Here is a 447,999-nt window from a genome sequence, read left to right as displayed (position 1 = left end):
CACCTCGCGCTCCCGCCTCCTCGCACGGAAAGAGCGCGCCATGTTCAAGCGACGACGTTTCAAGCAGCAGCTGACCCTTCAGGACCGGCTGTCCGCATGGGTGAAGCAGATCCGCGAGCAAGCGTCCAAGCTTCCTCCCGGGCCGGAGCGGGACGCGCTGCTCAAGAAGGCCCGCCAAGCCGACGTTGCCAATCATCTGAGCGATTGGGTCAAATCGCCGGGGCTTCAGCCGCCGAAATAGCCGGGCCTCCGCCGGGTTCCGCAAAGCGAATATGATCGGCATCAACGACGCGCGGCCGGCGCGCCGTCATGTTTCCGTAATCCTGCGGCACCGAACCTTTTCGCGGTCTCCGGTTTTCTGTGGGGATGGGACCGCAACTTTTGGGGACCTCAGCTCATGACGGACAACGACACGCACCACGACACGATCAGGCGAAAGCCGCTGCTGGAGGCGGCGCACGAGGAGATGGTGAAGTTCGAGCGCAAGGAAAACGAGTTCCGCAAGAAGGACCGCGAAGAGCGCGCCGCCGAGCTCCATCTGCCGCTGAACGAGATCAAGGTCCACTAGGCAGCGCCAGGACCGGCTTCCGGAGCGGGTCGAGGTCCGCCCCGCGACGGGGCGCCAGCCGGCGGTTTGGACGGAATCCCCGACCCCGGCAGCGCCAGTCGGCTGCCGCAACCGCGGGCCTCCAAGGTATCTAAATACTACCCGTAACCCATTGGCCGAGCGAGGAAATTGCCCGGCACCCTACTGTGCATGGGGTTGTTTTCCCGCTTTTGAAAGGCGGCAGCGCCGGCGCCCATCGATGCGAGCGCCCGGCACGCCGATCCCCGTCTACAGCAGCGCCAGAAGAATCAGGCCTATCACCAGCACCACGAAGCCAGCCGCCGTCGCGGCGGCAAATGACCGCTCTACGTTATCCATGATGCCACCCCGTTGTCGGCGCGCCACGTTTCCCCCATGGCTGCGCCGAACGGATGAAAATCTTGCCGACGGGTGTGTCCGCAGTGGTGCGGACGGATGTCGAAATTGGGACCGGTACGGGGCCAGTCTGCGGCCTTTCGATCACGCTCCTGCCGGTCGTTCGCCTGTCAGGCTGCCGTAAGCTCAGCCGGCTAGGGTCATTCGGCTATGGTGTTGCAGCCCAGCACCCAGCCTCCAACAACTCTCAGCCCCGCTTGGCTCTCCCCAGGCGGGGCCTTTTCATGCCTGCCGGCCGGCGCTGGGTTCCCGCTCCTCCCGGGTCAGGCGCAGCGCGAAGGCGCGGATCGCGGGCGCCGCCAATAGCACGACCGGCAGCATCGCGGCCCATGCGATCAGCCAGGACACCATCCAGTGCCGAACGAAGAGCACCGGGCTGCCTGCCGGAAAGCTCGCGATTCCCGCCGCGATCAGCGAGGTCAGCCCGGACTGGATGATGCCGAAGACGAAGTGAGAGTAGCGGCGGGGAATGCCGAGCATGAGGGGCCCATGGTTGCTTGCCCGCGATCAGGCAAGCAAGGCACATGCCGTCAAGCTGAAGCAGATCCGGCGCCCGGGTCGGAACCACGCTGTGGGCCCGCCGAGCCCAGGAACTTTGTTCATGGTCGGAGAACCACGGAGATCGAGCGCCGTTCGCGTGCGGCCGGCGACAGATTTTCCTTGCCTGCGGAATATTGCGACGACCAACATGTTTGCAGGCATGAAGGTGAATCGTGGGAGGTGACCATGAATCACAGGGGCGTCGAGTTCACCATCGCCAAGACGGCGATTCCCGGAATCTGGCAATGGAAGTTCCGCATCGGCGACCAGATCAAGACCGGCAAGACCGAGACCAGGATCGACCTGCTGGCGATCCGGCGCGTGCAGCTGCGCATCGACCGGGAGCTGAAGGCGATCGGGCGAAAGACGGCCTGAACCGTTCGCCCTCATGCGCCATAGAGCGCATCAGTCCGCGCTGGGCAGCCGCCGCATCGTGAACTCGATCTCGCCGCCCGGCAATTCGCGCCAGGTCTCGACCTCGCTCATATAGCCGGCCTTGGGATAGCGGGCGAAGAAGGCCTGCGCCCTCTCCCGCGCCGCCGCGCGCGGCAGCGTAAAAGTCTCGCGCAGATAGCCATCGCCGCGCGCGGTCGGCCCCGGCTTGCCGGCCATCTTGCGCCGGCGCGCCATCCGCTCGGCGAGATCCCGCGGACGATCGGCCATGTCCTGCCTTCCTCAACGCACTACGCTACGGACAATGTAGGGCGCGGGCCGGATCAAGAGGAGTCCCGTCGGAAAGACTTCGTGCCTCCCCGGAACGGGGTCAGTTGGCGGCCGTACCGCTCTTGGACTTCTTCGGCGCACTGGTTGCGGCTGACGCCTTCGGGGCCGCCGGCTGCTTCGGCGGATCGGCGCGCATGCCGCCCCAGGGATCGCTGGACGCCTTGGAATCCGGAATCTTCTTCAGCGTTTCCTTGTAGGCCCTGTCACGCTCGGCCTCGGCGGCCTTCTCCTCCGGGGACTTGCTGGGGAGATCCTGCATCAAATTGACATTGGGCATTTGCGCGTAGGCAGGTCCCGCCAGCACGGCCAGTACCGCGGCCAAACGGAAAAGCTTCATCATTCACTCCTTAGATCTTCCATGAGGCGCGGATCGCCCCGCGCCGTGTCATCCTTGTCAGCCCGGTCACGACCCGGAGGGCCGCTAGAGCCGATCCGATCTGCATGATTTCGGCGCATGCAGCCAGTCGTCCCAGATCGGACCGCATTTGGTGCACCCGCCCAGCCCAAGACCGAGCACGGCCATGCAAAAGACGAGGACACAGCGACGCAACATCATCCAACCCTACCCAAGCGAGGCATCATATCGGGCCAAGTCAGGCATTTTCAAGCCGAGGCGGCCGGCGCGAGACCGAGTGACTTTGCCTCGCCGATGCGCGCACAATGCGACGAAACATCCAGTAACACAGGAGCGCGCGACAGCAATGCAAACGCAGCCAGAAGCGGAGTTCTGCCTCGACGACGCCAGACGCATCCTCGGCGAGGTCTTTGCGCCCTGGGTCCAGGATCTCAACCTCGCGGTCGAGCGCCTCGAGCATGCGCCGCCCGCGGACGTTGCGGACTGGCAGCCCGGCGCGCTGCTGCGCATGCCGTTTTCGGAGCGGCTGTGCCGGAACGGCGGCGTGGTCTGCGGCCAGGCTCTGATGGCGCTCGCCGATACCGCGATGGTGATCGCGATCCTCGCGGCCAATCGCGGCTACCGTTCCATGACAACGGTCGACCAGACCACGCATTTCATGCGCGCAATCTCCGCGTCCGACGTGCTGGCGGACGCGCGCGTGGTGCGGCTCGGGCGCACCATGAGCTTTGGCCGCGTCACGCTGCTCTCGGCCGCCGACGGCAAGCCGGCCGCGATGGTGTCGAGCGCGTTCGCGATGCTGCGGGGGTGAACGCGTCCTGAAACAAGAGAGCCGCGCGGAGCGCAAAGCTCGACGCGGCTCTCGATGCAATCGTGTCGGGACAGGAAGCGCGTTCGCGCTCGCGTCGGCGACGTCACTTCCCGAGAATCTCGTCGGCGGCGGTGACGACGCTGACGGTCGGATTCTTTCCGCAATAGGCGCCGAACTTCTTGGCGTTCGCGATGAAGACGTCGGTATCGATGATCGCGTTGTCTTCGTCGCCCTTGTACCAGCCGTCCATCCAGGTCAGCACGACCGCGATGTTGTCCTCGCCGCTCTCCAGGAACTGCTTGCAGGACATGGTCGAGAGGTCCCACTTGGCGGCGTGAGCGGGCATCGCGGCCAGCGAGAGCGCTGCGGCGAAAAGAAGCGAAAGCGAAGTCTTCATCAATATCTCCATCGGCGCGTCACGCCATAAAGGAAAGGCTCTTGGGTAGGCTCTTTGGGCAGGTTCGTTGGAGCGGCTCGCCGCTCCAACGTCGTAAACAAAGTCTGAAACGCCGCGCAAGTAGCGCCAGTATTGAGTTTAGTTCAACGTAATTTCTATGCACTACTTCATAATCCTCGGCAGGACTGACGCGGATGATTGAGAAGCGCACATCGCAACGTCATCGTGTTTTCAAGGGCGGAAAGATCACCTTTGAAAACAGCGGCATTGCTTGCACGGTGCGAAACATGTCGGCGGGCGGCGCGGCGATCGACCTCGACACTCCCGTCATGTTGCCGCAATCGGTCACGCTCTCGATCGCGTGCGACCATTTCGTAAAGCATTGTCGCACAGTTTGGCGCAGCGACAAGCGCGTCGGCCTCGCTTTCGTGCAATAGCAGGCGCGATGTGAACGAACGTTCGCATCACATGCACAACACGATCATGATTGCTTCGATACGACGGCGGCACCAACGCGGTTCGCAATCACGCGCGTGACGACCGCGAGCGCGATCGATGATGACCCCGCAACAAATCGTCCACCGGGACGATCGGTCGTGCGCGACACGAGCGACGGCGCTTCTCCGAAACCGAAATACAGGTCCGCGCCATCCACCTCACGTCATTTCGGCTTCTTGGCAGGTTCACCCGGACGGGCGCCGCCCCAGGGGTCGTACTTCTCCTTGGGTTCGGGAATTCGCTCGAGCGCGGCCTTGTAGGCCTTCTCGTCGACCTTGGGACCGTTGTCGATCGGCTTGGCGCCGTCATTGGGCTGGCGCCGGCCCTGCGCCTGCACTGATGCGACCGTCAGTGCCAGCACGGCGGCCGCGATGACCAAAATCCTCATTGCAGCAATCCCCCTCGCGTGGGGTACAAACTAGCCCGCAATCGCGGAATAGCAATGTTGCGGGTTCCAAGACTTCAGCAAAACTTGATCGACCGGGACTTCGTCGGATCGCGTTCGTGCCTATCTGTTGGCCCGCAGGGGACCTCCACGGATGTTGCGGATCATTGCTCATGCGGCGCTGCTCATCGGCGCGCTGGCGCTCGGTGCCTGCGGCTTTGCAGACAGCCGCGCTCCGGTGCCGGAGTTCATGCGCATGAAGGAGGCCGAGCAGCCGCCGCCGGAAGCGCCCCCCGACGTCAAGCGCGTGGTGCGCGAGCAGATCGACGTCGTCTTTCTCGCAACATCCTATCCGCGCGAGGTGCACGTCGCCCCGCCCCATCGTGAGGTGCGAGGACCGGGCTGGACCGCGTGCGTCCGCGCGCAGCTCACCTCGGCGACCGGCACGTCGCTCGGCGCCCGGACCTACATCGTGACGATCAACGGCGGCAAGGTCGTGGACCGCCGGCGCGCGGACGCCGACGACATCTGCGGGACGGAGACTTACGAGCCGATCTAGGAACCCGCCTTGACGACAAGGTTCCGGGAAAAACCAGTACCGCGACCGGGAACGATCACCGCCTCCCCTTCTTGTTACCGCCGAGGGCAGTTTCGAGGAGGACATGATGAGGACGTTGACTATTGCGCTGTTGGCTGGCGTGGGTGCTTTGGCCGCCGCCTCGGGGGCGAAGGCTTCCGATATCTATACGAGCAGCGAGTACACCAATCCGGATCTCGTGCAGCAGGTGCGACTTGTCTGCGACGAGGATGGCCGCTGCTATCGCACACGCGGCGGTTCGCGCGTGATCGTGCGCGATTCCTACAACTACATGCCGCGCGAGCGCTACTACGAGCGCCGGACCTATCATCGCGATTGGGATGACGGCCCGCGCGCCGGCGTCGGCATTCGCGCGCCCGGCGTCAGCGTCGGCGTCGGTGTCGACGACCGCTGGTGATCGATGAAGGCTTGATGGTTGGGACCGGACGAGACTATTCGCCCGGTCCCGTTCGTGCGACCGAACCAACCGCCGATGTCGGGCTGCTGGAACCGCCGAGCTTGATGTGTGCCTCTGGGGTCCATGACGGCTCTCTGGCGTGACTTCAGGTTTCGAGCGGATCGGCCGGTGTGACGAGGCGCGTCAATGACGGCAGATGAGCGATGAAGCGGGCGAGCACCATGCCGGCGCACATCGCCACGACGAAGATGACGGCAGAGAGCGAGCCAAATCCGAGCGCGGTCAGCGCCGGCCCCGGACAGAAGCCCACCAGCCCCCAGCCGACGCCGAAGATCGCAGGACCTGCAACGATCCTGGGATCGATGTCGAGCCGCGTCGGCAGATAGAATCGGTCGGCGAAGAGCGGACGCGCGAGCTTCAGGACGCGGTTGAATCCGACGAAGGTCACCGCCACCGCGCCCGCCATGACGAATGCGAGGCTCGCATCCCATGTCCCTGCCGGAATGCCGCCGATGTCCAGGAAGTTCAGCACCTTTGCGGGGTTCGACATCCCGGAGACGATGAGGCCGATGCCGAAGATCAACCCGATCGCGAATTGAACGAGGATTGCCATGGCGATCAGCTCCAGTGCCGCATCACGAAGACGGTGGCCATTCCGGCGGCCATGAAGGTCATTGTCGCGACCAGCGAGCGCACCGACAGCCGCGACAGGCCACAAACGCCGTGGCCGGAGGTGCAGCCACTGCCCCACACCGAACCGAACCCCGTGAGCAATCCGCCGACGATCAGGAGAGCCGGTCCCGCCGCGATCGTCTGCTCCGGCAGACCTCCCGTGACGAGCAGCACCAGCACGGGCGCGGCGGCGAGACCGGCCACGAAGGCGAGGCGCCCGGCGAATTCGCTATCCTCATAGGGCGGAAACAGCCGCGCCGCGATGCCGCTGACGCCGGCGATCCGGCCCGTTGCCCACATCAGCAGAACGGCCGCGAGGCCAATCATCGCACCGCCAACAAGGGACGCGATCGGCGTAAATGATGTCGAGACCATGAGCCTCTCCCGAACGAGGTAGTTTCGCAGGCAAGCGCGAGACCGGAAGTCCGCGCAGTGCTGGAGATTCTGTACCGCCTCTTCTGCGCCGGCAAGTCGGACTCTCGCCTTCGCAAGACGGCGGGAGTGCCGGGAGACTGGTCACGATTCCTCAGGCAAGTCACATGCGACCGCCCTGAAACTTCGGGATCACCCCCGGCCGGATGCTGAATGGAATGTTAACACTACCGCTCGAATTGCAGCGGCGTCCCAACGGTATTTTCCAATCTTTGCGCTAAGCAATGCCCGGTAGCACGGGCTCAGCTCGCGCGAACGGGGACGACGGGACGTGGTCGACATCGCGCATCAGGCGGCGATCAATCCGGCATCGGCAAGGGATGTCGCGATGGCGCGCGCGCCTGTCCCGATTGCCGCCGTCGACACCGGCCAATGGCGCGCGCTGGCGCAGCGGGCGATCGAGCCGAACGGATATTATCTGCCCGCCTGGGAGCTGGCCGTCAGTGCAACGGCGCGCGGTCGCACGGATGCCTCGGCTCTGGCCGCACACGACTCTTCGGCGCGGCTGATCGGCCTGATGCCGGTGATCTCGCTCTGGCGCGCCTGGAAGATTCCCCTGCCCGCCCTGGTGAGCGCGCATCCCTATGGCACGCTGTGCAGCCCGCTGCTCGACCGTGACGCTCCGCTCGAGGCCGCCGCGCGTCTGCTGCAGCAGGCACGCGAGGCCGGCGCGCATGCGCTCGTGCTGACCGACGTCGCCCTCGACGGCGCGGCCATGGCATCGGTCAAGCAGGTGCTTGAGCGCGACGGCCTGAAGCCGAGAATCCTCAGCTCCTACATCCGCGCCAGCCTCGATGCGACGCAGGATGGGGACATGCTGTTGCGCGACGCGCTCGGCGCCAAGAAGCTCAAGGAGCTGCGGCGACAGCGCCACCGTCTCGAGGAGCACGGCCCTGTCGTGTTCAAGATTGCGCGCAGCTCCGACGAGATCGGACCTGCGCTCGAAAGCTTCCTGCAGCTCGAAGCCAGCGGCTGGAAGGGCAAGCGCGGCACCGCGCTGGTTCAGCACGCGGGCGACGCAACCTTCATCCGCCGCGCCGTGCCGGCGCTGGCAGAGGCTGCACAGTGCGAGATCGTCACGCTTCGCGCCGGCGCGACCCCGATTGCCGCCGGCATCGTGCTGCGCCACCAGGATCGCGCCTTCTTCTTCAAGCTCGGCATCGACGAGCGCTTTGCAAGATATTCGCCCGGCGTGCAGCTGACGCTGGACCTCACCCGCCATCTCTGCGCCGATCCCGCCATCGCCAGCGCGGATTCGACGGCAAATGCCGATCATCCCATGATCAACCCGATCTGGCGCGGACGCCTTGCAATTGGGGACGTGCTGATCCCGCTGCGGCGGCACGACCCGGTCGTGACGCTGGTTCATGGAGCGCTCGCGACGCACAAGATCGCCTACGCGGCGGCCCGATACGCGGCTCATTTGATCAGGAAGTGAGGCTATAGATCGTCGTCCGATAGCTCAGCCATCTTGACGAGATGACGCAGGACCCCGTCTTTAGGGGCTTATTGCCATGGATCGGAACGGAGAGCCGGACGATGCTGCCCGGCTTGCCGTAGATGTGATGACTGCCGCTGACGCGAAGTAAACTCCAGCCGTGTCGTCCGACGATACGCGCGAACTCCCGACCAGAGACGGATTTCACGTCGTCAGTTCCAAAATCCGTTCGATGCCACCCGGCTCCGGCGGCGCTACTTCGACCGACAGACATCCTTCAATCGCGTCGCGAATATTTGCCATGAGCTCATCCATGGTATCGCCTTCCGTGGCACAACCAGGGATGGCCGGGACTTCGGCCCAGAAGCCCCCCTCTTCCGCCTCGTGTATGACAATCTTAATCTTCATATTGTCCTCGCGCCCCGAACAATTGCCCAAGCTGACGACAGATTCAACTTTCTCAGCCTACTCCGCCGCCTGCGCGTTGATCTCCGCCGAGACCTGGCGAATGGCGCGGGCGAGCAGGTTCGGATCCTGCGCGCCGGAGACGGCGTACTTCTGTGCAAAGACATAGGTCGGCACGCCGGAGATGCCCTTGTCGGCGGCTTCCTGAGCATCTGCCGAGACGCGCGCGACATCCTCGTCGGTGGCGAGGCGCTTGCGAACGTCGTCGGCATCGAGGCCGATATCGGCAGCCGCCTGCACCAGCACGTTCACATCGGTGAGATCGCCGCCGTCGCGGAAGTACAGCTCCATCAGGCGCTGCTTCATCTCGGGCGCCTTGCCGATCGCTTCCGCCCAGAGGATGAGGCGATGGCAGTCGGTCGTGTTGGGCTGGCGCGCCACCAGCTCCGGCTTGTAGACGAGCCCCTCCTCGCTCGCGGCCGCGACGACGCGCCCCGCAATGCCCTTATAGGCTTCGACCGAGCCGAACTTCTGGGTGAGATAGGCCTCGCGGCTGATGCCCTCGCGCGGCACCCAGGGATTGAGGAAGAAGGGGCGGAAATTGAGCTTGACCGGAACGTCGGGCACGAGCGCCAGCGCGCTCTCGATGCGGTGCTTGCCGATATAGCACCAGGGGCAGACCACGTCGGAGACGACGTCGATCTGGAGCGGTTTCAGCGTGCTCATGTCAGGCGCCTCCTTCGGGCACTTCGAGGGTCCGCCCGAACATAAGCCGAACCGGGGGCGGTGCAAGGCACCCGTCCTGCATGGCTCACGACTTCACCTCTGCGGTTATTGTGGCACGTTGCCCCCGCCCCGATAGTTGCGGCCACGATCAAGCCCAAGGGGAGACCGCGATGACCGCCATTTTCAAGCCGGAAGGCGATTTGTTCCGGCCCACCGAGCATGCCGGCGGCCCGTGGTCGCCGGACATGCTGCAGGGAAGCGCCACCACCGCGCTGATGACCCGCGAGGTCGAGCGCCTCGCTGCCAAATCCGGCTTTGCGGTGCGGCGCCTGACCTTCGATCTGTGGCGGCCGGCGGGCCTGCGCCTGTTCAGGGCGGTCAGCGAGCTGCTGCGCGACGGTCGCAAGGCCAAGACCCTGCAGGTGCGGCTGATGGACGGCGACACCGAGATCGGCCGCTGCACGGCGCTGCTGACGGCGCCGAGCGGCGAGTCGCCCATCGACCCCTTCGCGAGGCCCGTGGCCGTCGACAAGGGGCCCGAGGCCGGCACCCTGCCGCCCGCCTTCGCGCAGAAATGGAGTCGCTATTTCCAGAACGTGTCGGTGCGCCTGATCGAGGGCGCCCTGGAGAAGCCGGGCCCGGCCGCGGCCTGGATGCGGCTCGACGCGCCGCTGGTCGAGGGCGAACCGAACACGCCGCTGCTCCAGGCGGTGCAGGCCGCGGACTTCTCCAGCGGCGTCGCCCAGATCGTCGACATGCGCCAATGGACCTTCATCAACCCGGAGATCAGCCTCTATTTCTTCCGTCCGCCCGAGGGCGAATGGATCCTGATCCGTGCCGCCACGCGCGTCGGCGCCAATGGCGCCGGCCTCACCACGGCGACACTGAGTGATCGCAACGGTCCGTTTGCGGAAGTAATGCAAGCCATGAGCTTCGAACGGCGCGAGGCGCAGGCTCAGGCGTCCTGAGCTGCAAGCGCAACCAAGGCGGCTTCGGACGCGGCATCGACAGGCATGAACATTTCGACGCGAAGCTCCTGCAGCGTCACGTCCTGCGGGGTGCCGAGCGTCAGCACCGCACCGATCAGACCAATGCCGACATCGCCCTTGCGCAGGCGCACCTCGCAGAGCGGCCCCGGCACGGAATTGTCCTCGGTCGGCGCAGGAAGCTGCGGCAGCCGCATCAATTCGCGCCAGGTCGATTGCAAGGCCTCGTCAAGCGGCGCGGCCATTGCTTCATGCCGCGCCCGCGCCAGCAGCGCAGCCGCAACAATCGACCAGTTCTCGACGAACGGCTTGAGCTCGTCGGGCGCGAGGAACATGCGCATGTGATTGAGCGGCCGCTGCATGCGCTCAGGGCCAAGCAGCATGCTCATCAGGCGCGAGGCGGCGCGATTGGCCTGCATCACGTTCCAGCGCCGGTCGGTGACGATCGCCGGGAACGGCTCGTGACGGCTGAGCAGAAGATCGATGGCACGCCGCGCCTCGGCAAGCTCCGGCGCCGACAGATCGCGCTCGCCATATTGCCGTGCGAAGCCGCCGGCCTCGAGCAGCGCATTGCGGTCGCGCAACGACAGATCGAGCGCGGACGCGAGCTGCAGCAGGATGTCCCGGCTTGCTGCCGCTCTCCCGGTCTCGACATAGCTCAGATGCTTGACGGAGATGCCGGCCTCGAACGCGAGCTCCGCCTGGCTCAAGGCGCGGCGCGTGCGCCAGCCGCGCAGGAGATCACCGACGGGATTGGCCGGCCGCAATCGCCGGAACGCGCGTGTGTCCATTCGGCGATTATGCGAGCGGTGCTCGGTCCTGTAAACGGCGTCACTGCAGGCCGGCCGCCATCTGCTTCAACCGCTCGGCGGTGCGCTCGTCCGCCGGAAAGAACGTCTCCAGCGCCAGCTCCGAGAGGGTGATGTCGACGGGCGTGCCGAACACCATGGTCGTGGAGAAGAAGCTGAGGATCTCTCCGCCATGCCGCAGCTTGAACGGGATCGCGACATTGTCGCTCGACAGCGGGGCCGAACGCGCCGGAAGCGGATAGCTCTTCAGATCATTGTAGAGCTTGATCAGCTCCGGATCGGCTGTCGCCTCGCACTGCCGGTGCAGCCGTTCCAGAAGATGCCCGCACCATTCGGCGAGATTGACCGTGCGCGGTGCCAGCGCCTCGGGATGGAAGGCCAGCCGCAGCACGTTGACGGGCTGGCCGAGCAGATGCTGCGGGACGCCATCGAGCAGCGGTGCCACCATCCGATTGGCGGAGACCAGGTTCCAGTGTCGATCCACCGCGAGCGCCGGATTGGGCTCATGCGCTTTCAAGACGAGGTCGATCGCCTGACGGGCTGATCTCAAGGCGGGATCCTCCAGCGGGCGCTGCGGAAAGGCCGGCGCGAAACCGGCCGCGACCAGCAGCACGTTGCGTTCGCGCAAGGGCACGTCGAGACGTTCGGCCAGCCGGAGCACCATGTCGCGCGAGGGCGCGGCACGGCCGGTCTCGACGAAGCTCAGATGCCGCGCCGAGATCTCCGCTTCGCCGGCGAGATCGAGCTGGCTCATGCGGCGGCGCTGCCGCCATTCGCGCAAATGGTCGCCGATATGGACCGGCTGGCTGCGTTCGGTGCGTGCGGTGGATGCATGTGCGTTCATGACCAAAAACCTAGCATGCGGATTTCGGTGCTTCCATTACCAGCGAGGTAATCGAATTGCGGTGCGGGCGCGCGCATCTTGGGTCGCAACAGGAGATGACCATGATCGCGCTGCTGCTCTACCGGACCATCGCAGACCACGTCCTGCCCTGGGCCATGGCCTTCGCAACCCGGATGCTGGCGCGCAGCCTCAACATGCCGGAGCCCCTGGTGCATTCGACCGGCGACTACGTCGTGGCGCAGGTCATCGCCTTCGAGCACGGCGTCGGCAGGAGCCTCTGCCCGTTCCGTCTCGCCCGTCTGCTCCGCGCCTGGTGGCGCGGTCGGCATTGAGTTCCACCCAGCCCAACCAAGGAGACCTGAGATGATCGATGCATCCACCTTCCTGCGCCGCGCCCTCTTCGCCGACGCCATCTTCAGCGGCATCGCCGCGCTCGGCTTCACCTTCGGCGCGAGCGCGTTCGCAGCGCTGTTCAACCTGCCCGAAGCGCTGCTGCGCGAGACCGGCCTGTTCCTGATCGCCTACACTGCCCTGGTCGGCTGGCTCGCCTCGCGAGCGACGCTGGCAAAGCCGCTGGTCCTGCTGGTCGTGATCGGCAATGCGGTCTGGACCGTCGGCAGCATCGCGCTGCTGCTCTCGGGCGCGGTATCGCCGAACCTCGCCGGCGTGCTCATGGTCGTCGCGCAAGCCATCGCCACCGGCGTGTTCGCCGAGCTGCAATATGTGGGATTGAAGAAAAGCGGGCACGCCGTCGCGGCGTGATCGCTTCGTGCCAGCTCCGCGGCGCAGACCGGGGAACGCGAAGGCTTCGTCATATCGGATCGTACCCGGATGCAAGCATGACCTCGCGTTCTCGCGGCGGATTTCGCCCGAGCTTTGCTTCGTTGCTTGCGCCCTTCGATTGCCGGAGGGCGCAGGGAAGGCCGGGCGCCGGCGGCACCCGAGTCCGTGTACAAGGAAATGCACACGGGGTGGACTACAGGTGTTGCCGGTCGCCCGGCCTTCCCTGCGCGGATGGTTTTAACGGTGTCCTTCGTGCTCTCCTCGGGGAGCGTTGCACTATTGCCCCCGTCGCCTCGCGGCTTCTCTGATGCGCGCACCCGGTCGGGCCCCGCATCACCGCAAGCCTTGACGCACAGACCCCGGGCGTCGGGACCACACGACTTCTCCGTCCGCGGACGATTTGGCCTCAGCGCCCGGGGCTTAGTGTGCGCACCCCAGACCATCGACAAAACCGCTGTGACCGCGCCGTGTCGTATGCGCATCGCCTGAGACTCACGGTTGCCCGCCCTGTCCTCAAGCAAACCGCGCCGGCGCTACCGCGTCCACCGCACCCCGGCCCGCATCTCGTGACGATCGCGAAGCGCCCCTCTGGCAGGGCCGGGATGGGCGCTGTATGCCATAAATCCGAAATTCGGAAAAGTGATATATTTCTGCGCGATGGGATTGACTGGATTTGGGTGTTTTGCCCGACGCCTCGCCGGTAGGCAGCGAGTACGGCGAGCGGCGCGGAAATGCGATGGGTTTCGCAAGGGCTCGACCCAACTTGCGGGGCCTGAGGCGCTCGCGCAGCGAGCCTCGAAGGATGAACGATCCCGATGCAAGCGGGCCGTCGCCCTTCGAGGGCCGCCGAAGAGGCGGCCGCCTCAGAGGGGACGGTCAGCATCTAAACGCGCTGTATCAACAGCGTCATTGCGAGCGCAGCGAAGCAATCCAGAGTCTTTCCGCGGTGGGTTTCTGGATTGCTTCGCTGCGCTCGCAATGACGGAGCGCGCGAGGCTACGCCTTCGCGCGGCCGACCTTGCCGGCAAAGTGCTTGCCGTTCAGCTTCTTCTTTTTGACGGACGCGGTTTTGGCGCCCGTCTTCTGCGCCTTGCGCTCGGCCCGCGCCTTCACCTTGGCGGCTTCCGCCCGCGCCTCGGCGCGCAGCTTCTTGCGCTTCTTCTCGCAGGAATCGCATTTGCAGCCGATCGGCTTCAGATAGGCTTTGAAATAGTCGGTGCCGTAATCGTAATTGATCTCGTCGCCCGGCTCGATGTTCCTGATGGCGCGAATGAAGACCTTGCGCTCGCGCGGCCGGACGTCCGATTCCGCATTGGGGCGGCAGGAATGGTTGATGTAGCGCGCGAGGTTCTTGCGCACCGATCCGTCGATGGTCCAGCGGCCGTTGAGCTCGAACAGATATTTGTTCTCGATCTCGTCCTGCTCGGGAATCCGCGAGTCCAGGATCGGTCCGAAATAGCGGATGATCCGGCTACCCTTCTTGATCGGCTTGGTGGCGAAGAGGCCGAGCCCGGTCTTGGAGCGGCCGACGCGATAAGGTTTGTTCGAGGTGGCTGGCATGATCTGGAGAATGAGAACGCGAACGAGGCCGCACGGCTTGAGGCGAAGCAGTTCTTCTAGAACGATTCCGCGCTGCTGTCAGGTCTGTCGCGTCCCTGTTTGAACCTTGCCCACAATCAAGACGTCTGATGGTACGGAGTTCCCACTGCATCGAAGCCGCATATGAACCGCCTTACCAGCATCCGCTTGGCCGTCCTGATGACCTGCATCGGCCTGAACAGCGCTGACGCCCAATCCCTGGGCAGCAGCTACACCTCGACAGCAGCAAAAGATTGCCGACAGGTTGGCAAGCCCAGCGCGCTCGACGGCAGCAGCACGCGGGTTTGTCCCGGCAAGGACGGCCTGATCGTGCTGATCGCCGAGGACGATCTTCGCGAGATCGTCTCGGTCGGGCGCAACCGCAAGGCAGCAGCTGAGGAACCGGCGGCAAAAGTCTGGTTCGCGCCGTTCAATTCGTCGGAGACCACCATCGAATGGCGCGCGGCCGGCGCAAAGCCGTTTGCGATCATCCAGCGCTGGCATATCGCCGACAATTCCGATCCCGACAAGCAGGGGCGGCCGAACACCAAGGCCATGCTGGTGGTGACCCGGCTGCCGCCGGGCCCGGCCTGCCACGTCGCCTATGTCGATGCGATCGCCAACCCGAACGCCAACGAGCTCGCGCGCAAGGCCGCCGACGATCTCGCCCGCGGCTTCGCTTGCGGCAAGGACGAGGTGAAGATCATCGGCACGCCCGGCCGCGCCGTCGAGCTCGCGACCAGGCGCTAGAGCGCCAAACAAGCCGCTACACGGGAAATTTCGTGGTGATGGGCGCGGTCAGCATCGCCTCGAACAGGCGTTCGGCCGTCGTCCCCTCGGGCAGCCGCTCGAGGATGTCCTTCAGCCGCCCGTCCAGCAGCAGCGTGGTGAAGCCATGCACCATCGACCAGGCCCGCGCGATGGCGGCGGCCTGGTTCAAGGTCAGCGCATCGCCGCTGATCTGCTCCTGCCGCATCGCGCCGATGGCATTGGCGAGCCCGGCGAAGGAGGCTTCGGCCGCCTCGTGCAGCGAGGGCCTGGAATAATCCAGCCGCTCGGTGCGGAACATGATGCCGTACATGCCGGGATGGGCCTGCGCATAGGCGACATAGGCCTTCGGCCGCGCCAGCGCGCGCTCAAGCGGCGTGGTGGCGGCATCGCAGGACGACGCCATCGCCGCGTTGAACTGGCGGAAGCCGACGGCCGCGAGCTCGCTGAGGAGGCCCGTCAAGTCGCCGAAATGATGGGTGGGTGCGGCATGCGAGACACCGGCCTCGCGGGCCACCGCGCGCAAGGTCAGGCCGGCAAGCCCGTCGCGCTCCAGCACCCGTTCGGCCGCTTGCAGCAGCGCTTCGCGGAGCGCGCCGTGATGGTACGGCGTCTCGGTCTTCGCGCTGCGCGCCCGGCGCGAGGTGCGCGATGCCGCGGTCGATGTCGTTTTTCTCGGGGCACGCGGGCTTCGCGCCGCTTCGCCCTTGGTGTCGGTCTTGGCCATTTGCAAGCTATATGACGCAATATTGACAGTGTAAAGATTTCACTTGACGAAAGCTGCAATCGGGCCTATTCGATCTTTACGATGTAAAGATAGGGGATTCGCCGTGCAGCACGACGCCATGGCCGAGCGCCGCAACAATCTCGCGCCGATTCCGTTCGAGGCCGACGCGCCCTTCCTGAAGATCATCGGCGAATTGCCGCGCGAGCTGAACGGCACGCTCTACCGCAACGGCCCCAATCCGCAGTTCGATTCGCCCGGCGCGCACTGGTTCGTCGGCGACGGCATGCTGCACGCCTTTCATCTCGAGAACGGCCGCGCCAGCTACCGCAACCGCTGGGTCCGCACGCCGAAATGGCTGGCCGAGCACGACGCCGGCCGCGCGCTGTTCGGCGGCTTCGGCCGCAAGCTTCCGGATGCGCCGGCGAACCTGACCGACGGCGGCGTCGCCAACACCAACATCATCTTCCATGCCGGCAAGCTGCTGGCGCTGGAAGAAGCGCATCTGCCGACGGAGATCGAGCCGGGCACCCTGGCGACGCGCGGCTATCACAATTACCAGGGCCGCGTCGCCGGCAGCTTCACCGCGCATCCCAAGATCGATCCGGTCACCGGCGAATTGGTGTTCTTCGGCTACAATACCGCGGGGCCGCTGACGCCTGCCCTCTCCTACGGATCGATCGACGCAACAGGCAAGGCGACGCGCTTCGAGCGGTTCGAGGCGCCCTATGCCAGCATGGTGCACGACTTCATCGTCACCGCGAACCATGTGCTGTTTCCGATCCTGCCGATCACTGGCAGCATGGAGCGCGCGATGAGCGGAAAGCCGCCCTATGCCTGGGAGCCGGACAAAGGCGCCTATGTCGGGGTGATGAAGCGCAGCGGCACCGCCAAGGACATCGTCTGGTTTCGCGCGGAGGCCTGCTACGTCTTCCATGTCATGAATGCGTGGGAGGACGGCGAACGCATCGTTGCGGACGTCATGCAGTTCGAGGAGGCGCCGCTGTTTCCGCATCCGGACGGCCGTCCCACCGATCCCGAGAAATCGCGCGCCCGCCATTGCCGCTGGACCTTCGATCTCGCAGGCAATACCGACCGCTTCCAGCAGACCTATTTGGACGATCTCACCGGCGAATTCCCGCGCATCGACGACCGCCGCGCCGGGCTGAAGAGCCGTCACGGCTGGTACGCCTGCGCCAATCCGAAACTGCCGATGTTCGGCGCGCTCTCAGGCATCGTCCATGTCGATGGCAATGGCAGGCGGCTCGGCCAATACCTGCTGCCGGCCGGCGACACCATCTCCGAGCCGGTGTTCGTCGAACGGTCGACGGTTGCGACCGAGGGCGACGGCTGGCTGCTCGCGGTAGTCTGGCGCGCACGGGAGAACCGCAGCGATCTCGCCGTGTTCAATGCCACCGATATCGAGGCCGGCCCCGCGGCCTTGGTCCAGCTCGGCCATCGCGTGCCAGATGGCTTCCACGGCAATTGGGTCGGCGCGGCGTAGCTCTCGTCATTCCGAGGCGCGCCACTTGGCGCGAAGCCGGGACGACGAAGATGGAGTTTTGCATGTACATGCCCTCGATCACCGCATGCTCGCTTGTCATCCTCGCCGGCGCTGCGCTCGCGTTCCAGTTGATCCGGCTGCGGCGAAGCCGCCACACCGTCTTCAACGGCGGCATCCTGCTGTGCCTCGGTCTGCTGATCGCCGCCGCACTGCCGCTCGTGCCCTGGACCGAATTGGCCGAGGAGGCATTGGACCAAGCCGTTGCTGCCCTTCACGCTTTGGAGGTCGCTTACGTCATTTTGACACTGTAAAGATTTCGCTTGACCCGGCATCGCCGGGGCATTATTGATCTTTACATCGTCAAGATAGACCCACCGAGGCGGCCCATGGCGATTTTCCTGATCCTCGCACCCTACGGCGCCTTCGCCGTCCTGATGCTGGTGACGTCGGCAATGCTCAGCGTGTTTGCGGCGTCGGCGATCTGCCTCGCCACCATCGCGATCGATGTCGCGCGCGGCCGCTCGGTGAAGATCCTGGCCGCGGGCTCGGCGCTCATATTCGCCGCGATCGGCCTTTACCTCGCGCTGATCGACCCCGCGCTCGGCACGCTCGGCGTCAAGCTGTCGGTCGATGTCGGAATCTTCGTCATCGCGCTGGGCTCGATGCTGCTGCGCCATCCCTTCACGCTGCAATATGCGCTTGAAGCGGTGCCGGCCGAGACCGCGGCGATGCCCGGCTTCCTCCGCGCCAATTACATCATCACCGGCGCCTGGACCGCGGCCGCGCTGTTGATGGCGGCGGCCAATCTCGTGCTGCTCTACGTCCCCGGCCTGCCGCTCTGGTCGAGCCTTGCGGTGGCCTTTGCCGCCCGCAACAGTGCGATCTACTTCACAAAGTGGTATCCCGAGTATCGCCAGATCAAGTACGGTACGCCCGCCCGCGCCCTCCCCGACGCCCGTTGAACAGGATCGACGATGAAGGACGTATTCGCCCGCCTCGCCTCCGACTTCCTCTCCGCCATCATCTTCCTGGCCGTCTACCTCATCACCGACAACGTGATCCTGGCGACGTCGGTGGCGATCGCCGCTGCAATCGCGCAGGTGATCTACGCCCGCCTCAAGGGGCAGGCGCTCAACTACATGACCTATGCGAGCCTCGCGCTCGTCGTCGTGCTGGGCGCGATCACGCTTCTAACCCACGATCCGCGCTTCATGCTGGCCAAACCCTCGATCGCGCATTTCGCGATCGGCCTCATCATGCTCAAGCGCGGCTGGATGCTGCGCTACATGCCGCCGATCGTCACCGAGACCGTTCCGGAATATGTGACGGCTGCGGGCTATGCCTGGGCGGCGCTGATGTTCGTGATCGGCGCCGGGATGATCGTGGTCGCCTCCACCGGCGATCTGAAGCTTTGGGCGTTCTACATCACGGTGGTCGCCGGCGGCGCCAAGATCCTGGCCTTCGCCGTGCAGTATGTGGTGCTGCGGCTCATCGTCACCAGCCGCCGGCGCGCCGCCGCCCGGGCCTGATTGCCATATTGCAGGGTTAGTCAGGACCTGCGAGTTGCGCTATAGGCTCAGCTCGGGACGGCCGCGGATCGTCGCGGACCGCCGAGATTTGTTCGGGAGACGGGAATGGCCGTAGACGGCAACTGGAATCTGACCATGACGACGCCGATGGGCGAGCGGCAGGCGACGCTGAGCCTGAAGGCTGCGGGCGACACGCTCACGGGCACGCAGGGCGCGGAAGGCAATACCACCGAGATCTTCGACGGCACCGTCTCCGGCGACAACGTCTCCTGGAAGGTCTCGATCGACAAGCCGATGCCGCTCACGCTCGAATTCACCGGCACGGTCTCCGGCGACAGCATCAGCGGCGAGATGGGCATCGGCCCGATGGGCAGCTTCCCCTTCACGGGCGCGCGGGCGTAACGCAAGCTGCGCCGATGCGTATGCTTCGTCTCATCGCGGCGACAATCCTGTGTGTCGCGACACAGGCAGCGCGCGCGAATGACAGCGAACCTGCGTGGCGCGCAAGCGCGCTCGCTTTGGTGCCGGCAGGCTATGTTGCCGGCACCGCTTATCGAACCGAAGGCTCGACCGGGTATCTCGCGCTCTACCCCGCGACATCGAACGATCCGAAGACACCGGCAAGCGCCTTTGCGGCGCGCCAGGCTCTGGTCGTCACGCTGACGGCGGATGCGACGCGGGCAATTTCAGCCGAGCTGAGGCCGCGCACCGAGCCGGATTCTGATAACGACGACACCGATTTCGCCAGGCTGCACGCCGAGCTGGCCGCCAAGCGCGCGACGCTCCCTGCTGGCACCGAGCCCTGCGATCTCGGCGCCTGGTCCATCGACAAGGACCCGAACGGCCTCAACGTGCGCGCTGAACCTTCAGCGAAAGCGCGCGTGCTCGGCACGCTACCGCCCCCCTACCGGTTGAAGTTAGGCGGCGCCGAGAACACGCCCGAGGGCGGCTGGCTCACCGAATTCCGCATCATCGGCTTCAGGGACGGCTGGTTCCTGATCGAAGGCGCGAGGCCGCCCGGCAAGGATTACGAGGACGAGAAGCGATATCCGCGCAGCGCGCCGAAGCCCTATGCCGGCCGCGGCTGGGTCGCCTCGAACAAGGTCGGCGCAGCCTATGCCAATGGCGCCACGCGCGTGGGCGGGCTGTTTCAGGCGCCCTTCATCGATGCCAAATGGATGCCGGCCCAGCGCGAGCTCGGCGGTGCGCTCGACACCGACGGCGGCCCGAAGCGCATTTTTGCCTGCAGCGGCTACTGGGGTCTGGTCTCGAGCCACGACGGCGTCCGCGGCTGGTGGCGCGCGCTGTGCTCGAACCAGGTCACCAATTGCAGTTAGCTATCTGATCCCCCTCGCCACGCAAGCGGCGGGGCAATCGCAGATACTTCCTGGCTACGGCTGAGCAAGCGCCTCGTCCTTCGAGACGACCGCTTCGCGGTCTCCTCAGGATGAGGCTGAGCTACGTCGGTGTCCCCAGAAACCGCAGCCGCGTGCTCTGCCTCATCCTGAGGGCCCGCCAACGGCGGGCGTCTCGAAGGATGCGCCGCGGGGAAGCTGGTTCAAGGGCGATCGCCCCGCCGCAAGCGGGGCGAGGTGAAGAGCTAGCCCAGATTCAACTCCTTGAAGAAGTCGTTGCCCTTGTCGTCGATGATGATGAACGCCGGGAAGTCGACGACCTCGATGCGCCAGATCGCTTCCATGCCGAGCTCGGGATATTCGAGCACCTCGACCTTCTTGATGCAGTGCTCGGCGAGGTTCGCCGCGGCGCCGCCGATCGAGCCGAGATAGAAGCCGCCGTATTTCTTGCAGGCCTCGCGCACCGCCGGCGCGCGGTTGCCCTTGGCGACCATCACCATCGAGCCGCCGGCGGCCTGGAACTGGTCGACGAAGGAATCCATGCGGCCCGCGGTGGTCGGACCGAACGCGCCGGAGGCGTAGCCCTCGGGCGTCTTGGCGGGACCGGCGTAGTAGACCGGATGGTTCTTGAAGTAGTCCGGCAGCGGCTCGCCCTTCTCCAGCCGCTCGCGCAGCTTGGCATGCGCGCTGTCGCGCGCGACGATCATGGTGCCGGTCATCGAGACCCGCGTCTTGATCGGATATTTCGAGAACGTCGCCAGGATGTCCTTCATCGGCTGATTGAGGTCGATCTTGACGACCTCGCCGCCGAGCGCCTCTTCGACCTGCGGCAAATATTGCGCCGGGTTGTGCTCGAGCTCCTCGAGATAGATGCCGTCCCTGGTGATCTTGCCGAGCACCTGGCGGTCGGCCGAGCAGGACACGCCAAGCCCGATCGGGAGCGAAGCGCCGTGACGCGGCATGCGGATCACGCGCACGTCGTGGCAGAAATACTTGCCGCCGAACTGCGCACCGACGCCGAGCGACTGCGTCATCTTGTGAATTTCCTTCTCCATCTCGACGTCGCGGAAGGCGTTGCCGTCAGGCGAGCCGTGCGTCGGCAATGCATCGAGATAGCGCGCCGAGGCAAGCTTCACCGTCTTCATGCACAGCTCGGCCGAGGTGCCGCCGATCACGATCGCGAGGTGATAGGGTGGGCACGCCGCGGTGCCGAGCGTGAGGATCTTCTCCTTCAGGAACGCGAGCAGCCGGTCCTTGGTCAGCACCGAGGGCGTGGCCTGGAACAGAAAGCTCTTGTTGGCGGAGCCGCCGCCCTTCGCCATGAACATGAACTTGTAGGCGTCGTCACCCTCGGCGTAGATCTCGCACTGCGCCGGCATGTTGTTGGCGGTGTTCTTCTCCTCGTACATCGAGAGCGGCGCGACCTGCGAGTAGCGCAGATTGCGGCGCAGATACGCATCGCGCGCGCCTTCGGACAGCGCCGCCTCGTCGTCGCCGTCGGTGATGACGTTGCAGCCCTTCTTGCCCATGATGATCGCGGTGCCGGTGTCCTGGCACATCGGCAGCACGCCGCCGGCCGCGATATTGGCGTTCTTCAAGAAGTCCAGCGCGACGAACTTGTCGTTCGGGCTGGCCTCACCGTCTTCCAGGATCGCGCGGAGCTGCTTCAGATGGCCGGGGCGCAGATAATGGTTGATGTCGCCAAAGGCCGCCTCCGACAGCGCCCGCAGCGCCTCGCGCGACACCACCAGCATGTCCTTGCCGAGCACCTTCTCGACCCTGACGCCCTCGGACGAAATCTTCTTGTAGGGCGTCTCGTCCTTGCCCAGCGGGAACAGCGGGGTGTGCTTGTAGGGCGGAACGGGCTTGGACTGGTCGGGGAAAGCGGTGGGAGCGTTCATAGGGCAAATCTCGGGGTTTTGGGGGCCCTGGCGGGCCTCTCAGCATAGAAGCGTTCTAAGCGCATTTTAGCCAGAAAAGAAAGGGAGCGGTGCGCATGGGAGGGGCAGATCCGGCACGGGAAGGCATTGGCGCAGCTCGTGGAAATGCCTCTGCCCACCCTTGCGATTCGCGTCGGCCGACGCTTGAATGCGCGCCCTAAGGGGCTTTTTATCATGACATTGAAACTGAACGTCCGCGGCGCGATCCTGGTCGCCGCCGCCATCACCGGCCTTGTGGCTCTCACCTCGCCCGCCCGCGCCGATCGCTGCGACGACAGCGCCAAGGAGCTGGCGAACCAGGTCGACCGTCTCAAGGTGAATTTCCGCGCCGCCAACGTCGTGTATCTCACGCACCCCGCGGCCAAGGAGCTGTCGGTCGGCTGCCGCGGCGACAAATATTCGATCGAGCTCTATGCCAAGGGTGATCGCAATCCGAAGCCGGAGTTCTATGCGCTGGTCGGATCGATGGCGGCGATCGTCTTCACCGTGACCAAGGACGACACCACGACGGGCGCGACGCGCTGCCTGAAGCGGATGGGCCTGCTCCGCGGCGACAAGGTCAGCATGCGCTACCGCCGGCTCAACATGGAATGCGCCCGCACCAAGACGGAAGCGTCCATCGCGATCACCCGCGGCAAGGACGAATAGGGGGCGAGCGCCTTCCGTTTCGCTGTCTCATCCGCGCGGTGCAAACCGAGACTACGAGGCCTTCCCCGTCATTGCGAGGAGCCCTTGCGACGAAGCAATCCAGATTGTCTCCGCGGAGAGATTTCTGGATTGCTTCTGCGCTCGCAATGACGAAGTACGTGGTGAGCTGCGTCGCGCCACGCATACGCGGCCTTCCCCCGCACCAATTCCCTCGCATTTTAACGATTGGCTTGAAGGAAATTTCGCTCCTCCCAGGGCAGGCTCGCTTGTTTCCATGTGTGAGGATTTGCGGATGAAGGTTTCCACCGTTGCGCCCCCGCCGATCGCGATCGTGGTTCCGAACTACGACACGACCAAGCCGCAGGACGATCAGACCAAGGTCAAGGACGAGGACCCGACCTTCAAGCCGCAGCCGCCGGCGCCGCTGCCGCCGGGTCAGGGCACGCGGATCGACCAGCTCGCCTGATCGCTTGCCAAAGCGGAAAGCGCCCGATCCGGTCGATCGGGGTTTTGGCGTGTCCGGCCGCATCTTTGCCGGATAGCCGGACCAGAATCGTGCGCCATTCACCCGGGACCTGCGCATGATCGCACGGCTGCTGTTGCAGAACACAGTCTTTGTCGTCGGCATGGGTGCGCTGCTGTTCGCGTGCGCCGGGACGCTGCATTGGCCATCGGCCTGGGCCTTCCTCGCCATCTCCGCCCTGCTCGGCCCGCTCTGCGGCTGGTGGCTCTACCGGATGGATCCGGCGCTGCTCGCGGAACGTCTGCGGCCGGTCCTGCAAAAGGATCAGCCCGCCGCCGACAAGATGTTCATGGTCCTCTTCATCGTCGCCATACTGGCCTGGCTTGCCGTGATGGGGCTCGACCGCCGCGTTCGATCCTCCGACATGCCGACCGTGTTGCAGGTGCTCGGCCTCGGGCTGTTCCTCGTTTCGACACTGTTCACCATGTGGGTCTTCCGCGAGAACTCGTTCGCCGCGCCCGTGGTGAAGCTGCAAGCCGAGCGCGCGCAGCACGTGATCTCGACCGGTCCCTACGCCTATGTCCGCCATCCCATGTATAGCGGCATGGTCCTGTTCTTCACCGGCGTGCCGTTGCTGCTCGGGTCGTGGTGGGGACTTGCGATGATGCCGCTGTTCATCGCCCTGTTCGCGGTCCGCATCCCGATCGAGGAGCGCACGCTGCGCGAGGGCCTGCCGGGCTATACCGACTACGCGGCGCGGGTGCGCTATCGCCTCATCCCGGGCGTCTGGTGAACGCGCCTCACGTCCTGCACGAAATCGGCTATCGATCCAGCTCGCGATAGCGGCGGAAGATGCCCTGCTCGTTGAAGGGAATGCGGCGCTCGCTTGCGAGATAGGCCTTGATATTGGGCCGCGCGGCGATGCGGTCGTGCAGGCCGATGAGGCCCGGAACATCGGCTTCGAACGCCTTCATGCGTTTGGGGAAGGCATAACGCAGTCCCTCGACGATCTGGAACAGCGAGAGGTCGACATAGGTCGGGCGGCGACCGGCGACGTAAGCGCCGCCGTTTGCGGCGAGAAGCTGCTCGAAATAGCCGAGATATTTCGGCACCCGCTCGTCCCAGAACTCGGCCGTGCGCTTCTTCGCCGGCGCCTTCTGGTCCTCATAATAGAGCGAGGGCCCGAGCGGATGATGGGTGTCGTGGATCTCGACGACCAAGTCCGTGATCGTGAGCTGAAGCTGGTGCACCCAGAGCCGGCCGGCTTCCGTCTTCGGCGCAAGCCCATGGCGGGTACCGAGATAGAGCAGGATGTTGGCGGTCTGGCCGATGACGAGCTTGCCCGCTTTCAGGAACGGCGGTGCAAAGGGCGGCATGCCCTTCTCTGCGTCCATCATCTTCATCATCGCAGCCGTCCCGCGCGGACCGCGCGCAACGTCGACGTAAGCGGCGCCCGCCTCCTCCAGCGCCAGCCGCACATATTCGCCGCGGCCCTGGATCTCGGGCCAGTAGTAAAGCTCGTATGTCATGGGAGAGGTCCGTGAGCATGGAGGCGATCGGACCAATGTAGCATGCGGCTCAGGGTTCCGTCAGGTTGGACGGAACGGCCGCGCCACATACGCCGTCATTGCGAGCGTAGCGAAGCAATCCAGAAATGCCTCTGCGGAGAGAGTCTGGATTGCTTCGTCGCAAGGGCTCCTCGCAATGACAGGTGGAAAGAGCTTCGCGCCTAAAACTCAATTCGCCGCGAAGCAGTACAGCAGCCCGTCGCCGCCGGTGCTCTTCAGGTCGGCCTGCGAGCAGCCGCCGTCGGGACCGCGCGAGGGGTGAGAGCTGTTCCACGACTTCGAGGGCTCGTCGTCGCGCAGGCCCCGGCGATCGAAATGACCGACCATCGCGGCGCCTTGCGTGCTCGACGTCCAGTTCTTGCAGGTGCGATCGTCCGGCCCGGCAAACGCGGTGCCGTCCGGTTGCGATCCCGTGAGGATGTCGTGCCGGTTCGGCTGGTCGCCGGAACCATTGATAACCTCCCCCTTCTCGCTGAGCGCGGTCTGCTTGGTGAGATTGTTGGTCGCGCCGTGCAACTCGGCGACGTCCTTGGCGATCACCGTGCCTTTGGCGTTCTGCCACGGTCCCTTGCCGATGCGATCCTTGGCGTTGATGGCCGGCTTGCCGTCGGCGGCCTGCGCCGAGAGATAAGCGCGCCAGGTCTTGGTGCCGGCGCCAGCGGTCTGGGCGAGCTTCTGGCATTGCGCATCGGCTCCATCGAGACCGCCGAGATCGGCGCCCTTGCCGGGCCCGTTGGAGGTCACGAAGAAGGTCATGTCGGCCGACTGCGCCTGCGCCGAGGGCGCCGCCAGGAAAGCCATGGCGAGCGCGAGGCCCGAAATCGTCACGGTTCTCTCGATGCGGATCATGTTGTCCTCCCGTTGTGCTTATCGTTCACCGCCTCATGTCAACCCGGCACGCAGCCGCTTATTCCGATACGGCGAGGCGAGACGCCCAAAGAAAAAGGGCGCCGTGCGGAAGCACGACGCCCTGGTTTGTCATGTTGCGAGCGATCAGTTGGTCTGCTGGATCGCCGACAATTCCCAGCCGGTGCCCGGCCGGCGGGCGAAGGTCCAGATCTCGGTCGCCTCGCCCGGCTGCTCGCCGCCGGCGACGATTGCGCCGGTGTTGCGATCCACCGTCTTGTCGGTGAGCGCGAAGCGCAGCGCCACCGTGGCGTAGTCGGTCTCGCCTTCGCGCCAGGCTTCCGCGAGGTCGCCCTGCAACAGCTTCACGTTCGTGACCTTGTTGATCACGTTGCGGGTGCGGTTCTGGGCAAGGTCCTGCTCGAAGTAGGAGACCATTTCCGGCGTTGCGAGGGTGTGCAGCTTGGCCACGTCCTCGTTCGACCAGGCGGCCTGGACCTCGCCGAGCAGCCGCTCGAACGCCTCGTAGTCATCCGGCTTGATCTCGAGCGGCGCATTGTTGGCGCCGAAGCCGAAGCCGCCGAGGCCGCCGCCAAGACCACCACCAAGGCCGCTGCGATAGTTCGTCTGCGGTCCGGGACCTGCGCCGGAATCAGCATTGGCGTAAGCCGCCCGCGGGGCGTGACGGCGCTGCCACCAGGACATTGCCAGCCGCACCACGAGGACCACCAGCGCGATCTGGATGATCAGGCCGAGGATCGAGGACAGCCCGCCGAGGCCGCCGAACAGGCCGCCACCGAACAGCATGCCGAGCAGGCCGGCGCCGAGGAAGCCGGCCGCGAGGCCGCCCATGAAGCCGCCGGCGCGGCCGAACAGGCCGCCGCGCGCGGGCGCGGAAGCAGCCGAGTTCATGCCCGCACCCGGCTGGGTGTAGGTCCGGTTGAACTGCGAGGTGGAGCCCGGCGCGGTCGTGGTCGACGGCGGAGCCGAATAGGTGCGCGAGCCGCGCGAACCCGACGACATGCCGCCGCCGACGCGCGCGTCGGCGGACGAGATCGCCAGCGCGGTCGGCAGCGCAAGCGCCAGCACGACGGCGATCGTCTTGAAGAGAGTGCGGGATCGTTGCGAGAAAGTCATGTGCGTTTCCCAAATCCCCGGCATGGGGACGTGCCCCTAAGATGGTCAGACTTCCCGAAAAGTGAAGCCGGTTTCGGAACCCATGGCTGCGGCCCTCAGTCGCGGGGATGTGGCAAAAGCCCATATTTGGCGGGGGTTTGGCCGAGGTACGCGGGGAACCGCGGTCGCCAGTTACCGGTGGGCTTGGGGCCGGGATTTCAGCTTTTTCCCGCGTCCGTTGCGAAGCGCAACTCTTCCACCGTCATGCGACGAAGCAATCTAGGATGGTTCCACGCACGCAGTCTGGATTGCTTCGCTTCGCTCGCAATGACGGAGAATGCGGGAACGGCGCCGCTCGCCCCTCACCCCTGCTTCGTCATCGTCTCCTTCACCGCCGCCACCAGCTGGCTGAGCGTGAAGGGTTTCGGCAGGAAGTCGAACTGCTGCCCTTCAGGCAGGCTCTTCTCGAAGGCATCCTCGGCATAGCCGGAGACGAAGATGAACTTGATGTCGGGATTCTTCTCGCGCATGGCCTTGAGCAGCGTCGGGCCGTCCATCTCCGGCATGACGACGTCGGAGACGACGAGATCGATCGCGCCGCTCTGCTCGTCCAGCACCTCCATGGCCTCGACGCCGTTCTCGGCCTCGACCACGGTGTAGCCGCGTGAGCGCAGGCCGCGGGCATTGAGCGCGCGCAGGCCCTCCTCGTCCTCGACCAGCAGGATGGTGCCCTGGCCGGTGAGATCGGTGCGCGGCTTCGCCTCTGCCGCCGCGGCGGGCGCGGGTTCCTTGGCGGCGCCGCCCGTCGCGCTGGCCGCAGCTGGCTGCTCGACCTGCACCTCGGCCTCGGCGTGGTGGCGCGGCAGGAAGATGTGGAACGAGGTGCCCTGCCCCGGCTCGGAATCGACGTAGATGAAGCCGCCGGTCTGCTTGACGATGCCGTAGACGGTGGAGAGCCCGAGGCCGGTGCCCTTGCCGACCTCTTTCGTCGAGAAGAACGGCTCAAAAATCTTGTCGCGGATGTCGGCGGGGATGCCGGTGCCGGTGTCGGCGACCTCGATCCGAACATAATCCGCAGCGGGCATGCCCTTGTAGGCGAGCTTGCCCGCGTCCTCGGTGGTGACGTTGGCGGTGCGGATGATCAGCTTGCCGCCGTCGGGCATGGCGTCGCGCGCGTTCACCGCGAGATTGACGATCACCTGCTCGAACTGGGAGACGTCGACCTTCACCGGCCAGAGGTCGCGCCCGTGGACGAGGTCGAGCTTGACCTTCTCGCCGATCAGCCGCCGCAGCAGCATGGTGAGATCGCTCAAAGCGTCGCCGAGATCGAGCACCTGCGGCCGCAGCGTCTGCCGCCGCGAGAACGCCAGCAGCTGCCGCACCAGGGTGGCGGCGCGCGTTGCGTTCTGCTTGATCTGCATGATGTCCTGGAACGACGGGTCGGTCGGCTTGTGCGCGTTCAGCAGGAAGTCGTTCGCCATCATGATGGCGGACAGCACGTTGTTGAAGTCGTGGGCGATGCCGCCGGCGAGCTGGCCCACCGTCTCCATCTTCTGCGACTGGTTGATCTGGTTCTCAGCGCGCGCCGCTCGGTGGTCTCGAGCATGTGCACGATGGCGGCTTCCGCCTCGGTTTCGGCCGAATCGACCGGCGTCACGAAGAATTGGCCCCAGCGTTCCTTGGTTCCCTCCAGCGCCACCTCGACCGGCGCGATGTCGGCCTTGCCTTCGGCGGCCTGGTTGATGGCCGCGATCAGGAGGTGCCGGTCGCGCGAATTGACCGCGCGGAAGATCGACTTGGAGGAGGTGTCCAGCCCGAGCGCCTGACTAAGCTTGGCGTAGCGGGCATTGGCACGCACCACATTGCCGGCGCGGTCGACGGTCGCGATCGCCATCGGCGTGTGGTCGAAGAAGCGCATGAAGCGCACTTCGGCGGCACGGTCGGGGTCGCTGCGCTCGTCGCGGGCGCGGCTGATCACGAGCGTGCGCGAGGGCCCCGGCGCGCCGTCGGCGCCGAAGGCGAGCTTGTGATAGAGCCGCACCGGCATGGTCTTGCCGGTGCGCATGCGCAGGTCGATGTCGAAGACCTCGGTCTTCACCTCGCCCGGCACCGCCACGATCGAGGTCAAGAGCGAAGCGCCGTCGCCGGAGACGATGTCGGTGAGCTTCAGGCCGCCCGAGCCGATCTCGGCGAGGTCGTAGTCGAGCCAGTTCGCCAGCGTCGCGTTGACATAGGCGAGTTCGCCGGCCGGATTGACCGAGAAGAAGCCGCACGGCGCGTGATCGAGATATTCGATCGCGTGCTGGAGCTCCTGGAACACGTCCTCCTGGCGCTCGCGGTCGCGCGTGATGTCGGCGATCGACCACACCGCGTATTTCGCCTCGCGCTTGCCGGTGCCGAGCGGGCGCACCCGCATGCGCAGCCAGCGGCCCTGGCTGCCGTCATGGCCGGAGATGCGCACCTCTTCCTGCTGCCGCTTGCCCTCGCGGGCGGCCTTGAGCAGCCGGAACACGGCTTCCGAGACGTCGGGGTTGCCGATGAAGACGCGCTCGACGGGACGGACGTCCTGCGGCCCGCTGGCGCCGGTCAGCGTCAGATAGGCGGCATTGGAGTAGACCACGTGTCCGCGCGCGTCGGTGACCGCAAGGCCGTCGAAGGCGTGATCGGAGATGCGGCCGATGATGGGATCGTCGAGACTGCGGTCGGCAAAGCGGATGATGCCGGCGGCGAAGGCGAACAGGTTGAACAGGCCGACCATCGCCAGCACGGCGAGGATGCCGAGGATGTAGGGCTGCGCCTGCGCGCGCCCGAGCGTCATCAGCCCGACGGCCACGGCGACGAGGCCGGCGGCCACCAGCAGCACCAGCGCAATGCTGCCCGAGCGCGGCGACGGCTCGTGCGCCGCAACGGGCTCGCGTGTGAGGTCGTGGTCGGTCTCGGCGGTCATCTCAAGCTGGCGCGGCCTGTCGGCAGAGAATCAACGCGCCACGGGGCGCATGGGGTCCTCCCTGCCTGAATCGGACCCTGAGGTGCAAGGGCAGCAGCGGCGAAAGGTACGCTGATTCCCAGATTACGGCCATTTCCGGTACTTTTCGGGCATCTTACCCCCGTCCGGCGCCAAATCCCCGCTTCAGGCGCATGACGTAGCCGATGACCTCGGCGACGGCGTGATAGTGCTCGGTCGGGATTTCCTGGTCGATGTCGACGGTGGCGTAGAGCGCGCGGGCCAGCGGCACGTTCTCCACGATCGGGATGTCGTGCTCGCGGGCGATCTCCCGGATCTTGAAGGCGAGGTTGTCGACGCCCTTGGCGACGCAGATCGGCGCGGTCATGCCGCGCTCGTAGGACAGCGCCACCGAATAGTGGGTCGGGTTGGTGATGATCACGGAGGCCTTGGGAACCGCCGCCATCATGCGCTTCTTGGCACGCTGCTGCCGCAGCTGCCTGATTTTGCCCTTGATGTGCGGGTCGCCTTCGGACTGCTTGAACTCTTCCTTGATCTCCTGGAGCGACATCTTCTGCCGCTGGAACCAGCTGCGGTACTGGAAGAAGTAGTCGGCGATGGCGACGATCGCGAGTGCGGCGACCACCGCGCCGAGCAGATGGATCGTCATGCTGGTGCTGGCGCCGAGCATGGCGGCCGGATCGAGCCTGACCATCGCCTCCATGCGATGCCGCTCCGGCCACAGGATCATGGTCATGACCACGCCAAGCACCACCAGCTTGCCGATGCCTTTGAGAAAATTGGCCGCCGCCTGCTTGCCGAAGATGCGCTTGAAGCCTGCCCCGGGCGAGATCTTGCTGAACTTGGGTGTCAGGGATTCGGTCGACCACACCAGGCGGTGCTGCAGCATGTTGCCGGCAATCGCGGCCAGCATCAGCATCAAGAGGGGCACACCGATCGCTGCAAGCACGGCGAATTCGATCTGCTGCATCAGCGCGAGCAGAGCCTTGCCGTCGGTCTTGATCATCCAGGAATTGGCGAGCAGGTTACGCATCGGCGTCAGCAGCCCGCCGCCGACCGAGCCCGAGAAGGTCGAGACCACGAGCGTGCCGCCCGCCATCATGAACCAGGTGTTGATCTCCTGGCTCTTGGCGACGTCGCCGCGTTGAAGCGCATCGTCGAGGCGCTTTTGCGTCGGGTCTTCTGTTTGACTTTCGGGATCGTTGTCTTCGGCCATCGATCGATCCCCGTCACTTCAGCGGCATCATCTGGTGCATGACACCGATGAAGTAGTCGAGATAGGTGCCCATCATCGCGGTGAGCACCACGGCGAGCACCAGGAAGCCCGCGAAGATCGACAGCGGAACGCCGACGAAATAGACCTGCATCTGCGGCATCAGCCGCGCCAGGATGCCCAGCCCGATGTTGAAGACGAGGCCGAACACCAGGAACGGCCCGGAGAGCTGCAAGCCGAGGCGGAAGGCGGCGGCGAAGGCGCGCGTTGCGAGCGAGGCAATGTCGCCGCTCGACACGGTCTCGCCCGGCGAGAAGATCGTGTAGCTGTCGTTCAGCGCCGCGATCACCAGATGGTGGCTGTCGGTGGCGAACAGCAGCGTCACGCCCAGCATGGTCAGGAAGTTGCCGACCAGCACGCCCTGCTGTCCCTGCGTCGGATCGACCGAGGTGACGAAGCCGAGCCCCATCTGCTGCGCGATCACGGATCCCGCGACCTGGAGCGCCGACAGCGTCACGCGCGCGGTCGCGCCCAAGACGATGCCGATCGCGATCTCATGCAGCATCAAGACCAGCAGCGGCGCCAGCGAGCCCATGTCGACCTGGTAGGCATTGCGATGCAGCGGCAGGATGATCAGCGTGAGCAGCAGCGCGATCGACAGCTTGATCCGTGTCGGAATGTTGGTCTCGCCGAGCCCCGGCAGCAGCATCACCATCGCGCCGACCCGGGCGAAGGCGAGCATGAAGGAAGCGGCGAGCGCCGGCAGCAGCGAGACGTCGATGCGCATAGTTCACGCATTGTGCCTCAGCCGCCGATGATTCGCGACGAGATCCGCAGCATGTGGGCGTGGAGCGAGTCGGCCATGAACGGCAGCGCCAACAGCATCGTAGCGAAGATGGCCAGGATCTTCGGCACGTAGATCAGCGTCTGCTCCTGGATCTGCGTCAGGGCCTGGAACAGCGACACGATGACGCCGACCACGAGGCCGACCACCATCAGCGGCGACGACACGATCACGATGGTCCAGATCGCATCACGCGCGACGTCGAGGGTCTCGGGTCCGGTCATTTCAAACTTTCCTTGTTCATTTCCACCTTCCCACCGCTGCTCCGAGCGATGCGAAGACCCCTCCCCCGTCATTGCGAGCGAAGCGAAGCAATCCAGGCTGCCGCCGCGGAGAGATTCTGGATTGCTTCGCTGCGCTCGCAATGACGATTGGGACGAGCGCCAGCGCAAAAATCAGATCGGCATCTTCATGATGTCTTCATACGCCGCGATGACGCGGTCGCGGACCGAGACCAGCGTGGACACCGCGACGTCGGTGTCGGCGACCGCCGTGACCACGTCCATCACGTTGGCCTTGCCGGCGGCCATTGCCACCGTCTGCGCGTCGGACTTGCGGCCGGATTCCATGACGCTGCCGACGGCGTCCTTCAGCAGCGCGGCGAAGGATTGCCCGTTCGGTTCGCTGCCCTTGCCGGCGCCGCTGTTCTCCAGCACGCGGGCGAGATTGGCGTAGGCGTTGGCGGCGATTGTCGGTGATGCCATGGCTCAAATGTCCTGTTCAGCTCTTGAGGATGTCGAGCGTGCGCTGGATCATCCGGCGCGTCGCACTGATGATGTTGAGATTGGCCTCGTAGGACCGCTGCGCGTCGCGCATGTCGGTCATCTCGACCACCGAGTTCACGTTGGGATATTTGACGTTGCCGCTCGCATCCGCAGCCGGATTGTTCGGCTCGTATCTGACGCGGAAGGCGGACTGGTCGGGCTTGATTCTGCCGAGGGTGACGACCTGCGCGTCGAGCGTGCGGTCGAGCGCGGAGGAGAAGGTCGGCACCTTGCGCCGGTAGGGATCGCCGCCGGCGGTCTGCGCCGTCGAATCCGCATTCGCGATGTTCTCCGAGATCACCCGCATGCGCCCGGCCTGCGCGCGCAGGCCCGAGGTCGCGATCGCCATGGAGCGGGCGAAGTCGCTGCTGTCATTTGCCATGATCCGCCTCCTTTAGGCCTAACCCTTGCCGATCGCGGTCTTGAGCAGGCGCAGGCTCTTCGAATAGAGCGAGGTCGCCGCGGCGTAATCCATCTGGTTGCTGGCGGCTTTCATCATCTCCTCCTCCAGATTGACGGCATTGCCGGCAGGGCGGGTCTCGAAACCGGCATTCTTGTTCTGGTCGAAGGCGGAAGGCGCCCCCGACGGCGTCATGTGCGAGGCGCTGGTCCGGGTCATGGCCAAAGGGCCCATGGACCCCGTGACGGCGCCGGTCTTGTCGAGCTTCGGCTCGACCAGGTCGCGCGGCCGGAATTTCGGCGTGTCGGAATTGGAGACGTTCTCGGACAGAACGCGCTGGCGCTCCTGGTGCCACTGCATCTTGGTGCGAAGCGCCGACAGCACCGGAAGGTCGTTGATGGACATCGTCGCGGCTCCCTCCGCCCCGGACGGACCCCAGGGACCGCCGCTAGGCAGAATTTGCCGCCTGTATGGTTAACAGCTGGTTAAGGACCGCTCGCAAAGCATGTCTCCCAGCCGAAGCTGATTCTCGCGCCGGCGCGATTCGCCCCCGCGAAAAGTGGCATTAACCCAACCGTTTGGCGGCGCGTGCACAGGGCAAGAAGTCGTTTTGGATCGGGCGATTCATGGGTTATTAAGAGTTGGGGACGGCAAAACTTGCCGTGGAACGTTAAGAAATCGCAGTTTTGGGGCATCGTCCGCCGGTGGTCGGCTCAACTGACCATGGGCACGAGAAAAGCGCCATTTGTCGGGGACAAGTATGCAAGGCAGCCCTATCACCTTCATCGTCGCGTTCATCGTCGTGCTGGCGTTGATCGGCGTCGCTGCGTGGCTGGTTCGCCGATTCGCCGGTAGCCGCATCGGCGCCAACACCCAGCGCGGCCGGATGCCCCGCCTCGCCGTGATCGACGCCGCCGCGGTCGACGGCCGGCGCCGGCTGGTGCTGGTCCGGCGCGACAATGTCGAGCATCTGCTGATGATCGGCGGCCCGACCGACATCGTCGTCGAGCCCAACATCGTTCGCGCCGCGCCCAGCCGCGACCAGATCCCGCAACGGCCGAATGCCGCCGAACCGCCGCGCCTTGCGCCGATGCCCGATGCCGGCGGCTGGGCCGATGACGCGCCGCGGCCCGAGCTGCTCGATCATCCCGAGCCGCCAATGCCCGAGCCGCCGCCGCGGCCCGCGCGCCCCTCCTTCGCCGACGAAGTGCGCCGGCCTGCGCCTGCCCTGGCCGAACGCCGCAGCGAGCCGGCCCTGGGCGGCTTTCCGCCGGAGCCGGTCGCGCCACGTCCCGAGCGCGAACCGCGGCCCGAGCCGCTGCCGCCGCGCATTGCCCGCGGCGAGCCGCCGCTGATGCCGCGTCCGCCGCGCGGCAGTGAGCCGATGAAGATGCCGCCGGTGCGGGCCGAGCGCGCCGCCGCACCACCGCCTCCTCCGCCCGTGCCGCAGGCTCCGCCCGTTCCGCCGCCGGCGCCTGCTGCCGCGCCCTCGAGCGCCGAGCAGAATCTCGCCGAAATGGCGCAGCGCCTGGAGGCTGCCCTGCGCCGCCCGGCCGGCGAAACGGTCGCGCCCCCGGTTGCGCCCGAGCCGCCGCCCGCTCCGGCGCGCGCCGCTCGCAGCGAGCCGCCGGCGCCGCCCGCCCCGCCGGCGAAGCCGGCCGCGGAAAAGACCAGCTTTGAAAATCTCGAAGACGAGATGGCCTCCCTGCTCGGCCGTCCGAAGCCGTCTTCGTGAGGTTGCCGGCCCTCCCGCGTAGAGTTCTTTTCCTTTCTGTCCTGGTCGGTGCGGCTTCGCTCGCGAGCCTCGCGCATGCCCAGGACATCAGCATCAATCTCGGCGGCGGCGCGGGCGGCGGCGGCGTCACCGAGCGCGCGATCCAGCTGATCGCGCTGCTCACGGTGCTCTCGATCGCGCCGTCGATCCTGATCATGATGACGTCGTTCACGCGCATCGTGGTGGTGCTGTCGCTGCTGCGCACCGCGATGGGCACCGCGACTGCCCCGCCGAACTCGGTGATCATCGCGCTCGCGATGTTCCTCACCTTCTTCGTGATGGGACCTGTCCTGCAGAAATCCTATGACGAGGGCATCCGCCCGCTCGTCGCCAACCAGATCGGCGTCGAGGATGCGCTTCAGCGCGCCTCCGTGCCCCTCCGCGGCTTCATGCAGAAGAACGTGCGCGAGAAGGACCTGAAACTGTTCCTGGATCTCTCCGGCGAGGCGCCGCCCGCCACGCCGGACGATCTCGCACTGCGCATTCTCGTCCCCGCCTTCATGATCTCCGAGCTGAAGCGCGCCTTCGAGATCGGCTTCCTGTTGTTCCTGCCCTTCCTGATCATCGACCTCGTCGTCGCCTCGGTGCTGATGTCGATGGGCATGATGATGCTGCCGCCGGCGACGATCTCGCTGCCGTTCAAGCTGATCTTCTTCGTGCTGGTCGACGGCTGGTCGCTGGTGGCGGGGAGCTTGGTGCAGAGTTACGGGGGGTGAGGCGGCCTTCGGGCGATGCCTGCATCCCCTCCGCCCTCAGCGATCGCCTCCGCTCCCTCCCCGTCATTGCGAGGAGCCCTTGCGACGAAGCAATCCAGACTGCCTCAGCGGAACGACTCTGGATTGCTTCGCTACGCTCGCAATGACGAGATCGTGGAACCGTCGCGGGCCGCGCCTCGGGCGGTAGCGAGCTCTACCGCGTCATCTTGATCTGCCGGACAACCGGGATCGTAGGCAGCGAGCCGGTGTGGTCGCTCGTGTCCTTGGCCTGCGGAGCGCCGGGTGCGCGCGCCGTGGCGTCGGGGAAGCGCTGCTTCATCTCGCGCAGGAAACCGTCGAGCGTGTCGACGCTGGCGGCGAGCTTGGCGATCTCGGCGAATTCGGCGCTGGAGGCTGCGGCCGGCTTGCTCGCAATGTCGAAGGCGAGACGGTCGGCGCTCTCGCTCATCAGCGGGGCGTATTTCTCGCGGAAGCGCGACAGGCCGATCGAGTCGTCGGCGAGTGCATAGCCGACGGCGGCGCGGATGATGTCGCTCTTCTCGACCGCATTGAGCGGCTTGAAGTCGCGGAAGCGGTCACCGTAATAGAGCTCGATCTGCTCGGCGGACTCGCGCCAGCGCCGCGCCGCCCAGAAGATGTCGGAGCGCAGGCGGAGCACCTCCCGCCCGGCGACGTTGGAGACGATGTCGAGCGCGAGATCGTGACGGCCGACGTCGCTCTGCGCGCGCGCTTCCAGCAGCAGGCGCTGCTGCCGGAGCTCGCCGGAGAGATCGCTGATGCGGCTCGCGCGCAGCGCGGTGATCGCCATGTCGGGCTTGCGGTTGGCGAGATAGATCATGGCAAGGCGCGCGGCGACCTGGGCGCGCGCGGCGCCTTCGAGGCGATGATCGACCTGGTATTGCAGGAGCTCGGCGGCCTGGTCGAGCAGATCGATCGCGGCGAGACGGTCGGCGAGCCGGCGGATCAGCTCGTCGCCGCGGCGGCCGATCGGCGTCAGCTCGCGGAATTCGTAGAACATCCCGAGCGCCTCGACCGGCGGCAGCTCGTCGCCCTTCGGCCCGAGGAAGATCTGCGTGAACAGCTCGGAGGCAAGATCCTGCGCCTGACGCGAGGCTTCCGCGTTCGGCTGGAGCCTGGTCGCGGTGCGCGCGGCGGTGAGCGCATCGCGGTAGCGTCCGTTCTCGGCATAGAGGCGCGACAGCATCTGCAGCGTCTTGACCTCGATCGCGTCGCCGCGCCAGGTCATCGACAGCGTCTCGAGCTCGCGCAGCGCCTCTTCCTTGCCGATCTCGTCGCGCTTCTGGCGCAGCGCGACCTCGAGCTGCTTGGCCTCGGCCGCAGCCGGACGGTCGTTCGAGGCGACCGCGAACTTGTAGTCGTCGAGCGCATCCTTGTCGTGGCCGAGCGCCTCGGCGAGCCGGCCGCGCAGCACGGCGAAGCCCGGCGCGGCCTCGGGCGGGACACCGACCACCTCGAGCTCGCTGCGGCGCTTGGAGGCGCCGGCATAGTCCTTCACCTCGAGGGATGCGCGCATCGCGTCCATCGTCACGATGCGCTGGATGTCGAGCGGCAGCGAGGCGATGGCGAATTCGACGTTCTTGAACTTCTCGCGCGCATCGGCCCATTTGCCCTGGCGCGCATAGGCGAGCGCCTTCCAGAGCTGGGAATCGTGGCTGTTGCCGATCGCAGGATTGGCGAGATCCTTAAGGCCCTGCGCGGTCCGGCCGATCAGGATGCTGGCGATCGCATGCATGATCAGCGCACCGCTCTCCTCCTTGTTGAGGGGATCGCTCAGCATCACGTCGGTCACGGCCTTGGCCTCGTGATACATGGCGCGCGACATGTAGAATTGCGCAAGATCGAGCCGCGGCAGCGAACGCAGCGCCGGCTCGACCGCCGAGATCGCCGTCATCAGCTCGCTCTGGCGCGTCATGAAGTTTTCCGACTGACCCTTGCGCCAGCCTTCGGGACTGAAGATCGGGCGCACCGCGGTCGGCGCCCGCTCGGCCGAGATGTCGACCGGCGACAGCGTCAAGCCACCCTTCTTGCCGAGTATCACCTTGTCGGTGCCGACCTCGACGCCGATCTCGTCGGAGTTCGGCCGGATCGCGATGCCGTGCGCGGATTCCAGCAGCGAGAGATCGACGAGGTCCTGCCGCTTGATGAAGCCGCGCACCGGCCGCTGCCCGGTGACGACATAGAGCGTGTCGCCGGCGTCGGGATCGGTGAGCTTGTGCAGCTGGCCCGGATTGGCGAAGGGGATCGCAATGTTGGCCAGCGCGGGATCGGTGATGTTGCGCGACATCATCAGCGGCAGCGGCGTCGCCTGGATCTTGTCGGCGAGCGTCAACATCCAGTTGGTCTCCTTGCCGACCTCCTCACTCGTCAGCGAATAGACCAGCGGGCGGGTGAGACGGATGCGGACCGCCTGCCCCTTGTCGAGCGGGATGCGGCCGACCTCGCCGATCATCGCGCCGCCCTTGCTGCGGATCGCCTCGACATCGACGGGCTTCGGCGTATCGAACACCAGCCACACGGTGTCGCCGCGGCGGAACGCTGCCGCCGGCGTTGCGACCTGAAGCGGGAACGTCACGCGCAGGCCGTCGCTGTCGCGGCGTGCATCGACGCCGGCAATCGTTGGCGCGACCGGCGCCGGCGCGGCCTTGGCGACATCCGTGCCGGCATCCTTGGCGGCATCCTTGGCCGGTTCCTTCGCGATCTCCTTGGGCGCTTCGACAGGCGCAGCCGCCGGCGCTGGCGGAGCCGGCTTCGCAGCCTCCTTGGGCCCCTCGGGAGCCTGCGCCGCCTCGGCCGCGGGAGGGGCTGCCGGTTTCGGCGCATCGGCGGGCGGCAGCGCGGCGGGCGCTTCCACCTTCGCCTCGGGCTTGATGTCGATCTTGGCCTCGCGCGCGATCGTCTCGGAGGTCGGCGGCGCGATCTCTCGGTGGGCGTCCTTTTTCTCGGCGGCGGGCTTTTCCGGCGCGGGCGCAGGGCTAGCTGCCGGCCCGTGACCGGCCGGCTTCATCTGCGCGATCGTCGCCTCGGGCGTCGCAGCCGACTTGCTCTTGTCGGGCTGGAAGGAGACGTCGACGACATAGTTCTTCTCGTCGCGGAACGAATGCACGTCGGAATCGCCGATCAGCGCGATCTCGACATTGGTCTGGTCGATATCGGACTTCTGCTTGATCGAGGCGACGTTCGGCGGCGCGGCGACCACCGCGTCCGCCAGGTCGAAATTGAGATTGGCGTTGAAGACCAGCGTCAGCTTCTGCTCGTTGAGCACGGAGGAGACGCCGACCCCGTCGGGCATCTCGAACACGAAGCGCACGAAGGTCGGCTGCATCGAGGCACGGACGCGGATCTGCGGACGCTTCTTGGCCTCCGCAGCGGCGCGCTGGGCGCGCAGCGCACGCTCGGCCGCGCGTGCCCGCTCCGCGAGCTCCTTGACCACGTCCATAGGCAGGCTCGGCGGCGGCCCCTTCCAGCCCTCGGGCAGCAGGTCGACGAAGGTGCGCTCGCCGGCGTTCATGGTGTTGACGGTGACGCGCCGCGCCAGCGACAGGCGAATGGCGCCGCCGTCGGGATCGCGGCGGGCGGAGTTGACGTAATCGGGCGCGCCTTCCGGTACGCGGTCGACGGGAACATCGACGGGCCGGTCGAAGCGGATGATGAGGATGGAGCCTGCGGTCGTCACCTCGGAGGGAACGTCCTCGCCGAGCTTGATGACGAGACGGGCAAAGCCGCCACCGGCTGAAAACGTCGCCTCGCCCCTGATCGGATCGGCGGCCCGGACCGGCGCACCGATGCCAATCAGGAAACAGGCCGCCAGCAAAGACGCCCCGCCGACATGGCGCGACAAGCCTCGCGCCAAAGCGCGGGCTCGCGACACAAATCCAGCGGCAGCCTTTCGCGCCATTGGCGGTATTTCTTCCGGTTCGGCGGTCATGCCGGCATGGCGCCGGCGGTGCCGTCGACTGTAGGTCTCGCCAATTAAGGACTTGTTAATGCTATCTCTTGGTTTGCGCTGGGAACAGCACGCCGTGCCGGGTCGAGCGGGGCCCGATCCGCCAGTTGAATTTGAGACGCAGGCGGTTAAGCAGTTGTTAACGGCTGCACGACGGTGCCGTCGCGGCTGGTCAGTCCCTCGACGGCACCCCATAGCGGACAAAGTCTTCGGCGATTCCAGCGTCGATTCTCCTGGCCGCCGAGATATCGCTGTTGCCGCCATCGGTGTCGCCGAGCTTGAATCTGGCTACCCCGCGACCGTACAGCGCGCTCGCCAGCTTGGGCGCGTATCGCAGCGCCGAATTGTAATCGTCGACAGCCGCGGAGAGTTGTCCCATCTTCAGATTTATCAGGGCTCGCGAATCGTATGTCGCGGCGTTGCCCGCTCCCGATCGAAGCACCATCTCGCAATCCTCCATCGCAGCCTGCAGGGCGCCGAGGACGGCTCGGGCCCAACAGCGTCCGCTCCACGCCGCCTCCAGCTTCGGGTCAAGGCGAATTGCTTCGTCATAGTCCTGCGCCGCACGGTCGTACGCATTCCTCTTCAAGTACGTTGCCGCACGGTTGGCAAAAGCAGTGGCATAGTCGGGGTTGAGCTTCAGCGCCTCCTGAAAAGCGCCAAGAGCGAGGTCGTGCGAGCCCGTCCTCAGATAGGCCACGCCGAGGTTGTTGAAGGCTTTCGCATAATTGGGGTTGAGCCGGGTCGCTTCAAGGAAATCCTTGATCGCGCCGCCGTAGTCGGCTTTGGCGCTACGGGCATTGCCCCTGTTGTTGTGGGCGACGGCGAAGCCGTTTGCGCTCCCCTCGCCCGCATCGATAAACGCCGTGCAGGCATCGATCCGAGCTTCGGGCGAGAGGCGATCCGACCCGTTACACAGTTCGATGTTCTTGAGTGAGCTGCCCTTCTTCGGCGTCTGCGCCAAGCCCGACGAACCGGCCAGTCCAACGACGAGAATGAGCATCACTGCCCTGATGGCGCTGGGTCGTGCGGTCATTTTCACACCAGGCGTCAAATCCCCAGGCGAACGAAGCACTCATCTTGTCTCTCTGCCGAGCCGACTCTGGCCGGCATCAGGGCGGCTTCGGCCAAGCAACGTCTCAGCACCCCCGACAGATATTGAGCCTGCGATTGGCGCTTCGATCGGGCTCCGGCGCCGCGCCTGCGGGCGGCTTCTTCAGGCGCTTGCTTTTGCCCTCTTCGATCAGCGTCGAAAATTTGGCTGACCCGTCCTCCGAAAGCTCGATGTGCGGCGTCGTACCTCGGATTCCCAACGTGGCAACGGGCGTATCGACCTTCATGTCGCCGGTCTTCGCAACATTGCCCGCAACGAAAGTGAACGTTCCCTTGGCGAGACTGAACAGGGCCGCATTGGACCTGCCGGCCGGCTCATACACATACTGATCCAGCACAATACGGGCGTTGCTCGATAGATTGAACGAGCTGCCGTCGCTGAAGTTTATTCCGACTCGGCTGTCGGCCCCGGTCAGCACCACGTCACCGAGATAGACGAGATCACCCGTCTTGGCGCGACCGGGCTCACCTGAGACATTCGCCTGAACGATCACTGCGCCCGCGTGTACGATCGTGACAGTGCCTGTGGCCGCCACCACCTTGCCAATCGGTTTGGACGACGAACTGGCGACGGCGGGCCCGGCGGGATCGATTTGTGCTCGAGCCGCACTCGGCAAGAGATTTAACAGCGCCAAGACCAGGCCCGCCGCCATAGCAGTTATTTTAAGTCTACACATGATCCCCCCTTTCTCGAGAGATCCTGTCGCTGTCGGCGGCTCATTTTCGAACCGCGAAGCGCAATCACAACGAACATAATTCTTGTTTAATTTGGTTAACCGGCCTACTTTATCGCCGCGCTAGGAAAATGCCACAAATTAAATACGTCTCGTTTGTCAATTTAATCACTTTGGCGGGAGGGGTGCGCGAATGGCGGTACGCGTCACCGTCGCCGCGCAATGCATCTCTCGATAGCAGACTTGATGATTTCGGCGGGCAAGCCTTCGGCTGCCAGCGCCCAGGATATTTGTCCCTTGGCGAGGGCCGCCCCAAAAAGACCGTGGCAGCACGCCGAGCCTGAATCGATCACCCAGGCGAGGTCGAGCCATGTCAGCATCCGACATCCAGGTTGGTACCGGGCCTGCAATGGCCTTGCCCGTCCAAATCATCGGCCATATTCAGACAGTGATCGGTTGCGGTACGCTCACGCGAGCCAGTGGCATCACCACGCAGGCCGTAGCTGGCGCGCCTGTCTACCGGACTGACGTGATCGAGACCGATGCCGACGGACAGATCACAGTTCGCTTCATCGACGGTACTTCCTTCAATATCTCCCGCGGCACTCGCGTCTCGCTGAGCGAATTCGTGTTCGAAGGCGAGCTACCTGCAGCCCTGTTCGACGAGACCCGAGGGAGCTTCACTTCCGCACCAGGCCGGGTGGCAGAGACCCGGCCTCTCCAGCTGAACACGTCGGTTGCAGGCATTCGCGCCCGAGGGCACGCGGGCGGCTCGGGAATGCTGACGCTTGCAGCATTGACTTTCTCGCTCGGACGAAATGCCGAAGCCGCTGACCCGGACGTCACGCTCCTGGACGAGGACTCCATCACTTACAAGGACCTTGCGCATGGCGCATTCGAGCTCGTGACCAAGGAGCCGATCCCACGGCGTATCATCGTCGAAGATCCGGGCGAGACGATCATACTCAAGAAGGTGGGCTCCAGCATCAGTGTCAATCAGGTCACGAACACGTCCGCTCGCATGGACGAATTGCACGCCGCGCAACAGGACGTGCTCGCCAATCTCGGAGGACAGGGGCCGCATGGCTCAAGCACGCCTCCCTTCGTCAAATCCCAGTCACTGCAGCCGATCAATTTCATTCAGCCGGATGCGCCTGCGCTGCAGCTTACGCCGAGTACGCTGCCGTTCATCACCCTGGCGCCTCTTGAACCTGTACCACCGAGTCTCAGCACCGGGGCTGGGCCAATTGAGCTCGACACGGTGGTCTTCGATACTTTCGCTGCGACGACAGGAACCTTCAGTGCCAACAGCGGCACCGGCGGCGGCCAGCTGAGCTTTGGCGTCGTCGGGGCGATTTCCACCAATACGGTCCTCGGCGGAGTGACATACGATTTGTCGAAGGCGAGCCCCTATGGGGTGCTCTACGTCAACAGCACGAGCGGCGCCTACAGGTTCGAGCCTGACGATGCCGCAATCAACGCGCTGAAGGCGCCCACGACAGACGACTTCGTTATCACCGCCTCCAACGGAGTTACCTCTATCAGCCAGACCTTCACCATCGCCATCAACGGTGTCAACGACGCCGCAATCATCTCCGGCACCACGACAGGGTCTACGATCGAGGCTGGCGGCATCGCCAACGGAACGCCTGGCATGCCGGTTGCGACCGGCACCCTCACGGACACGGACGTCGACGATCCGCCCAATACCTTCACCGCAGTGAGCTCCCCAAAAGCGAGCGCCGGTGGCTACGGCACCTTCACCATGACGGCCTCCGGCGTGTGGACCTACACCTTGGACGACGCCACCCCGGCTGTGCAGAGGCTCAATGCCGGCGAAACGCTAACCGACAGCTTCACGGTGACCACGATCGGAGGCACCCCTCAGGTGGTGACGATCACCATCCACGGAGCCAATGATGCAGCGGTCATCTCCGGCGACACGACCGGCGCCGTCATCGAGGCTGGCGGCATCGCCAATGCGAATCCCGGTACGCCTGCCGCAACCGGCACGCTCATCGACACCGACGTCGACACGACCGCAAATGCATTCACGGCAGTCGGCTCGCCAACCGCGAGCGCGGCCGGCTACGGCACGTTCACCATCACGGCAGCGGGCGTCTGGACCTACACGCTCGACAACGCCAACAGCGCGGTGCAGGCGCTCAATGCCGGTGAGACACTGACCGACAGCTTTACGGTGACCACTCTGGACGGAACCGCCCAAGTGGTGACGATTGCCATCCACGGCAGCAACGATGCTGCCGTGATTTCCGGCACAGCCGCCGGATCGGTGACCGAGGCCGGAGGCGTTGCCAACTCCACACCCGGCGCGCCGAGCGCAACGGGCACGCTCGTGGCCGCCGATGTCGACAATGCGTCCAATACCTTCACGGCAGTGAGCTCGCCCAAGGCGAGCACGGGCGGTTATGGTGCCTATACGATCACCGCGGCCGGCGCGTGGACCTACACACTCGACAATGCGAGCGGCGCGGTGCAGGCGCTCAATGTCGGCGATACACTCACCGACAGTTTCACCGTCACCAGCCTCGACGGCACGCCGCAGACGGTGACGATCACCATTTTCGGCAGCAACGACGCAGCCCTGATTTCCGGCACCACGACCGGCTCGGTGACCGAGGCAGGAACCTTCGCGCCCGGCGCACCCATTGCGACCGGCACGCTGACCGATACAGACGTCGACAACGCGCCGAATACGTTCACCGCAGTCTCTTCGCCGACCGCGAGCGACGACGGATACGGCACCTTCACGATGACCGCAGCCGGCGTGTGGACTTACTCGCTCGACAACAACAACGGCGTGGTTCAGGCTCTCGATGTCGGCGACACCTTGACCGACACATTCACGGTCACTGCGATCGACGGTACGACGCAGACGGTGACCGTCGCCATTCATGGCGCCAGCGATGCGGACCCCAACGATTTCGACAACCTGGCCACCGGCTCCATCGTGATAAGCGATCCCCCGAACGTGTTCGGAACGCCGGGGAGCGAAACCATTGCCGGCGGCGGCAGCACAGGTCAGGTCATCTATGCGGGGGCCGGCAGCGATACCGTCAACGGGACCGGCAAAGCTGACGTTCTCTACAGCGGCTCCGGCAATGACACGATCAAGGGCAATGACGGCGATGACTTTATCTACGGCGGCTCGGGAAACGACACGATCAACGGCAACAACGGCGCCGATACCATAACCGGCGGATTTGGTGCGGACCAACTCACCGGCAGCAATGGGAACGACCGTTTCGCATATTTGTTCGTCGCCGATTCCAACACCCGTCAGTTCGACACCATCACCGACTTCGCGTCGGGATCGGACAAGATCGACCTGACCGCCTTTGGCGCGCTTGGGTTTGCCATCCTGGCGTTGAGCTCGACCAGCACGGCGGTGCCCGCACGTACGATCGCCTGGATCTATGACAGCGCGGCGAATGAAACCATCGTGTACGTCAATCCAACGGACCAGACCCTGCACATCGGCGATTCCAGTCTGCTCGAAATCCATTTGCAGGGGATTGCAACCGTCGACGCCTCGGACTTCATCCTGGCGCCGGGGGCCGCACCCGTGATCGCGGCGGCCAGCGAGCTCTCCGACCTCACCGCACCCCTGCAGGGTGATGCGGCGGCGGTCATGACGACCACTGCCGAGATCTCGTCCGATTCCGGAAGCGGCGACGCCACGCTTCTCGCAGACGGGAGCCCGGCAATCCAGTCAAGCGAGCCGACCTACAGCCTGGATTCAACTTCGGACCAGATCGGAGGAACTGACTATTCCAGCATCTCCAGTTCGGATCCGATGCAAACGGCCGCGACTGAAACGTCCCCCATTGATGCGGTAGCTCCTTCCGCCAGCGGACCGTCTACGACGTTGCAGTCCGTCGCCGCACCGACGGAAGCCAGCTTCGTCTTCCACTTCACGGGCTTCGACACAGCCTCGGCGGCTGGCAAGAATGGCGCGATTGGGGGTGGCCAGATGGCTGACATTGCCATCGACGCGCTGAACTTTGGTCATCTTGCCGCCGAACAGCACGCCGGCCGCGGGCTTGCGCTCGGGAGCGATGCTGGACATCACGGCGTCTCTCCCCCGGGAAGCGCCGAGCAGGCAGCTCATGCCCACGGTCGTAGCAGCAATGAAACTGCAGACATGGCGCTCAACCCAGGCCTTTCGAAGTCATCGACCGGAGGCAACGGCCACCCGCCTGCAAGCGAGACGCAGCAGCTCGGCGACTCATTCCATTTCAAGGATAACGGTTCGCAGGGCTCACAGCACAGCGTGGTGCCGGATCATCTCATAGACCTTGCCGGTCATCACGACCAGGCCGGAGGAGGCCCCGGGTCCGAACTGGCGTTCACGCCTGAACTATCTCCACCCGATGTTGATCCTCCTCATGGGCCAGTTGCAGCTCACGGCCACGGCTTGCACGATCTGATCGTGTGACGCCGCCGGGCCAATGGCGTCTTCAGTGCTGGTTCCCGGCGCCATCGGGCGCCGAGGCGCTCTCTTCGCCGAGAGAAGATTCATCGTCGCTGCCGTCCTCGCCATCGGGCGGCGCCGCATGCTGATGGCTCAGTGCGGATGTCCATGCGGATGTCATCGCCGCTGTGAGCAGGCGGTTGACGGCCTCGATGACGCGCTCTGCTGCGGACGAGTAGTTCATCGCCTCCTCCTGCGCTGCCGACTGCGAATGGCCGAAGCGTAGGACGGCGCCTTGAGCGCCACTGTACGCCACTTCACACCTGCGCGCGTCAACTCATCGCAGTCCCAGAGGATGCCGCCTGCTCCGGCTGCATCCGGCACGGGATTCTGATTTCCACCTTGTCGAGTTGCCGAGCGTGCGCACTCACAACCTTCGGCTCGTTGCGGTTGGCGCGCGACTCTGAATCAGATGTGACTCTCGGCGATGCAAATCGCATTGGTTAGCTCTGGGGGTAATCAATGAGCGGAGAAGCCGGTTGCATTGTGTGTAGCAGGGCAAGAGCGGTCGTCGCGATCGTCCCGATCGCCAGAGGATATGCCCTGAAGACATATGAGTGCGCCTGTTGCCACAGCACCCTGCAGCTCGTGACCCGCGTCTCGAAGGGGGCGCTGATCAAGCAGCAGGTCAATATCCTCGCTCGGGTGGAGCAGCAGTTGCGCCCGCCTGCTCGCAGGGTGCAACAGGCCTTCGCGAATTAAGCGCGCGAGGCGTCTCGCTGGGCTCCAGTCGAACGACCGCGCGACAACGCGCGAATCGAAAGCGCGCTTCGCCTCGAGCCCTCAGTTCGGCTTTTGCGTCGGCTTGCCGTCGATCTTGGGCAATTCGCCCGCCGAGGCGGACTGGTCGCCGCCGCCATTGGCGCGGCGGGCCATCTCGACGGTCAGGCGCTCGGCGGCCTCGGACGACATCAGCCCCAGGATGTCCGACATCTTGCGCGGCGCGATGGCCGAGGCGATCTCGATCAGCACGCCCATTTCGAGCCGGTCGAACACCCGCGCGGCATCCTTCGGCTTCATGCCCTCATACATGGTCACGAGGCCCTTCATGCGCTGGGCTTCGGCGGCCTTCTGCTCGGCCTGCGTCGCGGAGATGCGGGTTTCCACCGCCTTCATCTCCTCGACCTTGCCCTCGATGCGCTTCTCGGCCGACTTGAGCAGGCTTTCGCGGATATCGATCTCGCGCTGGCGAGCCTCGATCTCCTGCCGCCGCGCCTGCAACCGTTCCAGGATCGCGCGCTCGGAGGCCGAGACCTGCGGCTGGCCCTCCTCCACCTTGACCACGGTGCCCTCGGGCTTGGTCTCGGGCGCGGCGGGCTTCGGCGCCTCCTTCGGCGCGCCATGGGTCGAGCCGGTGATGATTTCCGGCTCCTCGCGGCCGGGGAAATTCAGGTTCTCCTGCGCCCAGGATTTCTTGGTCTGGTTCGGCTTGTAGTCGAAGACATAGCCGCCGTTGATCGCGAGGCCCACCACCTTCAGCGTGGCGAGGCCTGCGACGGCGACGAGGACGACCGGAATGACGCGGATGTTACGAAAGGACTTCATACCCAGGCTTCATGCGGCAAGGCCGTTGGATCGTCGGCGCTCGGAGAAGGCTTCGGCGGCGGCCGCCACCGCCTTCGCGGTCGACGGCTTTGCCGCGGGCGCGGCGACCGTCTCCGGATTGGTGACGGGACGCGCCGCGATCGCGATCTTGGACAGGCGCCGCACCACGTTGTCGGCCTCGCCGAGCTGCTTGTAGAGCTGGTCCGACATCTGCGTCGCGGCGGCGAGCTGGCTGCCGAGGTTCTCGTTGACGTCGCGCACGGCGAGCTTCAGCCCGCCGATCGCGCGCTCGGCGATCTCGGTCGCGGTGATCAGCTCGCCGATGACGGCCTTCAGCGAATGCTCGTCCGCCTTCAGCCGCGTCAGGCGCTTGTTGAGCATGACGCAGTAGACGATCGTCAGCATCAGCAGGATAGCCACCAGCGTCTCGATCGCCATTCCCAGGGAGTGGTTCATGGGGCCTCCATCATCTTGTTCTGCTCGTCAACCTTCTCGAACATCGCAAGTGTCGTACTTGGCTTGCGCAAGGGTTTCGTCACACGGATCGCGACACGGTCACCGACCCGGCCCATCCGCCCCTCGGTCAGCGTGACGTCGCCGCAGCGCACGGTGACGTTGGCGTCGGCGCGCATGTCCAGCGGCAGCGTGTCGCCGACCTTGAGCCGCATGAGCTGCTTGAGCGGAATGTCGGCCTCGTAGAGCACGGCGTCGACCGCGATCTCGGCCTGCACGATCTCGGTGGCGAAATGGCCCTCCCAGACCGGGTCGCGGCCGAACTTTTCGCCCATAAACATCTGGAGCAGGACGCCCCGGATCGGCTCGATGGTCGCGTAGGGCAGCAGCAGCTCGACGTTGCCGCCGCGGTCTTCCATGTCGATGCGCAGGCGCACCAGGATCGCGGCGTTGGCGGGACGGCTGATCGCGGCGAAACGCGGATTGGTCTCGAGCCGGTCGATCGTGAAGGTCACCGGCGACAGCGGCCGGAACGCCTGCTCGGCGTCGGCCAGCACCACCTCGACCAGCCGCTTGACCAGCTCGGTCTCGATCGTGGTGTAGGGCCGGCCCTCGATGCGCAGCTGGCTGGTGCCGCGTCGGCCACCGAGCAGCACGTCGATCATCGAATAGATCAGGTTGGAATCGACCGTCGCCATGCCGAAGTTCTCCCACTCCTCGGCCTTGAACACGGTGAGGACGGCGGGCAGCGGGATCGAGTTCATGTAGTCGCCGAAGCGCACCGAAGTGATGCGGTCGAGCGAGACTTCGACGTTGTCGGAGGTGAAATTGCGCAAGGACGTCGTCATCAACCGCACCAGGCGGTCGAAGACGATTTCGAGCATCGGCAGGCGCTCGTAGGAGACCATCGCCGAATCGATGATCGCGCGAATGCCGGAATGGTCGTCGAGCGTGACGTCGCCGACGGTGAAGCCGAGGAGATTGTCGATCTCCTCCTGCGACAGCACACGCTCGCCGGAATTCTTGCCGCTGCCGAGATCGCGGCTGCCGTCCTCGACCATGGCCGCCCATTGCAGGGCCATGGTCTCGGACAATTCGTTCTCTGCGGCAGCCTTTGCCGCCTCGGCGGGATCCTCGCTATCGAGCGAGGCCTCCCACTGGGCGGCAATTGCATCCTGGTCGACTTGGTCGTTGCCCGCCATGATCCCTAGTCCGTCATGCTCACTGGACCACGACTTCCTTGAACAGCACGGCGCTGACCTGGACCGGGGCGACCGCCGCGTTGACGCGCTTGGTCAGCTCCTCCTTGAGGCGGAAGATGCCGGCCGAGCCGTTGAGGTCGGACGGGCGCAGCTCGCGCACATAGGTCTGGAAGATGTCGGTGACACGCGGCATCGTCGGCTTGATCGCCTCGATCTGCTTCTCTTCCTTCAGCTCCAGCACGATCTTCAGCCGCAGATATTGCACGCGCTCGCCCGGCGCACCGGCAAGGTTGACCATCATGTCGGGGACGTCGACGAAGGCCGGCGGCTTCGGCGGCGGTGCGGCCTCGGCATGATGCTCGTCGCCGCCATGACGGAAGAAGAAGAACCAGGTCGCGGCGCCGCCGCCGAGGACGGCGAGCGCGCCGACGACCATGATGATGAGCTTGAGCTTGTTCTTCGGCGGGGCGGCTTCCGCGCCATCAGCGGCTGCGCCGCCTTCGTCATTCTCTGCCATGGTCGCCGCGCCCGTTCATCTCTCAAAGGGGTCGAAAGAGCGAAGCCTCCTGGCAGACAATGACGCGATACGAATGCCCCAGCGCAATGCGCTCCTCTGATGCGCAAACGCTACGGTAATAATGGTTAACGGAATCTTTCGATTGGGCCTTTGCTAGGAAAAATCTGCCGGGCAAACATGGCTAACAGAACCTTTCTGCCGCCCGTTCGCGCCCCTCAAAAATCTGCAAGATATTGAGAAAACTCATCTTTTTTGGTTGGCACGGCTTTCGCTGAGGAAGGGCCGAGACCACACGGTTTGGGAGAACCGACGGTCTCGGTCACGGGGTCCGCCAAGGCGCTTGGGAGAGCGAAATGGCAGATCCGCTCAGGGGAGATTTCCGATGCAGAACGCGCTTCTGATCGGCTTGTCACGGCAGATGACGTTGGAGCGGCAGATGGATGTCATCGCCAACAACGTCGCCAATGCCAACACCAACGGCTTCAAGGCCGACCATTCGCTGTTCGAGGAGTATCTGAACTCGAACGCGCGTGAAGACAATTTCATCGGTCGCGACCGCCGGGTCTCCTATGTCCAGGACCGCGGCACCTTCCGCGACATCGGCCAGGGGCCGATGGAGGCCACCAACAATCCGCTCGACATCGCGATCAACGGCGGCGCCTATTTCGCGGTGCAGGCCAATGGCGGCGAGCTCTATACCCGCGACGGCAAGTTCTCGCTCAACAGCACCGGCCAGCTCGTCACCGCCGACGGCAATCTCGTGCTCGGCAATGCCGGCCCGATCACCTTCCAGCCGACCGACCACGACATCAACGTCGCGCCCGACGGCACCGTCACGGTGCTCGAGGGTACGGCCAAGACCGACTCGATCCGCGGCAAGATCCGCATGGTGTCGTTCGACGATCCGGCCAGGCTGACCAAGCTCGGCGCCAATCTCTATGCCGCCGGCTCGGCAAACCAGCAGGCCGACGCCAAGTCCACACTGCAGCAGGGTTACATCGAGAAGTCGAACGTGAACGCGGTCGGCGAGATGACCCGCATGGTCGAGGTGATGCGCAGCTACACCGCGATCGCCAACCTGCTGCAGCAGCAGAGCGACCTCCACAAATCGGCGATCGACAAGCTCGCCGACGTTCCGGCCTGATTGAAGGAGAACTGAGATGCAGGCGCTTCACACCGCAGCGACCGGAATGGCGGCACAGGAACTCAACGTTCAGGTGATCTCCAACAACATCGCCAACCTCCGCACCACCGGCTTCAAGAAGCAGACGGCGGCATTCCAGGACCTGATCTACGAGCACGTCCGCCGCGTCGGCGCCCAATCGTCGGACCAAGGCACCATCCTGCCGGTCGGCGTCGACATCGGCGGCGGCGTCAAGACCGTCGGCACCCCGCGCAGCATGACGCAGGGCACGCTGTCGCAGACCGGCAACGACCTCGATCTCGCCGTCTCGGGCGAGGGCTTCTTCAAGATCCTGATGCCCGACGGCACCTTCCAGTACACCCGCGACGGCACCTTCCAGATGGACAATCAGGGCCGCGTCGTCACCGCGCAGGGCAACCCGGTGCAGCCCACCATCACCATCCCGAACAATGCCTCGGGCATCAGCGTGAGCGAGCAGGGCCAGGTCTCGGTGACGCTGCCGGGCTCATCGACCTCCTCGATCGTCGGCCAGATCGGCATCACCCGCTTCATCAACAAGGCGGGCCTGCAGCCGGTCGGCAACAACCAATTCACCGAGACGCCCTCGTCCGGCGCGCCGCAGGACGGCACCGCGAACTCCGAGGGCTACGGCAAGATCACGCAAGGCAGCCTCGAGCAGGCCAATGTCGACGTCGTCTCGGAGATGAGCGACCTGATTGCCGCGCAGCGCGCTTACGAGATGAACGCCAAGGTGATCAGCGCCGCCGACCAGATGATGCAATCGACGACGGCGCTGTTCCGCTGAGGTGATGACGATGATCCGCGCCACCCTCGCCACAATCTCGACCCTTCTCGCGCTGGCCTTGCCGGCAGCGGCCGCCGACGATTTCATCGCCGCGCCGACGCTGCGCGCAAGCGTCACGGTGACCTCGGACGTGGTGCGGGTCGGCGATCTCATCGACAACGCCGGATCCGCCGCGCTGATCCCGGTCTACCGCTCGCCCGATCTCGGCACCACCGGCACGCTGACGGTCGGCCAGGTGCTGTCGGTGTTGCGGGCCAAGCAGGTGATCGGCGTCATGACCGGCGACATCAAGGAGGTGCAGGTCACCCGCCTCGCCCGCACCCTCGCGAGCAAGGATATCGAAAACGCGGTCGCCGCGGCGCTCGAGCGCCGCTTCGGCCTCGGAGACGCCGCCAACCTCACCATCACGTTCGACCGCAGCGTCGCCGAGATGCGGCTGGACGCCTCCAACAGCGGCGCGCTGCAGCCGGTCGCAACCCGTTATGATGCCCGCAGCGGCCGTTTCGACATCGCCTTCGAGATCGCCAACGACGGCAATGCCGCGCCGACCAAGCTGCGCTTCGCCGGTACCGCGATCGAGACGGTGGAGGTGGCCGTGCTGACCCGCGACATCGACCGCGCCGAGCTCCTGAAATCCTCCGACCTGTCGTTGGAGCGCCGGCCGAAGGCCGAGGTCGCCGGCGAGCCCGCCTCGCGCGACCGCAGCATCGGCATGCAGCTGCGCCGAGGAATGCGCGCGGGTACGCCGATCCGCGCCGCCGACCTCGTCAGACCCGACTTCGTGGTGCGCGATCAGGCCGTCACCATCATCTACCAGGTGCCCGGCCTCTATCTCACCACGCGCGGCAAGGCGATCGAGAGCGGCGCCGAGGGCGACACCGTCAGCGTGCTCAATCTGCAGTCCAAGCGCACGCTGACCGGCGTAGTCACCGGCCGCGGCCAGGTGACCGTCCAGGGCGCCAGCCAGTCGGCGCCGATGGCGCCGGCGGTCGAGCAGACCTCGTCGGTCAAGCGTGACGCCGTGCCGGCGGCCGCGGCCCTGGCGCAGAGCCTGATCCAGACGCCCACGGCCGAGATCGCCCAAGCCCAGATTCCGCAAGTTCGCCTCTCGCAGGCTCCAGCCAAGTCAGAGTAGATTCATGTCCACGTTCAGTTCGGCCTCCCGCCTTCGTCGCATCGCGATCTCCGCCCTGCTGCTGGCGACTTGCGCATTGGCGAGCGGCTGCTCCTCGATCGACCGCCTGTCGCAGATCGGCGAGCAGCCGAAGCTGTCGGCCATCGACAATCCGACCACGCAGCCCGGCTACAAGCCGGTGCAGATGCCGATGCCAAAGCCCGAGGTGGCCTCCTACAATCCGAACTCGCTGTGGCGCAACGGCAGCCGCGCCTTCTTCAAGGACCAGCGCGCCCGCCAGGTCGGCGATCTCCTGACCGTGACCGTGAACATCACCGACAAGGCCAACATCGAGAACGACACCTCGCGCAGCCGCACCAACAAGGAAGATTCGGGAATCACCAACTTCATTGGCGCCCAGACGATCACCCAGGCCAACAAGATCCTACCGGGCCGGGTCCTGACCGCGGACTCGACCTCGTCGAGCGAGGGCAAGGGCAGCGTCGACCGCAAGGAAGCCCTGCAGACCAACGTCGCCGCCGTGGTGACCCAGGTGCTGCCGAACGGCAACCTGGTCGTCGAAGGCAAGCAGGAGATCCGCGTCAACTTCGAGATTCGCGAGCTGATCGTCGCCGGCATCGTCCGCCCCGAGGACATCCAGAGCGACAACACCATCGACTCCACCAAGATCGCCCAGGCCCGCATCGCCTATGGCGGCCGCGGCCAGATCACCGACGTGCAGCAGCCGCGCTACGGCCAGCAGGTCATGGACGTGCTGCTGCCCTTCTAAGCCTCTTCAAGAGCTCCCACATCGTGCTCGCGAAACCTAGGCGCGAACGACGATGTACAACGCGGCCTCCGGTAGCTCCCCTGCCGGAGGCCGCATGTATTTCTGCCAAAGACAGACAGCATCGCCGCCCTACACACAGCTATTGCGAGTGTCTCTTCCTGGAAGCCAAAAAGGTCAACATGCACTCGTATTATCACCAGAATTTCCAGAACGGCCGCCGGGCCGAAGCGGTCGCGGCGAGCACCGTATAGGTTTCCTCGGTCTCCCATACGTAGTTTTGATCGTATCGGAAGCCGGTGATGTGCTCGGTGAGCTTCACCGGAATGTCGAAAAAATCCTGGTCCAAGGCGCTCAATTCTTCCTGGTCGCGACGCAGCTTGTCGAAGAGCGGCGGCAGATCCCCGCTGGATTTGAGGTTAGTGGTGTCGACGTCGCCGCTGTGCTGAAGCGACCAGCATTGTCGTCCATCACGCCAGACCTGCGCGTGCGAGAACATCACGTGTTCTTCGACGGAGAGGACGACGATCTCCGCGCTCGCGGATAGCTTCACCAGAATGGCCGGTGAAAACCGCCGTTCGTCGCAGGTGTTCGACCAGATCAGAGCATATCCAGAGGGTAGCGTCGCAGTTACAAAAGCCCCACGCTCAACCAAAGGGGTCGAGCGGCGCTCTTCCGTGGTTGCAAGCTCGACAGAGTCGAGGACTTCGGCGATCTCCCGTCCCCGAACGAAGAGCAGGCAGATTGATACGCCCATGCGTATGCTCCTCTCGGTGGAACATCCACTCTCTGTCTGTCCCGAAGCCCGCAACGACGAATTGGTGATCCGGCCCCCTCACGTAAACTCCGCCTCCACGACGCCGAGCCCGTCCAGCTCCATGCGCACCTTGTCGCCGGCCTTCAGCCACAGCGTCTTCACCAGACTGCCGGTGAGCACGAGCTGCGCCGCGTGCAGCCCCTTGCCCTCGGCGGCGAGATGGTTGGCGAGCCAGGCCAGCGCGTTGTGGGGATGGCCGAGCACGTCGGCGCCGGTGCCGTGGCTGACCTCCTCGCCGTTGACGATGGCGCGGCCTTTGACCGCCTTCAGGTCCGGCACCGACGAGCGCGGGACCGAGGGACCCAGCACGCAGCCGGCGGCGAAGAAATCGTCGGCGATCAGGGTCGGCGCGCCCATCGTCTCCCATTTCACGTAGCGGTCGTCGACGATCTCGATCGCGGGATGGTAGGACTCGACCGCCTCGCCGACCCATTCGGCCGTGAACGGCGCTTCGCCGGCGGCAAGGTCCCGCTTCAGCCGCACCGCGATCTCGCATTCGACGCCGACGCGGACATAATTCGAGGCGGCGAGCTTGGCGCCGCTGTCATGGACCCCCTTCTGGAACACGCCGCCGCCGCAAGGGTGCGGGATGCCGATATAGTCCTGCATCACCTGGCTGGTGCAGCCGATCTTGTAACCGACGAGCGGGCCGACATGCGGCAGCAGCAGATCGTGCAGGGTGCGCTGGACCTGATAGCCCTCGGCTTCATCCGCAGGGGGACGCTCCAGCGCCGCGAGTGGGGCATGGTTGCGGCGCGCCAGCGCGATCGCCTTTGCGGCTTCGAGAGTCTTGTTCATCGGCGCCGCCTCCCACGCTACGCAGTCCAAGGCGGCACTTCAGCATCCCAGCTCCGGCCTGACAAGCGCAGGTGGCGTCCCTCAGCTCTTGACGAGCCGAGCCGGATCAGGCTCTCGGCGGTCGCAAGGATCGCCTCCTCGTTGGAGCGCGCCTGCCAGCCGAGCAGCGACCGGGCCTTGGCGCTGGTGGAATGCCTGACCTTGCCGAGCATCGGCACCACCGCACGCAGCAGCGGAATCCGGCTCGCGGCCAGCCGCACCAGCCAGTCCGGAGCCTGGAGCCGCGGAACCCGGCGCGCCCGCGGCCCGAGTTCCCGGCGGAGCACGCGGGCGATGTCGAGGATCGACATCGTCTCGCCGGAGACCGCGATGAAGCGCTCGCCTTTCGCCTCCGGCGCGGTCATCGCCCGCAGGTGCAGCTCGGCGACGTCGCGGACGTCGACCACGCCGAAATAGACGCGCGGCACGGCCGGCATGGCACCGTCGAGCAGCGACCTGACGATCTCGATCGAGCCGGAAAAGTCCGGCCCCAGCACGGGCCCGAAAATGCCGGCGGGGTTGATCACCGACAGTTCCAGCCCATCGCCCTCGCGCGCGACGAAATCCCAGGCCGCTCGCTCGGCCAGCGTCTTGGACTTGACGTAGGGTTGGCCGTCGACACCGGCGAGATTGGTCCATTCGGTCTCGTCGAACGGCTTGTCACGCGGCGGATGGCCGTAGCCGATCGCGCCCAGCGACGAGGTGATGACGACCCTCCTGACGCCGGCTGCGCGCGCGGCCCGGAGCACCCGGAGCGTTCCGTCGCGGGCCGGAATGATCATCTCGTTCTCGTCGGTTGGCACGGTGGTCGACAGCGGGGACGCCACGTGGAGAACGTAATCGCAACCCGCGACCGCCGCCTGCCAACCGTCGTCCCGGATCAGGTCGGCGTTGAAGAAGGCCACGCTCTCGGGCGCTGCTGCCCCGCCCTCGCGCAGCATGGCGAGCACATCGGCCTGACGCTCCGCCCGGCGCACGGTCGTCCGCACGGCGTGGCCGGCGGCCAGAAGTTGCAGGACGACATGGATACCGACGAAGCCCGACCCGCCGGTGACCAGAACAGTGCTCATGACCAGCTTCCCCTCGTTGCACGGACCGGCAAATTGGTTCGGTGGCCCCTGCACAGGCACGCATCTGGTCACTATGGCCTGGCGGACAAGTAGAGTGGAAGTCGAGACCGGTATGGAAAACCTGACCAGCGTTTGCGACGGCGACTCCACGGAGCTGCGCGAGCTCGAGCGGGACGGCCTCGTGTCGCGCACTGCTTTCGCGGAGAAGCCGATGAGGGTCGAGTACGAGCTGACCGATGCGGCCTACGGCCTGTTGCCGGCGTTTAAGGAAATATTGAGCTGGTCCAGGCTTTATGGGGATACACGTCTTGAGACGTCGCAGCAGGCCTGATTGCAGCGATGCTTGATGCAGCTGGATCAGCGTCTCAACTTCAGAGTCGATCTCGTTGATGCGACTCGCAAAACCTCCCGCACCTGAAGTGAAGGCTGTTTCTCATCCGAACTCACGTGAGCTCGGAGCAATCCAGTCTAGCCCGTTGATCGCGATTCACTTTTCGCGATCGCACCGTGGCCATGGTCGGCGCGACGGCAAGCCGCGGGCAATATGCCGAGCACGGCGCGAAACGGCGCCTTGCGTCCAAAAACAAAGAGCCGCATCTCTGCGGCTCGGACCTTTATTCGTCGCGATAAACCTTCTCGCGTTTCTCGTGGCGCTCCTGCGCTTCCACCGAGAGCGTCGCGATTGGCCGGGCCTCGAGCCGCTTCAACGAGATCGGCTCGCCGGTTTCCTCGCAATAGCCGTAGGTGTTGTCCTCGATACGCTGGAGCGCGGCGTCGATCTTGGCGATCAATTTGCGCTGGCGGTCGCGGGCGCGGAGTTCGATGGCACGGTCGGTTTCGGACGAGGCCCGATCGGCGAGATCGGGGTGGTTGACGTTCTCCTCCTGCAGGGCTTGCAGGGTGAGCTTGGACTCTTTGAGGATCTCATCCTTCCAGGCGAGGAGCTTCACACGGAAGTACTCCTTCTGCCGGTCGTTCATGAAAGGCTCTTTGTCGGTCGGTCGGTAGTTTTTCAACTTTTCCAAGGGAGGCCTATCTTCTTAAGTAACGACTCGTGGACGGACCGAGGTCCGTTGAGCCGGGCCTTATATAGTGGCCTCCCGTGACAGACAATATTTCCCTCACCGCCCGGTCCTCGCCCCCAAGCCCTTGCACAGGAAGGTTTATCCCTGAGGGCTCGGAGGCTGACGGCGGGCCTTAATAGCCGACCGTGAAGCGCTGCTTCAGGTGGGCTGGCCGTTCGATCTCGTCGGCAAGCGCAATGGCGTAGTCGGCAAAGGTGATCCAGCTCTTGCCGTTCGCATCTGCGAGAAGCTGATCGGTCCCGAGCCGGAACTTGCCGGTGCGTTCCCCCTCCACGAACAGCGCCGAGGGCGAGATGAAGGTCCAGTTCAGGTCCTTTTCCTGCCGCAGCAGGTCGAGGAAGGCCGATCCTGCCTCCGCTTCAGCCTTGTATTGGGCTGGAAAATTGGGAGTCGTGACCAGCTTCACGCCCGGGGCAACCTCGAGGCTGCCGGCGCCGCCCACCACGAGGTAACGCCCGACCTGGGAGTCCTTCGCCGCACCGATCAGCTTGAGCGGATCACTGGCCAGAAAGTGCACGGAACTCACGGCGACGTCGTGACCGGCCCACAGCTTGGCAAGGCCCGCCTGGTCGAGCACATCCCCCTTGGTCGGCGTGACGTTCGGCAGGGCTGCGATCTTCTCGGGGTTCCGGGCGATGGCCGTGATGGCGTGGCCGCGGCGGGACAGTTCCTTGGTGATCTCCGAACCCGCCCGGCCCGAGGCGCCAGCGACTGCGATTTTCATGGAAGGCTCCTTTGCTTCTGTGGTAACTAACGGAGACTAGATATCGCCAAGAATGCTGGTGTTAAGAGAGCACTTTGTGCTTACCTGATTACGCTGAGGTAACTGATCGCATACAACCGACATGCGGACCCCAAGCAACGGTATGGATCTCCGAGGACCGACGATGAAACCCGACGTCTACGCAGCGAACTGCCCCACCCGCCAGATCCTCGATCGCGTCGGCGACAAATGGGCGGTGCTGATCCTCTTGCTCCTGCGCGAGGAGCCGATGCGTTTCAATCAGTTGCGCCGCACGATTGAAGGCATCTCGCAGAAGATGCTGAGCCAGGTTCTCAAGTCGCTCGAACGCGACGGCCTGATCAGGCGCCGTGCCATAGCGACCGTGCCGGTGACGGTGGAATATTCGATCACCCAGCTCGGCCTGACGCTGGCGGCGGCGGTGGATCCCTTACGCGATTGGGCCGAGCAGAATCTGAAAGACGTGCTCGCCGCCCAGCGCCGCTACGATGCGCAGTTGAAGGAAGAGGCGGCGTAGGCGCAGATGCGAGATCCTTGCTCGCCAACCCAACTTGGGTGTCATGCCCCGCGAAGGCGGGGCATCCAGTACGCCGCGGCCTATCGGTTCAATGACAACTTTCTCTGGAATACTGGGTCGCCCGGCCAAGCCGGCCGACGACACCCTGCGCGACTACCCCTGCCCGGCCTTCGCCAGCTCGACCTCGACGCGCAGCTCGATCTCGGAGAGCACTGCATCAAGACCGGCATCACCCGAGGACGATTTCAGGTTCGCCGCGGCATCGCGCAGCCGCATCACGGTCGAGGCGTCGAGATTGCCCGACAGTAGCCCCATCTTGAGATCGTCGAGCACGTCGAGCGCAGTCCTGCCGCGGGCGACCGAGCGTTTGCGACGCTCGACCGGATCCTCTTCGACACCCTGCAACGCCAGCAGCGCATCGATGTTGGCGGCGGCCTTCGGTGCGGCAGCGTTCCGCGTCTCCTGCGCCGATGAGGTGTCGGGCAGCACGAAGGTGCCGGAGCCCGTCCGCTTGGCCTGGCTGGCCGGCGCTCCAAGCGTGGTGCCGTTCGGTCCGTAGATGCGCATCGGAAAGAATCCGGGTGATCGATGCCTCACCTTCGCTGTCTTATGGTTAACGGTGCGTAAACGGCCCGGCAAAATCTGCCGGCAGGCGGCAGTTTCGCTCCTCAGGGCGAACGAGTGCTGACACCGGTCGAAACAGATTTATTCAACCTATTCAGCCACCTACCCTCGCTATCAGGCGTTGGCACAGCGCTCGCAAGGAAAGCGCCGGACCAGCTCGTCATGGGAGTGTCGTGCAAGTCCTTTCCGATTTGAGGGGCCTTTTTTGAGGGGGCCTTGGGGAGCAGAGATGCCAGGCGTTCGTTGGGTGAGGATTGTTGGGTTGGCCTGCGCCGCGCTGTCGGCGCTGGCGCTGTCGGTCACCTCGGCGGCGGCGACCTCGCGCATCAAGGACCTCGCCAATATCGAGGGCGTGCGGCAGAACCAGCTCATCGGCTACGGCCTCGTCGTCGGCCTCAACGGCACCGGCGACACGCTCAACAACATCCCCTTCACCAAGCAGTCGCTGCAGGCGATGCTGGAGCGCATGGGCGTCAACATCCGCGGCGCCACCATCCGCACCGGCAACGTCGCCGCCGTGATGGTCACGGGCAACCTGCCGGCCTTCGCCACCCAGGGCACGCGCATGGACGTCACCGTCTCCGCGCTCGGCGATGCCAAGAATCTGCAGGGCGGCACCCTGCTGGTCACTCCCCTGCTCGGCGCCGACGGCAATGTCTATGCGGTGGCCCAGGGCTCGCTCGCGATCTCCGGCTTCCAGGCCGAGGGCGAGGCCGCCAAGATCGTGCGCGGCGTGCCGACCGTGGGACGCATCGCCAACGGCGCCATCATCGAGCGCGAGATCGAGTTCGCACTCAACCGGTTGCCGAACGTCCGCCTGGCGTTGCGCAACCCCGACTTCACCACCGCCAAGCGCATCGCGGCCGCAATCAACGACTATCTGGGCGTCAAGACCGCCGAGCCGATCGATCCTTCGACGGTGCAGCTGTCGATTCCGCCCGAGTTCAAGGGCAACGTCGTCGCCTTCCTCACCGAGATCGAGCAGCTCCAGGTCGACCCCGATCTCGCCGCCAAGATCGTCATCGACGAACGCAGCGGCATCATCGTGATGGGCCGCGACGTCCGCGTCGCCACCGTCGCGGTGGCGCAAGGCAACCTCACGGTCACGATCTCCGAGAGCCCGCAGGTGAGCCAGCCCAATCCGCTGTCGCGCGGCCGCACCGTGGTCGCGCCGCGCAGCAGTGTCACCGTCACCGAGGACGGCAAGAAGCTGGCGCTCGTCAAGGACGGCGTCTCGCTCCAGCAGCTCGTCGACGGCCTCAACGGCCTCGGCATCGGCCCCCGCGACATGATCAGCATCCTCCAGGCGATCAAGGCCGCGGGCGCCATCGAAGCCGATATCGAGGTGATGTGATGCAGACCAGCGCGATCAACACCCCTCGCCTCGCCACCAATTCGGCCTTCTCGGTCGAGAGCCGCAACGGCCGGCCGGACTTCGAGCTCGCCGCTGCACTCCAAAAGGTCTCGCCGCAGCAGCAGGCCAAGGCTCAGAAGACCGCCACCGACTTCGAGGCGATGTTCCTCAACAGCATGTTCGCGCAGATGACCTCGGGCCTGAAGGGCGAAGGTCCGTTCGGCGACACGCCCGGCACCGGCGTGTGGCGCTCGATGCTGACCGAGCAATATTCCAAGAACTTCGCCAAGGCCGGCGGCGTCGGCGTCGCCAGCGACGTCTACCGTACCCTCATCCTGCAGCAGGCGAAAACGATCCGGACGGCATAAGGTCAAACGAGATGAACCACTTCAACGCCTCACGTCAGCCGATGCAGACCCAGCGTCCGAACAGCGCCCCCGTTAGCGGCGAGGCGCGCAAGCTCGCCGAAGAGCTGATGGATGCGATGAGCGCCCTGCTCGCGCTGATCGAGCGCGAGACCGAGCTCGTCCGCGCCGGCAAGGTCCGCGAGGCGATGTCGTTCGAAGGCAAGAAGCAGGAGCTGTCGCGCAACTACGTCGCTGCCGTCAGCCAGTTGAAGGCCAACCAGCCGCAACTCGCGAAGTCCGCGCCGGAGCTGCTCTCGACGCTGCATCGCCACCACGATGCGTTCCGCGCGATGCTCCAGGTCAATCTCACCGTGCTCGCCACCGCGCACGCGGTGTCCGAGAGCGTCGTGCGCGGCGTCAACGCCGAGATCCAGAAGCGCAACGTGCCGAACACCTATACGGCCGCGGGGCGCCGCGCAGCGCCGGGTCCGCGCCATATCACCCCGCTGGCGGTCAGCCGCTCGCTCTGAGCGGGCAGGAGAACAGCCGACAATTTTAAGAAAAACCGCGCGGCCACGGCGTCGCGCGGTTAGGCACGTTTCCTTACCGGGTCTTCAGTCCTGGTGTTCCATGCTTGCGCGATTAGAGGGGTTGGGATTTGACTCACGTAAGGCAACCAGGAGGCTGCCATGAGTACAGATTTCAGCATCAGGCCGGTGGGGATCCCGGCCCCCATTCAGATCGTGACGACGTCCAACGCGGCGGCGAACGAGGCCGTGCAAACCGATCTTCCGGTGAGCCAGACGGTCGCCGCAGCCGATACCGGCGCGCCGGTGCGCAATGATGTGCCGAACCACGAGAACATCTCGCGCCAGGTCGTGTTCGACCAGGCGGCCGCGTCCTTCGTCTTTCAGGTCGTCAATGACAGGACCGACACGGTGGTGAACCAGTTCCCGGACGAGGCGATGCTGCGCCGGCGTGCCTATTTCCATGCACTGGACATGAAGTCCGAGCCCTCGCGTCCGCTCAGCACCGACGTCAGCGCCTGACGATCACGAGATCGATGCCGTAGTTTCTGCTCTGCGTCTGGCCGTCGCCGGTCAGCGCGGAGTTCGCATGCCGAGGCAAGACCACCAGCCGCGATTAGATCCTGCCGACATTGAGAGTTTTCGCCGATGTGCTCGTGATGGCGACCATCACGAATCCGGTCACGGCCGTCCGGACAGGCCTGCCGCGATATTGCGGTTGATCTCGATCAGCGGACGGAAGTGATCGAACTGCGGGCTCATCTGCAGCGCGGCGGTCTGGCTCAGCACGAACACGCTGATGTTGGCGATCTTCTGCCGGACGTCGATCGGCTGCGGATTGCTGTCACGCATCGCCTCGCTCAGGAAGATGGTCCAGAGCTTGCGGTTGAACATCAGGGCCTGCATGGTCTGCTCGCTGAGCGGATCGGCGTTGTTCACCGCGTCCTGGAGCTTGTTGGCGGCCTTGAGCAGAGTCTGCGCCTCGATGTCGCGAGGAGATGCGGTGGTGGTTGCAACACGCGCATAAGCCGAGGCAGCGGAATTCGACATCAATCACACCCTGGAGGTTACCTAGCGCGTTGTACGCGCTTAAGGATTTCTTTCCCAACCCTAGGCAGCACCGCTTAAGATTTGCTTACGTACCGTGCTTGGAAGCACTCCGCAGAATTACGGGGCGCGGAGTCCTTCGTCAGCGCGACGCTAGATGCACGCATGCACGATGTAAACTTGCTCGTCGTGACGCGCGTCGATCTCAGCTAATCTTGTCTTAGCGATCTCCCTCAAAAGAGCGGCGGAGCGTCAGCCCCGCCGCGAAATCTCCAATAGCGAAGTTGCGCTGCGGATTAGCGGAGCAGCTGCAGCACGCTCTGTTGCGACTGGTTGGCCAGCGACAGTGCGGACACCGCGATCGACTGGCGGGTCGACAGCGCCTGGCTGTTGGCCGCTTCCTCGTTGGTGTCGGCGAGCGTCAGGTTGGACGAGCCGGTCTGCAGCACGTTGATCAGGTTCTTGGAGAAGTCCTGACGCACCTGCACGATCGACAGGTTCGAACCGAGCGAGGAGCCTTCGGAGCGCAGCGTGCTCGAGGCGGCGTTCAGGCTCGCCAGCACCCTGTTGGTGGCGCCGTTGTCGATGAAGTCGACGCCGTTGACGAGGTTGCTGAGGCCGAGGCCGGCCGCGTTGAACACCACGCCGTTGATGCTGAGCGTCGAGCTGCCGGTCTCGTTGAAGACCAGCTTCAGCGTGTCGCCGTTGAGCAGGTTGACGCCGTTGAAGGAGGAGTCCTGCGAGGTCGTGTCGATCTGCGCCAGGATGTTGTTGAACTGGTTGACCAGGTTCGAGCGCGCGGTCTGCGCGACGGGATCCTGAACCGGCGGCTGCGCCGTGGTGAAGGCGAGGACGCCGGTGATGGTGCCGCCGACCGTGCCGCCGGCAGTGGTCGAACCCAGCGTCGAGGAGGCGTATTCGTTGACGGTGGTGACCGTCAGTACGCCGTTGGCGTCGATCGTCGCGGTCAGGTGGTTGGCCTGAAGCTGCGCGTTGAGCTGGTCGAGCGTCTTGACGGTGCCGTTGGTGCCATCGCCGAAGGTGACGTTGACGGGTGTGCCGCCGTTGAAGGAGGTGAAGGTCAGCGTCTTGCCGCTGATGCCGCCGACGCCCGAGGTGCGCGCCGCGGTGAAGGCGGTCGCCGTGCCGGTGTTGCCGCTGAGGCCGAACGCGCTGAGCGCGTTGCCGGTGCCGGTGATCGAGAGGTCGGCGTTGACGCCGGTCGAGAGCGACAGCTGGCCGCTGGAGTTCACCGACGACGGGATCTGGCCCGACGTGGTCGTGATGGTCGCCGACCCGTTGAAGATGCTGGCGGTCTTGACGCCGGTGGCGAGGTCGATCGAGTTGAGCAGGTCGGTCAGCGTCGCACTCTGGAGATAGACGGTCGAATTGCCGTTGCCGTCGGTGACGACGTTGCCGCTGACGCCAAAGCCGTTGGCGACGCTCGCCGCCGATTGCGGGGTCTGCGCATTCTTGAAGGTGATGGTGTGGCCGTCGATGTTCAGCGTCGAGCCGTCCTGAACGAGAGTGCCGAGCGAGCCGGCGGTGGTCGACCGGTTCGCAGTCACGGTCGCATTGCCTGCGCCGGTCGCCGCCGTCAGACCGAGCTTATTGAGGAAGTCAGCCTTGCCCGTCAGGCTCAGATCGGCGCCGGTCGAGCTCTTCAGCGTGATCTGGCCGCCGCCCGAGATCGAGGATGCCACCTGGAGTGTGCCGACGGGACCGGCCGCGCCGCTGACGGCGATGGTCGCCGCGCTCGCGCTGATAGTTGCAGTCTTGACGCCGCTGGCGAGGTCGATCGCGGTGAGGACGTCGTTGATGGTCGCACCGGGCGCAGTCGGCGTTCCCTCGTAGACGATCGAATTGCCGTTGCCGTCGGTGGCGATGTGGCCGCTGGCGTCGAGACCCCAGCCGGTCGGCTGCGAGCTTGGCGCGACGCCGGTGCGGAAGGTGATGGTCTTGCCGTTCACCGTGATGGTGTCGCCATCGGCGGGCGGCGTGCTGAAGGTGGTCGATGCCGTGGTGCCGAGCAACGTCGCGGTGCCGGACAGCGCGGTGGTGCCGTCGGCGGCGAGCGCGGCCGTGCCGGTAAAGGTGCCGGCCGTCGAGCCCAGCGAGGCACCGAGTGCGGCGGTTCCCGTAACCGGGGTCACGCCGCCGGCCGCGCCGGTATAGAGCACGTTGCTCTTGGCGGTCGCGCTCGCATAGGAGGTCGTGCCGCGCAGGTCGGCGGGCGTCGCGCCGGGAATCGTGGTGGAGACGTTCGACTTGGTGGAATAGCCGACCGTGGTCTGCAGCGCCTGGTTGGCGATCGATTTGGCGCTGTCGATCAGCTTCTGCAGCGAGGTGATGCCGGTGTTGGCCGCCTGCAGCACCTGGACACCGTTGTTGATGCCGTCGAGCAGGTTGCTGATGTCACTCGCCCGGTTGTCCAGCCCCTGCGCCGTGAAGAAGTTGGTGGGATTGTCGAGCGCCGTGTTGACCTTCTTGCCGGTCGACAGCCGCTCCTGCGTCGTGGCCAGCAAGTCGGCCGTCGACTGCAGCGACAACAGGTTCTGGCGAACGGACGCCGAGAGAACGATGTTGGACATTGGCGAGTCTTCCTCTTGAACCGGATACGAATCGGCCGCGCGGACTGGAAAGCGGGCCTTTTGTCCAGTTTTAGGAGGTGTCCTTTAAAGTATGGTTAACGCCGGTTTAAGGGATAGGGTTAATGGCGAATGAACGCCCCTGCCCGCCCCGGACGCAAAAAAGAGCGGCGGGGCAAGAAGCCCCGCCGCCCGATTTTATTCAGTTATTTCAGTTGCTTGTTAGCGGAGCAGCTGGAGCACGCTCTGCTGCGACGTGTTGGCCAGCGACAGCGCGGAGACCGCGATCGACTGCCGGGTCGACAGCGCCTGGCTGTTGGCCGCCTCGACGTTGGTGTCGGCCAGGGTCAGGTTGGACGAACCGGTCTGCAGCACGTTGATCAGGTTCTTGTTGAAGTCCTGCCGGATCTGCACCACCGAGAGGTTCGAGCCGAGGCTCGAGGCCTGCGAGCGCAGCGTGCTCGAGGCGGCGTTCAGGTTGGTCAGCACCCGATTTGCTGCGGCGTTGTCGATGAAGTCGACGCCGACCGTCAGCGAGGCGAGGCCGAGACCCTTGGAGTTGTAGGTCACGCCCGTGATGTTCAGGCTCGACTTGGCGGTCTCGTCGAACACCAGCTTGAGCTGATCGCCGTTGAGCAGGTTGACGCCGTTGAACGAGGAGTCCTGTGCGGTGGTATCGATCTGGTTGAGGATGTTGTTGAACTGAGACACCAGATTGGCACGCGCCGTCTGGGCAACGCCATCCTGGACGGGGGTGGAAGCCGTCGAGAAGGTCAAGGCCGAGGTGAGCGTGCCGCCGATCGCACCGCCGGCCGCCGTCGAGCCCAGCGTCGAGGACGCATAGTCGTTGGATGCCGTGATGGTCAGCAGGCCGTTGGCGTCGATCGTTGCCGACAGGTTGTTGGCCTGCAGCTTGGTGTTGAGCTGATCGAGCGTCTTGACCGTGCCGTTGGTGCCGTCGCCGAAGGTGACGTTGACCGCCGTGCCGCCGTTGAAGGAGGTGAAGGTCAAGGTCTTGCCGGCGATGCCGCCGATGCCGGAGGTGCGCGCCGCCGTGAAGGCGGTGGCGCTGCCAGTGTTGCCGGCGAGACCGAACACGTTCAACGCGTTGCCGGTGCCGGTGATCGAGAGGTCGGCGTTGATGCCGGTCGAGATCTTGAGCTGGCCGGACGTGTTGATCGTCGAGTTCGACTGGCCGGTGGCGGTCGCGAGCGTCGCGGTGCCGTTGGCATTGACCGTCGCGGTCTGCACGCCGGTGGCGAGGTCAATCGCCTTCAAGACGTCATTGACCGTGCCGCCCTGCAGATAGACCGTCGAGTTGCCGTTGCCGTCGGTGAGGACGTTGCCGCTGGCACCATAACCGGTCGGAACGCTCGGAGCACCGGTCGAGCCCGGGATCGGCGCGTTCTTGAAGGAGATGACGTGGCCGTTGACGTTCAGCGTCGAGCCGTCGGCGATCGTCGCACCGAGCGAGGTTGAGCTCGTGGTCCGGTTGACGCTCACGGTGGCGTTGCCGCCGCCCACCGAGGTGGTCAGGCCGAGCGCCTTGAGCAGGTCGGCCCTGCCGGTGACGTTCAGATCCGCACCCGTCGAGCTCTTCAGCGTGACGGCGCCCGCACCAACGCTCGAAGCGGTCTGGTTGACGCTGGTCGCGATCGTCGCCGCACCGGAGCTGATGGACACCGTCTTGACGCCGCTGGCGAGATCGACCGCGGTCAAGAGATCGCTGACGGTCGCAGCCGGCGTGCCGGCGGTGCCGAGATAGACCGTGGTGTTGCCGTTGCCGTCGGTGACGAGGTTGCCGCTGACGCCCGAGCCGGCCGCAACCGCACTCGATGCCGGAGCAGCGCCGCTGCGGAAGGTGATGGTCTTGCCGTTGACGGTCAGCGTGTCGCCGTCGGCGGGCTGGGCGTTGCTGGCGAGGCCCGTTGCAGTCGTGCCGTTGGTGGCGATCAGGGTGATGGCGCCGGTCAAGGCCGTGGTGCCGTCGCCGGCCGTTCCCGCCGTACCCGTGAACGAGCCGATGGTAGCGCCGAGCGTCGTGGTCCCGTTCGCCGCGGTGGTGCCGCCGGCGGTGCCGTTGTAGAGCACGTTGCTGCTCGCCGTCGCGCTGGCGAAGCTCGTCGTGCCGCGCAGGTCGGCCGCCGTCGCACCGGCGATGGTGGTGGAGACGTTCGACTTGGTGGAGTAGCCGACGGTGGTCTGCAGCGCCTGGTTCGCGATCGATTTCGCGGAGTCGATCAGCTTCTGCAGCGAGGTCAGGCCGGTGTTGGCAGCCTGCAGCACCTGCACGCCGTTGGCGATGCTGTCGAGCAGGTTGTTGATGTCGCTGGCGCGGTTGTCGAGCGACTGGGCGGTGAAGAAGTTGGTGGGATTGTCCAGGGCCGAGTTGACGCTCTTGCCGGTCGACAGACGGTTCTGTGTAGTGGCGAGAAGATCGGCGGTGGACTGGAGAGAGAGCAGGTTCTGGCGAACCGACGCAGAGAGAACAATACCGGACATGACTCTTACCCTTCTGGCTTACGCGTCTTCGTTCGATCGCTTCCGGATCGAGTGACGGGGCCAGCGTGCCGTGACATGGCTAACAAAGGGTGAAATGCATGAAGCCCGCATAAGCGCCGGTTCACCATAAGCGAGTCGAACGTGCGGGCACGGCTCGCAATCCATCTGAAATCATTGGCAATTCCTGACGCTTACGCTCCATTAACCATAACCGCTGGTTACTTTTTCGAGAGGCGCCTGCCCTCTCGAAGTCTCCGAGCAGTGACCAAAAAGAAAGCGGCGGGGCCGAAGCCCCGCCGCCGGATCTTGCTTGCGATGTCGCCCGCGCGTTAGCGGAGCAGCTGGAGCACGCTCTGCTGCGACTGGTTGGCCAGCGACAGCGCGGAGACCGCGATGGACTGGCGGGTCGACAGCGCCTGGCTGTTGGCCGCCTCGACGTTGGTGTCGGCCAGGGTCAGGTTGGACGAGCCGGTCTGCAGCACGTTGATCAGGTTCTTGTTGAAGTCCTGACGAACCTGCACGATCGTCAGGTTTGAACCCAGAGCCGAAGCTTCCGAACGCAGCGTGCTCGACGCGGAGTTCAGGTTGGTCAGCACCTTGTTGGTGGCAGCGTTGTCGATGAAGTCGACACCGCTGGTCAGCGCGGCGAGGCCAAGACCCTTGGAGTTGTAGGTCACGCCCGTGATGCTCAGGCTCGACTTTGCAGTCTCGTCGAACACCAGCTTGAGCTGGTCGCCATTGAGGAGGTTGACACCGTTGAACGAGGAGTCCTGAGCAGTCGAGTCAATCTGCTGGAGGATGTTGTTGTACTGATTGACCAGGTTCGCACGCGCCGTCTGGGCAACCGTATCCTGGACGGGGGTGGAGGCCGTCGAGAAGGTCAGAGCCGTCGTCAGCGTGCCGCCGATCGCACCACCTGCGGCGCTCGAACCGATGGTCGAGGACGCGTAGTCGTTGGTGGTCGAGACCGTCAGCAGGCCGTTGGCGTCGATCGTTGCCGTCAGGTTGTTAGCCTGCAGCTTGGTGTTGAGCTGATCGAGCGTCTTGACGGTGCCGTTGGTGCCGTCGCCGAAGGTGACGTTGACCGCCGTGCCGCCGTTGAAGGAGGTGAAGGTCAAGGTCTTGCCGGCGATGCCGCCGATGCCGGAGGTGCGCGCCGCCGTGAAGGCGGTCGCCGTGCCGGTGTTGCCGGCGAGGCCGAGCGCGTTCAGGGCGTTGCCGGTGCCGGTGATCGACAGGTCGGCATTGATGCCGGTCGAGATCTTGAGCAGGCCGGAGGCGTTGACCGACGAGTTGGTCTGGCCGGAGGCGGTCGCGAGCGTCGCGGTGCCGTTGGCATTGACCGTCGCGGTCTGCACGCCGGTGGCGAGGTCGATCGCCTTCAGCACGTCGTTGAGCGTGCCGCCCTGCAGATAGACCGTCGAGTTGCCGTTGCCGTCGGTGAGGACGTTACCGCTGGCACCATAACCGGTCGGAACGCTCGGAGCACCGGTCGAGCCCGGGATCGGCGCGTTCTTGAAGGAGATGACGTGGCCGTTGACGTTCAGCGTCGAGCCGTCGGTGATCGTCGCACCCAGCGAGGCTGAGCTCGTGGTCCGGTTGACGCTCACGGTGGCGTTGCCGCCGCCCACCGAGGTGGTCAGGCCGAGCGCCTTGAGCAGGTCGGCCTTGCCGGTGACGCTCAGGTCCGCACCCGTCGAGCTCTTCAGCGTGACGGCGCCCGCACCAACGCTCGAAGCGGTCTGGTTGACGCTGGTCGCGATCGTCGCAGCACCCGAGCTGATGGATACCGTCTTGACGCCGCTGGCGAGATCGACCGCGGTCAAGAGATCGCTCACGGTCGCAGCCGGGGTGCCGGCGGTGCCGAGATAGACCGTGGTGTTGCCATTGCCGTCGGTGACGAGATTGCCGCTGACGCCCGAGCCGGTCGGAACGGCGGTCGAGGCCGGAGCAGAACCGCTGCGGAAGGTGATGGTCTTGCCGTTGACGGTCAGCGTGTCGCCGTCGGCGGGCTGGGCGTTGCTGGCGAGGCCCGTTGCAGTCGTGCCGTTGGTGGCGATCAGGGTGATGGCGCCGGTCAGCGCCGTGGTGCCATCGCCGGCCGTTCCCGCCGTACCCGTGAACGAGCCGATGGTAGCGCCGAGCGTCGTGGTGCCGGTCGCCGCGGTGGTGCCGCCGGCCGCGCCGCTATACACGACGTTGCTGCTCGCCGTGGCGCTCGCATAGGACGTCGTGCCACGCAGGTCGGCCGCCGTCGCACCGGAGATGGTGGTGGAGACGTTCGACTTGGTGGAATAACCCACCGTGGTCTGCAGCGCCTGGTTCGCGATCGACTTCGCGGAGTCGATCAGCTTCTGCAGCGAGGTGATGCCGGTGTTGGCAGCCTGCAGCACCTGCACGCCGTTGGCGATGCCGTCGAGCAGGTTGTTGATGTCGCTGGCGCGGTTGTCGAGCGACTGCGCGGTGAAGAAGTTGGTGGGATTGTCCAGAGCCGAGTTGACGCTCTTGCCGGTCGACAGACGACTTTGGGTGGTGGCGAGAAGATCAGCGGTGGACTGGAGGGAGAGCAGGTTCTGACGAACCGATGCGGAGAGAACAATACCGGACATTGAGTGTTACCCTTCTGGTACGCAACGCAACAAACTTCGATTAGGATTAATCGATGCTCGGGACGGTGGACGTTGTGGGCTAACAAAGCATGAAGCGTGTCGCTGCAGTCCTCGTCCGGATTCACCATAAGAGCGATGCAGCCAGATCGGCTCGGCCCCTATCATCATGATCGGATGATGTTTTTCATGCACCGGTGAAGCGTTTGCTACTTGTCAACCATAACTGAGAGTGAGCGATTGACTGCATCGAATGCACCCTTTCGACCCCGCCGGGCAGCACTTTAGATGCCGGCGCAAAAAGAAAGCGGCGGGGCTCGAAGCCCCGCCGCCGGATCTTGCTTGCGATGTCGTCCGCTTTGTTAGCGGAGCAGCTGCAGCACGCTCTGCTGCGACTGGTTGGCCAGCGACAGCGCGGAGACGGCGATGGACTGGCGGGTCGACAGCGCCTGGCTGTTGGCCGCTTCGGTGTTGGTGTCGGCCAGCGTCAGGTTGGACGAGCCGGTCTGCAGCACGTTGATCAGGCTCTTGTTGAAGTCCTGACGGACCTGCACCACCGAGAGGTTCGAGCCGAGGCTCGAGGCTTCCGAGCGCAGCGTGCTCGACGCGGCGTTCAGGTTGGTCAGCACCTTGTTGGTGGCAGCGTTGTCGATAAAGTCGACACCGCTGGTCAGCGCGGCGAGGCCAAGACCCTTGGAGTTGTAGGTCACGCCGGTGATGCTGAGGTTCGACTTGCCGGTCTCGTCGAACACCAGCTTGAGCTGGTCGCCGTTCAACAGGTTGACGCCGTTGAACGAGGAGTCCTGCGCGGTCGTGTCGATCTGGTTCAGGATGTTGTTGTACTGATTGACCAGGTTCGCACGCGCCGTCTGGGCAACCGTATCCTGGACGGGGGTGGAAGCCGTCGAGAACGTGAGCGACGAGGTCAGCGTGCCGCCGATCGCACCACCTGCGGCGCTCGAACCGATGGTCGAGGACGCGTAGTCGTTGGTGGTCGAGATCGTCAGCAGGCCGTTGGCGTCGATTGTCGCCGTCAGGTTGTTGGCCTGCAGCTTGGTGTTGAGCTGATCGAGCGTCTTGACGGTGCCGTTGGTGCCGTCGCCGAAGGTGACGTTGACCGCCGTGCCGCCGTTGAAGGAGGAGAAGGTCAAGGTCTTGCCGCTGATGCCGCCGATGCCGGAGGTGCGCGCCGCCGTGAAGGCGGTCGCCGTGCCGGTGTTGCCGGCGAGGCCGAGCGCGTTCAGCGCGTTGCCGGTGCCGGTGATCGACAGGTCGGCATTGACGCCGGTCGAGATCTTGAGCAGGCCGGAGGCGTTGATCGACGAGTTGGTCTGGCCGGAGGCGGTCGCGAGCGTCGCGGTGCCGTTGGCATTGACCGTCGCGGTCTGCACGCCAGTAGCGAGGTCGATCGCCTTCAGCACGTCGTTGATCGTGCCGCCCTGCAGATAGACCGTCGAGTTGCCGTTGCCGTCGGTGAGGACGTTACCGCTGGCACCATAACCGGTCGGAACGCTCGGAGCACCGGTCGAGCCCGGGATCGGCGCGTTCTTGAAGGAGATGACGTGGCCGTTGACGTTCAGCGTCGAGCCGTCGGTGATCGTCGCACCGAGCGAGGTTGAGCTCGTGGTCCGGTTGACGCTCACGGTGGCGTTGCCGCCGCCCACCGAGGTGGTCAGGCCGAGCGCCTTGAGCAGGTCGGCCTTGCCGGTGACGCTCAGGTCCGCACCCGTCGAGCTCTTCAGCGTGACGGCGCCCGCACCAACGCTCGAAGCGGTCTGGTTGACGCTGGTCGCGATCGTCGCAGCACCCGAGCTGATGGACACCGTCTTGACGCCGCTGGCCAGATCGACCGCGGTCAAGAGATCGCTCACGGTCGCAGCCGGGGTGCCGGCGGTGCCGAGATAGACCGTGGTGTTGCCATTGCCGTCGGTGACGAGATTGCCGCTGACGCCCGAGCCGGTCGGAACGGCGGTCGAGGCCGGAGCAGAACCGCTGCGGAAGGTGATGGTCTTGCCGTTGACGGTCAGCGTGTCGCCGTCGGCGGGCTGGGCGTTGCTGGCGAGGCCCGTTGCAGTCGTGCCGTTGGTGGCGATCAGGGTGATGGCGCCGGTCAAGGCCGTGGTGCCGTCGCCGGCCGTTCCCGCCGTACCCGTGAACGAGCCGATGGTAGCGCCGAGCGTCGTGGTGCCGGTCGCCGCGGTGGTGCCGCCGGCCGCGCCGCTATACACGACGTTGCTGCTCGCCGTGGCGCTCGCATAGGAGGTCGTGCCGCGCAGGTCGGCCGCCGTCGCACCGGAGATGGTGGCGGACACGTTGGACTTTGTGGAATAGCCGACGGTGGTCTGCAGCGCCTGGTTGGCGATCGACTTCGCGCTGTCGATCAGCTTCTGCAGCGAGGTGATGCCGGTGTTGGCAGCCTGCAGCACCTGCACGCCGTTGGCGATGCCGTCGAGCAGGTTGTTGATGTCGCTGGCGCGGTTGTCGAGCGACTGGGCGGTGAAGAAGTTGGTGGGATTGTCCAGGGCCGAGTTGACGCTCTTGCCGGTCGACAGACGGTTCTGCGTGGTGGCGAGGAGGTCAGCGGTGGACTGGAGGGAGAGCAGGTTCTGACGAACCGATGCGGAGAGGACGATACCGGACATGACTCTGTTACCTTTCTGGTAAACGACGCTACTGTTACACGTCTGCTTGGATCGCGATGGACCCAGCGACGGCGGACCGTGCCGCCGAGACCTCTAACGAAACATGAAATGAAACTCGCGCTTTTGCCCGGTCACGCGTGATTCGGTCCCGGAAGCGGTGCGCATGGCGGCAACCCCGCACCAATCCCGCTATTGAAAGCATTCAGCTTTTTGGCGGGAATAGCTCGAATTTACAGCTCGTTAACTAGTTGCGAGCGAGAATCACGACCTGACAGGCCGCAACGAACGCTCGGTTACGAAAGCGTTGATGGAGAACAGGAATGGCCCTCAAGGTCGAGCTCAAACCGCACGAACGCATCATCGTCGGCAATTCCGTGATCACCAACACGGACCAGCGGGCCCGCCTGCTGATCGATGGCGAGAACGTGCCGATCCTGCGCGAACGCGACATCCTCACGCCGGAGACCGCCGACACGCCCGCCAAGCTCGTCTATCTGGCGGTCCAGCTCATGTACATCTCCCCGGATCCGCAGACCCAGCACGGCACCTATTTCAACCTGGTGCGGGACATCGTCACGGCGGTGCCGAGCTCCTGGCCGATCATCGAAGGCATCAACAACAACATCCTGAACGGCGACCTTTACCGGGCGCTGAAGGAAGCCCGCAAGCTGATCGCCTATGAGGAGAAGCTGCGCAACCAGTTCGAGGCCACGCATCCCAAGGCGGCAGCGGACAAGGACGACGTCAGCACCGCCGCCGCCTGATACGGGCGTTCGCGCCAACGACAACGGCCCCGGATCGCCTCCGGGGCCGTTGTCGTTTTCAGGCGTTCGTCAAGCTATTGCGCTGCGAGCGGCGGCGCATCGACCTCGATCACTCCGCCGCTCCGCTGTCCACCGAACTGCAGCACGGCCGCAACCAGCGCATCGATGTCCGCCTCCTCGGTGCGGTGATTGACGATCGCCGCGCGGATCGCGAGCTTTCCGTCCAGCGTCGTGCTCGATGGCGCGGCGATGCCGGACTCCTGGATGTCGGCAACAATCTCGCGATTGACAGCATCGCCGCTGCGATAGCGGAAGCAGACGATGTTGAGATTGACCCGCGCCAGCAATTCCAGCCGCGGTTCGGCCAGCACACGCGTCTCCAGATACTTTGCGAGCGCACAGCTCCGCGCCACCGCCGCACCCAGCCGGTCGGTGCCGAACGTCTTCAGCGTGAACCACGTCTTCAACGCCCGGAAGCCGCGCGACAGATCGGGACCGAGATCGCAGGGCCAGACCGCGCCCGCCGCAAGCCCCCTCGCCTCGCGGCTCAGATAGGCAGCCGGCTGCGCAAAGGCCTGCCGATGCTGTTCGCCGTCGCGCACCAGCAGGAAGCCTGCGTCGTACGGCACCTGCCCCCATTTGTGGAAGTCGAGTGCGATGGAATCCGCAAGCTCGATGCCGCCGAGCAGCGGCGCAAGCTCCGGCGCCAGGATCGCGAGCGCACCGAAAGCGCCGTCGACGTGAAACCAGATTCCTTCCTCTCGGCACAGCTCCGCGATCGCCCTGAGATCGTCGATCGCACCGATATCGACCGTGCCGGCGGATGCGGCCACCAGGAACGGCTTGAAGCCGACCTCGCGATCGACGGCGATCTGTGCGCGCAATGCCGCAACGTCGATGCGATGATCGGCATCGACGGCGATCTTGCGCAGTGCATCCGTGCCGAGCCCGGCGATGTCCGTCGCCCTCGCTATGCAGCCATGCGCTGCCTGCGACGTATAGGCCGTGAGCAGCGCACCGTCATTGCCGATGCCGTGCTGCCGCGCCAGCGTGCCGAGCGCGGTGGTGCGCGCCACCAGCACGGCCATCAGATTGGCCATCGACGTGCCCGTGACGAAGATGCCGCTCGCGCTCTCGGGAAAGAGGAACAGGCAACGCATCCACTCCACGATCTGGCGCTCGACCTCGATCGGCATGTGGTCGCGTCCGCCGAGATTGGCATTGAGGCCGGCGGCGAGCATCTCCGCGAGCATGCCGACCGCGGTACCGCCGCCATGCACCCAGCCCATGAAGCCGGGATGGACGTTGCCGGTCGCATAGGGCGCGACATGCTCGGAGAATTCGCGATAGACCTCGGCAAGATCGCTCGCCTCGCGCGGCACGTCCGCTCTGAATGCCGCGCGGACGTCATCGGGAATCGGCCGCCAGACGGGGCGCGCACGAACGTTGGCGATGCCGTCGATCGTCTCGTCCAGCATGCGGTGGGCCAGCGTGCGAAACTCGCTCCAGTCCTGCGGATCGAGCGAGGTATTCGCGACGGAGCCTTGCGCGTTGCGGATGATCTCGTTCATGCTGCGCTCTCCGTGCCAGCCTTCGCATGCCGCGACAGCATCGCCGCGAACGCGGCAAAGATCTTGCGCATCTGCGGCGGCTTGTAGGGAAACACGACCGGCGAATCCATGTTGTGCACGACGGCGGTGTTGTCGGCCTCGAACACCAAGAGCTCGCCGTTCGCGTTCTCGGCGCAATCGACGATGAAATAATCGAGGCCGACGCGCCGGCTCATCTCCTCGAGCGCGTTGCTGTGGCGCGCGCCGAAGGCATGGTCGAAGTCGCGCATGAAGACGGCTTCCTCGGCCCGCTTTTCTTCGCTGAAGGCCATGTAGGCGTTGAGATACCAGATGTCCCAACGATCGGCGATCGCCATGTGGCAGGCGTAGGGCTTGCCGTCGACCATGGCGAGGCGATATTTGCGGTAGAGCCCGTCGGGGCTCACATAATCGACGAAGCGTGCGACGAAGAAATCCTGCTCCTTCCGTTCGGCGAGATAGGCCACGAGCGCCGCCGCATCGTCGAGCTTCGCGAGCCCGACGCCGGCATGCGAGCCGCGCGGCCGCGCGATCATCGGAAAGTGCAACTCGCCTGCGATGTCGGCGCATGCGATCCGCCCCTGCGCAAGGTCCGACAATTGCGTCCGCGTTGCGTGAATCGTCGCGGGAATGTCGAGGCCGGGCACGTCCGTCAGCAGCCGATAAAGCTTGTCGCGATCGAGATTGCCGATGCGATCGGGGCGATTGAGCAGCGGCCGCGGCCAGTGCGGTGCGGCCCCTTCGATCAGCGCGAGCGCCTCGCGGCATTCCTCGGAATCGGACGCGACCACGATGGCCGCGTCGTGCTCCGGCAAGGTCTCGGGCAAACCGACGCCCTTGATCACATAGAGAGTCAACAGCTCGATGTCGGAGCCTTCGAGCAGGAAATCGATCGGCGTGTTGCCGCCCATGTCGATATCGGCCGCAAGCGCGAGCAGGCGCAGGCCCGGCTTCGCGGCGGCGCTAGGCGTTCGGAACAATTGATGGAAGGCCAGCACCTCGGACTGGATCGCAAGCCCGCGATCCTTGTCGCCCAGGAGCTGGGTGATCAACGACAGGTCCAGTCCCTCGCCCGCCAGCGCAGTCCCTGCTGCGATGCGCGCGACGAGCTGGTCGCGCAACGGATGCAGATCGACGCCTTCGAAGGCCCGGCGCGTCAGTTGCGCAAAGCCGATGCGGTCGGCATAGTTCGCCGCGGTCAGGCCGATCGGCGCTGAAACCGGATGCTGCATCTCACACCTCGAACGCGGACTTTACCGGCACGGAAGCGGCTGCGCCACCGGCGAGCAGCAGCTCGATCTTCACCAGGACGTGGGCGATCTGGTCGAGGAGGTGCTGCACGTTGCGTTGCGTCTCCGCCCTGTCCGGCGACCAGGCCTCGATCACGAGCCGCGCGCCGACGCAGAGGCGCAGCACCGCCTGCGGCGTCTCGTCCTGCCGCTCCAGTCGCACCGGCTGGCCGATCAGGCAGCGCTGTGCGGCGACCTGACGGTCCTCCGCGCTGCCGCTGATCTCTGCGCTGACGTCACGCGCCAGCGCGCGGTGAACGCCCGTGGTCTCGGCAATAGAAACCGGCTTGCCGTCGCGCAGCAGCGTGAACGGAAAGATGGTGGGTTGCACGAATTCCTCATCGTCGATGCCGGCCACGTCGGTCGCGGCTGGAACAGAGCGCAACGACGGCGACAATGCGATCATGCTGTCGATGCCGGCAGCGAGCTCGGCGAGCATCCCGGCGCGGAAAGCGCCGGGCACAGCGTAGTAGCTGCCGATCTCGGCCAGCGCCGCCTCCCAGCGCAGCCATTGACCGAAATTCGGGCGGCGCTCGAAGCGCGAACGCAGCGCCATCCAGGCCATCGGCCAATCGCAGCGGCCAGCGTAATCGAAGATTCCAGGCGCGATCCCCTCGATGCGGTCGAGCGACCGCGACAGGCCCTTCGGCACCAGCAACGCACCGCTGAAGGCAGGTCCGCCGAAGAATTTGGAGCCGGTGATCAGCACCATATAGCCGCGGTCGAGATAAGAGCGCAGCCGCCGGCGGCCGAGCCTGGCCTGGCAGGCGTCGACGACGATCTGGACCTTGCGCGGCCAGCGCCGCGCGATCTCGTCGAGGCAGGCCGCGCTCGGTGCACGCCATCCGAGCTTCGAGGAATCCATGATCTGGAGCAGCACGGGCGCGCCTTGCGCGATGGTGGCCTCGACCGCATGCAGCACCGCCTCATCGGCGTCCGTGCGCATCGCGATCCCGGCCCCCGGCGCGCGCAACGGCAGCGAGATGCTGGCGCCGGCCAGCCCCGCCACCGCGGCGTCCTTGCGAACCGCAAAGCCGCTCGCCGTCAGGCCGCTGAAATGATGTCCACGCGCGGTATGGGTCGTGCCGCTCCCGGTCTGGTCGGCGCCGACCACGATCGTCACCGGCCGCGCGCCGAGCATGGTGCGCGCCAGGAACAGGGCGTGAAGCTGGGAGTCCGTGCCGGACGGCGAGAACACCACATCGACGCGCGGCGAGAGCTGGAGATGGCCGCGCAGCTCGTCGCGCAGGTCCTCGCAGCGTGCATCGAAAGCGACCTCGACCTCGTCGAACAGGCACTTGTGCATCAGCTCCTCGCGCGCCAGCGCGGCGCGGTCATAGGCCGCCTGCGAGATCGTCGAGGCAGTCGAGGAGGCGAAATTCCAGACCTCCGGCTCCGGTGAAGCCGCGCAGCCATAGGCGTTGGCTCGATCGCTGGGATCGAGCGCCAGGCGCGGATCTCCGCCGGACACGAGCAGCGTGTCGAGGGGCGTGAAGAGATCGCGCAGGCGATAGCGCGAACCGCCAGCGGCGGCGCGTTGCATCTCCGACCGAGCGGATGCGCCGCCGCTCATCCCGAAGGGCTCACGCCGCGGCATCGGCCGCCGCCGCAGGCGCGGCTGTGAATTGCGAGGCGATGTCGCCGTGGAACACCGACGGCCCGACGTGGTCGAGCGGGCTCTGAATGTCGGCCCAGATCTCGCCGCCGATGTCGGTCCAGCGCTTGCAGAAGGCGAAGTCCTCGGACAGATACGTGCCGGTCGCCGGATCGATCATGCATTCGAACAGCGCGAACCGGTTCTGGCTCGCCGCCAGCGCATCATGCGAATGCTCTCGGAAGAACCGAAGGTTCGCGTAGTCCGGGTGGCGGCACATCGCTTCCAGGACATGACGCCGGATCATCAGGAAGCCGGTGCCGGCATAGCGCACGCGGGTGAATCCGTTGACCACCACGATGCGGTCGGGGTCCTCGATCTCGAGCACGTAGTCGAGCGAGGCCGCCGGCACGTCGGCCCGACCCGACTGGATCGCACGCGCGGCCTTGTCCCAGTTGACCCGCTTGATCGGATAGCAGCCGGCGACGACATCCGCGCCGCATTCGATCAGCCGGAACACCTGCTCCGGCTTGAAGCCGATATCGGCATCGATGAACAGGAAATGCGTCGCCTTGGGATCATCCAGGAACATCGCGACCAGGTTGGCCCGCGCCCGCGTGATCAGCGCGTCGCCGTCGCGCAGGAGAACCTTGAGCTCGAGATTGGACATGCCGTGCACGGCCCGCTGCAAAGCGAAGATCGAGCTCGCATAGATGCTCGATACCTGCCCGCCGAAGCAAGGCGTCGCGACCACCAGCTGCATCTTGTCCGACATCGACCGCTCAGCCCCCGCTGCAATCCTCACCAAGAGGTAAACAGGCCTGGTTAACGGCGTGTTAACGCCTCCTTACAGGAACTTGACGAGCGAGAGCTGCGCCAGGTTCGAGGTCACCTGGTAGGACGCCTGCAGGGCGTTCTGCAGCGCCAGGATCTCGCTCGCGACCTGGTCGGGGGAAGCCGATTCCGCCTGGTCGATGATGGTCTGGAGCTGCGCCTTGGCCTGGGTCTGGCGCGTGCTCGCGTCCTTCATCGTGTTCTGGGCCATCGCGATGTCGGTCTGGATGTCCTCGATGCGCTGCTGTCCGGGCTGCTGGGTCAGCGCCTGGGTCACCCGCAGACTCAGCGCCGAGACCTGCCCGCCCGAATATTGTCCCGTCGGCGAGGTCGAGAAGGTGCCGAACACCGCGATTGCCTGCAATTGGCGGCGGATCGCATCCTCATTCGCCTGGGCGCCATATTGCACCGTCACGGCATCGTCGACCCGCGCCATCGCGGTCGAGCGCGGCGAGCCGGGCCCGTCATTGCCCAAATACCATTTCACCGTATTGGCCGAGCCGTTCACCAGCGTGGTCGCCGAGCTCGCCGGCGAGGAGCCGACACGCAGCGGCGGCTGCGTGGCGGTCACCGGCGTCGCGGCGAACCCGAGCGCGCTCAGCGCGCCGGTGTTCGACGTCGTGATGTTGAGGCTCGCCGCATCGTCGGTATTGATCGTGATCGAGCCGCCGTGGACCGTCGAGGGCTTTGATGTTCCGGTGACCGCGTCGATCTTGGTCAGCAGGGCCTGGATGCTGTCGGTGACGTTGAGCTGGTTGCCGGTCGCGCCCGAGGCCACGAAGGTCAGCGTGGTGCCGTTGACGGTGATGGTATCGCCCGCGACGAAGCCCGGCGAAATCGAGTCCGAGGGGCTCGCGCCCGATAACGCCGTCGCGCCGGTGACCGGGGCCGCCGGCGCCGCCTGGTTGTTGACGGGGGTCCCGATCGCAGAGCTCGCAGTGTTGAAGAAGTTGTCGCCCGCGACGACCGCCGATGCCGCCACCAGCGAAGTGTTGGCGAGTTTCTGAATCGCGGTGTTCAGCGCCGTGTTGAGGTTCGCGGCGGTGTTGTTCGGGTTGACGGGCGTGCTCGCATCGATCGCGAAGCTGCCGAGCGGCGTCGGCGTCGCCGAGGACGCCGTCAGGTCGATCTGCTCGGTCGTGCCGTCCGGCAGGGTGAACTGAATGCTGAGCTTGTCGCCGTTGTTCGGATTGACGCCATTGAGATCGACCGAGAACGACACCGGCGAGCCGCTCGGGCCGGTGACGGTCGCGCCAGTCAGCGTCGAGGACACCGCCTTGATCTTGAGGCCGAACGGCGATCCGGCGACGTCTTCCGACACCTGCACCGAGCTTGCCGTCGGCTGCGTCTGCACCAGGCGGCCCATGCCGCTGGCCCCTAAGTCCGCGGCCTGGCGCTCGGCCATGACGGTCTTGAAGCCGGCCTGTGTCGTGGTGCCGTTGATGATGTCGCCGGCATTGGCCACCGACTGGGTGTTGACGGCTGTTCCGGAGAACAGATAGCGGTTGCCGGTCTGCGTGTTGAGGACGCCGACCATCGAGCCGAACTGGGCCGCCGCGGTGTTCTGCGCAATCGTCTGGCCGTTGACGTTGAGATCCTGCGCGGTGTTGGCCGAACCCGTCTGCACCGTGCTGCGGATCTTGGTCAGCGATTGCAGCGCGGTGTTGGCGAGGTTGATGCTGACGTTGACGTTGGTGATCGTGTCGGTATAGGCGGCGATGTTGGAGAGCTGCGCGCGTCCCGCGATGGCAAAGCCCTCGTTGGTGCCCATGCCGGAATAGTTCTGCGACAGCTTGCCGGTCGAAAGCTGCGTCGACAAATCGGTGAGCTGCTGATTGATGTTGCGGATCTGCGCGCCGAGAACCGACGAGGAGTAGTTGATGCTGCTGATCGACATGTTTCAGAGCCCTGTTACTGCTTACAATTGAGCCTGGATCAACGTGTTCATCATGCTCTGCACCACCGACATGACGTGGGCGTTGGCGGCGTAGGCGTTCTGCAGCTGGATCAGGTTCGACATCTCCGCGTCCAGATTGACCTTGGAGGTCGAGTCGAACTTGGCCTGAAGCGTCGAGACCACCACGCTCTGGCCCTGCTGGAGCTGGGTCGCCTGGGTCGCGGCGTTGGCCTGCACGCTTAGGAACTGCTGGAGGAAGTTCGAGACGCTGCCGGTGAAGGGCTGGGTCGCCGAGCCGAGGCCGCTCTGCGGCGAATAGGAGAACACCGTACTGGTGAGCTGCGAATAGAGATAGTCCGAACGCGTGGTGTCGCCCGCGGGCGTCACCGGCGAGGTGTTGTAGACCGACATCCTGGTCGGGTCGGCGACCAGCTGCGTGTTGACGGCGATGCGGCCGGCAAGGCCGGTCATCTGCGAGCCCGATGCCGTGATCGCGCCGGTGTAGAGCGCCTGCCCGCCGTCGGTGAACAGCGGCAGCTGCGGATTGCCCGAGGTCAGCGACGAGATCGTCTTGGTGGTCGAGGCCGAGTTGACCTTGGCAAGGCCGGTGTTGTCGTCGGTCACCCGCAACGTCGTCGCGGTCGCCGGTGACGGGGCTGCGGAGAACGACAGATGCGTGCCTGACAGCGCAGTGTTCAGCGCGGACGCGATCGCATTCATGCCGCCGGCGAAGTTGACGCCGATCCGCATCGGGTTGGCGTTCGTCGCGTTCTGGAGCGGCAGCGCCGCCGGGTCGGTCACGTTGACCAGCGTGATCTGGCGCTGCGTGTTGGTGGCCGTGTCGGTGTAGGTGATGTTGACGGTGTTGCCCGGCAGCGCGCCGGCAAGCTCCAGGTCGAAACCGGCCGGCGGGCCGGAGACGGTGCTGCCGGCCGTGGTCTTGTCGGACAATGCGCTCGCCATCGTGGCGGCGAGCTGGTCGATCTGGTTCTGCGCCTGCACCAGCGTCTCGTCGCGCAGCTTCAGATCGGCCGCAATCTGCCCCGACGAAACCACGTTGTTGGCGACAACGTCCACTTGCGAGCCGTTCGGCAGCTTGATGTTGAGCGCGCCGACGCCGGACTTGGTGGGGTCGATGTTGTAGAGCGAGGTCGCCGACAGCGCGCCGGCCGAGGCAAAGGAGAACTCCGAGGCGAGCCCCGCGCCGACCAGCTGAATGCCGGTCGTGGTATAGATGTTGGTCTGGTTCGAGCCGTCGGTGGTGACGCGGACGTCGACATATTTCGACAGCGTGTTGATGGCCTGGTCACGCTGGTCCATCAGCGTGGCGGCCGAGGGATCATTGGGCGACAGGCCCTGGAGCTTGGTGTTGATGTCGGCGATCTGCTGCATCGCCGCGTTGGCGGCCCGTGCCGAGTTGCCGAGGTCCTGCTCGACGTTGGAGCGCAGCGACTGGATGCCCTTGGTGGTGACGTTGAGCTGCGTCGCAAGCGCCTGCGCCGCACCGAGCGCGACGGTTTGCGCCGACGACGCCCCCGAGCTGGTCGACAGCGCCTGCAGCGCCGTGGTGAATTTGTTCAGCGCGGCTTCGAGCGTGCCGCTGTTGCCGGGCGTGCCATAGACATTCTGAAGCTGCTTCAGGATGTTGGCCATCTGGTCGGCGTAACCGCTGCCGCCGGTCTCGGTGCGCAGCTGGTTCAGCACATAGGCGTCGAGCTCGCGGCTGACGCCGGTCGTCATCGCCGTCGAGCCGAAATCGCCGGTGGTGACCTCGATCTGGTTCGGCGTCTGGACGACGTAACCCGGCGTCTGCGCATTGGCGACGTTCGAGGAGACGATCGAGAGCGCGGCCTGGTTGGCGCGCAGACCGCTCATCGCACTGGCGAGGGCTGAACTCAAACCCATATCACTGGCCCGCCTTTGGTTACGTCACGCGCCGATCAGCGCAACACGTTGAGGAGATCCTGCACCATCGAATTCGCGGTCGTGATCACCTTGGTGTTGGCCGAATAGGCCTGCTGGGTCACGATCAGCTTGGTGAATTCGTCGGCGATGTCGGTGTTGGAGCCCTCCAGCGACGAGCCGCTGATGGTGCCCGAGGCGCCGTCGATGGCGTCTCCCGACTGTTCGGTCGCGGCATAAGCGCCGCCGTCCATCGCCTTGAGGTAGTTGGTGCCGTTGAAATGCGACAGCTGCACCTGGGCGAGGTTGAGGTTCTGGCCGTTGGAGAAGGTCCCGACCACGACGCCATTGTTGTTGACGGCGACCGAGCGCAGCTGACCGGCGGAATAGCCGTTCTGGGTGATGGTGTTGATGGTCACCGCGCCGCTGGTGCTGGCATATTGCGTCAGCCCGCCCGAGGAGATGTTGAAGGCGACCGAGCCGAGCGACTGGCCGCTGACCGTGACGTTGTTGATCGTAATGCCCGAGCCGCTCGGCGAGGTCAGCGAGCCGTCGGCGGCGAAGGTGAAGGTCTGGCCGGTGTTGACCCAGCCGACCGTGGTGCCGGTGGCGTTCGGGTCGGTCTGGTAGAACAGGTTCCAGCTATCCGAATGGCCCGCGCCCAGCGAGGCACTGTCGGTCTTGGCCCAGCGCAATTGCAGGTTCACCGGCGTGCCGGCGGCGTTGTAGGCCGTCACGGCGCCGCCGCTGATCGATTCCTTGGTGAAGGTGCCGATGTCGTTACCGATCACGCCGCCGGTGCCGGCGGTGCCGCCACCGTCGCGGTTCTTGGTGATGGTCGAGGTGAAGCCGAGCGCGGAGAAGGCAGCACTGTTGGAGCTGGACACCGAAAGGTTGGAGACGGTGCCGGTGTTCAGCGTGATCACGCCGCCGCTGCTGACCGACGACCCCGAAGCGCCGGAGAGCGCGTCGATCTTGCCGAGCAAGGTCGTGACGTTGTCGGTGGTGAGTATCTGAGTGGCGCTGGGCACCGTCGGCGGCGATACGAAGGTCAGTGTCTGGCCATTGACGGTGATGGTGTCGCCGGCGGAGAAGCCGGATGTGAGCACCTGGGCGCCGCCGGCCGTCGCGCTGCCGCTCAGCACCGTCGCACCTGAGATCGCCGGCGAGGACAGCACGTTGCCGCCACGCGTCACGCTGCTGATGCCGAGCGCGGTGGCGGCCGTGCCGCTGCCGACTGCGACGTCGGTGCCGGTGCCGGTCGCGATCTGGATGTTGCCGCTGGCATTGAGCGAGGCGGTGACGCCGGCGCCGCCGGCGGTCTGGATCGCGTTCAGGATGTCCGCCACCGTGGCCGTCGTGCCCGCGCCGAGACCGATCGTGGTGTTGTTGCCGACCGTCGAGACGGTCGTGCCGCCGTTGAAGGTGACGGTGTTGCCATTGACGGTCAGCACCTGCCCGCTCAGCGCGGTGAGGATGCTGGAAGCAAGATGGGTGCCGACCGTGTTGTCGAGCGAGGTGGTGGTGGAAGCCACGGCGGACGAATTGTTCTGGAGCGCCACCGTGCCCGTTGCCGTCGTCGACGTGTAGGCCGAGCGGATGTTGCCGGTTGCAGCCGCGCCTGACACCGTTGCGTTGGTATAGGGCGCCGGCGGCGTGCCGACCGGCAGCGGGTTGGCTGCGAAATCGGACGGGTTCAAGCCACCGGCCGCCAGCAGCGTGCCGGTCGCGGCGGTGGTTTTCGCCACCGTGTTCGGCTGGGTCGGCAGGTTGGCCGCGTACTGGATCGAGGTGGTCGCCTGCGCCGGAATGAAGTTGTTCTGGAATTGCAGGACGTTCGCCACGCTGCCGGTCGGGTTGCCGGTCTTCGGGTCGACCGTGACGCCCATCAGGTAATAGCCGGCGCCGTTGACCAGGTTGCCATTGGCATTGAGCTGGAAGTCGCCACGCCGCGTGTAGTAGGTGACGCCGGTGAAGACAGGCACATTGTCGACCACGCCGCTCGCCTTCTGGATCGAGAAGAAGCCGTCGCCGGTGATCGCCATGTTGGTGGCGACGCTGGAGGACGAGATCGTGCCCTGCGTGGTGATGGTGGCCTTGGCGTTGGCCGTCACGCCGCCTGCGACCTGCTTGCTTGGGACCGAGGAGTCCGGAATGAGGTCGACGAAGCTGGTGCCGATGCCCTTGTAACCGGTGGTGGATGAGTTCGCGATGTTGCCGGAAATGTTCTGCAGCGCGAAGGACTGCGCCTGCAGGCCACCCACCGAGGTGTTCATTGCATCGAAGATACCCATAACTTTGTCTCCAAATCCGATCTCGGCGGCCGGTCGACCATGGCCGCAATCGGAAAGAGACGTCGCAAGGCCTATGCCAATGCTGGTATCTTCAGGAAATCAATGACTTAATGAAAAGGCCCCGGCCCGATGACCGGGGCACATTTGCCGGGACCGGCAACAATTGCCGGGACTCCCTTACGTCGCCGACGCCGCGGCCGGGTGGAAGACCAGCCCGAAACCATCGATGCAATAGCGCAATCCGGTCGGCTTCGGGCCGTCGTCGAAGACATGGCCGAGATGGCCGCCGCAGCGCCGGCAATGCACCTCGGTACGGACCATGCCGTAGGTACGGTCCTCGGTCTTGCCGACATTGCCCTCGATCGGCGCATAGAAGCTCGGCCAGCCCGTGCCGCTCTCGAACTTGGTCTCGGACGCAAACAGCGGCAGGTCGCAGCCGGCGCAGGCGAAGATGCCCTTGCGGTGCTCCTTCAAGAGCGGGCTGGAGCCGGGCCGCTCGGTGCCGTGGTTGCGCAGGATCTCATATTGCTGCGGCGTGAGCTGGGCCCGCCATTCGGCCTCCGTCTTCGTGATCTCGAACTTTTGCGCGGCCTTCTCGCCGGCCTCGGCAGGTGTTCCTCTCAGCCAGCGGAAGGCCGTAAGGCCGAACAGGCCGGCGACAGTCGTGAGCAGGATGCGGCGGTCAAGCATGTCATTCTCCGTGCGCGGGAAGTCCACGCCCTGAGATACGGGCTTCTGAGGCCGACGTTACACGTTGGGGCGGAATTTCGCTCAACTTATTGCGAGACGCGGTCGTCCTGCACGACCGGTTCCGCGGCCCCGACCGCAGCTTTCGGCGATGGCGCCGGCCGCGGCCGCACGCCGGGCGGCGCACGGCGCGGGCCGGTGCCGGCCGCGCGGTTGGCTTCGGCGAGGCGGGCCTCGCGTTCCCTGTCCTTGACCCTGGCGCGCTCGCGATAGCGGGCGAGCGCACCTGCGGCGGCGGAGCTCGCCCTGCCCCAGATCCCGACCAGCTGGCCCGCGACGCGCCCCGTGGCACCGCCCGCCCAGACCAGCTCGAACGGCGAGAACAACTTCCAGCGCTCATCGCCCCACAAGATGCTCCGCGCGATCATCTGTCCGGCCATGGCCGAGGTGTTCATCCCCTGGCGGCCGAACCCGCTCGCCACCCACAGGCCTTTACGCAGCTGGCCGATCTGCGGCATGCCGTGCACGGTCTGGCCGGTGGCGCCGCCGAACATGTCGGTGATCTCGACATTGCCGAGCTCGGGAAAGATCGTCCGGATCCGCCGCCTGACGGCGCCGGCGAAGCGCTGCGGACGCGCGGCCCAGGTGGTCTCCGGGCTCTCCCACATCAGCCGGTCGCCGTCGACGATCCGGAAATGGTCGACACCGTCGGAATCCATCACCGATCCCTTGAAGGCGATGATCTCGTGCAGGCGCTCGCCGAGCGGCGCGGTGATGCCGGCATAGCGCCAGACCGGCAGCAGCGTCTCCGACAGGCGCTTCAACGGCGCGCCGAGATGAATGTTGCCTGCGAGCACGATGTGGCTCGCGCGCAGCCGTGCCGACGGCGTGACGATGCGCTTGCGGATGCCGGAATGATCGATGCTGACGACCGGCGTGTCCTCGAAGATGCGGGCGCCTGCCCGCCGCGCCATCGCCGCAAGGCCGTGCACATATTTCCGGCCGTCGACCTGGAACGCTTTCGGATAATACACGCCGTGGAAGTAACGGTCGGTCTTGAGCGCACCGCGCACGCGATCGACCTGCCAGCCCTCGACCTCGGTGTCGAAATCCTCGTTCAGCATCTGCAACCGGCTGATCAGCCGGTCGCCGGCATCGACGTTGGAGACCTCCAGCACGCCGTCGCTGACGCCGATCCCCGGCATGTTCTCTTCGCTGGCGTTGGCCCGGACGAACTCGGCGCCCTGCTTCGACAGCGTCCACAATTCGCGGGCGTCCTCGAAGCCGATGCGCTCGATCAGGTCCGCGAGCGGCAGCGCAAAGCCCGGCATCACGGTGCCGAGCTGGTTGCCGGAGGCATTCCAGCCGACATGCCGGCCCTCGAGCACCGCGACGCTGGCCCCGAGCCGGGCCGCTTCCAGCGCGATGGAAAGCCCGGCAAGCCCCGCCCCGATCACACAAATGTCGGCATCGAGATCGAACGACAGCCGCACGCGGTCGCGAAAGCCGGCTTCTTCCTGGGACACGCTTGTGAAAGTCTCGCTCATAGCGTTTCTTAGAGCATGATCCGGAAAAGTGTGCAGCGGTTTTCCGGTAAGATCATGCTCAAAATAACAACCTGAAGCGCGGTGATGATTCGTTCTAATCTCAGCGCGCTTCATACCAACCGGGCGCCTGTCACCTTGTCCTCAACCGGCGCCTGTAGATTATCCTGGACGTGGAACGATTCGAGAATGCCATGCGCCGTTTGATGCTGCTGCGTCACGCCAAGACCGAGACGGACGCACCGAGCGGCCGTGACCAGGACCGCCGGCTCGACGACCGCGGCCACAAGGATGCCGCGCAGATGGGCGACTGGATCGCCGCCCATCCGCCCTTCCCTGATACTGTATTGGTGTCCCATGCCGTGCGGGCCCGGCAGACCTGGGACATCGCCTGGGAGGCAATGAAGGACCGCGTCCGGGCGCCGCAGGTCGAGGTCCTGCCGGAACTCTACGGCGCCGATCCCGCGCAGATCCTGGAAACGATTCGCACGGCAACCGCCCCGGCCGATTCGATGCGGTTGCTGCTGATCGGCCACAATCCCGGCATGCACGAGGTCGCCCTGATGCTGATCGGCGGCGGTGATCCTGATGGCGCCAAGGCACTCGGCCACAACCTGCCCACGGCGGGGCTTGCGATCTTCGACTTTGACGTCAAGGATTGGGATGACGTGGCCTACCGCCGCGGCAAGCTGGTGCTGTTCGTCAGCCCCAAGCTGCTTCGATCGGGCTAGAGACGCGCGGGCGCCGTCTCGACCGGTTGATCCAGCCTGGTTCACAGGGAGGCGCAGATGTTCAAGTCCATCCTCGTGCCCATCGACCTCGCCGACACCGATCTCGCCAAGCCGGCGATCGCGACCGCGGCGACGTTGTCGCAGACCTGGAGCGGCACCGTGCGCCTGCTCAACGTGCTGCCGATGACGCCGGTGATGCTGGCCGAATACGTTCCGGCCGATTTCGACGAGCAGCAGCGCCAGACCTCGGAGGAGGCCCTCGCCATCGTCGCCCGCGAATCCGGCATCGAGCCTTCCCGCATTTCCAGCGTGGTGCGCCAGGGCGGCATCTATCACGAGATCCTGGAGGAAGCCGTGCACATGAAGGCCGATTTGATCGTGATGACCTCGCACCGGCCGGCGATGCGCACCTATTTCCTCGGCTCCAACGCCGGACATGTGGTGCGTTATGCCAAGTGCTCGGTACTGGTGGTGAGGCACTGAGGGGCAGCACACTCCGTCATTGCGAGCGCAGCGAAGCAATCCAGACTGCCTCTGCGGAAAGATTCTGGATTGCTTCGCTGCGCTCGCGATGACGCCGTTGGGGCAGCTGTGTACGAAGGCACCGCTCTCGTGCCCCGGACGCAGCGCAGCGTCTCCCTGGCGATGCGAAGCATCGTCCGGTGCGACGATGCGCTGCAGAGCCGGGGCCCATGCATCAGCGAGTGCGGTCGCTCGGTCCCGGCTCTGCGCAGCAGCGTTTCACGCTGCAGCGCGTCCGGGACACGCGAGGAACGCGCAGTCGAAGGAGATCACAGATACCGCGACAGCTCGGCCTTGAACTGCCCGTACACGGCATCCTCGATTTGGCTGCGCGTGATGCCGATGTCGCGCAGGGCGCGGTCGTCGAGCTCGTTCAGCGTCTTGACGGCGGAGCGGCGCTCGAGGCGGTCGAACAGCGCGGTGACGCGCAGGGCGAGGGCACTGAAAAATCCGCTGGATGAGGTTGGGCGTAAAGTCCGCCCGGCAGTTTGCGAGATCGTGGTCATTCTTCTTCTCCGGCCTTTCGTCCCGCGCGGCGAAGCAGGTGCCGTTGGCGCGGGCGCTTGTGGCGCCTGCACCTCATTTGCCGTCGGATTGCTCTCGCTCCCCTCGGCTCAATCGCGGAACTTGATGGAACTTAAATGCTCCAGTACACTCCTCGGAGCAAGCAAAACATTGCTCTCGGTGCAATATGTCCAAGTTCGAGTACGTGAAGCTCGCCGATGCCATTGCGGCCGATATCACTAACGGCACGTTAAGGCCCGGCGACCGGCTGCCGCCGCAGCGCAATTTTGCCTATGACCGCGGCATCGCGGTCTCGACCGCGAGCCGCGTTTATACGGAATTGCTCCGCCGCGGCCTCGTGGTCGGCGAGGTCGGGCGCGGCACGTTCATCTCCGGCGACGTCAGGCGTGAAGTCGAGACCATGAGCGAGCCGGCCGACGCGCGCATCAATCTCGAGGTCAATTATCCGCTGTTGCCGCAGCAATGGGCCATGATCGCCAAGAGCCTCGCCGGGCTCGAGCGCATCGATGCGCTGGAATCCGCGCTGCGGGTTTCGACCAGCACCGGCACCAAGAGCGCGCGCATGGCTGCTGCCGCCTATCTCGCGCGCAAGGATTTTGCGCCCCAGCCCGAGCAGATCTTCTTCACCGCCAACGGCAAGCAATCGCTCGCGGCCGCGCTTGCCGCGCTCGTGCCCACTGGCGGCCGCTGCGGCGTCGAGGCGCTGACCTATCCCTACGTCAAGAGCATCGCCGCGCGGCTCGGGGTGACGCTGGTCCCGATCCCCATGGACGAATTCGGCGCGCGGCCGGACGCCATCCAGAAGGCCCATCGCGAGGCGCATTTGTCGGCGCTGTATCTGCAGCCCATCATTCAGAATCCGCTCGGCGTCACCATGAATGCGACGCGGCGCGCCGACATCATGCGCATCGCCGAGAAGCTCGATCTCACCATCATCGAGGACATCGTCTACGGCTTCCTCGCCGACGACACGCCGCTGGCGGCGCTCGGCCCCGACCGCTGCATCGTGCTCGACAGCCTGTCCAAGAAGGTCGCGCCGGGGCTCGCGCTCGGCATCCTCGTCGCACCGCCACATCTGCGCGAGAGTGTGATGAGCGCGGTGCGCACCGGCGGCTGGATCGCCTCCGGCCATGCGCTCGCGGCCGGGCAGCGGCTGATGGCCGACGGCACCGTCGCCGAGCTGACCCGGCTGAAGCGCATCGATGCCGCGCGCCGCCAGCAGACCGCCGCAAGGCTGCTCTCCGGCTACCAGCTCGCCGCCGATCCGCGCTCCTATCATCTCTGGCTGACGCTGCCGCCGCACTGGCGCTCGCAGACATTCGTCGCCGCAGCAGCAAGGCGCGGCATCGCGCTGACGCCGTCCTCGACCTTCGCGATCGCACACGGTCATGCGCCGAATGCGGTGCGGCTCGCGCTGGCCCCGCCCTCGCCCGAGCAGCTCGATTCCGGCCTGCGCACCATCGTCTCGCTGCTCGGCACCAAGGAGGATGATTTCGATTCGACGGAGTAAAGCTCAGATCTGCGGCCAGTCCGCGATGAAGCCCCTCGCCTTGTAAGGTTCGATCTTGTCCCATTCGTGCAGCATGCGGCGGCGAAATTCGACGTCGGTATGCCAGAGTGCACGCGGTGTCGCGAAACTATCGACGGTGAGCAGCATCTTCTCGACCGCCGGCCAATGTCGATGCAGCGTCATCGGATAACGCCGCGCGGTCCAGGTGTTGCCGAGGCAGATCACACTGCGGATGTTCTGCAGTCCGATTGCCGCATCGATGATCGGAAGCGAGAAGATGACGTTCTCGCCCGTGTTCATCGCGCGATCCTCCTCCAGGATAACGTCCGCCGGAATGCCCGCCGCAACCATTGCGGCCTTGATGATGCTGCACTCCGATTGCTCCGAGCCAAGCGTCACCCCGCCGCTGACAATCGACCAGCGGAACAGGCCCTCGCGCCACAGCCTTGCGGCGGTGTCGACACGCAAGCCAACGTCCTCGCGGGTACCGAACACGAACAGCAGGTCGGCTGGCCGAAGCGGCGTGTCGATCAGATGCGTGCGGTTGATTCTGGCGATCTCGTCTGCCGTCGGCAGACGGGTACTGCGGTCCATGACTGACATGTCCACAAGATGCGACGCTCGCGGCGGCACGCGAAGTCACGTTTGATTGCGACCGATTGCACCTAAGGCAGCAGCGCCCTCGGCACGCGATCGAAGCTGTAGCTGTGCGGCCGGTTGCGCCGCACGAAGCCGCCGACCTGCCAGGCGAACAGCGCGGCGAAGCCGAGGATGAACAGCACGCCGGCGAATTCGCCGATCAGAAGCGCGCGGATCAGGAGTCCCGCCATCGCCACAGCGAGCACGGCCAGGAACGCGAGCACGGCCGCATAGGTCTTGCGGCCGAGCCCCGCGGTCAATTCGGCGCGGCTGCCCGCCTTCGCCATCCGCGCATGCAGCTCGATCAGGAAATCACGAAAGCCGTTGTCCTGCGGCGCCATCAGCGCCGCGGTCTGCCAGCTCGTCGACAGGATCGCGACGCGGCCGCCACCAGCGCGGCTGATATCGGCGCGGAAGCGATGCTGCTGCATCGACACCGGGCGGAACGACAGCCGGATCGCCGAGATCTCGTCATAGCGCCACAGGCCGGAGCGGCCGGCGATGTGCCAGGACAGCCCCTGCTCGGTCAGCTCGAAGCGATGCGCCGAGCCGATCAGCGAGGCCTTGTAGGCGTAGCTCGTGGCCGAACCAGCTTCAGCTCCGGGCATGTCGATCAATGATCCCATCGGCGATCGGCTTGCGCGATCGCCCCCCGCCATCCTACAAGCGAGGCATGGCTGAGACGACCTTTTTTCCGCGCCGCCTGATTCTCGGCGCCGCAATGATCTCCGGTGTGTTGCTCGCGCTCGCGGTGCACATGCTGGGCGCGCGCTACGGTCTCGACCTCGGCGGCCTCTGGCGCTCCGATACGCACGAGTTCATTCCGGCGGGCGCGGCGATCGCCTGGTGGCTGATCGCCACCGTCGGCTTCTCCGGCGGCTACTTCACCGCGAGCCTGATGCAGAGCGCCGTCTCCGGACAGATCCCGCAGCGGATGCGGCAATTCCTGATCGCGGTCGGCGTGCTCCTGCTTGCGGGAGCGGGTCAGGCGGCGTCGGCGCCGAGTCCGATCCCGACCGTCTCGGGCGTGCTCGCCGGGCTTGCCGCCCTGTGTCTCGGCGCCGTGATGGCGTTCTGCGGCGCGCACTTCGCGCTGCGCCGAAGCTGACCTCTCAAGCCGAGGCGCGCAGCCGCGGCCGTTCCAGCATGATCGCGACATCCGAGGCAGGCCGCGGCTTGCTGAACAGATAACCTTGCGCCTGGGTGCAGCCCTCGCGCCGGAGCAGCTCGAGCTGCGCGTCGTTCTCGACGCCCTCCGCCGTGGTGACGATACCGAGGCTGCGGCCGAGGCCGGTCACGGCGCGAATGATCGCCATGGAATCCTCGCGCGTCGCCAGCTCCGACACGAAGGAACGGTCGATCTTGATCTTGTCGAACGGGAAGCTGCGCAGATAGCTCAGCGACGAATAGCCGGTGCCGAAATCGTCCAGCGAGATCCGCACGCCCATGGCGCGCAGCTCGTGCAGCGTGGTCAGCGTCGCTTCGCTGTTCTGGAGCAGAACGGATTCGGTGATCTCGAGCTCGAGGCGGCGCGCACCGAGTCCCGATACGGCCAACGCCTCGGTCACCGCTGCGATCAGGTTCGGGCTCCTGAACTGCACCGGCGACAGATTGACGGCGACGTCGACATCGTCGGGCCAGGTGACCGCATCGGCGCAGGCGGAGCGCAGCACGAATTCGCCGAGCTGAACGATGAGCCCGGTCTCCTCGGCGAGCGGGATGAAGCTGATGGGCGCGATCAGCCCGCGCTGCGGATGGTTCCAGCGCAGCAGCGCCTCGAAGGCGACGACGCGGCCGCTGGCGACCTCACGGATCGGCTGATAATAGACCTGAAACTCGTCGCGTTGCAGCGCCGCGCGCAGATCCATTTCCAGAAGACGCCGCGCCTGCGCACGCGCATCCATGCCGGTCTCGAAGAAGCGATAGGTGCCGCGGCCATCCGCCTTGGCGCGATAGAGTGCAAGGTCCGCGTTCTTCAACAGTTCGTCCGGATTGCTGCCGTCCTGCGGCGACAGCGAGATGCCGATCGAGACGCCGATCACGATCTGATGGTCGTCGATCTGGTAAGGCGCCGAGATCACCTCGACGAGACGTCCGGCAAGCGATCGCGCGGCGATCTCCTCGGAGCGTCCGATCTGGACCACCGCGAACTCGTCGCCGCCGAGCCTCGCCACGGTGTCCTGTTCGCCGACGGTGGACTTGAGCCTGCGGCCGACCTCCTTGAGCAGCGCATCGCCGATGGGATGGCCGAGCGAGTCGTTGATGTCCTTGAAGTGATCGAGATCGAGACAAAGCACCGCGAGCTGGTCGCCCGACTTGGTCTGACGCAGTCCCTGCTCGAGCTGTTCGTGGAACAGCACCCGGTTCGGCAGGCTGGTCAGCGCGTCATGGCGCGCCATGTGCGAGATCTTGGCCTGTGCCTCCAGCCATTCGGTGATGTCCTCGAAGGTCGCGACCCAGCCGCCGCCCTGCATCGGCTGGTTGACGACCCGGATGGAGCGGCCGAACCGGTTGACGACGTCGGTCGTGGTGCGGCCCTCGCGCGCGTCGGCGACGAGGCGGGCGAAGAATTCATCGGCGTCGCCCTGCCACTGGCCTTTGGCCTGCTCTTCCCTGAGCACCTCGACCAGCAAGCGGCCGGTCAGCGGCACGTCGGTACGACGGAGCATCGCGGCATAGCGCTCGTTGAACAGGATGATCTTGCCGTCGGCGTCGAACATGCACAGCCCCTGCGACATGTTCTCCAGCGCGCTGTCCAGCACGATCTGCTGACGGCCCAGTTCGCCCTTGGCGCGGCGGTCGAGCAGCGCGGCCACGAGCGCTATCGCGATGATCGCGACGGCGGCGCTGGCAGTGAGGAACGACAGCGAGGCCGGCGGGATCGAGAGCCCGCTGATTGCGAGCGTCGGGTCCGGCGTCAGCAGCACCGCGCCCATCGCGGTGAAATGATGGGCGACGATCGCGAGCGTCAACAGAGCAGTCGCGCTCAACGCATGCCGAATGTCGTCACCTCGCGCAGCCACGAACAGCGCCAGCGCTGCGAAGACGACGCCGAACAGCACCGAGGCGGCAACCGTGCTCCCGATCCAATCCACCCGTGCCGGCATCTCCAGCGCAGCCATGCCGGTGTAATGCATCGCCGCGACACCCAGGCCGACAATGGCGCCGCCGACGACGATCCACACCTGGCGCGAGGACCCCACCGCGATGCTCAGGCCCACGAAGGTCAGGGAGATCGCAAACATCAGCGAGAGAATTGTCACCGGGATGTTGTAGGCGCCGGCGCTCCCCGGGCCGTAGGCGAGCATCGCGATGAAATGCGTCGCCCAGATGCCGCATCCGCTGACGGCCGCATCCAGGGCGATCCAGGCCAGACGCCCGGCTCCGTGCGTCGCGCGTGCGCGCTGAAACAGGCTGATCGCCGCGGCGCTGGCGAGCAGGCACACTGCGCCCCCAAGGGCGACCAGTCGCCAGTCATGTTCGTCGGTGAGACAGTAGAGAACTTGATACATTGCCAGCCCCTATCGACCCGCACTTGAGCCGACAGTGGTGGACGATCGGTAACCGGCTACAAACCTGCTCCGGAAGTGGTGAATGGAAGATGAGCGAGTTCGGTCACATTGTTGATCCTCGCGACGGCGCACCGAAGCAGCACCACGGCAGCGGGAGGCGAGCAGGCAAAAGCGCCGCGCGGAATATCGCGCGGCGCTCGTGGTTACCTCTTCTCAGCTCGCCGCGCGCAGATTCACCTTGCTCTCGGCGAGGGTCGTCAGCTTCTTGTCGGTCGCCTTCTCCTCCTCGAGCGTCTTGGCGAGCACCGTCGCACAATCATTGCGGCCGAGCTGCTTGGCCCAGGCGATCAGGCTGCCGTAGCGGACGATCTCGTAATGCTCTGCGGCCTGCGCCGCATTGATCAAGGCCGCGTCCAGCACCGCCTTGTCAGCGACTTCGCCGGCGGTCTCGTCGGCTTCCTCGATGATGCCGTCGATGGCCGGGCAGTCGACCGCCTTCACCGCGACGCCGTGCATCTTGAAGACCTCCTCGAGCCGAGCAACGTGCTGCTTGGTTTCCTCGAGGTGCGTCAAAAAGCCCTGTTTCAGCTGCGGATCAGTGGCCTTGCTCGCCATCTTCGGCAGCGCCTTGGTGAGCTGCTGCTCGGCGTAATAGATGTCCTGGAGCTGATGCACGAACAGGTCGTTCATGGTCTTGATGTCTTTTGTGAACAGTCCCATCGTTCCGATCCTCTCGGGTCTTGGGAACACGGCGGCGCCGGCTTTGCACGAAAAGCCGCATATTCCGCCATGTTCGATTGCTGATGGAGCCTAACGACCACGCGGCATCGACGTTCCAAAAAGGCCGATACCGCTTGCGCTGGAACAATGCGGACCGCGCCAGGATTTGACACCGTGTCGGCACAGTGAAGGCGCGAATGGAGCCGGTTTTCACGACTCATATGCTTAACGCGCCGCCGATATGAACTGCGTATGACAAAGTTGCCGGCCGAACGCAGAACCTATTGTTGTCAAGGGCTGCACAAGCCGCTGATTTTGCCTTAAATGAGCTGGATCATGCCTCGCGATCGATGCCTGCCTTTGGCCGTGATCGCACCCGACCGGCCAATGCCTGGCCCGGTCGCTCTTGCCCCCCGCCGGGAGGATGAATGCACGGACTGCTGCCCGCGCTGAAACGCGGCTTCAAGAGATGGATCGGCTGGCGACGGCTCGGAGTTGCCGCGAGCATCTTCATCATCGCCTTCGCGATCACCACGCTGGTGCGGACCCTAAAGGGCATCGATACCGGGGTCATCCTGACCGCGTTGACCGAGATTCCCCGCGGCAATATCGGCCTGGCGGCGATCTGCGTCTTCTTCGCGTTCTGTACGCTGACCTTCTACGATTTTTTTGCACTGCGAACGATCGGCAAGAAGCACGTGCCCTATCGCATCGCAGCGCTCTCCAGCTTCACGTCCTATTCGATCGGCCACAACATCGGAGCCACGGTCTTCACCGGCGGCGCGATCCGTTTCCGGATCTATTCGGACTATGGGCTGAACGCGATCGACGTCGCGAAGATCTGCTTCCTGTCGGGCCTGACCTTCTGGCTCGGTAACATCTTCGTGCTTTCGATCGGCATGGCCGTCCATCCGGATGCGGCCTCCTCGATGGATCAGCTGCCCTCGTCGCTCAACCGGTTGATCGCCCTCGGCGGACTCGCATCGATCGGGGCTTATCTCGTCTGGCTCTGCATGGGCGAGAAGCGCCGCGAGCTCGGCCAGAAGGGCTGGAAGGTGGTGCTTCCCTCGGCGCCGCTGACCTTGGTGCAGATCCTGATCGGCGTCGTCGATCTCGGCTTCTGCGCCACGGCGATGTACCTCTTGATGCCCTCCAACCCGCCAATCGACTTCATGTCGCTCGCGGTCGTGTTCATCCTGGCGACCCTGATCGGCTTTGCCAGCCACGCCCCCGGCTCGATCGGCGTATTCGATGCGGCCATGCTGGTGGCGCTGCCCCAGTTCGGCCGCGAGGAGCTTCTGGCGACGCTGCTGGTGTTCCGCATTCTCTATTTCGTGATCCCGTTCGGCCTCGCCATCTCCATCATGGGCACGCGCGAGCTCTGGATGAATGTGGTCGCGCCGTGGCAGGAGCGGCGGCGGCTGGCGGAAGCCTGCGCGCAGGCCAACCTGCCCAAGGAGGTGACGCCGATGGAGCGCGAACGCCTGCTGCGGCAGGCCAGCAAGCGCTGAGCCGCCAAGAGCCGTCAAGCGCCCCCCCGGAAATCATCGGGCAAAGGTTGCAGGCCGGGGCGCAATCCTCTCTTATTTCCGCCTCAACTTTGCCGTTGAAGACGCGGGCCATGATCTCAGTATTCCTTCGTACCCTCTCCGCAGGTACCGTGCTGCTTGCCGGCATGCTGTCAGTCCTGCCCGAGCGCGCCGCCGCGCAGGACGGCAGCCTGCAAATCAGCTGGGAGGTGCGTAACCGCTTCCGCCTGTTCCGCGAGGAGCGCGACTTCCTGCTTCATGTCGAGAACGCGCGTAACCGCAGCATTCTGGCCGCCGAGCAGTCCCTGGAGCTCCAGAGCGAGGGGCGCGGCTGGGCCCGCAACATGGTCAACAGGCTCTGCATCGACCTGCAGGGCCGGGTCAATCAGCCCTGCACCCGCGACAACGTCAAAGAGAACTACATCACGCCGATCGACCATCCGGTCACGGTGCGCCTGACCGGCGCGGTGCCGGTCGGCGCCACCTGCGCCTGGTCGTTCGATGACGGCGACGGCCCGCAGGCCTCGACCTTCGACTGCGCCGAGCCGGTCAATTTGCGCGTCCGCTACGGCAAGCAGACGGTTGCGACCGTCGATGTCTCCGCCGGCTCCGATCCGACCCAGCGGGTCCAGACCGAGATCCAGGTGCGCGACATCTTCATCGCAGGTCTAGGCGACAGCATCGCCTCCGGCGAAGGCAATCCGGACCGGCCGCTGGCGCTGTCGGACGAAGGCTTTTGCTTCCGCTCCTATCTCGGCACCGCGGGTGCGCAGTACTATCGTCCGAGCCGCCACGGCTTCAAGGGCGGCCGCGCCTGCGAGGCGCCCGATACGCTCGCCAATTGGCAACGCTACAGCGCGCTCTGGTTCAATGCGCCCTGCCATCGCTCGCTCTACAGCTACCAGGCCCGCACCGCGCTGGCGCTCGCGGTGCGCTACACCCACATCGCCGTGACCTTCCTGCCGCTCGCCTGCACCGGCGCCAGCATCGGCGACGGGCTGCTCGGCTCCCAGCGCGCCCGCGAATGCCCGCCCGGCAAGACCGGCGTCTGCAACACCAGCGTGAACGCGCAAGTCGCCGAGCTGCGGGAAGCCGTCACCGCGGCGAAGAAGCGCCAGCCCGAGCGCACGCTCGACCTCGTGCTGCTCTCGGTCGGCGCCAACGACGTCTATTTCTCCGGTCTCGTCGCCGACGTCATCGTCGACACCGCGACCGAGCGCGCGCTGTTCCGCCGCTCCGGCGTGATGGCGAGCGTCGACGATTCCCGCGATGCGCTCCAGCGCGAGCTGCCGCAGAATTTCGTCAAGCTGCGCGAGGCGCTGAAGCCGCTGGTCGGCGGCGACCTCTCGCACGTGGTCTATGTCTCCTACGCCAATCCTGCGCTCGCCGAGGGCGGCGCGCCCTGCCGCGGCGGCCGAGCCGGCTTCGACATCCACCCGTCCTTCAACACCGATCCGCAGCGCCTCGCCCGCGTCTCCGCCTTCGTCGACACCGAATTCCTGCCGCAGCTGAAAGGGCTCGCCACCTGCACCCGCGGTGCGCTGTGCCGCGATCCCGAAGCCGACCGCATGACCTTCGTCGACGCGCACCAGGCCGCATTCGCCGAGCACGGCTTCTGCGCCCGTTCCACCAACGATCCCGAATTCGACCGCAGCTGCTTTGCCGAGAACGGCCAGAGCTTCAATCCCGATATCGTCAGCGCGGCGAGCCAGCCGATGCTGTGCGGCCGCGGCGCCTCGGAGTACCGCGCCTACCTGCCCCGCGCGCGCTGGGTCCGCGACGCCAACGACAGCTATTTCGCCGCGATGACCTATCCGCAGGGCCTGCCGGCGGCGAGCCAGCCGACCGACATCCACGACGCGACCTGGGGCGTGCTCTCCGCCGTCTACGGCGGAGCGGTGCATCCGAGCGCCGAGGGTCACGCCGCGATGGCCGATGCGGCGCTGCCGGCGGCGAGCGCCGCGCTCGGGCTCGATGCGGTGCCGCCGAACGTGACGCGCGGACTATTGCCGCAGCTGCTGCCGAGCGCGCAGCAGTAGCGCGCCCAAGCGCCGCAGCTGCCGCTTCACCCGTCATTGCGAGCGCAGCGAAGCAATCCAGAGTCGCTCCGCGGAAGGACTCTGGATTGCTTCGTCGCAAGGGCTCCTCGCAATGACGAGCCCGTGACGCGCATTCTCGCCGCCTCACGGTCGTTCCCCTCACCTGCCGTTCCATCAATCCAAAAACGGCATCGATCGATGCCGCCTTGAACTTGGACACTTCGCCGCGCGCGCCTCTAGGACTCGTGTCGGGGAAAACGGGCCGAGACTTAAGGGAAGCGCGTGATGAGCGCAGTGGTGTCCCGCAGCGGACGTGAGGCGTCTCGCATCAGGCTGTTCCTCCTGAGGGCTCCCATGGGAGCTTGACCAGGCAACTCAACGGCGGCCCACAAAGCCGCCGTCTTTGTTTTGGGGGTGATCGATGCTAGAAGTGCCGGGGAAACGCCTTATCCATCTAAGGCATGTATCGATGTTCGACCTCAACCAGCTCCGCTGTTTCGTCACGGTGGCGGAGGAATTGCATTTCGGCCGCGCCGCCGCACGGCTGAACATGACCCAGCCGCCGCTGTCCCGGCAGATCCAGGTGCTCGAGCACATCATCGATGCGCCGCTCTTGGAGCGCACCAGCCGTTCGGTGCGCCTGACGCCCGCGGGGCGTAGCTTCCTGCCGGAGGCGCGGCGCATCCTCAAGCTTGCCGAGAGCGCCTCGCAGGTCGCCCGTCGTATCGCGCTCGGCAAGACCGGCTCGCTCAAGATCGGCTTCACCGCGGCCGCGGCCTATGGCTTCCTGCCCGAGCTCGTCGCCGCCTGCCGCGCCAAGCTGCCCGAGGTGGACTTCTCGCTAAAGGAGATGGTGTCGGGCGACCAGTTCGAGGCGCTGACCTCGGGCCAGATCGACGCCGGCCTGCTGCGGCCGCCGATCGCGCGGCCCGAACTTGCCAGCCGCCGCGTCGTCGCCGAACCGCTGCTCGCGGCGATCCCGAAAAAACATCCGCTGGCGAATGCCGACGGCATCACCATCAAGGATTTCGACGACCAGCCCTTCGTGATGTACTCGCCCTATGAGAGCCGTTACTTCCACGATCTGCTGGTGGCGCTGTTCACCCGCGCCGACGTGCTGCCGCGCTACGTCCAGCATCTCAGCCAGATCCACTCCATCCTCGCGATGGTGCGCGCCGGCCTCGGCCTTGCCATCGTGCCAGCGGCGGCGGCGAACCTGAAGATCTCCGACGTGCGCCTGCGGCCGCTGAAACTGCGCACCCGTGTGCCCGTCGAGCTCTTCATGGTGTGGCGGCGCGAGGACGAGAACCCGCTGCTGTCGGCGCTGGTCAAGATCGCCGGCGAATTGTCCTCCGCGGAGCCGGCCGAGGATTGATGCTCAATCCGCATCGGTCGATATAGGCTTTGGCTTGGACGCGCATCGAACGGTCTCCTAAACCACGGCGCATGGACGCGCGGCCTCTGCTTGCGTCCTCCGCAACACGACAAGGGAGCGCCCATGAGCAAGATGACCCCGCAGGAAATGGCCCAGAAGATCGGATCGGGCCTCCTGTCCTTCCCCGTCACGCCGTTCAAGGCGGACCATTCCTTCGACGAGGCGACCTACCGCGCCAACATGGACTGGCTGTGCGGTTATGACGTAGCAGGTCTCTTCGCCGCAGGCGGCACCGGCGAGTTCTTCTCGCTGACGCCATCAGAGGTTCCGCAGGTCGTGAAGGTCGCCGTCGACGAGACCAAGGGCCGCGTGCCCGTGCTCGCCGGCACCGGTTACGGCACCGCGATCGCCCGCGAGATCGCCATCGGTGCGGAAAAGGCCGGCGCCGACGGCCTCTTGCTGCTGCCGCCCTACCTCACCCATTCCGAACAGGAAGGCCTTGCCGCCCATGTCGAGGCGGTCTGCGCCGCCGTGAAGATCGGCGTGATCGTCTACAACCGCGACAACGCGATCCTGCAGCCCGACACGCTCGCACGCCTTGCCGAGCGCTGCCCGAACCTCGTCGGCTACAAGGACGGCATCGGCGACATCGAACTGATGACCCGCGTCTACACCAAGCTCGGCGACCGCCTCACCTATGTCGGCGGCCTGCCGACCGCCGAGACCTTCGCGCTGCCCTATCTCGACATGGGCGTGACGACCTATTCCTCGGCCGTGTTCAACTTCGTGCCGGAATTCGCCACCAACTTCTACGCCGCGGTGCGCAAGCGCGACCACGCCACGATCCAGGCCGGCCTGAAGGATTTGATCCTGCCGCTGATCGCGATCCGCAACCGCAAGAAGGGTTACGCGGTCTCGATCATCAAGGCCGGCATGAAGGTGATCGGCCGCGATTCCGGCCCGGTCCGTCCGCCGCTCACCGATCTCACCGAGCAGGAGATGGCGGAGCTGACCGCGCTGGTGCAGAAGCTGCCCGCCGCACGATCGTCACAACAGGCTGCAGAATAAGGACAACAGGGAGGTGCGTGCGATGGCCCAGACTGAGATTTCCGGCGCGTCAGTCGCCGGTGCACCTGTGGTCACGGCGATGCAGGTGATCCCGGTCGCGGGCCGCGACAGCATGCTTCTCAACCTGAGCGGCGCGCATGCACCGTTCTTCACCCGCAATATCGTCATCCTCACCGACAATGCCGGTCACACCGGCGTCGGCGAGGTGCCGGGCGGGCAGAAGATCTGGCAGACCCTCCAGGACGCGCGCGACCTCGTGATCGGCAAGACGGTCGGCGCGATGAACAACATCCTCGCCGACGTCCGCACCGCCTTCGCCGATCGCGACGCCGGCGGCCGCGGCAAGCAGACCTTCGACCTCCGCGTCATGATCCACGCGGTCACCGCGATCGAATCCGCGCTGCTCGACCTGCTCGGCCAGCATCTCGGACTGCCCGTCGCCGCGCTGCTCGGCGAAGGCCAGCAGCGGAGCAGCGTCGAGACGCTCGGCTATCTCTTCTTCGTCGGCGATCGCCGCAGGTCGAAGCTCGACTATGTCACCGGCGAGACCGGCAAGGCGGAATGGTTCAACCTCCGCCACCAGGAGGCGATGATGCCCGAGACCGTGGTGCGGCTGGCGGAGGCCACCCACGATCATTACGGTTTCGCCGACTTCAAGCTCAAGGGCGGCGTGCTGCGCGGCGAGCAGGAGATCGAGGCCGTCACGGCCATCGCAAAACGTTTCCCGAACGCACGCGTGACGCTCGACCCCAACGGCGCCTGGTCGCTCGATGAGGCGATAAGCCTCTGCAAGAACATGCACGGCATCCTCGCCTACGCCGAAGACCCCTGCGGCGCCGAGGCCGGCTTCTCCGGCCGCGAGATCATGGCCGAGTTCCGCCGCGCCACGGGCCTGCCGACCGCCACCAACATGATCGCCACCGACTGGCGGCAGCTCTCCCATGCGCTGCGGCTCGGGGCGGTGGACATCCCGCTGGCCGATCCCCATTTCTGGACCATGCAAGGCTCGGTGCGCGTGGCCCAGACCTGCCGTGACAACGGCCTGACCTGGGGCTCGCACTCCAACAATCATTTCGACATTTCGCTCGCCATGTTCACCCATGTCGGCGCCGCCGCTCCCGGCAAGGTCACCGCGATCGACACCCACTGGATCTGGCAGGACGGCCAGGCCCTGACCAAAGAGCCGCTCCAGATCAAGGGCGGCAAGATCGCCGTCCCAGACCGCCCGGGCCTCGGCATCGAGATCGACCGCACCGCCGTCGAGGCCGCGCACGAGCTCTACAAGAAGCATGGACTCGGCGGCCGGGATGACGCTATGGCCATGCAGGACCTGATCCCCGGCTGGACGTTTGACGACAAGCGTCCCTGTCTCGTCCGTTAAAAACGTTCCCCTGGAGGAAAAAGATGACAGCAATCCTGAAGAACTTCATCGGCGGCGAATGGGTCGACGGCTCCGGCATCACCAGGAACATCAACCCCTCCAACACCAATGATCTCGTCGGCGAATACGCCAAGGCCGACAAGGCGCAGACCGAGAAGGCCATCGCCGCCGCGAAGGCCGCCTTCCCCGCCTGGTCGCAGTCGACCCCGCAGGCGCGCTTCGACGCGCTGAACAAGATTTCGCTCGAGATCCTCGCCCGTAAGGAAGAGCTCGGCCGCCTGCTCGCGCGCGAGGAAGGCAAGACCCTGCCTGAAGGCATCGGCGAGGTCGCCCGCGCCGGCCAGATCTTCGCGTTCTTCGCCGGCGAAGCGCTGCGCCTGATCGGCGAGAAGGGCGCTTCGGTGCGTCCCGGCCTCGACGTCGAGCTCACCCGTGAGCCGGTCGGCGTCGTCGGCATGATCACGCCCTGGAATTTCCCGATCGCGATCCCCGCCTGGAAGATCGCGCCGGCGCTCTGCTACGGCAACACGGTGGTGTTCAAGCCGGCCGAGCTGGTGCCGGGCTCGGGGCACGCGCTGTCCGAGATCATCACCCGCTCCGGCATTCCCGCGGGCGTGTTCAATCTCGTCGTCGGCTCCGGCTCGGTGGTCGGCCAGACCCTGCTCGAGCATCCTGACGTCGCCGCGATCTCCTTCACCGGTTCGGTGCAGACGGGACGCAAGATCGCGCAGGCCTGCGTGCTCTCGAACCCCATGAAGAAGTTCCAGCTCGAGATGGGCGGCAAGAACCCGTTGGTCGTGCTCGATGACGCCGACCTCAAGACCGCCGTCGAGGTCGCCGTCAACGGTGCCTATTTCTCCACCGGCCAGCGCTGCACCGCCTCCTCGCGCCTGATCGTCACCGAAGGCATCCACGACCGCTTCGTCGCGGCCGTGGCCGAACGCCTGAACAGCCTGTCGGTGGACGATGCGCTCAAGGCCGGTGTGCATATCGGCCCCGTGGTCGACCAGAGCCAGCTCGACCAGGACCTGCGCTACATCAAGATCGGTCAGGACGAAGGCGCCAAGCTCGCTTTCGGCGGCGAGCTGCTGAAGCGCGAGAATCCCGGCCACTACCTGCAGCCGGCGCTGTTCACCGAAGCCAACAACAACATGCGCATCGCGCGTGAGGAGATTTTTGGTCCGGTCGCCGCCGTCATTCGTGCCAAGAACTACGAGGAGGCGCTTGCCATCTCCAACGATACCGAGTTCGGCCTCGCCTCCGGCATCTGCACCACCAGCCTGAAATACGCCTCGCACTACAAGCGCAACAGCGAGTCCGGCATGGTGATGGTCAATCTGCCGACCGCCGGCGTCGACTATCACGTGCCGTTCGGCGGCCGGAAGGGCTCGAGCTACGGCGCCCGAGAGCAGGGCTCCTACGCACGCGAGTTCTACACCACGGTGAAGACGGCTTATACGTATCCGGGTTGAGATATCTAGACGTCGTAGGGTGGGTTAGCGCAGCGTAACCCACCTCTTCCGTTTCTGCGGACACAGACAGTGGTGGGTTACGCTGCGCTAACCCACCCTACAATCCCGGAGCCCGCAGATGGACCAGGACGTCGCAGCGAAAGAGCAGCCCCGCTACATCAAGCTCAACGAGCGCGACAATGTCGCGATCGTGGTCAATGATTTCGGGCTCCCCGCCGGCTCGCGCTTCGCCAGCGGCCTGACGCTCCGCGCCTTCGTGCCGCAGGGACACAAGACCGCGCTGGTCGACATCGCCGAAGGCGAACCGATCATCCGTTATGGCGAGATCATCGGCTACGCGCTGTCGCCGATCCTGGCCGGTGAATGGGTGGACGAGGCGCGCATCCGCATGCCGGAGGCCCCTGCCCTCGACAAGCTCGAGATCTCCACCGCCATCCCCGCGCCGCTGCCGCCGCTCGAAGGCTTCACCTTCGAAGGCTACCGCAATCCGGACGGTTCGGTCGGCACCAAGAACATCCTCGGCATCTCCTCCTCCGTGCAATGCGTCAAGGGCACGATGGAGTATGCTGTGAAGCGCATCCGCGCCGAGCTGCTGCCGAAATATCCCAACGTCGACGACGTCGTGCCGCTGACGCATGCCTATGGCTGCGGCGTCGCCATCACCGCGCCCGACGCTGTCGTGCCGATCCGCACCCTGCAGAACCTCGCGCTCAACCCCAATTTCGGCGGCGAGATCTTGGTGGTCGGCCTCGGCTGCGAGAAGCTGGCGCCGGAGCGGCTGGTGCCCGAAGGCGTGAGCGATGCCATCGTCCGCATGCAGGACGAAGCCTTCGACGGCTTTGGTGCCATCGTCGATGCGATCATGACCCAGGCGGAAGCGCGGCTGAAGGTTCTCAACACCCGCAAGCGCGAGACCTGCCCCGCCTCCGACCTCGTCATCGGGCTGCAATGCGGCGGCAGCGATGCCTTCTCCGGCGTCACCGCCAATCCCGCTGTCGGCTTCGCCGCAGACCTGCTGGTCCGCGCCGGCGCCACCGTGATGTTCTCGGAAGTGACGGAAGTGCGCGATGCCATCCAGCTGCTCACGCGACGCGCCATCAACGAGGACGTCGGCCGCGCGCTGGTGCGCGAGATGGCCTGGTACGATTCCTATCTTGCCCGCGGGGGCGCCGACCGCAGCGCCAACACCACGCCCGGCAACAAGAAGGGCGGCCTTGCCAACATCGTCGAGAAGTCGCTGGGCTCGATCGTCAAGTCCGGCTCGAGCGCGATCGCCGGCGTGCTCTCGCCCGGCGAGAAGGCAACGCAGAAGGGCATGCTGTTCGCGGCGACGCCGGCAAGCGACTTCATCTGCGGCACGCTGCAGCTCGCCTCCGGCATGACGCTGCAAGTCTTCACCACCGGCCGCGGCACGCCCTACGGCCTTGCGGCAGCGCCGGTGATCAAGGTCGCGACGCGCAGCGAGCTCGCACGGCGCTGGAAGGACCTGATCGATTTCGACGCCGGCAAGATCGCAACCGGCGAGAAGACCATCGAGGAGACCGGCTGGGACCTTTTCCGCCTGATCCTCGACGTCGCCTCTGGCCGCACCAAGCCGTGGTCGGATCGCTGGGGCATCCACAACGACCTTACACTGTTCAATCCCGCGCCGGTGACCTGAGACCGCAAGCGCCTTTCGCGAAACCGTCCGGAAATATTGGCGCGGAAAACTTCTTCCGCGTTTCGTCCCTTCGCATCAAGCAATCAATATCTGCGCCGAAGGCAACGGGATTGTTCGCGCACGAGCGAACCTGTCGCGGCACCGCGGCGACCAAACCTCCGATTGACATTTTCCACGGAGATTTTCCAATGCGCGTTCTCTCGATGATTGCCGTTGCCGGCGCCATGATTGCGAGCTCGGCCGCCGCGTTCGCCAGCGAGCTTCCCTCTTACGAAGTGACGTCGTTTCCGATCACGGCGACGCAGGTGCAGGTGCTCGGCGGCGCCGGCGTCGAGGAGCAGTCTGCAAGCCCTGCGATGACCGTCGCCGGCATGCCGGCCTCGCCGGTGCAGGTCTCCGTGCTGTCGCCGCGGATCAAGCAGCTCGCGAGCGCGGGTTCGAACAAGCAGGCGCACTAAGCTCGCCTTTGTCATTCCGGGTTCGGCGCCGCGCGCCGACCGGAATGACGCGCGTCTACGTCATGCTGCCCGGCATGAAGCAGCGCACGCGCGGATGGCCGTCGACATAGTGCTTCCACACCATGGTGCGGCCGATCTTGTTCGGCACGGTGATCACGGCGCCGTCGGGCACCACGACCCACTCCTCGTCGATGCGCACGCGGTAGCGGCCGCGATCGGACTCCCAATCGACATCGGCAATGACATAGCCGTCGGCATCCGAGCAGCATTGCCCGAATTCGCTATGCAGACTCTCGAACCAGGGCTTTAAGGGCGAGTTGGCGAAGCGGCCGTCGTCGCGCGCCAGCGCCGAATGCGTCAGTACCGTCAGCCCCAGCAGCACGGCGGCACACTGTCTTGCAGGTCTCATGTGGTCTCCGCGATCGAAGTGATCACCGCGGGGCAAACGCTGCCGTCCGCCCTCCGCATGGTGCGCGGGCGTGGAGACGGCGACTCGCTCCCCCAGCAGCTTTGCCAACAGCTATGCAAATCCAGCGCCAGCGCGCATTCCGGGGAACTACTGGCAAGGTTCCGAGGCGCATTCGCCCTTCGGCGAAGGTGGTCGCACAGGCTGGAGATCCGGTGGCGGGGAAGACCCCTACGCCAAGGCGAGAGCTATTGAGGCCGCGCAGTGCCGGCCTGCGCCCTTATTGCTTTGCCGGCGCCATTGTGGCACCGCCCTTCTTCGCCGCGGGCGCGGGTTGCTTCGCGGCTGCGGCCTGCGCCGGCAAGTATTTTGCGACGATGGCAGGATCGACCTGCGCGATGTAGGCATCCGGCAGACGCGTCCAGGTCTCGTCCTTGCCGAGCAGCGCGATGCCGAGATAGCCGCGCAGCGTCAGGGTCTGGCCGTCGGGGCTGACCCGCATGTTGGCCTTCCAGATCTGGCCGTCACGCGGATTGAGCACGTTGCCGCCTTCGTACTTCAATCCTTCGCGCTTCATGTTGCGGACGAAGGAGATGCCGAGCACCGGCGCGTTCTTGCGATCGTCGGTGCACTTGGAGCAGACCTCGTTCGGATCGTCGGTCGGCCGCGGGAAGGTCTTGGCGATCACGCCTTCGAACACGCCACTGCGATCGATGAAGAGAAACCATCCGACCGTCTTGCCGTCTTCGACCTTCTGCCAGAGGCCCGCCGCCGTGGGCTCGGCGGTCTGCGCCGCGCACGGCCTCACCATCGCGAGTGACAATGCGAGCGCGAGGAAGGAGAGCAGCCGAGAGCTGGAAACGAGAGTCCGCATTATCATCACCTTGCTGAGCCAATCACCTTGCTGAGCCAAGACTTCGTTGAGCCAAGACTTCGTTGAGCCAAGACTTCGTTGGGCCAAGACCTTGCTAAGCCAACACTTTGCTAAGCCAAAAATTTGGCCAAGCCCACGACCGGAATGGCCGCAGACTACGGCGATTTCGCGAACGGTTCCAGCACCAGAAACATGGGGCATCGCCGCCCCGGAACGCTTCCGTCAGTTGACACCAAGCTTCTTTTGCAGGCTGGAGGACGAGGTCGTGTACTGGAACACGAGCCGCTTCTCCGGATAGACATAACGATGGGCTTTTTGCGACATCAGCGCGCCCTCGTGGAAGCCGCACAGGATCAACTTGATCTTGCCGGGATAGGTGTTGATGTCGCCGATCGCGAAGATGCCTGATACGTTGGTCTCGAACGCGGATGTCTCGACCGGCACCAGATTGTTCTCCAGCGCAATGCCCCAGTTCGCGACCGGGCCGAGCTTCATGGTCAGCCCGAAGAACGGCAGCATGGTGTCGCAGGCGATTTCGGTGATGCTGTTGTCGTTGCCCTTGACGGTCGCGCCGGCGAGCTTGCCGTCGGCGCCGGAGAGCGCGGTGACCTGGCCGAGCCGCAGATCCATCTTGCCGCCGGCAACCAGCGCGCGCATCTGCTCGACGCTGTGGGGCGCTGCGCGAAACTCGTCGCGCCGATGCAGCAGCGTGATGCGCTTCGCAATCGGATGCAGATTGAGCGTCCAGTCGAGCGCGGAATCGCCGCCGCCGACGATCAGCACGTTCTTGTCGCGGAACGTCTCCATCTTGCGCACCGCGTAGTGCACCGAAGTACCTTCATAGGCCTCGATGCCCGGCACCGGCGGACGCTTGGGCTGGAACGAGCCGCCGCCGGCCGCGATCACCACCACCTTGCATTCGAACACCTTGCCGGCATCGGTGGTGCAGCGAAACAAAGGATCGCCGATCTTCTCCACGGTCTCGACCATTTCGCCGAGATGGAAGGTCGGATGAAACGGCTTGATCTGCTCCATCAGCGCGTCGGTCAGCCCCTGCCCCGACACATGCGGAATGCCGGGAATGTCGTAGATCGGCTTTTCCGGATAGAGCTCGGCACACTGGCCGCCGACCTTGTCGAGGATGTCGACGAAGTGCGTCCTCATGTCGAGAAGGCCGAGTTCGAAGGCGGCGAACAGACCGCACGGGCCGGCGCCAATAATCAGCACATCTGTTTTGATCACGTCGCTCATGTCGTCTCTTTATCGGTAGTTATCGGTTGGACGGCGCCCGTTGGGCAGAGGTGACCCTGCCTGTCTAGCCAACGGGGATGGAACAGGGAAGGCATAAAAGCGGGTTCGCCCCGCAGCCGCGCCCACTTGCCGGGCCAGAATAACTGGGCTGTAACGAGCATGGATATGACGGAGATCAACCGGTGAACGCACCAGCCCGCCTCGACACGACCCCGCACCTCGAGGACTTTCCGTTTCGCCTCAGCGACAACGTCCGGTTCGGCGACTTGGACCCGAACCAGCACGTCAACAACGCGGTCTACGCCACTTATTTCGAGACCGGCCGTGTCACGCTGATGAAGCTTCCCGAATACGGGCTGACCCCGCCGGGCCTGGCCTGGATCATGGTGCGGCTCGACATGCACTTTCGCGCCGAGCTGCACTGGCCGAGCACGATCGAGCTTGGCCTCGGCGTGGTCAAGCTCGGGCGAACGTCGGTGACATTCGAGCAGGTCGTGTTCTCGAACGGCACGTGCATTGCGTCGGCGACGTCGGTCGGCGTCCTGCTCGACGAGGCCACGCGGCGACCCGCGCCGCTGACCGCAGAGGTGATCGAGAAGCTCAGACCCTGGCACAAGCGCGGCATCGAGGTCGCGCCGCCGAGCATCTAGTCTACTTGGATAGCCTGCTTGGAGACGATCAGGCCTGGCGCTCGGGCGTCGCCACGACGAGACCGTCGAGCTCGTCGGAGACCTTGATCTGGCAAGACAGGCGCGAATTCGGGCGCACGTCGAAACCGAAGTCGAGCATGTCCTCTTCCATCGGCGTCGGGCTGCCGACCTTCTCGCGCCAGGCTTCGTCGACATAGACATGGCAGGTCGCGCAGGCGCAGGCGCCGCCGCATTCGGCCTCGATGCCGGGAATGCTGTTGCGGATCGCAGCTTCCATCACGGTTGCGCCGTTCTCGATTTCCACCGTGCGGGTTTCGCCCTTGTGGTCGACAAAGTGAATCTTGGCCATGTGTGCTCGTGCTGCCGCGGTGCTTTGAATGAAGGAGGGTCCCGGCTGTCCTATAACGGGTCGATCAGCCCGGCGCCATAGCGTTTTGTTGCGAATTGAATCCCGCTTTGCGGGAAGAAAACGCGTCAAAACAAGCGACTAGAGCCCGGCTCCGGTCGTATCGGCTCAACGCTTCAGCATCGCCGCGATGGCGGCACGGGCCTCGGCCACCGCCTCCTTCAATGCGGCCAAGGCATGGGGCCGGCCCTGGCCTGTCCGGATCGCAGTCTCCAGGCTGGCTGCGGCATCGGCCACCGCAAAGGCGCCGATCCCGCGCGCCGAGCCATTGAGCTTGTGCGCGAGCGCGCCGGTCTCGGCCGGCAACGCTGTCATCGCCGCGAGCAGACGGGCCGCCTGCTCCGCGAACATGGCCAGCACTTCCTGCTCCAGCTCGGCATCGCCGAGCGTCATCCGGGAGAGGTGATCGAGGTCGAGCGGGCTGTCGATCGGCGCAAGCGGGGGCGAAGGCATCCAGTCCATCCGTTGCAGTTCAGGCGTCATGGCGCAGGCCCCGGCATCGCGCGACGGCCGCCGGTCCGGCGGTCAGGTTCCCCTCACCCAAGCATGGAAATGGTTAACGAAATGTTTGGGGAAATTGACGCAGATCCGCCGGTTTATTGACGAAAAGTTGCCGCAATCCGCCGAGTCCAGTGGAGAATTGCATTGATTGCTAAGGCGTTACGGCCCGATCCTGTTAACGATGATTAAGAATGTCTTAATCGCGGGCATTTCATTCGCGACGCTCTGCCAATAGGATGTTGCAGAAATTGGCGGACAAGCCGTTCGGGTGGGGACGGCTCGGAGATCCGCGCAAGCGGCATGATCCGGTCTGTGGGCTTGCGCCGCGCGCAGGGCTCGCGGGGGGACGCGTACAAGTAACGAGGGCTCGGACTGAACATGGCGAACACTCCGAAAAAGGTCAAAGACCCTACAGAAGTTGCGCTTTCTGCGATTCAGGAAGCCCTGAACATCAGCGACACGGCGGCCGATACCAGCCGCAACGCCGCGATGCGCAACGAAACGGCGCCCCCGGTGCCGCCAGCCGCGCCACCGGTGTTTGACGATCCGAACTTCGAGCCGCGCCCCGCCGCGAACGAACGGTCGACCGTGTTCGACCCGGTCGAGGAGCCGCGCACCGCGCGCCGTCCCGCCAATGACGACCGCGAGACCATCGGTCAGTTGCTCCAGGCGCTGCAGAAGGGCCGCCCTGCCCGCAGCGTCTACACCTTCGCCACCATCTTCGCCGGCATCTGGCTCGCCGCCTGCGCGGCGCTGACCGTCGGCTTCCTGCCCTCGATCCAGGCTGCCATGGGCCAGAGCGGCGGCGTGCTCGTCATCGCCGGCCTCGTTGCGATGTTCTTCGCGCCGATCATGCTGTTCTACTTCCTCGCCAGCCTCGTCTGGCGCGGCCAGGAAATGCGCATGATCGCGCAGGCGATGGCGCAGGTCGCGATCCGCTTCTCCGAGCCGGAAGGCTCGGCCGCCGATTCCATGGTCACCGTCGGCCAGGCCATCCGCCGCGAGGTCGCGGCGATGGGCGACGGCATCGAGCGTGCGATTGCGCGCGCCGGCGAGCTCGAGACGCTGGTTGCCAACGAGGTCGCCGCGCTCGAACGCGCCTATTCCGACAACGAAGTCCGCATCCGCGCTTTGCTTCAGGACATCGCGCATCAGCGCGACAATTTGGTCGGCCAGGCCGAGCAGGTTCGCAGCGCCATTTCCGGCGTGCAGATCGACCTGCGCCACGACATCGCGCTGATCTCGGACGCGATCGCCTCCCGCGTCGACGAGGTCGCCAAGTCGATCACCGGCGCGCTGGAAGAGCGCGGCGCCCACATCACCCAGGCGCTGAGCAACGCCGGCGACAACATGATCCTGGCGCTCGGCGAGCGCGGCGGCGACCTGCTCGACCGCCTCGAGGAAGCCAGCAACGAGACCACGCGCGCCGTGCTCGACGCCAGCGAGCGGCTGACCACCAGCCTCAACTTCAAGACCGGCCACGTCCACGACGAGTTCGTCGACCTCGCCGATCGCGTCCACGAGATGCTGAACGAGCGCATCGACCGCATCACCGGCGAGTTCGAGCAGCGTTCCGCCGCGATCGTCGACGGCATCTCCGAGCGCACCGAGCAGGTGCACGACAGCCTGAAGAACTCGTCGGACTCGCTGCTGCTCGAGCTCGAGCTGCGTTCCAACGACATCTCCGCCAAGATCGATGATGCCGGCAACCGCCTCGCCGGCCAGATCATGACGAGCGGCGACAAGGCCAGCGAAGCGCTCGACGCCACCGTCAACTCCCTGGTCGCCAAGGTCGTCAGCCAGACCGAGACCGCGCACGATTCACTGTCGCTGCAGATGAGCGCGTTCGACGAGCTGGTGAGGAACCAGGGCACCGAGCTGGTCGAGAAGTTCGCCCGCGACTCCGGCACGCTGGGCGCGCTGATCACCCGCCACATCTCCGAGTTCGACCGCACCGTGAAGACCTTCGGCGGCGAGATCGTCGAGCGCATGGGCCAGCGCACGCAGGACATCGCCGAGACGCTGAAGACCTATGTCGACAATTTCGACACCCGCTTCACGTCGAACGGCGGCCAGATCACGGCGGTGCTCGACCAGCGCCTCGCGCAGTTCGAGACCACGATCGGCGAACGCGTCGGCAATATCGACGCCTCGCTGAACGGCAAGATCGCCAGCCTCGACGGCACCATCGAAGGCCACATCAGGACCTTCGACGAGCAGCTCGTCGGCCGCGTCGCCGCGCTCGAGCAGTCGTTCGACGGCCGCGCGAAGTCGATGACCGAAACCATCGACGGACGCATCAACACGCTGGCGACGTCGCTGACCGACGGTGCCGCGCAGGCGATCCAGTCGATCGACTCCCGCCTCACCCACCTCACGACCTCGCTGACCGGCGGCGCGTCGCAGGCCATCGAAACGATCGATGCACGCCTCAATCACCTCACGACGTCGCTGACCGATGGTGCGTCGCAGACGATCCAGTCGATCGACACCCGCTTGACGCACCTCACGACGACGCTCACCGGCGGCGCCACGCAGGCGCTCGAATCCATCGACGCCCGTCTCACCTACCTGACCACGTCCGTGACCAACGGCGCCTCGCAGGCCGTGCAGTCGATCGACACCCGCCTCACGCTGCTGAGCTCGACGCTCACCGACGGCACCGCGCAGGCGATCGAGGCCGTCGACCGCCGCATCACCGGCGTCGCCGAGATCATCGACGGCCGCAGCACGCATCTGACCGACACGGTCACGGCACGTTTCCAGGAGATCCAGCAGGCCATCGAGACCAAGGTCGGCTCGGTCGCCAGCGACATCGACGTGCGCGTGGCGCAGTTCGAGGACCTGCTCGGCTCGCGCGTCGAGGCCGTCGCCGGCCGCATCGAAAGCAGCGGACGCCAGGCCAGCGAGGACATGATGTCCCGCGCCGAGATGATCTCGACTGCGATCCGCTCGCATGTCGAGGACGCCGAGCGCTCGCTCACCAACCTCGTCGTCAACACCAGCGAGACGATCCAGACCGGCGCGCGCACCGCCCAGCAGTCGCTGCTGACGGTCTCCTCCGACGTCAACGCCCAGCTCAAGATGACCTCCGCCGAGGTCGAGCAGGCGCTGACCGCGGTCGGCACCGGTGCGGCGAACTCGATCCTGACCAGCGCCCGCGAAGCGCAGTCGACACTGGTCGCGGCCTCGGGCGAAGCCTCCACCCAGATCAAGGGGCTCGCGGCCGACGTCGAGCGCACGCTGTCGGCGGCGGGCTCCGCCACCGCGGCCTCGATCCTGGCCGGCGCGCGCGAGGTGCAGACCACCCTCGTCACCGCGTCGTCGGATGCGGCCAACCAGGTCAAGACGCTCACCGCCGACGTGCAGCGCTCGCTGTCGATGGCCGGCACCGCCACCGCGGAGTCGATCACCGCCGGTGCCCGCGATGCGCAGAGCACGCTGATCGCGGCCTCGACCGAGACCGCCAACCAGATCAAGGCGCTGTCCTCGGACGTGCAGCGTTCGCTGACGATGGCGGGCACCTCGACGGCCGAGACCATCATGAGCGGCGCCCGCGAGGCCCAGAGCACGCTGGTGACGGCGTCCTCGGACGCGGCGAGCCAGGTCAAGTCGCTCGCGGCCGAAGTGCATCGCTCGCTCTCGCAGGTCGGCCAGTCCACCGCCGAGACGATCACCACCAGCGCCCGCGACGCCCAGAGCACCCTGCTCGCGGTCTCGGCCGAGCAGACCAGCCAGGTCCGTTCGCTCGCGGCCGAGATGCAGCGCGCGCTGGCGACCGCCGGCGGCGCCACCATCGAGGCGCTCACCAGCGGCGTTCGCGAGGCCCAGGGCACGCTGATCTCCGCCTCGACCGATGCAGCGAGCCAGATCAAGTCGCTGACGACGGACATCGAGCGCACGCTGACCGCGGTCGGCGCCGACACCGCCTCGACCATCCTGAACAGCGCGCGTGAGGCCCAGATCTCGCTGACCTCGACCTCGGCCGACGCCGCGAGCCAGATCCGCACGATCTCGACCGAGATCGAGCGCACGCTGAGCGCGGCCACCGCCAACGCCACCAACGACATCCAGACCAGCGCGCTCAACGCCCAGAACGCGCTGATCTCCGCCTCCAACGAGGCGAGCTCGCGCGTCAAGTCGAGCTCGGCCGACGTCGAGCGTTCGGTGCTCGCCGCCAGCTCCAGCTTCGGCCAGGCCATGACCGGCAAGACCGACGAGATCGTCACCTATGTGCAGCAGCAGGCCGACCGTCTGTCGAACATGATCGACGCCAAGCGCGGCGCGCTGGTCGACGCGATCGGCTCGAAGACGAGCCAGCTCACGCTCGACATCGACCGCGTCACCTCCGACGCGCTGAAGTCGATCGAGACGCGCGGCCAGGCCTTCTCGCAGACCATGATGGGCAACGGCTCGGAAGTCGCCCGCACCATCAACGCCGCGAGCGAGGTCGCCACCAGCGCGGTCAGCAAGTCGCTCAAGGATCTCGAGCAGTCGTCGCGTTCCGCGATCGACCAGTCGCGCCAGGTCTCGATTGCGGCCGTCACCGAGATGCAGGAGACCAGCAAGATCCTGCGCACCGACACGGTCGCCCTGTTCGAGCGCCTGCGCGAAGGCAACATCCTGCTTCAGGAGGTGCTGACCGGTGCGCACGACAATCTCAACTCGCTCGAGCGGGCGCTGGTGACCCGCGTCGCCGACTTCGTCTCGGCGATGAACGACGTCACTTCGCGCAACGGCGCGGCGACGCAGAACCTGGAAGAGCAGCTCAACGTCTTCAACAGCAAGACCACGAAGGCGCTGCAGGATCTCGGCGAGCTGTCGACCCAGTTCGACAAGCACGGCCAGGCGCTGGTCGAGGCCGCCCAGGTCGTCGAGCAGAGCAACAAGAACACCACCGCCTCGCTCGCCGAGCGCAAGCAGGCGCTGGAATCGCTCGTCACCACGATCGACCTGCGCACGGCCGATCTCGACCAGCGGCTGTCGCGCTTCACCGGCCTGCTCGATGAATCGCTGGCGGCTGCCGAAGAGCGCGCCCGCGACATCGCCCGCGTCGTCGCCGAGACCGCCGGCGCCGGCTCGGCCGCGATCACCCGCCAGTTCGAGGCGGTGCGCGCGGCATCCGAAGAGGAGCACCGGCAGACCATCGAGGCCATGCACGACATCTACCGCCAGACCACCGATGAGGCGGATGCGATGTTCAAGCAGTCGACCGAGAAGTTCACCAACCTCGTCGCCAGCATGAAGCAGATGGCTTTCGAGATGCACAACGAGCTCGAAGCCACCCGCAACGAGCTGCGCCGCGGCGTGCTCGAGATGCCGCAGGAGGCCGCCGAGAGCACGGCGCAGATGCGCAAGGTGATCGTCGACCAGATCGAGGCGCTCGCCGAGCTCAACCGCATCGTGGCCCAGCACGGCCGCGGGCTCGACGTCACCACGGCGGGCCGCGCCAGCGTGCAGCGCCAGGAAGAGCCGGTGCTGGCCGCCGTCGGCAGCCGCGCGCCGGAGACCCGCATGCGCGACATCGGCAGCGCTTCGACGCTGCCGCCGCCGGACCTCGGCATGCCGGCCGCGCGCCGCACCGAAGCGCCGCCGGTCGCGCCCGGCAACAACGACCAGAACCGTGACGGCTGGCTGTCGGACCTGCTCAACCGCACGGACGCCAACCAGGGCGCTCCGAACGGCCGTGAGGCTCCCCGTGGCCGTGCTGCTGCCCCTGCACCGCAGCCGCAGGCCCCGCAGGCAAGCAGCAATCCGCTGGAATCGCTGTCGCTCGACATCGGCCGGCTGATGGACCGCAACCTCGCCGCCGAGATGTGGGACCGCTACCAGCGCGGCGAGAACAAGGCCTTCACCAAGCGCCTCTACACGCCCGCCGGCCAGAAGGCCTTCGACGAGGTCGCCCGCAAGTACCGCGCCGACCGCAACTTCAAGGGCACGGTCGACCGCTACGTCGCCGAGTTCGAGCGCCTGCTCGACGAAGTCGCCCGCGACGGCCGCGGACCGCAGGAGCTGCGCAGCCACCTGATCTCGGAGACGGGCCTGGTGTACACGCTGCTAGCGCACGCGGCTGGCCGCCTGGGGTAAGCGGCCGATAGCAACGAACAGCGAAAGAAAACGGAGGCCTCTCGGCCTCCGTTTTTGTTTGAGTGCGTCATCCGCGCTCTCGTGCCCCGGACGCAGCGCAGCGCTTCTTAGCGGTGCGCTGCAGAGCCGGGGCCCACGCGGCATCGTACGGTGTGGCTTTCTGGGTCCCGGCTCTGCGCAGCAACGCCAAGAGCGTTGCAGCGCGTCCGGGACACGGGTCGCAAGCTCGTCATTGCGAGAAGCGAAGCGACGAAGCAATCCAGACTGCCTCCGCGGCGGCAGTCTGGATTGCTTCGCTTCGCTCGCAATGACGGCGGAGAGAGCATGCGCCCTCTCTCATCTCGTGCGAACGCTCCCGCCACCTACCGCCTGCCGCTCGCGGCGGGCGCCGGCTTGGGCGGCTCGGGCGGCGGGGCGGGTTGCGATGAATTGCTGGCGCCGAACAGGACGCGGGTCGGGTTGCGGTCGAAATTGTTCACGGCACGGCTGATGTCGCCGAGGGTGCGGCGGCCGTCGGCCATCAATGCGCCGGAGCGCTTGTCGAAATCGTCGGCCAGCTCGCGGATCGACTTCACCGCCTGGAACAGCTCGCCGCCGTCCTTGCCGCCGGCCAGCGTGTTGAGGCCGAGCATGAGGTTGTCGGCCTTGAGCATGACGCCGTCGACCTTCGCCATCACGCCGTCGATCTTCTCGGAATTGCGCGCCAGCGAGTTGGTGAAGGTCTCGAGGTTCTTCAGCGAGTTCTTCACCGAGTCCTGATTATCCGCGACGATCTTGTTGATGTTCTGCAGCGTGGCGCGGATCGCCTCGGTGACGTCCTGCAGCTTGTTGGGGTCGGCGGTCAGCGTCGGGATGCCGTCCTGGTCGAGCGGCGGCGGGGCTGCAGCCTCTTCGCCGCCCTTGAGCGAGATCGCGGCGACACCAGTGAGGCCCTGGAATTCGAGGCCGACCAGCGTGTCCTTGCGGATCGGAGCGTTGTTTTCGATCATCGCGAGTGCGACAACCCGCCGCGGGTTGTCGAGCTTCACGGAGACCACCTCGCCCACCCTGATACCGTTGAAATTGACGCTGCCGCCGTTGCGCAGGCCCGCCGCGGGCCCCTCGAACACGACGCGAAGCGGGCTGCGCTGCTTGGTGGTGTGCAGCGACTGAAACCACAGCACGAAGCCGACCGCGGCGGCGATCACCGCCAGCGTGAACGAGCCGATCAATATGTAATTCGCCCGCGTTTCCATCAGGTGCTCCGGCTACTCAACCCAGCTACTCAACCCATGACCGCGCGGGCGCGCTTGCCATGGAAATACTGCCTCAGCCAGGGATGCTGCGAGGCCTGCATGTCGGCGATCGACCCTGCCGCAATGATCTTACCGTTCCCTAAAACGGCGATGCGGTCACATGCGGTGTAAAGGCTGTCGAGGTCGTGGGTTACCATGAAAACGGTCAGCCCCAAAGTGCGCTGGAGGGTCCGGACCAGCTCGTCGAAGTCGCCGGCGCCGATCGGGTCGAGGCCGGAGGTCGGCTCGTCCAGGAAGACGAGGTCGGGATCGAGCGACAGCGCGCGCGCCAGGGCCACGCGCTTGATCATGCCGCCGGAGAGCTCCGACGGGAAACGCTCGGCGACCTCGGGCTTGAGGCCGACCATGGTGAGCTTGGCCATGGTGATCTCGTCCATCAGCCGCTGCGAGACGCGCAAATATTCGCGCATCGGAAACTGGATGTTCTGCCGCACGGTCAGCGAGGAGAACAACGCGCCCTGCTGGAACAGGACGCCCCAGCGCCGCTCGACGTTGCGCCGCTGCGACGTGCTCGAGGAATCCAGGTCGACGCCGAACACTTCGATGGAGCCTGCGACCTTCGGCACCAGGCCGATGATGGTGCGCGTCAGCACCGACTTGCCCGCGCCGGAGGGACCGACGAAGCCCAGGATCTCGCCGCGCTTGACGTCGAGGTTGAGCCCGTCGAGCACGCGCGTCGCGCCGAACTGCACGGTGATGTCGCGGACGCGGATGATCGGATCCTGTATCTCGCCTGCCATCGTCACATCCCGATCGAGGCGAAGAAGATGGCGAAGATGCCGTCCATGACGATGACGAAGAAGATACCCTTCACCACCGACGCGGTGGTGTGCTGACCCAGCGATTCCGCGCTGCCCTGCACGGCCAGCCCTTCGACGCAGGCGACGATGCCGATCACGGCCGCCATGACCGGCGCCTTGACGATGCCGACGATGAAATGATCGATCGAGATGGCATCGCGCAGGCGCAACAGGAACGCCTCCGGCTGAACGCCGCCATAGAGCCAGGCCACCAGACCGCCGCCATAGAGCGCGGCCATGGCGCCGAGGAATGCCAGGATCGGCAGCGCCAGCACCAGCGCCATCATGCGCGGCAGCACCAGCACCTCGATCGGATCGAACCCCATGGTGCGCAGCGCGTCGATCTCCTCGCGCATCTTCATCGAGCCGAGCTCGGCGGTGTAGGCGCTCCCCGAACGGCCCGCGACCATGATCGCGACCAGCAGCACGCCGATCTCGCGCAGCACCAGGACGCCGAGCATGTCGACCACGAAGATGTCGGCGCCGAAACGGCGGAAATGGAAGATACCTTGCTGCGCGATGATGCAGCCGATCAGGAAGGTGATCAGCACGATGATCGGCACCGCGCGCCAGCAGACCTGCTCCATGTGATGCACGGTCGAGGTCAGGCGGAACGAGCGCGGATGACTCAGGACGCGAAACCACGCCGCGAGCACGGCGCCGAGCATGTCGACGAGGCCCGCCACCGTGCCGGCGACGCCGGCCACGGCCCGGCCGATCTGCTCCAGCATGCCGGAGATGGTGATCGGGTTGCTGTCGACCACGGCCGCCGCCCTGACCCGCCGCACCTCGTCCACGAGGCTGGAATAATTGGCGGACAGACCCGCAATCTGCGCCTCGACAGGTCCCTTGGTCAGGCTGCGGCGCAGCCGCTCGATCAGCCAGGCGCCGAACGTGTCGAGCTTGGCGACCTCGGAGACGTCGATGAAGATGCTTTGCGGGGTGCCTGCGAGCTTCTCGGCCTCAGTCACCATCCGCTCCAGGACCGGCGCAAAGCTCGCGGTCCAGGTCCCGGTGGCGCACAGCGCCAGCGCGTTGCCCTTGGCAATCCGTTCCAGCTTCGGATCGCCACTCATGTCCGCTCCCGTGCCGGGGCGGAGAAAATCAGATGGTTGCGCACGCGCCCTTACCCAGAGAAGGTATCCCCAAGTGGTTAATGTTAGTTGCTAGAGGTAACTAGCAGGTTCAGATTTCGCCAGAGTTCAAAATGACTTCCATGAAATTTGCAGCTTTGGCGACGCGAATCGAGCGCTTCCCGATCGCCGGCAGCTTTACCATCAGCCGGGGCGCCAAAACCGAGGCCGTCACCGTCGTGGCGGAGGTCAGCCGGGACGGCCTGACCGCCCGCGGCGAGTGCGTGCCCTATCCCCGCTATGGCGAGACGCCGGAGGCGACACTGGCCGCGATTGAGGCCATGCAGGAGGCCGTCGCGGGCGGGCTGACGCGAGAGGCCCTCCAGGCCGCCATGCCGCCCGGTGCGGCCCGCAACGCCCTGGATTGCGCCCTGATCGACCTCGAGGCCAAGGCGGCCGGCTTGCGCGCCTGGAACCTGCTCGACCGCCCGGCCCCGGGGGAGCGCACCACGGCCTACACGATCTCGTTAGGGACCCCCGAGGCCATGGCCGCAGCGACCGCCAAGGCGGCGCACCGGCCGCTGCTCAAGATCAAGCTCGGCGGCGACGGCGATCCGGAGCGCATCGCGGCCGTGCGCAAGGCCGCCCCCGAAGCCGAGCTGATCGTGGATGCCAACGAGGCCTGGACCGAGGCCAATCTCGAACACAATCTCGCTGCCTGCGCCGTGGCCGGCGTTACCCTGGTGGAGCAGCCGCTGCCGGCAGGCAGAGACGAGGCGCTGGCGCGGATCAGGCGCCCGCTGGCGGTCTGCGCCGACGAGAGCGTGCACGACCGCTCTTCGCTCGCACCCTTGCGCGACCGCTACGATGCCGTGAACATCAAGCTCGACAAGACCGGCGGCCTCACCGAGGCACTGGCCATGGCCGATGCCGCCCAGGCGCTCGGCTTCGAGATCATGATCGGCTGCATGGTCGCAACCTCGCTGTCGATGGCGCCAGCGATGCTGGTGACGCCGCAGGCGCGCTTCGTCGATCTCGACGGCCCGCTGCTGCTCGCGCACGACCGCGACCACGGCCTGCGTTATGACGACAGCCTGGTCTACCCGCCGGACGCTTCGCTCTGGGGCTGAGCCGTGAGGCGATGCCGCGCCGACCAGATCAGGATCGCGCCGGCAGCGGCCATCGCGGCCATGACGTAATAGACACCATCACCGATGCGGGCATAGATCGCGCCCGATGCGATCGACGTCGCCGCGCCCAGGAGTCCGTTGCAGGCGGCGTAATAGCCCTGCCCGCGCGCGATCTGATGCGACGGCACGCGCTGCACCAAGAGGTTCATGGTGCCGAGGATGGTCATGCCAAAGCTGAAGCCGTGGCCGAGCTGGGCGATCGCGAGCAGCACGAGCGGCGGCTCGCTGGCGGTGACGATCCAGCGCAGCACGGCGATCACGCCGCCGATCGCCATCAGCGTGGACGGATGCAGCGAGAAGCGCGGCGACAGCGCGAACACCACGATCTCGGCCATCACGCCCAGCGTCCACAGCACCGCGATGGTGAGCCCGCTGATGCCATGGAGCTGCCAGTCGATGGCCGAGAAGGTGTAGAAAGCGATGTGGCTGCTCTGGATCAGCGCGGCCGATGCGATCACCGCCCAGAAGCCGGCATCACGCAGCAGCGGCTTACCGGCGGGCCGCTCCGGCGTCCTGCGCCTGAGATCGTCGAGCGGCTGGAGCAGCAGGCTGGCGAGAACAGCGACGACAGCCCAGGCCACGATGACCCAGATCAGCTCGCGCGGAGCAATGACGTCGACCAGATAGCCGCAGGCGAGCGAGCCGGCGGCGAAAGCCGCCGAGCCCCACAGCCGCAAGGGTCCGTAGTCGAGCCCGTAGCGGGCGACACCGCGCAGCGCATAGGCATCGGTCAGCGGCATCGTCGGCGTCCACATCATGCAGGTCAGCGCATAGATCACGAACAGCGCCAGCGGCTGCTGCTGCAGGCCGACGACCGAAAATCCGATCGCCGTCGCCAGCGCCGACACCATGATGCCGGCGCGAATGGCATGCCGCTTTTCGGCAAAGGCCGTGACCTGCGGCAGCGTGGTGAAACGTGTGATCGCCGGCAGCGCGTTGATGATGCCGATCCAGGCCGCGTCGACGCCGATCGCCTTCAGCCAGACCGGGAAGAACGGCATATGCGTGCCCAGAACCGCAAAGAAGGCCGAATAGAACACGGCGAGGCTCACGGCGAATCGCCGCTTCGTCGCTGCCGCGATGGGGATTTGTGATTCGGACTGCATCAAACCAATTGCGATTCGGTCGATATCGTGGTGATCGTTACAGTAACGCGCACTGATTTGCGCGACGAGATTGTCATGGCCAACGAAGCATTCGCCCTCTCGCCCATGTCTGCCCGCGCCGCGGAGCCGAACGAGCAGGATTACGAAGCGATCCGCGAAGCCTTCATGGAGACCGCGCGCGGCCGCTGGTTCCTCGGCGAATATGCCAAGCGCAACCGCAATGCCGACACAAGCATGGTGCTGGATGCGGTCGCTCGAATCGAGGAAACCCTTGCGGCACAGCGGCAACCGGTCGTCGAGGACCGCCTGCCCGGGGCGCTGGTCGAAATCCGCCGCGCCATCCGCGAGGCGGAGACGATCGCACTCGCCGCGTTCGATCCCGCCGCGATCGAGGCGAGCCTCGCACCGATCCCGCGCGGGGTGCGCATCATCAAGGAGATCTCCTGGCGCTGGCGCGAGATCGGCGCCGACGGGCGAATCTGCGACCTCATTGATTCGCAGCTGGCCTCGATCGAGGCCGCCTGCGGGCAGATCTCGACCCTCGATCCCCGCGTCGAGCTCAAGGCCGCGTTCGATTTGTTGAAGGATCGGGTCGAGCAGCTCGACGGCGGCGCATCGCCGCAGGCGGCTCCGGCTCCGGCGCAGGAGGTGCCGTCATCCGCTGCGGAAGCCTCGCCCGTCGAGGCGGCGCCGGCGGCGATGGCCGGCGAAGCAGTGGCTTTTACGGAGACGCGCGAAGAGATCGCCGCAGCTCCGGAAGCCGAGGCGGCGGCTGTCGAAGCAACGGCCGTCGCTGAGACCTCCGTCATCGCCGAGCAGGCCATGGACGCGGCTGCTGCACAGGAGATCGCGGCCGACAGCCAGATACCTGCTGAAAGCGCGGTGCTCGAAAACGTCGCGCCTGATGATGCCGAACTCGAAGCCGTCGCGTTTGAAGAGCCGGCCGCTGAGCCCGAGGCATTGACGGAAGCAAGCGAGGAGTTCTCGCTCGATGCCGCCGCCGAGGCCGAGGACGAAGCCATTCTCGAAGCCATCGCGCTGGAGATGGCCGCGCCCGATCCTGAGTTCGATGAGATCATCGAGCCGGTCGAGATGGCCGCCGCAACACCGGAGCCGGTGCCCTCGGATGTCGCAGCGCCCATTGCCACCGCGCATCCGCAGCCGGTCGCCGAGCCGGTCGTCGCAGCCGTCGCCGAAGAGCCCGCCGCGGACGCGCCGATCGCGCTGGACTCGCTCGCGCGCCTCACCGACGCCATCGCGGAAGCCGCCGCCGAAGTGATGGAGCAGCAGGCGCCGGCCATGGCGGCAGCAGCATCGTTCGCCGCAGCACCGGCCGCAACGCTGCCGATGCCTTCGCCCCTGCCTGCGTCCATGCCCGAAGCCTCGCTCGGCGCCACCATCCTCGCCAGCGGCATCCTGCAAAAGCCGCGCGCACCAGCCAACGACCCGCTCGCCCCCATCCGCCGCATGACCCAGGCCGAGAAGATCGCGTTCTTTTCGTAAGCGACGACGCGCACTCCCCACGCCGTCATTGCGAGCGCAGCGAAGCAATCCAGAGTGTCTCCGCGGCGGCAGTCTGGATTGCTTCGCTGCGCTCGCAATGACGCGTAGGCGCAGTCAGCGCCTCATCACCCGCAATTCCACACCGCCCCGATCGGCGTGCGCGTCCAGCACGGGCCAAAGCTGCCGCCATTGTAGCGACCGCCGTTGAACCCGGGGCGGCCGAAATAGTGCCACTCGCCGTCCCAGCGATAATATTGCGGAACCGGGTCGATGTACCAATGGCGACGTTCAGTCCGCGCGAGGCGCCGCATGGCGTCTTTCTGCTTGTAGAGCGGGATGCTGTTGCTGAGCGGCTGCCGATAGCCCGGCAGAAACCCATAGCCCTTCCAGACCGGCTTGGGACGCTTTTGCACGGGCTCGGCGGACGCGACAGCGGGCAGCAACGACAGGATGACAGCAACGAAGAGACACAGAAGGCGAGACATGGATCGACGATAGACGCTCGCCTGGCGGAAGACCATTCAAATTCGAGTGCTGGCAGATGGTCGCGTGGGAGCATCGCACATGATGTCGCATCCGCTTCGATCACGCGGTGCGTCGATCGAACGCAGCCGCGCTAACCGATCACGCCCTTGCGGATCAGGAAGCAGCCATAGCCCCTGCTGTCACCGACCTGCACGACGCCAAAGCCTGCCGCCGCCGCGCGATAAAAATCCGGACGGGAGAGCTTGCCGGGTGCAACGGCGCGGCCAACAGCGCGCTCGATCTCGGCGAGCACGGCGCGCTGCACCTCGGGCACGCGGTCGGGATCGTCGACCGGCATCATCACACGCACCGGATCGGGATCGAAATCGTCGAGCGGATAGACCGACATGATGGCGCGGACGGCGACCTCCATCGTCATGCCCGGCAATTGGATCAAGCGTTGCGACGAGGTGCTCTGCGCGATGCGGGTGGCCGGGTGATTGGCATCGACGAAAACGAGGTCGTCGCCGTGGCCCATGGAGGCGAGCAGCCAGAGCAGGTCTGGCGTCAGGATCGGATCGATCGATTTCAGCATGTGACGGCGGTTCCTCCCAATTGATCGCTAACCATAACAGGTTCCGAGCGTGATTCAGATCACGGAGGCCGCCATGGTGACAGGGATCACGGACCGCAGGGCTCGAACGCGGCCAAGCTTGCGCGCAACCAATCTCGCATCGAGATGAGTGCCAAAGGAGCACGCCATGTTCCGCCTAAAGCCCTTTTTCATGACAGCGAGCCTGTTGGGAAGCCTGTTCGGCTTCGCCTGCGGGCCCGTTTCCGCGCAGGTCGCCCCGGTGCAGCCTGCCCCCACCGCGCTGCAAGGCCCGGAGCAGCGGGTGGCGCTGGTGATCGGCAATGCGAACTACAAGAACGCGCCGCAGCTTGCGAATCCCGACGATGACGCCCAGTCGATGGCGCAGTTCCTGAACTCCGCCGGGTTCGAAGTGGTCGCAGCGACCGACCTGACCCAGAACGACATGCTCCGCGTCGTCCAGGACTTTTCCGCCAAGGTCGCCTCGCGCGGTCCGAACACGGTGGCAATGGTCTATTACGCCGGTCACGGTGTGCAGCTCGCCGGCGAGAACTATCTCGTTCCGGTCGATGCCAAGGTCTCCAACCCCACCGAGCTCGTCAACAATTCGGTGCGCCTCGTCGACGTGATGTCGACGCTGGAGACGATCCCGAGCCGCATGCGCATCGTCATCCTCGATGCCTGCCGCAACAACCCGTTCCCTGAAGTCAACGACGCCGGCCGCGGCTTGGCAATCGTCGATGCGCCGAACGGTTCGATCGTCGGCTACTCGACCGCGCCGGGCACTGAGGCGCTCGACGGCACCAATGGTCACAGCCCCTACACGCAGGCGTTCCTGAACGTCGCGCGCGAGCCCAACGTGCCGATTGAGCAGCTGTTCAAGCGCGTGCGCCTGCAGGTCAACCAGACCACCAGCGGCGCGCAGATCCCCTGGGAGAGCTCGTCGCTGACGAGCGACTTTACGTTCTTCGGCGACACTGCGATTGCCGCCAACCGCGCGCCGGTGAATACGCCGGTCGTGCAGATGGCCTCCAATTTGCCGAGCCGCTCGACGCGCCAGGCCTATGACTACGTCGTGTCCGAGGGCCGTCCGGAATATTATCAGGAGTTCATCCAGATGTATCCGCACGACCCGCTGTGCGACCACATCCGCTGGCTGCTCACGAACCTGCTGATCTCGCAGGCCTGGCACAAGGCGGTGCTCGCCAACTCCCCGCTTGCCTACAAGAGCTTCTATGACAGCTACGGCAACAGCCCCTATGCGCAGGTCGCGCTGAAGCTGCAGGCGCAGCCGAAGCAGATCCCCTTGATGCAGGCGACCAAGTTCCTGGCGCCGCAGAACTTTGCCCCGACGATCAAGATCGGCAATCTCGGCCAGCCCAAATACATGCCGCTGATGCAGCAGGGCAATGGCGTGCAGGTGAACGGCAATCTGCCGGTCGTGCAGAAGCCGGTCGACGGCAACGTCGTCGGCAAGCTCGGCAATGGCGGCCAGATCGTCACCCTGCCTGCGGGCAACAACCAGCCGAACCCGCAGAACGGCACGCCGTCGCAGACCCCGAGCAAGATCGTCACCCTGCCCGCACCGACCCACACGACCAATGGCAAGGTCGGCATCGGCAAGATCGTGACCCTGCCTGCGATCAACAATCCGCAGAACGGCGGCAACAATGCCGGCACGACCAACGGCTCGTCTGGCAAGACCGTAAACGTGCCGGTGAATCCCGGCACGAAGATCGACGTGAAGCCGGTCAACCTTCAGACGCAGAACCAGCCGATCCGCGTCAACAACGGCAACACCGGCATCGTGAAGCCCAACACTATCCCCGTGAACAAGGTGCAGGTGCGGACCAACGTGCAGACCAACCGTCCGCAGCTCAACACGATGCCGAACCGCATGGTCAGCAGCAACAACAACTTCCGGCAGTCGATGAACCAGGCGCCGAGCATGAATAATGGCGGCAACCGTCGCGGCGGCTTCATGCACTGATTGCGCAGGAAGTCGGTCTGCTCCCTCCCCCGCTTGCGGGGGAGGGCTGGGGAGAGGGTCTCACCACAACGGGACAATCCCCAAGAGGAAGAAGCCCTCACCCGGCACTGCGTGCCGACCTCTCCCGCAAGCGGGAGAGGTTGCACTGAGCAAGCGGAAAGTTCGATCCTCAAGATCGACAGAAACACAGAAGGGGCAGAGCGGCGACGCTCTGCCCCTTCTTCATATTAGTTCCTCTCATTCCGGGATGGCCGTGAGAAGGAGACGACTAGGCCACCAGCTCGGCGAACAGATCCGCGTCGACATTGCCGCCGGACAGCACGATCACCACGTTCTTCCCCGTGACGTCCAGGCGTCCGGCGAGCAGCGCGGCAAGACCCACCGCGCCGCCGGGCTCCACCACGAGCTTCAGCTCGCGATAGGCGAAGGCGACGGCCGCGCCGACTTCGGCATCCGACGCCGTCACGCCGCGCGCGAGCAGCTTGCTGTTGATCGCAAACGTCATCTCGCCCGGCATCAGCGCCATCAGCGCATCGCAGATGGTGCGGCCAGCCGGCGGATGCGGCTCGCGATGGCCGGCGGTCAGGGAGATGCCGTGGTCGTCGAAGGCCTCAGGCTCGGCGACCACGATCTCGGCTTGCGGATAGCGCGCCTTCACGGCCGTGGCGACGCCCGCGATCAGGCCGCCGCCGGAGGCCGGCGCCACCACGATGTCGGGGCTGAGGCCGAGCGTTGCCATGTCCTCGGCAATCTCGCGGCCGGCGGTGCCCTGCCCTGCGATCACGAAGGGATCGTCGTAGGGTTTGACCAGCGTCGCGCCGCGCTTCTCGGCGATGCCGCGCGAGATCGCCTCGCGGTCGTCCTTGTCGCGGTCGTACAGCACAACTTCGGCGCCGTAGGATTTGGTGCGCTCGCGCTTCGACATCGGGGCATCCGCCGGCATCACGATGGTCGCCTGCATGTCGAGGATTTTTGCCGCCGCCGCCACGCCCTGCGCGTGGTTGCCGGAGGAGAACGCGACGACCCCGCCGGCGCGCTTGTCCTGCGGGATCGAGAACACCTTGTTGAAGGCACCGCGGAACTTGAACGAGCCGGTGCGCTGGAGCATCTCCGGCTTCAGAAACACCTTGGCACCGACGCGCTCGTTGAGCACGGGGAAGGACAACAGCGGGGTGCGGATGGCGTAAGGCGCGATCACGCGCGCCGCGGCGTCGATGTCGGCAGGGCCGACCGGAAGGAGCTGTTCGGTCATGGCGGAATGTTATCGCGGCCGATCGGGCCCGGGCAAGACACCTCCGCGCGATGATTTCCCCATAGCGTTGTAGGCGAAGTGGCTACCGGTTCGCGTGAAGAAAACGCGTCAAAACAAGAATCTAGAGCCATTTCGATCCATCGAATCGAGATGGCTCTAGGCGACCTGGCGCCCCTGTTCCGCGCCGGCCCTGCCGGGCAGCACCGCCCCGACCGCCAAAATGCTGTCGATGAAGACCCGCGCCGAGGCTTCCCAAGTGTAATTGGCGGCAAACGCGACGCAATCCTGCCGGGAGATGTCGAGCGCGGCGAAGCAGGCGCTGCGCAGGTCGTGATCGAGCGCGCCGACCGGCGCATCGCCGATCACGTCGCGGGGTCCCTTCACGGGGAAAGCCGCGACTGGCAGACCACTCGCCAGCGCCTCCAGCAGGACCAGGCCGAAGGTGTCGGTCTTGCTCGGGAACACGAACACGTCGGCGGCCGCGTAGATATCCGCCAGTTCCTCACCGTGCTTCTCGCCGAGGAAGATCGCATCGGGATAGGCCTCTTCCAGCGAGGCGCGCGCCGGGCCGTCGCCGACGACCACCTTGGTGCCGGGCAGGTCGAGCTCCAGGAACGCCTCGAGGTTCTTCTCCACGGCCACCCGGCCGACCGACAGGAATACGGGGGCCGGCAGGCAGAGATCGATGACGCGGGGGTGGAACAGGCCAGTGTCGACGCCGCGCGGCCACAGCACGACATTGTCGAAGCCGCGCTCGGTCAGTTCGCGCGCGAGCGCCGGCGTCGCCGCCATCACGGCGCGGCTGGGGCTGTGGAATCGCCGCAGAGCCCGCCAGATCAGCGAGCCAGGGACTGGCACGCGGGCGCGGACATATTCGGGGAAACGGGTGTGGAAGCTGGTCGTGAACGGCAGCTTGCGCTGACGGCAATAGCGGCGAACCATCAGGCCGATCGGCCCTTCGGTCGCGATGTGGATGCTGTCGGGCCGCGCCTCCTCGATCAGCCTTGCGATCCGGGCCGGGCGCGGCATGGCGAGGCGCACGTCGCGATAGCTCGGCATGGCGAAGGTGCGGAACGATTGTGGCGTCAGGAACGTGAACTCGACGCCGAGCTCTTTGGCGGCGTCAGCGAGCTTGGTCAGCGTCCGAACCACACCGTTGACTTGCGGGTGCCAGGCATCGGTCGCAACCAGGATGCGCATCAGGCCGCCCTTGCCGCGACCTGTGGCACCTGCGCCGGCTTCTGCAACTGATCCGCCCAGGTGATGATCTCGAAATGGCCGTCGTCGTGCTCGACGAGGGCCGTGCAGCTCTCCACCCAGTCGCCGCAATTCATGTAGCGGATGCCGGCCTCGTCGCGGATCACGGCGTAGTGGATGTGGCCGCAGATCACGCCGTCGGCCTCGTGGCGCCGTGCCTCGGCGGCGAGCGCCTGCTCGAACGCGCCGATATAGTTGACGGCGTTCTTGACCTTCTGCTTGGCCCATTGCGACAGCGACCAATAGGGCACGCCGAACAGGCGGCGAAAGAAGTTGACGAAGCGATTCATCTGGATCGCGAAGTCGTAGGCCTTGTCGCCGAGATGGGCGAGCCAGCGCGCGTTCTGCACCACGAGATCGAAGATGTCGCCGTGAATGACGAGATAGCGCTTGCCGTCGACGCCGGTGTGAACCGTGTTCTCGACCACGTCGATGCCGCCGAAATGCGTGCCGTAATAGTTGCGCAGGAACTCGTCGTGATTGCCGGGAATGTAGATGACCTTGGCGCCCTTGCGCGCCTTGCGCAAAAGCTTCTGGACGAGGTCGTTATGCGATTGCGGCCAGTGCCAGCTCGATTTCAGCGCCCAGCCGTCGACGATGTCGCCGACGAGATAGATCGTGTCGGCATCATGGTAGCGCAGGAAGTCGAGCAGAAGATCGGCTTGAGAACCGCGGGCTCCGAGATGGACGTCGGAGATGAACAACGTGCGAAAGCGCCGCTCCGGGCTCTCGTCACTCACATCGTAACTTCCCATGCGCCAGCCTGTAACAATGTCCCGTGACAGGGGGATGACCGATTGAACCCTCGAGGCACCTTGAAATACGAATCACGCCTTGCCTCGCCCTCCCCGCGAATATCAGTCGCATGCGACAATCAGGCGACATGGCGCCGCAGGGGGCTCTGGAGATCAGATCCCGGCCGGAAGCCACGAGATAGGTGTGCTCCCTCCCCCGCTTGCGGGGAGGGCTGGGGAGAGGGTGTTTCCCCGGCAGCCCGCCTCAGTAGAACTTGTGGAAATGATGAATCGGTCCGTGGCCGTGGCCGACGCTGAAGCGGTCGGCGGCGGCGATCGCGGCACTGATCCAGGCCTTGGCGTTGCGCACGGCGGCCTCGAGGTCCTCGCCCTTGGCCAGCCCCGCCGCGATGGCGGAGGACAGCGAGCAGCCGGTGCCATGGGTGTTGCGGGTGGCCACGCGCGGCGCGGCGAGCGCGATCGTGGTCCCGGCAGTGACGAGATAGTCGGTGCTCTCGGCACCCTCTCCGTGCCCGCCCTTGATCAGGACGGCGCGGCAGCCCAGCGCCAGCAGGCGGCGTCCCTGGCTTTCGATCTCGGCCTCGCTCGCCGCCACCGGCTCATCGAGCAGGGCCGCGGCCTCCGGCAGGTTCGGCGTGATCACGGCGGCCAGCCGCATCAGCCTGGTGCGCAAGGCGTCGACGGCTTCAGCGGCGAGCAGGCGATCGCCGGAGGTCGCCACCATGACGGGATCGAGCACGACGTGCCGCGGTGCCCAGCGCGACAGCGCGGCCGCGATGGCGTCGATGCTGGCGGCCTGGGCCACCATGCCGATCTTCACCGCGCCGATGTCGAGGTCGGAGAACACCGCGTCGATCTGCTCGGTGACGAACCCGGCCGGCACCGCGTGAATGCCGGTCACGCCGCGCGTGTTCTGCGCCGTCAGCGCCGTGATCACGGAGGCGCCGTAGACGCCGAGCGCGGCAAAGGTCTTCAGGTCCGCCTGGATGCCGGCGCCGCCGCTCGAATCGGAACCGGCGATGGTGAGTGCGACCGGGGTCGTCATCGCGGGGGACATGTGCTTGAGGACGCCGCCATGGCCTGTCCTAGCGCGACCGCGGAACGCCAGCAAGCGCGCCGAATCGCCGCCGAGCGTGATTCGCGAATCAATTGCGCGCCTTGCGAATCAGTCGGACGCGGCGCGGTCAAAGGCCCGCAATGATGCGGGCTTGAAAATGCAACGGCGCCGGACCCTTGGTATAGTCGTGTACCTTAGCGTGCTTCGCCGATGACGAGGTACGTCAGGTGGTGGAACCGTCCAGCGACCCGATGTTGCAGGCCGCCCCGGCCCGCAAGCCATCTGAAAGACTCTTGGGGTGGAACGATGTGGGCCTTCTTCGAACGTCTCCTCGACTCGTCCATGCTGTCGCCGCACGGCATCTGCCTGTTGTGGGAGCCTGAGCTGATCTGGCTTCACGTCGTTTCCGACGCCTGCATTGCCGCCGCCTATTTCTCGATCCCGTTCGCCCTCGCCATCCTCGTCACCAAGCGGCGCGACCTCAAGTTCGGCTGGGTCTTCTGGGCGTTCGCGATCTTCATCATGGCCTGCGGCCTGACTCACGTGCTGTCGATCTACACGCTCTGGGTTCCGATCTACGGCATCGAGGGCATGGTCAAGGCCGCCACCGCGGTCGCCTCGGTCTTCACCGCCGCCGCACTCTGGCCGTTGCTGCCGAAGATCCTGACGATCCCCTCGCCGTTCGAGCTGCAACAGGTCCAGGCCGCGCTCGAGGAGGAGGAAATCAAGAGCCGCGACGCCGCGCTGCTGCTGCAGCAGGTCCGCGACGCCCAGCGCGCGATGCGCGAGAGCGTGGCGCGCCTCACCGCGATCGTCGAGACCGCCGTCGACGGCGTCATCCTGTTCGATGCGCAGGACCGCATCCTGCTGTTCAATCCGGCCTGCGAGCGCTTGTTCGGCTACCGCGCCGACGAGGTGATGAACCGCAACGTCGGCATGCTGATGCCCGAGGCGGATGCGGCGCGGCATTTCGCGATAGGCGGCGAGGCCATCGGCCTGCGCAAGGACGGCACGACATTTGCGATGGATCTCTCGGTCGGCCAGGCGCGGCAGGACGGCGAATTGATCTTCGTCGGCATCGTCCACGACCTCACCGCGCGCAAGCTGACCGAGCAGCAGCTCCAGCAGGCGCAGAAGATGGAGATGGTCGGCCAGCTCTCCGGCGGCATCGCGCACGACTTCAACAATCTGCTCACCGTCATCATCGGCAATGCCGAGCACCTGAGCGAGCAGCTCAAGGCGAGGCCGGACCTCAAGCGCTTTGCCGAGGACATCTGCCAATCGGGCGAACAGGGCGCCGAGCTGACGCAGCGCCTGCTCGCCTTCAGCCGCCGCCAATTGCTGCGGCCCCAGACGATCGATTGCCGCAGCCTGCTCGATTCCATGTTCAAGCTGCTCAAGCGCACCTTGCGCGAAGACATCGAGATCAGGACGAGCTCCGGGCCCGGCACGGTCCTGGCCTTTGCCGACCGCGCCCAGCTCGAATCCGCCGTGCTGAATCTTGCGCTCAATGCGCAGGATGCCATGCCATCGGGAGGCCACCTCACGCTGGCCACTGAGCTGGTCACGATCGACGACGATCGCGCCCTTCACCCGGAGGTCGCGCCCGGCAGCTACGCCCTGATCTCGGTCACCGATGACGGCGAAGGCATGACGCCCGAGATCACCGCACGCGCGTTCGAGCCGTTCTTCACCACCAAGGAGGTCGGCAAGGGTTCGGGCCTCGGCCTCAGCATGGTCTATGGCTTTGCCAAGCAATCGGGCGGCCATGTCTCGATCTACAGCGAGGCAGGCCTCGGAACCACGGTCAGGATCTACCTGCCGCGCGCGAACACCGGCTGGTCGCAGGCCGATCTTCCCGACGGCGAGGACAAGGCGCCGCGAGGCTACGAGACGATCCTGATCGTCGAGGACGATCCCTTCGTCCGCTCCTCCGTCATTCGCAGGGTGGAAGCGCTCGGATATCGCGTCGTTGCTGCGGTCAACGGCAAGGATGCCCTGCAGCAGCTGCAGGGCGATCCCGGCATCGACTTGCTGTTCACCGATATCGTGATGCCCGGTGGCATGAGCGGCTGGGACCTCGCCGATCAGGCGCGGCGGCTGCGTCCCGGCCTGCCGGTCCTGTTCACCTCGGGCTACGCGCTGGAGACCCTGGTCGCGCAGGGCCACGCGCGGCCGCAATCGATCGTGCTGACCAAGCCCTATCGCAAGGTCGAGCTCGCCCAGCGGCTCAGGGATGCATTGGCCGCAGCGGTGGTCCCATCCTAGACTTGCGAATGCGCCGCGCAGGAGCCGCAAGCTGGCTTGCTAAATCCGGCCGGTTTTGGCCTATTAGCCGCCAGATCCGCTTTCGGAGTGCCCGCGATGGTTCCTTTCTTCGTCCAAATCAAATGCAAGCTCGGCCAGTCCTATACGGTGGCCAATGCGCTTGCCGAAGCCGAGATCGCCTCCGAGATCTATTCCACGGCCGGCCAATACGACCTCCTGGTGAAGTTCTACGTCGACAAGGATACCGACATCGGCCATTTCGTAAATGAGAAGGTGCAGGTGCTGCCGGGCATCCAGGACACCCTCACCATCATCACCTTCAAGGCGTTCGGCACCAGCTAGAGCATGCGCCTAACAACGGCCGAAGCGCGCCGGCAGCGCTAGCCGCCCTCCTTGCGTTTGGGCGGTGTCGGTCCCTGCACCGGCGGCAGCGACTTCAGATACGCGGCCATCGCGGCGCGGTCTTCTGCGGTCAGTTGCGCCAGATTCTTGATCACCGGCCGCATCGCACCCGAAGCGCTATCGCCCTCGGGCATGTCGCCGGTCTCGAGAAAATCCGCGATATCCTTCTCGCTCCAGCTGCCGATGCCCTGCTGCGTGATGTTGGGCACCCAGCCCTCACCTTCCGGATTGGGCCCACCGGCAAAGCGCTGGCCGGCGATGATGCCGCCGAGCGCATTGCGCGGGCTGTGGCATTCGGCGCAATGGCCGAAACCGTTCACGAGATAGGCCCCGCGATTCCATTGCGGCGAGCGCGCGGCGTCCGCGACGAACGGCGCGGTGTCCATGAACAGCAGTTTCCAGATGCCGACATTGCGGCGAATGTTGAACGGAAACGGCAGCGCGTGGTCGCGCACTCTGCCGGACACCGGCGGCAGCGTCTTCAGATAGGCAAAGAGGTCGCGAACGTCGTCGATGCTTGCCAGATGATAGGACGTGTAGGGAAACGCGGGGAAATAGTGCGCGCCCGCGGGCGAGATGCCGCGCACCACGGCGTTGACGAAATCAGCCTCGCTCCAGCGGCCGATTCCGTCGGCCGGATCGGGGGAAATGTTGGGCGCGTAGAACGTCCCGAACGGCGAGCCCAGCGCCAGCCCGCCGCCGAGCCGCAGGCGATCGGGCTGATTGGGGATGGCGTGACAGGACGAGCAGCCGCCGGCGTTGAACAGCTCCTGCCCGTTGGCAAGATCCGGACTCCGTGTCGGCGCCGGCAAGGCCAGCGCGGCCGGGGCGGTCAACCACCAATAGAGGCCGAACGCCGCGGCGGCGGCGATCAGGGCGGCAAGAAGCATTCGTCGCAGCATTCGATCATTCCATCGTGAGCGCGCGAACTTAAGGGTCATGCCGCGCCCGATCCAACCACGAATATTTTAGACGGTCCGGCTGTAATGCGGGAATAAACCGCATGGCGCACTGTTTGAAGAGCAATCAGGCGTCAACAGGGAGAGACCCATGACCAAAGCCGTTTTTGCCACACTGGCACTCGGAGCTGCCGTTGCGTTCGCCGCCCCGGCCAGCGCGGAGAAAATGAAGGCGACGCTGGACGGCAAATCCGAAGTCCCCGCCAACACCAGCAGCGCCACCGGAACGGCCGATCTGGACTACGACGCTGCCAGCAAGAAGCTGTCCTGGACGGTCACTTATTCCGGCCTCTCGGGCCCCGCCACCGCCGCGCATTTCCATGGGCCGGCCGAAGCCGGCAAGAACGCCGGCGTCGCGGTCGCGATCCCGAATGCGGCCTCGAGCCCGGTCAAGGGCGAAGCCACGCTCACGGACGCGCAGGCCGCCGATCTGCTCGGCGGCAAGTACTACATCAACATCCATACCGCGGCGAACCCGGGCGGCGAGATCCGCGGTCAGGTGACGAAGTAAAGCGAAAACGCGGGGCTTCGTCGCGGAAAGGCCGGACGCAAGGAGGGAGCGTCCGGCCTTTTCGATTCGGGGCGAGGACCTGCCTCGCTCAAGCGGCGTTCAGCGCCTGCGCGAGGTCGGCGATCAGGTCCGACGGGTTCTCGATGCCGATCGAGAGCCGGATCGTGGAATCGAGCACGCCGATTTTCCGGCGGATGTCGGCGGGAACGCCGGAATGGGTCATCGTCGCCGGCAGGCTTGCGAGCGATTCCGTGCCGCCGAGACTCACCGCCAGCTTGAGAATCTGCAGCGCGTTGAGGAATTTCACCGCCGCCTCCTTGCCGCCGACGATGTCGAACGAGAAAGTCGACCCCGCGCCGAGGCATTGCCGCGCGAACACACGCCCCGATGGCGAGGCCTCTTCGTGATGGCCGAGGTAGTGCACCTTGGCGACCTTCGGGTGGTCGCGCAGGAAGTCCGCCACGAGCCGCGCATTCGCATCGGCTTTCTCCATCCGCAGGCTGAGCGTCTCGAGCGAGCGGTTGATCATCCAGCAGGAATGCGGATCGAGCTGGGTGCCGATGGCGCCGCGCAACGCCTTGATGCCCTTCATGATCGCTTTCGATCCGAGCGCGGCGCCCGCGATCAGGTCGGAATGGCCACCGACATATTTCGTCAGCGAATACAGCGACACATCCGCGCCGTGCTCAATCGGCCGCTGAAACACCGGCCCGAGCAGCGTGTTGTCGCAAGCGATGATCGGCGTGTGTCCCTGTGCCTTGCCGATGGCATCGGTGATGCGGCGGATCATTGCGATGTCGACGAGGCCGTTGGTCGGATTGGCGGGCGTCTCGATCAGGATCATCGACACCCGCCCCTTGCGCATCGCCTCGTCCGAGGCCTGCTCGACCGCCGTCTCGTCGATGCCGTCGGCAAAGCCGACGGCGCCGATCGACAGACGCGCAAGGGTGTTCGTCAGCAGGGTCTCCGTCCCGCCGTAGAGCGGCTGCGAGTGCAGGATGACATCGCCGGGGCGAACGAAGGCCAGGATCGTGGTTGCGATGGCCGCCATGCCGGAGGAGAACAGCGCGCAACTCTCGGTTCGCTCGTAGATCGCGAGCCTGTCCTCGACGATCTCGCTGTTGGGATGATTGAAGCGCGAATAGACCAAGCCCGCGCCCATGCCTTCCGGCGGCTCGCGCCGACCGGCGACGTAGTCGAAGAAGTCCTGCCCGTCCTCGGCGGTCTTGAACACGAAGGTGGAGGTCAGGAACACCGGCGGCTTGATGGCGCCCTCCGACAATTGCGGGTCATAGCCATAGGTCAGCATCAAGGTTTCCGGATGCAGCATATGATTGCCGATATGGGTCTTCGACGGGAACGGTTTTGCCATGGCCTGTCTCGCTGTTGACTATGGTGCTCGCCGCGCGCTGGAACTCCCTGATGTCCTGAGAGTGTCGGGAGGAGGATGCGTCGACTCGTGTGAGCGCACGGCGCGCTGCCACAAAGATAGCTGCTCTGAGAGCAATCCGTCAGGCCTTGCGGACAGAATTACTGCCTCGCTGCGGCTCGCGGCTACGCAAAAAGGCGGCTGCCTTCGCAACCGCCCCCTTCACTGCTTCCTCGTCGCCCCGTTATTTCAACTTCAACCGATAGGTTTCGTGACAATCATTGCAGCGGTCGTTGATCGCCGTGTAGGCCGCCTTCAGGCTCGCGACATTGGTGATCTTGCCTTTGACGTCGGCGATCGCCTTCTGCACCGGCGGGATCTTGGAATCGAAATCGGCCTTGTTCTGCCAGACCTTCGGCGAGGAGCCGTAGGACGCATTCACGACGTCCTGCTTGGGATTGACCTCGAAGGTCTTGGCGATCTTGGCGACGTCCGCCTCCAGGTTGGCAATCGCCTCGTCGACGGTCTTCTGGTTGTAGGGAATGTCGCCCTTGGACATCTTCTGAATGACCGAGTACAGGCTCTTTGCCTGCGAGCGCATCAGATTGTCCTGCTGGACGGCAATCTCCTGTTGCGCCATGACGGCGCCCGCGCCCAGCACGAGGACGCCCGCGACAATCATCGTCCGTTTCATTGGTTCGCTTCTCCGGCTCTCGAGACGTTCAGGGAATGAGACTTCGCCGGCTTCACGTGAAGCCGGGACCCATCATGGGTAGAACCCCGCGCGGCGCGTTTATTCCCGTGCGCGCGGAGATCGGGTTCAGAGACTGTGGCGGCGGTGGTGCTCGTTGATGGCGATCCACACCCGCTCGGGCGTTGCCGGCATGTCGATGTGGTCGATCTTGTATTCGCGCCAGAGCGCGTCGACGATGGCATTGACGACGGCCGGACAGGAGCCGATCGCGCCGGCCTCGCCGGCCCCCTTCACGCCCATGGGATTGGTCTTGCAGGGCACGTTGTGGGTTTCGAACACGAAGGCAGGCCCATCCGCCGCGCGCGGCAGCGCATAGTCCATGAAGGTTGCGGTGATGAGCTGGCCGTCCGTCGGTCCATACACCACCTGCTCCATCAAGGCCTGGCCGATGCCCTGCATGGCGCCGCCATGCACCTGGCCGGCCAGGAGCAGCGGGTTGAGCGTCTTGCCGAAATCGTCGACGATCACGTAGTTGACGATTTTGATGATGCCGGTGGCCGGATCGATCTCGACCTCCGCGACATGGGTGCCGTTGGGATAGGTGCCGTCGGCGCTGGCAAAGGTCGCGCTGCCGTTCAGATTCGACGGATCGACCCCGGGCCGCTTGGTGAGATCGGCGAACGAGATCGCACGATCGGTGCCGGCAATGCGGATGATGCCATCGGTGATCTCTAAGTCGCCGGCGCTGGCTTCGAGCGCCTGCGCCGCGATCTCCTTCAGCTTTTGCCCGAGCTCGCGCGTGGCGCGCTCGACGCTGACGCCGCCTGACGGAATCGAAGCCGACCCGCCGGTGCCGAGGCCGGTCGCGATCTCGTCGGTATCGCCCTGGCGAACATGCACACGCTCGGGCACCAGGCCGAACTGCTCGGCGACGATCTGCGCGTAGGCAGTCTGATGGCCCTGCCCGCTCGATTGCGTGCCGATCAGCACGGTGACGTCGCCATTGGCATCGAGCCGCACATTGGCGGTCTCCTCACCCATCACGCCGCAGATCTCGACATAGCTCGCAAGCCCGATGCCGCGGATCAGGCCGCCCTTCTTGGCGAGCTTGGCGCGCTTGGGAAATTCCTTCCACTCCGCGATCTCCATCGCGCGCTTCAGATGCGCGGCGAAGTCGCCGGAATCGTAGACCTTCCCGGTCGCGGTCTTGTAGGGCAGCGCCTTCGGCGGGATGAAATTCTTGCGGCGGATGGCATCCGGCGTCATGTCGAGCTTTCGCGCGCAGGCATCGACGAGGCGCTCGATGACATAGGCGGCTTCGGGCCGGCCCGCGCCGCGATAGGCATCGACAGGCACGCTGTGGGTGAAGATGGTGCGCACCCGGCAATGGAAGGCCTGGATGTCGTAAAGGCCCGGCAGCATGCCCGCGCCGCCATGCGGGATGTAGGGCCCGAAGGTCGACAGATACGCGCCCATGTCGCCCATGAGGTCGCAATCCATGGCGAGGAACTTGCCGTCTTCAGCCAGCGCCATCTTGGCGGTGGTGACGTTGTCGCGGCCCTGCGCATCGCCCATGAAATGCTCGGAGCGATCGGCTGCCCACTTCACCGCCTTCTTCAGCTTACGCGCAGCGACGGCCATCAAGGCGTATTCCCGGTACGGAAACAGCTTTGTGCCGAACCCGCCGCCGACGTCGGGACAGATCACCCGCATCTTGTCGGTGGGGATGTTGAGCACGTTCTGGCAGAGGATGTCGCGCAGGCGGTGGCTGCCCTGGCTGCCGACCGTCAGCGTCAGATGGTCGCGCTTGGAATCGTATTCGCACACCGCCGCGCGCGTCTCCAAGAAGCTTGCCACCACGCGCGGATTGACGATGGAGATCTCGGCGACGGCATGCGCCTTGGCAAAGGCCGCGTCCACCGCCGCCTTGTCGCCGATCGAGACGTCGAACAGCACGTTGCCGGGCTTGTCGGGCCAGACCTGCGGTGCGCCCTTCTTCACGGCGTTGACGACGCCGGTCACGGCGGGCAGTGGCGACCATTTGACCTCGATCGCCTCGATCGCGTCGCGGGCCTGGTCGATGGTCTCAGCGACCACGAAGGCGACGGCATCGCCGACATGTCGCACCTCGTCCTGGGCGAGGATCGGGTAAGGCGGGCCGGTGAACGGATCGGTCTCGAGATTGAACAGGCAGGGCAGATTGCCGAGATCCCCAACGTCATCAGCCGTCAGGATCAGCGCAACGCCCGGCAGGCCGCGGGCCCGGCTCGCATCGATGGTGTATTTGGCATGCGCATGCGGCGAGCGCAGCACCAGGCAGCGGAGCGCGGCCTGCGGCGCGTAATCATCGGTATAGCGGCCCTTGCCGCGGATGAGCGCGTCATCCTCCTTGCGCAGCACGCTTTGGCCAACGCCGAACTTGATGGGAGCCGCCATTTTATCTTCCCGTTCTCATGGTTGTTTTGTGGGCATATTGCCGTGGAAAAACTGGCGCGTCAAAGCCCGGCCATCCTGGCGGCGTCGTAGATCTCGATGGTCGTCGGCTCCGAGACGAGCGATTGCAGCGCACGGACAAAGTCGCGCGAGGCCGGAACCGCGAAGTGCGCGAGCAGCGCAGCGCGATCGGCCCACTGCTCGACGAACACGAATTTGAGGGGATTCTCGCAATCGACATGCACCGCATGCGAGATGCAGCCGGGCTCGGCGCGCGAGCGTTGGACGTGTTCGAGGCTTAGTCTCCGGACCTCGTCGATCGAGTCCTGCCTTGCGATTGCGCTGCCGGTCACCAGGATCATGTCGCCTCCCCGTCCGCTCAGTGGAGTGTCCCATGGACCCGGTCGGGGAGTCCAGCCGAGCGACGGGGATCACGGCAGACGCTTTCGGGTGACCGACGCCTGGAATTGGCGACCACTCACATCCCGCCCCGGCTCATCAGATAGCTCGTACGATCTCTGAGCGTATCGATCGCCCGCCCAGCTGTGAGATGGTCGATCTCGGCGCGCGTCAGGCCGATGTCCATCAGCGCCCTGTCACTCAGGTCCCGCAAGCTGACCCGCGGATGCAGGAGCCACTCCCCAAACGCATGCCAATATCGACTGGGCAGGTCCAGGAGGCTTTGCGCCGGCGCGGCTGCTTCCCTCCCCGACAAGGCATGGCCCGGCGGTGCAACGGACACGTTGAGGCGAGCCGCTGCCGCCAGGACCTCGTCCATGGCCTCCTTCGCCAGGGCAATGGATCGGTCGAGGCGAAGCACCGCGGCATCGTGCTCGGCCTCGGATGAGATCTTCGTCAGTTGTGGTGGCATCGGACGCTCCTGCTGTGAGCCGGCAAGGAGCGTGGCCAAACAAAAGGCCCCGTCCGATGCCGGCGGGGCCTGGTGGAAAAGATGTCGTCGAGATCCTAGCGCACGACTCCTCCCACCGCCCAGCCGAAGCGGGTGATGTGGTTGCAGGAGACTTTGCGCGACGATTTGATCATGAGCGACTCCTACCACGGCAATCGCGCAAAATCAAGAGATGCATGGAGATCGATTGCATCCTGAAGGCGAACCCCCACGCCGGCCAATTCGTCTTTCCAACTAATGCGACGAAGGAGGTTAGCCGCAACAGCGCATAAGGGACCAGCCCCGCGAAGAGCGCTTGAGGCGCGCGATCGTTCAGAGCGGCGACTGACCGAAAGGCGATAGGATGACCCGTGATATGCGATATGCACGTCCGCTCATTATGTAGGTAACTCTGTCCTATAGCTGACGTTAGGCGCCGCGCATAACGGCGGGCACGATAGCTCGTTGCCCTCAATTCGCTGCTTCCGCGACGCATGGTGAGCTAACGCGCTTCCGAGCATTTCGGCGGCTTGCCACTTTCTGGAGGGCTTGTCGCACGGCTCCCGTTCGGCCACACTCGTCGCATTTCAAGTAATTGTTTGGAAGGGTGACCTCATGCCCGAAGCATTGGAAAGCCTTTTGTGGTGTGCCGCGCTTGCGACGTGGCTGATGCTCTTCTCGAGGATCCTGGGTGAACACCTCAAGCCCGTCTCGAAACACCTCGGCCATCTGATCGCGGTTGCTTTCAGACTCAGGACGAAGTGACGCAAAACGGCCTCGGCGCGGCTTGGCAGCTGTCAAACTGGCAGAACTGCTCGTCACGTTGTTGCTGGCGTGAAGCGAACGAACCAGGCGCACGCATCCTGCGGCCGCAATGTTTCGTGACTCAGCGGGTACGGTGACGCTGCTAGAGCATGATCCGGAAAAGTGTGCAGCGGTTTTCCGAAGACCATGCTCAAACAATAACCTAAAGCGCGATGACGATTCTTCCTAATCGCATCGCGCTTTAGCGTCCCACCCTCCGGTCGAGGGAGAACCGGCCTCCTCCGGTGACCAGGATCAACAGAGCGCCTCCCATGATGGAGATGTTCTTCAAGAAGTGATTGTACTGGCCAATCTGTTGCGGACCAGCGGGATACTCCCAGTAACGATGTCCAATTGCAGTGGCCGCCAATACGAACAGAAACGTCAAAATTGCGCAGTAGCGCGTGCCGATGCCGAGTATCAAGCCAACCGATATCACGATTTCCAGCACGACGTTGATCGCCGTGAGCAGCTGGGGCACCGGGAGGTTCAGCGACCGAAAATAACTCACCGAGCCACTGAAGTTGGTGAGTGCTCCATAGGCGCTTCCAACGAAGACCCATGCAAGCAGGACACGGCCGATGAGGATGAGCAGGTCGGCGTTGCTGGTGGCGAACTCGTCGATCCGCGTGGACCAGGGTGAGCGGAATGGCATGGTAGTTGCCTCGTCTCCTGAGCAGGGCACCCGAATATCGGAAAATCGTATCACGATCGGCCGACCTTATGAAGGATTCCGGTCGCCGGTCCGTGTGAGGCAGCGGTAAATGGATAAATCCGGATGCGACCCTAGCCGCGCACCAGCGAGACCAGCCAGCTGCGGCCGAACAGCACGAGGATTGCGAGCGCGTAGACGATGGTACCGCCGACGGCGAGCAGGGCCAGCGTCGCTTCGTCCCGGAAGGTGTGCACGGAGGAAAGAACGACCGGGCTGAAGCGCGCGATCAGCCAGAACGCCGTGGCGAGGATCAATCCGATCAGCAGGAATTTGGCGAGCGACAACAGCCAGGCGCGGTCCGGCACGAGGAAGCCGCGCCGAACTGCGAAGAAGAGCACCAGCAGGAGATTGGTCCAGACGCCGATGGCGGTGGCCAGCGCAAGGCCGATCTGCGCGAGCGATCCCATCAACGCGACCTTGAGCGCGACGTTGACGGCGATGCCGGTCAGCGACGCCCGCACCGGCGTCGCGGTGTCCTTGCGGGCATAGAAGGTCGCGACCGCACTGCGGATCAGCACGAAGGGGATGAGGCCGATGGCATAGGCCGCGAGCGTCGCACCGGCGGCGGCTGCATCGGCCTTGGAGAACGCACCGCGCGCAAAAAGCGCGCGCATGATCGCATCGGGCACGGTGAGAAACGCTGCGACGAACGGCACCGAGAACAGCAGCGTGAAATCGAAGGCGCGGCGCTGTGCCTTCAGCGCGCCGTCGTGGTCGTTCGCCGTGATCCGTCGCGACATCTCCGGCAGCAGCACCGTGCCGATAGCGATGCCGATGACGCCGATCGGCAGCTGGTTGAGCCGGTCGGCGTAGTAGAGCGCCGACAGCGCGCCGGCCGGCAGGAAGGTCGCGATGATGGTGTCGGCGAACAGCGCGACCTGCGTGCCCATCGAGCCCAGCGTCGCAGGTCCCAACGCCCTAAAGAATCCGCGAACGTCCTCGTCGAGCTTGAGCGGCGCAAAGCGCGGCAGGCCGCCATGGCGGGCGAGATCGCCGGCGAGCAGGAAATATTGCAGGAAGCCGGAGATCAGCACGCCCCAGGCGGCGGCATGACCCGCGGTCGGAAACCAGACGGCAACCGCCAACGTCATCATCATCGCGACGTTGAGAAAGATCGAGGCGGCCGCGGCGCTGGCGAAGCGCTGCATCACGTTGAGCATGCCGCCATAGAGCGTCACCAGCGTGATCAGCAGGAGATAAGGAAAAGTGATCCGGGTCAGCTCGATCGCGAGCTTGCGCTGCTCGGCATCCTCGGAAAAGCCCGGCGCCAAAATGCTCATGGCCTGCGGCATGAACAGCCAGGCGAGGATCAGCAGCACCACCTGCGAGGCCAGGAGCAGCGTGAAGATGCGGTCGGCGAACAGCTTTGCCGCCGCTTCGCCCTTCTCGCCATGGACATGGGCATAGGCCGGCACCCAGGCGGCGTTGAAGGCGCCCTCGGCGAAGATCGCGCGGAAATGGTTGGGCAGCCGCAGCGCCACGAAAAAGGCGTCGGCCAACGGGCCGGCGCCGAGAATCGCCGCGAGCATGATGTCGCGGGCAAACCCCGTCAGCCGCGACAGCAGCGTGTAACCACCGACCGTGAAGATGCGTCCGAGCATGCGGACTCTTCTAGAGCATGTCAGGAATAGGTCTAGGTGCAAACCGCGGCGGAAGTCAGCTCCCTCCCCCGCTTGCGGGGGAGGGTTGGGAAGAGGGTGTCTCCGCAAGCGAGAGCCCCCAAGAGGAAAGAGCCCTCACCCGGCGCTACGCGCCGACCTCTCCCGCAAGCGGGAGAGGTGAAAGCAAGATCAACCCGCGAGCGCGCCGCGGACGGCGGCGATGATTCGCTCCTGGTCGGCTTCGGTTAGGTAGGCATGCATCGGCAGGCTGATGACGTCCTGCGACAGGCTCTCGCAACCCGGCAGGCCGCCCTCGGCGACCGGATATTGCTTGTAGGCGGTCTGCTGATGCATCGACTTGCCGTAATAGATCGCGGTCGGCACGCCCTGGGCTTTCAACGCGGCGGCAAAGCCGTCGCGGTCGGTCCCCTTGGGAAGGCGAATGGTGTACTGCGCCCAGACCGAGGTATTGCCGGGCGCAAGGCGCGGCACGGTGACGACATTGGACAGGCCGCGCGCATAGCGCTCGGCGACCTTGTTGCGGGCGGCGATCTCGTCGTCAAAGATCTTCAGCTTCTCGATCAGGACCGCGGCCTGCATGGTGTCGAGCCGGCCGGTGAGGCCGAGACGGACATTGTCGTATTTGTCGACGCCCTGCCCGTGCACGCGGATGCTGCGCAAGGTGGCAGCGAGCTCGTCGTCATCGGTGAAGATCGCGCCACCGTCGCCGAAGCAGCCGAGCGGCTTTGCCGGGAAGAAGCTGGTCGCAGTGGCGTGCCCGAGCGTTCCGAGCTTGCGACCCTTGTAGCTTGCGCCAAAGCCTTGCGCGGCGTCGTCGAGCACGAACAGGCCTTCGGCCCTGGCGATCTCGGCGATGGCATCGTGATCGGCGGGCTGGCCGAACAAATCGACCGGAATCACCGCGACCGGCTTGAGACCAGCCTTGCGGGCGGTGGCGATGCCGCGCTTGAGCGATTCAGGGCTCATGTTGAAGGTGGTCTCGTCGACGTCGACGTAAACTGGCGTCGCGCCGGTCCGCGCCACCGGCGAGGCCGTGGCGATGAAGGTGAAGGACGGACACAGCACGGCATCGCCGGGCCCGACATTCCTGGCCATCATCACCATCAGGATCGCATCGGTGCCGCTGGCGCAGCCGATCACATGCTTGGCGCCGGAATAGGCCGCGAGCTGCTTCTCGAGCTCGAAGACTTCAGGGCCGTTGACGAACTGGCAATGGTCCATCACGCGCTTGACGGCGGCATCGAGCGAGGCGCCGAGCCGGCGGCGCTGCGAGGCGACGTCGATGAAGGGAATGGGTTCGGAACGCAGATGCTGGTTCATGACCTGATTTTTGGCGCCTTGTGACGTTTGAGCGGTCGACATGGAAAGGAATCAGCCGGCGACGCGGCGCGGCGCCTTGCGCGCGGGTGACGTCGCCGCAGGACGCGAGGGCGTCTCCAGGCACTGCGTGGCGATCTCGAGGCTGGCGACGCCCTCGTCGCCCGTCACCGCCGGCGTCTCGCCGTTGCGCACCGCCTTGAGGAACGCGATCAGCTCGGCGCGCAGCGGCTCGTCATGGCCGACCGGCAGATGCCGCATCGAGTAGCTGCCGTCGGGTTTGAAGCCGAAGCATTCGGTGACCTGGCGCGTCAGGAGATCACCCATCACGTATTTGCCGCGCGTCGCGACCGTGACGCTGCGCGCCTTGAACGGCGTCAGCCAGTTGGTGTTGATGTGGGCGAGCACGCCGCTCTCGGTGCGGAACTGCAGCAGCGCGATGTCCTCGCGTTCGGCGACGGCGCTCGACAATTGCGGCTGCACCTCGACGATGTCGGATTCGGTGAACCAGCGGATCAGATCGATGTCGTGCACGGCAAGGTCGATGACGACGCCGACATTGGACATGCGCGGCGGGAACGGGCCGACGCGGGTGATCGCGATGGAGAGAATGTCCTCGCCCGCGATCGCCTGCTTGACCGCAGCAACCGCCGGATTGAAGCGCTCGACATGGCCGACCATCAGCGTGACGCCGGCCTTCTGTGCCGCGGCGACGATCTCGCGGCCCTCTTCCACCGTGGATGCGATCGGCTTCTCGACGAGAACGTGGATGTTCTTGGCGATGCAGGCGAGCGCGATCTCGTGATGCAGATGGGTCGGCGCCGCGACGGTAACGGCATCGACGCCTTCGGCGAACAGCTGGTCGAGCGTCTCGAAGCTTTCGCAATTGGCGAGTTCGGTTGCCCGCGCGCGATGCGCCGGCGAGGGATCGACGACGCCGACGAGGCTGACGCCGGGCAGGCCGCTGAGCACGCGCGCATGGTTGCTGCCCATCACGCCGGCACCGATGACACCGACGCGCAAGCCGGCCTTTGCCGGTGCAGACCCTTTGGAACTCATGTGAGCAAACCCCGATTCAACGCAAATCCCCGGGCCGCTTCTAGCACGGGCGCCACATTTGTGGCGAATGCCGGCCTGACGGTCCGGACACGATTTGATTCAAAAAGTTACACGTTCCCCGGGCCTTAGGCCGAAAAAGATACCGCTTCTCGGCCCGGGTCGCGTGATTCGGAGTTGCTGGTTACGACCTTTGATAGTCGTCTTCAATCCGGATGATGTCGTCTTCCCCGAGATAAGAGCCGGTCTGGACCTCGATCAGCTCCAGCTGGATCTTGCCGGGATTCTCCATCCGGTGGACGGCGCCCATCGGGATATAGATCGACTCGTTCTCGTGCACCGTCTTCACGGTCTCGTTGACGGTGACCTGGGCCGTGCCGCGGACCACGATCCAGTGCTCGGCACGATGATGGTGCTTCTGCAGCGACAGCCGCCCGCCCGGCTTGACCACGATGCGCTTGACCTGGTGGCGCTCGCCATTGTCGACCGACTGATAGCTGCCCCAGGGCCGGTGCACCTTGAGATGCTCCTCGGTGACCTTCGGCGCGACCGCCTTCAGCTTCGTCACCAGGCGCTTCAGCCCGTTGGCATCCTTCTGCCGCGAGACCAGCACCGCATCCGCGGTGGCGACCACGACGAGATCGTCGACGCCTTCGAGCGCGACCAGCGCGGAATCGGTGGTGACGTTGCAATTGCGGGAATCCTCGAACACGGCGGTGCCGTGCGCGGCATTGCCCAGCGCGTCCTTCTCCGACAATTCCCACACCGCATGCCAGGAGCCGACGTCGGACCAGCCGCACGACACCGGCACGACGGCCGCGCGCGCGGTCTTCTCCATCACCGCATAGTCGATCGAGATCGCTTTCGCCGCGCCGAACGCCTCGGGCTCCAGCGTGACGAAGCCGAGATCGCGGCCGGCATTGTTGACCGCATTGGTGATCGCCTCGACGCTTGCCGCATCGACCCTGCGATATTCGTCGAGCAGCACGCTCGCCGGGAACATGAAGTTGCCGCTGTTCCAGAAATAGCCCGAATTGACGTAGTCGGAGGCCTTCACCGCATCCGGCTTCTCGACGAAGCGTGTAACCGCATGCACCTCGCCCGAGATCACCTCGCCCGGATTGATGTAGCCGTATTCGGTCGCCGGCCGCTCCGGCTTGACGCCGAAGGTGACGATGCGCCCGGCATTTGCCGCGGTGAGGCCTTCGCGGCAGGCGGCGACGAAGGCGGCATTATTCTGCACGACGTGATCGGCGGCGAGCGCGAGCACGATGGCCTCATTGACGCGGTTCTGCGCGAACACAGCGCCGGCGGCGATCGCAGGGCCGGAATCGCGCCGCATCGGCTCGAGGATCACGTCCGCCTCGATGCCGATCTCGGCGAGCTGCTCCAGCACCATGAAGCGATAGGACGCGTTGGTGATGACGATCGGCCGGTCGAACAGCGAGGGATCGGACACGCGCAGCAGCGTGTCCTGGAACGTCGAGCGCGTGCCGAACAGCGGCAGGAACTGCTTGGGCCGCACCTCGCGCGAGGCGGGCCACAGCCGCGTGCCGGCGCCGCCGCACATGATCAGGGGGATTATGCGTTTGTCCATCGTGATCTCAAACCTTGAAATAGTCCCGATACCAGGTGACGAAATGATGAACCCCATGCTCGATCGGCGTTGACGGTGCAAAGCCGGTGTCGCGCATCAGATCCTCGACATCCGCGAACGTTTCCAGCACATCTCCCGGCTGCATCGGCAGCAATTCTTTGATCGCCGTCCGGCCCAGCTCCCGCTCCAGAAGACCGACGACGTGCATCAGTTCCTCCGGATGATGATTGCCGACATTGTAGAGCTTAAACGGCGCATTTGCGGCAGCCGGATCGTCCGCGGGCACGAGATCGATCAGCTTGGACACGACGCGCGTCACATCGTCGATATAGGTGAAATCGCGGCGCATTTTGCCATGGTTGAAGATCCGGATCGGCTTGCCGGCCATGATGGCGCCCGCGAACAGAAACATGGCCATGTCGGGGCGGCCCCATGGCCCGTAGATGGTGAAGAAGCGCAGCCCGGTGACCGGCAGGCGATAGAGGTGGCTGTAGGACTGCGCCATCACCTCGTTCGCCTTCTTGGTCGCGGCGTAGAAGCTGACGGGATGGTCGGTGCGGTCTGCCACCGCAAATGGCAGTTTTGTGTTGGCGCCGTAAACGGAGGATGACGAGGCGTAGACCAGATGACGGCAGCCATTGTTGCGGCAGCCCTCCAGCACGTTGAGGAAGCCGACGAGATTGGAATCGGCGTATGTCTGCGGCTGCTCGATCGAGTAGCGCACGCCGGCCTGCGCGGCGAGATGCACGACTTTGGCAAAACGATGTTGCGCAAACAGCGCCGCCATGGTCTCGCGGTCGGCGAGATCCGCCTCGACGAACGAGAAACGGGGCTCGTCCCTGAGCAGAGCAAGGCGCGCTTTCTTCAGCGCCGGATCGTAATAGCTGTTGAGATTGTCGAGCCCGACGACGGCGCGGCCTTCGCCCAGCAGCTGCCGGGCGACGTGGAAGCCGATGAAGCCGGCGGCACCCGTGACCAAAATCGCCTGATCCGTCATCCTGTTCCCTGGGGATCCCTCGCCCGCACCTGTTTAGCCGTCACCTCGGCGGGGTCGCAATAGGCTCCCTGCTCCTTCGCGAGGCCTCGTCATGGCGTCCTTAACGACGCATCCTGAACGACGCGTCCTTAACGACGCGTCCTTACGACGGCTCTTGCAAGATCGGCGCCAAAACCATACCAAAGCGGCCGAATTCGGCGCCTCGCGTCGGGTTGCCTCAATCCTCGCAAACCCTGTTCATGCGGACGAGATGCGCCGAATCCTGTTGTCGACGGCCAAAATCCTGATCTCCGTGGCGCTGCTCTATCTGGCGCTGCGCAAGGTCGACCTGTCCGAGCTGTTTTCCCGCTTCACCGTGACCAGCCTGTTCTGGATCGGTATGGCGATCGCGGTCACGTTCCTGCAGATCTTCGTCGGCGTGCTGCGCTGGCGCGAGATCAGCGCCGTCTGCGGCGCGCCGCTCGAGCTCGGCCGCGCCATGCGCTACAACGTGATCGGCTCGTTCTTCAACCAGACCCTGCCGTCGGCGATCGGCGGCGATGCGGTGCGGCTGTGGCTGGTCGCACGCGCCGGCGCCGGCTGGCGCGCGGCGACCTACTCGATCTTCGTCGACCGCGCCATCGGCCTCATCGCGCTCGCGATCGTGATCGTCGCGAGCCTGCCCTGGAGCTACACCCTCATCACCGATCCGCACGGGCGCTCGGCGCTGCTGCTCATCGACCTCCTGGCGCTGGCCGCCGGCGTCGGCTTCCTGATCTTCGGCGCGCTGAAATGGCGCTGGCTGAAGACCTGGTGGGCAACGCACCACATTCACGCCTGCGCCGTCATCGCCAATCGCGTGATCTTCAGCCGCAACCGCGGTCCCCTCATCGCGATCCTGTCGGTCCTCGTTCACGTGCTCGCCGTCGTCACCGCCTGGTGCGTCGTGCAGTCGATTGCGGCTCCGGTTCGTTTCAGCGACGTCTTTCTGCTCGTGCCGCCGGTGATGCTGATCACGATGATGCCGATCTCGATCGCCGGCTGGGGCGTGCGTGAAGCCACGATGAGCCTTGCGTTCGGCTTTGCGGGGCTTTCCGCCAACGAGGGCGTCAACGTCTCGCTGCTGTTCGGCGCCGTGTTCTTCATCGTCGGGGCCGTCGGCGGTCTGGTCTGGATCCTCAGCGCAGAGAAAGCCGCGCAAGGGTCGACCCCGATCGGAGTGCGGGAGTGAGCGCGGCTGCCGATGCGCTCGCCGGCGCGGCCCTGCTAATTGCCGTTGCCGCCGCCGCGCTGATCTCGGCGCTCGTCACCTGGACCAGCCGGCCCCTGTTGCAGCGCTACGCGCTGGCACGGCCGAATGCCCGGTCCTCGCATCGCATCCCGACCCCGCAGGGCGCGGGCATCGCGGTGATCGCCGCGACGCTGATCGTCGCCTCGCTGTGGGGGGTCTCGGCCAATGTCGCGATCCCGCCGGCGCTGGTCGCTGCGACAATCGTGATCGCCCTGGTCGGCTTCGCCGACGACATCGTGTCGCTGCCCGTGCTGGTGCGGCTGGTGCTGCAGGCCGCCTGCGTCGGCGCGGTGGTGTTCACCGCGCCCGACACCGCGCGCATCGTGCCGACGCTGCCGCTTGCGCTGGAGCGCGGCCTCGTCGTGCTTGCCGGCGTCTGGTTCGTGAACCTCGTCAACTTCATGGACGGGCTCGACCTGATGACGGTGGCGGAGGTCGTGCCGGTCACCGCCGCGCTGCTGCTGCTGGGAATGCTCGGGTATCTCTCATGGCCGGCCGTGCTGGTCGCCACCGCGCTATGCGGCGCCATGCTCGGCTTTGCGCCCTTCAACCGTCCGGTCGCAAAAGTCTTCCTGGGCGATGTCGGCAGCCTGCCGATCGGCCTGCTGCTCGGCTGGTGCCTTTTGGAGCTCGCGTTTCGGGGAGAGCCGGCCGCGGCGCTGCTGCTACCAGCCTATTATCTTGCAGATTCCACCATCACGCTGTTTCGGCGCATCATCCGGCGCGAGCCGTTCTGGTCGGCGCACCGCAGCCACTTTTACCAGCGTGCAACCGACAACGGGTTCACGGTCAAGCGGGTCGTCGGCGAAGCATTCGCGCTCAATCTCGTGCTGGCCCTGCTCGCCGTCGCGACCGTTCGCACCGGCTCGACGGCGATCACGATCCTCGCCTTGCTTGCGGGCGCGGGTGCGGTCGCCCTCCTGCTCTGGCGCTTCTCCCGCCCTCAGGCGTCCTGAGCCGCCAGCGCCTGCCGCAGCCCCTCGTCGAGCGAGACCTGCGGCTGCCAGCCGGTCGCGAGCGCCTTGGAGACGTCGAGCTCGAGCGAGCCGATCAGGCTGTCATGCGTATCCTGCCGGCCCATCACGCTGAGCAGCGTCGCGAGCAGTCTCGGCGGCATTCCGAACAGAACCGGGTTCTTGCCGGACGCAATGGCCAGGCGCCTGATGAATTCGGGCGTCGAGACCTGTTCCCGGTCGGCCACCAGGAAGATCTCGAAATTGCTCGTGGGATCAGGATGGCTGAGCCGGCGCAGGATGAACGACGACAGGTTCTGCACGGCAAGGAAGGCGCGCTGGTTGCGGATCGCCGCAAAGGGCAGCGGCAGTCCCAGGCTCACCGCACGCGTCAGCAGCGCGAAATTGCCCTTGGCCCCGGCGCCATAGACCAGCGGCGGCCGGATCACCGTGATCTTCATGTCGCTGTCGCGCGCCAGCGTCCTCAGGCCCGCCTCGGCCGCGGCCTTGGACATGCCGTAGAGGCCGCGCGGCGTCAGCACGTCGCTTTCGCTGAACGGCGCGCGGCCTTCATTGCTGCGGCCGTGCACGAGAACGGTGCTGATGAAGACGAATTGGCGCACGCCGGCCGCCGCCGCGCAGCGCGCCAAATGCAGCGTGCCGGCGATGTTGACGTTGCGGTAGAGCTGGACCGCGTGCTCCTCGTGCTTGTGGTGCACGCGCGCGGCCAGATGGATGACGGCGTCGACGCCTTCGAGCGCCGCCTGCCAGTCGGTCTCGGGACCGATCGTCTCGATCACGACCTCGCCATCGACGCCTGCCGGGCCGCGGACCGCACGGCGGACCGACCATCCCGCGCCCTCGAGCGCCGGCACGAGATGACGGCCGACGAAGCCGCTCGCTCCCGTCACCAGCACGACCGGTCTACGTTCGCTCATCGTTGCTCCGACAGGTCCGGGTTGCGCAACAATTCGTCGATCAACGCGGCATAGGCGTTCATCGCGGTGGTCCTGTCGAACCGTGACGCTGCCTTCACCGCCCGCGCCGCCATGGCACCGTCGTCGGAACGGAACGCGGCCCGGATCGCTTCGGCGAGCAGGTCGGCACGGCCCGGCGGCACCACCCAGCCGAGCCTGCTCTCCACCACCGTCAACGCGGCCTCGGCCTCCGGCTCGGACACCAGCACCACGGGACGGCCGACCGCCAGCAGATTGTAGAACCGGCTCGGCACCGACACGCCCGCAACGTTCTTCCGGTACGGAATGATCCAGAGATCGGCGGAGGCCAGGAACGCGTCGAGCTCGGAATCCTCGACGCGCCCGACAAAGGAGACATTGGCGAGGTTCGCCGCCGCCTGCAACTGCTTCAGCCGCTCGAAACCGATGCCCCAGCCGGACAGCAGGAAGTGAATGTCCGCCTCGTCCTTCAGAAGCCGCGCCGCTTCGAACACGATCTCGGGATCGTGGGTGAAGCCGAGATTGCCCGACAGGCCGACGATGAAGCGCGCCGGAATTGCCTTGCGGAACGGATTGTCCCGCGTGACCGGCCGCGGCGCGGGCACGAGCGTGGCCCAGTTCGGGATGAAGCGGATCTTGTTCCGCCTCATCCCCGAATAGCTGAGCAGCGGCCGCTCGGCGTCGCGGCCGATGGTGATGACGGCGTTGAGGGCACGGAACATCAGGCCGTTGGCGGCGCGCATCGTCCGCGTCACGACGGAGCGGGGCTTCAACAGGCCGGCCATCACCAACACGTCGGGAAACAGGTCGTGCATGATCAGCGCCGAGCGCGCGCCCTTCACCCGTGCCGCCGCCGCCACCGCATAGGGCAGCATGAAAGGCGCGGTGACCGTGAGCACGACGTCCCCTCGCCTCAGCTCCCGCACCAACGCGAGGAACGTGCGCACTGCGAACAACAGCTCGGAGGCGCCGCGCCGCACCAGCGCCGCCTTGCCCGCCATCCGGTTCCTGACCATGACGACGCGCGGCTTGCCCGGGCCGGTCTGCGCTGCCGGCAATGCGCCCGGCGAGCCCGAGAGCACGACGACCTCGTGCTCGGCGGCGAGACGGCAGGCGATCTCGGCCATGATCGCCGCCGTCGTGCTCGGGTCAGGCGGGTAGTGCTGGCTCGCGACGACGATCTTGCCAGCGATCTTGTCTTGCGGCTGCATGGTCAGGCCGCGGTCGACCCGAATTCGGGGACGGCGTCCTTGAGAATGGTCCTGATGGTGGCGCGATCGTCGCGCGCGATCGCCTGCTCCAGCGCCGCAATCCATTTGCGCAGCGTCTGCATCGGCGGTTCGTTCGGCTGCGCGGCCATGATTCCGGCGACGCCGATCTCGCGGGTCGGCTCCTCCGAAGCGAACAGGATCTCGTGCAGGCGTTCGCCCGGGCGCATGCCGGTGAACACGATCTCGATGTCGTAGCCGGGCTGCAGTCCCGACAGGCGGATCATGCGCTCTGCGAGATCGACGATCTTCACCGGCTGGCCCATGTTGAGCACGTAGACGGAGACGTCGCCACGCTGCGTTCCGAGCGCATGCGTGGCCGCGGTGACCACGAGATCGCAGGCCTCGCGGATGGTCATGAAGTAGCGCACCATCTCGGGATGCGTGACGGTCACCGGGCCGCCGGCCTCGATCTGGGCCTTGAACTTCGGCACCACCGAGCCGTTCGAGGCCAGCACGTTGCCGAACCGCACCGAGATCAGCCGCATCGGCGGCCTGCCCCCGCGCGCACCGGCGGCGAGGTCGTGATCCAGCGCCTGGCAGTACATCTCCGCGAAGCGCTTGGTCAGGCCGAGCATCGACACCGGCTCGATCGCCTTGTCGGTCGAGATCATCACCATCGCCTCGGCGCCGGCCGCCACGGCGGCATCGGCAACGTTGATCGAGCCGAAGATGTTGGTCTTGACGCCTTCGCTCCAGTCGCGTTCGAGGATCGGAACGTGCTTGAGCGCCGCGGCGTGGAATACGATGTCCGGCTTGAACTCCGCCATCAAGCGCATGATGCGCTCGCGATCGCGAATGTCGGCAATCCGGGCTTCGATCGCGGCCGCCGTCCCGCGGGCGGCGAGCGCTTCGGTGATCGCGTAGAGCGCCGGCTCCGAGTTCTCCACGATCAGGAGCCGCGCGGCGCCGAAGGCCACGACGCGCTCGCAGATCTCCGAGCCGATCGAGCCGCCGCCACCGGTGACGAGCACGGCCTTGCCCCTGATCAGGGCCTCGAGGCGTGCATAGTCGATCTTCTCGCTCGGCCGCAGCAGGAGGTCCTCGACCGCGACCGCCGTGAGCCGCGGCGTGTCGCCGCTCTCCAGCGAGGGCATCCGGTTGACGATGACGCCCAGCTTGCGCGCCCGCATCAGGATCGATTCCGGACGGGCTTCCGGCTCGAACGCCGACGGCGTCATGACGAGGCGCGCGATCGGCTTGTTGCGCTTGGCGAAATCGGCGATGACGTCCTCGACGTCGTCGATACCGCCCAGCACCGGCACGGTGCGGATGAACTGGCCGCGGTCGGAGCTCGACGGCGACAGCACGCCGACCGGCCAGATCCGCTTGATCGCCCCGCTCTCGATTCCGCGCAGCAGCACCTCGGCATCCGCGGCGCGGCCGATCAGCAGGGTCGGCGCAGCATCATCGGTCCTCGCATGGCGGCGCACGCGCGTATAGCGGAAGTAGCGGTAGGCCATGCGCAGCGCGCTGAGGAAGGATATCTCCAGGAACCAGTAGAGGACGATCGTCACCTTGCCGAGGAAAAAGGCGCCGCGGACATTGGGGGCGACGAAGATGTAGTCGAGCACGAGCAGGGCGACCGTCAGCACCGTCGCGACGCGGATGATGTTCAGCGCGTCAGGCAGCGAAATGAAGCGCCATTTCGTCGTGGTCAGGTTGAAGATGAAAAACACCACCACGCTGAAGGCGAGGAAGTAGGGCAGGATCTGGAACAGCAGCGGCAGGCGGTCGAAGAAGCCGTCGCCGCCCTCGAATCGCAGATAGAACGCGGCAAAAAGCGCCGCCGCGGTCGCGAGCAGGTCGTGGAGCGCGATCAGGAAATTGCGCAAGGTGAGATGCGAAAAACGCGTCATCCGCCGACCGATGAAGACCCAGTTAGATACAACCTGACCGCGCTGATAGCCCATCTGGACAAGACTTGCCAGCCGCGCGGCCGCTCACGGACCGCCTTCGCCCATCTTCGCCTCGGCCTGTTGTGCCCGGATCACCATGCCGCCGGCCACGCCGACGCCGATGACGTACATCCAGCCCTCGTGGAAGTCGAACAAATGCGAGTTGAACAGCGAGGTGAAGACGTTCTGCACCACGACCAGGAGCCCGATCCAGGTGGCAAGCCCGTCGCCCCGGAACAACAGCAGATGCAGGATCCAGATCGCGTAGAGGACTGCGACGCCGATCACGCCCCATTGCACGGCGACGTTCAGCGTCTGGTTGTGGGGGTTGCCAATCACTTCGGCGGACGCCTGGTACTGACCGGCGGGCGTCGCGACGCGCTCGAACAATCCGCGCGTGGAGCCGGTGCCGTGCCCTACGATCGGCGCCTCCGCGAAGAAGCCGAGCGATTTCCGCCAGAATTCGAGCCGCAGCCCGAGCGAGGTCGGCTCGCCTCTCTCGATGTAGCGGGTGTAGTCGTCGGAGAACCGCTCGGCGGTATGGCGCAAATACGGCGAGGCCTGCCAGGCGAGAATTGCGGCGACGAGCAAGGCGACAGAAATGAGCGCGATACTGCGCCATTTGAGATGAAGCAGTGCAAACACCCCGAACATGATCGGAACGGTGACGAGCGCGGTGCGTGACACCACTACAAACGTCATATTGATGAAGAAGCTCAGCGCCAGCGCCGTCAGCAGCCCGGCGAGCCAATAGCGCTTCTCGCGCAACAGCATCACGATCGGATAGGCAAGCGCGACGGCGCAGAGCGCGAATTCCTGGCTCTGGTCGATGTAGTTCTTGACGAAAATACCGCGCTCCAAGGGGTCGGTCTTGAGCGTGAGGCTCGGATAGAAGGCGACCAGCCAGGACATCACCGACAACAGCGCGCAGGATACCAGGAAGGCGACGAACACCCACCTGCCCCGCGGCGAGCGCTCGAAATGGTAGAGCAGGACCGGCAGCACGAGCAGCTTGACGGTCGGACTGACCGCGTGGAGGCGGACGCCCCAGGCTGCGTCCGACCACAGCGTCCCCAGCAGCGCGAGAGCGAAGAGTGCGATCGGCGCGATGCAGATCGGGCGCTTCAGCGATTGCAGGAACGCGGGAACGTCGAGAAACGGCACCATGCAGAGCAGCATCAGCGCGTTGAAGATGCCGGCAAGCGACGTCGACCAGGGCAGCGAGGCCGCGGTCAGGATCGCAAACAGATCGACGGTCTCGCGCCAGGCAGCGGGGCTGCGAAGACGACGATGCAACATTTCGCTGGTCGATTCCCGTGCGAGCGCCGTCAATTGCTCCCTCCCCGGGCGCGATGCACCAGCGCCGTCGTGCTGAAGCCTTGGAGGATGTCGACCAGCACGACCACCCCGCCCGCGGCCTCGACCACCTCGTGGCCGACGACCTGCTCGCGGGTGTAGTCACCGCCCTTCACCAGCACGCCGGGCTTGATCCTGGTGATGAGGTCGATCGGCGTGTCTTCCGCGAAGATGACGACGAGATCGACGGCCTCAAGCGCTGCGAGCACCTCGGCACGCGCGCGCTCGTCCTGGACCGGACGATCGGCCCCCTTCAGCCGCCGCACCGAGGCGTCGCTGTTGAGTCCGACGATCAGGCGGTCGCAGGCGGCGCGCGCGGCGGTCAGCACCTTGACGTGACCGGGATGGAGGATGTCGAAACAGCCATTGGTGAAGCCGACGCGAAGGCCCTGCCTTTTCCATTCGGCGAGCTGCGCGTCGAGCGCGGCCGGATCGAGCACGATCTTCTCCTCGGCCGCGAGCGTCGCATGCGGCAGGATCTTGCGTCGCAGCTCGGCCGCGCTGACGCTGGCGGTGCCCTGCTTGCCGACGGCGACGGCGGCGGCGGCATTGGCCATGCGCAGCGCCGTGTCCCAGTCCGCGCCGGCCGCGAGCGAGACCGCAAGCGTAGCGGCGACGGTGTCGCCGGCGCCGGAGACGTCGCGCACCTTCACCGGGACGGCCGGCACGTGAACCGCCCCGCCATTCCGCGGCACCAGCGTCATGCCGCGCTCGCCCTGCGTCACCAGGATCGCCTCGCAATCGGCGAGCCGCATCACGTCCTCGCTGGCCTCGACGATGCTCTGCACCGTTTCGGCGCGGCTGCGGGTCGCTTCCGAAAATTCCTTGCGGTTCGGCGTGAGCAGCGTGGCGCCGCGATAGATCGCCCAGTTCAGGCTCTTGGGATCGACGATCACGGGCTTGCCGAGCTTGCGGGCGGCATCGATGGTGTGGCGGATCACGCGCGCCGTCAGCACGCCCTTGGCGTAGTCGGACAGCAGCACGATGTCGGCGCGCGCGATCTGCGGCAGGATCGCGTCGATCAATTTGGTTTCGACGTCGTCGGACGCAGCCAGCGCCTGCTCCCAATCCGCGCGCAGCATGTGTGTGGAAAAATGCTCGGAGACGAAACGGACTTTTCGCGTGGTCGGCCGCGAGGCGTCGCGCACCAGCACGCTTTCGATGCCGGTTTGATCATCGAGCGCGGCCGCGAGCCGCGCACCGGCATCATCCTCGCCGATGAGGCCGACGAAGATGCAGCGCGCGCCGAGCGAAGCGACGTTGCGCGCGACGTTGCCGGCGCCGCCGACGTGGATCTCGCTGCGCTGGGCGGCGATGACGGGCGCCGGCGCCTCCGGCGAGATCCGCGACACCTCGCCGTAGACGAACTCGTCCAGCATGATGTCGCCGATGCACAGCACCGTGCGGCCTGAGATGGCTTGCGCGAGGGCATCGAAATCGAGAATGGGCGTCGGCATGGTCTACAGGGCCTCAGCGAAAGCGGTCGGGCCGGTCGAGATAGTCCCCGACATAGGCCTTCACCGCGTTCTCGAGCGTCGTGAAGCCGCCGTTATAGCCGGCGCGGAGCAGACGATCGACCTCGCTCTGGGTGAAATACTGGTAGCTGTCGCGGATCTGCTCGGGCATGTCGATGTATTCGATGTTGGGCCTGGCCCCGAGCGCGGCATAGGCAGCCAGCATGAGGTCCTTGAAGCTGCGCGCCTTGCCGGTGCCGACGTTGAACAGGCCGGACACCGACGGCGTCGCCAGCAGCCAAAGGACGACGCGCACGACGTCGTCGACATAGATGAAATCGCGACGCTGATCGCCGTCCTCGATGCCCTCGCGATGCGACTTGAACAGCTGCACGACGCGACCAGCCCTCACGTCGTCGAAGCGCCGCGCCAGCACGCTCATCATCGAGCCCTTGTGATATTCGTTCGGGCCGAACACGTTGAAGAATTTCAGGCCGGCCCATTGCGGCGGGAGCCGGTCGCAGCGCGCCACTCGTTCGGCAATTGCGAGATCGAACAGGTGCTTGCTCCAGCCGTAGAGATTCATCGGCCGCAATTTCTTCAGCGCCGGCAGCGAGGAATCGTCGTCGAAGCCTTCCGTGCCGTCGCCATAGGTCGCCGCCGAGGACGCGTAGATGAACGGCACCGCATTCATCGTGCACCAGTCCAGAAGGCGCATCGACAGGCGGAAATTGGTCTCGATGACGAGGTCGCCGTCGGTCGCTGTGGTTGCGGAAATCGCCCCGAGATGGATCACGGCCTCGAGCTTGCGGCCCTTCAGCCAGTCCATCAGCTCGGCGGGGGGAACGATATCCACAAGCTGCCGCTTGGCGAGGTTGCGCCATTTGCCTTCGGTTCCGAGGAAATCGCAGACCACGACGTCGCTGCGGCCGGCCTCGTTCAGCGCAGCCACGACATTCGATCCGATAAAACCGGCCCCGCCGGTCACCAGCAACATTCCACCTACCTGCCCGATTTTAAGTGCCCGATCCTGCCGTAGCGCATGATCCGCCAAAGTGTAAGCGGTTTTGGGATTGCTCTTCTGCCGGCTTTACCTCCCGGCCCGGAGCGGCTAACCGAGCCGCCATATCGGCACGTCTTCGGTCCTAATAACCAATGAACATTGATTCGCAACTTGGTGGTGATGCAGACCGGAGCGACACGCGCCCGATCCTGATCGTTCCCTACATGTGGATCGGCGATTTCGTGCGGAATCACACCGTCGTGCGGGTCCTGAAGGAACGCTGGCCGAACCGGCCGGTCGATCTCCTCACCACGTCCCTGTGCGCCCCGCTGGTCGATTACATGCCCGGGGTGCGCGCCGGCATCGTCTGGGACATGCCGCGCGGCCGGCTGGCCGTCGCACGCCAGTTCGGCTTGGCAGGGCTGCTTCGGAAACGGAACTATGGCACTGCCCTGGTGCTGCCCCGGACCTGGAAGGCGGCGATCGCGCCGGCGCTGGCCGGTATTCCCGAACGGGTCGGCTTCGTCGGCGAGTTCCGGTTCGGCCTGCTGAACCGCTGGCGCTGGGGCGAGAAGAAGCTGCCCCGCTTCATCGACAAGAACGCCGCCCTCGCCCAGCCCGACGGCGCGCCCCTGCCGGCGGAATGGCCGGTGCCGCAACTGCGCGTTCCGGCCGAGGACATCGCCCGCTGGCGCGAAGCCAATGGCCTTGGCGCCGGCGCCGCGGTGGCGCTTGCCCCAGGCTCGGTCGGCGTTTCAAAGCGCTGGACCTATTATCCCGAAGCTGCCCGCCTGCTGGTCGAGCGCGGCCTCGAGGTCTGGGTGGTCGGCGGCCCCGCCGAAAAGGGGCTTGCCCAGGAGATCGTCGCCGCCGGCGGCCCGGGGACCACTGGCGGCCCTGGGACCGCTCGCGGCCCGGGGGTGCGCGATCTCACCGGGACCGATCTGCGCAACGGCGTCCTCGCCATGGCCGCCGCCGGCGTTGCCATCTCCAACGATTCCGGCCTGATGCACATCGCAGCCGCCCTCGGCACGCCGACCATGGGCATCTTCGGTCCCACCAGCCCCTACCTCTGGGCCCCGCTCAACGGCCTCGCCGCGACACTGGTGCAGGACAAGGAAGCGCTGTCCTGCCAGCCCTGCCAGAGCACGGTCTGCAAGGTGAACGACCACCGCTGCATGCGGAATATTGCAGCTAGCGAGGTGGTGGGAATTGCGCAGCGGGTGCTGGGGGAAGTGGGGGCGCGCGGATCAATCTGATCGTCGAGGTCGAACAAGCTATTTGCATGACCAAAGGTGCGATCACTTAAGCTGCCTCGTCCGCGGCCTCCAGTTCCGCCAAGTCCATCGTGAAGTCGAAAACGATCTGGATTGGCTCCGCTTCGGGGTGGGCGTCATTGTAGCTATCCACGTCCACCTTCATCTGGCGGCAGTCTCCAACGATTCCCTTCCTGCGATGCTGGAAGGATATCTGCATGTGATCGCGCGAAGCCGTGCGAATATCATCCCACACCATCTCTGTCTGGCCCTCCGTTTCCAGAGGGGCCGGATGTAAGAGGCGAACGCGTCGACCCTTTCGGTCCGTCATATATTCTTCGCGCATAGCTGACGCGATATCGTCAGCGCAACGGCGCCTGAGTGCTGCTGCAGGAAGCTCCCAACGTCCAGTTCTGATCGCCCAATCCGCAATGTTCTTGGCCGAGGTTGGCCAGGACAGTCCTTCGAGTCTGTACTCATCAACAATACGCTGCATCTGCTTGACGTAAGTCATGAGTTCACTCCATAGCCGTCAGTTAGAGCGGTCTCTGTTATGATGTGTCTAATCTTGGCTTGATGCTTCTTAAATAGGTCCCATCGACCCGTTCGCTTTTGAAGCTGCCCAGCAACGACACCAGGGTGACGCTTCATAATTCGGGCAAATCCCAAAAAGCTCTTCTCAGAGAACATCGGATTGTGCCTAAGAAAAAAATCGTTCATCGCTCCCAGCGGAACGCAATGGTTCGCAGCAGCGCGATTAGCTCTAATCTCGGCTTCATCATCTCCTGCTTTGCTTTCATCAAAATCCTCAATAATAAGGCCTCCCTTACCGTCACCATTAAGGACATGCTCTAGCTCGTGCCAAAGGTCGAACCAGAACTTATCGATTTGGTCGCCCTTTAAAGTGAGACCTATGACGGGAGATTTGTTTTCATTGATCCAGAAACAGACCCCCTGAATTTCTGAACCGGGTATCGGCTCAACAACCACGAGACGAACGCCACATTCGAATAGAATTCGGGGCACATTGCGAATTGCTTCTGGCTCGGCCATGAGCTGTTCGAGCTCAGAACTCCTCTTTCGAAGAGACGCCTCAGAGTATGGCGGCGTCTTTAACGCAGTCGCCAGCTGACTAACCCGAAAGATCCAGGCCCACTGATGCGCCGTAACCTCTCGCTTGTAGTTGCGACGCGCGGCGTGCTGGAATTCGATCGGATCTTCAATCGAACTGAGATTGAAGAACGACAAGACGTTTCGTTCAAGCTCGGCTGCTGAATCTCCAAGCTTAATCCAGCCACGCTTACACATCTCCCGAACAGGGAAGCGCTCGCGAAGTTTGGCAGCGCGAGCGATAGAGTCGTCGCGAGGAGGAACCTTGGAGAGTTGCCAAGCAGTTTCAAGGTTCATCCAAAACTGTGCAGATGTCCCCAGGGCAGCAGCGAAATCCGCAGCTGTTTCCGGGGTAATAGCGCGCTTTCCCAGAATAACATCGTTCACTAATTTCTGAGGCCGACCAATAATCTCTGCGAACTCGGTTTGAGTCCAACCACGCGCCTCAAGCTCATCTGCCAAAAATTCCCCGGGAGGGAATACTTCGGCGGGTCGTCTATCCGTCATCTCGCCCTCCCTCTCAGTGATAATCTTCGATGCCCATGATGCGGACGACTTTGTTCGGCGCCTGCCCATGAAGTTCCACAATCAAACGCCACTTGCCCGTCAGTCGCATCGAGCGTTGATGCGATCGGTCCCCTTCAAGTTTTTCAAAGTGCAATCCTTTAAGGGCATAGAAATCGCGCTCGTCTGGCGCCGCGCGGATCACTTGCATCACCTTGCGAAAGCCCTTGACGATGGCGCGATCGAATCCGGCATTGAACTGGATGTCGGTTTCCAGCCGGTCGAGACTTTCATCCGCAAATTCCACTTCCATGCCGCCCTCATGCCGAAATATAGCACGATCTAACACTATTTCAAGTCATTACGTCACGCAATGACGTAATAAAACTTTCGTAAGTACTTACATGAGGTTACATGGCGACCACAACCCTAATCAAGCCCTCCACAATTTCTAGCTGATTCCCTTGTCGACCTGCTCGATGCCGAACTGAGTCTGGACCAGACGGGGCTACGGCACCGCCCTGCTGTCCGCGCTGGTCGGCATCTGAACGGGTCGGCTTCGTCGGCGAGTTCCGGTTCGGCCTGCTGAACCGCTGGCGCTGGGGCGAGAAGAAGCTGCCCCGCTTCATCGACAAGAACGCCGCCCTCGCCCAGCCCGACGGCGCGCCCCTGCCGGCGGAATGGCCGGTGCCGCAACTGCGCGTTCCGGCCGAGGACATCGCCCGCTGGCGCGAAGCCAATGGCCTTGGCGCCGGCGCCGCGGTGGCGCTTGCCCCAGGCTCGGTCGGCGTTTCAAAGCGCTGGACCTATTATCCCGAAGCTGCCCGCCTGCTGGTCGAGCGCGGCCTCGAGGTCTGGGTGGTCGGCGGCCCCGCCGAAAAGGGGCTTGCCCAGGAGATCGTCGCCGCCGGCGGCCCGGGGACCACTGGCGGCCCTGGGACCGCTCGCGGCCCGGGGGTGCGCGATCTCACCGGGACCGATCTGCGCAACGGCGTCCTCGCCATGGCCGCCGCCGGCGTTGCCATCTCCAACGATTCCGGCCTGATGCACATCGCAGCCGCCCTCGGCACGCCGACCATGGGCATCTTCGGTCCCACCAGCCCCTACCTCTGGGCCCCGCTCAACGGCCTCGCCGCGACACTGGTGCAGGACAAGGAAGCGCTGTCCTGCCAGCCCTGCCAGAGCACGGTCTGCAAGGTGAACGACCACCGCTGCATGCGGAATATTGCAGCTAGCGAGGTGGTGGGAATTGCGCAGCGGGTGCTGGGGGAAGTGGGGGCGCGCGGATCAATCTGATCGTCGAGGTCGAACAAGCTATTTGCATGACCAAAGGTGCGATCACTTAAGCTGCCTCGTCCGCGGCCTCCAGTTCCGCCAAGTCCATCGTGAAGTCGAAAACGATCTGGATTGGCTCCGCTTCGGGGTGGGCGTCATTGTAGCTATCCACGTCCACCTTCATCTGGCGGCAGTCTCCAACGATTCCCTTCCTGCGATGCTGGAAGGATATCTGCATGTGATCGCGCGAAGCCGTGCGAATATCATCCCACACCATCTCTGTCTGGCCCTCCGTTTCCAGAGGGGCCGGATGTAAGAGGCGAACGCGTCGACCCTTTCGGTCCGTCATATATTCTTCGCGCATAGCTGACGCGATATCGTCAGCGCAACGGCGCCTGAGTGCTGCTGCAGGAAGCTCCCAACGTCCAGTTCTGATCGCCCAATCCGCAATGTTCTTGGCCGAGGTTGGCCAGGACAGTCCTTCGAGTCTGTACTCATCAACAATACGCTGCATCTGCTTGACGTAAGTCATGAGTTCACTCCATAGCCGTCAGTTAGAGCGGTCTCTGTTATGATGTGTCTAATCTTGGCTTGATGCTTCTTAAATAGGTCCCATCGACCCGTTCGCTTTTGAAGCTGCCCAGCAACGACACCAGGGTGACGCTTCATAATTCGGGCAAATCCCAAAAAGCTCTTCTCAGAGAACATCGGATTGTGCCTAAGAAAAAAATCGTTCATCGCTCCCAGCGGAACGCAATGGTTCGCAGCAGCGCGATTAGCTCTAATCTCGGCTTCATCATCTCCTGCTTTGCTTTCATCAAAATCCTCAATAATAAGGCCTCCCTTACCGTCACCATTAAGGACATGCTCTAGCTCGTGCCAAAGGTCGAACCAGAACTTATCGATTTGGTCGCCCTTTAAAGTGAGACCTATGACGGGAGATTTGTTTTCATTGATCCAGAAACAGACCCCCTGAATTTCTGAACCGGGTATCGGCTCAACAACCACGAGACGAACGCCACATTCGAATAGAATTCGGGGCACATTGCGAATTGCTTCTGGCTCGGCCATGAGCTGTTCGAGCTCAGAACTCCTCTTTCGAAGAGACGCCTCAGAGTATGGCGGCGTCTTTAACGCAGTCGCCAGCTGACTAACCCGAAAGATCCAGGCCCACTGATGCGCCGTAACCTCTCGCTTGTAGTTGCGACGCGCGGCGTGCTGGAATTCGATCGGATCTTCAATCGAACTGAGATTGAAGAACGACAAGACGTTTCGTTCAAGCTCGGCTGCTGAATCTCCAAGCTTAATCCAGCCACGCTTACACATCTCCCGAACAGGGAAGCGCTCGCGAAGTTTGGCAGCGCGAGCGATAGAGTCGTCGCGAGGAGGAACCTTGGAGAGTTGCCAAGCAGTTTCAAGGTTCATCCAAAACTGTGCAGATGTCCCCAGGGCAGCAGCGAAATCCGCAGCTGTTTCCGGGGTAATAGCGCGCTTTCCCAGAATAACATCGTTCACTAATTTCTGAGGCCGACCAATAATCTCTGCGAACTCGGTTTGAGTCCAACCACGCGCCTCAAGCTCATCTGCCAAAAATTCCCCGGGAGGGAATACTTCGGCGGGTCGTCTATCCGTCATCTCGCCCTCCCTCTCAGTGATAATCTTCGATGCCCATGATGCGGACGACTTTGTTCGGCGCCTGCCCATGAAGTTCCACAATCAAACGCCACTTGCCCGTCAGTCGCATCGAGCGTTGATGCGATCGGTCCCCTTCAAGTTTTTCAAAGTGCAATCCTTTAAGGGCATAGAAATCGCGCTCGTCTGGCGCCGCGCGGATCACTTGCATCACCTTGCGAAAGCCCTTGACGATGGCGCGATCGAATCCGGCATTGAACTGGATGTCGGTTTCCAGCCGGTCGAGACTTTCATCCGCAAATTCCACTTCCATGCCGCCCTCATGCCGAAATATAGCACGATCTAACACTATTTCAAGTCATTACGTCACGCAATGACGTAATAAAACTTTCGTAAGTACTTACATGAGGTTACATGGCGACCACAACCCTAATCAAGCCCTCCACAATTTCTAGCTGATTCCCTTGTCGACCTGCTCGATGCCGAACTGAGTCTGGACCAGACGGGGCTACGGCACCGCCCTGCTGTCCGCGCTGGTCGGCATCTGAACGGGTCGGCTTCGTCGGCGAGTTCCGGTTCGGCCTGCTGAACCGCTGGCGCTGGGGCGAGAAGAAGCTGCCCCGCTTCATCGACAAGAACGCCGCCCTCGCCCAGCCCGACGGCGCGCCCCTGCCGGCGGAATGGCCGGTGCCGCAACTGCGCGTTCCGGCCGAGGACATCGCCCGCTGGCGCGAAGCCAATGGCCTTGGCGCCGGCGCCGCGGTGGCGCTTGCCCCAGGCTCGGTCGGCGTTTCAAAGCGCTGGACCTATTATCCCGAAGCTGCCCGCCTGCTGGTCGAGCGCGGCCTCGAGGTCTGGGTGGTCGGCGGCCCCGCCGAAAAGGGGCTTGCCCAGGAGATCGTCGCCGCCGGCGGCCCGGGGACCACTGGCGGCCCTGGGACCGCTCGCGGCCCGGGGGTGCGCGATCTCACCGGGACCGATCTGCGCAACGGCGTCCTCGCCATGGCCGCCGCCGGCGTTGCCATCTCCAACGATTCCGGCCTGATGCACATCGCAGCCGCCCTCGGCACGCCGACCATGGGCATCTTCGGTCCCACCAGCCCCTACCTCTGGGCCCCGCTCAACGGCCTCGCCGCGACACTGGTGCAGGACAAGGAAGCGCTGTCCTGCCAGCCCTGCCAGAGCACGGTCTGCAAGGTGAACGACCACCGCTGCATGCGGAATATTGCAGCTAGCGAGGTGGTGGGAATTGCGCAGCGGGTGCTGGGGGAAGTGGGGGCGCGCGGATCAATCTGATCGTCGAGGTCGAACAAGCTATTTGCATGACCAAAGGTGCGATCACTTAAGCTGCCTCGTCCGCGGCCTCCAGTTCCGCCAAGTCCATCGTGAAGTCGAAAACGATCTGGATTGGCTCCGCTTCGGGGTGGGCGTCATTGTAGCTATCCACGTCCACCTTCATCTGGCGGCAGTCTCCAACGATTCCCTTCCTGCGATGCTGGAAGGATATCTGCATGTGATCGCGCGAAGCCGTGCGAATATCATCCCACACCATCTCTGTCTGGCCCTCCGTTTCCAGAGGGGCCGGATGTAAGAGGCGAACGCGTCGACCCTTTCGGTCCGTCATATATTCTTCGCGCATAGCTGACGCGATATCGTCAGCGCAACGGCGCCTGAGTGCTGCTGCAGGAAGCTCCCAACGTCCAGTTCTGATCGCCCAATCCGCAATGTTCTTGGCCGAGGTTGGCCAGGACAGTCCTTCGAGTCTGTACTCATCAACAATACGCTGCATCTGCTTGACGTAAGTCATGAGTTCACTCCATAGCCGTCAGTTAGAGCGGTCTCTGTTATGATGTGTCTAATCTTGGCTTGATGCTTCTTAAATAGGTCCCATCGACCCGTTCGCTTTTGAAGCTGCCCAGCAACGACACCAGGGTGACGCTTCATAATTCGGGCAAATCCCAAAAAGCTCTTCTCAGAGAACATCGGATTGTGCCTAAGAAAAAAATCGTTCATCGCTCCCAGCGGAACGCAATGGTTCGCAGCAGCGCGATTAGCTCTAATCTCGGCTTCATCATCTCCTGCTTTGCTTTCATCAAAATCCTCAATAATAAGGCCTCCCTTACCGTCACCATTAAGGACATGCTCTAGCTCGTGCCAAAGGTCGAACCAGAACTTATCGATTTGGTCGCCCTTTAAAGTGAGACCTATGACGGGAGATTTGTTTTCATTGATCCAGAAACAGACCCCCTGAATTTCTGAACCGGGTATCGGCTCAACAACCACGAGACGAACGCCACATTCGAATAGAATTCGGGGCACATTGCGAATTGCTTCTGGCTCGGCCATGAGCTGTTCGAGCTCAGAACTCCTCTTTCGAAGAGACGCCTCAGAGTATGGCGGCGTCTTTAACGCAGTCGCCAGCTGACTAACCCGAAAGATCCAGGCCCACTGATGCGCCGTAACCTCTCGCTTGTAGTTGCGACGCGCGGCGTGCTGGAATTCGATCGGATCTTCAATCGAACTGAGATTGAAGAACGACAAGACGTTTCGTTCAAGCTCGGCTGCTGAATCTCCAAGCTTAATCCAGCCACGCTTACACATCTCCCGAACAGGGAAGCGCTCGCGAAGTTTGGCAGCGCGAGCGATAGAGTCGTCGCGAGGAGGAACCTTGGAGAGTTGCCAAGCAGTTTCAAGGTTCATCCAAAACTGTGCAGATGTCCCCAGGGCAGCAGCGAAATCCGCAGCTGTTTCCGGGGTAATAGCGCGCTTTCCCAGAATAACATCGTTCACTAATTTCTGAGGCCGACCAATAATCTCTGCGAACTCGGTTTGAGTCCAACCACGCGCCTCAAGCTCATCTGCCAAAAATTCCCCGGGAGGGAATACTTCGGCGGGTCGTCTATCCGTCATCTCGCCCTCCCTCTCAGTGATAATCTTCGATGCCCATGATGCGGACGACTTTGTTCGGCGCCTGCCCATGAAGTTCCACAATCAAACGCCACTTGCCCGTCAGTCGCATCGAGCGTTGATGCGATCGGTCCCCTTCAAGTTTTTCAAAGTGCAATCCTTTAAGGGCATAGAAATCGCGCTCGTCTGGCGCCGCGCGGATCACTTGCATCACCTTGCGAAAGCCCTTGACGATGGCGCGATCGAATCCGGCATTGAACTGGATGTCGGTTTCCAGCCGGTCGAGACTTTCATCCGCAAATTCCACTTCCATGCCGCCCTCATGCCGAAATATAGCACGATCTAACACTATTTCAAGTCATTACGTCACGCAATGACGTAATAAAACTTTCGTAAGTACTTACATGAGGTTACATGGCGACCACAACCCTAATCAAGCCCTCCACAATTTCTAGCTGATTCCCTTGTCGACCTGCTCGATGCCGAACTGAGTCTGGACCAGACGGGGCTACGGCACCGCCCTGCTGTCCGCGCTGGTCGGCATCTGAACGGGTCGGCTTCGTCGGCGAGTTCCGGTTCGGCCTGCTGAACCGCTGGCGCTGGGGCGAGAAGAAGCTGCCCCGCTTCATCGACAAGAACGCCGCCCTCGCCCAGCCCGACGGCGCGCCCCTGCCGGCGGAATGGCCGGTGCCGCAACTGCGCGTTCCGGCCGAGGACATCGCCCGCTGGCGCGAAGCCAATGGCCTTGGCGCCGGCGCCGCGGTGGCGCTTGCCCCAGGCTCGGTCGGCGTTTCAAAGCGCTGGACCTATTATCCCGAAGCTGCCCGCCTGCTGGTCGAGCGCGGCCTCGAGGTCTGGGTGGTCGGCGGCCCCGCCGAAAAGGGGCTTGCCCAGGAGATCGTCGCCGCCGGCGGCCCGGGGACCACTGGCGGCCCTGGGACCGCTCGCGGCCCGGGGGTGCGCGATCTCACCGGGACCGATCTGCGCAACGGCGTCCTCGCCATGGCCGCCGCCGGCGTTGCCATCTCCAACGATTCCGGCCTGATGCACATCGCAGCCGCCCTCGGCACGCCGACCATGGGCATCTTCGGTCCCACCAGCCCCTACCTCTGGGCCCCGCTCAACGGCCTCGCCGCGACACTGGTGCAGGACAAGGAAGCGCTGTCCTGCCAGCCCTGCCAGAGCACGGTCTGCAAGGTGAACGACCACCGCTGCATGCGGAATATTGCAGCTAGCGAGGTGGTGGGAATTGCGCAGCGGGTGCTGAAGGAGGTGGGGGCGAGGGTGACCAGCTGAGCCGATCGGGGCTCGCGGCAATGATGACATCCTGCCACTGTTTTGCCCGACGAGTCAAAATGCGATTCGAAAAATCCGCAATAGATTGAGCCCTCTCGCCAAGCCATTGATTTTGCTGAACCCGCCTACTGTGCATGGGGTTGTTTTCGCGGTTTTTGTGTCGCGGTATCAGGAGCTGTGCTCAGAGCAGCGGCCGATAGATCGCGCCGATCCGCGCCGCTTCGGCATCGAGGCTGAAAAGTTCGAGCACCCTCGCCCGCCCACGCTCGCCCATCGCGGTCGCCGCGGCCACATCGCGCATCAGCGGCTCGAGCGCCGCAGCAAGCGCGTCGGCATCACCCGTCGGGATCAGCACGCCGCTCACGCCGTCCTCTACCACAAGCTCGGCCGCGCCGGCGCGTGCGGCGACCAAGGCGCTGCCCGCCGCCATCGCCTCGATCAGCGTCAGCCCAAAGCCTTCGTTGCGTGAGGTGAAGGCGTAGATCGTCAGCCGCTGATACCAGCGCTGCACCGCTTCGATCGGCAGCTCGCCGGTGATGACGATGCGCGATTGCAGGTCGGCTGCCTCGATGCGCTTCTTCAGCTCGTTGGCAAAGGGCGTCTGCTCGGCCGTGACCTGGCCGACGATGACAGCGATGAAATCGGGATAGCGCGGCAGCAAGCGGCACATCGCATCGACGAACACGTCGGTGCCCTTCTGCGCGCGCACGCGGCCGAAACAGCCGATGGCGTAGCGGCCCGGCAGCGCGGCTTCGGCGAAGGCGGCAGTGCGATCGGCCGGCGGCGCATAGACATCGGTGTCGACGCCGTGCGGAATCACCGTCGCCTTCACCTTCAGGAACGAGGCCGAGAGATCCGATGTTGCGATGATCGCGTCCATGCGCCGGATCAGCCAGCGCGTGATCCAGCTGTGATGCCGCTGCGCTGCCGAGGTGAACACGAGCTTGAGCGGCCAGCCGAGCGCGCGCAGCACGACGCCGGCGATCATCTCGTTGTTGCGGCGTGCGTGCCAGATCAGCGGTGCCTTGCGGCGCCAGAGCTGGAGGAAATCGGCAACGTCGAGGCGCGCGATCCCTTCCGGCGCGTCGGAGCCGAACCAGGCGGCGCGGTACAGCTTTGCCAGCCGCGGCGCCACCATCCGGTTGGTCGCGGTGACGCCGGAATAGCGCCTGTGCAGATTTGGCACGATCACTTCGAGATCGCCCTGGGAATTCGCCACGTCATGCTCCGTTTCGCAAAGTCCCTATACGCAACATTAAGCATAGTGACCAGTTCAGGCGCGCCGATACCCCCTCTTCACCACGCAAGCGCTAGCTTGGCGCGTTGATCGAAGACGGGTGAGATCATGACTGTGCTAGTCACCGGCGGCGCCGGCTATATCGGAAGTCACACGGTCCTGGCGCTGGCGGAAGCCGGCGAGGATGTCGTCGTGATCGACGATCTCTCCACTGGCTTCTCGGCCTATCTGCCCGAAGGCGTGCCGCTGTTCATTGGGGACGCCGGCGACGAGAACCTGCTCGAAGGCGTGATCGCCCAGCACGACATCGAGAGCATCATCCATTTCGCCGGCTCCGTGGTCGTGCCGGATTCGATGCGCGATCCGCTCGGCTATTACCGCAACAATTTCACGACCGCGCGCAACCTGCTCAACGTCGCGGTCAAGCGCGGCATCGGCCGCTTCATCTTCTCCTCGACCGCTGCCGTCTACGGCAATCCGGACCAGGTGCCCGTGTCCGAGCACGCGCCGACGCGGCCGCTGTCGCCCTACGGCTCGTCGAAGCTGATGACCGAGATCATGCTGCACGACGTCGCCGCCGCCTACGGCATGCAATACGTAACCCTGCGCTATTTCAACGTCGCCGGCGCCGATCCGCAGGCGCGCATTGGCCTTGCCACCGTCGGCGCCACGCATCTGCTCAAGATCGCGGTGGAAGCCGCCACCGGCCAGCGCGCCAAGATCGACGTGTTCGGCACCGACTATCCGACCCCCGACGGCAGCTGCATCCGCGACTTCATCCACGTCACGGACCTGTCACAGGCGCATCGCTCGGCGCTCGCCTATCTGCGCAATGGCGGCGCCTCGACCACGCTCAATTGCGGATATGGCCGCGGCTATTCGGTGCTGGAGACCATCGATGCGGTGCGCCGGGTTTCGGGCCGCAGCTTCGCCGTGCAATACGCCCCGCGCCGGCCCGGCGACATCATGACCATGGTCGCCGACACCAGCCGCATCCGCAGCCTGCTCGACTGGCGGCCGCAATACGACGACCTCGAGACCATCGCAGCCCATGCGCTGGCCTGGGAGGACAAGCTGTTCCGCGAGCGCCACGGCGAGCTCCGCCACGCCGCCTCGGCCTAGAATCATCCCAAGCGCAAGCCCTTAATTGGGCTTGAAAAACCCGGCTTGAGCGGGCACAGAGGCCCATCGATCCCTGACGCGCGGGCAGGCTTTGTCCTGCGCCGTCAATGGACACCGGATGGCGCAGTTTCCAAAGAAAATCACCGACGATCCCTATGCGGCCATGGCCCTCGTGCGCCGGCTGATCACGGAACAGGGCATCGTCTACTGGCGGCGCTACCTCGTCGCCTTCGCTCTGATGGCCCTCGCCGCCGGTGCGACCGCTGCTGCGACCTACGTCCTCGGCCAGGTCATCAATCAGGCCTATGTCGACAAGAACATCCCGGGCATCGCGATGTTCTCTGGGATCACGGTCGCGCTGCTGTTCATCAAGGGCGTGGCGACCTACGGCCACATGGTGATCCTGACCAAGATCAGCAACGCGATCCTCGCCACCAACCAGCGCCAACTGTTCGCCAAGCTAATGCGCGAAAACGTCGGCTTTTTCTCCGAGCGGCACTCGTCCGAGTTCCTGGCGCGGCTGACCGCCGGCGCCAAGTCGATCACGGACGTGCTCAACATGCTGGTCAACGCCATCGGGCGCGACCTCTTGATGCTGCTCGCCATGATCGGCGTGATGGTCTGGCAGGACCCGCTGATGTCGTTCATCGGCCTCGTCGCGGTGCCACCGGCGATGCTGGTGCTGCGCAAGCTGGTCAAGCGCATCAAGGGCCTCGCCTTCAACCAGTTCACCGGCACTGCCGACATCATGGAGACCATGCAGGAATCGCTGCAGGGCATCCGCACCGTCAAGGCGTTCACGCTCGAAGAGATCATGCAGAGACGCATCGACGAGAACATCGCGGTCGTCGAGCGCAACGCCAACAAGATGGCCCGCGTCGCCAACCGCTCCAACCCGCTGATGGAGATGCTGGGCGGCTTCGCGGTCGCCGGCTGCCTGATGTACGGCGGCTACGCCGTGGTCGCGCTCAACGCCACGCCCGGCGCGTTCTTCTCGTTCATGACCGCGTTCCTGATGGCGACCGAGCCGGCCAAGCGGCTCGCCCGCCTCAACATCGATCTCAACAGCCAGCTGGTCGGCGCCCGCATGCTGCTCGAGGTCGTCGACAGCCCCGCGAGCGAGCAGTCCGACGATGACAAGCCGGCGCTGAAGCTGACAGATGCCCGCATCGAGCTGCGCGACGTCAGCTTCTCCTATCGCTTGGGCGAGACCGTGCTCAACCGCATGAGCTTCGTCGCCGAGCCCGGCAAGGTGACTGCGCTGGTCGGCCCCTCCGGCGGCGGCAAGTCGACCGTGCTGGGGCTGCTCCTGCGCTTCTACGAGGTGACGCAAGGCGACATCGTGATCGACGGCCAGTCGATCTCGTCGGTCTCACGCAAATCGCTGCGCGCCCAGACCGCCTATGTCGGCCAGGACGTCTACCTGTTCCGCGACACGATCCGCAACAACATCGCCTTCGGCAAGCCGGGCGCCAGCGAGAACGAGATCGTCGAGGCGGCGAAGGCAGCCTGCGCGCATGACTTCATCATGGGCTTCCCGCTCGGCTACGACACGCCGGTCGGCGAGCACGGCACCCAGCTCTCGGGCGGACAGCGCCAGCGCATTGCGGTCGCGCGCGCGCTGCTCAAGAACGCGCCGATCATCCTCTTGGACGAAGCCACCGCCGCGCTCGATTCCGAATCCGAGCGGCAGGTACAGGAGGCGATCGAGCATCTGTGCCAGAACCGCACCACCATCGTGATCGCGCACCGCCTGCACACCATCATGCACGCGGACAGCATCCTGGTGGTCGAAGGCGGCGAGATCGTCGAGCAGGGCCGGCATGATGAGCTGCTCCGCCGCGGCGGCCGTTACGCCTCGTTCTTCCGCCTGCAACATCACGACGCCGGCGCTCTGGCGCCGAGCAGCGCAACCGCATAGAGTTCGTTCCACCTCAAGACCAGCGAGACCGCACCTATGAACGCCGCCTCCTACGTCATCCCGCTTCCGCCCCAGGCTTCGCTTCCCGTCGTCGGCGAAAGCGGCCGTTATCCGGTTCGCCGCATCTGGTGCGTCGGCCGCAACTATCTCGAGCACATCCGCGAGATGGGCAATGACGAGCGCGCCCCGCCGTTCTTCTTCGCCAAGCACGCCGACATGCTGGTGCCGGACGGCGCCACCATTCCCTATCCGCCGCTGACCAAGGATCTGCATCACGAGGTCGAGCTCATCGTCGCGATGAAGAGCGGTGGGCTGAACATTGCCGCCGACAAGGCGCTGGACCACGTCTACGGCTACGCCGTCGGCATCGACCTCACCCGCCGCGACCTCCAGATCGCCTCGCGCAAGAAGGAGCGCCCGTGGGAGATCGGCAAGTCGTTCGACTATTCGGCGCCCTGCTCCGCGCTGCAGCCGGCCTCGAAGATCGGCCATCCCGCCAAGGGCAAGATCTGGCTGACGGTCAACGGCAAGGAAGCGCAGAAGGGCGACCTCACCGAGCTGATCTGGAACGTGCCTGAGATCATCTGGCAGCTCTCCCAGCAGGTGAAGCTCGCCGCCGGCGACATCATCATGACCGGCACGCCCGCCGGCGTGTCGCAGCTGCAGCCCGGCGACAAGCTCGAATGCGGTGTCGACGGCGTCGGCACGCTGAAGGTGAGCATCGGCCAGCCGGAGTAGGGCCTCGATATTGTAGGGTGGATTAGCGAAAGCGTAATCCACCACTACAGACGCACGACAACAAAGAACGTCAATTGTTGCTCGCGCCTATTGGTGGATTACGCTTCGCTAATCCACTACGGGAGCTACCAGGCCTTCACCGGCCGATTGGCATGGCTTACCTGCGGTACACCGCGATTGAGCGACATGTGCGAATGCACGCACAGCCAGCCATCGCCATTTTTCGAAAACACCATCGTCGCGCGGCCGGGGCGCGCAAACGTGCTGCCATCGGGATGATAGCCCGTGCTCGTCCACGGCGCGATCACGGTTGCCATCATGCCGTCCGGTGATATCAGAACGGACGTCTGATCGAGGACGAAGCGGAAGTCGGTCGTCTTCGGCCAGACGTTGTCCCATTGCGTCTTGACCCATTGATCGAGGCCGGGGATGACGTCGTTATGGGTACCGAAGGCGAGCACGTCGGGATGGAAGAGCGGCCGCGCCGAGGCGTAGTCGACCTCGCGGACATAGCCCGCGAAGGTCTCCAGCCACTCGCGGAAGAGCTGCATGATCTCTGCGTTCGCGGTCGGCAAGCAACTCATCGCGACGCGCCGATCACCTGATCGCCGACATCACGATGAGGCCGAGAATCAGCGCCGTCAGCGAGTATTTCAGCGTGTAGTAGACGTTGCGGTTCCACTCCTTCACCTTGCGGCTGGCGAGGTGGATCTCGTAGAGCTTGCCGAACACCTTGTTGAGCACGCCGACATTCTCACCGTCGACGTTCTGGGTCGCCGACGCCTTGACGATGTGATGGCTGACCCAGCGGTTGATCGCGGTCATGAAGCCGTACTTCATCGGGCGCTCGACGTCGCAGAACAGGATGATGCGGTTGACGTCGGTCGCATTCTCGGCGCTGTGGATGAAGGTCTCGTCGAACATGAAGGCTTCGCCGTCACGCCAGACGCATTCGACACCGTCGACGAGGATCCGGCACTTGTTCGAGTTCGGCGTGACCAGGCCGAGGTGATAGCGCAGCGAGCCCGCGAAGGGATCACGATGCGCCCCTAACTTGCCGCCTGGCGGCAGCATCGCGAACATGGCGCCATGCACGCTCGGGATCGATTTGAGCAGCTCCACCGTCTTCGGGCACAGCGTGTTGGCCGACGGCAGGAAGTCGTCGTACCATTTCAGGTAAAATCGCTTCCAGCCGCTCTTGAAGAACGAGTAGAAGCCCCAATCGTTGTTCTTCGCCGCCGCGCGGATGAAGCCTTCGTCGAACAGGCGCACGGCCTCGTCGCGGATGGTCTCCCAGTTATCGCTGAGGGGTTTGAGCTCCGGAAACTGATCGACCGAGATCACCGGCCTGTTCGGCACTGCCGAGCCGGCGTACATCAGCACGTTGTAGGGCGCGAGATAGGTCGAGTGGTCGCCGAGCTGGCGCGCGAAGCGCAGCCGCTGCTTGCCGCGGAAGTGAACGTAAATCGTCGAGGCGGCAAGCACGTACAAAATGACGAGCTGCGGCGCAAAAAGCTGTTTCAGCATTTCCCCAATCCCAAGTGATCCAGCCGGGGTGTCGTGTAGCCCGACCCCGCCTGAGCGGCAAGATATTCGCCGGTGGGTTGCAATCACGCCGGAGAGAGCAAGGGGAGGAATTAGGGTCAAACTGGCCGAAACGAGCCGAATCAGGCCCGCGACAGCGCCTGCAGGCCCTTGAAGGTCAGGCGCTTGGGGTCGGTGACGCCGGCGAGGTAGAGCCGGCGGATGAAGGCGATGACGGCGTCGCGGTCGCAATCGGTCAGCGCGACGACGGCGTCGACCGCTATTCTCTGGGCTTCCATTGGGCTCACCTCGGCCTTGCGAGTAACCCCGGCCGAGACAGGCTAGGACTCATCCGTTAAATCGGCGTTAACCGTTGTGGAAGCGTCGCCGATTCAGCCGCCCCGCCGTATACGCAAAACAACGCATTGCGCAGGCGTGAAGCGGCTCAGCGCGCCTTGATGCTCTGCTTCAGCAGCGCGAACTGCTTCTTCAGCCGGGGCACGGCGAAGTCGGTGAAGGCGCGCACCTTGGGCACCGAAAGCCGGCCCTGCGGACAGATCAGATGCGCAGGCATCTCCGGATCCTTGTCGCCGGCAAGCAGGATCTCGAGCTCGCCGCGCGCGACCTGCTCGGCCACCTGGTACGAATACATCCGCGCCACGCCGCGCCCGGCCACAGTGGAGGCCACTGCCGCATAGGTGCTGTTGACGACGAGCCGCGGGGTGAACTGCACGGTGCGCGGCGCCGACGAGCCCGCCTGCGGCGCAAAGGTCCAGGAATTCGGCAGATGCGCCATCGCGACGATCTGGTGCTTGGCGAGATCACCCAGCTCAGTGATGCGCGGATGCTGTTTCAGGTAACGGGGAGCGGCCACCACAACGCGACTGATCCCGCCGACCCGCATCGCCACCATCGCCGAGTCCGCCAGCGGACCGATGCGAAGCGCGATATCGACGCCTTGCTCGATCAGATTGACCGCACGGTCGAACAGCAGGAGTTTTGCCGACACGGTCGGATAGGCGTCGAGAAATGCGTCGAGGATCGGCCGCAGCACCATCTCTCCCGAGACCACCGGAGCGGTGATCGTGAGCAGACCACGCGGTGCCGTGCGCGGTCCGGCCGCGATGTCCTCGGCTTCCTCCAGCTCGGTGAGCACGCGGCGGCAGACCGCGACATAGCGCTCGCCCTCCTCGCTCAGCTTGATCGAGCGTGTCGTTCGGTGCAGCAGCTCGGCGCCGACCCGCTCTTCCAGAAAGGCGATGGCACGGCTGACGGCTGCCGGCGAGCGGCCGAGCTTGCGGCCCGCGGCAGCGAGGCTCCCCTCGTCCACCGCAAGGACGAACACCTTCATCGCGTCCAGACGATCCATGCGCTCGCCGCAGCCCCCTGAGATTTCGGCTGAAAGCTAGGCGTTTGCGTCGGCTGCGACAACCTCCGCAAGGATCGATCCGGCATTCGTTCGCGCTGCGAAAGAGTGTCTGCCGGGCAGCGGATATTCGCAAGTAAGCCGCCGCAGCGTACCTCAACGCCCAAGCCAGCCCGCCGCTGGCGCAGGTTTTCAAGCCAACAACAGGAGTCCGTCATGGGTATCGAGCAGAAGGTCGCCATCATCACCGGTGCATCGCAGGGTATCGGCGCCGCCCTGGTTCAGGGCTTTCGCGATCGCAACTACCGCGTCGTCGCAACGGCGCGCTCCGTCAAACCGTCGAGCGACGAAGACGTCCTCGCCATTGCCGGCGACATCGCCGACCGAGCCACCGCCGAGCGTGTGGTCTCGCAGGCCGTCGCCCGCTTCGGCCGCGTCGACACGCTGGTCAATAATGCCGGCATCTTCGTCGCCAAGCCGTTCACGCAGTACACGGCCGAAGACTATGCGGCCGTGATGGGCACCAACGTCGCCGGCTTCTTCCACATCACCCAGCTCGCCATCGCCGAGATGGAGAAGCAAGGGTCCGGCCATGTCGTCCAGATCACGACCACACTGGTCGATCAGGCCAATTCGAACGTGCCCTCGGTGCTGGCCTCGCTGAGCAAGGGCGGGCTGAACGCCGCGACCAAGTCGCTCGCGATCGAATACGCCAGGCGTGGCATTCGCGTGAACGCGGTGTCGCCCGGGATCATCAAGTCGCCGATGCACGCCGTCGCGACGCATGCGCAGTACGGCGCGATGCATCCCGTGGGCCACATGGGCGAGATGTCCGACATCGTCGATGCCGTGCTCTATCTCGAGGGCGCTTCCTTCGTCACCGGCGAGATCCTGCATGTCGACGGCGGCCAGAGCGCCGGCCACTGAGAGGAGGAGAACGACAATGCCCATCGTCACCATTCAAGTGACCCGCGAGGGAACGACGCCGGGTTCGGCGTCGCTCACGGCGGAGGAGAAGGCCGCACTGATCAAGGGCTCGAGCGAGCTGCTGCGCCACGTGCTCGGCAAGCCGCTCGAGTCCACCTTCGTCGTGATCGAGGAAGTCGACACCGACAATTGGGGCTGGGGCGGCCTGCCCGTGCAGGAATTCCGGCGCCGCCCCACCACCCAGACAGGATGATCCGAGCGCCGTCCGCGCAAGAGGATGACATGACCAGTGCAGATACGAAGCGACACGTCGAGGCCCGCGGCATCACGTGGCACTGGGCTTTGTCATGCTTTGAGCAAGCGACCTCAGCAACTCGGTTTGCCTCAGGACCAACTCACATTGCTTTCGCGCATGCGTGCCCGACAGCTCAACCAACTCCGCCAGCGTTCTTGCACGGCCTAGCTCCCGCGCATACTCCAAGGTCGCGCCCGCATTGATCTTCATCAGTTCGAGCACGACGGTGCGACACTCGGCTGCCGTTCCAATCGCGTCGATGAGATCGCTTTCCGCGACGACGGTTCCATTGGCCTCTGAACTCACACTGGCCAGCCGTGACTTTGCGAGGTCGTTGGCGTAGTCGAGCGTAGCGCTCATGCCGTCCAAGGCGCGGGCTTGATACTCCTTGGCCATGTCCACGATGAGATCAGTGGTGGTCCTGCTCGGAGGTTCAGGTCTTGCAACGATGACGCTGGCCGCCTCTTGTACCGAAACAGTCATCGGAGCAGGCGCTTCTTGCGCGATCAGCGGCGCTTCCTGGGGGAAGACGGCGACTGGGCCCGGCGGCATGGCCAAGCCCTCGTCGACCGCACGGCTCACTTCCGCCGCCAGTTCCAGCAGCGAGCGACGCCCGGTGCGTCCAACGTCAGCAGGCAGCTTTGAGCGCGCCTTTCCCATAATCGTCCGACTCCTCGGCCAAGTGCGCCGCGATCCAACCCCACAAACATACAATTTCGCCCGAAGCTTTGCCCGCAGGCGCGAACTCCGTCACGCCCAACCCTGCTCCGAGCGCATCCTGGTGATCGTTACGCTGCGCAATAAACGGGAGCGCAAGCATGCCGAGCGAGCTTAGCGATGTGGCAGCTTCGCTCAGCCGGCACCCCCGCGTCGGCGTCTGATTGAGGATGAAGGCAAATCGGCGGTTGAGCCTGCGAATGGCGATCAGTGTAGGAATTGCGGCTTCGATATCGGCCGGGCTTGGGCGCGCCGGGATGAGACAGAGATCCGCGCAGGCGATGACGCGCAGCGCCAGACTGTTGGTCGTGGCAGCTGTGTCGATGATGGCAAGCCAGACGCCTTCGGCCTTCAGGCGCGTGATCAACGGATCGATCTCGGCAGGATCCGTAACGCGCTCGACGCGGGGATAGGGATGATCGCGGCGCTCTTTCCATTTCGAGATCGTACCTTGCGCGTCCGCCTCAATGAGAGCGACGCGCTCAGCGCGCTGCATTGCTGCCACCGCCAGTCCAACGGACAGCGTACTCTTGCCGCTTCCGCCTTTTTGCGTGACCAGGGCAAGGACGTGCATGTCCCGCGCTCCCCTTAAGACGGCAACGACGCGGAACTCAGACGTTGTCGGAAATAAACTTCTTGCAGCGCAAAAATACTACCGCAAGTCGCGATTCGTCTCAAGCGAACGCGAGGCAATCCCGGCATCCTACTTAGCAAGTTCAGGAATACTGCATCACGCCGTCGTCGATCCGGCCGAAGCGCAAGGAGACGATGTCGAGCGCGTAGTTCTGGTGGAGGCGCCACGGCCGCTTCGAGCCCTGCTTCGGCATTTTGGCGATCGAGCGCTGCACGTAGCCTGAGGTGAAATCGAGCGAAGGCTGCGCGGTGATGGTGGAATCGTCATTGTGCGGCATGCACTGGCGGAAATTGTGCCGGTCCATGTAGTTGATGAGGCGGCAGACATACTCGCAGGTGAGGTCGCATTTCAGCGTCCAGGACGCGTTGGTGTAGCCGAAGGCGGAGGCCATGTTCGGCACATCGGCATACATCATGCCCTTGTAGGTCAGCGTGTTGGCAAAATCGACGGAGCGGCCGTCGACGCTGACCTCGAGGCCGCCGACGACCTGGAGCACAAGCCCGGTCGCCGTCACGATGATGTCGGCGGCGAGCTCGCGGCCGTCCTTCAGGCGGATGCCGTCATGCGTGAAGGTGTCGATCTCGCTGGTGACGACGCTGGCGCGCTGCTCGCGGATCGCCTTGAAGAGGTCGCCGTCGGGCACCAGGCACAGCCGCTGATCCCAGGGATTGTAGCGCGGCGTGAAATGGGTCGCGACGTCGTAGTCCGGGCCGAGCGCCATCTGCACGCCTTTGAGGATGAGGTCCTTCACCTTCGCCGGCCGGCGCCGGCTGAGCTGGAAGAAGAACATCCCCCACATCACGTTGCGCCAGCGGATCAGGTGATAGGCAAGCTGCGCCGGCAGATTGCGGCGCAGCTTGTTGGCCACGGGATCCTGCGCCGGCCGCGACACCACATAGGTCGGCGAACGCTGCAACATGGTGACCTGCGCCGCCTTCTTGGCGAGCTCCGGCACCAGCGTCACCGCTGTCGCGCCCGAGCCGATCACGACGACACACTTGCCCGCGTAGTCGATGTCCTCGGTCCATTTCTGCGGATGCACGATGCGGCCGGCGAAATCAGCGGCACCCTTGAACTCCGGCGTGTAGCCCGCCTCGTATTTGTAATAGCCCGAGCACAGAAACAAGAAATTGCAGGTGAAGCACACCAGCTCGGCCGCGCCCTCGCCCGTGATGCGCTCGGCCTCGACGGCCCAGCGCGCATCCGGCGTCGACCACGCCGCACGCTTGACGCGGTGGTGGAAGCGGATGTGCTTGTCGATGCCGTTCTCGCTGGCAGTCTCGCGCACATAGTTCAGGATCTGGGGCCCGTCGGCGATCGCCTTCGGATCGGTCCACGGCTTGAACGAATAGCCGAGCGTGAACATGTCGCTGTCCGAGCGGATGCCTGGATAGCGAAACAGGTCCCAGGTGCCGCCGATGCAGTCGCGTCCCTCGAGGATGACGTAGCTCTTGCCTGGACACTTGGTCTGCAGATGATAGCCGGCACCGATACCGGACAGGCCGGCACCGACGATCAGCACGTCGAAATGTTCTTTGGTTTCGGCCATGGCGTTTCTCCTGTCACAGGATGGCAGCGCCGCGCCAAATTGCAACCGTCAGGTCGCTGCAGCGACCACACACGCCGTATCGAAATACTCGTAGAACTCAACGGCTTTACCGTCCTTGAACCGCCAGTAATCGATCTTCGGCGTCTCGGCGGTCTTGCCCGTCTTCTTGTTGGTCCAGGCCGTCGAGCCGCGTGCGACGACTGCGTCTCCTTGCGCGATATACTCGTCGATCGTGTAGTGCTGCATGGTCCATTCGGAAAGCAGCCGGTCGAAGTATTCGCGCAATTCCTTGCTGTCGCGATACTGCTTGGCGAAATCGAGCGGCGCGACACCCCGCGGCACCGATGCAAAATTGACGTTCGGGGCGACGACGGCGTCAAACCAGTGATCGACGCTGCCCCCACGACTTTCATGCCAGAGCCGATACGCCTCTTTCAGGATGTGGACATTCGCGGCTTCATTGGACATCGCATTCCTCCATAATGCTTTCGGTATCTGACAATACGCGTACGGAAATGGCCGCCCGCTGCAAAAGTGGCAGGCTTGTTTTGGCTCTACCTGAAGGGTATCAGACAGCCGGATAATAAAAAAGGCCCCGGATTGCTCCGGGGCCCTTTATCGCAAATGCGTGCGATCTCAGTACCGGTAATGGTCCGACTTGTACGGACCTTCCTGCTTCACGCCGATATAGTCGGCCTGGTCCTTACGCAGCTCGGTGAGCTTGACGCCGATCTTGGCGAGATGCAGGCGCGCGACCTTCTCGTCGAGCGTCTTGGGCAGCACGTAGACCTTCTTCTCGTACTTGCCGTCCTTGTTGTTGGCGAACAGCTCGATCTGCGCCAGCGTCTGGTTGGTGAAGGACGCCGACATCACGAAGGACGGATGGCCCATCGCGTTGCCAAGGTTCACGAGGCGCCCCTCAGATAGCATGATGATGCGGTGCTTGTCGGGGAACTCGATCTCGTCGACCTGCGGCTTGATGTTGGTCCACTTCAGGTTACGCAGCGCTGCGATCTGGATCTCGTTGTCGAAGTGGCCGATGTTGCAGACGATGGCGCGATCCTTCATCGCGCGCATGTGCTCGATCGTGATGATGTCCTTGTTGCCGGTGGCGGTGACGAAGATGTCGGCTCGCGGCGCGGCGTCTTCCATGGTCACGACCTCGTAGCCTTCCATCGCGGCCTGTAGCGCGCAGATCGGATCGACTTCCGACACCATGACGCGGCAGCCGGCCTGGCGCAGCGAGGCGGCCGAGCCCTTGCCGACGTCGCCGAAGCCGGCGACCATCGCGACCTTGCCCGACAGCATCACGTCGGTGCCGCGGCGGATGCCGTCGACCAGCGATTCACGGCAGCCATAGAGGTTGTCGAACTTCGACTTGGTGACGCTGTCGTTGACGTTGATGGCCGGCCACAGCAGCGTGCCTGCCTTCTGCATGTCGTAGAGGCGATGCACGCCCGTCGTGGTCTCCTCGGACACGCCCTTGATGCTGTTGGCGATCCCGGCGAAGTAGCCCTTCGGCTTTTCCTTGAGCTGCTTCTTCAGAAGCGCGAAGAAGACTTCCTCTTCCTCGGAGCCGGGCTTGTCGAGGAAGGCGGTGTCGCCGTTCTCGGCGCGCAGACCGAGATGGACATACATGGTGGCGTCGCCGCCGTCGTCGAGGATCATGTTCGGATGACCGCCGCCGTGCCAGTCGAACAGCTTTGCGGTGTAGTCCCAGTAATCCTTCAGCGTCTCACCCTTGACGGCGAAGACGGGAATGCCGGCGGCGGCGATCGCAGCGGCAGCATGATCCTGCGTCGAATAGATGTTGCAGGAGACCCAGCGGATGTCGGCGCCGAGCGCGGCGAGCGTCTCGATCAACACGCCGGTCTGGATCGTCATGTGCAGCGAGCCGGCGATGCGCGCGCCCTTCAGCGGCTGCTTCGGGCCGTACTCCTCGCGGGTGGCCATCAGGCCGGGCATCTCGGTCTCGGCCAGCGAGAGCTCCTTGCGGCCGAACTCGGCGAGCGAAATGTCCTTGACGATGTAATCGGTGAAGCCGGGCTTCGCGTTCATGTCTGTTTCCTAATCAGTGAGGGCTGGCGTGTCAGTACCAAAGCAAGCTGAACGCTATGTGGCACCATTCTCCCTCTCCCCGTTCTTACGGGGAGAGGGCTGGGGTGAGGGGCTCTATCCAAGCACCGAGCTTGCGGAGAGTCCCCTCACCCGCCGCTTCGCGGCGACCTCTCCCCGCAAGCGGGGCGAGGTAAGGGCGCTAGAGCGCGCGCTTGAGCTGCTCGACGAGGTCGGTCTTCTCCCAGGAGAAGCCGCCCTCGTTATCGGGCGTGCGGCCGAAATGGCCGTAGGCCGAGGTGCGCGCGTAGATCGGGCGGTTGAGGTCGAGATGGCTGCGGATGCCGCGCGGGGTGAGGTCCATCGCCTTGGCGGCAGCCTTCTCGAGCTGGTCCTCCGACACCTTACCGGTGCCGTGGGTGTCGATGTAGATCGACAGCGGGCGCGCCACGCCGATGGCGTAGGCAAGCTGCAGCGTGCAGCGGTCGGCAAGACCGGCGGCAACGATGTTCTTGGCGACGTAGCGCGCGGCATAGGCCGCGGAGCGGTCGACCTTGGTCGGATCCTTGCCGGAGAACGCGCCGCCGCCATGCGGGGCCGCGCCGCCATAGGTGTCGACGATGATCTTGCGGCCGGTCAGGCCGGAATCGCCGTCGGGACCGCCGATGTAGAACTTGCCGGTCGGGTTGATGTGCCAGATCGTCTTCGGGGTGATCCAGTCCTTCGGCAGCGCCTCGCGCACATAGGGCTCGACGATCTCGCGGACCTGGTTCGAGGTGAGGTCCGGGACCAGATGCTGGTGCGAGACCACGATCTCGCGCACGCCGACCGGCTTGCCGTTCTCGTACTGCACGGTGACCTGGCTCTTGGAGTCCGGACCCAGCACCTTCTCCTTGCCGGAGTGACGGGCTTCGGAGATCAGGCGCAGGATCTTGTGGGCGTAGAAGATCGGCGCCGGCATCAGATCGGGCGTCTCGTTGGTGGCGTAGCCGAACATGATGCCCTGGTCGCCCGCGCCTTCTTCCTTGACCTCGCCCGGCTGCAGCGCGTCGACGCCCTGGGCAATGTCGGCCGACTGCGGATGCAGGAGGATCTCGATGTCGCAGGTCTTCCAGTGGAAGCCTTCTTGCTCGTAGCCGATGTCCTTGATCGCGCCGCGCACGACGCTCTCGATCTGCTCGTTGGTCACCGACTTCGGGCCGCGGGTCTCACCGGCGATCACCACCTTGTTGGTGGTCGCGAGCGTCTCGCAGGCGGCGCGGATCTGCCAGGGGTCGATGCCCGCCTTCGGCCCTTCACGGTAGAACAGGTCGACGATCTCATCGGAGATCCGGTCACAGACCTTGTCCGGATGGCCCTCGGACACGGACTCGCTGGTGAAGAGATAGGACGCGCGCATCAGTAACCCCTTGTTCCGCCGCTAGGCGGGCGTTTGCGATGTTTACTTTTGGTGATGTCAATCACGCCGACGCGAGATGACGTAGGATTCGTCGAGAAACCAGAGCCCATTGTACTTTCGCAGCACGTCCCTGGCGGCATCCAGAGTGCGGCCGTTTTGAGTCATTTCTGTCAATCGGTCGTCCTCAATCTGAGCGACATACACCGCCGCATTCCACGCTGCAAAGGCCGTCGAGGTCCCGATGGTGCCGGTGACCTCGTTGGGCAGCGCTTCCATATCATACCTGAAGATCGAACGGTTATCCGCGTATGCATTAAAATTTAAGTCGCGGCCCACCGATCCAAGTTCATACTTAACTGCACGCAGTAGCTCATGACGGCTGACCGAGAAAGGATTTTCTCCAGGCCAGATCGCCTGGATCATTTCCATGCCCGGATCCTGCCCATGGGAGTGGATTCCGATCAGCCTGCCGCCCGGCCGAAGCGCCCGTGCCAGCGGTGCAATGATCCGCTTGGCCCGGAAATTGACCGATGACAGGGCCCGGTAGGGCTGGGATGCGATGACGAGGTCGAAATTGGCCTCAGTCTGGCCCGGCCGCGGAATGGTCGAATCGAGCAGGAACCTGTGGTCCTCGCGATAGAGCACGAGGACGACCGGCCGCTCGTAGAGCGGCATGGCCGTGCGTGGGCTGATCGCAGCGCGCCAGTTCTGCTCCAGAAAAGGCCTCAGCTCCGCGATCTGCTGCTCGAACTCGCCCGACGAAGCGCCGCGGAGCGGCACCTCGTGCCAGACGGTGGCCGCCGCTGCAGCAGGCGAAGCCGGCGTCAGCCAAGGCGCCTCCGCATAGAACATGTTGGTGAACACGAACACCGACGCCGGATGCTCGAAAATGCGGTCCGGCACCTTCTCCAGCGTCAGGCGCAAATCCTCCAGGCTGAGCTCCTTGCCCGCGACGTAGAACGGCATGTGCGGAAAGCGCTGGTGCGTGGCGCGCAGCACCCGCGCCAGCACCGTGCCGTCGCCGACGCCGGCATCGAACAGGCGCAGCGCCGGCGGGCGCGGATGGATCGAGGCAAGCTCCAGCGCGACGCGGTCAGCGATCACCCGCTTTTCGCTGCAGGTGTGGACGAACAGCAGGTATTTCTGGCGGTTCTCGAAGAAGCGGAAATTGCCGCGCGGATCGCGCTTCTCGGGGGGCACCTGAAGTCCCCGCGGCGGCGGCACGCCGCCGGCCATCGATGCGGCCATATAGGCCTGGATCCGCTCCAGCGTGTCGATGGTAATGCGCTTTCCCTCGCGCAGGCGATGCACCAGCTTCCCATCGTTCACCGCGCGCCGGCCGAACGTCGATTCCGCCATGTCCGCCTTGCGGCAGAAGTCGGTGATCTGGCTCAGGATTTCGTCGTTCTTCATGAGTGGGAGGTCAGTGGGCAGGAAGGTTGGGAACAGCGTCTTAGCAAATTCTGCCCACTCAGGGAATAGCGGATGCGAGAGCCCGATGCTCACCGGGTGCGGTGAACCCCTGCACCTCGCCGGGCAACAAACAAGCGCTTCTCCTCTCGCATGAGACCACCACCATGCGCCGCCTCCTCGTCACGCTCAGCCTGCTCATCCTCGCGCACTGGTCCGTGCCGGCGGTGGCCCAGCCGCGCAACCAGCTCGGCCCGCTCTGCACCACCGAGACCACGCCGGCGGACAAGATGGTCGACGCCTGCACCAAGATCATCGCGCTGAAGGTCTTCAAGGGCGAGCAACTCGCCACCGTCCATTTCTGGCGCGCGGTGGGCTGGAACAAGAAGGGCGATTACGCCAAGGTCATCGCCGATGCGACGGAAGCGATCCGACTGAAGCCGAGCCAGGCGGCCTACAATCTGCGGGGATCGGCCTATTACGACAAAGGCGAGTACGAGATCGCGATCAGCGATTTCGACGATGCGCTGAAGCTCGGCCCGCCCAGCGGCACCATCTTCCACAATCGGGGCAACGCCTGGCGCGGCAAGCACGATTATGCCAAGGCGATCGCCGACTACGACATGGCGATCAAGGCCGATCCGAAATCGGCGTTCTCGTTCCAGAACCGCGGCATCTCCAAGGAAGCGCTCGGAGATCTCGACGGCGCGCTCGCCGACATCAACCAGGCGATCCGGCTCGATCCCTCGCTACCGCAGCCACTGATCAACCGCACCGCGATCTGGCGCGCCAAGGGCGATCTCGATCGCGCCATCGCCGACGGCAGCGAGGCGATCCGGCTCGCCAAGGAGAAGCCTCCGGTCAACATCATGACGCCGCCCAACAGCGTGCTGATCTCCGGCTACATCCATCGCGCGCTGGCCTATGAAGCCAAGGGCGACTACGCCCGTGCCGGCGAGGACTACAAGGCGACGCTGGCGATCGTGGCATCCGACGCCGGCAGCAAGGCCAACCAGGCCACCGCGAAGGTGCGCCTGTCGCTGCTGACGGAGCCGGCCGCGCCGATCCCGCGCGATGCGCCGTCCCCGACGACGCAGCCGTCGCCGTCCCCTGCTCCGCAGCAGACCGGCGCGGCACCGACACCATCGCCGGCCCCGGCCGGCCGCGGCACGCGCATGGCGCTGGTGATCGGCAACGGCGCCTATACCCACGTCAAGGCGCTGCCCAATCCACCCAACGATGCGCGGGCGGTCGCCAAGAGCCTGCGTGACATCGGCTTCAGCGTGTCGGAGGGCGTCGATCTCGATCGCGCCGCGATGCAGAAGATGACGCGCGACTTTCTTCGCGCGGCTGCCCGGGCGCAGGTGGCATTGGTCTATTATGCCGGCCATGGCGTGCAGGTCGACGGCCGCAACTATCTCATTCCGGTCGACGTCGCGCTCAAGCCGGGCGCGAGCCTGACGGAGGCGATGATCGACATGGACACGATCATGGCCGGCCTCGACGACCAGGTCCGCACCAACATCCTGATCTTCGATGCCTGCCGCAACAACCCGATGGCGCAGCAGGTCGCATCTGCCGGAAACAATCGCGGCATCGAGGGCGCCTCGGGCCTCGCCGCGCCGACGAGTCTCGGCACCGGCGCGACATTGGGGGCCGGCACGCTGATCGCATTCGCCACCGCGCCGGGCCAGGTGGCGCTCGACGGCGAAGGCGCCAACTCCCCGTTCTCCGCCGCCCTGTCGCGCCATATCGGCACGCCCGGGCTGGAGGTGCAGCAGATGCTCACGCGGGTGCGGGCCGAGGTGGTCTCGACCACGAAGAACAAGCAGGTGCCGTGGTCGAATTCGTCGCTGCTGGGTGAGGTCTATCTGGCGGAGAAGTGAGGGCGAGAATGCGACTGGTTTTGAACGCCGCGCTGTTCGCCCAACACTCAGCTGTCATCGCCCGGCTTGACCGGGCGATCCAGTACTCCGAGACAAGTGTGGGTTAGATCGATGGGCCGCGGCGTACTGGATTCCCCGCTTTCGCGGGGAATGACAGTGAGCAAGCGGAGACTTACTGTCCCCACACTTCCTTCGCGATCTCGACCGCGAGGCTGAGCTTGGCCCACTGCTCCTCCTCGGAGAGGATGTTGCCCTCTTCCGTCGAGGCAAAGCCGCATTGCGGCGACAGCGCGAGCTGCTCCAGCGGGGCGAACTTGGCGGCTTCTTCCAGACGGCGCTTGATGTCGTCCTTCTTCTCGAGCTCGCCGAACTTCGAAGTGATCACGCCGACCACGACGACCTTGTTGCCCTTGGGCAGGAAGCGCAGCGGCTCGAAGCCGCCGGCGCGATCGCTGTCGTATTCCAGGAAGTAGCCGTCGTAATTGGTGCCGGCGAGCATGGTCTCGGCAACAGGCTCATAGCCGCCCGAAGAAATCCAGGTCGAGCGGAAATTGCCGCGGCAAACATGCGTGGTCACAACCATGTCGGCCGGCTTCTCCGCCAGCGCATAGTTGATGATGCGGGCATAGATCTGCTGCAGGCCATCCGGGTTATCGCCGCGCTCGCGCGCCTTCTGCAATTCGTCCTGCGAGCAGAGATAGGCCCAGACGGTATCGTCGAACTGGAGATAGCGGCAGCCGGCGTCATAGAACGCCTTGACCGCCTTGCGGTAGGTCTTGCCGAGATCTTCGTAGAATGCATCGAGATCGGGATAGACGTCCTTGGAGATCGACTTGCGCCCGCCGCGGAAGTGCAGCACCGCCGGCGAAGGGATCGTCATCTTGGCGGTGACGTGGGCCTGGTCGGCGACCTTCTTCAGGAAGCGGAAGTGATCCAGCATCGGGTGGCTGTCGGGAAAGTCGAGCTTGCCGATGACGCGGACCGCATCGTGACGGGTCTGCACGCCCGTGAACTGGATGCCGGTGTCGGGGTGAAACAGCTCGCAGCCGGTGAGCTTGGCCAGGAAGTCGAAATGCCACCAGGAGCGGCGGAATTCGCCGTCGGTCGCGAGCTTCAGGCCGATCGAGGCCTGCTTGTGCACGACCTTCTCGATCTCCATGTCCTCGATCTTGCGCAGATCGTCGGCCGAGATCTCGCCCTTCTCCAGTCGGCTACGAGCTTCCTTGATCTTGGGCGGACGCAGGAGGCTGCCAACCTCGTCGGCGCGGAAGGGGGCTTTTGTTCGCTGCATGTGTCACTCCCTGGACATCTTAGTGGGCCCTCGCCCCGGCGACGCCGAGATGGCGCTCCAGGACAGAGGGGTCGGTCTTCAGCGCGGCGCTCGGAGCGTCGTGGACGATCGTTCCGCGCTCCAATATCACAACGCGGTCGGCGAGCCCCAGAATCTTTTGGGCATTCTGCTCGACGATGATCGAGCAAATACCTCCGGACCGGGTGATGGCCCCGATCGCCTTCAGCAGTTCCTCGACGATGATGGGGGCAAGGCCCTCGGTCGGCTCGTCCAGCAGCAGGACTTTCGGATTGAGGGTGAGTGCGCGGCCGATCGCCAGCATCTGCTGCTCGCCGCCGGAGAGCTGGTTGCCGAAATTGCTCCGCCGCTCCTTCAGACGCGGGAACATCTCGTAGACTTTCTCGACCGTCCAGGGACCGGGCTGCGCCACTGCAGTCATGTTCTCTTCCACCGTCAGCGAGCGGAAGATGTTGCGCTCCTGCGGCACCCAGCCGATGCCGGCGCGCGCCCGCTGGTCGGGCCGCATCGCCGTGACGTCGCTGCCGGCAAGCGCGATGGAGCCGGCGAAGCGGCGCGTGACGCCGACGATGGAGTTGATCAGCGTCGTCTTGCCTGTGCCGTTGCGCCCGAGCAGCGCCAGCACCTGTCCTTCGGCGAGGCGGAGCGTCATCTTCGGCAACACCACGGCCTCGCCGTAGCCGGCCCGCAGTGAATCGATCGCGAGCAGGTCAGACATTGACCGCCTCCTCGCCGAGATAGACGGCCTTCACCTGCGGATCGCGCGCGACTTGCTCGGGCGGGCCTTCGGTCAGCAGCGCGCCCGAGACCAGCACCGAGATGCGATCGGCAAACGAGAACACGAGGTCCATGTCGTGCTCGATCAGGAGCACGGTGACGTCCCGCGGCAGGCTGCCGACGACGGCGAGAATATCGTGGCGCTCGCTCTCGGGTACGCCGGCGGCGGGCTCGTCGAGCAGCAGCACGCGCGGCTTGGCCGCGATGGCGACCGCGATCTCGAGCAGACGCTGCTTGCCGTAGGGCAGCGTCACGGTCTCTTCGTTCATGACGTCGAGCAGGTGGAAGCGCGAGAGCAGATCGGCGATCTCGCCGTTGACGTCATTGCGCGTGCCCATCCGTCGCCACCAGTCGCCGCCATGGCCGAGACGCTCGGACACCGCGAGCCCGATGGTCTCGAGTGGGGTCAGGTCCGGGTAGAGCTGGTTGATCTGGAAGGTGCGTGACAGACCGCGCAGCACGCGCTTGTGCACGGGCAGATCGGTGATGTCCTGGCCTTCGAGCAGGATGCGGCCCGAGTTCGGCTTCAGCACGCCGGTGAGCTGGTTGATGACCGTGGTCTTGCCGGCACCGTTGGGGCCGATCAACGCGTGGCGGGCGCCCTGCTCGACCTTCAGCGACAGATCGCGGGTGACGCGCAGGCCGCCGAACTGCTTTTCGAGATTCTGGGTTTCCAGCGCGATGGTCATGAATCGCTCTCCGGCACGGCGACGATCGCCTTGCGGCCCGCAATCTGCCTGATGATCAGGTTCGGCACATACAGCACCCAGCGATGCAGGCGCTGGCGGCCGACCAGCACGATCACGACCAGCACGAGGCCGATCCAGAACTGCCAGTATTGCGGCGTGATGGTCGAGAACAATTCCTGGAGCATGCGGAAGATCACCGCGCCGATCAACCCGCCATAGAGATAGCCGGTGCCTCCGATGACCAGCACCAGCATCAGGTCCGCCGAGCGTTCGAAGGCGAACACGTCGAGCGAGGCGATCGCGGTCGTCTGGGTGAACAGCGCCCCCGCAATGCCGGCATAGAACGCGGCGAGCGTATAGATCGCGATCAGGCGACGGTTGACGGGAATGCCAATGGCGGCGGCCCGCAGGGGATTGTTCTTGATGGCGCGCAGCGACAGGCCGAACGGGGAATGCACGACGCGGCGCGCGAACAGGAACAGCACGAACAACACGGCGAGCGAATAGAAGAAGCCGGCCTTGCCGAACATGTCGAACGGAATTTCGCCGAAGATCGGCTGCATCTCGATGCCCTGCAGGCCATCGGTACCGCCGGTGATGTTGGAGAAGCGTTCGGCGAGCGCTTCCAGCAGCAGCGCGATGCCGAGCGTCACCATCAGGCGCGTCAGGTCGGCGCCGCGGATCACCAGAAAGCTGGTGGCGAAGCCGAGCACCATGGCGGCAAGGCCGGCGACGATCAGCGCCAACACGGGCTCCTTGACGATGCCGTGCAGCGCCAGCAGCCCCGCGGCATAGGCGCCGACGCCGAAGAACGCCGCATGGCCCAGCGAGACGATGCCGGCATAGCCGAGGATGAGATCGAGAGACATCGCGAACAGCGCGAGGCGCAGGATGTCGGTCATGATCAGATAGCGCGACGGAAATGCGAAACCGCAGGCCAGCACGATCAGCCAGAAGGCGATCTCGCCATAGTGCCAGCGCGCCTTGCGCTGGGCATGGTAGCCGACGTCGGAAGCAGCGCTCATCGGTGAACTCAACGCGCGGCCGTGCGGCCGAACAGGCCGTTCGGTCGCCAGATCAGGATCACGATCATCATGGTGTAGATCACGAAGGGGCCCATCTTCGGCACGTAATATTTGCCGGCGACGTCCCCGATACCGAGCAGCAGCGAGGCGAGGAACGGGCCTGTTATCGAGGACGAGCCGCCGACGGTGACCACGATCAGGAAGTAGATCATGAACTTCAGCGGGAAATACGGATCGAGGCCGAGGATCTCGGCGCTGAGCGCGCCGCCGAGGCCGGCGAGCCCGCAACCGAAGGCAAAGGTGAAGGCGAACACTTGCGGCACATTGATGCCGAGACCGCTCGCGGCGCGGGGATCATCGACCGCCGCGCGCAGGCGGCTGCCGAAGCGCGTCTTCGCCAGCACCATTTGAAGCGCGATGGTTAGCAGGCCGCAGATCACGATGATCATCAGCCGGTAGCGGCCGATCCCGACGCCGAACAGGTCGAACTGGCCCTGCAGCGCGGCGGGCAGATTGATGAAGACCCGCGAGGAGCCCTGGATGTAATCGACGGCCGCCACCGACATGAAGGTCAGGCCGATCGTGAACAGCACCTGGTCGAGATGGCTGCGGGTGTAGAGATGACGGTACAGCGTCCGTTCGAGCGCGATGCCGATTGCAGCCGAGGAGACGAAAGCGAGCGGCAAGGCGGCGAAGAACGGCCAGCCCATCCGGTTGACCAGCACCATGCAGATATAGCCCCCGGCCATCGCGAAGGCGCCGTGGGCGAGATTGACGAAGTTCATCAGGCCGAGCGTGACCGCGAGCCCGCAGGCGAGCACGAACAGCAGCATGCCGTAAGCGACGCCATCGAACAGGTTGGTGAGGATTGCGGTCATCAGCAGTCGTGGGTCATTTCAAGTGTGGCCAAGGGCGGTGCTGCACTCCCTCTCCCGCTTGCGGGAGAGGGTTGGGGAGAGGGTGCTTCAACAACGAAGACTCCTCCCAGAGGAGAGAGCCCTCATCCGGCGCTTTGCGCCGACCTCTCCCGCAAGCGGGAGAGGTAAGGCGAGCATGCCGAGAGAGCCCCGGGATGACGCGCTTTCGCGCGTCACTTCTTGGTCTTGCCGAGATCCTTGACGGCCTCGAAGGTCGCGAACTCGACGTTGTAGAGTTCGCCATCCACCTTCTCGACCTTGCGGATGTAGATGTTCTGAACGATGTCGCGGGTCTCGGGGTCGATCGAGATCGGACCGCGCGGGCTCTCCCACTTCTGGCCCTTCATCGCCTCGATCAGCTTGTCGCCGTTGGTGTCGCCACCGGTCTTCTTCAGCGCCTCGTAGATCAGGTGGATGCCGTCGTAGCCGCTCACCGCCATGAAGCCGGGACGGTTGCCGAAGGCCTTCTTGTAGGCCGCGACGAAGTCCTTATTCATCGCGGACGGATGCGCCGCAGAGTAGAGATGCGCGGTGACCGTGCCGAGCACGGCGTCGCCCATATTGTTGAGCAAATCGTCGTCGGTGACGTCGCCGGGCCCAATCACCTTGATGCCGGCCTTGTCGAGGCCGCGCTCGGCATATTGCTTCATGAAGTTGCCGCCCTGGCCCGCGGGCACGAACACGAAGATGGCGTCGGGCTTGGCATCCTTCATGCGCTGCAGGAACGGGGCGAAGTCGGGGTTCTGCAGGGGGACCTTGACCTCTTCGACCACCTCGCCGCCGCCGGCGGTGAAGTTCTGCTTGAAGAAGTTCAGCGCGTCATTGCCCGGCGCGTAGTCCGAAGTCAGCGTCGCGACCTTCTTGATGCCGTTCTTCACCGCCCAGTCGCCGATGATGGTCGAGGACTGCGCCAGCGTGAAGCTGGTGCGCACGATATAGGGCGAACGCTCGGTGATGATGGAGGTGCCCGCCGCCATCACGACTTCCGGGATCTTGGCCTGCGTTGCGAGCGGCGCTGCGGCGAGCGCGGCCGGAGTCACGCCGAAGCCGGCGATGAAATTGACCTTGTCGTTGACGATCAGCTCCTGCGCGGCGGTCTTGGTCTTGTCCGGGATCGCAGCGTCGTCCTTCAGGATGATCTCGACCTTCTTGCCGGCGACGGTGTCGCCCTTCTGCTGCATGTAGAGCTTGATCGCGTTCTCGATCTGCTTGCCGGTCGAGGCCTGACCGCCGGTCATCGGCAGGATCAGCCCGATCTTGACCGCGTCTTCCGCCTTGGCGGGCGCGACGGCCGCAAGTCCCGCGATGGCAACGACCGCTGCGGTGCGTGAAAAAATCCTGCGTTCGAACATCAGATGTCCCTCCCCTTCATTCCTCACCTCTTGTGCGCCGGACCGAGTGCCCGGTCCTTGCCGCGCTTCACTGACGGACAAGCCATGCCGTGCGGCCACATGGCGTCCTCTGCAACCCCGTTGTCAATCGGACGTTGGGCGACCATTCGGCGCAAGCCGCACGATCTGCCTCAACGACGGCGGGATGATATTTGTACGATTGTACAAATAAACTGGTCCTGTCAACGAAAAAGCCCCTGCGCGGGTATCGAACGACAAATACGCGATGTATACCGTACCAACTGCAGCCACCCCATCAAGCGCTAAAATCGCCTACTATAATACCTTATCTGTATACAGCTTCGCCCACCCTCGAATAGGCCAATTTTACATATTGAGAGCTATGGTTCGCCGCTGACGCCTATCCAGCGCTCCTCCATCCGTGCCCGATCGGCACGACCAGAGATGTCTATGAGTTCCCGCTCGCTTTCGATCGCCGCTGCAGTTGCCCTGTTAGCTCCCATTCTTGCAGGCTGCGGGACGGTCAATGAAAAGCTCTCCGCCGGCATGGGCGACTACGTCCCGCAATGGGCCGGCGGCCTGCCCGCCGATGCGCCGCCGCGACCCGGCACGCCGCAATACGACGCCTACATGAAAGAACGCGAGCGCAAGCGGCTGATGCCGGCGGCCGATCGCGAGAAGGAAGAACAGGCCCAGAAGGGCGCGCCAGGGACAAATCCGGGCAACGCGGTGCGCTAATCCACGAACACCACGGTCTTGCGGCCGTTGAGGATGACGCGGTCGTCGAGATGGTAGCGAATGGCCCGCGCCAACACGCGGCGTTCGATGTCGCGCCCTTTGCGGACCAGATCTTCCGGCGTGTCGCGATGGCTGATGCGCTCGACGTCCTGGTCGATAATCGGGCCCTCGTCGAGATCGCGCGTGACGTAGTGCGCGGTGGCGCCGATCAGCTTGACGCCGCGCTCATGCGCCTGGTGATAGGGTTTGGCGCCCTTGAAGCCCGGCAGGAACGAGTGGTGGATGTTGATGCAGCGCCCCGACAGCTTTGCCGAGAGATCGTCGGACAGGATCTGCATGTAGCGGGCAAGCACCACCAGATCGGTCTTCGTCTTGCCGACGAGGTCCATGATCTGCGCCTCCTGCTCGCGCTTGGTCTCCTTGGTGACGGGCAGGTGGTGGAAGGGGATGCCGCCGAAATCGAGGCCGGCATAGACCTCGCGTGGATGGTTGGAGACGATCGCGGTCGGAACCATCGGCAATTCGCCGGTGCGCCAGCGATAGAGGATGTCGACCAGGCAGTGGTCGGACTTCGACACCAGCAGCATCACCTTGCGATGCGCGGCGCGGTCGCGCATCTGCCACTCCATGCCGAAACGCTCGGCGATCGCGGCAAAGCCGGTCTGGAGCGCCGACAGCTCCACGGCAAGGTCGGCTGCGGTGAACACCACCCGCATGAAGAATTTCTTGGTCTCGACGTCATCGAACTGCTGGGCGTCGAGGATGTTCTGTCCGTTATGAGCAAGAAACGTCGACACCGCCGAGACGATGCCGGGGCGATCCGGGCAGGACAGGGTCAGAACATATTGATGGTCGGGCAAGGCTCGGCTCTTGATGAAGGTTTGTGCAGCGGAACGATCCAGCGATTTGCGCCCTGCTCTAGCACCGACCCCGCCCTTGCGCCAATCCCAAGCGCGGAGTCAGGATGAACGGACAATTGCGAATTCTCACCGGAGCATCCCCATGGCCGACCGCTTGAACGGCTACCGCATCCTGATCCTGGAAACGCGCGAGGAGGCGCAGTTCTCCAAGCTTCTGGCCGAGCAAGGCGCCGAGGTCGTGCAGTGCCCGATGTTCACCATCCGCGATGCACCGGATCCGGCGCCAGTCGAGGCCTGGATCCGCCGTGCCATCGACAAGCCGTTCGACGATCTCGTGCTGATGACTGGCGAAGGCCTGCGCCGCATCATGAAGCTCGCCCGCGCCCGTGGGCTCGACGCCGCCCTTATCGCTGTGCTCGCCCAAGCGCGAAAATTTACCCGCGGCCCGAAGCCGGGCAAGGCATTGCGCGAGATCGGCCTCGAGGCGCAGCAGACCACTGAGAAGCCGACCTCCGAAGGCGTGATCGAGATGCTGGCCAAGCTCGACCTGAAGGGGCGGCGCCTCGGTCTCCAGCTTTATCCCGACAAGGACCACAGCGCGCTGACCGGCGCGCTGGCCGCGCAAGGTGCCACCGTCGATACCGTGCTGCCCTACGTCTACGATTCCAAGGCCGCCGATGCCAGCATCGTCGCCGCCATTGACGACATGGCAGAGGGACGCATCGACTCGATCGCCCTCACCAATCTCGGCCAGGTCCGCCGGCTGATCGAGGCTGCCAAGGCGCACGGCAGCGAGACGAAGCTGCGCGCAGGTCTCGAACGCACATTGATCGCATCGGTCGGCCCGGCGGTTTCCGGCGAGCTCGCAGCGCATGGCTTGCGCACCGACGTCTCGCCGGCTGACGAAGCCTATTTCATGCGTCCCCTGATCTCGGCCATGGCAAGTGCGTTGGCCGACAGGAAGGCGGCAAGCCCAGCGAGGTAAGAGCCGAGCGCGGGGGCGGCCTGCGGCGGCTGCGATTGACACCGGCATCGCCAGCGTTAGGTTGCGCGACCGCAAGAAGAAACAACAAACGTTAAGGGAATCGCCGTGACACGCGTCATCGCGTCGTGAGCGCCACCGCACGACCTTCGGCGCTCGCGCCATTCCGCATCCGCAACTACCGCTTCCAGTGGCCGTCCGACCTGCTCACCTCCTGGGCCTTCGAGGTCGAGACGCTGGTGCTCGGCTGGTACATCATCGTCCAGACCGGCTCGGTGCTGCTGCTCACCGTGCTCGCTTCACTCCAGTTCGTCGGAACATTGGTCGCGCCCGTGTTCGGCATGATCGGCGACCGCATCGGCCATCGCGATCTCCTGGTTGTGATGCGTCTTGCCTATACGGCGCTCTCGTCGACCATCGTGGTCCTGGCGCTGAGCGGTCATCTGTCGCCGCTGAGCGTCATGATCATCGTCACGATCATGGGCCTGATTCGCCCCTCCGATCTCGGCGTTCGCGGCGCGCTGCTCGCCGATATCATGCCGGCCGAGCAGCTGGTGGGCGCCATCAGCGTTGCGCGCACAACCCAGGACAGCGCGCGCATTGCCGGAGCGTTGACGGGCGCCGGACTGTTCGCCGTGCTCGGTATCGGCCTTGTCTATGTGGCGGTCGCCTGCCTTTACTTCACCGCAGCGCTGCTCATGCTCTGCCTGACCCGGCCGAAAAGGACCGTCACCACGAGCAATCTTCCCGCAAACAGCCACGCCGTTTCGCGGCTGTTTGGCGACCTCAAAGAGGGGATCGTCTATGCCTGGAACGGCCCGGGAATGCGCGCGGCGCTGTGCGTCGCCTTCCTGGCCAACCTCACCGCATTTCCCTTCACGGGCGGATTGTTGCCCTACATCGCGCGGGAGATCTTTCATACCGACCAGACCGGCCTCGGTTATCTCTCGGCGAGCTTCGCCGTCGGCTCGTTGATCGGGTCCATCACGCTCAGCCTGGTCGGTGGCGTGCGCATTGCCCGGCTTCTGATCGGCGCAACGCTGGCCTGGTACGCCATGCTGCTGGTGTTCGTCGAGGTCAGGACGATGCCGGTGGCGATGGCCTGCCTCGTCCTCGCCGGCATCGCGCAGAGCATGTCGATGATCTCGGCAGCCGTCATCCTGATGCGCACCGCGAGCGCACATCTGCGCGGCCGCGTCATGGGCGTGCGCATGATGGTGATCTATGGCTTGCCGATCGGACTGCTCGCGGCCGGCAGCCTGATCGACGTCATCGGCTATTCCGCGACGGGCTCGCTCTATGCCGTCGCAGGATTCGTCGCGATGCTGGCGATCGCGATCCGCTGGCGTGCCGACCTCTGGCCGGTGCAGGCGCCGGCCAATGCGCGATGACGGCGTCTGCGCAACGACGTCAGATCTTCGCCGGCGGCGATCTCAGCGGAAGCAACGCCGCCACACGCGAATCGCGCAAATAGAGACCGCCCCAGGCAAAAACGGCAAGATAGACGCCGAACAGCATATGGCTGAAGAGCGGGTTGCCGACCCGCAAGTGAACCGCCACGGTGCCGCCCATATAGGCGGTCAGCAGGATCGCACCGAGCACGGCCGTTCGCGGCAAGGCGTAGAGCGCGGTGCAGGCCAGCGCCACCACGCCCAGCGCGCGCGCCAAATCGGCCGAGGGAGGATAGCCGAGCTCGGCGGACGCGTTGATCACGACGTCCAACGGGACGAGCTTCATCCCGGCATCAAACAGCATGAAGGCAATCACGAGCCCGCTCATGACGGAGCCGGCCACATGTCTCGACTTGTACATTGTCATCACCTACGATGCCTTCCCCTTGAGAAGCGCGACGATGGCCATCGCATGGCCGTGGCCAAGGCCGAACTCGTCCTTGAGCGCGGCCACGATGGCACCCGCTTTCACGCCGGCCGCCAGTCCCGTCCCGGTCGAAAAACCCCGGTCCTTGCCCCATTTGCGAAATTGGTCCGGGCTCTTGCCGGTCTTGGCCTGAATATTGTCGAGATAGGCCTTAAAACTCACCGCAGCGCTCCTCCGATGTTCGCTCCAATAGCGAGGCCGGAGCGATCCAGAGATATTGCGGTCAGGAAGTAGTCGTCTTGTACGAAAACGACAATTGCGGCCGTTCGCGCGAGAGGCGCGCAGGCGTCATGCCGATCAGTTGCCTGACCGCGCGGGTGAGATGGGCCTGATCGAAATAGCCGGCGCCCGATGTCGCGTCGAGAACGGAGCTGCCGCTCACCAGCAAGGCCGCGGCGTGACGCGCTCGCTGGATCTGTTGATGGCTGCTGAACGTCATGCCCGTAACGCGGCGAAAGTGGCGCTGAACCGAACGCCGGCTCATCCAGTCGACGTCGCCCTCGATCGCCGCATCGGTCGCGTGGCTGCGTGCGATGACACCCCCGCGGGCCATGCGGGCGACGAGACTTTCCGCATCGTCGTAGCCTGGAATGTCCCAGCTCAGACCAGAAAACAGAAAACGGCCGTTGGGCAGCACCGGCAGCTGCATGTTTTGATGGTCGATCAGCGCGCTGGTCGGTATCTGCGGCAGGTAGGTTCCCAGCCGAAACCGGATCGCGAGCCATTCGCCGTTCGCGGGACATTCGACGATTGTCCCGCGGGTGACCGGCCCTCGGAGCGTCACCGCCATAAGCTCCGGGAGCCTGGTGACCACAAGCTCGATATTTCCCTCGGCCATCGACAGGAACGAGCCGCCACGCCGGCTCCGGCTACGCCATACCCTCTCGACGTAAGGCGAGTCCGACGCGCGATGGTCGAACTCTATGAGCACGGAAGCACCGCAAATGCGCAGATCATCGTTCCTCGCCGTAGCTCCCGAGCCGCCCGATATCGAGGATGGTGACCCCACCATATTCCAGCCGCAGCAGCCCCTCTTTCTCCAGCCGGTTCAGCGCGCGATTGGCGTTCTGGCGGGACATGCCGGACAGCGCGCCAATCTCCTCCTGGGTGATCTCCAGATGCGCGGTCGATTCAGGATAGAGAATCGGGTTGAACAGGGATGCGATGCTGCGGGCGAGGCGCGCGGTGGCATCGAGCGTGCGGTTGACCTCGAGCATGCCGATGAACTGGCCGAGCCGCTCGTTGAGCTGGCGCACCAGGAAGCGGTTGAAGCCGACGCTGTTCTCGAACAGCCACATGAAGGCGCTGCGTTCCATCAGGGCGACGCGGCTGTCGCGCAGCGCGACCACGTCGTAGCGGCGCGGCTCGTTCTTGAGCACGCTGCCCTCGCCGAACCAGGCCCCTGCCGTCAGCCCGGCAAGGCTGGTCTCCTTGCCGTCGCGCGAGACCCCGCCCATCCGGGCAAGGCCGCTCACCATGCCGGCCCAATAGGCAAAAATATCACCGCGCATGAACACGCTCTCGCCGGTGCCGTAGGACCGCTCGGTGATTCCGGCACGCGCGACCTCGATCTCGGCTTGTGTGAGCTCGCGCGACCAGGCGGCAACGCGCTTCAGATGATCCTCTGAAATCATGATCTCGAAGCCAGCCGCACCGTTCTGTCACTCCATGCTTCTGTTGCACTGCAACAGAGTCGCTTCGGCCACCCATCCGACGAAAGATGAAGAGCCGCTCGGCCCGACAAACTTTGTCGCAGAATTGTCAGGCCGGAGACATTTCAAAATAGCGCTTTCCCCTATTGAGGACCACCACGGGCGATGCGGCTTTTGATCCCTCACGGGAACGAAGGTGGGCCGGTCCGGTCGAGACCAATAGCTGCATGGTCTGGCCGGCACGACCGTACTAGGATCGCCTGACAGGAACGGACGAAGAGCGCCAATCAAGCGCCATCACCGGGAGGGATTCGTTTGGTGGCTACCAGTCTCGAAGTGCGCGGCGTGTCCTTGCGATTCGGCGGCGTCCGTGCGCTGACCGATGTCAGCTTCGCCATCAGGGAAGGCGAGCTGTTCTCGATCATCGGCCCCAACGGCGCCGGCAAGACCTCGATCGTGAACTGTATTTCCGGCCGCTACAAGCCGACCGAAGGCCAGCTGTTCTATCAGGACCGCGACATCACCGGCCTGACGCCGAATGCCCGCGCCTCGCTCGGCATCGGCCGCACCTTTCAGAATCTCGCGCTGTTCCACCACATGAGCGTGCTCGACAACATCATGGTCGGCCGCCATCACCTCCTGAAGAACAATTTCCTCACGGGCTCGCTGTACTGGCTCACCGGCGCGCGCAAGGAGGAGCTCGAGCACCGCCGCAAGGTGGAAGAGATCATCGACTTCCTCGATCTGCAGTCGGTGCGCAAGGCCACGGCCGGCACCCTCTCCTACGGCCTGCGTAAGCGCGTGGAGCTCGCCCGCGCCATGGCGCTGGAGCCGCGCCTGATCCTCCTCGACGAGCCGATGGCCGGCATGAATTTCGAGGAGAAGGAGGACATGGCCCGCTACATCGTCGATCTCAACGAGGAGTTCGGGATGACGGTGGTGATGATCGAGCACGACATGGGCGTGGTGATGGACATCTCCCACCGCGTCATGGTGCTGGATTTCGGCAAGAAGATCGCCGAGGGCGATCCGGCGACCGTGCTCGCCGATCCCCACGTCAGGCGCGCCTATCTCGGCGAAGAGGACGAGGTGCTGGTCGATCCCGATGATGCCTCTCCGGCGCAGGAGAGCGCGGCATGATGGATTATGCGGGCCGCGTCGCGCAGGCCGACACCTATCCGAAGATGCTCCGGCTCAATGCCAGGGAGCACCGCAACGAGATCGCAATGCGCGAGAAGGATCTCGGGCTCTGGCGCATCTTCACCTGGAGCGACTATCAGGCCCGCGTGCGCGATTTCGCGCTCGGTCTCGTCGAGCTCGGCCTTGGTCGCGGCGATGTCATCGGCATCATCGGCGACAACCGGCCGGACTGGGTCGCGGCAGAAGTCGCAACGCATGCCATTGGCGGCCTCAGCCTGGGGCTCTATCGCGACGTGCTGGACGAGGAGGCTTCCTATCTCCTCACCTATGGCGAGGCGCAGCTGGTCTTCGCCGAGGACGAGGAGCAGGTCGACAAGCTGCTTACCCTCGCCGAACGCGTGCCGAAGCTGAAGCACATCATCTATTCCGATCCGCGCGGAATGCGGAAATACGACGACCCGCGCCTGATGTCGGCGGAGAAGTTTGCCGAGCTCGGTCGCGCCCGCGCCGCACGCGAGCCGGAGCTTTACGACAGACTGGTCGACGCCACCAAGGGCGAGGACGTCGCGATCCTCTGCACCACCTCAGGCACCACCTCGCATCCGAAGCTCGCGATGCTCGCCGCCGGCCGCGTGCTCGGCCATTGCGCGACCTATCTCGCCTTCGACCCCAAGGGCCCCGACGACGAATATGTCTCGGTGCTGCCGCTGCCGTGGATCATGGAACAGGTCTACGTGCTCGGCAAAGGTCTGCTCTGCCGGATGAAGATCAACTTCGTCGAAGAGCCCGACACGATGATGAACGATCTGCGCGAGATCGCACCGACCTTCGTGCTGTTCGCCCCCCGCGTCTGGGAATCCATCGCCGCCGATGTCCGCGCCAAGGTGATGGACGCAACGCCCTTCAAGCAGCGCCTTTTCGATGTCGGCATGAAGAGCGGCCTCGCCGCGCTCGAACAGGGCAAGCGCTCCGGCTTTGCCGACGCGATCCTGTTTCGCGCGCTGCGCGACCGGCTCGGCTTCACCCGGCTGCGCTCGGCCGCGACCGGCGGCGCGGCGCTCGGCCCCGACACCTTCAAGTTCTTCCAGGCCATGGGCGTGCCGTTGCGCACGCTCTACGGCCAGACCGAGCTGCTCGGGGCATATACGCTGCACCCCGAGGGCAAGGTCGACCCTGATACCACCGGCGTGCCGATGGCCGACAGCGTCGAGATCCGCATCGACAACGCCGACGTCCATGGTGTCGGCGAGATCGTAGTGCGGCACCCCAACATGTTCCTCGGCTACTACAAGAATCCCGAGGCCAGCGTCGCCGACATCAAGGACGGCTGGATGTGCTCGGGCGATGCCGGCTATTTCAACGCCAACAACCAGCTCGTCGTGATCGACCGCATCAAGGATCTCGCCGAGACTTCCCGCGGCGAGCGCTTCTCGCCGCAATTCATCGAGAACAAGCTGAAATTCTCGCCCTATATCGCCGAAGCCGTGGTGCTTGGTGCCGGCCGCGAGGCGCTCGCGGCCATGATCTGCATCCGCTACTCCATCATTTCGAAATGGGCGGAGAAGAACCGCCTCTCCTTCACGACCTACAGCGATCTCGCCTCACGGCCGGAGGTCTATGCGCTGCTGCAGAAGGAGGTCGAGACCGTCAACGCCACGCTGCCGCCGGCGCAGCGCATCTCGCGCTTCCTGCTGCTCTACAAGGAGTTAGATGCCGACGACGGCGAGCTCACCCGGACGCGAAAGGTGCGACGCGGCGTCATCAACGAGAAATACGCCGGCATCATCGATGCCATCTACCGCGGCGATCCCGACATCCCCGTCGACACCGTGATCCGCTTCCAGGACGGCACCACGCAGCGCGTGCGAACGACGCTCCGCGTGGTGGACCTCGGCGGGCACGGGCACATGGCGGAGGCTGCGGAGTGACACAGGTGATCGTCACGCGGGGCGCCGCCCTTCGCCTCTCCCCGCTTGCGGCAGGGCTATCCCGCATGCACTCCGTCATTGCGAGCGCAGCGAAGCAATCCAGACTGTCTCAGCGGAAAGATACTGGATTGCTTCGCTGCGCTCGCAATGACGATGTGGGTGCAGCAGGAGACCATAAATGAACACCGCTTTCCTCATCCAGCTCCTGGTCAACGGCCTCGTGGTCGGCACGCTCTATGGCGTGGTCGCGATGTCGTTCGTGCTGATCTACAAGGCGACGCAGGTCGTCAACTTCGCGCAAGGCGAGCTGCTGCTGGTCGGCGCCTGGGTGTGCTGGGCCTTGCTCGCGAAATACCAGGTGCCGTTCTGGATCGGCATGCCGATCACGCTGGTGTTCATGTTCGTGTTCGGCATCGCGGTGCAGGTCCTGATCCTGCGGCCGATGATCGGCGAGCCCATCATTTCGGTGATCATGGTGACGATCGGCCTCTCCACTGTGCTGCAGGCGACGCTGAAATGGATGTTCGGCGTCAATCCGCAGCCGTTCCCGCGCGTGTTCGAGAGCCAATCGGTCAGCCTGTTCGGCCTGCAGATCCAGACCGTCTATGTCATGAGCCTCGTCGTGTCGGTCGCCATGATGATCGGCATGGCCTGGTTCTTCCGCGCTTCGAAGTACGGCCTCGCGATGCGCGCCACCGCATTCAACCAGCAGGTCGCGCAGTCGCTCGGCATTTCCGTCAAGAGCGTGTTCGCGATGGCCTGGGCGATCTCGGCAACGGTGTCGGCCGTCGCCGGCGTCGTCGTCGCCGTGGTCAATGGCGTGTCCTCGGGCCTTGCCGCCTATGGCATCAAGGTGTTCCCGGCGGCGATCCTCGGCGGGCTCGATTCCGTCGGCGGCGCCGTGCTCGGCGGCATCATCATCGGGCTGCTGGAGAACGTCGCCCAATATGTCGACAGCGAGTATCTGCACTGGGGCAATCTCTATGAGATCGCGCCGTTCTACGTCCTCATCATCGTGCTGATGATCAAGCCCTACGGCCTGTTCGGCACCCACGACATCGAGCGGATCTGATCCATGGCCGGCCCTGCCCTCATCCCCGCTGGTGATTTCCGCACCACTTACGCCGCGGACACCACGATCTTCCCGACCACCACCAGCCGCAACTTCGCGATAGCGGGCGTCGCGCTGCTCTGCCTCGCGCCGCAATTCTTCAGCGGCTACTGGCTCAGCATTTTGATCCAGATCGGCATCTTCTCGATCGCGGCGCTCGGCCTCAATATCCTGGTCGGCTTCACCGGCCAGATCTCGATCGGACACGCCGCCTTCTTCCTGCTCGGCGCCTTCACCTCGGCCTACATCTCCAACAACGCGCCGATCCCGGTGTTCTTCGCGATCCCGCTCGCGGGGCTCGTGACGGCGCTGGTCGGACTGATCTTCGGCATCCCCGCCGCGCGGCTGAAGGGGCTCTACCTCGTCATCGCGACGCTGGCCGCGCAATATATCCTGCTCGACTTCTTCTCCCGCGCCGAATGGTTCTCGGGCGGCTCGGTGCCGGCGAGCGCCGAGCCGTTCTCGATCTTCGGTTATACGCTGCGGGGAGACCGGCAGTATTTCTACGTCGTGCTCGCCTATGTGCTGTTGAGCTACATCCTCGTCACCAACCTGATGCGCACGCGGGATGGCCGCGCGCTGGTGGCGATCCGCGACCATTATTTGTCTGCGGAGATCATGGGCATCAACCTCACCAAGTACCGCACGCTATCGTTCGGCCTTGCCGCCTTCTTCGCCGGCATCGCAGGCGCGCTCTATGCGCATTACCAGCTCGTGGTCTCGCAGGAAGGTTTCGGCATCGAGCGCTCGATCCTGTTCCTCGCCATGATCATCATCGGCGGCACCGGCTCGATCATGGGCACGCTGATGGGCACCGCCTTCGTGGTGCTGCTGCCCGAGGCGATGGAGTTCGTCAGCCACTATCTCAAGGGCGGTGCGATCGACAAGGCGCTGTCACTCAACAATAACATCACCTTCCTGCGCGAGATCGCGATCGGGGTGATCATCATCGCATTCCTGATGTTCGAGCCTGACGGGCTCGCGCATCGCTGGCGGCAGATCAAGGCGTACTGGAAACTCTACCCGTTCTCGCATTGAGCACGGGTAACTTCACTTAAACAATAAACAGGAGGAACCGACCCATGAAGATGAAGTCCCTTTTGAGCACCGCCTCGCTCGCGCTCGCGATTGCCGCATACTCGGCAGGCGCGCAGGCGCAGATCGCGATCGGGCATCTCGCCGATTATTCCGGCGGCACCTCCGACGTCGGCACGCCGTTTGGACAGGCCGTCGCCGACACCTTCGCCTGGGTCAACAAGAACGGCGGCATCGGCGGCAAGCAGGTCAACCTCGACACCAACGATTATGGCTACCAGGTGCCCCGCGCGATCGCGCTCTACAAGAAATGGTCGGCGCCGGACGGCAAGGTCGCCGCGATCATGGGCTGGGGCACCGCCGACACCGAAGCGCTGACCGGCTTCCTCGCCCAGGACAAGATCCCCGACATGTCCGGCTCCTACGCCGCGGCGCTGACCGATCCCGAGGGCGTCAGCGGCAAGGCCAAGCCCGCCCCTTACAATTTCTTCTACGGCCCGAGTTATTCGGACGCCTTGCGCGCGATGCTGATGTGGGCGGCTGAGGACTGGAAGGCCAAGGGCAAGTCCGGCAAGCCCAAATTCGTGCACATGGGTGCCAATCATCCCTATCCGAACGCGCCGAAGGCTGCCGGCGAAGCCATGGCGCAGGAACTCGGCTTCGAGGTGCTGCCGCCGCTGATATTCGCTCTCACGCCCGGTGACTACAGCGCACAGTGCCTCAGCCTGAAATCCTCGGGCGCCAACTACGCCTATCTCGGCAACACGGCGGCCTCCAACATCTCGGTGATGAAGGCCTGCAAGACCGCCGGCGTGGAGATTCAGTTCCTCGGCAACGTCTGGGGGATGGACGAGAACGCCGCCAAGACCGCGGGCGATGCGGCCAACGGCGTGATCTTCCCGCTGCGCACAGCGGTGAGCTGGGGCGGCGATGCCCCCGGCATGAAGACGCTGATGGAGATCTCGAAGATGTCCGACGCCAGCGGCAAGGTCTATCGTCCCGTGCACTACGTCGCGGCCGTCTGCTCGGCGCTGTACATGAAGGAAGCGCTCGACTGGGCCGCCAAGAACGGCGGCGCCACCGGCGAGAACGTCGCCAAGGGCTTCCACCAGAAGAAGGACTGGGTGCCATCAGGCATGGAGGGCGTCTGCAATCCCTCGACCTGGACCGAGAAGGACCACCGCGGCACGCTGAAGGTGGATCTCTATCGCACCAAGATCTCGGGTGCGACCGATGGCGACCTCAACGATCTCATGGCCAAGGGCACGATCAAGCTCGAGAAGGTCAAGACCGTGGAGCTGCCGCGCAAACCGGAACTGCTGGGGTGGTGAGCCACGCCGTTCGCCAAACACAACTGTCATCCCCCGCGAAGGCGGGGGATCCAGTACGCCGCGGCTTCGCGATGAATCTCCGGCGCCTCTGGAATACTGGGTCACCCGCCTTCGCGGGTGACGACGGCGGAGAATGAAGACGCATGTCCCAAATCATTGAAGGAACCCGCTCAACTCCCACCGCTGTGGCCCCCGCCGCCCTCCTCGCCGTGCGCAACATCGAGGTCGTCTACGACGACGTCATCCTGGTGCTGCGCGGCCTCAGCCTCGACGTGCCCAAGGGCGCGATCGTGGCCCTGCTCGGGGCCAACGGCGCCGGCAAGTCGACGACGCTCAAGGCGATCTCGGGGCTGCTCAAGACCGAGGACGGCGAAGTCACGCGCGGCGAGATCCTGTTCGAAGGCGAGCGGATCAACGGCATCGATCCCGACAAGATCGTCCGCCGCGGCATCTTCCAGGTGATGGAGGGCCGACGCATCGTCGCCGACATGACGTCGCTCGAGAACCTCAAGCTCGGCGCCTTCACCCGCAGAGACCGCGAGGTCGATGCCGACCTCGACATGGTCTTCAGCTACTTCCCGCGCCTGAAGGAGCGCACCGGCCTTGCCGGCTATCTCTCCGGCGGTGAGCAGCAGATGCTCGCGATCGGCCGCGCGCTGATGGCCCGCCCCAAGATGATCCTGATGGACGAGCCCTCGATGGGCTTGTCGCCGCTGCTGGTGAAAGAGGTGTTCTCGATCATTCAGAAGATCAACCGCGATCTCGGCGTCACCATCCTCCTGGTCGAGCAGAATGCGCGCGCTGCGCTTTCCGTGGCCAGCCACGGTTACATCATGGAGCAGGGCAAGGTCGTGCTCGACGGCAGCGCCGACGAATTGCGCGACAACGAGGACGTCAAGGAATTCTACCTCGGCGGTGCCGGCGACCAGCGCAAGAGCTTCAAGAACCTCAAGAGTTTCAAGCGGCGCAAACGGTGGCTTTAACCCTCCAGCACCTGCTCCGCTTCCGTGACCGCGCAGAGAACATGGTAGAACGACGACGCAGGAATTGTGTCGATCAGCGATTTGCCGTCGCGATCGAACTGGTCGTACCAGCCGCCCTTCACGGGATGGCTGAGATAATGCCGTTCGAGCCGCACCAGCGCCGCGCGCGCCTCGTCCGCCGCACCCGCCTCGCCGGACTCGGCCTGCGCGATCCAGGCCTTCGCGATCTCCGTCTGCGGCCACAGCCGGCGCGTGCTGCGGCGGATGTTGCCGCTCGCATCGCCCTCGTCGACGAGGCAGCCCGTCGCCTCGTCACGATAGCGCAGCGAGGTCTCCAGCAATTCCGCACGCCGCTGGCCGGTCGGGCAGCCTGTAATGCGTTCAAAACCCTTCAGCAGCCAGACCCATTCCGCCTGGTGGCCCGGCTCGACGCTGACCGGCTCGATCTTCGACCAGTCCTCCTCGAAATACTCCGACAATACGTGCTTCTGCTTGTCGTAGAGGTTGGCCAGGAACAGCGCGAAGAATTCCCCGGCACGGTTCTGGAACGACAGATCGTGGGTCGCCTCGAAGCACGCGATCATCGCCTCGAACAGATGCATATGCGGGTTCTGCCGGCGCGGCAGCGAGACCGGAAGGCCCTCGTGAACGCCACCATGCGGCGAGCGCAGATGGCTGTCGAGGAAGGCGAGCAGCGCATCGATCTCGGCGCGGACCTGCGCGTCCTGGTCGAGCGCATAGACGCTGGCGAGCGCAAACAGGATGAAGGCGTGGTCATAGGCATCGCGCCGGGCATCCAGCACCGATCCGTCCGCCGTCAGCCGGTGCACATAGCCGGGCCGGCCGTCGGGCGCCTTCGCTTTGGCCAGCAGGTGCTCCAGCCCCTTCAGCGCAATGGCGCGCCCGTCGGCATACCAACCCATCTGTGCCGCCTTGGCGTAGCACCAGATCTGGCGTGCCTGGACGAACACGCGCCGGGGCGCGGCCGCATCCGCCGCGCCGTCACGGTGCAACCGGTCGATGAAGCCGCCCGCGGCGTGATCCCAGCCGACCGTCGACCACAGCGGCAGCGCCTCGTCGATCATGCGGCGCTTCAGGCGTGCGACGACGTTCGACGCCTCGTCTGCCGCAATGAGTCCTTCGTCCGCCATCGGGTCCCTTTCAAGCCTCGCCAATGGCGGTCTGATAGCCATGCCGGTGGCGGTGCGCAACGGATGCCAACACGGAAAGAACAGCCATGACCGCCCATTACGACGCCCGCGAGACGCGTGAGCAAGCCGCGCGCGAGGCCGACCTGTTCGCCCGCCTTCCGGAGGTGCTGCGAGCCGCGATGGCCGCCCCGGCCTATGCCGCGCGGCTCAAAGGCTGCGATCCCGCCGCCGTGACCTCCAGGGCGGCTCTGGCGGACCTACCGGTGTTGCGCAAGTCGGAACTGCCCGCCTTGCACAGGGCCTCTGCGCCCTTCGGAGGCTTCGTGGCGGAGGCCCCGGGCTCGTTCGCCCGCCTTTTCACCTCCCCCGGCCCGATCTTCGAGCCGGAAGGGCGGCAGGCCGATCCCTGGCGCGGCGCAAGGGCGCTGTTCGCAGCCGGGTTCCGTCCCGACGATATCGTCCTCAATACCTTCAGCTACCATCTCACCCCCGGGGGGTTCATCTTCGATGCGTCGGCGCGCGCGCTCGGCTGCGCAGTGATCCCGGCCGGCCCGGGCAACACAGAACAGCAATTCGAACTGATCGAGGCCTACCGGCCGGTCGGCTACAGCGGCACGCCGGACTTCCTGAAGATCCTGCTCGATGCCGCGGCAAGTTCGGGGCGTGAAGTTTCCTCGATCAAGCGTGCGGTGGTCTCGGGCGCTGCGTTCCCGCCCTCGCTCCAGGCCGAGATTAGGGGGCGCGGCATCGACGCCTACCAGGCCTTCGGCACCGCCGATCTCGGTCTCATCGCCTTCGAGACCGAGGCACGCGAAGGCATGGTCGTGAACGAGGATCTGATCCTGGAGATCGTCAAGCCAGGTACGGGCGATCCCGTGGCGCCGGGCGACGTCGGCGAGATCGTCGTGACCTCGCTCGACCCTCACCATCCCTGGATCCGGCTCGCGCTCGGCGACCTCACCGCGGCCTTGCCCGGCACGAGCCCGTGCGGGCGTACCAATATGCGCATCAAGGGCTGGATGGGCCGTGCCGACCAGACCACCAAGATCAAGGGCATGTTCGTCCGGCCCGAGCAGATCGCCGAGATCGGCAAGCGCCACGCTGGCCTCGGAAGACTGCGCCTCGTCGTGACCCGGCAAGGCGAGACCGACGCCATGACGTTGAGAGCCGAAACCGCGGCCGCGAGCGAGGCGCTACGCGAAGAGATCGCCGGCACTTTGCGCGCGGTGACCAAGCTCGGCGGCACGGTCGAGCTGGTCGGCCCCGGCATGCTGCCGAACGACGGCAAGGTGATCGCGGACGAGCGCTAGCCTTCACCCCGAACAAGCCAATTCCCTGCTAACAGGGAATTTTACAGGGAAACCCACGCAAAACGCCGCCACCGCAACGTGAGAAACGGCCGAAATGCCGGTGAATTCAACCGCATCGCGGTGGTGGGGCGCCCACACAGAACAGGGAAAATTTCGCGGGGGATCAGGGAAGCGGTGGCGCCCGAACAGGGAAGCGTCGCCCGAGACGTCAGCTTCCGGCCGTGAAGGCACTGCGTCCTGGAAGACAACGCCAGCATTGAGCACGCGCGGGCTTCGACTCAACGATGGGAATGAGCGGATGGAGCTCTGGCTGTCAGCCACATGACGGCCGCCACGCCATACGCAATCAGCCGCGGACCGCCGCTGTGAGCAACGTCAAGCGGCTTAGCCGCTCGTTCATAATTGCGAGCAGGCTCCCATGATGTCCGGCGGTCTGGACACCTATATGTAACCTGATATCATGCTTTTATGAAAGCGTACAAGCGCAACCAGGTGGAGGACGCCATTGTGGCGACGCTCGGCGCGATTGACGACACGAACGTGCTGACGCGCCTGAAACGCTTGTTGGACACCGACCGCGCCTTGGGCGTGCGTCCCCAATCGGACCAACCCGAACTGGCAAACTACGCGTTTGTGAGTGGCGATGCTCCGGGAAAGGGCGGCGAGGTTCAGTTTTCAGAATATGAGAGCTTTGCCTTGCTGATCGGCTTGCACATGCTAGGTCACAAATGGCCGCAGAGCTTTGTCGTCGAATCGTTGCGGCGCATCAGGCCGGCGCTGCAACGCCAGTATAAAAAGATCATGAGGCTTGATCCCGCCAACTTGTTCGATCCGGATCAGATCCGACTGCAAGCCAAACCCGGGAGTCCAGCTTTGGCGACGCGCTCGCCGGTATTTTTGCTGATTTGGTCAGATCAACGGACGGCGGAAGACCCCGCCCCGGCTGTCGAGATTTTCGAGGACTATAGCGCGGCATTCAAGCATGGGATTGAAAAGCCGGGCCGGTCCACCACTTGGATCGAACTCACCCGGTCCGCACACCTGTTATCAGAACAGCTCGCCAAAACGCGACCGCGCAAGCGAGGACGCAGCTAACCAGCCCGCATAGACACGGACTACGCACATCACACATTTAATTGAACCCCATATTCAAGCTTCAAACCAAAGTTGGCGCGGCTGGTGCATGGGCTGACCACGTGCTGAAGCGCGCATAGGCCGCGCAGACTGAATGCGCCGAAGGGCAAACCACAATGCACCCACGCTCAATTGAAACCTATGTCGCCGCTTCTAACGGGCTCACACCCGCGCAAACATCGGCGCTGCGGCGCCGACAAGATCACGAAGGAGTAAACCATGACCGCACCATCGAAACCCAACGAGGTCTTCACGCAAGTGGGACCTGTCGAGCGTCTACCCATCGAGGCAATTTCGCCGCCGCGGCGATTGCTCCGCAAACACACCGATCGCCACAAGAAACAATACGGGAAATGCATCGACGCCTTGGGCTTGATCAGCCCTATTGTCATCGATGCTACGGGCGTAGTCGTGATCGGTTTGATCTGGTACCTTGGCGCGCTGCAGCTTGGCTTGCGCGAGCTCTCGGTCATCCGGGTCACGCATCTCACGCCCGCACAACTCGAACTCTACCGGATTGCGGAGCAGCGGCTCAGCGAGCTAGCGCCCTGGGACGATGGCGCGCTCGCAGAGACCTTCAAGGAGCTCTCTCAGCTCGACCTCGGGTTCAGTCTCGAGGTCACCGGCTTCTCCCAGGGAGAGATCGATTTTCGCATCGAGAACCTCGAGTCTTTGCAGCTCGAGCCGGCTCCGGACCCGGCCGACGTCGTTCCTGCGATTGTCTCGGCGCCGGTTTCGGCTCTCAACGATCTCTGGCAAGCCGGACCACATCGGATATTGTGCCAAAGCGCGCTGCAGTCCGATTCATTCTCCACCCTCATGGCCGGCGCGCGCGCCCGCGCCGTGATCACCGATCCGCCGTTCAATGTCCCCATTCAAGGGCACGTCTCCGGCAAAGGACGCATTCGCCACCGCGAGTTTGCGATGGCGTCCGGCGAAATGTCCAACGAGGAGTTTACCGCTTTCCTAAGCGGCTATCTTCGCCGCTCGACCGAGCACCTCTCCCCGGGAGCCCTCCTCTACATTTTCATGGACTGGCGTCACTCCGCTCAGATTCTTGCCGCCGGCCAGGCCATTGGCCTCGAGCTCAAGAACATATGCGCGTGGGTCAAATCGAACGCTGGCATGGGATCCCTCTATCGCAGCCAGCACGAATTGGTCTTTGTGTTTAAGCACGGCAAAGTGTCCCATCGCAACAACGTCGAGCTCGGTCGACATGGCCGCTTCAGAACCAACGTCTGGCAATATCCCGGATGCAATAGCTTCGAACGGAGCGGCGAAGAAGGCAACCTGCTAGCCGTACACCCCACTGTGAAGCCGGTTCAGCTGCTCGCCGATGCGATCCTCGACTGCACGGAACGCAATGACATCGTTTTGGACAACTTCCTGGGCAGCGGCTCGACCTTGCTGGCTGCCGAAAGGGTCGGCCGGCGCCTCTATGCGACCGAGCTCGAGCCGCGTTACGTTGACGTTGCGATAAGGCGCTGGCAACGCCACACCGGCCAAAGCGCTGTCCATGTCCCAACCGGGCGCCTGTTCGACGAAATCGCCGCAGACAAGCAACGGGAGTGCGCGCAATGACCAAGCGCAAATCTGAAAACTATTCAGTTGGCTACGGAAAACCTCCGAAAGCGCGGCGCTTTAAACCCGGCCAGTCCGGCAATCCACGTGGTAGGCCCAAAAAATGTCTCTCTTTGACCGAGCTTTTTGCGCGCGAGATGAAGCGGACGCGACCCATTGTAGAAGATGGACAGCGATTGCGTATCCAGACAGACGAGGTACTAGTCAAGCGAGTGGTCGATCTCGCGGTCAAGGGCAATGTGAAAGTCTTGACGATGACAATGAAACTGATCGAACAAATTCGCGAAATCGAAAGTGCAAAGATCGAGCGCGATTATGACGCGATGTCGAAAGAGGAAGCAAGGGCCGCGTTCGTTCAACTACGGGACACCGTGCTGGCCGAGTTCCCCCGCGCCAGGGGGATTGCCGATTCTTTCCCGTAGCCCGGAGAAAATCCAGTTGCATGGCTGTGCGGGCCAGCGCGCAGCCTCGCGCTAAGTCGTCTCTGATCGAGCGCGGTTGGCTAGGCGAGCCTCTCCATCACCCAATCGTGCAGCCCGAGCACTTTTGGGAAGGGACTCTTGCACTGTCCGCCCGCGCGTCATGGCCGCATTACCGACGCCGCGCTCAAGCTTGCGCAGGAGATTCGCCAAGGCTTTGGGGGTGTAGGTCAACCGCGCTGCGCTCAAGATCGCTCGGGGACTACTTCTTCAACAGCAGTCCCAACGTTCGCGCCATACGCCTCACCGATCCGGCGTGGCGGCCAAGTTCGGCGGCTATCCGCGATGTGCCAAATCCCTGCCGGGCAAGTCTGACTAATCGTTGGACCTCTTGCTCGGCCCATTGCTTTGGCTTCGGTGTCTTCATGATGCGGCGCTCGATCCGCACCAGTTAACCAGCAAGCGAAATTGCCGACACTTGGGAAATTTACGGGTAGACTTCCTGCCTGAGGCCGGCCCTCACCGTCGAGCGGCAATTTAGATGCTTGTCGGCCATCACCCGCAAACCGGGCGGAGGGCTGCGCTTGCCGCGACCGCCGCTTGTGATCCTGCCTGTGTGAAACCGCGAAGGACCGAAACTCGACTAGAATTGCATTCTTCAGTTCGTCGTCAAAGTTGAAGGCTCTTGCGAGCTTGAGCCCCAGAAGGGGCTTGGACGAACAACTTCTTCTATCGCGCTCAAGCGTCCTGGCGTTTTCACACAGTCAAGACCCATAGCAGTCTTACAGCTGAAGTTTCTCTTCGGCACCTCGCGTCACTGGGCTGTCTCCACCAGGCATCAGGCTGGTCGATCACTCCATACGCGTCCGAAATCATGCTCGCCGTAGCCGAGGACCAACTAAATTCCCAAAGCCGGGCTAGCGTCCGATACCCCTTAAGGACTTCAGAGATTCCACGCGCTCGGCTCACCCTGAGGAAGTGGCAACTCCTGCCGATCTTGCGATAAGCTCTGGTGCCGGCTTGCGTACACCGCGGAGACAGATGTGCGGATCGATCTTCCCGAGACAGACCTCAAGGCAACGCAGAGCCTTGGCAGCATCGAACTTAAAGATGAGGCCGGTACTCACGTCGGTCAATATTTTTTTGGAAAAGGGCACGGCCGGACCGTCTTTTTGTTCGGAAAGTACAAAGGCAATTTCAAAACGCACGCTGAGTGCCAAGCTTTCATCAACGGCGTTGCGGCAGTGATGGCTGACATCCGGGGCGTCTCACGATCTGCGGAGTAGGCAGGCCTCAGTCTTCGGGCTTGCACAGGTTGAGAACCGCTTAGATCATTCTTCAGGCCGCACCCAGCTTCCGGATCCTCTTACAGATCAGCGGACTCGTTTGGCAAGCTATCAGGTAATCGTTCCCAGAAGGATTGAGAAGAAACGTCCGGCCGTTAACAGTGTCTAGCACGCTAGTCGCCGAGCGACAGCATGAGTTACTTTTTCAAGCAAAGACCGACGGTCGGCAAGGTCCCGCACTTTGCGCCGTCTGCGGCGCCGCCGCTTGGGCAGAATACGGAAACTAGGGTTTCGCTGGTGTCACAGTTGACGGCACCATCCGCCTGGACGGCTCGAATGTTCACCTGGGCAGCATCGCCTTTGTCCCCCTTCTCGCCCTTAGGCCCTTGCGGACCTTGTGGGCCCTGTGCGCCAGCCGGCCCTTGAGGACCGGGCACCCCTTGGATGCCTTGGGCTCCTTGCGGTCCCGCCGGGCCCTGTGGGCCCGGTTCGCCTTTCGGACCCGGCTCTCTTCCACATCCCGCAAGTGCAAGTGCGGCGGTGAGCGCTACTGTTATTGTCAGCTTCTGCATTGTTCGCCCCGTCCGACTGAACTTATTAGAACGGGCGCTGCGACACGTTGCAAGCTTATCAGCGGCAACTGCCTCTGCTGGGGAGCGCCACGGCGTTGAAGTGCGTAAAACCGCCGTCCGATTTGTTCTTGCTGCGTTCACGTGCGATAAGCCCGTGATCATGACAGCATCCACTCAGAAGATCACGCTCGGGCAGATGCGCAGCCCGCAGGGGGGCGGCGGCACACGCAGCCTCCTTGTCTACTGCCGTGACTACAGATGTGGCCACTTGATCAGGCCGCCGCCGGCGGAGGTGCCCGGGATGTCCGCTCAGCTCGGAGGAGCACGAAAAGTCCGCCTCTAGCGGCAGTCGATGCGTGCGCGCTGCGTCCGCATGCCGCAGTTTGCGGAACGCACCGTTATCCCTGGAAGAGGACCGTCCTAGTGGCTCCCTCCTCCCGGGGCAGCCTGCCAATGTCCAGAACGAAGCCAGCTGACCTTGCCTTACTCGCGTGCCAAACCTAGCAAGCGAAGCGTCCGCTTCTGCTGCACCAAAGCAGCCCGGTCGTAGCGCTCCAGCCCTCGAAGCCCTTTCAGATCTGCCGGCGGCGGGCCGGTCAGAAGCGCGGCCAAACTCGCATGCCGCAGGCTGCGGATTTGCAGCAGCGCGAGCTTGGACCGCGCAAGCGCCATCGCTGCATCGGGCGAGACTTGAGGCCCGAGCCCCAAAGCAATCGCGACGGCTAGATTCGCCGCCTCGGCAGGATCGCTGATGGCGCTGCACGCCAGCCCATGGCGCAGCGCGTTGCGACTGGATCTCGTCTTGCCACCCGCCGTTTTCGGCCCGGTGCTGCGCTTGGCGTTGCTGCGATTGGCTTCGATTTGTCGAACTGATGTCATGTCCGAGGGCCTCGGTCGGGGCCGGTTGCGCCCCCCGAACGTTCGCTCCAACGCATTGACAGATCAAGGCTTTTGGCCCGCTGTTTTAGCAAAAATGCTGCAGAAAGCACTGGCATTCCGGCCCGAAAGGAGCGTTAATCACCGGACCGGCCTTTCGGCCTTTGGACCCCGGTCTTTCCCCTCGCAGTGGCGGGGGTTTTGGCGGTGCGGCGGCAAGCCGCGTGTGCCAAACAAGGAGAGACCGGTGACCACGATTGCAACCGACGGCGCCGCGGCGCCCCGCTCCGTCATCACGTTGAACCGCCACGACCGCCGCGCCTTCATTGGCGGCTCGGACGCGCGCATCATCATGGGCGACGACCAGGACGCGCTGCTTCGCCTGTGGCGGGAAAAGCGCGGCGAGATCGCGCCGCCAGATTTGTCCCGCAACCTGGTCGTTCAGCTCGGCCTCGCCACTGAAGCGCTCAACCGCGCCTGGTACCAGGGCGCCACCGGGCACGCGATCACCGACATCCAGAAGCAGGTGCGGCATTCCGTCCACGGCTGGATGGCGGCCACGCTGGACGGCCTCGTGGCCCCGATTGGTGCGGTGTTCGAGGCCAAGTTCATGCTGCCCTGGGGCTTTACCGAAGAGGCCGCGGCGGAGAAACACATGGCGCAGCTGCAGCACAACATGTGGGTGGTCGCGGCGCGCTCGGCCGTGCTCTCGATCATCACCGGCGGCGGCAAATGGGTCGAAATCACCGTGCATGCCGACCCGCTCTATCAGCACCTGCTGCTGACTGCGGAGAAGAAGTTTTGGCGCTGCGTGCAGAGCGGCGAGCCACCGCTGCTGTTTGGCATCGAGACCCCACGGCCGCGGCTTGCCGCCATCAAGGTCGTCGACATGAGCGCGTCCAATCTCTGGGCCGAATGTGCGGCGATCTATCTGCGCACCCGCGACGTCCATGCCGAGCACGAGCTGGCCAAGGCCGAGCTCAAGAAGCTGCTGCCGGAGGATGCCAAGGAGGCGTTTGGCCACGGCGTTCGCGCCAAGCGCTCCAAGGCTGGCGCGATCAGCTTTGATCCGGTTGAGATGGAGGCCGTCCATGCACCAGGCCAGTGAGCAAATCGGCGCGATCGCGGCGGCGCTGGCCCGCGCCCAAGCCGAGCTGACCAACCCGGAAAAGACCCTGACCGCTCAGATCCGCTCGCCGTTCCTGCGCGATGACGACCGTACCTTTCGCTACGCCTCGCTGGCGAGCGGCCTCGACATCGTGCGCAAGACCTTGAGCCAGCAGGAGATCGCCACCATCCAGACCACCCGAGTCGAAGCAACCAGCGGCCACATCCACCTCACCACCCTGCTCGCCCATTCCTCCGGCGAGTGGATCTCCTCGGACTGGCCGGTCTGCGCCGCCCGCGACATCGAGGCGCCGCATCGCATGGGCGCGGCGCTGACCTACGCCCGACGCTACGCCCTGTTCGCGCTGGTCGGGATTGCCGGCGAGGATGATCTGGACGCCCCGGATACGGCCGCCGGTACCCCCGCACCGCCCAGCTCCAAGGCCGCGCCCGGCAAGGGCGCGCTCAACCGTGCGCCGGTGCTGCGGCCGGGCGAGTCCGCCGCACTCCGAGAGCAGCTGTTGCGTCAGCTCGAGGCGCTGCCCGCCAGCACCGATCTGCTCGGCTGGGCCAGGGCGAGCCTGCCGCTCAAGAACAGCCTGCAGGAGCCGGATGCCCGGCGCGTCGAGGCCGCCTATCAGGCCAAGCTCGAGGACGCGGCCCGGGCTCAGGCCGAGCAACCCGCCGACTTGGGCGGCGCCCCACCCCTGCCAGCGGCGCCTGCTGATGACACCGACGCCGCGCTGCAGCCCGCGCATCCCGAGACTGGGCTCGCGCACCCCAAGGAGCCGCCGCGCAAGCGCAGCAAGGCGCACCTGCTGTTTGTCCGGGAGCAGCCCTGCCTGGTGTGCCGGCAAACCCCGTGCGATGCCCATCATCTGACCTTCGCCCAGCCGCGGGCGCTCGGGCGCAAGGTCAGCGATGAGTTCACCGTGCCGCTGTGCCGCGCCCATCACGAGGAGCTGCATCGGCATGGCAACGAGCGGGCGTGGTGGGCGAACCTGCAGATCGCCCCACTGCCGCTCGCACAGGAGCTGTGGGCGGCGGGCCCGGTCCATGGTCCGGCCGACAGCGCGGCGGGCGCAGCAGCCGTCCTCGCCAACCTGGGCGCGGAGGCCGTATCCCGATGAATGGCCCGTTCCAAACCGCATGCGAGCTGACCGCCACGGCACTCCCGGCCGAGTTTGCGGCCTTGGCGCCGCCGCCCCTGCTGCTGCCCGGCGAACATATCGACCATTACCACGCGCTGCGCCAGGCCATCTTTGCGGACCTTGCGCCCCGATCCGCCATTGAGTGGCTGCTCGCCATCGATATCGCCGAGCTGTCCTGGGAGATCCAGCGCTACCGCATGTTGCGGCACAAATTGCTCGAGACCTATCGCCAAAAGGCGATCGCAGCGGCGCTGCGGCACATCGACATGGTCGGGATCGATCCCGACTTCGAACCCCGGGCGGAATACTACACGCAGCAAAATGCGCTGAGCTGGCGCACTGACCCAATCGCTGCGACCGAGATCGAGGCGCGGCTTGCCGCCTATGGCTTCGATCAAGACGCCGTCACCACCGAAATCTACGTCCAGGCGCGCGAGGTCCTGGTGCTGTTCGAAGGCTTGCTCAACGCCGCCCAAACCAAGCGCACGTTGCTGCTGCGCGAGATCAGGCATCAGCGCTTCGTCAGCGCACCGATGCGGCGGCCACGCCCCTAAAGAGGATCGAGCTAGATCGTCACCGGCAGACAGGGGTAAAAGTAAGCAGTTCGGGAAGCGCCGCGCATGGTCCAGGAGTGGGAGAGGATCGCTGCTCACATATTCGAGCGGATCACTGAGCTTGAACTGGAGCTTGCCGCGCGTGAGTTCGCCTCTGTGGGCCGTGATCGCGACTAACCTTCTCGTGCTTTCGCGAGGTGCTGCTTCGACTAACAGCCTGGCAAGAATGGAGGCGACTGCGGGTGGGTCAACAACCGCAGCTATAGCTCGAGCCGCAGACTGTGCATAGGCAAGCTATAAAACGGGCAAGTACTCTCGTTAACGTGCGCGAGCGCCGTGCTATGCTGAGGGGCGAATACGAATTAGTCGCAACTCAGTTGACTCCCCGCTGGCTCTCGAGCCGGCGGGTTTTTCTATGAACCCAAAAATCACTAGGCGCCAATTTGGATTGCGGAGATTAACTAAGGCTTTAATACCTGTTGTACGGTAGCGCAGGGTCATATAGATACGGCCTGCATCCGCGTTAGTGGCGTTTGATATTCATGATTACGTACAAGCAGTACCACATCCAGCGATTTGAGCACGGCAACGAGCGCTGGATTGCCCGCATTACGCGAGCAGATGGTCAGAACATCCGCACCATCCTACCGGCCGCTGAGCATCCATACCTTGATACCAAGCCGACCGCCTCCGCCGAGGAAGCCGAGGAACTTGCCAAGGAGGGCATCGACTTTGGCGGCATGGTTTAGGCGCTCCTTGAGAGCTTAAGCCTCTGCTGTTGCAGCGAGATCTCGCAACAACGCGTGAAGAAGTTGATCGCCCTGTGTTACGTTGCAGCCTTCATCGCGATCCGTGGCTCGCAACAGTGAGAGCCCTTCGCTTCCGCCGGCACTAGCCTTATTAGGAAGCAGTAGCCGGGCAGCTCACAGCATTCCCCTCTTCCCGAGCCACGCCAGCGCCGTCGAGCAAGCGGCAGAAAGCAACGCGGTCCAAAACCAGGAACGCCCACGGGCGGCGCTGATTGAGCGCAGATACAGGAAAGCTCCGAGGAACTTTCCGTAATTCCTTCGAAATTCTCCGTTCAGCTTAGCTACCTGCGGTAGATCGGATAACGGCTTGCATTCGTCGGCCATTGCGCTGGGCTCCATTTGCGGCTGAACCAGCACCCTATGAACCACTGTTTTGCCCGACGATGCAAGTTCCATTTCGGGTTTTCGATACGCTGCAGGTCCCCGACCGCAAGACGCCTGGTATGGAGCAAGTGCTAACCAAAAATGCCGAGCCAAGTAGCTCAGTCGCTTATCTCAGACTTGAATCGGGCCAGCGAGGAAGCTCATCGGCGGGCCGGGATCGACGCAGGTTCCGCCGCACCATCGCGTAGAGCAGGAAAAGGCCGATGGTGAAGGCCACCGCCAGCAGGGGAAAAATGTAATTCATGCCGCCTCCAAGTCTTCGAACTAAATGCTAGCAGTGATGCATCTACCCGTCCAATCGCGATGATGTTCTCCGGCCTTGAGCCCGCACTGTTGAGTTCCTGCTTCGATACCCAGCCCAGCTTGAGGTCTCATCCATTGTTCCGCTTCATGCGTTTGAATCCTCGCCGCTGCCGCGACAGGCAGCCTTCACATTCTGTTCCAAATTCAACAGATCTCTCATTTGCTTTATTACGGCGGCGATCAGACGCAGCCCAAGAACTCGCAGGTGATCCTGGCGACTCCTGGCTTGAGCTACATCTTTAATTGCGATTTCCAAGCCCGTTCCGTTAAGCTCCCGCAAGGGCTGCATCGAACCCTGCTAGCCCAAAATCAGCGGCTTCGTCCCGATGGGCCACTCCGATAAGCGTTGCGGCTCGAGGTTGCTTTCCCGGCGCTTATTTGCTGGCCGGCACTCTTCGCTCCGTTTTGCCCGATTGGCTTCGATTTGTCGTTTTGACGCCAATTTGTCTACGGATTTCGGCTAGCGATCGAACCATCGAAAAAGCGATGGCATCAATCGCCCTTTCCGCGCCGCCATCATGCGACCGTGCTCGACGCGCGGGGATCGGGAGAGCGTTCATCCAACAGGGGGGTGATGAACGCATGGAGGTTTGCCCCATCAAACAAATAGGCTGCGATGCCGACCGCTTGCGCTGCAACAAGATCGCTCTGCTTGTCGCCGATCAAGAAGCTCCCATCGACATCTACTGGATAGCGCTCAAGCAGAGCTTTGATCATCCCCGGTTGCGGCTTGCGGCAATTGCAGAGGACACGATATTGCGCAATCAGACCATCGGGGTGATGCGGGCAATATTCGAACGCATCAATATGCGCACCAATAACAGCAAGCTCATGCGACATCCATTCGTGTAAATTGCGAACGTGCCGTTCTTCATAAAATCCCCTGGCGACTCCTGATTGGTTCGTCACAACAAACGCGAAATACCCGGCGTCATTGACTGCTTTTATGGCCTGTTGAGCTCCGACCACCCACCGGATCTTGTTGGGATCGAAAGTATAGCCATCATCCTCATTGAGGACGCCATCACGATCAAAAAACACTGCCGGACGCATCGAATCTTACGGGCCCAAGTTGCATCGAGAACAGCCAATCTTCCGACAATCTCTGCTTCTTTTCAACATGTCGCACGATTAGGCAGGATCGTCCTCTGCCAGCGTGTGCGACCGACATCGACACGCGCCTTGCGTCCGCGCCAGCTGGTCCGCCCCCCCGGGACATCCCCGGCGGGCTTTGGGGACCGGCGGGGCCTGCGGTCCTGGATCTCCCTTCCGCTTAGGATCCCTGCTACGAATACAAGCGCGGTAACCAATACAGTCACCGTCATCCTTTTTTGCATATTGAGGGCCGCAAGAGATTCGAAGATGCGCATTGACCCATCGACCGATCACCTTCAAATACCCAAAGCCGTCGCACGGCCCCAGGTGGCTCTGTCCAGCTTCCAGCCCAATTCCGATGCCGCACAAACCTTTTTCGCAGTGGCCGCAGCTGTTAAGGAGAATCGGCGGGCCTCTGACCCTAAGCATGCAGTCTTAAAAGAATGAACTCGCCCCTTTTAGACACGATCAGTGCCTGGTTTCAAAATCTCGGCGATCTCACGCCGAGTTCGGTAATGGCGGTCTGCTTCGTATTTTTGATAATGGCCTTTATCGTACTTCCTCGCACCCCTCTCATTTGCGCCGCGGGTGCCGCCTTTGGCTGGAAAGTCGCCGTAATCATCTTGTTGAGCGGTACCGTCGGAGCTATCCTCGCTTTCCTCACTTCCCGCTACGTCGCGTCGAGCTGGTTTCGAAAAAGGCTCGAGAACAAGCCTAACTTCGGCGTCATTGCACAAGCAGTAGACGAGGAAGGCTGGCGCATCATCGCGCTGATGCGTCTGGGCGTGCCACTTCCCGGAGCAGTTCAAAACTACCTGTTCGGTCTGACGAGGATTGACATCTCAACGTACTCGATCTCGACTTTTATTTTCACTGCGCCGCAAGTGTTCCTGTATTCATTTCTGGGCGCGACCGGCCGAGCCTCGCTACTGGACGAAAATCTAGGCATCTCGCTGATCACATTGGCGCTGATCATCACAACTGTTGCCCTTATAGGATGGCGGGTAAGAGTCTTACTGTCGCGGCGGGCGCCACTCGCCTAGACGCGCGAGCTCGCTCACGCTCGAGTTCAACGGCCGCCGAGCGCAGCGGCGGCCCCATTGCCAAATGCTCCTCATGCTCGATCTCGGCGGAAGGGGTCTGAAACGGGCGCGAACGGCCGGTCTAGTATTTCGCCGCTTATCGCAAGGTGGGCCTAACAGGAACCACCGCTAATCCCTCAACTTAGTCCCTGGGGCGGGCTAGCGAAGACTTAGATCGCGCTGTGATGCTGCTCGTGATCCTGCTGCCAAACCGTGAGGCGGTTGCTAACCGCCCGCATCTCCCCCTTTCGTTGATAGGCAATTGCTAGGTCACCTATATCGCCTACAAACGGGTGCATTTGCTTGACAAGCGGACGATGCTGGAAAACAAGAGACAAGAAAGTGGCTAGCAGTCTCATCGATTCCAAACCGGTCGCCTGGACATCGTTATGAATGCTCAAGACTCCAAACAGCGCATCGCCTTAATCACCGGCGTGACTGGACAGGACGGTGCGTATTTGGCCGAACATCTGCTATCGCTCGGCTATGTTGTGCACGGCATCAAACGGCGCTCGTCGTCATTCAATACCGCCCGCGTCGACCATCTCTACCAGGATCCGCATGTCGGGGAGGTGCCGTTCCTGATGCACTATGGCGACATGACAGACTCGACCAACCTTATCCGACTCATGCAGCAGATTAGGCCGACCGAGATCTATAACCTAGCCGCCCAGAGCCATGTCGGCGTCAGCTTCGAAAGCCCGGAATACACTGCCAATGCCGACGCGATCGGCGTGCTGCGGCTGCTCGAGGCCATCCGCATCCTCGGCGTGGAGAAGGAGACGCGCTTCTACCAGGCCTCCACCTCCGAACTCTACGGCCTGGTGCAGGAGGTTCCGCAGAAAGAGACCACGCCGTTCTATCCGCGCTCGCCCTACGGCGTGGCAAAGCTCTACGGCTACTGGATCACCGTGAACTACCGCGAAGCCTACGGCATGTTTGCCTCGAACGGCATCCTGTTCAACCACGAGAGCCCGATCCGAGGTGAGACCTTCGTCACGCGTAAGATCACCCGCGGCGTCGCCCGCATCGAAGTCGGGATCGAGGAAACGCTCTACCTCGGCAATCTCGAGGCCAAACGCGACTGGGGACACGCCAAGGACTATGTCGAGGGCATGCACATGATCCTGCAAGCTGAGAAGCCCGACGACTTCGTGCTCGCGACCGGCGAGACCCGCTCGGTCCGAGAGATGGTCGAGCTGTCCTTTGCCGAAGTGGGCCGTCAGATTGAGTGGCGCGGTACGGGCGTCGAGGAGACCGGCATCGACGGCAAGAGCGGCAGGACGGTGGTGCGTATCGATCCGACCTATTTCCGCCCCACCGAGGTCGATCTTCTCATCGGCGACGCCAGCAAGGCCCGCAAGCAGCTTGGCTGGAAGCCGAAGCGGACATTTGCCCAGCTCGTGCAGGAGATGATGGCGAGCGATCTGGCCGAGGCCAAGCGGGAGATCGCCCATGGCAAACACTCCGTTTGAACTGAAGGGCAAGACCGTCTACGTCGCCGGCCATCGCGGCATGGTCGGCAGCGCGCTCGTGCGCCGACTCGCGCAGGAGGATGCGAAGCTCGTCACGACAACCCGCGGCGAGGTCGACCTCTGCAACCAGGCCGCGGTATTCGACTGGTTCGCGAAGACGCGGCCGCAGGTGATCTTTCTGGCGGCAGCAAAGGTCGGCGGCATCGTAGCCAACAACACGCTGCGCGCCGAATTCATCTACGAGAACATCGCGATCGCCGCCAACGTGATCCATGCCGCGCATCAGAATGGCGCGGAGAAGCTGATGTTTCTGGGCTCGTCGTGCATCTATCCAAAGCTCGCGGCCCAGCCGCTGCGCGAGGACTCGATGCTGACGGGGCCGCTCGAGCCGACCAACGAGCCTTACGCGATCGCCAAGATCGCTGGCATCAAGATGGCGGAGGCTTATCGCAGCCAGTACGGCAGCGATTTCATTAGCGTGATGCCGACGAATCTCTACGGCCGCGGCGACAACTACAATCCCGAATACAGCCACGTCGTCGCCGCGCTGATCCGCCGGTTTCACGAGGCAAAGCTTTCAGACGCCCCCAACGTCGTCGTCTGGGGTACCGGCACGCCGCGGCGCGAATTCCTCTATGTCGACGACATGGCGGACGCCTGCGTGCACCTGATGAAGACCTATTCGAGCGCTGAGCTCGTCAATGTCGGCACCGGCGAAGACATCACCATCTCCGAATTCGCCCGCGTGGTTGCTGCCGCCGTCGGCTATCGCGGCGAGATCTCCTTCGACACCTCGCGCCCCGATGGCACGCCGCGCAAGCTGCTCGACATCAGCCGTCTTGCCAAGCTCGGCTGGCGCGCCAGGACCTCGCTGGAAGATGGCATCCGCCGCGCCTACGCGGCCTATCTGGCCGAGAGCCAGGCCAAAGGGCTCTCACAGCCCCACGCATGACCGGCGAGGATCGTAGCTCGCACATGAATATTCCCGCAAAGCTGATCATCGCGGCCCAGTTCTATCCGCCTGATACGACTACGACGGCCGTCTATGTCGGCAAGATCGCCGACAGCCTCGCGCGCGATCGTCAGGTCGTCGTGATCTCCGCGACATCAGGCTCGGGCGCGGCGGGCCACCCCGGCAAGCCCGAGATCGTTGAGCTCAAGAGCTGGAATCCGCAAAAATCGGCGCTTCTCCGACGTGCGGTGGCCATGTGCCTGCTTGCGGCACAGATGTTCTTCTCGGTCTTGCGGCGGGCAAGGCCAGGCGACATTGTATTCTGCGTCACGACGCCGTTCACCCTGCCCTATACCGTGCTCCTTGCAGCCAGATTGCGGGGCGCAAGGACCATGCTCCTGATCTACGACCTCTACCCGGAGACGCTTGAGGCCGCCGGCATGGTCCGCTCCAACTCGCTCGCGGTCCGGCTGATCCGCTTTGCCAACACGCTGCTGTTCAGGCGCCTGGACGCGATCATCGTGATCGGCCGCGACGTGCCGCCGCTGATCGAAAAATATCGCGGGGTCAAAGCAGGCCAGCTTCACTTCATTCCGAACTGGGCGCTGATCCCGATCGGACACCGCAAGACCGATCCGGCCAGCCGCTTCCGCGCGCCGGATCCCTCCAAATTCACCGTCGGCCTGTCGGGTAATCTCGGCTTCACCCACGACCCGGCTACGGTTTTCGAAGCGGCCCGCCTGCTGCGGAACGAGACGGACATTCAATTCGTCCTGTCCGGCTGGGGCGTGGGCTGGGCCGTGCTCAACGACCTCTTCGCCAAGGACAAGCTCGAGAATGTCACGATGTTCGAGCCGGTGCCTGAAGAGGAACTCGTCGAATTCCTGTCGGCCGCCGATCTCTGGGTCATCCCCTATCGCCGGTATATCGCCGGCGTCTCGATCCCGAGCCGTCTCTACAACATCCTCGCCGTCGGCCGGCCGGTGGTCGTCACCTCGGAAGCAAATTCGGAAGGCGCGCTCGTGCTCGGAGAAGACGCGATCGGATGGGTCGTCCCGCCGGAAAATCCCGCCGAGCTCGCGCGAGCCATTCGCGACGCGGCGCGCGATCGGCGGGCCACGATGGACAAGGGTGTTCGCGCGGCAGGCGTTGCCGAGAGATATCGCGAAGATGTCGCCCTTGCCGGCTATCGCCAGGTTGTCAACCACGTTGCTCGAGGAAGGACGCGCCGCTGAGCGGCACTCGGAAGACAAGTGCCACCTCGCGGAACAGCAGGATTTGACGGAGAGCGGTGGCGTGCGGCATCAAAACTGCAATTTCCACCGACTCTTTCCGCCGCTCGGCCTGACGTCGGCTAGGATGAACTTGTCAAGGCTCCAGCGATTTGAAAGCCACTAAAGGTTGCGTTCGGCCATCCGCGGAGACGACCTCGATTTTCTCGCGAACGACCGACCTATGGGTCATCTCTCACTGCCGCAACCCTTGGGCGTGTCTATGCCGAGCCGACCTTTCGATCTGCTCGCGGTCGGGCATCCCGTGATCATGGGATGCTTACGAAGGGGCAAAGTCGTGCCAGGCTGTCCTAAAAACACCGCGAGTCGATCCCCCTTGCGGGATACCGTTCTTGCTGGCTTGGGAGGACGGCGGAGTGAGGGGACTAGTTGAAACCAGAGCTAATTAAGCAAGCTTCTCATACCAGACAAAGTGCGAGAAGCCGTTCTTCGGCCAGCCGCCCGTTTCCTGCTCCAAGATCTTGAGCCCGAACAACTCCGCCAGCGTCTGCAATTCGTTCGCGTGATAGAAACGCGCGATAGGTGTCAGGAAAAAGTCGCCGAACTGCTCCCATGACGGCTCTATTGCAGGAAACTTCCACTTGCCTTGCACACAGCCCAGCGTGGCCCAGAGCGCGAGATGATAAGGCGGAAAAACGGTGAACTTCAGAACTCGATCGCCGACTTTCTTTCCGAACAGATGCTGAACCCCCTTCAGGGGCGGGCTCAGGGCAAAATAAAGAGAGCGGTAGAGGTTGTCCCAATTGTAGACTGCGTAAAGCATCTTCCCGCCAGGCTTGAGAATGCGAACAAGCTCCATGAAGCAACGCATCGGATCCGGGGTGTGATGCGTCACTCCGTGCGAGATGACGATGTCAGCGACTTCATCCGCGATGGGAAGCCTGAGGTTCGAGCCGAGAACGCCCTCTGCATTGAGCGGCGGCCTCTGGATCTGCCGAATCGAGCCATAGGCAAGGTCAATCCCGAACGGCGTTATTCCCCGATGCTCCTTGAACGCCTGGACGATGGCTCCCTTTCCACACCCGACCTCGATGACGGTGTCAGCCCGCGCGAAGAGATAGTCGTATTTTGAATCCCGAAGCCAGCGCCCCAACGGAAGGTTGTCCAAATCCATGTAGTTGTTGCAGGGCGTCTCATCGTAGTGATCCCGAACGCGGTTGTGTATGCTGTCGGGAATGACCGCCGTCGTTCCTGCATCCGGACGGAGATCCGCAACATTGCCCATGAAGCCATAGCGCAGACCAGACGTCTCGCCGCGGAGGTGATTTCCCTCGATGACGAGAGAGCCGAGATCAACGGGGTCTCGGAGCAAGCTCAGATATTTGGGAACGAAGGACATCGCATCTCGGTAAAAGTAGAAAATTTCAGGAAAATCCGTGAGGCAGCCGGACCTTAGACTTCTCCGACTTCGTGAAGCAAGCCTCTTGTTCGGAGCTCACCCTTCATGATGCAAGTTCCATGATCGGCGTGGGTATACCCGCATCAAGGCTTCGCCCCGATGCGCATATCCGCCCTTAAGGCTTGACAACAAAGGGTAAATTCGAAACATGCTGCGATCCTGCAACCAATGCGCGCGAGCCCCACCGTGACAAGCAATCCAACGAGCAATGACGTCACCGCTCGAACGAACGACGCGCGCGAGCGCCATGTCATCGTCTAACGACATAGCTATAACTGAGCGCTCCGCGCGCATTCGACTGTCGGTCGCGGATCCAGCTGATCTCCTATTCATTGCGGCCGTGGCCATCTGGTTGATCCAGGCCGTCTACATGATTGGGCATGTCGACAGTTGGCTCGACGAAGGCCTCTATCTGATTAAGTCAGGCGAATATTTCAGCGGCCGAGTCCAGCCCTACTCGCTCGAGGACGCGACCGCCTACCCGCCGCTTTATTTCTATGTGCTCGGAGCGGCGCAATGGCTGTTCGGCCACGGGCATCTGGCGGGGCGCCTCTTGTCCGTCTTTCTTTCCCTGTGCACGCTCATTCTTCTGCGCAAAAGCGCGCGTCGGTGCCTGCGCGACCGGCTGGCCGCCGCACTCGCAGTGCTCATTTATGCCGCAAATCCGATGGTCGTCGCTTATATGTCGACCGCGACTCCTTACGCAATCATCACCCTGCTCACCCTGGTATCGTTTCTGGTCGTCACGGAAACCAAGCCGCTCCACCCCTTGTTGCAGGCGACAAGCATGGGCGTGCTTGCCGCCGCACTCGTCCTGATCAGGCTCAATCTCGCAGCCACGCTGCCAATGTTCGCAGCGCTCCATCTGCTGGTAAGCGGACAAGCGAAGAAACGCGCCCTGGCCACGCTTGGGGGAGCGGCGCTGGTCGCAGGCGCCTGTCTCGTCGTCAGCATCATGATCTTCGGGCACGGCCTCTTCGAAACGCTCGCCTTCCTGCCCGGCCTTGCTCAAATTCTCTGGCGCTTTACCGACGTCGGCATCGAAATGCAGGACGTCCTCACCCTCACGCGTTCGCCGAACGACTTGCAGTTCAGCTGGTCCGTGGTTCGCGAAGTCGCCAACCGCTTTTTCCTGCAGCTCTATCCGGCGCTGCTTCTGCCTGCAATTCCGGGCGGAGCGCTCAGCCTGGTGCACTTCCGCCGCCTACCTCTGGCAGGCTTCTGCACGCTGTATTTCGTCGTCATGACGCTCGTGCACCTTCTGGGCTCCCAGAGCTATTGCCCGCCGTGCCTGATGGCTTATGCTAACTACTTCCTGCCGTTTGCGGCCATTCCCGCCGCTCTCTGTCTCGTGACGATCGGTGCAAGGATTCCCGCCTCCGCAGGACGAACGGGGCTGATCCTGTTCATCCTTGCTACAGACTACTACGCCGCCTCGAGGAGCAGGCTTGGAATGCTGATTTCTAATTGGTGGTCGAACCCACTCGCCAACGTTCAGACTCTCGCGCAATCCCTCAAACCGCTTCTTCCTGACGGCCGCGTCCTCGTGCTCTCGGGCAAATATCAGCCCGTGCAAGCCGTCTGGCTCGCGAGGCGCTCCATAGAGCCCTACAGCGTAAGCCTTTTTCCTAACCTGCGCGAGCCTCTGGACGGTCTCAATCCCGAGACCAAGGCGAAGGCGCGCCATGCTTTGCAGATGCGCGGGTTTCGCGACGCGACCGCTCTGATCGAGGATTTGAAGCGGCCGGCGGCAGCCGTCGTTCTTCAGGAAGCGCCTCCGCTGGGCGACATGCTCGCCCTTTACCTCGGAAAACCCAATGCTGAGCAGGTCGAAAACACGCTTCGCGAGCGTTACAGCAAGGTGGGCGACGCATCGGAGGGCAACGTCACCGTCTCCGTCTGGCTCCCAAAGTAAGCTCATGCGCATTCTCGAAATGAACTATGAGTTTCCACCCGTCGGTGGTGGTGGCGGCAAGGCCACCGAAGACCTGGCGACGGAGCTTTCGAAGCTGGGCCACTCGATCCGCGTCCTGACAGCGCGGCAGGGTAATCTGCCGCGCCTGGAAACCAGCGCCGGATTAGAAGTCGAGCGCATCTTCGCGTTTCGTAGGCAGCGAGACCGCTGCTCCGTCTGGGAGATGATCGGCTTTATCCTGATGGCCGTCCCAGCCGGGCTGCGAACGGTCCGCACATTTCGTCCGGACGCAATCCACGTCCATTTCGCGGTGCCGACCGGTTTCGCGGCATGGCTGGTTGCCACGCTCTCGGGCACTCCATACGTCTTGACGGCGCATCTCGGCGACGTTCCGGGCGGCACGCCGGAACAGACTGACAAGTTCTTCCGCGTGATCAAACCGCTTACCAGACCAATCTGGCATGGCGCCGCCACTGTCACGGCCGTCAGCTCATTCGTTGCCCGGCTCGCGCGCGACGCCTATGGACTTGAGGCCATTGTCATTCCGAACGGCGTCGATATCGATAAATCACCGGCGGTTCCGCGCGCGCCGGAGAGCACCGTCAAGCTGATCTTCGCGGGGCGCATGGTGGCTCAAAAAAATCTTGCGTGGGGGCTGCAGCGGCTCGCGGCCGTCAATGACCGGAACTGGACGCTCGACCTGTTCGGCGATGGTCCGAGCAGAGCGGCCCTGGAACGGCACTGTGCGGTGCTCGGCCTTTCCGATCGCGTCGCGTTTCATGGTTGGGTCACACCGGCGGAAGTCGATCTTGCAATGTCCCGCTCCGATATCCTGTTTATGCCGTCGCTGAGCGAAGGGCTTTCCCTGGTCGCAATCAACGCGCTGGCGCACGGGCTCGCGCTCGCCTGCTCACGCATCGACGGCTTTGCCGACGTGCTCGTCGAGAACGAGAACGGACTGTCGGCGCCGCTCGACGATCCCAGGGGATTCGAACACGCTCTTACGCGTCTCCTGGATGACCGGGACCAGCTGTTGCGCATGAAAGTCGCAAGCAGGGCCAAGGCGGCCGCGTTCGACCGCAGATCGATCGCTGCTCGTTACGAGCAAGTCCTGCGGTCGGCCGCCTCGCAGCATACCCACGGGCGCAAGTGACACAATGCCGGCGTATCAGCAGAAATTCGTGAGCCCACGCGTCATCCGCGGCAACCGCGGCGACCTGCTCAGCCGATGGGGCATTCTGAGCGCGGTTGCGACCATGACACAGAGGCCAGTCGACGTCTTTTGCTCGCGGCAGAGGCATTTGCCGCCAATGGCTGCGACGTCGATCCCCTATGGCCGAGTCTACAATCTCTTTCCGCCGCTAAGCGGCTGGCGATCTTTGGCGAAGGCCGACGTTGTGCTATGGACCGGCGGGCTCGACCTGCAGGACGATTCATCACTCGCCAAGCTGTGCCACACCTGGCTCGTCTTCTTCATCTATCGCCTGCTCGGCCTCAAGATCGTTTGCGTCTGCCAGGGCGCGGGTCCGCTTGAGTCCCCAATCGGGCGCTTTCTTGCGCGGGCGGTGCTCAGCCAGGCCGCAGTCTTCATGGCGCGCGACAAGGGTACCTTCGATCTCGTCACTTCGCTTCGCTCGCGCGCGAGGCTGGTCCGCTCCCACGACGGCATCTTCCTGCCCGGATTTGAATCGGTCGAACACCCCACCTCGAAGGTGTTCGCCGACCTCGAGAAGACGTCGGAAGAACATCGCGGGCCTCTCATCGCGATCAACATGCGACTGTGGTTCCACTTCACGGGCGGATTCCTCCCGTATCAGTTCGCGAAGGCATCGTTCCGCGAGCGCGCCGACGAACGGATGTCGGCGTTCGTGGATGCCTTTGTCAGGCTGATCGGCCGGCTTCGCACCGAGATGGACGCGCGCGTGGTCCTGGTTTCGATGTACGAGCCGGGCATCGAGGAATGGGAAGACGACGCGATGTGGTTAGGCCAGTTGAAAGCCCGTTTTGCCGATGACCGTGCGGTTCTAATGTGCGAAGATGACCTCTCGATCCCGGAGTTCATTACCCTGATGAAGAGATTTGACTTGGTGATCGGAACACGGCTGCACTCGACCTTGACCGCGCTGAGGCAAGGCGTGAGAGCGATCCATCTTTCCTACACAATCAAGGGCAGGGACATCTTCGACAGTCTCGGGCTGGCCGAGTTCGCGTTCGATCTGAACAGGTTCATCGAAGCGCCAGACCAGGTATTCGAGCTTGCGCGCACGACCATCGACAAAAAGGATCTGCCGGCCCGGATCGCCGGGATCACCGCGAATGCCATAGTCGAAAATCTGCAGGCGCTGGATCAGGCGCTGGTGGAGGCTTGCACTGGCGCGCGGGGTTCCGGCGGGCAGCAATCCCCCAGCCATTCGCGATCATCCTGATGTGCGGTATTGCAGGCTTCATCGGCGAGTGGGACGCAGCTCGCCTAGACGATCTGACGGATGCGCTCGCGCATCGCGGGCCGGACGGACGCGGCGTCGATTTCATGCCGTCGGGCAGCGCGATCGGTCTGTCCGCAAGCGCCGTTGGACTGGGACACCGCCGCCTCTCGATCATCGACGTAGCAGGCGGCGCGCAACCAATGTGGAATGCGGATCGCACTGTAGGCCTCGTGTTCAACGGCGAGATCTACAACTTCCGCCAGCTTCGCAAGGAGCTCGAGGCCTGCGGCCAGCACTTCTCGACGCATTCCGACACAGAGGTCATCCTTCATGGCTGGCGTGTCTGGGGCCCGAGGGTCGTCGATCGCCTGGAGGGAATGTTTGCATTTGCAGTGTGGGACACGCGCACTCGAAGCCTGTTCCTGGTGCGCGACCGGCACGGTATCAAGCCGCTCTACTATTCGATTCCGCGTCCCGGTCAGATCATATTTGCTTCCGAGATCCGGCCTCTGCTGCGTGCCGCCGACACCGCTGTGACGATCAACAGATCGGCCCTCTACGAATATCTTTTGAGGGGCTGGTCCGCACAGGAATCAACCCTTTTTTCCGGCGTTAAGCAGCTTCAGCCGGGCTGCCTCATGCGGTTCGATCCGACGAAGGGAGCTAGTGCCGCGAGGGTCGAACGATATTGGCGTATGCAGAGACCTGGCACCGCGGAGGTTGTCGCATCTATCTCGAATGACGAAGTCGCCGACACGCTGTGCACCCTATTCGATAAGGCAGTTTCCGCGCATCTCGTGGCCGACGTCGAGGTGGGCGTGCTGCTGTCCGGCGGGCTCGATTCGTCCGCGGTGGCGGCCTCGATGGCGCGGCTGATGGACCCGTCATCGATACAGGCATTCACGATCGGATTTGGCCTTCCCGACGACGAGATTCCATTTGCGAGGTCAGCCGCGAGCCATTGCGGGATCAAATCGAAGGAGCGCCTCGTCGATCCGTCCGTGTTCTCATCGGGGTTTACCGATTGCATCGAGAGTCTGGAAGAGCCGATCGCTCACCCGGTCATGCAGACGACCTGGCAGGCGGCAAAGTTCGTTCGGCAGAACGTGAAGGTGGCCCTGCTCGGCGAAGGATCCGACGAGCTGTTCGCCGGCTATCCGCACTACCGGCTGTTAAGGCCACCCTTTTCGCTGCTGCCAGGACGGCTGATGCGCAAATACGCGCTCGATGTCATGTGCCTGATGCCGGACAGCCGCACACTACGGCGCTTGATGACACCGGGCTCCTATGAGCCAGACGCCCTCGAAGCCATCGAGCGCAGGATTCAACCGTGGTTCGGCGGGGACGATGACGCGGACGACATGCTTCGGTTCGAGGCAGAGACCGCGCTCGTCCAGAACCAACTCATGCGCGTCGACAAGCTGACCATGGCGCATTCCGTCGAGGCGCGTGTTCCATTCCTGGACAACACGTTCGCCGAATACGCGAATGCGCTTCCCTTCGCACTGAAGACGGAGAACGGCACGGCGAAGGCGATCTTCCGCAAGGCCATGCAGTACCGACTACCGACCGATGTCCTGTATCGCCCCAAGTCCGGCAAGAAGGGTACGCAGGCCCTGCTCCCCATGATCAACGGGCTGCTGGCATCGGGCGGCCCCCTGCATCACCTGGTTGACGAAAAATCGATCGCGGCGAGGGGCTGGTTCGATCCGAAAGCGACGCGCGGCTGGATCGATGGTATGACTTCACCCGTTGTTCGCTACAACCCGATCGAAAGCCGGCGGCGTGCCAAATTCGCGCTTGCCCTCGCCGTCCTCGAACAGTGGTGCCGCCTCTACGTCGACGTCGACCGTAGGACCTCTCCGGTTGAACCCAGACAGATTTCAGAACCTTCCAGATGCCCGCCGTAGCCCCAATGTCCTCAGAGCCATCCGCAGTTTCCTCGTTCAATTGTCTAGAGCCCACTCTGTTCAGCAGGCTGCGGCAGCAACTCTATCCGATCTATGTCAAGTCGTTCGGCCCGATCGCGGGTTCACAAAATCACCTTGAACGGATGACGGACGACAGCCTTGACGTGAAACGGTCGATTGCCCAATTGTCACTTTTCGAGAAGGAAAGCGGCCGCAGGTTGCAGGGACTGAAGCTACTCGAAGTGGGCGCCGGGCTTGGCCTGACCGTCACCACGGCCAGGCTGCGGTTCGGGGCCGAAGCATACGGCCTGGAACCGGGTGGCGAAGAGTTCAGCGGCACTTACGAACTCGGTCAGCAGCTTCTGGACGGCTGCGGGCTCGATCCTGAGCTTCTCGTCAATGGAGCCGGAGAGCACATCCCCTTCCCTGACCAGAGCTTCGATGCCGTCATATCGTCCAACGTGCTCGAGCATGTCGCCGATCCCGCAGCGGTGATGAAAGAGTGCTTTCGGGTGCTGCGACCAGGCGGCGTCTGCCACATGGTGATCCCGAATTTCGGCAGCTGGTGGGAGGGCCATTACGGCCTGCTCTGGTTGCCCCACAGCCCGCACTGGCTCGGCCGGCTTCGCGTGCGCCTCGCAGGGCGGGACCCGGCATATATCGACACGCTGCAGCTGATCACACCCGCCAAGATGAAGCGCTGGATCGCACCATTCGGCGACAGGATCGAGGTCAAGGGATGGGGCCAGGCGCTGTTCGACGAGCGCGTGCGGTCGCTGAATTTCGAGGAGTATTCGACGCTGGGGCTCGCCAAGAACCTGTTGCGAGTATTCCACCGGCTCGGTGTCATCACAATCCTGCTTGGCATTGCACGAGTATTGCGCTGGGAGACTCCCATCGTCCTCACCTTCGTCAGGACGTCATGAAGGTTCGCCCCGGCCTGCTTCGGCAATGGACGAACGCCCCGCAGGTCTCACGGCTGGCCTGGCGCGGCTGTCAATTGCTGATCTCCGTGTCGCTGATCCTGTGGTTGCTCTCGAAGGTCGATTCTGCGACCATCAGCACGATTGCCGGTTTTCCTCCCGCAGTTCTTGCCATTTCGCTCGTCGTCTTTGCGACCAGTCAGGTGTTCGGCGCGTTACGGCTATGGGTGCTGCTGCGCGGCGAGGAGACGAGCTTTCCGCCGCTCGACGTGATGCGACTGACCTTCATCGGTTTCTTCACTAACAACTTCCTTCCCAGCACAGTCGGCGGCGACGTTTACAGGGCGGTAGCGCTCACGCGCGGCGGCCACGACCTAAACCTCGCGGTCCTGACTCTCGTCGCCGACCGTTTGCTGAGCCTGGTCGTCGTCGTGCTGATGACGGCCGCAGCCCTGCCCTCCACCAACTTCTGGGAGCTGCGGCCGAGCGTGACCGCAATCTCCGCCGCATCGCTCGCGATCTGGATCGTGCCAGCGCTTGCTGTGGTGGGGATACTGGGTGTTCTGGCGAGCCGCAGCCCCTCGTTCCGTCCGGTCGTCACGAGAATGGGCCAGAAAATGGCCGCGGCCGCCGCACGCGCACTCCGCCTCGCCGGCCTGCCGCGCGTCCTTGCGCTCGCGGTCCTGTTCTCCGTGCTAAGCTCCGCCGCGTCGATCCTGGCCCAGTTCATCATCGCGCAAGCGATCGGCATGAGGGTAGACGTCATCCAGCTCACCGCCGTCATCGGCCTCGTGACGCTGGCGGCGCTGATGCCCGTCTCCATCAACGGCATCGGGCTGCAGGAAGCCGGCCTCGTCGCGCTATTTCAGCTCTTGGGCGTTGCGCACGAGCCGGCCATTGCCTTTGCCGCCTTCAGCAGAGCGTTGATCCTTGGAACGAGCCTCATCGGCGGCCTGCTCCTGATGTTCTCGGGCCGGCCGTCGACAAGTCAGACTCACCTTCCGAAACCGTAGTTCTCTGCGGCGAGATCCGAGCCGCGGTAGAGCCAAGCCATTTCATAACCGCGAAAGTCGAGGGTCAGGATAGGACGTGATTTCGGTTGCGGAAAGCCCTGAACGATGCGGCTCCGATTGAACAGATAATAATCGTGATCGCCCAAGGGCTCTTTTCCGACGACATTTGCGGCATCAAATATCTCGAATGACCGCGGCCGCTCCGGCAGCCATCGTCCATAATACAGGTGAAAAATTCGCCCATTTCGACAGATGTCCGGCGATCTCCCGCAGAACTCCTCGAACTTCTCACCCAGGAGCGCGCGTTCCTCGCCCCATCCCATCCAGGATGGATTCAATCGGCCGGCCTCCGCAAAATCGGCGTCCGGATAATTCAGCCAGAACGGTCGAAAAGCAGCGTACAGCGGCCGGAACGGCACCGTCTCCAGGATCAAGAACAATGCTGCCATGAAAGCAATGGCGGCAAGACCAACGCTCCTCGTTCGATTCGCCAGACCATACGTCTGGGCGCTCGACAATATGACTAGCAGAGACGCAGCGAGAATCAGGAATAAGGGCGTGTTTAGATATCGGTGGGCTAACGGCACCTGCAACAGCGCGCCGATCAAAATCAATGCCAGCGCCACAACGAAGAGAAAACCAGCGGTGGCGTCGCACGGTCTGCGTCCGGTCAGCAAGAGTATGCATGCGAGGAGCATAATGATGAACAGCGGAGTCGGAATCGCAACAATTAGGATTTCGAAGGCATAACCCAAATATGCGAGTCTGGTGATCGCGAGACTGTCGAAACCGAAATGCAGCCACACTCCATTCATCGCAAAGGATGGAGATATCGGAGTCGGATAGAACGGCGCCCAATAGGGCTGCAGAAGAGCTGCTGAGACCAGACCTGCGCCAAAGCCAAGAATCATGATGCCCGCAACGGTCGCCGGAAAATGTTGCACTGCCAAGGGGAGGTTAGCGGCCTTCAATCGTTGGCTCCAGCTTCCGAGCAGCACCGTCGTCCCCAGCAAGGATCCAATGGCCATCGTCACGGCAGCCACACGGCTGGGAATTTCCCCGCCGCCTTTTCCCGACAGGACCAACAGTGGAATCCACGTCCACGAGCTCATCGCATCGACGATTCCTGGCCAGACGCCGCCCCACAGAACAGAAGGGACCCCTATGACGTACAGCAGCGTGGAGGCCACCGAGATGGACAGCGAGAGCAGAATTCCGGCAATGGTGTCGGCCACACCTGCAGTGATCGGGCGCATCGGCCATCGGGTAGCAGCAAAGACTGCCGGAGCTATCAGGACTATGAACAGAATCGGAGAACCGGAGAGCTTTTCCTGCGCCGCCAGTGTTGCCACGACAATCGCTGCAGAGAAGGCCTGAACGCTCATGCGCTGGCTGCTGGCAAATGCGACGCTGACCAAGAGCAGCGCAATGACCGCGCCGAGGGAGGAAATCAGATCATAGTTGAATGTCTTGATGGTGATATTTGTCATCGGAAAGGTAAACAGGCTCGTGACCGCCAGGATGACCATTCCCGGACTGAAGGGATCAAATCCGCCCAGCTTGGCGAGTAATAGATAGACGACCAGGAGCAGACACGAACCGAGCAGCCAATGACCGATCTTCAGAATCATGCGAATGCGATCTTCTGGAAGACCCAAGCTTTCCGCCAGCCGCACGAGATGAACCGCTACCGGCAATGTCGTGCGGAACGCGCCAGATGCCAGTTGACCATGTCCTCGATTAGCCGGCTCCAGCAACAGGTTCGTCAGCCCTGTTTCATCCATCGTCATGAATTGGGTGTCCCGTTCGACTGAAAGTGTAACGGGAACGAGCATGAGGAGCATAACCGCTCCCGCGTGAAAGAGCGTTTTTCCCTTCCTTCGAGCGAAAGCCGCGAACAGCCCACACAGAATGAGAGCCGCAGCCAGCTCAATGCCATTAATTTGCACGAAATGAAATATGGGAATGGGCTGAAGCATACCTTAGTTAGACATCTAGACCAATGAATGCCACTATTGCGTGAGCTCGTTAGCGGACGCCAGCAGCAATGATGCGTTTCTTATCTCGAATCTCTCCGGCAACAACCGTTCTCGCACTTGCCCTTTTCAATATCATTGTTCTTTTGGTGATGGCGACACGGCATCTAGCTTATCTTCAAAATGACCCGCTGGCGCCCTTCTATTTGATCGATCAAGCCTATCATGGCGAGCTACTGATCGCAGATCGCCAACCATGGCTGCTTCCTTTGCTAATAGGCAAGGCCTTACATGGGCTGTCCGTCGCGGATCGTTATACGCTCATAATGCACGCGTCGACCGCGATCACGACGATTTTTGTCGGTCTGACGGCACTTCCCCTGTTCTTCCTCGTTCGCCGCTTCGGTAGTGATCGCACCGCAATGATTGCAGTCATTCTGCTGTTGGCCAACGCTCAATTCTGCATCTCCGGCCTGTATCTCAACCCGACGGCGCTACTAACCTTCCTGCTGACCTTATTCTTCGCAGTTCTGGTGTATTGGCCGCCTCGGGCTCCCCTAACACTCGCCACCATCGCCGGTTTTTCGGTATTGATCCGCCACGAGGGCCTGATCCTTGCAGCATTCCTCCTATGGATCATCTACTGGAAGTACCGGCACGACCATTCCGGCCGGCCAGCGGCCTTGAAAGCAGTTGCCTTCCTGGCGCTGATCGTGGTCGCAAACTACACGGTCCGCCTGCTGTGGACCGCCGATGCGATAGGCTTTTTGCGCAACACCGGGACCTCCGACAAGTTCTTTTCCTTGCTCAGCTTCAGCCCGGCACGCGTGTTCAGCTATCTGATGGCCGTCCTCAACTACAAAATGGAGAAGCTCGATGTAATCGCCGCGACGCTCCCCCTGCCGCTGCTGGCTTTGGTGCCGATCGGGGCCGTCGCCTCCTTAGGAAAGCGCTCGGGAGCGGGCTTTATCATGATGTACCTCCCGCTCTACGAAGCGGTGGTCCTCATTTATCTGCTGGTCCTTCCGGTCAGCACCTATCTTCTGCAGAACTACAGCGCGGCGAATTTGCTGATCGATGTTCGCAACGTGGCGCGATACTATCAGGTATTTACACCGATGCTGTTGTTCTTTGCCGCCATAGGGGGAGCCGAGGCCTACCACCTGATTTCAAGCAAGACTTCAGGCAAATTCGACGCTCAACTCGTCAAGGCCGCTTACGTCATTGTCGCGGTATTCTGCATCAATCAGCAGTTTCTGCTGCAGACTTCGTATCGGTTTCAATTCGTTAACGCCGAACCGCACGCTGCCGAAGCCTTCGAGACTGCCGACTGGTTCAGGGCCAGACAAATTCGAAGGACACCAATCGGAATGATCGCGCCCAGTCTCCATCCAGTCCATTTTGCGATCATGTCCGGCAACAACGAAGTCAATTGCTGGGGAGGCCAAAGCGATCCCAACTGGAACTGCGAGCAGGCCGGAAGAGCCTCCGCAACCAACCTACTGCAGGCCGGCGATCAATATTTTTCTTACGCCTTGATCGAGACAAGCAGTCCCCTCACTCTCCCGGCCAGCTCATATACGGCCGTATTCACCTCCTCCGGCGGACGCTACACGATCCTGCAAAACATTAGGCCGGCCGGCGCAACACCGCATTGATGGACTGGGCGAACACCTGGCCGCGATCCGCCGAGTCCAATAGCCTTGCGACCGACGTAAGCAACCAGCTCGCCGAGCGGGCCGCATGAGGGAAGCCGGGAGAATACAATAGCGATGTCGTCAGCATGCTGCCCGCCTGCAGCGTCGCATGCGCGAGGCCGCCGGCGGCTGAGAGCTCGACGATTTCGAACCCCGCGTCACGGGCGAGCTTCTCCACCCCGTAGCGGGTGAAGCGGAAGTAGTCGTGCGGCTGACCGTGAAGATAATAGAGGAACGGCACCGAGAGGATCAGGACACCGCCCGGTTTGAGCACACGTAGCAGCTCGGGAAGCGCCGTCCACGGCTGCGGCATGTGTTCCAGAACCGAGCAGCAGAAGATGGAGTCAAAGGTGCTGTCCGGGACCGGCAGCAGTCCTTGCGCGTCGGAGACGAAATCGAGATCCGGATGGGTGGGGAACGCGTCCGTTGCGAAGTAGCTGCTGGCCCTAGAGCGGATCGCGGCGCGCCAGGCCAGCCTTCCGGCACCCAAGTCCAACGCGCTACCTTTCACGTGGCGATGGATCATGGGCAGAAGCGCACCGTAGGCGGTACGGTGGTCGACCGCAAGGTCCCAAAATACGTCGGAGCCAATCGTCCGATCGCACACTTCGTTCCAGCGGCGCTGAAGCCAGCCAAGCACGGCCGATCATCCTATGGGGCTAGCCGGGGCAGGCGCGCGTCCAGGCCAAGCCAGATCCACAGCGCTCCCCGGTCGTCGCACTTTTTTGCCGCGTGGTCAGCCCAGCGCCGCGAAAGGACGCCCTGATTGAGGAAGCTCGTTCGTGGCGAGACCGGCATCGGAAGCTCCCGCAGCCATCGCGCGATCGGCGCGCCGAAGCCCTTCTTCGGTCGGTGGAGAATGTCCTCAGGCAATCGGTGGCGCAGCGAACGCTTCAGGATCCACTTGCTCACGCCCTTGCGCAACTTGACGTCAATCGGCAGGCGCCTTGCGAACTCCACGACATCATTGTCGAGAAAGGGGGCCCGGACCTCGAGCGATTCGAGCATCGAGCTGCGATCAGACTTCACCAGAATGTCGTCGGGCAGATAGAGATTGGTGAAGAATTCCAGCGTGCGGTTCGCATCATCACGGGCGTCCGATTGCTCCCATAGCGTAATTGCCTCCTCGTACAGCGTCTCGGAATCGACCTCGTCCTCGAAGAGCTCCGAGATCTCTTGGCCGCTGAGGGCTCCAAGCCAGGCCGCATTCCACATCGACGGCTTCAGGCTAAGTCCTCTCAGGCCGCGCCTGACCTTGAAGTCGAAACTCATGTTGCGTTCGGACAGCGGCAGCCGGCACGCCAGAATGGAGATCGCCCGATGGACCTTGCGCGGAACCATCGTGTGATACGTCCGGGCGAGCCCGAGAATCTTGAAGGGATCATAGCCGGCAAAGAGCTCGTCGCCTCCGTCGCCCGATAGCGCAACTTTAACACTCTCCGACGCGTATTTGCACAACATCGAAGTCGGAACGACGGAACTGTCCCCCATGGGTTCGTCGATCCGCCCGAGCAAAGCGCCGAGCTCCGAGCGCAGCCCATCTAGATCGCAAGTATTGACGTGCCAGTTGCATCCGATCTGCCTGGCGACCCGTTCGGCGTACCTAGACTCGTCGAAGCTAGGCTCGGTGAACCCGATCGAGAACGCGTCGATGGTCTTAGGGTCGCGCGTATCCGCCGCATGCGCAAGGATCGCCGACGAATCCACGCCGCCGGACAGAAACAGGCCGAGCGGCACGTCGCTTTCCAGACGCGATGATACGGATTTACCAAGAAGATGATCTAGCTCGTCGGCCCAATCATCTTCATCTCCGGGCGGGGCATTATCGGGCACAATCGAAAAGCGCCAGTAGGATCGCTCAACCGGAACCGCCAAAGAACCGCGACGACAGTGAGACACGTCGAGTTCGAGCCAACTGCCCGGCCGAAGACGCTGAACGCCAGCAAGCGGTGTCCTGGCACCTGGAATGAAACTGTAGGCAAAGAGCTTCTGGATCGCCAGCCGGTCGATGCTTGTTCCTTCGAGGGAAGGATGTTTGACCAGCGCGCCGAGCTCGGATGCAAAGACAAACTCGCCGTTCTTCATTGCCCAAAACAATGGCTTCTCGCCGAACCGGTCTCGAGCCAGGAGCAAACGATCCTTAGACCTATCAAAGAGTGCGAAAGCAAACATGCCGTTGAGCTTGAGCAGGAGATCGGCGCCCCACTCAAGCCAACCATGAAGCAGCACCTCGGTGTCGCTGTGCGAGGTTTGGAAGCGATGCCCACGCGCTTCCAGCCCCGACCGGAGTTCGCGGTGATTGTAGATTTCGCCGTTAAAGATGACCGTCAGCCTGCCGTCCGGAAGAGACATCGGTTGAATGCCCCCATCAATATCCAGGATGGCCAGGCGTCGATGCGCAAAATGAACGCGTCTCATGGGGTCGGAAAAGAAGCCCTCCCCGTCGGGGCCGCGATGAGCGAGCTCATCACCCATCGCCTTTAAGGCGATTGGATTCTCCGGTCCGACAAATCCCGCAATTCCGCACATCTCAGTTGCTCTTGACGTCGAAATTGAGCCTGTACCTCACATCGTAGATGCGCTTGCTCTGCGATTCAAAATAGATTCGCACCATTAGCTCAGCGAGCAAACCCATTAGGATGCACATCGTGCCAGTTATGGCACACAGAGAGACAAGAAGCGGCAGGGGGGTCTGGATGAATGTGATGCCGTCAGCGAACTTGAGCCAAAGCGAGTAAATGCCTGCGAAAAATCCAAGAGTAAAAAATGCGACGGCGGCTCCGCCAAAAACATAGATTGGCTTTGTTTCGTAACGCGTCAGAAATTTAACCAACAAAAGATCGAGCACTACCTTGAACACGCGCTCGAGCCCGTATTTTGATTTGCCGGCTCGCCGAGCATGATGCATGACTGGCATTTCGGTCACCCGCCCGCCCTGCCAAGCCGCATAGATCGGGATGAAACGGTGCATTTCTCCATAAAGGCGAAAGCCACGTAGGAGATCGGCTCGGTACGCCTTCAGTGTGCAGCCGTAATCGTGAAGCGAGAGGCCAGACAACCAGGAGATCAGCAGGTTTGCCAGTCGAGACGGGAAGTTTCTGAAAAGGGCGTTATCCTGCCGATCCCGACGCCAACCCGACACGACGTCAAATCCCTCCTCCATCTTGGCTAGGAGGCGGGGAATGTCGGCCGGATCGTTCTGCAGGTCGCCGTCCATAGGCACGATGATATCACCTTCGGCCGCGTCAATTCCGGCCATCATCGCAGCTGTTTGGCCGCAGTTTCTGGCAAAGACAATCACTTTGAAGCGTGGATCAGAAGCTGCCAAACGCTCAAGACGCTTTCTCGATTGGTCGGTCGATCCGTCATCAACCAAGATCACTTCGACATCTCGATCCAAGGTCGAGCTTACTTTTACGAGCGTGGCGTAGAGCGGCTCGATATTGTCTTCTTCGTTGAAGATGGGAATTACGATGGATATCTTCCCCGGGCGGCGGACCGCTTCAGTCATCTCGGGAATTGACCCTACGTCCCTCATAACAGCATCCCTTCGCACCACGTGATGAGAATGACTTAGAGCATCCAGTTTTTGGCTTTGGGCACACTCCTTTCGGACCCAGAGCTGTTAAGTCTCGGATGCAGGACGACCGCCCCAGCTTTATGCCCTCGTACTTCGAACTAGAAAGCCTAGTCAACTGTGGTTGACTAAGCTATTCAATCATCAAAGATTTTCCTAGGCTCTCCTGTCTTGCCTTCTCACGAAGTTTCCGATAACGACGACGATAATCTTTCGGCGGACGAAGATGTCGAATACTGCTCAGACGATGTACCGACGCGCGCGCAAGGTCATGCCCGGCGGGACGCAATTGCTCTCAAAGCGGCCGGAAATGTTCCTGCCGGAGCAATGGCCGACATATTTCAAATTGGCCAAGGGCGCTGAAGTCGTCGATCTCGACGGCAAGACCTATCTCGATATGAGCTATTGCGGCATCGGCGCCACCATTTTGGGCTTTGCCGATCCCGACGTCGATGCGGCTGTGAAGACCGCGATCGACATGGGGTCGATGTCGACCCTGAACTGCGCCGAGGACATCGAGCTCGCGGAGCTGCTGGTGGAGCTGCATCCCTGGGCCGACATGGTGCGCTTCGGCCGCGCCGGCGGCGAGGCCATGGCGATCGCGGTGCGCATCGCGCGTGCGGCGACCGGTCGCGACATGGTGGCGTTCTGCGGCTATCACGGCTGGCACGACTGGTATCTCAGCGCCAATCTGGGTGAGACCACCGCGCTCGACGGCCATCTGTTGCCGGGCCTCGACACCAAGGGCGTGCCGCGCGGCCTTGCCGGGCTGATGCACCCTTTCCACTTCAACAAGCTCGACGAGATCGAGGCGATCGTCGCCGCACATGGGGAGCGACTCGCCGCGATCGTGATGGAGCCGGTGCGCTCCAGCGAGCCCGAGCCCGCCTTCATCAAGGGCATCCGCGCGCTCGCCGACCGCTGCGGCGCCGCGCTGATCTTTGACGAGGTGACCTCTGGTTTCCGCATCAATTCCGGCGGCGCCCATCTCGCCTATGGCGTCGATCCCGACATGGCCGTATTCGCCAAGGCCATCGCCAACGGCTTTCCGATGGCCGCAATCGTCGGCCGCGCCTCGGTGATGGACGCAGCACAAGAGACTTTTGTCAGCTCGACGGCGTGGACCGAGCGCGTCGGCCCGGTCGCGGCGCTCGCCACGCTGCGCAAGCATCGCGAGCAGCACGTCGCCCGCCATTTGATGCGGATCGGCACGCGCGTCCAGAAGGGCTGGACCGAGGCGTCGCAGGTCACCGGCATGCCGCTGCATGTCTCGGGCATCTCGCCGCTCGGCCACTTTGCCTTCGACCTGCCCGACGCGCAGGAGGTGCGCACGCTGTTCACCCAGATGATGCTCGATCGCGGTATCCTCGCTACCGGCTCGTTCTACGCGATGTATTCGCACACCGACGCTCATGTCGATCGCTACCTGGAGACGGTGACGGCAGTGTTCCGAGAGTTGCGCAACGCTGTCGACCAGAAGGCCGTCAAGCAGCTACTGCGCGGCCCCGTGGCGCATTCCGGGTTCAAGCGACTGACCTGATCAGGCCGTCACCCCAAAGATATCGCGCACCACATTGCGCGAGTTCGGCGATCGCGTCGCCTTGGGATAGATGCCGTGCAAGATGCTGTCGGCGGCAAGCGCGCCGCCGTCGATCACGATCGCGCCCGTCGACACAAAGCTGTTGTCGCCCACGGCGGTCTTGCCGATGATGCGGCTACCGCCATACATCACGATGCCGCGGCCGAACGACGGGTAGTCGTTGTAGAGGTTCGCCCCGACCGTGCAGTTGTGGTAGCAGATAAAATAGTCGGAATAGCTGGCGCGGCCGAGCACGGTGCCGACCGGATGCTGGACCGCGAAGACGTTGGGCAACTCCACCTCGTAGAACGCGTCGAGCGCATGCAGCGCCTTGTTCAACGCATAGGCCTTGTCGGCGATGGGGTGGCCGGGCCGCTCGCGAAACGCCGAATTGGCGAGGTAGTAAAGGAAGATCGCGTACTGGTCTGAGTGCCAGTGCGAGAACCGCGCCTCGTCATTGGCAAAGAACCCCTTCAGCCGCACCCGCGAAAAACAATGATCGATCCGGCCAAGCGCGAGGTCAATGAATTTCGGGAGGTCGCCGAGATCGGTGCCATCAGGGAACAGGTTCTCGAACTGCTTGCGCACATAGAGGGCGAGATCGTTGCGGGCAAGCGAGAGCTGCATGGTGCTAATTCCTGCTTGAGGAGCTGGCGCGCACGTCGAGGCCGCGCGAGAACAGATGGCTGCGCAGCTTGATCGGGCTGTGGTCGGTGAACAGGAACATCGAGGAGATCGCGACCGCCGAGGCGCCGGCCTCCAGCGCGTCGATCGCATGCTGCAGCGAACCGCAGCCGCCGGAGACGATCAACGGCACGCTCAGGACGTTCGCTGCCTTGTGGATCAAGTCCAGGTCGTAGCCACTCATGGTGCCGTCGCGGTCGATCGAGCCGAGCAGCACCTCGCCGCAATGCAGATCCACGCAGCGCTGCGCCCATTCGATCGGGTCGAGCGAGACATGCTCGCGGCCGCCGTCGATGAACACGCTGGCGTGGTTGGGGGCGATCCGCTTGTAGTCGATCGACACCGTCATGCACTGGTCGCCGAAGGTGCGCGCCGCCTCGCGCAAAAAATCCGGACGCCGCACGGCTTCCGAATTCACCGACACCTTGTCTGCCCCGGCGCGCAGCAGCATGTTGACGTCGTCGAGCGTCTTGACCCCGCCACCGACGGTGAAAGGCATGAAAATCTCTGCCGACATTTGCTCAATGATGTCGACGACGCGGCCGCGCGAGGCCGCGCTCGGCACGATGTCGAGCACGATCAGCTCATCGACGCCGTAATCGTTGTAGACCTTCGCCGTCGTCACCGGATTGCCGGCGGCGCGCTCGTTCTCGAAAAAGCGGACATATTTGACGAGCCTGCCGTCACGCAGCAGGAATTTTGGGATCAGGCGCTTCTTCAGCATCGCGAGGACTTCAGGGATTCCAGCGCAGGAAATTGCTCATCAGCTCGATCCCGGTATCCTGGCTCTTCTCCGGATGGAACTGGGTAGCGGCAATGTTGTCGCGCGCGATGATCGCGGTTACCGGCTGGCCGTATTGGGCGTAGCCGACCACGTCGTTCGCATCCCTGCAGCGCATGCCGAAGGAGTGCACGAAATAGAACGCCAGATTGTTCTCGCGGATATTGGCGAGGATCGGATGGTTGCGCTCCTTCGCCACCATGTTCCAGCCCATATGCGGGATTTTCAGCGCGGGATCGTTTGGCATCAGCCGCAATACATCGGCATCGAACCAGCCGAGCCCGCGATGCGCTATGCCGAGGTCGGCATGCTCCTCGGAATTGTTGGCGAGGAGCTGCATCCCCAGGCACACCGCGAGGAACGGCTTGCCCTTCTCGCGGACATGGCGCTCCAGCATCTCGTCGATGCCGCGGGCTCGGATGTTGCTCATGGCGTCGCCGAACGCGCCGACCCCGGGCAGGATGACGTGGGAGGCATCGGCAATGGCGTCGGCGTCATGGGTCACGACCGGATCGAAGCCGCAATATTCGACGGCGTTCTTCACCGAGCGCACATTGTTGATGCCGTAATCGACGATTGCTACGCCTGACATCGCCTGCTCCCCCGCGGCACGATCATCGCGCCGCCCATTGACCCTCGCCTAGCCTTTGCCGCCGCCGATCTCGACACCCGGATGGTTCGGCCAGGGCACCCTGGTGTTGTCCCACTTGTCCATGTCGGGCATGCGGCGGCCCGGCTCGATCGTGTTCGGCGAGAACTGCCACGGGCTGACCTCGTGCTTGATCGCGATGCCCAAAAACTGCTCCTCGGTCAGATTGAGATAGTCGAGGAACAGATCCAGGCTCGGCGGGCGCTTGCCGTCGAACTCGCGCACCAGCGCCTCGCCCTGCTCGCGGGTCATGCGCTTGTTGCGGATGTCAATATTGGCGAGATGGTTGGTCCGGCCCATGCCGCGCTTGATGTATTTCAGATAGTCGCGCACGCCCTGGAAGAAGCACTCGATCTTCTCGTAGTCGTATTCCGGCGGAATACCCTCGACTTCCTGGCCCTTCCAGCCGAGCTCGCGCTTGATGATCTCGACGTGCTTCTTGGTGTCCCACTTGATGTAGCTGCCGAGGCAGATCGAGCGGCACTTGATCCGCATCAGCTCCTTGCGCGGCGGATAGACGAACGGATAGAGGTCTCGCTTCGCAACGCGGCCGCCGAGGAATTCATACATGTCGTCGGCGGTGATGCCGAGATTCATGGCGCGGTTGAAGCGCTTCTCGTCGACCTCTTCCATCTCATCGTAGGAATAGAACGACTGGTATTCTGCGAGACTCTCGCCCCAGAACAAGAGCGGCGTCTCGTAACGGATCGCGATCTGCATCGTGTGGGCGTAAATGCCGGTGTGGCAGTGCCAGCAGAAGTCGCCGCGGCGCTTCAGCGATTCCAGCATCAGCTCGCGCACTACATGCCAGTTCGGCGTGAAGTTCAGCACGTCGACGCCTAGCTGCTTGAACACGCTGGTGTTGTTCTCTTCGATCAGCGGGCGATAGAACCAGTGGTCGAAGCGCACCACCAGCGGCTTCAGGCCGAGTTTCTTGACGACGTACCAGAGCTGGAAGACGCTGTCCTTGCCGCCCGAATAGGGCACGATGCAGTCGTACAGGCCCTTGTCGCGGTATTGCGCCACCAGCTCCATCATCTGGTCATGCCGCTCGTCCCAGTTGATCTGGGTGTCACGGACCTCGATCTGACGGCAAACGCTGCACGAACCGGCTTCGTCGAATGATGTGGCCTCCGCCGTTTCCGGCAATAAGCATTTGCTACAGCTCAACATTTCGGAGATTCTCGCGATTGCATGACCTGCTGTCGGCTTACCACGCCGTCCACCCCCCGTCGACCGCAATGCACTGTCCGGTCACGTATGCGGATAAGTCACTCGCCAGATAGGCCACAGCGCCCTTCATATCGTCCTCGCTTGCCATGCGTGCAAGCGGCGTTCGGGCCACATAGCGGCTCAAAAACGGCTCCGGCGTCGCCCTGAAGACGCCCCCCGGCGCCACCGCATTGACGCGCACCTTTGGTGCCATGGTGGTGGCCAGCCACCGCGTCATTTGGATCAGGCCGCCCTTGCTGGCGGCATAGGCGGCGGGGTTCCCGAGCGGGGTTCCCACGTAGAGCCGCCAGTCAGGCCCGGCGAGGCCGTAGATGGAGGAAATATTGATCACACTGCCATGGCCCGATTTGGCCAGGTCCTCGGCGGCGGCCTGGATCAGGACGAAGGGCGCCGTGAGGTTGACCTCGATCGCCCGCCGCCAGGTCGCATCCGACTGCTGCTCGAACGGCACGGCCCAGCCCTCGAGCCCGCTGGTGCCGACGAAGGCGGCGCAATTGACGATGATGTCGATGCCGCCAAAGGCCTCGCGGACCCGCCGCGGCAGATCCTTCACCGCATCGCCCTGCTCAAAATCGCAGTCGAACATGGCGGCCTTGACGGAGTGACTAGCGGTCAGCTTCGCTGCCGCTTCAGTGCCCGCAGATGCCGCGATATCGACCAGCGCGATGCCGGCACCGAGCTCGGCAAGGCCGGCAGCAATAGCGCGGCCGATATAGCCGGCGCCGCCCGTGATGACGGCGACCCGGCCGTCGAGCGACATCATCTCGCGGAGCGAACGTTCGCTGCTCATCCAAAGATCCTCTGGAATTCGTCGGAGGCACGTTGAAGATCGTCCAGCCGGCCAACGTCGATCCAGTATTCCCGCAATGGGAAGACGACCGACGGCCTGCCCTTGTCGATGGTGCGCTCGATCAGCGTCGGCATATCAACGGCTTCGTTGGCGTCGAGATGATCGAGCACGGCCGGATCGAGCAGATAGACGCCGGCATTGACGAAGAATTTTTGCGTCGGCTTCTCGCGGATGCCGAGCAGGCGGTGGTCGTCGAAATCGATCACGCCGAACGGCACGGTTACCGAATGCTCGCGCACGCAGACGGTGGAGAAGGCCTGATGCTCGCGATGATACTTCAGCATCTGCTCGAAATTGACCGTCGTCAGCAGGTCGCCGTTCATGACGAAGAACGGCTGCGTCGGCCGCTCCGGCAAGAGCGACAGGGCACCAGCGGTGCCGAGCCGCTCGTTCTCCTGGAGATAGTTGATCTCCACACCCCAGGCCGAGCCGTCGCCAAAATAGTCGCGGATCATGTCGGCCTTGTAGTTGACCGAGATGAAGAACTTGCCGAAGCCGGCCTTGACGAAGCCGCCGAGCACGGTCTCCAGGATCGGCTTGTCGCCGACGCGGATCAGCGGTTTCGGGACGTCGTCGGTCAGCGGCTTCAGCCGCGAGCCGAGGCCGCCGGCCATCAGCACGACCCAGTGATCAGATTGCTGCGCGAGCGCGAGATCATCGATTAGCTTGACCTCGACCACCCGCCCGTCCGTGTCGACGAGCGGAAGCTGATGGATCGAATGCTTGCGCATGAGATTGAGCGCGGCCGGATTCGAGATGCCGACCGGCGCCGTGATCGGCGTGCGGTTCATCACGAGGCTGACGGAGGCATCGAGGCTCGTGCCGGCGAGCAGCGCGCGCCGCACGTCGCCGTCGGTGACGGTGCCGACGATCTTGCCCTCGCGCTCGACGATGGCGAGTTGCAAATTGCCCTGATCGATCCGCCGCAGCGTTTCGATTAGAGCGGTATCTTCATTGACGACGAACGCGCCCTTCATGACAAACCAATCCTATTCGTTGCCGGCGAACCCGCCGGCCGCGACATCCTTTGTAACCACCGCGCCCGCGGCAACGACGGCTCCGGCGCCCACTTTGACGCCGACCAACACGACGGCACCGGCGCCGACATGGACGCTCTCGCCGATCGACACACCCCCGCACAACACCGCCCCCGGCGCGATATGCGCGTGATCGCCGACGTTGCAATCATGCTCGACCACCGCGCGCGAATTCACCAGCACGTTTCGCCCAATCCGCGCCGCCGGCTGGATCACCGCCCCCGCCATCAGCTGCGCGCCGTCGCCGAGTTGTGCATCGGAGGCAATGACGGCGGACGCATGCGAAATGACCGGAAACTTGTAGCCCCGCTCGGCAAACCGATCGAACAGCGCGCGCCGGCCCGACAATCCCGAATCACTGCGCGAGGCGCGATTGCCGAGACCATTGGCAAGCTCGACCTCACCTGGCGCCATCTTCAAGACGTCGTCGTCCGATCCCGTGATCTTGACGCCGCCGATGGCCTGGCCGATGCGCGCGGCGTCGGGGTCGGCGACGGCTGCCGGACGGATGCCACGGCTCAGCAGCGCCTCGATGACGACGCGGGCGTGGCCGCCGGCACAGAGCACGATCAGGCTCATGGCTCCAGCGCCTCATTGGCCGCATAGTCGCGCGAGGCCGTTTTGCCGAGATAGCTCCAATATTCGATCGGGGGAACGCCGTTGCCCGGACGCTTGACGCCGAGATTGTCTTCCGTGAAGCGCTCACCGACGCGCACCGGGCGCAGCGCGATCAGGCTGCGGCGCGCCACCGCGCGGTTTGGAATCTCCTCCGGCGCCGGCACCTTGCGGCCGTCGCCGAGCGCGGCCTCGACGTCGCGAATCGAGGCAATCATCGCCGCCATCTCGTCCGGCTCGATCGAGGCGCGATGATCCGGTCCCGGCAGATTGCGGTCGAGCGTCAGATGCTTTTCGATCACGCTGGCACCAAGCGCCACCGCGGCGGATGCGATGTGAATGCCGCGGCTGTGATCGGAGAAGCCGACGGGCAGACCAAAGGCATTGCGCAGTGTCGCCATCGCACGCAAATTGATCGACTCCGGATCGGCCGGGTATTCGGTCGTACAATGCAGCAGCGTGACTTTTGCGCGCAGCTCCGTCCAAGTCGCGCGGTCCAGCAACAGGCTTGCGAAGTCGGCGAGCGACGGGCGCGCCGTTGCGTCGCGGAGATATCCGAAAGCGATGACGCCGAGCGCCTGCTCGACTTCGGTAAGCGTCCCCATCCCGGTCGAGAGGATGATCGGCAGGCGAAACCGTGCCAGATGCAAGAGCAGCGGCGCGTTGGTAAGATCACCTGAGCCGACCTTCAGCGTGGACACGCCGACGCGGCGGACCAGATGCGTGGCGCTGTCGGCGTCGAACGGGGTCGACATGTAGGTGATGCCGGAGGCCGCGCAGGCGGCGGCGATCTGCCCCTCGTCCTCCGTGCTGAGCTCGAGCGCGCGCAGCATGTCGAGCTGCGACTGCGCCTTGCCAGTGGTCACCTGCTGGTAGCTCGCCTTCGCCGCCTCGGCGGTCGCGAGCTTGTCGGCGCGGAACGACTGAAACTTGACGACGTCGGCCCCAGCCTTTGCGGCCGCCTCCACCAGCGCCAGCGCGCGTGCGCGATCGCCATTGTGGTTGACGCCAGCCTCAGCAATGATCAGGGTTTCGCGATGCATGCGTTTTGTAGCCGGGGCGAAGCGAAATCCCCGCCCATCAAGCGGTTGTCTTAGTCGAGCGCGCTGGTAAAAGCAACGCAAGCGGGCGGTTTGCAGTGTTCCCTAAAGGCGCTGAAAATAGCCCCCGCCGGGTAACGAATCGCGCCGAATCGCCATCGGCCTGAACGCAGGATTGTCTGGTGCCAATGACCAACTCGCCCGAGATATTGTTCCTGCTGGTCGGCCGCGGTGGATCGAAGGGCCTGCCCGGCAAGAATCTGCGCGAGATCGGCGGCCTCAGCCTGACCGGCTACAAGGCGATCGCCGCAAAACAGTCCCGCTACTGCTCGCGCCTGATCGTCTCCAGCGACAGCGCCGAGATCCGGAACGAGGCGAAGCGGTATGGCGCTGAAATTCTGTTCGAGCGGCCGGCCGAGCTTGCGACCGATACAGCCTCCTCCAATGACGTTGTGCTGCACGCCATGGATTGGGTCGAGACGCATGAGAAGCGGCGCTACGACGCCATCATGCTGCTGGAACCCTCCTCGCCCTTCGCGACGCCAGAGCACTTTGACGAAGCGGTCGAGCTGTTCGCGGTGCGCAAGGCGAGCCTCGTGGTTGGCATGCGCGAGACCGAGGTCTCCTCGATTTTCGTCGGCACGCTCGGCACGGACGGCTCGATCGGCGGCATCGTCGAGAAGATGCTGACGACAAGCGCGCAGCGGCGCCAAGACCAGGCGATCGAGGTCACCATGAACGGCGCGCTCTATCTCGTTGGATGGGACGCGATGCGCAAGCACCGCAAGATCTACGCCGATCCGTCCGCGAGCTACGGCATCATGATGGACCGCATGCACTCGATCGAGATCGAGAGCGCGGCCGACCTCGCCTACGCCTCCTATGTCATCGAGCACGGCATGCTCGATGATTCGCCTTGGCGGCAGCGAGCATGAGCAAACGCCGCCGCATCGCCGTCGTTACCGGCTCGCGTGCCGATTACGGTTTGCTGCGGGGTATTTTGGCGCGGCTCAAGGCGGCCGACGACGTGGCACTGAGCGTAATTGCCTGCGGCATGCATCTGGTGCCGCGCTTCGGCGAGACCTGGAAGATCGTCGAGGCCGACGGATTTTCGATCGCGGCGAAGATCGATCTCGCGCTCGACGACGATCGCGCCGAGACGGTCGCGCGCGGCACCGGCATCGGCGTGGCGGGCTTTGCCGAGGCGCTGCCAAAGCTTGCGCCCGACGTCCTGGTCGTGCTCGGGGACCGCTACGAGGTGCTGGCCGCGGCCGTCGCGGCGACGCTTCTCAATATTCCGATCGCGCATATCCATGGCGGCGAGATCACCGCGGGCGCCTTCGACGATGCGATCCGTCATGCCATCACTAAGATGGCCTGCTTGCACTTCGTTGCGGCCGAGCCCTATCGGCAGCGCGTGATCCAGATGGGCGAGCAGCCTGATTTCGTCTTCAATGTCGGCGCGCCCGGTCTCGATCTGGCCGACAGCACGCCAAAGCTGACTCGCGCCGAGTTGTTCACAAAGCTCGGCATCAGCGGCCCCGAACGCTTCCTGCTGGTAACGCTGCATCCGACCACGGCGCAGCCCGAGGCCGACGCCGCCAATGTCACGGCCCTGCTCAGTGCGCTAGCGGAGGTCGATGACCGCAGCATCATCTTCACGGGCGTCAACGCCGATCCCGGCTATCGCGCCATCGACGATGCTATCAAGGCGTTCGTCGCGGCGCGAGGCCATCGCGCCCATCACTTCAGCTCGCTCGGCAGTGAGCGCTATTGGGCCGCGCTGCAGCTTGCAGACGCCGTGGTGGGCAACTCCTCGAGCGGCATTTTGGAGGCGCCGGCTGTCAGCGTGCCCTCGATCAATATCGGCGACCGCCAGAAAGGCCGGCTGCGCGCCGCATCGATCATCGATTGCCCCGCCGATTCGGCGGCCATTCTGGCGAGCCTCCGGAGCATCTTCGAGGGCCGGTTCCAACCCGATCCGGCCCACATGCCGCCCTACGGCCGCGGGGGTGCCTCCGAGGCCATCGCTGGAACCCTTCGAAGGATCGACCTCAAGGGCGCTCTCCCGAAGCATTTCCATGATTTAGCTGCCAACCGGGAGCCAGCCGGAACGACCGTATAAATCAGGCCAATTGTTGCCTGCGCACCGCCCCACGCTGTATAGATCGGGGCGAGCTTGAGAGAACCGCGCTCGTTCCGGAGAACGCGACATGACGACGATCGATTCACTTTCCGACTTGACGCCGGTGGCACGCGCCGTCGAGATTGGTGAACTTCCGATTCCGCCCTATCGCGGCAACACGCTTCCCGCGATCGACTATGACGCGCATCCGGCCTATGGCGGCATGCTGCCGAAGCCGACCTTTCGCGAACGGCTCTATGCGTTGAACGTGTTCGCGCGCACCTTCGCCTTCGTTACCATCCGCCGCATCGTCGACTATGACAACATGCCGCTCCTGACCAAGGAGGCCGGCTTCAGCGGTCTCAATGCAAAAACAGCGCTGCGCTACATCTCGATGTTCGCGGGCATCCGTGCAAACCGCGCGATCGGCTGGCTGACCGGCGCGCGCCGCCCCGCGACGCCAGCGAACCCGGCGCTGCTCAACAAGATCAAATCCGACGGCATCGTCTGCCTCAACCTCACGCCCGATGAGATCGAGCAGATCCGCGGCGTGACCAATCCGGGCTTCGTCAAGCTCGACGAGCGCCGCGCCAACATTCCGCCGGAGAAGCGCAAGTTCGACGACAACGTCTACTGGTGCACGCGCTCGGCCGATCCGCAGGCGTTCGCAACCGTCGAGTCCGTCTTCAAGCGCTACGGCATTATGGAAGCGGCGAGCGCCTATCTTGGCCGCCCGGCCGGCGTGAAGCACGTCAATGCGCAGATCAACGACCAGGATCTCGCATTCTGGAAGCGCGTATTCCCGGACACGCAGCTTGCCGACCCCTGGGGCAGCTATCTGCATATCGATGCCACCTACGGCATGCTGAAATGCGCGATCTACATCCATGATATCGGTCCGGACGGCGGCCCGTTCTGCTACATCCGCGGCAGCCAGAATGCGAAGATCGGCTGGTTCGAGGGCATGATCCGCCGCACCAACGATTTCTCCGGCTTCTCCGGCCGCCGGCCTGACGCGCGCAAGAAGTTCATGGCGCTGCCGGCGTTCCTGCGCAAGAAAGCCGACTTCGGCGGTGACCTGCCCGACAATTCGCCCGAGGTGGCGCGGCTGCGCGAAGGCCACTTCGCCGCAACCTCGAACTATGGCAATTGCGTGCTGTTCGACGGCAACGGCATGCATCGCGGCGGCATGGTCAACAAGGGCGAGCGCCGCTGCCTGTTCATCCTGCTCGCGGAAGTCTGATGCGAAGCTTTGCTGCCCGGCTCAACAAGCGCCGCGCAGCTTGCTCGGACGCTTGAGATATTCGGCAAGCTGCTCGGGGCTGAAATAGGCTGCCTGGCTGCGCAGCGAGCTGTCCTTGCGGATGAAGGCAAGATCGATCTGGGCGAGTGCGCCATCGAGCGAGCGCATGTGCCCTTCCAGCACGTCATAGACCGCAAAGCCGGCGTCGTCGCAGAAGCGCACGATGTCGGCGAATTGCGGGATGCCGTGCCGCATCGGCATCATGGTGGTCTCCAGGATCATGAGATCGATTTCGCTAATCCGCGTGCCCAGCCCCTTCAGCACCTCGATCTCGGCACCCTGCGTATCGACCTTGAGGAACACCGGATGCTCGAGCGTTTTGGGCAACAGCGAGTCGAGCCGCCGCATCGGCGTCTTGCGCGCCTCGCCGTCGAGCGCCTTGCCCTCGACCTGCGCGAAGATGCTGGAGCCCGAGATGTCGTCATGGACGTTGAAGGTGATCTCGCCATTCTCGGCACCTGCCGCGACCAGGAAATATTCGGCGTCAAGCCGCTGCTTGAGCTGCTCCAGCAGCGGGCGGCATTCCGCCACCGGCTCGACCAGGAAATATTTGGCGCGCGGGAACGCGTCATAGATCGGCGATGTGCCGAAGGCAATGCCGACGTCCACCACCGTCTTCACATCGAAGCCGAGCGACTTCAGATGCTTGAAGAACAGACTGAAATTCCTGACCGGCGCGTTGGTACGCATCAGGCGCAGGCCGATCGGTTCCAGGACGTTGTTGATGGCCTGAAACGCGGCAGAGACGAATGTCTTCATGAAGCGAGCGCCGGTTGGGCAGAAGCCGAGGTGGAGGATCGCGATCGCAAAATGCCTCTACGAACAATGCATTTGCCACAGTTTGCAATCGACTGGTCGGTTTGGTAGATCAGCCCGGCAAGCCGGTCAAGCGACCGCCCCGTCGGCAAAGACAGCGACATCAGCATGAAAGTTCTCGTGACCGGAAGCTCCGGCTTCATCGGCCAGGCACTGGTGCGGCGGTTGCGCGCCGAACATTGCGACGTCGTGGGGCTCGACAAGGTTCCGGCCGAGACCACCGACATCGTGTGCGACATCCTCGATGCCAACGGCCTGACGAAGGCCGTGGCCGGCACCGCGCCGGACGCGGTGGTTCATCTCGCCGCACGCATCGATCTCGACGAGAAGGCTGACCTTTCCGGTTACACCGCCAATATCGAGGGCGTTGCAAATCTTGTCGAGGCCGTGCGGCGCACGCCGTCCGTGCGGCGAGCGATCTGGACCTCTTCGCAGCTCGTCTGCCGCGTCGGCTATGTGCCGGCGAACGACACCGACTATAAGGCCGACACGTTGTACGGACAGAGCAAGGTGCGCACCGAGCAGATCGTCCGCAGCGCCGATGGCGCCGGACGCGAATGGTGCCTGGCTCGCCCCACCACCGTCTGGGGCCCCGGCATGAGCGCGCACTACCAGCGCTTCCTGCACATGATCGAGCGCGGCCATTACTTCCACGTCGGGCACGGCCCGCTCTGGAAGTCCTACAGCTACATCGAGAACATCGCCTTCCAGTATTGGCGTCTCCTGAGCGTCCCAACAGACCAGATCCATCGCCGGACGTTCTATCTCGCCGACTACACGCCGATCGATCTCATCGCGTGGTGCGACGCGTTTCAGCGCAACTTCGGTGCGCGCCCGATCCCGCATCTGCCGGCCGGCGTCGCCCGCACGCTGGCGCTCTGCGGCGACGCGGTGAACGCGATCGGCTTGAAACGATTTCCCTTCAATTCGTTCCGCCTCAACAACGTGCTCACGCAGTATCAATTCGATCTCGCGCCGACCGCGGCGGTCTGCGGCCCGCTCCCCTGCGATATGCAGCAAGGCGTCGCGGCGACAGTCGCGTGGCTGCGCAACCTCTCGGCGCGCTGAATCAGGTCGCGAGGGTGTTGACCCCGAGCTTGCCGGCGTCCTGCGGCGCCCGCGCACGCAGATTAGCTAAATCAAGCACCAGCCCGGTCGCCAGCATCGACGCCAACACCAGGGCCGAATTTGCCATGCCGAGAGGTCCCTGAACCGGGCTGAGAAGGACGCTGGCAAGCACGAACACGAGCAGCAGCAGCGGCGTCATCAGGCCGGAATGCCGGCTTCCGGCCGCGCTCCAGCCAGCCAGGCCGCCCCAGATCGCGACGTAGACGATGGCGCCGACGAGGCCGAAATCGATGAAGGCCGCGGCCCAGGCGCTCGGGAAGAAGCCATAGATCAGCGCCTCCCGCTGCTCCACCTCCATGACCGCCACTTGATCGCTACCCGGGAAAAATATCCGCAACAACGGCGACAGCACACCGACCTCGTACACGCCCCATTGCGGCGTGAACTTGTCGCGGGCGTTCCAGACGTGATCAACCGTCCGCACACCATGGGTCAGATAGAAATAGGTGCTGAGGCCGATCATCGCGCTGCGCGGCGAAAGGTAACCGGAGTCGATTGCCGAGATGACATAGCCACGGGGTTGGACGTTCCAGGCCTCCAGCATCGCATCAAGAGCCGTGGCTATCGAATTCGACTTCTGGGGCAGCCACGTCGCCGCCTGTGCTTCGGCGAGCCGTTTGCTAAGCTCGGCCGCAGTGATCATCTGGGTCGCCTTCGGCCGGCGGGTTTGATCCACTAGGGCTCGGTTGTCGGCCCGAGACGTTAGACGTTCGTTCTTCCCCTCCTGCAATTCGGCGATCAGAGGCGACATTTGGATGCAGAAATTCTGTCTGCTGGTCCAGATCGCGCTGGAATAGACCGCGAACAGGCCCACCGCGATGGCGGTCTTGAGCACGAGATAATGGCCACGCGGCACGAGGGTTCGCCCCTGCGTGACGCGCACCAGCATCGCCATCGCGACCAGGACGAGGACGAACAGGATCGGCATCCGCCCCGAATAGAGCAGCGCATAGCCGACCGGCGAGACGATGGACAGTTGTGCCAGCGCAGCCGCCCATCCCCTGATTTCTTCGCCTTTCAGCAGAAACAGCACGATGGAGACGAATCCGAAGGAGAACATCGCGTAGCCGCCGTAGAGCAGCGGCGTCCGCCGAATCATCACAGAATCAACCAACTGAGGCGCGCAACGCAGCAACTCGGAATAGGCACTATTGTTCACCCCACTCAGCACCGTGCGATCGAAGGCCACCAGCGCAATTCCGGCGATCCCGAGCAATGACGCGGCCATGACCCCCCTATCCAGCACCCGTGCGGAAAGGTGTGACGATTTTGCCCATTGCTCGGACCAGCGATCAAAGGACAGCTTACCTACGTGATAAGAGAGCAGAAAGATCGCTAGCGCGATCACAACCACCGAGAGCACAATGGCAGTCGGTTGCCCTGGATAAGCGATTGGCCCGCCGGCAACCAAGAGAAGAGTAATAGCCCAGATCACAACCATGAGAATCGCGGGGGACGCGAGGCCGCTGAGCAACGGATTGAGCCGCTGTTGCGTGTTGCCGTTCAAGGAATGCCCTCGGATTACGATTCAGAATTGCTCTGACGTCGAGATACCGACTAGCCTTCACGGGTAGAGCATATCGGGGTCGCTGGGAAGGCCAACGGGCTGAGTTCCGCCAGGTTCCCTAAGGCTTTCCCGCATCCTGTGGCTCGCGAAGCCCACCAAGGACAGGAACAGCGTGGCGCTGGCAATCCCGCCGGCGAGGGCCGCCCCGTAAATACCGAGCCCAGGGACCAGCGCCACGTTCAACACTGTCGCCACCGCGGCCGAACCGAGATTGCAGATCAGGAGAAATTTGTCCGACCGGGCCGCGTAGAGAGCGTAGGACGGCACATCCGCCAACATGCGCAGGAACACGCCCGGCAGCATGGCATAGAACACACCGATGCTCGCCGCATAGGATGACAGCCCGAGCAACGCCAGCATCGGCGCCATGGCAAAGGCGGACAGGATCATCGTCGCGCAGACCAGCGCCAGCATCGACCAGAAGAAGGAGCGCAGCGCCGCGCGATAGGCATCCGGACCCGCGCCATAGGCCGCGATGACTTTTGGCAGGAACTGATGCGATACCGAGCTGCCCAGCGACAACAGACCGATCAGGATCGTCGAATAGAACGTATAGATGCCGAGCGCGTCACGCCCGACGAACGCGTCGATGACGAAGCGGTCAACATAGGAAATGACCAATGCTCCCGCCGCCGTCAGCATGAACGGACGAGCGATCCAGAGGCCCTCGCGGATGTTCTTGAGATCCGGCCGATATCCCCTCAGTTCGCGCCAGGGCAGCTCGGAGAGCGAGAACGCGGAAAAGACGATCGATGCCACGCCGCCGAGCGCCCACCAGACCAGCACGGTCTGCAGCGTCCGCGTCGACGGCGCCGCGAACATCAGCAGCGCGATCGCGTACACCCAGATTCCGCCGCGCAGGAACACGCAAATGTAGGCGCGCACCGGCCGCCAGGTGATGATCAGGATCCGCGTCGCTTCCAACGAGACATGCTCGGTGACGAGGATCAGGATGAACCACGGCGCAAGACGCGCCGGAAAGGAATCGGCGGCGATCGCACCGGCCACGATGATGCCGACAGCCACAAGCGCCGCCGTGCCAAGCACCATCTGGTCCGCAATGATGCGCGCGCGCCGCTCGGGCGTCGCCGGCACCAATTCGCGCAAGGTATAGGAATAGAACTCCAGACCGACCGCGAGCAGCGCGAAAGCCAGCGCCGCGGTCAACAGGCCGTATTGTCCCATCTCGGCCGGCGACAGCATGCGCGCCAGAAGGAGCGACAGCAGGAAGCGACTCGCAAGCGTCAGCGCACGCAGGACCAGCGCCGCGACTGTACCAGCGACCGCCGGGCGCGTCACGAGGTCAAGTAGACGCATCGCGCTGTTCCATCTCCCCCGGCCGTCGACATCGGTTGCAGGCGCGCTCCCCACTGTAATGTCAGGCCGCGGTTCTGCAGGACTTCAGGAATTTCGGCAGGTGCGCGTTCAGCGAACGGACCAGCGGCTCGACCGCGGCGCGCAAGGCCTCGTTCTCGGGATCGAACTTCCGCCAGCCGAAATAGTCGCCCTCGACGCTGATCGACGCCAGGTGCCGTATGATCGCGTGGCGGGTCGTATCGAGACTATCGGGGGATTGCCAGCGCGCCAGCCGCGCGGCTAGGCCGTCGAGCTCATCGGTATCGCGAACGTGCAGGAAGTGCTGCTGGGTCGCGTAGTACGGCTCGGTCGCGACCGAGCACAGCCCGGCCAGCGCGGCCTGGAAACCGATGGTGCCGGTAAAAGTCACCGACACCGCGCACTTCCCGATCAGCAGATTCGCCGGCACGTCATAGGGCACCAGCACCACGGACGGCAGCTTCGCTAGACGTTCGAACAGCTCGCGCTGCCGAAAACCGAACTGCAGCGGATGATCCTTGACGAAGATGCGGTAGCCGGCGCGGCCGAGCACCTCGCAATAGCGCACCACCACGTCGTCATGCGCGAGCATGCCTTGCGGCCCGAGCCAATAGTCCATCGAGGCCTCGGGGAAGAGCTGAAGCCCGAGGAGAACCCGCCGCTCCCGCGGCACGTCGACGAGCCGCTTGTCCCAGCCGTGATCGAGCAGGCCGAGCACGGCCACGTCGCGCATGCGCACCTTGTGCTTCAGCCGCTTTAGCGCGTCGAGATAGTGGCAGTTGTAGCGGTCGCGCTTGAGGAAGCGCCAGACGTTGAAGAAGGCACCGCGCAGCGTGTAGTAGCCAAAAATCCGCCAAAACTTCGCCAGCGAAAACCGCTTCGCGTCGCGGACATAGGTCGGCGCAAAATCTTCCCTGCAGAGCTGGCCGACCGCCGCATCGATGTCTTCCCTGGAGGGCTCGCGCAGCCAGACGGGCTTGCCGCGGCGCATCAGCATCACATGATCCGGGATGATAGACGTCGTCATCTCCAGAAAGTCGATGCCGCGCCGCCGTGCGATGCGCTCCATCACGTCCATGACATAGCGGTCGATGGTGAAGGTCATGACCAGATCGGGGCCGAGTTTGTTAAAAGCTTGCTCGATCGCCTGCGTCATGCCGCCGATCATCTTGAGCGCGAGATCGCGATCGATGCTCCTGAGCACGCGACAGCGCAGGATGATGTCAGCGCATCCGTCCGCGCCGAACCGGTCGAGCGCGGCGGCCGCCGCATCACCTTTGTCAGCAAAGCGATAAAAGTCGTCGACCAGCGAATAATCACCGTCGTCACGGAGATCGCTCAGCACGAGCGCGTCGGCGAACTCCATGCGCGAGGCCAGGTACTTCCACCAGGCCGTCGTACTGTGAATGGTGAAGAAGACGATCCGGGACATCAGCTCTTGTTCGTTGGCCCGGCGAGGAAAGGACTGCTCGGCAGGTTGATGCAACGCGTGTTCATGTCTTCGGCGACGGGAAGTGCAGCGCGCGGGCAGGCGCGGTACATCGGCAAGAGGTGCATCGGCGTCCACAGCGGACGGGCGCGAATGCCGTGGCCGTGCAGGGCTTCGAGGAGGCGGTCGCGCTCGGAGGCATATTCGCGATCGAGCACTAGCGTGTTGAGCCAGTAATTGCTCTTGGAACCCTTCGGCTCGCGATAGATGCGCGCCCAGGGGAAATCGCGGAAGGCATCGAGATAGCGCGCGGCGAGCACGCGCTTCGCCTCGACCATGTCTGCCAGCCGCTCCATCTGTGCACAGCCCAGCGCCGCGTTGATGTTGGGCAGGCGGTAGTTATAGGCGATCTCGTCATGCTCGAACGCCCAGGCGTGCGCCTTCTTCGCGGTTGAGGTGAAGTGACGAGCGTGGCGGGCGTGCGCCTCGTCGTCGGTCACGATCATGCCGCCGCCGCCTGTCGTGACGATCTTGTTGCCGTTGAAACTCAGCACCGCCGAGTGCCCGAACGTGCCGCAGCCCTTGCCGTTTAGGGTTGAGCCAAGCGACTCGGTCGCATCCTCCACGATCAACAGATCATAGCGCGCGGCGACCGCACCGAGCGCAGCCATGTCGACCGGGTGTCCAAAAATGTGCACGGGAACGACGGCGCGCAGGCGGCGGCCGGTGTGCTTGTTGACCCAGGCGCCGCTCTGCCGCACCGCGACCTGATCGAGATGCGCCTCCAGCGCGCGCGGATCGAGCCCGAGCGTATCCCAGGTCGAATCGACGAAATGCGGCACGGCGCCGGCATGGCTCACGGCATTGGCGGTGGCGACGAAGGTGATCGAGGGCAAAAGCACCTCGTCATTCGCTTCGACACCTTCGAGCACGAGCGCCGCATGCAGCGCGGCAGTGCCGTTGACGACCGCAACCGCATCACGCGAGCCGGTCGCTTCGGCCACCATCTTCTCGAAGCGGGTGACGTATTTGCCGGCCGACGACACCCAGTTGGTCTCGATGCAGTCGAGCACCAGCTCGCGCTCACGATTCCCGAGACGCGGTTCGTGCAGCTCGACCGGACGCTGCGCCGTCCCGAGCGCGGCATCGACAGCATCGAGCACCGGCTTGAGGTCAAGCACGGTGGGACGGTTCTGGCTCGCTTGCGTGGAGGACATGCTCATCTTGCTCACAACGTGTAGGCATTGACGCGATAGCGGGCCAAGTTCTCCGTTTTGGTGAACCAGGCGATGGTCTGTTCGAGACCCTTGCGCAGGCCGTCCACGCCGCCGAAGCGCGGCGACCAGCCGAGCAGCTTTTGCGCCTTGGCGTTGGACGCCCAGAGACGCTCGACCTCGCTGCGCTCGGGGCGCACGCGAACGTCGTCATGCTCGATCTCGATTTCCGCTTCCATCAGCTCGGCGATCAGCCGCGCGGTGTCGCCGATCGAGATCTCGAAGGCGCTGCCGATGTTGATGACCTCGCCGACGCCGGCCTTGGAATCGAGCGCCGCCAGGAAGCCGGCGACGGTATCGGCGACATAGCTGAAGTCGCGGGTCGGATGGATGCTACCGAGCTTGATCTTGCGCGCGCCGGCCGCGATCTGGGTGATGATGGTCGGGATCACCGCGCGGGCCGATTGCCGCGGGCCGTAGGTGTTGAACGGACGCACCACCGTCACCGGCGTGCCGAACGATCGCTCGAACGACAGCGCGAGCTGATCGGCGCCGATCTTGGTCGCGGAATAAGGCGACTGGCCGTGCACCGGGTGCTCCTCGGTGATCGGAACGAATTGCGCGGTGCCGTACACCTCGCTAGTGGAGGTGTGGATCACCTTCTCGACGCCGAGATCGCGCGCCGCCTGCAGCACGTTGAGCGTGCCGCGGATGTTGGCTTCGACATAGGTGTCGGGCGAATGATAGGAGTAGGGAATCGCGATCAACGCGGCGAGATGCAGGACGGCGTCGCACCCCTTCATCGCGGTGCGCACGCCGTTGGGGTCGCACACATTGCCGGCGAAGACGTCGAATTCCTTGCGGATGTCGGGCGGCGAGGAATCGAGCCAGCCGTGCGAGCCCGTGCTGTTGTAGTGCACGAAGGCGCGCACCTCGATATTGCCCCGGGCCAGCTCTTCCGCAAGGTGCGATCCGATGAAGCCGCCCGCCCCCGTCAAAAGTACTTTTCGCAAAGCTTCAGTTCCCCTCTCGGCCGGGCCACCCGACCTGGCATCCCGGCTTGTGACGGCCGCTTCTAACCACTCCGGCCGCTTGAGGCCAGTTCGAATGAGCCGCCGTCCCCTAACGGATCCGGAACCGTCGCGGGGAAATACAACTCGGGATGCCCTACAAGCCTTTGAAAAACTTGGAAATATCCCCGCCCGGCTGCCCCGCCATGCAAATTGCCCGAGCTGGATCAGACTGTCATCCTGGATGGGGTGTCCGGAAGCGACTGGATGCTGTTTGATGCCCTTTCTCATTGAGGCATTGGCCGAAGATGTTGCTAATCGCGCATGGGGCCTGACGTAGCCCCGTTCTCCACCGACACGATGTCGGTCCGCTCGTCCCGGAAGGCAGCGGCAGAGGCCTAGCCCCAATCTTGCCCATAACGGCGCCGCATCTCCGCGTACGCGCGCTCTTGCATCACGTGGCGAATCACCAAGTACACAATAAGCGCGGCTAGAATAGCCAAAAGACCGGCAAATAAATTGTTCGTCCAGTGCCAGCGGAGGTTCGAACCAATCACCGAGAGAAACATCGACAAGGTCGCGACTTTTCGCAGTAGCAACATTCCATTAGACTCCCTGCTGCCAAGAACCTAGCACCACCTCCGCGCATCAAGTCAGCAGACGTCGGCAACAATGCTAAGGTGGTCGAGCAAAAGTCCAATGTAAGGCTCGGCGTGGACTCTAACCGATGAAGATCAAGTTCCGCTAGCGTAAATCTACCTGGCCAAAGTCAAGATCTGCAACGCTAATCGTACAGAAAAAAGAGGCCGGCACGGCAACAATCAGAGGGGGTAAATATCAAGCCCCGTACTCGATGAGCTCTCAAATTCGGTTACTGACCTAGTGCGACGCGTTGATCAAGGGCCGCATTCCTATCGTCTCTCAATTTCAGGAACTGCGTCCTAAATTCGTTTATCTGTTCTTGTGACAACTGGCTCGCGCGTTCTGTGTAGGCCAGCAGTGGCGCTGACAAAGCCCCAACGACAACCAGTCCCAGAAGTAATTCGCGCAATGCACCTGGCACTTGGTTCCATATCTCCGCAAAAACGGCAGTCAAAGGAGCCCCCAATTCGACTTAGAAAGAAGTTAGTAGTTGATAAAGGTTAACGAACCGTAAAAGGCTAGACTTTGCTCGACCATGGAAGCCCTTATCATGCTACCAGCTATTTTGTTGGCAAGATCAAGGAAATTTCTTGAATCACGAATTGACGCGCTCTCGGTACGATAGTCGATGAAGTTAGCTCGAGAGCGCCCCGCAATAATGCTTTCATCCCGTTATACAGGCGCGTCGCGCGGTGGCCGCGGGCGATCGCGGGTCTGACAAGAGCATAAAGAAAACCGGCGGCACGATTAGAATGACCGGGGCTTCAGGCAGCAATTTGCCGATCTTCGTCATATCTATGAGGAGAATGACATCGAAGACTTCAAATAAGATGGAAGTGGTCCATCGGATCGACAAACCGAGCCGCTGGACCGGTATCGGCATGTTCGATTATCTCGACCGATTTCAGGACAGACATCTCAATGCTCTTTACGATCGCATCCTGCACCGCGTTAAACAACGACATGAAATCCCCAGACGCGGGCTCGACCCTGCTGATCATACCTCCTCCTTCCAGGAGCACTGATCGAAAAGCGAAATTGTCGCCCACCGCTCCTTGACCGGTAGTGGCTGCGGCGATCGTCCCGTCTCCATTCAGATCCTGATGGAGAACGGATTCATACGATTGCAGCGTCGGACTCGAGCTTGAGACAACGGAGGTAAGGCTGGAGACGTAATTTCCGTTGCTATCGGTACTCCACACCACGTACTGGTCGGCGCTGCCGTTTTTCCAAACGACGTCGTAGCCAGATCCTGTCTGCTCCGCACCGATCGGTACATAAGACCCACACTGTCCAACGGTGATCGCCGCGCCACCGGACTTGAGCGAGGGGCCGGCGCCACCCGTGTAGAGGTAATAATTGGACCCAATCTGCGAAAGCGTGGTGGAACCCGCCGACTCGATCGCGGTGGTGGTCGGCGCTGCACCAACCGTCCCGTCCCCATTCAGATCCTGATGGAGAACGGCTTCATACGATTGTAGTGTCGCACTCGTGCCTGAAACAACGGAGGTAAGGCTGGAGACGTAATTTCCATTGCTATCGGTACTCCACACCACGTACTGGTCGGCGCTGCCGTTCTTCCAAACGACGTCGTAGCCGGCCACCGTCTGCTCCGCACCGATCGGCGCATAAGACCCGCACTGTCCGACCGTGATCGCCACACCGCCAGACTTGAGCGAGAGGCCGATGCCGCCCGTATAGAGATAATAGTTGGATCCAACCTGCGAAAGCGTGGTTGAGCCTGCCGACTCGATCGCGGTGGTGGTTGCCGTTACACCAACGGTCCCGTCGCCATTCAGATCCTGATAGAGAACGGCTTCATACGATTGTAGTGTCGCACTCGTGCCTGAAACAACGGAGGTAAGGCTGGAGACGTAATTCCCATTGCTATCGGTACTCCATACCACGTACTGGTCGGTGCTGCTGTGTTTCCAAACGACCTCGTAGCCAGATCCTGTCTGCTCCGCCCCGATCGGTACATAAGACCCGCACTGTCCAACCGCGATCGCAGCACCTCCAGATTTGAGAGTTGGGCCAGTGCCGGTCGAAATAGATTCCAGATAGTAATAACCTCCCCATTGCACGAGTTCGACGGAGCCAGAAGCTTCGATCGCGACCGGCGGGCTAGAAAGCGTGGCACTCGATACCGTGCCATCGGCGAACTGGAAAAATTCCACACTCGACACGGTATCGGTGCCGTCGGGCGTGCCGGAACGCAGATCGACCAGCGTGAAAACCTGAGTAGTCGAGTTGTAGCTGATTCCGTAATTCGCCTTGGTGCCAGAGTAAACCGCGGTATCGGTGCCGGAGCCGCCGACGATGGCGTCGTTGCCGCCGCCGCCCGTAAAGGTGTCGCCGCCGCCGGCGCCGTTGAGGGCGTTCGCGATCGCGTTGCCGATGATTGTGTCGTTGCCCGAGCCCCCGGTCGCGTTGTCGATGTAGGAGCGCGCGTCGCCGTTGTAGAGATAGGCGTTGTAGACGTTGCCCGAGGCGTAATGGCCGTTGCCGAGATTGGCGAGCTGCGTCGCAGAGAACAGCGATGACGCACCGGGATTGAGGTTGATGCTCAGGTTCGTCGTGTAGTTCGACAGGTCGTAAGTATCGACGCCGCCGCCGTCCCACACCGTCTCGTAGATGCGGTTGGCCGAGCCGCCGACGCCGCCGCCCGGGGCGAGCTGGCCGACGCCGTTGATGAACTCTTGCCCCGTGGTCGGATTCCAGGTGTAGACGGTGTTGCTGCTCTGGGTCGCGTAGTCTGCACCGTACATGGTCTGGAACGCGAGGATATCGTTGGCCATGTAGGTCTGCGAATATCCGTACGCTTCGTTGGTGTAGCCGCCTGTCGTCGAGGCGCCGACATAGCTGCGATAGCTCATGACGGTGTATTCGCTGTCGTCATGCGCGCTCGGCACCGCGACGTTGGCGGGGCCGCCGGCCTCCTGGCTGTGCTTGAGGCCGAAGGCGTGGCCGAGCTCGTGCAGCGCGGTGGTGAAGTAGTAGTTGCCGAGCTTGGCCAGCGAGAAATTGTATTGCGTGCCGAACCAAATGTCGCCGCCCGACGCATAATTGCCCGGGTAGTAGGCGTAGGCAGTCGGATTGGCGGCCGGCGACTGCGCGACCATGATGTCGGCGCCATTCGTGCCCGCATATTGGATGTCGGCGTTGGTGTAGCTCAGAATGAGCCCGACCGCGTAATTGATCGCCGCCTGGATCTGCGTCGGCACGGATGCGAAGCCCGACGTGGTCGGCTCGCTGTTGCCGCCGCTGTAGGGACTGGAATAGTCGCTCGGCGCGTCAGGAAAGCTGTAGGTGATCGTGCCCGACCATTTGACGCCCGACAGCAGGCCGTCGATCTCGGCGTTGTTGGCGGCACTTACGTTAACAGCGGTAGCCAATTCACTCTCCAAAGCAACGCGTCGTGTGATTCGCCGCGGGGGCACATGATTTTAGCTAGAGAGTTAAACGTTTGGTTTAAATGGGGCAACGGCGTTTGCGCTGCTCCCATAAGGCTGTGTTAGCCATTAAATACCGTAGTCATACGGAACGCGAGTATAGAGTTTCGTTCCCGGAACGCCGGTAATTTGCAGGGTTTCATGCAACGCACACTCCCGGCCGGCCTGTTTGGCGCCTTCATTGCGCTTGCTGGACTGTCCCATCAACGTCTCGAAGGACTGCCTGTGATGGTGGAGAAGGCCAAGGCGGACAACAGCGGCACGGCGCCGCGCGCGCCCTCGATGCCGATGGCCCGGGATCCCGCCGCCGCTGTCGCAGAGGAATACAAAGCCGCCCGCCGGAAGGGAACGCGGCAGGCACTCGAGCTCTTCATCGCGCGACACGGCAATGATCCCCTGGCCGAGCAGGCGCGCGCCAAATTGAAGCGCTTGCCGCGCTGAACATATCTGTCATTTCCTGACCCGCGGCGAAACGTGGGCCGCGCAATCCTTGTGCCCCTCGCCTGTTTTGGTTGAAAAGGGCACAGACCACTAAGCACGGTTGTCCATCGGCTGGGACTGCATGCCATCTGGCATCCCATCAAGATCGCCTTTCGAGCCGACGGAAATACCGCGTTTAATAGCCGCTGCCGCACCACAAACCCCGATCGCTGCGGCCGCGCTCCTTGAGACCACACCTGCATGGATCTGGCTGTGATTGCTCAAGATCTCAAACCACACCACAGGGATCAGCGCTGGCCAGGCCAACGTAAAGCTCGGTCGCGGCAATCGCACCCGCAAATAGATCAGGGCAGGCACGACAATCACCATTCCCCAACTCAAGAATACTTCCTTGACGACCTTGGTCGTCGCGGCAAGTGGAACGTGCCAGACTTTGACGTCGTCGCCGGCAATTCTAAACAACGCAGTATCGATGACGTCGGTCTTGATGTCGAAAGATGGCTCGACGAGATAAGCGACGACCCATTTGGCTATCCATGTGTATCCATATGCTGCAAACCATGCCCCCACACAGACAATGGCGATCGGCGCTCCCCGGCCTCCTGCGACCAGAAAGAAGGCGATGAGCATCGGCATCCAAGGCGGGTTCACTAAGAAGTCTACAAAATTGAAGATTGAGCCGAAAACCGCCGCCAAGAGAACCATTACTAAATCCGGCGCTCCCTTTCGGACTGCCGTCACAAAAACGCTTGTACCACCAAGAATAAGGGCCGTGCTGACAGTGTGAGGCGTAACTTGCCAAAGCCGAACAAAATCGGTCATAAACAACACCGGCGCGCACAACCAAATTGTCGGAACTCTTCCGATCAGCTTGGCCGCCTCAATGCAAAAGAGCGCGGCTATTGAGATCAGTACCACTAAATTTGCGAGCTTGAGCGTCAGAATTGGCAGAGCCGACGCCAGCGGTGCGCTATAAACTCGATATCCATGCCAGTAACGGGCATATCGAATCCAGGTAACTGAAGCTGGATTGGCCGCCGCATCCTTCAGAGCGTCACACGTGTGCGGGCCCGAGATAGGACGCGTGGCCATGATGCCCGCGGCGGTGGCGCGGCCCCCAGGCTCCAAACCTATGCCCAGCGAAATACAGTCTGTAAAGCGGTCGCCACCAGTTATCCAAAAATGCTTAGAGTGAAAGCTCGTTTCGAGAATTCCCCTGTCGAACGCCTGTCGGATATTTTCCCACGTGCGCTCGTGAGAAATCACCCGGTCCAAATTCGCCATAAGAAAAAAATAGATGGGTTGCAGAGCGGCGACCGCAACGCCGGTTAAGAATGCAGCCAGTAGATATCGTTTCAACACGGCCCCCAGCTCAAGTGCAGACACGCTATCATCCCATATTGTGATGATGCAACTTCGCTCCACTTCCCTATTGGTTAGCACAACAGAGGCATGGTCGTGCCGGGGCTTTGCAGCATGAGTACGGAATCTTGGAGTGATGCTGCCCGTTTAAAGACAAAACCGCGTACCAAATCTGCGCCCCAGGGAGCTATCGTCGTTTCAACCTTGTAAGCCGTTCGGCCATAATCGGCACCGCAAAGCAGATCCTCTTACATGCAGACACATTCGCCTACTCCGCGGCACCTTGTAAACCAAACTAGATGGGGACACACAGACACAAACAGAGTGCGGGCGAAGACAACCTGCCGGATTCGACTTTGCGTCGGCCAGAATAGCGATCCTCACGCCGCCTGATCATCGGGAGAACAAAGCGATTTGGGACCACACTAGCGGGGAGCCCCAGCCAATCAATGAACTAGCTCGTTGGGAGTACTGCCACAACGGCTGAGTTGAATGAGGTCAATTGCCATTTCTCCGTACGATCCACTCGAATTGGTATGTGGCATCGGCTTCCGAAGCCCCTTTCCACGAGCAACCCGCTGTCCGTTCTGGAAGTAGTGGCGCTGCCCTGATCGACAGACGCCGCCCCATTCACTGACCAATCGGGGCACCTAGCGCCGCTTGGTTTGGCGGACAACTTCAAGTATTCTCGTGGAATGAACTGGATCGGCCTCGTCGCTGCTTTGGCCCTGGCTACCCTCGTTTTCGGGATCGTATCCGATTTCCAGATGACGCCCTGCCGCGCCGGCTCGCTGTATGCGGTTGTAGGAGCCTGCTCGCCCGATCGGCAGGCTCCCGCAACCTAATCGTTTGCAAAGCGATAAATGCGACCAGGCTAGATGGTCAAAGCTGTTCTGGTCAGGCCGCGGTCGTCTTGTTTCAGAGCAAGCGGATCGGCCCTCAAAGTCTAGGGACCGGCCCACCTTAGCATCCCGTGATCGACAATCATCGACGCTGCCGCTGCGACGTCCTTCTGCGTTCATTGCGAACCAACGCCCGCAGGGACTTTGCCGCTCTTCTGTCAGCCGATATGATAGGTTAGCAATTCTCCCCGGAGCCTTTCACGATGCCCTTCCCGCATGCCTCGGAAGCCCTGTCGCGCTTCACCGTGCTCGATCTGACCCGTGTCCGCTCGGGGCCGACCTGCGTGCGGCAGCTCGCCGACTGGGGCGCCAACGTCATCAAGATCGATGCGCTGATCGATGATGCCGCGGGCGAGCAGCCGGGCGGGCCGCGGCGTGGTTCCGACTTCCAGAATTTGCACCGCAACAAGCGGGCGATGGCGCTGAACCTGAAGGACGAGCGCGGGCTCGCGGTGTTCAAGCGCCTCGCCGCCAAGGCCGACGTCGTGGTCGAGAATTTCCGGCCTGATGTGAAGAAGAAGCTCGGCATCGACTACGACAGCCTCGCCGCGGTCAACCCGCGCATCGTCTATGGCAGCATCTCCGGCTTCGGCCAGGACGGCCCCTACCACACGCGGCCGGGCTTCGATCAGATCGCGCAGGGCATGGGCGGGCTGATGTCGATCACCGGGGCGCAGGGCGGAGGACCTATGCGAGTCGGCATTCCCGTCGCCGACCTCACCGCGGGCCTGTTCTGCGCCATGGGCATCCTCACCGCGCTGCTCGAGCGCGAGGTCTCGGGCAAGGGCCAGTGGGTGCAGACCTCGCTGCTGCAGGCCCAGATCTTCATGCTCGACTTCCAGGCCGCCCGCTGGCTGATGGAGAAGGAGGTCGCCAGGCAGGCCGGCAACAACCATCCGACCAGCATCCCGACCGGCGTGTTCAAGACCTCGGACGGCTACATCAACATCGCCACCACGGGCGGGCGGATCTGGGAGCGCTGCGCGCAGGCGATCGGTGCACCGGAGCTCTATGCCCATCCCGACTATGCGACCGCCCCTGCCCGCTCCAAGAACCGCGACGCGCTCAACGCCGAGATCGAGAAGCGCACGGTGACGAAGTCGACCGAGACCTGGGTCCGCGAGCTCAACAAGGCCGGCGTGCCCTGCGGGCCGATCTATGCCATCGACCAGATGTTCGAGGACGTGCAGGTCAAGCATCTCGGCATCGCGCAGGACGTGCCGAACGACGAGGGCCGCCACATCCGCCTGGTCGGCCAGCCCGTGACGCTATCGCGGACACCGAGCAGGATGGTGGCGCGGCCGCCGGAATTCGGCGAGCAGACGAATGAAATTCTCGAAGAATCGGGCTTCAGCGAGGACGAGATCGCCAGATTGAGAGAAGCCCGCGTCCTCTAAGGCGCTCTCCCTTTTAGTTAGAATGTTGCAGGCATCGGAAATCCGACTTGCATGCGCGCTACTTGAGGCACAATGGAAAACAAGCTTAGTAGGGTCACCGTAGACGCAAAACAGGCCCGCATTGTACCAAATTGGCGACTCTGCCTAGCTCTACCGAGTTCGATGGCAGCGAGCGATTTCCTCGCCTGTATCACGGTAGCATCGCTGCCGTGGTCCACAACCATCACCTCAATCTTCAGCGCACTTTGGGCACTTAGTGTGTGTCCGCGAATACGTATTAAAGAGTTCGTCGACACACTTGTGCGCTCCAGAAGTGGCTTTGCCGCGGCGCTGTTTGCAGTCGCATTGGCAGGCACTCTGTGGGCAACTGACGTCTCCTGGGCGGCTCGACTGCGCGGCGTGAATCCCTCGGTCAAGTTTCTAATGATGCCGATTTTGATATACCACTTTCAGAAATCATCGCGCGCGATTTGGATACTTTACGCATTCCTTTCCTCGTGCACCGTCCTGTTGATGTTGTCTTGGATCACAGCCGTTGTGCCAAGCCTCACTTCGATTGCAAATTTGCAGCCCGGGGTTCCTGTGAAGAACTATATTGATCAAAGCCAATCATTTGCTTTATGCGCTGTAGTACTGGCGTGGCCGATCCTTGAGCTGATTCGATCTCGCAAAATCAATCTGGCGCTGCTTCTACTCGCATTGTCGGTAGCATTTCTTGTGAATCTATCGTTCGTTGCACTCGCTCGGACAGCCTTAATATATGTGCCCATAATGCTCTTCCTTTTTGGGGCGTTCTATCTACCGCGCTCATTTTTTTACGGCGCGATTGCCTGTTTCGTTTTTCTGGCCGGGACTGCTTGGCTTGCCTCTTCCACTCTACGTGATCGGACGAACAGCATCCTGCTCGAATATTCGAAATACGGGGCTAGCAATGAGATAACCTCGGCAGGAATGCGGCTAGAGTATTGGCGCAAGTCTCTCATTTTCTTTCGAGAAGCTCCAGTCCTTGGGCATGGCACAGGATCAGTTCAGACGCTGTTCGATCGCGCCGCACACGGCCAAACAGGACTTGCAGCGCAGACGATCAGCAATCCACACAATCAAACTCTTAACGTCGCCGTGCAGTGGGGCTCTGTCGGATGCGTAATCTTGTATGCGATGTGGATTGGTCAGCTTACCTTTTTTGCCGGGTCAGGATTCTATCCGTGGCTTGGGTTCATTGTCGTCGTACAGAACATTGTGAGCTCCTTGTTCAACTCTCATTTATTCGATTTTGTACCAGGTTGGCTTTACGTAATCGGTGTTAGTCTCGCAGCAGGAATGATTTTGCAGCGAGTAGATGGGATTGCTCGGCATGATGGCGGCGGTGAGCGTTGAGGCCGTCAGGCAGTGGAGCATGGCATCGATGGTGCGACCTTGGGTATCTGTGGCGCCATGCAGTCCCTCAGCTAATGTGACTTCGGCTGGCGCCAATCCGAGACTGAGGAGTAGGCTCTGGCAGGCCAGAACAGCAGTACAGGCCACCGTCGTTATTTAGCGGACCTGCCCGATCGAGACCAGAACACCTTCAGGCTCCTGGAGCCTCATGCACAATCAGAGGGCATCCTCGCGCGGCTGCCGAACACGAATCTATGCGATCGACCAGATGTTCGAGGACGCCCAGGTCAAGCATCTCGGCGCCGCACAGGACGTGCCGAACGATGAAGGCCAGCACATCCTACCTGGTCGGCCAGCAGCTATACCCGGCGTTCAATCCGGCATAGAAGCATTCCAACTCCAGACCGGATCGACGACGGGGCCTTCTCGTAGGGTTTCGATGCCAGATCAGCGGCACAATTCCCATCACAACCTGCTTCATTGCAATGCCCGTGAAAGGAAAGAAATCTACGGGAAGCATAAGCGCCAAGCCCGGCCAGGCTGTCGCGCAACAGCAACATCTGGAAACAATCAGAAGGGGTCAGCGACCGGGCTGTGACGACACATTAGAACTAAGGTAATTTAGTTGCCTCGCCGTTTTGCCCGGCCGCCTTGCAGCCGACACGGCCAAGCAGGCCGTCGATCACTGGCCAGAACAGCAGCAGAATCGCCAAGGTTGTGATCGAGCCGACCAGGCCGTTCGACCAGAACACCTTCAAGGTGCCGCCGGAGCCGATCATCGACAGGCGGAAGGCATCCTCGGCACGGTTGCCGAGCACGAGCGCGAGGGTGAACGGCGCCAGCGGAATGCCGATCTTCTTGAAGACGTAGCCGACCACGCCGAAGCCGAGCATCAGCCAGATGTCGAACATCGCGTTCTGGATGGCATAGGCGCCGATCGCGCAGGACACCACGATCATCGGCGCTACCGCGGCGAACGGCACGCGCAGGATCGAGGCGAAGATCGGAACCGTCGTCAGCACCAGCACGAGGCCGACGACGTTGCCGAGATACATCGAGGCGATCAGCCCCCAGACGAAGTCCTTGTGCTCGACGAACAGCAGCGGCCCCGGATTGAGCCCCCACACCATCAATCCGCCGAGCAGAATCGCGGCGGTGCCCGAGCCGGGAATGCCGAGCGCCAACATCGGCAGCAGCGCCGAGGTGCCGGAGGCATGCGCCGCCGTCTCCGGCGCAAACACGCCCTCGATGCGTCCCTTGCCAAAACCCTCGGGCTCCTTGGCGAAGCGTTTTGCCAGATTGTAGCCCATGAAGGAGGCCGCGATCGCACCGCCCGGGGTGATGCCGAGCCAGCAGCCGATGAAGGAGGAGCGCAGCAGCGTCACCCAGTATTTCGGCAGGTCCTTCCAGACGCCGAGCACCACGCGCAGCGAGATGCTAGCTGCATGTCCGCGCAGCGCAAGGCGCTCCTCCATCGTCAGCAGGATCTCGCTGATGCCGAACAGGCCGATGACGGCAACCAGGAAGTTGATGCCGCGCAAGAGTTCCGGCGAGCCGAAGGTCATGCGCAGACTGCCGGAGACCGTATCCATGCCGATGCCGGCGAGCAGCAGCCCCAGCGACATCGAGATGACGGTCTTGTGCTTGGCCTCGCGCCCGAGGCCGACAAAGGAGCAGAAGGTCAGGAGATAGACCGCGAAGAACTCGGGCGGGCCGAATTTCAGCGCAAAGGACGAGATCATCGGCGCGAGGAAGGTGATCAGCAGCACCGCGACCAGCGAGCCGACGAAGGAGGAGGTGAACGCCGCGGTCAGCGCCTCCGCCGCCCTGCCCTGCTGCGCCATCGGATAGCCGTCGAAAGTGGTCGCGACCGACCAGGCTTCGCCCGGGATGTTGAACAGGATCGAGGTGATCGCGCCGCCGAACAAGGCGCCCCAATAGATGCAGGACAGCATCACGATGGCCGAGGTCGGGTCCATCGTGAAGGTGAGCGGCAACAGGATCGCAACGCCGTTGGGGCCGCCGAGCCCGGGCAGCACGCCGACGAAGATGCCGAGCACCAGCCCGACCATCATCAGCACGAGCGTCTTCCACGTCAGCAGGACGGCAAAGCCGTGGAGCAGGAGACCGAGAGCTTCCATCGCGCGGCGCCCCTAGCGGCCGAGGGCCGCTTCGAGCGGCCCCTTCGGCATGATGACGTCGAAGGCGACGTCGAAGGTGACGAACATGAGCGCCGTGAACGCGAACGCGGTGAGCAGCGACTTCCACAGCGCGATCTTTCCGACGAGCCGCATGAAGCCCGCGATCAGGAGAAAGCTCGCGACATAGAGGCCGAGGAACTGGGTCGCCAGGCAGAACAGCAGCGTCGGCACGAACACCGCCAGCACGCGGCGGCCTTGCGCGCGCGTGACAAAGGTCCCCGACGAGGCGCGCCGTGCCAGCAGCGCCGCGATCAGCCCGTAGAGGCTGCTGCCGGCAAGGATGACGGACAGATAGAACGGGAAATAGCCGGGCTCGGGCCCGGTCGCGTCCCAGGATGCGCCGGTGCGCCAATTGTCGTAGCCGAGCGTGACCGCGAGCGCGAGCAGCAGCAGGCAGACGACGATCTCGATCGTGCCGGACGAGACGACGGAAGGGGAATCGTCTTCGGGCGCGGTGGGATCCTCGACGACGATTTCGGTATCGGTTTGGGACATGCTGAAACAACAACGCTGTGGCCAATCCCCTCTCCCGGCTTGCGGGGCCGCGACGAGCTTCGCTCGCGCTGAGAGGGTTGGGGTGAGGGAAAGTCTCCGCGCAAACGGTGAAAGTCGGACTCGTGGAGAGTCCCCCCCCACCCGGATCGCATCTTCGATGCGATCCGACCTCTCCCCGCAAGCGGGGCGAGGTGAAGGAAACCGGCTACTTCGCGACGAAACCGGCTTCCGTCATCAGCGACTTGTTCAGCGCATCGTCTTCCTCGAGGAACTGCACCATGTCCTTGCCGGTGAGGAAGATCGGCTTCAGCGCCTGCTTTTCCATATACTCCTTGTACTCCGCCGTCTGCGTCACCTTGTGGAACAGATCGACGTAGAACGCCTGCTGCTCCGGCGTGACCTTGCCGGGCAGGAACATCGCGCGCAGCATCAGATATTGCACGTCGACGCCCTCCTCCTTGCAGGTCGGGATGTCGGCCCAGGACTGCGTGTCGGTCACCTTGGTGGTGTAGGAAATGCGCTCCCTGTCGAACACGCAGAGCGGCCGCACCTGGCCGGCGCGCCAGACTTCGAGATTTTCGGACGGGTTGTTGACGTTGGCCTCGGTGTGGTTGCCGACCAGCTGGGTTGCAGCCTCGCCGCCGGACTTGTAGGGCAGATAGGAGAATTTCGCGCCGGTCTTCTGCTCCAGGAACACGGTGAGCACGTGGTCCTCGCGCTTGGAGCCGGTGCCGCCCATCTTGAACGGCGCGCTCGCCGCCTTCGCCGCCGCGACGAAGTCCTTCACCGTCTTGGGGCCTGCGCTGTTGTCCCACAGCACGAACTGGTCCAGCGCGACCACGGAGACCGGCGTCAGATCGCGCCAGTTGAACGGGATCTTCGCCGACAGCGGCAGCATGTAGATCAACGAATAGGCGATCAGCACCTTGTTGGGATCGCCCTCGCTGGACTTCATGTACATCAGCGCTTCCGCACCCGAGGCGCCGCCCTTGAGCGAGACCACCATCGGCTGCTTCATCAGATTGTTCTTCTGGATCGCGGCCTGCATCATCCGCGCCATCTGGTCGGAGGCGCCACCCGCGCCCGCCGCCACCACGATCTCCACCGGTTTCGTCGGCTCCCAGCCCGCAACTGCCGGCGTACCACAAACCGCCATTGCGAGCGCAATTGCGGCCTTCATTCCATGTCCCACGTGCGTCTTCCCTATCTTCTTGTTTGCATTGGAAATTCGGCGATGAATTCAGGCCCATTGTGCTGGCGAATCCAGCCGAGTTCAAGCTATCCAAAGTCATCCCCCTTATGACTTTGGAATGAGACAAGTCTCGCGGGATAGGAGCTACAAAGAGCCCGTTGGTCCTTTGGACGAGCGAAAAAGATCAGTGGCCCGGCCTCAGGCTTGACTTATCAAGCCTCCGACGTTTTCTGAGTTAGCGAAATGTATTTTGAAGTGCTGACGTGATGCCGCGCCTGCTCTACATCAACGAGAAATTTGGCCACGACGCAACGATCATCCTCGACAGCGGGGACGCCTGTTGGGTCTCCGTTGGCAGCCGGGGCGTCTTGGTACGCTCCCACAAGCACAGCTTCTGGGGTGGATTGTTGGGAAGCCTGCTTGGTCTGAAGCTCTATCGGGAGCGGGATGTCTACCGCGCACTCAGTGTGGCTCAAGCCCTCGCCGCGACGTTTCGGCCGGTTCCACAAATTCAGTGCCGAGACGTGATCCTCAAGGCATTCTGCACAGCGGTCTGGCACAGCTCTTCACCCGCACGCGTTAAGGACGTTCTGAATGACCCGGCTTTGCTCGAAGGGTAACATTGCTAGCTGCAAGCACGGCTCCTAACGGGCATATTTGCTTCGTCTGTGCTTGCAATTTTGTTTTCCAACCCTATTCCTGAAAATATGAGTACCAGTAGAAAACTGAGTTTGAACCCCGGCCACGCGCGGAAGAGAACGCGGTGGAAAGTGAAGTGGGGAGTTCCCGCCCGAGCCGCTGGCGGCACAGCTAGAGCTGCCGCGCTATCCGGTGACGAGCGACGCGAAATTGCGCGGAAGGCCGCCAAGGCCCGTTGGGCGAGACACTTGCCGCGGGCGACGCATGAAGGCGTCATCCGGTTTGGCGGCATCGAGATTGAGGTTGCCGTTCTCGATGACGGACGGCGCCTGGTGACCCAGAGTGGCTTCATGGTGGGCCTAGGTCGCATTCGCCCCCCCAAGGGACGTCAGTATTACAGGAGCGGCGCCAATCTCCCTGCTTTTTTGACAGTCCAGAACCTAAAGCCGTTTATCGGCGAAGAGTTGATTCGGGTCGCTAACCAGATCGAATTCCGTACCAAACAGGGCCTCAAGGCGTTCGGGTACGCGGCCGACTTCCTGTCGGAGGTCTGCGATGTCTTTGCGCGCGCCCAACGAGCCGGAGTCTTAAAGACAACCCAACGCAATATTGCTCACCGCGCCGGAATTATCGCCGAGCACCTCGAAGGCTCAGGTGCGATGCGCATCATCGACGAAGCTACGGGCTATCACGAAACACGCGAAGCGTAGACGCGCGAGGAGCATGTGTAACGCCGGCCATTTGAGAACCTTAGGGGCAGAGACTAGCGAAGTGCGCTTGATCACTGACCAGGTCAGCGCGTGTACCATGAGCAAGTCTCCAACGGAGTCGCATTGACCGCTTGTGATAGGTCAAGCCAAGATCGGAACATCAGACATGCCAAAGCGATCGCAGCAGCGCGGCTCTGAGCAGAGAGCGAATGTAAGGGTGACTACATTCGATGCTGCGGACTATCTGAAGACGCCGACAGCGATTGCCGCTTATCTGACTGAAGCCTTCGAGACGAATGACCACGCTTACATTTGTAACGCACTCGACACCGCAGCGCGCGCCAAGGGGATGGGTGACATCTCGATAGCGGCCGGCCTCTCTCGTGAGAGTCTCTACAAGACGTTCAAAGCGACCGCAAAACCTGAATTCGAGACGGTCCGAAAGCTCATGAACTCGATCGGCGTCAAATTGGTTGCCAAGCCAATCGATGATCAGCAGGTGAGCTCGACCGGGCCGTCTTTTTCCCCGCATGCCGCTGGCCGGAGACGCCCAGGATCACGCTGACGCGGCCGCGTGCGCGCATCTCCAACCTGAATTGAATTCGCGCAGGCTGAAGTTTGATTTCGCGTTAGCTCGTCGCAACTATGCCTTTGACAGGGCGCAGGTCGGACTGAGGCAGGGCTACTTGCCCTTCCAGACCGGCGCCCGCTTGTTGAGAAAGGCGTCCATGCCCTCGCGGAAATCTTCGCTCATATAGGCTTTCAGGATCAGGTCCTCGCCTTCCTCGCGCGACAGCGTGCGGCGGATGCGGCGCACGGCTTCCTTGGTCGCCTCCAGCGTCAGCGGCGCGTGGCTGGCGACGAGCTTTGCAGTCTCGTCGGCACGGCGCTGCAGCGTCTCCACGTCAGGCACGACCTCATTGAGCAGGCCGAGCGCCAGAGCCTCCGGCGCCTCGACCAGGCGCGCCTTGAAGATCAGGTCCTTGGTGCGGGCGGGACCGACCAGCGCAACGACGCGGCTGATATTCGACATCGACAGACAATTGCCGAGCGTGCGCGCGATCGGAAAACCGATCCGCGTCGTCTCGGTGCCGATGCGAAGATCGCAGCAGGCCGCGATGCCCGCGCCGCCGCCGGTGCAGGCGCCGGCGATCGCCGCGATCACCGGCACGCGGCACTGCTCCAGCGTGCCGAGCACGCGGTCGATGCGCGCCTCGTAGTCGAGCGCATCCTGCGCGGTCTTGAAGGCGCGGAATTGCGAGATGTCCGTGCCGGAAGCGAACGCCTTGTCGCCCGCGCCGGTCAGGATCAGCGCCTTGATCGAACGGTCGGCGTTGATCTCCTCGCAGATCTCCGCCATGCGGTCATACATGGCGAAGGTCATGGCGTTGCGCGCCTGCGGGCGGTTGAAGGTGATCCGCGCGATGCCGTCCGTGACGGAGTAGAGCAGGTCTTCGTTGGTCGTCGTCGGTGCGTTCATCGCGCTTCACTTTCTTCACTAGTTCAGTCAGGCTGCCTTTAGGCAACCTGAGCCTTGGTCATCGGCACCACGTCGCGTCCCTTCAGGACGTCCATGGCCGCAAGCACGCCGCCGCTTCGGTGCGGGATCTTTGCAAGGTCGAGGCCCATCTCGACGCCTGCGAGCGTGCCCATCAGCATCAGATCGTTGAAATGGCCGATATGGCCGATGCGGAACACCTTGCCCTTCACCTTGTTCAGGCCGGTGCCGAGCGACATGTCGAAGTTTTCCAGCACAACCTTGCGGAAGGCGTCGGCATCAAAGCCCTCGGGCACGCGAACGCCGGTCAGCGCCGGAGAATGCGCGGCGGGATCGGCACATTGCGTCTCCAGGCCCCAAACCTTGACCGCAGCGCGCGTCGCGGCGCTGTGGCGCTTGTGGCGGGTCCAGACGTTCTCCAGCCCCTCCTCCTCCAGCATCTTCACCGCCTCGCGCAGGCCGTAGAGCAGGTTCGTCGCTGGCGTGTAGGGGAAGGTACCGAGCTTGTTGAAGCTGATGACCTCCTGCCAGTCCCAGTACGAGCGCATGCCCGGATTGGCCTTGGCGACCGCGAGTGCCTTCTCCGAGACGGCGTTGAAGCCGAGGCCCGGCGGCAGCATCAGGCCCTTCTGCGAGCCGGCGACCGAAACGTCGATGCCCCAGGCATCGTGCTCATATTCCATCGAGCCGAGGCCGGAGATGGTGTCGACCATCAACAGCGCCGGATGTTTGACACGGTCGAGGATCTTGCGCACCTCCAAGGGAGGAGTCACGCAGCCGGTCGAGGTCTCGTTGTGCACGACGCAGACCGCCTTGATCGCGTGCTGCTTGTCGGCGGCAAGGCGCTTCTCGATCTCGGCGAGGTCGGCGCCATGGCGCCAGTCGCTCGGGATGAAGTCGACGTCGAGCTTGAACTTGTCGGCAATGCCGCGCCAGAGCACGGCGAACTGGCCGGTCTCGCACATCAGGACCTTGTCGCCAGGCGCAAACACGTTGACCATCGCCGCTTCCCAGGCGCCGGTACCGGACGAGGGGAAGATGATCACGGGCTGCTTGGTGCGGAACACGCGCTGCATCGCGGCAAGCACGGCAAAGCCGAGCTCGGCGAACTCCGGACCGCGATGGTCCAAAGTCGGCATGTCCATCGCCCGCAGCACCCGATCGGGCACATTGGTCGGTCCTGGAATCTGTAGGAAATGCCTTCCAGTATGCACGGTCATCGGCGTCCTTCCCGGTCTTGCCTTGAATTTGATGGGCGCCGAATAGCACCATTTGACCGGCTTGTCCCCTCCTCCAAAGGGCCGTTCGGGGATGGCGGACCACCTTTAGGTGCCGACGATCTTCAGGTGCGGGCCGGCATTGCCCCGCGGGCGCTGCTCCAGCAGCTTCATGGCGACATCGACGCCGCCGGAGCGGTGCGGCACGCCGGCCACCGACAGGCCCATCTCGACACCGCTGAGCGCGCCGAGCAGCGTCAGCGCATTGCATTCGCCGAGATGGCCGATGCGGAAGACTTTTCCGGCAACTTTCGACAGGCCCGAGCCGAGCGACATGTTGTAATTGTCGAGCACGACTTTCCGGAACTGATCGGCATCATGCCCCGGCGGCATCAGCACCGCGGTCAGCACCGGCGAGAACTCCGAAGGCTCCTGGCAGAGCACTTCGAGGCCCCAATGATTGACGGCGGCCCGCGTCGCGGCGGCGAGCCGCTGATGCCGCGCAAAAACATTGTCGAGCCCCTCCTCGAGCAGCATCGCGATCGCCTCGCGCAGGCCGTAGAGCAGATTGGTCGCGGGTGTATAGGGGAAGAAGCCCTTGGCGTTGGGCTTGAGCATCTCCTCCCAGTCGAAATAGGAGCGCGGCATCTTGTTGGTCTTGGATGCAGCCAGCGCCTTCTCCGAGATCGCGTTGAAGCCGAGGCCGGGCGGCAGCATGAAACCCTTTTGCGAGCAGCTGACGCTGACGTCGACCTTCCACTCGTCATGACGATAGTCGACCGAGCCGAGCGAGGAGATGGTGTCGACCATCAAGAGCGCCGGATGCGACGCGCGGTCGATAGCGGCGCGGATCTCGGCGATGCGGCTGGTCGCGCCGGTCGAGGTCTCGTTGTGCACGACCATGACGGCCTTGATGGTGCGCGCGGTGTCCTCGGAGAGCTTGGCCTCGATCACCGCCGGATCGGCGCCGCGGCGCCAGTCGCCCGGGACGAAATCGACCTCGATGCCGAAGCGGCCGGCCATCTGCCGCCACATCGTGGCGAAGTGGCCGGTCTCGACCATCAGCACCTTGTCGCCTGGCGACAGCGTGTTGACGATCGCAGCCTCCCAGGCGCCGGTCCCTGACGAAGGGAAGATCACCACCGGCCCCTTGGTCTGAAAGATCTTCTGGCTGCCTTCGAGCACGGTCCGGCCGAGCTCGCCGAATTCGGCGCTGCGGTGGTCGATGACGGGCATGTCCATCGCGCGCAGGACGCGCTCGGGGACCGGGCTCGGGCCCGGAATCTGCAGGAAATGGCGTCCCTGAGACATGAAAAGCTCCCTTTCGGCGAGTTAAGGCCCACTCTATCGCCTATTTTGCATTCATTTTTTGTCCATTCAATCGAAATCTGGTATTCGATTGCGGAGCGTCGACGCGACCAATCCGGCAAACTACTGTGCTGCAGATGAAATCCACGATTCCCGACACCGGGGTTCCGATCACCCCGCCCGCCGGCACCGGCGATCGCCAGGAAAACCGTCACGAGGCCTCGCTGCATGGCGAGATCCTGCTGCGGCTGCGCGACTACGTGGTCGAAGGCAATATTCCCGAAGGCGCGCGCGTTCCCGAGCGGCAGCTCTGCCAGATGCTCGGCATCTCCCGCACGCCGTTGCGCGAGGCGCTCAAGGTGCTCGCCGCCGAGGGCCTGATCGAGCTACTACCCAACCGCGGCGCACGGGTGCGCCAGCTCAGCCAGCGCGACCTGGAAGAACTGTTCGACGTCATGGCGGGACTGGAAAGCCTGGCTGGGCGCCTCGCCTGCGAAGCCATCACGGATGCGGAAATCACGGCGATCGAGCAGCTGCATTACGAGATGTATGGCCATTATCTGCATCGCGACATGCACGGCTATTTCCAGGCCAACCAGCGCATCCACGAGAGCATTGTCGCGGCCGCGCGCAACGAGACGCTGAAGATTGCCTACGCCAATTTCGCCGGCCGGATCCGACGCGTCCGCTACTCCGCCAATTTCGCCCGCAAGCGGCAGCGCTGGGCGGAAGCCATGCGCGAGCACGAGGCCATCCTCGATGCACTGCGCCGGCGCGCCGGTAGCGAGCTCAGCGACATCCTGTTCCAGCATCTGCGCAACAAGCGGACGGCCGCGATCGAGCACCTGACCGAGCCCCAAGAGGGCGCGCCGGCGTCGCCTTGAAGGCGCCTGGCTTGCTCATTTTGCATTCACAATATAAGCGGTCAAGAATCGTAATGAATAACTCAGCGAGGCTGAGCCTCGCCGGGTCAGTCCGGGATCAGGGATGACGAACGCCTCCTCGCTCGAACGGCGCCTGCGGTCGGAATTGACCGGCGACGTCCTGTTCGACGGCTTCAGCCGCGGCCGCTACGCCACCGACGCCTCGTTCTACCAGATCATGCCATCAGGCGTGGTGGTGCCCAAGACCATGGACGAGGCCTTGCGGGCGCTGGCGATCGCGCGCGACGAGGGGCTGAAGGTCACCCCGCGCGGCGGTGGCACCTCGCAATGCGGCCAGACCGTCAATGACGGGCTCGTGGTGGATCTCTCCAAGCATCTCAACCGCATCCTGTCGCTCGACGTCGAGGGCCGGACCTGCGTGGTCGAGCCCGGCATCGTGCTCGACGATCTCAACCGCCAGCTCAAAAAGCACGGCCTGTGGTTTCCGGTCGACGTCTCCACGGCGTCGCGCGCCACCATCGGCGGCATGGCCGGCAACAATTCCTGCGGCGGCCGCTCGCTTCGCTACGGCACCATGCGCGACAACACGCTGTCGATGGAGGCTAGCCTCGCCGACGGCACGCTGAGCCGGTTCGGCGAGGTGTCGCGCGATCTCTCCGACGTCGAGGCTCCCGACAGCACCCGCGCGCTGTTCCGCGACATGCTCGACCTCGGCACCCGCGAGGCCGACGAGATCGCCGCGCGCTTCCCGAAGGTGCAGCGCCGCGTCGGCGGCTACAATCTCGATGCGCTGGTGCCGCGCAATGCGCCGAACAACATGGCGCATCTTCTGGTCGGCTCGGAAGGCACCCTCGCCTTCACGACCAAGGTCGAGCTGAAGCTCTGGCCCGTGATCCGCAACAAGGCGCTCGGCGTCTGCCATTTCGGCAGCTTCTACGAAGCGATGGACGCGGCCCAGCATCTGGTCAAGCTGAAGCCGATCGCAGTCGAGCTGGTCGACCGCACCATGATCGCGCTCGGCCGCGACATCGCGATGTTCGCACCCGTCATCTCCGCGGCAATCAAGGGCGATCCGGATGCCGTGCTGGTGGTCGAATTCGCCGAAGAGGACCAAGCCGACAATCTGGTGCGCCTCAAGCAGCTTACGGAGCTGATGGGCGATCTCGGCTTCGGCTGGAACCACGACACGCGCAAATGGGGCGGCGTGGTGGAGATTACCGAGCCCGCGCTGCAGAGCGGCATTGCCGACTTCCGTGCGGCCGGCCTCAACGTCATGATGTCGATGAAGCAGGAGGGCAAGCCGGTCTCATTCGTCGAGGACTGTGCCGTGCCGCTGCCGCACCTCGCCGACTACACCGCGCGGCTGAACGAAGTCTTCGCCAGGCACGGCACCAGCGGCACGATGTACGCGCACGCTTCGGAGGGCTGCCTGCATGTGCGCCCCGTTCTGAACCTGAAGCTGGAGAAAGACGTCAAGGCGATGCGCGCCATCGCCGAGGAGGCTTTCGCGCTGGTGCGCGAGTACAAGGGCTCGCATTCCGGCGAGCATGGCGACGGCCTGGTGCGGTCCGAGTTCCACGCAACGATGTTCGGCGAGCGTCTCGTCGCCGACTTCAGGGAGGTGAAGCAGCGCTTCGACCCCGCCGGCGTGCTCAATCCCGGCAAGATCGTCGACGCGCCCAAAATGGACGACCGCTCGCTGTTCCGCTTCAAGCCCGACTATCGCGTCGCCGAGCTCAAGACAAAACTCGACTGGTCCGCCTATCCCGGCGCCGGCGGCGGGTTCCAGGGCGCTGTCGAGATGTGCAACAACAACGGCGCCTGTCGCAAGCTCGAGGGCGGCGTGATGTGCCCGTCCTATCGTGCCACGCGCAATGAGAAGGACGTCACCCGCGGCCGCGCCAACACGCTGCGGCTTGCGATCTCGGGCCAGCTCGGCCCTGATGCGCTGTCGTCGGACGAAATGATGGAGACGCTCAAACTCTGCGTCTCCTGCAAGGCCTGCCGCCACGAATGCCCCACCGGCGTCGACATGGCCAAGATGAAGATCGAGGTGCTCGCGGCGCGCGCCGCCAGCCGCGGCCTGACGCTGCGCGACCGGCTGGTCGGATATCTACCGCGCTATGCCGGCCTTGCTTCGCGCTTCGCGCCGCTGGCGAATTTGCGCAACAGCAGCCCGCTATTGCGAAAGCTGTTCGAGCGCTTTGCCGGCATCAGCGCGCGCCGGGCGCTCCCCGCCTTCCGCAGCGATGTGTTCGTACCGCCCGCCGAAAGCATTGGCCCGGAGACCGGCCGCGAGGTCGTGCTGTTCGCGGACACTTTCAATCGAATCTATGAGCGCGAGAACCTGGACGCAGCGCTGCGCGTACTCACGGCTGGCGGCTATCGCGTGCATCTGCCAAAACCTGCGAGCGGCGGCCGTCCACTGTGCTGCGGTCGCACGTTCCTCTCGGCCGGTCTCGTCGACGAAGCCAAGGCGGAGCTCGACCGGCTGGTCTCGGCTTTCGCGCCGTTCGCGGCACGCGGCGTGCCGATCGTCGGGCTCGAGCCGAGCTGCCTGTTGACGCTGCGCGACGAGCTCGCTTCGCTGCGCAAGGACAACGATGCCAGGGCGGTCGGCGCCCATGCGCTGACCTTCGAGGAGTTCCTGGTGCGCGAGGCCGAGGCCGGACGGCTGCAACTGCCGCTCGGCACCGTCGAGGACAAGGCCGTCGTGCACGGCCATTGCCATCAAAAATCCTTCGGCGCGTTCAAGCCGGTCGAGCAGGTGCTGCGCCTCGTCCCGGGCCTTGAGGTCAAGACTATCGAGTCGAGCTGCTGCGGCATGGCCGGCGCGTTCGGCTATGGTGCGGATACCTACGACGCCTCGATCGAAATGGCCGAGCTGTCGCTGCTGCCGGCCGTGCGACGCGCGGACCCGGATACGCTCGTCGTCGCCGATGGCACCTCATGCCGGCACCAGATCCGCGACGGCACGAAGCGCGAAGCGCTTCACGTCGCGCGCGTGCTGGCCATGAGCCTCGATCGCGCCAAGTCCATTTCTCCAGCTGCAAAGGAAACCAGCCATGGCTGACCTCACCCTCGACACCGCCCGAAAGATCCTCGACGCCGCCTTCGCGAAGGCCGGCGAGCTCACGCTGAAGCCGCTGGTCGTGACCATTCTCGATGCCCGCGGCGTGCTCAAGCTCGCGGCGGCGCAGGACGGGACCAGCCTGATGCGCGCCGAGATTGCGCATGGCAAGGCCTATGGTGCCCTCGCGATGGGCATGGGCTCGCGCGCTTTGTTCCAGCGCGCGCAGGAGCAGGCCTATTTCATCGATGCCGTGAACACGATTGCCAAGGGCGCACTGGTGCCGGTCCCCGGCGGCGTGCTGATCATGGACGGCACGACCTTGCTCGGCGCGGTCGGTGTTTCTGGCGACACGTCCGACAATGACGAGGCCTGCGCCGTGGCGGGCATCCAGGCGGCGGGGCTGAAGGCGAATGCGGGGTGAGGTGCCGTAGGGTGGGTTAGCACTGTGGGCGCGCAAAGCGCGGCCCGCAGGGCGTAACCCACCACTTCTCCTTCCGCGGTAACAGATGGCGGTGGGTTACGCTTCGCTAACCCACCCTACGAACTGCGCGCAAGACTGCTCTCACCTCCCCGTCCAGACCGGCTTCCGCTTCTCGCTGAACGCTTTCAACCCTTCCTTGGCGTCCTCGGTCATCGCGAGCAGCGCGATCTGGCTTTCGGTGTAGGCGATGCTCTCGTCGAACGACATCGAGGCGATCGCGCGCATGGCGTATTTGCCGCGGCGGATCGCGGTCGGTGATTTGTCGACGATGCGGCCGATCAGCCAGTCGACCTTGGCGTCGAGCTCGGCGGCAGGCACGACATAGTTGAGCAGGCCTGCGGCCTGCGCGGCCTTGGCATCGAACGGCTCGCCCGTGAGCGCCCATTCGTTGACGAGACGGGGCGGAGCGATGCGCTGGAGCAGGCTCAGCACCTGCATCGGGAACACGCCGACCTTCACCTCCGGCAGGCCGAAGACGACGTGATCGGCCGCAACCGCCATGTCGGTCATGCACAGCAGGCCCATGCCGCCGGCCATGCAGACGCCGGCGACCCGCGCGATGGCGGGCTTGGTGGCGTTCTGTGACAAACGTAACAGATCGGCATAGTCGACATTTGGTTTAGAATGATCCATCGCGAAAGCCGCGCCGGAATTCTGCAAGTCGGCGCCCGCGCAGAACGCCTTGTCGCCCGCGCCCGTCAGCACGATGACGCGGACGTCCTTGTCGTCATGCGCATCGCGATAGGCTCTTGTGATGCCGGCGATGACCTCGCCGTTCAGCGCGTTGCGTTTCTCCGGCCGGTTGATGGTGATCCAGAACGCCTGCCCGCGCTTCTCGGTGATGACAGCTGTGGGGTCGGTCATGGCATGCTCGCTTGCTTGGTCCCGTTTTGCAGCCATTTGCGGCAGGTCGGGCCGCGCGCGCAAGGGCAATCTGCAAGGTCGCGTCACCATAGCGTGTGGGCGCAACTTCGCTTCGCGATTGAATTGGGGCTTGCGCGCGCTATCCTGACCGGAGATTTGATCACCGATGAGCCATTTCATGCGTGCCGCATTCATGTTGTTGCTGGCAGGACTGGTCGTGCTGAGCGGCGGTGCCGCATGTCCTGCGGCCGACGCCGCGAAGATCGCGCTGGTGATCGGGAACGCGAAATATCCCGACAATGAGTTCGTCCTCAGCGACGTCGCCAACGATGCCCAGGACGTCGCCGAGGAGTTGAAGCGCAGCGGCTTTGTCGTCGACAGGCAGAGCAATATCACCGGCGATGCCATGCGGCAGATGCTGGGCCGCTTCTATGACCGCATCGAGCGCGGCGCGGTGGCGCTGATCTTTTTCGACGGCTTTGCCATCCAGTCCAATCGTCAGACCTATCTGCTGCCGGTCGACGCCCAGATCTGGACCGAGCCGGACGTCTCGCGCGACGGCTTCAGCCTCGACACCATCCTCGCCGAGATGAACACGCGCGGTGCCGCGATCAAGATCGCGCTGATCGACGCCTCCCGCCGCAACCCGTTCGAGCGGCGCTTCCGCCGCTATTCGGCCGGCCTGGCACCGGCGATCGCACCGAGCAATTCGCTGGTGCTCTACTCCGCCGCGCTCGGCGCCGTCACGGCGAGCGGCAAGACCGATCGCAGCCTGTTCATCGCCGAGCTGCTGCGCGAAATGCGCGCGCCGAACATCAGCGCCGAGCAGGCCCTGACCAACACCAAGAACGGCGTCGTTGCCGCCACCAACCGCGAGCAAGTGCCCTGGCTGGCCTCCTCGCTGACGACGGACTTCTCGTTCGCAAGCGCGGCGACGCGGCCGCGGGACGACACGGCTCCGACCAAGCCGGAGGCGCAAACACCCGAGCCGCAGAAGCCGGTCTGCGAGGTGCCCCAGGCGGAGCCCGCTCCGAATGCGGACGAGCTGGCGCGAGATCCCGTCATCGCCGATCTCAGTCGCAAGATCACCGCCAACGCCAACGATGCCATCGCGCGCTACAAGCGCGGCCAGGTCTACGCGATCAAACGCGCCTATGCGCTTGCGATGCCGGATTTCGACGCGGTGCTCCGCCGCGCGCCCAAGGACGCGGAAGCCTTGAACAATCGCTGCTGGACCCGGGCTGCGACCGGTGACCTGCAAGGCGCGCTCGCCGACTGCAATCTGGCGCTCCAGATCAACCCGGGCTTGAGCGATGCACTCGACAGCCGCGGGCTCGTCAACCTCAAGCTCGGGCGCACCGCCGAGGCGATCAAGGATTATACCGACGCGATCCAGCGCAACCCGCGCTCCTCATCATCGCTGTACGGCCGCGGCATCGCCGCGCGCAGAAGCGGCGGCGACGGCGCCACCGACATCGCGCAGGCGAAGTCGATGAACCCGAACATCGCGAAGGAATTCGCAGGCTACGGCGTGACGGAATGCGCGCCCTGAGCTGAGGCCGCCTTCCTGATCCAGACCTTGTTGTCGTGGAACGCCGCGCCGCCGATCGGCGCGATGGTGTCCGCGCCCGTCAGCATGTTGATGCCGCGCCCGCCGATGTGGTTGCTGTTGGGATGAACGGATTCGGCGATCAGGACGCCGCGCCGCACGCCCTCGAACAGCGTCGCCATCAGCGTGGTCTCGCCGCGGCCGTTGCCGAGCGTCACCGCATCACCATCGGCGATGCCGAGCGCGGCCGCGTCGAGCGGGTGGATCATCACACTGGCCCTGCCCTCGCGTGCCTGCGAGGACGGCGTCTCGTTGAAGGTGGTGTTGAGGAAGCTGCGCGACGGGCTGGTCGCGAGCCGGAACGGATGGGCCTGGTCGGTGTGCTCGATCACCGCCCAATGATCCGGCAGATCGGGCATCTTGTCGACATCGCCCATGAGCTGGCCGAACGGCGGATGCGCCCAGTCGGCTTTGAAATGGAATTTGCCGTCGGCGTGAGCGAAGCCGTCGAGATAATGCGAGGTGCGGAAATCCGGCTGCAGATCGCGCCAGAGGTCGGCTTCGAGGCCGGCGATGTCGCCGTGATTGCTCAGCTGCAGCGTGGCGTCGATCAATTCGCGCGGGCTCATCTCGAAGCCCGGATGCCTGGCGCCGAGCCGCGGCGCCAGGGCCTGCAACACCTCGTGGTTGGAGCGGCATTCGCCGGGTGGGTCGATCAGCTTCGGCCCGACCGAGATGTGCTGGTGGCCGCCGCCGTAATAGAGGTCGTCATGCTCCATGAACATGGTCGCCGGCAGCACGATGTCGGCCATCTGCGCCGTCTCGGTCATGAACTGCTCGTGCACCGCCACGAACAGATCCTCGCGCGCAAAGCCCTGCCGGACCAGCGCCTGCTCTGGCGCCACCGTCATCGGGTTGGTGTTCTGGATCAGCATTGCCTTGACCGGGCCCTTGCCCCGCAGAGCTTCGGCGTCGCCGGTCAGGATGCGTCCGATCTGCGACTGGTCGAGCGCGCGCGTCGACTTGTCGATGGCGTCGTGGCCCTCGATGATCGATTCGTTGAAATGCCACAGCGCATAATTGTTGAAGAAGGCGCCGCCGCCTTCATACTGCCAGGCGCCGGTCACCGCGGGAATGCAGAGCGCCGCATGCATCTGCGTGGCGCCGTTGCGCGAGCGGGTGAAGCCGTAGCCGAGGCGCAGGAAGGTCCGCTTGGTCTCGCCGACGGCCTTGGCAAACGCCTCGATCTCCGACACCGGGACGCCGCAAATGGCCGAGGCCCATTCCGGCGTGCGCGTCTTGAGATGCGCCTCGAGCTCGGCGGGGCAATCGGTGTACTTGTCCATGTAGGCGCGGTCGGCATAGCCGTCGCGGAACAGGACATGCATGACGCCGCAGGCGAAGGCGCCGTCGGTGCCGGGGCGCAGGATGATCTTGATGTCAGCCTGCTTCATGGTGTCGTTGTCGTAGATGTCGACCGCCGCGATCTTCGCGCCGCGCTCCTTGCGGGCGCGCGAGGCGTGCGTCATCACGTTGACCTGGGTGTTGACGGGATTGGTGCCCCAGATCACGACGAGATCGGACAGCGCCATCTCGCGCGGGTCGACGCCGGCGATCTTGCCGGTGCCGATCGCAAAGCCGATGCGCGCGACGTTGGCGCAGATGGTCTGGTAGAAGCGCGAATATTTCTTCACATGCGTGAGACGGTTGAGCCCGTCGCGCATCACGAGGCCCATCGTGCCGGCGTAGTAATAGGGCCAGACCGATTCCGCGCCGAATTCGCGCTCGGCCGCATTGAAGCGGTGCCCGATCTCGTCCAGCGCCTCGTCCCAGGAGATCCGTGCGAACTGACCTGAGCCTTTGGGGCCGGTGCGGCGCAGTGGATAGATCAGCCGCTCGGGGTGATGGATGCGCTCGGCATAGCGGGCGACCTTGGCGCAGACGACGCCGGCGGTGTAGGTCTGCTTCTTCGAACCGCGAACGCGGCCGATGCTGCGGCCTTCGACCACCTCGACATCGAGGGCGCAGGCCGACGGGCAGTCATGCGGGCAGGTCGAATGGCGGATCTCGATCTTGGTGTCGATCTTGGCGTGCTGGTTCATGTCCCAGTTCGTAACACCAAAATACCGGCCAGCCGAGCGCATTTATCCGGCAAGTCCCATGCGATTTGCTCAAACCGCGCGCCGGAGCTTCCTGCTGCGGTTGCGAAGGAAGCCCAGCCAATTGGCCGCGCTACGTACAACCCGAGCTGCGCCTTTCGCTATTTGTGCAACTGGGTGAGACCGGTCGGCGGGCCGTCGACGGCGGTCCAGCCGCCGTCGACGAACAGCGTGCTGCCGCTGACATAGCTCGCGGCGTCCGAGGCGAGATAGGCGACGGCGGTCGCGACCTCGTCGGCGCTGCTCCAGCGGTTGAACACGGTGTGGCCGGCGTAGAGATTGTAGATGTCGGGGCGCTGCTTGAACGGGCCGGTCAGCGCGGTCTCGGCGATGCTCGGCGCGATCGCGTTGACGCGCACGCCGGCGTGCCCGACCTCGGAGGCAAAGCCCTTCACCAGGAGGCCGATCGCCGCCTTGGTGGAGCCGTAGACGCCGAGGCCCGGCTCGATGGTCACCGCGCGCACCGAGGAGCAGGCGATGATGCTGCCGCCCTTCTGCGCGACCATGATGCGGCCGAAGGCCTGGAAGAAAAAGACCGTGCCCTTGACGTTGAGGTTGAGGACGCGGTCGAGATCCTCCTCGGTGTAGTCGAGGATGGTCTTGCGGATGTTGAGCCCCGGCGTCGTCACGGCGATGTCGAGCCGCGGAAATTTCTGCATCACGGTTTTCGCGAGTGCGTCGACGTCCGCGGCGCTCGCGGCGTCGCAAGCCGCTGCCTCCGCCCAGCCGCCCTTGTCGCGAATGCCGGCGGCGGTCGCCTCCGCTGCGTCGAGCGCACGATCGGCGCAGACGACGCGGGCACCGAGATCCGCAAGCGCTTCGGCCGACGACTTGCCGATGCCGGATGCGGCGCCGAGAACGAGCGCGGTCTTGCCGGTGAGATCGAAGAGCTTGCGATAGTCCGTCACTGACAATGTTTCCCTGGTGCTGCTAGCCCTTGTAGCCCATCAAGAGGCGCGGCAGCCACAGCGAGAATGCAGGGACGTAGGTCACGAACATCAGTGCTGCGATGAGCGCGGCATAGAACGGCAGGATGGTGCGCATCACCGCGCCGACCGAGATGCCGCCGATGGCGCAGCCGACGAATTGCGTGGTGCCGACCGGCGGCGTGTTGAGCCCGAGCGCGCAATTGATCAGCATCAGCATGCCGAACTGCACCGGGTCCATGCCCGCCTTCATCGCGATCGGCAGGAAGATCGGGGTGCAGATCAGGATGGTCGCCGCCATGTCCATGAACGTGCCGAGCACGAACAGGATGACGTTGATGAGCAGGAAGATCACCCAGGGCTGCGTCGACACCTTGCTCATCATCGCGCCGGCGAGATCCGCCACCTCGTAAAGTCCCATCAGGTACTGGAACATGGTGGAGACGCCGATCAGCAGCAGCACCACCCCCGTCGTCTTCACCGCCTTGGCGGCGGCGCGCAGGAAGTTGCCCCAGGTCATGGTGCGGTAGATGAAGAAGGTCAGCAGGATCGTGTAGGTGACGGCGATGGCCGCCGATTCGGTTGCCGTGAAGACGCCGGACAGGATGCCGGCCAGGATGATGCCGACGATCAAGAGCCCCGGCAGCGCGGCCGCCAGCGAGCGGACGACCTCGGCCCAGCCCGGGAACTTGCCGGCCGGATAGCCGCGCCTCACCGCGACCGCGTAGGCGGCGACCAGCATGCAGACCATCAGCACCAGGGCCGGCAGGAGACCGGCGGCGATCAGCGCGCCGATCGAGACCTTGCCGCCAGCCGCCAGGGCATAGATGATCATGTTGTGGCTGGTCGGCATCAAGGCGCCCACGAGCGAGGCGTGGGTGGTGACGTTGACGGCGTAGTCGGTGTCGAAGCCTTCCTTCTTCATCATCGGGATCATCACCGCGCCCATCGCCGACACGTCGGCCACGGGGGAGCCCGAGACGCCGCCGAACAACGTGCAGGCGACCACGTTCGACATGCCGAGACCGCCGCGGATGTGCCCGACGAGGTTCTTGGCGAGCTGCACGATCTTATCGGCGACGCCGCCGTGCAGCATCAGCTCACCGCTGAAGACGAAGAACGGAATGGCGAGGAAGGAGAAGATGTTCATCCCCGACATCATCTGCTGGAAGATGACGGCGACCGGCAGGCCCTCGTAGAGGATGGTGCAGATGGCCGACAGGCCGATCGCGAAGGCGACCGGCACGCCGAGGATGAGGAAGCCGAAGAAGGTGGCGCCGAGGATGATCAGTTCCATGACGGGACGACCTCTTCGCCGCGCAGGAGCGCAATGATGTGCTCGATGGAGAATGAGACGATCAGGATGCCGGAGGCGATCAGCGGCACATAGCGGATCACCTCGGGCAGACCGAGATTGGGGATCTTCACGGTGCCGACCGACGCACCGAGGATCCAGCCGTTATAGGCCATGGCAAGGCCGAACACGGCGACCAGAACGTGGATCACGATCTCGATCTTCTCCCGTACGTGATCCGAGAGCATGACCAGCAGGCTGTCCATGCCGATATGCCCGGCATCGCGTACGCCGACGGCGGCGCCGATCAGCGTGACGTAGAGGATCAGGACCAGTGCCAAATTCTCGGTCCAGGTCGGGCTGGAGTTGAGCACGTAACGTCCGAACACCTGGTAGAAGACGATGGCGACGATGACAAGCAGGCCGGTCACCGACAGGTACATGCCAAGGCGCGCGATGGGGGCATTGATCCGCGACAGCAAGCCGGTGGACGGGCGTGCCGCTACGGCCCCCTGCTCGTGACTTGCGACGTGTGGGTCTGTCATCCCGCGCCTCCTTCCGGGGGTCCGGTGCCGCCTCGCGGCGACGCCGGACCCGATCCCCTGACTTGTCTTACTTCGTGTCCTGGATGCGCTTGACGAGGTTCTGCAGCTTCTCGTCGCCGGCGAACTTCTGGTAGACCGGCTTCATCGCATCGACGAACTCCGCCTTGTTGCCGATCGTGATCACCTGGACGCCGGCGGCCTCGACGGTCTTGCGGGCGGCCTGCTCGCGCGCGTCCCAGAGCTTGCGCATCACGGGCACCGATTCCTTGGCGGCCTTGCGGACCATCGCCTGGTCCTCCTTGCTCAGCGTGTCCCAGACCTTTTTCGAGATTACGAGAACTTCGGGCGCGAGGGAGTGCTCGGTGATGTTGTAGAACTTGGCAGCTTCGAAGTGACGGGAGGATTCGTAGGACGGCCAGTTGTTCTCGGCGGCGTCCACGAGGCCGGTCTTGAGGGCGGTATAGACCTCGCCATAGGGCATCGGCGTCGGGTTGGCCCCGAGGCTCTGGATCATGCCGACCCACAGGTCGGATTGCTGGACACGGATCTTCAGGCCCTTCAGGTCGGCCAGCGATTTGACCGGCCCCTTGACGGTGTAGATCGAGCGCGCGCCGCTGTCGTAATAGGCAAGGCCGACCAGACCCGCGGGCTCCATGGCTGCCAGGATCTCATCGCCGATCGGACCGTCGAGCACGGTGCGCATGTGCTGCGTATCCCGGAAGACGAAGGGCAGGCACAAGGCGATGGTCTCGGGCACGAAATTGTTCAGCGGCGATGCGTTGATCCGCATCATGTCGAGCGCGCCGATCTTGAGTTGCTCGATCGTGTCCTTCTCCGAGCCAAGGGCGCCGTTCGGAAACACCTTCACGCCAAGCTTGCCGCCGCTCGCTGCCGCGAGCTGCTGGCCCATGAACTTGACCGCCTCGACGGTCGGATAATCGGCGGGGTGAACGTCGGCGGAGCGGAAATCGCGCGCGGTGGCCAGGGGTGCTGAGACCGCCAGTGCAACGGCTGTGATGATACCGGTGAGCGTCTTCATTTGGGCTTTCCTCCTGGGTTGATTGGATTGATTGTATCGTTGTCGGCCCGGCTGCAGGCCGCCTTGGGTCGCTCCGCTTCAGGTGTGAAGTCAAGCGCCAATGTCGTCCCTAGGGCGGGCGGCATTCTCTGTCCAAGCCAAATCCGGCATCGATCGATGCAAGACTTGCATCGATCGATTTCTGGCGCAATTCGCACTATGGTGGGTATGGCGGGCGGGCTCGACGTCGCTGGCCCGGGCCTCCGAGGGCTGGACCCGCCCGGTCGCCATCATCGACATTTAGGCCCGAGGCATCACTCGCCGTCGAGGCCGCTCTCGGCGAGCTCGCGCAGCGCGTCGGTATCCAGCACGACGATGGCGCCATGCTCGAGGCGGACCCAGTTGCGGCCGGCCCAGGCGCGCAATTGCTTGTTGATGCTCTCGCGCGTCATCCCGACCATCTCGCTGATCTCCTGCTGCGTGATGGCGAGCGTGCCGCTGCCGGAATCGAGCTTGCGCTCTTCAGTGAGACCTAACAGCGCACTGGCAAGCCGGCCCGGCAAATTCTGCAGGATCACCTGCTCGACCTGCTGACTGGTCCAGCGCAGACGCGCGCACAGCAGCTCGATGAATTTCATCGCCAGCGCCGGCTGGCTCTTCACGAACGGCAGGAAGTCCCGGCGATCGATGACGTAGAGCTCGCAATTGGTATTGGCGGTCGCATCCGCCGACCTGGGCGCGCCGTCGAGCACGGCGATCTCGCCAAAGATCTCTCCCGGACCGATCAGATTGAGGATCGCGTTCCGTCCGTCAGGCGAGGAGGAGGAAATCTTCACCGTGCCAGAAATCACCGCGAACAGATTGTTGCCGGGATCGCCCTTGGCTGCGATCGTCGCGCCACGCTTGACGTTGGTGTGCTTGGCGTAGCGGCAAAGCTGATCGAGCGCCTCCGGCTCCAGATCCGCGAAGATCGGGTGCTTGCGCAGGACCGATAGTTTGTTGCCCGCCTGTTGTCGGGGGTCGCCGGTCTTGTCCTGAGGCACGCCGGAGCTCCTAAGACTACGAGGCATCGAGTTCCTGCGTAGTCAACGTTACCAGGCATTTCAACCGGAAAGCACGCGCTCGATTTGAGCCAAATGCCACGAAAAGGCCAAGTAACGTCGGAAGTCAGCAGCCGAAAGCTGCGGCGATGCGTCTTCTTCGACGCAGAGTTGCGGATTACGCAAACCGCGATTGCGTCGAGACGCTGCCGAGGGCCAGCGGCCGCCTGGGCAAGTATCGGCCCTGGCGCGCTGGACTCGGACCTAGACCTGAAGAAGCTTCAGAGCCTGGAATCCGGATCGAGCCGGCCCGCGCCGGTTTGCCGGTCGGCCCAAGCCAAAGCTACGGCGAACGCGACGAAGATCGCGACGACGATAACGGTCACCAGCAACGCTTCAGCAGGCATCATCCCCTCCCGGATTTGTCTCCGGCATTATTTTGCGGGGCATGGCCGCCGTCATTGATCGGGATCAAATTGCCGCGAGCGTCGCGGACAGGAGGTCAGGCTGCGGCGATGGCCTCGACGCGAGCGGGATCGAGCAGGCTGATGCCGCCGTGAATGATCTCGATCAAGCCGAGACGCTCCAGCTTGGTAAAGGTGCGGCTGACGGTCTCGATGGTCAGGCCGAGATAATCGGCAATGTCCTGGCGGCTCATCGGAAGCGCGACCATGTCGGACGGACCCTTGAGCGCGACCAGCCGCTCACGCCAGCCGAGCAAAAAAGTCGCGACCTTCTCGTCGGCCGAGCGGCGGCCGAGCAGAACCATATGGTCGCGCGCCTGACTCAACTCGCGAATGGCCAGCTCGTTGATGCGCCTGAGCAATTGCGGCCGCTCTTCGGTGAAGCGGCCGAATGGCCCTTTTGGGAATTGGCACACGTTCACCACGCCGATCGCATCGGCCGAAAAATTGTGCCGGCCGGACAGATTCATCCCCAGGAAATCACCGGGCAAGGCAAAGCCGACGATTTGCCGCCGGCCGTCGGGCAGCAGCTTGTAAAGCCGCATGACGCCTTCGAGGACGTTGTAGAACGAGGTCGTGATGTCCTCCTCGGAAAACACGGTCTCGCCCGAATCAAAATGGACGCGGCGGCCGAGATGCTCGAACTCCCGGAGTTCGGCTGCATCGAGCGACGAGCAGACCGCCGCTCCGCGCACTGCACAATCGTCGCAAAAATGCCCGTTCGGCTCACTCGTGACCACGGAAGGCTTCATCCACCGCTCCCCCGCGCCGGCCACTCCCGACGTCAGGCCGAGTCCACCGCGCGGCTGCATTTTACTGCACCGAGCCGCAGCCGATTGACCCAGATCAAATTTGAGCGGCATCGCCGTCATATTCTGCTTCCACGGTTCGACGGGATCATTTTTCCATGCTGCAAAGCGCACTGCGCCACGGCCTGATAGGGCTGCTTCTGATCACGCCTGCGCTAGCGGCCCCGACCGCCGAACAACGCGGCAAGGCTTTTGCCCGAGCCAATTGCGCACGCTGTCACGCGATCGACCGTGCCTCCAAGAGCCCACTCGAGATCGCACCTCCGCTACGCAACCTGCATCGGCGCTATCCGATCAACAGCCTTGGCGAAGCGCTGGCCGAGGGGATCTCCACCGGACATTCCGACATGCCGACCTTCGAGCTCAGCCCGGACCAGATCCACGACCTGCTGTCCTACCTGAAGACGCTGGAATAGTCGGCCTCACACCGCCTGCACGGTCCATCCGATCAGCTCCTTCGCGATGCGTGCGAAGGCCGCATCGAAGGCGGCGACTGAAGCGGCCGGATCGACCTTGTCGAGCTTTTCGCTGGTCTCGATGAGCCGCGATGCGATCACCTTGCCGTTCTTGTCGACGATCCGCGCCGACAGTCCGATCTCGGCCCGAGCCTCCCCATCCGTCGCGATCCGAAAGCGCCGGATGTCGATCAGGAGCTGGTAATCCGCCGGCCCGAGATCCGTCGTGCGCAGCGGGGCGTGGGCGATGTCGTAGTTCTCAAAACTGTCGATCAGGCGCGCCTGCACCAGCTTCGGAATGCTGTCAGCCCAGAGGAAGTCCGCAAAGCCCGGCCTGTCTCCGCTGGGCGCGAACAGCATGCGCTGGGTCTGCAGCATCGCCACCGCCGTCGGCTCGGGAATTGCCAGTGAGGCGGACAGCGTCTTGCCGGCTGGCCCGAGATTCTGCGGCGTGCGCAGGTCGTAGGTGACCTTCTGCGCGGGCGTGCCGCCTCCGGTCATCTTGTCGAGGCCCGCCAGGATGCCGTCGATCTTGCCGGTGTTGCGCGCGAGGCCGTCGGAGAAGGTCTTGAAATTGGCGATGGTTTCCTTCAGCGGGCCGGAATTGTCCTGAAGCACCGTGTCGACCCGCCGCAGCGCATCCCGCGCCGCTTGCGTCATGCTCTGGCCGGCTCCGGCCTCCGCGATCAAGGTCGGCAGCTCGCCGGACCTGGCGACGATCACGCCGCCCTCCAACGTCACCACGGGAACGCCGGTCAGGCCCTGGAATTCGAGCCCGACCTTGGTGTCGGCACGCACCGGCGTCGCCGTTGCAACCGAGATCGTGGCATTGACGAAGCGCGGGTTATCGGGCGCGAGCCCGAGCTGGGTGACCTCCCCGACCCGAATGCCGTTGAACAGCACGCCGGCGCCGACCAGGAGGCCAGGCACCGGACCCTGGAATTGCACGTGATAGTTCGTGCGCGGCCCGATGCCGCCGGTGTTGTTCAGCCAATAGACGAAGCCGAACACCGCGACGATCGCGGCCAGCACGAAACTGCCGATCAGCACATAGGGAGCGCGGGTTTCCATCTCTCATCTCATCTCGTGTTGCAGCATCTGCGAGCGCTTGCCGTGGAAATAGGCGCGCACCCAGGGATGCTCGGATTGCAGCAATTCGCGCATCGGGCCGATCGCCACGATCTTGCCGTCGGCGAGCGCGGCGACGCGGTCGCAGACCGTGGTCAGGCTCGCGAGGTCATGGGTCACCATGAACACGGTGAGCTCCAGGGTCTTTTGCAGCGTCTTGATCAGCGCGTCGAACTCGCCGGCGGCGATCGGATCGAGGCCCGAGGTCGGCTCGTCCAGGAACAGGATCGGCGGATCGAGTGCGAGCGCGCGCGCCAGCGCCACGCGCTTGGTCATGCCGCCGGACAGCTCCGCCGGATATTTGTCGGCGTCCTCGGCACGCAGACCGACCATTTCGAGCTTGGCGATCGCGATCTCGTCCATCAGCTCCTGCGAGAGGACGAGATTTTCGCGCAAGGGAAACTGGACGTTCTGGCGCACCGTCAGCGAGGAGAACAGCGCGCCCTGCTGGAACAGGATGCCCCAGGCCATCGCCTCGCCTCGGCCGTGGCCGCCGGTGGGTTGTCCCATGACCTCGATGGTCCCGCTCCGGCGCGGGATGAGGCCGATGATGGTCCGCATCAAGACCGACTTGCCGCCGCCGGATGCGCCCACCAGCCCGAGAATCTCGCCGCGGCGGACGTCGAGCGACAGATGGTCGAGCACGGTCTGACGACCGAAGCCGACCACGAGATCGCGGACGCGGATCGCGAACTGATCTTGCGATTCTTCCATCGTCACATTCCGATCGAGGCAAAGAAGATAGCGAACAGGCCGTCGAGCACGATCACCAGGAAGATCGATTTCACCACCGACGTCGTGGTCTGCCGCCCCAGCGACTCCGCGCTGCCCTTGACGCGCAATCCCTCGCTGCAGGCCACGATCCCGATCACCAGCGCCATGAACGGCGCCTTCAGGATGCCCACCTCGAAATGCGCGACGGAAACGGCCTCGTGCAGCCGCGCGATGTAGATCGCCGGCCCCATGTCGCCGTAGAATTGCGCGACCAGCCCGCCGCCATAGAGCGCAGCAATCGATCCGATGAAGGTCAGGATGGGCAGCGCAATGACCAGGGCCGCGACGCGCGGCAGGATCAGGACGTCGATGGGATCGAGCCCCATGGTCGAGAGTGCGTCGATCTCTTCGCGCATCTTCATCGAACCGAGCTCTGCTGTGTAGGCGCTGCCTGACCTGCCGGCGACCATGATGGCGACGATCAGCACGCCGAGCTCGCGCAGCACCAGGATGCCGACCATGTCGACCGTATACGACTCCGCGCCGAATCTGCGGAAGTGGAAGAAGCCCTGCTGCGCGATGATGGCGCCGATAAGGAAGGTGATGAGCGTGACGATGGGAATCGCCTGCCAGCCGATCCGATAGAGCTGATACACCAGGGAGGTCAGCCGCAGCGAACGCGGCCGGCGCAGCACGCCGACGACGGCCATGAACAAGGCGCCGAGCATCTGAAGGAAGATCGTGATGTCTTCCCGCGCCCCGACCGTGGACTTGCCGAGCTCGCCCAACCTCGCCAGAACCGGATTGGGCGCGACGCTTGGAGCCGGCGTGCGACGGTTGACCTGGCGCACCTCGTCCATCAGCCCGCTGAAATGATCGGCGACGCCGACGAACTCGGCCAACCTGCCTGACGATGCGGCCCTGCGCGACAGCTTCTCCAGGACCCAGGCGCCGAGCGTATCGAGCGCGCTGATCCCCGACATGTCCAGCGTTACGACGCGCGAGCGATCGACGTCGGCCCCGACCGACCGCGACAGCGTCTCGAGCGTCACCACGTTCGCGGCGGTCCATGGCCCCTCGGGGCGCAATTTCAGCACGTCGCCGGACGGCGTCGCGTGCAGCAGCGGTTCGTGGTTCACGCTTTCCACCTCGTCGGGACAATTGGTCCCCATTCAGCCGGCATTTCTAGGCCGGCGTGTGGCGGCCGGATTGACCTGTCTCAAGACCCCGAACGGGCTCCGCCTCTTGACGCAAATCAAGCGCGATCGCGCGGGCGGGTCTTAGGCTCGCTCGGATGCAATGAGGACACCAATCCATGTTCGACAGTGACAGGATGAGCGAGGAATTACGGGCGCTGAAGGTCGACGTCACGCGCCTGTTGAGCACCGCCGGCGAGGAGATGTTCGAGAGCTCGAAAGCTCGCACCGAAGCGCTCGCCGATCAGATCAGGGCCGCGCTCGCCGAGCTCGGCGAGACCGTCGAACAAGAGGGGGAGCAGCTCCAGGGCCTCGTTGCGGAGCGCCCGATCACCTCGCTCGCCTCCGCTTTCGCGCTGGGCGTGGTCGTCGGCTTCATGCTGAGGAGACACTAGGTGAATACCGAGAATGTCATCAAACATCTGCGCGTGCTGTGGCGCACCGACAGGATCATCGCGGACATCAGGCTGCGCCATTTGCTGATCGGCCTCGGCCTGCGCGCCTTCGCGGCGCTGATCGCCGCGTTCGGGCTCCTGATGCTGGAGCTGTCCGCCTATTTCGCGCTGGTGCAGATCTGGAGCGCGATTGCCGCGGCCGCCATCCTCGGCGCCGTCAATTTCGTCATCGCAGTCGCTCTCTTCCTGATCGCTGGCCGCGCCCCGTCGGGACGCGACATCGAGCTCGCCAGCGAAATTCATGACACGTCCATCGAAGCCCTCCAGCTCGAGGCACGAGCGCTCCAGGCCCAGGTGTCAGGCGCGGTGCATCATCCGCTCAGCACGATCGTGCCGGTGCTGCTGCCGCTGATCGCGGTCATCATCAAGACTCTGCGGACGACGGCCAGGACGCCAAACGACGCAAGTTCGGCCGAAGCGCAATCGTAGCTGACGCGCTCAGAGCTTCAGCCTGACGTCGCAGATTTCAGGCTCGGCCGGGTCCGGCTTGACCTCGAAGCCGAGCTGCCGGCACATGTCGAGCATCACGGTGTTCTCCTGCAGCACGTCGCCCGATATGGTCTTCAAGCCCTCCGACCGCGCGTAGTCGATGATCAGCTGCATCAGGGCCCAGCCGAGCCCCCTGCCCTTGAGGTCGGATCGCAGCAGGATCGCGTATTCGCCGGTCTCGTAGATCGAGTCGGAATGGAGCCGGACCACGCCGACCATTTCGCCGGTGGCCTCGTCGAACGCGATGAAGGCCATCGCACGCGCATAGTCGAGCTGGGTCAGGCGCGCGATGAATTCGTGGGTGAACTCCTTCATCGGGGCAAAGAAGCGCAGGCGAAGGTCGTGCGCCGTGACGTGACGCAGGAATTCGTGGATGGTCGGCTCGTCCTCGGGACGCAGGGGCCGGACCAAGATGCGCCAATCGTCCTTGAGCTTGAGGCGCCGCTCCCATTGCGACGGATAGGCGCGAACGGCGAAATTGGCAGGGCCAGAGCCGGCGAACTTCCGCTGCGGCGGCCCGACCGCGACGCGCGCATCTACCGCGGTCACGCCGGTTTCGTCCGCCAGCAACGGATTGATGTCGAATTCGCGGATCTCGGGAATGTCGGCGGCCATCTGCGCCAGCTTGACCAGCACCATGGCGACGGCATCCTGCTTGACCGCCGGCACGTCGCGATAGGCCTTTAGCAGCCGCGATACACGCGTGCGGTCGATCAGATCGCGAGCCAGTTGCAGGTCGAGCGGCGGAAGCGCCAGCGCCTTGTCATTGATGATCTCCACCGCCGTGCCGCCGCGGCCGAAAACGACCACCGTGCCGAAGGTCGGATCGTCGGCGAGACCAAGGATCAGCTCACGCGCCTTTGCCTTGACGACCATCGCCTGGACGATGACGCCGCCGATGCGGGCCTCGGGCCGCAGCTTTCTGGCTCGCGCAAGAATGTCCGTGGCCGCCGCACGCACGGCCTCCGGGGTCGTCAGATTGAGTACGACGCCGCCGACGTCGGATTTGTGGGTGATGTCCCGCGACAGGATCTTCAGGACGACGGTGCCGCCTTGCGCGAAGATGTCCTTTGCATAGGTCACCGCCTGCTCGACATCGGCTGCCGCATAGGTCGGCACCATCGCGATGTCGTAGGCTTCGAGCAGGTGCTTGATCTCGACAGGCTCGAGCCACTGGCGGCCATCCGCGATCGCGGCCGTGACGATCTCTCTTGCCCCCCTGGCATCCGGAACGAACGTATCGGGCATCGCGGGAGGGACCTGGCTCAGCTCCTCCACCACTTCGCGGTGCCGGACCAGATGCATGAAGCCGCGCACGGCATCGTCCTCGGTCGGATAGTTCGGCACGCCGGCGCTCGAGAGTGCCTGGACGATGTGCTGATCGGCGCCGACCCAGGCAGCCAGCACGGGCTTTGCCCATCGGCGGTGCTGCTCGCGATACTTAGCCACGAACTCCGTCACGGTCTTGGCGATCTCGGCGGCCGATGCGATTGCCGTCTGCACGTTGAGGACGAGAACTGCGTCGTTGTCGCGGTCGGCCAGCAGTTCCTCCAGCGCCGCCGCGTAGCGCGAGGCGTCGGCGTCGCCCACGATGTCGACGGGGTTTGCACCCGACCAGGTCGGCGGCAGCGCCGCATCGAGCTTCCTGCGCGTATCGGTCGAGATGGTTGCCGGAATACCTCCGAGCTCGACCAATCGATCGACCGCAAGGACCCCGATGCCGCCACCATTGGTCAGGATGGCGAGACGCTTTCCGGTCGGCGATTCGACGCGGCCGAGTGTCTCGGCACAATCGAACAACTCGCGCAGATCGGACACCCGCAGCACACCCGCGCGGCGGAACGCCGCATCATAGACGGCGTCGGCACCGGCGAGCGCGCCGGTATGCGTGGCGGCGGCCTTCGCACCCTGCGCCATCCGGCCGGACTTCACCACGACGACCGGCTTCACGCGTGCGGCCGCGCGCGCCGCCGACATGAACTTGCGCGCGTCCTTGATCGCCTCGATGTAGAGCAGGATCGCGCGGGTCTTGTGATCCATCGCGAAATGATCGAGCAGATCGGCAATGTCGACGTCGATCTGATCGCCGATCGAGACGATGCCGGAGAAGCCGACGCCGCGCTGCGCGGCCCAATCCACCATGCCAGCGGCAATGGCGCCCGATTGCGAGATCAGCGCGAGGTTGCCGGCCCGCGGCATGTGCGCGGCGAAACTGGCATTCAGGCTGACGCCCGGCATCATGATGCCGAGGCAGTTCGGTCCGATCAGCCGCATTCCGTGTTTGCGCGCGGCAGCGCTGGTCGCCTCGTGCAGCGATCCCGATCCCTGGCCGAGACCCGCCGAGACGATCAGCGCCCCCGCAGACCCGCGGCGCCCGGCCTGGTCGACGATGCCTGGTATCTCACCCGCGGGCGCGGTGATGACGACGAGCTCGGGCACGAAGTCCAGCCTGTCCAGGCTCTTCACCGCCGCGATGCCGCCGATCTCGGCATGGCGCGGATTGACGAGGCCAAACCTCCCCTTGAATCCGGCCTTGCCAACATTCTCCAGGACCGCGCGTCCCACCGACGCTGGACGCGCGCTCGCGCCGACGAGCGCGACCGAGCGCGGCGACAGCAGGTTGTTCAGACGATAAGTCGACATGAAAACAAATGCACCGCCTCGGCGGCGGTTCCGATGATTGACGATCCGGCTGGAAGAAGAGGCCTAGTGCGAGATCATAACCCAGCACGGTGGCTGGCCAATGACGGTCTTTGTCACACCTCCCCACACGATCTCGTTCAGGCGCGAATGATGATAGGCGCCCATCACGATGGCATCGATGCCATGGGAATTCGCCCAGCTTCCCAGTACTTTGCCGGTCGAGCTGCCACCCCCCTTCGTGGTTTCGAACGAGGCAAAGACGCCGTGTTCCCGCAAGTGGTCGACGAGTGCCGTTCCGGATTGCAGGACCGCGTCAGTCTTGTCCTCCGCCACGGTCAGCACACGAACCGAGGTGGCAGCCTGAAGAATGGGCAACGCATCTCCCGCCGCACGCGCGGCCCGTGCGGAATGATCCCAGGCAATCACGACGTTCTCGAATTCGGGCCGGAGCTCGTCGGCGCGATGTTCGGGACAGAGCAGAAGCGGCCGTCCGGATTCGAACAACAACGCTTCGATGATGGCCTCCGTTCGACTGTCGTGCGGCTTCACGGGAACCAGCGTGAGGTCGCTGAAGCGAGCGTGCTCGGCCAGGATCGCTCCGATCTGATCCGCGGGCACCTTGCCCGACCGGCTCTGGGCGCGGATGTTGGCGCGGGAAGCCGCATTGGTGAAGGCATTCAGCAGCTGCTGCATGTCGCTGGCCTCGAGGCTGGCCTGCGCGGAAGCGCGATCGTCAGGCAGCATCACCTTCGGCCGCTCGAAAACATCTTCCTCGAGTGCGAGCGCGGTGATCCTGGCGCCGAGATCGGCGGCCGCAGCGACGCATTTCTCGATCGCGACCAGGGCTGGCCCGCGCGGCTGGCCGACAAGGGGCAGAAACACATCCTTGATGGGCATCGGAATTCTCCTGAGCCACCATCATAGGCCGGCTGTCGTCGAGCCCCTTGATCCGCGTCAAGACCGGGGGAAACTCAGTCCGATCAACCGGGCGAACCGGCGTTGACCGACGTCAAGGACTGGCCACTCGGTCGTTCTATGGATAGTTCAATCGGAGCGGTTCGCCCCGGAGACAGACATGCGTGCGATGGTGTTGCCGGCCCCACGAGTGCGGCTCCGGATGGAGGAGCGGGCTGCCCCGTTGCCGGGCGAGGGTCAGATCCGGGTGAAGATCAGCGCCTGCGGTGTATGCCGGACCGATCTTCATCTCGTCGACGCCGAGCTGCCCGGCATCCGCTATCCGATCGTGCCTGGCCACGAGATCGTCGGCCGGGTCGACCTCATCGGTGCGAATGTGACGACACATGCGCCTGGTGAGCGGGTCGGCATTCCCTGGCTCGGCTTCACCTGCGGAACATGCCGCTTCTGCCGGGAGGGCATGGAAAACCTCTGTGACGCGCCGCTGTTCACCGGCTACACGCGTGACGGCGGCTACGCGACCCACACCATCGCCGACGCACGTTACGCTTTTCCGCTCGGCGAGGCCGGCAGCGACGTCGAGATTGCGCCTCTGCTGTGCGCGGGGCTGATCGGCTGGCGCTCGCTGGTCCTGGCCGGCCCCGCCGAGAGGCTCGGCCTCTATGGCTTCGGCGCCGCCGGCCACATCATTGCGCAAGTCGCGGTTTGGCAGGGACGCTCCGTCCATGCATTCACGCGGGCAGGCGATGCCGCTGCACAAGGTCTTGCACGCCGTCTCGGCGCTGTCTGGGCGGGGTCATCTGACCAAGTGCCCGACGAGCCGCTCGACGCCGCGATCATTTATGCCCCAGCCGGCGAGTTGGTCCCGGCGGCGTTGCGTGCCGTGCGCAAAGGCGGTCGCGTCGTCTGCGCCGGCATCCACATGAGCGACATTCCGAGCTTTCCGTATGATTTGCTGTGGCAGGAGCGGCAGCTGGTCTCGGTCGCCAATTTGACCCGGCAGGATGGGATCGAATTTCTCAAGGTCGCGCCGCAAGCCGGCGTGCGCACCGAGACGACGGCGTTTCCGCTCGATCAAGCCAACGAGGTCCTGACCATGCTGCGCAATGGCCAGATCCTCGGCGCGGCCGTGCTGACACCCTGATGGTGCTTCCCATGTCCGCTTCGATGAAGGATGACACGGCGGCTCAGGAGCGCATCTTTCGGATGCTGACCGATCATCCCGGCGTGAGGCGCATCGACACGCATGCCGCCTCGGTGTTCCTGGACGCAAAGCGCGCACTGAAGATCAAGCGCGCCGTCCAATTTCCCTTCCTCGACTATTCGACGCTCGAGAAGCGCAAGGCGGCCTGCGAGGAGGAGATCCGGATCAATCGGCCCCTGGCGCCGCAGATCTATCATGGCGTCGTGGCGATCACGGAAGAGCCGGATGGATCGGTGAAGGTCGACGGCATCGGGCGGCCGATCGAGTATGCGGTCGACATGTCGCGCTTCGACGAAAGCAGGACGCTGGATCATCTGGCCAAGGCCGGCCCGCTGGACGCGAAGCTTGCCGCGGCCGCGGCCGACGCAATCGCGGCGTCGCACGTGGCGGCGACACGCGCGGACGGAAAAGCGTGGGTCTCCTCCATCCCGGCCCTGATCGACGGCAACACGAATGGTCTGCGGGCCGGCGGACATTTCGGCGCAGAGGAGATCGAGCAACTCGGCAAGGCCTCGCACACGGCCTATCTGCGTATTCGCGCCCTGCTCGCAGAGCGCGGCCGCCGGGGCTTCGTGCGCCGCTGCCATGGCGATCTGCATCTGGCAAACATCGTCCTGATCGATGATCGGCCCGTGCTGTTCGATGCGATCGAGTTCGACGCGCAAATGGCGACGGTCGACGTGCTCTACGATCTCGCATTCACGCTGATGGACCTGTTGCAGCACCATCAGCCGGGCGCGGCAAACATGTTGCTGAACCACTATCTCGCCGTGACGCCGGCCGACAATCTCGACGCGCTCTCGACTCTGCCGCTGTTCATGTCGATCCGGGCGGCGATCCGCGCCCAGGTTAGCTTGGCGCGGCTCAAGCGGCCGCATTCCGACGGTCCCGGCATTCTCGACCAGGCACGACGCTATTTCGAGCTCGCAGAGATGCTGATCCGTCCTCCTGCTCCGCGCCTGATTGCGGTGGGCGGACTGTCCGGCACCGGAAAGACCGCCTTGGCGCACGCGCTCGCGCCGCTCGTCGCACCGGAGCCAGGGGCCGTCGTGCTGCGTAGCGACCTCGTCCGCAAGCAGATGTTCGGAGTCGAGGACACCCACCGCCTGCCGCCTTCGGCCTATACGCCGGAGGTCACGGCCCGCGTCTACGACACGCTGGTCGAACATGCCCGGCGCGTGCTGGCGCAAGGCCATTCGGCGATCATCGACGGCGTATTCGCTCGCGAGGACGAACGCGACGCGATCGCGGCTCTGGCGCGCGAGCGCAACGTGGCGTTGAACGGGCTGTTCCTGGTCGCGGACCTTGCGACCCGGAAGGCGCGCATCGGCGGCCGCCGGGGAGACGCATCGGACGCCACGCCGGAGGTTGCCGCGCTGCAAGAGCACTATAATATCGGCCATGTCGGCTGGGCGATCATCGATGCATCCGGGACGCAAGAGCGGACGCTTCAGAACTGCCGGAACGTCATCGCTGAGGGGCAAACAAGGCAATCAAACTGATGCGGGCAAGTAAGTCGCGACCGACCACGCGCTCGACGGCAAACGCGCATGCCAAGCCGGCCACGCGGCGCAACGCGCTGCCGGCCCGACTCAGCCCCGGCATGGCCTGCGACACGGCTTTCCGGATCATCGCCCGCCGTCACCTCGACGCGGTAATGGCTCAGCACGACGGCACCTGCCGCGGCGATCCCGATGCGCTGCACCAGATCCGGATCGCACTGACGCATCTGCGGACTGCCATACGCTTCTTCTCGCCGATGGTCGACGATGCGCTGCGGCCGGATGTCTGGGCCGAACTGAAATGGCTGAACGGTCAGCTCGGCATGGTGCGGGACCTCGACGTGGCCATCGAGCGGATCGTCGCGGAGAGTGGCACCGAGCTCGCCGTGGTCGCCGAGCTTCAGCGCTGGGACGAGAAGCGCGCGGAGAGTCACCGGCTGCTGGCGCGCGCGCTGCAATCGGCGCGGTATCGCCGCCTGGTCGAGCAAACCTCAACTTGGATCGAAACCGGCCCCTGGTCGACCCGCCGCAGCAAGGACGCCATCCGGCTGCGCCGCCGCACCCTCGCCGACCACGCGACGGAGCGGCTGACCGAGTGGGAGACGACGCTGCTCAAGAAGGCCCGGAAGCTGAAAAAGCTCGATGTCGAGAAACGTCACAAGCTGCGCCTCCTCAACAAGCGGATGACCTATTCGGTCGAGTCGCTTGCAGATCTGTTCGCCGATGGCGCGGCGAAACAGAAGTCCATCCTCAAGCAATTGCGCAAGGCACAACGGTCGCTCGGACAATTGAACGACGATGCACGCGGGCAAGCGTTGGCGGCGTCATTGAATGGCGCCGGCCTCGAAGCCAGTAATCGATTCCTCGATCGCAAGCGGGAAAAGAAGCTGTTGCGGAAGGCCTCGGAGGCCTACCGCAAACTGGACAAGACCAAACCGTTCCGCTCCTCGGATCTCGCGCCGAGTTCGGAGCCGGAAGCTTAGGTGTGGACGTAGTCCCCCGGCGCATCGGGCAGGCCAAGGGCGCCGCCAAGTCCGATCTGCGGGGGATCGCAGGGCGCACCGGAGCGCGCTGACAGCCAAGTGGCCCATTCAGGCCACCACGAGCCTTCGACGCGCGGGGCGAGCTTCAGCCATTCGTCCGCACCGACATAGGGCGCGTCAGCAGCCTTGGTCAGCACCTGATAGAAGTGGCCCTCCTCCTGCGGAGGCGCGACGACGCCGGCATTGTGGCCGCCGCTGGTCAACAGGAACGTCACGTCGGCATCGACCTGATAATGGATCTTGTAGACGGATCGCCACGGCGCGACGTGATCGGCGAGCGTGCCGACCACGAACATGGGCGTGTGAATGTCCGATAGCGAGACGCTCCTGCATTCGACCCGATAGCGACCTTCCGCCAGATCGTCGTTCAGGAACAGCTGGCGCAGATACTCCGAGTGCATGCGATAGGGCAGCCGCGTGGCGTCGGCGTTCCAGGCCATCAGGTCGCTCGGTGGCGAACCGTCGCCCATCAGATAGTCACGCGAGAGCCGCGACCAGATCAGCTCGTTGGAGCGCAGCAGCTGGAACGCGCCCGCCATCTGTGTCGTGTCGAGATAGCCGCGCTGCCACATCATGTCTTCGAGGAAGGCAACTTGGCTCTCGTTAATGAATAGCGTCAATTCTCCGGCCTCGGTGAAATCGGTTTGCGCGGCGAGAAGCGTGACGGTGCCGAGACGGCTGTCGCCGTCGCGCCCCATGGCCGCCGCGGCGATCGACAGCAACGTGCCGCCAAGACAATAGCCGAGGGCATGGATCTTCCGGCCCGGCGCGATCTGGCCGATCATGTCCAGTGCGGCCATCACGCCCAGCTTGCGGTAGTCGTCGAAGGCAACATCCCGATCGTTCGCGTCCGGATTGCGCCAGGAGATTGCGAAGACGGTGAAGCCCTGAGCGGTCAGGTATTTGACCAGGGAATTCTGCGGCGACAGATCGAGGATGTAGTACTTCATGATCCAGGCCGGCACGATCAGAATCGGCTCCGGCCGCACCTGCGCAGTCGTCGGATGGTACTGGATCAGCTCGATCAGGCTGTTGCGGTAGACGACCTTGCCGGGCGAAGCCGCCACCGTCTTGCCGACGACGAACTGATCCTCGTCGGCCAGCTTCGAGCCGGAGAGCAGGCGCATCAGGTCGCTGCACCAGTTCTGCCAGCCGAACACGAAGTTCTCGCCGCCGCTCTGGAACGCTTTTTCCAGAACCTGCGGATTGGTGGCCGCGAAGTTCGAGGGTGCCAGCATGTCGAGCATCTGGCGCATCGAGAACTCGACGATGGCTTCGTTCGCGTGGGACACGCCGCGTATGCCGGTCGTGGCATCGTGCCACCAACGTTCGGTGAGCAGAAACGCCTGCGCAAGCAGATTGAACGGCGCGGCTTCCCATTGCCGGTCCTTAAAGCGGCGATCCCGCCCCTGCGGCCGAATGACGGACCACGGCTCCTGCGATGTCGCGCGCGCGGCGGCCTCCAGGAGGCGGCCGGAATCGCGGAAGATGTTGCGGGAGAGCTCCATCTGATGCTGAGGCGCCGCCGCAAGATGCGCGCCCCAATCGAGCCAGGCGAGCGACAAGGCCACGGGCGAGATCCCGCCCGTGAACCGCGCCAGCATGGCATGGAACGCGCGATCAAGCGGATAGGTATCCGTTGCTTGCGGGCAAGTGCAGTCAGCCGGCGTCCCTGCGACCCCCTCGGGAATCTCGGCAGCCGGCTTGGCCGCGGGAGCTTGCAGCGGCGCTTCGGCCCGTGGAAATATCTTCACGACGCTCATGGCTGATTGTTCCTGCGGGCTTCCGTTCTAGGCCTGCGGCAGGATATGGCGACGCTGCCGCCGCGCGTTGAGCTGCATCAAATCGCTGCGCGGATCACAATCGGTCAGTCAGGGCAAGCTTCGTCCGCTTGACCTGGGTCAAACCACACCCCGACGGATTCACTAGGCTTTGCGCATTGAAGTTGACATGCCAGCGGAGTTGTCCATGCGCGCCCACCAGATCATGACCCGATCGGTCATCTCGGTCACCCCCGACACCAGCATCGTCGAAGCGGCCAACATCATGCTGAAGCGACATGTCAGCGGCCTCACCGTAGTCGACGATACCGGCAAGCTGATCGGCGTGGTGTCGGAGGGAGATTTCATCCGCCGCAGCGAAATCGGCACCGGGCGCAAGCGCGGGCGGTGGCTGCGGTTCATCCTGGGTCCGGGCAAATCCGCCAGCGACTTCGTCCACGAGCACGGCCGCAAGGTCTCGGAAGTGATGACCGACTCGCCCGTGACCATCACGGAGGACACCGCGCTCGCGGAGATCGTCGATCTCATGGAGCGGAACAACGTCAAGCGGCTGCCGGTCGTGCGCGGCGACAAGGTCGTCGGGATCGTGTCCCGCGCCAATCTGTTGCAGGCGGTGGCGGGGCTGGCCCGCGACGTGCCGGATCCGACCGCCGATGACGATCACATTCGCAGCCGCATCATCGAGACCATGGAGAGGAACGATTGGTGCCCGTTCGGGCTGAACGTCATCGTGCGTGACGGGATCGTTCATCTCAGCGGCGTCATCACCGAAGAGCGCACACGTCAGGCCGCGGTCGTCGCCGCGGAGAACGTCGAGGGCGTGAAGAAGGTGCGCGACCATCTGTGCTGGGTCGACACCCTGTCCGGCATCTATCTCAACTCGCCCGAAGACGACGAACTCGCCAAAGCGAGCTGATCAAGGCAAGCTGATCGCGGCAGAATTCAGCTCGGAATGACGGCGGTGGCTTCGATCTCGACGCGCGCCGCCTTCTCGACGAGGCGGACGACCTGAACCAGGGCCATCGCCGGATAGTGCGCTCCGAAGACGTCGCGGTAGACCTTGCCGAGCTCCTTCAGATTGGCCAGGTACTCGTCCATGTCGACGACGTACCAGGTCAGCCGCACGAGGTGCTCGGGCCGGGCACCGGCCTCGGCCAGGATCGCGGCGATGTTGTCGAGGGTCTGGCGCACCTGCGCGACGAAGCCGTCCGCAAGACGCTCCTCAGCGTCCCAGCCGATCACCCCGCCGGTGACGACGATGCGTCCCTCGGCAGCGATGCCGTTGGCATAGCCCTTCGGCAGCGGCCAGCCTGACGGCTGCAGCATCTGCGCCTTGATGCGCGTTCCATCCTCGGCTGCGGTTGGCAGCACCGCGAGTTGCGGGCTTTTCGGGGTGGTCACTGACAATTCTCTATCCTTCTCTCATTCCGCGGCGACGCCCGAGGACGTCACTGCGGCCTGCGCCAGCTGCCGCAGGGCAAAGCGCTTCAGCTTGCCGGTCTCGGTCTTCGGCAATTGCGCCACGAACTCGATGGCGCGTGGATATTTGTACGGCGCGATCTCGCGTTTGACATGCTCCTGCAACTCGGCCACCAGCTGAGCGTCAGGCGTCACGCCGGGCGCGGCAATGACATAGGCCTTCACGATCATGCCGCGGGCCTCGTCGGGCGCACCGACCACACCGCATTCGGCGACCGCCGGATGCGTGAGCAGCGCCGCTTCGACGTCAGTCCCCGCGATGTTGTAGCCGGCCGACACGATCATGTCGTCGGAGCGCGACTGGTACCAGAAATAGCCGTCGCTATCCATCAAATAGGTGTCGCCGGTGATGTTCCAGCCGTTCTGGACGTATTTCCGCTGCCGCTCGTCGGCCAGATAGCGGCAGCCGGTCGGCCCGCGCACGGCGAGACGGCCCATCGTTCCCGGCGGCACATCGCGGCCCTCATCATCGACGATCTTGGCTTCATAGCCCGGCACGGGCTTGCCGGTGGCGCCGGGGCGGATCTCGTCCTCGGTCGCGCTGATGAAGATGTGCAGCATCTCGGTCGAACCGATGCCGTCCATCAGCTTGATCCCGGTCGCCTTGAGCCAGGCATCGAATGTCGGCTTGGGAAGGGTCTCGCCCGCGGAGACGCATTTGCGGAGCGAAGAAATGTCGCGGCCCGCGAGCTTGCCGAGCATGGCGCGGTATGCGGTCGGCGCCGTGAAGCAGACCGTGGTCTTGTACTGCTCGATCGCATTCAGAATGTCGTCCGGCGTCGTCTTCTCCAGCACGACAAAGGAGGCGCCGATATGCATCGGAAACAGCACGCCGCCGAAGCCGAAGGTGAAGGCGAGCGGGGCCGAGCCGACGAAGCGATCCTTTTGCTCGGCGCGCAGGATGTTGCGTGCGTAACCGTCACAGACCGCGAGCATGTCGCGGTGGAAATGCATGGTGCCCTTGGGATCGCCGGTCGTGCCCGAGGTGAAGGCGATCAGACAGATATCGTCGGCGGCGGTATCGACGGCCTTGAAGTCAGGGCTGGCATCGGCGATCAGTGCTTCGAGCGAATCCGCCGCGCCATTGCCCCAATAGACCACGTGTTTGAGGCCGGGCGCTGCGGCTTTCGCCTTCTCCATCTCGTCGGCGAGCTTTCCGTCGCACAGCGCCAGCGTGATCTCCGCCTTCTGGATCGGATAGGACAGCTCCTTGGCGCGCAACAGCGGCATCGTCGCGACGCAAATACCGCCGGCCTTGATCACCGCGAGATAAGTCGCAACCATCATCGGGTTGTTGGTCGAACGCAGCAGCACGCGCCCGCCGGTGACGAGACCGAGCTTGCCAACCAGCACATTGGCGATGCGGTTCACCAGCGCCTGCAGCTCGCGATAGGTGTAGCTGACGGCTGGGCTGATGACGCAAGGGGCATCGCCCTGGCCCTGCTCGACCCAGCGATCGAGGAAATAGCTGACGCAGTTCAGTCGCGGTGGATAGTGCAGCTCCGGCCGCGTGAAGATGAATTCGGGCCAGAGCTCGCGCGGCGGCAGGTGTTGCCGCGCGAACGTATCGACATGGGCCGTCGCGGCGCTGCCGTCAGACGAGCCCGTTACTTGAATCTTGGCGGCGTTGGCCATCGCACGCTCCTTTCAGCATGGATTGCACCCGGCAGCACGATCTAGAAAACATTTTAGGCTTAAAACAATTTCGCGCAATAGGGGATTTTGGGCATCCCGTGCTTTTTCATGCGGCAAAGGGGTGGGCGGCCTGTCGCGCCCGCACGGTCAGGGCCGGCGGCGGGCGGCCGATTTCTGCGCGGACGCCTTGGTCTTGGCGAGGAGGCGCATCAGTTCGCGCACGTCCTTCGGCGAGAGGTCGGCGAACAGATCGGCGATCCAGGCCTCGTGCTCGGCGGCCATCCTGCGGAACTCGGCACGCCCGAGCTTGGTCAGCCGGATCACCTGGACGCGGCGGTCGGTCTCCGAGGTCCGCCGGTCGAGATGGCCTGATTCCACCAGACGCTCCACGAGCCCGGTCACATTGCCGTTCGACACCATCATGCGCTTGGAGACATCGGAGAGCGTCATGCCGTCAGGCGCCTTGTCGAGCTGCGCCATCAGGTCGAAGCGCGGCAGCGTGACGTCGAACCGCTGCCGCAGCCGGCCGCGCACCTCGCCCTCGATCAGCGTCGTGCAGGTCAAGAGCCGCAGCCACAGCCGGAGCTCTTCGGCATGGTCCTCCGGTGTTTCGACGGCCTTGGTCTCGGAATCGAGCATGTCGATGCAGCCACTCACGGCCGGCATTGGCGCCGGCACGGATTCCCCAACATTTTGAGCTTCAAATAAATCCGGGCCGGCTGCAAGTCCAAAGCTGCAACAATCGACCGCACGCCTATTTCTTTAGGCTTCAAATATTTGGCGCGCCGCTTGCATGCGACCCTGCCCGCAGGATGCGACGCCTCGCGCTCGGCTTGCCGCGGCGGCCGTCATCGGCATAAGCTTTGGATTGGAGTACGTGGCTTGCAGCGCAAGCCAGTCGTCACGAGGGACAGATCATGAAGACGCAAATGACCTTGGCCGCAGCCGCGATGCTGCTCGGCACCGTGGCCACCCCTGCCCTCGCCCAGGAAAAAATCAAGCTCGGTGTGATCGTGACCCTGTCGGGACCAGCCGCAGCGCTGGGCCAGCAGGTTCGCGACGGCTTCGCGCTCGCCGTGAAGGATCTCGGCAGCAAGATGGGCGGCCGCGACGTCGAGCTCGTCGTCGTCGACGACGAGCTGAAGCCGGATGCAGCGGTGACCAAGGTGAAGGGCCTTCTGGAGCGCGAGAAGGTCGACTTCGTGGTCGGGCCGATCTTCTCCAACATCCTCCAGGCCATCCACCGGCCCATCACGGAATCGAAGACGTTCCTGATCAGCCCCAATGCCGGCCCGTCGACATTCGCCGGCAAGGACTGCAACCCGTTCTTCTATGTGACGTCCTATCAGAACGATCAGGTGCACGAGATCCTCGGCAAGGTCGCGCAGGATCGCGGCTACAAGCGCATGTACCTGATGGTGCCGAACTATCAGGCCGGCAAGGATTCGGTGGCGGGCTTCAAGCTCGACTACAAGGGCGAGATCGTCGAGGAATCCTACATGCCGCTGAACACGCTGGATTTCCAGCCGGAGCTCTCCAAGATCTCCTCACAGAAGCCCGATGCACTGTTCACGTTCATGCCGGGCGGCCTCGGCGTCAATCTCGTCAAGCAGTACCGGCAGGCCGGGCTCGCCGACACCATTCCAGTGCTGTCGGCCTTCACGGTCGATGAATCGACCCTGCCGGCGCAGCAGGATGCGGCGGTCGGCATGTTCGGCGGCGCGAACTGGGCACCCAACCTCGACAATCCCCAGAACAAGAAGTTCGTTGCCGCCTACGAGGCCGCCTACAATAGCGTTCCCGGCACTTACGCCTCCCAGGCCTACGACACCGCGATGCTGATCGACAGCGCCGTCAAGGCCGTGAAGGGCGACCTTTCCAACAAGGACGCCGTTGGCGCCGCGTTGAAGAAGGCCGACTTCACCTCGCTGCGCGGGGCCTTCAAGTTCAACCACAACAATTATCCGATCCAGGATTTCTACCTGACCAAGGTCGCCAAGCGTCCGGACGGCAAGTTCCAGACCGAGATCGTGCAGAAGGTGTTCGAGAATTACGGCGACCGCTATGCCAAGGACTGCAAGGCGACGAACTGAGCATGATCGGACCCGAAGGGCCGCGGTAGCGCAAAATGCGCAGCGGTTTTCCGAACATGATCATGCTCTAACAAGAACCGCGCAGCGCGTTACGGGAGGACTGCAATGAAGAGCGAAATCACCGGCATCACGCGGGCCAATGAGGGAATCCAGGGCATTTCCTGGAACATCCTCGGCCAGACCTACGTGCCGAAGAGCTACGCCGAGAACAGCTTCTCCTGGCACGCGACGCTGCCGCCGGGCACCTTCGTGCCGCCGCACATTCATCCCGACCAGGATGAATATCTCTACATGCTGGAGGGAAAGCTGGATTTCGTGCTGGGCAATTCGGAGGCGCAGGCAACCGCGGGCGACCTCATCCGCCTCGGCATGGGCGTGCCGCACGGCATCTTCAACAAGTCGGAGCAGACCGCCAAGGTGCTGTTCTGGGTCTCGCCGAGCCGCAAGCTGTTCGACCTGTTCTGGGGTCTTCACAACATGAAGGAGCAGAAGCCGGAGGACGTCGTGGCGATGGCCGCCGAGTTCAACATCCACTTCCTTCCGCCGCCGCCCGGCGGCTAGCGGCGCGCGTCAGGCGCGCACCGCCGCAAGACCCGGCACCGCGGCGAAGCCTGCCTTGGTGGCATAGCCGCGCACGATGGCCTCGCGCTGGGAATAGCTCAGGACGTTGTCGACATTGTCGAAACCGTCGGGCGCGAGCTGCTCGACGGCGTCGATGACGCCCTCGGGGCCCCCGCGCCGGTTGGAGCGGACGATCTCGGCCGTCATCGGCAGGCGCTTCTTCTCGTACTCGAGCAAGGCCTGACGCGGGTGTTCGGCGCGCACCAGCGCATCCGCAAGGCAGCGCGCGTCGAGAATGGCCTGCGAGGCGCCGTTCGACCCCACCGGATACATCGGATGCGCGGCGTCGCCGAGCAGCGTGACCCTGCCCGATGACCAATATGGCAAGGGATCGCGATCGCAGGTCGGATATTCGTAGAATTCGGGCGTTGCCGAGATCAGGCTCTTCACGTCGATATAGGGCACCGAGAAACGCGCCACATGCGGCATCAGCTCTTCGCGGCGGCCCGGCCGCGACCAGTCTTCCTTCCGCGGCGGCGGCGCGTTGCCCTCGCCCACTTTCACCAGCACCGCCCAATTGGTCAGGCGGCTCGCCGGGCTCGATCCTTCCGCGATCGGATAGATCACCACCTTGGCGTTGAGACCGCCGGCCACGATCATCGATTTGCCGGTCAGGAACAGCGGCCAGTCACGCGCACCGCGCCACAGCATGAGGCCATTCCAGCACGGCGGCCCTTCGTTCGGAAACAGCGTCTCGCGGACGCGCGAGTGAATTCCGTCGGCACCGATCAGGATATCGCCTCGCGCGGTGTGGACATGGGCGCCGGAGCGATCGAAGAAGTAAGCGGTGACGCCGCCCTCGTCCTGCGTGAAGGCGCCGAGCCGGCAGCCGGTGTGGATCGCCTCGCGGCCCAACCGCTCCTCGACGGCGCGATGGATGACGGCCTGAAGGCGGCCGCGATGGATCGAGAATTGCGGCACGTCGTGGCCGGCGTCGATGCCGCGGGCTTCGCGCCAGACCTCCTGGCCGTGGCGATTGAGATAGTAGAGCTGGTCGGTGCGAACAGCGACGTCGTCGAGCTTCTGCAACAGGCCGAGGCCGGCCAACTCCCGCATGGCATGCGGCAGCGTGTTGATGCCGACGCCGAGCTCGCGAATGGTGTCGGCCTGCTCGAAGATCTCGCAATCCAGGCCGCGCGAGCGGAACATCAATGCCGTGGTGAGACCACCGATACCGCCACCGACGATAATCGCCTTCATCGCCCTAACTCCACTCGAAACACAGGCAATGGGTTAACGTCGCACGGCCGATCACTCCGCCGCAAGCGGCTTTGTCGCCTCCGCCTTGAGCTCGGCCCGGGTCTTAGGCTTAGCCTTAATTCTCAGCTCCTCGAGATCCTGCCGGTCGCGCACGCTGTTGCGGAAAATCTGATCTTTTCCGGGCAGATATTGCGGGGGACAGAAGGCGTCGTTTGCCCCGTACCAGGCCGCCGCCTTCATGGTGAAGAAGGGGTCGACGAGATGGGGACGGCCGAGGGCAACGAGATCGGCCCGGCCGGCGGCCAGAATGGTGTTGGCCTGGTCCGCCGTGGTGATGTTGCCGACGCACATCGTGGCGACCCGCGCCTCGTTGCGGACCTGGTCGGAGAAGGGCGTTTGGAACATGCGTCCGTAGACCGGCTGCGAATCGCGCACGGTCTGGCCGGTCGAGACGTCGACGAGATCGACGCCGGCCTCGGCAAAAGCGCGCGCGATGGCGACCGCATCATCGCCGGTGATGCCGCCGTCCGCCCAATCGGTCGCCGAGATGCGCACCGACATCGGCTTGTGCGACGGCCACACCGCGCGCAAAGCCTCGAAGATCTCGAGCGGGAACCGCAGACGGTTGGCGAGCGAGCCGCCATATTCGTCCGTCCGGGTGTTGGTCAGAGGGGAGATGAAGCTCGCGAGCAGATAGCCGTGGGCGCTGTGCAATTCGAGCATGTCGAAGCCGCAGCGCTCGCCGCGCTCGGCCGCCGCGACGAAAGAATCCCTCACCGCATTCATGCCGGCGCGGTCGAGCTCGCGCGGCACCTGGCTGTCGGGGAAATAGGGCAGCGGCGATGCCGAAATGATCTCCCAGCCGCCCTCCTCCAAAGGACGGTCCATCCCGTCCCACATCAATTTGGTCGCGCCCTTGCGGCCGGCGTGGCCCAGTTGCAGGCAGATCTTTGCGGCCGAGTTGCCGTGGACGAAATCCACGATGCGACGCCAGGCGGCCTCCTGCTCGTCGTTCCACAGACCAGTGCAGCCGGGCGTGATCCGGGCCTCACGGCTAACGCAGGTCATCTCGGTGAAGATGAGGCCGGCGCCGCCGATCGCGCGCGAGCCGTAATGCACCAGGTGGAAATCAGTCGGCACACCTTCCTTCGCCGAGTACATGCACATCGGCGACATCACGGCGCGATTGGCAAGCTTCATCTCACGCAGGCGGAACGGCTGAAACAGCGGCACCATCGGCCGATTGGTGTCGACATCGAAGCCGCTGCTGCGCACCTGCCTCGCAAACGACTTGTCGACCTCCGCCACGAAATCCGGCGCGCGGAGCTTGAGATTGTCATAGGTGATCGCCTTCGAGCGCGTCATCACGCCGAAGGCGAACTGAACCGGATCGAAATCCCAGAAGCGGTCGACATGCTCGAACCAGACCAGCGAAACGTCGGCGGCATGCTGCGTCTTCTCGACCTCCTCGCGGCGGCCGTGCTCATAGACCTCCAGGGCGGCCTTGATGCTGGGCGCCTTCTCCATGGCTTCGGCCAGCGCGATGGCGTCTTCCATCGCGAGCTTGGTGCCTGAGCCGATGGAGAAATGTGCGCTCGCCTTGGCGTCGCCGAGCAGCACCATGTTGTCCTTGACCCAGCGCTTGCTGCGGATCATCGGGAAGTTGCGCCACATCGAGCGGTTCGTCAGCAGCTTGTGCCCATCGAGGAACCAGCCGAAGATGTCGGCCATCCGCGCGGCGGATTGAGCCTCGTCGAGACCCGTCAGCCCGGCGCGTTCGAACGTTTCAGGGTCGGTCTCGAAAATCCAGGTCGAGTGCCCGGCCTCGTACTGATAGGCATGGGCGATGAACGGCCCCCACTCCGTCTCCTGGAAGATGAAGGTGAAGGCATCAAGCGGCCTGGTCGAACCCATCCAGGCGAACTTGTTGGCGCGCAGGTCGACCTCCGGCTGGAAATGCTCGACGTATTTCTCGCGGAAACGGCTGTTGATGCCGTCGGCGAGCAGGATGAGATCGGCATCGGCGAAGCGCATTTCGTTGTCGATATCGACCTCGAAGTGCAAGGTGACACCCAGCTCGCGTGCACGTTCCTGGAGGATCAGAAGCAGCTTCTGCCGCGAGCAGCCGCAGAAGCCGTTGCCGCCGACGCGGTGCACGGTGCCGCGGAAGTGCACGGCGATGTCATCCCAGTAAGCGAACTCCTGGGTGATGCGGCGATAACTCGGCAGATCGTGCTTCTCGAAATTGTCGAGCGTCGCATCCGAGAACACCACGCCGAAGCCGAAGGTGTCATCGGCCCGATTGCGCTCATAGACCGCAATGTCCGCGCCGGGACGCTGCTTCTTGAGCAGGATCGCAGCATACAGACCCGCAGGTCCGCCACCGATGATCGCGACTTTCATGGGAGCCTCGCCACTTCACCCGGCCATGAAAACTATTTTAAGCCTAAAATAATTTCCCGCAAGTCCCCCTCGCTGGATTTGCTGCAGATAATTGCGACCGGCTCAGTCGCCCCTGAATACCGGCTTGACCTTGTTGGCGAAAGCCTCGAAGGCACGCTCGAAATCCGCGGTGGTCATGCACAGCGCTTGGGCGATGGCCTCCGCCTCGATCGCCTCCTCCACCGACATCGCCCATTCCATCGCCAGCATCCGCTTGGTCATGGTGTTGGCGAAGGTCGGGCCTTCCGCGACTTGCCTGGCCAGAACCTGCGCCTGGGGCAGCACCTGCTCCGCGGTGACGATGCGGCTGAAGAAGCCCCAGCGCTCGCCCTCTTCCGCCGTCATGAACCGGCCGGTGTAGAGCAGCTCGGAGGCGCGGGACTGCCCGATGATCCGCGGCAGGATGGCGCAAGCGCCCATGTCGCAACCGGCCAGCCCCACCTTGTTGAACAGGAACGCCACCTTCGCCCCGCTCGCCGCAAGGCGCATGTCCGATGCCATGGCGATGATCGCCCCGGCGCCGGCGCAGATGCCCTCGACCGCCGCCACGATCGGCTGCGGACACGCCCGCATCGCCTTGACGAGATCGCCGGTCATACGCGTGAAGCCGGTCAGCCCCTTGGTGTCCATCTTCACCAGCGGGCCGATGATCTCGAACACGTCGCCGCCGGACGAGAAATTGCCGCCGGCACCCGTGACGACGATGGACTTGACCGCGTCGTCGAAGGTGCAGGCGCGGAAGAAATCGGTCAGTTCCCGATAGCTCTCGAACGTCAGCGGATTCTTTCGTTCGGGGCGATTGAGCGTGACCGTCGCAACGCCGTCAACCACGGCGAGCAGGAAGTGCTGCGGCGAGTAATCCGCAAGCGGCACGGTGACGGGATTGGCTGGTCTGCTCATGGGATCTCCTTGGCTTTTATGTTCCGGCCCTGCTTCGCCACGCTAGATTTCACCGCCGGCAACGGCGATCGCCTGCCCGGTGATCGCACCGGCGCCCTCGCCGCAGAGCCAGAGCACCGCGTCGGCCACCTCCTGCGGTGTGATGAGTCTTCCTTGCGGATTGTGTTTCGAGAGCTCGGCGATCGCCTGCTCGCGGGTTCGGCCGGTCTTCTTCATGATATTGTCGATACTGCCGGCGACCAGATCGGTGTCCGTGAAGCCGGGACACACCGCATTCACGGTGACGCTGCTACCAGCCATCTCGAGGGCGAGCGAACGCACCAGGCCGACAACCGCGTGCTTGGCCGCCGCATACGCGCTGACATAGGCGTAGCCCTTGAGGCCGGCCGTGGACGCCACCGCGACGATGCGACCGTAGGGACGATCCTTCATGCCCGGCAGCACGGCCTGGACGGCATGTACGACGCCCATGAAATTGACATCCATCATCCGGCTGAAGAGCGCGCCGTCCGATTTCGCGAACGGCGCCGATTCAGCGCTGCCCGCATTGGCAACCAGGATGTCGATCGGCTTGCGCGCACTTGCCCCGGCGATCGCGGCTTTCAGTGATGCTTCGTTCGCGACATCAGCGACAGCCGCAAAGTGCGCGGCACCTGCATTGACCGCCTCGTCGAGAACCGCCGCGTTCCGGCCAAGCACCGTTACGGTCGCACCAGCGCCGACGAGAGAGGAAGCGATCGCTCGGCCGATGCCGCGCCCGCCACCGGTGACCAGCGCGTGCGGCGAATGCGGCAATCCGGACATGCGCTGGCTCCCTCAGATCTCGTGATCGTGCTTCCGATATATTTTAACCTTCAAGTTTTTGCAACGAAAGCGGCGCGTGGCCGGCGAATGCCGCCGCATGAGAGACGGCCCGAAAATTGCTTTAAGTATAAAATTATCGCTTCCCATCCCTGAAAGGCCTGTTAGCATCGAAGTGCCAGCAGAAGGATGTCGCGTGTCACAGCCTGTGCCGATGATAACAAAGGATGGACGCTTCGCCTACGAAGCCGCGGGCGATCCTGGCGCGATACCGCTGATCTTCCTGCACGGCATCGGCGGCGCGGCGCGAGCCTGGCGGCGGCAGCTTGCCACATTCGGCGAGCGCTTCCGCGCGATCGCATGGGACATGCCCGGTTATGGCGGATCGACGCCGCTTTCGAGCGTCAGTATCGCTGCCCTGGCGGAGGCGCTGCAGCAATTCATCGAGCAACTCGGCGTCAGCAGGCCTGTTCTGGTCGGCCATTCCATCGGCGGCATGATCGTTCAGAAGTGGCTGGTTCAGTCCCCCAAACTGGCACGCGCGGTCGTGCTGGCGCAGACCAGCCCTGCGTTCGGCAAGGCGGACGGCGACTGGCAGAAATCGTTTATCGCAGCGCGGCTGGGACCGCTCGATCGCGGGGAGACGATGAAGTCGCTGACGCCTTCGCTGGTGAAGGAGCTTGTCGGCGACGATCCCGATCCGAACGGGATGGAGGTTGCCCGCGAATGCATGGGGAGCGTGCCCGAAGCGAGCTATCGCGCCATGATGCTGGCCCTGATCGGCTTCGATCAGCGCAGCACGCTCGGAGACATTTCCGTCCCGACACTGCTGCTGTCGGGCTCCAAGGACAATAACGCGCCCGCGCCGATGATGGCCAAGACGGCGACCTTTATTCCAGGGGCTGAATATGTCGAGCTCGCCGGCGTCGGCCATCTCGCCAATCTCGAACGCCCCGGGGCCTTCGACGAAGCTCTCGGCCGGTTCCTGAACTCTCTCGCGACCAAAGCGTAAGGTGACCGCGCGATGACCATGCAAGGTGGCAAGACGATTGGGACGACCAACAAGGTCGCGCTGGATGCGCCGATCTTCGATCCTACTGGATTCGGCTTGAACGACGAGCAGGCCGGCATCATCACCCGCGCGAGAGAGATCGGCCAGACCGTGTTTGCCGGTCGCGCCGCCACTTACGATCGCGAGGCGACCTTTCCGACGGAAAATTACCGCGATTTGCATCGCGTCGGCCTGCTCGGCATCGCGGTACCCAAGAAGCACGGCGGCCTCGGCGCCAATTACCAGACCTATGCCCTGGCGGCAGCCGAGATCGGCCGTTATTGCGGCGCCACCGCGCTGACCTGGAACATGCATGTCTGCTCGACCCTGTGGTCGGGTCCCCTCGCCGACGATCTCGACATGGACGCGGAGACCCGTGCGGAGCATGAGCGACGGCGCGCGGTCCACTACAAGCGCATCGTCGAGGATGGTGCGATCTATTCGCAGCCCTTCTCCGAGGGTGGAGCTGCCGCTGCGGGCGGCGTTGCTTTTGGCACTGAAGCGAGGCCGGTCGCGGGCGGTTGGATCGTCAACGGAAAGAAGATCTTTGCTTCGCTCTCGGGCCACGCCGACTATTACGGCGTGCTTTGCACCGAGATCGAGCAAGGCGAGAAGGCCTCGCGCCGCAACACGCTCTACCTCGCGATATCAGCCAAATCAGAAGGCGTCTCCGTCGTCGGCGACTGGGATCCGCTGGGCATGCGCGGCACGGTTTCGCGGACCCTGCTGTTCAAGGACGTGTTCGTGCCGGAAGATTCAGCGCTGATGCCGCGCGGCGTCTATTTCCAGGCGGCGATGCGCTGGCCGCACATGTTCCTGACGCTGTCGCCGACTTATATGGGCCTGGCCCAAGCCGCCTACGACTTCACCGTGCGTTACTTGCGCGGCGAAGTCCCGGGCATGCCCCCGGTCAAGCGGCGGATGTACGCGACCAAGCAGATCGCGGTGGCGCAGATGCAGATCAAGCTGGAGCAGATCAAGGCAATCTGGTTCCAGGCCGTGACCGAGGCGCGCGCCAATCCGACCAAGGAGCAGGTGCTGCGCGCCTATGCCGCGCAATATTCGGTAATGGAGGGCGCCAATGAGCTCGCCGCGCTCGCGATCCGCACCTGCGGCGGTCAGGCCATGCTTCGCTCGCTGCCGCTGGAGCGGATCTATCGGGACAGCCGCTGCGGCTCGTTGATGCTGCCCTGGACCGCCGAGCTCTGCCTCGACCGGATCGGGCGCGAAGCGCTGTACGAGGCCGGTGAAACGGACGACTGACCGTGGACCTCTGTAGCCTGATCGACCGCAACGCGGCGTTCGCGCCAGACAAGACGGCCATCGCCTTCGAAGGCAAGCGGCTGAGTTACGCGGCATTCGCCGCACGGATCGAACGGACCGCGACGGCCTTGAAGCGGGAGCTCGGCGTCGGCCGCGGCGATCGCGTCGCGATTCTAAGTCTGAACCGGCCGGAATATCTGGTTCTGCTGTACGCCTGTGCGCGGCTCGGCGCGATCCTGGTGCCGCTGAACTGGCGGCTGGCCGTCGCCGAGCAGCTATTCATTCTCGGAGATGCCGGCGCCAAGGTCCTGGTGCTCGAGCAGGCGTTTTCCGGAGTGCTTGCCGAGCTGGGGCAGACCGCGGTGGGCACATCCGTCGTCGGCCTCGATTTCACGCCGCCCCGCGGCACGACCTTCGAAGATTTGCTGGCCCGCGGTGACGGCACGAGCCGAAATCCGCACACCGACCTCTCCTGCCCGCTGCTCATCGTCTACACGTCAGGCACGACGGGACGGCCAAAGGGCGCGGTGCTGCGTCAGGAGGCGCTGTTCTGGAACGGCGTCATGAGCCAGCACATGCACAACATGACATCCGACGATCACGTGCTGACCGTGCTGCCGTTCTTCCACGTCGGAGGCCTCAACATCCAGACCACGCCCGCGCTCCAATTGGGCGCGACGGTCACGGTCCATGCGCGCTTCACGCCGGACGCCGCACTCGCGGCCATCGCAGGGGAACGGCCGACACTTACGGTGATGGTGCCTGCGATCCTCCAGGCGGTGAGCGAGCATCCCGCCTGGGCGACGGCTGATCTTTCCTCACTCAGGGCCGTTGCCACCGGTTCGACCATCGTGCCGCCGCACCTGATCGAGCGCTTCGTCGCGCGCGATGTCCCGGTGCTTCAGGTCTACGGCTCGACCGAAACCTGCCCGATCGCCGTCTACACGCGGCTTGGCGGCGATCTTTCGCGCAAGGGATCGACCGGCCTCGCCGGCCTGTGCTGCGAGGCAAAGGTGATCGACCAGGCCGGCAACGAGCTTCCCGCGGGCACGCCGGGCGAGATCGCGGTGCGTGGTCCCAACGTATTCTTCGAATATTGGGGCAACGAGGCCGCGACGCGCGAGGCGCTGCACGACGGCTGGTATCGCACCGGCGATATCGGCCTATGCGACGCCGACGGCTACTTCTGGGTCCGCGACCGGAAGAAGAACATGATCATTTCGGGCGGAGAAAACATCTACCCGGCCGAGATCGAGCGCGTCCTGCTCGAACACCCCGATGTCAGCGAATGCGCCGTGATCGGCCGGCCGGACCCGCGCTGGGACGAGGTGCCGATCGCCTATGTCATTGCGAGACCCGGCTGCAGGCTCGAAGCGGACGAATTGAAGACACATCTTCAGGCGCAGCTCGCACGCTACAAGGTTCCGCGCGAGATCGTCTTCGTCACCGACCTGCCGCGCACGGCGCTGGGCAAGGTCCAGCATTTCCTTCTGAAGCAGCTTGATACGCAATCGCGCGCCCAAGGAGAAACGTCTTGAAGATCGCGGTTCTGGGTGGTGGAAACGGCTCTTTCGCGGCCGCGGGCGATTTTGCGCTGTCGGGCCATGAGGTGCGGCTCTGGCGCCGCGATGCCGATCAGGTCGCGGCGCATCGCGCCGCCGGCTCGCGTGTCCTGGTCAAGGATCACAACGGCCGACACGAGGTGAAACTCGCGCTGGTCACGACCGACATGGCGGCCGCCGTCGCCGGCACGGAGTTGATCCTGTGCCCGGCTCCTGCCTTCGCGCAAGCAGATATCGCTCGCCGGCTCGCGCCGCATCTGCGCGACGGCCAGGTCATCTTTCTGCCACCGGCGACATTCGGCTCGATGATCTTCGCCCAGGCCGCGCGAGATGCCGGCAACCACGCCAAGGCCAGCTTTGCCGAAACGGGCACGCTTCCGTGGCTGACCCGCAAGCACGGACCGTTCGAGGTCGCAATCACCATCCGCGCCAAGCGGCTCCCGGTCGGCGTGTTCCCGTTTGACCGGGCGCCCCACGCGCTCGAAGTGATCGGAGGCGCTTTCCCAGACGCGATCGAGGCGTGCGGAGACGCGCTATCGGGCGCACTGATGAACGCAGGCCCGATTATTCATCCGCCATTGATCGTAATGAACGCAGGGCCGATCGAACATTTCGAGCGCTGGGACATTCACAAGGAAGGCACGCAAGCCGCGATCCGCCGGGTTACCGACGCGCTCGACGCCGAACGCATCGCAGTGCGCGAGGCACTCGGCTACGGCGCGCCACATTTTCCGCTCGCTCATCACTACGCGAAGGAAGGCGAGATCTGGATGTATGGCCGCGGCTCGCACGACCGGCTGACCGATTCCGGCGATTGGCGCGAACGGATCGTGCTGACCGAGCACCGCTACATGCGGGAGGATCTGCGGCTCGGGCTGTCTTTGCTGGTGTCTGTCGCCGGCCTCGCCGGCGTGGATACGCCGCTAGCCAAAGCATTTCTCTCGATCGGCGGAGCGGTCTGCGGCGAAGATTTTGCGCGCGGTGGCCGAACGCTCCAGACGCTCGGGCTCGGCGATCTCAGCAAGACTGAATTGCAGACCCTACTCCGCAATGGATTCTGATCGATGACGAATCGCGCCAATATCGCCTGTCTCGGCGCTGGCCGCATGGGCCGCGGCATCGCCGTTGCCTTCGCTTATGCAGGGCACAGCGTCACGATGATCGACATCAAGGCTCGGTCCACGGAGGACTTTGCCAAGCTCGAGGCGGACGCACTCGGCGAAGTCAGGAAGATCTTCGCCAGCCTGTCAAAGCTGGGGCTGCTGACCGAGGCAGACGTTGATCCGCTGATCGCGCGGGTCTCGGTGGTGCCGGCGAGCGAGAGCGGCGCAGCGTTGGCCGAAGCCGGCATGGTCTTCGAAGGCGTTCCTGAAGTTGTCGAGCTCAAGCGCGAAGTGCTGGCGGCCGCCTCGAGGCAGGTCGGTCCGGATACGATCATCGCGTCGACCACCTCGACCATCCTCGTCGATGATCTCTCCGGCGCGATCGTGAACCCGCGCCGATTTCTCAATGTGCATTGGCTCAACCCGGCCTATCTGATCCCGCTGGTCGAGGTTTCGCCCGGCAAGGCGACCGACCCGGCCGTCATCGACGAGGTCAAGACGCTGCTCGAAGGCATCGGGAAGGTGCCGGTGGTCTGTGCCGCCACACCGGGCTACATCGTCCCCCGCATCCAGGCGCTGGCGATGAACGAAGCTGCGCGCATGGTCGAAGAGGGCGTTGCCAGCGCCGAAGAGATCGACAAGGCGATCCGCTACGGCTTCGGCTTCCGCTACGCCGTGCTCGGCCTGCTCGAATTCATCGACTGGGGCGGCGGCGACATTCTCTACTACGCGAGCAGGTATCTGGAAGGCGCGCTCGGCAGCGAGCGCTACCGGGCGCCGGACGTCATTTCACGCAACATGCACGAAGGCCGGATTGGCCTGCGCACGGGCGCAGGCTTTCTCGATTATTCCGGGCTCGACGTCGACGCCTATCGCGCGAAACGGCTCCAGGCCATGGTCGACCTGCTCCGGCACTTCGGCCTGGCGCGCCCCCCGGTGCTCGACCGCAACTAGCCAAACACGTCCTGGAGCACGCCTTCGCGGACGACCGCAACGCCGTCGAGCTCGATGGTCGTTCCCATCATCGGCAGGTCGAAATGCCCCGCCGTGTAGCGCCCTGCAAATTCATTCGCGCCGGTCGAGAACAGGAAGTTGCCTGAGACGGCCCGGATTTCGGTGCCGTTGGTGTCGCGCTGGTCGTACATGGATAGCGCCTCATAGCGCGCACCGGGATTCATGCCGAAGCCGACATGCGAGACGGCATAGGCCTCGCGATCGCCCCAGGCGGCGAGATAAGCACGCATCATCGCGGCATCCGTGCCTTCGCCCTCCAGCTCGACGACATAATCGTCCTTTAGAGTCATCTTCACCGGAGACGTCAGGTATCGCTTGAAGGTCAGGTTGATGTCGCCCGGCGCCATCACCAGCGTGCCGTTGATGGTCCCGCTCTTGGGAAAGCTGACGACGATGCCACCCGGCCAATGCGCCAGCGTGCCGGGCTTGTCGGTCCAGCCCCACACACCGACCGTGGAAGCGCCGACCATGTCGACGTCGAGAGCGGTGCCTGCCTTCGAGGTGACACGCATGCGCTTGGTTCCGCGCAGCATCTTGGCCGCGGCACGAACACGCTTTTCGAGCGCGGAATCCGGCACCATGCGCTCCAGCGCTTCTGGATGCTCGTTGGAAATCACCAGGATCCGCGCGCCGGCTTTGAGGATCTCCGGCGTCTCGACCGCGTGCATCAAGCCTTCGATCGTGCAATCCACTACGAAGCCGGCCTGCTGAAGCGCGGTGATGACCGGGCCAAGCCGCTGGATCGCCTCACTCGCCCCGGTCGAGCGTACCGGGACGATATTCCGGTTACGCGGAGTTGGCATCACCACATGAAACGGACGCGCCCCCATGCGCAGCAGGGCCAGTTCCGCAAGATGCACGTTCAACGCACGCGACTGGGTTTCCGAGAGGATCGCGGCAGTATCGCCGGCTTTCACGGCGCAACGCTCGAAGATCTCGCAAAACGCGTCGATCCATTTTGCTTCGATGCGGTCAGCCAGCATGGTCCACTCCCGGTCTTCTGGATTCTTGTTTGTTACGCTTCGGGGAAGCCCCGGAGCAAGTACGAGCGCACGACCCCCAGCAGCCCGTTCAGGATCAAGCCCAGCAGCGAGATCGTGATCAGCGGCACGAACATGTCGACCGCCTGGAAGGTGCGGGCCGCAGTCACCAGCGCGTGCCCCAATCCGTCCGTCGACGTGATCATCTCGGCCAGAAACACCACGATGCAGGAAATGACAAGGCCGATCCGGCACCCGGTCAGGATGGACGGCATCGCCGCCGGCAGCACCACCTTGAAGAGAATTTCAAGGCGCGGCGTTCCCGCCGCCATGGCCGACCAGATCAGCTTCTGCTCGACGGTCGATGCACCGTAATAGGTCGAGAGCAGGATCGGGAAAAGAGCATCGGCAGCCACCAACGTAATCTTCGATCCGTGGCCAAATCCGAGCAGCAGCAGCAGTGCCGGATAGAGCGCGACCTTGGGCAAAGGCGCCAGAACGCGCACGATCGGCCGAACCACGGCGTTGATCGCCGGATTGGCGGCGGCGGCGATGCCGATGGTGACACCGAGCACGACAGCAATCGCGAAGCCGGCAAACAGCCTGATCAGGGTCGCCGCGATCTCGTGCTGGAACGTCGAAGTCACGAGTTGCTGGAGCAGCCGGCCGAAGACGAAGCCTGGCGGCGGCAGCAGAACTGCCGGCGCGAAGCCGAAGGACACCAAGCCTTGCCACAGCGCGATCACCAGTACGATCGGGGCGATCCCAAGAGCCACATTTGGGGAGAGAAACCCGGTCATCATGAGAAACTCAGCGGCATGTCGAACTGCGGCTCGGACCAGCGCACGAGCCTGGCGCGAACCCTTTCGAAAATCGCGTCGAGGCAGATTCCCATCGCCCCCACGATGATGATCATCGCAAAGACGGTGTCGTATTGGCCCATGTCGAGCGCGTTGAACAGGATGTTCCCGGCACCGGACTGACGGGCAATCATCTCGCTGGTGATCATCGTGATCAGCGCCAGCACCAATCCCGTACGACACCCCGTCAAAATTTCCGGCAGCGCCGCCGGCAGCACGATACGCACCAGGCGTTGCACCGGCGAGAGCCCCATCGCAGCGCCCGACCACAGCATCTTCTCTTCGACCGCCTTGGCGCCTTCGAAGCTGTGATAAATCACGGGCAGGCTGACGCCGAGAAAGATCACGAGCGTCTTCGTGATGTCGCCGACGCCCAGCCACAGCATGATGATCGGCATCAAGGCCGCCTTCGGCACCGGGTAGATCACCATCAGGAGCGGATTGAAGAAGGCCGCAACTGCACGGCTACGTCCCATCAGGAGGCCAAGTGGTATAGACACCAGCACGGCCGCGCCAAATCCCATCGCCATGCGCCGGAGCGAGGCCAGAATGTTGACTAGCGATTCCTTGTCACCAAGGATGCTTGGAATTGCTCTGATCGCTTCGATGGCCGGCGGAAAGCTGTCATTCTTCAACGCCAGTGACGCGACCTGCCACACCACCAGCAATCCGATGCAGGCGAGCACCGGGGCAGCGCGTCTGGTCATGCCGGCTGGCGACATCATGCGGGTGCCCCGGCTTCGTCGCTCTCGTCGAACATGCGCTCGATATCGACGACGTACTTCTGGTAACGCGGATCGAGCAACAGCTCGTTGCGGCGGCGCGGCCGCGGCAGGTCGATGTCGATGACCTGCCGGATCCGCCCGGGCGATTTCGACATCATGACAACCTTGTCCGAGAGGAAGACGGCTTCGTCGACCGAATGGGTGACGAACAGCACCGTCTTGCGGTCACGCTCCCAGATGTTCAGAAGATCGTTCTGCAGGCGCGTCCTGGTGTGAGCGTCGAGCGCGCCGAACGGCTCGTCCATCAGCAGCACTTCGGGATGGTAGGCCAGCGTCCGCGCCAGCGCCACGCGCTGCTTCATGCCGCCCGACAGTTCCTTGGGATAGAAGTTCTCGTAGCCCTTGAGGCCGACCATCTCGATCAAGGCCCGGCTCTGCGCTTCGGCCTCGGTGGCGCGAACCCCTTGCTGACGCGGCCCATACATCACGTTGCCGAGCACGGTCTTCCAGGGAAACAGCGCAAACTCCTGGAACACCGGTCCGCGATCCGGACCCGGCCCGGTGATCGCCTGCCCCTTCATCTTCGCCGCGCCGCTGGTCGGACTGACGAAGCCGCCGACGATGTAGAGCAGTGTCGACTTGCCGCAACCGGACGGGCCAAGGATGGAGACGAAAGCTCCCTCCTCGATCGTCAGCGAGATCTCCGAAAGCGCAACATGATCCTTGCGCGCGGAGGTCTGAAAGACCTGCGAGACGCGGTCGATCTCGATGATTGCGGAAGCCGGGTCTTGTTGCGTCACCGGTCTCACCCATTCGCTCGATCTCGCAGATACTACCGTCATCCCGCCTTCCGTCCCACTTGCACGAGGATTCAGCGGCACGAGCTTAGCAAGAAGCCTGCCAGACAGGCTGTCATTTTCACACCCGTGCGGTGCGTCATTCGAACCACGGCCATTCTGCCGGGCCTTCATGCGTCACGGCTCCGCCCGGCGCCTGCCCGACCAGCCGCGCATATTTTGCCAGCGCACCTGCACGGTGCCGTGGCGGGCGCGGCTTCCAATCGCGTCGCCGCGCGGCGAGCTCCTGTTCCTCGAGCAGGACATCCATCCGCCGATTTGCAGCATCAATCCGGATCCGGTCACCATTCCGGACGAGCGCCAGCGGACCGCCAACAAATGCCTCGGGGGACACGTAGCCGATGCACATCCCGCGGGTCGCACCGGAGAACCGGCCATCGGTGATCAGCGCCACTTTTTCACCCATGCCTTGCCCATAGATCAGTGCGGTGACGCCGAGCATCTCACGCATGCCGGGGCCGCCGACCGGCCCCTCATTGCGGATCATGAGAACCTCGCCCGCCTTGTAGCTGCGGTCACGAACAGCTGCGACGCAGGCTTCTTCATCCTCGAACACACGCGCCACGCCTTCGAAGAACTGGCTCTTCAAGCCCGCGACCTTGATCACCGCCCCATCGGGACAGAGGTTACCCTTCAGCACCGCGACGCCGCCGTCAGGCATGATCGGTGCGCGAGATGCGTACACCACCTCTCCGTCGGGCGCGTTGGCCGCACCGTACTCTTCGGCAAGTGTGCGGCCGGTGATGGACAAGCAGCCGCCATCGATATGACCGCTCTGGATCAGCTCGCGAATGATGACCGCAGCGCCGCCAATATCGTAGACATCCTTCGCGGTATACTTGCCTCCTGGGCGCAGATTGCCGATCAACGGCGTCCTGGCAAAGACCTCACCCACATCATCGATGCCAAATGCAATCCCGGCCTCATTCGCGATCGCCGGCAGATGCAGCGCGGCGTTGGTAGAGCCGCCCGTCGCCGCCACGATCGCCGCTCCGTTCTCCAGGGATTTCCGCGTCACGATGTCGCGCGGCAGCGGCCCGCCACGGTCCAGCATCTCCATGATCAGTCGGCCGGCGCGTCGCGAAATCTGCGCTCGCTCGGCATAGACGCCGGGCACCATGGAGACGTTGGGAATGGTCAGCCCCATCGCCTCCGATACCATGCCCATGGTGTTCGCGGTGAATTGGCCGGCGCACGCACCGATCGTGGGCAGACACGCGCGCTCGATCCGCTCGAGGGTGGCGCCGTCGATTTCGCCGGTCATGAAGCTGCCGACCGCCTCATAGGAATCGAGCACCGTCAGCGTACGTCCACCTACGCGGCCCGGCAGCGAGCTGCCGCCATAGATGAAAATTGAGGGCACGTTGCAGCGGACCATGCCCATCATCACGCCAGGAAGCGTCTTGTCGCATCCGCCGTATCCGATCAGCGCATCGTAGGCCAGCCCATGGACCACGGCTTCGATCGAATCGGCGATCAGCTCCCGCGAGAACAGGGAGAACTTCATCCCCTCATGATTCATGCTGATGCCGTCGGACACCGAAACGGTCGAGAACTCACGCGGTGTACCGCCGGCCTCCTCGATTCCAGTCTTGGCTGCAGCTACCTGGAAGTCATGGGTCATGTTGCAGGGCGTCTGCTCACCCTTCATGCTGACGATGCCCACCATCGGCTTCGCAATCGCGGCGTCGTCGAGCCCCATGGCGCGCATGAATGCACGATGCGGCGCGCGGTCGAGCCCATCCGTGGTGACCCGTGATCGCAACTTCTTCATATGTGCATCTTCTTCATGCAACGTCCCGGATGATCCGGAACGCCACGATGTTACGTTCAGTAGTTCGCCCCGCTTCTATTGCAGCGGCGCGACGATCGACGGATGCTTGAACTGTGCAACATCCAGCTTCGGCAGCATTCCGGTCTCTGCATAGATATCCAGCATCTTCTGGATCGCCGGGAAGTTCGGCGCCGCGCCCGGATCACGGCCGAAATCATTGTCCTTGAGCAGGTAGGTCTCAAGCACCGGGATGGGGGCTTTCAGCACTTCATTGACGACCTTGAGAGTCTCCTCGCGGTTCGCCAGTGCCTTCTTCATGCCCGAGGTAATATCGCGAACATAGGCCTTGACCAGCTCGGGGTTCTTGTCGACGAAATCGGCACGGCAGGCTTCCAGGATGTGCACGATGTTCGGCATGGCCTGGGAGAGCGAAAACAGCTTCCTTGTGCCGCCCTTTGCCTCCGCGCGCGCAGCAAACGGCTGGTTCATGTTGACCGCGTCGACGCGGCCTTGGCGCAGCGCGTCCTCGGAGACGGCAAAGCCGACCTCGACCAGCTTGATGTCCTTGGCCGGATCGACGCCATTCTGCTTCAAGAGCAGGTTGAACGGTCCTTGCGTGCCGCCACCGATCACGGAAATGCCGACCGTCTTGCCCTTGAGATCCGCGATCGTCTTGATGGGCGAGTCATCCATGACGGCCCAATAGACCGAAAAACCGCCGGGCATTTCGAAAACGTGTTGCGCCACGATGTAGGCTTTGAGATTGCCGCCGACGACACCGTTGGAGAGCGAGAGCGGCGCCTGGGTCGCGCAGTCCAGTGCACCGGCTGCCAAAGCCTGCGTCATCGGCGCGGTGCCCTGGAATTGGGTCCATTCGATGTTGTAGGTCTTGCCGAGATTGGGAAATTCGGCCGGCCTGCGCATCATCCAGTACTTGGACTCCTCCGCAGGGATGGTCCAGCCGACGCGGATCGTCTGCTGCCCCCATGATGGGCTTGCGCCCACGCTCACGGCTGCTGCCGCCCCCAAAGCCAGGATCCACTTCGAAACGGTTCGCATCGTGCCACTCCGCTGCTCCGGCGCCCGCTGGCGCCCCCAACCCGACCGCCTCAAATGTTTCATGGTTCAAACAATCAGGCAAGCCATGCGAGCTGGGCGGTTTTGCCGGCCGATGCGCGATGTATGGTAAAGCGGCGTCTGGGACAGAAGGAGGCAACCTATGGCTGATGAGAGCAAGGCAAACCCGCAAGGCACCGAGAAGCTCGGCTATCTCGGCCTGGGACTCATGGGAACGCCCATGACCCGACGCCTGCTCAAGGCCGGCTATCCAGTCGCTGTCTGGAACCGCTCGGAGGGCAAGGTGGCGCCGCTCGTCGAGTCCGGCGCCAAGCGTATGGTCACGCCCCGAGATCTCCTGGCGAGCTCGGATATCGTTTTCATGTGCGTGACGGATGCGGCGGCGGTCGAGGAGGTGATCTTCGGGCCCGAAGGTCTGGCAGCAGCCCCTGGCGCGGGCAAGCTTGTGGTCGACTTCTCGTCAATCCATCCGGACGCGGCGCGCGGCCTCGCAACGCGATTGAAGGACGCGAACGGTGCGGGCTGGATCGATGCGCCGGTGTCCGGGGGCACGAAGGGCGCCGAGGAAGGCACGCTCGCCATCATGGCGGGCGGAGAAGCGGGCGACATCGAGAGGGTGCGCCCCTATATGATGGCCATGGCGCGCAGGTTCACGCACATGGGCCCGCTCGGCGCCGGCCAGACCACAAAGCTGTGCAACCAGGTGATCGTCGGATGCGCAATGGCCGTGCTCGCGGAAGCAACACGCCTTGCCGTGAACGCCGGAATTGACGCCAACCGATTGCCCGAGGCGCTCGCCGGCGGCTTTGCGGATTCCATCCCGCTCCAGCTGTTCGTGCCGCGGATGGTCAGGGGCATTCACACCCCGCCGCTCGGCCACATCGCCACGATGCTCAAGGACCTTGATACGGTGGCCGATGTTGCACAGGCGACATCGACGCCGGTACCGATGGCCGCGCTTGCCGGACAGCTTTTCAGGCTGGCGAAGGCCGCGCGAGGTGCCGACGCGGACGCGCTGGAGATCTACAAGCTTTCGGCGGCAGAGCGCAAAGCTGTCTAGGGGGCGTTACGGCACGTTCTTCTTATCGTCGGCCATGAAGCGGCCGAATGCCCCTCGCGCAAAGAGCAGCGGCTCCTTCGCATTGTAGGTGTATGCCTCGACCGCGCCGAGAAAGATCACGTGGTCACCGCCATAATAGCGATTCACGGAGCGGCATTGAAAGTTGGCGACGCTCTCGGCGAGCACTGGCGCGTTGCCGAGGCCGGGGGTCCAGTCGACGCCGGTGAACTTGTCGTCCGACGATTTTGCGAATTTGTTCGCAAGCGCCTGTTGCGAAGCGCCGAGAACGTTGACGCTGAAATGGCTGGCGTTCTGGAAGATGGTCAGGCTGGAGGAATAGACGACGAGGCTCCACAGAACCAGCGGCGGATTCAGCGAGACCGAGGCGAACGAATTGCAGGTCAACCCGTACGGCTTGCCGTCAGGCGCCGCCGCCGTGATGATCGTCACGCCTGTTGCGTAGGTTCCGAGCGCGTTGCGAAAGTCGCGAGGATCGATCTGCGAGCTGTCGCTCGCGAACTCGTTGGCGGGATCTGGAGCGCGGGGATGCTTCGGCAGATCATTCATCGGCCGGCCTCACAGCGTGAGATTCTCGGAGGGCAGGCCGAGCGCCACCCGTCCGTAGTTGGTTCCGGCCGCATCGAAGTTGAATGCGAGATGTGAGTTGATCGCGTGAGCATCGCGGAACTGCCGCTGTAACACGCCGCTCGTGAACAGACCACGCGCGCCGCTGGCGGCAAACAGCATCGAGACCGCGTCCGTGCACAAATTCACGGAAAAGGATCCGTCACGGCGATATCTGGTCTTGGTCGCCATGTCAGGTATTTGGCCGCCCCGTGCATCCTCCATGGCATCAAGGCAGGCCGACCGCATGATCAGGCGCGCGGCGTCGATCTTGGCAGAAGCCTCGGCGATCTTGATCTGCGTGCTTTGAAAATCGCTCAGCTTGGCGCGGTTGTAGGTCGAAACGCGATGACGCGCGACCTCCGTGTAATCGTCGAGGCACGCCTGTGCATTCCCCAGCGCGACACCGGAGAGGACGTAAGGAAACAGTGAGAAGACCGGCAGCGCATACAGCGGATTCGGATTGACCGCGCTTCCCGGCGTCGGGCCACCTGAGAGGTCCCCTACGGCGACCGTCATATGGTCAGCCACGAAGGTATCCCTGACCTCGACGTCGCAAGATCCTGTCCCGCGCAGTCCGGCGACGTTCCAGGTGTCCAGCACCTTGTAATCGCCGCTCGGTAGCAGAAAGATTCGATACTCGATGCCGTCGGCATCGTCGTCGGAATAGACCACGCTCGCAAGCATATTCCAGTCGCAGGAGGCAACGCCCGAGGAGAATGGCCAGCTACCGTGCAACTGGTATCCGCCTTTGACCCGCGTCGCGCGTCCGGCGGGAAAGATGAACGAGGATGCGATCAAAGTATCCGGATTGCGGCCCCAGACCAGATCCTGCGCCCTTTGCTCGAACATGCCGAGCATCCAGTGATGGCTTGCCAGGTTGGCGAGATTCCAGGCGACCGACGCATCCGCCTGCCCGAGCAGCTCGGCGCAATCGACCAGAGCGACATAGTCGAGCTCAGCGCCGCCAATCCGGGCCGGCTGGAGCATCCGGAACAGGCCGGCGTCGTGGAGATCCTTTTCGGTTTCCGGAGGAAGATGCCGCAGCTCCTCGGTCCGCGCCGCTCGCTCACGCAATTGCGGCAGGAGCGCCCGAGCCCTCGCGATCATTGACGCATAGACCTCTCCGCCGGCTTGCAGGCCTGCGGGCTGCGTCATGCTCGGCTCCTGGCCAGGCGCCATTCGTGTCCCTCGCTTTCACTCATTTATGCGGCGGTACCTTTGCCAAATCAAGCCGAGCCAGTGCCTCAAGTCGACTTCGGAGGCTTGACCGCGCCAAAGGCGCCCTTTTCGGCAAAATCCGCGATCCGACGCTCGTCGTAGCCGAGCGTATCCTGCAGGACCTGCATCGTATGTTGACCCAACAGAGGTGCCGCGACGGGATCGACCGCGCCCGTCAAACTCATTGTGATCGGCGGCTCGATATTGGGCACCCATTCCGCTGTCGGGTGCGGGATCCGGTTCACGCGATGACGCTCGCGAGCCTCGGGGGCGTTGAAGCCCTCCTCGACCGTCCGGAGATAGCCGACCGGGATATTGGCCAGCTTCATCTTCGCCATCCAGTTTTCGAGCGTATCGCTGGCGAAGACTTCGGCAATAGCTGTCCGCAGGCGCTCCTTGTTCTCCGAACGGGCTTTGCGCGTCGCAAACTGCGGATCGGTGATAAGATCGGGCCGATTCAGCACCTCGACCACGAGCCGGCGGTAGAGCCGGTCGTTGGCGCAGGCCATGTAGAGCGGTCCGTCTGAGGCCTCGTACACGCCGACGGTGGGAGACCCGCTCGGCGAATTGCCGAACCGGCCGGGATTTTCGCCGTTGATGAGGTAGGCCATGCCATAAAATCCGGTCATCCCCATCGCGACATCGAACAGCGCGACTTCGACACGTTGGCCACGACCGAGCCGCTCCCGCGCCAGGAGCGCCAGCAGGATGGCATTGCAGGCGGACATCCCCGTCGCCATGTCGACGATGGGCGGGCCGGTGCGAACCGCCGGGCCGTCGGCAAATCCGTTGAGCGACATGAAGCCGCTTTCCGCCTGCGTGATCGGATCGAAGCCTGGCCGCGAGGCAAACGGTCCGCTGCGCCCGTAGGCGGAGATCGAGCAATAGACCAGCCGCGGGTTGAGCGGTGCAACCGACTCATAGTCGAGCCCGAACTTCTTCATGACCCCGCTCGAAAAATTCTCCACGACCACATCTGCCTTGCGGATCAGATCCAGCGCGACCTCGCGCGCCTCCGGCACGGCAAGATCGAGCGCGATGCCGCGCTTGTTGCGGTTCAGGCTGAGAAAGGCGGCGCTCTCGCCTCCAATCTCCGCGTGCTCATAGGCACGCGTGTCGTCGCCGCCATCGGGATTCTCGATCTTGATGACGTGCGCACCGTAATCGGCGAGCGTCTGGGTGCAGGCCGGACCGGCCACCACGCGTGTGAAATCGACGACCAATAGACCATCGAGCGCGGTCGGGCCTCCCGTCCCTTGCGAGGCACGTACCGGCAATTGAGGCTTGGTGGGCATCGATCGCGCTCTCCCTTACATCGGCTTATGACCGCCGAATTTCCTGCAAGAGCAAACTTAAAGCCCGGCGCCACCGACTTCGCAAGTGCCACGCCGGCATCGCTTCAATACGCAAAAAGGACCCGGCAGCCCCAGGCTGCCGGGTCCTCGGACATTCCCGACACGCGCTCGCCGTTCGACCGATAAACGGCGCGTTCCGTGCGGTGGCAAATGCTCAGTGCAGAAACTTCCGCCAATAGAGCGAATGCGTCCAGGCCCAAGCGGTCTCGGGCTCGAACAGCCGATAGCCCGCCTGGATGAAGTTGTTCGCCGATACCGGGTTGTCCGTCGTGTCAGAGACGATGCTGTCCCATCCGATACGCCGCCCCCTGGCTTCGACTACAGCCATCAATCTGCGCTGAAGGCCGCGTCCCCGATACCGTTGCAACACCCCAACTCTGGAGAAATAGCCGCCGTTTCGAACGTGCGTCGAGGGAACAACCCCGGCGAAGGCAACGGCGTCCTCGTGGTGATAAGCCAGCCACCAGGCGCCAACGTCGAACGTGGGCATCGCCGCAGCATCGAAGAACGTGAGCCGATGGAGATCGGCCAGGGTCTCGGCAACGTCGTCATCGAACGCATCGACGATACGGATTCTGTACATGAGCGACTCGTTGGGCAGCAGATCATGATCGGGCGCGGAGCGACGTTTCCGCCGCCATGAAGGCTCATTTGCCCAGCATGACCTTGACACCAAGCCAGACGGCACCCATGAGACCGGAGGCAATGACTGTGATCACCGCTTTAAAGGTGTAGGTCTGGGCCTGCTCCACGCTCTTTCGCCATCGCCGCAGGTGCTGAAAATCGGCTCGCAGCTCCTTTCGGTCGTCATCTTCGATGCCGAAAGAAGCCAGCACCGAGGCGACCGCCTTCAACACAATCGCGTCGATGCTCTCCTGCTGGAGCCTGTGCTGCTCGGCCAGCGTCTCGGCCACAATGGCCCTGATCTCGTCGTCCGGCATCTTCATCGCTTGATGATCCTTGCGACATTCTCGAAGCCGCGCTTGGCGAAATAGAACGAGACCACAAGATTGGCGGTGATCGCCGCAAATCCCGCCAGAGCGTCCGTGGAGCCCAATCCGAGAACCTTGTCCCAGACCAGAAGCTTTGCGAAATAGAGCGCGACGCAATAACCCATCAGCTTGTCCGGCTCGTACCAGTGCCCGATCTCGGCAATCCGGTATCGCATGATGGCGTCGGCCTCGGCCGTCTGCGAAGCGATCTCGCCAGCCGCCAAATCAGCCGCAATCTTGGTATCGACATTGCCGGCCTTGAGCTTGGCCTGGTAGGCGTCGATCAGGCCCTTGATGACGGGCCCGCCGAGGAAGCCGAGGATGGTCATCCACATCTTAGAGCGTCCGGCGCCGGGCAATCTCGGTCAACACGCCCGCAGTCGCGACCGCGAGCAGCATCTTGAACGCAGAATTTGCGTCCATGCTCGTGAGTTGCGTGAAATCGTAGCCGGAGAACGCCGCGATCAGGCCGGCGCCGAGCACTCCCAGAACGTACTGAATGCGAGCCCAGAGGATCGTTACGGAATCTTTGAACCAGGCCTTAACCTTGTCGAACGCGATGGTCATGACTTCCTCTTGGAGATGACATTGAAGATGCTGGCGATGAACGCGCCGATGGAGCCTTTGGAGGGAGTGGCTATGGAAGGCATGTGCGGTGCCTGCGGCGTCGATGACGTGACCTTGGCGCCGGTGAACGTGATGGTGGGATCGATCGCCATCATTGAGAGCAGCATCGCAACGCATCCGAGCTGCTGGTCGACATGGCCCGGATCATAGACCCCATCGCGTACGTATTTGCCGGACTTGTATTGACTGGTGCCCGCCCACAGGTACGGGCTCGGAACGCCCTTGCTGGCGTAACCGAGACCGTTGTACATCTCCAATGCGATCAGAACGCCGGCGAGCGACCAGTCCTTGCGCTTCGCAAGATGCGGATGGCAATTGAGCAGCGCATCGATCGCCGCCTCTTCCCACGAGTTGAACGGACCTCGGCCCTCCGGCACGTGAACCGAGACCCTGTTCCAGGGATCGCCTTGAGCCAGGGAACGGCCCCAATTCTGGGACGATTCCCGCTCGTGGATGACGGCGATGACGGGCCATGGGACACCGGTTTTCGCTTCCACAGCCCGGTATCGGGCCTTGGCAGCCACCAGCGACTTGGCGACTTTGTCGCTTATGACTTTCCGGGTGAGCTTGGCTTGCTCCCAGCGCCGTAGGTTCGCCCGAGTGAGGGCGTCGAAGTCTACCATTGGCAGATCCTTTCGGTTGCCGTTGATCTATCGGGGGTTGTGGGTGTAGAATTCCTGGAAGGACGAAATGCTCAAACGCTCGGCCCACACATGCGGTTTTTGGATAGGAAAGACTTCTTCACTCTTCTCATGGTCGCCGCAATTTCCGCGACCATGTTGATATGGCAACATCCTACGCCACCCGCCCCCTGTAGCGGCCCAGTCGCAACCCTTTTCGGGAATTGCGCTAGATAATCCGAAGTAGCTTGTTCGCTATGATGGTAGGCTGAAGTAGCGCAAACGGCGTGCTCGTGCCGCCTTGCGGGGTGCCGGTGAACGTTGGGCCCGCGCCAGTAGACGTTAGGGTGATAGTTTGCCCGTAAGTATTACCGCCACCGCCAGCTTGCGTTGCGAACCCGCCAACGTTGACGTCCGACCTGGTCGAATTGACCGTGACCGTGCCGTTGGTGCCTGCGGGCGTGTACGGTGGTAGGTTTGCCGTTGCCAAGGTCTTTGTCTCAGCTCCGCCCGTTCCGCCCAAAATTGTCGCGCCCCCAGAGGTGATACCCGTATTGCTCAAGCGGCTGGCTGCGCTTCCACCCATATCATCCTTGCCAGCGACAACACGGCCTCGCACATCCGGGATGTTGAACGTGGTGGACCCATCTCCGGTCCCATAGGTAGTCCCGAGCAGAGAGAACAGTATCGCGTAAGTCGTGCGCGAAATCGCCTGTCCATAGGGTAGCACGAACGAGCTGTTGGGCGCCGTAGATCCCCAGAAATCGATGCTCGCACCGATCGGAATCAGGTACGGATTGCCGAAAAAATTGTGGAGGTAGAAAATGCCGTTCGCAGCATTGTAAAGCACAACATAGGGAGAGCCTTGGATTAACGTCCCTGCCGGAAGCTCTACGCCTGGGCTGAGCTGGATCGATTTTGCGCCCAAGCCGTCCACATTCAGCGTGACGTTGGGAGAGCCCGCACCATTCGTGGCATGCGGCGTGAACGCGATGACTTGGCCGTTCAACTGCGAGAGCGACTGAAACACCTGATAGGTATTCACCGCATAGGCCGTGCTGGACCCTATCGTCACGATCGCCCCACCGACGTCGTCGCGGTACTTGGCGATCGCCGCCATCATGGCGCGAGCCGAGTCGTTGACACTGGACGGGGATTGTCCCTCCGCCCAGTTGATCGTCGAATCCGCTGTGGCGTCGGCGGACGCCGTTTGAGACCATTTGTAGAGAGTCATCCTGTATCCTTTGTGGAGCGGCGGCGCCATGGGCCGCGATCGCCTGGTTCGGTGAAGTCGTGACTGCCGTCAGTCCGGCGAATTCGTCTCGGCGCTGCAGAGCTCGATGTACTGGGCACAGCGGCAGGACGGCGCGCGGGCCGTCAGGAGATTGCGGATCACGCCTGCGGGAACGCCGGGGCTCTCGCTTGCGATGCGGGCCACGCGCGCATCGATGATTCCGTCGATTTCCGCGCGCAGCTCCTCAATGCGATCTTCAATCCTGGTCACGCGTTGCAGCTTCGTTGCCATTGGTCTTTCCGTCCTTCGCTTCAGCCTCGCATGCCGCCAGCTTTTGGCGGGCGGAGGCAGCATCATTCTGTGCGCGCCGGAGCGCGCGTTCGCGCCGGGTTTCGTGCGCGGCGAGATGAACCTGGATGTCGTAAGGTAGTACGGCGAACCGTTGCTTGAACGGTCCAGGCCAGGACCGCGGCGGCGGGATGGCCGCAATCGCACTCATCGCGCTCGCGGCCGGGCCTCCGAGCGTGGGATCCGCCAGGCCGAGCGCGACGTGCATCCGCGATATGTCTTGCACTGCGGGCCAGAGCCGGCTCATCCCTAGCGACGCACAATCGGTCACGAAGCGCGCGACCGACGCGGGCGTCGCCGGGCAGGCCGACACACGGTTCAGCTCGCACCATCTGACGAAGATCGGGGCGTCGCGGAGCCGCGCCTGCGCTAGCGCCGTCAACAGCGGATGGATCATCGCTTCGCTTTGCGCAATGCCTCATGGAGGCTGCCCATGCGCCGGCGCAGATCGACGAGCTGAACGCGCTTTCGCAGGCTGTGAGGACTCGAATCGATCTCGCCCTGCAATTCAGCGTCGAACCGCTCGAGCGCGGCCACGCGCTTCTTCAGTCCATAGAGTGCGAAGTTCTCCGCGATGCGATCCGGTGACATCGGCTCACCATAGAGATTTCCGGTGATGGATTCGGCGCGTTCGATAAAGTCTCGCTGGTTGTAGCTCATGGTCTCGCTGCTCTCGCGAATAGGATTGAACGGCCGATCAGTACGGCGAGAAGAAGATCGGCGGCGGGGGCCGATGCTCCGGTCTTTCGCCCGCCCGCGATGATGGCGTGGGCTGCGCCTCACTCCCCGCCCGGACCCCCGTAGCAGCAGACGCGTTGGCCTCGTCCATTGGATATCCAAGCGGCGAGTACGGGTTGATTTCGCGTCGGATCTGGTGATCCGGCCAAGACCAGATGAACTTGCCCTTCTCGTTTGGAAAGGGAAGGATTCCCGCCCCATACCCCTCCCTCACGACATATAGATCGTCGCCTCTCTGGACGATCGAGCGGAAGACATTGCCCGGATGGAGGACGTGATCAGGCATTGTGGTGTTTACGATCGTCAATCGGTCGTCGTCCACGTGCTGTCGAATTGGGCCCAAACCACGGACATCCATGACCGCTCCATCAGCGCTGATCTGCTCACCTTGAGAGGGTGTCGCGTGCCTTTTGAGTGCTTCAAAAGCCGACTGGGGTGTGTTGCCCTGTCTCGTACTTCCGACCCACTGCTCCCGCTGGTAGTGATGTGGCCCGCTTGGCACGGAGATCTGTCGGCCACCCGAAAAGGGAATCTTATGTTGTGTTGGCGATTGCATCGTGGGATCCACGCGAATACTCCGGTTGCTTGCAATGACAATTGGCGCGCGACCTCCTCAGGACATGCGCGCTACGATAATCGAGGGCTGGAGGCCGGCGGCGCAGGTCGGTCGTGACGACCCGAAGGCTGACAATTTGCGCGAATGCGGTGCTCGCCCTCACGCCGATTGCAGCGGCGCCACGAAGCCAGTGGCATTGGCGCGCGTAAACTCCTGCGCCAAGGTGGAACGCCCAACCCTCGGGACTAAAAGGGAGCTGACAGCAGCTTAAGCGCCTGGCAGAGTTTGCTTGGCGCGCCTCCCCTGCTTGAACCGCTTGATCAGGCGGCCTCCGACGGCAACCGCGAACAGCGCAAAGAGATTGGTCGCCGCCAAGACAAGAGCCACAAGGACGGGGCCGTCCGCGGTTCGCGGGATGTCGTTCGGACCGGGCCACATCAAAACCACGAGGACGCCTACGAACAACATGTTGGCGAGCGCCACGCTGGCCGCGAACCTCAACATTGGCGACAACCGAATTCCCAACAGCTCCGGCGCCACGACAAGCGTCGCCCCCACGAAGAGACAGACAAAATGCAACAGCGATAGAGAAATGGCCGCCATGACGAGCGAATCGAGCGATATGAGCCCGTAGGTCACGACAAGGCCCACGGCCGTCACCAACAGGAACTTGATGAGAACATCGAGGAGAATGATCGATAACCACTGAACCGTCGAGAAATTCATTCTATCTCCTCCCCGAGGACCTTCGAACGCGTCGCGAACGCAGTCAACGACAACGAAGTGCCGATGCGGTCTCGCTCATTCGCCACGCGTTCGCCTCGCTTGATAAAGCGCCACCGCGTCCTTGAGATCGCCCGTGCTCGAAAGCCGCGCGCTCAACGTCCTCAAGTCATGCTGGTTGCGTTCACCGCGGCTTGTAGCCATACCCGGCCGCTGCACCGGCGGAAGCGCCTTCGTCGAAGCAGCGTCCCTCGCCTTCATCATCAACCGGTATTTTCCGGCATCATCCTGAAGCCCGCGGAAGATGATCAGCCCGTCCCCGGGCGTCTCGATCTTGTCGCTGAACAACTTGAAGCCATGGCCGAGCCCGAGGCTTGCGATCTTACCTTCGATCAAGCGCTTCGACGATTGCGCCAGCGTGCGCTGCGCCTCGCGGATGCAGACCGCGAGCGTGCCGCGCTCGGCCTGGCAGGTCTCGACCAGGAGCTCGCCGAAGAAGTGCGATTTGCCCGAGCCGCGTCCACCATAGACACCCTTGTAGCGCGCAGGCTTCAGCAGCGGCTCGAAGATCTTGGCGGTCGGAATTTTCAGGATGGACACTCGATGCGCTCGCTCGCCCTAGGGCAGGCCGGTGCGCCTGCGCCACATCGCGGACCAGTCTTCGTTGTCGAAGGTGTCGGATTGGCCTTGTTGGGTTCTGGTCAAGTCGGGAGAGGCGTCGTGCTCCGAGAAAGGCGGCCAAAGTCCAAGGAGCCTCCTGAAATGGTCTTCGATAGCGGATGGACGGGGAGAATTGACGCCGCTGTAGGGCCCTGATGGGGTGAAGTGCCACGGTCCCGTATCGCATTATATGGACTTGTTGTGTGGGGCTCGAAACCCGCAATTGGGGGTAACATTCGCCGCAAGGCATCATGCCAAGACATTCCACTCTCCAATGTTTCGAAGCATAGTCTTAAGACCGAAGCGCGATACCCCCGCACGATCGAGCCCTCTTGCTCAACTTGTGGCTGTTCCACTATTCTGAACGCAAAGCTGCAACATGTCGGCGAACGGCTCGACATCCCAAGCGCAGGAGCAATTCGTGGGTCCTGATGAGATGAGACGTGGCGCGTCGTTCGTGGCGATCATCGTTCTTCTGACGTCGGCAACCGATCTGTCGGCTGTTGCTCAAGAAGCATCTCCGACGACCGCCGACAAATGGCGCCCGAAGTCCGGCGTCTATGCGGAGCTCGGCAAGAATTTCCAGTCGTCTTGCGATGAAAGCGGCAATCTTACCATCGATCTTGGCGAGAAATCGGTCAGCGGTTACGAATGGGGCTGCAAAGTCAAAAAAGTCATCGATCTCGCGCCAGGCTCGCTGAAGGTTGGAATGGTCTGTGACGACTACAATCTGGCGCAGAACCTCAACCCTCGCGATCCCAATTGGGAGAACAGGCAATTCAACGAAGTCATGTTCGTCAAGCGGATCGACGATGCGACAATCTCCGTTCAGAAGAGCTTGAATGGAAAGCTCAAGGATCCACCCTGGCGTGCGGCCTACTGCCCTCTGGCGACACAGCGCGCGCTCGCCGAGGCCACACTGAGAGCCAAGGTGGAAGCAAAACAGAAGGCCGACCAGGAGCGAGCCCTCAAGGAAGCCCATCCGCGGGACGGCGTCTACGCAGCGGCAGGCGCCGATTTCGAGGAGCGCTGCGCGAAGTTCAACGACACCATCGTTGCGTTCGCCGGCAAATCGATTACGACGGCCTCCAACATCTGCAAGATCGAAAACACACGAATTCAGCTGCCCGACACCGTTAGACTCGGAGCGACGTGCACGAGGCACCCTGCTTCGGGCTCGGAGGCTTTCAGCCTGCAAGACAAGGCCACCACCCCGGATCGCGAGAATCTGTTGTTCAAGAAGACCGACGACAAGAGCGTCATCCTCTGGATCATCTACAACGGGCACTTCACCGGCGACGGCCGAAAGCTGTCCTATTGCAGCGACCAAGTGCAGCGCGCCTATGCCGTGCAGCGCCGGGCTGGCAAGCAGACCAGGAATTAGTCGAAGGCATCAAACGCAAAGCCCGCGCCGGATTGCATCCGCGCGGGCAACACCAACTTCTGTCGATGATGCCATTCTGCCAGTGTTTTGCCCGACGGGTCAACCGTCAATCGAGGCGCGATTGCAGATCGGGATCTCCGTCATCTCGAGCGTCGGGACGGCATCACCGCCACTCGAACTCGGCGGATGCACGATGATGCGTTCGATCCGATGGATCAATTCCAGCATGCCGTCTTCGCCGCTCTCCACCGGCTGGGCAACCTTGCCCCAGCCGCGATCGAGGATCGCATTGGCGGCCGAGACGCGGGCGGCCGGAGATGCGTCCTCGCTGCGCATGATGCCGACGAGTACCCTGATGGCCGTTCTGGTGTGGCTGCGCGCAAGCGAGCGGATCTCGGTCAGCGTGCGCGCCCTCGACGTCTTCCCGCGCGTGGGCAAGCGGACGGGTACACGCTCAAGCTCGCATTCGATCTCTTCGCTCACGAGAACGTCTCCCACAGCACGATGGCAACGAGGCCCCCGAGGGCCAGCGATATCAGATAGGCGGTCATCGTCTCTCCTCGAAAACAATATGCGCGGCAGATCGCGCGATGAGGCGCGATCGTTTCGGGCGCGAACCCTATCTCCGGTCCCGGAGACCGCAGCGGCGCGGGGCTAACCGCGCCCGGCGCCGCGGGCCGGCACGTTCGCGCGTGCACGGCCAGCAATGGTTCGGACGACGGCGCGCCGATCGGCGCTCCCTAACGCGTTATCCAAGCGAGTGCGTGGCCGTAATGCGCCGCCGCCGTCCGATCTCGAAACCGAGACGAAAAAACCCGCGGCGGATGTCGTCCCGCGCGGGTGAACCAAACTCGTTTCGATGATGTCATTCTGCCGGTGTTTTGCCCGACGTGTCAAACCCTGTGTTGCGCGCGATTGTCGTCGCGCGAAGCGAAAATGAAAATGCCCGCTGCAGATTGCTTCCCGCGCGGGCCAACTCAAACTCGTTTCGATGATGCCATTCTGCCAGTGTTTTGCCCGACGTGTCAAACGAACGAATTCGCGCAAGCCGCGTTGGACAATCAGGAGCGACCGGCCATGACCACCAAGACGAACTCACTCGGCACATCGCCAAGCAAGACGGCGCAAAATCGTCCGCCCTCAAAGCCGCGCATCGATAAGGAGCACGCCACGCAGCAAGCGATCGTCGAAGACGCCGACGAGAAGGCGGACGACGATCGCGATCTCGCACATGGCGAGGGCGGCACCATGGATCTCCCCACCAAACCCGGCGATATGTCGAAGGACGATTGAGCCGCCTGACCAGCGGCGCATCTCGATGATGCCATTTACGAAGGTGTTTTGCCCGACGCGTCAATCGACAGCGCGCAAAACGGAAAGCCCCTCCTCCCAGCTCAATATGTGGTGCGCAAGGGGCTTGCTTCAAGCCCCCGATGATCGCGTAAGACCCCTCGACCCGAACAACCAGTCGAGGGGTCACGACATGCCTTTCCTGCTTCCGACGTCCCGGTCGCGCAACCGAACCAGCGCGGAACGCGCAGCCGCCGGCCATGCGGTCATCATCGCCGGCGCCGGCCCGACCGGCCTGATGCTGGCCGCCGAGCTCGCGCTGGCGCAAATCGACGTCGCCATCGTCGAGCAGCGCGCGAGCCAGGACATCGTCGAGACGCGCGCCGGCGGACTGCACGCGCGCAGCATCGAGATCCTCGATCAGCGCGGCATCGCGGGTCGCTTCCTGCGCAAAGGGCAGATCACCCAGCTCGCCGGCTTCGCCTGGACCAGGCTCGACATCGGCGATCTCCCCACCCGCCATCCCTACGGGCTCACGCTGCGGCAGAACCACATCGAGCGCCTCCTGGCCGAATGGGTGGCCGAGCTCGCGGTGCCGATCTATCGCAGCCGCGAGGTGACGGGCTTTGCGGAAGACGAGACCGGCCTCGACGTCACGCTGTCCGGCGGCGAGCGCCTGCGCGCGCTTTATCTCGTCGGCTGCGACGGCGGCCGCAGCCTGGTGCGCAAGCGCGCCGGCATCGACTTCCCCGGCTCAAAACCTTCGCTCAGCAACCTCATGGCCGAGGTCGAGATGCGCGAAGAGCCCCAATTCGGCCTGCGCCACGACGCGTTCGGCTTTCACGGCCTCAGCAAGACCGAGAGCGGGCGCGTGCTGGTCGTGCTGACGGAGGCAAATCTCGCGCACGATGGCGAGCCCTCTTTAAGCGATCTCAGCGCGGCGCTCGAATCCGTCTACGGCACCGATTTCGGCGTCAACAATCCCGCCTGGATCTCCCGCTTCACCGATGCGGCGCGGCAGGCCGCATCCTATCGCAGGGGTCGCGTGCTGCTCGCCGGCGATGCCGCGCACATTCATCATTCCGTCGGCGGCCAGGGCCTCAACCTCGGTGTGCAGGACGCGGTCAATCTCGGCTGGAAGCTGGCGCAGGTGGTGGATCGCATCTCGCCCGAAAGCCTGCTCGACACCTATCACAGCGAGCGCCATCCCGTGGCCGCGCGCGTGCTGAAGCACACCATGGCGCAGATCGCCCTGCTCCGCCGCGGCGACGACGGCCGCAAGGCCGCGCGCGAGGTGATTTCCGAGCTGCTCGCCATGGACGAGCCGCGCCAGCGCCTTGGCGCGATGATGAGCGGGCTCGACATTCGCTATGACATTGGCGAAGGCCACGCGCTGCTTGGACGGCGCATGCCCGATCTCGACATCAGCGTCGACGGCCAGAAAATCGCGCTGTTCACGCTGCTGCACGGCGCGCGCGGCGTGCTGCTCAATTTCGGCAAGCCGGGCGGCCTGGACATCACGCCCTGGGGGAAACGGCTCGCAATCGTCGATGCCGACTACGACGGCGCCTGGCAGCTTCCGGCGATCGGAGCGGTCACCGCGCCGGGCGCCGTGCTGGTGCGGCCCGATGGCCATGTGGCCTGGGTGGGAGATGAGTGCCAACGCGGACTTACGGAGGCGCTGACGCGGTGGTTCGGGGCCGGTGGTGCGTAACGCACGAACGTTCCTTTACCGCCAAAACAAACAAGCCCGCGGTAGACCCGCGGGCTTGTTCCGAATTCTTGGATGGTGCCATTCTGCCAGTGTTTTGCCCGACGTGTCAAACGACGCTCCACAAACGTCATTCCGGCGGAAGCAAAGGCCGTATCCAGCGCGAGAACCATTCCTCACCGTCATTGCGCGGATTGACGGAGCCGTCTACTCCAAAGATGGGTGGAGGAATAAGGTAGCTCGGCTCGTCCGCAAACACGCCGATCGGCTTGCTCGGTTGCGGCTGCTGGCCGCCAGCGGTCGGGGCGGTCCAATAGCCAAACCGCCCGTCGAACTCAGTAGACGGCAGATACGGGACTGGCGCAGTGCCCGTCGTGAACACGTTGCCCGCATTCGTCTCATTGACACGGGCGAGACGCCGGACATCTTCGGGCGCGACTGATGCTGCGGCAGATGTGGGCGCGACTGGGGGATCTTTCGCGGGCATGGTGCCAGCCGGGGCAGCGACCCACTCCCCGAAGCGATCTGCAAGAGTGCCAGCGGGCGCCTCGGGATCTAACGAGGAAGCTCCGCTCAGCTGCGGCCTGAAGGTTGATGCCAAAACGCCCCTGGTGCTGGCCGCGTTGTCAACGCTCAGTCCATTGTTCGATGTGGTGTGCGCAGGCGCTCCTGTCGAGAACACTCCTCCGCGAGGAGTAGAAGCCCCCATCGTCGCGCCGGAACCTTCCTGCGCATTGGCAGCGCGCGTAACCGCCAAAATGCCTCCGATGCCGAGCAGCCAGGGGAGGAGAGAGGGAGCCGCCAAGCCGACGGCGGCCCCTCCGGCCATCCAAGGAAGTGCATTGCGCACCACAGGTGTGCCGCCCGCTAATGGATTGTCGTAATATGGATTCGCCATTCCGGAGTGCGGGTCGGATAGGAGCACCAGCGGGTCCGATGGCGCGGCCGTTGTCGGAGGCAACTCACCGAGCCGTTGTTCCTCGGGACTTAGCGATGGAAAGGCTGGCAGCACGCTCCTGAAGCGTGGATCGCTCGGCGTGAATCCCTCGTTCTCGTTTAGGTCGGGACGATCGGGTGGAGATAAGCCTCGCAGGCGAGTGTCGATCAGAGAGGGGACGAGCCCCGGCGCATCCGGGATAGGGTCGACGCCCGTGAAATGCAGCGAGATGGTGCCTTTGCCAGAGCGTCTTAATATTTCGTTCCTCTCTGCCATGCTGAGACCACTCGTCGGCGACAAAAGCGGAAAAGCCAAGGCCGCATCTCGCTGACCGGCATCGCGCAACTGGTCGACGGTTTCCTGCATCTGCCGGATTTGCTCTGCTTGGTCCGCCGCGTATGTCCCGCGGTTTTGGAACCATTCACGGTTCTTACCATTTCCTTCCTCGGTCGTTAGTCCCTCTGGAGTATTGGGGAGCAGATGACCGTTTGCTACCGCGTACTTGGCAGCGGCTACAAGCGCGTTCACTTCGGAAGCTATCTCGTCCAGCGCGCGCTCATCGCCCGCATCAGCAAGGTCGAACTTTGGAGACACCTTGAGATTTTCAAGACGCTCAAAAAAACCGTCGTGGTACGTTCCGAGATGTCCCCCCGTATGCGGGCTCGAACCAAGCTCCGTCGCCAGAGGCTGTCTGGACGGCAACGTCACCAGATTTCGAACTCCATCGATGTTAAATCGTTTTCCCAAGAGCCGGATGACCGGATGATCTGCAAATTTCTTCGGCAAAACGTGATGATCTTGAAACATGCGACGGTTACTTTCTGGCGCAGGCCGGCATTCGAGCTGCTGGTGATCGCAGCCGGCTGGTCTGATCTGAAATGCTTTGGTGGTTGCCAGCAGCGAGGGCCGGCCTCTTCGTGCGCGCTAGATACTGATGCGGTCACCGGGCCGGCATCGCGGTCGGTGCAGGGCGCCTACAAGGCCATCAGGGTAATGGTGGCAGCATTCGCATACTGCGAGGGCAACCGGGGCATCCGCCCCGGGTGTCGTGCAAATGTCTTCTGCAAAAGAGCGATTCAGACGAGCCAAGAATGGGCCAGTCAGATCTCTACCTATCTCAAGGTGCGGAAACTAGGGATCAAGCCCTTCGTAGTTGCCGTAGGCATATCCGAAGCTTAGGCCTCGCACACCGGCAGCCTTACAGGCGCCCTTCATTACCTGATCACAAAGAATCCACTGCTCCAAAAAGCGTGGCCGGAAGATATGAGCCGAACCGATAGCCTCTTCTCGGAAGACATAGCGGGAAATTGCCGTGCCATTGTAGCGCCGGTAATCTGTCCCATCGTCCAGGACTTCGACGATCGATTTTTCTTCGTCAATGACGTCGAGTCGGCGCACGACATCGCAAAGCCAATAAACCGGCGCATCTCCCTTCAGCGACCGCGTTTCGCACTTCAGAAACGCGACCCCCTCTCGATCCACGGCTTCGAGAACGCTTTTCATTCGATCGGATACGAGCCAAAAATCGTGAAACATTTCCCAATCGACCGGCGGCCTCCCAAGCGATTTGTCAATCAGCAGCCTTGGCGTTTCGGATAGCGAAGGAAAGCCTCGCTTGCCTCTCGGCGGCCGGAGCACGCGGCCGATGCCCAAGGCGGCAAAATTCTCCAATTCCCACCCGGGGGGCTTGCTAATCCTGGAATTCAGTTTGATGCGATAGAGCCTTGGCGCCTTTCTCTTTCGACTTCCATCAGAGGGCGTAGCCATAGACGATCTCTCCGTTCGCATCGCTCATCATTTCGACGTCCATTCTGCCTGCAGAATTTCGTCTTCGTTCCTCGTGACGATGGGCGCTCAACAATAAAGCCCGCGGAATCCCGCGGGCTCGATCCTTAAATCTTTCGATGATGCCATTCTGCCGGTGTTTTGCCCGACGTGTCAATTGATGGGCTGGGGGGCGCACCAAGGGGGCTGCATTTCTGAAAGTTTCATCGAAAAGAGTCTGCGACCTCATCCGAACATGAAAACACGGGCACCCTACTGAAGACTTGGGAATTCCGATACTGAACCGCGATCCGCTCGGTTGTGCTTGCACGATCGTGTCGCCGTCCTTCACCACGTTTCCATGCTCGATCAGATACACGGAAAGTCCTGCCACCTTGTCGATCAGTTCGGACAGCGTCAGCTTGGCGGTCTCGAACTCGATCTCGCGACCTGCGAAGGTGGACAAGCCGACAGTGATCGCGCCGATCTTCCGATCCGACTGGAAGGGAAGAATGTCGACCCACAGTGTAAAGGGATAGCTGGGAAACGGTGCAAAGGAGCGGCTCGACTCTTCCAACCAAAGGCCGGACGGTCGCGCCACCCGGCCATCCCAAACCACGCCGCAACATTCCGGCATAGCGGCGATCAACGCGCCGACCACCGCGGTGGTGATGCGCGCGGCGACGAGAGGCTTCTCGTTCTTTGCCAGCGCCGAGACGACCAGGTGACCGCGATGCCGGGCGGCCACCGCCTTGCCCTCCGGCCATATCGTGGCAGCGCGCGCCCACAGACCGGCATCGTCCGGTATCGGGGTCGGCATCGGCATGACGGCAACAAGCTGGTTGCCGCAGCGAAGGAGCGGCGAGCCTGCTTTGACCTGTCGCTCGCCTGGATAGTTCGGCTCCGTCATCAAATCAGGATGTCGCGCGCGAAGGATCTTGGCGACGAGCGACATGTCGGGCGTGACCGGTCGGTCCAGCAAGACAAAACTAATAAACGAGTTACTCATGAACTGCCCCGCCGCACGCTTCCGGCAAGACGCACGTCTCGCCCAAAGGTTGAGCCAGTAAATAGAACAAACAGGGAACAATGTCAATAGACATCTTGCACTCGCCCACTCGCAACGAGCTCAACAGCAATCGGCAGAGAGTAACCTCAAGATCTTCGGCGCGGGATCAGAGGGAGATCCGAGGCGTCTTCGAACAACATGCCCCTGAGGCCTGCTGACCTCCAGGCATCCTTCAGGGCTCCGTCACATATGACACAATCTATGGCGTAGGCCATTCGGAATACGTGCGCATCGTCAACCAATTCGTCCTTGAAGACGAGCTCGACGTCGCCCCAGAAATCGTAGACTTTCTGACCGAAATCCAGAGAGCCTGGATCGTCGCAAATCCCGATGTTCAACTGCGATTGCTCCTCATCCAATGCGTCCAGAACACGACGCACATCGCAGAACCAGTAGCGCGGCCCATCCCAGACCCCGTTCGAAACCTGCACGTCGCAGGCGACGAAGGAAAACGCCTCTGGGTCGACGGCCTCAAACACGGTCTTAGCGCGATCAGAGATCAGCCAGAATGCATACCAGAGCTCAGAATCCAGAGGCCGGCGCCCTCGCGGATTGAACGTGACGCATGGCGTCGGCCCAGCAAAATCTGACAAGTGCCCGGGGTCGAGGAGAGAGGGGCCATCATCAGTGATCTCGAAACCACTTGGGTTGCCTGTTCGATAGAACTCCATTCTGTAGAATTTGCGTTTCCGCAATGAGGAGCGCTTGTTCTGCTTTGCCTGCTTGCTGCTCATCGGAACACATGGCCTTTTATTCGAGGTCTCGACGGATATAGAATCGCGGCTGTTCTGTCTTCCGAACAACAGCATGGCCTGTCGCCACACTCAGATTTTCAATACGTCTCGAAACCAAATTCTCTTGAGGCCCGCGACCTTGCAGGCATCTTTGAACTCTTGATCGCATATGACAGCAGAATTCTGGCATGCCATAGGGAAAATATGAGCATTGCCGATTGCTTGCTCTCTGAAGACTAGTTTGCCTCCGAAGATTAAGAACTCGTAGTATTTCTGGCCATGGTCGAGAAAGCGGATATCGTCCCGGATTCCGATGCGCAGGCGCGATTGCGATTCGTCCAGCGCGTCGAGTACGCGGACGACATCGCAGAGCCAAAATTTCGGTCCGTCATAGTGACCGCGCGTCATTCGCACATCGCACGGCACGAATACAAAGGCCTCCGGGTCAAGCTTCTCGAAGAGCGCCTTTGTCCGGTCCGAAACGAGCCACCAGGCAAAACAGACCTCGAGATCACATGGCAGTTGACCGACCGATTTATCGAAGACGTAAGGCACCGGCGGGGTGGAAGCCGGCAGACGACGGACTCCGTGCGGAGGAAGGACACTCTCGTCTTCAAGCCAATAACCCAGCCCGCCTCCTAGAGCGAAATTGGGGACCTATCTCGTAGAAGCGGCGCTTGCGTGCTCGGGGTCGCTTCGCAACAGGAATCGCGTTCTGGTCCGTCATAACTGAGCCTCGTTGAACATCGCGCCTGCAACGACACCCGGCCGAGGCCACGGTGAACCACTCAAAAAATAAAGCCCGCGGCGTCGCGCGAGCTTCGTTCGGACTCTTTCGATGATGCCATTCTGCCAGTGTTTTGCCCGACGTGTCAACGATCGCCCTCGAACAGCTTCCACACAACGCCGCAATCTGCTGACGATGCCCGCTTACGTGGGATCATCCGTACAATAAAATACCGGCAGATCTCCGAAGACATCAGAGTTCTTGTAGCGCACTGCAATCCGCTCGCTCGCACTCGCTCCCATTGTATCGCCGTCCTTCACCACGTTTCCGTGCTCGATCAGATACACGCAAAGTCCCGCCACCTTCTCGAACAACGCCGGAAGCGCAAGCTTACCGGTCACGAATTCGATCTCACGGCCGACGAAGGCGGACAATCCCATGGTGATCGCTCCGATCTTTGCACCTGACCGGAACGGAAGAATGTCAACCCATAGCCTGAAGGGATAGTCCGGATATGGTGCGAGCGACCATCGCGACGTTTCGAGCCATAGATCGGCAGCCCGCGCTACCCGCCCCGCCCACACCACGCCGCAACATTCCGGCACGGTGGCAATCAACGCACCGATGACCGCAGTCGTAAGGCGGGCGGCGACCAGCGGCCGCTCACTTTTTCCGAGCAGCGAGACGATGATGTGGCCCTGATGGTCAGTTGCCACAGCCTCGCTTTCCGGCCAAGTTCGCGCAGCGCGCGCCCAAAGCCCCGGATCCTGCGGAATGGGTGCCGGCATCGACATGACCGCAACGAGCTCGTTGCCGCAACGGATGAGCGGCGAATTCGCTTGAGCCGGTTGCGATTCTTCACCGTTCGTCGCCTCTGTTGCCAACTCCGGATGCCGGAGGTGAAGGGCTTTGGCGACTGCTGACATGTCGGGTGTCACCGGCCTGCTCAACAGGACCAGAGAAAGAAGCGAGCCACTCATCAACTCCCCCCCCCCGCAGAAAATCCCGGTGAGCCCAAAACTTAGTTTTTCGCCCAGAGGTTGAAACGTAAAGCCTCATTAGAACAAATAGAGAACAATGTCAATCGACGTTTTTCGCTCGCGCCAGATTTCCGCAAGATAGCTATACCCAAACTCTGAAGCGGACTGGCGGCCGACCCAGCATTGGCGCCGCACTGCAAGGGCGGTTCGCAATAGCACTCGCGGAAAAGCGGTTCACGCAAACATCAACGAAGACCCCGCGCCGTCCTCAGGGGCGCCGCGACGTTCGCCACACACCCGGCAGCCCCACCAGGAACAAGCGTCACCCCACCGCGTTGCACCGCCATGCATGGATCAACGGACGATCCCCTGTTGGCGCGCGCCGATGCCGCCCTCCGCGAAGCCGAGCGGCTTCGCTTCGCCCTGATCCGCGAGCGCGCGATTGCACAAGCCATCTGTCACGACGCCGCGCAAACCCGCACGCTGCAATCAGGCCTTTCGCCAGCGATCGCGATTGCGCTGACGGTCAACGCTCCTCGTTCGGCGTAGCGTCGGTGCCCGGACCGAAAGGCTCGTGCGTCCTGCGTCCCAGAAACGTATCGGGTGGCGGCTGCTTCAACAGCTCGCGGCTTTCGCGCACGATCTGGCGCATGTATTCGGCCTGTTCGTGTTCGACAGGCAACGGCCGATAGACGGGCATCGTGGTGCTCCCTTGCTTTGCAGGCGGGAGCGCGCTCGGTCTCTCAGCCACCGACGCCTACGGGCAGAGCCTCGGCCGGTGATGCGACCCTAACTATCACAGGTCGCTTTGGTTCAATATTGAACTTTGGGACTCGCGGGGCACAAATGAGTAAACCGCTCAACATGCTCAAGCTGCTCGCGAAAATTAATCCGCGCAACATATCAAATGATGTGACTCCCGCTGTGCGGGAGGCGTAAGGTAAGTCATCACCGCAAGGCCCGTGGCATCGATCGGTGATGAGAACGCCGATTGCGCTCCCGCCCGACCTCAAATGAGGGAGCAGCGCCATGCTGACAAGACGTCGTTTCAAACAGACCAGAACCCTGACCGAACGACTCGCGGACGAAGCCGCGCGCTGCCGCGAGGAAGCCCGCACGCTGACGCCCGGCCGCCGCCGCGACATGCTGCTGCGCCAGGCGCGGCAGGACGAGACCGCCATGCAGATCGACGCCTGGCTGCGCTCGCCCGGCCTGAGGGCGCCGACATGATGCAATATCGCGCTTATCTCATCGGCGAGGATGGCGTCTTCCGCTCCGCCGAAGCCTTCGAAGCTCCCTCGGATTCCTCCGCCCTCAGCTTTGCGCAGCGGTTCACGCGGCTCGGCAAGGTCGAGGTCTGGCAGCTCGGCCGAAAGATCGCCGTGCTGGACTCCGAGCAGTCTCGGCCGCCGTTGCACGAGCCGTCCCGGCCGACGCTGACGCGTCAATGACCGCGTGACTTCGGTCCCGACCTGAGATCCTCGATCTGGAAGTTGAACTTCACCTGCATGACAGGGCCGCTCGCATCGCGCACCTCGATCGCCATCTCCTGCCGGTCGCCGGTGAGCGGCGCGGAGAGCACCGCATCGCGCGCCAGGTCGGCAACCGACTTGGCGGCCTCGGCCTGAACTGCGCGCGCGCTGGACAATTCCAGGCCCTCCTCGTCCAGCGCAATTCCCTTGTCGTCGCGAAGGTCAAAGTAATATCGGGTCATGACCGTAATCCTCTGCCCGCTATAGTGCAGAGGACGAGCAAAGGTTTCTAAAGGGCACGAAATTTCCCCTGGAATCAACGGGTTCCGGGAACAAAGCAGAGACGCGCGAGCCGGGCCAGCTTGCGTCGGCTACTCCTCCGCGAGCTTGCGCTCGATATAGGCGTCCACCGTCTCGGCGAACGAGCGCTGCACGCCGACCGCGGCGTCGTGCTGGTCGAGTGCGTCGCGCTGCAGCACGCGCAGGCCGCGCCCGCGCATGCTCACAGGTGCCGTGTTCAGAAACTGGTCGATGGCGCCCTTGGCAAGCGGGATGGCCTTGGGATCGCCCCTGGCGATCAGGAGCCGGAGCAGGCTCTGGCATTCGGCCAAACCGGGCATGGCGTCTCTCACCTTTGCTGCGATTTCGGCTTCGGCCGCTCTACCTTCTGGGTATGGGTGCCGAACAGCGCCAGCAACAGCGCGACTTCTTCCTTCGAACCGATCTGGATCATGATTGTTCTCTCCGTTTCGCTACGTTGGTCGGAGCCGGCGGGCGCCGAGTTCAGGACGATCTGGTTTCAGCACTGTTTCAGCCGTGTTTCGTCAGCGCCCTGCACCGCGCCTTCGGCCGGCTTGTGTGCACAATTGAACGCTGATCTCTCGCTTTCGCCGATCACAACCCATTTCTCTCTTTCTCACGTCTCGCCAAAGTCCGAACATTGATGCTTGTCCTAGGCCTTCGGCGGCTTGAGGAAGCCAAAATAGAAGCAGACCAAAAATAGAATGAGATGGACAATGGCACGGCCACCGCTGACCTGCGGACTCGCGACAAAATCTGTTCCCAACAGAGGCACCGAAACGTCGGCGAGATAGAGATAAAACAAAATGCCCGACGATACGAAGAACGCGCCTGCCAAGAATTTGCGAAAGCCGACATCTCGCCAAGCGAAATAGAGGCTTCCGCCAGCCATTATGATGGCCGCACCAGCATAGAGGGCAATGATCATGCTGCCTCACCCGGTTGCGGACGCGACCCAATCGACCGGCGAATGACCTGAACGGGTCTCGCGCTTGCCGTGGGCTTGACAGAAACGGAAAGCCGCCCTGAGGCGGCTAGTTTCAGACTTTCCTTTTCTGCCTATTTCTTGAGGGCGTCAGAGGCGTCCCGCGCTGCGTCCTTCACATCTCCAGCGACGTTATGGGCGGATCCCTTGGCCTTATCCAACTTGCCTTCAGCTTCCAGGTCCTTGTCGCCGGTGAGCTTGCCGGCCCCTTCTTTGATCGCGCCTTTTGCCTTGTCGGCGGCGCCCTTCACATGTTCACGGTCCATGATCGATATCCTTTCCTGTGTAGAAGACGAGCACAACGAAATCGGTGCGCTGTCGTTCCTGCGAGACGCCCGCGTGAGGCGGGCTCCTCGGGAGGAGGCCGGAATGCGTGGATGCAGGTTTCAGCACTGACGCCGATGAGCCTCCTCCTGAGGAGGCGCGTCAGTGACAACGCCCCTCCGATGGCTGCTACTCTATCGTCGCATTCACCGTCATGACCGATTTGCCAGAGCCGTATGGACCCTTTCCTTCACCATAGATGGCGAACGTATCGGTGCCCTTGTAATTGGCTGCCGCGGTGTATCTGAACGTCGTTACGTTGACTTGTCTGAGCTTCCCGTGCGCGGGCTTCCGGGACACGCCGGAGCTATGCATCGCTCCCGGAATTCGCATCGGGAAATTGCACGTTTCGCCCGACCTGACCGCGAAGTAGGCCGTCATGTCCACGCCGAACACGGATGGGTTACCGGTGACCCTGCACTCGGAGATGGCGAAGGCCGTAGCCGGCGTCAGGCTCAGCACAGCAGCGAGAGCGAATATCCGCATGCTCATCTCCTGTTAGGATCAAGCGGCATCCGGGGCCATTGATTTCCAAGCGTGGGGACAACCATTGACTTGAATCAACATTCGACCGGCGAGGACTAGGCGATTGAATAGGCGGAAGTAGCGACTTTCCTTGGTTGATGGCCGGCGGCCTGCGGATTGCCTTTTGAGGCTCCACCCCCTTTCCGGGATGTTCTATAATCCGCCGGCTCTAAATGATGGAGGGTCAAATGCGACTCGCTTTGCTTATTGGGGTCCTGCTGATGGGGCTTTCTTCAGCAGCAAACGCCCGCGATTATCCCTGGTGCGTCTTCGGTGGCCATGCTGGCCCCCCCGGCGAATGCATGTACGAGACGAGGGAGCAGTGCCTGGCTTCGGCATCGGGACGGTGGACCAGCTATTGCGATATCAATCCGCGCGTGAGATTCCAGCAGCAGGCACCGCCCCCGATAGCATGTGACTCTCGCGGGCGCCGGTGCGCGCCGAGATCGTGAAGCGTTCAGCGCAAGGCCGCCGCGTCGCGGGTAAAGCAGACATCGACCCGCTGACCGAGCGTTGACTAGTCCGCACCAGCGCGCGCTATTTGCCGCGCTTCGAAGTGCCGGTGCCTAGCGCAATGCCGTGCTGCCAGGCCCGCACCCGCACCGCCGCTTCGCTCCGATTGAGCTCTGCCGCAATCTCGTCGGGCCGGCGTCCGGCTTCGGCCAGCGCTTTCAGCCGCTCATGCTCGTCCGCTGTCCACCTCTTCAGCAAGGGATAGCGTGATTGCATGGTCGGAGCTGGCTCACCCGTCATTCAAGTGCGACGACAATCGGCCGAGACGGACCAGGTTCCCATCCGTGGCGGACGGGCCATAGCACGGGCTTTGCGAGGTGAACTTAGCAAAAGTTAAGCCCGCGACGGATCGCTCCGCGCGGGCCTGGTTTCGAGCGCAAGGCTCGGGTGAGACCTTCGTCTCAGTGCATGTGGCCGATCAGATAGATGCCGCCGCCGAGAACGATCACGGCCGGGACGGCCCAAAGCAGAAGTACGGGCATCGCTTGCCTCCTCAGTTCGAGGTGCAGACCTTGACGGACTTCATGCCGGTCTCGGCTTCCGACCTGGTCTTGTACACGGTGTCGCCGCTGACGACCGTCGTTTCCGTGGTCGTCGGCTTCGACTCGGTGATGGTGCACTTCTTGGTCTTGACGTCCTGAACCACGTAGAACGTTTGCGCAAAAGCGGGAGCCGCAACTGACGTCAGCACGGCGGCAGCAATGATTGCTTTGATATTCACTTTGTCCTCCTCCAGTAGCCCGGTCGATCCAGGCGTGTCTTTTACAAACCCGACTAATTGCCAGTTGTTCCCGGTCATCCGCCGAACCAATTCCGCCTGATTGCGTTGGTGCGAACAGGAGGCTTCGATGCTCGACTTGCGGCTCGTGACGACTTCCCTGGCGGTGCTCGCTGCGCTGATCAGCGTGGCGCTGGCTGAGCCCGTCAAGGATCAGGCTCCACCGGTGGTTCAAACTGCCTCCGAAGCCCGTCCCATTCGCGTGATCCTTCCGGCGCCGTGGGAGCCCACCAAGGGCCAGGCCGAGTCTGTGCAGTCATCGAAGTAGCAGGCGTCGGTCGAGCGACGGCCGCAGCTCGGTCGACATTGTCGCGGCCAAAGCGCCGCAGCAAACTCCTCCAAAACGACAGCAACCAATTCGAATCTGACCTGTTGTCGCCGGCACAATCACTTGCAGGAGACAACAACATGAAACGTCTGACAGTGCTGGCTTCAACCTTGTTGCTGCTCGGGTCGGTGCCCGCGGGCGCCCAGTCGCAGCCGGCGCAAAGCGGGCCGGGCAACAACGCGGTCAACAGCTCCGACCAGAACAACTCCAACGCACCGGTCGCGGGCCGCAACAGCTTCACCGAAGGACAGGCGAAATCGCGGATCGAGGGCGCGGGCTATTCCAACGTCTCGGGCCTGCAGAAGGACGACAACGGCGTCTGGCGCGGCAAGGCCGACAAGGCCGGCACCAAGACCGACGTCAGCGTCGACTTCCAGGGCAACGTCAACCCCGCCAAGTAATCCGCGAATTTCAGGAGATCCAGACATGACGACCACCATCTCTCGCCTGTACGACAATTACGCCGATGCCGAGCGGGCCGTGGCCCGGCTCGAAAGCGCCGGCGTGCCGCACTCCGACATCAGCCTCGTCGCCAACAATTCGGACAATTGGTACGGCTCACGCTCCGGCAAGGTCGATCGTGACCGCGACGGCGTCGATGATCGCGCCGAAGGCGCCGGCACGGGTGCCGGCATCGGCGCCGGGCTCGGCGGCGCCGCCGGCCTGCTCGCGGGTCTTGGCCTGTTGGCGATCCCCGGCCTCGGCCCGGTGGTCGCGGCCGGATGGCTCGCCTCGACCGCGGCAGGCGCGGCGGCCGGCGCGGCCACCGGCGGAATCATCGGCGCCCTGACCGAGGCCGGCGTCTCCAGGGAAGACGCATCGCGTTATGCCGAGGGCGTCCGCCGCGGCGGCACGCTGGTGTCCGCGAAGGTGCCGGACCAGGACCGCGCGCGCCTTGATGCGCTCCTGCACGAGCGATCGGTCAACCTTCAAGAGCGCAGCGCCGCCTGGCAGAAGTCCGGCTGGACCGACTTCGACGCCGCCAGCCCGCCGCTGTCGCCGGAGGATATCGGCCGCGAGCGCGAACTCTACGGCGTAGGCTCGCGGCGATAGGGCCGCAGAGCTTCGACACGACAAAGGCCCCGCGGTGCGGGGCCTTTTAACTTTGTCTCAAATGCCGCAAAGCGGATTGGGCGAAGTGAAATCTCTTCGCCTCATGCTGGGACATGTCGCCTGGACGGGGCAAGCCGGAGAGATCTCCCATGTACTACGTCGCCGCTGCATTGCTGGTGCTGTCGGGACTGTTCTATTCCGCGAGCCGTCACGAGCTCGGCCAGTTCGGTGCGGACGTGTGCAGCTATGGCAGCACGTTCTGCAACAATCCGGTGGTCCTCTTCACCGGCGCCGCGCTGGCCGCCGCCTGGGGCATGTTCGTCAGCATCAAGTAGCCGATGATGGCAACCTAGACCTGTTTTGCCCGACGGAGCAAACTCGCTTAGCATTTTCGAAAATTAGCCGCCGGCGGCGGCAGCGGGAACTTATGTTCCTTGATTCGCATTTGCTATGACGACGTCCGCACCGTTCGAGCCCGTTCATGAGCGACAGCGCCCTCACCCCGACGAAATCCGCGCCAACGCTGCTGCAACGCTTGGGGCCCGGCCTCATCACCGGAGCTGCCGACGACGATCCGTCCGGCATCGCCACCTATTCGCAGGCCGGCGCCCAATTCGGCTATGGTCTGTTGTGGACGGCGTTTCTGACCACGCCGTTCATGATCGCGATCCAGCTCGTCAGCGCGCAGATCGGCCGCGTCACCGGCAAGGGGCTCGCCGCCAACGTCATGCGGGTCGCGCCGCGTTGGGCGGTGCTGGCGCTGGTCTCGATGCTGGTCGCCGCGAACACGTTCAACATCGCCGCCGACATCGCCGCGATGGCCGAGGCACTCTCGCTCGTGATCGGCGGCCTCAACCACGAGCACGCGCTGATCTTCGCGGCCGGCTCGACCCTGCTGCAGGTGTTCCTGCCCTATCGCCGCTATTCGCCGGTGTTGAAATTCCTCACACTGGCGCTGTTCGCCTATGTCGCGACCGCCTTCACGGTGCAGATTCCCTGGAGCACGGCGCTGCTCGCCGCGGTGTGGCCGAAGGTAAACGTCAGCAGCGACTATCTCCTCATGGTGGTCGCCGTGCTCGGCACCACCATCAGCCCCTATCTGTTCTTCTGGCAGGCCTCGCAGGAGGTCGAGGAGATGAACCAGGGCAAGCGCGACAAGCCGCTTCGCGAGCTCAAGCGCGGCGGCGGTCACGAGCTCGACCGCATCAAGATGGACACGGTCTCCGGCATGCTGCTCTCCAACGGCATCGCCTTCTTCATCATCCTGACCACCGCATCGGTCCTGCACGCCAACGGCGTCACCAATATCGGCTCGGCGACGGAAGCGGCCGAAGCGCTGCGGCCGCTCGCGGGCGATTTCACCTTCGCCCTGTTTGCGACCGGGATCATCGGCACGGGCCTGCTCGCGATTCCGGTGCTGGCGGGCTCGGCCGCCTACGGCGTTGCCGAGATCTTCGGCTGGCGCGCCACGCTGGAGGCCAAGCCGGACGAAGCGGCCGGCTTCTACACCATCATCGCCGCGGCGACCCTCATCGGCTTCGGCCTCGGCTTCACCGGCATCGACTCGATCCACATGCTGGTGTGGAGCGCGGTGCTCAACGGCATCGTCGCCGTCCCCATCATGGCGATGATGATGCTGATCGTCTCGAGCCGCGCGATCATGGGCCGCTTCAGGGCCCGCTCCTGGCTGATCGCGCTGGGCTGGCTCGGCACCGCGCTGATGGCGCTCGCCGTCCTCGCTTTGCTCGGCTCGTCGGTGATTGGCTGACGCAAGCGCTGCTTCGGACGCGCTGCCGCGTTGCATCCTAGCGCCCTTCCCGCCGCCCCGCGCTTGGCCTAACAATGCGGTCCGGGCCCGGCCTGAGATCGGGCCGAAAAAAGAAGCCCGGCCGGGCGAGTAGGGAGCGACATGACCAAATCATCAAAAGCAACAAGCCTCGAAATCCTCGCCTGCGATGCCGGCTGGAGAAACTATCATTTCGTCAAGCTGACGACCGAGGACGGCATCATCGGCTGGAGCGAATTCGACGAAGGCTTTGGCTCGCCCGGCGTCGGCGCCGCGATCCAGCGCCTCTCCACCCGGGTCATCGGGCAGAACGTCTTCCAGCACGAGCGCATCTTTGCCGAATTGTTCGCGGCGACGCGTCCCGCGGCCGGCGGCGTGGTGGCGCAAGCGCTCGGTGCGATCGAGAACGCGCTGCTCGATGCCAAGGCGAAATCGCTCGGTGTTCCCTGCTATGAGCTGCTCGGCGGCAAGATCCGCGATCGCGTCAGGGTCTACTGGTCGCATTGCGCCACCTGGCGCATCAATCACCCGTCCTGGTACAAGCCGCCGATCGAAAGTCTCGACGGCGTCAAGGCCATGGGGCGCGAAGTGCGCGAGAAGAAGTTCACCGCGCTCAAGACCAACATCTTCTCCTATGACGAGGGCAGGCCGACCGGCTGGCGCCCCGGCTTCGGCTCACCTTTCGCGCCCGAGATCAACGTCGACCGCAAGATCCTGCGCGACCTGCACATGCACCTGGAAGCGATCCGCGACGGCGCCGGCCCCGACGTCGACATCCTGCTCGACTGCAACTTCAACGCCAAGACCGAAGGCTATTTGAAGATCCTGCGCACCATTGCCGACCTCGACATGTTCTGGGTCGAGATCGACAGCTTCAATCCGGACGCGCTCGGCTATATCCGCCGGCAAAGCCCGCACCCGATCTCGTCCTGCGAGACGCTGCTCTCCTTGCGTGAATTCCTGCCCTATTTCCAGGCGCAGGCCATGGACGTCGCGATCATCGACACGCCCTGGAACGGGGTCTGGCAGTCGATGAAGATCGCCGCGGCGGCCGAAGCCTTCGAGGTCAACGTTGCCCCGCACAATTTCTACGGCCATCTCTGTTCGATGATGAACGCGCATTTCTGCGCCGCGGTGCCGAACCTACGCATCATGGAGATCGACATCGATCGTCTGTCCTGGGATCGCGAGCTGTTCACGCACGAGCCCGAGATCGAGAACGGGCATCTCGTCATCCCGAACCGGCCGGGTTGGGGCACCGAACCGAACGAGGAAGCCTTGCGGGCCCATCCGCCGAAGACCAGTGGCGGCCTCCTCAGCTACGGTCGCAAGAGCTGAGCGGAATGGCTTTAGGTCGCATCGATTGCCACGGTCTCGGTGCAACCTCTCCCGCTTGCGGGAGAGGGAGCCTCCATCATTGGAACGATCAAGCCTTATTTCATCGCGCGTTAAGGCGTCACGGGATTGACGGTCGGAGAGGTCTTCGGCCGCTGCGGCTCGATCGGCGACTTCGGATCGGTCGGGAGCACCATGGCGCCGGCGGCCCGTGCCGCTTCGCCCGTGGTCGCAAACATCGCGACATGGGCCGGCTGTGTCTTGGCCCGGCTCCACGGCCCGTGGTCGACGATCAGCATGGCCGCAATCGTCACACCCGCCACGATCAGCGCGATCACGCCGGGATGGCGGAGAGCGTTGGGGATGGAATGCGCGAGGCTAGCATTTGTCATCGAAGGATCCGCATTTTTCCTCTCGCAGGTTAACTCGGTCGAGCGCCCTCCGGTTCCCCTGCCGTGAGCAGGTTCCCGAGCCGGCACAGGGGCAGATTCATGGTGTGCGAGAGCCCAACGAAAGAGGGCCTCCATTCGGAGGCCCTCGGATCCATCAGCAATCGGTCTTTAGTTATAGTCCGAATACTTGAACTGCGGGAGCGCCTTCAGCTGCTCCTTGTTTCCGCTCATGACCGCATGGTCGGGTACCCAATCATTGGTGTTGCGGCTCGTGGCATTCGTCGATGCCGCACCGGTTGTGGTCTCGCGCGAGGCGGGCGAGTTGCTGATCGAGCTGGTCCGGACCGGCTCTTCCATGAACTTCAGTTTGTCGATGGAGACGGCGATATCGTGCTCGCCCATCCCCAGGAAGCCGCCGATGCCGATCACCACTGCGTTGATCTTGCCGCTCTTGTCGACGAGCAGCTCGTTGATGTCGCCGAGCTTCTCATTGGCCTCGTTATAGACGTTCAGGCCCATGAGCTTCGAGGCGCGCCAATTGTCCTTCAGCATCATCTTGTCGGCCGGCCGCGCGGTGGCAGCCGGCGCCGCTTGATCAGCCGGCTGGGCGGATTGCGCCAACGCGGCGCCGCTGATCAAAGCGCTGCCGATCAGAGCTGCGGCAAAAGTGGTTTTCATCGTCGTCTCCTCCAGTGAACCGGCATCCCGATGGATGCCCGCCCAAGAACGTCTGGATATTCCACTTGTTCCCGGCTGGGCACTCTGGGCGCAAGCTCTAAGCGTCGAACACGACGCGCAAAGCCATCACGATGATCGCTGAGATGAGAAATGAAATCGCGAGCAGGGTCCAACTCGGCCTCGTGCTCGCGCGGGCCAGGCGGACAACCAGCATCTTCAAGCACCTCAACATTCATCCCTGGGAAGTCGGTGCAGGTAGGCTATCCCGAAGCAGGCAAGCTCTTCGGTATCGCTTCGGTGCTCTTCCCATCTCCTCTGCAGATGGCGTTCCAGCAGACAGCGCCGGGTGTCGTCGGCAGCGACCTCGGGATGCCGCGCCCGGTACACTGTCCAGGCGGTGTCCGCGGCGTTCTTCAAGACGATGTCGTCGACCATCCCCGCTCTCCGGAAAACCGAACCTCGTCGCGTGCCAACTCAAGGACAGCTTCCAAGGTTTCCGCTTTTTCCCGGTCTTCGACCATTTGATGATTCAGGGCGACTTGATCGGATTGCCTCTAGGTCAGATTGCCTTGGCTCGGCGCGTCGCGGGCCGCGCTCGAATGGTCCGGGCCTTTCTCTTGAAGGGGGCGGTTTCGCTCACCAATCTCCGAAGAAGGGGCCGTGCCTCTCGAAAGCCAGCCGCGGTCCGGGCGCTCGTCTCGATAGCCTTGCCGAACGCTTGGCCTGCGGGCGGCTCTGCCAGGATCGACCGGCGGGCGGCTCTTGCTTGGTCTTGGCAGGAAGTGCTGCAGGCATGGCGGCCATCGCTTCGCGAATCGGCTGCGGCGGCGCTTCGAGCGGCGGCTCGGCCTGCGCGATCTGCGCAAGGTCGGCACGCGGTCGAGTGTCGAACACGATCTTCTCCGGAAGAGGTGTCGCCGATCGGATCCGGATCGTCGTTTTGGCGGGTTCGGGCGTATCGGCCCGTGCCAGCGGCGCCGGAAGATAGTGCTCCGCCGCGAAGATCAGCGCCAGGAGCAGCCCGCCGACAAAGACGAAGTATCGAATGATCGGCATGACGGCCACTCCGCGCCGCAGCGCGCGGCCTGCGAGAACCCACCAATCACGGCAAGGTTCCGAGGTATTGCCACTTTTTCCCGTAATGAGGATCGAGCTGTCAGCTGTCGCCTAGGCGCCGCTTCACTCGCCCGGCGCGATGGCATTGCTCGGCGTCGGCCGGTCTGTGATCTGCTGGCCGAACAGGCTGCCGATCAGCTCGACCGCGGTGCGCGCGGTCCGACCGCGCTCGTCCAGGAACGGATTGAGTTCGACGATGTCGACCGATCCGACCACGCCGGAATCGTGCAGCAGCTCCATGATCAGGTGCGCCTCGCGATAGGTGGCACCACCCGGCACGGTGGTGCCGACGCCCGGCGCCACGCAGGGATCGAGGAAATCGACATCGAAGCTGACATGCAGCACGCCATTGCTCGCCTTGACGCGCTCGATGACGCGGCGGATCAGGACGGCGACGCCGAACTCGTCGATCTGGCGCATGTCGACGATCCTGATCCGGCGCGAGCGCATCAGCTCCTTTTCGAGCTTGTCGATCGAACGCGCGCCGAACAGATCGAGTTTGTCCGGGAGAATCGAAGCGCGCGGATCGTCGCCGAGCAGGCCGTCAAGGCCCGGCTCGCCGCACAGGAACGCGGCTGACATGCCGTGCATGTTCGCGGTGATCGTCGTCTCCGGCGTGTTGTAGTCGGCATGGGCGTCGAGCCAGAGCACGAAGAGTTCGCGGCCGCGCTCCTGCCAATGACGCGCCATGGCATTGACCGACCCCATCGACAGCGTGTGATCGCCGCCGAGAAAGATCGGCAGCGCACCACTTGTCGCGATCTCATAGCCTCTGCGGCTCAGGACGCGGGTCCAGCGCTGGATTTCGCGGTAGTGATTGGCCATTTCGGGCGGCCTGTCGGTGAGGTCCAGGACTTCGGCTACCGACAGATCGCCATAATCAACGACCTCGAAATCAAGGCTTTCCAGCAATGTCGCAAGGCCGGCGGTGCGCAGCGCCGCGGGCCCCATCAAGGTGCCGCGTTGCGAAGCCCCCATGTCGATGGGAGCACCGAGCAAGGCGATGCGCCGGGCTCGATCCGTCATGGTCCGGTCGGTCACGGCTGCCTCCTGACATCAGCAAGGTTGACCCAGCCTAACAGAGATTCGCACCCGTCGTTTCCCGGGGAGCGCGCCGCGGCCGGCATATGATCAGGAACAAAATTCCCTGCGCTGAATTGCCCATCCAAGGCCGGCACCCGCCGTCAATCACGGCGCCTGTCGCGGATAGCCAAAGGTCATCAAGACCCGCTGTTCAGAACGAGCGCTCGCGCGGATAGCCAAAGGTGCCGGCTTCCATCAACACGCCTGGAGGTCGCGCCCTTGAGCACGGAGATACCGCAATCCACGTCCCAGCCCGGCATGGCCGAGCGTGCCATCGATACGGCCGCGGACGTATCCCGCACCATCGGTGAAGTCGCCGGAGGCCTGCACGCAGCGGTCGACCGCCTGACCTCCGCAGTCGAGGAATCGCGCAAGCCCGGCGGGGCACTCGCGACAGTCGCCGCGATCACGCGCGAAGCACCGCTTGCGAGCCTGTTCGTCGCTTTCCTGTTTGGCGTCGCGGTCGCGCGCCGGCGGTAGCTTTTCTGCGACCGCCCCTTTGCGAGCGTCCTCCATCAGGACTGGCTGGGCGCTGCGGTTCGGGCCGGAGCCGATGTGCCGAAGGCACTATTCGTCGCATTGCCGCGGTGGCACCTGCCAACGGCGGTCTTCACCTTGAAGGGTCGAATGCTGAGCGCGGTCGCGCAAGCGTTCGCGATTGCATTCGCGACGTCGCCAAGCCACATGCCCAAGGCAAGGCGGCAGGACCACACCATTAGCCTACCTACGCGAACAGCCTAATGCGATGTGGGGTCACGACCGGTGGTCGAAGCGAGCACGGCCCGCGGCCGGTCTACCAGCGATAGCGGACACCATAATGCCGCGGCCTTGTTCGGCTAGGGACCTTGGCTGTGTGAAAACGCGAAGACGCTCAATCGCGATAGAAGAAATTATTCGTCGAAGGCCGCTTTAGACGCTCAAGGCGCAAGCGGATTAAACTTGGAGGTCGGACTTGAAAATATCATTCTTCGCTGCGTTTCGATTCTTGAGTTTTTACACGGCCAGGACCAGAAGCGGACATCAGGGCTTTGATCAACAAAGTGCTGGAGCCCACTCCTATGATGGCTGCGGGCCTTCATAACCCTCGGTAATCGCCATGTCCCAAACCGACCTGCCTTCGCGCTCTTTCATTGCGGCGACATATTCGGGCGAGTTGTAGCACTCCAATGCCGCGCTATAGGTCGGAAACTCTAGGACGATCACTCGCGACCGTGGTTTGCCCTCTTTTGGCTCGACTTTGCCGCCCCGCGCTAGGAAGCGGGCCCCGTACTTCGCAAGCGCTTTGGCATTTGCCGCGATATAGCTCTTGTAGCCTTCAGGATCATTCACGTCCGCAAAAACAACCCAGTAACCCTTTGGCATGTTGCACCTTATTGATCAGAAAGATGCAATTAGAAAGGATGCGATGGAGAAGTTCAAGCGGCTGCTCGCTGAACCGACTAGTCGGCGCTCAGGACGGCTTTGGGTCCTTCGCGTCGGCTTAGCCTTGCCGCGATGACTTCCGGTCGACCCCGGTGAACGGACATGTCCGCCGCCGGTCGGCATATCTCAAACGGGCCACGAGCAGACCCATCGCAAGGCAGCAGCTCGCAACCTTGTTATTCGACCGCTTGGTCACCTCCACCGCCTCGCTCGCCTTCTTCAGCTCAAGGCTATACGTGACAGACCGCAGAGATTTGCAATTACTCGATCAGCAGCAGCCCGCGCTTCTTGTCGCCATCGTACGTATTTACAGCTGCGAACAGTCGTTTTCGCTCGACTAGCCATGGCTGGTAGCTGGAATTGACATCGAGCACGAAAACTAGATCGTCGGCTTCCAGATAGCCGCCAATGGGCGAATGATGTCCAACACCAGCACCAAAAATTTGCGCGCGATTGAAATTCACGATGTAGCGTCGGCCTGGATCGTTGGAGCGACGCAGATGCTCCAGAAACTGGTCCTCGCTGAGATCACGCAAGACAGTGACTTTGCGGCTCGTGTTGGTCCCCGCGACCTCGGCGAGCTCGTCAAGCGTGAGACCCAGGATGCATAAGCCTGTCCAGCACCGCCCGGTGCCAGCCAACACCTTGCCCTCCGTGCTTGCCGCCTCGCCGAGCGACCTATACGCATTCGCAACAGCTGCAGGTCCGCAACGAGAGCTATTTGACTGCCAGTTAACGTTCCTGTGGAATGTAGCTGCAACTGGCAGGTGCCACGCGCGTTCCATAAGCTCCGGTGTACGTGTTACCGAGGACGCTATGGCTTCTGTCGGCACGCGTGACTGGCCACCAACAAGGGCCCCGGCACCCAGCAGGCCCGCAGTGACAACCATGCAGATAATGCTGACTGAGCGCCACCGCTTCATGGGTCTGAACCTAGCAGCAGTCCGACTGGAGGCTGGCCAGATTATATCCTTAAGCATATTGGTGGGAACAGACCCCATAAATGCCCGTTGAGGGTCCAGCGCGTCGCTACGCGTCAGCGGTGACTTCCGGTTGGTTCTGGTGGAGGGACGTGTTGAGCGCCGGCGGACGGTCTCCAGCGGGCCAAATTCGGTCCTCATAATGCAGCGATCCTTTTATGCGGCTCGCCATGGCGTTACCCGCGGAATCCAGCGTGGCACATTAGCCCGAAAGCTCTCGTACTCCGTGCCAAATGTTCGCTCGAGCGTCGGTTCTTCGTAAATCACCACAAAGACATGGAAAAAAAGCCAGAGTAGCGCGCCGTACCAGAGGAGTCGCCAATCACCAAACAAAAGGGCCTGACCAAAAATGACTGCGACGACCGCGATGTAGATGGGATTTCGCACGTAGCGATAAAGCCCAGTCACTACGAGCGTTTGTGTCGGCGCGATCGGGGCGGGCGTCCCCAGCCCTTCCAGCGCAAAACGGGCAAATGAATCCACGAGTCCGGGCACTCCGACGATGATCAATATACCGCCGAGGATGCGGGTTAGATCGACGCCGAAAAAAGCTGGCCGAAATTCCCACTGCGTGACCCACCAAGGGACGAAGCCTGCCAGCACCAACGGCGCAATGACGAAGAACAGAGCGGAGCCCAAGACGGCAATTGCTTTCGACATTGCGTGCTCCCACAACCCGACAAGAATAGCTTAGCAAATCAATTTCTACGAGCATTGAACGCAATGAAGCGGACATCCCCGCGCTCTGGACTGAAGTCAGCCGCGGGGCCACTTCCAGACATCGCCGATAGGTATAAGATCAGCCGCCACCCGGAGAACGACAAGTGGCCCGAATAACTTCCTTGGTATGCATCCTAACGACTTTCATAATCATTGTGGTCGCCACTCCACGACGGGCTTTGGCAACATCAGAAGCGTCTGCATGCGGGTACCTCGCTGGTCTCATCGATAAGGCACCGCCAGGGCCGTTGTTCTTGCCCAGCTATCCGACCGTGAACTCGGGGCCTCTGCATGGCGCCGCATACCTCTATGACAATGCGGTGGCCGCCATCGCATTGGTCGGTTGCGGTGAGCAAGACAAGGCACGTCGCATCGGCGCGGCGATTCTCTGGGCCATCGACAACGACCGGAGCTGGCATGATGGACGGCTCCGGAACGCTTACGCCGGGGGTGTGGTGACGAATGGCCCTGTCAAGCTTCCGGGGTGGTGGGACAACACGCAGAACAAGTGGTTGGAGGATCGATATCAGGTCGGCAGCGATAACGGTAACATCGCGTGGGCCATGTTGGCGTTGCTGTCGATTGATGATGTGAACACCGGCTCTCGATTCCGCGATGGTGCAGCACGGCTTGGCACCTGGGTCGCGCAATGGGCCGACGGGCGCGGGACTGGCGGTTTCACGGGCGGTACGTTTGGGCACGAACCGACGCCCGAGTTGCGGACATGGAAATCGACTGAACACAATACCGACCTCGCCGCCGCGTTTGGCCTTCTTGCAACCCGTACAGGCGATTCGCGCTGGCGTGACATGGCAACAGCTGCTGAGCGCTTCGTGGATACGATGTGGGATCCGGCATGCGGCTGTTTCGCCGCAGGAACCGCCGAAGACGGCGTCACGCGCAATCCGATTTTGGCCCTTGATGCTCAAGTCTGGCCGTTAACGGCGCTCCCCGGAGCGGCGAGGAAATTTGCGTCGGCCATTACGACCGCCGAACAGCGAATGAGAGTCGACGAGGGCTTTTCTTACGGTGAAGACCGAGATGGTGTGTGGACCGAAGGGACAAGCCAAATGGCTCTCTTGCTGAAATTGCTCGGCAGGGCTGCGGAGGCAAAATCGTTGATCGCTGTCATCGACTCTCAGAGGTCGCCGGATGGCGGGTTCTATGCCACAAGTGTCCGAGCGCTACCGACCGGGTTCATGCTGGATACCGATCCGGCCAAGCCACGACTCTATTTCCGATTGCCACATCTTGGCGCTGCTTCGTGGGCTGCTCTTGCAGAACGCGGGTTCAATCCCTTTACGGCGACAAAAGAACTGCCGTAGTTGAACCGCAGTGGCGCCCGTCCAGCTCCGAATTGGGTCAAAGGCTGCCCTCGGCGGCTCCGGCGATGGCTTCCGCTCAGCCCTCGGAAGCGGACGGTGCGAGCCTAAGAGGGGAAGTCAGCCACGGGCCAAATGCGGAACAATCGCACGCGGCCGCTGTGGCCGCGTGCGAAGGAGATCAGGCCAGTCGCTAACTTACCATTCGCTGTTTCAGGCTCTGGTAAAATGCCGTCTCAAAATTCATGTAGCCGATAAACGACGCCGGATCACCGAAGGGAAGAATCTGTGTAGCCCAGAACCCGCCAAAGCCGTTCTGGCGATCGATCCAGTAAAACAGGTTGGCAAGGCCAGCCCAACCGAGCGCGCCGGCAGGACGGCCAGTGGGAGCTTCTTCATCATTGACCATGAAGCTCAGCGCTCAAGACTTGGACTGGCCGGGGAAGAACTCGGCATCATTGCACAGCGACGGGATGACGCCCGTGATCGGCGTCACCTTCTTGTCACCCAGTTGGTTCTTTTCCGCCATGCGGACGGTCTCCGCTTTCAACACCCGGCCGTGCTCGCCCACGCCGTCATTCAGCCACATGCGGATGAAACGCATGTAGTCGCCGATCGTGCTGTAAAGGCCGTGGCCACCCATGTGCACTTCGGGCTTGGCAGGCAGTTCGAAATCCATCGGTGTGAGCGACCCGTCGGCGCCTCGCGCATGGATCCCGGCGAGCCTCTGGCGCATCGCATCGGTCAGCTCGAACGTCGTCTCCTTCATGCGTAGCGGCTCGAAAATCCGAGTCTGGAATACCTCGCCGAGCCGGCACCCCCTGATGGCCTCGACGATCTGACCGCACCAGTCAAGATTGGTTCCGTATTCCCACCGTTCGCCGGGATCGAAAAGCAGCGGAGTCATCAGGCAGGCCTTGGAAGCGGTGATGACGCTTGGCTGACCCTTTTCCTGGGCCAGACGGTTATAGGTGTGGTTGATGAAGTCGTAGCTGAGACCTGCGGTATGGACCATCAGCATGCGCGTGGTGATGTCGCGTTTGGGCGCACGCAGGATCGGCTCGCCCTGGGCATCAAAACCCTCGATGACCTGGAGCTTGCCGATCTCGGGCGCGTAGCGCTTGGCGGGCGTGTCGAGATCGAGCTTGCCCTCTTCGACGAGCTGCAGGACCGCCGTGGCGGTGATTGCCTTGGTCGTGGAAAAGATGGCGAAGATGCTGTCGGTTGTCATCTCGGCCGGTCGGTCGAGACGGCGCTTGCCGGCAGCGCCTTCGTAGATGTTGCGATGGCGGTTCGTCACCATCGCGACGACACCGGGCACGCGCGGAGTGGATGTAACGACATCGTTGAGAACGGCGTCAGCCGCTGCAGTGAAATTCGTGTTCATGGTCTCCTCCCTCTGCATCTAAATGACGTTCTCCGTGGCGGCTTCGCGAGGACTCTGCATCGCAAAGCCTTGGTAGCCATTCGCGGCGACCTCGTCGCATTTCTGGCGATAACTGCCGACACCGCCGCAATAGGACAGAACGCGGCGCGGCTTGCCTTCGACATTCGAGCCCAAGTACCAGGAATTGGTCTTGGCGATCAGCGTCGCATTGGCGATCTCATCGTGATGCGCCACCCAGCTGTCCTCGGCGTCCTTCGTCGGCTCGACGACGTCAAGGCTCTTGCTGCGCATGTACCTGATGCAACCGTCGATCCATTCGACCTGCTGCTGCAGGCATGTCGTCATGTTGCAGAGCGCCGCCGAAGGCGCGAGCGGCACGGCGGTGGTGAAGAGATTCGGGTAGCCGTGAACCTGCAGACCCATCGTCGTGCGGATGTCCCTGCTCCAGTCTTCCTTCAGCGAACGGCCCCCCCGACCCCTGATATCGATGCGCGTCAACGCACCGGTTCCGGCGTCGAATCCGGTTGCCAGAATGATGATGTCGAGCTCGTGGATCGTTCCGTCGGCCGTCTGGATGCCCGCAGGCGTCACACGTTCGATCGGGTTGGATTTGACGCCGACGATCTCGACATTCGGACGATGGAAGGCTTCGAGAAACTTTTGCTCCAGTGGCACACGGTGCGTCCCGAAGCCATAATCGGTCGGAATTAGGGCTTCGCACAGCTTCGAATCCTTGAGCCGCTCGCGCATCTTCTCGCGCACGAATTCGGAGATCTCGGCGTTGACCTCGGGGTCAAAAAACAGCTCGGCGAAGGACGATATCCACAGCTTCAGGGAGCCGTCATCCCAGCAAGCCTGGAGTACCTCTCGGCGACGCTCCGGGGTGAGACCTGCCCAGGTGTGCTCGAAGTCGTATTCGAACCCGGTAAAGGTGTGCGGCAGGCGCTCGGTGAACGACGTGAACTTCGACTTATAGGCCTCGACATCGGCCGCGCCGTATTTCGGATTCTTCATCGGGATGATGTATTGCGGGGTGCGGATGAACACTTTGAGATGGCCGACCTCGCCGGCGATTGTCTGTATGACCTGAATGCCTGTCGCGCCGTTACCAATGACGCCGACACGCTTGCCTGCGAGGTCGACCGGCTGCTTCGGCCAGCGCGCCGTGTGAAACAACTGCCCCTTGAATGTCTCTTGACCTGGAAAGGACACGTGTGGGGCCGAGAGCATGCCGCAGCAGGTAACCAGGAACTGGGTGTCGATCACGTCACCCTTCTCGGTCGTGACCAGCCAGCGGTGGGTTGCCTCGTTGAAATGCGCGCTATTGACCGTGGTACTGAACTGGATGTCCTTGCGGAGATCCAGACGGTCGGCGACGTAGTTCAGCCAACGTTCGATTTCCGGCTGGCCCGGGAATTTCTCGCTCCAGCTCCATCCCTTGTAGAGCTCCTCGGAGAAGAGATACTGATAAATATAGGCTTCCGAATCGAAGCGCGCGCCGGGATAGCGATTCCAATACCAGGTGCCGCCGACGCCGGGGGCTGCGTCAATCGCCATCACCTTCAACCCCTGCTCGCGCAGACGGTAGAGCGCATAGAGTCCGGCGACGCCGGCTCCGATCACCACCGCATCGAAGCGCGCCGTCACATGCGCGCCGTTGCCTCCGTTGGACTTGGTCGCGTCTTCCGCCATATTTCCCTCCTTGATGTTTTCTGAGTGCGCACGGCCTTGCCCACCCGTCGCGTGGTCGGGTGGTGGTGCATCGCATCATTTTCCGTTTCGACAGATCGAAGGGGCGGTTTCACCCGTTTGCGCCGCTCTCTCCGCTCATGCCTGAAACGCGAGACAGCCTACGAGCGTGCTGACGCTCGCGGCTTGAACGAAACCGACAATCCTTTGAACGACGTGGGTGGCGCCGCGCCGCGAGGGCCGCAGTTCCTGGTGCAACTCGCTTGGCAAATGACAAAACCAGCTTATGCTGCGCGGTTGCCATCCGGCCAATGAGAGAAAAAAGCGGCTAACGCTTCCCAGAATCCAGGGAGGGAGGCTTGCGCGATGGGCCAATTCATCACGGTCGAGGAGCTGCCGCGCTACGCTCCTGGCGAACTGATGTTGGACAGCTCCGCGGTGGGAAAGGCCGATTTTCGGCTACGGGTGTTCCGCTATGCACCGTCTGACATCTGGGTGCCCCCGTCCGAGAACTATCTGATCGTCCTCTACCGCGAGGGCGCGACAGCGATGAACCGCAGGGTTACCGGGGCCTGGAAGCAGGATCACGTCGGCCGCGGCATCACGACGCTGCTCACGCGCGCGGAAGGCTCGAACTGGCGATGGAGCCAGGATATCGAGGTCAGTCATTTCTACATTTCACCGGCGTTTATGGCGAAGACTGCAAGCGAGGCGTTCGATCGCGATGCGCAACACGTCGAACTCCACGACTTGCTCAAGGTCGAAGACCCAATCCTGACCTGGATTGGTGATCAGATGGTGCAGGAGGTTGCGGCGGGGGGCCCCGGTGGCCGGCTCTGCTACGATGCGCTGGCGCTTCAGGCCAGCGTGCACGTCCTGCGAAGATATGCCTCGGTGCAGTTCAAATTGCCCTGTTCACAGGGGCGTTTCAGGCCTGCCCATGCAAGACTGATCGAGGACTATATCGAACAAAACATCTCGAGAAACATTACGCTCGAGGAATTGGCCAATATCTGCAACTGCTCGCCCGTTCAGTTCGCACGCAAATTCCATGTGCATTATGGAATGCGGCCACACGCCTTTGTCTTGAGCCGCAAGGTGGAACGCGCGTGCCAGTATCTGCGCAAGGATCGCCTGGCGTTGAAAGAGATCGCGCTGCTGAGCGGATTTTCAGATCAGAGTCACCTCAATCGAATCTTCCGCCGGCAGATGAACATGACGCCGGCGGAATATCGCAGGCAATACATGGGCTAGGCCGCTTTCTCTCTCGCTGGGCATTGCCTATGCGGTCGAGTAGGGCTGGCTGATGCTTCACGAAAGCGGAACTTACGCGAAGCTGCTCGCCCCCGGCGAAGATCTCCTCGCGACCGCTACGTCCGCAATGGCTTGGAATATCCCAGCCTTGCCGCCCTGCTCCGCGCGATCGAGGCCGAACAAACCTACAAGGAGACGTGATATGGAGCTGGCCCTCAGAACGTCCCTACGCTCTTCTCCATTGGCTCAGATCACACCCACGATGATCAATACTCCGAGCTCAATCAGTAGGAGCGTACCGGTTCCTGCGGAGATGAGAAACAAATCACCTAGTGACAAGTGCATGATCTGGCTCACATTTTGCCCTAGAAGCGGCCCTTGCATCCCTGGAACAGGGCTGGCAGGGCGGGATGATGGGGGCCGCTTCTAGGAGGTCCTTGACGCGTTCATCCGGCGCCAAGCGGTTCTCATTCTAATCCAAATTTAAATCTCGTCCAGCATTTAATTTATTTAAAGTAGCTGATTATATATTAACATTTAATCGAGCCACAGCTCGAGAATGCCTGGGATGGCACCATGTCGGATGCGTTGTTCGATTACTCTGAGGATCCAAGTGAGCTCAGACAGGCTGTTGAGCCGGAGGATAGGCCAACTAGACAACCCCTCCCTCCTCCTATCTCGTCATTGAATTGACGGCTTCCGCAATGGCAACGGGGTCTGCGTGCGTGACCATATGTCCGGCATTCGGAACCAGGTGAAGATCGGACCGAGGCAGCGCCTGATGTAAATCTCGAGCTTGTTTCTGTTCGATCACCTGGTCCTCTGCTCCATGGAAGATTTTCACGCGGGGGCTCATGGTCGAATAGTGGGCTTGGAACTGTGTTGCAGTTGGAATGAGGAGTGCGCTTTCCTCCGCAGCCGCTCTCAATTGTGTGGGCCTGAGAACGAGAGACGCTGGAAATTCGTTCTTGAATGTCGACGGGACGGACCGGGGCGCGAAAATCTTGCGGAAGGCTCCCGGCAACATGGCCCAGGAGATGATCGGCGCGACAGTGTAGCTGACCAAGTCGCCCAAGACCGGTATGGCCGGACCTGACATCAACCACACATCCAATCGGATGGTCGGGAAGTAGTAGCCGGACGCAAGCACAAGACCCCGGATCGGATAATCCTTCCGCATCCCGAGAGCGATAGCGACCAAGGCGCCCCAAGAATGGCCCAGCACCACAGGATCGCGGATCCCGAGTTGCTCGAGTCCCTTCACCAGCAGAGCTGCTTGAGCCGCTGCGCTCCATACTCGGAGCCGCGGCCGCTGACTATAGCCAAAGCCCGGACGGTCAAAGCACACCACGCGATTGCTGCGGGCAAGAAGATCGACCAGCCCACCGATTATGAAGTCCTGGATCATGGATCCGTTGCCATGAAGCAGCACGACGCAAGGGGCCGCGGGATCGCCCCGATCGATATAGTGGAGTACCACGCCGTCGCACTCGAGAAACTTGCCGATAGGCGGATTTCTTCGCTCGGCCAGTTTGGAGAAGCCGATGTTGCCGATGACGAGAAGCGCCAACATCAAGATAACGATGAGCAGGACGGTTTCAGCGGTGGTCATGACTGAGCCTTGAGTTAGGACCAAGAAACGTCTGATCCGCAGCGCGAGCAGACGAGCCAAACCAAGGAATAATTGGAAGTTGAAGTGCTCGTTCCTGCGCGCAATCGCGGAGGATTGATTAAAAGATCGCTCGGTCCGGAACGGCGCAGAATTGCTCACGTTTGCTCGCTAAGGATCGCATGTGACGAAGCGCATAGCGATCCGACCTCACCAACAAGAACGATGGAGCAACGAAATGGCCAATCCACGCCCAGAGGAAAAACCCACCCAAAGCCCTGAAGACACAATCCGCCGCGCCGGCGAGAGGACCGCCGAGCAGACCAGGCGGATCGGCTTGGCCACCGCCGAGGCGGGGGAGGAGGTGGCGCAAGCCAGCGGCCATCTCTTGCGACAAAATACCGAGATGTTGCAAAACGCTTGGCGCTTCGGACTCGACATGGCTGCGGCCATGATGGGTCGCTCGACTGATCAGCTGGGTCGCACGTTCGGTTTGACCGGCAATGAGGCGCAGCAGGCAGCGGAACGCTCGGTCCGCAATGCCGAAGCAATCATATACTCTACGACTGCAGTCGCCAAAGGAATGAATGGTGCATCGCGTGAGTGCTTCGATTTCGTTCGACAGCAGATCGAGAGGACCATGGACCGCACGAATGAACTCTGGAACTGCCGCACTCCTCACGATTTGGCCGCTGTGCAAACCGATCTGATGCGCGACACGATCAGGAGTGCGTTGGATACCAGCCGCCGGATGGCGGACTTGTCTCTGAAGGTGGCGGACGATGCCGGAAATCATATAACTCGGAGCATCGAACGCATGCGGCAGGCAGCCTAGGCGCGGCTACAATCATGGCACCGGCGCGGCGGACTCTCAGCCGCGCCTATGCCTGTCCCGCCCGCGAAGTTTCCGGCTTCGCCGCTTGCTTAAAGCAAGGCGGCACGGCCACACTAGGGCCCACAAGCAGACGAGAAAACTTGATTTACTGGCAGCCGTTGAAGAGCTTTAGGGGGAAGCCCACCATCCGTCGGGAAATGGCTCAAGCAACATCCAATCGATTAAGTTGTCGTTCTGAGGGACCCTGAGACCTCCTGCATTTCTGCCTGGTGGCGTGTAGCAGCGGAGGCGGACAGACAGGGCGCCGCGATCACGACCTCGGAGGCGGTGCGAAGCATGGCGTCTAGAGCGCAATGCGGGCGCACCTCGGGCGACGCGCTCTGCATCTTCGACCAGGCTTCGAAGATCTTCCAGTTCTGAGAGCTGAGAGGCGAGTTCGCCAAGTTGTTGCCGATAAAGCATTGCGCGAGAGCTTCGCATAAATGTCCTCCACAGTACAAAAAGCACTACTAAGACGGATCAAAGCAATCGGCATAAACTGGCAATCTACCATAGCCAAAAATCGGCTTTCAATACGTCAGGCTCATTGCCTCATACGGGGCTATCGCCGTCGAGTGTCTGTAGCAGCGAAGGGCAGCTGGGGGGTCACAAGCGGCGGTCGTGGCAAGCGCAGCCCTACGCCCGGTTTACGGGCAATAGCCGACAAGCATCGAAACTGCCGTTTAAAAGCGAGGGGCGGCCTCAGGCAGGAAGTCCACCCGTAAATTTCCCAAGTGTCGGCAATTTCGCTCGCTGGTTAACTGGTGCGGATCGAGCGCCGCATCATGAAAACTCCGAAGCCAAAACAATGGGCCGAGCAGGAGGTCCGACGGTTGATCACGCTGGCCCGACAGGGAGTTGGCGCCTCAAAGATAGCCGCCGAACTCGGCCGCCACGCCGGATCGGTGAGGCGCATGGCGCGAACGTTGGGACTGCTGTTGAAGAAGTAGTCCCCGAGCGATCTTGAAGGCAGCGCGGGCGGACCTACAGCCCGAAACCTTGGCCAACGTCCCGTATCAGCCTCAGCGCGGCGACAGTATTGCGGCCGTGGAAGAGCGCGCGATCGAGCTGCGAAAGCATGCTCATTCCAAATAGCGCGATAGCAATGCCTCTAAACATGGTTGTGGACCGGGTTGAACGATGCAGCGAAAAGTTCAAAACGGCCCCAGCCGCAGGTTGGGAGAAACAGCCGGGGCCGGCATTCCCATTCCAATGTGCCGCGATCGGCGGTAATCGGCACGCTCCCAGCAAGCCACATGAAAGCTAACGAACTGTTTCGAAGGACCCGAATTCGAAACCGAAGCGCCTGGTCTCACAAGCGTGCACTTCGCAACGCAACGTAGCGCCAACAGCCCGTAATTCTACGTTGGGAGCGCCCCCGGAGCGGCAGACTGGTCGCCGTGGGTGTGGATGAAACCCTGCGGCTCGCGTAGCATCGGCAAGGGTCCAACGTCTCGCCGGGATCAGACAAATGAGCCGTTTCCTGCTGTGCCGTGTAGCCGCTACCTGCTTCGCCGGAGCTTTGGTCTTCCATTCCTCCGAAGCAAATGCCGTCTTTTGGCGCGGCATCACCGCGCCAACAAACATCGATATTCACGGGTGGCCGATCATCAAAGAGCCCCCGCCGAGTCCATGCCAGTGGATACGGGTCAGCGGTGGCTACTGGGTCCGACAGTGCGTTTACTAGGCCCCCGATCGCGAAATGATTGGTGATGATGTCGGCGGTATCGCTGTCCACATAGGAGCGCGAGTGCGGCGCTTGCTGGTGCAAGCGAGGTTTTCGTGTCGAGCACGGTCGTGGCGGGCTGCTTCACCTTGATCGGACTCATCTCCTGCAAGCAGATCTTTCTGCTCTTCGAGCGCAGATCGGCAACGAGCCAGAAGGCGACGCGGACCCTAGAGAGCCTTGCCTAATAGCCAACTGGGCTAACAGTTGATCACCACAGCCAACCATCGGTCCCGGTGGCTCGCATGGGAGGTCCATCGAAACGCAGCGCTTGGTCTGCTGTGGTACATTCACCCTTTTTGTTTCTCTTTTGCGCTTCTTCCATCGGAGCTTTTAGAGCGTTCTTCGAAGCGATCAGCGCCCTTCGCTAGATCGTGTCCCGTCTTGCTCTCGTTTTTCGCTTCTTCCTTAGCAGTCGCCTCGCGCAAGCCTTCAGCGGCCCGTTTCCCAGCTTTTCGTTCGTCATCCATGTGAAGCACCTTCCCTGACTATCACCACGCTTCGCCAGGAATATTCTGTGCCAATCCCAGCCAAGCCATAACACACTTCAATCAGATCGCTTGGACATTGTTCCAGTTGCAAGTGCGTATACTGGCTTAGAGCTGACCTCAGACGAGCCGCGCAGTCTTTGTCCGCCGAAAGAGAGTTCGAAGATTGCAACAGCATGTCCGCTTCGGGTCAACAGCGCCGATTGGCCCGCGGTGGGGTGCTTCCGCTTTGCCCCGACCCGGACAACTCGCCGCGACGCGCTAATGGAAGCAATGGGCCATAAACCGTTCTTCCCTCAGGATAGGCGACCGATTCTGGAGCCTTGCAAAATCTCTCGCCGCACGCACCACGCCCAGTGAATGCCACCGCGCCGACGCCGCTCAGCAAATTTGTTAAAAATGCAATTCCGCCTGCAGGGGAAAATTTGCGTGTGTGCGCCTTGATGTGGCTCGCCGTTGCGAGCCATGGAGGCGTGTAGCGATGGGACAAACGAGTCGAATTTTGAAGCGGGCAACCGTCCTGCCGGATCTCCTGAAAATGCTTCAGGAACTCGAGGATTTACGAGAGAAGGTCCGGCTGGCAGAAGCCGCTCGTGTGTTGCACTAACGTCCGCCGATTTGAGGCGATGCTCCCGTGCGCCTTTAGTGGCGGGGGCCGAGGTAGGCAGAGCCGTTATGCGAGGAGTTCGGGAACGACTGCCCATCCAGCCACTTGCCTGAGGCATGAAGGACGACCCGGTCGTTCTACTCCCCGGAATGCTCGAGCCCTTGCGGCTCGCGCGCGTTTACGGCCTTCTCGTCGAGCGCATTGACGGTCTTTATCACCCCGGCGAGCCGACGGAGCAAGGCATGCATGCGGCAGAATGATGCCGTCCGGCCTCACCGGCGCGCCGACCGTTCTGAGCGGCGGGCAGAGCATTCGAATTTGCAATGCAGCATGGTCCAATCCTCTTGCCGCGCCACAAATCCGCGAATAACGTCGGCCCCCTTGTTTGTAACTAGTTGGGTGGCTCGGATGAGGGATTTTCAAGCCAAGGTAGAGCGGTATGAGAGCCTTGCTGCTGAATGCGAATTGATTGCCAAGAGGGCAAATGAGAGCAATCGGGGCTTTTATTTGCGAGCGAGCGAGCACTATCGCCAATTGGCGGGCGAGGTCCGTGCTCTGATTGCGACGTTCGATCTCGCAGCCTAGGTGCCCGTCACTGCGACCTGAACCTCACCGCCGAACCGTCCTTCGGCACCTCCGAGGCCGCGGTTCGAAAGGTGGTGGAGACCCGCGTAGGGAAAAGGCTAGGTCCGTTTAGCCGCTAGGAGCGGACGCCGCCGAAACGCGCGAGCACGGCCGCAAAGGGCCAAAACCCGGCTCATGCGCGGCGCTTGCAGGGCCGCTAGTGCATCATCTCGCCAAAATAGGACTGCTATTCGGGTAACCCCGCTTTCCGGAGCCCCTCGATCAGCAGCTTCGCGTTCGATTGCCCGCCCCGGGCTATCCACCCTGATATGTTAAAGGCGGCGTCGAGCTCAATCAGACGTGCCGCCGCTTCGCGTGACTCCGCATCCCGTCCGAGATGGGCGTATGCGGACGCGAGGCAGCGGTAAGTTGATGAATAGGAGGCGTTCTGACGCTCGGCCTTCTTTCCTGCTTCGACGGCCTCCTCAAAGCGACCAAGCTCAATCAAGGCCATCCCGATCCCGGCCATCACCGCGTGCAGCACCGGATCTAATGGGCTCATGCGGACGGCATGTTCAAAGCTGAGGATTGCTTCCTCGGGTAACCCCGCAATCCTGTAGACGTGACCTCTGCAGACCAAGGCTTGAAATGCATTCGGGTTAAGAGCGACCGCACGGTTCGCCATTTCGATCTCGGTTTGCCCAGCGCCGATCATGATTGCCGAGACAAAGCTGGCGGATGCTAACGTGTCTGCATCACCGTCGTCGATGCTCAATGCGAGGCGAGCAAGTCGAAGTGCCTCTCGGCGCTCGAATTGAGGATCGACAGCAAAGCCGAAGACGACGTTGAGCGCGTGACAGTTACCTGCCAGGCCGGCAGCCAGACCGAGCCGAGGGTCGAGCTCCAAGGCGCGATGAGCCAGCCTTATCGCCTCGGCAAAGCTTTCGCGGGTCATCGAACGGAACTCGCCCACGGCCCGGAGGTAAAAATCATAGGCGGTGAGATTCTCCGGTCGCCGCCGCGTCGCCATTGCGATCTCCGTTTGGAGCAGCTTCGGCTGAATGGCGGAGACAACCGCTAGCGTGATTTCATCTTGGAGAACGAAGACGTCTGTCAGGTCACGTTCGTATCTGTCCGCCCAGACATGAGCCCCTGTGGCTGCATCGATCAATTGTCCTGCGATGCGAACTTTTCCTGCGGCCTTGCGCACAGACCCTTCAAGCACATAGCGCACACCGAGCCTGCGCCCGACCTCCTTGATGTCTACAGCTCGGCCCTTGAAGGTGAAACTTGAATTTCGGGCGATAACGAACAGGGACTTGAACCGCGAAAGCGCCGTGATGATCTCCTCCACTATTCCGTCGGCAAAATACTCCTGCTCGGCATCACCGCTCATGTTCTCGAACGGCAGCACAGCAATCGAGGGCTTGTCGGGCAGTGGAAGGGGGGCTTCCGTGAATTCAATATCGCGGCTCAAGATCGCCGCCGCGCCGGAAAGCTGGTTCACCTCGCGGACCGTGCCGATGAAACGAAAACCCTTGCGCGGTAACGTCTTGATCAGGCGCTGTGCCTCACCGGAATCGCCGATCGCGCTTCGCGCGGCATTCAGGCGGGTCGTCAACGCCGCGTCAGATACGCTGCGACCATTCCAAATGGCGTTGACGAGGTCGTCCTTGCTTACAACCCGCTCCCTGTTGCGGATCAGGTAATCGAGCAGGTCAAAAACCTGCGGTGTGATCGACACCGCATCAGTGCCCCGCTGCAGCTCGCGCCGGTCGGTGTCGAATGCGTATTCCTCGAAAAGATAGCGCAAGCTGCCATTCCTTCTCGGGGCCGCCTCTGTATTAGCGCATGAAGAATAAGCCGCCGGTAAGAGAAATGTAAGCCACCAGTTAAGCGCGCCGGCACCTCTTGCGGCAACTTCCGTCCTAGTGAGCAGTCCAGACAGGACACCCTCAATGAGCACGATCCACGGGACCACCGAGCTGGGACCGGCAACAGCAAGGCGGCAGGTCTACAGTCCTCTCGAAGCATACTGGAATGCATTTCAGGAGTGGCGCAAACGCCGGAGATTACTGGCCAACTTGTGCGACTTAGGTGACAGGGAGCTTATGGATATCGGTATTACGCGCGGCGAAATCGACTACGTCGCCTCGCACCGAGATTGCGATCCGCGAGGCATCCTATCCGGTGAATGAATGCCGATGGTAACGAAGGAAGGTCGGATTGGTCACAACCAGAAGGCGTCATGGCGCAGATGCTGACCTCCGATACGGGTCAGACTGAGAAGAGCTCGGGCTGAGCAAATCTGGTCCGGTATGCTCCGCTGAGCAGACGCCGGCAGGCCGTGCCGCCACTTCGCATTCGGGCCACTGGCGGTCATTCGGCACCCGGGCTTACTCTGGCAACCCCGCTTTCCGAAGGCCCTCAAGCAACAACTTCAAGTTCGACGTCCCGCCCCGCGCGATCATCGCAGATACTGTAAAGCCGGGATCAAACTCAAGCACATGGGCAGCCGCCTCACGCGCCTCAACGTCGCGTCCAAGATGAGCGAAAGCAGACGCGAGACAGCGGTACGTTGGTCCAAAGGAGGGGTTCCAGGAACTGCTTCTCGAATGCCTCGGCCGGCATCGGACGACCGAAGAAATAACCCTGCCCTTCCTCGCATCCCATGCTGACCAGGAGGTCGGCCGTTGCGCGGTTCTCGATGCCTTCGGCCACGACCGTGAGACCGAGCTGCTTGCTGAGGCCGATGGTCGATCCAACGATGGCAGCGTCGTCGGAGTTCGAAAGAAGACCGAAGACGAACGACCGGTCGATCTTGAGGCCGTCGAGCGGAAACTTCTTGAGATAGCTCAGGCTCGCATAACCGGTGCCGAAATCATCGGACAGGATCCGGACGCCGAGCTCCTGAATCCGAGGTGTTGACGACAGGCATGAATTCGGCTGGCGCGACGTGAAGCGCAAATGCCCTGGCCCTTGGAAGATTTTCATCCGCCCACCGGTCGACATGGGCTCTCAAGCCCGCGCTATCCCGCGGGCTTGAGCTTAAGAGTTCGGTACGCGGGTCAATACCCGAATATTGCGCCGGTCCTCGGTTCGCGATGAGACCGGCTTGGTTGGCGAGGCGTCAACCCGCGCCGGACTCTCAGGCTTGTAAGCAAGTGCGTCGGCGATCCATCGCGGCCATTCGGGCTTCGGCCCTGGCTCAACCCGCGTTTGAAGCAACTGCTGAAGTATATCGCTCATGCCTTCTCCTGCGACTCCAACCAAAGCTCTTCATAAGAGGCATCCTCATCGCGGATCGCACCGAGGCTACCAAGGACACTAATGGGCTCTTGCTGTACGCTCTCCTCTATATGCGCCTCCAGCGTCACGTCGGCGCCTGGATGCACGATGACCCGTTCGATGCGATGGACGAACCGAATGGGGTTGTCGTCTTCACTGGTAATGGGCTGCAACGGCTTGCCCCATCCCCGATCGAGAATGGCGTTGGCGGCCATCACCCGGGCATGAGCGGGAGCGTCCTTGTCGCGCATGATCTGCACGAGGGTCTTGATCGCGAGATTCGTGTGCGTCCGTGCCAAGGATTTGATTTCAGTCAACGTGCGCTGCTTCAGAGCGCGGCGAGCCGCCGCCCTGGCGAGAGCATTCTGCGAAAGAAGGTTGTAGTTCACGGCTTCAGTCATTTGGATCATCCGTCTGAAACTTACTCCGATCAATTTTGGATCGAGACGCAAAAAACCCGCGGCGGAGAACTCCGGCGCGGGCGCAAACAAACTCGTCTCGATGATGCTATTCTGCCAGTGTTTTGCCCGACGGGTCAAGCTAATCGGCTCTTGCAAGCCACTTCTCGCTTTACCGATCGAGTGAATTGACGGGCTTAGGTTGCCCGGCAAAGGGGCTGCCTTCGTCAGTCACCTCAAAGCGGTCGCGGCTCCGAGCAGTAGACCGGCGTCGTCCGTTCCGTGGTGTCACTCGGGGGCGGTTGGCTCCTCAGGGATGCGGCGGTTGCGAAGGTTGGCTAGGTGCGGGTAGACCCATTCCTTCTGCTTGCATCGCAGCAAGTCTCCGGTAGGCTGTTGCCTGGCGCTCAAGATCGGCTTTCAAGTCAGGGTCGGTCTCATCGGCAGCGAGCCGCTCGAAGGCAACTGCTCTTTCAAGGTAGCGCATCAAAGCATCTATCATCTGCCTGTCTCCGGCAGCATAGGATCATTTGTTCACCACTTGAGACCCTTCCTTGCTGAAGGGTAGCCAGCATATCAAGCCGCTGGCGTGGTGGCCGTTCCCCCTCACTAGCGATTAACCTGCATCAGAAGGTCTTCAAGAACGGAAGGAAAGCTCCAGTTCTGTAGGAACGCTGCAGAATACACCTCGTTGCCGGACGTCGATGACACATTGTCCCTCCTTTGACTAACCCGGCCAGCACTGCTGACCGGGTTTTTCTTGCGTGATGGTTTGCCCGGGAACGTCCTGAATTTACATAAGTTAGGGAAGAGGAGTTTCGCCTATGGGTCGCACGGTCTTGCTTGTAGATGATGATCCTGACGTGCTCGTCGTGCTCTCAAGCATGTTGGAGGATCTGGGATGCAAGGTCGTTTGCGCACAGAGCGGCGGCGAAGCGCTGGATACCTTGCGGGATGATGAAAGCATTTCCATCCTGATCACGGACATCAACATGCCGGGTATGGATGGTCATGAATTGGCCGAGCGCGCCCGACGCGACCGTCCGGCTCTGAAGGTGTTGCAGGTATCAGGCCGGGAGCCGCGACGGGGCGGCCTTCCTCTGCTCAGGAAGCCATTCACCGAAGATGACTTGGCGCGCGCGATGCAACAAACGACGGGTGTTTGCTAGGGCACGAGCTTGTTCGAGCAGCGCTCAAACCCCTCGTCGATCGTTGCTCTTCTCTGAAGAGACTTCAGTTAACGCTTAGCGCCGCCGGGCCGGAACGAATCCCCGCAAAAAGATTCGAATCAAATGAGTTTGTTGCGTGGAGTTGTTAAGTGGCGTCCCAGCGTCAGCGGCGGGCACCGGCGATTGGCATCAAGGGCGCCCTTCCCGGATTTTATCGAACCGGCTTTGGCAACCCTTGTCGAGAGCGTCCCGTCCGGCGAGCGGTGGATTCACGAAATCAAGTTCGATGGCTATCGCGTTCAAGTGCATTTGGCCAACGAGGCCGTGACGGTCTACACCCGCCGTGACGGCGTGTATCTCGGCCGCCGCAAGGGCGATGATCTCATCTACGCCGGTAAGGTCGACCACGGTTTTGACAAGACATCGGCAGCCGAACTGCGCAAGCGCCTGGAGCCACTGCGGCGCAAGACGCAGCCTTACGCGAAGCGTATTGCGCACAAAGGCATCTGGGTCGAACCAAAGCTGCTTGCCGAGATCGAGTACCGCGCCAAGTCCGCCGAGGGAAAGGTGCGGCATCCATTTTTCAAGGGATTGCGTGAAGACATGTGACCGAGAATGGCCAGGCATGGTTTTTCCACAGCCACGAGCGGCAGTAGCTGTTCGCCGAGATCGCCTACTAGGAATCGATAATTTGCCAAACCCTGTTGGCTCATGCCTTTGATGACCACATGTCCACGAAGTCGCGCCAATATCTCTTCGGCACTCAGATCAAGATGACAGCTGAGCGCGCCAGGGAAGCGCGCAAGGAAGCTGACAAACTCGCGTGCGTGGCGTGGAACAGCCGCATGCTCGGTTACAAGGGACCCGCGCAGCCCTCGCCGACCATCGGCGATGCCATCAATGGAGGATACCCATACCTCGAGGTCCGCTGTCATGGCTGCGACACCAACCAGACAATAGCGCTCGAGATCATTCGGCGGCCGAAAACGACTCCGATCCACGAACTCGAACGCTACATGCGCTGCAAGGACTGCTCGCAGGTGCGAGGGCGTCCCTACAAGCGCAGCGAGCTTGTGGCGCTGCGACCGGCAAAGATTTCAGCAAGCCAACCGCCTACGACGTGGTGGCCGGGCGAGCGATAAGAGACAATCCCACTCATGTGCAATCTGTATTCGATCACCACCAATCAGGCGGCCATTGCCGACCTCTTCCGTGTCGTTCGTCGCTACGAAGGCAACTTGCCGCCGATGCCCGGCGTCTTTCCGGACTACCTCGCCCCCGTCATTCGCGATGCCGGCGGCGAGCGCGAGCTGGCAATGATGCGCTGGGGCATGCCACCTCCGCCCCTCACCGGCGGGCCGCCCGTCACGAATATCCGCAATACTTCATCGCCGCATTGGCGGGCCTGGCTCAAGCCCGAGCACCGCTGTCTCGTGCCGGCCAATAGCTTTGCCGAGTACGCGCCCGAGCCGAACCCGGAAACCAAGAAGAAGGATGTCGTTTGGTTTGCGCTCGCGGAGGCGCGCCCGCTGTTCGCATTCGCCGGCATCTGGACAACGTTCAACGGCGACCGCGGGACGAAGTCGAAGCCCGTTCCGGGGCCGCATCGGGTCTATGGGCTTCTCACGACGAGCCCGAACGCGGTCGTCAAGCCAATTCATCCGAAGGCGATGCCGGTCCTCCTGACTTCGCCCGAGGAGTGGGACGTTTGGCTGCGTGCCCCTTGGGACGAAGCAAAATCCTTGCAGCGTCCGGTTCCCGATAAAGAACTGAAGATCGTTGCCCGTGGAAGCGACAAGGAGGACACCGGACCGCCATCCTAAACCGTGTACTCATAAATCGCTACGTCCGCTTACCTCCCGATAGCGGCGCGAAAGCAGACAATGCGCGAGGTCCGAGAAGGGCCAACAGCGGAAGACGCCGTCCTAAAGCGCCATCCGCAGTCTGGATCTACGGCGGATGCTCCGGTTCGCGGGCAGTGAAAGCGCGCTTGGCCTATGGATCGCGCGCTGGCGCCGAAGCGCCGACGCGCGCGACGCCCCTCATTGCGCCGACAGGCCGACCGTGGTCTGCGTCCGTACGACCGGGGGCGGATTCCATTTCCCGGTCAGCGCCTCCGATTTCGGACCGTAGAGCCGCATGGTCAGGTTGAAGGCTCCCTTCGGCGCAGGAAGCCAGTTGGCTTCCTTGTCCTTACCAGGACTCTCGTTCTGGAAATAAATGTCGAGCGAACCGTCGCCGTTGTACTTGAAGGGCATCCAGCTGGAGACCGCAAACCGGTTCAGCACGTTGCCGACCTGGAATCCCTCCGGATCGTACAGCGTGATCGACCAGAAGCCATTGACCGGCGGAGCCGCCTCCTTCTCGAAGGTGATCGTATACTTGTTGGCGCCGTCGAGCGGCTTGCCGGATTCGTCGCCGAGGTTGAGCGGATAGATGGCGTCTTCCGGCAGGTTGGCGCCGAGTCCGAGTTGCGCGATGATGGCGCGCTTCAAATAATAGTTGCCGTAAACACCCATGGTGTCGGTGTTCATTGACCAGCCATTGGCGACCCGCGCCAGCGTCGCCACCTTCCACGCCATCAGCTTCTGCGATTCCTCCGGCACGGCTTTCAGCGCCCGCTGCACCGCCGGATCGAGCCTGGCGACGTCAAGGCTTTTGCCGGGCTCGATGCCGATCCGCTTCATTTGCGCGATGATCGGCTCGTCGGTGATGTGGGGCGGATGCAGCTTCAGCAATTCGGCTGCATAGGCGAAGTAGGCGTCGCCCGACATAGTATCGACTTGCACCTTCGGCGGCGTCTTCATGTCGACGCTGGGATCGATTTTCACCTCGATCGGCTTCGGCGGCTTGCCGAATTCGGAGAGCAGCGTGACCTTGTAGCCGGCCTGGATCTTGTGGACCGCGTCGTAATCCGGCGGACCGTCGGTCTTGGTGCGGCCGATCACCCAGACGTAAGGCGTCGGCGCGTCAATGCGCTGGGTGTCCTTGGGAAGCCTGAATTCCTCTGCGAATTTCTCACGCAGATCGGGCCGCCAGCCCGGTGGCGTGATCAGGAAAGTTCCTGCCTTGGTACCGGTCGTGCGCCAGCCGGGCGAGGCGAACACATCCGACCACATATCCAGCATCGGCAGCAGATAAAAGCGCCCATTGGTGTCCGGTACTGAAACGACGACCGGCTCCTTGCTCGTGTCCAGCCACGATACGGAATACAGCGTATCGAAGTTGGGCCGCACCACGACCTTGTAATTCGCCGGCGGATACTCAGGCACATTGACGAATGTGTTCATTGGGCCTTTGAAGCTTTCCTTGCCCGGTTCGACGTTGGTGGACTGCTTTCGTGTGATGTCCATCGTGATGAGCGGGTAGAAATAGACATAAGCGTCCGCCGCGATGGCGCGCGCCTCCTGTTCGGTGATGGCGGGTGATGCGCCCTGCGTCTGCGCTTGTGGCGCGGCCAGCACCGCGAGGCTGGCGAGAAGGCTCAGGCTTCCGGTGGTCGCTGTACGACGAGTGATGTTCACGTTCGATCCTCCCTGGTTGAGTTCTTGACAACCGCGAACCTGCCCGAGGCGCGGTCACTGTTCGCTTCTGGGACGAAGGCGGACCGATTCCGTCCCAAGGGACCATTCTTGCCGATCACATCCGCCCGCTGGCGCATGAACGCCATGGCTCAAGGCGCCTAAGCAGCCCCTCGACCAAGCACCATCTCGTCGAACGACGGCAGCGGCTTGATCAGAGGAGCGAGCGCCTTGCCCGCTTCCTCCGTGGTCAGCACGTCAGCTGGATCGAGCTTGACGATCGTGGCCTTGTCCGGATCGGGTTCCCAGACATCTTCACCGACCAGCCGCCCGCGATCGTCATAGGGCCAGATCATCTGAATGACATTCGAGTAAAGATACATGGAGTTCTCGTCCGCCTTGAAATTCTTCGCGGCGAGCACCCGCTTCAGGAGAGCCTCGGAGAGGAACCCGGGAAGGCGAGCCATCACTCTGTTCGCCATCAGAGACCGGCCCGCGATCTGCTGATGTGCCATCGCTCTCTCCTCATTTGCAGAGTTGCAGATAGTGGTTGACGCACCGCAGTTCTCTTGCCGGACCATGGACCCGGCGTCTTCCCACTTCGATCTCCTCAATAGCAAGGTCGATAGGGGTAATAGCCAAAGGGCGAGGCGAACGGCCGAGGGCGCCGCGTAGCAGCCGCTCCGATGGCGCCGGCATACATGGCACCGCGAAACTCGGAACGACGTGCGACGCCCGCAAACGACATCGGCGTTGCTGCGAGCAGGCCGGCGATATGAACGCGTCTTGCGCTGTCATGTCTGTCTCGCCAGTTTGGTCTTCTTGAAATTTGTCAAGGTTGCGCACTCGTCCGCAACGGGCAAAAGCAATCTCACTCCGGCGCGCGAAGATACGTGCAAGAGGGCATACGGCGTCGCTGCAAAAGACGCTGTGTCGCGTCCGCAGGAATTGAAACAGCGCTGGTCCTTAAAGAGCTAGTCGTAATGCGACTTCGGGGGCTTGCTTTAGCTACCTCCACGAGCATCACACTAGCACAATTTGTCTGCGCGAGCCATCGTCTTATCCTATGTTATCTCGCGATGCAGAAAACTTGTCATAATTCAAAGGCACGCGATGTGCCGAATAGTCGGCGCGATCTAACTGATTTGCGGAGAGCTTCTTTTCAGGCGACTTTGCGATATTCGAACGCGAACATGATTGCCACGAACGCCCGCGTTGTTTCGTTGCACGTCCTTCGGTCAATCACTCTTCCGTAACGCAGCAGCGATCCGGTCGGCGCCGAGCATCGGATCGTCGGCGAGCGGCCGCATTTACCGTTTGAGAGATGAGACCTTGCGTCAGGAAGTCCGGTTCGGGTCAAAAGCTGCCTTGGCGGGCTGCTTCGCCTTGATCGGCTCATTGCCTGCAAGCAGACGTTTCGGCTCTTTGAGCGTAGATCGGCAACGAGCCACAAGGACAAGTCGCGCAGGCGAAAGCACCGGGCTCAGGCCGCACTGACCGCCGCGAGTTCAGCCGCCAGGAACTGTTTCTCGAATGCCTCGGCGGGCATCGGGCGGCCGAAGAAATATCCCTGCCCTTCCTCGCATCCCATGCTGACCAGGAGGTCGGCCGTTGCGCGGTTCTCGATGCCTTCGGCCACGACCGTGAGACCGAGCTGCTTGCTGAGGCCGATGGTCGATCCGACGATGGCAGCGTCGTCGGAGTTCGAAAGAAGACCGAAGACGAACGACCGGTCGATCTTGAGGCCGTCGAGCGGAAACTTCTTGAGATAGCTCAGGCTCGCATAACCGGTGCCGAAATCATCGAACAGGATGCGGACGCCGAGCTCCTGAATCCTCTTGAACATTTCAAGCACGCGGCGTTCGTCATGCAGCAGGATGTCCTCGGTGACTTCGATCTCGAGCAGCGACGGCGTCAGCCCCGTCGCTTCGAGCAGTGCCGCGACCGAATGCGCGAGATCGCCGGACTGAAGCTGCGAGGGTGACAGGTTGATCGCGACGCGCACATCGTTGCCGGACAATTCCCAGGCCCGCGCCTGACGGCAGGCGGTCTCCATCACCCAGTTCGCGATCCGCTCCGACAGCGCCGAGGTGTTGACGACAGGCATGAATTCGGCTGGCGAGACGTAGCCGCGCACCGGATGCCGCCAGCGGATGAGCGCTTCGGCTCCGACCAGGCTGCCGTCGAGCAGGCGAACCTGCGGCTGGTAGAACAGCTCGAATTCGCGGCGATCGGCGGCAAGCGCCAGCTCGCGCTCCAGCGTCAGCCGGTTCTCGAGCTGCTGCCGGATCGTGGCTTCGAACACCACATGGCTTCCGCGCCGCGTCGTCTTCGCGCGGCTCAGCGCCAGATGGCCATTGCTCAGGAGATCGTCGGCCTTTTGCCCGCCCTCGGGAAAAACGGCGACGCCGACGCTGATCCTGATGCGGTGCTGCCGGTCGCCAGCTGCGAGCGGGGTTTCGAACGCGCGCGCGATCCGCTCGGCGAACGCCGAGACCGGCTCGCCGAAGTCAGTGCAGTCGATCGCGATGGCAAATTCGTCGCCGCTGAGCCGGGCGATGATCGCCTTGCCGTCGACTTCGCTCCGGAGCCGCTCAGCGACCGCGCGCAGCACGAGATCGCCGGCGGAGTGCCCTAGCATGTTGTTGATCTCCTGGAAGCCGTCGAGCCCGAGCACGAGCAACGCGACGCCCGAAGACCGCCGCTCCGCCGCGGCGATCAGATCGGTCAGGCCCACATGCAGCATGTTCCGGTTGGCAAGTCCCGTCAGCGCGTCATGCTCGGCGAGATATCGAATCCGTTCGGCTTCACGCTTGCGGATCGAAATATCGCGCAGGATCGCTCCGTATTGAAAGCCGTCCGTTCCCTGCCAGCCCGAGAAGCTCGCCTCGACCGGGAAGATTTCCCCGTTCTTGCGCCGGCCCTCGAATTCGACGACGACGGCCCCGCCCGGAACCAGGAGCGCCTCGCGCGCGGCGTCGTGCATGGACGGTCTTGCACCGCCGTCCGCCGGCGGAGCGCACAGCGTTTCGAACGGGCGACCGATGATCTCGGCCGGCATGTAGCCGAAGATCGCGCTGGCGCCGGGATTCCAGACCGTGATCCGGTGATCCTCGTCGGTGCAGACCAGCCCGTCGCCGAGCGACATCGCGATGCGATGAAAGCGGCTCTCGGCGATGCGTCCGAGCAGGCTGCGGAAGTCGATTTCGTCGAGCGCAATTGCCGTCAGGTAAGCGACGATCGCGATATGGAACAGCGACGTATCGATGACCAGGGGCCATGTTGCCTGCACGAGAAGAGCGGCCAGTTCGACCGCCGCCCCGGCTGCGATCAGGATTGCGACGCGAAGTCCCGGTGCGACGCGGCGCCACGAACACATCATCAGCAGGCAGATCGCGCCCAGCCCGAGCACCATGCCGATATCGGAGGTCCAGCGCAGCGTCCGGTTCTGAAGGATAGATTCAGCGGCGAGTGCCTGGAGGACCGGCCCCGAGACGATTCTGCCGTTCGGAACGCTGAAGCGGTCGCCGAGCTCGAGCGCCGTGGCGCCAATGATGACCTTCCTGCCATTCAGCCTGTCGAGCGTGGCGCGATCGCCGCGCAGCACGTCGACATAGGAGACGGTTGGAATTGAAGCCGCACGAATACTGAAATCGACCAGGAAGGGCGGCCGCCGATTGGCATCCTGTCCTGCGAGCACGACGGCCATCGAAGGCATGAACGCGTCGCCGAGCTTCTCGCCGAACGGATAGCGGCGAACCAGTCCGTCGGATTCGATCGCGACATTGACGACGGCCGGCCACGACTGGTTGCCGAACGCCTTCAGCGGCCGGTTGACGTGGGCCGGGCCGCCTTTCGGCGTCGGCTGTCTGAAGGATGGCAGGATCGTCGAGCCGCCGGCGTCCCGCAACGCCTTGGCGAAGGCCTCGTCGGAGGCCGGGTCCGACGGCGTGCTGAAATCGACATCGAACGCAACATCCTGCGCTCCCGCCGCTTCCAGCCTTTGCAGCAGCTCGGCATGGAGGTGCCGCGGCCAGGGCCAAACCCCGATCTGGTCGATGGATGGCGCATCGATGCCGACCACGACGATGTCGCCGCTGGCCGCACGCGCTTGCCACTTGAATCGAAGGTCGGTGAGCGCATTGCGAAGCGCACCGTGCCAGCCCGTGGACAGCACCACGGCAAGCGCGATCACGACGAGAATATGCGGCCGATAGCGTTTCACCCGATCCTCCCGCGCACCCGCTTGCCTGTAGGCGCGCCCCTCTTCCCCTAGCAGACCGCCTTAATGCCGGTTGCGACCGTGGCCATTGCTGCCGGAGCCGCCGCCGTTCAAACCGCCGTTGCCGCTGTTGTGCCAGCCGTTGCCGGTGGCGCCGTTGTTGCCGTTGTTGCCGTTACCGCCATTGCCATTATTGCCGTTGCCGGAATTGCCGTTCCCGCCGTTGCCGTTGCCACCGCCGTTTCCGTTATTGGCTGCCGCTGCAGCTATCGCAGCGCCCGGGTTCGACGAGCTGCCAGCGCCAGGCGTTGCGGCAGTCTCATTCGCGCTGTTGGGGGCGATTGCGCTGGTCTTGTTGTCGCTCCAGACCGTCTCGCTGCTCGCGCTGGCATTCGCGTTGCGCACCTGGCCGGGTGCCACGGCGCCGTGGGCAAGCCCGCGCGTGACCTTGTGGAAGTTCAGCTTGACCTCACCGAGCGAGCTCGAGATCCGCACGACGCCGGCCTTGGCGGCGTGACCAGCAGCCGCCTGCTGCGACGGCTTCGGCGCACCGGCCGTCTTGTTGCCCTTGTCGATCGGACCGAGCGCATGGATGGCATGGCCATTGGCAGCATGGCGCGGCGCCGACAGGCCCGATTTCGGCACTGGGACACGCTCGATCGTGGGCGCGCGGGGCTTGCCCTGCTCGATCGGATTGAACGTGCCCGCACCGCTCAGGCTGAGACCGGGCTTGCCGTGCTCGAAGACGGTGGCCGCTTGTCCGGGCATCACTTGTGCAATCTGCCCCGTCTTGAAATCGGAGACTTCGACCTGGCCGCGGAGCACGCCGACCTTGGTGTTACCGGCACCGACCGTGACGCTGAACTGGGTGCCCTTGACCACGGCGGCGAGATAGGGGGTCTCGACCTCGAAATGCTTGACGTTGCGCTTCTCGACCTCGAGCAGGATCGAACCTGCCTGCTGGACGATGGTGGTCGACAGGCCGTCCTTCTTTTCGGCCGGCAGGCCCACCACCGAATTGGGAGAGATCAGGATCGTTTCCTCGCCGCGGACGAGGAGTACGCGCCCGTTGCGGCCGGTGCGAATGGTATCGCCAGGTTTCAGCGTTCCTTCCGGGGTCAACGACACCTGCTGGGCGCCGTTCGTTGCAAGCCAGACCTCGCCCGTGGACTTGCTGACGGACCACACACCGTCGTCCGCCGCGAATGCACCGGAGGCCGTTCCCAGGATCAGCGCCGCCGCCAGGGCCCGCCGCATTCCAACCTTGCCGAACATGATGATCCTCAGCCCCGCGTTTCAAGCCAGGCCTGAGGGGTATCCGAAATCACTCAAGATAGGATTATCGGAAAGCGGCCAGCCGCGCGGCCGAATTAACCAATCGTTGACCATAAAAAACTAAGAAAAATCATGCCTCTAACGAGACCTTACCGCCCCGTCGCAGATCCTCCGTTGAACTACGGAGATAGGGTCGCTGCGCGCGGTGAGAGACGGCATCTCCTTACCGCACTGGTTTCGCTGGCAGCAATTTTCGCGACAACTCCAACGGCACTCGCGCAACAGGCGAACCAGCCGGGTTTCGATCCACGCCAGCCCGAGAAATATTTTGATAACCAGACCGAGCAGGAATCGCTCGGCCGGCCGCCGGTCCGATTGCCGAGCGTCGGACAGCCCATCATCGGCGGCGATACCAAGCCGCAATTCGTGCTGCGCGGCGTCAGCGTCAGCGGCGCCCATGCCGTTTCCCCCGATCGCATCGCCGCGATCTACCAGCCTTATCTCGGCCGGAAGGTCTCGCAGGCGGACTTGGTCGCGATCGCAGGCGCCATCAGCGACCTCTACCGCGCAGCCGGCTTCCATCTCAGCCGGGCCATCGTGCCACCGCAGGACATCGCGCACGGCCGAGTCCGGATTCAAGTGCTCGAAGGCGCCATTGTGCAGGCCGAGCTGAAAGGCGACGGTGCCGAGCAGTTCGGCGTCAGGCCGATGCTGGCGCCGGTTCTGGCCGAACAACCGTCGCGGCTGGCAACGCTCGAACGCCAGCTCTTTCTGATCAATGGCAGGCCCGGCGTCCGGATCACCGACACTGCGCTCGAGGAGATCGGCGGTACGACGGGCCGCTTCCGCCTGACCGTCTCCTTGAAGACCTGGCACGTCTTCTCCTCGTTCGGCCTCGACAATCTCGGATCCTCGTCGGTTGGTCCCTGGCAAACCTACGCCACCGGCGCGTTCAACTCCTACCTCACGCCCGGCGATACTCTGGCGATCAACCTGTCGACTATTGCCAACGATCCGCGCCAGCTCGGCTTCGCACGCCTGTCGTACGATGCGCCGGTCGGCGTCGACGGTATCCGCCTCGGCGCTTCCGTCCTGTACAGCGCTGTACGGCCCGGCGATATGCGCCGGCTCGACAGCGACATCACCACAACAGAAGCTTTCGAGGTGCGGGCAAGCACCGTGCCCTTCATGTCGCAATCCTCGGGGCTGACGTTTACTGTGGCAGGCACCTTCAGCAATGTATCCGAGCACGACATTTACGGCCCCTGGTACAACGACCACATCAGGACCGCGAGCCTGACGGCCGACTACCGGCTGCAGGATCCCCTTGGCGGCACCAATCTGGCGACGCTGACCTTCCGCCAGGGCCTCGACATTTTTGGCGCCTCGCATTTCGACGACGATCTGTTGTCACGCGATGGCGCATCGTCGAACTTCTCGGTGCTGAATCTCTGGTTCACGCGCTACCAGACACTCAACGATGCCTGGTCGCTCAAGCTCGCTGCGGCGAGCCAGACGGCGTCGCGTCCACTGTTCACCTCGCAGCAATTCTATCTCGGCGGCGCTGCCTTCGGCCGCGGCTATGGCGCAGCCGAGATCAGCGGCGACAACGGCCTGGCCGGCTCGCTCGAGCTGCGCTTCGACCAGAAGCTCAATTTCCGCTACTGGACCGGCTATCAGCTCTATGCCTTTGGCGATGCCGGCGCCGTCTGGAACCACGGTTATCGCCTGAGCGACGGGCTGTCGCTGACATCGGCCGGAGCCGGTGTGCGCTTCTTCCTGCCGGACGACCTCCAGGCCGATTTCGGCGTGGCCATCCCCCTGAGCTACCGGGCGCCGGACAACGAGCGTCGCAGCCCACGCTTCGTTTTCACGCTGTCGAGCGCACTCCGGCTCTGCCCCGAGCGCGGCAAGGCTGGCTGTCTCTAGCCACCCCGTTCTTCGGGCGATCGCCCCGGCTTGCCGGCTTTTCCCGGTCTTGCCCGCAGACTTGCCTAAATTTAATCCTCTAACCTTGCTCACGATCGCTCGACCGGGGGTTCCCGATGACCGTGTTCAGGCAAAGGTGATTTGAGACAGACCATGAAGAAGGTGTTTACCGCCCTGGCGTTTCTCTGCGTCCTTGGCATCGGGCAGTATTTCGTCGTCAGCCGGTTCGCGATCCGCCATGAGACCTTGGCCCTCTTCGACGCCTCGCGCCAGCGGCCGATCGCGGTCGAGATCGCCGTGCGACGCGACCATGAGACCAAGGCCAATCTCGGCCTCTGGAAGCTCCCCCTCGCCGTCATCAGCAATGGCAACACCGTCAAGGCGACCGAATATTCCTTCCTTGCCAACGCGCTCGCCGCCCGAGGCTATCTGGTTGCCAGCATCCAGCAGGACCTGCCGAGCGATCCCCCGCTGATGACCCAGGTCGGTCAGCAATATGTCGGCCGGCGCGAGGTCTACATCCGCGCCGAAGCCAACATTCTCTTCGTGCTGGGCGAATTGAAGAAACAGCAGGAGAACGTCGAATACGACCACATCACCCTCGTCGGCCACTCCAACGGCGGCGATGTCTCGATGTACGTCGCTCATCAGCACCCCGAACTGGTGTCGAAGGTGATCACGCTCGACAATCTGCGGGTGCCCTTCGTGGTCAGCGACCACATGAAGATCCTGTCGTTCCGCTCGAAGGACCCGCACTTCGTGACGGACCCCGGCGTGCTTCCGACGCCGGAAGAGGCCAAGGCGCGCGGCATCGATATCATCCACACCGGCGCACAGCACACGGAGATGAGCGACCGCGGTCCCAACTCGGTCAAGGAGAAGATCCAGGAGACGCTCGACCGCTTCCTGCGTGACAGCACCAGCAGCGCGCTCGCGCCGGCGGATACGAAGAGCCCGATGATCATGAATCCGGCTGACTATTAGCGGGTCCGCTTTGCGGCAGATCAAGGCGGCTCCAAGACGGCACGGTAGAAAGCCTCATGGCGTCGGAGAGACACGTGTCGCACTATTCCGAAAGTCTTGATGCGAAGGGCCTTGTTTCGAAGAGCCATGCTCCGAAAGGCCTTGTTTCGAATGGTCTTGGCCTGCCCGCGGCAAGAATGCCGGCCTTCATGCGGCATCTTTATCGTTCGACCCGCAGGCTGCTGCGGTCGATCGCCGCCCGCATTGATCTCTCGCAGTTTCCAGGATCCTGCTGCGGATGAGCGCGGCGGCCGCAAGCGAATGCAGAAAGATTGCCCGATGCTCCGGCATGTGAGACGAGTTTTCCTGCTGCTTGGCCTGGTCTCCGGCGTCGGCACGTCGTCCGCTCTCGGCGCTGATGCCGACCACGGTGCCGACCTCGCCAAGCGCTGGTGCGCGAGCTGCCACGTCGTGGCGAACGGACAGACCCAGGCGAGCGCCGACGTCCCCTCCTTTGCATCGGTTGCGCGCAAGCCGGACTTCAGTGCGGAAAGGCTCGCGTTCTTCCTGCTCGACCCGCACCCGAAGATGCCGAATTTTCCCCTGAGCCGGACTGAAGCCGGCGATATCGCGGCCTACATCGCATCGCTGCGCTAGATGCATGATCGGGCCGGAACGCCGGGCTCGCACAAGCCGTGCAGCGCTTTTCCCAAAATCACGCCTCAGCACATGCCAAGCTACACGAAGGGCTACAAATGCAGATCCCTGCCGGTGAACCGGCAGGGATCAGCAGAAAGGATGACGGACGGCGAATGAGAACATTCGGTGGCCCGTCATGGACCTGCGCCAGTATCGAAGCGCGGATATTCACGCCACACAAGATCAATTTGTGGGCACGTGTACACACACCGAAAGTCAGGATTTGCCCTTGCCGGGTTGCATGAGACTGCCGGTCATCTGACGCATGTGATCTCCGGCGCTGGTGAACTGACTGCGCAGGAAATCGGATTGGATCCGCATCGCCTCCTGGAGGTCGGTGGCATGCACCAGCTTGCGCGCATGCTCGAAGGCCGACTTCATGTTCTGCTCCGTGAAAGCCAGCGCCTGCTTCGACACCTCCGTCCCCGCGCCCGGAACGGACGACATCGATTTGGTCGCCGCTTCAAAGAACATGCCGAAGGCCTTTTCCGCCTGGTCGATCGTCTTCTCGGCCAAGTCACGCAGTTCGGCCGGAACTTCGATTTTCGGTTCGATCATAGTCGCACTCCTCCCTTTTTCCGTCTGAATACCACATTTGCCTGACCGCCATCCAGCCGCCAGCCTTCAGAGGAACGACGTCCGGGAGCCCTGCTCTGGCAGGAAAGGGGCGGGAAACGGCCTGGGACCGGCGCGCAGCCGGACTTTAGGATAAGGGGTGCTCGGGTAGAGCTTCTTCGGTGGCGAGATCTTCGACCAGCTTGATCACTTCGAAGCGCTGCCGCGGCGCGAGCTTCAGAAAGGCGCGGAGCAGGCGCAGACTTTCGACAGTGCTGCTTGCAGGCACACCGAGCTTGAGATGCAGCTCAGCCGCGAAATTGAGGTTTTTCATCTCGCACCTATGACAAGCATCGGCCTTCGTGATCCGCTCGAGAACCGGACGCCACGACAGACCCCTCGCGACGAATGTTCGGCCGAGGGGACCGGTCGGGTTGCACGCTGAACCGCACCAAACGACGGCCTCAACCATGCGGTTGCAACTATGCCAAGTAACAACCCTCCCGGCAAGCCCAACCGTGGGTATAGCGATGCTTGGTCTGCATCGCGCCACGGCGATTCCGGATAACAGGAATATCGATCGCCGTCACCCACCTGCGTCAAGAAGCGGCATCAATCACGCACACAGCAACTCGTGACCGTCAATCAGGCGCAGCGTTTCGTCGTGTTTCCGATGTGAATGCACGTTGGCGCGCACGAATTGGCGATTCTTCGGCAGTATACACGCATTTGTTGAATCCGGTCCCGGCGGTTGCGTTAAGCGCATGAAAGTCGATCTTGCGGCCGACCCACCGTGAACCGCCGTCCAGGCGCGAGCGACCAAGCCGTTGCGGCACGGCCACGCAGATACGGGCGCCATGGCTGAAAACTCTTCGATTTGGGCGCGCGTCAGCACCAAAAGGACGACGGCATGCTTTCTCGCTGCGATCTCATCAAGGGCGCCGCAGTCGCTCTGCTCACCCTCTCGACACAAGGCGCATGGGCGCAGGAGACCAAGATGAACCTGTTCAAGATCATCACCATCAAGGACGAAATCGTCGTCGGATTGTCGGCGGAGGAGCTTCAGGCGCTCGGCGGCAACGATGCGAGCGCCGTTGCACACGCGCTGGCACAGAAGGGCGATCTCACCGTCTGGCAATACAACGTGCATCGTGGGCCCAACGGCGAATTACAGCAGGCGCCGACAGCCAAGATCGGGCTGCTGGCCAATGCCTCGCTGCGCGTCGAGCCCTACACCACGCCCTACCAGATCGTCCCTCATCCGTAGGCAACAGGCGGGACGCCGGCGGCCGAACCGCCGGCGCCTTGCAATCATCCACGCCGGCCCCCGCGCGCCGTTCCCGTCTCCGTCGCAAAGCCGTAGATCAACGCCAGCCGGTCCAAACATTCGCGAAAACGCCGCGCGAAGTAATCGTTCCAGCGTTGCGTCCGGACGGCACGACGCTGCCCAACCTGATCCATGGTCAGACCCAGCACCAGCACGTCGTGCACCAGCGCGGCGCCGTCGGTGCCGAGCTCTCGCTCGATCCGGTTGAGCCGCAGCACCGCCTGACGCTGGCTCTCGGTGACGGGCTCGCGCGTGCCGGTGCCATCGACATATTCGCGCGTCGTATCCACCGCCTGCGGGCCCCGCTCGGCCCGCTCCCAATCGTTCTGGAAGGCGCGCCCGCCGCGGTATTGCGCCTCGTCGATCTGGTGGTGCGCGTGCAGTCGGCCGAGCGGATCGCCGCGGACCGACCGGATCGCCAGGATCTTCTCGCCGGAATCGAGCGCGAGCGGATTGTCGACCTCCACCTCCGCGATCTCGGCGTTGAACGGCACCTCCCGCGACCGCCGGTCATAGATCTGCGCCAATTTATAGGACTTGTTGCGTCGGGCACGAGCCACTCGGATATTCCTTGCAAGACTGAGGGGTTGAACGGAGGGCGGCACCGTCAGAGCGCCGAGACCAGCTTCAGCACGACGGGGCCTGCGGCACGGGCAGCCGACGCAGCCTCGGAACGGCGCGCCAGGCGGGCATGCGGCGCGCAATAGCTGGAGCCCGGCTGGCGCGCATGGCCACAGAAGGTGATCTCCTCACCGTCCTTGTCGCCGCCATAGGGATATCGGCAGTGGGCCGGCTCGAGCTCGACCAATTGGATCAGGCGCGGTTGGATGCCGACACACCGCAACTTCACCCGCGCCGCAGGCTTCATGGCGGACTTCGGCGGCAGATTGAGGCTCGGCCACGCCACCCCGCGCGGCGAAAGCAGGCCGGGTTCACCCGGCAAGGGCGGCGCGAGCGCCGGGCTCGTCATCCATTGCGGCACGATGAGCCCGAGCCGCTTGGCGCGGCCGACCACCGCGCTGCGCGTATAAGCCGTTCCAAACCTTGCGTTTATCTGTCTTCCGATCTCCGCATAAGAAATCCCTTTGAGAAAATAGTCGCGAAGCGCGTCGGAGTGCTCCGACGGCCAATGGCCCGGTTCCATGCTGCTGTCCTGTGATGCGCCTCCACCCGCGAGGCGAGACACACATTCCGTTATTCCGAATGCAGAGTCAAGCCATATTTCTGATATTCATAATTGCATCAATTCCGAATTTCGGATTACAAGAGGCAACGTTGCGCAATCGAGGGAATCACCATGTTGGACGTAGCAATGATCGAGCGGGGCCTGGAGAAGACGGGCAAGAGCAAGGGCGGCCTGGCTGCGGCGATGGGCGTGCGACCCGGCGCGGTCTCGGAGATTCTCGGCGGCGAGCGCCTGGTGAAGGCCTCGGAGATCATTCCGATCATGGAATATCTCGAGCTCAATCTCGCGCCGATCATGGGCCGGGTCGGAGCCGGCGCGGTGATCGAGCCGGACTACGAACAGGTTCCGCCGGAAGGGCTCGGCGACGTCGCATTGCCGTTCCCGATCATGGAAGAGACGATCGCATTCGAGATCGTGGGCGATTCGATGCTGCCCAAATACGAAAGCGGCGACGTGATCGTCGTCTACAAGGACCAGCGCCATCCGTTGTCGAGCTTCTACGGCGAAGAGGCGGTGGTCCGACTCAAGACCGGCGAGCGCTACCTGAAGACCATCGAGCGGGGCAAATCCCCCTCCGTGGTCAACCTCACGAGCTTCAATGCCAAGCCGATCGTCGGCGTCAAGCTCGACTGGGTCGGGGAAATCTGCCTGTCCATGCCCAAGGGGCAGCTTGAGCGGCTGCGCGCGAAATCGGCGCGCCCGCGCAAGAAGGGCAAATGAGAGGACCCGGCGATTTCTGATTTATAGAAATCGCCATTGACATAGTTCCGATTTTCAGAAATAATCTGCCGCATCCCGGCCATCGGGGTGCGGCAGGATCGTTTCATGCAATATTTCGTCGTGATGATCGATTATGGGCGGCGAGGCCGCGAGGCGGTCGTCGATCCGGAAATCACCAGGCGAGAGGTCATCTCCCGCCTCGCCTCGGGCGAGTATCGGAACGTCTCATTCATCCACGAGATTGTGGAGAACTCGGTCGAGGATGTCACCGAGGCCGTCCTGGCCGAGGCGGCCCTCCCGCAGATCGAGCCCGAGGACGTCGACCTCCAGGCGATCCGCCTCGATCACGTCCGCGACCTGCGCAAGCACGAGCCGACGTGACGCAGGCTTGAAGCCCGCGCCACCGCTCAGTCCGGCGCTACACCAGGAGAACGGTCGATCCCGTGGTCTTGCGTGCTGCAAGATCGGCATGCGCCTTGGCGGCGTCCTTCAGCGGATAGGTCTGGTGCACCTCGATCTTGACCGCGCCGGACTTGACGACGTCGAACAGCTCGCCCGCCATCGCCACCAGATTTTCGCGCTTGGCGGCATAGGTGAACAGCGTCGGACGCGTAACGTAGAGAGAGCCCTTCTGGGCGAGCAGGCCGAGATTGAGCGGCTCCACTGCGCCGGAGGACTGGCCGAACAGCGCGGCGACGCCGAGCGGCGCGAGGCAATCCAGCGATTTCAGGAACGTATCCTTGCCGACGGAATCGTAAACCACCGGCACTTTCTTGCCGCCGGTGATCTCGTCGACCCGCTTCACGAAATCTTCCCTTGTATAGATGATCACATGGTCGCAGCCATGCGCCTTGGCGAGCTTCGCCTTCTCGTCGTTGCTGACGGTGCCGATCACCGTCGCGCCGAGATGCTTGGCCCACTGGCTCAAGATCAGGCCGACACCGCCAGCCGCGGCGTGGAGCAGGATGGTATCGCCAGCCTTCACCCGGTAGGTCTGGCGGATCAGATATTGCGTGGTGAGCCCCTTGAGCATCATCGCCGCCGCGGTCCTGTCGTCGACGCCGTCCGGCAATTTCAACAGCCGGTCGGCGGGGATCAGCCGTGCCTCCGAATAGGCCCCGAGCGGCGAAGCGCCATAGGCAACGCGATCGCCCGGCTTCAGATCGGTAACGCCGGGCCCAACCTCCTCGACGACGCCGGCCGCCTCGCTGCCGAGTCCGCTCGGCAGTTGCGCCGGATAAAGGCCGGAACGGTTATAGATGTCGACGAAATTGAGGCCGACGGCGGTGTGGCGGATACGCGCCTCGCCGGGCCCAGGTTTGCCGACGCTGACCTCCTCCCAGACCAGGACTTCCGGACCACCGGTCTTGTGAAAGCGAATGGCATGCGTCATGGGCTTGCTCCCTTATCGTTGAGGTGAAGGTCCGAATACCGGATCGGCCTGTGAAATAGGCATTTGGTCCGCCCGTTACAGTATAGAAGCCGTAACAAGAATGTCACAGCGACCGACAAACGCCCGCCGTTCCGCCTCCGTTCGAAAGAGTTGATGAGGGCTCCGGGGCAACCGGCGGTAGCCTTTGTGCGGGGTTTGATGGTCGCCTGCGAAGGAGAGCCGAGATGCCAGCTTACGTTCAGCATCATCAGGACGTCGAAATCGCGCCAGTGAATTGCCCTACCTGTATGGGGTTCCTGCCGATGTATGTGCGCGAGGTCGAGCCGCATTGGAGCCTTGCCAAGATCGACTTCGTCTATGAATGCGCCGATTGCGGTGCCGAGGTCAGACAGACGATCCGCAAGCCGGAGTTGCTGCGACACTGATCGCGCCGCCGGCGAACCGCTCAACTATTTGCGCTGAACGGAAAAAACGCCGTTCACGCGGATCTGATCTCTCCCAAACGAGACTTGTTCTTTGCCGGGAACGCAGGCAGAACAAGCCTCAAAGCAAGACCTTTGGGAGCGCCATTTCGTGGCTGATCAGAAGGCCTCGACTTCGATCGAGGCAGTGGAGAGCGGCCTCGCCGCGCAGGGCTATATCGCCAGCCGGCAGATCGCGACCGCCGTCTATTTGTCGCAGCAGATCGAGAAGCCGATCCTGGTCGAAGGCCCCGCGGGCGTCGGCAAAACCGAGCTTGCCAAGGCGATCGCCGCCTGGCGCGGCATGAAGATGATCCGCCTGCAATGCTATGAGGGCCTCGACGAGGCCAAGGCGCTCTACGAGTGGAAATACGCCAAGCAGCTTCTTTATACGCAGATCCTCAAGGACAAGCTCGGCGAAGTCCTCGGCGGCGCGCAGACGCTGCATGCCGCGCTCGACCAGCTCCACGATTTCGGCGACGTGTTCTTCTCCAAGGAGTTCGTCGAGCCGCGGCCGCTGCTCCAGGCGCTTGAGCAGCCGGGCGGCTGCGTGCTCCTGATCGACGAGATCGATAAGTCGGACGCTGAATTCGAATCGCTGCTGCTGGAGATTCTCTCCGATTTCCAGGTCACGATCCCCGAGCTCGGAACCGTCTCGGCGATCACGCCGCCGACGGTGATCCTCACCTCCAACAGCGAACGCGACCTGGGCGATGCGCTGAAGCGACGCTGCCTGCATCTGCATATCGGCTTCCCCGAGCAGCGGCTCGAGGAGCGCATCGTCGAAAGCCGCGTGCCCGGCATCTCGCAAACGCTGCGCCGCCAGATGGTCGGCTTCATCCACGAGATCCGCTCGCTGGATCTGAAGAAGCTGCCGTCGGTCAGCGAGACCATCGACTGGGCGCGCGTGCTGGTGCTGCTCCAGGCTTCCGAACTCGATACCGAGATCGTCAAGGACACGCTCAACGTGCTCCTGAAATACGAAGCCGACATCGAGGCCGCGACGCCGCAGGTGACGACCTTCATTGCCAAGGCGGCCCGGTCCAACGTCTTCGGTTGACGCCGATGCGCGAAAATCTCCATCGCTTCTTTCGGGCGGCGCGCGGCGCCGGCGTCCACGTCTCGCCTGCCGAAAGCATCGATGCGATGCGCGCCGTCTCGCAGGTCGGCTTTTCCGACCGGACCATCCTGCGCGACGCACTGCTGCTGACGCTCGCCAAGTCGCAGGACGAGAAGCTCGCGCTCGGCGACTGCTTTGACCTGTTCTTCAGCCAGCCGGAGCCGCGACAGGATCAGCCCGAGAGCGCCGATCAGGATGCCTCGCAGGATAAGGATCAAGCGCCCTCTTCCGGCGCGGCCAGCGATGCCGGCGGCGGTTCGTCGCAGCAGGAACCGGGCTCGCTCGCTCAGATGCTGCTGTCGCAGGATCGCAATGCCATCGCGGCCGCGATCGCCAGCGCAGCTGGCGCGGCCTCCCTATCCGACATTCGCTACTCCACCCAGCGCGGCATATTCTCCAGCCGCATCCTCGACGCCATGGGCCTCCAGCGCCTGCGCGACGATCTCGACCAGCTGACCGCGACCAACCCGGCCCTGGCCGAGCGTCTGCGCGCCGCGCTCGATGCTTTACGTGAAGCCGTGCGCGATACGGTCTCTCAGGGGCTTGCACTCTATGCCCGGGAGGAGGCCGAAAACCTCCGCAACGAGATCCTGCGCAACGCACCGCTCGCCCGCATCGAGCGGCGCCAGGTCGCCGAGATGCGCGCCCTCATCCGTCAGATCGCGCGCCGGCTGCGCGAGCGCTACTCCAAGCCGCGCAAGCGCCAGCGCCGCGGCCATCTCGACGTCCGTCGCACGCTCCGTCGCAACGCAGCCTGGGGCGGCGTGCCGTTCCTCACGGCGTGGAAGCGCAAGCATCGCGACCGGCCGAAGATCGTCGCGCTGTGCGACGTCTCGGGCTCCGTTGCGCAAGTCTCCGACTTCTTCCTGCTGCTGATCCATTCGCTGCACGAGGTGGTCGACGATGTCCGCTCGTTCGCCTTCTCTTCGCACCTGATCGAGGTCAGCGAGATCCTGGAGACGAAGTCGCCGGAGGAAGCGATGTCCGAGATCATGTCCAAAGTCGGTTTCGGCTCGTCAGATTACGGCTCCTCGCTGGTCGATTTCGAGAAGGAGTTCATGAGCACGCTGACGCCGCAGACCACGGTGATCGTGCTCGGCGATGCCCGCAGCAACAATCTCGACCCACGCGCCGACATTCTGCGCCGGATCTCCGAGCGCTCGAAGCGGCTGGTCTGGCTCAATCCCGAGGGTCGGCTCGCCTGGGGCTTTGGCGATTCCGAGATGCCGCGCTACGCAACCTTTTGCAGCGTCGTGCGCCAATGCGCGACCGCGCAACAGCTCGAGCGCGCCGTGTCCGACATTGTGGCGACTTATCAGTAAGTAATAGCAGCCGCGAGCGTCAGGCGGCGTTCAGCTCGGCCTGATTGCACTCCCGAAAGTGATACGCGATTTCGGCGAGCGCGCGCTGCTCCCATTCTTCTGCCTGCGCCAGCCAGAACAGCCGGCGCTTCGAATCGAGCGCTGCGCGCTCGCGGCACAAGAATTCCTGACTGCGTATCTCAACCAGCCTGTTCATGCACTCCACTCCTGCCGCGTGAAGTCACTGCCCGCAAATCAACCTAACAGACTCCTGAACCTCGCGTCTCATGATTTCTGTGCATATCGCGACGCAGAATGGGACAACGATACTTCCCGTGCACTGCGGGAGCTCGCATCGCAGCATCAAGTGCGGATCATCAATTAGTGATCGGAGCTCGTGCGATATTCGTGCGCAAACGATCTTAACTTTTGTGATGCAACGAAGTGCCGCAATTTGTGAAGAGACGTTCTAAACAGCTGACCGAATTCCCGACTTATTGTCGTCGCACGGTCTTCATGCGGCGCCGCTAACAGAGGCACGCGAACCGGACGATCGCCTGAGGCAACATGAGCAACGATTTCGAATTCGATCTTTCAACCGACCAGTGGGAAGCACTGAAGGCGCTTCGCAATCCGGTGTCGAATGGTCGCCTTGCGAAGGCTTATGTCGTCAAGAGCCTGGTCGAACTCGGCCTTGTCTTTGTCGATGACGGTGTCCCTGCAATGACACCGGCCGGGCGAAAGGCTTTGGTGCGCGGATCTTGCAGGTTGCTGGACCTCGCGGCCTGACGCACACGTCAAAAGATCTGTGCGATCACGATGGCGTAAGCGACGAACACGGCGCCAAGTCCCCACACCATCGCTGGAATCTGCGACCGCCGACCGATGGACACTTCCAGCGCGATGTAGCTCAACGTACCCAGGGCCATTCCGTTGATGAGATTGTTGGTCAACACGGTCACCAGCAACGTCAGCACGATCGGAACCGCATTGACGAGATCCGTCATGTCGATGCGGGCAAGCCCCTGCATCATCAGCACGCCGACGAGCACCAGCGCCGGCGCGGTCGCTTGCGGCGGAATGATGACGAAGATTGGCCAGAAGAACAGCGCGAGAAAGAAGAATCCCGCAACGGTCAGGGAAGTCAGGCCGGTGCGACCGCCGGCCTGCACACCGGTGATGGATTCGATATAAGCCGTGACGACGGACGTCCCGAGCAGCGGCCCCACGATCGAAGCCGTCGCGTCGGTCGCGAAGGCCGCCGTGGCGTTCGGGATCGAGCCATCGGGCTTGCGCAAATTGGCAGCGCCCGTCACGCCGATCAGCGTGCCCAGCGTCGAGAAGAATTCGGCGCACAGGAAATAGAACAGCAGCGGCAGCGCCACAACGAAATGGCTGAAGAGATACTCGATATCGAGGGCCATGAAGGTGCTGGTCGGCCAGCGCGGCCACGACAGGATGGCCGATGGCATCGACGTCACCATCTTGCCGTTGGCGCCAGGAACGAAGAAGCCGATCGCGGTCAGCAACACAATCGACAGGATCAGCGCCGCCGGCACTCGGCGCGCCACCAGTACCGGCGTGAGCAGGAGTCCGAACAACGTCAGCAGCACCGGCGGGCTGCGCAACGATCCCATGGCGATGTAGGTCGACGGATTCTGGACGACGAATCCCGCGCCTCGCAGCGCAATGAAGACGATGAGGGTCCCGACCGCCGCCTGGATGCCGATCTTCAGCGCTTCGGGCACATCCTTCGCGACCTTCTCCCGCAGTTTCGACAGGCTGAGGATCAGGAATAGCACGCCGGTGAAGGCGACCATGGCAAGCGCGCCCTGCCAGGGCATGCCCATCTGCTTGACGATGACATAGGTGAAGATGACGTTCGAACCCATCGCCGGCGCTACGGCGAGCGGCAGATTGGCCCACAACCCCATCAGCACCGAGCCGAAGATCGCCGCCAGCGCCGTGGCGCTGACGAGATCGGCACGATCCATTCCGGCGTTGGACATGATCGCGGGGTTGACGGCGATGATATAGGCCATTGCCGCAAACGTGGTGGCTCCGGCCATCATCTCGCGCCCGACGCTCGTGCCGCGCTCGGAGAGGCGAAAGACGCGATCGAGCAGCTTCGCGGCTGCCGGCTGCGCGGAGGCGGCTTGCGGCTTTGTCATCTCGTTCATCCCTGTCCTCCCCCTACCAGACCACCGGGTGTGCTTCGCCGGTCTGCACGTTGATGAAACCGAGCGGTGCCTGCTCGCACGGCGCTACCAGCACCCAGCTCCAGGGCGCGCAGGTCAGCGTTGCAAACATCAGCCGTTCCGGGAATCCCGGATACCAGCGCGGCCGGAATGTCGGCTCGTACATCCAGTCGACCTTGCGCCCTTCTGCGTAGAGCGCCTGCATCTCGGCATCGAGCGCTTGCGCCGAGCGGCAGCTCATCAGCCCGCCGACCTCGAACCGCACGGTGGCGACGAGCTCGCCTTCGCGCACCAGCGCCCATCCGCCTTGAAGTTCGACCAGCGCGTTCACCGCCTTTGCCATCGCCGCGTCGGACGAGCCGACCACCCAGAGATTGTGCTTGTCGTGCGCCACCGAGCAGGCGAGCGCCGTCTCCGGCGTACGCGGGCCACAGCCGCGCCAGAACATCTTTGCGATGCGCCCGTCGCCGGAGAACCGGTCGACGATGGCAAATTTTGTGATGGCCTCGCTCTCGTCGCGCTGCACCGCCCCGTCGCGCACCGGCAGGTCGAGCGTGTAGAACTCAGGATGCCAATGGAAGGGGCGGATCACCGCCGCTTTCATCGTGGCCCGCCCTGACTCAGCCCGCAGCTCGAAATCCTCAGGGTTGATCGTGCGCCTGATATTGACGGTCTTGGTCGCCCATTGCGGCCATTCGATCTTGGGCACTTGGCCGAGATAGCGCATGCCCTCGGACACCTGCGCGCCGTCGGCCCACACTTCGGCGATCGTAAGCTTGGCAACATCGGACAGCAGCACGACATCGCCGAAGCGCCCCGGCGCTAGACTGCCGACGAACGGCGTGAGACGCATGTGCCGTGCCGGATTGATGGTGAGACACTGGATCGCGATTTCCGGCGCAAGGCCGGCCTCGATCGCGACCCGCGCATTATGATCGCTCGCGCCGAGTTCGAGCGTGTGGCTGGCACTGCGGTCATCGGTGGCGAACGCAACCTGCGACCAGTCCTGCAAACCCTTCGCGAGCAACCATTTGACGATCTCGTCCATGGCGTAGACGCGCAGCTCGACAAAGAGACCGCGCGTGAGCTTGTCCCAGGTTTCCTCGGGCGTCTGCACCTCGTGGTCAGACGCGAGCCCGGCCGCGGCAAAGGCGTTGATGGACGGCAGATCCCGCAGGCCCGACGCGTGGCCCTCGACGACGCCGCGCGCAGCGAAAGTCGCCTCGATCATGCCCCAGAGCCGCTTGTAGGACGGGTTGTCGGGATTCCACACCGCCGGCCAGTCCATGACCTCGTCGAGGCCGGTGACCATCAGGCTTTCGCTCATGAAGCGTGCCTGTTCGTCGCGGCCATACCAGCCGCCGCCCCACTCATATGCGGTCGGCGGCACAGCCGAGCCGGGTTGCGGAAAGATCTTCAGCGGCGAGCCGCGACGGCGTGCCTCGAACCAGAATTCGAGATTGCGCGCACCGTTGACGTTGGAGAATTCGTGGCTCGCCTCGCAGGTCCAGGTATTGCCGTGCGGCAGCACCAGCGCCGCTTCCCATTCGGGCGTCAGATGCGAGCTTTCGATATGCTTGTGCACCTCACCGAAGCCGGGCACAGCTGCAAGATCCGGCCGATGCATACGCTCGCGGACCTCGCCGGGATAACTGCCGGCCGGGCCCACCCACGCGATCCGCCGGCCCTTGAAGACGATCTCCTGGTCCTCGCTCCACGTGCGGCTGTGCACGTCGAGCAATTTGCCGACCCGCAACGAACGATCGGCCGGGCGACGACCGAGCGCCGTCAGCACCAGGTCCTGGCGAATGCGCACCTCGTCAGGCGCATTGATCAGGAGATCGTCGGGTATCGCGTTCATGGCTGCCTCACTCTATGCCGGTGCTTTCGCAGCCGCGGTCCGCTTCCGAGGTGGTTTGCGCCCCTTGCCGGCGCGCGCAGCAGCGGCATCGCGCTGACGCACATCCTTCAAAAGGGTCGTGAGCGCCCATTCGATCGCGTCGGCGATCTCGGAGCTCGTCATGCCGAAATCCTCGCGCATCGCGTTCCAGGCCAGCACGTTGTTGAGGTAGGACGCGAGAGCTTCGGCCTGGCGGACGTCCTTGGCGGTGAGATGGCGCACGAGCGGCGCCATCGCCTTGCGATGCTGGTCAATTAGGTGCCGTCTGAAGCCTGCACGCACCCGGCGCCCCACCCGCGTTATCGCAATGGCGCGCGCCAGATGCGGATGACGGTCGAACCGCTTGCACAGCTTGCGGAAGATCTCGGGAAGCTCGTCGGGCGAGGTGAAGGGAATGTAGCTGAAGACGTTGTTCTCGATCCACTCGCCGGCCGCGGCGAACAGCTCCGCACGGGTCTTGAAGTGCCGATAGATGGTTCGCTCGGCCACCTTCGCGCGCTTGGCCACCGCGGCCATCGAGATGTCGTCGGCCTCCTCGTCCTCGAGCGTCGCAACAAAAGCGGCAACGATGCGCTGCCGCGTCATCTCGGCATATTCGTCACGAATGCTGACGGTATGTCGCTCTGCTGTACTCATGTCATAAGTCTGACACCGGTCGATTTTGCGGGTCAAGCCGAGACTTGAGGCACGTGGCGCTGCAAGAATAGGCGCCCGCCGGCTCGGGGGAACTGGTACCCCACGTTAGCACGACTGCCGCCTGAAAAATGGACTTTTGCGCATCGCCAAAATCGGATTTGCTCCGCCGAGAACTGCGCGCAACGGCGCCGCGCGGGTAGCAAGGGAGCTGATCATGAACGGGCTTGGCGGACTGAACAAATCGCCTGAGGGCGTCGTGATTGGGCTGGTTCAGTTGCAGCTACCGAACGTCGTCACCCGCGCCGATCTCGCCAGGCAAACCGAGCGCATCGCCTGGATGGTCGGCAAGGCCCGCCGCAATCTCTCCACCATGGATCTGGTGGTCTTCCCCGAATACTCGCTGCACGGCCTCTCGATGGACACCAATCCGGAGATCATGTGTCGGCTTGACGGACCGGAGGTCGCGGCCTTCAAGCAGGCCTGTGTCGACAACAGGATCTGGGGCTGCTTCTCCATCATGGAGTTCAACCCGCATGGCAATCCCTACAACTCGGGCCTGATCATCGACGACCACGGCGAGATCAAGCTCTACTATCGGAAACTTCATCCCTGGATTCCGGTCGAGCCATGGGAGCCCGGTGACATCGGCATTCCCGTGATCGAGGGCCCGAAGGGCGCCAGGATCGCGCTGATCATCTGCCATGACGGCATGCTCCCGGAGATGGCACGGGAATGCGCCTACAAAGGCGCGGAGATCATGATCCGCACCGCCGGCTACACCGCGCCGATCCGCGAAGCCTGGCGCTTCACCAACCAGGCCAATTCGTTTCAGAACCTGATGGTCACCGCAAATGTCTGCATGTGCGGCTCGGACGGCTCGTTCGATTCCATGGGCGAAGGCATGATCGTCAATTTCGACGGCACCGTGCTGGCGCATGGTACGACCGGCCGTGCCGACGAGATCATCACCGCAGAGGTCCGGCCGGACCTCGTGCGCGAGGCGCGCATCAACTGGGGCGTCGAAAACAACATCTACCAGCTCTGGCACCGCGGCTATGTCGCGGTGAAGGGCGGCGCGATGGACTGCCCCTACACCTTCATGCAGGACATGGTCGCCGGCACCTTCCGACTGCCGTGGGAAGACCAGGTCAAGGTCACCGACGGCACCTCGTGCGGCTTCCCGGCCCCGACGCGGATGTTCGGCAAGACGGCGAAGGCGGCGGAATAACCCGGTTTCTCGGGCGTGACCGCGACATTCTGGCACGGTTGTTGCTCCTCTCTGACGTCCAGGACGTGTCAAAGGGGAGTGCACCATGTCGACCATCGCCGCGGCACCCGCCGCCGAGCCGAAGCCGCTCTACACCTCGCTGTTCGTCCAGGTCTTGGCTGCGCTGGTGCTTGGCGTCATCCTGGGGATGGCCGTTCCGAACTTCGCCATCAGCCTCAAGATCCTCAGCGATGCCTTCCTGAAGCTGATCTCGATGATCGTGGCGCCGATCGTGTTCTGCGTCGTCGTGCATGGCATTGCCGGCGCCGGCGATCTCAAGAAGGTCGGCCGCGTCGGCGTCAAGGCGTTGATCTATTTCGAGATCATGACGACGGTGGCCCTCGTGGTCGGCCTCTTGCTCGCCTACATCTTCGGTCCCGGCCACGGCATGAACATCGATCCCTCGACGCTGGATGCCAAGGCGCTCAACACTTATGCCGACAACGCCCACAAGCTCTCCGGCGGCGGCATCGGTGCCTTCCTGATGAACGTGATTCCGACCACCTCCTTCGATGCGCTGTCGCGTAACGACGTGCTTCAGGTGCTGTTCTTCGCGGTTCTGTTCGGCATCGGTCTGGCGCTCGTCGGCGGCGAGAAGGGCGCGCTCGTCACCTCCATGATCGACGCAGCCTCCACCGTGCTGTTCCGCGTCATGGGGCTCATTGTGCGGGTTGCGCCGCTCGGCGTGCTCGGCGCGGTCGCCTACACGGTCGGCAAATATGGCGTCGGCTCGCTGAAGCAGCTCGTGTCGCTGGTGATGCTGTTCTACGTCTCGGTCGGCATCTTCGTGCTCGGTGTGCTCGGCGGCGTGATGGCGCTCGCCGGCATCAACATCCTCAAGTTCCTCGCCTACCTGCGCGAGGAGCTGACCATCGTGCTGGCGACGGCATCCTCGGACGCGGTGCTGCCCCAGATCATGAAGAAGCTGGAGCGCATGGGCGTGAAGGATTCCGTCGTCGGTCTCGTCATTCCGACCGGCTATTCCTTCAACCTCGACGCCTTCTCGATCTACCTCACACTCGCCGTCGTCTTCATTGCGCAGGCCACCAACACGCCGTTGTCGTTCGGCGACCTGCTGCTGGTGCTCGGCGTGTCCTTGATCACGTCGAAGGGCGCACATGGCGTGCCGGGCTCGGCGATCGTGATCCTCGCCGCGACCTTGAACGCGGTGCCGAGCATCCCCGCGATCGGCCTCGTGCTGGTGCTGTCGGTCGACTGGTTCATCGGCATGGCCCGCGCGCTCGGCAACCTCGTCGGCAACTGCGTCGCAACCGTCGTGGTCGCGGCCTGGGAAGGCGATCTCGACCGCAGCAAGGCAGCCAAGGTGCTGGAGGGCGGCGAGGTGGTCGACGTGACCGCGGGATAGCGGTTCGCGGGATCAGTCATTCCACTGGAGGAGTGGCGTGCCGTACGCCCGCCTCCAAACCGACAGGAAGCGCGGAAACCACGAGTGGGCCACGGCGCCCTTATAGGCCCAGGTGCGATACTTCAGACCCTGCTCCGAGATCAGCTCCTGATAGCCGCCGTGGACCTCGGTCGCGGTGCGAATGTCCTTCAGGATTCCTTGCGCGCAGGCCCGGTAGATCGCACTCCCTGAGGCCTCATCAAAGTCGAGCATACGATCCGCAAACTCGACATTGAATGTCGGCCAGGAGGAGCGCCCCTGATAGGCGGGCGCCGCTATCTTGTGGATGATCTTGTTGCGCGGATTATCCGCCGACACCAGGAAGTGGAACGTGCTGGGAATGCGAAACCGCGGTTCGGCGATGATCAGATCCGCCGTGGCCGCGAACAGCGCGCGCTCGCTCGCCTCGCTCATATTCCAGAAGCCGCGATGCACGCTGACGAAATCCAATGCGACCGACGATGCCGGTGAGCTCGCCGGGCCGTCCAGGGAATGCCTGATATAGCCGTCCTTCCCGAACAGGCGGAGCAGGTCCCTCTTGTACTGCGCGAGGTCGCGCCCGAGCAGCCGCTTCAACTCGTTCTCGCCGACAATTCCGAGCTGCACGCCCCACACGAAGGTCGTGTAGACACAGGCATTGGTGACGAAACGCCGGCGCTCGGCGCGGGTATCCGTCGCCGCGGAGCGCGGGCCGGTGGAGTCGCACAGCAAATATCTGGTGCCGTCAGCGTCGAATGCCTCCAGCTCGCTCGCAAGCTTCAGCATCGCGCGCTTCAGGTCTCCGCCATATTCGGCCAGCAGCAAGCGGCCGGCATGCGCGCATTGCGACATCGCCAGGTAGGATGAGGCCCTCTGCTCGGCAGATAGCATCTGCTGCAGACCGGCGAGAATGCCAAGCAGCGTATCCGAGGGCCGCGAGAAATAGTTCACGCCGAGATACCGGCCGCGCCCCGCGGGGACGATGGTCGTGGTGACGACGTCGGCGCGAACTGCCTCCAGCAGCAGGCGAACGCTCTTTTCGAGCAGACGGACCCGTCGCACCGCGTCCCGCGAGTCCATGATCGTCTCGGGATCGAGCACGTCAGGATAGAACCAGGCGAAGTCGCGGGGGTAATAGGCCGATGCGTGGGGTGCGCCGGTGACCAGGAAGGCCTCGGTCAGGGAAAAGGCACTGTCCATCGAGTGCCGATAGAGGTCCGCGATGGCCGACAAAGAATGGGGCGATTGTCTCAGAAATCGATCACCGAGAAAATTGACCGCCTGAAGGGCGTTGGCGACGAAGGTCGCAGCCATCCCCTGATAAAACCGGTTCTCACGATGTGATGGAAAAGAGATGTCGCTGTTCATGTCCGTCAATCGGCTGATTGTCTCGTGACCCTCGCGATGATGGCCACCATTCTAAACATGACTGATTCGTATCTCTACCCGGTGACTTGCGGGTTCGTGACGCTTGCCTAAGCCGTACGCGGCCTGAAATTCTCGATCACCCTGAGCAGCACACGCGCGCCGGCGTCGGCATCGGCAAGCTCGACATGCTCGTCCGGATGATGGCTGATACCACCGCGGCAGCGGACGAAGATCATGCCGACGTCCGCGATGTCGATCATCGCCATGCCGTCGTGCCCTGCCCCGCTCGGCAGCTCGAACACGGAGAAGCCTTCGGCTTCGATCGCCTGCGCGATCTGCTGCTTGAGCCAGGGCGCGCAGGGCGCGGTGCGGTTCTCGTGGGTCACGTCAAGTTGGAGTCCCAATTGCCTCCGCTTGGCGATCGCCTCGATCTGGCGGACGACATCGGCCACCGCGCGCTTGCGGTGCATATCGGTCGGCGCGCGCATGTCGATGGTGAAGGATACTTCGCCCGGAATGACGTTGGTCGCGCCGGGCCTCGCCTGGATGTAGCCGACGGTGCCGACGAGGCCGCCCTCGTCGGTGCGGCAAAACTGCTCGATCGCACCGACGCATTCGGCCGCGCCGGCGAGCGCGTCGCGGCGCAGCGCCATCGGCACGGTGCCAGCATGCCCGGCCATGCCGGTGAGCCGCGCCGCAAGGCGTGTGGCGCCGGCAATCGCGGTCACGACGCCGACGGGCAGGTTCTGCGCTTCCAGCACCGGCCCCTGCTCGATGTGCAATTCGAGATAGGCAAGCAGCTCGCGCCGCGTCCGCGCGGCCGCGCCGATATGGTCGGAATCGAGGCCGAAGTGAACGAGGGCCTCGCGCATCGACACGCCATTGCTGTCGCGCGTATTCAGCACGCTCTCATCGAAAGTGCCGGCCACCGCACGGCTGCCGAGCAAGGTCGAGGCAAACCGCACTCCCTCCTCGTCGGCAAAACCGATCACCTCGATCGCAAACGGCAGGCGCTTGCCGCGGCGGTTGAGATCGGCGACGCAAGAGATCGCCGTGATCACACCCAGCGGTCCATCCCATTTGCCGGCATCGCGCACGGTGTCGTAATGTGAGCCGAGCATCAGGCAGGGCGCGCCCGGCCGCTCGCCTTCGTACCGTCCGCAGACATTGCCGATCGCGTCCAGATGCGCGCTCATACCGGCCTCGCGCATCCAACCCATGATGAGGTCAGCGGCCTTGCGCAGCTCCTTGCTGAGAAAGATGCGGGTGAGTTTTTCGGGGTCTTCCGAGATCGCGCCGAGCTCGTTGATCCGGCGAGCGATCTCATTGCTGAGCGATGCATCGTGAACGGTACCAGCGCCCATCTCGGCGAGCTTTCCATCTTCTGAGGACACGGCGGTCCTGGCGACAATCGATACAAGTTCGGTGCCAGCGAACATCACCGGCGCCGTCCCAGTCAGCGCGTGGTTAGCATGAATGCGCCTTGCCGGCCGACCGTCCAACGGCGGTCATACACATGCGCGAGCTGGTTCGGACTGCTTAACTCCACTGCATACAATATTTAGATATTGCCCATAAATTAATCTGCACCTTTCCTCGCCAAGTTCGACGCTCTCCTTATCTAGCATTTGTTTTCAAGTACTTATAACGAATTGCTCTCTTCATAGCCTCTGGCACGAAGCTTGCGACATCTGGTCCCGGCTCCGCCAAGCCGGCGCAGCCGCGAGATCAAGGCGGGACATCCGCCAAGGGGAGCGAGCAATGGATTATGGCAGGATTTCACGACGTCATTTGTTGCAGGGCGGCGCGGCCCTCACCCTCGGCGCGGCTGCGGGCCTCCGCCCGGCCTTCGCGGCCGAGACCACCATCGGCTTCATCTATGTCGGCTCGCGCGACGACTACGGCTACAATCAGGCCCACGCGCAGGGTGCGGCGGCGCTGAAGAAGATTCCCGGCCTCAAGGTGGTCGAGGAGGAAAAGGTGCCGGAGACCGACGCGGTCGAGAAGACAATCGAGTCCATGATCAATCTCGACGGCGCCACCCTGCTCTTCCCGACCTCGTTCGGGTACTACAATCCGCACATGATCAAGATGGCCAACAAGTACCCGAAGCTCCGCTTCGAGCATTGCGGCGGCCTCTGGAGCGACAAGGACCCCAAGAATGCCGGCAGCTATTTCGGCTATATCGACGAGGCCCAGTACATCTCAGGCATCGTCGCCGGCCTGACGTCGAAGAGCGGCAAACTCGGCTTTGTCGCAGCCAAGCCGATCCCTCAAGTGCTACGCAACATCAACGCCTTCACGCTTGGCGCCAAGTCCGTCAATCCAAAGGCCACCACGCAGGTGATCTTCACCGGTGACTGGTCGATGCCGGTCAAGGAGGCCGAAGCCACCAACAGCCTGATCGATCAGGGTGTGGACGTGCTCACCTGCCACGTCGATGGGCCCAAGACCATGGTCGAGAATGCCGCGCGGCGCGGCGCCTTCGTCTGCGGCTATCACACCAACCAGTCGGCGCTGGCACCCAAGGCCTATCTCACCGGCGCGGAGTGGAACTGGGAAGCGCTCTATCCGAAGTTCGTCAAGATGATCGCCTCCGGCGAAGGCATCCCGAATTTCTACCGCGGCGGCCTGAAGGAAGAGATCGTCAAGACCTCGCCCTATGGCGAAGCGGTCTCGGCCGAAGCGCGCAAGGCGGCCGACGAGGCCAAGGCAAAATTCCTGTCGGCAGAAGGCTACGCCATCTTCAAGGGTGGGCTGGTCGACAACAAGGGCAAGACGGTGATCCCCGCCGGTACCGACCGCGGCCAGAAGGATCCTGAGCTGGAGAAGATGGACTACCTCGTCGAGGGCGTGCTCGGAGCCACTTCGTGACCACGGAAGCGGCGGATTCCACGGACGCGGTCGGGACAGTCGCCCCGGCCGCCGATCCCGGTTTCCTCCAACGCCACGGCGGCACGATCGAATATGTCCTGATCCCCGGCGCGGCGCTCGTCGGCGCGCTCGCGGTGTTCGGCATCTTCGTCGCGATGTTCGGCAAGAACCCGTTAGATCTCTATTTCTACATGTATTACGGCGCGTTCGGCACCTGGTTCTCCTGGCAGAACACGCTGACGCGCGCAGCGCCCCTCATCCTCACCGCGCTCTGTACCGCGCTGCCGGCGCAGCTCGGCATGGTCATCATCGGTGGCGAAGGCGCGCTGCTGATCGGCGCGTTGTCGGCAACCAGCGCCGCACTCGCGCTTCAGGGCATGCCGCCGTTCGTCGTCCAGATCGCCATGGTCTGCGCCGGCGTGATCGGCGGCGGACTGTGGATCATGCTCTCAGGCGGCTTGCGGCAGTATCGCGGCGTCAACGAGACCATCTCGAGCCTGCTGCTCGTCTACATCGCGCTCGCGATCCTCAACCATCTGGTCGAAGGGCTGATGCGCGATCCCGCCAGCCTCAACAAGCCGTCCACCCGCGAGATCGGCGCCGCCAACATGATCGGCTCCATTCCCGGCACCGACGTGCATTGGGGCCTCGTGTTCGGCGTGATTGCCGCGATCGCCTCTTACATCCTGATCTATCACACCGTGTTCGGCTTCGCCGCGCGCGTGGCTGGCGGCAACATCCGTGCTGCGAAGATCGTCGGCCTCGGCGTCGACAAGCTGATCCTGACCGTCTGCTTCCTTGCCGGTGGCGCGGCTGGCCTTGCCGGCATGGTCGAGGTCGCCGCCGTGCAGGGACGCACCAACGCCAACCTCGCGGCCGGCTACGGCTTCACCGGCATCCTCGTTGCCTTCCTGGCGCGGCAAAATCCGCTCGCCATCATCCCCGTCGCAATCCTGCTCGGCGGCATCAGCGCCAGTGGCGGCCTGCTGCAACGCCGCTTGGGGCTACCCGATGCGTCCGTGCTGGTGCTGCAGGGCATCATCTTCGTTTTCGTGCTCGCCAGCGATGCGCTCTACGGCCGCATCGGATTTCTGAAGGGAAAATCCTGAGATGGCAGACGGATCGATCGGCCTCTGGACAGTCCCGCTCGCCGTCCTTGGCGGCGCCATTCGCGTCTCCACCCCATTCCTGTTCGTGAGCCTGGGCGAATGCATCACCGAGCGTTCGGGCCGTATCAATCTCGGCCTCGAAGGCACGCTGGTGATGGGTGCGATGAGCGCCTATGGCATCTCCTATCTCACCGGCTCTCCGTGGCTCGGCGTGCTGGCCGCCGGTATCACCGGCGCGCTACTGGGTGCGCTGCATGCCGGCATCTGCTCGCTGCCGCGCGTCAACGACGTTGCCGTGGGTATTGCCTTGATGCTGTTCGGCACCGGCCTTGCCTTCTATCTCGGCAAGCCGCTGATCGAGCCGACAGCGCCGCGGCTGCCCGCCATCGACTTCGGCTGGTGGAGCGACATCCCGCAAGTCCGCGCCGCGCTACGCATCAACGTGCTGTTCCTGATCGGCGTGGTGCTGGCGCCAATCCTTTATTGGGCCTTCCGCACCACTCGCTGGGGCTTGCTCATCCGCACCGCCGGCGAGAGCTCGGATGCCGCACGCGCGATGGGTCATTCCGTGCTGCTGATCCGCCTGCGCGCCACCATGGTCGGCGGCTTCCTCGCCGGCATTGGCGGCTCGTTCCTGTCGCTGTTCTATCCGGGAAGCTGGAACGAGGGCCTTTCCTCGGGCCAGGGCATCACCGCCGTCGCGCTCGTGATCTTCGCGCGCTGGGATCCCCTGCTCTGCCTGTGGGCTTCGCTCGCCTTCGGCGGCGCGGCGGCGCTGGGTCCGGCGCTGCAATCGGTCGGCGTCACCTCCGGCTATCACCTCTTCAATGCTGCGCCCTACATCCTGACGCTGGCGATCATGATCATCACCTGCTCGCCGAAGCGGACGCTGACCGGCGCGCCCGCCGAACTCTCGATCACACGGTAAACACGCACGAGGTCGTCCATGCCCGAGCGCTACATCAAGTCCGAGCCCTATGCCTGGCCCTACAATGGTGATCTCCGCCCGGAGAATACGGCACTGATCATCATCGACATGCAGACCGATTTCTGCGGCGTCGGCGGCTATGTCGACAAGATGGGCTATGACCTCTCGCTGACGCGGGCGCCGATCGAGCCGATCAAGCGGCTGCTCGCGGCGATGCGCAGCCAAGGCTTCCACATCATCCATACCCGCGAGGGCCACCGCCCCGATCTCTCCGACCTGCCCGCCAACAAGCGCTGGCGCTCGCGCCAGATCGGCGCCGGCATCGGCGATCCCGGCCCGTGCGGCCGCATCCTGGTGCGCGGCGAGCCCGGCTGGGACATCATCGAGGAGCTGGCGCCACTGCCCGGCGAGCCGATCATCGACAAGCCCGGAAAGGGCTCGTTCTGCGCCACCGATCTGGAGCTGATCCTGCGCGTCCGCGGCATCGAGAACATCGTGCTGACCGGGATCACGACCGACGTCTGCGTCCACACCACCATGCGCGAGGCCAACGACCGCGGCTTCGAATGCGTCCTGCTGCACGATTGTTGCGGCGCGACCGACAAGAGCAACCACGACCACGCGCTGAAGATGATCAAGATGCAGGGCGGCGTGTTCGGCGCGGTCTCGACCTCTGATGCCTTCATCGGAGCGATTTCGTGATCATCGGCGAAACGCCTCCGCCCTCGGGCGCCTTCGGCGTCGATGCCATCGCCATGACCATGCGCTTCGGCGACTTCCTGGCGCTGGACAATGTCGAGCTGAAGGTGCGGCCCGGCTCGTTCCATGCTCTGCTCGGCGAGAATGGCGCCGGCAAATCCACCCTCGTCAAATGCATCATGGGCTACTACCACGCGACAGAAGGCGACATTCTCGTCGGCGGCCGCGAGCAGGCGATCGCCAACCCGAAGGATGCCCATGCCCTCGGCCTCGGCATGGTCTATCAGCATTTTACGCTGGTGCCCGCGATGACGGTTGCCGAAAACCTCGTGCTGGCGCGCGACGACGTGCCGGCCGTGGTGAGCTGGCCGAACGAGATGAAAGAGCTGGAGGCGTTCCTTGCTCGGATGCCTTTCAAGGTGCCGCTTGCCGCGAAAGTTTCGGACATCTCTGCCGGCGAACGGCAGAAGTGCGAGATCCTCAAGCAGCTTTATCTGAAGCGCCGCTTCCTGATCCTGGACGAGCCGACCTCGGTGCTGACGCCGGCGGAAGCGGACGAGGTGCTCGGCATGCTCCGCGACATGGTCGTGAAGGGCGAGCTGACCATCCTGATGATCACGCACAAGTTCCGCGAGGTCATGGCCTTCGCCGACGAAGTCACCATCCTGCGCCGCGGCAAGCTCGCTGGAGCCGGCAAGGTTTCCGAGCTGACGCCGGATGAGATGGCACGCACCATGATCGGCGCCGAGGAGCTGACGGTGCAGCCGCCGCGCACCGGCGAAGCCGGTCAGGCCAGGCTGGAGCTGCAAAAGCTCCGCGCCCTGGACGATGCGGGCGCCGTTGCCGTGCACGATGTCTCGCTCACGGTTCGCGCCGGGGAGATCGTCGGCATCGCCGGCGTTTCCGGCAACGGCCAGCGCCAGCTCGTCGAAGTTCTGGCCGGCCAGCGCGAGGCCGAGAGCGGCGATATTCGCGTCGCCGGCGATCCCTATCACGCAAGCCGCGAGGAGATGCGGCGCCACAGGATGTCTCTCCTGCCCGAGGAGCCGCTGAAGAATGCCTGCGTCGGCGGCATGAGCGTCGCCGACAACATCGCCTTCCGCGAATTCGACCGCGCACCCTTTGCCAGCGGCGGCTGGTGGCTCAATCGCGGAGCCTTCCGGAGCGACGCCAGGAAGAAGATCGGGCAATACAAGATCAAGACCCGCACGCCTGACACGCCGATCTCGGCACTGTCCGGCGGCAACGTGCAGCGCGCTGTGCTGGCCCGCGAGCTAGGCGGCGACGTCGAGGTGCTGATCGCCGCCAACCCCTGCTTCGGCCTCGATTTCGCCGCGGTGGCGCAGATCCACGCCGAGATCATGGCGGCGCGCAACCGCGGCGCCGCCGTCCTGCTCGTCAGTGAGGACCTCGACGAGCTGCTCGAACTGTCGGATAGGCTGGTGGTGATGTTCCACGGCGAATTCGTGTATGAAGCACGGACCAGCGAAGCCGATCTCACCGTGGTCGGCCGGCACATGGCAGGACACTGAACGGAGGATCGATGGACGACGCATCAGGGCGCGACGAGCACTTCCTGCGCCTGTCCTTCGCGGTCGCCCGTCGTTCCCTCACCCATGGCAACCACCCGTTCGGCTGCATCGTCGTCGATGCCGACGGCAAGGTGCTGATCGAGACCGAGAACGGCTACATGCCGGATCGCGACGCCACCGCGCACGCCGAGCGCCTCGCAGCCACCCAGGCCTGCCGCACGCTCGATCGCGAGGTGCTGGCGAAAGCCACGCTCTATTCCTCAGCCGAACCCTGCGCGATGTGTGCGGGCGCGATCTACTGGGCCGGCATCGGCCGCGTCGTCTATGGCCTCAGCGAGCATCGCCTGCGCGGCATCACCGGCAACCATCCGGAGAATCCGACCCTCGACCTGCCATGCCGCGAGGTCTTTGCCAGCGGCCAGCGGCGGACGGAGGTCGTCGGGCCCCTGCTCGAAGACGAAGCCGAAGCGCTGCACGACGGCGTTTGGACGACGTAGCAGCACATCCCCAAAGGACCAAAGAAGATGACGCCGCGGAGGTTTGACGCGGCGCCATCGTCTTCACCTGCAGAGCATCAGGCGATCAGAACTTCACGGTGATACCGGAGTAGAGCGAGGACTCGGTGCACGCTCCGGTGCTCACCCTCGCGCCACCGACGAGCGTGGTACAGCCGACCGCGAGGTTGTGATCGAGACCAAACTTGTTCTGCCAGTAGCGGTAAGCCACCCAGACGTCCACGAAGTGCGAGTACTTGTCGCCCCAGGCCGCCTTCGACGCATCGAAGGTCAGACGGATGGGCTCCGAATTCAACTCGACCGCGGTGTTGTAGACGCCGTTCGCCGGGCTGTAGGGAAGCGGCTCGGTGTCCGTGCCCTTCTTGCCGTACCAGCCGGCGCGGCCGCTGATCGAGAAATACTGCATGTTCGGCGGCAGGAAGCCGAGGTCCATGTAGTAATTGACCTCGACGGCCCAGGTTGGCTTGAACGACGTGTTGCCGTCCGCAAGACAGGTGACGCCGGGAACGCCCGGACCGAACAGCCCGCACTGGCTGAAGGAATTGTGGTTGGCGAACTCCCAATAGACCAGCGGCGCGACATTGACGTACCCCTTGTAGGGCAGGTCGAATGCGAACTGCAGACCGCCGACGACGTCGCGCTTGGCAGCGCCGAAATACCGGTTCTCGGTATTGGCATCCATGCCGACTTCGAACGAAATGTTGTGCAGCGGGCCCGCGCTGAAGGCCTTGGTGTTGAAGAGTTCGTTCCAGCCGAAGGTCGAGCGGAACAGGCCGTAGATTTCGGTCGCACCCGCGCACGTCGCCGGCGCACCGAAGATTGTCCCCGCATTGGTGCACGGCCCCGCCGGATCATTGTGATCCGACTTGAACAGGGAGATGGTGAAGAAGTTGGTGCCGTACGCCCAGAGGTCGAAATGGGTGAACGAATAGACCTGCTTGGTGGTCTTGCTGTCGATCGACCCATCTGGCCGGAATGACCACGCGCCCGGTTGCGCAGCGTTGAAGATGTATGAGAACGTGACGCGGTTATCGATCACCAGGAAGAACGGAAGGTCTGGAGCCTTCTTGGCCGCCTTGACCGGCAGGTCCGCCGCCTGAGCCAGGCCACCGATGGCCAGCGTAGCAAGTGACAGCGCCGCTGCTGCCACTGCCGTATAACGAAACGACATCCTGAATACCCCCTCGTTTGGGCAAGCAAAAATGCGCGCCCCCGGGTGCGACATTTGCGCCGATCTCCCGGGCCGAGAAGCCTCAACTTTTCACATGGCGTGCCGCATGTTGCAGCAGCGCGCGACAGGCGACCGAAGAATCTCAGCGCTTGCGCATGGAGCGAACACACAAGGAGAGGGGCGCCGCTGCCGAACATTCCCGATTGTTTTTATTCGGATTTTCTGATTGAGCCCGAACGCAGTGCCGCATCGACGCAGCTGTTGCCGTCGCTGCACTCCTCGCGATGGACGACCGACGCGTCCATTGCTCAACATGGCGTCAGGACTGCACAGCGGGTTCCGATTTACCTTGAACCGTCACAAATTTGCAACAGAGGACCGACTCGCGGACGCGATCGCCCCCACCGTCCAGGTGCCGTTTGCGGGAATTGATCGCCCGGAGTCGACGACGAGCGCTGGCCCGAGGGCCTGCCGAAGCGTTGAGCAAGGGATGATGCTTTTTCACATCTTACACCGCGGTCCAAACTGGCCCAGTATTGAGGCACTTCACCCATGCAAGCGCATCAGCGAATGTTAGATCGGACGCCCAACGGCCAGCATTCCGGCAAATCCCCGCTCCTGAGGACCATCGGCCTCACCAAGCGTTACGGGGATTTCCTTGCCAACGATTGCATCGATATCGACATCTGGCCGAGGGAAATCCACGCCCTGCTGGGCGAGAACGGCGCCGGCAAGTCCACGCTGGTCAAGGCGATCTACGGACTGATCCAGCCCAGCGCCGGCGAGATTCACTGGCAGGGCGAGCGAATCGTGCTGTCCGGTCCGTCCGAAGCGCGCAGCCGCGGCATCGGTATGGTGTTCCAGCACTTCTCGCTGTTCGACAATCTCACGGTGGCCGAGAACGTCGCGCTCGGCCTCGACGGCAAGGAATCCTTCAAGGACATGTCGGCCCGGCTGGAACAGGTGTCCAAGACTTACGGTCTGCCGCTCGATCCCAGGCGCGAGGTGTGGCAACTCTCCGTCGGCGAGCGTCAGCGCATCGAGATCGTCCGCGCCTTGATGCAGGATCCGAAATTCCTGATCCTAGACGAGCCCACCGCGGTGCTGACGCCGCAGGAAGCCGACCAGCTCTTCATCGTGTTGGAGCGCCTCAAGGCCGAAGGCCGCGCCATCCTCTATATTAGCCACAAGCTGGAGGAGGTGAAACGGCTCTGCGACACCGCCACGATCCTGCGCGGCGGCAGGAAGGTCGAGACCTGCAATCCTCGGCTCGAAACCGCCGCCTCACTTGCGCGGATGATGGTCGGCGGCGAGGTCAAGGAAGTGAAGGCCGCATCCGGCCGCAAGACCACCGTGCCGCGGCTCGTCGTCAACGATCTCTCGCTCGCCCCCGCCGAGGCGCATGGCGTGCGGCTCGAGCACATCTCATTCGAGCTAAAGGGCGGCGAGATCCTCGGCATCGCCGGCGTCGCCGGCAACGGCCAGGACGAATTGTTCGCGGCGCTGTCCGGCGAGCGCCTCTCGAAGGACCCCGGAACGGTGGTGATCGAAGGCATCGCCGCCGGTCATCTTTCGATCACCCAACGGCGAAAGCTGGGCGCAGCTTTCGTTCCCGAGGAGCGGCTCGGCCACGGCACGGCTCCGCGGATGAGACTGTCGGAGAATGCGCTGCTCACCGGCCATGCCGCCAGCGGCATGGTCCATCGCGGCTTCATCGATACGGCGGCCACGCTGAGAACGGTCGACCGCGCGACCGAAACCTTCGACGTCCGCAAGGCCAAGCGCGATCCCGAGGCCGCGAGCCTGTCCGGCGGCAATCTGCAGAAGTTCATCGTGGGACGCGAGATCCTGCGCAACCCCGCGGTGCTGGTGGTGAGCCAGCCGACCTGGGGCGTCGACGCCGGCGCTGCCGCCGTCATCCGTCAGGCACTGCTTGATCTCGCCACCGCAGGCGCCGCGGTGCTCGTGACCAGCCAGGATCTCGACGAGCTCGCCGAGATCGCCGACCGCATCGCCGTGATGTTCCACGGCAAGCTGTCGGCTCCGCTCTCGGCAGGCGAAGCAAGCCGCGAGAAGCTGGGCCTTCTGATGGGCGGCAGCAGCCTGGAGGCGAAGGAGGTCGCGCATGCAGCTGGTGCTTGAGAAGCGTGCCGAGCGCTCCAATACGATCGCGCTGGTGTCCCCCCTGATTGCGATTGGCCTTACGATCGTCACCATGGTCATCCTGTTCGCGATCCTCGGCAAGAATCCGCTGCTTGCCCTGCACGCTTATTTCATTGCGCCCCTGACCGACGGCTATTCGCTCCAGGAGATCGCGGTGAAGGCAACGCCCCTGGTGATGATCGCGATCGGCCTGTCGCTGTGCTATCTCGCCAACGCCTGGAACATCGGCGCCGAAGGGCAATTCCTGATCGGCGCAGTCGCGGGAAGCTGGATCGCGGTGAAGACGCAAGGCACTGACGCCGGCGCCTGGGTGCTGCCGGCCATGCTCGTCCTCGCCGCCGCCGCGGGCGCGCTCTATGCGCTGATCCCTGCGATCTGCAGGGTGAAGTTCGGCGCCAGCGAAATCCTGACCAGCCTGATGCTGGTCTATGTCGCCGACCTTTTCCTCGACTATCTCGTGCGCGGTCCCTGGCGCGATCCGCACGGCTTCAATTTCCCGACCACGGCCGAGTTCGATCCGGTGGCGACGGTGCCGTTGCTGATCGAGGGCGGCCGGCTCCATGTCGGCTCGATCATCGCCCTGCTCGTCGTCGCCGCAGCCGCGATCCTGCTCGGGCGCACCATCAAAGGTTTCGAGATCCGCGTGGTCGGCGCCGCGCCGCGTGCAGCGCGGTTCGGCGGCTTCAACGCCAACCAGCTGATCATCCTGACCTTCGCCGTCTCCGGGGCGCTGGCCGGGCTTGCCGGCATCATCGAGGTGGCGGGGCCGGTCGGGCATCTCCAGCCCGGCATCTCGCCCGGCTACGGCTTTACCGCGATCATCGTCGCCTTCCTCGGCCGGTTGAACCCGCTTGGAATATTAATTGCAGGCCTCTTCCTCGCGTTGACCTTTATCGGCGGCGAGCAGGCGCAGATCGCGATGAAGATTCCGCTGGACGTCACCAAGGTCTTTCAGGGCATTCTGCTGTTCTACGTGCTCGCCTGCGACTCCCTCATTCTCTACCGCTTCAAGCTGGTGTTCCCGAACCGACAGGTGGCCCGTGGTGCTGGTTGAGGCCATCATCCTGGCGGTGCTCGCCGCGTCGACGCCGCTGTTGATTGCGGCGACGGGCGAGCTCGTGGTCGAGCGTTCCGGCGTGCTCAATCTCGGCGTCGAGGGCATGATGATCGTCGGCGCGGCCTGTGGCTTTGCCGGCGCGTGGCTGACCGGATCAACCTTTATCGGCGCGCTGTTCGGCATCGTTGCGGGCACGCTGATGTCGCTCGTGTTCGCGCTGATGGCGCTCGGGCTCGCCGTCAACCAGGTCGCAACCGGCCTCGCGCTGACGATCCTCGGCGTCGGGCTCTCGGGCCTGATCGGCGCCGGCTTCGTCGGCGAGCGCATCACGCCGGCCGTGGACCTCCATATCCCTGTCCTGACCGATATTCCGCTGATCGGCCGCGTGCTGTTCGGCGAGGACGGCTTCGTCTATTTCTCGATCGCGCTGATCGTCGGCGTGTGGTGGTTCCTGTACCGCACCCGGGCGGGACTGATCTTGCGCGCCTGCGGCGACAATCACGTTTCCGCGCATGCGCTCGGCTATCCCGTACTGCGCATCCGCACCTTCGCGGTGATGTTCGGCGGCGCCTGCGCGGGTCTTGCGGGCGCCTATCTGCCGCTCGCCTATACGCCGTTCTTCATTCCAGGTATGACCGCGGGGCGCGGCTGGATCGCATTGGCGCTGGTGGTGTTCTCGTCCTGGCGGCCGGGCCGGCTCGTCGTCGGCGCCTATCTGTTCGGCGCGGTGACGATCCTGCAGCTGCACGCGCAAGGTTGGGGCGTCGGCATTCCCTCGCAATTCATGTCGGCGCTGCCTTACCTTGCGACCGTCATCGTGCTGGTCCTGCTCTCCCGCGCGCGCACGGGCGGCTCGACCGCACCGGCCGCGCTCGGCACGGTGTTCGTGCCCGACCGCTAGATTTCGTTTCCGCAGTGTGCGCGAAGGGGCGCGCATGCGGCGGATTGTGGCTTCCCCCGATGTTTGGAGATTGATGATGAGGAAATCACTTCTTGCACTGGCTGCCGGGCTCTTGCTCGCCGGGAGTGTCAGTGCGGCCTCCGCCGCCGACAAGCTGAAAGTCGGCTTCATTTATCTCGGTCCGATCGGAGACCTCGGCTGGACCTATCAGCACGACCTCGGTCGCCAGGCGCTGGTGAAGGAACTGGGCGACAAGATCGAGACCACCTATCTCGAGAACGTGCCCGAAGGCCCGGACTCCGAGCGAGCGATCGAGCAGCTCGTCCGCGCCGGCAACAAGCTGATCTTCACCACCTCGTTCGGCTACATGGATCCGACGCTGAAGGTCGCCAAGAAATACCCGAACGTGCATTTCGAGCACGCCACCGGCTACAAGCGCAACCCGAACATGTCGACCTATTCGGCGAAATGGTATCAGGGCCGCTACATTCAAGGCCTGATCGCGGCCAAGATGTCGAAGTCGGGCGTGCTCGGCTATATCGGCTCGTTCCCGATTCCGGAGGTCGTCTCCGGCATCAATGCGACGATCCTGGCGGCGCAGACCATCAATCCGAATATCAAGGTCAAGATCATCTGGGCCAACACCTGGTTCGACCCGGGCAAGGAGGCCGACGCCGCCAAGGCGCTGATCGACCAGGGCGCCGACGTAATCATGCAGCACACGGATTCGCCCGCGGCCATGCAGATCGCCAGCGAGCGCGGCAAGCTGGCCTTCGGGCAGGATTCCGAGATGATCAAGTTCGGGCCCAAGACCCAGCTGACCTCGATCCTCGACACCTGGGGCCCCTATTACATCGAGCGCGTCAAGGCCGAGCTCGCCGGCACCTGGAAGTCCGAGGACACTTGGGGCGGCCTCGACAGCCACATGTTCGCGATGGCGCCCTACACCAACATGCCTGACGATGTGAAAAAAATGGCTGAGGATGCCCAGGCCGCGATCACCGCTGGCAAGCTGCATCCGTTCAAATGCCCGATCGTTGGGCAGGACGGCAAGCCGGTCGAGTGCAAGGGCGGCGATCACCTGGATGACGGCCAGATCCTCGGCATGAATTTTTACGTGAAGGGCATCGACGACAAGCTGCCGGGCAAGTAGCACGCTTCTTGCATTGGCTAAATCACCTGCTCCTCCCGGAGGAGGTTCGGAGGGGGTGGCCAGAAGCACCCGGCACTTGTGGCTGCCCCCTCTTTTTATTTCGCCCCGACTATCGCGCCTGCATAGCCTGCGCCGCGGAACTGTGGCGACGGATGAGATCGGCGACATCGAGGCCCGGGATCGCACCGTCGATCACCGCCCATTTTCCAGCCACCATCACCCGGTCGGCGCGATGCGCCCCGCACAGCACGAGCGCGGCCAGGGGATCACCGTGGCCGGAGAAGCGCAGCTCGTCGAGCCTGAACAGCGCAAGATCGGCGGCCTTGCCGACGGCGATGTCGCCGAGTTCCGGCCGGCCGACACACGCCGCCGAGCCCTTGGTGGCCCAGCGCAGCGCATCCTTGTGGCTGACCTTCGTGACGCCATAGCGCGCCCGTTGCAGCAGGAACGCGGCCCGGACCTCCTGCATCAGGTTCGATCCGTCGTTCGAGGCCGAGCCGTCGACACCAATGCCGATCCCGACGCCGGCTTCTTCCATGTCGCACACCGGGCAACAGCCGGACGCGAGCAGCTGGTTGCTGCACGCACAATGGCTGACGGTCGTGCCGGCCTTGCCGAGCCGTCTCATCTCGTCCGGATTGAAGAAGATCCCATGGGCGAGCCAGGTGCGCGCATTGAGCCAGCCGCATTGCTCGAGATAGTCGAGCGGACGGCAGCCATACATCTGCTGGCAGAATCTGTTCTCGTCTTCGGTCTCGGCGAGATGGGTGTGCAGGCGCACGTCGAGCTTGTCGGCGAGATCGGCCGTGGCGCGCATCAGCGACGTCGTCACCGAGAACGGCGAGCATGGCGCGAGCGCAATCTGCACCATCGCATCCGCGCCGCGCTGGTGATGCTTGGCGACCACGCGGGCGCTGTCGGCGAGAATGGTGTCCTCGTCCTGCACGACGCTGTCGGGCGGCAGGCCGCCGTCGCGCTGCGACAGGTTCATCGAGCCGCGCGTCAGCAGCACGCGCACGCCGAGGCGCTTCGCCACCGCCACCTCGATATCGACGGATTCCTCGAGCCCCGCCGGGAAGACGTAGTGGTGGTCCGTCGTGGTGGTGCAGCCGGAGAGCAAAAGCTCGGACATCGCCACGGTGACGCCGAGCTCGAGCGCTTCGGGCGTCAGCCTCGCCCACACCGGATAGAGCGCCTGGAGCCAGGGGAACAGCTCGCGGTCCATAGCGGCCGGCAGCGCCCGCGTCAGCGTCTGGTAGAAATGATGATGCGTGTTGATCAAGCCCGGCAGCACGACGTGCTCGGCCGCGTCGAACACTGCGACATCCGCACTTGCCGGCACACCGCCCGCCGGCACGAGCTCCACGATCCGGCCGTCCTTGACGACAATGCCGCGCTCGGCCCCGTCGGCGAGGATGGCCAGCGGATCCCTGATCCAGGTTGGACTTGCCTCACTCATGATCCTGGTTCTCCTCACACAAGCTGACAGCGGAGCCGCAAGGCGGAGGACGACTTGCGTCCTTGCTGCGACTTGCTGTTGCCACTTGGCTCCCGTCTTGCAACACTTCTCTCGGACCATTCACCCTTGGGACGCGTTGGCGCAGCCATGGACTTGAATACCATCACAGCCGTCGCCCATCCGCAAACGCGCGCGCAGCTGCCCGTTTGGACGGCAGGTGATGCTTGGCTCGCAGGCGGCACCTGGCTGTTCTCGGAGCCGCAAACGCATCTGACACGACTGATCGATCTCACCGATCTGAAATGGCCGGCGCTGACGATCACCGAGAGCCACCTCTCGATCGCGGCCACCTGCACCATCGCAGAGCTCGATGGACTCGCCTGCCCGTCCGATTGGCTCGCGGCGCCGCTGATCAACCAATGCTGCCGGGCCTTCCTTGCGTCGTTCAAGATCTGGAAGACCGCCACCGTCGGCGGCAATCTCTGCATGTCGCTGCCGGCGGGACCGATGATCTCGCTCGCCTCGGCGCTCGACGGCGTCTGCACCATCTGGACGGCCGGCGGCGGTGAACAGAGGCTTCCCGTCGCCGAATTCGTCACCGGCAACCAGCGCAATCGCCTGACGCCAGGCGACCTTCTCCGGCAGATCGACATCCCGCTTCCCGCACTGAAGCGCCGCACAGCATTCCGCCAGATCTCGCTGGCGCCGGTCGGTCGCTCGGCAGCGCTCTTGATCGGCAGCCTCGAAGCCGACGACACGCTGACGCTCACAATCACCGCGTCGACGGTGCGGCCGATCCAGCTGCGCTTCCGCAAAGCCCCGGACTCGAGCGCGCTGCGCGCCGCGCTCATGCAAGAGATTACAGATGATCTGTACCACACGGACATCCATGGCGCGCCACTCTGGCGCAAGCACATGACGCTGCGCCTTGCCGAGGAAATTCGCGGCGAGCTGCTGGGAGCGACACCCGCATGAGCCTTGAGGTCAACGGCAAGGCATTTTCTCAGGAGTCGCGCGCCGGCCAGTGCCTGCGCACGTTCCTGCGGGAGCTTGGCCATTTCGGCGTGAAGAAGGGCTGCGATGCCGGCGACTGCGGCGCATGCTCCGTGCTGCTCGACGGCGAGCCCGTGCACAGCTGCCTGATCCCGGCGTTCCGGACCGAGGGCCGCACCGTGACCACGATCGAAGGCCTTGGCGGCGATCACGGCACGCATCCGATGCAGCAGGCCTTCCTCGATGCGCAGGGCTTCCAATGCGGCTTCTGCACCGCCGGCATGATCCTGACCTGCGCCTCGTTGAACCAGGCGCAGCGCACCGACCTCGGCGCGGCGTTGAAGGGCAACATCTGCCGCTGCACCGGCTATCGCTCGATCGAGGACGCGATCCTCGGCAAGACCAATGTCGAGGCGAGCGTCGAGGCCGGCGCCGCCTTCGGCCGCAGCCTGCCGGCCCCCGCAGGCCCCGACGTGGTCCGCGGCACGGCACGCTACACCTTCGACACCGCAATCGACGGCCTGCTCCACATCAAGCTGCTGCGATCGCCGCACGCCCACGCCAGGATCGTCGCGATCGACAAGTCGGACGCTCTGAGCATCCCCGGCGTGCACGCCGTGCTGACGCATGAGGATGCGCCGTCCGTCCTGATGTCGACGGCGCGGCACGAGAAGGACTGGATGGACCCGGAGGATACCCGCGTCCTCGACGACGTCGTCCGTTTCATCGGCCAGAAGGTTGCCGCCGTCGTCGCGGAGACCGAAGCCGCCGCCGAGGCGGCGTGCCGCAGGCTGAAAGTCAGTTACGACATCCTGCCGGCGCTGATCGATCCCGAGCAGGCGATGGCACCGGGCGCGCCGGTCATTCATCCCGGCCGCACCAGCGCGAACCGCGTTGCCGATGCCGAGCGCAACCTGGTCGCGGAGACGCATGGCGAGTTCGGCGACGTCGCATCGGCGCTTGCGACATCTGCCGCTACCTATGAGGCCACTTTCCACAGTCACCGTGTGCAGCACGCTGCGCTCGAGACCCATGGCGGCCTCGCCTGGCTCGATGATTCCGGCGTGCTCAATGTCCGCACCTCGACGCAGGTCCCGTTCCTGACCCGGCGTGCGCTGTCGGACATCTTCCAGCTCCCCATGGACAAGGTCCGCGTGTTCTGCGAGCGCGTCGGCGGCGGGTTCGGCGGCAAGCAGGAGATGTTCGTCGAGGACATCCTGGCGCTCGCCGCGCTGAGGACGGAGCGGCCGGTCAAGCTGGAGCTGACACGCGAGGAGCAGTTCATCGCGACCTCGACGCGGCATCCGATGCGCATCCACGTCAAGGCCGGCGCCGATAGCGACGGCAAGCTCACCGCGCTCCAGCTCGACGTGCTCTCCAACACCGGCGCCTACGGCAATCATGCCGGTCCGGTGATGTTCCACGCGCTGGCCGAGTCCATCGCCGTCTACAATTGCCCGAACAAGCGGGTCGACGGCGTCGCCGTCTACACCAACACCGTGCCGGCAGGGGCGTTTCGGGGCTACGGCCTGCCGCAGGCGTTGATCGCGGTGGAAGCGGCGATCGACGAACTGGCGAGGCAACTTGGCATCAACCCTTACGAGATGCGGCGGCGCAATATCGTGAGGCCCGGCGATCCCATGCTGTCGCCGCCGCCGTCCGAATACCACGACGTGCTCTACGGCTCCTATGGGCTCGACCAGTGCCTCGACCTCGTCGAGCGCGCGATGCAGGCCGATGGCCCGCAGCCGGAGCTGTCGCCGGATTGGCTGATCGGCGATGGCATCGCGCTGACCATGATCGACACCGTGCCGCCGGCCGGCCACTTCGCCGATGCTGCGATCGCGCTCAACGACGACGGCGGCTTCGACCTCACCGTCGGCACGGCCGAGTTCGGCAACGGCACCAGCACCGTGCATCGCCAGATCGCGGCGACCACGCTGGCGACCACGGTCGAGAGGATCCATCTGCGCCAGTCCGACACCGCCCATGGCGGCCACGACACCGGCGCGTATGGCAGCGCCGGCACCTTCGTTGCGGGCAAGGCGACGCATGCGGCAGCCATGCAGCTTGCGAGCGAGTTGAAGGCGGCAGCCGCCGGCGCCTGGCTGTGCGATGTGGAGACTTGCGCGCTCGATGCGGACGCTGTCGTCAGCGGCGTCCGCCGCATGCCTTTTGCGGAGCTGGCGAAGCTCGCCCGCGAGCGCGGACGGCCGTTCGCAGGCAGCGGCACGTCCGGCGGCACGCCGCGATCGGTGGGGTTCAACGTGCAGGGCTTTCGCGTCGCGGTGAACAAGGGCACCGGCGAGCTCCGGATTCTCAGGAGCGTGCACGCCGCGGACGCGGGCGTGGTCGCCAATCCCATGCAGTGCCGCGGTCAGGTCGAAGGCGGCGTGGCGCAGGCGCTCGGCGCTGCGCTCTACGAGGAGATGGTGATCGACGCGAACGGTCGCGTCATCAATCCGAAATTCCGCGACTACCACCTGCCCTCATTCGCCGACGTGCCGCGCACGGAAGTGTTCTTCGCCGACACGTCCGACACGATCGGACCGCTCGGCGCGAAATCGATGAGCGAGAGCCCGTACAATCCGGTCGCCGCCGCGCTCGGCAACGCGATTGCGGATGCCACCGGCATTCGCTTTACTGCACCACCCTTCAAGCCGGACCGGCTGTTTCCGGGGCTGCTCGACAAGTTTGGGGGCTTCGACCGGACTCGATAGCAGCGACCATGGTGGCGCCATGCTCCCTCGCCCCGCTTGCGGGGAGAGGGTTGGGGTGAGGGGGAGTCTCGGCGAGGACGGTGACAGTTGGACTCGCGGAGAGTCCCCCTCACCCGGATTGCATCTTCGATGCAATCCGACCTCTCCCCGCAAGCGGGGCGAGGTGAAGAGAGCGCTCGCATTTAGCTGCCGCGATAGGTCGAGTAGCTCCAGGGCGTGACCAGCAGCGGCACGTGGTAATGGCTTTCCGGCTCGCTGATCGCAAAGCGCAGCGGGATCTCGTCGAGGAACGGCGGGTCGGACAGCGGCACGTTGCGCGCGGCATAATATTTGGCAACGCGGAATCTGAGCTCGTAGCGGCCGATCGGCAGCGGACGGCCGCCGATCAGCGGCCCGTCGGTGCGGCCGTCGGCATTGGTCACAGTGCGCGCGATGACGCGGTTCTCGCCAAGGCTCGCGAGCTCCACGAGCTCAATCGGAATGCCCGGCGCGGGCTTGCCGATCTGGTTGTCCAGCACATGGGTCGAGAGCCGGCCGTGCACCTTCAGCCTGTCATCGGCGACGACGAGCTGGTCGAGCCGCAGCGCGGAGATGCGGCCGATCTCCTCGATCGCACGTCTTGTCTCGGTCTTGGCGATGTTGAGCAGCCGGGCCTCGAAGTCGCGCAGCACGGAATCCTTGGTGTGACGGCGCACGCAGACGATATAGGGGAAGCCGAACTTGTCGCGATAGGCATTGTTGGCCCGCTCGAACGCGGAATATTCGGCATCCGACAGCCGGTCGAGGCCGGCGCTGTTCTGCTCGTCGGTCGATTCCGCGGTGAGGCCGGCGGCGCGCTGGGTCTTATTGGCGAGATCGGGATGCGCCCGGATCAATGCCAGCTGCACGTCGGGCTCGGCACTCTGGATTGCCGCCATCAGCGCGCCGTGCAGCTCATTGATGCCGGCGAACGGCCGCTTTGCCGCGAGCTGCTCGGCGATCCACGGCGAATATTCGACGACGTTGGCGAGCACCGCGACGAAGTCGGCCGTGCTTGCAGCGTTGAGATCGCCGAGCGAAATCTGCGACATCATCTCACCCGATCTCGAATGCGTCGGCGGCAAGGTGGGCGTGCTTGTCGTGCCAGTGCTGCGCGATCTGCAGCCGCGTCGGCACCCAGACGCGCTCGTGCTTGCCGATATAGTCGAGAAAGCGGATAAGGCCCGCTGCGCGGCCGGGCCGGCCGGCGAGGCGGCAATGCAGGCCGACCGACATCATCTTCGGCGCGGTCTCACCTTCCGCGTAGAGCACGTCGAAGGCGTCCTTCAGATAGGTGAAGAACTGCTCGCCCTCGGCAAAGCCCTGCGGGTTGATGAACCGCATGTCGTTGGCATCCAGCGTATAGGGAATGATGAGCTGCTTGCCGCCCGTGCCCTTGACCCAATAGGGCAAATCGTCGGCGTAGGAGTCGCAGAGATAGAGGAAGCCGCCCTCCTCCATCAACAGACGGTTGGTGTTGATCGAGGAGCGCCCGGTGTACCAGCCGAGCGGACGCGAGCCCGTCGCCTCGGTATGGACGCGGATGGACTCGGCGATCTCGGCGCGTTCCTGCGCCTCGGTCATGTCCTTGTGCTCGATCCATTTCAGGCTGTGGCTGGCGATATCCCAGCCCGCCTCCTTCATCGCAGCGACAATCTCGGGATTGCGCTTCAGCGCGGTGGCGACACCGAACACCGTGGTCGGCCACTTCCGCTCGTTGAACATCCGCCACAGCCGCCAGAAGCCAGCGCGCGAGCCATATTCGAACATGGATTCGATGTTGGCGTGGCGCTGGCCGGGCCAGGGCTGCGCGCCTAGTACGTCGGACAGGAAGGCTTCCGAGGCGCGGTCGCCGTGCAGGATGTTGTTCTCGCCGCCCTCTTCGAAATTGACGACGAACTGCACCGCGACCCGCGCGTCACCAGGCCATTGCGGATGCGGCGGGTTGCGGCCGTAACCGCGGAGATCGCGCGGGTAGCGGGGCTCAGTCACTCAGACTTCCTCGAAGCGGATCGGCAGCGCGCCCTTCCACAGCACGCTCTTGCCCAGCGTCGCCAGATTCTCCAGGCCCGAGGTCAGCGTGATGAAATGGTTGCCGGCGAGCTGGCCCATCTTGCTCGCGAAATGCACGCCGCCATAGGCCAGCAGGATCTCGGTCTCGCTGATGCCGCCGGGATAGAGGATGATCTGGCCGGGCGCCGGATAGCTGGTGTGGTTCTCGTAGCCGACGCCGAAGTCGAGGTCGCCGAGCGGCATCCACACGCCCTCGCCGCTCCAGCGCACATGGATGATGTGGCTTTCGAACGGCAGCGCCTTGCGGAAAGCGGCGACGGTCTTGGGCGCCGCTTGCTCCTCGAAACGGGCATCGAAGGTGAAATCGCCGGCGCGGATAACGAGTTTGCTCATCTCATCTCTCTGGATCGGGGGCGATGCGCCCCGCGGGAACTTTCAGCAAAAAGCACTCCATCGGGCTTCGCGCAAGAGGCGAAGCCACATCACCTGCGGTCGTAGGACCAGCCGAATATGCCGCTCCGCCTGACCTCCGGCTCCGGCTCGGCCGCGGCCGGCGCCTCCTTCAGTTCCGCCTGCGGCGGCGGTGCGGGCGGCGCCGGCAGGTTCTCGCATTTCATGGAATAGACCAGCTTGCCGTCCGCGGTCCGCCCGATCGGTGCGCAGGGGTCGGGACGCGCCGCCGCGCTCTTCGGCGTGGGCTTGATCTGCGCCGCCGCCGGCGCGGCAACCAAGAGAAGGACCAGCAGATATTTCGACATCGTTGTCGCCTGGAAGCTCAATGTCCCATTGAACCGGATTGCGCAGGCTGAGTCCATATGTGAGGCGGCAATCGTGCTCACGAACGTGTCCCGGACAAGCTGCAACGCTTTGAGCGTGGCAGCGCAGAGCCGGGACCCAGAGCGATACAGCACGATGCCGCGACGTGGGCCCCGGCTCTGCGGCGCATCGTCGAAGGGACGCTGCCATAGCGCGTCGAAGACGCGCGTAAACGCGCTGATGGCGTCCGGGGCACGAAAGCGAAGTGTGGTGGCACACTCTCCTCCTCGTCATTGCGAGCGCACGAAGCAATCCAGAGTCTTTCCACGGAGGGATTCTGGATTGCTTCGCTGCGCTCGCAATGACGGAGTATGAGGCAACTGCATTGCTCTTTCGGCTCGCATCTTGCTTGCAGACACGCCTTCGCGTCCTCGCGGCTTATTCGCCCGAGCCTTGCTTGATTGCTCGACCCTCTCTAGCCAAGAGGGCGCAGGGAAGACCGGGTGCCGACTGGCACCCGCGGTCCGCTGCGCGAAAGGTAGCGCAAAGGAACCGCACAGCAGCATACAGGTGTAGCCAAACACTCGGCCTTCCCTGCGCGATGGTCGGACGGCTTATGCCGCGCTCTCCCGGGAGCCGAATTCCTTCTGGCCTCCCTCGCCCCGCGAATTGCATGATGCAGTCCGCCCGGTTGGGCTCGCTCGCACCTCCGCAGAAGCTTGACCGTAGCAACGACGGCCAGGACCACACGGTTTTGCCGTACGCACGGCCCGCCATTTCGCCGCAGTATTCCCGAGCCCTGTCGACAAAGCCTGGAAACTTACAGACGAGACGAAGCCTAGCAGCGCCGTCGTCCGCACGCGGTTACGGACTCACAGGGACTACCCGCCCTGCCCGCACCTCTCGTGCCGACGCTGCCGCGCCCACCGCAAGCCCGGCTCGCGACAATGACGACCACAAGATCGCCCCTCTTGGATGAGCCGGGATGGGCGAGACATACGATATTTCCGAATTTCGGTAAAGCGGAATGTTTTCGCGCGGGTGGGTTGACAGCCCGGCGACACACCCGGGTCCCGTGGCCCGGATGGAGCGCCAGCGCAATCCGGGACAATGCGAGATGCCGGGCGAGCGGACCCGGATTACGCTTTCGCTCCATCCGCGCTACGGAAGCGGGATTTAGCTTGGACACGCCGTGTCCGCCCGAAAGGACCTGTGCTGCCGCCGACCGCTCAGTATGGTGCGTAACGATAGCCCGGATCGTAGTAGTAAGGACCGCCGCCGTAATAGCCGGGACCGCCGTAGTAAGGACGCGGGCCATAGCCATAATAATAGCGGTTTTCATAGTATTCCTGGCGGCGGCTCTCGGCGATCGCGCCTCCGATCAGACCTGCGGCCATGCCCATGAAGGCGAGACCCGCGGCATTCGGCCCGCGTCGATAGTAACGCCGCCGGTGTGCGCTGAAATCGGTGACGTCGGAGGCAGCCTGACCGGCCACGGCGGCCTTAGCGGCCGACTTGGCGGCCGGTGTCCCGGCCGAAGCCGCTGCGGACGGGGATGCGGAAGCCGCAATCAGGGCGAGGCTCGCAAGCGCGACCACGATCGTGTTGCGGCCGGCAGCGGAAATCACGGGTCCAATACTCATTTTCGTATTCCCTCTCTTCTCGCCCAAAGAAACATAAGCAAACGATCTATAATCCGCAAACCACTGAAATGGTTTCATGATCGCGGCGATCTGCCACGCTTTGAACGATTGTAAACCGAACGATCAGATCCAGCTTGAACCCTCCAACCTGAGCGGATAATGAACGGCCGCGCCGTTTTTCGGTCGCCGTAAGCGTTTCACGTGAACCAACGCATCAACCGACGCCGTCGGGATCGATGCCATTTTCGGGTTCAACGTGGCTGACGCGTCCTTTTCCAAGAGAAACCAGATGATCGTGGTTCGCAAACTGCCGGCGCGCTATGCGCCGATCGTGATGCCATTCGTGCTGTCCATCCTCATGACGGCCGTGGTGTCGGTCATTTCGACGCTGCGGAGCCTGGGGGCAACGCCGGCGTTCCTGGCGACCTGGCCGGGCGCCTGGGGACTGTCCTGGCTCGTCGCCTTCCCGACGCTGCTCCTGGTGCTGCCGCTGGTCCGCCGGATCGTTGCCTGGCTCGTCGCAACCCCACCCGGCCGGTAGCCGCGCCTACGACAGCGCCCCCAGCACGCCCCTCGTCGCCTTGTCGATCTCCTCGACATAGCGGCGGCGGGCGAAGTTCTCGGTCAGGAAACCGACCACCTTGCGGCTGTCGGTGGAATCGACCACCGCCAGCATCTCCGCCTCGGCTTCGTCGAACACCGCCATCGCCGACTTCACGTTCATTTCCGGGATCAGCACGATGTCGATCAGGCGGGCGAGCTCGATCACCTGGATGTCGTCGGCGATGGTATCGAGGTCGCTGGAGAACAAATCGGGCAGCAGGACGAGGCCGATATATTCGTCCGCATTGTTGACGATGACGATTCCCGGCCGCGAGCCGAGCGCGAACTCGCGGCGCGCGGCGGCGATCGTCGTGGTCGAGGGCACTTTGCCGACGTCCGAGCGCATCAGGCGCTCGACCGTGAGGTTGCGCAGCCAGCCGACGTCGTTGGCGCTGCGGATGGTCTCGCCGCGCAGATGCAGGCGCCAGGTCGAGAAGGAATGGCCGAACATGAAGCGGACGCAGATCGAGGTGACGATGCAGCCCGCCAGCACCACGGCGGTGACGTCGACATTGCGGGTCATCTCGAGCACCAGGAACGACATCGTGAGCGGGCCGCCGACGATGGCGACGCCGAGCGTCGCCATGCCGGTCAGCATCGCCACCAGGGGGTCGATCACGAAATGCGGACTGATCAGCTCCAACAGCTCGGCGAAGAACTTTCCGATCAGGCTGCCGACGAACAGCGAGGCGAAGAACAGGCCGCCGCGAAACCCCGAGGCGAGCGAGATCAGGCAGGCCGTCACCTTCAAGGCGATGATCAGCGCGATCAGGCCGATGGTCATGTCGTGGAAGAGATCGAGCACCATGGCGCCATGGCCGGCCGCGAGAACCTGCGGCGTGATGATGGCGAACCCGCCGACGATCAGGCCGCCGATCACGGGACGCAGCCAGACCGGCATCCAGGCGAACAGCCGCTCGAACACCGGCGAGGAGCGCATCACGGCGATGCCGACGCCGCTGGTGATGAGGGCGAGCCCGATCAAGGCGAGATACTGCTCGACGCCGACGGCGCTGACCTTGGGTATCTCCAGCGAATAGGGCGCGCCGCCGAGCCATTGCGCGGTCAGGGCGCCCGCCAGCGAGGCCGCCAGGATCGGCGCTGCGCTGCCGACCGAATAGACGCCGACGATCAGCTCGCAGGCGTAGAAGGCGCCGGTGATCGGCGCGCCGAACGCCGCCGCGATCGCTGCCGCCGCCCCGCAACCGACCATCAGGCGCAGATCGTTGCGACGGAGATTGAAGAACTTGCCGAGCAGCGAGGCGATGCCGGAGCCGATCTGGGTATAGCCGGCCTCTAGGCCGACCGAGGCGCCGCAGCCGTTCGAGATCAGGGTCTGGCTCGACACAACCACGCTGTCGCGCATCGACAGATTGCCGCCGCGCAGCGCGTTGGCCTCGATCGGGTCGACGGCGTTAGAGATCTTCATGCGCCGTCGCGACCATTCCATGATGCCGAGCGCGAGCCCGCCGAGTGCAGGCGCGATCAATGCCGCCCACGGACTGACGCTCGCGTGGGCCGACAGGTGGACATCAACGGGAATGCCGTAAATCACGACATGCGCGATCTGGGCGATGTGGGCCATCAGCGTCACGACGGCACCCGCGAGCGTGCCGATCACGAGCGCGAGCGGGATCAAATAGAACTCGTTGCTGCGCAACAGCGCACGCAGCCGAACCATGGTGCGGTTCGTCTTCTTGCGATCGACGAGATGCCTGATCCGCACCAACATCGTCTGGCCCGCCTCCTACCCTTCCGACAGGCCGTAACCGGCCATGCGCTGGCGGACCCGTTCAATCTCCTCGCTCGGAAGCAGCGGCGGTTGTCCGATCTGCAGACAGCCGTGATATTGCCGCGCCAACGTCTCGACCTCGACCGCCAGCCACATCGCCTTGTCCAAGGTCTTGCCGATCGCGATCATGCCATGATGGTCGAGCAGGCAGGCCAGGCGGCCCTCCAGCGCCCGCACCGCATGCTCGGACAGCTCCGCCGTTCCGAACGTCGCGTAGGGCGCGCAGCGGATGCTGTCGCCGCCCGCCGCCGCGATCATGTAATGCACGGGCGGGATCTCCATGCCCATGATCGCCAGGATGGTGCAATAGGTCGGGTGGGCGTGCACGACGGCGTTGACGTCGGGCCGCGACTTCAGGATGTCGCGATGAAAGCGCCATTCGCTCGACGGCTTCTGGCCGGGCGCGTGCGAGCCGTCCATGGCCATGAAGACGATCTGGTCCGGACTCATGGCCTCATAGGGCACGCTGGTGGGCGTGACCAGGAGCCCGTCCGCATGCCGGACGCTGATATTGCCCGATGTGCCCTGGTTGATGCCGAGCGCGTTCATGCGCCGGCAGGCCTCGATAATGGCCTGTCTCTTGGCGAGCTCGTCCGCTGTCAGCGACATGTCGCTTTCCTGTCGAAGGGCTTGTTGGACCGGAAGTACGTCAAAGCAACGTGACAGTGCAAGCGAAAGCGTCCCGGATCCTGCCGCCAAGCCCTAGGGCAAACTGTCCGGACCGCCGCGACCCCGTTGATGACGAACTGCTCGGAATAGGCGGCGAGCCTCATGCCAAGGACGCGCGAGAGCACGGCATTTCCGCAACCGCTGCCGACCTGGTCTGACGCCGCGGGCCGCGGCCGCATGGAACGAGGCTTCGGCCGCCGACTTAGCTCAGCGTGACAGCAATGGACAATTGTGGAGACCCATCATGAGCGACAGTGGAGTTAGCATGCTCTTGGGCCACGCCTCGGCCCAGATGCTTTGGCTCTGGTTCATCGGCGCGTTCGTGCTCGGCGCGGTCCTCGTCTACGGGGTGATGAAGGCCGGCAACTTGCGCCGCAGCGAGCGCGCACGCCTTGATCGCGCAACGGAAGAGCGCCAGCGTCAGGAAGACCCTTTCAAACGCCCGACCTGAGCGCGGTTGCAGTTTGGAACTTTCGTTCTCCGACGGCTTTGATCGGCCGAGGATTGAGGAAGGCGAGGCCTTCCCGTGTCGCCTCATGAGGAGGACGTATGGCTAAACGAGCGAAGAAACGCACGACAAAGAAGACCGCGGCGCGCCGGCCGCGTCCGGCGCCGAAGATGCTCAGCGACCTGTTTCTGGAGACGCTGAAGGACATCTATTTCGCCGAGAACAAGATCATCAAGACCCTGCCCAAGATGGCCAAGGCCGCGAATTCCAAGGAGCTTGCGGCCGCCTTCAACAAGCATTTGCGCGAGACCCAGGGCCAGGTCAAACGGCTCGACCAGATCTTCAAGATGCTGGGCAAGCCGGCACGCGGCAAGCCCTGCGAAGCCATCAACGGCATTGCCGACGAGGGCGCCGAGATCATGAAGGAGTTCAAGGGCGCGCCAGCGCTCGATGCCGGACTGCTCGCGGCAGCGCAGTCGGTCGAGCACTACGAGATCTCCCGCTACGGCACGCTGCGCACCTGGGCCGAGGAGCTCGGCATGCAGGACGCAGCAAGGCTGCTCCAGGAGACGCTGGACGAGGAAGAAGCGACCGATCGGACGCTGACCGAGCTCGCCACCTCCGTGATCAACCTCGAAGCGGAAGAAGAGTACCGCGCAGCGGCCTGACCGCGCGCCCTGCCAATGAACGGAACGTCGCGGCCGCATGCCGCGGCGTTCGCTTGCCTTGATCGCACTGCGGCGCATGGCACGTGCGCGCCACCGCACTGGATTTCCTTGGAACCAGCCCCATATGCAGGCTTTCCCAGCCCCCGAGCCCGCATCATGCAACCCAAAAATCCCCTCGACTGGATGCTGTCCGAAGCCCTGGACTCGCTGACCCGCGCCGATCGGCTGCGCCAGCAGTTCGGCCGCCAGGAAGCCTGCTGGGAACCGCCGATCGACGTGCTCGAAACCGAGCGTGAGCTCCTGATCCTTGTCGCACTTCCCGGCGTCAATCCGGACAATGTCGAGACCGTCATCCATGACGGCGTTCTCGTCATCTCGGGTCAGCGCACGCTCCCGCCGGAGCTTCGCAACGCCCGCATCCATCGGCTCGAGCTGCCGCAGGGCCGCTTCGAGCGCCGCATCGCGCTTCCCCTCGGCCGCTACGCCATCAGCCGCTTCGTGATGGACGGCTGCGTCGCACTGCGCCTCGCGAAATCCTGAGGTCGATCATGGCCACCGAACAGATGAACAACGAACAGACCAATAACGACGTGAAGATCCCCGACGACGCGCTGATCATCGTCCCCGTGCGCGAGATGGTGCTGTTTCCCGGCGCCATCGCGCCGATCACGATCGGCCGGGCGAAGTCGATTGCCGCCGCGCAGCAGGCGCTGCGCGAGCAACGGCCGATCGGCATCGTCCTGCAGCGCAGCCCCGAGACCAATGCCCCCGGGCCGGACGACCTCTATAGGGTCGCAACCATTGCCAACATCGTGCGCTACATCACCGCGCCCGACGGCACCCATCACATCGTCTGCCAGGGCGTGCAGCGCGCGCGCATCCTCGACTTCCTGCCGGGGACGCCGTTCCCCGCCGCGCGCTTCCAGCAGATCCCCGAGCCGACCACGACCTCGCCCGAGATCGAGGCCCGCGCGCTGAACCTGCAGCGCCAGGCCATCGAGGCGATCGAGCTGCTGCCGCAGGCGCCGCCCGAGCTTGCCGCGATGTTCCAGGGCACCAGCGCGCCCGGCGCGCTGGCGGACCTGGCCACCTCGTTCATGGACATCAAGCCGCAGGACAAGCAGGAGGTGCTGGAGACCATCGACCTCGCGCTCCGCATCGACAAGGTGTCGAAGCACCTGGCCGAGCGGCTCGAGGTGCTGCGCATTTCCAACGAGATCGGCCAGCAGACCAAGGCCTCCTTCGACGAGCGGCAGCGCGAGGCGATCCTGCGCGAGCAGATGGCGACCATCCAGCGCCAGCTCGGCGAAGGCGACGGCAAGGCCGCCGAGGTCACCGAGCTGACGGCTGCGATCGCCAAGGCCAACATGCCGCCGGAGGCGGAGGCGCATGCCAAGAAGGAGCTGCGCCGCTACGAGCGCATGCCGGAGGCTGCCGGCGAAGCCGGCATGGTCCGCACTTACCTCGACTGGCTGATCGAGCTGCCCTGGGCGCTGCCCGCGGAGAAGCCGATCGACATCAAGCAGGCGCGAGCCATCCTGGATGCCGACCATTTCGGCCTGGAAAAGATCAAGAGCCGGATCATCGAATATCTGGCGGTGCGCAAGCTCGCCCCGCAGGGCAAGGCCCCGATCCTGTGCTTCGTCGGCCCGCCCGGCGTCGGCAAGACCTCGCTCGGCCAGTCCATCGCGCGCGCGATGGATCGCCCGTTCGTGCGCGTCAGCCTGGGCGGCGTGCATGACGAGGCCGAGATCCGCGGTCACCGCCGCACCTATATCGGTGCGCTGCCCGGCAACATCATCCAGGGCATCAAGAAGGCGGGTGCGCGCAATTGTGTCATGATGCTTGACGAGATCGACAAGATGGGCCGCGGCGTCCAGGGCGATCCTTCCGCCGCCATGCTGGAGGTGCTCGACCCCGAGCAGAACGGGACATTCCGGGACAACTATCTGGGCGTGCCCTTCGACCTGTCGCGCGTGGTGTTCATCGCGACCGCCAACATGCTGGACCAGATCCCGGGTCCGCTGCTGGACCGCATGGAGCTGATCAGCCTCGCCGGCTATACCGAGGACGAGAAGCTGGAGATCGCGCGGCGCTATCTGGTGCGGCGGCAGCTCGAGGCCAATGGCCTCTCGGCCGAGCAGGCCGAGATCGAGCCGGAGGCCTTGAAGCTGATCGTCAAGGGCTACACCCGTGAGGCCGGCGTGCGTAACCTCGAGCGCGAAATCGGCAAGGTGTTCCGCCATGCCGCGGTGCAGGTCGCCGAAGGCACGGCCACGAAGGTCGTGGTGACGGCAAACGACATCGCCACCGTGCTCGGCCAGCCGCGCTTCGAGGGCGAGATCGCACTGCGCACCAGCGTTCCGGGCGTTGCCACTGGCCTCGCCTGGACGCCGGTCGGCGGTGACATCCTGTTCATCGAGGCCACGCGCGTGCCCGGCAAGGGCGGGCTGATCCTGACCGGCCAGCTCGGCGACGTCATGCGCGAGAGCGTGCAGGCTGCGCTGACGCTGGTGAAGAGCCGGGCCTCCCAGCTCGGCATCGATCCGCAGGCGTTCGAGAAGAGCGACATCCACGTTCACGTCCCGGCGGGGGCAACCCCGAAGGACGGGCCGAGCGCGGGCGTTGCGATGTTCACGGCGCTGACGTCCCTGCTCACCAACCGGACGGTGAGGAGCGACACCGCGATGACGGGCGAGATCTCGCTGCGCGGCCTGGTGCTGCCGGTCGGCGGCATCAAGGAGAAGGTGGTGGCGGCGGCGGCTGCCGGCCTGAAGCGGGTGATGCTGCCGGCGCGCAACAAGCGGGATTACGACGACATCCCGAAGAGCGCGCGGGACAACCTCGAATTCATCTGGCTGGAGCGCGTCGACGAAGCCATCGCCGCGGCGCTCGAGCCGGCTGAAGCCAAAGAAGCGGCGGAGTGAAGGCGATGAAGAAACTGCTGGAAAGAGCGAAGCGATCGCGGAAGACGCAGCGGCTGCGCCAATTGCTCGATCGGGCGATCGACCGGATTCGCGATACGCTCGCAGGATCCGAGCCGCGGCTTCAGCCTGTTACGGTCCGGGTGAAGCGCCGCAAGGGTTGAGCCCTCCGTCTCAGGCCCTCGCGGCAGCCCCAGACAAAAGGCCCCCTCGTTCGAGGGGGCCTTTGCGTTGTTAGCCCACGGCGTCCTTGGCGGCCTTGACCGGGCGGGCGCGGACGATCTTCCGGGCCGGCTTGGCCTTGAACATCATCTCTTCACCCGTGAACGGGTTGGTGCCCTTGCGCGCCTTGGTCGCGGGCTTCTTGATGACCACGAACTTGGCGAAGCCCGGCACCAGGAACAGGCCGTTCTTCTTGAGCTCCTTGTGGCCGACGTCGGTCAACGTCTCCATGACGTTCTTGACGTCACGCTTGGAAAGCTCGGTGGCGGTCGCAATCTTTTCGATCAACTGCGATTTGGACATCTGGGTTGGCATCGTGTCTCCTCTGATTCGTTGCCGGTTGCATATTAGACCAACCGTTGAAGGCCTATAGCCTTCTGCACAGTTTTGTCGCGAAATTACGGGCTTTTCTGGCCTGCTGTGACAAAAAACCCTGCTTTTTA

At 63.7% G+C, this 447,999-nt stretch carries 426 protein-coding genes and 9 pseudogenes; 181 read left to right on the top strand and 254 right to left on the bottom strand.

Annotation, left to right across the window (positions count from 1 at the left end; translation table 11 throughout):
- Window positions 1–40 precede the first annotated feature (40 nt).
- Complete coding sequence (locus ACNJYA_RS14205; protein ID WP_172782929.1) at window positions 41–241, top strand: hypothetical protein; 201 nt, start codon at window positions 41–43, stop codon at window positions 239–241.
- 156 nt (window positions 242–397) lie between these two features.
- Entirely contained in the window at window positions 398–568 is a 171-nt protein-coding gene (locus ACNJYA_RS14200; protein WP_172782928.1) for a hypothetical protein, read from the top strand.
- A 636-nt stretch (window positions 569–1,204) separates the two neighbouring features.
- Here the strand turns inward: ACNJYA_RS14200 and ACNJYA_RS14195 are convergent.
- Window positions 1,205–1,462: a DUF2798 domain-containing protein gene (locus ACNJYA_RS14195; RefSeq protein WP_172782927.1), complete on the bottom strand. Its 258-nt coding sequence runs from the start codon at window positions 1,460–1,462 to the stop codon at window positions 1,205–1,207.
- A 246-nt stretch (window positions 1,463–1,708) separates the two neighbouring features.
- On the opposite strand from ACNJYA_RS14195, the gene ACNJYA_RS14190 reads away from it, so the two are divergent.
- The gene (locus ACNJYA_RS14190; protein WP_212257996.1) at window positions 1,709–1,897 is read left to right on the top strand and encodes a hypothetical protein; all 189 of its coding nucleotides are present in this window, start codon (window positions 1,709–1,711) and stop codon (window positions 1,895–1,897) included.
- 30 nt (window positions 1,898–1,927) lie between these two features.
- On the opposite strand, the gene ACNJYA_RS14185 is transcribed toward ACNJYA_RS14190, so the two are convergent.
- Window positions 1,928–2,185, bottom strand: a complete 258-nt coding sequence (locus tag ACNJYA_RS14185; RefSeq protein WP_212257995.1) for a hypothetical protein — start codon at window positions 2,183–2,185, stop codon at window positions 1,928–1,930.
- 100 nt (window positions 2,186–2,285) lie between these two features.
- Window positions 2,286–2,582: a hypothetical protein gene (locus tag ACNJYA_RS14180; protein WP_212257994.1), complete on the bottom strand. Its 297-nt coding sequence runs from the start codon at window positions 2,580–2,582 to the stop codon at window positions 2,286–2,288.
- Window positions 2,583–2,946: 364 nt separating this feature from the next.
- Here ACNJYA_RS14180 and ACNJYA_RS14175 point away from each other — a divergent pair, with 364 nt between their 5' ends.
- Entirely contained in the window at window positions 2,947–3,411 is a 465-nt protein-coding gene (locus tag ACNJYA_RS14175) for a PaaI family thioesterase (RefSeq protein ID WP_439366668.1), read from the top strand.
- A gap of 103 nt (window positions 3,412–3,514) precedes the next feature.
- Here ACNJYA_RS14175 and ACNJYA_RS14170 read toward each other — a convergent pair whose 3' ends face one another.
- Window positions 3,515–3,808: an HdeA/HdeB family chaperone gene (locus ACNJYA_RS14170; RefSeq protein WP_212257992.1), complete on the bottom strand. Its 294-nt coding sequence runs from the start codon at window positions 3,806–3,808 to the stop codon at window positions 3,515–3,517.
- Between the two features lie 194 nt (window positions 3,809–4,002).
- On the opposite strand from ACNJYA_RS14170, the gene ACNJYA_RS14165 reads away from it, so the two are divergent.
- On the top strand, window positions 4,003–4,245 hold the full coding sequence (locus ACNJYA_RS14165) for a PilZ domain-containing protein (RefSeq protein ID WP_172782921.1): 243 nt from the start codon (window positions 4,003–4,005) through the stop codon (window positions 4,243–4,245).
- 224 nt (window positions 4,246–4,469) lie between these two features.
- Here ACNJYA_RS14165 and ACNJYA_RS14160 read toward each other — a convergent pair whose 3' ends face one another.
- Complete coding sequence (locus ACNJYA_RS14160; RefSeq protein ID WP_439403123.1) at window positions 4,470–4,694, bottom strand: hypothetical protein; 225 nt, start codon at window positions 4,692–4,694, stop codon at window positions 4,470–4,472.
- 151 nt (window positions 4,695–4,845) lie between these two features.
- Between ACNJYA_RS14160 and ACNJYA_RS14155 the strand changes: the two genes are divergently transcribed.
- Together ACNJYA_RS14155 and ACNJYA_RS14150 are read left to right on the top strand one after the other, a co-directional pair.
- On the top strand, window positions 4,846–5,250 hold the full coding sequence (locus tag ACNJYA_RS14155) for a hypothetical protein (protein WP_439366666.1): 405 nt from the start codon (window positions 4,846–4,848) through the stop codon (window positions 5,248–5,250).
- A 103-nt stretch (window positions 5,251–5,353) separates the two neighbouring features.
- Window positions 5,354–5,686: a hypothetical protein gene (locus ACNJYA_RS14150; protein WP_172782918.1), complete on the top strand. Its 333-nt coding sequence runs from the start codon at window positions 5,354–5,356 to the stop codon at window positions 5,684–5,686.
- 145 nt (window positions 5,687–5,831) lie between these two features.
- Here the strand turns inward: ACNJYA_RS14150 and ACNJYA_RS14145 are convergent, their stop codons facing one another.
- Together ACNJYA_RS14145 and ACNJYA_RS14140 are read right to left on the bottom strand one after the other, a co-directional pair.
- Window positions 5,832–6,299, bottom strand: coding sequence for a DUF6691 family protein (locus ACNJYA_RS14145; RefSeq protein WP_172782917.1), 468 nt, complete (start codon window positions 6,297–6,299; stop codon window positions 5,832–5,834).
- A gap of 5 nt (window positions 6,300–6,304) precedes the next feature.
- Window positions 6,305–6,733: a YeeE/YedE family protein gene (locus tag ACNJYA_RS14140; protein ID WP_439366665.1), complete on the bottom strand. Its 429-nt coding sequence runs from the start codon at window positions 6,731–6,733 to the stop codon at window positions 6,305–6,307.
- A 328-nt stretch (window positions 6,734–7,061) separates the two neighbouring features.
- Here ACNJYA_RS14140 and ACNJYA_RS14135 point away from each other — a divergent pair, with 328 nt between their 5' ends.
- Window positions 7,062–8,228, top strand: coding sequence for a GNAT family N-acetyltransferase (locus ACNJYA_RS14135; RefSeq protein WP_439366664.1), 1,167 nt, complete (start codon window positions 7,062–7,064; stop codon window positions 8,226–8,228).
- Here the strand turns inward: ACNJYA_RS14135 and ACNJYA_RS14130 are convergent.
- The 3 genes from ACNJYA_RS14130 to ACNJYA_RS14120 are packed head-to-tail and all read right to left on the bottom strand — an operon-like array spanning window position 8,218 to window position 9,359.
- Complete coding sequence (locus tag ACNJYA_RS14130) at window positions 8,218–8,502, bottom strand: type II toxin-antitoxin system HicA family toxin (protein WP_439366663.1); 285 nt, start codon at window positions 8,500–8,502, stop codon at window positions 8,218–8,220. The two genes, ACNJYA_RS14135 and ACNJYA_RS14130, sit on opposite strands and share 11 nt — an antisense overlap.
- A complete protein-coding gene (locus tag ACNJYA_RS14125) occupies window positions 8,433–8,636 on the bottom strand; it encodes a type II toxin-antitoxin system HicB family antitoxin (RefSeq protein WP_439366662.1) in 204 nt (67 codons plus the stop codon). The genes ACNJYA_RS14130 and ACNJYA_RS14125 overlap by 70 nt, the downstream gene beginning before the upstream one ends.
- A gap of 57 nt (window positions 8,637–8,693) precedes the next feature.
- The gene (locus tag ACNJYA_RS14120) at window positions 8,694–9,359 is read right to left on the bottom strand and encodes a DsbA family oxidoreductase (RefSeq protein WP_197963080.1); all 666 of its coding nucleotides are present in this window, start codon (window positions 9,357–9,359) and stop codon (window positions 8,694–8,696) included.
- A gap of 170 nt (window positions 9,360–9,529) precedes the next feature.
- Here ACNJYA_RS14120 and ACNJYA_RS14115 point away from each other — a divergent pair, with 170 nt between their 5' ends.
- On the top strand, window positions 9,530–10,327 hold the full coding sequence (locus ACNJYA_RS14115; protein ID WP_439403122.1) for a thioesterase family protein: 798 nt from the start codon (window positions 9,530–9,532) through the stop codon (window positions 10,325–10,327).
- Here ACNJYA_RS14115 and ACNJYA_RS14110 read toward each other — a convergent pair.
- Window positions 10,315–11,136, bottom strand: coding sequence for a helix-turn-helix domain-containing protein (locus ACNJYA_RS14110; RefSeq protein ID WP_439403121.1), 822 nt, complete (start codon window positions 11,134–11,136; stop codon window positions 10,315–10,317). The two genes, ACNJYA_RS14115 and ACNJYA_RS14110, sit on opposite strands and share 13 nt — an antisense overlap.
- 40 nt (window positions 11,137–11,176) lie before the next feature.
- Complete coding sequence (locus ACNJYA_RS14105; protein WP_439403120.1) at window positions 11,177–11,998, bottom strand: helix-turn-helix domain-containing protein; 822 nt, start codon at window positions 11,996–11,998, stop codon at window positions 11,177–11,179.
- A 101-nt stretch (window positions 11,999–12,099) separates the two neighbouring features.
- Here ACNJYA_RS14105 and ACNJYA_RS14100 point away from each other — a divergent pair, with 101 nt between their 5' ends.
- The 3 genes from ACNJYA_RS14100 to ACNJYA_RS14090 all read left to right on the top strand — a co-directional run bounded on the left by ACNJYA_RS14100 (window position 12,100) and on the right by ACNJYA_RS14090 (window position 13,763).
- Entirely contained in the window at window positions 12,100–12,330 is a 231-nt protein-coding gene (locus ACNJYA_RS14100; RefSeq protein ID WP_439403119.1) for a hypothetical protein, read from the top strand.
- 31 nt (window positions 12,331–12,361) lie between these two features.
- On the top strand, window positions 12,362–12,760 hold the full coding sequence (locus ACNJYA_RS14095) for a hypothetical protein (protein ID WP_439403118.1): 399 nt from the start codon (window positions 12,362–12,364) through the stop codon (window positions 12,758–12,760).
- Between the two features lie 823 nt (window positions 12,761–13,583).
- Entirely contained in the window at window positions 13,584–13,763 is a 180-nt protein-coding gene (locus tag ACNJYA_RS14090) for a hypothetical protein (RefSeq protein ID WP_260379908.1), read from the top strand.
- Between the two features lie 14 nt (window positions 13,764–13,777).
- Here the strand turns inward: ACNJYA_RS14090 and ACNJYA_RS14085 are convergent, their stop codons facing one another.
- The gene (locus tag ACNJYA_RS14085; RefSeq protein ID WP_439403117.1) at window positions 13,778–14,341 is read right to left on the bottom strand and encodes an SET domain-containing protein; all 564 of its coding nucleotides are present in this window, start codon (window positions 14,339–14,341) and stop codon (window positions 13,778–13,780) included.
- A 162-nt stretch (window positions 14,342–14,503) separates the two neighbouring features.
- On the opposite strand from ACNJYA_RS14085, the gene ACNJYA_RS14080 reads away from it, so the two are divergent.
- A complete protein-coding gene (locus ACNJYA_RS14080) occupies window positions 14,504–15,109 on the top strand; it encodes a hypothetical protein (protein WP_439403116.1) in 606 nt (201 codons plus the stop codon).
- 16 nt (window positions 15,110–15,125) lie between these two features.
- On the opposite strand, the gene ACNJYA_RS14075 is transcribed toward ACNJYA_RS14080, so the two are convergent.
- On the bottom strand, window positions 15,126–15,854 hold the full coding sequence (locus ACNJYA_RS14075; protein ID WP_439366655.1) for a TetR/AcrR family transcriptional regulator: 729 nt from the start codon (window positions 15,852–15,854) through the stop codon (window positions 15,126–15,128).
- Window positions 15,855–15,957: 103 nt separating this feature from the next.
- Here ACNJYA_RS14075 and ACNJYA_RS14070 point away from each other — a divergent pair, with 103 nt between their 5' ends.
- The 6 genes from ACNJYA_RS14070 (at window position 15,958) to ACNJYA_RS14045 (ending at window position 20,221) form a co-directional block, all read left to right on the top strand.
- On the top strand, window positions 15,958–17,355 hold the full coding sequence (locus ACNJYA_RS14070) for a carotenoid oxygenase family protein (RefSeq protein WP_439366654.1): 1,398 nt from the start codon (window positions 15,958–15,960) through the stop codon (window positions 17,353–17,355).
- A gap of 62 nt (window positions 17,356–17,417) precedes the next feature.
- Window positions 17,418–17,666 (top strand): hypothetical protein, encoded by a 249-nt coding sequence (locus tag ACNJYA_RS14065; RefSeq protein ID WP_439366653.1) that lies wholly within the window; start codon window positions 17,418–17,420, stop codon window positions 17,664–17,666.
- Between the two features lie 75 nt (window positions 17,667–17,741).
- Complete coding sequence (locus ACNJYA_RS14060) at window positions 17,742–18,317, top strand: hypothetical protein (RefSeq protein ID WP_439366652.1); 576 nt, start codon at window positions 17,742–17,744, stop codon at window positions 18,315–18,317.
- A gap of 12 nt (window positions 18,318–18,329) precedes the next feature.
- A complete protein-coding gene (locus ACNJYA_RS14055; protein ID WP_172782901.1) occupies window positions 18,330–18,884 on the top strand; it encodes an inner membrane-spanning protein YciB in 555 nt (184 codons plus the stop codon).
- A 105-nt stretch (window positions 18,885–18,989) separates the two neighbouring features.
- Window positions 18,990–19,286: a hypothetical protein gene (locus ACNJYA_RS14050; protein WP_172782900.1), complete on the top strand. Its 297-nt coding sequence runs from the start codon at window positions 18,990–18,992 to the stop codon at window positions 19,284–19,286.
- A 14-nt stretch (window positions 19,287–19,300) separates the two neighbouring features.
- Entirely contained in the window at window positions 19,301–20,221 is a 921-nt protein-coding gene (locus tag ACNJYA_RS14045) for an SH3 domain-containing protein (protein ID WP_439403115.1), read from the top strand.
- A 263-nt stretch (window positions 20,222–20,484) separates the two neighbouring features.
- Here ACNJYA_RS14045 and ACNJYA_RS14040 read toward each other — a convergent pair whose 3' ends face one another.
- On the bottom strand, window positions 20,485–22,140 hold the full coding sequence (locus ACNJYA_RS14040) for a fumarate hydratase (protein ID WP_439366650.1): 1,656 nt from the start codon (window positions 22,138–22,140) through the stop codon (window positions 20,485–20,487).
- A gap of 213 nt (window positions 22,141–22,353) precedes the next feature.
- Between ACNJYA_RS14040 and ACNJYA_RS14035 the strand changes: the two genes are divergently transcribed.
- The 3 genes from ACNJYA_RS14035 (at window position 22,354) to ACNJYA_RS14025 (ending at window position 24,083) form a co-directional block, all read left to right on the top strand.
- A complete protein-coding gene (locus ACNJYA_RS14035; RefSeq protein WP_439366649.1) occupies window positions 22,354–22,827 on the top strand; it encodes a hypothetical protein in 474 nt (157 codons plus the stop codon).
- Window positions 22,828–23,119: 292 nt separating this feature from the next.
- The gene (locus ACNJYA_RS14030; RefSeq protein WP_172782896.1) at window positions 23,120–23,293 is read left to right on the top strand and encodes a hypothetical protein; all 174 of its coding nucleotides are present in this window, start codon (window positions 23,120–23,122) and stop codon (window positions 23,291–23,293) included.
- Window positions 23,294–23,408: 115 nt separating this feature from the next.
- A complete protein-coding gene (locus ACNJYA_RS14025) occupies window positions 23,409–24,083 on the top strand; it encodes a methyltransferase family protein (protein WP_439366648.1) in 675 nt (224 codons plus the stop codon).
- 28 nt (window positions 24,084–24,111) lie between these two features.
- Here the strand turns inward: ACNJYA_RS14025 and ACNJYA_RS14020 are convergent, their stop codons facing one another.
- The 10 genes and pseudogenes from ACNJYA_RS14020 to flgB all read right to left on the bottom strand — a co-directional run bounded on the left by ACNJYA_RS14020 (window position 24,112) and on the right by flgB (window position 33,411).
- A complete protein-coding gene (locus ACNJYA_RS14020) occupies window positions 24,112–24,819 on the bottom strand; it encodes a glutathione S-transferase (RefSeq protein WP_439403114.1) in 708 nt (235 codons plus the stop codon).
- A gap of 207 nt (window positions 24,820–25,026) precedes the next feature.
- Window positions 25,027–25,707, bottom strand: a complete 681-nt coding sequence (locus tag ACNJYA_RS14015) for a lectin (protein ID WP_439403113.1) — start codon at window positions 25,705–25,707, stop codon at window positions 25,027–25,029.
- 144 nt (window positions 25,708–25,851) lie between these two features.
- Entirely contained in the window at window positions 25,852–26,865 is a 1,014-nt protein-coding gene (locus ACNJYA_RS14010) for a Tim44 domain-containing protein (RefSeq protein ID WP_212257971.1), read from the bottom strand.
- A gap of 317 nt (window positions 26,866–27,182) precedes the next feature.
- Window positions 27,183–29,767, bottom strand: a pseudogene (gene cckA, locus ACNJYA_RS14005) (cell cycle histidine kinase CckA).
- Window positions 29,768–29,921: 154 nt separating this feature from the next.
- Entirely contained in the window at window positions 29,922–31,001 is a 1,080-nt protein-coding gene (gene flhB, locus ACNJYA_RS14000) for a flagellar biosynthesis protein FlhB (RefSeq protein ID WP_212257969.1), read from the bottom strand.
- A 13-nt stretch (window positions 31,002–31,014) separates the two neighbouring features.
- On the bottom strand, window positions 31,015–31,785 hold the full coding sequence (gene fliR, locus ACNJYA_RS13995) for a flagellar biosynthetic protein FliR (protein WP_212257968.1): 771 nt from the start codon (window positions 31,783–31,785) through the stop codon (window positions 31,015–31,017).
- A gap of 17 nt (window positions 31,786–31,802) precedes the next feature.
- A complete protein-coding gene (gene fliQ / locus ACNJYA_RS13990) occupies window positions 31,803–32,066 on the bottom strand; it encodes a flagellar biosynthesis protein FliQ (protein ID WP_011088555.1) in 264 nt (87 codons plus the stop codon).
- A 171-nt stretch (window positions 32,067–32,237) separates the two neighbouring features.
- Window positions 32,238–32,546 carry a flagellar hook-basal body complex protein FliE gene (gene fliE / locus ACNJYA_RS13985; RefSeq protein ID WP_172782888.1) on the bottom strand — a complete coding sequence of 103 codons (309 nt, stop codon included), beginning with the start codon at window positions 32,544–32,546 and terminating at the stop codon, window positions 32,238–32,240.
- 16 nt (window positions 32,547–32,562) lie between these two features.
- Window positions 32,563–32,988, bottom strand: coding sequence for a flagellar basal body rod protein FlgC (gene flgC / locus ACNJYA_RS13980; protein WP_036013073.1), 426 nt, complete (start codon window positions 32,986–32,988; stop codon window positions 32,563–32,565).
- 18 nt (window positions 32,989–33,006) lie between these two features.
- The gene (flgB, locus tag ACNJYA_RS13975; RefSeq protein ID WP_172782887.1) at window positions 33,007–33,411 is read right to left on the bottom strand and encodes a flagellar basal body rod protein FlgB; all 405 of its coding nucleotides are present in this window, start codon (window positions 33,409–33,411) and stop codon (window positions 33,007–33,009) included.
- Window positions 33,412–33,766: 355 nt separating this feature from the next.
- On the opposite strand from flgB, the gene ACNJYA_RS13970 reads away from it, so the two are divergent.
- Together ACNJYA_RS13970 and fliP are read left to right on the top strand one after the other, a co-directional pair.
- The gene (locus tag ACNJYA_RS13970) at window positions 33,767–34,741 is read left to right on the top strand and encodes a flagellar biosynthetic protein FliO (protein ID WP_260379917.1); all 975 of its coding nucleotides are present in this window, start codon (window positions 33,767–33,769) and stop codon (window positions 34,739–34,741) included.
- Window positions 34,738–35,496 (top strand): flagellar type III secretion system pore protein FliP, encoded by a 759-nt coding sequence (gene fliP / locus ACNJYA_RS13965; protein ID WP_172782885.1) that lies wholly within the window; start codon window positions 34,738–34,740, stop codon window positions 35,494–35,496. Before ACNJYA_RS13970 ends, fliP begins: the two co-directional genes overlap by 4 nt.
- Before the next feature lie 193 nt (window positions 35,497–35,689).
- On the opposite strand, the gene ACNJYA_RS13960 is transcribed toward fliP, so the two are convergent.
- The 4 genes from ACNJYA_RS13960 to ACNJYA_RS13945 all read right to left on the bottom strand — a co-directional run bounded on the left by ACNJYA_RS13960 (window position 35,690) and on the right by ACNJYA_RS13945 (window position 41,627).
- The gene (locus ACNJYA_RS13960) at window positions 35,690–39,412 is read right to left on the bottom strand and encodes a tetratricopeptide repeat protein (RefSeq protein ID WP_439403112.1); all 3,723 of its coding nucleotides are present in this window, start codon (window positions 39,410–39,412) and stop codon (window positions 35,690–35,692) included.
- Window positions 39,413–39,632: 220 nt separating this feature from the next.
- The gene (locus ACNJYA_RS13955) at window positions 39,633–40,496 is read right to left on the bottom strand and encodes a tetratricopeptide repeat protein (RefSeq protein ID WP_439403111.1); all 864 of its coding nucleotides are present in this window, start codon (window positions 40,494–40,496) and stop codon (window positions 39,633–39,635) included.
- A gap of 103 nt (window positions 40,497–40,599) precedes the next feature.
- Window positions 40,600–41,226: a FecR family protein gene (locus tag ACNJYA_RS13950; RefSeq protein WP_246571506.1), complete on the bottom strand. Its 627-nt coding sequence runs from the start codon at window positions 41,224–41,226 to the stop codon at window positions 40,600–40,602.
- Window positions 41,227–41,453: 227 nt separating this feature from the next.
- A complete protein-coding gene (locus tag ACNJYA_RS13945) occupies window positions 41,454–41,627 on the bottom strand; it encodes a hypothetical protein (protein WP_172782881.1) in 174 nt (57 codons plus the stop codon).
- Between ACNJYA_RS13945 and ACNJYA_RS13940 the strand changes: the two genes are divergently transcribed.
- Window positions 41,618–45,706 (top strand): VCBS domain-containing protein, encoded by a 4,089-nt coding sequence (locus ACNJYA_RS13940; RefSeq protein ID WP_246571503.1) that lies wholly within the window; start codon window positions 41,618–41,620, stop codon window positions 45,704–45,706. The genes ACNJYA_RS13945 and ACNJYA_RS13940 overlap by 10 nt on opposite strands.
- Window positions 45,707–45,728: 22 nt before the next feature.
- Here ACNJYA_RS13940 and ACNJYA_RS13935 read toward each other — a convergent pair whose 3' ends face one another.
- The 5 genes from ACNJYA_RS13935 to fliL all read right to left on the bottom strand — a co-directional run bounded on the left by ACNJYA_RS13935 (window position 45,729) and on the right by fliL (window position 49,459).
- Window positions 45,729–45,926: a hypothetical protein gene (locus ACNJYA_RS13935; protein ID WP_212257961.1), complete on the bottom strand. Its 198-nt coding sequence runs from the start codon at window positions 45,924–45,926 to the stop codon at window positions 45,729–45,731.
- A 599-nt stretch (window positions 45,927–46,525) separates the two neighbouring features.
- A complete protein-coding gene (locus tag ACNJYA_RS13930) occupies window positions 46,526–47,287 on the bottom strand; it encodes a MotE family protein (RefSeq protein WP_172782879.1) in 762 nt (253 codons plus the stop codon).
- A gap of 9 nt (window positions 47,288–47,296) precedes the next feature.
- On the bottom strand, window positions 47,297–47,743 hold the full coding sequence (locus ACNJYA_RS13925; RefSeq protein ID WP_172782878.1) for a DUF6468 domain-containing protein: 447 nt from the start codon (window positions 47,741–47,743) through the stop codon (window positions 47,297–47,299).
- A complete protein-coding gene (gene fliM / locus ACNJYA_RS13920; protein ID WP_172782877.1) occupies window positions 47,740–48,942 on the bottom strand; it encodes a flagellar motor switch protein FliM in 1,203 nt (400 codons plus the stop codon). Before fliM ends, ACNJYA_RS13925 begins: the two co-directional genes overlap by 4 nt.
- A gap of 19 nt (window positions 48,943–48,961) precedes the next feature.
- The gene (gene fliL / locus ACNJYA_RS13915) at window positions 48,962–49,459 is read right to left on the bottom strand and encodes a flagellar basal body-associated protein FliL (protein ID WP_172782876.1); all 498 of its coding nucleotides are present in this window, start codon (window positions 49,457–49,459) and stop codon (window positions 48,962–48,964) included.
- 382 nt (window positions 49,460–49,841) lie between these two features.
- Here fliL and flgF point away from each other — a divergent pair, with 382 nt between their 5' ends.
- From flgF to flgH, 4 genes are read left to right on the top strand one after another with little or no spacing between them, the layout of a single operon-like run.
- The gene (gene flgF, locus ACNJYA_RS13910) at window positions 49,842–50,603 is read left to right on the top strand and encodes a flagellar basal-body rod protein FlgF (protein WP_439403110.1); all 762 of its coding nucleotides are present in this window, start codon (window positions 49,842–49,844) and stop codon (window positions 50,601–50,603) included.
- A 16-nt stretch (window positions 50,604–50,619) separates the two neighbouring features.
- Window positions 50,620–51,408, top strand: a complete 789-nt coding sequence (gene flgG / locus ACNJYA_RS13905; RefSeq protein ID WP_172782874.1) for a flagellar basal-body rod protein FlgG — start codon at window positions 50,620–50,622, stop codon at window positions 51,406–51,408.
- 10 nt (window positions 51,409–51,418) lie between these two features.
- On the top strand, window positions 51,419–52,543 hold the full coding sequence (gene flgA, locus ACNJYA_RS13900; protein WP_439403109.1) for a flagellar basal body P-ring formation chaperone FlgA: 1,125 nt from the start codon (window positions 51,419–51,421) through the stop codon (window positions 52,541–52,543).
- Window positions 52,544–52,547: 4 nt separating this feature from the next.
- Window positions 52,548–53,312: a flagellar basal body L-ring protein FlgH gene (flgH, locus tag ACNJYA_RS13895; RefSeq protein WP_172782872.1), complete on the top strand. Its 765-nt coding sequence runs from the start codon at window positions 52,548–52,550 to the stop codon at window positions 53,310–53,312.
- Between the two features lie 193 nt (window positions 53,313–53,505).
- On the opposite strand, the gene ACNJYA_RS13890 is transcribed toward flgH, so the two are convergent.
- From ACNJYA_RS13890 to ACNJYA_RS13880, 3 genes are all read right to left on the bottom strand, one after another.
- Window positions 53,506–54,066 (bottom strand): hypothetical protein, encoded by a 561-nt coding sequence (locus ACNJYA_RS13890; RefSeq protein ID WP_271501339.1) that lies wholly within the window; start codon window positions 54,064–54,066, stop codon window positions 53,506–53,508.
- 78 nt (window positions 54,067–54,144) lie between these two features.
- The gene (locus tag ACNJYA_RS13885; RefSeq protein ID WP_172782871.1) at window positions 54,145–54,924 is read right to left on the bottom strand and encodes a 2-keto-4-pentenoate hydratase; all 780 of its coding nucleotides are present in this window, start codon (window positions 54,922–54,924) and stop codon (window positions 54,145–54,147) included.
- Window positions 54,925–54,941: 17 nt separating this feature from the next.
- Complete coding sequence (locus tag ACNJYA_RS13880; protein ID WP_439403108.1) at window positions 54,942–56,033, bottom strand: SDR family oxidoreductase; 1,092 nt, start codon at window positions 56,031–56,033, stop codon at window positions 54,942–54,944.
- A gap of 94 nt (window positions 56,034–56,127) precedes the next feature.
- Here ACNJYA_RS13880 and ACNJYA_RS13875 point away from each other — a divergent pair, with 94 nt between their 5' ends.
- Window positions 56,128–56,364: a winged helix-turn-helix transcriptional regulator gene (locus ACNJYA_RS13875; RefSeq protein WP_439403107.1), complete on the top strand. Its 237-nt coding sequence runs from the start codon at window positions 56,128–56,130 to the stop codon at window positions 56,362–56,364.
- Between the two features lie 283 nt (window positions 56,365–56,647).
- Here ACNJYA_RS13875 and dksA read toward each other — a convergent pair whose 3' ends face one another.
- Entirely contained in the window at window positions 56,648–57,013 is a 366-nt protein-coding gene (dksA, locus tag ACNJYA_RS13870) for an RNA polymerase-binding protein DksA (RefSeq protein WP_246571501.1), read from the bottom strand.
- Window positions 57,014–57,230: 217 nt separating this feature from the next.
- Window positions 57,231–57,842 carry an NAD(P)-dependent oxidoreductase gene (locus ACNJYA_RS13865; protein ID WP_172782867.1) on the bottom strand — a complete coding sequence of 204 codons (612 nt, stop codon included), beginning with the start codon at window positions 57,840–57,842 and terminating at the stop codon, window positions 57,231–57,233.
- A 163-nt stretch (window positions 57,843–58,005) separates the two neighbouring features.
- On the opposite strand from ACNJYA_RS13865, the gene ACNJYA_RS13860 reads away from it, so the two are divergent.
- Window positions 58,006–58,377, top strand: a complete 372-nt coding sequence (locus tag ACNJYA_RS13860) for a winged helix-turn-helix transcriptional regulator (RefSeq protein ID WP_025037390.1) — start codon at window positions 58,006–58,008, stop codon at window positions 58,375–58,377.
- Window positions 58,378–58,530: 153 nt separating this feature from the next.
- Here ACNJYA_RS13860 and ACNJYA_RS13855 read toward each other — a convergent pair whose 3' ends face one another.
- Window positions 58,531–58,944 (bottom strand): flagellar assembly protein FliX, encoded by a 414-nt coding sequence (locus tag ACNJYA_RS13855; protein ID WP_172782866.1) that lies wholly within the window; start codon window positions 58,942–58,944, stop codon window positions 58,531–58,533.
- A 286-nt stretch (window positions 58,945–59,230) separates the two neighbouring features.
- On the opposite strand from ACNJYA_RS13855, the gene ACNJYA_RS13850 reads away from it, so the two are divergent.
- From ACNJYA_RS13850 to ACNJYA_RS13835, 4 genes are all read left to right on the top strand, one after another.
- Window positions 59,231–60,355 (top strand): flagellar basal body P-ring protein FlgI, encoded by a 1,125-nt coding sequence (locus tag ACNJYA_RS13850; RefSeq protein ID WP_036027924.1) that lies wholly within the window; start codon window positions 59,231–59,233, stop codon window positions 60,353–60,355.
- Window positions 60,355–60,723: a flagellar assembly peptidoglycan hydrolase FlgJ gene (gene flgJ, locus ACNJYA_RS13845; protein WP_172782865.1), complete on the top strand. Its 369-nt coding sequence runs from the start codon at window positions 60,355–60,357 to the stop codon at window positions 60,721–60,723. The genes ACNJYA_RS13850 and flgJ overlap by 1 nt, the downstream gene beginning before the upstream one ends.
- 11 nt (window positions 60,724–60,734) lie before the next feature.
- Window positions 60,735–61,232 (top strand): hypothetical protein, encoded by a 498-nt coding sequence (locus ACNJYA_RS13840; protein ID WP_439403106.1) that lies wholly within the window; start codon window positions 60,735–60,737, stop codon window positions 61,230–61,232.
- A gap of 159 nt (window positions 61,233–61,391) precedes the next feature.
- Window positions 61,392–61,751 carry a hypothetical protein gene (locus tag ACNJYA_RS13835; protein WP_172782863.1) on the top strand — a complete coding sequence of 120 codons (360 nt, stop codon included), beginning with the start codon at window positions 61,392–61,394 and terminating at the stop codon, window positions 61,749–61,751.
- A gap of 159 nt (window positions 61,752–61,910) precedes the next feature.
- On the opposite strand, the gene flaF is transcribed toward ACNJYA_RS13835, so the two are convergent.
- The 5 genes from flaF to ACNJYA_RS13810 all read right to left on the bottom strand — a co-directional run bounded on the left by flaF (window position 61,911) and on the right by ACNJYA_RS13810 (window position 72,614).
- Window positions 61,911–62,279 carry a flagellar biosynthesis regulator FlaF gene (gene flaF / locus ACNJYA_RS13830; protein ID WP_018642830.1) on the bottom strand — a complete coding sequence of 123 codons (369 nt, stop codon included), beginning with the start codon at window positions 62,277–62,279 and terminating at the stop codon, window positions 61,911–61,913.
- A gap of 293 nt (window positions 62,280–62,572) precedes the next feature.
- Window positions 62,573–64,867, bottom strand: a complete 2,295-nt coding sequence (locus tag ACNJYA_RS13825; RefSeq protein ID WP_439366637.1) for a DUF1522 domain-containing protein — start codon at window positions 64,865–64,867, stop codon at window positions 62,573–62,575.
- Window positions 64,868–65,086: 219 nt separating this feature from the next.
- Window positions 65,087–67,366, bottom strand: coding sequence for a DUF1522 domain-containing protein (locus ACNJYA_RS13820; protein ID WP_172782861.1), 2,280 nt, complete (start codon window positions 67,364–67,366; stop codon window positions 65,087–65,089).
- Window positions 67,367–67,695: 329 nt separating this feature from the next.
- Window positions 67,696–69,975 carry a DUF1522 domain-containing protein gene (locus ACNJYA_RS13815; protein ID WP_260379927.1) on the bottom strand — a complete coding sequence of 760 codons (2,280 nt, stop codon included), beginning with the start codon at window positions 69,973–69,975 and terminating at the stop codon, window positions 67,696–67,698.
- Between the two features lie 359 nt (window positions 69,976–70,334).
- A complete protein-coding gene (locus ACNJYA_RS13810) occupies window positions 70,335–72,614 on the bottom strand; it encodes a DUF1522 domain-containing protein (protein ID WP_260379928.1) in 2,280 nt (759 codons plus the stop codon).
- A 320-nt stretch (window positions 72,615–72,934) separates the two neighbouring features.
- Here ACNJYA_RS13810 and flbT point away from each other — a divergent pair, with 320 nt between their 5' ends.
- Window positions 72,935–73,378 (top strand): flagellar biosynthesis repressor FlbT, encoded by a 444-nt coding sequence (flbT, locus tag ACNJYA_RS13805; protein ID WP_172785241.1) that lies wholly within the window; start codon window positions 72,935–72,937, stop codon window positions 73,376–73,378.
- A 74-nt stretch (window positions 73,379–73,452) separates the two neighbouring features.
- Here the strand turns inward: flbT and ACNJYA_RS13800 are convergent, their stop codons facing one another.
- The 9 genes from ACNJYA_RS13800 to ACNJYA_RS13760 all read right to left on the bottom strand — a co-directional run bounded on the left by ACNJYA_RS13800 (window position 73,453) and on the right by ACNJYA_RS13760 (window position 87,011).
- Window positions 73,453–74,949 (bottom strand): pyridoxal phosphate-dependent decarboxylase family protein, encoded by a 1,497-nt coding sequence (locus ACNJYA_RS13800; protein ID WP_439366636.1) that lies wholly within the window; start codon window positions 74,947–74,949, stop codon window positions 73,453–73,455.
- Window positions 74,946–76,199, bottom strand: coding sequence for an ATP-grasp domain-containing protein (locus ACNJYA_RS13795; RefSeq protein ID WP_439366635.1), 1,254 nt, complete (start codon window positions 76,197–76,199; stop codon window positions 74,946–74,948). The genes ACNJYA_RS13800 and ACNJYA_RS13795 overlap by 4 nt, the downstream gene beginning before the upstream one ends.
- A gap of 1 nt (window position 76,200) precedes the next feature.
- Window positions 76,201–77,829, bottom strand: a complete 1,629-nt coding sequence (locus ACNJYA_RS13790; protein ID WP_439366634.1) for a hypothetical protein — start codon at window positions 77,827–77,829, stop codon at window positions 76,201–76,203.
- 10 nt (window positions 77,830–77,839) lie between these two features.
- On the bottom strand, window positions 77,840–78,625 hold the full coding sequence (locus ACNJYA_RS13785; RefSeq protein ID WP_212260287.1) for a hypothetical protein: 786 nt from the start codon (window positions 78,623–78,625) through the stop codon (window positions 77,840–77,842).
- 72 nt (window positions 78,626–78,697) lie between these two features.
- The gene (locus ACNJYA_RS13780) at window positions 78,698–80,581 is read right to left on the bottom strand and encodes a flagellar protein (protein WP_439403105.1); all 1,884 of its coding nucleotides are present in this window, start codon (window positions 80,579–80,581) and stop codon (window positions 78,698–78,700) included.
- 21 nt (window positions 80,582–80,602) lie between these two features.
- Window positions 80,603–82,486, bottom strand: a complete 1,884-nt coding sequence (gene flgK, locus ACNJYA_RS13775) for a flagellar hook-associated protein FlgK (protein WP_439366632.1) — start codon at window positions 82,484–82,486, stop codon at window positions 80,603–80,605.
- Between the two features lie 35 nt (window positions 82,487–82,521).
- Window positions 82,522–84,777, bottom strand: coding sequence for a flagellar hook-basal body complex protein (locus tag ACNJYA_RS13770; protein WP_172785247.1), 2,256 nt, complete (start codon window positions 84,775–84,777; stop codon window positions 82,522–82,524).
- A 177-nt stretch (window positions 84,778–84,954) separates the two neighbouring features.
- Entirely contained in the window at window positions 84,955–85,467 is a 513-nt protein-coding gene (msrB, locus tag ACNJYA_RS13765) for a peptide-methionine (R)-S-oxide reductase MsrB (RefSeq protein ID WP_172785248.1), read from the bottom strand.
- Window positions 85,468–85,553: 86 nt separating this feature from the next.
- Window positions 85,554–87,011: an FAD-dependent oxidoreductase gene (locus ACNJYA_RS13760; RefSeq protein WP_439403104.1), complete on the bottom strand. Its 1,458-nt coding sequence runs from the start codon at window positions 87,009–87,011 to the stop codon at window positions 85,554–85,556.
- Window positions 87,012–87,202: 191 nt separating this feature from the next.
- Here ACNJYA_RS13760 and ACNJYA_RS13755 point away from each other — a divergent pair, with 191 nt between their 5' ends.
- Together ACNJYA_RS13755 and ACNJYA_RS13750 are read left to right on the top strand one after the other, a co-directional pair.
- Window positions 87,203–87,739, top strand: a complete 537-nt coding sequence (locus tag ACNJYA_RS13755) for a SixA phosphatase family protein (RefSeq protein ID WP_439366629.1) — start codon at window positions 87,203–87,205, stop codon at window positions 87,737–87,739.
- 57 nt (window positions 87,740–87,796) lie between these two features.
- Window positions 87,797–88,222: a universal stress protein gene (locus tag ACNJYA_RS13750; RefSeq protein ID WP_130218328.1), complete on the top strand. Its 426-nt coding sequence runs from the start codon at window positions 87,797–87,799 to the stop codon at window positions 88,220–88,222.
- 308 nt (window positions 88,223–88,530) lie between these two features.
- On the opposite strand, the gene ACNJYA_RS13745 is transcribed toward ACNJYA_RS13750, so the two are convergent.
- The gene (locus tag ACNJYA_RS13745) at window positions 88,531–88,767 is read right to left on the bottom strand and encodes a DUF1127 domain-containing protein (RefSeq protein WP_260379936.1); all 237 of its coding nucleotides are present in this window, start codon (window positions 88,765–88,767) and stop codon (window positions 88,531–88,533) included.
- Between the two features lie 185 nt (window positions 88,768–88,952).
- On the opposite strand from ACNJYA_RS13745, the gene ACNJYA_RS13740 reads away from it, so the two are divergent.
- Window positions 88,953–90,296, top strand: coding sequence for a PLP-dependent aminotransferase family protein (locus tag ACNJYA_RS13740; protein ID WP_212260275.1), 1,344 nt, complete (start codon window positions 88,953–88,955; stop codon window positions 90,294–90,296).
- Between the two features lie 3 nt (window positions 90,297–90,299).
- On the opposite strand, the gene ACNJYA_RS13735 is transcribed toward ACNJYA_RS13740, so the two are convergent.
- The gene (locus ACNJYA_RS13735; protein ID WP_212260274.1) at window positions 90,300–90,899 is read right to left on the bottom strand and encodes a YdcF family protein; all 600 of its coding nucleotides are present in this window, start codon (window positions 90,897–90,899) and stop codon (window positions 90,300–90,302) included.
- Window positions 90,900–90,961: 62 nt separating this feature from the next.
- Complete coding sequence (locus tag ACNJYA_RS13730; RefSeq protein WP_246572064.1) at window positions 90,962–91,561, bottom strand: hypothetical protein; 600 nt, start codon at window positions 91,559–91,561, stop codon at window positions 90,962–90,964.
- A 47-nt stretch (window positions 91,562–91,608) separates the two neighbouring features.
- Here ACNJYA_RS13730 and ACNJYA_RS13725 point away from each other — a divergent pair, with 47 nt between their 5' ends.
- On the top strand, window positions 91,609–92,043 hold the full coding sequence (locus ACNJYA_RS13725; RefSeq protein WP_172785254.1) for a hypothetical protein: 435 nt from the start codon (window positions 91,609–91,611) through the stop codon (window positions 92,041–92,043).
- A gap of 4 nt (window positions 92,044–92,047) precedes the next feature.
- Here ACNJYA_RS13725 and ACNJYA_RS13720 read toward each other — a convergent pair whose 3' ends face one another.
- Window positions 92,048–94,447, bottom strand: a complete 2,400-nt coding sequence (locus ACNJYA_RS13720; RefSeq protein ID WP_439366628.1) for a bifunctional diguanylate cyclase/phosphodiesterase — start codon at window positions 94,445–94,447, stop codon at window positions 92,048–92,050.
- 213 nt (window positions 94,448–94,660) lie between these two features.
- Entirely contained in the window at window positions 94,661–95,167 is a 507-nt protein-coding gene (locus ACNJYA_RS13715) for a YciE/YciF ferroxidase family protein (protein ID WP_172785256.1), read from the bottom strand.
- Between the two features lie 428 nt (window positions 95,168–95,595).
- Between ACNJYA_RS13715 and ACNJYA_RS13710 the strand changes: the two genes are divergently transcribed.
- The 8 genes from ACNJYA_RS13710 to ACNJYA_RS13675 all read left to right on the top strand — a co-directional run bounded on the left by ACNJYA_RS13710 (window position 95,596) and on the right by ACNJYA_RS13675 (window position 106,149).
- Window positions 95,596–96,678, top strand: coding sequence for a lysylphosphatidylglycerol synthase transmembrane domain-containing protein (locus ACNJYA_RS13710; protein WP_172785257.1), 1,083 nt, complete (start codon window positions 95,596–95,598; stop codon window positions 96,676–96,678).
- A 110-nt stretch (window positions 96,679–96,788) separates the two neighbouring features.
- The gene (locus tag ACNJYA_RS13705; RefSeq protein WP_439366626.1) at window positions 96,789–98,735 is read left to right on the top strand and encodes a hypothetical protein; all 1,947 of its coding nucleotides are present in this window, start codon (window positions 96,789–96,791) and stop codon (window positions 98,733–98,735) included.
- Window positions 98,736–99,204: 469 nt separating this feature from the next.
- Window positions 99,205–100,110, top strand: coding sequence for a LysR substrate-binding domain-containing protein (locus ACNJYA_RS13700; RefSeq protein ID WP_172785259.1), 906 nt, complete (start codon window positions 99,205–99,207; stop codon window positions 100,108–100,110).
- A gap of 123 nt (window positions 100,111–100,233) precedes the next feature.
- Window positions 100,234–101,178, top strand: a complete 945-nt coding sequence (gene kdgD, locus ACNJYA_RS13695) for a 5-dehydro-4-deoxyglucarate dehydratase (protein ID WP_439366625.1) — start codon at window positions 100,234–100,236, stop codon at window positions 101,176–101,178.
- Window positions 101,179–101,200: 22 nt separating this feature from the next.
- Window positions 101,201–102,559, top strand: coding sequence for a glucarate dehydratase (gene gudD, locus ACNJYA_RS13690; protein WP_439366624.1), 1,359 nt, complete (start codon window positions 101,201–101,203; stop codon window positions 102,557–102,559).
- A 23-nt stretch (window positions 102,560–102,582) separates the two neighbouring features.
- Window positions 102,583–104,031, top strand: coding sequence for an aldehyde dehydrogenase family protein (locus ACNJYA_RS13685; protein WP_439366623.1), 1,449 nt, complete (start codon window positions 102,583–102,585; stop codon window positions 104,029–104,031).
- A gap of 118 nt (window positions 104,032–104,149) precedes the next feature.
- Window positions 104,150–105,691 (top strand): galactarate dehydratase, encoded by a 1,542-nt coding sequence (garD, locus tag ACNJYA_RS13680; RefSeq protein WP_439366622.1) that lies wholly within the window; start codon window positions 104,150–104,152, stop codon window positions 105,689–105,691.
- A 188-nt stretch (window positions 105,692–105,879) separates the two neighbouring features.
- Entirely contained in the window at window positions 105,880–106,149 is a 270-nt protein-coding gene (locus ACNJYA_RS13675; protein WP_246572062.1) for a hypothetical protein, read from the top strand.
- A gap of 55 nt (window positions 106,150–106,204) precedes the next feature.
- Here ACNJYA_RS13675 and ACNJYA_RS13670 read toward each other — a convergent pair whose 3' ends face one another.
- The 3 genes from ACNJYA_RS13670 to ACNJYA_RS13660 form a co-directional block, all read right to left on the bottom strand.
- Window positions 106,205–106,558 carry a hypothetical protein gene (locus ACNJYA_RS13670; RefSeq protein ID WP_212260264.1) on the bottom strand — a complete coding sequence of 118 codons (354 nt, stop codon included), beginning with the start codon at window positions 106,556–106,558 and terminating at the stop codon, window positions 106,205–106,207.
- Between the two features lie 277 nt (window positions 106,559–106,835).
- Window positions 106,836–107,429 (bottom strand): DUF2147 domain-containing protein, encoded by a 594-nt coding sequence (locus ACNJYA_RS13665; protein WP_212260262.1) that lies wholly within the window; start codon window positions 107,427–107,429, stop codon window positions 106,836–106,838.
- 222 nt (window positions 107,430–107,651) lie between these two features.
- On the bottom strand, window positions 107,652–108,680 hold the full coding sequence (locus tag ACNJYA_RS13660; protein WP_439366621.1) for an NAD(P)/FAD-dependent oxidoreductase: 1,029 nt from the start codon (window positions 108,678–108,680) through the stop codon (window positions 107,652–107,654).
- A 182-nt stretch (window positions 108,681–108,862) separates the two neighbouring features.
- On the opposite strand from ACNJYA_RS13660, the gene ACNJYA_RS13655 reads away from it, so the two are divergent.
- Window positions 108,863–109,330, top strand: coding sequence for an acyl-CoA thioesterase (locus ACNJYA_RS13655; RefSeq protein ID WP_172785267.1), 468 nt, complete (start codon window positions 108,863–108,865; stop codon window positions 109,328–109,330).
- 28 nt (window positions 109,331–109,358) lie between these two features.
- On the opposite strand, the gene ACNJYA_RS13650 is transcribed toward ACNJYA_RS13655, so the two are convergent.
- The gene (locus ACNJYA_RS13650; RefSeq protein ID WP_008143731.1) at window positions 109,359–109,679 is read right to left on the bottom strand and encodes a 2Fe-2S iron-sulfur cluster-binding protein; all 321 of its coding nucleotides are present in this window, start codon (window positions 109,677–109,679) and stop codon (window positions 109,359–109,361) included.
- Window positions 109,680–109,844: 165 nt separating this feature from the next.
- A complete protein-coding gene (locus ACNJYA_RS13645) occupies window positions 109,845–110,219 on the bottom strand; it encodes an Hpt domain-containing protein (protein ID WP_439366620.1) in 375 nt (124 codons plus the stop codon).
- A gap of 396 nt (window positions 110,220–110,615) precedes the next feature.
- On the opposite strand from ACNJYA_RS13645, the gene ACNJYA_RS13640 reads away from it, so the two are divergent.
- Window positions 110,616–116,324, top strand: a complete 5,709-nt coding sequence (locus ACNJYA_RS13640; RefSeq protein ID WP_439403103.1) for a negative regulator of septation ring formation — start codon at window positions 110,616–110,618, stop codon at window positions 116,322–116,324.
- Between the two features lie 362 nt (window positions 116,325–116,686).
- Here the strand turns inward: ACNJYA_RS13640 and ACNJYA_RS13635 are convergent, their stop codons facing one another.
- Genes ACNJYA_RS13635 through ACNJYA_RS13625 form a run of 3 tightly spaced genes read right to left on the bottom strand, consistent with a single transcriptional unit; the run spans window position 116,687 to window position 119,495 of the window.
- Window positions 116,687–117,559, bottom strand: coding sequence for an MlaD family protein (locus ACNJYA_RS13635; protein WP_212260255.1), 873 nt, complete (start codon window positions 117,557–117,559; stop codon window positions 116,687–116,689).
- Between the two features lie 29 nt (window positions 117,560–117,588).
- Complete coding sequence (locus tag ACNJYA_RS13630; protein WP_172785270.1) at window positions 117,589–118,359, bottom strand: ABC transporter ATP-binding protein; 771 nt, start codon at window positions 118,357–118,359, stop codon at window positions 117,589–117,591.
- A 2-nt stretch (window positions 118,360–118,361) separates the two neighbouring features.
- Window positions 118,362–119,495: an MlaE family ABC transporter permease gene (locus ACNJYA_RS13625; protein ID WP_439403102.1), complete on the bottom strand. Its 1,134-nt coding sequence runs from the start codon at window positions 119,493–119,495 to the stop codon at window positions 118,362–118,364.
- Between the two features lie 131 nt (window positions 119,496–119,626).
- Here ACNJYA_RS13625 and dgcA point away from each other — a divergent pair, with 131 nt between their 5' ends.
- A complete protein-coding gene (dgcA, locus tag ACNJYA_RS13620) occupies window positions 119,627–120,622 on the top strand; it encodes an N-acetyl-D-Glu racemase DgcA (RefSeq protein ID WP_212260252.1) in 996 nt (331 codons plus the stop codon).
- Here the strand turns inward: dgcA and ACNJYA_RS13615 are convergent.
- Entirely contained in the window at window positions 120,592–121,788 is a 1,197-nt protein-coding gene (locus tag ACNJYA_RS13615; RefSeq protein ID WP_439403101.1) for an MFS transporter, read from the bottom strand. The two genes, dgcA and ACNJYA_RS13615, sit on opposite strands and share 31 nt — an antisense overlap.
- A 75-nt stretch (window positions 121,789–121,863) precedes the next feature.
- On the opposite strand from ACNJYA_RS13615, the gene ACNJYA_RS13610 reads away from it, so the two are divergent.
- Window positions 121,864–123,291 carry a hypothetical protein gene (locus ACNJYA_RS13610; protein WP_439403100.1) on the top strand — a complete coding sequence of 476 codons (1,428 nt, stop codon included), beginning with the start codon at window positions 121,864–121,866 and terminating at the stop codon, window positions 123,289–123,291.
- Window positions 123,292–123,416: 125 nt separating this feature from the next.
- Here ACNJYA_RS13610 and ACNJYA_RS13605 read toward each other — a convergent pair whose 3' ends face one another.
- Entirely contained in the window at window positions 123,417–123,776 is a 360-nt protein-coding gene (locus ACNJYA_RS13605) for a hypothetical protein (protein WP_246572060.1), read from the bottom strand.
- A gap of 131 nt (window positions 123,777–123,907) precedes the next feature.
- Window positions 123,908–124,351 carry an RbsD/FucU family protein gene (locus ACNJYA_RS13600; RefSeq protein ID WP_172785277.1) on the bottom strand — a complete coding sequence of 148 codons (444 nt, stop codon included), beginning with the start codon at window positions 124,349–124,351 and terminating at the stop codon, window positions 123,908–123,910.
- A 166-nt stretch (window positions 124,352–124,517) separates the two neighbouring features.
- Between ACNJYA_RS13600 and ACNJYA_RS13595 the strand changes: the two genes are divergently transcribed.
- A complete protein-coding gene (locus ACNJYA_RS13595; protein WP_439403099.1) occupies window positions 124,518–126,338 on the top strand; it encodes a caspase family protein in 1,821 nt (606 codons plus the stop codon).
- 268 nt (window positions 126,339–126,606) lie between these two features.
- On the opposite strand, the gene ACNJYA_RS13590 is transcribed toward ACNJYA_RS13595, so the two are convergent.
- From ACNJYA_RS13590 to thiD, 4 genes are all read right to left on the bottom strand, one after another.
- Window positions 126,607–127,590, bottom strand: a complete 984-nt coding sequence (locus ACNJYA_RS13590) for a threonine/serine dehydratase (RefSeq protein ID WP_439403098.1) — start codon at window positions 127,588–127,590, stop codon at window positions 126,607–126,609.
- Between the two features lie 156 nt (window positions 127,591–127,746).
- Window positions 127,747–128,790: a glycosyltransferase family 4 protein gene (locus ACNJYA_RS13585; protein WP_439403097.1), complete on the bottom strand. Its 1,044-nt coding sequence runs from the start codon at window positions 128,788–128,790 to the stop codon at window positions 127,747–127,749.
- A complete protein-coding gene (locus ACNJYA_RS13580; RefSeq protein WP_172785281.1) occupies window positions 128,790–129,602 on the bottom strand; it encodes a UDP-2,3-diacylglucosamine diphosphatase in 813 nt (270 codons plus the stop codon). Before ACNJYA_RS13580 ends, ACNJYA_RS13585 begins: the two co-directional genes overlap by 1 nt.
- A gap of 244 nt (window positions 129,603–129,846) precedes the next feature.
- On the bottom strand, window positions 129,847–130,647 hold the full coding sequence (gene thiD / locus ACNJYA_RS13575) for a bifunctional hydroxymethylpyrimidine kinase/phosphomethylpyrimidine kinase (protein ID WP_439403443.1): 801 nt from the start codon (window positions 130,645–130,647) through the stop codon (window positions 129,847–129,849).
- A 318-nt stretch (window positions 130,648–130,965) separates the two neighbouring features.
- On the opposite strand from thiD, the gene ACNJYA_RS13570 reads away from it, so the two are divergent.
- Complete coding sequence (locus ACNJYA_RS13570; protein ID WP_439403096.1) at window positions 130,966–132,927, top strand: PAS domain S-box protein; 1,962 nt, start codon at window positions 130,966–130,968, stop codon at window positions 132,925–132,927.
- A gap of 96 nt (window positions 132,928–133,023) precedes the next feature.
- The gene (locus tag ACNJYA_RS13565) at window positions 133,024–133,269 is read left to right on the top strand and encodes an Lrp/AsnC ligand binding domain-containing protein (RefSeq protein WP_135162037.1); all 246 of its coding nucleotides are present in this window, start codon (window positions 133,024–133,026) and stop codon (window positions 133,267–133,269) included.
- A gap of 38 nt (window positions 133,270–133,307) precedes the next feature.
- Here the strand turns inward: ACNJYA_RS13565 and ACNJYA_RS13560 are convergent, their stop codons facing one another.
- Window positions 133,308–134,231 (bottom strand): c-type cytochrome, encoded by a 924-nt coding sequence (locus ACNJYA_RS13560; RefSeq protein WP_439366608.1) that lies wholly within the window; start codon window positions 134,229–134,231, stop codon window positions 133,308–133,310.
- A 148-nt stretch (window positions 134,232–134,379) separates the two neighbouring features.
- Between ACNJYA_RS13560 and ACNJYA_RS13555 the strand changes: the two genes are divergently transcribed.
- Window positions 134,380–134,799 carry a CHRD domain-containing protein gene (locus tag ACNJYA_RS13555; RefSeq protein ID WP_439366607.1) on the top strand — a complete coding sequence of 140 codons (420 nt, stop codon included), beginning with the start codon at window positions 134,380–134,382 and terminating at the stop codon, window positions 134,797–134,799.
- Window positions 134,800–134,887: 88 nt separating this feature from the next.
- On the opposite strand, the gene ACNJYA_RS13550 is transcribed toward ACNJYA_RS13555, so the two are convergent.
- The 11 genes from ACNJYA_RS13550 to ACNJYA_RS13500 all read right to left on the bottom strand — a co-directional run bounded on the left by ACNJYA_RS13550 (window position 134,888) and on the right by ACNJYA_RS13500 (window position 148,292).
- Entirely contained in the window at window positions 134,888–136,171 is a 1,284-nt protein-coding gene (locus ACNJYA_RS13550) for a cystathionine gamma-synthase family protein (RefSeq protein WP_439366606.1), read from the bottom strand.
- Window positions 136,172–136,412: 241 nt separating this feature from the next.
- Window positions 136,413–136,862 (bottom strand): cytochrome c, encoded by a 450-nt coding sequence (locus ACNJYA_RS13545; protein ID WP_172785286.1) that lies wholly within the window; start codon window positions 136,860–136,862, stop codon window positions 136,413–136,415.
- Between the two features lie 126 nt (window positions 136,863–136,988).
- The gene (locus ACNJYA_RS13540) at window positions 136,989–139,298 is read right to left on the bottom strand and encodes a xanthine dehydrogenase family protein molybdopterin-binding subunit (RefSeq protein WP_439366605.1); all 2,310 of its coding nucleotides are present in this window, start codon (window positions 139,296–139,298) and stop codon (window positions 136,989–136,991) included.
- 59 nt (window positions 139,299–139,357) lie between these two features.
- Window positions 139,358–139,657, bottom strand: coding sequence for a putative quinol monooxygenase (locus ACNJYA_RS13535; protein WP_172785288.1), 300 nt, complete (start codon window positions 139,655–139,657; stop codon window positions 139,358–139,360).
- 116 nt (window positions 139,658–139,773) lie between these two features.
- On the bottom strand, window positions 139,774–140,166 hold the full coding sequence (locus ACNJYA_RS13530) for a DUF1127 domain-containing protein (protein WP_439366604.1): 393 nt from the start codon (window positions 140,164–140,166) through the stop codon (window positions 139,774–139,776).
- A 1,024-nt stretch (window positions 140,167–141,190) separates the two neighbouring features.
- Window positions 141,191–141,643 carry a DoxX family protein gene (locus tag ACNJYA_RS13525; protein ID WP_172785289.1) on the bottom strand — a complete coding sequence of 151 codons (453 nt, stop codon included), beginning with the start codon at window positions 141,641–141,643 and terminating at the stop codon, window positions 141,191–141,193.
- A gap of 131 nt (window positions 141,644–141,774) precedes the next feature.
- Window positions 141,775–143,304 carry a murein biosynthesis integral membrane protein MurJ gene (murJ, locus tag ACNJYA_RS13520; protein WP_439366603.1) on the bottom strand — a complete coding sequence of 510 codons (1,530 nt, stop codon included), beginning with the start codon at window positions 143,302–143,304 and terminating at the stop codon, window positions 141,775–141,777.
- A 189-nt stretch (window positions 143,305–143,493) separates the two neighbouring features.
- A complete protein-coding gene (locus ACNJYA_RS13515; RefSeq protein WP_439366602.1) occupies window positions 143,494–144,645 on the bottom strand; it encodes a DegT/DnrJ/EryC1/StrS family aminotransferase in 1,152 nt (383 codons plus the stop codon).
- A gap of 51 nt (window positions 144,646–144,696) precedes the next feature.
- Window positions 144,697–145,701 (bottom strand): Gfo/Idh/MocA family oxidoreductase, encoded by a 1,005-nt coding sequence (locus tag ACNJYA_RS13510; RefSeq protein ID WP_439403095.1) that lies wholly within the window; start codon window positions 145,699–145,701, stop codon window positions 144,697–144,699.
- A gap of 181 nt (window positions 145,702–145,882) precedes the next feature.
- Window positions 145,883–147,295 (bottom strand): mannose-1-phosphate guanylyltransferase/mannose-6-phosphate isomerase, encoded by a 1,413-nt coding sequence (locus ACNJYA_RS13505; protein ID WP_439366601.1) that lies wholly within the window; start codon window positions 147,293–147,295, stop codon window positions 145,883–145,885.
- A gap of 7 nt (window positions 147,296–147,302) precedes the next feature.
- Window positions 147,303–148,292 (bottom strand): SDR family NAD(P)-dependent oxidoreductase, encoded by a 990-nt coding sequence (locus tag ACNJYA_RS13500; RefSeq protein WP_172785294.1) that lies wholly within the window; start codon window positions 148,290–148,292, stop codon window positions 147,303–147,305.
- 250 nt (window positions 148,293–148,542) lie between these two features.
- On the opposite strand from ACNJYA_RS13500, the gene ACNJYA_RS13495 reads away from it, so the two are divergent.
- Window positions 148,543–149,502 (top strand): lysylphosphatidylglycerol synthase transmembrane domain-containing protein, encoded by a 960-nt coding sequence (locus ACNJYA_RS13495; protein ID WP_212260224.1) that lies wholly within the window; start codon window positions 148,543–148,545, stop codon window positions 149,500–149,502.
- Window positions 149,499–150,518, top strand: a complete 1,020-nt coding sequence (locus ACNJYA_RS13490; protein WP_439366600.1) for an MraY family glycosyltransferase — start codon at window positions 149,499–149,501, stop codon at window positions 150,516–150,518. Before ACNJYA_RS13495 ends, ACNJYA_RS13490 begins: the two co-directional genes overlap by 4 nt.
- On the opposite strand, the gene ACNJYA_RS13485 is transcribed toward ACNJYA_RS13490, so the two are convergent.
- The 6 genes from ACNJYA_RS13485 to rfaD all read right to left on the bottom strand — a co-directional run bounded on the left by ACNJYA_RS13485 (window position 150,506) and on the right by rfaD (window position 158,444).
- Window positions 150,506–151,453, bottom strand: coding sequence for an NAD-dependent epimerase/dehydratase family protein (locus ACNJYA_RS13485; RefSeq protein ID WP_212260221.1), 948 nt, complete (start codon window positions 151,451–151,453; stop codon window positions 150,506–150,508). The genes ACNJYA_RS13490 and ACNJYA_RS13485 overlap by 13 nt on opposite strands.
- The gene (locus ACNJYA_RS13480; protein ID WP_439366599.1) at window positions 151,450–152,682 is read right to left on the bottom strand and encodes a glycosyltransferase family 4 protein; all 1,233 of its coding nucleotides are present in this window, start codon (window positions 152,680–152,682) and stop codon (window positions 151,450–151,452) included. The genes ACNJYA_RS13485 and ACNJYA_RS13480 overlap by 4 nt, the downstream gene beginning before the upstream one ends.
- Window positions 152,683–152,684: 2 nt before the next feature.
- Entirely contained in the window at window positions 152,685–154,598 is a 1,914-nt protein-coding gene (locus tag ACNJYA_RS13475; protein WP_439366598.1) for an SDR family NAD(P)-dependent oxidoreductase, read from the bottom strand.
- Window positions 154,599–154,682: 84 nt separating this feature from the next.
- Window positions 154,683–155,969 (bottom strand): O-antigen ligase family protein, encoded by a 1,287-nt coding sequence (locus tag ACNJYA_RS13470; RefSeq protein ID WP_439366597.1) that lies wholly within the window; start codon window positions 155,967–155,969, stop codon window positions 154,683–154,685.
- Complete coding sequence (gene rfaE1 / locus ACNJYA_RS13465) at window positions 155,966–157,450, bottom strand: D-glycero-beta-D-manno-heptose-7-phosphate kinase (RefSeq protein ID WP_212260218.1); 1,485 nt, start codon at window positions 157,448–157,450, stop codon at window positions 155,966–155,968. Before rfaE1 ends, ACNJYA_RS13470 begins: the two co-directional genes overlap by 4 nt.
- A gap of 13 nt (window positions 157,451–157,463) precedes the next feature.
- Window positions 157,464–158,444 (bottom strand): ADP-glyceromanno-heptose 6-epimerase, encoded by a 981-nt coding sequence (gene rfaD / locus ACNJYA_RS13460; protein ID WP_212260216.1) that lies wholly within the window; start codon window positions 158,442–158,444, stop codon window positions 157,464–157,466.
- A 158-nt stretch (window positions 158,445–158,602) separates the two neighbouring features.
- On the opposite strand from rfaD, the gene waaF (ACNJYA_RS13455) reads away from it, so the two are divergent.
- A complete protein-coding gene (gene waaF, locus ACNJYA_RS13455) occupies window positions 158,603–159,709 on the top strand; it encodes a lipopolysaccharide heptosyltransferase II (RefSeq protein WP_439403094.1) in 1,107 nt (368 codons plus the stop codon).
- A gap of 46 nt (window positions 159,710–159,755) precedes the next feature.
- On the opposite strand, the gene ACNJYA_RS13450 is transcribed toward waaF (ACNJYA_RS13455), so the two are convergent.
- Genes ACNJYA_RS13450 through ACNJYA_RS13440 form a run of 3 tightly spaced genes read right to left on the bottom strand, consistent with a single transcriptional unit; the run spans window position 159,756 to window position 161,633 of the window.
- Window positions 159,756–160,220, bottom strand: coding sequence for a hypothetical protein (locus tag ACNJYA_RS13450; RefSeq protein ID WP_220003088.1), 465 nt, complete (start codon window positions 160,218–160,220; stop codon window positions 159,756–159,758).
- Window positions 160,217–161,323, bottom strand: coding sequence for a HigA family addiction module antitoxin (locus ACNJYA_RS13445; RefSeq protein WP_439403093.1), 1,107 nt, complete (start codon window positions 161,321–161,323; stop codon window positions 160,217–160,219). Before ACNJYA_RS13445 ends, ACNJYA_RS13450 begins: the two co-directional genes overlap by 4 nt.
- A gap of 13 nt (window positions 161,324–161,336) precedes the next feature.
- The gene (locus ACNJYA_RS13440; protein WP_439403092.1) at window positions 161,337–161,633 is read right to left on the bottom strand and encodes a type II toxin-antitoxin system RelE/ParE family toxin; all 297 of its coding nucleotides are present in this window, start codon (window positions 161,631–161,633) and stop codon (window positions 161,337–161,339) included.
- A 190-nt stretch (window positions 161,634–161,823) separates the two neighbouring features.
- On the opposite strand from ACNJYA_RS13440, the pseudogene waaF (ACNJYA_RS13435) reads away from it, so the two are divergent.
- A pseudogene (gene waaF, locus ACNJYA_RS13435) lies at window positions 161,824–162,616 on the top strand (lipopolysaccharide heptosyltransferase II); the annotation flags it as partial.
- Window positions 162,617–162,662: 46 nt separating this feature from the next.
- On the opposite strand, the gene ACNJYA_RS13430 reads toward waaF (ACNJYA_RS13435), so the two are convergent.
- The 3 genes from ACNJYA_RS13430 to ACNJYA_RS13420 are packed head-to-tail and all read right to left on the bottom strand — an operon-like array spanning window position 162,663 to window position 164,540.
- Entirely contained in the window at window positions 162,663–163,127 is a 465-nt protein-coding gene (locus tag ACNJYA_RS13430) for a hypothetical protein (protein ID WP_220003088.1), read from the bottom strand.
- Window positions 163,124–164,230, bottom strand: coding sequence for a HigA family addiction module antitoxin (locus tag ACNJYA_RS13425; RefSeq protein WP_439403093.1), 1,107 nt, complete (start codon window positions 164,228–164,230; stop codon window positions 163,124–163,126). Before ACNJYA_RS13425 ends, ACNJYA_RS13430 begins: the two co-directional genes overlap by 4 nt.
- Before the next feature lie 13 nt (window positions 164,231–164,243).
- Window positions 164,244–164,540, bottom strand: a complete 297-nt coding sequence (locus ACNJYA_RS13420) for a type II toxin-antitoxin system RelE/ParE family toxin (RefSeq protein ID WP_439403092.1) — start codon at window positions 164,538–164,540, stop codon at window positions 164,244–164,246.
- Between the two features lie 190 nt (window positions 164,541–164,730).
- Here ACNJYA_RS13420 and waaF (ACNJYA_RS13415) point away from each other — a divergent pair.
- Window positions 164,731–165,523 (top strand): annotated as a pseudogene (waaF, locus tag ACNJYA_RS13415) (lipopolysaccharide heptosyltransferase II); the annotation flags it as partial.
- Between the two features lie 46 nt (window positions 165,524–165,569).
- Here the strand turns inward: waaF (ACNJYA_RS13415) and ACNJYA_RS13410 are convergent.
- From ACNJYA_RS13410 to ACNJYA_RS13400, 3 genes are read right to left on the bottom strand one after another with little or no spacing between them, the layout of a single operon-like run.
- On the bottom strand, window positions 165,570–166,034 hold the full coding sequence (locus ACNJYA_RS13410) for a hypothetical protein (protein ID WP_220003088.1): 465 nt from the start codon (window positions 166,032–166,034) through the stop codon (window positions 165,570–165,572).
- Window positions 166,031–167,137, bottom strand: coding sequence for a HigA family addiction module antitoxin (locus ACNJYA_RS13405; RefSeq protein ID WP_439403093.1), 1,107 nt, complete (start codon window positions 167,135–167,137; stop codon window positions 166,031–166,033). Before ACNJYA_RS13405 ends, ACNJYA_RS13410 begins: the two co-directional genes overlap by 4 nt.
- Before the next feature lie 13 nt (window positions 167,138–167,150).
- Window positions 167,151–167,447, bottom strand: coding sequence for a type II toxin-antitoxin system RelE/ParE family toxin (locus ACNJYA_RS13400; protein WP_439403092.1), 297 nt, complete (start codon window positions 167,445–167,447; stop codon window positions 167,151–167,153).
- A gap of 190 nt (window positions 167,448–167,637) precedes the next feature.
- On the opposite strand from ACNJYA_RS13400, the pseudogene waaF (ACNJYA_RS13395) reads away from it, so the two are divergent.
- Window positions 167,638–168,430, top strand: a pseudogene (gene waaF, locus ACNJYA_RS13395) (lipopolysaccharide heptosyltransferase II); the annotation flags it as partial.
- A gap of 181 nt (window positions 168,431–168,611) precedes the next feature.
- Here waaF (ACNJYA_RS13395) and ACNJYA_RS13390 read toward each other — a convergent pair.
- The gene (locus tag ACNJYA_RS13390) at window positions 168,612–169,649 is read right to left on the bottom strand and encodes a glycosyltransferase family 4 protein (protein WP_439366595.1); all 1,038 of its coding nucleotides are present in this window, start codon (window positions 169,647–169,649) and stop codon (window positions 168,612–168,614) included.
- A gap of 126 nt (window positions 169,650–169,775) precedes the next feature.
- Between ACNJYA_RS13390 and galE the strand changes: the two genes are divergently transcribed.
- From galE to ACNJYA_RS13375, 3 genes are all read left to right on the top strand, one after another.
- Window positions 169,776–170,789 (top strand): UDP-glucose 4-epimerase GalE, encoded by a 1,014-nt coding sequence (galE, locus tag ACNJYA_RS13385; protein ID WP_172785305.1) that lies wholly within the window; start codon window positions 169,776–169,778, stop codon window positions 170,787–170,789.
- Between the two features lie 118 nt (window positions 170,790–170,907).
- On the top strand, window positions 170,908–172,710 hold the full coding sequence (locus tag ACNJYA_RS13380) for an ABC transporter ATP-binding protein (protein ID WP_439403091.1): 1,803 nt from the start codon (window positions 170,908–170,910) through the stop codon (window positions 172,708–172,710).
- 36 nt (window positions 172,711–172,746) lie between these two features.
- Window positions 172,747–173,448, top strand: coding sequence for a fumarylacetoacetate hydrolase family protein (locus tag ACNJYA_RS13375; RefSeq protein WP_439403090.1), 702 nt, complete (start codon window positions 172,747–172,749; stop codon window positions 173,446–173,448).
- A gap of 125 nt (window positions 173,449–173,573) precedes the next feature.
- Here the strand turns inward: ACNJYA_RS13375 and ACNJYA_RS13370 are convergent, their stop codons facing one another.
- From ACNJYA_RS13370 to ACNJYA_RS13355, 4 genes are all read right to left on the bottom strand, one after another.
- Window positions 173,574–174,032, bottom strand: a complete 459-nt coding sequence (locus ACNJYA_RS13370) for a YybH family protein (RefSeq protein WP_439403089.1) — start codon at window positions 174,030–174,032, stop codon at window positions 173,574–173,576.
- A gap of 13 nt (window positions 174,033–174,045) precedes the next feature.
- Complete coding sequence (locus ACNJYA_RS13365; protein WP_172785309.1) at window positions 174,046–174,975, bottom strand: aspartyl/asparaginyl beta-hydroxylase domain-containing protein; 930 nt, start codon at window positions 174,973–174,975, stop codon at window positions 174,046–174,048.
- Window positions 174,976–175,115: 140 nt separating this feature from the next.
- Complete coding sequence (locus ACNJYA_RS13360; RefSeq protein WP_007612486.1) at window positions 175,116–175,271, bottom strand: hypothetical protein; 156 nt, start codon at window positions 175,269–175,271, stop codon at window positions 175,116–175,118.
- A gap of 146 nt (window positions 175,272–175,417) precedes the next feature.
- Window positions 175,418–176,341 carry a LysR family transcriptional regulator gene (locus ACNJYA_RS13355; protein ID WP_439403088.1) on the bottom strand — a complete coding sequence of 308 codons (924 nt, stop codon included), beginning with the start codon at window positions 176,339–176,341 and terminating at the stop codon, window positions 175,418–175,420.
- Window positions 176,342–176,554: 213 nt separating this feature from the next.
- Here ACNJYA_RS13355 and ACNJYA_RS13350 point away from each other — a divergent pair, with 213 nt between their 5' ends.
- Entirely contained in the window at window positions 176,555–177,265 is a 711-nt protein-coding gene (locus ACNJYA_RS13350) for an SDR family NAD(P)-dependent oxidoreductase (protein WP_172785312.1), read from the top strand.
- Window positions 177,266–177,281: 16 nt separating this feature from the next.
- Window positions 177,282–177,518 (top strand): tautomerase family protein, encoded by a 237-nt coding sequence (locus ACNJYA_RS13345; protein WP_439403087.1) that lies wholly within the window; start codon window positions 177,282–177,284, stop codon window positions 177,516–177,518.
- Window positions 177,519–177,590: 72 nt separating this feature from the next.
- Here ACNJYA_RS13345 and ACNJYA_RS13340 read toward each other — a convergent pair whose 3' ends face one another.
- The 7 genes from ACNJYA_RS13340 to ACNJYA_RS13310 form a co-directional block, all read right to left on the bottom strand.
- A complete protein-coding gene (locus ACNJYA_RS13340) occupies window positions 177,591–178,220 on the bottom strand; it encodes a phasin family protein (RefSeq protein ID WP_439403086.1) in 630 nt (209 codons plus the stop codon).
- Window positions 178,189–178,851, bottom strand: coding sequence for a nucleotide-binding protein (locus tag ACNJYA_RS13335; protein ID WP_439403085.1), 663 nt, complete (start codon window positions 178,849–178,851; stop codon window positions 178,189–178,191). The genes ACNJYA_RS13340 and ACNJYA_RS13335 overlap by 32 nt, the downstream gene beginning before the upstream one ends.
- Window positions 178,852–178,993: 142 nt before the next feature.
- Window positions 178,994–180,460, bottom strand: a complete 1,467-nt coding sequence (locus tag ACNJYA_RS13330) for a flavin-containing monooxygenase (protein WP_439403084.1) — start codon at window positions 180,458–180,460, stop codon at window positions 178,994–178,996.
- 48 nt (window positions 180,461–180,508) lie between these two features.
- The gene (locus ACNJYA_RS13325) at window positions 180,509–180,928 is read right to left on the bottom strand and encodes a nuclear transport factor 2 family protein (RefSeq protein WP_172785317.1); all 420 of its coding nucleotides are present in this window, start codon (window positions 180,926–180,928) and stop codon (window positions 180,509–180,511) included.
- Between the two features lie 168 nt (window positions 180,929–181,096).
- The gene (ahcY, locus tag ACNJYA_RS13320) at window positions 181,097–182,518 is read right to left on the bottom strand and encodes an adenosylhomocysteinase (protein WP_439403083.1); all 1,422 of its coding nucleotides are present in this window, start codon (window positions 182,516–182,518) and stop codon (window positions 181,097–181,099) included.
- 199 nt (window positions 182,519–182,717) lie between these two features.
- On the bottom strand, window positions 182,718–183,914 hold the full coding sequence (metK, locus tag ACNJYA_RS13315) for a methionine adenosyltransferase (RefSeq protein WP_057749239.1): 1,197 nt from the start codon (window positions 183,912–183,914) through the stop codon (window positions 182,718–182,720).
- A 57-nt stretch (window positions 183,915–183,971) separates the two neighbouring features.
- Window positions 183,972–185,327, bottom strand: a complete 1,356-nt coding sequence (locus ACNJYA_RS13310; protein WP_057028724.1) for a hypothetical protein — start codon at window positions 185,325–185,327, stop codon at window positions 183,972–183,974.
- A gap of 164 nt (window positions 185,328–185,491) precedes the next feature.
- On the opposite strand from ACNJYA_RS13310, the gene ACNJYA_RS13305 reads away from it, so the two are divergent.
- The gene (locus ACNJYA_RS13305) at window positions 185,492–187,210 is read left to right on the top strand and encodes a caspase family protein (protein WP_439403082.1); all 1,719 of its coding nucleotides are present in this window, start codon (window positions 185,492–185,494) and stop codon (window positions 187,208–187,210) included.
- A 172-nt stretch (window positions 187,211–187,382) separates the two neighbouring features.
- Here the strand turns inward: ACNJYA_RS13305 and ACNJYA_RS13300 are convergent, their stop codons facing one another.
- The 6 genes from ACNJYA_RS13300 to ACNJYA_RS13275 form a co-directional block, all read right to left on the bottom strand.
- Window positions 187,383–188,501 (bottom strand): cobalamin-independent methionine synthase II family protein, encoded by a 1,119-nt coding sequence (locus tag ACNJYA_RS13300; RefSeq protein ID WP_260379977.1) that lies wholly within the window; start codon window positions 188,499–188,501, stop codon window positions 187,383–187,385.
- A 19-nt stretch (window positions 188,502–188,520) separates the two neighbouring features.
- Window positions 188,521–189,237 carry an ABC transporter ATP-binding protein gene (locus ACNJYA_RS13295; RefSeq protein WP_439403081.1) on the bottom strand — a complete coding sequence of 239 codons (717 nt, stop codon included), beginning with the start codon at window positions 189,235–189,237 and terminating at the stop codon, window positions 188,521–188,523.
- Window positions 189,230–189,985 (bottom strand): ABC transporter ATP-binding protein, encoded by a 756-nt coding sequence (locus ACNJYA_RS13290; protein WP_439403080.1) that lies wholly within the window; start codon window positions 189,983–189,985, stop codon window positions 189,230–189,232. Before ACNJYA_RS13290 ends, ACNJYA_RS13295 begins: the two co-directional genes overlap by 8 nt.
- Window positions 189,982–191,010: a branched-chain amino acid ABC transporter permease gene (locus ACNJYA_RS13285; RefSeq protein ID WP_439403079.1), complete on the bottom strand. Its 1,029-nt coding sequence runs from the start codon at window positions 191,008–191,010 to the stop codon at window positions 189,982–189,984. The genes ACNJYA_RS13290 and ACNJYA_RS13285 overlap by 4 nt, the downstream gene beginning before the upstream one ends.
- Before the next feature lie 8 nt (window positions 191,011–191,018).
- A complete protein-coding gene (locus ACNJYA_RS13280; RefSeq protein WP_028137574.1) occupies window positions 191,019–191,888 on the bottom strand; it encodes a branched-chain amino acid ABC transporter permease in 870 nt (289 codons plus the stop codon).
- A 212-nt stretch (window positions 191,889–192,100) separates the two neighbouring features.
- On the bottom strand, window positions 192,101–193,279 hold the full coding sequence (locus ACNJYA_RS13275; protein WP_212260194.1) for an ABC transporter substrate-binding protein: 1,179 nt from the start codon (window positions 193,277–193,279) through the stop codon (window positions 192,101–192,103).
- 444 nt (window positions 193,280–193,723) lie between these two features.
- Here ACNJYA_RS13275 and ACNJYA_RS13270 point away from each other — a divergent pair, with 444 nt between their 5' ends.
- Window positions 193,724–194,017, top strand: coding sequence for a hypothetical protein (locus ACNJYA_RS13270; RefSeq protein WP_260379982.1), 294 nt, complete (start codon window positions 193,724–193,726; stop codon window positions 194,015–194,017).
- Here the strand turns inward: ACNJYA_RS13270 and purU are convergent.
- Window positions 194,014–194,877: a formyltetrahydrofolate deformylase gene (gene purU / locus ACNJYA_RS13265; protein ID WP_172785327.1), complete on the bottom strand. Its 864-nt coding sequence runs from the start codon at window positions 194,875–194,877 to the stop codon at window positions 194,014–194,016. The two genes, ACNJYA_RS13270 and purU, sit on opposite strands and share 4 nt — an antisense overlap.
- Before the next feature lie 142 nt (window positions 194,878–195,019).
- Here purU and ACNJYA_RS13260 point away from each other — a divergent pair, with 142 nt between their 5' ends.
- Together ACNJYA_RS13260 and ACNJYA_RS13255 are read left to right on the top strand one after the other, a co-directional pair.
- Window positions 195,020–195,862 (top strand): uroporphyrinogen-III synthase, encoded by an 843-nt coding sequence (locus ACNJYA_RS13260; protein ID WP_212260192.1) that lies wholly within the window; start codon window positions 195,020–195,022, stop codon window positions 195,860–195,862.
- A gap of 125 nt (window positions 195,863–195,987) precedes the next feature.
- Window positions 195,988–197,250, top strand: coding sequence for an MFS transporter (locus tag ACNJYA_RS13255; RefSeq protein WP_439403078.1), 1,263 nt, complete (start codon window positions 195,988–195,990; stop codon window positions 197,248–197,250).
- 19 nt (window positions 197,251–197,269) lie between these two features.
- On the opposite strand, the gene ACNJYA_RS13250 is transcribed toward ACNJYA_RS13255, so the two are convergent.
- The 4 genes from ACNJYA_RS13250 to ACNJYA_RS13235 all read right to left on the bottom strand — a co-directional run bounded on the left by ACNJYA_RS13250 (window position 197,270) and on the right by ACNJYA_RS13235 (window position 199,371).
- On the bottom strand, window positions 197,270–197,671 hold the full coding sequence (locus tag ACNJYA_RS13250; protein WP_439403077.1) for a DoxX family protein: 402 nt from the start codon (window positions 197,669–197,671) through the stop codon (window positions 197,270–197,272).
- A 9-nt stretch (window positions 197,672–197,680) separates the two neighbouring features.
- Window positions 197,681–197,899, bottom strand: a complete 219-nt coding sequence (locus tag ACNJYA_RS13245; RefSeq protein WP_172785331.1) for a DUF4287 domain-containing protein — start codon at window positions 197,897–197,899, stop codon at window positions 197,681–197,683.
- 61 nt (window positions 197,900–197,960) lie between these two features.
- Window positions 197,961–198,575: a helix-turn-helix transcriptional regulator gene (locus tag ACNJYA_RS13240; protein WP_439403076.1), complete on the bottom strand. Its 615-nt coding sequence runs from the start codon at window positions 198,573–198,575 to the stop codon at window positions 197,961–197,963.
- Window positions 198,576–198,690: 115 nt separating this feature from the next.
- The gene (locus ACNJYA_RS13235) at window positions 198,691–199,371 is read right to left on the bottom strand and encodes a Crp/Fnr family transcriptional regulator (RefSeq protein ID WP_172785333.1); all 681 of its coding nucleotides are present in this window, start codon (window positions 199,369–199,371) and stop codon (window positions 198,691–198,693) included.
- A gap of 336 nt (window positions 199,372–199,707) precedes the next feature.
- Between ACNJYA_RS13235 and ACNJYA_RS13230 the strand changes: the two genes are divergently transcribed.
- From ACNJYA_RS13230 to ACNJYA_RS13205, 6 genes are all read left to right on the top strand, one after another.
- On the top strand, window positions 199,708–200,529 hold the full coding sequence (locus ACNJYA_RS13230) for an ABC transporter ATP-binding protein (RefSeq protein ID WP_172785334.1): 822 nt from the start codon (window positions 199,708–199,710) through the stop codon (window positions 200,527–200,529).
- A complete protein-coding gene (locus ACNJYA_RS13225) occupies window positions 200,526–202,457 on the top strand; it encodes a long-chain fatty acid--CoA ligase (protein ID WP_439403075.1) in 1,932 nt (643 codons plus the stop codon). The genes ACNJYA_RS13230 and ACNJYA_RS13225 overlap by 4 nt, the downstream gene beginning before the upstream one ends.
- Window positions 202,458–202,635: 178 nt before the next feature.
- On the top strand, window positions 202,636–203,529 hold the full coding sequence (locus ACNJYA_RS13220) for a branched-chain amino acid ABC transporter permease (protein ID WP_018643253.1): 894 nt from the start codon (window positions 202,636–202,638) through the stop codon (window positions 203,527–203,529).
- A 3-nt stretch (window positions 203,530–203,532) separates the two neighbouring features.
- Window positions 203,533–204,606, top strand: coding sequence for a branched-chain amino acid ABC transporter permease (locus tag ACNJYA_RS13215; RefSeq protein WP_172785336.1), 1,074 nt, complete (start codon window positions 203,533–203,535; stop codon window positions 204,604–204,606).
- 44 nt (window positions 204,607–204,650) lie between these two features.
- Window positions 204,651–205,934: an ABC transporter substrate-binding protein gene (locus ACNJYA_RS13210; protein WP_172785337.1), complete on the top strand. Its 1,284-nt coding sequence runs from the start codon at window positions 204,651–204,653 to the stop codon at window positions 205,932–205,934.
- A gap of 143 nt (window positions 205,935–206,077) precedes the next feature.
- On the top strand, window positions 206,078–206,917 hold the full coding sequence (locus tag ACNJYA_RS13205) for an ABC transporter ATP-binding protein (RefSeq protein ID WP_172785338.1): 840 nt from the start codon (window positions 206,078–206,080) through the stop codon (window positions 206,915–206,917).
- Here ACNJYA_RS13205 and ACNJYA_RS13200 read toward each other — a convergent pair.
- Window positions 206,914–208,068, bottom strand: coding sequence for an AGE family epimerase/isomerase (locus tag ACNJYA_RS13200; protein WP_439403074.1), 1,155 nt, complete (start codon window positions 208,066–208,068; stop codon window positions 206,914–206,916). The genes ACNJYA_RS13205 and ACNJYA_RS13200 overlap by 4 nt on opposite strands.
- An 86-nt stretch (window positions 208,069–208,154) precedes the next feature.
- Between ACNJYA_RS13200 and ACNJYA_RS13195 the strand changes: the two genes are divergently transcribed.
- The 5 genes from ACNJYA_RS13195 (at window position 208,155) to ACNJYA_RS13175 (ending at window position 213,798) form a co-directional block, all read left to right on the top strand.
- Window positions 208,155–209,378, top strand: coding sequence for a phenylacetate--CoA ligase family protein (locus ACNJYA_RS13195; protein WP_439403073.1), 1,224 nt, complete (start codon window positions 208,155–208,157; stop codon window positions 209,376–209,378).
- A 468-nt stretch (window positions 209,379–209,846) separates the two neighbouring features.
- Window positions 209,847–210,473: a hypothetical protein gene (locus ACNJYA_RS13190; RefSeq protein ID WP_439403072.1), complete on the top strand. Its 627-nt coding sequence runs from the start codon at window positions 209,847–209,849 to the stop codon at window positions 210,471–210,473.
- Window positions 210,474–210,731: 258 nt separating this feature from the next.
- Window positions 210,732–212,093, top strand: coding sequence for a DNA modification methylase (locus ACNJYA_RS13185; RefSeq protein WP_439403071.1), 1,362 nt, complete (start codon window positions 210,732–210,734; stop codon window positions 212,091–212,093).
- Complete coding sequence (locus tag ACNJYA_RS13180; protein ID WP_172785687.1) at window positions 212,090–212,515, top strand: DUF5681 domain-containing protein; 426 nt, start codon at window positions 212,090–212,092, stop codon at window positions 212,513–212,515. Before ACNJYA_RS13185 ends, ACNJYA_RS13180 begins: the two co-directional genes overlap by 4 nt.
- A 1,040-nt stretch (window positions 212,516–213,555) precedes the next feature.
- Entirely contained in the window at window positions 213,556–213,798 is a 243-nt protein-coding gene (locus ACNJYA_RS13175; protein WP_439403070.1) for a hypothetical protein, read from the top strand.
- A gap of 1,055 nt (window positions 213,799–214,853) precedes the next feature.
- Here the strand turns inward: ACNJYA_RS13175 and ACNJYA_RS13170 are convergent.
- The gene (locus ACNJYA_RS13170) at window positions 214,854–215,249 is read right to left on the bottom strand and encodes a hypothetical protein (protein ID WP_439403069.1); all 396 of its coding nucleotides are present in this window, start codon (window positions 215,247–215,249) and stop codon (window positions 214,854–214,856) included.
- Between the two features lie 253 nt (window positions 215,250–215,502).
- Between ACNJYA_RS13170 and ACNJYA_RS13165 the strand changes: the two genes are divergently transcribed.
- From ACNJYA_RS13165 to ACNJYA_RS13150, 4 genes are all read left to right on the top strand, one after another.
- Window positions 215,503–216,354, top strand: coding sequence for a YqaJ viral recombinase family protein (locus ACNJYA_RS13165; RefSeq protein WP_439403442.1), 852 nt, complete (start codon window positions 215,503–215,505; stop codon window positions 216,352–216,354).
- Window positions 216,338–217,483 carry an ERF family protein gene (locus ACNJYA_RS13160; RefSeq protein WP_439403068.1) on the top strand — a complete coding sequence of 382 codons (1,146 nt, stop codon included), beginning with the start codon at window positions 216,338–216,340 and terminating at the stop codon, window positions 217,481–217,483. The genes ACNJYA_RS13165 and ACNJYA_RS13160 overlap by 17 nt, the downstream gene beginning before the upstream one ends.
- A complete protein-coding gene (locus ACNJYA_RS13155) occupies window positions 217,480–218,058 on the top strand; it encodes a hypothetical protein (protein WP_439403067.1) in 579 nt (192 codons plus the stop codon). Before ACNJYA_RS13160 ends, ACNJYA_RS13155 begins: the two co-directional genes overlap by 4 nt.
- 542 nt (window positions 218,059–218,600) lie before the next feature.
- Complete coding sequence (locus ACNJYA_RS13150) at window positions 218,601–218,807, top strand: hypothetical protein (protein ID WP_260379997.1); 207 nt, start codon at window positions 218,601–218,603, stop codon at window positions 218,805–218,807.
- Window positions 218,808–218,981: 174 nt separating this feature from the next.
- Here ACNJYA_RS13150 and ACNJYA_RS13145 read toward each other — a convergent pair whose 3' ends face one another.
- The 3 genes from ACNJYA_RS13145 to ACNJYA_RS13135 all read right to left on the bottom strand — a co-directional run bounded on the left by ACNJYA_RS13145 (window position 218,982) and on the right by ACNJYA_RS13135 (window position 220,607).
- Window positions 218,982–219,263, bottom strand: a complete 282-nt coding sequence (locus tag ACNJYA_RS13145) for a hypothetical protein (RefSeq protein WP_439403066.1) — start codon at window positions 219,261–219,263, stop codon at window positions 218,982–218,984.
- A gap of 94 nt (window positions 219,264–219,357) precedes the next feature.
- Window positions 219,358–219,495, bottom strand: coding sequence for a hypothetical protein (locus ACNJYA_RS13140; protein WP_439403065.1), 138 nt, complete (start codon window positions 219,493–219,495; stop codon window positions 219,358–219,360).
- A gap of 575 nt (window positions 219,496–220,070) precedes the next feature.
- Entirely contained in the window at window positions 220,071–220,607 is a 537-nt protein-coding gene (locus ACNJYA_RS13135) for a D-glycero-alpha-D-manno-heptose-1,7-bisphosphate 7-phosphatase (RefSeq protein ID WP_439403064.1), read from the bottom strand.
- A gap of 485 nt (window positions 220,608–221,092) precedes the next feature.
- Between ACNJYA_RS13135 and ACNJYA_RS13130 the strand changes: the two genes are divergently transcribed.
- From ACNJYA_RS13130 to ACNJYA_RS13115, 4 genes are all read left to right on the top strand, one after another.
- Window positions 221,093–221,692: a TVP38/TMEM64 family protein gene (locus ACNJYA_RS13130; protein ID WP_439403063.1), complete on the top strand. Its 600-nt coding sequence runs from the start codon at window positions 221,093–221,095 to the stop codon at window positions 221,690–221,692.
- Window positions 221,693–222,120: 428 nt separating this feature from the next.
- Window positions 222,121–223,206, top strand: a complete 1,086-nt coding sequence (gene gmd, locus ACNJYA_RS13125; RefSeq protein ID WP_260380001.1) for a GDP-mannose 4,6-dehydratase — start codon at window positions 222,121–222,123, stop codon at window positions 223,204–223,206.
- Complete coding sequence (gene fcl / locus ACNJYA_RS13120) at window positions 223,187–224,158, top strand: GDP-L-fucose synthase (RefSeq protein WP_439403062.1); 972 nt, start codon at window positions 223,187–223,189, stop codon at window positions 224,156–224,158. The genes gmd and fcl overlap by 20 nt, the downstream gene beginning before the upstream one ends.
- 23 nt (window positions 224,159–224,181) lie before the next feature.
- A complete protein-coding gene (locus ACNJYA_RS13115) occupies window positions 224,182–225,393 on the top strand; it encodes a glycosyltransferase family 4 protein (protein WP_439403061.1) in 1,212 nt (403 codons plus the stop codon).
- A 442-nt stretch (window positions 225,394–225,835) separates the two neighbouring features.
- Here ACNJYA_RS13115 and ACNJYA_RS13110 read toward each other — a convergent pair whose 3' ends face one another.
- Entirely contained in the window at window positions 225,836–226,789 is a 954-nt protein-coding gene (locus tag ACNJYA_RS13110; RefSeq protein WP_439403060.1) for a class I SAM-dependent methyltransferase, read from the bottom strand.
- Between the two features lie 412 nt (window positions 226,790–227,201).
- Here ACNJYA_RS13110 and ACNJYA_RS13105 point away from each other — a divergent pair, with 412 nt between their 5' ends.
- From ACNJYA_RS13105 to ACNJYA_RS13080, 6 genes are read left to right on the top strand one after another with little or no spacing between them, the layout of a single operon-like run.
- Window positions 227,202–228,764: an ArnT family glycosyltransferase gene (locus tag ACNJYA_RS13105; protein ID WP_439403059.1), complete on the top strand. Its 1,563-nt coding sequence runs from the start codon at window positions 227,202–227,204 to the stop codon at window positions 228,762–228,764.
- Window positions 228,765–228,768: 4 nt separating this feature from the next.
- Window positions 228,769–229,917, top strand: a complete 1,149-nt coding sequence (locus ACNJYA_RS13100) for a glycosyltransferase family 4 protein (RefSeq protein ID WP_260380005.1) — start codon at window positions 228,769–228,771, stop codon at window positions 229,915–229,917.
- A gap of 4 nt (window positions 229,918–229,921) precedes the next feature.
- On the top strand, window positions 229,922–231,190 hold the full coding sequence (locus ACNJYA_RS13095; protein ID WP_439403058.1) for a polysaccharide pyruvyl transferase family protein: 1,269 nt from the start codon (window positions 229,922–229,924) through the stop codon (window positions 231,188–231,190).
- A complete protein-coding gene (gene asnB / locus ACNJYA_RS13090) occupies window positions 231,190–233,100 on the top strand; it encodes an asparagine synthase (glutamine-hydrolyzing) (protein WP_439403057.1) in 1,911 nt (636 codons plus the stop codon). Before ACNJYA_RS13095 ends, asnB (ACNJYA_RS13090) begins: the two co-directional genes overlap by 1 nt.
- Window positions 233,088–234,026, top strand: coding sequence for a class I SAM-dependent methyltransferase (locus tag ACNJYA_RS13085; RefSeq protein ID WP_439403056.1), 939 nt, complete (start codon window positions 233,088–233,090; stop codon window positions 234,024–234,026). The genes asnB (ACNJYA_RS13090) and ACNJYA_RS13085 overlap by 13 nt, the downstream gene beginning before the upstream one ends.
- Entirely contained in the window at window positions 234,023–235,036 is a 1,014-nt protein-coding gene (locus ACNJYA_RS13080) for a lysylphosphatidylglycerol synthase transmembrane domain-containing protein (protein ID WP_439403055.1), read from the top strand. The genes ACNJYA_RS13085 and ACNJYA_RS13080 overlap by 4 nt, the downstream gene beginning before the upstream one ends.
- On the opposite strand, the gene ACNJYA_RS13075 is transcribed toward ACNJYA_RS13080, so the two are convergent.
- Window positions 235,018–236,826: a hypothetical protein gene (locus ACNJYA_RS13075; protein WP_439403054.1), complete on the bottom strand. Its 1,809-nt coding sequence runs from the start codon at window positions 236,824–236,826 to the stop codon at window positions 235,018–235,020. The genes ACNJYA_RS13080 and ACNJYA_RS13075 overlap by 19 nt on opposite strands.
- A 257-nt stretch (window positions 236,827–237,083) precedes the next feature.
- Here ACNJYA_RS13075 and ACNJYA_RS13070 point away from each other — a divergent pair, with 257 nt between their 5' ends.
- A complete protein-coding gene (locus ACNJYA_RS13070; protein ID WP_439403053.1) occupies window positions 237,084–238,670 on the top strand; it encodes a hypothetical protein in 1,587 nt (528 codons plus the stop codon).
- Here ACNJYA_RS13070 and ACNJYA_RS13065 read toward each other — a convergent pair.
- From ACNJYA_RS13065 to ACNJYA_RS13055, 3 genes are read right to left on the bottom strand one after another with little or no spacing between them, the layout of a single operon-like run.
- Complete coding sequence (locus ACNJYA_RS13065) at window positions 238,642–239,349, bottom strand: class I SAM-dependent methyltransferase (protein WP_260380012.1); 708 nt, start codon at window positions 239,347–239,349, stop codon at window positions 238,642–238,644. The genes ACNJYA_RS13070 and ACNJYA_RS13065 overlap by 29 nt on opposite strands.
- 11 nt (window positions 239,350–239,360) lie before the next feature.
- Window positions 239,361–241,238, bottom strand: a complete 1,878-nt coding sequence (asnB, locus tag ACNJYA_RS13060; protein ID WP_439403052.1) for an asparagine synthase (glutamine-hydrolyzing) — start codon at window positions 241,236–241,238, stop codon at window positions 239,361–239,363.
- A 1-nt stretch (window position 241,239) separates the two neighbouring features.
- A complete protein-coding gene (locus ACNJYA_RS13055) occupies window positions 241,240–242,220 on the bottom strand; it encodes a glycosyltransferase family 2 protein (protein ID WP_260380014.1) in 981 nt (326 codons plus the stop codon).
- Window positions 242,221–242,512: 292 nt separating this feature from the next.
- On the opposite strand from ACNJYA_RS13055, the gene ACNJYA_RS13050 reads away from it, so the two are divergent.
- Window positions 242,513–243,826 (top strand): aminotransferase class III-fold pyridoxal phosphate-dependent enzyme, encoded by a 1,314-nt coding sequence (locus ACNJYA_RS13050; protein WP_439403051.1) that lies wholly within the window; start codon window positions 242,513–242,515, stop codon window positions 243,824–243,826.
- On the opposite strand, the gene ACNJYA_RS13045 is transcribed toward ACNJYA_RS13050, so the two are convergent.
- From ACNJYA_RS13045 to neuB, 8 genes are all read right to left on the bottom strand, one after another.
- Window positions 243,827–244,492, bottom strand: coding sequence for a hypothetical protein (locus ACNJYA_RS13045; protein ID WP_260380016.1), 666 nt, complete (start codon window positions 244,490–244,492; stop codon window positions 243,827–243,829).
- Window positions 244,493–244,496: 4 nt separating this feature from the next.
- On the bottom strand, window positions 244,497–245,273 hold the full coding sequence (locus ACNJYA_RS13040) for an imidazole glycerol phosphate synthase cyclase subunit (protein ID WP_439403050.1): 777 nt from the start codon (window positions 245,271–245,273) through the stop codon (window positions 244,497–244,499).
- 10 nt (window positions 245,274–245,283) lie between these two features.
- Window positions 245,284–245,922 (bottom strand): imidazole glycerol phosphate synthase subunit HisH, encoded by a 639-nt coding sequence (gene hisH / locus ACNJYA_RS13035; protein WP_439403049.1) that lies wholly within the window; start codon window positions 245,920–245,922, stop codon window positions 245,284–245,286.
- A gap of 48 nt (window positions 245,923–245,970) precedes the next feature.
- The gene (locus ACNJYA_RS13030) at window positions 245,971–247,128 is read right to left on the bottom strand and encodes an N-acetyl sugar amidotransferase (protein ID WP_260380019.1); all 1,158 of its coding nucleotides are present in this window, start codon (window positions 247,126–247,128) and stop codon (window positions 245,971–245,973) included.
- A gap of 61 nt (window positions 247,129–247,189) precedes the next feature.
- Window positions 247,190–248,002: an SDR family oxidoreductase gene (locus ACNJYA_RS13025; protein WP_260380020.1), complete on the bottom strand. Its 813-nt coding sequence runs from the start codon at window positions 248,000–248,002 to the stop codon at window positions 247,190–247,192.
- Window positions 247,999–249,039 (bottom strand): nucleotidyltransferase family protein, encoded by a 1,041-nt coding sequence (locus ACNJYA_RS13020; RefSeq protein WP_439403048.1) that lies wholly within the window; start codon window positions 249,037–249,039, stop codon window positions 247,999–248,001. The genes ACNJYA_RS13025 and ACNJYA_RS13020 overlap by 4 nt, the downstream gene beginning before the upstream one ends.
- A gap of 12 nt (window positions 249,040–249,051) precedes the next feature.
- Window positions 249,052–249,678, bottom strand: coding sequence for a NeuD/PglB/VioB family sugar acetyltransferase (locus ACNJYA_RS13015; protein ID WP_439403047.1), 627 nt, complete (start codon window positions 249,676–249,678; stop codon window positions 249,052–249,054).
- Entirely contained in the window at window positions 249,675–250,757 is a 1,083-nt protein-coding gene (gene neuB, locus ACNJYA_RS13010; RefSeq protein ID WP_439403046.1) for an N-acetylneuraminate synthase, read from the bottom strand. The genes ACNJYA_RS13015 and neuB overlap by 4 nt, the downstream gene beginning before the upstream one ends.
- Window positions 250,758–250,942: 185 nt before the next feature.
- Here neuB and ACNJYA_RS13005 point away from each other — a divergent pair, with 185 nt between their 5' ends.
- From ACNJYA_RS13005 to ACNJYA_RS12995, 3 genes are all read left to right on the top strand, one after another.
- The gene (locus ACNJYA_RS13005; RefSeq protein WP_439403441.1) at window positions 250,943–251,689 is read left to right on the top strand and encodes an acylneuraminate cytidylyltransferase family protein; all 747 of its coding nucleotides are present in this window, start codon (window positions 250,943–250,945) and stop codon (window positions 251,687–251,689) included.
- A complete protein-coding gene (gene neuC, locus ACNJYA_RS13000; RefSeq protein WP_439403045.1) occupies window positions 251,686–252,879 on the top strand; it encodes a UDP-N-acetylglucosamine 2-epimerase in 1,194 nt (397 codons plus the stop codon). Before ACNJYA_RS13005 ends, neuC begins: the two co-directional genes overlap by 4 nt.
- Before the next feature lie 88 nt (window positions 252,880–252,967).
- Window positions 252,968–254,122 (top strand): hypothetical protein, encoded by a 1,155-nt coding sequence (locus ACNJYA_RS12995; protein ID WP_439403044.1) that lies wholly within the window; start codon window positions 252,968–252,970, stop codon window positions 254,120–254,122.
- A gap of 21 nt (window positions 254,123–254,143) precedes the next feature.
- On the opposite strand, the gene ACNJYA_RS12990 is transcribed toward ACNJYA_RS12995, so the two are convergent.
- On the bottom strand, window positions 254,144–254,941 hold the full coding sequence (locus ACNJYA_RS12990; RefSeq protein WP_439403043.1) for an FkbM family methyltransferase: 798 nt from the start codon (window positions 254,939–254,941) through the stop codon (window positions 254,144–254,146).
- 165 nt (window positions 254,942–255,106) lie between these two features.
- Between ACNJYA_RS12990 and ACNJYA_RS12985 the strand changes: the two genes are divergently transcribed.
- Window positions 255,107–256,066: an NAD-dependent epimerase/dehydratase family protein gene (locus tag ACNJYA_RS12985; protein ID WP_439403042.1), complete on the top strand. Its 960-nt coding sequence runs from the start codon at window positions 255,107–255,109 to the stop codon at window positions 256,064–256,066.
- Window position 256,067: 1 nt separating this feature from the next.
- Here ACNJYA_RS12985 and ACNJYA_RS12980 read toward each other — a convergent pair whose 3' ends face one another.
- The 6 genes from ACNJYA_RS12980 to ACNJYA_RS12955 all read right to left on the bottom strand — a co-directional run bounded on the left by ACNJYA_RS12980 (window position 256,068) and on the right by ACNJYA_RS12955 (window position 266,718).
- Window positions 256,068–257,633: a hypothetical protein gene (locus tag ACNJYA_RS12980; protein WP_439403041.1), complete on the bottom strand. Its 1,566-nt coding sequence runs from the start codon at window positions 257,631–257,633 to the stop codon at window positions 256,068–256,070.
- Window positions 257,634–257,690: 57 nt separating this feature from the next.
- Complete coding sequence (locus ACNJYA_RS12975) at window positions 257,691–259,010, bottom strand: lipopolysaccharide biosynthesis protein (protein WP_439403040.1); 1,320 nt, start codon at window positions 259,008–259,010, stop codon at window positions 257,691–257,693.
- Window positions 259,011–259,071: 61 nt separating this feature from the next.
- Window positions 259,072–260,460, bottom strand: coding sequence for a hypothetical protein (locus ACNJYA_RS12970; protein WP_439403039.1), 1,389 nt, complete (start codon window positions 260,458–260,460; stop codon window positions 259,072–259,074).
- Entirely contained in the window at window positions 260,460–261,674 is a 1,215-nt protein-coding gene (locus tag ACNJYA_RS12965) for a LegC family aminotransferase (protein WP_439403038.1), read from the bottom strand. Before ACNJYA_RS12965 ends, ACNJYA_RS12970 begins: the two co-directional genes overlap by 1 nt.
- An 11-nt stretch (window positions 261,675–261,685) precedes the next feature.
- The gene (locus ACNJYA_RS12960) at window positions 261,686–262,684 is read right to left on the bottom strand and encodes an NAD-dependent 4,6-dehydratase LegB (RefSeq protein WP_439403037.1); all 999 of its coding nucleotides are present in this window, start codon (window positions 262,682–262,684) and stop codon (window positions 261,686–261,688) included.
- Window positions 262,685–264,144: 1,460 nt separating this feature from the next.
- Window positions 264,145–266,718 carry a M10 family metallopeptidase C-terminal domain-containing protein gene (locus ACNJYA_RS12955; RefSeq protein WP_439403036.1) on the bottom strand — a complete coding sequence of 858 codons (2,574 nt, stop codon included), beginning with the start codon at window positions 266,716–266,718 and terminating at the stop codon, window positions 264,145–264,147.
- 198 nt (window positions 266,719–266,916) lie between these two features.
- Here ACNJYA_RS12955 and ACNJYA_RS12950 point away from each other — a divergent pair, with 198 nt between their 5' ends.
- Window positions 266,917–267,216, top strand: coding sequence for a hypothetical protein (locus ACNJYA_RS12950; protein WP_439403035.1), 300 nt, complete (start codon window positions 266,917–266,919; stop codon window positions 267,214–267,216).
- A 90-nt stretch (window positions 267,217–267,306) separates the two neighbouring features.
- On the opposite strand, the gene ACNJYA_RS12945 is transcribed toward ACNJYA_RS12950, so the two are convergent.
- Complete coding sequence (locus ACNJYA_RS12945) at window positions 267,307–268,602, bottom strand: hypothetical protein (RefSeq protein WP_439403034.1); 1,296 nt, start codon at window positions 268,600–268,602, stop codon at window positions 267,307–267,309.
- Between the two features lie 1,081 nt (window positions 268,603–269,683).
- Here ACNJYA_RS12945 and ACNJYA_RS12940 point away from each other — a divergent pair.
- Window positions 269,684–270,877 carry a CaiB/BaiF CoA transferase family protein gene (locus ACNJYA_RS12940; RefSeq protein ID WP_439403033.1) on the top strand — a complete coding sequence of 398 codons (1,194 nt, stop codon included), beginning with the start codon at window positions 269,684–269,686 and terminating at the stop codon, window positions 270,875–270,877.
- A 72-nt stretch (window positions 270,878–270,949) separates the two neighbouring features.
- Entirely contained in the window at window positions 270,950–272,254 is a 1,305-nt protein-coding gene (locus ACNJYA_RS12935; protein ID WP_439403032.1) for an O-antigen ligase family protein, read from the top strand.
- Between the two features lie 611 nt (window positions 272,255–272,865).
- On the opposite strand, the gene ACNJYA_RS12930 is transcribed toward ACNJYA_RS12935, so the two are convergent.
- The 3 genes from ACNJYA_RS12930 to ACNJYA_RS12920 all read right to left on the bottom strand — a co-directional run bounded on the left by ACNJYA_RS12930 (window position 272,866) and on the right by ACNJYA_RS12920 (window position 276,130).
- Entirely contained in the window at window positions 272,866–274,395 is a 1,530-nt protein-coding gene (locus ACNJYA_RS12930) for a tripartite tricarboxylate transporter permease (RefSeq protein WP_439403031.1), read from the bottom strand.
- Between the two features lie 12 nt (window positions 274,396–274,407).
- Entirely contained in the window at window positions 274,408–274,950 is a 543-nt protein-coding gene (locus ACNJYA_RS12925) for a tripartite tricarboxylate transporter TctB family protein (protein WP_439403030.1), read from the bottom strand.
- A gap of 205 nt (window positions 274,951–275,155) precedes the next feature.
- The gene (locus ACNJYA_RS12920) at window positions 275,156–276,130 is read right to left on the bottom strand and encodes a Bug family tripartite tricarboxylate transporter substrate binding protein (RefSeq protein WP_439403029.1); all 975 of its coding nucleotides are present in this window, start codon (window positions 276,128–276,130) and stop codon (window positions 275,156–275,158) included.
- 278 nt (window positions 276,131–276,408) lie between these two features.
- On the opposite strand from ACNJYA_RS12920, the gene ACNJYA_RS12915 reads away from it, so the two are divergent.
- From ACNJYA_RS12915 to ACNJYA_RS12905, 3 genes are all read left to right on the top strand, one after another.
- Window positions 276,409–276,762 carry a hypothetical protein gene (locus ACNJYA_RS12915; RefSeq protein ID WP_274162037.1) on the top strand — a complete coding sequence of 118 codons (354 nt, stop codon included), beginning with the start codon at window positions 276,409–276,411 and terminating at the stop codon, window positions 276,760–276,762.
- Window positions 276,763–277,029: 267 nt separating this feature from the next.
- Window positions 277,030–277,491, top strand: a complete 462-nt coding sequence (locus ACNJYA_RS12910; RefSeq protein ID WP_172785395.1) for a hypothetical protein — start codon at window positions 277,030–277,032, stop codon at window positions 277,489–277,491.
- A gap of 217 nt (window positions 277,492–277,708) precedes the next feature.
- Complete coding sequence (locus tag ACNJYA_RS12905) at window positions 277,709–278,056, top strand: addiction module antidote protein (RefSeq protein WP_257187446.1); 348 nt, start codon at window positions 277,709–277,711, stop codon at window positions 278,054–278,056.
- 117 nt (window positions 278,057–278,173) lie between these two features.
- On the opposite strand, the gene ACNJYA_RS12900 is transcribed toward ACNJYA_RS12905, so the two are convergent.
- The 3 genes from ACNJYA_RS12900 to ACNJYA_RS12890 all read right to left on the bottom strand — a co-directional run bounded on the left by ACNJYA_RS12900 (window position 278,174) and on the right by ACNJYA_RS12890 (window position 281,517).
- A complete protein-coding gene (locus ACNJYA_RS12900) occupies window positions 278,174–278,971 on the bottom strand; it encodes an enoyl-CoA hydratase/isomerase family protein (RefSeq protein ID WP_439403028.1) in 798 nt (265 codons plus the stop codon).
- Between the two features lie 38 nt (window positions 278,972–279,009).
- Window positions 279,010–280,209, bottom strand: a complete 1,200-nt coding sequence (locus tag ACNJYA_RS12895) for a pyridoxal-phosphate-dependent aminotransferase family protein (RefSeq protein WP_212255474.1) — start codon at window positions 280,207–280,209, stop codon at window positions 279,010–279,012.
- A gap of 105 nt (window positions 280,210–280,314) precedes the next feature.
- On the bottom strand, window positions 280,315–281,517 hold the full coding sequence (locus ACNJYA_RS12890) for a pyridoxal-phosphate-dependent aminotransferase family protein (RefSeq protein ID WP_439403027.1): 1,203 nt from the start codon (window positions 281,515–281,517) through the stop codon (window positions 280,315–280,317).
- Between the two features lie 134 nt (window positions 281,518–281,651).
- Here ACNJYA_RS12890 and ACNJYA_RS12885 point away from each other — a divergent pair, with 134 nt between their 5' ends.
- The 3 genes from ACNJYA_RS12885 (at window position 281,652) to ACNJYA_RS12875 (ending at window position 285,892) form a co-directional block, all read left to right on the top strand.
- Window positions 281,652–282,398, top strand: a complete 747-nt coding sequence (locus tag ACNJYA_RS12885) for a GntR family transcriptional regulator (RefSeq protein WP_212255471.1) — start codon at window positions 281,652–281,654, stop codon at window positions 282,396–282,398.
- A 103-nt stretch (window positions 282,399–282,501) separates the two neighbouring features.
- Window positions 282,502–285,471, top strand: a complete 2,970-nt coding sequence (locus tag ACNJYA_RS12880) for an FAD-binding and (Fe-S)-binding domain-containing protein (protein WP_439403026.1) — start codon at window positions 282,502–282,504, stop codon at window positions 285,469–285,471.
- Complete coding sequence (locus ACNJYA_RS12875; protein WP_212255467.1) at window positions 285,464–285,892, top strand: GlcG/HbpS family heme-binding protein; 429 nt, start codon at window positions 285,464–285,466, stop codon at window positions 285,890–285,892. Before ACNJYA_RS12880 ends, ACNJYA_RS12875 begins: the two co-directional genes overlap by 8 nt.
- Window positions 285,893–286,033: 141 nt before the next feature.
- Here the strand turns inward: ACNJYA_RS12875 and ACNJYA_RS12870 are convergent, their stop codons facing one another.
- Complete coding sequence (locus tag ACNJYA_RS12870; protein WP_212255465.1) at window positions 286,034–286,816, bottom strand: enoyl-CoA hydratase/isomerase family protein; 783 nt, start codon at window positions 286,814–286,816, stop codon at window positions 286,034–286,036.
- A 178-nt stretch (window positions 286,817–286,994) separates the two neighbouring features.
- Here ACNJYA_RS12870 and ACNJYA_RS12865 point away from each other — a divergent pair, with 178 nt between their 5' ends.
- The gene (locus ACNJYA_RS12865) at window positions 286,995–288,368 is read left to right on the top strand and encodes a caspase family protein (protein WP_439403025.1); all 1,374 of its coding nucleotides are present in this window, start codon (window positions 286,995–286,997) and stop codon (window positions 288,366–288,368) included.
- Here ACNJYA_RS12865 and ACNJYA_RS12860 read toward each other — a convergent pair.
- The 8 genes from ACNJYA_RS12860 to ACNJYA_RS12825 form a co-directional block, all read right to left on the bottom strand.
- Window positions 288,341–290,467: a molybdopterin oxidoreductase family protein gene (locus tag ACNJYA_RS12860; protein ID WP_439403024.1), complete on the bottom strand. Its 2,127-nt coding sequence runs from the start codon at window positions 290,465–290,467 to the stop codon at window positions 288,341–288,343. The two genes, ACNJYA_RS12865 and ACNJYA_RS12860, sit on opposite strands and share 28 nt — an antisense overlap.
- A gap of 158 nt (window positions 290,468–290,625) precedes the next feature.
- Window positions 290,626–291,432, bottom strand: coding sequence for an SDR family NAD(P)-dependent oxidoreductase (locus tag ACNJYA_RS12855; RefSeq protein WP_439366541.1), 807 nt, complete (start codon window positions 291,430–291,432; stop codon window positions 290,626–290,628).
- 22 nt (window positions 291,433–291,454) lie between these two features.
- On the bottom strand, window positions 291,455–292,747 hold the full coding sequence (locus tag ACNJYA_RS12850; protein ID WP_172785408.1) for a TRAP transporter large permease: 1,293 nt from the start codon (window positions 292,745–292,747) through the stop codon (window positions 291,455–291,457).
- Window positions 292,738–293,289 (bottom strand): TRAP transporter small permease, encoded by a 552-nt coding sequence (locus ACNJYA_RS12845; protein WP_172785409.1) that lies wholly within the window; start codon window positions 293,287–293,289, stop codon window positions 292,738–292,740. The genes ACNJYA_RS12850 and ACNJYA_RS12845 overlap by 10 nt, the downstream gene beginning before the upstream one ends.
- 67 nt (window positions 293,290–293,356) lie before the next feature.
- Window positions 293,357–294,328 carry a TRAP transporter substrate-binding protein gene (locus ACNJYA_RS12840; RefSeq protein WP_212255456.1) on the bottom strand — a complete coding sequence of 324 codons (972 nt, stop codon included), beginning with the start codon at window positions 294,326–294,328 and terminating at the stop codon, window positions 293,357–293,359.
- 293 nt (window positions 294,329–294,621) lie between these two features.
- Window positions 294,622–295,350, bottom strand: a complete 729-nt coding sequence (locus ACNJYA_RS12835) for a Crp/Fnr family transcriptional regulator (RefSeq protein ID WP_172785411.1) — start codon at window positions 295,348–295,350, stop codon at window positions 294,622–294,624.
- A 278-nt stretch (window positions 295,351–295,628) separates the two neighbouring features.
- A complete protein-coding gene (locus ACNJYA_RS12830) occupies window positions 295,629–295,754 on the bottom strand; it encodes a hypothetical protein (RefSeq protein ID WP_283813608.1) in 126 nt (41 codons plus the stop codon).
- A gap of 95 nt (window positions 295,755–295,849) precedes the next feature.
- Window positions 295,850–296,563, bottom strand: coding sequence for a helix-turn-helix domain-containing protein (locus tag ACNJYA_RS12825; RefSeq protein WP_212255454.1), 714 nt, complete (start codon window positions 296,561–296,563; stop codon window positions 295,850–295,852).
- 155 nt (window positions 296,564–296,718) lie between these two features.
- Between ACNJYA_RS12825 and ACNJYA_RS12820 the strand changes: the two genes are divergently transcribed.
- Complete coding sequence (locus tag ACNJYA_RS12820; protein ID WP_172785413.1) at window positions 296,719–297,036, top strand: c-type cytochrome; 318 nt, start codon at window positions 296,719–296,721, stop codon at window positions 297,034–297,036.
- A gap of 6 nt (window positions 297,037–297,042) precedes the next feature.
- On the opposite strand, the gene ACNJYA_RS12815 is transcribed toward ACNJYA_RS12820, so the two are convergent.
- Genes ACNJYA_RS12815 through ACNJYA_RS12805 form a run of 3 tightly spaced genes read right to left on the bottom strand, consistent with a single transcriptional unit; the run spans window position 297,043 to window position 300,056 of the window.
- Window positions 297,043–298,146: an ABC-type transport auxiliary lipoprotein family protein gene (locus tag ACNJYA_RS12815; RefSeq protein WP_212255453.1), complete on the bottom strand. Its 1,104-nt coding sequence runs from the start codon at window positions 298,144–298,146 to the stop codon at window positions 297,043–297,045.
- A 3-nt stretch (window positions 298,147–298,149) separates the two neighbouring features.
- Window positions 298,150–298,917, bottom strand: coding sequence for an ABC transporter ATP-binding protein (locus ACNJYA_RS12810; protein WP_439403023.1), 768 nt, complete (start codon window positions 298,915–298,917; stop codon window positions 298,150–298,152).
- A gap of 2 nt (window positions 298,918–298,919) precedes the next feature.
- Window positions 298,920–300,056, bottom strand: coding sequence for an ABC transporter permease (locus ACNJYA_RS12805; protein ID WP_439403022.1), 1,137 nt, complete (start codon window positions 300,054–300,056; stop codon window positions 298,920–298,922).
- A 176-nt stretch (window positions 300,057–300,232) separates the two neighbouring features.
- Here ACNJYA_RS12805 and ACNJYA_RS12800 point away from each other — a divergent pair, with 176 nt between their 5' ends.
- Together ACNJYA_RS12800 and ACNJYA_RS12795 are read left to right on the top strand one after the other, a co-directional pair.
- Complete coding sequence (locus ACNJYA_RS12800) at window positions 300,233–300,508, top strand: hypothetical protein (RefSeq protein ID WP_172785417.1); 276 nt, start codon at window positions 300,233–300,235, stop codon at window positions 300,506–300,508.
- Window positions 300,509–300,997, top strand: coding sequence for a phage holin family protein (locus ACNJYA_RS12795; RefSeq protein ID WP_439403021.1), 489 nt, complete (start codon window positions 300,509–300,511; stop codon window positions 300,995–300,997).
- A gap of 9 nt (window positions 300,998–301,006) precedes the next feature.
- Here ACNJYA_RS12795 and ACNJYA_RS12790 read toward each other — a convergent pair whose 3' ends face one another.
- Window positions 301,007–303,700 (bottom strand): bifunctional acetate--CoA ligase family protein/GNAT family N-acetyltransferase, encoded by a 2,694-nt coding sequence (locus ACNJYA_RS12790; protein ID WP_439403020.1) that lies wholly within the window; start codon window positions 303,698–303,700, stop codon window positions 301,007–301,009.
- A 63-nt stretch (window positions 303,701–303,763) separates the two neighbouring features.
- Window positions 303,764–304,597 (bottom strand): universal stress protein, encoded by an 834-nt coding sequence (locus tag ACNJYA_RS12785; RefSeq protein ID WP_439403019.1) that lies wholly within the window; start codon window positions 304,595–304,597, stop codon window positions 303,764–303,766.
- Window positions 304,598–304,775: 178 nt separating this feature from the next.
- Between ACNJYA_RS12785 and ACNJYA_RS12780 the strand changes: the two genes are divergently transcribed.
- Genes ACNJYA_RS12780 through ACNJYA_RS12770 form a run of 3 tightly spaced genes read left to right on the top strand, consistent with a single transcriptional unit; the run spans window position 304,776 to window position 308,304 of the window.
- Entirely contained in the window at window positions 304,776–305,759 is a 984-nt protein-coding gene (locus ACNJYA_RS12780) for a zinc-dependent alcohol dehydrogenase family protein (RefSeq protein ID WP_439403018.1), read from the top strand.
- Window positions 305,760–305,782: 23 nt separating this feature from the next.
- Window positions 305,783–307,321, top strand: a complete 1,539-nt coding sequence (locus ACNJYA_RS12775; protein ID WP_439403440.1) for an AAA family ATPase — start codon at window positions 305,783–305,785, stop codon at window positions 307,319–307,321.
- Window positions 307,321–308,304 (top strand): CHAD domain-containing protein, encoded by a 984-nt coding sequence (locus ACNJYA_RS12770; protein WP_439403017.1) that lies wholly within the window; start codon window positions 307,321–307,323, stop codon window positions 308,302–308,304. Before ACNJYA_RS12775 ends, ACNJYA_RS12770 begins: the two co-directional genes overlap by 1 nt.
- Here ACNJYA_RS12770 and ACNJYA_RS12765 read toward each other — a convergent pair.
- Window positions 308,301–310,127 (bottom strand): PHA/PHB synthase family protein, encoded by a 1,827-nt coding sequence (locus ACNJYA_RS12765; RefSeq protein WP_439403016.1) that lies wholly within the window; start codon window positions 310,125–310,127, stop codon window positions 308,301–308,303. The two genes, ACNJYA_RS12770 and ACNJYA_RS12765, sit on opposite strands and share 4 nt — an antisense overlap.
- 205 nt (window positions 310,128–310,332) lie before the next feature.
- Here ACNJYA_RS12765 and ACNJYA_RS12760 point away from each other — a divergent pair, with 205 nt between their 5' ends.
- Window positions 310,333–311,061, top strand: a complete 729-nt coding sequence (locus ACNJYA_RS12760; protein ID WP_439366532.1) for a CBS domain-containing protein — start codon at window positions 310,333–310,335, stop codon at window positions 311,059–311,061.
- A 26-nt stretch (window positions 311,062–311,087) separates the two neighbouring features.
- On the opposite strand, the gene ACNJYA_RS12755 is transcribed toward ACNJYA_RS12760, so the two are convergent.
- The 3 genes from ACNJYA_RS12755 to ACNJYA_RS12745 all read right to left on the bottom strand — a co-directional run bounded on the left by ACNJYA_RS12755 (window position 311,088) and on the right by ACNJYA_RS12745 (window position 313,925).
- Complete coding sequence (locus ACNJYA_RS12755) at window positions 311,088–311,546, bottom strand: RidA family protein (RefSeq protein WP_439367473.1); 459 nt, start codon at window positions 311,544–311,546, stop codon at window positions 311,088–311,090.
- A 21-nt stretch (window positions 311,547–311,567) separates the two neighbouring features.
- Complete coding sequence (locus tag ACNJYA_RS12750; protein ID WP_439366531.1) at window positions 311,568–313,259, bottom strand: benzoate-CoA ligase family protein; 1,692 nt, start codon at window positions 313,257–313,259, stop codon at window positions 311,568–311,570.
- A gap of 147 nt (window positions 313,260–313,406) precedes the next feature.
- The gene (locus ACNJYA_RS12745) at window positions 313,407–313,925 is read right to left on the bottom strand and encodes a MarR family winged helix-turn-helix transcriptional regulator (protein ID WP_172785427.1); all 519 of its coding nucleotides are present in this window, start codon (window positions 313,923–313,925) and stop codon (window positions 313,407–313,409) included.
- 251 nt (window positions 313,926–314,176) lie between these two features.
- Between ACNJYA_RS12745 and ACNJYA_RS12740 the strand changes: the two genes are divergently transcribed.
- On the top strand, window positions 314,177–315,352 hold the full coding sequence (locus ACNJYA_RS12740; RefSeq protein ID WP_172785428.1) for an ABC transporter substrate-binding protein: 1,176 nt from the start codon (window positions 314,177–314,179) through the stop codon (window positions 315,350–315,352).
- A 105-nt stretch (window positions 315,353–315,457) separates the two neighbouring features.
- Entirely contained in the window at window positions 315,458–315,913 is a 456-nt protein-coding gene (locus ACNJYA_RS12735; protein ID WP_018643141.1) for a cupin domain-containing protein, read from the top strand.
- A gap of 9 nt (window positions 315,914–315,922) precedes the next feature.
- Here the strand turns inward: ACNJYA_RS12735 and ACNJYA_RS12730 are convergent, their stop codons facing one another.
- From ACNJYA_RS12730 to ACNJYA_RS12715, 4 genes are all read right to left on the bottom strand, one after another.
- Entirely contained in the window at window positions 315,923–317,173 is a 1,251-nt protein-coding gene (locus tag ACNJYA_RS12730) for a flavin-dependent oxidoreductase (protein ID WP_172785429.1), read from the bottom strand.
- A 51-nt stretch (window positions 317,174–317,224) separates the two neighbouring features.
- The gene (locus tag ACNJYA_RS12725; protein ID WP_439403015.1) at window positions 317,225–319,576 is read right to left on the bottom strand and encodes a bifunctional salicylyl-CoA 5-hydroxylase/oxidoreductase; all 2,352 of its coding nucleotides are present in this window, start codon (window positions 319,574–319,576) and stop codon (window positions 317,225–317,227) included.
- A 102-nt stretch (window positions 319,577–319,678) separates the two neighbouring features.
- Window positions 319,679–320,515, bottom strand: a complete 837-nt coding sequence (locus tag ACNJYA_RS12720; RefSeq protein ID WP_439403014.1) for an enoyl-CoA hydratase family protein — start codon at window positions 320,513–320,515, stop codon at window positions 319,679–319,681.
- 42 nt (window positions 320,516–320,557) lie between these two features.
- Window positions 320,558–321,319 carry an SDR family NAD(P)-dependent oxidoreductase gene (locus tag ACNJYA_RS12715; protein ID WP_439403013.1) on the bottom strand — a complete coding sequence of 254 codons (762 nt, stop codon included), beginning with the start codon at window positions 321,317–321,319 and terminating at the stop codon, window positions 320,558–320,560.
- A gap of 193 nt (window positions 321,320–321,512) precedes the next feature.
- Between ACNJYA_RS12715 and ACNJYA_RS12710 the strand changes: the two genes are divergently transcribed.
- Genes ACNJYA_RS12710 through ACNJYA_RS12690 form a run of 5 tightly spaced genes read left to right on the top strand, consistent with a single transcriptional unit; the run spans window position 321,513 to window position 327,249 of the window.
- Complete coding sequence (locus tag ACNJYA_RS12710) at window positions 321,513–322,328, top strand: alpha/beta fold hydrolase (protein ID WP_439403439.1); 816 nt, start codon at window positions 321,513–321,515, stop codon at window positions 322,326–322,328.
- A 12-nt stretch (window positions 322,329–322,340) separates the two neighbouring features.
- Window positions 322,341–323,630: an acyl-CoA dehydrogenase family protein gene (locus tag ACNJYA_RS12705; RefSeq protein ID WP_439403012.1), complete on the top strand. Its 1,290-nt coding sequence runs from the start codon at window positions 322,341–322,343 to the stop codon at window positions 323,628–323,630.
- A 2-nt stretch (window positions 323,631–323,632) separates the two neighbouring features.
- The gene (locus ACNJYA_RS12700; RefSeq protein ID WP_439403011.1) at window positions 323,633–325,168 is read left to right on the top strand and encodes a class I adenylate-forming enzyme family protein; all 1,536 of its coding nucleotides are present in this window, start codon (window positions 323,633–323,635) and stop codon (window positions 325,166–325,168) included.
- Complete coding sequence (locus tag ACNJYA_RS12695) at window positions 325,165–326,253, top strand: NAD/NADP octopine/nopaline dehydrogenase family protein (protein ID WP_439403010.1); 1,089 nt, start codon at window positions 325,165–325,167, stop codon at window positions 326,251–326,253. The genes ACNJYA_RS12700 and ACNJYA_RS12695 overlap by 4 nt, the downstream gene beginning before the upstream one ends.
- Window positions 326,254–326,256: 3 nt before the next feature.
- Entirely contained in the window at window positions 326,257–327,249 is a 993-nt protein-coding gene (locus tag ACNJYA_RS12690; RefSeq protein WP_439403009.1) for a 3-hydroxybutyryl-CoA dehydrogenase, read from the top strand.
- On the opposite strand, the gene ACNJYA_RS12685 is transcribed toward ACNJYA_RS12690, so the two are convergent.
- The 6 genes from ACNJYA_RS12685 to ACNJYA_RS12660 all read right to left on the bottom strand — a co-directional run bounded on the left by ACNJYA_RS12685 (window position 327,246) and on the right by ACNJYA_RS12660 (window position 333,564).
- The gene (locus ACNJYA_RS12685; RefSeq protein ID WP_247968388.1) at window positions 327,246–328,292 is read right to left on the bottom strand and encodes a peptidase M29; all 1,047 of its coding nucleotides are present in this window, start codon (window positions 328,290–328,292) and stop codon (window positions 327,246–327,248) included. The two genes, ACNJYA_RS12690 and ACNJYA_RS12685, sit on opposite strands and share 4 nt — an antisense overlap.
- A 32-nt stretch (window positions 328,293–328,324) precedes the next feature.
- Entirely contained in the window at window positions 328,325–329,089 is a 765-nt protein-coding gene (locus ACNJYA_RS12680; protein WP_439403438.1) for an ABC transporter permease, read from the bottom strand.
- On the bottom strand, window positions 329,089–329,874 hold the full coding sequence (locus ACNJYA_RS12675; RefSeq protein ID WP_439403008.1) for an ABC transporter permease: 786 nt from the start codon (window positions 329,872–329,874) through the stop codon (window positions 329,089–329,091). Before ACNJYA_RS12675 ends, ACNJYA_RS12680 begins: the two co-directional genes overlap by 1 nt.
- A complete protein-coding gene (locus ACNJYA_RS12670) occupies window positions 329,871–330,716 on the bottom strand; it encodes an ABC transporter ATP-binding protein (RefSeq protein ID WP_439403437.1) in 846 nt (281 codons plus the stop codon). The genes ACNJYA_RS12675 and ACNJYA_RS12670 overlap by 4 nt, the downstream gene beginning before the upstream one ends.
- Before the next feature lie 94 nt (window positions 330,717–330,810).
- Complete coding sequence (gene ilvD / locus ACNJYA_RS12665) at window positions 330,811–332,505, bottom strand: dihydroxy-acid dehydratase (protein ID WP_439403007.1); 1,695 nt, start codon at window positions 332,503–332,505, stop codon at window positions 330,811–330,813.
- A gap of 75 nt (window positions 332,506–332,580) precedes the next feature.
- Window positions 332,581–333,564 carry an ABC transporter substrate-binding protein gene (locus tag ACNJYA_RS12660; protein WP_271505411.1) on the bottom strand — a complete coding sequence of 328 codons (984 nt, stop codon included), beginning with the start codon at window positions 333,562–333,564 and terminating at the stop codon, window positions 332,581–332,583.
- 160 nt (window positions 333,565–333,724) lie between these two features.
- Here ACNJYA_RS12660 and ACNJYA_RS12655 point away from each other — a divergent pair, with 160 nt between their 5' ends.
- The gene (locus ACNJYA_RS12655) at window positions 333,725–334,642 is read left to right on the top strand and encodes an NAD(P)-dependent oxidoreductase (protein WP_212255416.1); all 918 of its coding nucleotides are present in this window, start codon (window positions 333,725–333,727) and stop codon (window positions 334,640–334,642) included.
- Window positions 334,643–334,648: 6 nt separating this feature from the next.
- Here ACNJYA_RS12655 and ACNJYA_RS12650 read toward each other — a convergent pair whose 3' ends face one another.
- From ACNJYA_RS12650 to ACNJYA_RS12585, 14 genes and pseudogenes are all read right to left on the bottom strand, one after another.
- Window positions 334,649–335,209 (bottom strand): flavin reductase family protein, encoded by a 561-nt coding sequence (locus ACNJYA_RS12650; protein WP_212255415.1) that lies wholly within the window; start codon window positions 335,207–335,209, stop codon window positions 334,649–334,651.
- Window positions 335,210–335,218: 9 nt separating this feature from the next.
- Complete coding sequence (locus ACNJYA_RS12645; protein ID WP_439403006.1) at window positions 335,219–336,424, bottom strand: acyl-CoA dehydrogenase family protein; 1,206 nt, start codon at window positions 336,422–336,424, stop codon at window positions 335,219–335,221.
- 89 nt (window positions 336,425–336,513) lie between these two features.
- Entirely contained in the window at window positions 336,514–337,782 is a 1,269-nt protein-coding gene (locus ACNJYA_RS12640) for a CaiB/BaiF CoA transferase family protein (protein WP_439366524.1), read from the bottom strand.
- Window positions 337,783–337,996: 214 nt separating this feature from the next.
- Entirely contained in the window at window positions 337,997–338,425 is a 429-nt protein-coding gene (locus tag ACNJYA_RS12635) for a GNAT family N-acetyltransferase (RefSeq protein WP_439366523.1), read from the bottom strand.
- 64 nt (window positions 338,426–338,489) lie between these two features.
- The gene (locus tag ACNJYA_RS12630; protein ID WP_439403005.1) at window positions 338,490–338,789 is read right to left on the bottom strand and encodes a hypothetical protein; all 300 of its coding nucleotides are present in this window, start codon (window positions 338,787–338,789) and stop codon (window positions 338,490–338,492) included.
- Entirely contained in the window at window positions 338,786–339,169 is a 384-nt protein-coding gene (locus tag ACNJYA_RS12625) for a hypothetical protein (RefSeq protein ID WP_439403004.1), read from the bottom strand. Before ACNJYA_RS12625 ends, ACNJYA_RS12630 begins: the two co-directional genes overlap by 4 nt.
- A 1-nt stretch (window position 339,170) precedes the next feature.
- The gene (locus tag ACNJYA_RS12620; RefSeq protein ID WP_439403003.1) at window positions 339,171–339,401 is read right to left on the bottom strand and encodes a hypothetical protein; all 231 of its coding nucleotides are present in this window, start codon (window positions 339,399–339,401) and stop codon (window positions 339,171–339,173) included.
- The gene (locus ACNJYA_RS12615; RefSeq protein WP_439403002.1) at window positions 339,398–340,084 is read right to left on the bottom strand and encodes a hypothetical protein; all 687 of its coding nucleotides are present in this window, start codon (window positions 340,082–340,084) and stop codon (window positions 339,398–339,400) included. The genes ACNJYA_RS12620 and ACNJYA_RS12615 overlap by 4 nt, the downstream gene beginning before the upstream one ends.
- 226 nt (window positions 340,085–340,310) lie before the next feature.
- Window positions 340,311–341,315 (bottom strand): phage tail protein, encoded by a 1,005-nt coding sequence (locus ACNJYA_RS12610; protein ID WP_439403001.1) that lies wholly within the window; start codon window positions 341,313–341,315, stop codon window positions 340,311–340,313.
- A gap of 69 nt (window positions 341,316–341,384) precedes the next feature.
- A complete protein-coding gene (locus ACNJYA_RS12605; RefSeq protein ID WP_439403000.1) occupies window positions 341,385–341,585 on the bottom strand; it encodes a hypothetical protein in 201 nt (66 codons plus the stop codon).
- The gene (locus ACNJYA_RS12600) at window positions 341,572–342,060 is read right to left on the bottom strand and encodes a hypothetical protein (protein ID WP_439402999.1); all 489 of its coding nucleotides are present in this window, start codon (window positions 342,058–342,060) and stop codon (window positions 341,572–341,574) included. The genes ACNJYA_RS12605 and ACNJYA_RS12600 overlap by 14 nt, the downstream gene beginning before the upstream one ends.
- The gene (locus ACNJYA_RS12595; RefSeq protein ID WP_439402998.1) at window positions 342,057–342,323 is read right to left on the bottom strand and encodes a hypothetical protein; all 267 of its coding nucleotides are present in this window, start codon (window positions 342,321–342,323) and stop codon (window positions 342,057–342,059) included. The genes ACNJYA_RS12600 and ACNJYA_RS12595 overlap by 4 nt, the downstream gene beginning before the upstream one ends.
- 901 nt (window positions 342,324–343,224) lie before the next feature.
- Window positions 343,225–343,683, bottom strand: coding sequence for a hypothetical protein (locus ACNJYA_RS12590; protein ID WP_439402997.1), 459 nt, complete (start codon window positions 343,681–343,683; stop codon window positions 343,225–343,227).
- Window positions 343,684–343,965: 282 nt separating this feature from the next.
- Window positions 343,966–344,280: pseudogene (locus ACNJYA_RS12585) on the bottom strand (phage terminase large subunit); the annotation flags it as partial.
- A 517-nt stretch (window positions 344,281–344,797) separates the two neighbouring features.
- On the opposite strand from ACNJYA_RS12585, the gene ACNJYA_RS12580 reads away from it, so the two are divergent.
- Window positions 344,798–345,724, top strand: coding sequence for a hypothetical protein (locus tag ACNJYA_RS12580; RefSeq protein WP_439402996.1), 927 nt, complete (start codon window positions 344,798–344,800; stop codon window positions 345,722–345,724).
- Window positions 345,725–345,823: 99 nt separating this feature from the next.
- On the opposite strand, the gene ACNJYA_RS12575 is transcribed toward ACNJYA_RS12580, so the two are convergent.
- Entirely contained in the window at window positions 345,824–346,162 is a 339-nt protein-coding gene (locus ACNJYA_RS12575) for a hypothetical protein (protein WP_439403436.1), read from the bottom strand.
- 498 nt (window positions 346,163–346,660) lie between these two features.
- On the opposite strand from ACNJYA_RS12575, the gene ACNJYA_RS12570 reads away from it, so the two are divergent.
- Together ACNJYA_RS12570 and ACNJYA_RS12565 are read left to right on the top strand one after the other, a co-directional pair.
- Window positions 346,661–347,017 carry a hypothetical protein gene (locus ACNJYA_RS12570; RefSeq protein ID WP_439402995.1) on the top strand — a complete coding sequence of 119 codons (357 nt, stop codon included), beginning with the start codon at window positions 346,661–346,663 and terminating at the stop codon, window positions 347,015–347,017.
- A gap of 190 nt (window positions 347,018–347,207) precedes the next feature.
- Window positions 347,208–348,728: an FAD-dependent monooxygenase gene (locus ACNJYA_RS12565; RefSeq protein WP_439402994.1), complete on the top strand. Its 1,521-nt coding sequence runs from the start codon at window positions 347,208–347,210 to the stop codon at window positions 348,726–348,728.
- A gap of 127 nt (window positions 348,729–348,855) precedes the next feature.
- On the opposite strand, the gene ACNJYA_RS12560 is transcribed toward ACNJYA_RS12565, so the two are convergent.
- The 6 genes from ACNJYA_RS12560 to ACNJYA_RS12535 form a co-directional block, all read right to left on the bottom strand.
- Window positions 348,856–350,469, bottom strand: a complete 1,614-nt coding sequence (locus ACNJYA_RS12560) for an AHH domain-containing protein (protein ID WP_439402993.1) — start codon at window positions 350,467–350,469, stop codon at window positions 348,856–348,858.
- Between the two features lie 324 nt (window positions 350,470–350,793).
- Entirely contained in the window at window positions 350,794–351,429 is a 636-nt protein-coding gene (locus ACNJYA_RS12555) for an imm11 family protein (RefSeq protein WP_439402992.1), read from the bottom strand.
- Window positions 351,413–352,435, bottom strand: coding sequence for a DUF4261 domain-containing protein (locus ACNJYA_RS12550; RefSeq protein ID WP_439402991.1), 1,023 nt, complete (start codon window positions 352,433–352,435; stop codon window positions 351,413–351,415). Before ACNJYA_RS12550 ends, ACNJYA_RS12555 begins: the two co-directional genes overlap by 17 nt.
- A 146-nt stretch (window positions 352,436–352,581) precedes the next feature.
- Window positions 352,582–353,229 (bottom strand): imm11 family protein, encoded by a 648-nt coding sequence (locus tag ACNJYA_RS12545; RefSeq protein WP_439402990.1) that lies wholly within the window; start codon window positions 353,227–353,229, stop codon window positions 352,582–352,584.
- Between the two features lie 90 nt (window positions 353,230–353,319).
- On the bottom strand, window positions 353,320–353,784 hold the full coding sequence (locus ACNJYA_RS12540) for an imm11 family protein (RefSeq protein WP_439402989.1): 465 nt from the start codon (window positions 353,782–353,784) through the stop codon (window positions 353,320–353,322).
- A gap of 375 nt (window positions 353,785–354,159) precedes the next feature.
- Complete coding sequence (locus tag ACNJYA_RS12535) at window positions 354,160–354,882, bottom strand: DUF4261 domain-containing protein (RefSeq protein WP_439402988.1); 723 nt, start codon at window positions 354,880–354,882, stop codon at window positions 354,160–354,162.
- Window positions 354,883–355,308: 426 nt separating this feature from the next.
- Between ACNJYA_RS12535 and ACNJYA_RS12530 the strand changes: the two genes are divergently transcribed.
- Entirely contained in the window at window positions 355,309–355,485 is a 177-nt protein-coding gene (locus tag ACNJYA_RS12530) for a hypothetical protein (RefSeq protein ID WP_439402987.1), read from the top strand.
- On the opposite strand, the gene ACNJYA_RS12525 is transcribed toward ACNJYA_RS12530, so the two are convergent.
- The gene (locus ACNJYA_RS12525; protein WP_439402986.1) at window positions 355,463–355,636 is read right to left on the bottom strand and encodes a hypothetical protein; all 174 of its coding nucleotides are present in this window, start codon (window positions 355,634–355,636) and stop codon (window positions 355,463–355,465) included. The two genes, ACNJYA_RS12530 and ACNJYA_RS12525, sit on opposite strands and share 23 nt — an antisense overlap.
- A gap of 329 nt (window positions 355,637–355,965) precedes the next feature.
- On the opposite strand from ACNJYA_RS12525, the gene ACNJYA_RS12520 reads away from it, so the two are divergent.
- Both ACNJYA_RS12520 and ACNJYA_RS12515 read left to right on the top strand, forming a co-directional pair.
- On the top strand, window positions 355,966–356,166 hold the full coding sequence (locus tag ACNJYA_RS12520; RefSeq protein WP_212255394.1) for a hypothetical protein: 201 nt from the start codon (window positions 355,966–355,968) through the stop codon (window positions 356,164–356,166).
- A complete protein-coding gene (locus ACNJYA_RS12515; RefSeq protein ID WP_172785458.1) occupies window positions 356,163–356,387 on the top strand; it encodes a hypothetical protein in 225 nt (74 codons plus the stop codon). Before ACNJYA_RS12520 ends, ACNJYA_RS12515 begins: the two co-directional genes overlap by 4 nt.
- Here the strand turns inward: ACNJYA_RS12515 and ACNJYA_RS12510 are convergent.
- From ACNJYA_RS12510 to ACNJYA_RS12490, 5 genes are all read right to left on the bottom strand, one after another.
- The gene (locus ACNJYA_RS12510; RefSeq protein ID WP_260380096.1) at window positions 356,381–356,650 is read right to left on the bottom strand and encodes a DUF6894 family protein; all 270 of its coding nucleotides are present in this window, start codon (window positions 356,648–356,650) and stop codon (window positions 356,381–356,383) included. The two genes, ACNJYA_RS12515 and ACNJYA_RS12510, sit on opposite strands and share 7 nt — an antisense overlap.
- Window positions 356,651–356,779: 129 nt before the next feature.
- On the bottom strand, window positions 356,780–357,028 hold the full coding sequence (locus ACNJYA_RS12505) for a hypothetical protein (protein ID WP_172785459.1): 249 nt from the start codon (window positions 357,026–357,028) through the stop codon (window positions 356,780–356,782).
- A gap of 332 nt (window positions 357,029–357,360) precedes the next feature.
- Window positions 357,361–357,636, bottom strand: coding sequence for a hypothetical protein (locus ACNJYA_RS12500; protein ID WP_439402985.1), 276 nt, complete (start codon window positions 357,634–357,636; stop codon window positions 357,361–357,363).
- Between the two features lie 131 nt (window positions 357,637–357,767).
- Window positions 357,768–357,959: a CsbD family protein gene (locus tag ACNJYA_RS12495; RefSeq protein WP_172785461.1), complete on the bottom strand. Its 192-nt coding sequence runs from the start codon at window positions 357,957–357,959 to the stop codon at window positions 357,768–357,770.
- 187 nt (window positions 357,960–358,146) lie between these two features.
- Window positions 358,147–358,503, bottom strand: a complete 357-nt coding sequence (locus ACNJYA_RS12490) for an Ig-like domain-containing protein (protein ID WP_246570764.1) — start codon at window positions 358,501–358,503, stop codon at window positions 358,147–358,149.
- Between the two features lie 212 nt (window positions 358,504–358,715).
- Between ACNJYA_RS12490 and ACNJYA_RS12485 the strand changes: the two genes are divergently transcribed.
- Window positions 358,716–358,994, top strand: a complete 279-nt coding sequence (locus tag ACNJYA_RS12485) for a DUF3551 domain-containing protein (RefSeq protein WP_439402984.1) — start codon at window positions 358,716–358,718, stop codon at window positions 358,992–358,994.
- A gap of 85 nt (window positions 358,995–359,079) precedes the next feature.
- On the opposite strand, the gene ACNJYA_RS12480 is transcribed toward ACNJYA_RS12485, so the two are convergent.
- Window positions 359,080–359,271, bottom strand: coding sequence for a Myb-like DNA-binding domain-containing protein (locus ACNJYA_RS12480; protein WP_172785463.1), 192 nt, complete (start codon window positions 359,269–359,271; stop codon window positions 359,080–359,082).
- A gap of 277 nt (window positions 359,272–359,548) precedes the next feature.
- Complete coding sequence (locus tag ACNJYA_RS12475) at window positions 359,549–359,776, bottom strand: hypothetical protein (RefSeq protein WP_172785464.1); 228 nt, start codon at window positions 359,774–359,776, stop codon at window positions 359,549–359,551.
- 127 nt (window positions 359,777–359,903) lie between these two features.
- Between ACNJYA_RS12475 and ACNJYA_RS12470 the strand changes: the two genes are divergently transcribed.
- The 6 genes from ACNJYA_RS12470 (at window position 359,904) to ACNJYA_RS12445 (ending at window position 364,338) form a co-directional block, all read left to right on the top strand.
- Entirely contained in the window at window positions 359,904–360,101 is a 198-nt protein-coding gene (locus ACNJYA_RS12470; protein WP_439402983.1) for a hypothetical protein, read from the top strand.
- A gap of 140 nt (window positions 360,102–360,241) precedes the next feature.
- Window positions 360,242–360,562 (top strand): hypothetical protein, encoded by a 321-nt coding sequence (locus ACNJYA_RS12465; RefSeq protein ID WP_212255389.1) that lies wholly within the window; start codon window positions 360,242–360,244, stop codon window positions 360,560–360,562.
- Between the two features lie 25 nt (window positions 360,563–360,587).
- The gene (locus ACNJYA_RS12460; RefSeq protein WP_212255388.1) at window positions 360,588–361,214 is read left to right on the top strand and encodes a hypothetical protein; all 627 of its coding nucleotides are present in this window, start codon (window positions 360,588–360,590) and stop codon (window positions 361,212–361,214) included.
- Between the two features lie 149 nt (window positions 361,215–361,363).
- Window positions 361,364–361,549, top strand: a complete 186-nt coding sequence (locus ACNJYA_RS12455) for a hypothetical protein (RefSeq protein ID WP_025037635.1) — start codon at window positions 361,364–361,366, stop codon at window positions 361,547–361,549.
- A 146-nt stretch (window positions 361,550–361,695) separates the two neighbouring features.
- Entirely contained in the window at window positions 361,696–362,982 is a 1,287-nt protein-coding gene (locus ACNJYA_RS12450) for an NRAMP family divalent metal transporter (RefSeq protein ID WP_172785468.1), read from the top strand.
- Window positions 362,983–363,123: 141 nt separating this feature from the next.
- Window positions 363,124–364,338, top strand: coding sequence for a mandelate racemase/muconate lactonizing enzyme family protein (locus ACNJYA_RS12445; RefSeq protein ID WP_439402982.1), 1,215 nt, complete (start codon window positions 363,124–363,126; stop codon window positions 364,336–364,338).
- 110 nt (window positions 364,339–364,448) lie between these two features.
- Here the strand turns inward: ACNJYA_RS12445 and ACNJYA_RS12440 are convergent, their stop codons facing one another.
- From ACNJYA_RS12440 to rocF, 5 genes are all read right to left on the bottom strand, one after another.
- On the bottom strand, window positions 364,449–364,727 hold the full coding sequence (locus tag ACNJYA_RS12440; protein ID WP_172785470.1) for a hypothetical protein: 279 nt from the start codon (window positions 364,725–364,727) through the stop codon (window positions 364,449–364,451).
- 168 nt (window positions 364,728–364,895) lie between these two features.
- On the bottom strand, window positions 364,896–365,405 hold the full coding sequence (locus ACNJYA_RS12435) for a PRC-barrel domain-containing protein (RefSeq protein WP_439402981.1): 510 nt from the start codon (window positions 365,403–365,405) through the stop codon (window positions 364,896–364,898).
- A 225-nt stretch (window positions 365,406–365,630) separates the two neighbouring features.
- Entirely contained in the window at window positions 365,631–365,840 is a 210-nt protein-coding gene (locus ACNJYA_RS12430) for a hypothetical protein (protein WP_439366512.1), read from the bottom strand.
- Window positions 365,841–366,041: 201 nt separating this feature from the next.
- Window positions 366,042–366,461: a hypothetical protein gene (locus ACNJYA_RS12425; RefSeq protein ID WP_439366511.1), complete on the bottom strand. Its 420-nt coding sequence runs from the start codon at window positions 366,459–366,461 to the stop codon at window positions 366,042–366,044.
- Between the two features lie 123 nt (window positions 366,462–366,584).
- Window positions 366,585–367,562, bottom strand: a complete 978-nt coding sequence (gene rocF / locus ACNJYA_RS12420) for an arginase (RefSeq protein ID WP_212255381.1) — start codon at window positions 367,560–367,562, stop codon at window positions 366,585–366,587.
- Between the two features lie 261 nt (window positions 367,563–367,823).
- Here rocF and ACNJYA_RS12415 point away from each other — a divergent pair, with 261 nt between their 5' ends.
- Window positions 367,824–368,084, top strand: a complete 261-nt coding sequence (locus ACNJYA_RS12415) for a hypothetical protein (RefSeq protein WP_172785475.1) — start codon at window positions 367,824–367,826, stop codon at window positions 368,082–368,084.
- Window positions 368,085–368,660: 576 nt separating this feature from the next.
- Here ACNJYA_RS12415 and ACNJYA_RS12410 read toward each other — a convergent pair.
- The 3 genes from ACNJYA_RS12410 to ACNJYA_RS12400 all read right to left on the bottom strand — a co-directional run bounded on the left by ACNJYA_RS12410 (window position 368,661) and on the right by ACNJYA_RS12400 (window position 370,666).
- Window positions 368,661–368,966 (bottom strand): DUF1330 domain-containing protein, encoded by a 306-nt coding sequence (locus ACNJYA_RS12410; protein WP_212255379.1) that lies wholly within the window; start codon window positions 368,964–368,966, stop codon window positions 368,661–368,663.
- Between the two features lie 320 nt (window positions 368,967–369,286).
- A complete protein-coding gene (locus tag ACNJYA_RS12405; RefSeq protein WP_172785477.1) occupies window positions 369,287–369,949 on the bottom strand; it encodes a phytochelatin synthase family protein in 663 nt (220 codons plus the stop codon).
- A 213-nt stretch (window positions 369,950–370,162) separates the two neighbouring features.
- Entirely contained in the window at window positions 370,163–370,666 is a 504-nt protein-coding gene (locus ACNJYA_RS12400; RefSeq protein WP_212255377.1) for a methyltransferase family protein, read from the bottom strand.
- A 380-nt stretch (window positions 370,667–371,046) separates the two neighbouring features.
- Between ACNJYA_RS12400 and ACNJYA_RS12395 the strand changes: the two genes are divergently transcribed.
- Window positions 371,047–372,051: a hypothetical protein gene (locus ACNJYA_RS12395; protein WP_349628390.1), complete on the top strand. Its 1,005-nt coding sequence runs from the start codon at window positions 371,047–371,049 to the stop codon at window positions 372,049–372,051.
- A gap of 190 nt (window positions 372,052–372,241) precedes the next feature.
- Here ACNJYA_RS12395 and ACNJYA_RS12390 read toward each other — a convergent pair.
- Both ACNJYA_RS12390 and ACNJYA_RS12385 read right to left on the bottom strand, forming a co-directional pair.
- Window positions 372,242–373,435 (bottom strand): annotated as a pseudogene (locus ACNJYA_RS12390) (serine hydrolase domain-containing protein).
- Window positions 373,436–373,453: 18 nt separating this feature from the next.
- Window positions 373,454–375,127, bottom strand: a complete 1,674-nt coding sequence (locus tag ACNJYA_RS12385; RefSeq protein ID WP_212255371.1) for a flavin-containing monooxygenase — start codon at window positions 375,125–375,127, stop codon at window positions 373,454–373,456.
- A 363-nt stretch (window positions 375,128–375,490) separates the two neighbouring features.
- Between ACNJYA_RS12385 and ACNJYA_RS12380 the strand changes: the two genes are divergently transcribed.
- Entirely contained in the window at window positions 375,491–376,378 is an 888-nt protein-coding gene (locus ACNJYA_RS12380; RefSeq protein ID WP_212255369.1) for a helix-turn-helix domain-containing protein, read from the top strand.
- Window positions 376,379–377,051: 673 nt separating this feature from the next.
- Here the strand turns inward: ACNJYA_RS12380 and ACNJYA_RS12375 are convergent.
- The gene (locus ACNJYA_RS12375) at window positions 377,052–378,149 is read right to left on the bottom strand and encodes an alpha/beta fold hydrolase (protein WP_439366510.1); all 1,098 of its coding nucleotides are present in this window, start codon (window positions 378,147–378,149) and stop codon (window positions 377,052–377,054) included.
- A gap of 76 nt (window positions 378,150–378,225) precedes the next feature.
- Between ACNJYA_RS12375 and ACNJYA_RS12370 the strand changes: the two genes are divergently transcribed.
- The gene (locus ACNJYA_RS12370; RefSeq protein WP_439366509.1) at window positions 378,226–378,822 is read left to right on the top strand and encodes a phasin family protein; all 597 of its coding nucleotides are present in this window, start codon (window positions 378,226–378,228) and stop codon (window positions 378,820–378,822) included.
- Window positions 378,823–380,877: 2,055 nt separating this feature from the next.
- On the opposite strand, the gene ACNJYA_RS12365 is transcribed toward ACNJYA_RS12370, so the two are convergent.
- On the bottom strand, window positions 380,878–381,057 hold the full coding sequence (locus tag ACNJYA_RS12365; RefSeq protein ID WP_172785485.1) for a hypothetical protein: 180 nt from the start codon (window positions 381,055–381,057) through the stop codon (window positions 380,878–380,880).
- A 741-nt stretch (window positions 381,058–381,798) separates the two neighbouring features.
- On the opposite strand from ACNJYA_RS12365, the gene ACNJYA_RS12360 reads away from it, so the two are divergent.
- The gene (locus ACNJYA_RS12360) at window positions 381,799–381,942 is read left to right on the top strand and encodes a hypothetical protein (RefSeq protein WP_439402980.1); all 144 of its coding nucleotides are present in this window, start codon (window positions 381,799–381,801) and stop codon (window positions 381,940–381,942) included.
- 551 nt (window positions 381,943–382,493) lie between these two features.
- Here ACNJYA_RS12360 and ACNJYA_RS12355 read toward each other — a convergent pair.
- Window positions 382,494–384,059, bottom strand: coding sequence for a winged helix-turn-helix domain-containing tetratricopeptide repeat protein (locus ACNJYA_RS12355; RefSeq protein ID WP_439402979.1), 1,566 nt, complete (start codon window positions 384,057–384,059; stop codon window positions 382,494–382,496).
- 145 nt (window positions 384,060–384,204) lie between these two features.
- On the opposite strand from ACNJYA_RS12355, the gene ACNJYA_RS12350 reads away from it, so the two are divergent.
- Window positions 384,205–384,444: a DUF1127 domain-containing protein gene (locus ACNJYA_RS12350; protein ID WP_439402978.1), complete on the top strand. Its 240-nt coding sequence runs from the start codon at window positions 384,205–384,207 to the stop codon at window positions 384,442–384,444.
- Between the two features lie 331 nt (window positions 384,445–384,775).
- Here the strand turns inward: ACNJYA_RS12350 and ACNJYA_RS12345 are convergent.
- Both ACNJYA_RS12345 and ACNJYA_RS12340 read right to left on the bottom strand, forming a co-directional pair.
- Window positions 384,776–385,165, bottom strand: a pseudogene (locus tag ACNJYA_RS12345) (EAL domain-containing protein); the annotation flags it as partial.
- A gap of 326 nt (window positions 385,166–385,491) precedes the next feature.
- A complete protein-coding gene (locus tag ACNJYA_RS12340) occupies window positions 385,492–386,091 on the bottom strand; it encodes a hypothetical protein (RefSeq protein ID WP_439402977.1) in 600 nt (199 codons plus the stop codon).
- A 665-nt stretch (window positions 386,092–386,756) separates the two neighbouring features.
- On the opposite strand from ACNJYA_RS12340, the gene ACNJYA_RS12335 reads away from it, so the two are divergent.
- From ACNJYA_RS12335 to ACNJYA_RS12320, 4 genes and pseudogenes are all read left to right on the top strand, one after another.
- Complete coding sequence (locus tag ACNJYA_RS12335; RefSeq protein ID WP_439402976.1) at window positions 386,757–387,101, top strand: response regulator; 345 nt, start codon at window positions 386,757–386,759, stop codon at window positions 387,099–387,101.
- A 149-nt stretch (window positions 387,102–387,250) separates the two neighbouring features.
- Window positions 387,251–387,710: pseudogene (locus tag ACNJYA_RS12330) on the top strand (hypothetical protein).
- Between the two features lie 119 nt (window positions 387,711–387,829).
- Entirely contained in the window at window positions 387,830–388,243 is a 414-nt protein-coding gene (locus tag ACNJYA_RS12325) for a hypothetical protein (RefSeq protein ID WP_439402975.1), read from the top strand.
- 15 nt (window positions 388,244–388,258) lie between these two features.
- Window positions 388,259–388,924, top strand: a complete 666-nt coding sequence (locus ACNJYA_RS12320; RefSeq protein ID WP_439402974.1) for an SOS response-associated peptidase — start codon at window positions 388,259–388,261, stop codon at window positions 388,922–388,924.
- A 219-nt stretch (window positions 388,925–389,143) separates the two neighbouring features.
- Here ACNJYA_RS12320 and ACNJYA_RS12315 read toward each other — a convergent pair whose 3' ends face one another.
- The 4 genes from ACNJYA_RS12315 to ACNJYA_RS12300 all read right to left on the bottom strand — a co-directional run bounded on the left by ACNJYA_RS12315 (window position 389,144) and on the right by ACNJYA_RS12300 (window position 396,119).
- Complete coding sequence (locus ACNJYA_RS12315; protein ID WP_439367470.1) at window positions 389,144–390,565, bottom strand: DUF1254 domain-containing protein; 1,422 nt, start codon at window positions 390,563–390,565, stop codon at window positions 389,144–389,146.
- A gap of 218 nt (window positions 390,566–390,783) precedes the next feature.
- Window positions 390,784–391,137: a hypothetical protein gene (locus ACNJYA_RS12310; RefSeq protein WP_439402973.1), complete on the bottom strand. Its 354-nt coding sequence runs from the start codon at window positions 391,135–391,137 to the stop codon at window positions 390,784–390,786.
- A gap of 968 nt (window positions 391,138–392,105) precedes the next feature.
- On the bottom strand, window positions 392,106–394,847 hold the full coding sequence (locus tag ACNJYA_RS12305) for an EAL domain-containing protein (RefSeq protein ID WP_439402972.1): 2,742 nt from the start codon (window positions 394,845–394,847) through the stop codon (window positions 392,106–392,108).
- 60 nt (window positions 394,848–394,907) lie between these two features.
- On the bottom strand, window positions 394,908–396,119 hold the full coding sequence (locus ACNJYA_RS12300; RefSeq protein WP_439402971.1) for a FecR family protein: 1,212 nt from the start codon (window positions 396,117–396,119) through the stop codon (window positions 394,908–394,910).
- Between the two features lie 132 nt (window positions 396,120–396,251).
- Here ACNJYA_RS12300 and ACNJYA_RS12295 point away from each other — a divergent pair, with 132 nt between their 5' ends.
- From ACNJYA_RS12295 to ACNJYA_RS12280, 4 genes are all read left to right on the top strand, one after another.
- A complete protein-coding gene (locus ACNJYA_RS12295; protein WP_439402970.1) occupies window positions 396,252–398,048 on the top strand; it encodes a ShlB/FhaC/HecB family hemolysin secretion/activation protein in 1,797 nt (598 codons plus the stop codon).
- Between the two features lie 153 nt (window positions 398,049–398,201).
- Window positions 398,202–399,032 carry an alpha/beta fold hydrolase gene (locus ACNJYA_RS12290; RefSeq protein WP_439366495.1) on the top strand — a complete coding sequence of 277 codons (831 nt, stop codon included), beginning with the start codon at window positions 398,202–398,204 and terminating at the stop codon, window positions 399,030–399,032.
- A 74-nt stretch (window positions 399,033–399,106) separates the two neighbouring features.
- Window positions 399,107–399,313 carry a hypothetical protein gene (locus ACNJYA_RS12285; protein WP_172785496.1) on the top strand — a complete coding sequence of 69 codons (207 nt, stop codon included), beginning with the start codon at window positions 399,107–399,109 and terminating at the stop codon, window positions 399,311–399,313.
- 37 nt (window positions 399,314–399,350) lie between these two features.
- Window positions 399,351–399,668: a c-type cytochrome gene (locus tag ACNJYA_RS12280; protein WP_260380118.1), complete on the top strand. Its 318-nt coding sequence runs from the start codon at window positions 399,351–399,353 to the stop codon at window positions 399,666–399,668.
- Window positions 399,669–399,926: 258 nt separating this feature from the next.
- Here ACNJYA_RS12280 and ACNJYA_RS12275 read toward each other — a convergent pair whose 3' ends face one another.
- Both ACNJYA_RS12275 and ACNJYA_RS12270 read right to left on the bottom strand, forming a co-directional pair.
- Window positions 399,927–400,268: a phasin gene (locus ACNJYA_RS12275; protein WP_036007681.1), complete on the bottom strand. Its 342-nt coding sequence runs from the start codon at window positions 400,266–400,268 to the stop codon at window positions 399,927–399,929.
- Window positions 400,269–400,413: 145 nt separating this feature from the next.
- A complete protein-coding gene (locus ACNJYA_RS12270; RefSeq protein ID WP_025037658.1) occupies window positions 400,414–400,599 on the bottom strand; it encodes a hypothetical protein in 186 nt (61 codons plus the stop codon).
- A 576-nt stretch (window positions 400,600–401,175) separates the two neighbouring features.
- On the opposite strand from ACNJYA_RS12270, the gene ACNJYA_RS12265 reads away from it, so the two are divergent.
- Window positions 401,176–401,532, top strand: coding sequence for a hypothetical protein (locus ACNJYA_RS12265; protein ID WP_172785498.1), 357 nt, complete (start codon window positions 401,176–401,178; stop codon window positions 401,530–401,532).
- 44 nt (window positions 401,533–401,576) lie between these two features.
- Here ACNJYA_RS12265 and ACNJYA_RS12260 read toward each other — a convergent pair whose 3' ends face one another.
- Together ACNJYA_RS12260 and ACNJYA_RS12255 are read right to left on the bottom strand one after the other, a co-directional pair.
- Complete coding sequence (locus ACNJYA_RS12260; protein WP_036007689.1) at window positions 401,577–402,152, bottom strand: hypothetical protein; 576 nt, start codon at window positions 402,150–402,152, stop codon at window positions 401,577–401,579.
- 47 nt (window positions 402,153–402,199) lie between these two features.
- Window positions 402,200–402,736: a GcrA family cell cycle regulator gene (locus ACNJYA_RS12255; protein WP_439366494.1), complete on the bottom strand. Its 537-nt coding sequence runs from the start codon at window positions 402,734–402,736 to the stop codon at window positions 402,200–402,202.
- Between the two features lie 153 nt (window positions 402,737–402,889).
- On the opposite strand from ACNJYA_RS12255, the gene ACNJYA_RS12250 reads away from it, so the two are divergent.
- Complete coding sequence (locus ACNJYA_RS12250) at window positions 402,890–403,498, top strand: S24 family peptidase (RefSeq protein ID WP_036045323.1); 609 nt, start codon at window positions 402,890–402,892, stop codon at window positions 403,496–403,498.
- Between the two features lie 105 nt (window positions 403,499–403,603).
- Complete coding sequence (locus ACNJYA_RS12245; RefSeq protein ID WP_212255341.1) at window positions 403,604–403,879, top strand: hypothetical protein; 276 nt, start codon at window positions 403,604–403,606, stop codon at window positions 403,877–403,879.
- Between the two features lie 37 nt (window positions 403,880–403,916).
- Here ACNJYA_RS12245 and ACNJYA_RS12240 read toward each other — a convergent pair whose 3' ends face one another.
- Window positions 403,917–404,891, bottom strand: a complete 975-nt coding sequence (locus ACNJYA_RS12240; protein WP_212255339.1) for a quinone oxidoreductase family protein — start codon at window positions 404,889–404,891, stop codon at window positions 403,917–403,919.
- 224 nt (window positions 404,892–405,115) lie between these two features.
- On the opposite strand from ACNJYA_RS12240, the gene ACNJYA_RS12235 reads away from it, so the two are divergent.
- From ACNJYA_RS12235 to ACNJYA_RS12225, 3 genes are all read left to right on the top strand, one after another.
- A complete protein-coding gene (locus ACNJYA_RS12235) occupies window positions 405,116–405,316 on the top strand; it encodes a hypothetical protein (RefSeq protein ID WP_027545881.1) in 201 nt (66 codons plus the stop codon).
- A gap of 148 nt (window positions 405,317–405,464) precedes the next feature.
- On the top strand, window positions 405,465–406,412 hold the full coding sequence (locus ACNJYA_RS12230) for an AAA family ATPase (RefSeq protein WP_036007771.1): 948 nt from the start codon (window positions 405,465–405,467) through the stop codon (window positions 406,410–406,412).
- 5 nt (window positions 406,413–406,417) lie between these two features.
- Window positions 406,418–407,794, top strand: coding sequence for a vWA domain-containing protein (locus tag ACNJYA_RS12225; protein WP_212255337.1), 1,377 nt, complete (start codon window positions 406,418–406,420; stop codon window positions 407,792–407,794).
- Window positions 407,795–407,813: 19 nt separating this feature from the next.
- Here the strand turns inward: ACNJYA_RS12225 and ACNJYA_RS12220 are convergent, their stop codons facing one another.
- Window positions 407,814–407,990 carry a hypothetical protein gene (locus tag ACNJYA_RS12220; protein ID WP_172785505.1) on the bottom strand — a complete coding sequence of 59 codons (177 nt, stop codon included), beginning with the start codon at window positions 407,988–407,990 and terminating at the stop codon, window positions 407,814–407,816.
- A gap of 350 nt (window positions 407,991–408,340) precedes the next feature.
- Here ACNJYA_RS12220 and ACNJYA_RS12215 point away from each other — a divergent pair, with 350 nt between their 5' ends.
- On the top strand, window positions 408,341–408,562 hold the full coding sequence (locus tag ACNJYA_RS12215) for a hypothetical protein (RefSeq protein WP_172785506.1): 222 nt from the start codon (window positions 408,341–408,343) through the stop codon (window positions 408,560–408,562).
- An 8-nt stretch (window positions 408,563–408,570) separates the two neighbouring features.
- Here ACNJYA_RS12215 and ACNJYA_RS12210 read toward each other — a convergent pair whose 3' ends face one another.
- The 3 genes from ACNJYA_RS12210 to ACNJYA_RS12200 are packed head-to-tail and all read right to left on the bottom strand — an operon-like array spanning window position 408,571 to window position 412,507.
- Window positions 408,571–409,953 (bottom strand): NCS2 family permease, encoded by a 1,383-nt coding sequence (locus ACNJYA_RS12210; protein ID WP_172785507.1) that lies wholly within the window; start codon window positions 409,951–409,953, stop codon window positions 408,571–408,573.
- A gap of 13 nt (window positions 409,954–409,966) precedes the next feature.
- Entirely contained in the window at window positions 409,967–411,832 is a 1,866-nt protein-coding gene (locus tag ACNJYA_RS12205) for an adenine deaminase (protein WP_439366492.1), read from the bottom strand.
- 12 nt (window positions 411,833–411,844) lie between these two features.
- The gene (locus ACNJYA_RS12200) at window positions 411,845–412,507 is read right to left on the bottom strand and encodes a TetR/AcrR family transcriptional regulator (RefSeq protein ID WP_439366491.1); all 663 of its coding nucleotides are present in this window, start codon (window positions 412,505–412,507) and stop codon (window positions 411,845–411,847) included.
- A 214-nt stretch (window positions 412,508–412,721) separates the two neighbouring features.
- On the opposite strand from ACNJYA_RS12200, the gene ACNJYA_RS12195 reads away from it, so the two are divergent.
- Window positions 412,722–413,735, top strand: a complete 1,014-nt coding sequence (locus ACNJYA_RS12195; RefSeq protein ID WP_439366490.1) for a formamidase — start codon at window positions 412,722–412,724, stop codon at window positions 413,733–413,735.
- A gap of 85 nt (window positions 413,736–413,820) precedes the next feature.
- On the top strand, window positions 413,821–415,140 hold the full coding sequence (locus ACNJYA_RS12190; RefSeq protein WP_172785511.1) for a dicarboxylate/amino acid:cation symporter: 1,320 nt from the start codon (window positions 413,821–413,823) through the stop codon (window positions 415,138–415,140).
- A gap of 12 nt (window positions 415,141–415,152) precedes the next feature.
- On the opposite strand, the gene ACNJYA_RS12185 is transcribed toward ACNJYA_RS12190, so the two are convergent.
- Complete coding sequence (locus tag ACNJYA_RS12185; RefSeq protein WP_439366489.1) at window positions 415,153–416,526, bottom strand: hypothetical protein; 1,374 nt, start codon at window positions 416,524–416,526, stop codon at window positions 415,153–415,155.
- Between the two features lie 107 nt (window positions 416,527–416,633).
- A complete protein-coding gene (locus ACNJYA_RS12180) occupies window positions 416,634–417,890 on the bottom strand; it encodes an allantoate amidohydrolase (RefSeq protein WP_439367469.1) in 1,257 nt (418 codons plus the stop codon).
- Between the two features lie 397 nt (window positions 417,891–418,287).
- Here ACNJYA_RS12180 and ACNJYA_RS12175 point away from each other — a divergent pair, with 397 nt between their 5' ends.
- The 6 genes from ACNJYA_RS12175 to ACNJYA_RS12150 are packed head-to-tail and all read left to right on the top strand — an operon-like array spanning window position 418,288 to window position 424,165.
- Window positions 418,288–419,400, top strand: a complete 1,113-nt coding sequence (locus ACNJYA_RS12175; RefSeq protein ID WP_172785513.1) for a BMP family ABC transporter substrate-binding protein — start codon at window positions 418,288–418,290, stop codon at window positions 419,398–419,400.
- Window positions 419,397–420,509, top strand: a complete 1,113-nt coding sequence (locus ACNJYA_RS12170) for an ABC transporter permease (protein WP_439366488.1) — start codon at window positions 419,397–419,399, stop codon at window positions 420,507–420,509. Before ACNJYA_RS12175 ends, ACNJYA_RS12170 begins: the two co-directional genes overlap by 4 nt.
- A 1-nt stretch (window position 420,510) precedes the next feature.
- Window positions 420,511–421,437 (top strand): ABC transporter permease, encoded by a 927-nt coding sequence (locus tag ACNJYA_RS12165; RefSeq protein ID WP_025037674.1) that lies wholly within the window; start codon window positions 420,511–420,513, stop codon window positions 421,435–421,437.
- Window positions 421,438–421,455: 18 nt separating this feature from the next.
- Window positions 421,456–422,139 (top strand): biuret amidohydrolase, encoded by a 684-nt coding sequence (gene biuH, locus ACNJYA_RS12160; RefSeq protein WP_063688390.1) that lies wholly within the window; start codon window positions 421,456–421,458, stop codon window positions 422,137–422,139.
- Window positions 422,136–423,668: an ABC transporter ATP-binding protein gene (locus ACNJYA_RS12155; RefSeq protein WP_172785516.1), complete on the top strand. Its 1,533-nt coding sequence runs from the start codon at window positions 422,136–422,138 to the stop codon at window positions 423,666–423,668. The genes biuH and ACNJYA_RS12155 overlap by 4 nt, the downstream gene beginning before the upstream one ends.
- A gap of 11 nt (window positions 423,669–423,679) precedes the next feature.
- Complete coding sequence (locus ACNJYA_RS12150; protein WP_172785517.1) at window positions 423,680–424,165, top strand: nucleoside deaminase; 486 nt, start codon at window positions 423,680–423,682, stop codon at window positions 424,163–424,165.
- A gap of 85 nt (window positions 424,166–424,250) precedes the next feature.
- On the opposite strand, the gene ACNJYA_RS12145 is transcribed toward ACNJYA_RS12150, so the two are convergent.
- Window positions 424,251–425,354 carry a hypothetical protein gene (locus ACNJYA_RS12145; RefSeq protein ID WP_260380129.1) on the bottom strand — a complete coding sequence of 368 codons (1,104 nt, stop codon included), beginning with the start codon at window positions 425,352–425,354 and terminating at the stop codon, window positions 424,251–424,253.
- 570 nt (window positions 425,355–425,924) lie between these two features.
- Between ACNJYA_RS12145 and ACNJYA_RS12140 the strand changes: the two genes are divergently transcribed.
- From ACNJYA_RS12140 to ACNJYA_RS12125, 4 genes are all read left to right on the top strand, one after another.
- On the top strand, window positions 425,925–427,496 hold the full coding sequence (locus tag ACNJYA_RS12140) for an ABC transporter ATP-binding protein (RefSeq protein ID WP_439402969.1): 1,572 nt from the start codon (window positions 425,925–425,927) through the stop codon (window positions 427,494–427,496).
- The gene (locus tag ACNJYA_RS12135; protein WP_212255319.1) at window positions 427,480–428,571 is read left to right on the top strand and encodes an ABC transporter permease; all 1,092 of its coding nucleotides are present in this window, start codon (window positions 427,480–427,482) and stop codon (window positions 428,569–428,571) included. The genes ACNJYA_RS12140 and ACNJYA_RS12135 overlap by 17 nt, the downstream gene beginning before the upstream one ends.
- Complete coding sequence (locus ACNJYA_RS12130) at window positions 428,558–429,475, top strand: ABC transporter permease (protein ID WP_439402968.1); 918 nt, start codon at window positions 428,558–428,560, stop codon at window positions 429,473–429,475. Before ACNJYA_RS12135 ends, ACNJYA_RS12130 begins: the two co-directional genes overlap by 14 nt.
- 76 nt (window positions 429,476–429,551) lie before the next feature.
- Complete coding sequence (locus tag ACNJYA_RS12125; protein ID WP_172785522.1) at window positions 429,552–430,628, top strand: BMP family ABC transporter substrate-binding protein; 1,077 nt, start codon at window positions 429,552–429,554, stop codon at window positions 430,626–430,628.
- 109 nt (window positions 430,629–430,737) lie between these two features.
- Here the strand turns inward: ACNJYA_RS12125 and ACNJYA_RS12120 are convergent, their stop codons facing one another.
- The gene (locus ACNJYA_RS12120) at window positions 430,738–432,087 is read right to left on the bottom strand and encodes an 8-oxoguanine deaminase (protein WP_439402967.1); all 1,350 of its coding nucleotides are present in this window, start codon (window positions 432,085–432,087) and stop codon (window positions 430,738–430,740) included.
- Window positions 432,088–432,234: 147 nt separating this feature from the next.
- Between ACNJYA_RS12120 and ACNJYA_RS12115 the strand changes: the two genes are divergently transcribed.
- Together ACNJYA_RS12115 and ACNJYA_RS12110 are read left to right on the top strand one after the other, a co-directional pair.
- The gene (locus tag ACNJYA_RS12115) at window positions 432,235–433,062 is read left to right on the top strand and encodes an FAD binding domain-containing protein (protein ID WP_439402966.1); all 828 of its coding nucleotides are present in this window, start codon (window positions 432,235–432,237) and stop codon (window positions 433,060–433,062) included.
- Complete coding sequence (locus ACNJYA_RS12110; protein WP_439402965.1) at window positions 433,059–435,800, top strand: molybdopterin-dependent oxidoreductase; 2,742 nt, start codon at window positions 433,059–433,061, stop codon at window positions 435,798–435,800. The genes ACNJYA_RS12115 and ACNJYA_RS12110 overlap by 4 nt, the downstream gene beginning before the upstream one ends.
- A 182-nt stretch (window positions 435,801–435,982) precedes the next feature.
- Here ACNJYA_RS12110 and uraD read toward each other — a convergent pair whose 3' ends face one another.
- From uraD to ACNJYA_RS12085, 5 genes are all read right to left on the bottom strand, one after another.
- Window positions 435,983–436,870 carry a 2-oxo-4-hydroxy-4-carboxy-5-ureidoimidazoline decarboxylase gene (gene uraD, locus ACNJYA_RS12105; RefSeq protein ID WP_439403435.1) on the bottom strand — a complete coding sequence of 296 codons (888 nt, stop codon included), beginning with the start codon at window positions 436,868–436,870 and terminating at the stop codon, window positions 435,983–435,985.
- Window positions 436,871–436,874: 4 nt separating this feature from the next.
- Window positions 436,875–437,810, bottom strand: coding sequence for an allantoinase PuuE (gene puuE, locus ACNJYA_RS12100; RefSeq protein WP_260380135.1), 936 nt, complete (start codon window positions 437,808–437,810; stop codon window positions 436,875–436,877).
- Complete coding sequence (locus tag ACNJYA_RS12095; RefSeq protein WP_036045261.1) at window positions 437,811–438,224, bottom strand: DUF3830 family protein; 414 nt, start codon at window positions 438,222–438,224, stop codon at window positions 437,811–437,813.
- Between the two features lie 89 nt (window positions 438,225–438,313).
- On the bottom strand, window positions 438,314–438,589 hold the full coding sequence (locus tag ACNJYA_RS12090) for a hypothetical protein (protein ID WP_439366482.1): 276 nt from the start codon (window positions 438,587–438,589) through the stop codon (window positions 438,314–438,316).
- Window positions 438,590–439,816: 1,227 nt separating this feature from the next.
- Window positions 439,817–440,230: a hypothetical protein gene (locus ACNJYA_RS12085; protein ID WP_439402964.1), complete on the bottom strand. Its 414-nt coding sequence runs from the start codon at window positions 440,228–440,230 to the stop codon at window positions 439,817–439,819.
- Between the two features lie 289 nt (window positions 440,231–440,519).
- Between ACNJYA_RS12085 and ACNJYA_RS12080 the strand changes: the two genes are divergently transcribed.
- Window positions 440,520–440,771, top strand: coding sequence for a DUF2798 domain-containing protein (locus ACNJYA_RS12080; RefSeq protein ID WP_172785529.1), 252 nt, complete (start codon window positions 440,520–440,522; stop codon window positions 440,769–440,771).
- Window positions 440,772–440,777: 6 nt separating this feature from the next.
- Here the strand turns inward: ACNJYA_RS12080 and ACNJYA_RS12075 are convergent, their stop codons facing one another.
- The 3 genes and pseudogenes from ACNJYA_RS12075 to ACNJYA_RS12065 form a co-directional block, all read right to left on the bottom strand.
- Window positions 440,778–442,565 (bottom strand): chloride channel protein, encoded by a 1,788-nt coding sequence (locus ACNJYA_RS12075; protein WP_172785530.1) that lies wholly within the window; start codon window positions 442,563–442,565, stop codon window positions 440,778–440,780.
- Window positions 442,566–442,580: 15 nt separating this feature from the next.
- Window positions 442,581–443,234 carry an L-fuculose-phosphate aldolase gene (locus ACNJYA_RS12070; protein WP_260380139.1) on the bottom strand — a complete coding sequence of 218 codons (654 nt, stop codon included), beginning with the start codon at window positions 443,232–443,234 and terminating at the stop codon, window positions 442,581–442,583.
- 107 nt (window positions 443,235–443,341) lie between these two features.
- Window positions 443,342–443,428: pseudogene (locus ACNJYA_RS12065) on the bottom strand (MarC family protein); the annotation flags it as partial.
- Window positions 443,429–443,559: 131 nt separating this feature from the next.
- Here ACNJYA_RS12065 and ACNJYA_RS12060 point away from each other — a divergent pair.
- The 5 genes from ACNJYA_RS12060 to ACNJYA_RS12040 all read left to right on the top strand — a co-directional run bounded on the left by ACNJYA_RS12060 (window position 443,560) and on the right by ACNJYA_RS12040 (window position 447,498).
- Entirely contained in the window at window positions 443,560–443,745 is a 186-nt protein-coding gene (locus ACNJYA_RS12060; protein WP_246570760.1) for a hypothetical protein, read from the top strand.
- 98 nt (window positions 443,746–443,843) lie between these two features.
- Window positions 443,844–444,410, top strand: coding sequence for a YciE/YciF ferroxidase family protein (locus tag ACNJYA_RS12055; RefSeq protein WP_172785533.1), 567 nt, complete (start codon window positions 443,844–443,846; stop codon window positions 444,408–444,410).
- 156 nt (window positions 444,411–444,566) lie between these two features.
- Window positions 444,567–444,950 carry an Hsp20/alpha crystallin family protein gene (locus tag ACNJYA_RS12050; protein WP_024342525.1) on the top strand — a complete coding sequence of 128 codons (384 nt, stop codon included), beginning with the start codon at window positions 444,567–444,569 and terminating at the stop codon, window positions 444,948–444,950.
- An 8-nt stretch (window positions 444,951–444,958) separates the two neighbouring features.
- On the top strand, window positions 444,959–447,337 hold the full coding sequence (gene lon / locus ACNJYA_RS12045) for an endopeptidase La (RefSeq protein ID WP_439366481.1): 2,379 nt from the start codon (window positions 444,959–444,961) through the stop codon (window positions 447,335–447,337).
- Between the two features lie 5 nt (window positions 447,338–447,342).
- Window positions 447,343–447,498 (top strand): hypothetical protein, encoded by a 156-nt coding sequence (locus ACNJYA_RS12040; RefSeq protein WP_172785535.1) that lies wholly within the window; start codon window positions 447,343–447,345, stop codon window positions 447,496–447,498.
- Between the two features lie 70 nt (window positions 447,499–447,568).
- Here the strand turns inward: ACNJYA_RS12040 and ACNJYA_RS12035 are convergent, their stop codons facing one another.
- Entirely contained in the window at window positions 447,569–447,871 is a 303-nt protein-coding gene (locus tag ACNJYA_RS12035; protein ID WP_018320691.1) for an HU family DNA-binding protein, read from the bottom strand.
- Window positions 447,872–447,999: the final 128 nt, after the last annotated feature.

The organism is Bradyrhizobium sp. BLXBL-01, assembly GCF_051853025.1.
GTDB lineage: Bacteria > Pseudomonadota > Alphaproteobacteria > Rhizobiales > Xanthobacteraceae > Bradyrhizobium.
This window is presented reverse-complemented; position numbering and strand designations above follow the sequence as displayed.

Coding starts and splice junctions, on each gene's coding strand:
- ACNJYA_RS14205 (WP_172782929.1), top strand. CDS start 41: ATGTTCAAGCGACGACGTTTCAAGCAGCAGCTGACCCTTCAGGACCGG.
- ACNJYA_RS14200 (WP_172782928.1), top strand. CDS start 398: ATGACGGACAACGACACGCACCACGACACGATCAGGCGAAAGCCGCTG.
- ACNJYA_RS14195 (WP_172782927.1), bottom strand. CDS start 1,462: ATGCTCGGCATTCCCCGCCGCTACTCTCACTTCGTCTTCGGCATCATC.
- ACNJYA_RS14190 (WP_212257996.1), top strand. CDS start 1,709: ATGAATCACAGGGGCGTCGAGTTCACCATCGCCAAGACGGCGATTCCC.
- ACNJYA_RS14185 (WP_212257995.1), bottom strand. CDS start 2,185: ATGGCCGATCGTCCGCGGGATCTCGCCGAGCGGATGGCGCGCCGGCGC.
- ACNJYA_RS14180 (WP_212257994.1), bottom strand. CDS start 2,582: ATGAAGCTTTTCCGTTTGGCCGCGGTACTGGCCGTGCTGGCGGGACCT.
- ACNJYA_RS14175 (WP_439366668.1), top strand. CDS start 2,947: ATGCAAACGCAGCCAGAAGCGGAGTTCTGCCTCGACGACGCCAGACGC.
- ACNJYA_RS14170 (WP_212257992.1), bottom strand. CDS start 3,808: ATGAAGACTTCGCTTTCGCTTCTTTTCGCCGCAGCGCTCTCGCTGGCC.
- ACNJYA_RS14165 (WP_172782921.1), top strand. CDS start 4,003: ATGATTGAGAAGCGCACATCGCAACGTCATCGTGTTTTCAAGGGCGGA.
- ACNJYA_RS14160 (WP_439403123.1), bottom strand. CDS start 4,694: ATGAGGATTTTGGTCATCGCGGCCGCCGTGCTGGCACTGACGGTCGCA.
- ACNJYA_RS14155 (WP_439366666.1), top strand. CDS start 4,846: ATGTTGCGGATCATTGCTCATGCGGCGCTGCTCATCGGCGCGCTGGCG.
- ACNJYA_RS14150 (WP_172782918.1), top strand. CDS start 5,354: ATGATGAGGACGTTGACTATTGCGCTGTTGGCTGGCGTGGGTGCTTTG.
- ACNJYA_RS14145 (WP_172782917.1), bottom strand. CDS start 6,299: ATGGCAATCCTCGTTCAATTCGCGATCGGGTTGATCTTCGGCATCGGC.
- ACNJYA_RS14140 (WP_439366665.1), bottom strand. CDS start 6,733: ATGGTCTCGACATCATTTACGCCGATCGCGTCCCTTGTTGGCGGTGCG.
- ACNJYA_RS14130 (WP_439366663.1), bottom strand. CDS start 8,502: ATGTCTGTCGGTCGAAGTAGCGCCGCCGGAGCCGGGTGGCATCGAACG.
- ACNJYA_RS14125 (WP_439366662.1), bottom strand. CDS start 8,636: ATGAAGATTAAGATTGTCATACACGAGGCGGAAGAGGGGGGCTTCTGG.
- ACNJYA_RS14120 (WP_197963080.1), bottom strand. CDS start 9,359: ATGAGCACGCTGAAACCGCTCCAGATCGACGTCGTCTCCGACGTGGTC.
- ACNJYA_RS14115 (WP_439403122.1), top strand. CDS start 9,530: ATGACCGCCATTTTCAAGCCGGAAGGCGATTTGTTCCGGCCCACCGAG.
- ACNJYA_RS14110 (WP_439403121.1), bottom strand. CDS start 11,136: ATGGACACACGCGCGTTCCGGCGATTGCGGCCGGCCAATCCCGTCGGT.
- ACNJYA_RS14105 (WP_439403120.1), bottom strand. CDS start 11,998: ATGAACGCACATGCATCCACCGCACGCACCGAACGCAGCCAGCCGGTC.
- ACNJYA_RS14100 (WP_439403119.1), top strand. CDS start 12,100: ATGATCGCGCTGCTGCTCTACCGGACCATCGCAGACCACGTCCTGCCC.
- ACNJYA_RS14095 (WP_439403118.1), top strand. CDS start 12,362: ATGATCGATGCATCCACCTTCCTGCGCCGCGCCCTCTTCGCCGACGCC.
- ACNJYA_RS14090 (WP_260379908.1), top strand. CDS start 13,584: ATGAACGATCCCGATGCAAGCGGGCCGTCGCCCTTCGAGGGCCGCCGA.
- ACNJYA_RS14085 (WP_439403117.1), bottom strand. CDS start 14,341: ATGCCAGCCACCTCGAACAAACCTTATCGCGTCGGCCGCTCCAAGACC.
- ACNJYA_RS14080 (WP_439403116.1), top strand. CDS start 14,504: ATGAACCGCCTTACCAGCATCCGCTTGGCCGTCCTGATGACCTGCATC.
- ACNJYA_RS14075 (WP_439366655.1), bottom strand. CDS start 15,854: ATGGCCAAGACCGACACCAAGGGCGAAGCGGCGCGAAGCCCGCGTGCC.
- ACNJYA_RS14065 (WP_439366653.1), top strand. CDS start 17,418: ATGTACATGCCCTCGATCACCGCATGCTCGCTTGTCATCCTCGCCGGC.
- ACNJYA_RS14060 (WP_439366652.1), top strand. CDS start 17,742: ATGGCGATTTTCCTGATCCTCGCACCCTACGGCGCCTTCGCCGTCCTG.
- ACNJYA_RS14055 (WP_172782901.1), top strand. CDS start 18,330: ATGAAGGACGTATTCGCCCGCCTCGCCTCCGACTTCCTCTCCGCCATC.
- ACNJYA_RS14050 (WP_172782900.1), top strand. CDS start 18,990: ATGGCCGTAGACGGCAACTGGAATCTGACCATGACGACGCCGATGGGC.
- ACNJYA_RS14045 (WP_439403115.1), top strand. CDS start 19,301: ATGCGTATGCTTCGTCTCATCGCGGCGACAATCCTGTGTGTCGCGACA.
- ACNJYA_RS14040 (WP_439366650.1), bottom strand. CDS start 22,140: ATGAACGCTCCCACCGCTTTCCCCGACCAGTCCAAGCCCGTTCCGCCC.
- ACNJYA_RS14035 (WP_439366649.1), top strand. CDS start 22,354: ATGACATTGAAACTGAACGTCCGCGGCGCGATCCTGGTCGCCGCCGCC.
- ACNJYA_RS14030 (WP_172782896.1), top strand. CDS start 23,120: ATGAAGGTTTCCACCGTTGCGCCCCCGCCGATCGCGATCGTGGTTCCG.
- ACNJYA_RS14025 (WP_439366648.1), top strand. CDS start 23,409: ATGATCGCACGGCTGCTGTTGCAGAACACAGTCTTTGTCGTCGGCATG.
- ACNJYA_RS14020 (WP_439403114.1), bottom strand. CDS start 24,819: ATGACATACGAGCTTTACTACTGGCCCGAGATCCAGGGCCGCGGCGAA.
- ACNJYA_RS14015 (WP_439403113.1), bottom strand. CDS start 25,707: ATGATCCGCATCGAGAGAACCGTGACGATTTCGGGCCTCGCGCTCGCC.
- ACNJYA_RS14010 (WP_212257971.1), bottom strand. CDS start 26,865: ATGCCGGGGATTTGGGAAACGCACATGACTTTCTCGCAACGATCCCGC.
- flhB (WP_212257969.1), bottom strand. CDS start 31,001: ATGGCCGAAGACAACGATCCCGAAAGTCAAACAGAAGACCCGACGCAA.
- fliR (WP_212257968.1), bottom strand. CDS start 31,785: ATGCGCATCGACGTCTCGCTGCTGCCGGCGCTCGCCGCTTCCTTCATG.
- fliQ (WP_011088555.1), bottom strand. CDS start 32,066: ATGACCGGACCCGAGACCCTCGACGTCGCGCGTGATGCGATCTGGACC.
- fliE (WP_172782888.1), bottom strand. CDS start 32,546: ATGGCATCACCGACAATCGCCGCCAACGCCTACGCCAATCTCGCCCGC.
- flgC (WP_036013073.1), bottom strand. CDS start 32,988: ATGGCAAATGACAGCAGCGACTTCGCCCGCTCCATGGCGATCGCGACC.
- flgB (WP_172782887.1), bottom strand. CDS start 33,411: ATGTCCATCAACGACCTTCCGGTGCTGTCGGCGCTTCGCACCAAGATG.
- ACNJYA_RS13970 (WP_260379917.1), top strand. CDS start 33,767: ATGCAAGGCAGCCCTATCACCTTCATCGTCGCGTTCATCGTCGTGCTG.
- ACNJYA_RS13960 (WP_439403112.1), bottom strand. CDS start 39,412: ATGGCGCGAAAGGCTGCCGCTGGATTTGTGTCGCGAGCCCGCGCTTTG.
- ACNJYA_RS13955 (WP_439403111.1), bottom strand. CDS start 40,496: ATGACCGCACGACCCAGCGCCATCAGGGCAGTGATGCTCATTCTCGTC.
- ACNJYA_RS13950 (WP_246571506.1), bottom strand. CDS start 41,226: ATGGCGGCGGGCCTGGTCTTGGCGCTGTTAAATCTCTTGCCGAGTGCG.
- ACNJYA_RS13940 (WP_246571503.1), top strand. CDS start 41,618: ATGTCAGCATCCGACATCCAGGTTGGTACCGGGCCTGCAATGGCCTTG.
- ACNJYA_RS13945 (WP_172782881.1), bottom strand. CDS start 41,627: ATGCTGACATGGCTCGACCTCGCCTGGGTGATCGATTCAGGCTCGGCG.
- ACNJYA_RS13935 (WP_212257961.1), bottom strand. CDS start 45,926: ATGAACTACTCGTCCGCAGCAGAGCGCGTCATCGAGGCCGTCAACCGC.
- ACNJYA_RS13930 (WP_172782879.1), bottom strand. CDS start 47,287: ATGAAGTCCTTTCGTAACATCCGCGTCATTCCGGTCGTCCTCGTCGCC.
- ACNJYA_RS13925 (WP_172782878.1), bottom strand. CDS start 47,743: ATGAACCACTCCCTGGGAATGGCGATCGAGACGCTGGTGGCTATCCTG.
- fliM (WP_172782877.1), bottom strand. CDS start 48,942: ATGGCGGGCAACGACCAAGTCGACCAGGATGCAATTGCCGCCCAGTGG.
- fliL (WP_172782876.1), bottom strand. CDS start 49,459: ATGGCAGAGAATGACGAAGGCGGCGCAGCCGCTGATGGCGCGGAAGCC.
- flgF (WP_439403110.1), top strand. CDS start 49,842: ATGCAGAACGCGCTTCTGATCGGCTTGTCACGGCAGATGACGTTGGAG.
- flgG (WP_172782874.1), top strand. CDS start 50,620: ATGCAGGCGCTTCACACCGCAGCGACCGGAATGGCGGCACAGGAACTC.
- flgA (WP_439403109.1), top strand. CDS start 51,419: ATGATCCGCGCCACCCTCGCCACAATCTCGACCCTTCTCGCGCTGGCC.
- flgH (WP_172782872.1), top strand. CDS start 52,548: ATGTCCACGTTCAGTTCGGCCTCCCGCCTTCGTCGCATCGCGATCTCC.
- ACNJYA_RS13890 (WP_271501339.1), bottom strand. CDS start 54,066: ATGGGCGTATCAATCTGCCTGCTCTTCGTTCGGGGACGGGAGATCGCC.
- ACNJYA_RS13885 (WP_172782871.1), bottom strand. CDS start 54,924: ATGAACAAGACTCTCGAAGCCGCAAAGGCGATCGCGCTGGCGCGCCGC.
- ACNJYA_RS13880 (WP_439403108.1), bottom strand. CDS start 56,033: ATGAGCACTGTTCTGGTCACCGGCGGGTCGGGCTTCGTCGGTATCCAT.
- dksA (WP_246571501.1), bottom strand. CDS start 57,013: ATGAACGACCGGCAGAAGGAGTACTTCCGTGTGAAGCTCCTCGCCTGG.
- ACNJYA_RS13865 (WP_172782867.1), bottom strand. CDS start 57,842: ATGAAAATCGCAGTCGCTGGCGCCTCGGGCCGGGCGGGTTCGGAGATC.
- ACNJYA_RS13860 (WP_025037390.1), top strand. CDS start 58,006: ATGAAACCCGACGTCTACGCAGCGAACTGCCCCACCCGCCAGATCCTC.
- ACNJYA_RS13855 (WP_172782866.1), bottom strand. CDS start 58,944: ATGCGCATCTACGGACCGAACGGCACCACGCTTGGAGCGCCGGCCAGC.
- ACNJYA_RS13850 (WP_036027924.1), top strand. CDS start 59,231: ATGCCAGGCGTTCGTTGGGTGAGGATTGTTGGGTTGGCCTGCGCCGCG.
- flgJ (WP_172782865.1), top strand. CDS start 60,355: ATGCAGACCAGCGCGATCAACACCCCTCGCCTCGCCACCAATTCGGCC.
- ACNJYA_RS13840 (WP_439403106.1), top strand. CDS start 60,735: ATGAACCACTTCAACGCCTCACGTCAGCCGATGCAGACCCAGCGTCCG.
- ACNJYA_RS13835 (WP_172782863.1), top strand. CDS start 61,392: ATGAGTACAGATTTCAGCATCAGGCCGGTGGGGATCCCGGCCCCCATT.
- flaF (WP_018642830.1), bottom strand. CDS start 62,279: ATGTCGAATTCCGCTGCCTCGGCTTATGCGCGTGTTGCAACCACCACC.
- ACNJYA_RS13825 (WP_439366637.1), bottom strand. CDS start 64,867: ATGTCCAACATCGTTCTCTCGGCGTCCGTTCGCCAGAACCTGTTGTCG.
- ACNJYA_RS13820 (WP_172782861.1), bottom strand. CDS start 67,366: ATGTCCGGTATTGTTCTCTCTGCGTCGGTTCGCCAGAACCTGCTCTCT.
- ACNJYA_RS13815 (WP_260379927.1), bottom strand. CDS start 69,975: ATGTCCGGTATTGTTCTCTCCGCATCGGTTCGTCAGAACCTGCTCTCC.
- ACNJYA_RS13810 (WP_260379928.1), bottom strand. CDS start 72,614: ATGTCCGGTATCGTCCTCTCCGCATCGGTTCGTCAGAACCTGCTCTCC.
- flbT (WP_172785241.1), top strand. CDS start 72,935: ATGGCCCTCAAGGTCGAGCTCAAACCGCACGAACGCATCATCGTCGGC.
- ACNJYA_RS13800 (WP_439366636.1), bottom strand. CDS start 74,949: ATGAACGAGATCATCCGCAACGCGCAAGGCTCCGTCGCGAATACCTCG.
- ACNJYA_RS13795 (WP_439366635.1), bottom strand. CDS start 76,199: ATGCAGCATCCGGTTTCAGCGCCGATCGGCCTGACCGCGGCGAACTAT.
- ACNJYA_RS13790 (WP_439366634.1), bottom strand. CDS start 77,829: ATGAGCGGCGGCGCATCCGCTCGGTCGGAGATGCAACGCGCCGCCGCT.
- ACNJYA_RS13785 (WP_212260287.1), bottom strand. CDS start 78,625: ATGTCGGACAAGATGCAGCTGGTGGTCGCGACGCCTTGCTTCGGCGGG.
- ACNJYA_RS13780 (WP_439403105.1), bottom strand. CDS start 80,581: ATGTCGATCAGCAGCATCAACTACTCCTCGTCGGTTCTCGGCGCGCAG.
- flgK (WP_439366632.1), bottom strand. CDS start 82,486: ATGGGTTTGAGTTCAGCCCTCGCCAGTGCGATGAGCGGTCTGCGCGCC.
- ACNJYA_RS13770 (WP_172785247.1), bottom strand. CDS start 84,777: ATGGGTATCTTCGATGCAATGAACACCTCGGTGGGTGGCCTGCAGGCG.
- msrB (WP_172785248.1), bottom strand. CDS start 85,467: ATGCTTGACCGCCGCATCCTGCTCACGACTGTCGCCGGCCTGTTCGGC.
- ACNJYA_RS13760 (WP_439403104.1), bottom strand. CDS start 87,011: ATGAGCGAGACTTTCACAAGCGTGTCCCAGGAAGAAGCCGGCTTTCGC.
- ACNJYA_RS13755 (WP_439366629.1), top strand. CDS start 87,203: ATGCGCCGTTTGATGCTGCTGCGTCACGCCAAGACCGAGACGGACGCA.
- ACNJYA_RS13750 (WP_130218328.1), top strand. CDS start 87,797: ATGTTCAAGTCCATCCTCGTGCCCATCGACCTCGCCGACACCGATCTC.
- ACNJYA_RS13745 (WP_260379936.1), bottom strand. CDS start 88,767: ATGACCACGATCTCGCAAACTGCCGGGCGGACTTTACGCCCAACCTCA.
- ACNJYA_RS13740 (WP_212260275.1), top strand. CDS start 88,953: ATGTCCAAGTTCGAGTACGTGAAGCTCGCCGATGCCATTGCGGCCGAT.
- ACNJYA_RS13735 (WP_212260274.1), bottom strand. CDS start 90,899: ATGTCAGTCATGGACCGCAGTACCCGTCTGCCGACGGCAGACGAGATC.
- ACNJYA_RS13730 (WP_246572064.1), bottom strand. CDS start 91,561: ATGGGATCATTGATCGACATGCCCGGAGCTGAAGCTGGTTCGGCCACG.
- ACNJYA_RS13725 (WP_172785254.1), top strand. CDS start 91,609: ATGGCTGAGACGACCTTTTTTCCGCGCCGCCTGATTCTCGGCGCCGCA.
- ACNJYA_RS13720 (WP_439366628.1), bottom strand. CDS start 94,447: ATGTATCAAGTTCTCTACTGTCTCACCGACGAACATGACTGGCGACTG.
- ACNJYA_RS13715 (WP_172785256.1), bottom strand. CDS start 95,167: ATGGGACTGTTCACAAAAGACATCAAGACCATGAACGACCTGTTCGTG.
- ACNJYA_RS13710 (WP_172785257.1), top strand. CDS start 95,596: ATGCACGGACTGCTGCCCGCGCTGAAACGCGGCTTCAAGAGATGGATC.
- ACNJYA_RS13705 (WP_439366626.1), top strand. CDS start 96,789: ATGATCTCAGTATTCCTTCGTACCCTCTCCGCAGGTACCGTGCTGCTT.
- ACNJYA_RS13700 (WP_172785259.1), top strand. CDS start 99,205: ATGTTCGACCTCAACCAGCTCCGCTGTTTCGTCACGGTGGCGGAGGAA.
- kdgD (WP_439366625.1), top strand. CDS start 100,234: ATGAGCAAGATGACCCCGCAGGAAATGGCCCAGAAGATCGGATCGGGC.
- gudD (WP_439366624.1), top strand. CDS start 101,201: ATGGCCCAGACTGAGATTTCCGGCGCGTCAGTCGCCGGTGCACCTGTG.
- ACNJYA_RS13685 (WP_439366623.1), top strand. CDS start 102,583: ATGACAGCAATCCTGAAGAACTTCATCGGCGGCGAATGGGTCGACGGC.
- garD (WP_439366622.1), top strand. CDS start 104,150: ATGGACCAGGACGTCGCAGCGAAAGAGCAGCCCCGCTACATCAAGCTC.
- ACNJYA_RS13675 (WP_246572062.1), top strand. CDS start 105,880: ATGCGCGTTCTCTCGATGATTGCCGTTGCCGGCGCCATGATTGCGAGC.
- ACNJYA_RS13670 (WP_212260264.1), bottom strand. CDS start 106,558: ATGAGACCTGCAAGACAGTGTGCCGCCGTGCTGCTGGGGCTGACGGTA.
- ACNJYA_RS13665 (WP_212260262.1), bottom strand. CDS start 107,429: ATGCGGACTCTCGTTTCCAGCTCTCGGCTGCTCTCCTTCCTCGCGCTC.
- ACNJYA_RS13660 (WP_439366621.1), bottom strand. CDS start 108,680: ATGAGCGACGTGATCAAAACAGATGTGCTGATTATTGGCGCCGGCCCG.
- ACNJYA_RS13650 (WP_008143731.1), bottom strand. CDS start 109,679: ATGGCCAAGATTCACTTTGTCGACCACAAGGGCGAAACCCGCACGGTG.
- ACNJYA_RS13645 (WP_439366620.1), bottom strand. CDS start 110,219: ATGACGCCTGAACTGCAACGGATGGACTGGATGCCTTCGCCCCCGCTT.
- ACNJYA_RS13640 (WP_439403103.1), top strand. CDS start 110,616: ATGGCGAACACTCCGAAAAAGGTCAAAGACCCTACAGAAGTTGCGCTT.
- ACNJYA_RS13635 (WP_212260255.1), bottom strand. CDS start 117,559: ATGGAAACGCGGGCGAATTACATATTGATCGGCTCGTTCACGCTGGCG.
- ACNJYA_RS13630 (WP_172785270.1), bottom strand. CDS start 118,359: ATGGCAGGCGAGATACAGGATCCGATCATCCGCGTCCGCGACATCACC.
- ACNJYA_RS13625 (WP_439403102.1), bottom strand. CDS start 119,495: ATGAGTGGCGATCCGAAGCTGGAACGGATTGCCAAGGGCAACGCGCTG.
- dgcA (WP_212260252.1), top strand. CDS start 119,627: ATGACTTCCATGAAATTTGCAGCTTTGGCGACGCGAATCGAGCGCTTC.
- ACNJYA_RS13615 (WP_439403101.1), bottom strand. CDS start 121,788: ATGCAGTCCGAATCACAAATCCCCATCGCGGCAGCGACGAAGCGGCGA.
- ACNJYA_RS13610 (WP_439403100.1), top strand. CDS start 121,864: ATGGCCAACGAAGCATTCGCCCTCTCGCCCATGTCTGCCCGCGCCGCG.
- ACNJYA_RS13605 (WP_246572060.1), bottom strand. CDS start 123,776: ATGTCTCGCCTTCTGTGTCTCTTCGTTGCTGTCATCCTGTCGTTGCTG.
- ACNJYA_RS13600 (WP_172785277.1), bottom strand. CDS start 124,351: ATGCTGAAATCGATCGATCCGATCCTGACGCCAGACCTGCTCTGGCTG.
- ACNJYA_RS13595 (WP_439403099.1), top strand. CDS start 124,518: ATGTTCCGCCTAAAGCCCTTTTTCATGACAGCGAGCCTGTTGGGAAGC.
- ACNJYA_RS13590 (WP_439403098.1), bottom strand. CDS start 127,590: ATGACCGAACAGCTCCTTCCGGTCGGCCCTGCCGACATCGACGCCGCG.
- ACNJYA_RS13585 (WP_439403097.1), bottom strand. CDS start 128,790: ATGCGCATCCTGGTTGCGACCGATGCCTGGCACCCGCAAGTCAACGGT.
- ACNJYA_RS13580 (WP_172785281.1), bottom strand. CDS start 129,602: ATGGGAAGTTACGATGTGAGTGACGAGAGCCCGGAGCGGCGCTTTCGC.
- thiD (WP_439403443.1), bottom strand. CDS start 130,647: ATGACGACCCCGGTCGCACTCACCATCGCCGGTTCCGATTCGAGCGGC.
- ACNJYA_RS13570 (WP_439403096.1), top strand. CDS start 130,966: ATGTGGGCCTTCTTCGAACGTCTCCTCGACTCGTCCATGCTGTCGCCG.
- ACNJYA_RS13565 (WP_135162037.1), top strand. CDS start 133,024: ATGGTTCCTTTCTTCGTCCAAATCAAATGCAAGCTCGGCCAGTCCTAT.
- ACNJYA_RS13560 (WP_439366608.1), bottom strand. CDS start 134,231: ATGCTGCGACGAATGCTTCTTGCCGCCCTGATCGCCGCCGCCGCGGCG.
- ACNJYA_RS13555 (WP_439366607.1), top strand. CDS start 134,380: ATGACCAAAGCCGTTTTTGCCACACTGGCACTCGGAGCTGCCGTTGCG.
- ACNJYA_RS13550 (WP_439366606.1), bottom strand. CDS start 136,171: ATGGCAAAACCGTTCCCGTCGAAGACCCATATCGGCAATCATATGCTG.
- ACNJYA_RS13545 (WP_172785286.1), bottom strand. CDS start 136,862: ATGAAACGGACGATGATTGTCGCGGGCGTCCTCGTGCTGGGCGCGGGC.
- ACNJYA_RS13540 (WP_439366605.1), bottom strand. CDS start 139,298: ATGGCGGCTCCCATCAAGTTCGGCGTTGGCCAAAGCGTGCTGCGCAAG.
- ACNJYA_RS13535 (WP_172785288.1), bottom strand. CDS start 139,657: ATGATCCTGGTGACCGGCAGCGCAATCGCAAGGCAGGACTCGATCGAC.
- ACNJYA_RS13530 (WP_439366604.1), bottom strand. CDS start 140,166: ATGCCACCACAACTGACGAAGATCTCATCCGAGGCCGAGCACGATGCC.
- ACNJYA_RS13525 (WP_172785289.1), bottom strand. CDS start 141,643: ATGCCATTCCGCTCACCCTGGTCCACGCGGATCGACGAGTTCGCCACC.
- murJ (WP_439366603.1), bottom strand. CDS start 143,304: ATGCTCGGACGCATCTTCACGGTCGGTGGTTACACGCTGCTGTCGCGG.
- ACNJYA_RS13515 (WP_439366602.1), bottom strand. CDS start 144,645: ATGAACCAGCATCTGCGTTCCGAACCCATTCCCTTCATCGACGTCGCC.
- ACNJYA_RS13510 (WP_439403095.1), bottom strand. CDS start 145,701: ATGAGTTCCAAAGGGTCTGCACCGGCAAAGGCCGGCTTGCGCGTCGGT.
- ACNJYA_RS13505 (WP_439366601.1), bottom strand. CDS start 147,295: ATGGACAAACGCATAATCCCCCTGATCATGTGCGGCGGCGCCGGCACG.
- ACNJYA_RS13500 (WP_172785294.1), bottom strand. CDS start 148,292: ATGACGGATCAGGCGATTTTGGTCACGGGTGCCGCCGGCTTCATCGGC.
- ACNJYA_RS13495 (WP_212260224.1), top strand. CDS start 148,543: ATGCGCCGAATCCTGTTGTCGACGGCCAAAATCCTGATCTCCGTGGCG.
- ACNJYA_RS13485 (WP_212260221.1), bottom strand. CDS start 151,453: ATGAGCGAACGTAGACCGGTCGTGCTGGTGACGGGAGCGAGCGGCTTC.
- ACNJYA_RS13480 (WP_439366599.1), bottom strand. CDS start 152,682: ATGCAGCCGCAAGACAAGATCGCTGGCAAGATCGTCGTCGCGAGCCAG.
- ACNJYA_RS13475 (WP_439366598.1), bottom strand. CDS start 154,598: ATGACGCGTTTTTCGCATCTCACCTTGCGCAATTTCCTGATCGCGCTC.
- rfaE1 (WP_212260218.1), bottom strand. CDS start 157,450: ATGCCGACGCCCATTCTCGATTTCGATGCCCTCGCGCAAGCCATCTCA.
- rfaD (WP_212260216.1), bottom strand. CDS start 158,444: ATGTTGCTGGTGACCGGCGGGGCCGGTTTTATCGGATCGAATGTCGTG.
- waaF (WP_439403094.1), top strand. CDS start 158,603: ATGAACATTGATTCGCAACTTGGTGGTGATGCAGACCGGAGCGACACG.
- ACNJYA_RS13450 (WP_220003088.1), bottom strand. CDS start 160,220: ATGACTTACGTCAAGCAGATGCAGCGTATTGTTGATGAGTACAGACTC.
- ACNJYA_RS13445 (WP_439403093.1), bottom strand. CDS start 161,323: ATGACGGATAGACGACCCGCCGAAGTATTCCCTCCCGGGGAATTTTTG.
- ACNJYA_RS13440 (WP_439403092.1), bottom strand. CDS start 161,633: ATGGAAGTGGAATTTGCGGATGAAAGTCTCGACCGGCTGGAAACCGAC.
- ACNJYA_RS13430 (WP_220003088.1), bottom strand. CDS start 163,127: ATGACTTACGTCAAGCAGATGCAGCGTATTGTTGATGAGTACAGACTC.
- ACNJYA_RS13425 (WP_439403093.1), bottom strand. CDS start 164,230: ATGACGGATAGACGACCCGCCGAAGTATTCCCTCCCGGGGAATTTTTG.
- ACNJYA_RS13420 (WP_439403092.1), bottom strand. CDS start 164,540: ATGGAAGTGGAATTTGCGGATGAAAGTCTCGACCGGCTGGAAACCGAC.
- ACNJYA_RS13410 (WP_220003088.1), bottom strand. CDS start 166,034: ATGACTTACGTCAAGCAGATGCAGCGTATTGTTGATGAGTACAGACTC.
- ACNJYA_RS13405 (WP_439403093.1), bottom strand. CDS start 167,137: ATGACGGATAGACGACCCGCCGAAGTATTCCCTCCCGGGGAATTTTTG.
- ACNJYA_RS13400 (WP_439403092.1), bottom strand. CDS start 167,447: ATGGAAGTGGAATTTGCGGATGAAAGTCTCGACCGGCTGGAAACCGAC.
- galE (WP_172785305.1), top strand. CDS start 169,776: ATGACTGTGCTAGTCACCGGCGGCGCCGGCTATATCGGAAGTCACACG.
- ACNJYA_RS13380 (WP_439403091.1), top strand. CDS start 170,908: ATGGCGCAGTTTCCAAAGAAAATCACCGACGATCCCTATGCGGCCATG.
- ACNJYA_RS13375 (WP_439403090.1), top strand. CDS start 172,747: ATGAACGCCGCCTCCTACGTCATCCCGCTTCCGCCCCAGGCTTCGCTT.
- ACNJYA_RS13370 (WP_439403089.1), bottom strand. CDS start 174,032: ATGAGTTGCTTGCCGACCGCGAACGCAGAGATCATGCAGCTCTTCCGC.
- ACNJYA_RS13365 (WP_172785309.1), bottom strand. CDS start 174,975: ATGCTGAAACAGCTTTTTGCGCCGCAGCTCGTCATTTTGTACGTGCTT.
- ACNJYA_RS13360 (WP_007612486.1), bottom strand. CDS start 175,271: ATGGAAGCCCAGAGAATAGCGGTCGACGCCGTCGTCGCGCTGACCGAT.
- ACNJYA_RS13355 (WP_439403088.1), bottom strand. CDS start 176,341: ATGGATCGTCTGGACGCGATGAAGGTGTTCGTCCTTGCGGTGGACGAG.
- ACNJYA_RS13350 (WP_172785312.1), top strand. CDS start 176,555: ATGGGTATCGAGCAGAAGGTCGCCATCATCACCGGTGCATCGCAGGGT.
- ACNJYA_RS13345 (WP_439403087.1), top strand. CDS start 177,282: ATGCCCATCGTCACCATTCAAGTGACCCGCGAGGGAACGACGCCGGGT.
- ACNJYA_RS13340 (WP_439403086.1), bottom strand. CDS start 178,220: ATGGGAAAGGCGCGCTCAAAGCTGCCTGCTGACGTTGGACGCACCGGG.
- ACNJYA_RS13335 (WP_439403085.1), bottom strand. CDS start 178,851: ATGCACGTCCTTGCCCTGGTCACGCAAAAAGGCGGAAGCGGCAAGAGT.
- ACNJYA_RS13330 (WP_439403084.1), bottom strand. CDS start 180,460: ATGGCCGAAACCAAAGAACATTTCGACGTGCTGATCGTCGGTGCCGGC.
- ACNJYA_RS13325 (WP_172785317.1), bottom strand. CDS start 180,928: ATGTCCAATGAAGCCGCGAATGTCCACATCCTGAAAGAGGCGTATCGG.
- ahcY (WP_439403083.1), bottom strand. CDS start 182,518: ATGAACGCGAAGCCCGGCTTCACCGATTACATCGTCAAGGACATTTCG.
- metK (WP_057749239.1), bottom strand. CDS start 183,914: ATGCGCGCGTCCTATCTCTTCACCAGCGAGTCCGTGTCCGAGGGCCAT.
- ACNJYA_RS13310 (WP_057028724.1), bottom strand. CDS start 185,327: ATGAAGAACGACGAAATCCTGAGCCAGATCACCGACTTCTGCCGCAAG.
- ACNJYA_RS13305 (WP_439403082.1), top strand. CDS start 185,492: ATGCGCCGCCTCCTCGTCACGCTCAGCCTGCTCATCCTCGCGCACTGG.
- ACNJYA_RS13300 (WP_260379977.1), bottom strand. CDS start 188,501: ATGCAGCGAACAAAAGCCCCCTTCCGCGCCGACGAGGTTGGCAGCCTC.
- ACNJYA_RS13295 (WP_439403081.1), bottom strand. CDS start 189,237: ATGTCTGACCTGCTCGCGATCGATTCACTGCGGGCCGGCTACGGCGAG.
- ACNJYA_RS13290 (WP_439403080.1), bottom strand. CDS start 189,985: ATGACCATCGCGCTGGAAACCCAGAATCTCGAAAAGCAGTTCGGCGGC.
- ACNJYA_RS13285 (WP_439403079.1), bottom strand. CDS start 191,010: ATGAGCGCTGCTTCCGACGTCGGCTACCATGCCCAGCGCAAGGCGCGC.
- ACNJYA_RS13280 (WP_028137574.1), bottom strand. CDS start 191,888: ATGACCGCAATCCTCACCAACCTGTTCGATGGCGTCGCTTACGGCATG.
- ACNJYA_RS13275 (WP_212260194.1), bottom strand. CDS start 193,279: ATGTTCGAACGCAGGATTTTTTCACGCACCGCAGCGGTCGTTGCCATC.
- ACNJYA_RS13270 (WP_260379982.1), top strand. CDS start 193,724: ATGTCTATGAGTTCCCGCTCGCTTTCGATCGCCGCTGCAGTTGCCCTG.
- ACNJYA_RS13260 (WP_212260192.1), top strand. CDS start 195,020: ATGGCCGACCGCTTGAACGGCTACCGCATCCTGATCCTGGAAACGCGC.
- ACNJYA_RS13250 (WP_439403077.1), bottom strand. CDS start 197,671: ATGTACAAGTCGAGACATGTGGCCGGCTCCGTCATGAGCGGGCTCGTG.
- ACNJYA_RS13240 (WP_439403076.1), bottom strand. CDS start 198,575: ATGGCCGAGGGAAATATCGAGCTTGTGGTCACCAGGCTCCCGGAGCTT.
- ACNJYA_RS13235 (WP_172785333.1), bottom strand. CDS start 199,371: ATGATTTCAGAGGATCATCTGAAGCGCGTTGCCGCCTGGTCGCGCGAG.
- ACNJYA_RS13225 (WP_439403075.1), top strand. CDS start 200,526: ATGATGGATTATGCGGGCCGCGTCGCGCAGGCCGACACCTATCCGAAG.
- ACNJYA_RS13220 (WP_018643253.1), top strand. CDS start 202,636: ATGAACACCGCTTTCCTCATCCAGCTCCTGGTCAACGGCCTCGTGGTC.
- ACNJYA_RS13215 (WP_172785336.1), top strand. CDS start 203,533: ATGGCCGGCCCTGCCCTCATCCCCGCTGGTGATTTCCGCACCACTTAC.
- ACNJYA_RS13210 (WP_172785337.1), top strand. CDS start 204,651: ATGAAGATGAAGTCCCTTTTGAGCACCGCCTCGCTCGCGCTCGCGATT.
- ACNJYA_RS13205 (WP_172785338.1), top strand. CDS start 206,078: ATGTCCCAAATCATTGAAGGAACCCGCTCAACTCCCACCGCTGTGGCC.
- ACNJYA_RS13200 (WP_439403074.1), bottom strand. CDS start 208,068: ATGGCGGACGAAGGACTCATTGCGGCAGACGAGGCGTCGAACGTCGTC.
- ACNJYA_RS13195 (WP_439403073.1), top strand. CDS start 208,155: ATGACCGCCCATTACGACGCCCGCGAGACGCGTGAGCAAGCCGCGCGC.
- ACNJYA_RS13190 (WP_439403072.1), top strand. CDS start 209,847: ATGAAAGCGTACAAGCGCAACCAGGTGGAGGACGCCATTGTGGCGACG.
- ACNJYA_RS13185 (WP_439403071.1), top strand. CDS start 210,732: ATGACCGCACCATCGAAACCCAACGAGGTCTTCACGCAAGTGGGACCT.
- ACNJYA_RS13180 (WP_172785687.1), top strand. CDS start 212,090: ATGACCAAGCGCAAATCTGAAAACTATTCAGTTGGCTACGGAAAACCT.
- ACNJYA_RS13170 (WP_439403069.1), bottom strand. CDS start 215,249: ATGACATCAGTTCGACAAATCGAAGCCAATCGCAGCAACGCCAAGCGC.
- ACNJYA_RS13160 (WP_439403068.1), top strand. CDS start 216,338: ATGCACCAGGCCAGTGAGCAAATCGGCGCGATCGCGGCGGCGCTGGCC.
- ACNJYA_RS13155 (WP_439403067.1), top strand. CDS start 217,480: ATGAATGGCCCGTTCCAAACCGCATGCGAGCTGACCGCCACGGCACTC.
- ACNJYA_RS13150 (WP_260379997.1), top strand. CDS start 218,601: ATGATTACGTACAAGCAGTACCACATCCAGCGATTTGAGCACGGCAAC.
- ACNJYA_RS13145 (WP_439403066.1), bottom strand. CDS start 219,263: ATGGAACTTGCATCGTCGGGCAAAACAGTGGTTCATAGGGTGCTGGTT.
- ACNJYA_RS13140 (WP_439403065.1), bottom strand. CDS start 219,495: ATGAATTACATTTTTCCCCTGCTGGCGGTGGCCTTCACCATCGGCCTT.
- ACNJYA_RS13135 (WP_439403064.1), bottom strand. CDS start 220,607: ATGCGTCCGGCAGTGTTTTTTGATCGTGATGGCGTCCTCAATGAGGAT.
- ACNJYA_RS13130 (WP_439403063.1), top strand. CDS start 221,093: ATGAACTCGCCCCTTTTAGACACGATCAGTGCCTGGTTTCAAAATCTC.
- gmd (WP_260380001.1), top strand. CDS start 222,121: ATGAATGCTCAAGACTCCAAACAGCGCATCGCCTTAATCACCGGCGTG.
- fcl (WP_439403062.1), top strand. CDS start 223,187: ATGGCAAACACTCCGTTTGAACTGAAGGGCAAGACCGTCTACGTCGCC.
- ACNJYA_RS13115 (WP_439403061.1), top strand. CDS start 224,182: ATGAATATTCCCGCAAAGCTGATCATCGCGGCCCAGTTCTATCCGCCT.
- ACNJYA_RS13110 (WP_439403060.1), bottom strand. CDS start 226,789: ATGTCCTTCGTTCCCAAATATCTGAGCTTGCTCCGAGACCCCGTTGAT.
- ACNJYA_RS13100 (WP_260380005.1), top strand. CDS start 228,769: ATGCGCATTCTCGAAATGAACTATGAGTTTCCACCCGTCGGTGGTGGT.
- ACNJYA_RS13095 (WP_439403058.1), top strand. CDS start 229,922: ATGCCGGCGTATCAGCAGAAATTCGTGAGCCCACGCGTCATCCGCGGC.
- asnB (WP_439403057.1), top strand. CDS start 231,190: ATGTGCGGTATTGCAGGCTTCATCGGCGAGTGGGACGCAGCTCGCCTA.
- ACNJYA_RS13085 (WP_439403056.1), top strand. CDS start 233,088: ATGCCCGCCGTAGCCCCAATGTCCTCAGAGCCATCCGCAGTTTCCTCG.
- ACNJYA_RS13080 (WP_439403055.1), top strand. CDS start 234,023: ATGAAGGTTCGCCCCGGCCTGCTTCGGCAATGGACGAACGCCCCGCAG.
- ACNJYA_RS13075 (WP_439403054.1), bottom strand. CDS start 236,826: ATGACGATGGATGAAACAGGGCTGACGAACCTGTTGCTGGAGCCGGCT.
- ACNJYA_RS13070 (WP_439403053.1), top strand. CDS start 237,084: ATGATGCGTTTCTTATCTCGAATCTCTCCGGCAACAACCGTTCTCGCA.
- asnB (WP_439403052.1), bottom strand. CDS start 241,238: ATGTGCGGAATTGCGGGATTTGTCGGACCGGAGAATCCAATCGCCTTA.
- ACNJYA_RS13055 (WP_260380014.1), bottom strand. CDS start 242,220: ATGACTGAAGCGGTCCGCCGCCCGGGGAAGATATCCATCGTAATTCCC.
- ACNJYA_RS13050 (WP_439403051.1), top strand. CDS start 242,513: ATGTCGAATACTGCTCAGACGATGTACCGACGCGCGCGCAAGGTCATG.
- ACNJYA_RS13045 (WP_260380016.1), bottom strand. CDS start 244,492: ATGCAGCTCTCGCTTGCCCGCAACGATCTCGCCCTCTATGTGCGCAAG.
- ACNJYA_RS13040 (WP_439403050.1), bottom strand. CDS start 245,273: ATGCTGAAGAAGCGCCTGATCCCAAAATTCCTGCTGCGTGACGGCAGG.
- hisH (WP_439403049.1), bottom strand. CDS start 245,922: ATGTCAGGCGTAGCAATCGTCGATTACGGCATCAACAATGTGCGCTCG.
- ACNJYA_RS13025 (WP_260380020.1), bottom strand. CDS start 248,002: ATGAGCAGCGAACGTTCGCTCCGCGAGATGATGTCGCTCGACGGCCGG.
- ACNJYA_RS13020 (WP_439403048.1), bottom strand. CDS start 249,039: ATGAAGGGCGCGTTCGTCGTCAATGAAGATACCGCTCTAATCGAAACG.
- ACNJYA_RS13015 (WP_439403047.1), bottom strand. CDS start 249,678: ATGAGCCTGATCGTGCTCTGTGCCGGCGGCCACGCCCGCGTCGTCATC.
- neuB (WP_439403046.1), bottom strand. CDS start 250,757: ATGCATCGCGAAACCCTGATCATTGCTGAGGCTGGCGTCAACCACAAT.
- ACNJYA_RS13005 (WP_439403441.1), top strand. CDS start 250,943: ATGACCAACTCGCCCGAGATATTGTTCCTGCTGGTCGGCCGCGGTGGA.
- neuC (WP_439403045.1), top strand. CDS start 251,686: ATGAGCAAACGCCGCCGCATCGCCGTCGTTACCGGCTCGCGTGCCGAT.
- ACNJYA_RS12995 (WP_439403044.1), top strand. CDS start 252,968: ATGACGACGATCGATTCACTTTCCGACTTGACGCCGGTGGCACGCGCC.
- ACNJYA_RS12990 (WP_439403043.1), bottom strand. CDS start 254,941: ATGAAGACATTCGTCTCTGCCGCGTTTCAGGCCATCAACAACGTCCTG.
- ACNJYA_RS12985 (WP_439403042.1), top strand. CDS start 255,107: ATGAAAGTTCTCGTGACCGGAAGCTCCGGCTTCATCGGCCAGGCACTG.
- ACNJYA_RS12975 (WP_439403040.1), bottom strand. CDS start 259,010: ATGCGTCTACTTGACCTCGTGACGCGCCCGGCGGTCGCTGGTACAGTC.
- ACNJYA_RS12970 (WP_439403039.1), bottom strand. CDS start 260,460: ATGTCCCGGATCGTCTTCTTCACCATTCACAGTACGACGGCCTGGTGG.
- ACNJYA_RS12965 (WP_439403038.1), bottom strand. CDS start 261,674: ATGTCCTCCACGCAAGCGAGCCAGAACCGTCCCACCGTGCTTGACCTC.
- ACNJYA_RS12950 (WP_439403035.1), top strand. CDS start 266,917: ATGCAACGCACACTCCCGGCCGGCCTGTTTGGCGCCTTCATTGCGCTT.
- ACNJYA_RS12940 (WP_439403033.1), top strand. CDS start 269,684: ATGCCCTTCCCGCATGCCTCGGAAGCCCTGTCGCGCTTCACCGTGCTC.
- ACNJYA_RS12935 (WP_439403032.1), top strand. CDS start 270,950: ATGGAAAACAAGCTTAGTAGGGTCACCGTAGACGCAAAACAGGCCCGC.
- ACNJYA_RS12930 (WP_439403031.1), bottom strand. CDS start 274,395: ATGGAAGCTCTCGGTCTCCTGCTCCACGGCTTTGCCGTCCTGCTGACG.
- ACNJYA_RS12925 (WP_439403030.1), bottom strand. CDS start 274,950: ATGTCCCAAACCGATACCGAAATCGTCGTCGAGGATCCCACCGCGCCC.
- ACNJYA_RS12920 (WP_439403029.1), bottom strand. CDS start 276,130: ATGAAGGCCGCAATTGCGCTCGCAATGGCGGTTTGTGGTACGCCGGCA.
- ACNJYA_RS12915 (WP_274162037.1), top strand. CDS start 276,409: ATGCCGCGCCTGCTCTACATCAACGAGAAATTTGGCCACGACGCAACG.
- ACNJYA_RS12900 (WP_439403028.1), bottom strand. CDS start 278,971: ATGAACGCACCGACGACGACCAACGAAGACCTGCTCTACTCCGTCACG.
- ACNJYA_RS12895 (WP_212255474.1), bottom strand. CDS start 280,209: ATGACCGTGCATACTGGAAGGCATTTCCTACAGATTCCAGGACCGACC.
- ACNJYA_RS12890 (WP_439403027.1), bottom strand. CDS start 281,517: ATGTCTCAGGGACGCCATTTCCTGCAGATTCCGGGCCCGAGCCCGGTC.
- ACNJYA_RS12885 (WP_212255471.1), top strand. CDS start 281,652: ATGAAATCCACGATTCCCGACACCGGGGTTCCGATCACCCCGCCCGCC.
- ACNJYA_RS12880 (WP_439403026.1), top strand. CDS start 282,502: ATGACGAACGCCTCCTCGCTCGAACGGCGCCTGCGGTCGGAATTGACC.
- ACNJYA_RS12875 (WP_212255467.1), top strand. CDS start 285,464: ATGGCTGACCTCACCCTCGACACCGCCCGAAAGATCCTCGACGCCGCC.
- ACNJYA_RS12870 (WP_212255465.1), bottom strand. CDS start 286,816: ATGACCGACCCCACAGCTGTCATCACCGAGAAGCGCGGGCAGGCGTTC.
- ACNJYA_RS12865 (WP_439403025.1), top strand. CDS start 286,995: ATGCGTGCCGCATTCATGTTGTTGCTGGCAGGACTGGTCGTGCTGAGC.
- ACNJYA_RS12860 (WP_439403024.1), bottom strand. CDS start 290,467: ATGAACCAGCACGCCAAGATCGACACCAAGATCGAGATCCGCCATTCG.
- ACNJYA_RS12850 (WP_172785408.1), bottom strand. CDS start 292,747: ATGGAACTGATCATCCTCGGCGCCACCTTCTTCGGCTTCCTCATCCTC.
- ACNJYA_RS12845 (WP_172785409.1), bottom strand. CDS start 293,289: ATGACAGACCCACACGTCGCAAGTCACGAGCAGGGGGCCGTAGCGGCA.
- ACNJYA_RS12840 (WP_212255456.1), bottom strand. CDS start 294,328: ATGAAGACGCTCACCGGTATCATCACAGCCGTTGCACTGGCGGTCTCA.
- ACNJYA_RS12830 (WP_283813608.1), bottom strand. CDS start 295,754: ATGCCTGCTGAAGCGTTGCTGGTGACCGTTATCGTCGTCGCGATCTTC.
- ACNJYA_RS12825 (WP_212255454.1), bottom strand. CDS start 296,563: ATGAAGCCTTCCGTGGTCACGAGTGAGCCGAACGGGCATTTTTGCGAC.
- ACNJYA_RS12820 (WP_172785413.1), top strand. CDS start 296,719: ATGCTGCAAAGCGCACTGCGCCACGGCCTGATAGGGCTGCTTCTGATC.
- ACNJYA_RS12815 (WP_212255453.1), bottom strand. CDS start 298,146: ATGGAAACCCGCGCTCCCTATGTGCTGATCGGCAGTTTCGTGCTGGCC.
- ACNJYA_RS12810 (WP_439403023.1), bottom strand. CDS start 298,917: ATGGAAGAATCGCAAGATCAGTTCGCGATCCGCGTCCGCGATCTCGTG.
- ACNJYA_RS12800 (WP_172785417.1), top strand. CDS start 300,233: ATGTTCGACAGTGACAGGATGAGCGAGGAATTACGGGCGCTGAAGGTC.
- ACNJYA_RS12790 (WP_439403020.1), bottom strand. CDS start 303,700: ATGTCGACTTATCGTCTGAACAACCTGCTGTCGCCGCGCTCGGTCGCG.
- ACNJYA_RS12785 (WP_439403019.1), bottom strand. CDS start 304,597: ATGCCCATCAAGGATGTGTTTCTGCCCCTTGTCGGCCAGCCGCGCGGG.
- ACNJYA_RS12780 (WP_439403018.1), top strand. CDS start 304,776: ATGCGTGCGATGGTGTTGCCGGCCCCACGAGTGCGGCTCCGGATGGAG.
- ACNJYA_RS12775 (WP_439403440.1), top strand. CDS start 305,783: ATGAAGGATGACACGGCGGCTCAGGAGCGCATCTTTCGGATGCTGACC.
- ACNJYA_RS12770 (WP_439403017.1), top strand. CDS start 307,321: ATGCGGGCAAGTAAGTCGCGACCGACCACGCGCTCGACGGCAAACGCG.
- ACNJYA_RS12765 (WP_439403016.1), bottom strand. CDS start 310,127: ATGAGCGTCGTGAAGATATTTCCACGGGCCGAAGCGCCGCTGCAAGCT.
- ACNJYA_RS12760 (WP_439366532.1), top strand. CDS start 310,333: ATGCGCGCCCACCAGATCATGACCCGATCGGTCATCTCGGTCACCCCC.
- ACNJYA_RS12750 (WP_439366531.1), bottom strand. CDS start 313,259: ATGGCCAACGCCGCCAAGATTCAAGTAACGGGCTCGTCTGACGGCAGC.
- ACNJYA_RS12745 (WP_172785427.1), bottom strand. CDS start 313,925: ATGCCGGCCGTGAGTGGCTGCATCGACATGCTCGATTCCGAGACCAAG.
- ACNJYA_RS12740 (WP_172785428.1), top strand. CDS start 314,177: ATGAAGACGCAAATGACCTTGGCCGCAGCCGCGATGCTGCTCGGCACC.
- ACNJYA_RS12735 (WP_018643141.1), top strand. CDS start 315,458: ATGAAGAGCGAAATCACCGGCATCACGCGGGCCAATGAGGGAATCCAG.
- ACNJYA_RS12730 (WP_172785429.1), bottom strand. CDS start 317,173: ATGAAGGCGATTATCGTCGGTGGCGGTATCGGTGGTCTCACCACGGCA.
- ACNJYA_RS12725 (WP_439403015.1), bottom strand. CDS start 319,576: ATGAAAGTCGCGATCATCGGTGGCGGACCTGCGGGTCTGTATGCTGCG.
- ACNJYA_RS12720 (WP_439403014.1), bottom strand. CDS start 320,515: ATGAGCAGACCAGCCAATCCCGTCACCGTGCCGCTTGCGGATTACTCG.
- ACNJYA_RS12715 (WP_439403013.1), bottom strand. CDS start 321,319: ATGTCCGGATTGCCGCATTCGCCGCACGCGCTGGTCACCGGTGGCGGG.
- ACNJYA_RS12705 (WP_439403012.1), top strand. CDS start 322,341: ATGACCATGCAAGGTGGCAAGACGATTGGGACGACCAACAAGGTCGCG.
- ACNJYA_RS12690 (WP_439403009.1), top strand. CDS start 326,257: ATGACGAATCGCGCCAATATCGCCTGTCTCGGCGCTGGCCGCATGGGC.
- ACNJYA_RS12685 (WP_247968388.1), bottom strand. CDS start 328,292: ATGCTGGCTGACCGCATCGAAGCAAAATGGATCGACGCGTTTTGCGAG.
- ACNJYA_RS12680 (WP_439403438.1), bottom strand. CDS start 329,089: ATGACCGGGTTTCTCTCCCCAAATGTGGCTCTTGGGATCGCCCCGATC.
- ACNJYA_RS12675 (WP_439403008.1), bottom strand. CDS start 329,874: ATGATGTCGCCAGCCGGCATGACCAGACGCGCTGCCCCGGTGCTCGCC.
- ACNJYA_RS12670 (WP_439403437.1), bottom strand. CDS start 330,716: ATGACGGTAGTATCTGCGAGATCGAGCGAATGGGTGAGACCGGTGACG.
- ilvD (WP_439403007.1), bottom strand. CDS start 332,505: ATGAAGAAGTTGCGATCACGGGTCACCACGGATGGGCTCGACCGCGCG.
- ACNJYA_RS12660 (WP_271505411.1), bottom strand. CDS start 333,564: ATGCGAACCGTTTCGAAGTGGATCCTGGCTTTGGGGGCGGCAGCAGCC.
- ACNJYA_RS12655 (WP_212255416.1), top strand. CDS start 333,725: ATGGCTGATGAGAGCAAGGCAAACCCGCAAGGCACCGAGAAGCTCGGC.
- ACNJYA_RS12650 (WP_212255415.1), bottom strand. CDS start 335,209: ATGAATGATCTGCCGAAGCATCCCCGCGCTCCAGATCCCGCCAACGAG.
- ACNJYA_RS12645 (WP_439403006.1), bottom strand. CDS start 336,424: ATGACGCAGCCCGCAGGCCTGCAAGCCGGCGGAGAGGTCTATGCGTCA.
- ACNJYA_RS12640 (WP_439366524.1), bottom strand. CDS start 337,782: ATGCCCACCAAGCCTCAATTGCCGGTACGTGCCTCGCAAGGGACGGGA.
- ACNJYA_RS12635 (WP_439366523.1), bottom strand. CDS start 338,425: ATGTACAGAATCCGTATCGTCGATGCGTTCGATGACGACGTTGCCGAG.
- ACNJYA_RS12630 (WP_439403005.1), bottom strand. CDS start 338,789: ATGAAGATGCCGGACGACGAGATCAGGGCCATTGTGGCCGAGACGCTG.
- ACNJYA_RS12625 (WP_439403004.1), bottom strand. CDS start 339,169: ATGTGGATGACCATCCTCGGCTTCCTCGGCGGGCCCGTCATCAAGGGC.
- ACNJYA_RS12620 (WP_439403003.1), bottom strand. CDS start 339,401: ATGACCATCGCGTTCGACAAGGTTAAGGCCTGGTTCAAAGATTCCGTA.
- ACNJYA_RS12615 (WP_439403002.1), bottom strand. CDS start 340,084: ATGGTAGACTTCGACGCCCTCACTCGGGCGAACCTACGGCGCTGGGAG.
- ACNJYA_RS12610 (WP_439403001.1), bottom strand. CDS start 341,315: ATGACTCTCTACAAATGGTCTCAAACGGCGTCCGCCGACGCCACAGCG.
- ACNJYA_RS12600 (WP_439402999.1), bottom strand. CDS start 342,060: ATGATCCATCCGCTGTTGACGGCGCTAGCGCAGGCGCGGCTCCGCGAC.
- ACNJYA_RS12595 (WP_439402998.1), bottom strand. CDS start 342,323: ATGAGCTACAACCAGCGAGACTTTATCGAACGCGCCGAATCCATCACC.
- ACNJYA_RS12590 (WP_439402997.1), bottom strand. CDS start 343,683: ATGAATTTCTCGACGGTTCAGTGGTTATCGATCATTCTCCTCGATGTT.
- ACNJYA_RS12570 (WP_439402995.1), top strand. CDS start 346,661: ATGAAAATGCCCGCTGCAGATTGCTTCCCGCGCGGGCCAACTCAAACT.
- ACNJYA_RS12565 (WP_439402994.1), top strand. CDS start 347,208: ATGCCTTTCCTGCTTCCGACGTCCCGGTCGCGCAACCGAACCAGCGCG.
- ACNJYA_RS12560 (WP_439402993.1), bottom strand. CDS start 350,469: ATGTTTCAAGATCATCACGTTTTGCCGAAGAAATTTGCAGATCATCCG.
- ACNJYA_RS12555 (WP_439402992.1), bottom strand. CDS start 351,429: ATGGCTACGCCCTCTGATGGAAGTCGAAAGAGAAAGGCGCCAAGGCTC.
- ACNJYA_RS12550 (WP_439402991.1), bottom strand. CDS start 352,435: ATGAGTAACTCGTTTATTAGTTTTGTCTTGCTGGACCGACCGGTCACG.
- ACNJYA_RS12545 (WP_439402990.1), bottom strand. CDS start 353,229: ATGAGCAGCAAGCAGGCAAAGCAGAACAAGCGCTCCTCATTGCGGAAA.
- ACNJYA_RS12535 (WP_439402988.1), bottom strand. CDS start 354,882: ATGTCAGCAGTCGCCAAAGCCCTTCACCTCCGGCATCCGGAGTTGGCA.
- ACNJYA_RS12525 (WP_439402986.1), bottom strand. CDS start 355,636: ATGCCCGTCTATCGGCCGTTGCCTGTCGAACACGAACAGGCCGAATAC.
- ACNJYA_RS12520 (WP_212255394.1), top strand. CDS start 355,966: ATGCTGACAAGACGTCGTTTCAAACAGACCAGAACCCTGACCGAACGA.
- ACNJYA_RS12515 (WP_172785458.1), top strand. CDS start 356,163: ATGATGCAATATCGCGCTTATCTCATCGGCGAGGATGGCGTCTTCCGC.
- ACNJYA_RS12510 (WP_260380096.1), bottom strand. CDS start 356,650: ATGACCCGATATTACTTTGACCTTCGCGACGACAAGGGAATTGCGCTG.
- ACNJYA_RS12505 (WP_172785459.1), bottom strand. CDS start 357,028: ATGCCCGGTTTGGCCGAATGCCAGAGCCTGCTCCGGCTCCTGATCGCC.
- ACNJYA_RS12500 (WP_439402985.1), bottom strand. CDS start 357,636: ATGATCATTGCCCTCTATGCTGGTGCGGCCATCATAATGGCTGGCGGA.
- ACNJYA_RS12495 (WP_172785461.1), bottom strand. CDS start 357,959: ATGGACCGTGAACATGTGAAGGGCGCCGCCGACAAGGCAAAAGGCGCG.
- ACNJYA_RS12490 (WP_246570764.1), bottom strand. CDS start 358,503: ATGCGGATATTCGCTCTCGCTGCTGTGCTGAGCCTGACGCCGGCTACG.
- ACNJYA_RS12485 (WP_439402984.1), top strand. CDS start 358,716: ATGATGGAGGGTCAAATGCGACTCGCTTTGCTTATTGGGGTCCTGCTG.
- ACNJYA_RS12480 (WP_172785463.1), bottom strand. CDS start 359,271: ATGCAATCACGCTATCCCTTGCTGAAGAGGTGGACAGCGGACGAGCAT.
- ACNJYA_RS12470 (WP_439402983.1), top strand. CDS start 359,904: ATGCTCGACTTGCGGCTCGTGACGACTTCCCTGGCGGTGCTCGCTGCG.
- ACNJYA_RS12465 (WP_212255389.1), top strand. CDS start 360,242: ATGAAACGTCTGACAGTGCTGGCTTCAACCTTGTTGCTGCTCGGGTCG.
- ACNJYA_RS12460 (WP_212255388.1), top strand. CDS start 360,588: ATGACGACCACCATCTCTCGCCTGTACGACAATTACGCCGATGCCGAG.
- ACNJYA_RS12455 (WP_025037635.1), top strand. CDS start 361,364: ATGTACTACGTCGCCGCTGCATTGCTGGTGCTGTCGGGACTGTTCTAT.
- ACNJYA_RS12450 (WP_172785468.1), top strand. CDS start 361,696: ATGAGCGACAGCGCCCTCACCCCGACGAAATCCGCGCCAACGCTGCTG.
- ACNJYA_RS12445 (WP_439402982.1), top strand. CDS start 363,124: ATGACCAAATCATCAAAAGCAACAAGCCTCGAAATCCTCGCCTGCGAT.
- ACNJYA_RS12440 (WP_172785470.1), bottom strand. CDS start 364,727: ATGACAAATGCTAGCCTCGCGCATTCCATCCCCAACGCTCTCCGCCAT.
- ACNJYA_RS12435 (WP_439402981.1), bottom strand. CDS start 365,405: ATGAAAACCACTTTTGCCGCAGCTCTGATCGGCAGCGCTTTGATCAGC.
- ACNJYA_RS12430 (WP_439366512.1), bottom strand. CDS start 365,840: ATGGTCGACGACATCGTCTTGAAGAACGCCGCGGACACCGCCTGGACA.
- ACNJYA_RS12425 (WP_439366511.1), bottom strand. CDS start 366,461: ATGCCGATCATTCGATACTTCGTCTTTGTCGGCGGGCTGCTCCTGGCG.
- ACNJYA_RS12410 (WP_212255379.1), bottom strand. CDS start 368,966: ATGCCAAAGGGTTACTGGGTTGTTTTTGCGGACGTGAATGATCCTGAA.
- ACNJYA_RS12405 (WP_172785477.1), bottom strand. CDS start 369,949: ATGAAGCGGTGGCGCTCAGTCAGCATTATCTGCATGGTTGTCACTGCG.
- ACNJYA_RS12400 (WP_212255377.1), bottom strand. CDS start 370,666: ATGTCGAAAGCAATTGCCGTCTTGGGCTCCGCTCTGTTCTTCGTCATT.
- ACNJYA_RS12385 (WP_212255371.1), bottom strand. CDS start 375,127: ATGGCGGAAGACGCGACCAAGTCCAACGGAGGCAACGGCGCGCATGTG.
- ACNJYA_RS12380 (WP_212255369.1), top strand. CDS start 375,491: ATGGGCCAATTCATCACGGTCGAGGAGCTGCCGCGCTACGCTCCTGGC.
- ACNJYA_RS12370 (WP_439366509.1), top strand. CDS start 378,226: ATGGCCAATCCACGCCCAGAGGAAAAACCCACCCAAAGCCCTGAAGAC.
- ACNJYA_RS12365 (WP_172785485.1), bottom strand. CDS start 381,057: ATGGATGACGAACGAAAAGCTGGGAAACGGGCCGCTGAAGGCTTGCGC.
- ACNJYA_RS12360 (WP_439402980.1), top strand. CDS start 381,799: ATGAAGGACGACCCGGTCGTTCTACTCCCCGGAATGCTCGAGCCCTTG.
- ACNJYA_RS12350 (WP_439402978.1), top strand. CDS start 384,205: ATGAGCACGATCCACGGGACCACCGAGCTGGGACCGGCAACAGCAAGG.
- ACNJYA_RS12335 (WP_439402976.1), top strand. CDS start 386,757: ATGGGTCGCACGGTCTTGCTTGTAGATGATGATCCTGACGTGCTCGTC.
- ACNJYA_RS12325 (WP_439402975.1), top strand. CDS start 387,830: ATGTCCACGAAGTCGCGCCAATATCTCTTCGGCACTCAGATCAAGATG.
- ACNJYA_RS12320 (WP_439402974.1), top strand. CDS start 388,259: ATGTGCAATCTGTATTCGATCACCACCAATCAGGCGGCCATTGCCGAC.
- ACNJYA_RS12310 (WP_439402973.1), bottom strand. CDS start 391,137: ATGGCACATCAGCAGATCGCGGGCCGGTCTCTGATGGCGAACAGAGTG.
- ACNJYA_RS12300 (WP_439402971.1), bottom strand. CDS start 396,119: ATGTTCGGCAAGGTTGGAATGCGGCGGGCCCTGGCGGCGGCGCTGATC.
- ACNJYA_RS12295 (WP_439402970.1), top strand. CDS start 396,252: ATGCCTCTAACGAGACCTTACCGCCCCGTCGCAGATCCTCCGTTGAAC.
- ACNJYA_RS12290 (WP_439366495.1), top strand. CDS start 398,202: ATGAAGAAGGTGTTTACCGCCCTGGCGTTTCTCTGCGTCCTTGGCATC.
- ACNJYA_RS12280 (WP_260380118.1), top strand. CDS start 399,351: ATGCTCCGGCATGTGAGACGAGTTTTCCTGCTGCTTGGCCTGGTCTCC.
- ACNJYA_RS12275 (WP_036007681.1), bottom strand. CDS start 400,268: ATGATCGAACCGAAAATCGAAGTTCCGGCCGAACTGCGTGACTTGGCC.
- ACNJYA_RS12270 (WP_025037658.1), bottom strand. CDS start 400,599: ATGAAAAACCTCAATTTCGCGGCTGAGCTGCATCTCAAGCTCGGTGTG.
- ACNJYA_RS12265 (WP_172785498.1), top strand. CDS start 401,176: ATGCTTTCTCGCTGCGATCTCATCAAGGGCGCCGCAGTCGCTCTGCTC.
- ACNJYA_RS12255 (WP_439366494.1), bottom strand. CDS start 402,736: ATGGAACCGGGCCATTGGCCGTCGGAGCACTCCGACGCGCTTCGCGAC.
- ACNJYA_RS12250 (WP_036045323.1), top strand. CDS start 402,890: ATGTTGGACGTAGCAATGATCGAGCGGGGCCTGGAGAAGACGGGCAAG.
- ACNJYA_RS12245 (WP_212255341.1), top strand. CDS start 403,604: ATGCAATATTTCGTCGTGATGATCGATTATGGGCGGCGAGGCCGCGAG.
- ACNJYA_RS12240 (WP_212255339.1), bottom strand. CDS start 404,891: ATGACGCATGCCATTCGCTTTCACAAGACCGGTGGTCCGGAAGTCCTG.
- ACNJYA_RS12235 (WP_027545881.1), top strand. CDS start 405,116: ATGCCAGCTTACGTTCAGCATCATCAGGACGTCGAAATCGCGCCAGTG.
- ACNJYA_RS12225 (WP_212255337.1), top strand. CDS start 406,418: ATGCGCGAAAATCTCCATCGCTTCTTTCGGGCGGCGCGCGGCGCCGGC.
- ACNJYA_RS12220 (WP_172785505.1), bottom strand. CDS start 407,990: ATGAACAGGCTGGTTGAGATACGCAGTCAGGAATTCTTGTGCCGCGAG.
- ACNJYA_RS12215 (WP_172785506.1), top strand. CDS start 408,341: ATGAGCAACGATTTCGAATTCGATCTTTCAACCGACCAGTGGGAAGCA.
- ACNJYA_RS12210 (WP_172785507.1), bottom strand. CDS start 409,953: ATGAACGAGATGACAAAGCCGCAAGCCGCCTCCGCGCAGCCGGCAGCC.
- ACNJYA_RS12205 (WP_439366492.1), bottom strand. CDS start 411,832: ATGAACGCGATACCCGACGATCTCCTGATCAATGCGCCTGACGAGGTG.
- ACNJYA_RS12200 (WP_439366491.1), bottom strand. CDS start 412,507: ATGAGTACAGCAGAGCGACATACCGTCAGCATTCGTGACGAATATGCC.
- ACNJYA_RS12195 (WP_439366490.1), top strand. CDS start 412,722: ATGAACGGGCTTGGCGGACTGAACAAATCGCCTGAGGGCGTCGTGATT.
- ACNJYA_RS12190 (WP_172785511.1), top strand. CDS start 413,821: ATGTCGACCATCGCCGCGGCACCCGCCGCCGAGCCGAAGCCGCTCTAC.
- ACNJYA_RS12185 (WP_439366489.1), bottom strand. CDS start 416,526: ATGAACAGCGACATCTCTTTTCCATCACATCGTGAGAACCGGTTTTAT.
- ACNJYA_RS12180 (WP_439367469.1), bottom strand. CDS start 417,890: ATGGGCGCTGGTACCGTTCACGATGCATCGCTCAGCAATGAGATCGCT.
- ACNJYA_RS12175 (WP_172785513.1), top strand. CDS start 418,288: ATGGATTATGGCAGGATTTCACGACGTCATTTGTTGCAGGGCGGCGCG.
- ACNJYA_RS12165 (WP_025037674.1), top strand. CDS start 420,511: ATGGCAGACGGATCGATCGGCCTCTGGACAGTCCCGCTCGCCGTCCTT.
- biuH (WP_063688390.1), top strand. CDS start 421,456: ATGCCCGAGCGCTACATCAAGTCCGAGCCCTATGCCTGGCCCTACAAT.
- ACNJYA_RS12150 (WP_172785517.1), top strand. CDS start 423,680: ATGGACGACGCATCAGGGCGCGACGAGCACTTCCTGCGCCTGTCCTTC.
- ACNJYA_RS12145 (WP_260380129.1), bottom strand. CDS start 425,354: ATGTCGTTTCGTTATACGGCAGTGGCAGCAGCGGCGCTGTCACTTGCT.
- ACNJYA_RS12140 (WP_439402969.1), top strand. CDS start 425,925: ATGTTAGATCGGACGCCCAACGGCCAGCATTCCGGCAAATCCCCGCTC.
- ACNJYA_RS12135 (WP_212255319.1), top strand. CDS start 427,480: ATGCAGCTGGTGCTTGAGAAGCGTGCCGAGCGCTCCAATACGATCGCG.
- ACNJYA_RS12125 (WP_172785522.1), top strand. CDS start 429,552: ATGAGGAAATCACTTCTTGCACTGGCTGCCGGGCTCTTGCTCGCCGGG.
- ACNJYA_RS12120 (WP_439402967.1), bottom strand. CDS start 432,087: ATGAGTGAGGCAAGTCCAACCTGGATCAGGGATCCGCTGGCCATCCTC.
- ACNJYA_RS12115 (WP_439402966.1), top strand. CDS start 432,235: ATGGACTTGAATACCATCACAGCCGTCGCCCATCCGCAAACGCGCGCG.
- ACNJYA_RS12110 (WP_439402965.1), top strand. CDS start 433,059: ATGAGCCTTGAGGTCAACGGCAAGGCATTTTCTCAGGAGTCGCGCGCC.
- uraD (WP_439403435.1), bottom strand. CDS start 436,870: ATGTCGCAGATTTCGCTCGGCGATCTCAACGCTGCAAGCACGGCCGAC.
- ACNJYA_RS12095 (WP_036045261.1), bottom strand. CDS start 438,224: ATGAGCAAACTCGTTATCCGCGCCGGCGATTTCACCTTCGATGCCCGT.
- ACNJYA_RS12090 (WP_439366482.1), bottom strand. CDS start 438,589: ATGTCGAAATATCTGCTGGTCCTTCTCTTGGTTGCCGCGCCGGCGGCG.
- ACNJYA_RS12085 (WP_439402964.1), bottom strand. CDS start 440,230: ATGAGTATTGGACCCGTGATTTCCGCTGCCGGCCGCAACACGATCGTG.
- ACNJYA_RS12080 (WP_172785529.1), top strand. CDS start 440,520: ATGATCGTGGTTCGCAAACTGCCGGCGCGCTATGCGCCGATCGTGATG.
- ACNJYA_RS12075 (WP_172785530.1), bottom strand. CDS start 442,565: ATGTTGGTGCGGATCAGGCATCTCGTCGATCGCAAGAAGACGAACCGC.
- ACNJYA_RS12070 (WP_260380139.1), bottom strand. CDS start 443,234: ATGTCGCTGACAGCGGACGAGCTCGCCAAGAGACAGGCCATTATCGAG.
- ACNJYA_RS12060 (WP_246570760.1), top strand. CDS start 443,560: ATGCTCTTGGGCCACGCCTCGGCCCAGATGCTTTGGCTCTGGTTCATC.
- ACNJYA_RS12055 (WP_172785533.1), top strand. CDS start 443,844: ATGGCTAAACGAGCGAAGAAACGCACGACAAAGAAGACCGCGGCGCGC.
- ACNJYA_RS12050 (WP_024342525.1), top strand. CDS start 444,567: ATGCAACCCAAAAATCCCCTCGACTGGATGCTGTCCGAAGCCCTGGAC.
- lon (WP_439366481.1), top strand. CDS start 444,959: ATGGCCACCGAACAGATGAACAACGAACAGACCAATAACGACGTGAAG.
- ACNJYA_RS12040 (WP_172785535.1), top strand. CDS start 447,343: ATGAAGAAACTGCTGGAAAGAGCGAAGCGATCGCGGAAGACGCAGCGG.
- ACNJYA_RS12035 (WP_018320691.1), bottom strand. CDS start 447,871: ATGCCAACCCAGATGTCCAAATCGCAGTTGATCGAAAAGATTGCGACC.